Here is a 448,990-nt window from a genome sequence, read left to right as displayed (position 1 = left end):
CGGGACGGCGGGCGCCCAGAGGAACTCAAGGCCGCCCACGGCCGCCACGACCGTGCCCAGCGTGAACGTGAGGAAGAGGATCACCGTCGTACGCCGACGGCGCGCCAGGACCGCGCTGCGCCGGGCGCGGCGGGCGCGTTCGGCGGCATCGGCGGGACGGCCGGTGCGCCGGCGCCCGGCGTCCTGCCGCGCGCCCTCGGGCCGCTCCTCGCTCCGGCGCCCCGCACCCGTCCGCTCGTCCCGGTGCTCCCTGCCGGATGCCCGGTCCTCGCCCCGCTCGCCCCGGGAAGTGTCCTCGTGGCGGGCGGCGGCCTCGGAGGACGCCGTCTCCTCCCGCCGCGCACTCCCCGTGCCCGTCGGGTGCGTCCGGGGCACGTCGAAGTCCCGGACGTCGGCGCCGCTTGCGGGGTCCCCCAGGGACTCCGTGGGCGCGTCCGGGTCGGCGTCGGGTGCGATGGCGCCAGAACCTCGCTGCCGCAGCTCCTTGGCGTACCGGCGCTCCATGGCAGACCGTCCGGACAGCAGCCGGATGGCAGTGCTGAAGCGTTCCGTCGGACGGGCCTCATTGAGCTCGTCCTGCCTGCGGAGCCACATCGGCACCAAGTAGGCGGCCCAGGCCCCGACGATGACTGCGTAAATGAGGCCGCTGCTGCTCACACCCCACACGGTAGAGGGACGGGCGCGACGGGATACGCCAATTGAGCCGGTGTGTCGCACGATCTGGCTGATATCACTGGCTTTTTTTGTGATTCTTCAGATCGGTTCGGTGGAACGAAACAAACATAGGCAATCGAATTCGAACGTATATTTCATTTCTCGTGGTGGGCCCGGCGCGCCTGCTTCCACCTGTGCAGCAGCCCCTCCGGCACCTCTTCCGCCGTCAGCGCGTACACCAGATGGTCCCGCCATCCACCGTCGATGTGGAGATAGCGCGGGCGCAGGCCCTCCTCGCGGAATCCGAGTTTCTCCACCACCCGCCGGCTCGGCCCGTTCTCGGGCCGAATGCAGACCTCCATACGGTGCAGTCCGACCGTACGGAAGCAGTGGTCGGTGGCGAGTGCGACGGCCGTCGGCATCACGCCCCGGCCCGCCACCTCGCGGTCGATCCAGTACCCGACGTGCCCCGAGCACATGGAGCCCCAGGTGATCCCGGCGACGGTCAACTGACCGACCAGGCGGCCCTGGTACTCGATCACGAACGGCAGCATCCGGCCCGCGTTCGCCTCGGCGCGCAGATGCCGGACCATCTGCCGGTACGTGGGCCGCTGGGCGGCCGGGGCGCCCGGCACCGGCGGCGGAATGGTCGCTTCCCAGGGGCGCAGCCACTCGCGGTTGCGCCGGTTCACCTCGCGCCAGGCCCGTTGGTCGCGCAGCTTTATGGGGCGGAGGACCACCTCGCCGTCCGCCAGCTCGACCGGCCACGATGGGACGTTCAGCTTGGGCTCCCCGTGGGTCTGGGGTGGTCGCCGCCCCGGATCTGGTCGACGGCGTGCGTCAGCAGCCGCCCGAGGACCGCCAGGCCGTCGCGTACGCCGCCGGTGGAGCCCGGCAGGTTCACGATCAGGGTGCGGCCGCCCGCGACCCCGGCCAGGCCCCGTGAGAGCGCGGCGGTCGGGACCTTCGCCAGGCCCTCGGCGCGGATCGCCTCGCCGATGCCGGGCACTTCGTAGTCGATGACGCGGCGGGTGGCGTCGGGGGTGCGGTCGGTGGGCGAGATGCCGGTGCCGCCGGTGGTCACGATGACGTCGTACGCCTCCGCGACCCCGGCCCGCAGCGCCTGTTCGACCGGGTCGCCGTCGGGCACGACCCGGGGGCCGTCGACCTGGAAGCCCAGTTCCGCAAGCCCCTCGGCGACCAGCGGGCCGCCCTTGTCCGCGTAGACCCCGGCGGAGGCGCGATTGGAGGCGGTGACGACGAGCGCGCGGTAGCCGGAGGCCGGGTCGGTCGCGGTGCTCACGGCGTGCCCCCGTCCGCCTCCGGGCGGGTCCAGTCGCCCGACTTGCCGCCCGTCTTCTCCTCGACCCGGATGTCCGTGATGACGGCCGCCTTGTCCACGGCCTTCACCATGTCCACGACGGTCAGCGCGGCCACCGACACGGCGGTCAGCGCCTCCATCTCGACGCCCGTGCGGTCGGTCGTCTTCACCGTCGCCCGGATCTCCACCGCGTCGTCCGCGACCGCGAGGTCCAGCTTCACCCCGGACACCGCCAGCGGGTGGCAGAGCGGGATCAGGTCCGGGGTGCGCTTGGCACCCATGATCCCGGCGATCCGGGCGGTCGCCAGGGCGTCACCCTTGGGGACTCCCTCACCGCGCAGCAGCTCCACGACGCGGGGCGAGACGAGCACGCGTCCGCTCGCGCGCGCGGTGCGGGCCGTCACGTCCTTCTCGGAGACGTCGACCATACGGGCCGCGCCCGCCTCGTCGATGTGGGTCAGCCTGCCTTGCGTACTCATGGTGTGTGGCGCTCCCGGTCCGGCCTGTGTGGGCAGACACGCTACCGCCACCCCGGCCCCCTCAGCCGAGCAGGATCACCTCGACCTCCGTGCCGGGCTCCGCCGATGTGACGTCCTCGGGGAGCACGATCAGGCAGTCCGCCTGTGCCAGGGCCGCGATCAGATGCGATCCGGAGCCGCCGACCGGCGTCACGGTGGCGTCGCTCGCGTCGTACGTGCCGCGCAGGAACTGGCGTCTGGCCGCCGGGGACGACAGCGGCTTGTCGGCGCTGAGCGTGGCACGCGCGCGTGGCCGGTGCACGTCCGGCAGACCCATCAGGGTGCGGATCGCCGGGCGTACGAACAGCTCGAAGGAGACGTACGAGGAGACCGGGTTGCCGGGCAGGGCGAGCAGCGGGGTGTGGTCGGGGCCGATCGAGCCGAAGCCCTGGGGCTTGCCGGGCTGCATGGCGAGCTTGCGGAAGTCGATCCCGCTGCCCGGCTCGTCCTCGTCGCCCACCGAGGACAGCGCCTCCTTGACCACGTCGTACGCGCCGACGCTGACCCCACCGGTCGTCACCAGCAGATCGGCGCGGATCAGCTGGTCCTCGATGGTGGCGCGCAGGACCTCGGCGTCGTCGGTGACCGCGCCCACCCGGTAGGCGATGGCTCCCGCCTCGCGCGCGGCGGCGGCGAGCGCGAAGCTGTTGGAGTCGTAGATCTGGCCCTGACCCAACTCCTCGCCGGGCTGAACGAGTTCGCTGCCGGTCGACAGGACGACCACGCGCGGGCGCGGGCGCACGGTCACGCTGCCACGGCCGATGGCGGCGAGCAGGCCGATCTGGGGCGCCCCGAGCACCGTCCCGGCCGCGAGCGCCAGGTCGCCCGCCTGGACGTCGCTGCCACGCGCGCGTACGTGCGCGCGGGCCTCGGCGGGGCGGTGCACCCGGACCTCGCCGCCGGCACCCTCGGGCGCGGCGCCTGCGGGGCGCATGGTGGTGGCCGGGCCTCCGCCCGTACCGCCGTCGGTCCATTCGACCGGGACGACGGCCTCGGCGCCGGGCGGCAGCGGGGCGCCGGTCATGATCCGGGCGGCCTGACCGGGACCGACGGCGGGCAGCTCGCCGCTGCCCGCGGCCACGTCGCCGATCACCGTGAGCACCGCGGGGAACTCCTCGCTGGCGCCCGCCACATCGGCGACGCGCACCGCGTACCCGTCCATCGAGCTGTTGTCGAAGGGCGGCAGGGCGACGGGCACCGTGACGTCCTCGACCAGGACGCAGCCCTGGGCGTCGGGCAGTTGCAGCTCGATGGGTTCGAGCGGCTTGACGGCGGCGAGGACGTCCTCCAGGTGCTCGTCGACCGACCAGATCGTGTTGCTCACGGTGCCTGCATCTCCTCGGTGACATAACTGCGAAGCCAGGCCTTGAAGTCCGGGCCCAGGTCTTCACGTTCGCACGCGAGTCTGACAATGGCGCGCAGATAGTCCCCGCGGTCGCCGGTGTCATAGCGGCGGCCCTTGAAGACCACGCCGTGCACGGGGCCGCCGACCTTCTCGTCCTCCGCCAGCTGCTGGAGCGCGTCGGTGAGCTGGATCTCGCCGCCGCGGCCCGGCTCGGTCTGGCGCAGTATCGCGAAGACGGCGGGGTCGAGGACGTACCGGCCGATGATCGCCAGGTTGCTCGGCGCGTCCGCGGGCTCGGGCTTCTCGACCAGGCCCGTGACCCGTACGACGTCGCCGTGGCCGGTGGGCTCGACGGCCGCGCAGCCGTACATCTGGATCTGGTCGGGCTCGACCTCCATCAGGGCGATCACGCTGCCGCCCTCGCGCTCCTGGATCTCGACCATCCGGGAGAGCAGCGGGTCGCGCGCGTCGATGAGGTCGTCGCCGAGGAGCACCGCGAAGGGCTGGTCGCCGACGTGCGGCGCGGCGCACAGCACGGCGTGACCGAGGCCCTTGGGGTCGCCCTGGCGCACATAGTGCATGTTGGCGAGGTCGCTGGACTCGCGGACCTTGGCGAGCCGGGCCTCGTCGCCCTTGCGGGAGAGGGCCTCTTCGAGCTCGTAGTTGCGGTCGAAGTGGTCCTCCAGCGGCCGCTTGTTGCGCCCCGTGACCATCAGGACGTCCGAGAGACCGGCGGCGACCGCCTCCTCGACCACGTACTGGATCGCGGGCTTGTCGACTACCGGCAGCATCTCCTTGGGCGTGGCCTTGGTGGCCGGCAGGAACCGGGTGCCGAGGCCTGCCGCCGGAATGACAGCCTTGGTGATCCGTGGGGGCGACTGAGTCATGCGCAGCACACTAACCGCTGCGTATGGGCGGAAGATTATCCTCCGGTTAATTCGCTCTCATAACCAGTCATTTGAGGGGATTGTGAAAACACTGTGAGTGATGGTGCAGCCGAAAAGGCCCTCTTGCGCGGGGAACTCCTGGGCGTTCGGCGCCTTCTGACGGACGACGACGTCCGCGAAGCGGGCGAGGCCCTGGCCCGCCGGGCGCTGGCACTCCCCGAGCTCGCGGCGGCCACCACGGTGGCCGCGTACGTGTCGGTGGGGCGCGAACCCGGCACGCGCGCACTGCTCGACGCACTCCGCACGCGGGGCGTCCGCGTCCTGCTCCCCGTACTGCAATCGGACAATGACCTGGACTGGGCCGTGTACGAGGGCGCCGACGGCCTCGTACGGGCTTCTCGGGGACTCCTGGAGCCGACCGGCACCCGCCTCGGCCCGGCGGCCGTCCTGGAGGCCGACACGGTGCTGCTGCCCGGCCTCGCCGTCGACGCGCGCGGTATGCGGCTCGGCCGGGGCGGCGGCTCGTACGACCGGGTGCTCGCCCGGATCGCGGCCGCCGGGCACGACCCCGCGCGCGTGGTGCTCCTCTACGACGACGAGGTGGTCGCCCGGGTCCCGGAGGAACCGCACGACCACCCCGTTCACGCCGTGGTCACCCCGAAGGGGGTGACCCGCTTCACGGCTTCAGAGTGAGCTTGTCCACCGTCGCGGTGTCGACCGACTTGGCGGTGTACGACCAGTCAAGCTGCTCGCCCTTGGCCCACTTGGAGGTCTGGTCCGAGTAGTGCGCGCTGTAGGCGTGGCCCGAGGCGCCGGTGAGGTTGATCCACTTCGACTTGTCGAAGTCCTTCAGGTTCACCACCATCCGCATCGACGGCACCCAGGTCACTCCGTAGTCGCCGCCTCCCGCGTTCCAGCCGGTGGCGTTGACCGCCGCCTCGCCGCCGCCCAGGTTCCACGGGCCGCGGTTGAGGAGGTACTTGACGATGCCGGGCCCGTCGGTGCCGAGCGTCTGGTTCTTCAGCATCAGCTGGTGCAGGCGGCCCCAGCTCCAGGTGGTGACGTCCTTGCCGAGCTTGGCCGTCAGCTCCCAGCGGGCGTCCTTCATGGCGCGCGCCAGCAGCTGGTCGCGGGTCGTGGTCGCCTTGTCCAGACGGCTGCCCGGCGACTGCCACCAGACGTTCTTCTGGTCGGGGAAGATGCGGCGCACCACCTCGAACCAGCGGTCGCCTCCGTCCGGCTGCGCCGAGTCCGCGTCGCGCTCGCCGCACTCCCGCACGCGCGCGTTGGGGTCGTCCACCGGGCCGGAGCCGACCGGCGGAAGGACGTACAGGCACTCGCCCTTGACCCGGAGCTCCTTCGGGAGCTTGTTGCCGAAGGCCAGCTTGAGGACGTTGCGCCAGACCGCGTTGAAGTAGGCGGCGGCTCCGGAGTCGGACTCCTGGGTGTAGTCCCAGCCCTCAAGGAGCTTCTGAGCCTCCCGTACGGCCGGGTCGGACACGTCGATCTTCAGCAGAGCGGGCGTCAGCAGCGCGGCGATCTCGCTGCTGTTGTCCATCTGCATCTTCTGCATGTCCTCGGTGGAGATCTTCCCGCCGTCCTTGGTCTTCGACTCGATGAGGTCGTTGATCCGCTGGCTGCGGGTGCCGTAGCCCCAGTCCTTGGTCAGCAGGTACGGGTACTTCTTGTCGTCGATCACGGCCTGGTTGGCGGTGACGATGTAGCCGCGCTTGGGGTCGTACTCGTAGGGCAGCGCATCGAAGGGGATGGAGCCCTTCCAGTTGTACTTGGAGTCCCAGCCGGGGGCGGGCATGGTGCCGTCCACGCCCTTGGCGCGGATCGGGATCCGGCCCGGCGCCTGGTAGCCGATGTGGCCCTTGGTGTCGGCGTAGATCAGGTTCTGCGAGGGGACCTCGAAGTCCTTGGCGGCGGCCCGGAAGGACTTGAAGTCCTTGGCGCGGTCCAGCTCGAAGACGGCGTCCATGGACTTGCCCGGGTCCAGGGCGGTCCACCGCAGCGCCACCGCGTACCCCTCGCCCCGGTCGGGCGCGGAGGTGGTCACCGGGGCCTTCTGGCCCACCTTCTCCAGCTCGTCGTTGCGGTCGGAGACCAGCGGACCGTTGTTGGTCTCGCGCACGGTGATCGTCTTGCTCTTGCCGCCCGCGACCTTGATGACCTCCTCACGCGTCTTGAGGGCCACCTGCTGGTTGTCGAGCGTGTAGGTGTTGCCGGAGATCTTCTCCAGGTACAGGTCCGTCACATCGGCGCCGAGGTTGGTGAACCCCCAGGACACGTCCTGGTTGTGGCCGATGACCACGCCGGGCATCCCGGAGAACGTGTAGCCCGCCACGTCGTAGCCGCAGGTCGCGGAGACGGTCCGGCAGTGCAGACCCATCTGGTACCAGAGCGACGGCATCATCGGCGCCAGGTGCGGGTCGTTGGCCAGCAGCGGCATACCGGTCGTCGTGTACTTGCCGGAGACGACCCAGGAGTTGGAGCCGATGCCGCTGCCGTTGGGGCCGAGCAGCGCCGGGATCTTGTCGAGGTTGTCGGAGAGCCGCGCGAGCTGCGTCTGCGCGCCCTGGGTCGCCCCCTCGGGAGTGCCCTGGAGGGCGGTGCCGGTGCCCGGCTCGCGGTTCGGGTCGTACTTGCCGGTGGTCTTGTTGAGCGAGCCCTGGTCGACGATCGGCCGGTGCGTGGCCGTCGGGTACGGCGGATACAGATCCTTGATCTGCTGGGGGCTGAGCCTGCTCGTCATCAGCGAGCGGTCGATCTCATCCTGCATGTTGCCGCGCAGGTCCCAGGCCATCGCCTTGAGCCAGGCCACCGAGTCGACCGGCGTCCACTGCTCGATCTTGTAGTCGTGCACGAAGTCCAGCGCCGCGTACTCGACCGAGATCTCCTTGGGACTCTTGCCCTTGAGATACGCGTTGACTCCGGCGGCGTACGCCTGGAGGTACTTCTTGGTCTGCGGTGACAGCTTGGTGTCGTACTCCTGCTGCGCGACCCGGCGCCAGCCGAGGGTGCGCAGGAAGGAGTCCGTCTCGACCTGGTCCTTGCCGAACATCTCCGAGAGCCGGCCGGAGGTCATGTGGCGGCGGACGTCCATCTCCCAGAACCGGTCCTGGGCCTGGACGAAGCCCTGGGCCATGAAGAGGTCGGTGTCGCTGTCCGCGTAGACCTGCGGCACTCCGTAGTCGTCGCGCTTGACGTCGACCGGCCCCGACAGGCCCTTGAGCTGGATGGATCCCGTGGTCTGCGGGAAGGAGGCGCGCACGGTGCTCACGCCCCAGTAAGCGCCGTACCCGACACCCGCTACGAGCGCCAGCACCAGGACGATCAGGAGGAGGCGGGCGCGGCGTCCCTTCTTCCTGACTTTCGTCTTGGCGGAAGGGGCGGTTGTGTTGGCGGGCATCGCTGTCCTTCGAGGGGCAGGGTGGTCCTAGGTGCTGGAGCAACCATAGGCGCAGCCACTGACAGCCCCGGACGCGGTGTCTTTTACGAGCATCGGACCGCCGTCGTCTGGGCGTCGGAGCGCCGTCGCATCAAGGCCGCGCGTAAAGAACTCGTCAAAGATTAGGTAAGGTAACGAAGTAACAGGTGACTGAAGAAACGTTCCGGCGCCTGTACGTGAGGGCGCCTGACGGCGCGTGAGGGGAAGGATCGGCCACTGACTGTCCACCATCTCAACGAGCTTCTGCTCATCTGCTCGCTCGTCCTGCTCATCGCCGTCGCGGCGGTGCGGATCTCCTCGCGCAGCGGGCTCCCCAGCCTGCTCCTGTACCTCGGCATAGGCGTCGCGATAGGGCAGGACGGGATCTTCGACGTCAAGTTCGACAACGCCGAACTGACCCAGGTCATCGGCTATGCCGCCTTGGTGGTGATCCTGGCCGAAGGCGGTCTGGGCACCAAGTGGAAGGAGATCCGTCCGGCCCTGCCGGCGGCGATCGTGCTGTCGATCGTCGGTGTCGCGGTGAGCGTGGGGGTCACCGCGGCCGGTGCGCACTATCTGGTCGGGCTCGAATGGCGGCAGTCACTGATCATCGGCGCGGTGGTGTCCTCCACGGACGCCGCGGCCGTCTTCTCCGTGCTGCGCAAGGTGCCGCTGCCGTCGAGGATCACCGGCGTCCTGGAGGCCGAGTCGGGCTTCAACGACGCCCCGGTGGTCATCCTGGTCGTCGCCTTCTCCACGCCGGGCCCGGTGGACTCCTGGTACCTGCTGGCCGGGAAGATCGCCCTTGAGCTGGCGATCGGCGCCGGGATCGGGCTCGCGGTGGGCTGGCTCGGCTCCTGGGGACTGCGGCACGTGGCCCTGCCCGCCTCCGGCCTCTACCCGATCGCCGTGATGGCCATCGCGGTGACCGCGTACGCGGCGGGCGCCATGGCCCACGGCTCCGGCTTCCTCGCCGTCTACCTGGCCGCGATGATCATGGGCAACGCCAAGCTGCCGCACTGGCCCGCCACGCGCGGCTTCGCCGACGGGCTCGGCTGGATCGCCCAGATCGGCATGTTCGTCCTGCTCGGCCTGCTGGTGACCCCGCACAAGCTCTCCGGCGACTTCTGGCCCGCGGTGATCATCGGCCTCGTCCTGACGATGGTGGCGCGGCCCCTTGAGGTCCTGGTCAGCCTGCTGCCGTTCAAGATGCCGTGGCAGGAGAAGGCCCTGATGTCCTGGGCGGGGCTGCGCGGCGCCGTACCGATCATCCTGGCCACGATCCCGATGGTCTCCGGGATCGAGGGCAGCCAGCGGGTCTTCAACATCGTCTTCGTCCTGGTCGTCGTCTACACCCTCGTCCAGGGCCCGACGCTGCCCTGGCTTGCCCGCAAGCTGCGGGTCTCCGAGACCGAGGCGGCCTCCGACCTGGGGATCGAGTCGGCGCCGCTGGAGCGGTTGCGCGGCCATCTGCTGTCCGTGGCGATCCCGGACGAGTCGAAGATGCACGGCGTCGAGGTGCACGAGCTGCGACTGCCTCCGGGCGCCGCGGTGACGCTGGTCGTACGGGACGGGAAGAGCTTCGTACCGGGGCCCACGACCGTGCTGCGGCGCGGCGACGAACTGCTGGTGATCGCGACGGACCCGGTACGGGACGCGGCCGAGGCCCGGCTGCGGGCGGTCGGGCAGGGCGGCAAGCTGGCCGGGTGGCTGGGGGCGGGCGGCACGGCTGCGTCGGGCCGCTAGGGCGGCGGGGCCGCCGGGTGGCCGGTGGCGCCGCGTGGCCGGCGGCCGGGCCGCTGAGGCCCGCCGGGCCGCTGGGCACCTCGGATCGCCGGGAGGAGTCGTCTCGCGTCCATCGAATCAGGGAACAACCGGGCGAAGATCCGGTTAATCACAGGTGTGATCTCGGCCATCTGCGCGCTTTCTCAGGCGCAGATCCGATTCCCCCTGTAGCATGAAGGCACACCACTGATCGACCAACTCTGCCTGACGCAGAGCTGGCGCGACCGTATGGCGGTCGGAGGCTCTCGCAGTGAGCCCCGGCATCTACCGCAGTTCCGCGCATGAGGACAGCTCTCGGCAACGCCCGTACTCACCCGTACCAGGGGCGCGCTACCAGGCGGCAGAAAGGCAAGGACCGTGGCATCCACGGTCACTTCTGAGCGTCGCCCCGGATACGGGCAGCTCCTGCGCACTCCTGGCGCTCTGTCGTTCGTCCTGCCCGGGTTCTTCGCCCGGCAGCCTTTCGCGATGCTCACCATCAGCATCGTGCTGCTCGTCCAGCACACCACCGGCTCCTACGGCAGCGCGGGCGCCGTCGCCGCCGTCACCGGTGTCTCCATGGCGCTCTTCGCGCCGCAGGGCGGCAAGCTCGCCGACCGGTTCGGCCAGCGCGCCGTGCTGCTGCCCGGCGTCCTCGTGCACGCCGCCTCGGGCTCCGTACTGATCGCGCTGGCCCTGGCCGACGCCCCCCTGTGGGCGCTGTTCCTGGCCGCCGTCCCGACCGGTGCCTCGGTGCCGCAGGTCGGTCCGATGGTGCGGGCGCGCTGGGCGGCCAAGCTGGAGGGCTCGCCCCTGATGTCGACGGCCGCGGCATTCGAGTCGGTGACGGACGAGTTCACCTTCGTCATCGGCCCGGTGCTCGCCACCGCGCTGTGCACCGGCGTCCACCCGGCCGCCGGTCTCATCGCCGAAGCCTCGCTGACCCTGGTCGGCGGCCTGCTCTTCGCCTCCCAGCACCGCACCCAGCCGCAGCCCAGCCGCGACATCGCGGGCCACGCACGCGTGGAGCACGTCTCCGCGCTCTCCATCCCCGGTGTGCGCGTCCTGGCCGTGTCCTTCCTGGGCATCGGCGCGGTCTTCGGCGGCATGCAGGTCTCGCTGACCGCGTTCTCCGAAGAGATCGGCAACCCCGGCGCCAACGGTCTGCTGTACGGGATCTTCGCCGCGGGCAACATGCTGGCGGGCATCGCGTGCGGCGCCATCGCCTGGAAGTCGGCGCCCCGGACGCGTCTGATCGCCGGCTACACCGGGCTGACCCTGGCGGCCTCCGGCCTCTGGGCGATGCACTCCGCGGTGCTGCTCGGCGGCCTCGGCCTGATCGTCGGCCTCTGCATCGCCCCGGCCCTGATCACCGGCTACACGCTGGTCGAGTCCCTGGTCCCGGCCTCCGCCCGCACCGAGGCCTTCACGTGGCTGACCGGCGCGGTGGCGCTCGGCCAGGCCGGCGCGGTCACGGTGGCCGGCCGTCTCGCCGACGCCCACGGCTCCAGCGCGGGCTTCCTGGTGCCGCTCGCGGGCACCGCGCTGGCCCTGATCACGCTGGTATCCCTGCGTTCGCGGCTCGCGCCGCGCGCCGAAAGCCGGACCGTCGCGCGTAGTGGCGTCGGTCACCGAGTTCCCGTGACGGTGGACTGATCCAGCGGAATACGTCACTATGGACCGTCGTTAGCACTCATCGAGTGAGAGTGCCAGGAGGAAGACACAGTGCCGACCTACCAGTACCAGTGCACCGAGTGCGGCGAGGGCCTTGAAGCGGTGCAGAAGTTCACCGACGACGCCCTGACCGTCTGCCCGAACTGCGACGGACGCCTCAAGAAGGTGTTCTCGGCCGTCGGCATCGTCTTCAAGGGCTCCGGCTTCTACCGCAACGACAGCCGCGGCGCGTCGTCGAGCAGCACGCCCGCGTCGTCCTCGGCCGCCAAGCCGTCGACGTCGTCGAGCTCCGACTCGAAGCCGGCCGCGTCCTCCTCGACGCAGTCGAGCTCCACCAGCTCGTCGTCGGCCGCCTGACCCACCGGGTCGCGCGCTCCAGACCAACCGAAGACCCCGCCGTCACGTACGGCGGGGTCTTCGGCGTACCTGCGGTGATGCACGCGCGCGTACGGGTCCGCGAGGTGCGCGCGTACGGGGGCGCGATCCACGCGCGCGTAGGCGTCCGTACGCACGTTTTGGCGTCCGGCGGCCCCGGCTAGTGTGCTCCGCATGGCTAACGCAGAGATCGGCGTCATCGGCGGTTCGGGCTTCTACTCGTTCCTTGAGGACGTCACCGAGATCCAGGTCGACACCCCGTACGGCAGCCCCAGCGACTCCCTGTTCCTGGGCGAGATCGCCGGGCGCCGGGTCGCGTTCCTGCCCCGGCACGGCCGCGGCCACCACCTGCCGCCGCACCGCATCAACTACCGCGCCAACCTGTGGGCCCTGCGGTCGGTGGGCGTACGGCAGGTGCTCGGCCCGTGCGCGGTGGGCGGGCTGCGGCCCGAGTACGGGCCGGGGACCCTGCTCGTACCGGACCAGCTCGTCGACCGTACGAAGGCGCGCACGCAGACGTACTACGACGGTTACCCGCTGCCCGACGGCTCGATCCCGAACGTCGTCCATGTCGCGCTGGCCGACCCGTACTGCCCCGAGGGCCGCAAGGCGGCGCTGACGGCGGCGCGCGGGCGGGACTGGGAGCCGGTGGACGGCGGCACGCTGGTCGTCATAGAGGGCCCGCGGTTCTCCACGCGCGCGGAGTCGCGGTGGCACGCGGCGATGGGCTGGTCGGTGGTCGGCATGACCGGGCACCCCGAGGCCGTTCTCGCCCGTGAACTGGGGCTCTGCTACACGTCGATGACCCTGGTGACCGACCTGGACGCCGGGGCCGAGACGGGCGAGGGCGTCTCCCACGAGGAGGTGCTGCGGGTCTTCGCGGCCAATGTGGACCGGCTGCGGACGGTGCTCTTCGACGCGGTGGCCGCGCTGCCGGCGGGCGAGGGCCGCGACTGCCTGTGCGCGCGGGCGCTGGACGGGCTGGACACGGGGATCCGGCTGCCGTAGCGAATCCGCCGCCCCGTCCGCACGAAGCACCATCCGCACGAAGCCCCGCCCGCTCGACGCGCCATCCGCTCGAACGGGTGAGGGAGTTATCCACAATCGGGGAGCAATCCACAGGGCTCAGCGGGAAGTTGGCGGGGCGGGGATCGTGAGGAGCGTTCGAGCAGCACTCGCTCCGCACGATCGGTGGTGACCCACGATGTCCATGCCCCCTGCCCTGCCCACACCCTCCCCCGCCCACTCCGCCGCACCCGAGCCGCTCGGCGTGCCCGCCTTCCCGCCGCTGCGGGTGCGCGGCGGCAGACACCGGCTGCGGCGGGCCGTGCGACGCCGGCGGCGGGCGATGGCCGCCGGACTCGCCGTGGCGGCAGCGGCCCTGGCGGCCACGGGTGCGGGCGGGCCCGGCCGCGCGGCCCCGCGCGTCAGCGATACGGCGAACACCGCGAGCACGGGCGTCCACCAGCAGGCCGCGCCGCGACAACCCGCGCACCAGGCCGTCGAAGTGGTGTCCGCACCGGTACGGATCGCGGACGCGGAGACGGTCCGGCTGCTGCGGCCCGGCGACCGGGTCGATGTGATCGCGTCGCCCGACTCACGCTCGGGCGGCGGGGGCGGGGGCGCGGCGCGGGTGGTGGCCTCGGGCGTGCGGGTCACCGACGTGCCCCGACCGCACGACCCCTCGCCGGACGGCGGAGCGCTGATCATCCTCTCCGTCCCCCGCGCCACCGCGACCACGCTCGTCGGCGCGGGAGCCTCGGCCCGGCTGGCGGTGACCCTGCGCTGAATCATATGAATAGCACTGACATCCTGTCAAGTCACCTGTTTGCGTACCTGGATTGGACATCCCGGCCATGCGCTGACGTAGGTTGCGGAACGATTTGCTCCACCCCCTGCACCTGCGAAGAGAGGTTCACTCGTGACCGACGAGAAGAAGGGCGGCGGTGTCCTGGACGGCTTCAAGGCCTTCCTGATGCGCGGCAATGTGGTCGACCTGGCGGTCGCGGTGGTCATCGGCGCCGCGTTCACCGCCGTCGTGAACTCGGTCGTGAAGGGCGTCATCAACCCGCTGATCGGCGCGTTCGGCACGAAGGACCTGAACAGCTACAGCTCATGCCTGAAGGGGCCGTGCGACATCGATCCGAAGACGGGCGAGGCGGTCTCGGGTATCCCGATCATGTGGGGCTCGGTCCTCAGCGCGGTGCTCACCTTCATCATCACCGCGGCCGTCGTGTACTTCCTGATGGTGCTGCCGATGGCCAAGTACCTGGCCAAGAAGACCCAGCGGGACCGGGCGAAGGAAGGCGTCCAGGAGACCCTGGAGGTCAGCGAGCTGGAAGTCCTGAAGGAGATCCGCGACGCCCTGGTCTCCCAGCGCGGCTCGGGGCACAGCGCGCCGTAACACTCCTGCGGCGGCTCTGTCAGATGTGGTGGGGCGGCTTCTCGTCGAGGAAGCGCGCGAGGTCGGCCGCGCTGCCACCGGCCGGGGCCCGCTCACCCCACCCACGGTCCGTGTCGTCCGACGACTGCTGGTCGAGCGGATCGTCGAAGACCAGCGCGGGCCTGGGCTTCGGGTCGGGCGCCGACTTCGCATCGCGCGGTCCGGGGGCGGGGGCGGTACTCATGCTTCCAGGGTACGGCGACACCGCGTCGGCGACGGGACCAGTCCCGCCCCCATCCCTGGCCCCGGCCCGGCCTCCGGTACCGGACCCTCAGCGATCCCTCGGGTCCAGCAGCCACAGCCCGAGGACCACGACGAACGACAGGCCCAGGAAGCCCGCACCCCACCAGGCGGTTCCGGTGGCGCCCTTCATCCACTCGTCGACGACGACCGTCAGACCCCAGAGCTGGCCGATGACCACGGTGATGGCCAGGGCGAGGCGGGCGCTGAGCTTCGAGGACCGCTCGGGCTCCTGCTCGGTGCCCGCACCGGGTCCCGGACCGGTGCGGCGGATCCGAGGGTCGCCGTACCCGCTGGTGGAACGGATCTGGGGGTACCGGTCCCGCACCGGACGGTTGAGCCGGGGCTGTGCGCTGCCGGGTGTGTACTGCGGCCGAGGGGCGACCGTCCCGTCGCCGCCGGCCGCATCCATACCCATCCCCGTACCACCGTCGGCACTCATGTCCGCTCGCTCTTCATGTCCGCTCGTCCTTCTCGGTCTGGGCCCGTGTCCCGGAGCAGCCGATCCGGGCCGCCATGTCCGGGCGCTTGTCTCCGAACTGCCGGCACATGGCGTCCTTGACGCTCTCTCCGGAGCGGGTGGTGGCCACCGCCCAGACGCTGCCGTCGATCTCCTCCACGAGGAGCACCTTCGGCAGCGGACGCGGCGGCGGCCCGGCGGTCACCTCGCCGGTCCGGGCGTCGAAGACCCCTTCGTGGCAGGGGCAGTACAGCTCCCCCTCGGTGCCCCGGTCCGCGCGCCACAGCACCCCGCAGGCCAGATGGGTGCAGACGGCGGAGTAGCCGACGAGGGTGCCGTCCTTGAGGCGTACGCCGACCGCGCGGTCGTCCTCGCCGGGGAAGCGGAAGGCGATGGACTCGCCGGGGCCGAGCCGTTCGGCGACGCGCTTGGCCTTGGGGGCGTCGTCGCTGTCACCGTGCCGGTGGAGCACTCCCCCGGCGACGGCGACACCGCCGACGGCGAGCCCGCAGGAGACGGTGGAGACGATCCGCAGATAGTCGCGGCGGGTGGTCAGCGAGTCGGCGGAGACGCGGTCGCGCAGCGCCTCCTGCGCGGGGTCCGGCCAAGGCCTCGCACCTGGTTCGGCAGCAGGTGCCTGGTCTGCTCCCGACGCCGGTCCCCCAGCTGGTGCCGGCCCCGGCTCGGGGGCTGGTCCTGGCACCGGTTCCGGGCCCGGCTCAGGATCTGGTCCCGGAACCGGTTCCTGGCCCGAAGGTGGTTGTTCCGGCGTGCTCATCGAACCGCCCTCCCGTTCACCTCGACGACCGGGAGGCCACCGGGCACCGGCCACTGCACCTTGTCGGCGGGCACGACCATCGCCACTCCGGTGGAGACGACGACATCGCCGAACGTGAAGGAGTCGGCGACACGGACGCCGGGGCGCTCGGCCTGGAGCTCTTCAAGGGTTCCGTAGAAGAGGGCGCCGGTGGGGCAGACCGTGGCGCACATGGGGGCCAGGCCATAGGCGGTGCGGTCGTAGCAGAGGTTGCACTTCATCTGCAGCTTCGCCTGGAGGTCGATCTTCGGTACGCCGAAGGGGCAGGCGTTGACGCAGTTGGCGCAGCCGATGCAGCGGGTGGTGTCGGCCTGCTGCACCACACCGTCGGCGGTCACCAGGATCGCGTCGGCGGGACACACCTCGGCGCAGGGCGCGACCGGGTCCTCGCAGTGCATACAGACCGTGGGAAGGGAGGCGACCGAGTGCCCCTCGTCGGGGTAGTCGAGATGGATCATGGATTTGCCCCGGTGCGAGTCGCACTCGCGGCAGGCCGAGACACAGGCCTGGCAGCCGATGCACCGCCCCGGGTCGATGAAGATCGTTCTGCCCATCATCGCGGGCGTCAGCTCCTCTCGGCGGTGCCACGGCCCTGCGGGGACGTGGGCGGCAGCGGATCGGTGCGGGAGACCTGGGTCGCCGGGTAGGCCACCTGGCCGGGCGCGGTCGGGGGCGCCGGGACCTCGTCGATCCGCTCGCCGGGCTCGATGCGGCAGGCGCAGACCTTGTACTCGGGAATCTTGGAACGGGGGTCGAGGGCGTCGATGGTCAGCGCGTTCGCGGACGTGGGGACCGGCCAGTGGTACGGGATGAAGACGGTGTCGGGGCGGATCGCCTCGGTGACCAGGGCGGGGAAGACCCCGCTGCCGCGCCGGGTGACGACGCGGACCGGGTCGCCGTTGCGGAAGCCGTGCGAGGGGTGCACCTCGACCCAGGGGCGCGGGGTCTGTTCGACCAGGGCGCCGAGCCTGCGGGTCTGGTTGCCGGAGAGGAAGTGCGCGACGGTCCGGCCGGTGGTGAGCGAGAGGGGGTGTTCGTCGTCGTACGGGTCCATGGGCGGGTGCCACTCGATCACCTGCATATGGATCTTGCCGTCGGGGTGCCAGGTCTTGCCGTCCTCGAAGAGGCGGGGGGTGCCCGGATGGTCGGTGGAGGGGCAGGGCCAGGCGATCCCGCCGGTCTCCTCCAGGCGTTCGTAGGTGATGCCGTAGTAGTCGTTGACCGTTCCGGCGGAGGCGGTGCGCAGCTCGTCGAACACCTCGCGCGAGCCGGGGAAGCTGAACTTGTCCCCCGCGCCCAGGCGTTGGGCCAGCTGGCAGATCACCCAGGTGTCGGTGCGGACTCCGGCGGGGGGTTCCTGGGCCTTGTTGTGCTTGACGACCCGGGCCTCGGCGTTGGCCATCACGCCTTCGTCCTCGGCCCAGGTGGTGACGGGGAAGACCACGTGCGCGTTGGCCGCGGTCTCGGAGAGGAAGAAGTCGAATTGGGCGTGGAATTCGAGGGTGTCGTAGCCGTCCTTGACGGTCGCGTAATTGGGGAGGGAGACGAAGGGGTTGTTGCAGATACCGATCAGGCCGCGGATCTCCTGGCGGCGCATCTGATGGACCATTTCCATCATCGAGGTTCCGGCGGGCGGGAGTTCGGACTCCTCGATGCCCCAGATCTCGCAGATCTGCCGGCGGTGCTCGGGGTTCGTGATGGAGCGCCCGCCCGGCAGCAGGTCGGCCTTCTGGCCGTGCTCGCGCCCGCCCTGCCCGTTGCCCTGGCCGGTGATGGTGCCGTAACCGGAGCCGGGCTTGCCGAGGTTGCCGGTGGCGACGCAGAGGTTGATGACGGAGAGGCAGTTCTCCACGCCCTGCGAGTGGTGCTCGATGCCCCGGGCGTGCCAGGCCATGGCCCTGGGGGCGCGGGCGAAGGTGCGGGCCACCTCGACGATCTGGGCGGCCGGGATCCCGCAGATCTCGGCGGCCCGCTCGGGGGGATACTCGGCGACCTTGTCGCGGACCTCTTCCCAGCCCGTGGTGTTGGCGCCGACGAAGCCCTCGTCGTCGAGCTCCTCCTTGATGACCACGTGGAGGAGGGAGTTGAAGAAGGCCGAGTCGGTGCCGGGCTTGAGGGCGACATGGATGTCGGCGGTGCGGGCGATCGCCGTCTCGCGCGGGTCGATCACGATCAGGGTGGCGCCCCGGTCGCGCGCGCCCCACACGTACTGCGTCATGACGGGGAAGCACTCGCCGACGTTGGACCCGGCGATGAGCAGGCAGTCGGTGAGGAGGATGTCGGAGAAGGGGTTGGCGGCGCGGTCGATGCCGAAGGCGAGTTTGTTGGCGCCCGCGGCGGAGACCATGCACAGCCGGCCGTTGTAGTCGACGTGCCGCGACTTGAGCGCGACGCGGGCGAACTTGCCGACCAGGTAGGTCTTCTCGGAGAAGAGGCTGGCGCCGCCGAGCAGCCCGAAGGCGTCGTTGCCGTGGGCGGCCTGGATGCGGCGGATCTCGGCGACCGTGAAGTCCAGCGCCTCCTCCCAGGAGGCCTCCCGGAACGGCTCGTCACGGGAGCGGCGCAACAGCGGGGCGGTCAGCCGGTCGGGGTGGTTGACCTGCTGATACGCGTTGATGCCCTTGGGGCACAGGCGCATCCGGTTGATGTCGTGGTTGCGGGGTTCCACGCCGAAGACCTTGCCGCCGCTGTCGACGCGGAGATACATCCCGCACTGCACCCCGCAGAAGCAGCAGTGGGTGGGGACGAGGGTCTCGCCGTCCTGGTCGGCGCGCCACTGGTCGGCCGGGATGCCGCCCGCGTCGCGGAAGTTGCGGGTGCCGGGCGGGGCGATGGACGGGTCCAGCGGGACGTGCCGGGTCACTTGTAGCCCTTCTTGACGTGCGAGAGGTACGCGGTGCCGCGCAGCACCCGCTTGCAGCGCGGGCAGTACTCGGCCCAGGCGTCGAAGCCGAGGTCCAGGTCGCGCATGGTGCCCCGCAGGTTCTCGACGTAAGGAGCGGTGTCGATCGGCTGCCCGCAGCGGCGGCAGTGGAAGACCTGCTCGTTCTGGCGGGCGGTGTACTTGAACAGCTGCATCCCGACGGCGGCCGGCCGCTGGACGATGTGGAAGAACTTCCCGAACGGGATGTAGATGAGGGTGAGCACCACGGTCACCATGTGCAGCAGCGCCAGGAACTGATAGCCCCCGCCGTGCAGGAAGATCGACGAGAAGGTGAGGAGGAGCCCGGTCACGGAGATGACGATCAGCAGGAGCAGCGGGACCAGGTCGTAGGCGAACCGCTGGCCGGTGATCGCGCCCCGGTCCTTCATCCGGCGCCACAGGAAGTACGAGGCACCGGGGATGACCAGGACCGCGGCGATGTCCAGGCCGTGGAACATCAGCCAGCCGACGATGTTCAGCGAGTCGAAACCGAGCAGCTTCACGCCCCAGATCCGCATCTCGTAGCCGGGTCCGGAACCGGTCGCGGTGGTGAAGGTGAACCAGCCCCAGGTCAGCGGGAACGTGATCGCTGCGGCCAGCAGACAGCCCCAGAAGATCAGCTGGTGGGCGCCCCAGCGGGCGTGCGAGCGGGCGCCGAGGAACTTCTGGAAGCCGAGATAGGTGGCGGCCATCCTCGGCAGGGCGGTGGGGGCGCGGCGGAAGTTGGCGGCGGAGAACAGGCTGCGCCAGCCCTGCTTGAAGAGGCGGCGGGCGCCCGGGGAGGAGATCCAGACGGTGTAGCGGTAGGCGACGCCGAAGGCGAGGAAGACGGTGGCCACCGCGTACGGCATCAGGGCCGAGTCGAAGTCCTTGAGCCGGCGGCTGCCGAAGAAGATGGCGAGGATCAGCAGAAGGGAGACGGCGGTACCGGCCACGGTCGCGCGCAGCGCGACGGCGGGCGGCGATGCTGCGGGAGGCTCGGTCACCTGGCCACCGTAGGTGGCTATGGGACGGTTTCACCTGTTTTGACAGGCGGTGGGGTGAACCCTTCAGTCAGATGGCGTGCAGGCCGTGGGCGGTGAAGACGGCCCGGGCGGCGGCGACCTCGACAGGGGTCGGGGACGGCGTGTCGTGCAGGGTGAAGGGCATCCTGAGCGCCTGCCACTTCGCCTCGCCGAGCTTGTGGAAGGGCAGGACGTCGACGCGGGAGACATTGCCGAGGGAGGCGGCGAAGGCGGCGACGCCCTCGATGTTCGCGGGGTCGTCGGTGAGCCCGGGGACTAGGACGAACCGTACCCAGACGTCCTGGCCGAGGTCCGCGAGGCGGTGGGCGAAGTCCAGGGTGGGCCGCAGGGGGCGGCCGGTCACCGACTTGTAGGTGTCCCGGTCCCAGGACTTGAGGTCCAGGAGCACCAGGTCGACGTCCCTGAGCAGCGCGTCGGTGGCGCGGGCGCCGAGGAAGCCGGAGGTGTCGAGCGCGGTGTGCAGGCCGAGCTCGTGCTTCAGGCGGTGCAGCAGTTCGCCGGTGAAGACGGGTTGCAGCAGGGGTTCGCCCCCGCTGACGGTCGCGCCGCCGCCTGCGGCCGCGATGAAGGCCGTGTACTTGCGGGCCTCGGCGATCACGTCGTCGGCCGAGGTGCGGGTGCCGTCCCGCATCCGCCAGGTGTCGGGGTTGTGGCAGTACAGACAGGTGAGCGGGCAGCCGGAGAGGAAGGTGACGAAGCGGCTGCCGGGGCCGTCGACGCCCGTCGACAGGTCCCAGGAGTGGACCGAGCCCTCGGCGGGGCGGCGGGTCGCGGCGGCGGCCGGGGTGGCGGCCGGGGCCACCACCCCCTCGGGCCGTCCGGTCAGCACGGTCATGACGGACTCCTCACTGCTCGGGCCGGGCGGGCCAACTGCTCGGGCTACAGCGCGCCGTGGAAGGTGCGGTTGATGACGTCGAGTTGCTGCTCGCGGGTGAGGCGTACGAAGTTGACGGCGTATCCGGAGACCCGGATGGTCAGCTGGGGGTAGTTCTCCGGGTGGGCCACGGCGTCCTCAAGCGTGGTGCGGTCGAGGACGTTGACGTTCATGTGGAAGCCGCCGCTCGCCATATAGCCGTCGAGGACGCCGCCGAGGTTGGCGACGCGCTCCTCGGGGGTGCGGCCCAGGGCGTCGGGGGTGATGGTGTTGGTCAGGGAGATGCCGTCCTCGGCGTCGTCGTAGGGGAGCTTGGCGACGGAGAGGGCGGAGGCGATGTAGCCGTGCCGGTCGCGGCCGTTCATCGGGTTGGCGCCCGGGGCGAAGGGGGCGCCGGCGCGGCGGCCGTCGGGGGTGTGGCCGGTCTTGTTGCCGTACACGACGTTGGAGGTGATCGTCAGGACGGACTGGGTGTGCACCGCGTCGCGGTAGGTGGGGTGACGGCGGACCTTCTCCATGAAGTCGTGCACCAGGCGCTCGGCGAGGGCGTCGGCGCGGTCGTCGTTGTTGCCGTAGGCGGGGTAGTCGCCCTCGATCTCGTAGTCGACGGCGAGACCGGTGTCATCGCGGATCACCTTCACGCGGGCGTGCTTGATGGCGGAGAGGGAGTCGGCGGCGACCGAGAGACCGGCGATGCCGCAGGCCATCGTGCGCAGGATCTCCCGGTCGTGGAGGGCCATTTCGATGCGCTCGTAGGCGTACTTGTCGTGCATGTAGTGGATGACGTTCAGCGCGTGGACGTACGTCCTGGCGAGCCAGTCGAGCATCAGGTCGTAGCGCTCGGCGACCGTCTCGTACTCCAGGTACTCGTCGGTGATCGGCTCGAAGCCCTCGACGACGAGGGCGCCGGTCTTCTCGTCGCGGCCGCCGTTGATCGCGTAGAGGAGGGCCTTGGCGACGTTGACGCGGGCGCCGAAGAACTGCATCTGCTTGCCGACGGCCATCGCGGAGACGCAGCACGCGATGGCGGTGTCGTCACCGTACTTGGGGCGCATCAGCTCGTCGGACTCGAACTGGAGGGCGCTGGTGTCGATGGCGACCTTGGCGGCGTACTCCTTGAAACCGGAGGGAAGGCGGTGGGACCAGAAGACGGTGAGGTTGGGCTCGGGGGCCGGGCCGAGGTTGTAGAGGGTGCGCAGGGCGCGGAAGGTCGTACGGGTGACCAGCGGGCGGCCGTCCTCGCCGAGGCCCGCCATGGACCAGGTGACCCAGGTCGGGTCGCCGGAGAAGCCTTCGTTGTACTCGGGGGTGCGCAGGAAGCGGACGATGCGGAGCTTGATGACGAAGTCGTCGATGAACTCCTGGGCCTCGGACTCGGTGAGGGTCCCGGAATCGAGGTCGCGCTGGAGGTAGATGTCGAGGAAGGCGTCGATGCGGCCGATCGACATGGCCGCGCCGTTCTGCTCCTTCACGGCGGCGAGATAGCCGAAGTACAGCCACTGGACGGCCTCGCGGCCGGTGGTGGCGGGGCCGGAGATGTCGTAACCGTAGGAGAGCGCCATGGACTTGAGCTCGCCGAGGGCCCGGATCTGTTCGGCGGTCTCCTCGCGGTCGCGGATGACGTTCTCGCTGGGCCACTCGTGGGCGAGCGCGTCCTGGTCGGCGCGCTTGGCCGCGATGAGGCGGTCGACGCCGTAGAGGGCGACGCGGCGGTAGTCGCCGATGATGCGGCCCCGGCCGTAGGCGTCGGGCAGGCCCGTGATGATGCCGGAGGAACGGCAGGCGCGGATCTCCGGTGTGTAGGCGTCGAACACGCCGTCGTTGTGGGTCTTGCGCAGCTTGGTGTAGATGTCCCGGACGTCGGGGTCGGCCTCGTAGCCATAGGAGTTGAGGGCGCTCTCGACCATGCGCCAGCCGCCGTTGGGCATGATGGCGCGCTTGAGCGGGGCGTCGGTCTGCAGGCCGACGATGAGGTCCTGGTCGGGGTCGACATAGCCGGGGGCGAAGGCGTCGATACGGGAGGGGGTGCGGGTGTCGACGTCGTGGACGCCGTTCGCGATCTCCGTCGGGAACATCGCGAGCAGCTGGTCCCAGACGGCGGTGGTGCGGGGGGTGGGGCCGGTGAGGAAGTCGGCGTCGCCTTCGTACGGGGTGTAGTTGCGCTGGACGAAGTCGCGGACGTCGATGGTGTCGCTCCACGGGCCGGGTGCGAAGCCGCGCCAGGCGTCGCCGGTCGCCTCCGCCCCTTCCACCGTCGCGTTCGTCGTTTCGCCTGCGGTCACGGTCATGGCGTGCGCCTTCCGAATTCTGAGGGGGTGGATGAGGAGCCGGTGGCCTCGGTCAGGACGGGGCCTCCGCCGAGCGCCGGGCGTAGTAGTGCCAGGCGACCAGGACGCAGCTGGCGTAGAAGGCCACGAAGCCCCACATCGCGCTGGTGACCGCGAAGTTGGCGAACATCGCCGGGATGAAGAAGAAGCCGTACGCGGCGATCGCGGAGGTGAAGCCGGTCACCGCGCCCGCTTCCACCTCGGACTGCTTCAGGGCCTTCGCGTACTCCGGGGTGCCGGGCTCCAGGCCCTTCACCTGCCGGTTGCGGAAGATCACCGGGATCTGCCGGAACGTCGAGCCGTTGCCGATGCCGGAGAAGAGGAAGGCGGAGAGGAAGCAGGCGAAGAAGCCGTAGAAGTTTCCCGAATCCGACCCGGCGGGAAGGAAGTTGATCACTCCGATGATCGAGAGCGCCATGCCGAGGAAGGAGAGGACCGTGACGCGAGCGCCGCCGAGGCGGTCCGCGATCCAGCCGCCCGCCCAGCGGGCCAGCGCGCCCAGGGCCGGGCCCATCCAGGCGTAGGTGGCGATCGAGTACGCCGGGAACGTCGTCTTGATCAGCAGCGGCAGAGCGGCCGCGAAGCCGATGAACGAGCCGAAGGTTCCCACGTACAGCCAGGTCATCAGCCAGGTGTGCTTGCGGCGGAAGATGATCTTCTGCTGGCGGAACGGGGTGGCGGCGACCTTCAGGTCGTTCTGGCCGAACCAGGCGACGGCCGCGAGGATCACCAGGACCGGCACCCACAGGAAGGCCGCGTTCTGGAGGTAGACGGGGGTGCCGTCGGCCTTGTGCTGGGCCGAGCCGAGCGCGATCACGGACGAGGTGATGACGATCGGGGTGACCAGCTGGACCACCGAGACGCCGAGGTTGCCGAGGCCGCCGTTGATGCCGGTCGCGTTGCCCTTCTCCGCCTTCGGGAAGAAGAAGCCGATGTTGGCGAGGGAGGAGGCGAAGTTCGCGCCGCCGATGCCGCACAGGGCCGCGATGGAGACCATGACCGCGTACGGGGTGTCCGGGTTCTGGATCGCCACGCCCAGCCAGATCAGGGGCACCACGAGCACGACCGTCGAGAGCGCGGTGAAGCGGCGCTGGCCGATCATCGGGCCCAGGAACGTGTAGAGGATGCGGGCCGTGCCGCCGGTGAGCCCCGGGATCGCGGTCAGCCAGAACAGCTGCGAGGTGCTGAAGCCGAAGCCGACGTCCCTGAGGTTCGTCGCCGTCACGGACCAGACCTGCCACACCACGAACGCGACGAGCAGGGCGGGGACGGCGATCCACAGGTTGCGACGGGCGACCTTGCGGCCGGTCGACTGCCAGAACGCCTCGTTCTCCGGCTCCCAGTCGGTGATCGTACGGCCGGGGCGGTACTGGTCACGATCGGGGCGGTACTGGTCGCGGTCCGGGCCGGGGATGCCCGCTTCCAGCTGCGCGGGCCGGTCTTGAAGTGCGGAACTCATGGTGGATCCCAGGGGGGTGAGACGAGTCCTGATACCTCAAGGCTCTGCCTGGGGAAGGGGAGAGGTGAGAGGCCAATGTCGCGTCTTCGCCCTGCCCAAGGTCCCGCCGCACAGGGGACCCATGGGGCCGATGGGCCCTACGACGCGTTACGGGAATCCACGGGCGGCGCACCACGAGAATCCCCACGGCGGCGCGTTACGGGATTCCCCGCCCACCCCATCTGGTCTCCTAGGCCCCATGCCTCGCATGACCGCACGCAGTCGCCACGAGGAACACCGCGCGGCGACCCCCCTGGAACTCTTCTTCGACCTCTGTTTCGTGGTCGCCGTCGCCCAGGCCGGCGCCCGGCTCGTCCACTCGCTCGCCGAGGGGCACGTCGGCCACGGGATCGCCGGTTATCTGGCCGTCTTCTTCGCCATCTGGTGGGCGTGGATGAACTTCACCTGGTTCGCCTCCGCCTACGACAGCGACGACCCGCTCTACCGGGTGGTCACCCTCGTACAGATCGCGGGTGTGCTCATCCTCGCCGCCGGGGTGCCCCGCGCCTTCGACAACGGCGACTACGGGGTCTGCATCGTCGGCTACATCGTGATGCGGCTCGCGCTCACCAGCCAGTGGCTGCGCGCCGCCCGCTCCGCGGCGAGCCCCGGCGAGCGCCGGATGGCCCTGCGGTACGCGGCCGGGCTCGTGGTGTGCCAGCTGGGCTGGGTCGGGCTGCTCTTCGTGCCGCACACCGCCCGGTCATGGGTGTTCGTGGTGCTGGCCGCCGCCGAACTCTCCGTACCCGTGATCGCCGAGCGCACCACCCAGACCACCTGGCACCCGCACCACATCGCCGAGCGGTACGGCCTGTTCACGCTGATCGTGCTCGGCGAGACGGTGTCCGCCGCGACCGTCGCCGTACAGCAGGCGCTCGACGAGCACGACGCGCTCGGGGATCTGCTGCCGCTCGCGGGCGGCGGGCTGCTGATCGTCTTCGCCGCGTGGTGGATCTACTTCGCGGTGCCCATCGCCGGGCATCTCACCTCCAACCAGCAGGCGTTCGTCTGGGGGTACGGGCACTCCGTCCTCCTCGGCTCGGCCGCCGCGATCGGCGCGGGGATGGAGGTCGCCGTGGAGCAGCGGGTCGGCAAGGCGCACATCTCGACCGCCGCCGCGTCGGCCGCCGTCACGGTGCCCGCCGCTGTGTTCATGCTGACCGTCTGGGCGCTGCACGCCCGCCACTTCAAGCGCACCACGACCCAGCAACTGACCCTGCCCGTCTCGGCGCTGGCCATCCTGGCCTGCAGTTTCGCGGGTGAGCGGGCGGTCCTGTTCGCGGGCCTGGTCGCGGCCGCCACCGTGGCCATCGGGGCGACGCTGAGCCGACGTACCGGCGAAAGCCCGGCGCAGGCATGACGCCGAGCGGCCCGCACCGGAGTAACGCGCAAGCCCCTCCCCCGCGCCCCCGCAGGCGTACCGTCGGGCACCATGACCGACTCGATCACCGACGTGCCCGGCATCCTCGTCGGGCACGCGCGCGTTCCGGGTGAGCGCGCTCTCAGCGGTACGACCGTCGTCCTCGCCCCGGCCCCGGGGGCCGTCGCGGCCGTGGATGTGCGCGGGGGCGGGCCCGGCACCCGGGAGACCGACGCGCTCGACCCGCGCAATGTCGTGGAGCGCATCGACGCCGTCGTCCTGACGGGCGGCAGTGCGTACGGATTGGACGCGGCCGGGGGTGTGATGGCCTGGCTGGAGGAGCAGGGGCGCGGGGTACGGGTGGGGCCCGAGCCGGAGCAGGTCGTTCCGGTCGTCCCGGCCGCGTGCCTCTTCGACCTCGGGCGCGGCGGCGACTGGCGTGCCCGCCCGGACGCGGCGACCGGCCGCGCGGCCGTCGCGGCGGCCACGGCCGAGGTCGAACAGGGCAATGCCGGCGCCGGAATCGGGGCCGTCGTGGGCGGCCTCAAGGGCGGCGTCGGCACCGCGAGCATCAAGCTCACCTCGGGCACCACGGTCGGCGCACTGGTCGTCGTCAACGCCGTCGGCTCGGTCCTCGACCCCGCGACCGGCGCCCTCTACGGCCTGGAGGGACACCTCACGTATCCCGAACCGGCCGTCCACGAGGCCGCGTTGAAGCGGATCGACGAGAGCCGGGCCGCCATGGGCATGCCGCCGCTCAACACCACGCTCGCGGTCGTCGCCACCGACGCGCCGCTCACCGGGCCGCACGCCCAGAAGCTCGCGGGCATCGCGCACGACGGCATGGCCCGGGCGATCCGGCCGGTCCACCTCATGCACGACGGCGACACGGTGTTCGCCCTCGCGACCGGCAGCGGGGAGCCGTTGTCGCCGCTCGACCTCAACTACGTCCTCGCGGCAGGCGCGGACGCGGTGGCCCGCGCGATCACCAAGGCCGTCCGCGCCGCCGAGGGCGTGGCCGGAGCGGGTGGGACATTCCCGTCTTACCGGGATTTGTACGGGAGTTGAGCCCGCCGGAAGGAATGAATGTGGCCTGAGTCACACACCATTCTCGCAACCAATTCACGTATATGGGTGCTCTGTGCACGTACTGGAGTAACACACGCACAGATGGAGCAGCCCGTGATCTCGCCGGACACCGCCGCGCAGCCGCAGCCCCGCACCCAGCAGCTTCGGCGCACCAACCGGCTCAGGGCAATCGCCGGCGTGTCCGCGCTGCTGCTCGGCGCCCTGACCCTGACCGCCTGCGAGGGCAGCGCGTCGGGTGCCGGGAAGGACGACAAGAAGGGCTCGGACGCCGCGGCCGCCAAGGACGCCTCCACCCTGAAGATCACGATCTCGGCGAAGAACGGGTCGTCCAACGCCGGTATCAACGGCACCGCGGTCACCGCCCAGGGCGGCAAACTCACCCAGGTCACCATGGTCGAGGCGCAGACCAACAAGGCCGTGGAGGGCACGCTCGCCGCCGACGGACTGTCCTGGAAGCCCACCGCGAAGCTGGACCGCGGCACCCAGTACAAGATCATGGCGACCGGCAAGGACGACAAGGGCCGCCCCGCGACCGAGAACTCGTCCTTCACCACGGTGACGACGAAGAACAGCTTCATCGGCACGTACACGCCGGACGACGGCTCCACCGTCGGCGTCGGCATGCCGGTCTCGTTCAACTTCGACAAGCAGATCACCGACAAGAAGGCCGTGCAGTCGCACATCACGGTCACCTCCAGCAGCGGCCAGCAGGTGGTCGGCCACTGGTTCGGCGCCGACCGCCTCGACTTCCGGCCGCAGGACTACTGGAAGGCCGGGTCCAAGGTGACGATGAAGATCGCCCTGGACGGGGTGCAGGGCGCGAACGGCGTCTACGGCGTGCAGTCCAAGACAGTCACCTTCACCATCGGCCGCAACCAGGTCTCCACGGTCGACGCCAAGACGCAGCAGATGACCGTCCAGCAGGACGGAAAGACGATCAAGACCATCCCGGTCTCGACGGGCAGCCCCGAACACCCCACGTACAAGGGCCAGATGGTGATCTCGGAGAAGTTCACCGAGACGCGGATGAACGGCGCGACGGTCAACTTCGGCGGCGAGTACGACATCAAGGACGTGCCGCACGCGATGCGCCTGTCCGAGTCGGGGACCTTCATCCACGGCAACTACTGGTACAAGGGCGACCCGTTCGGCAACGAGGGAACAAGCCACGGGTGCGTGGGCCTGCGGGACGTCCAGGGAGCCCAGGGCGACACCTCCGCCAAGTGGTTCTTCGACCACACGCTCATCGGCGACGTGGTGACGGTCAAGAACTCGCCCGACAAGACCATCGCCCCCGACAACGGCCTGAACGGCTGGAACATGGGCTGGAGCGAGTGGCAGGCGGGCAGCGCGGCCTAGCCGGCGCGGCTGGCCCCGACGGGCGGTGATCCGGTGCGAACCCCGGAGCGCCGCCCGTTTCCGTTCCAAGCCGATGGGAATGTTTCGGCCATGCCCCCTGCGCAAACCGCGCGCAGGGGCTACGTTGAGCACCCTCTACGTGACGAACAGCTACGGCGGGGAGACGCCTTGGTGCCCAACGAGTGCGAGTACGAAACGGCCGAGGAGCACGTCGCCGGTCTGCTCGGCCGCGCGCTGAACTCCTTCGAGTTGCCGGACGAGTTGGTCGACAGCCTCGACTCGGCGCTCGCGCACACCACGTCGCTCCACTCCTCGCTGCACGTCTCGGGCGGCCCCGGCCGACCCGGGCTCAGCCGCGAGACGTACCGCCACACGTACCTCCTGCTCGACGGCACCACGGTCACCCTCTGGGAGCTCGTCCACCAGCGGGGCAACGAGCTGTACGCGGACGAGGAGAGCGCCCGGCTGGCGGCGGCCCGGCTCGGCGCGACGACGGGCCCGGGGCACGTGGGATACCTGGGCTACCTCGGTGTCCTCGACGGCGTGGACGGCCTCGACAGCTGGCACGGCCTGGAGCCCCTGCGCGATCTCGCGCCGGTGGAGTCCTCCGGGGCGACGCGGGTGTACGTGCCGGACGACTCGGCCGACCACGCGCGCCGGCTGCTGCGCCGCGCCGAGAACCCGGACCGCCCCGGCGAGCCGGTCGCCCGGCTGCTGCGCGGCGCCCTCGCCCACCAGATCGCCCGCGCGCTCGGCGGCCAGGGCCGCACGGACCGGCGGGACGGCGGCGTCATCCTCTACGAGCACGCGTTCCTGCTGCTCGACGGCACCGAGCTGAGCCTGTGGGAAGTCGAGCACACGGCGACGCCGGACGGCAGCCATATGTGCGAGGTGTACGCGTCGGAAGACGCGGCGCGCAGGGCGATGGAACGCCTGGCACACGTCTCCTGACGAGTCGTCACCCACTTTTCCCGGCTCCCCCGGGGTCTAATTTCCGCCAACCCCCCTACGCTCTCTATGCTTCCGCCGATCCGACCACGACCGGTCGGGCGGGGGAAAGGGAGTTCGGCATGTCCAGTGCCGGTAATGGCAGGGCAATACTGCTCACGTGGGGTCCGACGATCCTGTTCAGCGTCGTCCTGCCGTGGATCACCTACGGGATGCTCACCGATCACGGGATGAGCGAGGTGCCCGCGCTGCTGCTCATCTCGGCCTGGCCGGTGGCCGAGATAGGTCTCTACTTCGCGCTCCACCGGCGCGTCGACGAGTTCGGCATGATGATCCTGATCACGCTGCTGCTCAGCGCGGTGAGCGCGCTCGCGTACAACAGCGCGAAGCTGCTGTTCCTGAAGGACTCGGCGCTGACCGGTCTGCTCGGCCTCGCCTTCCTGGTCAGCCTGACGCTCAAGCGGCCGCTGATGTTCTACTTCGGCCGCAAGTTCGCCACGGACGGCACGCGCGAGGGCGTGGCGAAGTGGAACGCGATGTGGGACCAGTACCCGGGCTTCCGCCGGAGCCAGCGCAAGCTGACGGTGATCTGGGGCGTCGCGTTCCTGGCCGAGGCGAGCGTGAAGGCGGCGCTGGTGTACGTACTCGACACGGACACGATGGTCGGCGTCTCCAACGCGCTCCCGTTCGTGGTCCTCGGTGGGCTGATGTTCTACACGATCCGTACGGGGAAGAAGGGGCGGGCGAGGATGGAGCAGGCGGAGCGCGACGCGGTGGCCGCCTGATTATTTTTCAGGGCAAGCGAAACGGCGGGTCCGGAGGCCAACTGTGGCCTTCGGACCCGCCGTTTACGTTCCCCGTGCGCTACGCCGGGAGTGCGGGTATTTCGACTGCGGACCGTGCGTGGCTGGTCGCGCAGTTCCCCGCGCCCCTAAAGCCTCGCGGCTCACTGGGTGAGCGCGGGCTCCTTCGCGGGCTCCGGGGAGGCATCCTCCGCGCCACCCTCCAAGTGCTGCTTCGGCTTCGCCGGGAGCAGGAACATGCCTACGAAGATCACCGCGCAGACCCCGGCCACGACCCAGAGCGAGCGCTGGAACGCGGTGGAGAACGCCGGGCCGACCTCCGCAAGCGTCAGGTGGTCGCTGATCGAGCCGAAGAAGACCACCGACACCAGGCCCAGACCCAGCGCGTTGCCCATCTGCTGGACCGTGTTGATCAGGCCGGACGCCGAACCCGCGTGCTCCTGCGGGACCTCGGAGAGGACCGCGTCGGTGAGCGGGGCGACGATCAGGCCCATGCCGATGCCGAGCACGACCAGCGGCAGCGCCATCTGCCAGGAGGCGATGTCCATGCCGAAGTGGTGCGCCTCCCAGATGTAGATCAGCAGGCCGAGACCGGTGATCAGGGCGCCCGCCTGGAGCACCTTGCGGCCGAACCTCGGCACCAGCGACTGGACCGACATACCGGCCGCGGCCGACATCGCGATCGAGAACGGGACGCCCGTCAGACCCGCGCGCAGCGCGCTCCAGCCCAGGCCCATCTGCATGTACAGCGTCCAGACCAGGAAGAAGATGCCCATCGCTATGCCGAACGTCATCTGCACCGCGATGCCCGCCGCGAAGCTCTTCACGCGGAACAGCGAGAGCTCCACCAGCGGCGAACCGTCCCGGCGCGCCTTGACCTTCTCGTACGCCACGAGCGCGCCGAAGACGACCAGGCTGCCCGCCATCGACAGATAGCCCCACAGCGGCCAGCCCAGCTCGCGGCCGCGGGTCAGCGGGTAGAGCAGCATCAGCAGGCCGAGGGTGACGAGGGCGACACCCACGAGGTCGAGCTTGAGCGCCTTCGGCGCCTTGGACTCGGAGATGAACTTGGCGCCCAGGATCAGACCGGCGATGCCGACCGGCAGGTTGATCAGGAAGATCGGGCGCCATTCGAGACCGAACAGGTTCCACTCGGTCAGCAGCGCGCCCAGGATCGGGCCGGAGACCGCGCCCAGGCCGATGACCGCGCCGAACATGCCGAACACCTTGCCGCGCTCCTCCGCCGGGAAGGTCGCGTGGATGATCGAGAGCACCTGAGGCACCATCAGGGAGGCCATGCCGCCCTGGAGGATGCGGGAGGCGACCAGCATCTCCGGGTTGGCGGCGAAGCCGCACAGCGCGGAGGCGATGGTGAAGCCGGTCATGCCTATGAGGAACAGCTTCTTGCGGCCGTGGATGTCGCCGAGGCGGCCGCCGGTGATGAGCCCTGCGGCGAAGGCCAGCGCGTATCCCGCGGTGATCCACTGGATCGAGGCGAAGGTCGCCCCGGTGTCCTTCTGGATCGAGGGGATGGCCACGTTGACGATCGTGACGTCGACCAGGTCCATGAAGGCCGCGGTCATCACGATGGCCAGGGCGAACCACCGGCGGCGGTCGGCCGAAGCCGCCGCTGCTGTTGCTGCGGCTGAGGTCGCGTCTTCTGGGGGACTGGTCGTTGAGGTCATGAGAGGAACGCTAGACCCCATATAGGTCAGAGTGCGTCCTAATTTTTTGGGACCCTGGAGCCATGACGGACACCCCGGCTCGGCTGCTCCAGCTCCTCTCCCTGCTCCAGACGCCCCGCGAGTGGCCCGGCGGCGAGCTGGCGGACCGGCTCGGCGTCTCGCGGCGCACCGTGCGCCGGGACGTCGACCGGCTGCGCGAGCTCGGCTATCCGGTCCAGGCGACGCTGGGCGCGGACGGCGGATACCGGCTGGTCGCGGGGAAGGCGATGCCGCCGCTGGTCCTCGACGACGAGGAGGCGGTGGCCATCGCGGTCGGCCTGCGGGCGGGCGCGGGGCACGCGGTCGACGGGGTGGAGGAGGCGTCCGTACGGGCACTGGCCAAGCTGGAGCAGGTGCTGCCGTCCCGGCTGCGCCACCGGGTCGCCACGCTCCAGGCCGCGACGATGCCGCTGACCGGCGGGTGGGGCGGCGACAGCGCGACCGTCGACCCGCACACGCTGACCGTGATGGCGTCGGCGGTCACCGGGCAGGAGCGGCTGCGGTTCGCGTACCGCAAGGGCGACGGCAGCGAGTCGCGCCGCCAGGTCGAGCCGTACCGGCTGGTGTCGACGGGGCGGCGGTGGTACCTCGTCGCGTACGACGTGGAGCGCGAGGACTGGCGTACGTTCCGGGTCGACCGGGTGGCCGAGCCGTTCGCCACGGGGGCGCGGTTCGCGCCCCGGGAGCTGCCCGCGCGCGACCCCGCGGAGTTCGTGAGCCGGTCGCTGTCGCGGATGCAGCCGATGGTCGACCTCGATGTCACCTTCGAGGCCCCGGCCGACTTCGTGACGGCCCGTCTGCCCCGCTCGATGGGTGCCCCGGAGCCGCTCGGCGAATCCCGCTGCCGACTGCGGACGCGGGTCGCGGACTCGCCGGAGTGGCTGGCGATCCGACTGGCGCTGGTGGACTGCGAGTTCGCGGTGGCCCAGCCGGTGGAGATGACGGCGTATCTGGCGGATCTGGGGGCGCGGCTGTCCCGGGCGGCGGGACCGCAGCCGGAGTAAGGGTGAGCCCCCGGCACCAGGGGGGGGAGGGTGTCGGGGGCTCGTCTGGGGGGCGGGAACGGGGTGCGGCTTACGCCGCCGCGTCGAAGCCCGTGTCCCTGGCCATCTTCTTCAGTTCGAGCAGCGCGTGCTTTTCGATCTGGCGGATGCGCTCGCGGGTGAGGCCGTGCTCCTTGCCGACCTCCGTCAGCGTGCGCTCGCGGCCGTCCACGATTCCGTAGCGCATCTTGATGATCGAGGCGGTGCGCTGGTCCAGCTTGCCGATCAGGTCGTCGAGCTCCTCGCTGCGCAGCAGCGTGAGGACGGACTGCTCGGGGGAGATCGCCGAGGTGTCCTCCAGGAGGTCGCCGAACTGCGTCTCGCCCTGGTCGTCGACCGACATGTTGAGCGAGACCGGGTCGCGCGCCCAGTCCAGGACGTCGATGACCCGCTCCGGCGTGGAACCCAGCTCCGCGGCGACCTCGGTCGGCTCGGGCTCCCGCCCGTTCTCCCGGTTGAACTCGCGCTGCACCCGGCGGATCCGGCCCAGCTCCTCCACCAGGTGGACGGGCAGGCGGATCGTACGGGACTGGTCCGCTATCGAGCGCGTGATGGCCTGGCGGATCCACCACGTCGCGTACGTGGAGAACTTGAAGCCCTTCGCGTAGTCGAACTTCTCGACCGCGCGCACCAGGCCCGCGTTGCCCTCCTGGATCAGGTCGAGCAGGGGCAGGCCCGCCCTCGGGTAGCGCCGGGCGACGGCGACCACGAGGCGCAGGTTGGAACGGATGAAGAGGTCCTTGGCGCGCTCGCTCTCGGCGACGAGCGCCTGAAGCTCCTCGGGGCTGGCACCGCCGGCTTTGCTCTCCACCTCACCGTCGAGGATCTGGCGTGCGAACACACCCGCCTCGATGATCTGTGAGAGCTCGACCTCCTTGGCGGCGTCGAGCAGCGGCGTGCGCGCGATCTCGTCGAGGTACATCCCGACCAGGTCGCGGTCGGCGATCTCCCCGCTGACGGCGCGAACACTGCTCCCCGACTCGGATCCGCTGCTGGCGGACCGACTGCGGGCGACGGCGCGGGTTGCCATGCGTGCTCCCTTGCTGTGTAGGTCGCGACACCCTCGCGGGTGCCCTGCATCCGATGGAAACAACGGCTGGAATCCGGACAGAATTCCCGTCCCGCCCATCGATTTTCGTGATCATGCAGTACCCTGTGCCGCCACGGACGGAGGACGGATGCCGCAAGGACGTACAGAGGTGCAGGTCAGGCCCGGTGCCGAGGCCGACATAGCGGCCCTCACGGAGATCTACAACCACTACATCCGTGAGACCGCCATCACATTCGACACGGTCGCCTTCACCCCGCAGGAGCGTCTTTCGTGGCTGCGCTCCCACCCTGAAGACGGCCCGCACCGCCTTCTGGTTGCTCAGGATGTCCAGACTGCCCGAATTCTCGGGTACGCGACGAGCAGCGCCTTCCGGCCGAAGGCCGCGTACTCGACCTCGGTCGAGGCCAGCGTCTACCTCGCGCCCGACGCCGGGGGCCGAGGCGTCGGCTCGCTGCTCTACGAAGCGCTCTTCGAGGCCCTGCGCAAGGAGGACGTCCACCGCGTGTACGCGGGCGTGACGCTCCCCAACGAGGCCTCGGCGCGCCTGCACGCCCGCTTCGGCTTCGCGCACGTCGGCACGTACCGGGAAGTGGGCCGCAAGTTCGACCGCTACTGGGACGTCGCCTGGTACGAGAAGGAGCTTTAGCCCGTACTTCTTACGAAGTACAGGCTGCTGCACACCGTTGCCTCATGCGCGCGTCAGCCGAACTGCACCGACCGCTTGGCGAGCCCCATCCAGAAGCCGTCGATGACGCTGCGCTGATCGTCCAGTTCGCCGTACGCGTCCGAGGCGCCCAGTGTCACGAAGAGCGGGGCGAAGTGCTCGGTCCTGGGGTGGGCGAGGCGGCCCGCCGGGGACTTGCGCTCGAAGTCGAGCAGCGCGTCCACGTCGGCCGCCGCCAGCGCCCGCGCACCCCAGTCGTCGAACTCGGCCGACCAGGCGGGCACCTGGCCGCCCTGGTGGCGCAGTGCGGCCAGGTTGTGGGTGAAGAACCCGCTGCCGACGATCAGTACGCCCTCCTCGCGCAGCGGCGCGAGCTTGCGGCCGATGTCCATCAGCTTCTGCGGGTCGAGCGTGGGCAGGGAGATCTGCAGGACCGGGATGTCGGCCGCCGGGAACATCTCCACCAGCGGGACGTACGCGCCGTGGTCGAGGCCGCGGTCCTCGATGTCCTGGACCGGCGTTCCTGCGCCGCGCAGCAACTTCCGTACACTGTCCGCGAGTTCCGGGGCTCCGGGGGCCGCGTACGTGACCTGGTAGTAGTGCTCCGGGAAGCCCCAGAAGTCGTACACCAGCGGGACGGTCTCCACGGCGCCGAGCGCGAGCGGGGCCTCCTCCCAGTGAGCGGAGACCATCAGGATCGCCTTCGGCTTCGGCAGCGCGGCGGACCACGCGGCGAGCTGGCCGGGCCACAGGGCGTCGTCGGCGAGCGGCGGGGCGCCGTGCGAGAGGTAGAGGGCGGGCATCCGCCCTGCGGCGCCACCCTCGCGGGCAGCACCCATGGTCGCGCCGGGGTCGACTGCGGAGGTGGCGGTCATGGCGGACTCCCTGTCTACTGGCCACTGAAGAGATCTACTTGAACTCTAAAGTTTTCGTTGTCGTCGAGATTAGCTCCATCTAGTTCAACTTTCAAGGAGTAGTCGTACAGTGGAGTCCATGACCACCAACCCCGCCGAGGAGCCGCGCTGGCTCACCGACGACGAGCAGCGCACCTGGCGCGCCTACCTCCATGCCACCACGCTCCTCGAAGACCATCTGGACCGCCAGCTCCAGCGTGACGCGGGAATGCCGCACATCTACTACGGGCTGCTCATCCAGCTCTCCGAGGCGCCCCGACGGCGGCTGCGGATGACCGAGCTGGCCATCGGCGCCAAGATCACCCGCTCCCGCCTCTCGCACGCGATCGCGCGCCTGGAGAAGAACGGCTGGGTGCGCCGCGAGGACTGCCCCTCGGACAAGCGCGGCCAGTTCGCGGCGCTCACCGACGAGGGGTTCGCGGTGGTGGAGCGCACCGCGCCCGGCCATGTCGCCGCCGTACGCCAGGCGATGTTCGACCGGCTCACACCCGAACAGGCCGAACAGCTGGGCCAGATCATGCGCCTGATCGCCGAGGGCCTGCAGCCCAAGGACGCGAACGCGGACCTGCCCTGGCTCCGCTGAGGAACCAGGGCAGGTCGTGGTGCGTTACGTACGTACGCACCGTACGTACCAAGGTGTGAGGCCCGCGGCCTCAGGCCGGGGTCAGTGGGCGACCACCGGGATGCGGACCTCGTCCTCGACGGCGTCGCCGTCACCGGAGACCGGACCCGAGCCCGGGCTGCCCGTGGTGATCAGCGTGACCGCGATCGCCGAGGCGAGGAACAGGATGCCGACCGCCCACCAGATCGCGCTGGTGAAGCCGTGCACCATCGCCTGGAGCTTCAGGAGCTCCACGCTCTTGGCGGTGGCGGCGTGCGAGGTGACGTAGGCCGTGGTGGCCGAGGCCGCGATGGTGTTCAGGAGGGCGGTGCCGATGGCGCCGCCGACCTGCTGCGATGTGTTGACCATCGCGGAGGCGACACCCGCGTCACGCGGCTCGACACCGATGGTGGCCAGCGACATCGCGGGCATGAACGCCGTGCCCATGCCGAGGCCGAGCAGGATCTGCGCGGGCAGGATCAGACCGGCGTACGAGGTGTCCATCTTCAGCTGGGTCAGGATCAGCATGCCGATGCCGGCGGTCAGGAAGCCGGGACCCATCAGCAGGCGCGGCGGGACCCGGGTCATCAGCCGGGCGCCGATCTGGGTGGAGCCCGTGATCATGCCCGCGATCATCGGCAGGAACGCGAAGCCGGTCTTGACCGGCGAGAAGCCCTTCACGACCTGGAGGTAGTACGTCAGGAAGAGGAAGAGGCCGAACATCGCGATGATCGCCAGGCCCAGGGAGAGGTAGACCCCGCCCCGGTTGCGGTTGGTGACCACGCGCAGCGGCAGCAGCGGGTGCTTGACCTTGGCCTCGGTGGCCACGAACGCGAGCAGCAGCACGGCCGCCGCGACGAACATGCCCACGGTCAGCGTGTCGGACCAGCCGGCCGACTCGGCGCGGGTGAACCCGTAGACGAGGGAGACCAGACCGAGGGTGGACAGGACCACGCCGGGGACGTCCAGCGGCGAGCGGTTGCGGGTGCCCGAGGGCTCACGGATGACGAAGTAGGCACCGGCGGCCGCGATGATCGCGAACGGGATGTTGACGAAGAACGTCCAGCGCCAGTTCAGGTACTCGGTGAGGAAGCCGCCGAGGATCAGGCCCACGGCGCCGCCGCCACCGGCGATCGCGCCGTAGATGCCGAACGCCTTGGCGCGCTCCTTGGCGTCGGTGAACATCACCGCGAGCAGGGAGAGCGCGGCGGGCGCGAGCAGCGCGCCGAACGCGCCCTGGAGCGCGCGCGAGCCGAGCAGCATGGCCTCACCGGTGGCCGCGCCGCCGAGCGCGGACGCGGCGGCGAAGCCGAGCAGACCGACGACGAAGGTGCGCTTGCGGCCCCACAGGTCGGCTATGCGGCCGCCGAAGAGCAGGAGTCCGCCGAAGGCCAGGGCGTAGGCCGTGATGACCCACTGCTTGTTGCCGTCGGAGATGTCGAGGGCCTTCTGGGCCGACGGCAGGGCGATGTTCACGATCGTCGCGTCGAGCACGACCATCAACTGGGCGAGCGCGATGAAGGCGAGGGCCTTCCAGCGACTGGGGTCAGGAGCGAGGTCCACGGCCGGAGCCTGAGCTGTTTTCGACATGGGTGTAGCCACCTTGGGACGCGTTGTGCTGAAAGCGGAGTGCTGAAGTCTGCGGAGTGCGTACGGAAGTCTCGGGTGCTGCTTGGTAGTTGCTCGGTTACGCGGTCGTGCCCGGTTGCATCTGACTGAGGTCCTGGAGGCTCGCCGCGCTGCCCGGCAGCTGGGACCGCGCCGGGGCCATCAGCCCGTCGAGGAACAGCTGCAGATGGCGGCGGACGAACCCGTCGATGCCCGGGCACGCGGTGCCCGGCAGCGGCCGGGTGAGCTGGGAGAGGGCGACCATCAGATCGCCCACGGCGACGTCGTCGCGCAGCTGGCCGCTGCGCCGCGCCCGCGCCATCAGGTCCGTGACGGCCCCGTCCAGGCGGTCACGCGCGGCCTCCAGCTCCGGCAGGTTGCGCTCGAAGCCCTCGGAGAGCATCGGACACAGGGCCCCGATGCGCTCGTCGGCCGCCGCGTACACGAACCGGCGCAGCGCGGCGAAGGCGTCCGACTCCTCGGCCGCCGCCGTCTCCGCGGCCACCGCCACACGCTCCATCACGGCGAGGACCACGCTGGTGACCAGCTCGGCGCGGTCCGCGAAGTGCCGGTAGAGGGTCGCGTTGCCGATGCCCGCGCGCCGCGCGATCTCGTCGAGCGGCACCATGGCGCCCTCCTCCACGAAGATCTCGCGGGCGGCCGCGATGATCCGCTCCCGGTTGCGCAGGGCGTCGGCCCGCGGGCGCGGGGCGCGGCGGGGCTCTGCGGCGGTGGCAGCGGTGGCGGTGGACACGACACGCACTCCTTCGAAGCTTTTCCGATCAGATTGCCGAAGCGGGGAAGCTCTCCCCGTTTCGGCGGGACACAGGTGCAAACGGGGAAAGGCTCCCCGGTTATTTCCGACCGGTCGGCCAGTTTCATGTGACCTGAGTCACACCTTCCGAATCGGAAAACCACACGCGCGGCCCACCCAGCGCGCGCCCGCGACACGCCCGACACAGGGTGATCGCACGAGCGCAGTCAGGGACCGGCCTGCTGCCGGACGGCCGAAGGCGGGCGTGCGTATGGACGTACGTATGGAGGAGTCCGGCGGGCCCCGCCGTCCGATATCCGGCGGGCCGCGCGACCCTCGTCGGCGCCGCACCCTCGCTGGCGCCGCGCTCGCCGCCGTGGTCCTTGCCTCGATGACGTCCGGCAGCACCACGCTCGTGGCCCCCTCGCGCGCGTCGGCGGGGCCGGTGGCCTCCGGGGGCGATCTGGCGCTCGGCCCGTGCCGGATCAGCGCCACGATGGGCGTGCAGATGTCGGAGGGCCTGCCGACCCCGCCCGGTTACGCGCACTCCACCGGCACGGTCCGCGCCCTCACCCTGATGGTCGACTTCCCGGACGCGCCGGGTCCGCAGTCGGCGCTGAGCCGGTACGAGGAGTTCGTCCCGCAGACCACGCAGTGGTTCCGCACCGCGTCGTACGGTCGGCTCGACTACCGCCCCGAGGCCCCGATCCCGCAGTGGCTGCGGATGCCGCAGGCGTTCTCGGCGTACGGGATAGAGCGCGGCGCGCCGTACGAGCCCGGCTACCACCGGCTGGTCAAGGACATCGTGGCGGCGGCCGGCTCACGGGTGAACTTCGCCAAGTACGACCTGGTCAACATCCTGATGACCCCGAACGCGGGGCCGTCGGCGCTGGACACGGTCCTGTCCGTCACCTTCTCCGGGAACGAGGACGCGCCGGTGGCGGACGGGGTGCCGCTCTCCAACACGTCGTTCGTCTACAGCCGTCAGGACGACGGGTCGGGCTCGTACCGCGAGACGGGCTACCGCGTGCTGCCGCACGAGAACGGCCACGTCTTCGGGCTGCCCGACCTGTACACCCCCGAGGGCGGGGGCGCGGTCGGCCACTGGGACATCATGTCCGAGGACTGGGGGGCCAACAACGACATGCTCGGCTGGCACAAGTGGAAGCTGGGCTGGATCGACAACTCCCAGGTCAACTGTGCGTCGCGGCCGGGCACGACGGAGTACGTCCTGACCCCGCTCTCCGCCCCCGGCACCGGCCGCAAGCTGGTCTTCGTCCCGCTGTCGGACGAGTCCGGTTACGCGCTGGAGGTACGCACGCGGGGAGGCAACGACGAGGCGGTGTGCAAGCCCGGGGTCCTGATCTACCGGGTCAACACGGACGTCGACACGGGCCGGGGCCCCATCACGGTCGCGGACAGCACAAAGGACAGCGGCGGCTGCACCCGCCGCCCCAACGTCCAGGCGGAACTCTCCGACGCGCCGTTTGCTCCCGGGGAGCATTTCACTGACCGGGAGCGGGGGGTGCGGGTGGCGGTTCTTGGGGTGGATGAGCTGGGGAACTACCGGGTGCGGGTCACTCGTGGCTGAGGGCTTTCCCCCCACCCCACCCCTTCCCGAAAGCCTCCGGCGGATGTCGGTCGTCCGCGGGTGGGTGGGGGCTGGTCGCGCAGTTCCCCGCGCCCCTGAATGGGCCCTTCGGGCCCTCCTTTGACGGGCCCGAAGGGCCCTCTTAGGGGCGCGGGGAACTGCGTGAGCAACCCAGCACGATCCGCAGACAAACGGGGCGCAGGGGCGCAGCCCCGCTACCCCACCCACCCGCAGCGGGGTGCAGGGCCGCAGGCCCCGCTGGGGTGCAGGGGCGCAGCCCGCTTCCCACCCACCCCGGCCGGGGTCCGGGGCAGCGCCCCGTAGCGGGGTGCAGGGGGCGCAGCCCCCGCCCGGGGGTCCGGGGGCACCGCCCCCGGGAGAACCACCTCCACCCCCACCCACCCCCGGAGGGTTCAGGGAAGGGGTGGGGTGGGGGAAAACCGCGCCCGGAGCTCACGCTTCAGCACCTTCCCCGTCGCATTCCGCGGCAACGGCTCCCGCCCGATCAACACCTGCGTCGGGACCTTGAAGGCCGCCAGCGTCCGGGACACATGGGCGCGCAGCTCGTCCGGGGTCACCACACCACCCACCTGCACCGCCGCCCCCACCTCCTCCCCAAGCCGCGCATGCGGCACCCCCACGACCGCCGCGTCCAGCACCGCGGGGTGGCCGCACAACGCCGCCTCCACCTCCACGCAGTACACGTTCTCCCCACCCCGGATCACCATGTCCTTGATCCGGTCGACGACGGCGACCCGGCCGTCCCGCAGCACCGCCAGGTCCCCCGTCCTGAACCACCCGTCCACGAAGGCCAGTTCGGTGGCGGCCGGATCGTTCCAGTACCCCCGGATGTTGGACTGGCAACGCAGCCACAGCTCACCCACCGACCCGTCCGGCACATCCCGCCCCACGACGTCGACGACCCGCACCAAGGTGGTGGGCGTGGGCCGCCCCACACTGTCGGGCCAACCCCGGTACTCCGCACCGAAGTTCGCCAGCACTCCCCCACTGGTCTCGGTCAGCCCGTACCCATTGCGCGGCTCGATCCGCTCCCCGTACCGCGAGGTGAGCCGCCCCACCAACCCGGGCGGCGCGGAGGACCCACCGGTGTTGAACATTCGCAGCGAAGACATCGGGTCACCCGACTCCTCCGCCGCGTCGAGGAGTTGAAGGGCAGTCGTAGGGACGCCCGCGTAATGCGTCACCCCGTGCTCACGTATCAGCTCCAGCGCCCGCCCCGCGTCCCACTTGCGCATCATGACCAGCGTGCCGCCCGACCCCATCACGGAGTAGAACCCGCTGAAGCCCGCCACATGGAAGAACGGATACGTCACCAGGGACACCGGCGCGGGCCCCTGTCCCGGCACCTCACCCCGTCCGAGGAGGGACATGGCGGCGTGGAAGCGGGGGTTCATCGCGGCCCCGGCCTGCGCGAGGTGCGTGGCCACGGCGCCCTTGGGCCGCCCGGTGGTGCCGGAGGTGTAGATGATCGTGGCGTCGTCGGACGGCGAGACCGGCACGTCGGGCGGCCCGGCGTCGGGCTCGGCCGCCGCAAGCTCCAACAGGTCGGGCATACCTTCGTACGCCTCGAAGCCCTCCGGAAGCTCACCCACGCCCTCGAAAACAATGCCCGGCACCGAGGCCCCGCGCGCCCACCCCGCGACCCGCTCCAGCCGCTCCCCGTCGACGAGCAGCACAGCGGGCCCGCAGTCGTCGAGCGCGTACGCGAACTCGTCCTCGGTCCACCAGGCGTTCAGCGGCACCGCCACAAGCCCCGCCAGCTGCGTGGCCCAGAAAGCCACCTGCCACTCGGGCAGATTCCGCATGGCCACGACGGCACGGTCACCGCGCCGCAACCCATAGACCCCGACCAGCCGCCGGGCCAGGGCGGAGGCCGCCGCGAAGAACTCCGCGTACGTGTACGTCCCGCTCTCCGCCACCAGAAACGGCCGGTCACCGTATGCCCAGGTGACCTCCACGAACTCCCGCAGAGTCCGTGGCCCGGCGACATAAACCGGCACCCCGTCCGCCCCGCGCTCCACGGCGAAGGGCGCTCCGGGCGCGGTGAGGAGCGCTTCGGCGGAGGCCGGGGTATGAGGGTGCGGCACGGGGTGCCCTCCTGTGACGGCGGATACGACGAGCTACGGCGGATACGGGCGGCGCACCCCACAACATATGCGCCTCGCCGCGACGGGGTCAGCCCAGCCAGGCAGAGGCCACCGCGACCGCCTGGCGCGGGTTGAGGCGGGGGTCACAGAAGCTCGTGTACTTGTCGCCGACCTCGTGCAGCCCCTCCGCATCGGTGACGCACTCGGTGACCGCGTCCGGCGTGGTCTCCAGATGCATACCGCCCGCCACACCGCCCGCGCCGGTGACCGCGTGGTGGAACTCCACGACCTCCCGTACGACCGTGTTCACCAGCCGCGTCTTGAGCCCGTCGGGCGCGCCGACGGTGTTGCCGTGCATCGGGTCGGTCAGCCACGCGACCGGATGGCCCGCCGCGCGCACGGCCGCGACCAGCGCGGGCAGCCGCTCGCCGACCCGGTCGGCCCCCATGCGGGCGATCAGGGTGAGGCGGCCGGGTATGCGCTGCGGGTCGAGCCTGTCGCACAGGGCGAGCAGCTCCCCGACGGTCATGCCGGGCCCGACCTTGCAGGCCACCGGGTTCGCGACGGCGGCTAGGAGCGCGACATGCGCACCGTCCATCTGCCGGGTGCGCTCGCCGATCCACGGCCAGTGGGTGGAGGTGAGCAGCAGCCGCCCGTCCTCCTGGCGACGCACCAGCGGCAGCTCGTAGTCGAGGAGCAGGGCTTCATGACTGGTCCACACGGGCGTGTCATACGGAATCCGGCCGCGCCGCTCACTCCACCCCAGCAACTCCACCACTGCACATGAAGTTTGATAACCCGTCAGCATCCGAGTGGGATCGGGTCGGCGCACCTCCGGGTCGGGTTCAGGCCCGTTGACCATGTGCCCCCGATACACCGGCAACTCCACCCCGCCCACCACCTCGGTCGGCCGGGAACGCGGCTTGGCGTACTGCCCGGCGAGCCGTCCGACCCGTACGACCGGCTTGTGCGAGGCCATCCTCATGACCCCGGCCAGCATTTCGAGCAGCCCCACTTTGCGGGCGACATCGCCGTGACCGGCCTCGGCCCAGTCCTCGGCGCAGTCGCCGGACTGGATGACCTGCGCCTTCCCGGCCGCGACGGCGGCGAGCCGCGCATGCAGCGCGTCGACGTCACCGGCGGCGACGAGCGGCGGCAGCGAGGCGAGTTCTTCCGTTACGCGCCCGAGTTCCGCGCGGCCGTGCCAGTCCGGCTGCTGCGCCGCCGGAAATGTGCGGAGGTACGTACGTAATGTGCGGACACTGGTCACCTTTTGCTCCCCCAGGGTGCGAGTCCTACCGACCTCGACTCTTGCGGAGCGCGGACGGAAATCCGAAGTCGTTCCGCAGCTATGAGGAATTGAGGCGGATTATCGGCCCGACTTTGACGGAGTTCCCGCTCTTGCGTACGCGCGCGACGGCGTCAGGTCGCCTCCGGCAACCGGGCGCGGGCGTGGGCGATGAGTGCGGCGGCGGCCGGGCTGGTGGGTCCGTCCGTACGCCAGGCGAGGGCGAGGCAGCCGTACGGGCGCGGTCCGACGATCTCGACGACCCGCACGACCGCCGCGTTGGCGCGGGCGAGGGAGGCGGGGATGATCGCCACGCCCAGGCCGCGTCCGGCGAGTTGAGCGAGGACGTGCGGGTCGGCGGCCTCGAAGGCGACGCGCGGACTGAACCCCGCCGAGGCGCACGCGGCCTCGATGGTGGCGCGCAGCCCGGTGCCCGGGGTGAGGCAGATCAGGGCGCGGTCGGCGAGCTCGTCGAGGCCGACGCTCGCGCGCGCGGCGAGCGGATCCTGATGGCTGACGGCCACGACCAGCGGTTCGTTGACGATGTCGTGGAACGTGACGCCGGGCGGCCGGGCGGCTCCGGCCGTCCAGCCTATGACGGCGAGGTCGAGACGCCCGCCGAGCAGAGCCTCCACAAGGTGTTCCGAACTGTCCTCGGTCAGCCCGATCTCCACCCCGGAGTGCGCCTCGTGGAAGGAGGCGAGCAGCCCGGGCAGATCGATGGTGCGGCCCATGGAGACGACGGTGCCGAGGGTGACGCGGCCGCGTACCAGCCCGCTGAGCTCGTCGATCGCCTGCCGCATCCCGCCGACGGGGGTGAGCCGTACCGTACGACTGGACCGGTCGAGGAGGTCGTGCCCCAACTCCTTCTCCAGCTTCCGCACTTGTGCGCTGACGCCGGGCTGGGCGACATGCAGCGCGTCGGCCGCCCTGGTGAAGCTCGCCAAGTCGGCGACGGTGACGAAGTACTTCAGCTGCCGCAGTTCCATAACTGCTGATTATGGTGCGCAGACGATGTAGATGTTGGACTTCTGTATACGTACGGGCGCAGAGTGGACGCACCGAGTCGAGAGGATCGAGATGCCCCAACACCCCGTCGAATCAGGGTCGTTTGTATCGGCTGAGCCCACCCGGGCAGTGGTCGAGGCGTTCTTCGCCCGGCAGCGCGCCGGGGATTCGGCGGGCCTGCTCGGCCTCTTCGCCGACCGCGTCGACTTCCTCGCCCCGGGCGCCCCGAACGCGGCCGATCTGGGCCCGGACGCCGCCCTGTCGGCCGTCTCCCGGTTCTTCGCGACGCTGGACAAGGTGTTCGCGCCGGACGAGGACTTCCTGGTGCTGGGGCAGGACGCGGTGGTCACGGGATTCGCGTGCGGGGGCGCCGGGGACGGGGCCGCGAATCCGATCGCGCTGCGGTTCACGGTGACGGGCGGACGGATCGAGCGCTGCCATCTGACGGAAGTGAGCGCGAAGTCCTGAGCAGATTCCGGTAGGTGAATTCCGCCCTTGGGGAGGGCAGTTGATGCCTATCGAGCGCGTACGTATGCGCATACCGAGGACGTAACCGTACGCGTAAAGGAGCCCGAGTGAATGCCACGAGGCGCGACAGTCGTGCCGCCACTCTCGTCATGGCCTGTGTGGGCGTCTTCGTCGCCTATCTGCCGGTCACCACGGTCTCGGTGAGCCTGCCGACGATCCAGCGCGGACTCGACGCGTCGACGGCCGACCTGTCCTGGGTCACCGACGCCTTCGTCCTGCCGATGGCGGCGCTCATTTTGACGGCGGGTGTCGTCGGCGATGTGTACGGGCGGCGGAAGGTCTTCCAGGCGGGGCTGGTGTTCTGCGCGGTCGGAGCGGCGGTCGCGCTGAGCGCGCACAGTGTCGCGGTCCTGTGGACGGGGCAGGCGCTGGCCGGCGTGGGAGCCGCGGCCCTGTTGCCCGCCACGCTCGGACTGATCAGCCACGCCGTGCCCGACCCGCGTGAGCGGGCGAAGTACGTCAGCATGTGGACGGCGTCCCTGATGGGCGCGCTGGCGGTCGGCCCGATGATCTCCGGCGTGATCCTGGAGCACGCGTCCTGGCGCTGGATCTACCTGGCCCCGGTCCCGGCCTCGCTGCTGACCATGGCGATAGCCGCCCGGCTGGTGGCCGACTCGCGCGCGGCGGGCAGCCGCAGACTCGACTGGCCCGGCCAGCTGACGGCCGCGGTCGCGATCACGGCGTTGGTGTACGGGGTGATCGAGGGCGGGAGTTCGTCGTTCGGCGAGACGAGGGTGGTGGTGGCGCTGGTCCTGGCGGGGCTGGGCTTGATCGCCTTCGTGGTGGTCGAGGGCCGAAGCGACAGCCCGATGCTGGACCTGAAACTGTTCCGCAGTGCGGCGTTCAGCGCGACGGCGCTGGTAGCGATGATCAGCTTCCTGGGCCTGATCGGCTTCATCTTCGTCCTCTCGCTCTTCCTGGGCCAGGTGCAGCAGCTGGGGACGCTGGACGCGGGGTACCGGATGCTGATGTTCACGCTCCCGGCGATGGTGGCGGGCCCGGTGTTCGGCCAGGTGATGCACAGGGTGTCGGCGAGGGTGCTGATCACGGGGGGTCTGCTCCTGGCGACGGCTTCACTGCTGTCCCTGACGTCGATAGACGCGGGGACGTCGTTCGGCGGGCTGGCCTGGCGCCTGATCATGCTCGGGGTGGGCTTCGGGGCGGTGTTCGCGCCGATGACCGCGACGGCGATCAACGCGGTGCCGCAGCAGCTCGCAGGCATGGCGGCGGCCGGCAGCAATGCGTTCCGCCAGGTCGGCGGGGCGCTCGGCCCGGCCCTGATGAGCGCGCTGCTCACGACGAAGGTGACGGCGGCGCTGCCGGGCCGCCTGTCCGATGCGGGTGTGGCGCCCGATGCGCGGCACCGGGTGGTGGCCGCGGTCGACGGCGGCGGCTTCGGCGCGGTCCACACGGTCGACCTGGGCGCGTCCACCCCGCGCATGCTGCACGCGTTCGGCCTGGCCTTCGTCGACGGGATCCACCTGTGCCTGGTGGTGTCGGCGGCGTTCATGCTGCTGGCGGCGGCGGTGAGCGCGGTCCTGCTCCGCACCCCCCGACCCGCCCACCCCGCTCCCCCGCCCTCATCCGCTACCCTGTCCTGGGCTGCCCACAGCGGCGGCCGCACGTAGCCCCGCCTCCGTAGCTCAGGGGATAGAGCACCGCTCTCCTAAAGCGGGTGTCGCAGGTTCGAATCCTGCCGGGGGCACAGGCTTCAGCAGGTGATGTACAGCGAAGGGCCGGACCGGGGCGTGTTCCCGGTCCGGCCCTTCGCCGTGTTCACCATTCACCGGGCAGAGGCCCGCGCGTCGAGCTCGCGCAGGAGTTTCACGTAGCCGTGGCAGCAGTCGACCAGGCGCCGTACGTGTGCGTACTGGCGGGCCGGGTCGGCTTCCCGTATGTCCAGGTCCAGTTGGCGCTTCGCCTCGGTGACGGCGAGGAGGACGCGGCTGCGCGCGGGATCGCCGGGGGGAATCCGCGCCTCGGCGTCCTCCAGGACCGGGAGCAGCAGCATGAGGTAGCCGCGGGCGCGGAGGGTCGACTCTGTCGCGGCGGCCAGGTCGTGCGCGTGGTCCGTCGGCCCGTCGAGGAGGTCTCGGCAGCCCCGCTCGATCGTGTCCAGGTCAGGCCCGCCCGGCCCTGGGCCCCACTCGGTGACGCGGTGGTGCCCGTGGTGGATCACCTCGTCCACGCCTGCCGGTGCGCAGTGGTCCGCGCGGTGGCGGGGCGGGAGCAGCCAGTACACCCCGGGGCGGGCGGTGCGGTGTACGGCGGGGACGCCGAGCCAGGTCGGGTCGGGGCCGAGCAGTGTCGCGTCGGGGGCTCGGTGGTGGGCGCAGCTGCCCGGCGGCACGAGGGCGTAGTACCAGACGCTCGTGTCGTAGGCGTCGTGGATGACGGGTCCGTCCAGTACGCGGGCGAGGTACGCGCCGACGGCGCCCGAGTCGCCGCTCTGCGCGGCCGCGTGGACGATCGCGGCGGAGACGCGGACCGTGTCGAAGGCTCGGCCCGTCGGCAGCATCGCGATGCCACCCCGCTGCCACTCCAGCCACGCCGTCGCAGGTGTGGGGTGCGCGGACGCGAGCCAGTCGGAAGCCGCGCGCCGAGTTTCCACGGCCCCGTTCATACGTCCTGCCCCATGTCGAGACGAGCGGCCAGCCGGACCGCCACGTCGGGGCGCACGCGCCCCAAGGTGACGAGCCCCAGGGATGATCCGTCGTCGGTACCCAGCGACGGGAGAACGATCCCCGCACGGTTCAGCGCTGCCCGTAGCAGCTCGGTTGCCGCGTGAGACTCCGATGCATTGATCTGCATTGCCATGAACCGGAAGGTACGGATGGCGAGTTGATCGACACCACGCGAGTTACTCGAAGTTTCTTGACCACCTGGCGGAGTTGCGCGATGTTATTCACGAAGGCCGAACCAACCGGACCCACGGGGCGTTGGTCTGCATGATGCTTACGGGATCAGTCCTCGACGAAAGGAACTGATCATGGCGCGACGGCTGCGCTTCAACGGCACCGGCAGTGGTGGCGGCTCCTGTCCCGCTGTGCACGAAGACCTGGACACGGGTGAGGTCATCGTGCACGGCCCCCGGCTCACCGACCCCGAGGACATCGCCCAGCTCCAGCACCTGGACGAGGACGAGATCCCGGTCGTGGTGCCGCGCAACACGCTGATCGACTTCGGTCCCAAGGACCGGGACACCGAACCGCGCGTCCTCGGCCCGGACACGTTTGCCCGAATGTTCGAGAACTTCCGGCACAGCGCCTGGCACCTGGAGATGCGCAAGGGCTACGCGTCGGACCAGGCGACCGATACCTACGCCCAATTCGCCCGGGGTGAGACGCCGACATGGGACATGGACTCACCGTGGGCTCGTACGATCGGCGCCAAGACGCGGGATGGCGCGTACGTCGGGCGCGTCCGGATCGTCGACAACCCGCCGACCGAGGGCCAGCTGTACCTGCTGGCGCATGCCGAGCACAACACCGAGCTCGGTGAGGAAGTCCGGAACATGTGGCGCGACGAGGCCAGGCGTGCAGACCTTCCGGACGAGGATTTCTGGATCTTCGACTCCCACATCGTCGCGCTGTGCCTGTTCGATGACGACGACAACCTCACGGGCGCCGAGCTGATCACCGAACCGGCGCGCGTCAACCAGTACAACCGGCTGCGTGACGTGGCGCAGCACTACGCCACCCCGAACAGGCAATTTGTGGCCGAGCTGGCCGCGAAGGAGGAGTAAGCAGGTGAGTACCGGTGAGCACGGACTACCAGAAAGCGCGCGAGGATCTCGGGATCCGGCTCCGGGAACTCCGGTTCACGGCGCCTGAAGGTCGGCTCACCGGTACTCAGCTCGCTGAGCGGCTCGGGTCGGGATGGACCAAGGTCAAGATCAGCAAGCTGGAGAACGGCAAACAGACGGCGACAGCCGAGGACCTGCGGGCCTGGGCGGATGGAACCGGACAGCCCGGCACCTATGAAGAACTGCTCGCCCGGCTGCGGGGGTTCGAGTCGCACATCCGGTCGTGGCGTCGCCAACTCGCCTCGGGACACCGGCCCGTGCAGGACGCCGTCACGGTGGAGCACGAGCGGACACGCGTCCTGACCATCTGGGAGAACGTCCTCGTCCCCGGCATGGTGCAGATCCCCGAGTACGCCCGGCACACCTTCAACCGGCACGCCGACCTGATGCGGTCGCCGCGAGACACCGAGGACGCCGTACGCGCCCGGATCCAGCGGCAGGAAGGGCTGTACCGGCCGGGCCGGAAGTACCGGATCATGATGTGGGAAGGCGCGTTGCGGTCCCTGGTCTGCCCGCCGTCCGTGCTCGCCGCCCAGCTGCACCACCTCTCCGGCGTCATCGGCCTGGACACCGTGGAGCTGGGCATCGTCCCCTTCACGGCGTCGCTGAAGATCTGGCCGGGCAACAGCTTCTGGGTCTACGACGAGCGGCTCGTGGTCGTGGAGGACTGGCACGCCGAGCTGTGGATCGACGACGCCGACAGCGTCGCCACTTATCTCCGGGTATGGCAGACCCTGAGCGAGTCCGCGGTCTACGGGGCCGAGGCTCACCGGGTCGTCGCCGACGCCCGACGCGTGTTGGGCGAACCCTGAGACGACCGGCTTCGCCCCGGCGGGGCCGATCCCTCAATGCGGCCCAATGAGCTCCGACGCCCCCGCCCGCATCCGCAGCGCCACCGCCGACGCCTGTGCCGTGTAGGCCAGGATGCGTTCGCCCTCCGGGTCCAGGGGGGTGCGGGGGCGGAACAGGAGGTGGCCCAGCCACGTCGTGCCCGCCCAGACCGACGCCTGCCAGACTCCGCCGTCCAGGAGGACCGGGGGGCGGGGAGACGGGGCCGGGGCGGGGAGTTGGGGGGCCGGGAAGGCGGACTCGCGGCCTGCCACCACGCCGCCCTGGTGGTCGCGGACGATCGCCTCGCCGTCCAGGAGGATGCCGACCTCGTCCGCCAGCGCCGCCAGGCCCCGGGCGGACAGGGCCAGGCCCAGGATGTGGTCGCGTACCACCTCCAGTCGGCGCTCCGCCTCGATCGTCTCCATCGCCAGCGCGCTGTGCTCCTCCAGCTTGGCCACCTCGGCGTTGTAGAGCTCCACCCACTGGGCCTTGTCGATGGCCACAGCCGCCAGGTCCGTCAGCGAGCCCATCAGGGCTACCTCGGCGGGCTCGAAGGGGCGGACCTCGCGCTGGCCGAGGTAGAGCACGCCGACGCTGCCGCCGTCGTGGTGGAGCGGCAGGGCGAGGACCGAGCGCACGCCCTCGCGGGCCGCCATCGCGTCGAGCGCCGGGTCGTGGTCGATGTCCGGCTCGGTCAGGTAGTCGGACGTCCAGAACGGCGCGCCGGTGGCCCGGACCACCGCGCCGATGCCACGGCCACCCGTCAACTGGATGCCCGTGTGGAAGGAGTTGCAGACTCCGGCCGACGCCCGGACGACCGAATCGCCGTCCTTCGACGTCAGCAGGGTCACCACCGCCACGTCCACGTCCAGGAGTTGGCGGGCCCTCTGTGCCACCACCCTCAGCAGGCCGTCCACATCGCACGCGCCCATCAGGTCGCGCGAGGTCTCGATGAGGGCGGCCAGGTCGAGTTCACGTCGTCGGCGGCCGCTCAGCAGGCCGTGTACGGTGCGGCCCAGCCGTCCCGCCCGATGGATCCGCGCCAGTTCGTCGGCCGACGCACCCCGGTCGTGGACGCGCAGCAGCACCTCGTCGATCTCCTGCAACGGCGCCTGCGCGGCGAGCAGTTCGAGGATCTCCAGCGCTCCGGAGTCGCCCGCTCCCCACCGTGCCGCCGCAGCGGACGTCCTCTTCGCCACGACAGCCTCCCCCCGGGCGCGTCCGCCACCAGCCTTCCGAGCCCTTTCGGACTTTCTGAGTCAAACACATGTGTGGATTGTGTGGAAGAGATGAGTGGGAGGTGTGTACGGCGACTTCAAGCCGTTCCCGGGCCGCCCGGGAACCATCCCGGACGCCCGTCGAGCCGCGCCCTCACCCCCACACCCGTTCCTCAGACTCCTCCGCCAGCGGCGCGTAGTGCTCCGTGAACAGCTTCGCCACCAGCTCGCCCCGGCTCGACACCCGCACCTTCTCGAAGATCGCCTTCACATGGTCGCGGACCGTGTGCGGGGAGAGGAACAGCTTCCCGGCCATCTCCGCCGTGCCCAGGCCCCGCGCGATGTACTGGGTGATCTCCAGTTCGCGGTCGGTCAGTTCGTACGCCTTCACCATCAGCGGGGCGACCTCCGAGATCGACGCGCGCTCGATCACCACCGCCGACACACCCAGTTCGCCGTCCGCGCCGCGCAGGCACGAGGCGTGGCAGACCAGCCAGCGGCCGCCCTTGCTGCGCACCCGGACGCGGGCGCTCCCCTTGTCCCAACCCGCCGCGATCGCCCGCGCCTTGCTCGCCGTGCTGTGCATCCACGCCGGTACGCGGACGCCCAGGGGGGTCGGGGTCGTGGGGCCGGGGACGAGGTCGTCCAGGAGCTCGCGCGCCTCGTCGTTGACGGACAGGAGCTGGCCGCCCGCGTCGAAGAGCAGCAGGCCGGGGCCCGGGCCTCGGCTCGGGGTCGGCTCGGCGGAGGGCTCGGTGAACGAGCGCAGCCGCTTGGCCATCGCCGCCGACAACTCCCGTACGACGAAGGTGTCGTCGGCGCCGAACGCCGGCGCGCCCTGCGCCCGGAACAGGCTGACCTGGCCCCAGGGGTGGCCGCCCACCCGCAGCACCGCGCGCAGCTCGTCGTCCAGGCCGCGCGGCGCGAGGAAGTCGCGGTAGAGCGTGCTGCGGCCGGGCAGCCCGCCGGTCGCCTCGCGCAGCCCGGCCACCGGCACGGTGGCGCGGGCCAGATCGCGGAACAGGTTGATGTTCTCGGTGAGCAGCTCGGACTCCCAGTACACCGAACAGCCCTCGGGCGTCAGGTTCTCCACCCGGATCGGCGAGGTCATCATGCCGGTCACCGGGTCGGTGGCCCGCCACACCGCCGCGTCGTACGGCAGCAGCCGGCGCAGATGGTCGGAGGCCGTGGCGAAGAGCGCGAGGGCGTCCGGGGCCGTGCGGATGTCCGCCAGGAGCGCGTCGATGGCTCGGGCGGTGCTCGCGTTCGCGTTCCTGGGCGCAGTCACGGGACCGGTCACTCCTCGTCGGGTGCGCGACTCGGCACCTACGCGTCTCGTTGCGTGCGAGTCGTCCCTCCATGCTCCCCCACTGCAACCCCCGCGCACACCCCCTCACTTGAGGGGGGTCCCGCCGTGAGGACACCCACATCTCGGGATGGAGGCGGCGGTGCCCCTGCGCCGACGATTTACGCACAGGGTCGCCGTCGGCGGCCCGGGCTCCCCTGCCGACACAGGAGGCTTCTGCCGTGCGATCCGCCGTCCAGCACACCCCGCCCATAGGCGCCGACGAGGCGGCCGGGCTCGCCGCCGCCGTGCGCGGGCCCGTACTGCTGCCCGGGCAGCCGGGCCACGCCGAGGAGAGCGCGGGCTTCAACACGCTCCTTGAGCACCGGCCCGCGCTGATCGTCGGGGCGACGGGAGCGGCGGACGTGGCGGCGGCGGTCCGGTTCGCGGCCGCCCGGAAGCTGCCGGTGGCGGTGCAGGCGACCGGCCACGGCCCGGCCATGGCCGCCGACGGCGCGGTGCTGATCTCCACCCGGCGGATGACCGGGCTGCGCATCGCGCCCGAGCGGGGCAGCGCGCGCATCGAGGCCGGGGTGCGCTGGGAGCAGGTCATCCACGAGGGCGCCGCGTTCGGCCTGGCGCCGCTCAACGGCTCGTCCCCGCTGGTCGGCGCCGTCTCGTACTCCCTCGGCGGCGGCCTCGCCGTGCTGGCCCGCACCTTCGGCTACGCGGCCGACCACATCCGCAGCATCGACGTGGTGACCGCCGACGGCGGGATACGCGTGGTCGACGAGGAGCGCGAGCCCGAGCTGTTCTGGGGGCTGTGCGGCGGCAAGGGCAACTTCGGTGTGGTCACCTCGCTGGAGATCGGCCTGATGCCGGTGCGCAGGCTGTACGGGGGGTGCCTCAGCTTCGACGGGGCGCTGGCCCCGGAGGTGCTGCGCACCTGGCTGGAATGGACCGCCCGGGTGCCGCGCGAGATGACCTCCTCGATAGCCCTGGTCCGCTTCCCGGACGACCCGGCGCTGCCCGATGAGCTGCGCGGGCGCTTCGTCACCCAGGTGCGGATCGCGTTCACCGGCTCGGCCCGGGACGGCGAGCAGTTGGTGTGGACGCTGCGCGAGGCGGGCCCCCGGCTGCTCGACACCGTACGGGAGATGCCGTACACGGAGATCGCCTCGGTGCACGGCGACCCGACCGTTCCGTACGCGTATCACGAACGCACCGCGATGCTCGGCCCGTTGGACCGCGAGGCCGCCGACCGGCTGCTCGCGCACGCGGGTCCCGACTCCGGGTGCACGCTCGGCCTGGTCGAGCTGCGCCACCTCGGCGGCGCGCTCGCGAACCCGGTGCGGCACGACAACGCGGTGGGCAACCGGGACGCCGACTACTGCCTTTTCACCGTCGCCCCCGGCGGCCCCCGGGACATGGGGGCGGGCCCCGACGACCTCCTCGTCGACGCGATGGCGCCGTGGGCCACCGGGGGCAGATACCTCAACTTCCTGGACGCCTCGGCGGGGGCCGACCATGTGCGCAGCGCCTTCACCCCCGACGCGTACGACCGGCTCGCCGCGCTCAAGGAGCGGTACGACCCCGCCAACCTCTTCCGCGTGAACCACAACATCGCCCCCCAGGCACGGCGCAGCGAGGTCCCGGCGTGAACATCAGCGTGATCGGCGCGGGCCCGATGGGCCGGGCCACCGCCCATCTCTTCGCCCGGGCCGGGGAGACCGTGCAGCTCGCCGACCGGTGCGGGGACCGCGCGGTGCGGGCGGCGGCCGACGCGGGCGCGGGCGCCCCGGGCACGGTCGTCGCCCGGGACGTCGCCAGCGCCCTGCGCGCCGAGCTCATCACCCTCGCCGTGGGCGCCGACGACGTGCTCGGCTTCGTCGGTGAGCACCGATCGGCGCTCGCCGGGAAGATCCTCATCGACACCACCAACCCGGTGGAGGCGGCCGGGGCACTGCCGGACCGCACGCCCGCCACCAGCATGACGGAGCTGATCGCCGAGGCCGCGCCGCAGGCGTCCGTGGTCAAGGCGTTCAACACCTCGTGCGCGGCCACCCTGTTCTCCGGCCGGCTCGACGGCGCCCACCTCGACGTGTTCGTGGCGGGCGACGACTACGAGGCCAAGATCCCCGTGATCGAGCTGATCGACCGGGCGGGGCTGCGCGGCCTCGACGCCGGGGACCTGCACAACGCGCGCGTCCTGGAGCAGATGGCGCTGCTGTGCATCGAACTCATCGACCGGCTGGGCCTCGGCCGCAACGCCGGACTCAAGCTCCTGCCCGACGGGTGACCCCACCCGTGTCCCCCTCCCCGTACCCACTCAAGGAGCCACTGTGCGTCTGCGATTACTCGTCCTCGCGGTAGGAAACTTCGCGATGGGCGTCGACACCTTCGTCATCGCGCCCATCCTCGATCCGATGGCCGACGACTTCGGCGTGGCCCGGACCACCGCCGGCTGGCTGATCACCGCGTTCGCCCTGGCGTACGCGATCGGCGGGCCGATGCTGGCCGCCGCGACCGGCCACCGCCCGCCCCGCCAGCTGCTGCTGGGCGCGCTCACCGTCTTCGCCGTCGGCAACGCGCTCACCGCGGTCGCCGAGGGCTATACGTGGGCGATGCTCGGCCGTGTGGTGGCCGGAGCGGGTGCCTCGATGTACACCGCCAACTCCCTTGCCACAGCACGGGCGATGACCCCGCCCGAGCGCAGCGGCCGGGCCACCGCCCTGGTGGTCGGCGGGCTCACCGCGGCCATCGTGCTCGGGCTTCCGCTCGGCGCCTGGCTGGGCGACCAGGCCGGGTGGCGCGCCACGCTGTGGCTGGTGGTGGGTCTCACCGTGGTCGCCACCGTCGGCATCGCGTCGACCATCCCCGACCTGCCGGGCCAGGCCGCGACGACCCTGCGCGCCCGGCTCGCGCCGCTCGGCCAGCCGAAGGTGCTGGTCACCCTGCTCGCCACGCTGCTGTGCCTGAGCACCAGTTGGACCGTCTACAACTACGTGGACCAGGTGATGGACCAGGCGACCGACGGCGACGCGGGCCGCACCTCGCTGATCCTGCTCTGCTTCGGCATCGGCGCGGTCTCGGGCAACCTCCTCACCGGACGCCTGACCGACCGTATCGGCGCGGTACGCACGATCCGGTTCGGGGCTCCGCTGCTGGTGGTGGCCGCCACCCTCACGCCGCTGCTCGCCCGCAACATGGCCGCGGCCTTCGTGCTGGCCGCCGCGTGGGGCGTGTGCCACTGGATGATCAACGTGCCGCAGCAGCTGCGCACGGTCGCCGCAGCACCGCAGTCCGCGCCGATGGTCCTCGGACTGCACCAGAGCACGATCTACATCGGCATCAGCCTCGGCGGTGTCGCGGGCGCCTCCGGCTTCTCGCTCGGCGGTGCGCACGGCGTGGGCTACGCGGCGCTGACCGTCGGTGTGCTCGCCATGGGCATGCTGGCGCTCTCCCTGCGGATCAACAAGCCCGCACCCGCCGAAGCACCGGCCCCGGCAGCACCGCAACCGGGTGCCTCCACCCAGGCTCCAACGACGATCTGAAATCCTGCTGTACGCGCTCCGCCCGGCTACCGCATTGGCCGGGCCGGACCGCCGCACCCGGAGGCCGGCCGCCACGACGGACCGGCTTCTTTTGGGGGGACGAAAAGTGATGGTGCACCGCCGACGTGGGGAGGGGCTCAGCCCAATGCAGTCAGCGCGCGACCAAGAACCGTTCACCTTCCGAATACTGGGGCCGCTCGAAGTCGAGTGCGCGGGCCACAAGGTCCGCCTCGGCGGCTTCCGCCAACAGGCCCTGCTGGCCACGCTGTTACTCGAAGCGGACCGCGTGGTACCGATCGAACGGCTCCTGGAGGCCATCTGGGAGGACACCCCGCCCGCCTCCGCCAAGGGGCAGGTGAGGATCTGCGTCTCCGCCATCCGCCGCCAGTTCGTGGGCGGCGGCATCGGGGACATCATCGAGACCCATCCGGCCGGATACCGCATCCGGCTGCCGCACACCGCACTCGACCTGGCCCGCTTCGAGCACCTCGCGGGCCTCGGCCGCAGGGCCGCCCGGGACGGCCATCCCGAGCAGGCGGTGGACCTGTTCCGCTCGGCGCTCGCACAGTGGAAGGGGCCTGTGGCGGCGGGACTTGAGAGCCGGGTGCTGCGGCAGGCCGCGACGATGCTGCGCGAGGAGCAGCTCTCCGTCCTGGAGGAGTGCGTCGACCTGGAGCTGCAGATGGGCCGCCATCGCAAGGTGGTCGGGGAGCTGTACCGGCAGGTCGCCGAGAACCCGTATCGCGAGCAGATGTGCGCCCAGCTGATGCTGGCGCTGTACCGCTCGGGGCGGCAGGCGGACGCGCTGCGGCAGTTCCGGGAGACCCGCACGCTCCTCTCGGTGGAGCTGGGCATCGACCCGGGGGAATCGCTGCGCGCCCTGGAGCAGGCGATCCTGGTGGAGGATCCGTCCCTGGACGGCCCCCGGCGGCCGGCGGCGCCGGTCCCGGTCCGCCCGTCCTCAGCCGCCTCGCTCTCGCTGGTCCGCCAGCCTTCGCTGCGTACGCTCAAGAGCGCGCGCAGCGAGCAGTCCGGGGCGATCCGCACCCGGCTGAACAGCCTCCAGCAGTCCAACCTCCGCCTCCAGGCGGCGCTGAGGCTGTCCCAGGCCTGATATCCGCTGTCCCGGGCCTGATCACCGCACCTCCGGAGAATGCCCCGTGCCTCAAGGCGCGGGGCATTTCGCATGCGTTCGCGGCACGTTTCGTGTGCGTTATCGCGCCATGCGCATCGCGATATCCGCGTGAAACCTGGCCGATACCGGTCCACGGGAGCGTCTTCGGCGGTGGGGCCGGCACAGCACGGCACGGGGAACCAGGCAACGGCCTCGCCGAATCCGCAGGAAAGGACTGCTTCATGGTTCTCCCGAACGGCGCGGGCGGCGTCCCGCCCGTGGTGCACAAGTACGGCGGCAGCTCGCTCGCCTCGCTGGGGCAGGTCCGTGCGGTGGCCGAGCGCGTAGCGGCCGTATACGGCAGCGGACAGCCGGTGGCCGTCGTCGTCTCCGCCCGGGGCGACATGACCGACCAACTGCTCAGCCTCGCCCACTCGGTGGGGGCGGACGCGGGCGACCGCGAGACCGACCAGCTCCTCGCGACCGGAGAGAGCGCGTCGGCGGCCGTACTCGCCATGGCCCTGCACCGGATCGGCGTCCCGGCCGTCTCCCTCGTCGGCGCGCAGACCGGAATCCTCGCGACCGGCGCGCACGGCCGAGGCGTGATCGTCGCCGTCGACACCGAGGCGATCAACGACGTACTGGACCGGGGCGCGGTGGCGGTGGTCGCCGGGTTCCAGGGGCTGACCGACCGGCGCGATGTCATCACGCTGGGGCGCGGCGGTTCGGACACCACGGCGGTCGCCGTGGCCGCCGAACTCGGCGCCGCCCACTGCGAGATCTACACCGACGTCGACGGTGTCTTCACTGCCGATCCCCGCATCCTGCCCTCCGCTTCGATCCTGCCGGTCGTCGACGTCGGCGTCATGGCCGAGATGTCGTTCGCCGGCGCGCAAGTCATGCACGCACGTGCCGTGGAACTAGCAGCGCTCCGGGGTGTCGACATCCATGTCCGGCACTCCGTACGGACCGGACCCGGAACCGTGATCGCTGCCAGGGAGGAGACGAAAAGCGACATGCTCGAATCACGCACGACCGTCACCGGAGTGGTGCTCGATTCCGACGTGGCCCGGGTGAACCTGCGCTTCGACGCGGGGGACGTGGACGCGGCGGCCGATGTCTTCGCGTTCCTGGCCGAGGAGTCCCTGCCCGTCGACATGGCGGCGCTCTCCGACGAGAGCACCGGGGTCAGCATCGGCATCACCGTGCACACCGACGACGTGAAGCCGCTCCGTGATTTCCTGACCCGTCGCTCCGGACCCCCGGGCCGCCCGCTCGAATGCGACGCGAACATCACCAAGCTGTCCCTCGTCGGTACGGGACTGCTCAGCCGCCCGGACAGCACCGCGCGCCTGCTCACCTGCCTCAAGTCCGCCGCCATTACGCCCAGTTCGGTCTCCGCCTCGCAGATGCGGATCTCGGTGACCGTCCCGGACGACGACGCCGTACGCGCAGCTCAGGTACTGCACGACGAATTCGGTCTCGCCCAGCTCGACGCCGCACCCGGGTGCACCACACCCGTACCGGCCTGACCCCCACAGGGGAGGTTTCGATGATGTTGACCCATTCCTTCGCCCGGAAGCTGCGGCTGCGGCGGCTGCACCGCCACGGCGGCGAGCGGCTGCTGATCGTGCCGCTCGACCACTCGATCACCGACGGCCCGGTGACCGGCGGCAACCGGCTCGACCATCTGGTGGGGCAGCTCGCCGTGAACGGCGTGGACGCCGTGGTGCTGCACAAGGGCAGCCTGCGCTATGTCGACTCGGCCCGCTTCGCCCGTACGTCGCTGATCGTGCATCTCAGTGCCAGCACCGTGCACGCCCCCGACCCGGACGAGAAGTACCTGGTCGCCAGCGTCGAGGAGTGCCTGCGGCTCGGCGCGGACGCGGTCAGCGTGCACGTCAACCTGGGCTCCGCCCAGGAGCGGCAGCAGATCGCGGACCTGGCTGCGGTGGGCGACGCCTGCGACCGCTGGAACGTTCCGCTGCTGGCCATGATGTATCCGCGCGGCCCGAAGATCACCAACCCCCGTGACCCGGCGCTGATCGCGCACGCGGCCTCGCTCGCCGCCGATCTGGGCGCCGACATCGTCAAGACCGTCTGCGCCGAGACCATCGGCGAGATGCGCGACATCACCAGCGCCTCGCCCGTCCCCCTCGTCGTGGTCGGCGGCCCCCGCGAACCCGACGAGAAGCGCGTACTCGCCTATGTGGACGAGGCGCTGCGCGGCGGCGCGTCCGGGGTCGCGATGGGCCGCAACGTCTTCCTCGCGCCGGACCCCGGGGCCATGGCCGCCAAGGTGTCCCGCCTCATCCACCCCGCCGCGCGCCGCGAGGTGCCGGCCGACCACGTACCGGCGCCCAACGCGCCCGCCGATGACCGCACCGCCCCGTTGACCACCGTCTCTTAAGAGGAGTTCTCCCCATGAAGATCAGCTGGCTCGACGCCCGTTCGCTCGGCGACGCCAAGGAGGCCATCCTCCAGGAGGCCCTGCACTACCGGCTCGAAGGCATCGTCGCCGAGGACCCCGCCGACTTCGCCGACCTGCCGCCGACGCTGACCAAGGTGCTGCTGCCGCGCAAGGAGCTGCCCGCCGAGTTCGGCGACGCCTCCGTGGTCATCGTGGACCCGGCCGTGCACGGCGTCACCCCCGCCGAACTCGCCCTGACGTACCCGGACATCGAGTTCGGGCGCTTCGTGGAGATCATCGACGCGCCCACCCTGGAGGACGCCTGCGAGTCGGCGCGCACCGAGAAGTGGAGCGTGCTGCTCTTCCGCGACCCCACCAAGATCCCGCTGGAGATCGTGATCGCGGCCGCCGCGCGCGCCAAGGGCAGCATGATCACGGTGGCCAAGGACGTGGAGGAGGCCGAGATCATCTTCGGTGTCCTGGAGCACGGCTCCGACGGCGTGATGATGGCGCCGGCGTCGGTCGGTGACGCGGCCAAGCTGAAGGCCGCCGCGACCGCCGACGTGCCCGACCTGGACCTCGTCGAGCTCACCGTCGAGAAGACCGAGCACATCGGCATGGGCGAGCGCGCCTGCGTCGACACCTGCACGTACTTCCGCGAGGACGAGGGCATCCTGGTCGGCTCGCACTCCAAGGGCATGATCCTGTGCGTCAGCGAGACGCATCCGCTGCCGTACATGCCGACGCGGCCGTTCCGGGTCAACGCGGGGGCGATCCACTCGTACACGCTGTCCAAGGACGAGCGGACCAACTACCTCAGTGAGTTGAAGGCGGGCAGCAAGGTGCTGGCCGTCGACATCAAGGGTCAGACGCGGCTCGTCACCGTGGGCCGCGTGAAGATCGAGTCCCGGCCGCTGATCTCGATCGACGCGGTTGCCCCCAACGGGCAGCGGGTGAATCTGATTCTTCAGGACGACTGGCATGTACGGGTGCTCGGCCCCGGCGGTGTGGTCCTCAACAGCACCGAGCTCAAGCCCGGTGACACCGTTCTTGGCTTCCTCCCCAGCGAGGACCGGCATGTCGGTTACCCCATCGACGAGTTCTGCCTGGAGAAGTAGCCCGTAGGGCTGCGTAGTTGATCGGCTGCGGGCCGTCTCTGGCTGGTCGCGCAGTTCCCCGCGCCCCTAAGGGCGTCAGGGGCGCGGGCACCCGTACCGCACCGCGGGTGCCCGCGCCCCCCCACCCCCATCTTCGAGAGGTCGCCCTATGCTCAACCGTCGCGATGTCATCAAGCGCGGCGCCGTCGCCGCCACCGTTGTCACCGGGCTCTCCGGGGCCGCCGGGATCGCCGTGTACGGGACGGGGTCCGGCGATGCCGTCGCCGCCGCGCCCGTCGCCCACGGTGACGACCACACCGAGACCTACAAGGGCCGCACCATCCGGGTCACCCGGATGGGCAACGACCACGCCGTGTCCATAGACGGCAGGCCGCTTTCCCTGATGAAGCTCGGGGAGGGCGCCTATCTGAGTGCCCTGTGCCACTACGAGGTCGCCAAGACGCCGCTGCACGCCGCGCGGGCCGCCGTGGACGAGTTGCACGGCGCCAACCTCGTACCGCTCGGCGACGCCGCCTCCCACCACTCCATGTGATCCCGCGAGATTGAGGAACAAGGCCATGACGCACGTCCGCAGGAACCACCTGGACCTGTCGCGCAGCGAGCGGCGGCGGTTCATCAAGGCCGTCCTGGAGATCAAGCGGCGCGGGATCTACGACAGGTTCGTCAAGCTGCACGTCGACGTGAACTCGCAGGACTACCTGGACAAGGACACCGGCAAGCGGGTCGGGCACATCAACCCCGGCTTCTTCCCCTGGCACCGCCAGTACCTGATGGAGTTCGAGAAGGAGCTGCGCCGGGTCGACCCGTCGGTGACCCTGCCGTACTGGGACTGGACCATGGACCAGTCCAAGGACTCGCCGCTGTGGCAGGACGACTTCATGGGCGGTGACGGGCGTCCGGACGACGGCATGGTGATGACCGGCCCGTTCGCCTACCCCAACGGGTGGGAGCTGAAGGTCAACGTGCAGCCCGAGGGCCCCGAGAGCCCGGCGCTGAACGGCCACTACACCGTGGACGACCGCAAGTTCCTGATCCGCCGCATCGGTCAGAAGCTGCCCTCGCTGCCCTCGCCCCAGCAGTTGCAGCAGACCATGGACCTGCCGGTCTACGACTGCCCGCCGTGGAACTACACCTCCGGCAGCACACCCCCGTACAACAGCTTCAGAAACCACCTTGAGGGCTACACCAACTTCGCCTGGGAGCCCCCGGCCGGGAAGCTGCACGGCGCCGGGCACCAGTGGGTGGGCGGGCACATGATGTACATCTCCTCGCCCAACGACCCGGTGTTCTTCCTGCACCACTGCTTCATCGACAAGATCTGGGGCGACTGGCAGGAGCAGCACCCGGACGTGCCGCACTACCTGCCGCAGGAGCCGACCCCCGAGGTCGCCGACCCGAGCACCCCGCTCTACCCCTGGCACACCAAGACGGTCGCCGAGGTCATCGACCACCGCCGTTTCTACACGTACGCCTGACGGCGAGAGAGGGGTCCCAGACATGTGCGGCATCGCAGGGTGGGTCGGCTACTCCCACGACGTGAGCGAGCACCAGGACAGCGCCCGGGCCATGACCGCCACCATGGTCTGCCGAGGGCCCGACGCGGGCGGGGTGTGGACCGACCGGCACGCGGCGCTCGGCCACCGCCGCCTGGCCGTCATCGACATCGAGGGCGGCCGCCAGCCGATGACCTCCGGGGAGAGCGGCACCCCGCAGGCGGTCATCACCTACAGCGGCGAGGTCTACAACTTCCCCGAATTACGGCAGGAGTTGACCTCCCGGGGCCACCGCTTCCGCACCGCCAGCGACACCGAGGTGGTGCTGCGGGCCTATCTGGAGTGGGGCGAGTCGTTCGCCGAGCGCCTGAACGGCATGTTCGCGTTCGCCATCTGGGACACCCGCACCGAGGAACTGCTGCTCGTACGCGACCGGATGGGCGTCAAACCGCTCCTGTACTACCCGACCGACGACGGCGTGCTCTTCGGCTCCGAGCCCAAGGCGATCCTCGCGCATCCGCTCGCCGAGGCGGTCGTCGACGCCGAGGGTCTGCGCGAGGTGTTCGGGCTGACGATGACTCCTGAACACGCCGTGTTCCGGGGCATGTACGAGGTGCGGCCCGGCACCATGGTGCGCATATCCCGGCGCGGGGTGCAGAAGATCCGGTACTGGCAGCTGGAGTCGCGCCCGCACACCGACGACCTCGACACCACCGTCGGGCATGTGCGCGAGCTGCTCGACGACATCGTGCGCCGCCAGCTGGTCTCCGACGTACCGCTGTGCTCGCTGCTCTCCGGCGGGCTGGACTCCAGTGCGGTCACCGCGCTCGCCGCCCGCGCACTCGCCCCCGAGGGCAAGCGGATCCGCACCTTCTCCGTCGACTTCACCGGCCACGCCGAGCGGTTCGAGGCCAACGCGGTGTGGGAGGCGCCGGACGCGCCCTTCGTACGGGAGGCCGTCGCGCACATCGGCACCGACCACGAGGACATCGTCCTCGACAACGCCGAACTGCTCAGCCCGAAGGTGCGTGCCTCCGTGCTGCGCGCGCTCGACCTGCCGACCGTCACCGGCGACATGGAGTACTCGCTCTACCTCCTCTTCCAGGCCGTCCGGGCCCGCTCGACGGTCGCCCTGTCCGGGGAGTCCGCCGATGAACTCTTCGGCGGCTACAGCCACTTCCACGACCCGGAGGCCGTCTCGGCGGCCACCTTCCCCTGGCATCTGCCCTACCGCCGGGCCGGCGGACAGGACGCGCTGCGCACCACGGGCCTGTGGGACCGGCTCGACCTCGGCGCCTACATCGACCAGCGCTACAAGGAAGCCCTGGCCGACGTCCCGGCGCTCCCGGGCGAGAGCCCGCAGGAAGCACGGATGCGGGAGATCAGCCATCTGCATCTGACCCGCTTCGTCAACTTCCTGCTCGACCGCAAGGACCGGATCAGCATGGCGGTGGGCCTGGAGGTCCGGGTGCCGTTCTGCGACCACCGCCTGGTCGAGTACGTCTTCAACACCCCGTGGGCGATGAAGACGTTCGACGGCCGCGAGAAGAGCCTGCTGCGCGCGGCGACGCAGGACGTGCTGCCCGCCTCGATCGTGCAGCGCAAGAAGAGCCCGTACCCGTCCACCCAGGACATCGAGTACGAGCGCGCCCTGCGCGGGCGGATCGCGGACCTGGCGGCGGGCGACTCGCCCGTCCTGGACCTCGTCGACCCGGCCGGGCTGCGCCGCCTCCTGGAGAAGCCCGAGGGCTCGTACTCGATCGGCGGCCCCTACAGCGGGCGCGCCGTGATGGAGCGCATGGTCGACCTCGACACCTGGATCCGCGACTACGGCATCCGGTTCGTGCCCGAGGGCGGCTGAGGTGGCGAATCCCGCGATACGGCGGAGAACCGTGCTCGCCGCCACGGCGGGCGCGGCCCTCGTCGGAACCCGGACGGCCGCCGCGAACGCTCCGAGCCCGGTGGTGGCGCACACCTCCGCCGGGCCGGTGGCCGGGGCGCGGACCGGCGAGACGGTGGCCTTCCGGGGGGTGCCCTACGCGCGCCCCCCGGTGGGGCCGCTCAGATTCGCCTCGCCCCGGCCGCCGCAGCCGTGGCGGCAGGTGCGCGACGCCACCCGGTTCGCGCCCGCGTTCACCCAGGTCCTCGACCCGGACAGCCGCGAGGACGCGCTCTACGCCAACGTCTGGACCCCCGACACCCACGGCCGCCGACCGGTCCTGGTCTACATCCACGGCGGCGGCTGGCAGGTCGGCGCGGGCAGTTTGCCCACGTACGACGGCAGCAGGCTCGCCGCACGCGGCGACCTCGTCGTGGTCACCTTCAACTACCGCCTGGGAGCGTTCGGTTTCGGCTACCACGAGGAGCTGACCGACGACGCCACCGGCGACTGCGCCAACTGGGCCCTCCAGGACCAGGCGGCCCTGCTGCGCTGGGTGCGCGAGAACGCCGAGGCGTTCGGCGGCGACCCGCACAACATCACCCTCAGCGGCACCTCGGCGGGCGGCGCCTCGGCCTGGCAGCTGGCGCTGCGCGCGGACGTACGGAACATCGTGCGGCGGATCGTCCCGATCAGCGCCTGCCACGTCTGGGAGCCCGCCACCTCGCTGACCGTCCCGGACGCGCGTCGGGCGTACGAGGAGCTGGCGGCCCGACTGGGCACTTCCGTACGGGGATTGCGCACGGTCCCCGCCGACGCGCTCCGTGCCGCCTGGAGCGCGCTCTTCGCGGGCGGCCCGGCCGGACGCGTACTGGGCAGCGGGCGCGAGTACCGGGGCCCGGTCGTCGACGGGCGCTGGATGCACGGCTTCGACCATCAACTCCCCACACCCGCGCTGCCGGTGCTCTCCATCCACACCCGCACGGAAGGCTCCTTCTACACCGGCCCCGGCTCGCCGATCCCCACCCCGGCGCCGACCGACGACGCCTCCTTGCGCGAGGCCGTGCGCGGAGTGCTGCTCAAGGGCGCTTCGGAGGTGCCGGACTCGCTGGTGGACGGGTGCCTCGACGCGTACCGGGCGGCGGCGCTCGCGGACGGACTGCCGCTGGATCCCGTGTCGTTGTGGACCGACGTGTGGGGCGACGGGCTTTTCCGGTACCTGGACATCCGCTTCGCCGAGCGGCATGCCCGTGCGGGGTCGGCGCCCGGGTATCTGATGGAGTTCGCGCACCCGGCCCGGGCGCCCTGGTTCGGCACCCCGCACGAGCACACCTCGCCGTTCCTGTTCGGCACGTACGGGATCGCCGACAACGCCCCCGAGTGCGGGGACGGGCTCGGTGAACGCGGGGTCAGCAACGCGTTCATGGACGCGGTGGCGTCCTTCGCCCGCACGGGGGACCCGGGTTGGCCGGTGTTCTCGCCGGACCGGCCGAGCACGCTGATCCTGGGCGAGCCGACCGGGCCCCGTGTCGCGCACCCCACCAAGTCCCGCCAGCTCCGCTTCTGGGACGACAGCGGCTGGACGCCGCGCGTCGTCTGAGCAGCGGCGCCGCCTACCCGGCGGCACCCGAGGGAGTCGTCGCCCCCCGCAGCGACGACTCCCTCGGCATGAGCCGTGCCGGAATCATCTGCTCCCGTTCATCGGCCGCGCCCTCGACCAGGTCCACCAGGGCCGACACCGCCGCCCGCGCCGTGCGGTGCGGGGCGAGCGACACGGTGGAGACGGGCGGGGCGGTCGTCCCGTACGCCGGGTCCTCGCTGGCGCACACCACGAGCAGGTCGCGCGGCACCTTGAGGCCGCAGCGCACCGCCGAGGCCAACACCCGGTGCCCGCACGGGTCGTAGAGCCCGTACACCGCGTCCGGGGGGTCCTTTTTGGTGCCGAGTAGCGCGTCCAGGGTGCGGCCCGACCTGTCCGCGAAGTCCAGCGGCACCACCCGGGGCGGGTTGCCGTGCGCCGCGCACCACTCCTCGTACGCCGCGAGGCAGCTGCGTGTGTAGTGCTCCTCGCCGGGGCCCGCGATCAGCGCGATCCGGCGGGCGCCGCGCGAGGCGAGATGGTCCAGGACCTCGTACGTGGTGGCCCGGTGGTCGTTGTCCACCCACGCCTCACGCGCGCCCAGCCGATCCGGGCGGCCGTCGAAGACCAGCGGCAGCCCCCGCTCGCGCAGCACGCGCACGACGGGGTCGTCGGCCGGGCTGTCCAGGAGCACCACCCCGGCCACCGGCACGGTCCGCCACAGCGCCTCGGCGGGCCCGGCGGGCAGCGCGATCAGGGCGTATCCGCGCCGGTGGGCGGCGGCGGTCGCGGCGCTGATCGCGCGGGCGTAGAACGGGATGCCCGCGAAGTCCCAGGAGAGCGTGCCGTACGTGGTGACGGCGAGGCCGAGGGTACGCGGCGGGGGCTCGCCGTACCCGAGCGCGGCGGCGGTCGCGCGCACCCGCGCACGCGTCGAATCGGCCATGCGGCCGGTGCCGTTCAGGGCGTTGGAGACGGTCGCGGTGGACACCTCGGCCGCGCGGGCCACTTCGGCGAGGGTCACTCGGGGCACGGGCCACAGCGTACGGAATCCGTTGGGGGAAGGGGAGTTCACGGAGGGAATCAGCTGTGCTGGTGCGCTGGTGGTTAAGGGGTTAATCGCGAAGGGTCGGGTCCCATCCGCAGGGGTCGGGGCGGGCAGCGCCCCCCTCATCGGCCCTCACCACCTGTCCTCACCCCCAGGAGCAGCCATGCGTAGCAGCAGTTCCCAGCCCTCCCGCCGCCGGGTCCTCGCGACCGCCCTGGGTGCGGCCGCGGCGTCCACCGTCTCTACCGCCTCCCCCGCTTCCGCCGCCTCCTCGAAGCGGCGCTCGGCCGCGCTCGTCGTGCACCACGCGCGCGTGCTCACCGGCGAGGCGCACGCGCCCATCCAGCAGGCCGTCGCCGTCGGGCGGGACGGTACGGTGCTCGCGACCGGCACCGACGCGGCGCTGAAGCGCTTCATCGGGCGGGACACCGAGCTGGTCGACGCGCGCGGGGCGACCGTCATGAGCGGCATCCACGACGGCCACGCCCATCCGCTGAACGCGGGCGAGCGCAGCCTCCACCCGTCGCTGGACGGCGCGACTCTGACCGTCCCCCAACTCCAGGACCGGATACGGGAGTTCCTGGCCGCAGACACCTCCCACGAGCCCGACGGCTGGCTGGTCGTCGAGGACTGGAACCCGGTGGGGCTGCTCCCCGCCGGGACCGTCCCGCACCACCGGATGCTCGACGCGCTCCCCACCCGCCGCCCCATCGCCCTCATCGGCGACGACGGGCACAACGCCTGGGCCAACCAGCGCGCCCTCGACCTCGCCGGGATCACCGCTGCCACCCCCGACCCGTCCGGCGGCCACATCGTGCGCGACCCCGACGGCACACCGGGCGGCCTCCTGAAGGACACCGCGCAGGACCTCCTGACCAGAGTCATCCCGCCGCCCACCCGGGCCCAGCTCGTGGACGCCTGCGCCAAGGTGCTCGCGCAGGCGGCGGCGTCGGGCATCACCACGTTCATGGACGCGTCGGTGGAGACCCATCAGCTCGACACGTACGCCGCGCTCGCCGCCGCCGGGCGGCTGCCGCAGCGGATCGTGCCCGCGCTCCTGATCGGCCCGGACCTGGCCAAGGACCCGGCGGGGGCGCTGCGTCACCTGCGCGAGCTGCGGACGCGGTACGGGCAGGTGCCCGGGCTGCGGTTCGGCACGGCCAAGGTGTTCCTGGACGGGGTGATCGAGTACCCGTCGCAGACGGCGGCACTGCTGTCGCCGTACCTGGACGCGGAGGGCCGGCCGACGGACCACCGGGGCGACCTGTACGTCTCCGCCGCCGACTACGGCCGCCTCGCGACCGTCCTCGACCGGGCCGACTGGCAGCTGCACGCGCACGCGATCGGGGACCGGGCGGTGCGGACGGCGCTCGACGGTTACGAGGCGGCGGTGCGGGCGAACGGGCTTCGCGGCAACCGCCACACCATCGCGCACCTCCAGCTCGTGGACCCCGCCGACTACCGGCGGTTCGCGCCACTGGGCGTGGTCGCGTGCATGCAGCTCCAGTGGGCGATGCGGGACATCTGGACGATGGAGGCGCTGCTGCCGTACATCGGGGCGGCGCGGCATCGTCTGCTGTACCCCGCGCGCAGCCTGGAGCGCCACGGGGCGCTGCTCTCCGGTGGCTCGGACTGGCCGGTCGACCCGCTCCAGACCTGGAACCAGGTCCGTACGGCGGTCGATCGGGAGGGGGCGGAGGCGAGTGAGGGGGCGCTGTATCCGGAGCTGGAGGGTCTGACGCGCGCGTCGTCGCTGCGGATGCATACGGCCGGGACGGCGTATCAGCTCCACATGGAGCGGTTGAGTGGGCGGCTGCTGGCGGGGATGGCGGCGGATCTGGTGGTGCTTGACCGGGATGTGGTGCGGGTGCCGGTCCCGGAGGTGTCGGGGGTGGGGGTTCGCTTGACGCTGGTGGGGGGTCGGGTGGTGCACGAGGGCGGGTCCCCGGCCGCGTCCCCGTCGTCCCTGGCCCGCCCGTCATCCCTGGCCCGGGTACATGGCGGGCGCCATGGAGCTTGCGGCTGCGGCTGAACCTGCGGGCCGGTCGCCGCCTGCGGCGGGCGTTTCCCCACCCCGCCCCTTCCCGAAAGCCTCCGGCGGATGTCGTTCGTCTGAGCGCCGGTGGGGGCTTGTCGCGCAGTTCCCCGCGCCCCTAGGAGGGCCCGAAGGGCCCATCAGGGGCGCGGGGCTGTATCGATTTGCGGCTCCGCCGCGTGGGCGCGAGCAACCCAGCACGATCCGCAGACGACCAGATCCCTCGGAGAGTTTCGGGAAGGGGCGGGGTGGGGGCCACTCAGTGGTGGGGGCGCAGCTCCGCCGGGCAGGCCGTGCCTCGGCGGAGGCTGTACGGGGCGGCCAGGCGGTACGTGCCCGCCTTCGGGGCGAGGAGCTCCGTCCACTCGTCCCCCGCCGCATCCTCCGGCGCCTTCCACAGGCACCCGTTGGGGTTGTCGTACGTCTTGGGGACGCCGTGCGCGCGACGCTTGGACGCGGCCGTCTCCTGCGGGGGCTCCACGCCCTTCCCCTTCTCGTCGACCAGTTTCAGCCACGGCGAGTACGGGATACGGATGAGGATCCGGCCGGGGGACTTCACGATCACCGTGAGCTCGCCCTCGTCCGCGCGCTGCACGACGGCGGGCGGGTCGGCGAGCGGGGTCGGGTCGGTGACCGCGAACAGGCGCCAGTTGGGGTTGCGCCACAGCTCCTTGAGGTACGGCTGGCCGTCCTTGAGGAGCTTGGCCTCCATCTCGTCGCCCTTGCCGTCCGGCGGGCCCATCGGCAGCACCACGTACCGGACGGCCCAGCGGTCCAGCCAGCCCCGGTAGCTCGCCGAGTTCAGCGTGTCGTCGTAGAAGAGCGGGTTGCGCTCCATGTCGGCCTGGCGGTTCCAGCCGCGGGCGAGGTTGACGTACGGGGAGAGCGCCGAGGCCTCGCGGTGGCTGGAGGCGGGCACGACCTCGACGCGGCCGCGCTCGGCGCCGACCTCCTGGAGCTGGTCGACGAGCGGCGCGAGCTCGCGCGCCCAGGACGCGGCCGGCAGGGTGCGGACGATGTCGTCGACGGCCTTGAAGCCGATCCAGAAGTTCATCCCGGCGAAGGCGATGACCAGGACGTACCACTTGCGCGAGCGCGGCACCACGTACGGCAGGGCGGCCAGGAACATGACGCCCGCGAAGAGCATCGCGAGCCGGGTCACATTGGACCCGATCTGCGAGTCGATCAGCCAGGTCAGCAGCGTGCCGATGCCGTAGACGGCGGCGCCGGTGCGGACCGTCTTCCACTCCTTGGGCACGATGACCAGCACGATCACCGCGAACAGGAACGGCAGCGAGGTGCTGGCCAGCGACATCGGCTGGGTGCCCGAGAACGGGAACAGCCACGCGGAGAGCGCCACCACGATGACCGGCGGCACACCCAGGGCGTACGCGCCCGGGCGACGCCCGTTCAGGAACAGCGCGGCCGCGACCACACCGAGGAAGAGCCCGGCGACCGGGCTGCTGGCGGTCGCGAGGCCCGCCAGGGGGGCTGCGACCGCGCCCTTGGCCCAGCGCTCGGTGCGCCACTTGTGCGGCCAGCAGAAGACCGCCGCGACCGCGCCGAGCGCGAACATCGTGCCGAGCCCGAAGGTGACCCGGCCCGACGTGGCGTTGCACAGGAAGGCGAAGAGCGCCGCGAAGGCGCACGGCAGCGGATTGCGCACCGCCCGCACCCGCACCAGGATCAGCGTGGTCAGCGCCATCGACACGGTCCCGGCGATCATCATCGTCGTCCGGACGCCGAGCACCGACATCAGATACGGCGACACCACGCTGTACGAGACGGGGTGCATCCCGCCGTACCAGGCCAGGTTGTACGCGGACGCCGGGTGGCGGCCGACGAACTCGGCCCAGGCGTCCTGGGCCGCGAGGTCACCGCCGCTGTTGGCGAAGAACAGGAACCACAGGACGTGCCCGACGGCGGCGACCGCGGTCATCGACCAGACGGGATGCTTCAGCATCAGCGCACGTACCCGGCACAGCAGCCTGCGGTCCGCCTCGGGGGCGTCCTCGTCCACGCGCGTGTCCAGGCCGCTGTCGGTGCTCACGTCCCGGTCCTCGTTCGTGTCCTGTATTCGCCCCTCCGGTTCGGCGGGGCTGCTGCCGTCGGCGCGCGCGGGCGTCGGCTCAGCGGTGGTCACTGCGGCTCTCCCGCCTCACACTGTCACGTTCATGGGACGTCTCTCGCCCCGTCGCTCATAGGGACGCCGCCCCGCGTCCTCCAGTTGACCGAAGCTAGCACGAGGGCGCCACCGGAGACCGGGGCGCCCTTGTGCTCAGCCGCTGTCGATCAGCCCAGACGAGTGAGCTTCGACCCGAATCCGGGCTCGGCGAGCGCCTTCTGGAGGGCCACCGGCGCGGAGACCTGGCCGGCGCCGGAGCCCACGGTCAGCTTGCCGATCACCGTGCCCGCCTTCGCGGAGTGCGGCACCTTCGCGTCGGTCGCCGTCAGCGCGATCGTGGTCTTCAGACCCGGCCACCCGACGACGGTCAGGTCCTTGGTGGCGACGACCGGGGTCTTGCCGCCGAGCCCGTCGTCCACGTATCCGACGACCGTGTCCTTCTTGATCACCGTCGCCGAGGTGAGGCTCTTGCGGGTGTCGATCAGCACGTCCTTGCTCACCTTGTTCACGGTGTCGAGGATCGAGATGCCCTTGTGCTGGCCGAAGACCGCGCCGACGATCGTCTGCTTGGTCCCGCCGACGTCCTTGGTCGCCGCGAAGAGCAGGTTGCCGCCCGCCTTGGTGGTGGAACCGGTCTTGATGCCGATCGCGCCGTTGTAGGGGACGAGGGTGTTGTAGTTGCGCCACAGCTTGCCGGACGGGTCGGTCCAAGTCGGCTGCTTGGTGATGTCGACGAGCGCCGGGATCTTCACCAGCTCGGTGGCCAGCTTCACCTGGTCGACCGCCGTGGAGACGGTCGTGGCGTTCAGACCGGACGGGTCGGTGTACGTGGTGTTCGTCATCCCGAGCTCCTTCGCGGTGTCGTTCATCTTCTTGACGAACGCCGCCTCGGAGCCCGCGTCCCAGCGCGCGAGGAGCCGTGCCACGTTGTTCGCGGACGGGATCATGACCGCGCTGAGCGCGTCCTTCTGGGAGAGGTTGTCACCGGCCTTGATGGTGTCCACCGTCGACTCGTCGCCGGTCTTGTTGTAGCCGCCCTCCTTCTCCGCGAGCTTGTCGACGGGGATGGAGGCGCCCTTGGAACCGGGCTTCATCGGGTGGTCGCGCATGATGATGTACGCGGTCATCGACTTGGTGACACTGGCGATCGGGACCGGCTTCTCCTCGCCGAACTGCCCCACCGTGCCGAGCCCCGACACGGTGATCAGGCCCTGCCCCTCGGTGGGCCACGGCAGCCGCGGCGCCGAGCCGTCGAAGGTGTACTGGGCCGCCGAGGTCATCTTCAGCGCCGGGTCCGGCAGCGGGCGTACGAACTGTACGACCGCGAACACGACCAGCAGCAGGATGACCAGCGGGGTCCAGATCTTGAACCGCCGGACCACGGTACGGACCGGGGTCTGCGCCGGGGGCGGCGTGTTCGTCAGCTCGGCGAGCAGATCGAGCGGCGGCTTCGGCGGCAGCGGCTGCTGCCGGGTCCGCTCGGCGGCCTCGGGCAGCGCGGGGGCGGCGTCCGGGACCTGGATGCGGGGCGAGGTGGGGGTCTTCACATACGGGGCGGAGGCGCTGGTGGCCTTCGCCTCACCGTCGGGCTTGACCTCGGTCGCCTTCCCGGCGGGGCGTACGTCGTCGGAGCGCAGCGGCACGAAGGTGCTGGTCTGCTCGGAGTCCGACTCCGGCTTCCCCGTGCCCTTGCCCTTGTCCTTGGACGGCAGCCGGATGGCGGTCGTCGGCTGGTCCACGACGGGGGGCCGGACGGCCTTGAAGACGGCGGTGGGCTGGTCGACGGCGTCGCCGGCCTTGTCCTCGGCCTTGTCGTCGACCTCGCTGCCGGGGGAGAGCTTCGCACCCCAGGAGGCGGCGCGGGCGGGCTTGTCGGCGTCGTCGCCTTCGGCGGCCTTGGGAGCGTCGGCCTTGGGGGCGGGGGCGGGCTTGTCGGCCTTGGGCTCGGCGTCGGCCTTCGGCTTCGCGTCGGCCTTCGGCTCGGCGTCCGGCTTGCTGCCCGACTTGCTGTCGGGCTCGGCCTCGGCGACCGGCTCGGCATCCACGTCCGACTTGCTCTCGGCCTTGCTCCCCGCGTCCGGCTTCGCAGAAGCGACGGGCTCGGCGTCGGCCTCGGGCTTCGCGGCAGCGTCGGGCTTCGCCTCGGCTTCCGGCTTCGGCTCGTCACCAGGCGTGGCCGCGGGCGCGGGCGCGGTCTCGCGTACGTCGTCGGGCCCGGCGGGGCCGGACTCGGACTTCACATCGGCGTCGGCGCTCGGCGTGTCGCCGTCGGCCGGGGCGTCCGCGTCCTCCTCGCCGTCCGTGGCGACCCACGCCGCCACGGCCGCCCGCAGACGCGTGTCGCGGGACTCGGCGTCCTCCTGGCGCGGGGCGCGGAACACGGCGGTCGCCTGGTCCACGGGAGCGGAGGCGGAAGCGGAGCCGCCGTCCTCGGCGCGCTCGGGAGCGGACCCGTTCGCGGACTTCGCCGATCCGTTCACGGACCCGTTCGCGGAACCGTTGGCTCCGGCCTTGCCCGACGCGGACCCGTTGGTGGACCCGTTGGCGGACCCCTCCGCCGGGGAACCGGACGTACGGGTGGGGCCGTCCCCGGCCCCGAACACCGCTACACGCGGATCGCGTTCGCCCGGAGTCGTCTCCCCCGACGACTGCTGCTGCTTCGACCTGTCGGGGGACTCGCCCGCCACCGATGCCTCCTCCCGGCGCCCTTGAGCGCCGTCCGAACCTGTCCGAACCATCTACCAGTGTCCTGTGTGCGGGGTCGACCCCAGTGGCTAGACGAGAACGACATACCTGTCGGTTCCCGTACTTACCGCCCAGGCGCTCTCGACAGATGAATGTGAGAGGGGTCACCCTGTCATTCATCCACGCGGGGAGGCATGGATGGGCAGGAGCCGCAGAACAATTCCGGAGGAGCTTCTGCTGCTCGCTCTGGACCCGGCCACGGGTACCACAGCGCAGCCGCAGTCGCTCGACCTCGGCCTCGCCGGAGCACAGCTAGTAGAGCTGGCTCTGGCAGGACGGATAGCCCCAGACGGGGATCGTATCGCCGTGGTGATGGCACGGCCGACAGGAGATCCGACACTGGACTCCGCACTGGAACTGCTGCGCAGGCGCGGCAGTCCGGTCCGGGCCGTCCACTGGATCGGCGGGCCCCGGCTGGGGCTGCGCCAGACGTATCTCTCGCATCTGGAGAGGTGCGGCATGGTTCATGCCGTGGCCGGCCAGATGTGCGGGGTGCTGCCGACGACTCGCTACCAGGCGACGGACACGGCGATCAGCCGGGAAATCAGGTCCCGGCTGGACAGTGCGATCCGCACCGGCGTACCGCCGGACCCGCGGACCGCGGCGCTTGCCGCACTGGCCCACGCGGTCGGGCTCGGCAAGCACCTGTACCCGGGCAACGAGGGGCGTTCATCCCGCTCCCGGCTCCGGGACTTGATCAGGCACGACCCCATGGGCGGACTCGTGGCGCACGCCGTGATGGACGTCCAGAACGGTGTGGGCGCGGCACCGCGCCGCAACACCAACGGCACCGGCGCAGGACCCACGGCGGGCACCCGCCCGACGGCGACGGCGACGGCACCCGGGGTTCCGATGCAGCCGCGCCGCGGCAGCATGGCCCGCGCCGTGGCCCACTAGCACCACACCCGCTCCACCTGAACGACCCGCACCACCCGTACGACCCGCCGCACCGACGTCCCCCTCACGACCCGGTTCGGGAGCCGCAGCACGGGCGCGCGGGGCCGGCCATCGCCGGTCCCGCGCGCTTTGCGTCTATTCGACGCCCGCCGGTCGCTTTCGGGCGCCCGCTTCGCGTCTTCGGGTGCCACTCGGCGACTTCCGGCACCCGCTTCCCGTACCGAATCGCGAGAAAGAATTCGTACCCCCGGTAGCCAATGCCCCACCGTGTGTGGCCATTTCCCAGCGGGGCCACGAACATTGGTGGCAGTCTGCTGAGCGGAAGAGCAGAGAAAAAGCGAAGTGCCGCAGCCGGAGGTGCAGTTCCCGTGGCGTCCAACGTCAATCCCACCGTCAGGCGACGCCGACTGGGCCAGGAGCTCCGTCGGCTCCGCGAGCTGAAAGGCATGACGGCCGAGGAGGTCGCCGAGCGCCTGCTGGTCTCCCAGTCGAAGATCAGCCGCCTGGAGAACGGCCGCCGTTCCATCAGCCAGCGCGATGTCCGCGATCTGTGCGGGGTGTACGAGGTCGACGACCACCGGATCGTCGACTCGCTGATGCAAATGGCCAAGGACTCCCGGCAGCAGGGCTGGTGGCACGCTTTCGGCGACATCCCGTACAGCGTCTACATCGGCCTGGAGACGGACGCGGCGAGCCTGCGCGTCTACGAGTCGCTGATCGTGCCCGGGCTGCTCCAGACCCGCGAGTACGCGCAGGCGGTGATCGAGGGCATGTGGCCCGAGGCCACCTCCACCGACGTCGACAAACGCATTCAGATCCGGCTCAAACGCCAGGATCGCCTCACCGACCCGGTGAACCCGCTGCGTTTCTGGGCGGTGATCGACGAGGCCCTGCTGCGCCGCGTCGTCGGCAACCGGCAGATCATGACGGCCCAGCTCGAACACCTCGCCCACCTCAGCGAGCAGCCGCACGTCACGCTCCAGGTGCTGCCGTACGACGCCGGGGCGCACCCGGGCATGTACGGCAAGTTCGCGATCCTGGAGTTCCATGACGCGCTCGACGCCAGCGTCGTCTATCTGGAGGGCGTCACCAGCGACCTCTACCTGGAGAAGGCGAACGACGTCCAGAGCTACACGGTCATGTACGAGCATCTGCGGGCCAAAGCGCTCAGCGCCGAGCTGTCCCGGGCGTTCATCCACGAGGTGGCCGACGGCTACCGGGATTGACGCGATATCGGCCCGGGAGACGTCGTCGGCCGCGAGGCGCGCACCCTACACCTACGCGGTCCCAACTAAAAAGACCTCCATGGAATATGCCGCCCGAATGGGTGAACACCCCCTGCCCCAGGTGATGTTGCGGCGTAGCGTCGCACGCACAGTCGCTGGGAACAGCGACAGGGTGCACCACACCCAGACAAACCGGCACAACCATCGGAGTTACCATGCCTGTTCAGCGTGACGCGTTCGCGGAGTGGACCAAATCGTCGTACTCCGCAGTGAACGGCGACTGCGTGGAAGTCAAGACGCAGAACCGCCAGACGCTGTCCGTCCGCGACTCCAAGAACCCCGAGCTCGGGATTCTGGACTTCGCCCCGGAGACCTGGTCGGCCTTCGTCCTCGACATCGGCCGCCCGTAACGCAGTACGGAGCACCACCCGCAGAACCCGCAGTAGTTCAACCCGCGCAAGGCCCTCTCGACTGGTCCGCCGTCCTGGCCGAGGGGGCTGGTTGCTGCCCGGGCCCGTACGCCTCCCCGCGCGGCCCGGTCAGCGCAACCGGTCGACGTACCGATCGGTCCCCGGCACGGTGGGAACGAACGGCGCGACCAACTCGACGCGCCCGAGCCCCGATTCCCCCACTTCGGCGCCGAGCCCAGCGAAGTGCTCCGCCCAGACCTCCCCCGGCTCCCGCTCCAGGAACCACAGCAGCGTGAGCCGGGTGCCGACCCCCTCGACCTGCCTGACGTACGTCATACGGTCGCCGGGCAGCGGGGTGGGCCCGAAGAGCGTCACCATCGCGGCGGGCCCACCGGCGAGCCGCCGGGGCAGATGCCGCGACCGCAGCCACTCGACCAACTCACCGCGCTGCTCCGCTGTTTCGGCGTCGATCACCTCCAACACCAGCCCGGCGTAAGGGTGGTCCAGTGCGTGGTAGTCGCGCGGGCCCGCCGCCCCGTCCCGGTAGACGGTCGCCTCATGGTCCTGGAAGGCGGTGAAGACGTGCGTACGGTCCTGGTAGACGCGGCCGTCCCGGTTGAGCCGCTTGTTGATGCCGACGGTCCACTTCATGTGGTCGTCGTAGCGGCCCTCGGTGATCCAGTACGTGGAGAGATAGCACCCGGCGGTCACCGGCTGGGCGATCGCGGACTTCTCCGGGTAGCGCAGCTCCTGGAGGTCACGGGTGGCGACCCAGCGGCGGCCCGCGTACATCCAGGGCATGGCCATGGCGCCCGCGTAGTAGTGGTCGTCCTCGTACCAGCGGTTGTAGGCGTACTCGTGGCCCGGGTGCGGCTCGACCATGGTGATCAGCGCGTGCCCGGGGTGCACGCCGTAGGGCCCGACGGCCGCGAGCTCGGCGTAGGTGTCGCTCCTGGTCTCCTCGCCCACTGCGTTCCCCTTCCCTCGTGCTGCGGATCGACCTACTCTGACGCCCCGTCAGAAGAACTGCCAGAGCCGGGAGGCACCGGATGTTGCTGGACGGGAAGACGGTCGTCGTGTCCGGGGTCGGCGCGGGGCTCGGCCACCAGGTCGCCGCGACCGTGGTGCGGGACGGCGGCAACGCGGTGCTCGGGGCGCGCACCGAGGCGAACCTGGTGAAGGCGGCCCACGAGATCGACCCCGAGGGCGCGCACACCGCGTACCAACCCACCGACATCACCTCCGAGACCCAGTGCGAGGCGCTGGCGGCGCTCGCGGTGGAACGGTTCGGGCGGATCGACGCGGTGGTCCATGTGGCGGCCTGGGACAGCTACTTCGGCGGAGTCGAGGACGCGGACTTCGCCACGTGGCAGGCCGTCCTGGACGTCAACCTGCTGGGGACGCTTCGTATGACGAGGGCCTGCCTGCCGGCGCTGAAGGAGCGCGGCGGGTCGGTGGTCGTGATCGGCACACAGTCGGCGGTGGCGGCGCCCTCGCAGGTGCGGCAGGCGGCGTACGCGGCGTCGAAGGGTGCGCTGACTTCGGCGATGTACTCGATGGCGCGCGAGTTCGGACCGCACCGGATCCGGGTCAACACGGTGCTGCCGGGCTGGATGTGGGGGCCGCCGGTCCAGGCGTACGTCCAGTTCACGGCGCACACCGAGCAGGTGCCCGAGACCGAGGTGCTCGGCCGGCTCACCGAGCGGATGGCGCTGCCGGACCTGGCGACGGACGGGGACGTGGCCGAGGCCGTGGTGTTCCTGGCCTCCGACCGGGCGAGGGCGATCACCGGGCAGTCGCTGCTGGTGAACGCGGGTGAGTTGATGAGGTAGTCGGCCTTCCCCACTTCCCCGGCCGCATGGGACCCGCATCCCGTGCGGCCGTTCGCTTATTCCTGTTAATGACCCAAGTTCATGTACATAACCATCCTTACTCTTGACCGCGCCGTTGAACGGGCGGTTCAATCCCTGGAAAGTCCCCTCTCCCACACGGGACATCGCCGATCCGGTCGTACTGAGAGAAGAGCACGCACGTACACCTGCGTACATCCGTGTTCACAAGACGGAACTTCGGAGGGGACATGAACAGTCTCGACTGGGCCGTGCTCATCGGCTACTTCGGTGTGATGGTGGCGATCGGCGTCTGGTCGCACAAGCGCGTCGACGACGTCTCCGACTTCTTCACGGCGGGCGGCAGGATGCCGTGGTGGCTGTCGGGCATCTCGCACCATATGTCGGGGTACAGCGCGGTGATGTTCACGGGGTACGCGGGGATCGCGTACCGGTACGGCGTGACGTCCTTCGTCACCTGGTCCTTCCCCATCGCGGTCGGCATCGGCATCGGCGCGAGACTCTTCGCACCCCGGCTCAACCGGCTGCGCTCCAAGCTGCACGTGGCCTCACCGCTCGAATACCTCAAGAACCGCTACAACGTCTCCACGCAGCTGGCGCTCGCCTGGTCCGGGCTGCTGCTCAAGATCGTGGACGTGGGCGCGAAGTGGGCGGCGATCGCCACGCTGCTCTCCGTCTTCACCGGCGTCACCATCACCCAGGGCATCTTCATCACCGGCTGCATCACCGCCGTCTACTGCACGGTCGGCGGACTGTGGGCGGACGCGCTGACCGAACTGGGCCAGTTCGTCATCCAGTTGTGCGCCGGGGTCGCCATGCTGGTCGCGACCATGGGCAAGCTCGGCGGGTTCAGCGCGCTGTGGACGGTGTGGGACAAGCTGCCGAGCGGGCACGCGCACCCGACGGCCGGGCCCTACACCGTCACGTTCCTGCTCGCGTTCCTGTTCATCAAGACGTTCGAGTACAACGGCGGGATGTGGAACCAGGCCCAGCGCTTCATGGCCACCGACTCGGCCCGCTCCGCGACCCGTTCGGCCCGGCTCTCCGCGGTCCTGTGGCTGGTCTGGCCGCTGGTCCTCTTCTTCCCCATGTGGTGCGCCCCGCTCCTGGTGCACGCGAAGAAGCCGGACGCGTCGGACTCGTACGCCCTGATGACCGAGAGCCTGCTGCCACACGGACTGCTCGGCCTGGTGATCGTGGGGTTCTTCTCGCACACGATGGCCATGTGCTCCTCGGACGCGAACGCGATCTCGGCGGTGTTCACACGGGACATCGCGCCCACGCTCTCCCGGCGGGCGCGCGGCTGGGACCCGCGGGCGGGGCTGCTGGCGGCGCGTATCTCGACCCTGGTGTTCCTGGGCCTGTCGATGTCGATCGCCACGCAGGTCAACTCGCCCGCGTTCAAGGACATCATCACGGTCGTCATCAAGTGGGTGGCGGGCCTGATGGGCCCGATCGCGATCCCGTTCATGCTGGGCATGCTGCGTACGTTCCGCAAGTCCGGGCCGACGGCGGCGCTGACCAGCTGGGCGGCGGGTCTGGTGGCGTTCTTCTTCGTCAACTACCACCTGGACGGCTCGGACCGTACGAGTGTGGCGCTGCAGTACCAGGTGTCGGTGCCGCTGGCGATCTCGCTGGTGCTGTACGTCCTGATCGGCCTGGTCAGGCCGGAGGACACACCGGAGCGGGACGCGTTGCTGGCGCGGATCGACTCGGACGGGGACGACGGTCGGGGCTCGGCGGCCGTGGTGCCCGCGCAGGCGGGGGAGGCGAGGGTGCTGGACAGCTGATAGGTCATGCTCTTGGGTAACGGGCCAGCCAGCCGGGGGTGTTGACGGCAGGGCCGTGGAGGGCCGGCCCCTGGGTCATCTCCATGGCGAAGTCGTCGGCGAGTTCGAGGACGGTGGAGCGGCCTTCGAGTTCGGCGAGCCAGCCGGGTGGCAGGGCGGTCTCGCCGTGCTGGGTGCCCAGGAGGGTGCCGCAGAGGGAGCCGGTGGCGTCGGAGGGGCCGTCGTGGTTGACGGCGAGGAGCAGGCCGTGGCGGATGTCCTCGCCGACCAGGGCGCAGTACACGGCGATGGCCAGCGCCTCCTCGGCGAGATGGCCCTCGCCGAGCGTGGCGAGCAGGCCGGGGCTCGGCATGCCCTGGCGTACGGCGCCGAGCGCGTGCTTCAGGGCGTCCGTGACGGGCTGGTGGCCGGGGCGCTGCGCGAGCAGGGCGAGGGTGCGCTGGACGGCCGCGTCCAGGGACTCGCCCCGGGCCAGGCCGTGCACGATGACGGCGTACGCGCCGGCCGAGAGGTACGCGGCGGGGGCGCCGTGGGTCTGGGCGGCGCACTCGACGGCGAGCTGGAGCACGAGCTGCGGCTCCCAGCCGACGAGCAGGCCGAAGGGGCCGGAGCGGGTGAGGGCGGCGGGATCGCGGGCGTCGGGGTTCTTGGGGCGGTCGAGGGTGCCCATCACGTCGTCCCCGAGCCCGACGAGGCAGGGCCGCGCCGGGTCCCTGCGGCTGTACAGCCACTCCTGCGCGGCGAGCCACCCATTGTCCTTGCGCCGCTCGTCCGGCCCCCAGTCGCGCTGGGTGGCGGCCCAGCGGAGGTACGCACGGTGCACATCGGTCGGCGGATGCCAGGCGCCGGTGTCCCGGCGGACCTGGGCGCGGATGAGGCCGTCGACGGTGAAGAGGGTGAGCTGGGTGGAGGCGGTTATTCGGCCTCCGGTGGCCGTGGATGCGGCGGCCGGGTCGGTGGGTGGGCTCGGCGGGGCCACCGGGAGCGGCGGGGGCGCCGGGGTCAGGGTGGTGACGCCCTCGGGGCCGTGGTGGGCGCGTATCGCGTCCAGGGTGAGGTGGGCGACGGGGGCGCCGAGCGCGTCACCGATCGCGCCGCCGAGGAGACTCCCGCGGACCCGGCTGCGGAAGTCCTGCTGCTCGGTGCGGCCCCATATGGACGTGGCCGGTCCAGTGGCTGCTGCGCTCATGGCGCAGCACTGTAATCGACTGGGTGGGGGGCGAATAAGACCGCGATGGTTATGCGAAGTGTCGCCCTTTGAACAACTTTTGTCCCGCACTGACCCACCGTCGCGCGGCTACGCCTCTTTCTCCCCGAGTGCCCTGCGCAGCCAGTCGAGGGAGTTCTGACCCAGTAGTTCGTCGGCCAGGCGGATCGCCGTGGCGGTGACGAGGCGGCCTCGGCTGTTGTCGATCCAGCGCTGGGCGTGCTCGTAGCCCTGGGCCCGGTACTCGATGCCCTGGAGCAGGCATTCCAGCTTGTCGGCGTCGCGGGCGCAGACCGCTTCGGGCGACTCCTTCGCCTCGTACTCGTCGACGAGATCGCGCACCGCCGACGCCAGCACCTCCGGCATACCGGCCGTCTGGTCGGCGGTGACCACCCGGGGATCCGCGGCGCCCGCCGAGTACTTCTTCCCGAGGTGGTTCACGTCACCCGCGCGGGTCTCCTGGGTGTCGTGCCACACCGCGAGGAACGCCGCGCGGGCCGGGTCGGCCCCTTCGAGCTTCGCGATGATCGTGGCGATGAGGGCGGTCCGCCAGGAGTGCTCGGCGACGCTCTCCGGATCGCGGACACCGGCCATCCACCATCCCGTGCGACGCGCCTGCTTGAGCGTGCCCGCCTCGTACAGGAAGTGCGCCACCGCAGACAGACCCTCGGCCACGTCCGTCTCCTCTCACGCCTCGGCGAGGCGGATTGCGTACCGGATGCTCTCCAGCTCTCGACGCGTACGGGCCGACAGCTCTCGGCTATCCAACATCCCTGCGGGGTGAGTCCGTGCTCGGCGTCCCCGCCGTACACCGCACCGCCCGCCCGGGCGCCTATTGGCTGCACCCGCCCCGGCACCCCGAAGACTTCTGCCCGCCCGACGGTGTCGACGAGGTGATCCGCCTCAGGCGCCAACGAGCCACCCCGCCCCTTCGCTGAACCTCCAGGCGTGGGTGGGCTATCGGGGGACCGCCCCCGACCCCGGCCGCCCGCCCAGGGCTTACGGGAACGGGCGGGGCAGGGGGCACTCCCGTAGGGCCGTGCGCAAGCGGTTCGCTCGGGGGGACAGTTCCCCGGGCGGTATGGCCTCGCACAGCGCCAGCTCCCCCACCCCCTCCACTGCCTCCATCAACTCCTCCCACGCCCCGGTGGTACGCACCAGCTCCGACACCAGTTCGTCCGCCCGGGCCCACTCGCCCCGTGCGCACACCGCCACCACCCCGTCGCCCGCCTCCGCCCACGGGGGCGAGGCCATGCCCGCGCGGCTCGACGCCATCGCGTGGTGGTACGCGCCCCGCTCCCCCGGCAAGCGGGTTGCCAAAGCCACTGCCAGCGCGTGGTTGCCCTGGGCGCGGTGGGTGGCGCAGAGGGTTTCGATGCCCTCGGGGGTGCCGGGGTCCGCTGATCGCTCCGCGCGGCCGTCGAGGAGGGCCAGGCAGCGTTCCAGCTCCGCCGCACCGCGATCCATAAACGCCACCACCCCCTCCATCAACCCCGCCCTCAACCACACCCTCGCCCGACTCCCCCGCGCCCACCCCACGTTCGGGTCCAGCTCGATCGCCCGGTCCAGGGCCGTCAGCGCCTCCGCCGGGCGGTCCAGGGCGAGGTGGGTTGCGGCCAGAACCGCCCACATCCCACCCTCCTCCGGGGACAGGCGCACCGCACGGTCCACGTACGAGTACGCCTCCTCCACACGCCCCAGACCCCGCAGCACCTCCCCCAGCGCCCCCACCGCCTGCGCCTCCCCCGGCTCCTCCTCCACCGCCGCCCGGCAGTCCGCGAGCGCGGCCTCGTACCGGCCGGCCCTCCAGTGCGCCTCGCCTCGCAGGAGGCGGATGCCACGGTCGGAGGGGCCTGCCAGCGCCACCGCGCCGTCCAGGTCCGTCAGTTCGCCGGCCCAGTCGCCCGACTGGGCGCGCAGGAACGACCGTTCCACCAGCGGTGACACCGCGCCGGGAGCGATCCGTACCGCCCGGTCCAGGTCCTCCGACGCCTCCTCCGGGCGCCACAGCCTGCGGTTGATCCTGCCTCGCCAGGTCAGCGCGTAGACGTCGTCCCCGCTCAGGCCCACCGCACGGTTCAGGTCCTCCAACGCGCCTTCCGCGTCGCCCAGTTCCGAGCGCACCCTCGCCCTCATGATCAGCGCCCAGGTGTACGACGGCTCCACCTCCAGCGCCCTGTCGTAGTCCGCCAGCGCCTCCGTGTGGCGGCCCAGTTCCTCCAGGCACATCGCGCGGTTGCCCAGCGCCCACGCGTACTGCTCGTCGGCCGCGAGGGCGCGGGTGTACTCGGCCACCGCCTCGCCGTGGCGGCCCGCCGTGCGCAGGATGTCGCCTCGGACACCGACGACCCAGGCGGTGTCCGTGGACAATCGCTCCGCGCGGTCCAGGTCCGCCAGCGCGCCCGCCACATCCGCCAGGCCGTGGCGGACCTGGGCGCGGCGGACCAACGCCCACAGGTAGTCCTGGTTCAGCTCCAGGGCGCGGTTCAGGTCGGCCAGGGCGCCCTCAAGGAGGCCCATCTGGTGGCGGATACGGCCCCGGCTGGCGGGGGCCCAGGCGTCGCCGGGGTCGAGCAGGATCGCGCGGTCGAGGTCGGCCAGCGCCTCCTCGAAACGGCCGAGCCTGCGGTACATGTCGCCCCGGTAGCCGATGTAGTACGCGTCGTCCGGGGCCAGTGCGCAGGCCCGGGCGATGTCGTCGAGCGCGGCCTCCGGGCCGTCGAGGGCGCTGCGCACCACGCTGCGGCCGTAGTGGGCGCGGGCCCGCTCCGGGTCGAGCGCGATCGCCCGGTCGTACTCGTCCAGCGCCTCCTGGTGGGCGCCCGCGTGACGCAGCTCCCGGCCCCGTGCGACATGGGCACTCGCCCGGCCCTCCGGCGAAAGCTTGCCACTGGCGAGCAGAAGGCCCAACATCCGGACGGCGCCCGCCTGTTCGTCATCCAGCGCGGCCAGGCAGTCCGCGCCCCAGCGCCGCAGCAGTTCGGCGTCCGCGTCCTCGCCCGCCTCGGCGAGCGTCCTGGCCCAGCGCCGGGCGACGGCGGACCCGGCGTCGCAGGCGTCCACGCCGTCGCGCAGCACGCGCGCGAGGGCGGCCTGCGGGCGGGCGCACAACAGGTGGTACGACTCCTCAAGGCGCAGCTCGCGCCACTCCTCCTGGCCCCACAGGTGGCGCGCGGGCAGCTCCTCGGCCACTGCCTCCCGGCGCTGGGCGATCGCCTCCGCCAGCCGCTGGTGGCGCTCGCTCCAGCGCTGCGGCGAACCCGTGCGCTGGACGCCGAGCATCGCCGTACGCACCACCGCGTGGTACTGCGCGCGCCCGCCCCGGTCGCTCACGAACGGCAGCGACCACAGCCAGCCGAACAGGCCCGCCGCGTCCGCCTCCACCGCGTCCCGGAAACCGTCCTCGTCGACCGCCGCCCGGAACACGTCCTCGTCGATGCGGCGGGGCAGCGCGCACGCGAGCGCCGCAGCCCGGCGGACCGGATCCGCCTCCCACTTCAGAAAGCGGTCCACGGCCGTGGCACCCGGGGCGCGGGCATCGCCCGGGTTCTCGGCCAGGGTGGAGACCAGGACCGGCAGGCGGCCCGACAGACGCAGCACATCCCGGACGATCTCCTCGTCCAGTACGCCCTTCGTCGCCAGGAGTTGGCGTGCCTCCGCCTCGGTGAACAGGTCCAGCGACAGCTCCGCGACCAGGTCCGCGCTGTCCGCCCAGCACACCGGGTCAAGCCGCCGCTGGCCCGCCAGGACGACGACCACCTGCGCGGGCAGCGCCCCGTACCGCTCGGTGGTGATCAGATCCCGCAGCCAGGTGTCCAGGAAGGGGCCGGTGCGTTCATATGTGTCGAAGAAGAGGGTGATCCAGGGGACCTCGTCCGCGATCCGGCCCAGCTCCGTCACCAGTACGGGAGTGAGCACCTGGAGCGGGTCCAGGACCAGCTGGACGTCCTCCTGTTTACCGAAGCGGGCACTCAGAGCCGCCCTCAACCTGTCAGCGCCCAAAGCCAGTTGGTCCGCGTCCAGGCCACCCGCGACAGCCCCCGCGCCCGGCACCATACCGAGGCCCACCAACCCCGCCTGCGCGGCGAGACGGCGGCCCGGCGAAGGCGAAGGGGGCGGCGGGGGCCCGTCGAGGGCCGCGGACTCCGCCTCGTAACGCCGCTGGCGGTAGGTGGCCAGCAGCCGCTCCAGCGCCTTCAGCGGGCGGTCCTGGCGGGCGAAGTGCGCGCAGATCGCGGCCAGCGTCTCGGGGACGCTGTTGACGGCCTCGTCGGCGTACGCGGTCACCGCGCCCCGCTCGCGCGCGGTGTGCTCCAGTTCGCGTACGAGCGAGGTCTTGCCGACGCCGGCGGCACCGTGGACGTGGAAGACGAACCGGTGCCGCTCGTCGTCCGGCGGGAACTCGAAGTTCTCGCGGAACAGCGCGAGTTCGCCGCGCCGGCCGACGAATCCGGCCCGTCTGCGCCGCCGGATCAGCTCCTGCATCGAGGGTTTGCCTGCCGCCATGGGATCAGTATGCGATCTCCCGGCGCAGGCGACAGCCCTCAGTCCTCCAACACCGGCAGCAGCTCCGGCAGATGCCCGTCGGAGGCGGCCGCCGTGCGCTGCCGCTCCTCGGACACCTCCCCGTACAGCGTGTTGCGCGCCCGCGCCGGGCGGCCCGCGGCCTCCGCGACCGCGATCAGGTCCTGGACGGACTTGTACGAGCCGTAACTGGAGCCCGCCATCCGGGAGATGGTCTCCTCCATCAGCGTGCCGCCCAGGTCGTTGGCGCCCGAGCGCAGCATCTCGGCGGCGCCCTCGGTGCCCAGCTTCACCCAGCTGGTCTGGATGTTGGTGATGTGGGGGTGCAGCAGCAGGCGGGCCATCGCCGTCACCGCTCGGTTGTCGCGGATCGTCGGGCCGGGGCGCGCGATGCCCGCCAGGTACACCGGCGCGTTGGTGTGGATGAACGGCAGCGTCACGAACTCCGTGAAACCGCCCGTCTCCTGCTGGATGCGGGCCAGCGTGCGGAAGTGGCCGAGCCAGTGGCGGGGCTGGTCCACATGGCCGTACATCATCGTGGAGGAGGAGCGGATGCCCAGCTCATGGGCGGTCTTCACCACCTCGATCCAGGTCGCCGTGGGCAGCTTGCCCTTGGTGAGGACCCAGCGGACCTCGTCGTCGAGGATCTCGGCGGCGGTGCCGGGGATCGAGTCGAGGCCCGCCTCCTTCGCCGCGCTCAGCCACTCCCGTATCGACATGCCGGTGCGGGTGGCGCCGTTGACGACCTCCATCGGGGAGAAGGCGTGCACATGCATGCCGGGGACCCGCTCCTTCACCGCGCGCGCGATGTCGAAGTAGGCCGTGCCCGGCAGGTCGGGGTGGATGCCGCCCTGCATGCACACCTCCACCGCGCCCACCTCCCACGCCTGTTCGGCCCGGTCGGCGACCTGCGAGAGGGAGAGGGTGTACGCGTCGGCGTCGGTGCGGCGCTGGGCGAAGGCGCAGAAGCGGCAGCCGGTGTAGCAGACGTTGGTGAAGTTGATGTTCCGGGTGACGATGTACGTGACGTCGTCGCCGACCACATCGCGGCGCAGCTCGTCCGCGATCCGGCAGAGCGCGTCGAGCGCCGGGCCGTCGGCGTGCAGCAGCGCCAGCGCCTCGTCGTCGGTGAGCTTGGTGGGGTCGTCCGCCGCCACGGAAAGCGCCTGGCGTACGTCGGTGTCGATGCGGGACGGGACCATGCCCGGGGCGGCGGCCTCGCGCAGCGCCTCCCAGTCGCCGTACACCTCGTCGAAGTCGTCGCGGCGGTCGTGGGTGCGGCCGGTGGTGTCGATGGTGCGGTGCAGATCGGTGCGGCCGGTCGCGGTGAAGCTCTCGTCGGGCTCCTGCCAGGGCAGACCGCGCACGGGTGCGTCGGGGTTGGCCAGGCCCGTCCCGGGGTCGGCGAGCGCCCGCACGTGCGGCAGCAGCCTCGGGTCCAGCCACGGCTCGCCGCGCTGCACGAACTCCGGGTACACACACAGCCGTTCACGCAGCTCGAAGCCCGCCTCGGCGGAGCGCGCGGCCAGTTCGCCGATGAGCGGCCACGGCTGCTCGGGGTTCACATGGTCGATGGTGACCGGCGAGACACCGCCCCAGTCGTCGATGCCCGCACCGATCAGGCGCGCGTACTCGCCCGCGACCAGGTTGGGCGGCGCCTGGAGGCAGCCGGAGGGGCCCATGATGTGCCGGGCGACGGCGACGGTGGCCACCAGGTCGTCGAGGTCGGCGTCCGGCATGCCGCGCATCGCCGTGTCGGGCTTGGCGCGGAAGTTCTGGATGATGAGTTCCTGGATGCCGTGGTAGGCCCGGGCCACCCGGCGCAGCGCGAACAGCGAGTCGGCGCGCTCCTCGTACGTCTCGCCGATCCCGATGAGCAGCCCGCTGGTGAACGGCACCGACGAGCGGCCCGCGTCCTCCAACACCCGCAGCCGCACGGCCGGTTCCTTGTCCGGGGAGCCGTAGTGCGGGCCGCCCGGCTCGGACCACAGCCGGGTCGCGGTCGTCTCCAGCATCATGCCCATGCTCGGCGCCACCGGCTTGAGGCGCTGGAAGTCGGTCCAGGACATCACCCCGGGGTTGAGGTGCGGCAGCAGGCCGGTCTCCTCCAGGATGCGGATGGACATGGCGCGTACGTAGGCGATCGTGTCGTCGTAGCCGTGCGCGTCCAGCCACTCGCGGGCCTCGGGCCAGCGGTCCTCCGGCTTGTCGCCGAGGGTGATCAGGGCTTCCTTGCAGCCGAGTTCGGCGCCCCGGCGGGCGATGTCCAGGACCTCGTCGGGCGACATGAACATCCCGTGCCCGGCCCGGCGCAGCTTGCCGGGGACGGTGACGAAGGTGCAGTAGTGGCACTTGTCGCGGCACAGCCGGGTGAGCGGGATGAAGACGCTCTTCGAATACGTGATGACCCCCGGCCGGCCCGCCGCCTCAAGACCCGCGTCGCGCACGCGCGCGGCCGAGGCGGTCAGGTCCACCAGGTCCTCGCCGCGCGCCTGGAGGAGCACCGCGGCCTCGGTGACGTCGAGCGCGACGCCGTCGCGGGCACGTTTCAGCGCGCGCCGCATCGCGTTGGCGGTCGGTGCGTCTGCCTGCGGTCGCTGCGCGCTGGAAGTCATTACCCGAGCATACGAGCGGTGCCGCGGCGGCTGCTCGCGGCCCGGACGAGTCGGCGGGGCGCGCAATTCCCGCCAATGTGCCGAATACGGCGGGTCCTGCTGTGTGGCCGCCCCGATACTGAGGGTCGCGCACGCCATGGCGCCCGGGCCCTGAGAACGAAGCACAGTCCACATCCCGCACCTCCGACGAAGTGGGACGGTACCGACGTGACTTCAGAGCAACCAGTGAGCTTGTACCCGGAGCTCGACGAGGCATCGCTCACCCAGTTCGCCGCCGCGCTCAGGAGCGGCGACACCGCGCACCTCTCGCCCGCGCGCGCCGACGAGGTCACCCGCGCGCTCTCGCTGCTCACCTTCGCCCAGGTCCAGGTGCCCGGCGAGGGCGGCGTGAAGCTCGCCGGGGCGCTGTGGCGGCACACCGGCAACAAGCCGCGCCCGGCGATCGTGATGCCCGCGCCGTGGACCGACTTCGGCTGGCTGGTGTACGCGGTGCAGGCCACCAAGTTCGCGCTCAAGGGCTACCACGTCCTCGCGTACACCCCGCGCGGCTTCGGGCTCGCCCAGTTCGGCGGGGCCTCCGGCGGCGAGGTCGAGGTCGCGGGCCCGAAGGACGTGGCCGACGGCCGCGCGGCGCTCACGTATCTGATCGACCAGGTCAAGGGCCCGGTGACGAAGACCGGCTTCCTCGGCGACTCGTACGGCTCGGGCATCAGCCAGCTGGTCGCCGCCCATGACCCGCGCGTCGACGCGGTGGCCGCGCTGAGCACCTGGGGCGATCTGGGCGAGGCGTTCTACGAGAACAGCACCCGCCATGTGGAGTCGGTGCGGCTGCTGCGCCAGGCCGCCCAGCGGGCCCGCCTCAGCAAGCGCACCGAACAGGCCTTCAAGGACGTGCTGGCCGACCAGAACGTCGAGGAGACCCTGGAGTGGGCGCGCGAGCGCTCCCCGTACACCTACGTCGACCGGCTCAACGAGCGCCAGGTGCCGGTCTTCTACGCGAACGCCTGGCACGAGACGCTGTTCCCGGCCAACCAGGTGCTGCGCACCTTCACCGCGCTGACCGGCCCCCGCCGCATCGACCTGTCCATAGGCGACCACTCGGGCCCGGAGATGACCGGCATGCTCGGGCTGCCCAACCGCATCTGGGCCGACGCCCACAGGTGGTTCGACCACCACCTGAACGGCGCGGCCAACGGCATCGGCACCGAGGGCCGGGTGCTCGGCCAGATCATGTGGAACGAGGAGCTGGAGCTCAGGGACGACTGGGACGCGGTCACCGACGTCACCGACCGCCTGTATCTGACGAGCACGGCCGTCAACGGCAACGGCCGGGGCAGGCACGAGAGCGACGGCGGGCTCGCGGAGAAGCCGGAGACCGGCTGGAGCAGCGAGTTCCGCGTCGGCACCGACACTCCGGCCACCGTCGCCGACGAGATCATCAAGACCGGCAACGACGAGATCGCGGGCAACCCGAAGATCTACCCGACCCCAGACATCGACCGGACGGACGCCGCGGTCTGGGTGACCGGCCGCTACCCCTCGGGCGCGCGGCTGCGCGGCATCCCGCGGCTGCACCTCACGTACACCGCGACGCACACCTCGTCGACGTTCGTCGCCCACCTCTTCGACGTCGACCGGGACGGCAACGCGCACATCGTCACGCACGCGCCCTTCACCCGGCTCGACCACACCCCGGGCCGTCCGGTCAGCGTCGACATCGAGTTCCAGGCCACCGGGTACGACGTCCCGGCCGAGCACCGGCTGATGCTGGTCCTGGACACGGTCGACCCGTTCTACGGGGACGCGAACGCCCCCGGCGGCTCGATCACCATCACCTCACCGGCCGACGACCCGTCCCACCTGGACCTTCCGCTCGGCTGAGAAGCGCGGCGGCCCGGCCTCAAGCACCAGAGGCCGGGCCGCCGAAGCCGCTCACAGATACGGCGCGTACTCGTCCATCGCCTTCAGCACGGTCACCTCGTCGGCCGACGGCAGCAGCACCACGATCTCGTCGATGCCCAGCTCCTCGAAGTGGGCGAGCTTGCCGGGGTTCGGGGCCACCGCGTACGGGACGATCGTGAGGTCGCCGGGGTCGCGGCCCGCCGCGTCCCACGCCTGGCGCAGCTGCGGCAGGGACTCGGTGAACCCGGCGCCGCCGATCGGCATCCAGCCGTCCGCGTACTCGGCGATGTGCGCGAAGAGCTTCGGCCCGGGCGAGCCGCCGACCAGCATGCGCGGGGCTCCGCCACGTACGGGCTTCGGGTAGGCGTCGCTGGCCCGCACCGAGCCGAACGCGCCCTGGTACGCGGTCGGCTCCTCGGCCCACAGCGCCCGCATCAGGGCCACCCGTTCCCGTACGAGCTCGCGGCGCGAGGACCACTCGACGCCGTGGTCGGCGGCCTCCTCGCGGTTCCAGCCGTAGCCGATGCCGAGCGTGAGGCGGCCGCCGGAGAGGTGGTCCAGGGTGGCGGCCTGCTTGGCCAGGTCGATCGGGTCGTGCTGGGCGACCAGCGTGACCCCGGTGCCGAGCCCCAGCGTCTCGGTGACGGCGGCCGCCTGGCCGAGCGCGACGAACGGGTCGAGGAGGCGGCCGTACTCGCGCGGCAGCTCGCCGCCGGCCGGGTACGGCGAGATCCGCTCGACGGGGATGTGCGTGTGCTCGGGCAGATAGAGGCCCGCGAAGCCGCGCTCCTCCAGCTCGCGCGCGATCCGTACGGGAGTGATCGTCTCGTCGGTGAGGAAGATCGTGGTGGCGATACGCATGCCTCTTCTTATCCCCGCGCGGTCAAGGGTGCAAGGGAGCCATACGGCCAGTACGGGCCACGAACCGGCCATGAACCGCCACGGGTCGGTCATTCGCCAACCGCCGCACCTTGTACGGGAGTTCACGCGAGCGTACGACTGTGGGCAGGAACTGTCAGGCACCCCTTCCATCCCGCTGGGAGTACCGGGTATGACCGGACCGGAGAACAGACCCGAGAACACGGCCGAATACAGCGCCCACGACAGATCGATCGGACGGCGCGGACTGTTCGTGACGGGAGCGGCCACCGCGCTTACGTTGGGAACCGTGAGCTTCGCGAACGCGGCCCCCGGCGACGGCGGCGGCAGCAGCGGTGGCGGCACGGGCGACCGGACCCGGGTCGTCACGGGCACCCTGCCGCCCGGCGCGCCGGACTTCGTCTACCTCCCGGTGGAGGTCCCGCGCGGGGTGCGCGAGCTGGCGGTCTCGTACACGTACGAGAAGGCCACCGTGCCCGCCGGGACACAGAACAACGCGCTGGACATCGGCGTCTTCGACGAGCGCGGCACCGATCTGGGCGGCCGGGGCTTCCGGGGCTGGTCGGGCGGCGCCCGCACCGAGTTCTTCATCCGGGCGGACGCGGCGACCCCCGGGTACATCCCGGGCCCGGTGCGCGCCGGGACCTGGCACATCGCGCTCGGCCCGTACACGGTCGCGCCGCAGGGCCTGCCGTACAAGGTGACGGTCACGCTGAGGTTCGGCGAGCGCGGCACCACACCGACGCCGGTGTACCCGCCGACGCGGGCCAAGGGCCGGGGCCGGGCCTGGTACCGGGGCGACTGCCACATGCACTCCTGGTACTCCGACGGCAGGCGCACCCCCGCCGAGATCGCGGCGCTCGCGCGCGCGGCGGGCCTGGACTTCATCAACACCTCCGAGCACAACACCCACGCCTCGCACCCGGCGTGGGAGGGCCTGTGGGGCGACGACCTGCTGATCCTCACCGGCGAGGAGATCACCACCCGCAACGGCCACGTGGTGGCACTCGGCACCGATCCGGGCACCTTCATCGACTGGCGCTACCGGGCCCGCGACAACCGTTTCGGCCACTACGCGCGCGAGATCCGCCGCGCGGGCGGCCTGGTCGTCCCCGCCCATCCGCACGCCACCTGCGTCGGCTGCAACTGGAAGTTCGGGTTCGGCGAGGCGGACGCGGTGGAGGTGTGGAACGGCCCGTACACCCCCGACGACGAGGTGACGCTGGCGGAGTGGGACAACACCCTTGCGGTGGCGGCCCGTTCGGGCGGCGCCTGGACCCCCGCGATGGGCAACAGCGACGCCCACCGCGATCCCGACCGCATCGGCGGCCCCCAGACGGTCGTGCTAGCGGACGAGCTGTCCCGGCCAGCGATCCAGGCGGGCCTGAAGGCGGGGCATTCGTACGTGGCCGAGTCGTCGGCGGTGTCGCTGTCCTTCGGCGCGTCGGGCGGACACGGTCAGCACGCGGGCATCGGCGAACGGCTGCGGGCGGAGCGGGACGAGCGGGTGACCGTGCGCCTGGAGGCCACCGGCGCGCCCGGCTGCACGGTCTCCTTCGTGACCGACCAGGGCACCCTGTTCACGACCCCACTGCCGTCGTCCGGAACGGGTTCCGCCGAGTGGCAGACGACACCGTCGTACGCGACGTACGTACGCGCCGAGCTCCGCCACGCCCCACTGGTACCGGGGTTGCCGGGCCCGCTGGCGGCCTTTACGAACCCGGTGTTCCTGGGCGACTAGCCGCCGTACGGCGGATGTTGCAGGTCGTCTGCGGACCGTGCTGGGTTGCTCGCGCAGTTCCCCGCGCCCCTTAGATGGGCCCTTCGGGCCCTCTCTTCAGGGACGCGAGGCTACGCGCTCCGGAGTGGTACCGGACTGTCCGGTGCGTCGAGCCATACCCGTTCGCCGTCGCCGTCCACGGTGAGCCCGAAGCGGGTGAAGCCGGGGCGCCCCTGTTCCTCCCACCATCGGTAGGCGGCTTCCGTCTCGTCCCACAGGTGGCGCGGACCGGACTGGACCACCACGTACTCACTCGCTCCTGGCTCGTAGTCGGCCGACGCCCACGAGCCGGTGTCGGTGCTGTACGTCCACAGTGTGTAAGAGCCGTCGTCGTACCGTTCGGCACGCCAGAACGCCCCGGGGACCTGTAGTCCGATCACGAACTGTTCGAGCCACCCGCCGATATCAGCGGGGGAAAGGGCGGTCGCGGTCCTGGTGCCGTCTGCGGGCCACTGCTGACCCTTGAGATAGGCGTCGAAGGGCGGGCGTACTGTTCGGTGCTGTCGCAGGCGCATGAAGGCACTGGAGCGGGTGAAGGGGCCGCTCGCTGTGCCGTCGTCCGCGACGGTCAGGCGCGCGATGTACTCGCCGCCGTAGTCCGTTCCCCACGGGGTGACGACGATCCCGCCCGGCCGGGTCTGCTCGATCCAGGTTCGGGGCACCTCCCCGACCGAGCATGTAGCGATGACCCGGTCGTACGACGCGCTGGCCACGTAGCCCAACCGGCCGTCACCGACGATGACCAGCGGGGCCAGACCAGCGGCCCGAAGGTTCTCCCCGGCGTTCTTGGCAACGTCTTCGTCGTACTCGACGCTGACCACGTTCCCGCCGCCCAGCCGGGCAGCGAGAAGACCCGCGTTCCAGCCTGTGCCCGTACCGATTTCGAGAACGTGGTGTCCTTCCTGCACGTCCAGGTCAGCGAGCATCGAGAAGACCATGCGCGGCATGGAACTGGAGCTTGTCGGCGTGGCTCCCAGTCCGTCACCGCTGTGCCGTCCGTCGTCCCACTGCGTGGTCAGCGGGATGTCGGAGTACACCGCCTTGAACCACCCGCCGGGGTCCTTGGCCCGGTCCACCAACGCCGCCTGCTCGGTGCCGTCCGCGATGCCCGGCCAGATGCGGTCAGGCACGAACAGCTCACGGGGTACTGCCTCAAATGTCGGCAGCCACTCAGGAGTCAGCGCGCCCGCCTCTACGAGCGCGGAGGCGAGCCCCGAAAGGCCCGCCTCCTCTGTGCGTTCGGTCACGAGTACCTACTTACCCGTTGCGGGGCCGGAACCGTCAGACGTGTTGCCTCCCTCGTCGGAGCCGCCGCCCCCGTGCTTGGCGCCGCTGTTGCTGTCGTCCTGCTGACTTCCACCCTGACCGCTTCCGGAACCGCCGCCGTGCTGTCCACCCATGGGGTGCTCCTCTGTAGTTGGGTTCATGGTCCGTGCAACCCGTCCGGCCGCCACGTCTCACGGGAATGGGAAGGCGCAACAGCCGGACGGGGGCTCGCCCCGACCCCCGGCCGGGACAGGCCCACTGCCACTCGCGCCACACCATCCGTAGCAGGGGGGCGGGTACTGAGCGGACCTCCCCGGGGCCGGGAGCCTATGGGCGCGTGGCCTGTCTGCGTATGCGCTCGGGGGTGGTGGTTATCGCTGTCCCTCCGGCTCGTTCGCCGGGCGGAACGCATCGGTCTCCCACCGCTCCCCGCCGTCCGGCGGTACCAGTGTGACCATGCGCTTGTCGCTGTCCCACGCAATGACCTTCCCGAGCCGCCCGCACGCCGTGTCCATGACGATCACGCCCGGGTTGGGCACCCACCTGGGCGCCGGTACCGCAGCCCACATCAGCGCGACCCCGCCGGACGCGTCCACACCTTCGCCTGCCACACCTCGGCGTCGTTCGGGGACCGCAAGTCAGCCGGGTTCACGGTCCACTCGGCGCCACCGCCGGGCGGCGCGAGGTACGCGGACCCCTCGAACAGTTTGCGTACCTCACCGATCCGGCCGCTCGTCGTGTCCACCGCGTACGTCCCCATGGTGGGGGTCCAGATACCCGCCGAAGTGTCGGCAAGGTCCCGCCTGCGCTGGTGGTCTGCTTTCGTTCTGTGAACCATCTCGGCCCCTGGTCCGCTCGACGCTGGGATACCGAGAAGCTATGGCCGAAGCATCGCCCAATCCACGTGTGCAGCACGGTAGTTGAGGGAGATCACTGCTGGAACCATCACGCTCCGCAGCGCCTAACCGGCGACCCCAAGATGAGTCGCCATGCTCCGCATCTCTTGGGTGAGGGTCCGCTTGCGCGTCTTGAGCAGATCGGCCATGACGTACCGGGCCATCGGCTGATGAGTCAGCCACTCGCCGGACGTACGGCGAAGCTGTGTCAGCTCGTCCATGGCGTCTTGATGCGAGCCCGTCATGGCGTGCGCGCGGGCCACATCGAGCCGGTGGCGACCCCAGTTCGGCGCTGTCGGCCTGCCGTAGTTCCGCAGCGCCTTGCCGCTCAAGATCCCGTCATCGGAGCGCCGGAGAACACCCCGGGCATCACCCACCAGGGACAGGTCCTCAACGGCTTTCAGCTCCGCCGTGACGGGGCCAAAACCGCCCCAGTGCTGGGGGAAACTCTCGTCTTCGGCGTTCAGCGCACTAGAGGCCGTCGCTGCCGTCCTGCGGGCTTCCTGCGCCACGTCCGGCCGGTTGTTCCGCACGGAGGCTGACGCGACCCTGAGCCACAGTTCGCCCCACACAGCGAGGCGGGCAGGGGTCGCCTCTGACATGCGAGGCTCGATGTCCGCCGCCGTCTGCGCCGCCAGCTGCTCTGCTTCATCGAACCTGTCCTGCCTCAGCAACAGCCAGCAGAGCCCCACAACTCCCGTTGCCGCCAACTGGGGTTGGCCGGTCTCACGGGCAAGCCTGATCGCTTCCACCAATGCGAAATAGCCCATGTCGTACTGCCGTACCTGTGTCAGGTACTTGCCGGTGAGCAGTAGTGCGTGACAGCGGGCGATCACCGCGTGTTGCTGCTCCTCGCCGTCCAGGGCAGACACGGCAGCCTCGGAGGTGCGTAGTAGCAACGGGAGACGCTTCGCAACCGCCCCGTACTGGTCCGCCCAGTAGAGTGCGTGGCCCTCCTGTACGCCCCTGCGGAGCGCCGACGGCTCCCCGGCTTCTTCGGGGACGGAGAGGGGAGCAGAGAGCCCTACAGCGGGCATCAGAGCCCGTCGCAGCTCCGCTAGGTAGCGCCGGTTCGCTTCATCTTCTGGGCCGAGCACGGACCTTGGCGCCTCGGTAGCGAACAACGCCGATGTGGAGACCCCCAGCGCACGGGCCAGAGCTGCAAGAGTCTCCATACTGCCGTGCCCGCCTTGCTCGACCTTTCGAACGGTGCTCAGTGACAGGTCGGAAGCTTCGGCCAGACCTTCCTGGCTCAGCCCGGCCGTGCGGCGGTACTTCCTGACGTTGTCGGCCAATCCTGTGGACATGGGATCACCCTTCCGCTCATGCCCAGCGTATGCCCGGCCACGGGCCCCGGACACGCCCGCTTCCGCTCCGCGGGGGGGTGCGGATTTCGGCTGCGGGCCGGTGGGGGGCGGGTCGCGCCCACGCGGCGGAGCCGCAGACGGATAACTTCCGCCGGAGGCTTTCGGGAAGGGGCGGGGTGGGGGAAGACGGGCGCCAGCCCCGACCGGCCCGCAGACCAAGCAACTCACCGCGAAGCGAAACGCTCACCCCGGCCACACGATGGACTGCGTCTCCCCGTACGCATGCAGCGCGTACGAACCCACATCCCGCCCCACCCCGCTCATCTTGAACCCCCCGAACGGCGCCTCCATGTTGCGGGCGACGGTGTTCACTCCGACACCCCCCGCACGCAACCGCCGCGCGACCCGGAACGCGCGAGCCACATCCCCGGACCAGACGTAGTCGAGCAGGCCGTACTCGCTGTCGTTGGCGAGCGCCACCGCCTCCTCCTCGTCGGAGAACGGCACCACGACCACCACCGGCCCGAAGATCTCCTCCCGCACCACCCGCATGTCGTTGGTGCAGTCGGCGAGGAGGGTCGGGGCGACGTAGAACCCCCGGTCAAGGCAGGGGCGTTCGGCGCCCGCGACCACCCGCGCGCCCTCCTTGCGGCCGAGTTCCACGTACGACTCGACACGGTCGCGGTGGGCCGCCGAGATCACCGGACCCACCACCGTGCCGGGCGCGGCCGGGTCACCGACCGGCAAGTGCCCGATGTACGCGGCGAGTCGGGCGATCAGCTCCTCGTACACCGCCCGCTGGGCCAGGACCCGCGTCGGGGCCGTGCAGATCTGGCCGCTGTAGAACGAGAACGTGGTGCCGATGCCCATGGTCGCCGCACCCAGGTCCGCGTCGTCGAAGACGACCGCCGCGCCCTTGCCGCCGAGCTCCATGAGCTGGCGTTTCATCCCCCGGCCGCACACCTCGGCGATACGGCGGCCGACGGCGGTGGAGCCGGTGAAGCTGACCATGTCGACGTCCGGGGAGTCGACGGCGGCCTCGCCGACGGCCGGGGCGGAACCGGTGACGACGTTCACCACACCCCGTGGCGCACCCGCCTCCTCCAGCGCCTTCGCCATCCGGAAGACGGACAGCGGGTCCTGGGGCGCGGGTTTGACCACCACGGTGTTGCCCATGGCCAGCGCGGGGGCGACCTTGCCGGCGGGGTTGGCCCAGGGGTTGTTGTACGAGGTGATGCAGGTGACGACCCCGACGGGCTGACGGATCGTCATGGCGCCGAACACGCCCGCCTTCCCCATCGGCCCGGCCTCGTTCACCTGCGGCACGACCGCCGCCTCGACCGGTTCGAGGGCGCCCTTCGCGTACCGGCGAAAGCGCGACACCCCCACCGCGACCTGCATACCGCGCGCGGTGGCGGTAGTGGCGCCGGTCTCGGCGCGGGCGAGTTCGGCGTACGGGGTGAAGTCGCGCTGGATCAGGTCGGCCGCGCGGTCGAGGACGGCGGCGCGCTCCTCGGGCGTGGTCCGCGACCAAGTGGCGAAGGCTTCGCGCGCGGCGGCGGCAGCCTCGTACACCTGGTCGCGACTGGCCTCGGGCGCGAGCCCGACGACGGTCTCGGTGGCGGGATTGAGGATCTCGTAATGCCCGCCATCGGGCTCGACCCACTCGCCCCCGATGAACAACTTGTCTTCGTGCAGGCTCACTTGGTGGCCACCGTCCGTGTGTCGCGACCCGAGCGCAGGACGGTACCCGGGACCGCGCCCGTCACCACGTCGTCGCGTATCGTCTCGACGCCGTTGACCCGGACCGAGACCACGCCGATCGCCTTGGCGTCCAGGCGCGGGCTGTCGCCCGGCAGGTCGTGGACGAGGGTGGCCGGGCCCGCGTCGATCCGCTGCGGGTCGAAGAGGACGAGGTCGGCGTGGAAACCCACCTCGATCCGCCCGCGCTCGCGCAGCCCGAACAGCCGGGCCGGGTCGTCGGTGAGCATCTGCACGGCCCGCTCCAGCGGCAGCAGTTTGCGCCCGCGCAGACAGTCGCCGATGAAACGCGTGGTGTACGGGGCGCCGCACATCCGGTCCAGATGGGCGCCAGCGTCGGAGCCCCCGAGCAGGACGTCCTCGTGCTCCCAGGTCGCCTTGCGCAGCGCCCAGCTCGCCGGGTCGTTGTCGCTCGGCATGGGCCAAAGGACCGTACGCAGGCGGTCATTGGCGCAGATCTCGACGAGGCAGAGGAAGGGGTCCTGGCCGCGCTCGCCCGCGATGTCCCGCACGACGCGCCCGGTCAGGCCTTCGTTGGCGGGTGAGTACGTATCCCCGATGACATACCGCCCGAAGTCGGCGAGCCGCCGGAAGATCCCGGCCTCCTTGCTGTTGGCCCGCCGCAGCATCTCGGCGCGTATGTCGGGGTCGCGCAGCTTCTCGATCCGCTCGGGGACGGGGAGGTTGAGGATGTCTCCCCACCCCGGGATGAGGTTGAGGGCGCAGAACGTGCCGAGCGACATGTTCATCGGGGTGAGGATCGGCATGGTCAGCGCGACGACGCGGCCACCGGCCTCGCGGGCGCGCTCGCTCGCGAGGAGCTGGCGCGGGACGCGGGCGGGGACGGCGGCGTCGACGGTGAGTACGTTCCAGTTGAGCGGCCGCCCGGCGACGGCGGACATTTCGGCGAGTAGCTCGATCTCGTCGTCCGAGAACTGATCGAGGCACCCCGCCACGATGGCCTCGATCTGGGTGCCCTCGTGCTCGCCGACCGCCCGGGCCAGGGCGAGGAGTTCGGCGGGGCGGGCGTGCCGGGAGGCCACGGGTTGGCCGTCGCCGTCGGAGTGGGTGGTGGACTGGGTGGTGGAGAGCCCCCAGGCACCGGCGTCCATGGCGTCGTGGAGGAGCCGGAGCATGGCGTTCAGCTGGTCGGTGGTGGGCTGTCCGCCGACGGCGTCGGGCCCCATGACGTATCGGCGGAGGGCGCAATGGCCCACCATGAACCCGGCGTTGACGGCGATACGCCCATCAAGGGCGTCGAGGTATTCGCCAAATGACGACCACCCCCAGTCGACACCCTCCTCCAACGCCTTCAGGGCCATGCCCTCCACCCGGGCCATCATCCGGCGGGTGTAGTCGGAGTCCTCGGGGCGGTCGGGGTGGAGCGGGGCGAGGGTGAAGCCGCAGTTGCCGCCCGCGACCGTGGTGACGCCGTGGTTCATGGACGGGGTGGCGTACGGGTCCCAGAAGAGCTGGGCGTCGTAGTGGGTGTGGGGGTCGACGAAGCCGGGGGCGAGGACGAGGCCGGTGGCGTCTTCGCTGGTGCGGGCGTCTGTGGGGGCTCGGGTGCCGGGGTCGGCGATGCCGACGATACGGCCGTCGCGGATGCCCACGTCCGCGGTGTACGCGGGCGCGCCGGTGCCGTCGACGACGGTCGCGTGGCGGATGAGGTGGTCGAGCATGCTGTCCCTTTCTGGTCGTCCACGGAACGTGGGTGTGCCCCGGCCGGGGCACGCGCGGCGGGCCGCCGCCGGGTGGCCTCCGGCCGGGGTGGTCACGGTCCGACGTCCGGGAGGCCGCCGTCCCGCGTTCTTTGGCCCCCACCCCACCCCTTCCCTAAACCCTCCGGGGGTGGGTGGGGGTGGAGGGAAGAGGGCCTTTCCGGGGGCTACGCCCCCGAACCCCCGGCGGGGCCTGCGGCCCCTGCACCCCGCTACGAGGCTCCGCCCCGAACCCCGCTGGGATGGGTGGGTGGGTACGCGGGGCTTCGCCCCTGCACCCCCGCTTTCGTCTGCGGATCGTGCTGGGTTGCTCGCGCAGTTCCCCGCGCCCCTAGGTATTCAGGGGCGCGGGGAACTGCGCGACCAGCCCCCACCGGCCCGCAGACAAACCAAGGGGGTCCGGGGGCAAAGCCCCCGGCAGCCCACCCCGACCCCCACCCGGCCGCCCGCCCAGGGCTTTCGGGAAGGGGCGGGGTGGGGAATTCGCCCGCCGCAGGCGCCAACCGGCCCGCAGACGAACCTCCAACCACCTACGCCGCGTCGCGGAACCGCGTAGTCCGATGGACCGGATCCGTGTCGATCTTCGGGATCACATGCTCCCCGATCAGCCGGATCGTGTTCATGGTGTCCTCATAGGGGACGCCGATGGGCAGCCCGAACGACAGCTGATCCGCCCCCGCCTGCTCCCACCGCTTGCACTGCGCAGTCACCTCGTCCGGATCACCACAGATCATCAGCTCCTCCGCGATGAGGAGTTCGATGATCTCGGCCGAATACTCCGGCAGCAGCTCCGGCCACTCCGGCACACCCTCCGGCCGGGGGAACGTGTCGTGGTAGCGGAACACCAGCGACTGAAGACGGTTCAGACCGCCCGCCGCCGCGACAGCCACCGCCTTGTCGTGCGTCTCCGCACAGATCGCCGTCGACGTCACCATCACGTTGTCGTTGACGAAGTCCGCGATCGGCTCCGCCTCCCGTATCGCCGTCTTGTACTGCTCCAGGACCCACTCCATGTCCGAGACCTTCTGGACGGAGAAGCCGAGGACGCCCAGGCCCTTCTTCGCGGCCATGGCGTACGACGACGGCGACCCGGCCGCGTACCACATCGCCGGGTGCGACTTCCCGTACGGCTTGGGCAGGACCTTGCGCGGGGGCAGCGACCAGTGCTTGCCCTGGAAGCCCACGTACTCGTCCTGGAGCCACATCTTGGGGAACTCGGCGATCGTCTCTTCCCAGATCTCCTTGGTGTGGTTCATGTCGGTGACCCCCGGCATGAACCCCAGGATCTCGTGCGAGCCCGCACCCCGCCCGGACCCGAACTCGAAGCGCCCCTCGCTGAGATGGTCGAGCATCGCGACCTTCTCGGCGACCTTGACCGGGTGGTTCACCGCCGCCAGCGGGTTGAAGATGCCCGAGCCGAGGTGGATGCGCTCGGTGGCGTGGGCGAGGTAGCCGAGGAAGACCTCGTTGGCCGACAGGTGCGAGTACTCCTCCAGGAAGTGGTGCTCGGAGGCCCAGGCGTACTTGAAGCCGGACTTGTCCGCCTGGATGACGTATTCGGTCTCCTCCATCAGCGCCTTGTGCTCCGCCTGGGGGTCGACCGACGAGCGTGCCACGGGCACGTATCCCTGTACAAACAGTCCGAATTCCAAGGAGGTTCACCGTCCCTGTCAGCGTTTCTGACGAGTCGTCAGATCTATGCGATACGGCGACTGTTCCACCGGGCTCCGGCGTCGTCAATACCTGACGACAAGTCAGAACAGGCTCACCCCGGCCAGCCAGCCCCCGTCGATGACGAACGGCTGGCCCGTGATGTACGCGGAGTCCTCGCTGGTCAGGAACAGCGCCAGCGCCGCGACCTCCTCCGGCCGCCCGATCCGCCCCAGCGGCACCAGCTTCTTGTACAGCTCGGCCACCGCCTCCTTGGCCGCCTCGGGGTCGGCGGTCGGGTCCAGGGCCGCGGGGTTGGTCATCGGGGTGTCCACCGCCCCCGGGCACACCGCGTTCACCCGGATCCCCTTCGCCGCGAGCTCCACGGCCGCGACCCGGGTGAGGCCGAGGATGGCGTGCTTGGTGGCGGCGTACGCGCCGACGTACGCCATGCCCGTCAGGGCCGTGTACGAGGCGGTGTTGACGATGGTGCCGCCCCCGGCCGCCTCGATCTCGGGCGCCACGTACTTGATGCCGAGGAACGCACCGATCTGGTTGACCTGGATGATCTGCTGGAACTCCTCCAGGGGCGTCGAGACGAGCTCGTTGAAACGGAGGATCCCGGCGTTGTTGACGAGCCCGTCGATGTGCCCGAAAGCCTCTTTGGCGGAGGCGATGGCAGCAACCCATTCCTCTTCCCGGCCGACATCGAGGTGGACGAACCTCGCCGCCTCCGGGCCGAGTTCCTTCGCGATCGCCTCGCCCTGCTCGTCGAGTACGTCCGCGAGGACGACCTTGGCGCCCTCGGCCGCGAACAGCCGCGCCTCCTGCTCGCCCTGTCCGCGTGCCGCGCCGGTGACGAGGACGACCCGCCCGTCGAGCTTGCCCATGCCGTACTCCCTAGGTGGTGAGGTGTGGAGCCACGTCGGCGGCGAACGCCGCGATCTGGTCGATGAGTTCGGTACGGCTGCGGGAGCGGAAGCGCAGCTGGATCTGGTGGACGCCGAGGGCGGCGTACTCGCGCAGGGAGTCGGCGAGGGCGTCGGGCTTGCCGCTGAGGGTGCGGCGCCCGAGGTTCCACCGGGCCTCGCCGACGTACAGCGGCTCGGCGATGGCGCCGATGACGATCGGCCGCTCGACGCCGTGCCGCTCCCGCAGCTCCCGTATCCGCGCGATCTGCTCGGGCAGCCGGTCGCGGGGGTCGCCCTGCGGCAGCCACCCGTCACCGCGCAGCGCGGCGCGCCGGACGGCGGCGGGCGAGGACCCGCCGACCCAGATGGGCACTTGCTGTTGCACGGGCCGGGGCCGCTGCCCGAGGTCCGCGAAGTCGAACCGGTCGCCGTGGAACTCGGGGTACTCCTCGGGCCCGAGCGCGGCCCGGAGCGCGTCGACACTCTCGTCGAGTACGGCCCCGCGCTGCGCGAAGTCGACCCCGAGGACCTCGAACTCCTCCTGTACGTGCCCGGCCCCGACCCCGAGGATCAGCCGGCCGCCGCTGAGGTGGTCGAGGGTCGCGTACTGCTTCGCGGTGAGCAGGGGGTGGCGCAGGCCGACGACCGCGACATGGCTGAGGAGACGGGTGCGGGTGGTGATCGCGGCGAGGTAGGCGAGGGTGGCGACGGGGTCGTACCAGGTGGTGCTCATCGCACTCGCGAGGCGGCGCGGGATGGCGACGTGGTCGCAGGTGGCGAGGTAGTGGAACCCGGCGCGGTCGGCGGCGCGAGCCACCTCGGCGAGATCGTCCGGGGTGGCGCCGGCTTCCCACGGTTCGGCGAAGAGGGTGCTCTGGGACTGGATGGGGAGCTGCATCCCGTGGACGAGCCCGTGCTCCGCTGCTGCCGCCATGTCCGCCGCCTCCACGTATCTGACGATCCGTCAGCCCTGAGCCGACGGGCCCATGGTGATAGCTGACGGATCGTCACGCAAGAGGCGGGGCGGGGCCGGGATTCACCCCAGCAGGGCGTAGACGGTGGAGGCGCGGGCCACGACGGTGTCGTCCACCATGAGGCCGATCTCGGCGAAGGCCATCCGCTTGCCGAGCTTGACGACCCGGGCGTCGATCAGGACGTCGGCGTCGACGACGGGCCGCAGGAACGACGTCGACTGCTGCACGGTGGTCATGGGCCCGTACGCCCCCCGGGCCGCCGAGATCGCGATCACGGTGGCGGTGTCGGCCGCGGCCATCATGGCCTGCCCCGACAGCCCGCCCCCGTCCCGCGCCAGCCGCGCGTCCCAGGGCAACCGCAACACGGCATGCCCGGCGTCCACTTCGACGACACCGAGCCCGAGCTCCAGCACCCAGGGCGCGAAGTTGTCGGCGAGGATCTTGTCGGCTTCGGCGGGGGTCATGGTCTGGGGAGTCATACGGGGATGGTGGCGGGGGCGGGGGTGCGGTACAAGACCGTCGGGGGCCAAGAGGGCGCGTCACGCGGGCCGCAGCGCATCCGGCACCCCGCCCGGCGTCACCCTCCGCGCGTCACACGCGCCTCACCCCGCCCACAGTCCCTCCCCCGTCAGCCCCAGCAGTTCGATCGCGTTGCCCCGGACGATCCGCTCCACCACGTCCGGCCGCAGGTGGGCCATCTGGGATTCGCCGACCTCCTTCGACTTCGGCCAGGTGGAGTCGGAGTGCGGGTAGTCCGTCTCGTACAGGACGTTGCCGATGCCTATCGCGCCCAGGTTGCGCAGGCCGAACGCGTCGTCGAAGAAGCAGCCGTAGACGTGTTCCGCGAAGAGCTCCGACGGGGGGCGGTGGACCTTGTCGGCGACTCCGCCCCAGGCGCGGTTCTCCTCCCAGACCACGTCCGCGCGTTCCAGGATGTACGGGATCCACCCGATCTGGCCCTCCGCGTACATCACGCGCAGCCCGGGGAAGCGCTCGAACTTGCCGCTCATCAGCCAGTCGACCATCGAGTAGCAGCAGTTGGCGAACGTGATCGTCGAGCCGACCGCCGGCGGGGCGTCCGCCGATGTCGACGGCATCCTCGACGACGAGCCGATGTGCATCGCGACGACCGTGCCCGTCTCGTCGCACGCCGCCAGGAACGGGTCCCACTCGTCACCGTGGACCGACGGCAGCCCCAGGTGCGGGGGTATCTCCGAGAACGCCACCGCCCGCACCCCGCGCGCCGCGTTGCGCCGCACCTCCGCCGCCGCCAGTTCCGCGTCCCAGAGGGGGATCAGGGTGAGCGGGATGAGCCGCCCCTCGGCGGCAGGGCCGCACCACTCCTCCACCATCCAGTCGTTGTACGCCCGTACCGAAAGCAGCCCCAGCTCGCGGTCCGCCGCCTCCGTGAACGTCTGGCCGCAGAAGCGGGGGAAGGTGGGGAAGCACAGCGCCGACTGGACGTGGTTGACGTCCATGTCCGCCAGCCGCTCCGGGACGCTGTACGAGCCCGGTCGCATCTGTTCGTAGGTGATGACTTCGAGGCGGATCTCGTCCCGTGCGTAACCCACCGCCGTGTCCAGGCGCGTCAGCGGGCGGTGCAGGTCCTCGTACACCCACCAGTCGCCGATCGGGCCCTCGTCGCCCGGGGCGCCCATGACGGGGGCGAACTTCCCGCCGAGGAACGTCATCTCCTTGAGCGGGGCCCGGACAACGCGCGGGCCGATGTCGCGGTACTTGGACGGGAGCCGGTCCTGCCAGACGTGCGCGGGCTCCACCGTGTGGTCGTCCACCGAGATGATCCTCGGGAAGGTCTCCTCCCCGCCGGTCCCCGTCTCCGCGCCGGTCTCCTGGGCAGTCGTCATGGCCGTCTCCGTCGCCGTCTCCGTGACGTTCTCCATAAATCTTCACGGTAGCCTCGATCTGACGATCCGTCAGCTATTCGCACACGACCGCCACCCCGGACCCGGCCCCGACCCGCACACCCCCCGCAATCTCCCGCACCGGTCGTACCTCGGCCACTCGCCCGTCCCTCCTCGGCCATTAATCCCACGCTTCCCGGCCCACGACGGCTGTCCATCCCCTGGACCGCCTTGTCGACAGGCGCCGTCGACGTGTAACGACTGTGTGCAGAGGCCTTGTGCAGAGCGTCACCCGTAGCTGACGCGCATGCCATGGACAGGGCAGACTGGCACGGGCATTACCAGCGCTACGGGGGCACAGGGGGTCGCTATGGACCGAAACGGCGAGCCGCGCATTCCGGAGCAGAGGACTCCGGTCCCGGCAGCGGACACCGGTCAGGCCGAGCAGGAGGGCCTGCGCTTCGGCGTGCTCGGACCCGTGCGCGCCTGGCGCGGGACCGACGCGCTGCCGTCCGGCGCGCCGCAGCAGCAGGCGCTGCTCGCCGCGCTGCTGCTGCGCGACGGCCGCACCGCCACCGCCGCCGAGCTGATCGACGCCATCTGGGGCGACGAACCGCCGTCGCAGGCGCTGGCCGCCGTGCGTACGTACGCCTCACGGCTGCGCAAGACGCTCGGCCCGGGCGTGCTCGTCAGCGAGTCCGGCGGGTACGCCATCCGGCTCGCCTCCGGGGTCCTCGACCTCGCCAGCGCCCAGGAACTGGCCGCCGAGGCCGAGAAGGCGCGGGCGGGCGGGGACCCGTGCCGGGCCCGCGAGCTGCTGAGGTCCTCGCTGGCGATCTGGACCGGCGAACCGCTGGCCAATGTGCCCGGGCCCAACGCGGACACCGAGCGGACCCGGCTCAGCGAGTGGCGCCTCCAGCTCATCGAGACGCGCCTCGACATGGAGCTCGACGCCGGGTGCCACGCCGAGGCCGTCTCCGAGCTGACCGCGCTCACCGCCGCGCACCCGCTGCGCGAGCGGCTGCGGGAGCTGCTGATGCTCGCGCTGTACCGCAGCGGGCGCCAGGCGGAGGCCCTTGCCGTGTACGCGGACACGCGCAGGCTGCTCGCCGACGAGCTCGGCGTCGACCCGCGCCCCGAGCTCGCCCGCCTCCAGCAGCGCATCCTCCAGGCCGACGAGGACCTGGCCCGGCCCGCCGAGGCCCCGGCCCCGCCCGCGCCGGTCAAGGCGGCCCAGCTCCCGGCCTCCGTGCCGGACTTCACCGGCCGCGCCTCCTTCGTCCAGGAGCTCACCGCGCGCCTCGCCACCGCCGACACCACGGTGATGGCCGTCTCCGCGCTCGCAGGTATCGGCGGGGTCGGCAAGACGACGCTCGCCGTGCACGTGGCCCACGCGGCCCGCCCGCACTTCCCCGACGGCCAGCTCTACGTCGACCTCCAGGGCACCGCGCCGCGCGCCAGCGAGCCGGAGACCGTGCTCGGCTCCTTCCTGCGCGCGCTCGGCACCCCGGACCGCGCCATCCCCGACTCGCTGGAGGAGCGCGCGGCCCTGTTCCGCTCCACGCTCGACGGCCGCCGGGTCCTGGTCCTGCTCGACAACGCGCGCGACGCGGCCCAGGTGCGTCCGCTGCTGCCCGGCACGGCGGGCTGCGCCGCGCTCGTCACCAGCCGCATCCGGATGCTGGACCTGGCCGGGGCGTACCTCGTCGACCTGGACGTGATGTCCCCGGACGAGGCCCTTCAGCTCTTCACGAAGATCGTCGGGGAGGAACGGGTCGGCGCGGAGCGGCAGTCGGCGCTCGATGTGGTGGCCGCCTGCGGCTTCCTGCCGCTGGCCATCCGTATCGCCGCCTCCCGGCTCGCCTCGCGCCGCACCTGGACCGTCTCGGTCCTCGCGGCGAAGCTCGCCGACGAGCGCCGCCGCCTCGACGAGCTCCAGGCAGGCGACCTCGCGGTCAAGGCCACCTTCGAGCTCGGCTACGGCCAGCTGGAGCCCGCCCAGGCCCGCGCGTTCCGGCTGCTCGGCCTGCCCGACGGCCCGGACATCTCGCTGGCCGCGGCCGCCGCCGTACTCGACCTGCCCCGGCAGGAGACCGAGGACCTGCTCGAATCCCTCGTCGACACCAGCCTGGTGGAGTCCGCGGCCCCCGGCCGCTACCGCTACCACGATCTCGTACGGCTCTACGCGCGTGCATGCGCCGAGCGCGACGAGGAGCCGCCGTCCGCGCGGGACGCGGCGATGTCCCGGCTGCTCGACTTCTACCTCGCGACGGCGGCCCGGGTGTACGCGATCGAGCGCCCCGGCGACCGGCTCGTCGGGCACCTGGCCCCCACCCGCTACCCCGGCCTCGCCTTCGCCGACGGCCACGAGGCCGTCGACTGGCTGTACGCCGAGGCCAACTGCCTGCTGGCGTGCGTCCACCAGTGCGCGGGCGACCCGGCGATGCTGCGGCGCGCGGTGGACCTGCTGTGGGCCGCCAAGGACCTCGCCGAGTCGGGCGCCAACTCGCGGCAGTACGAGACCACGGCGGCCGCGATCCGCGACACCGCGCACAAGGCGGGCGACGCGGGCGCCGAGGGGCGGGCCCGGCTCGCGCTCTCCACGGTCCTGCTCGTCTCGGGCCGCTTCGAGCAGGCCGACGAGGAGGCCCGGGTCTCCTCGCTGCTCGCCAAGGAGGCCGGCGACCCGATGCCGGCCGGGGTCGCGCCCAACGACCGCGGGATCATCGCGTTCTACCAGAACCGGCACGCCGACGGTGAGCGCTTCCTCCAGGAGGCCATCGACAACTACCGCGCGGACGGCAACCGGCCGGGCGAGGCGAGCGCGCTGTGCAACCTCTCCCGTATCCACGTGAACATGGGCCGTACGTCCAGCGCGGTCGAGCTCGCCCAGCGCGGCCTCGACATCTTCAGTGAGATGGGGCACGCCCTGCGGGTCGCCAACGGCCGCTTCGCGCTCGGCATCGCCCTTACGCGGGCGGGCCGCCTCGACGAAGCCCTCGGCCAACTCGGCGAGGCGCTGCGGGTCTTCCAGGACAACCGGCAGCGGCTGTGGGAGGGCACGACCCACTTCCGTATCGCCGAGGCCCACTTCGCGGCGCGGCGCCCCGCCCGGGCCGCCCAGCACGCCGAGCAGGCGCTCGCGCTGCGGTGCATCGGGGGCGAGTGGATGCGGGGCAATGTGCTCACAACACTGGGCCGCGCCCTCGACCAGCTCGGCCAGGCCGACCGCGCGAGGGCCTGCTGGCGCGAGGCGCTTGCCATCTACGAGTCGACGGGCGCGGCGGAGGCGAAGGACGTACGACAGCTGCTGAGCCCGATGGCAGCGGCGTAACCAGCGGTTTCGGCACCACGAACGGTCCGGCGGGGGGCGGCTCATCGTCCCCTGCCGGAGCCGTTTAGCCATCGTTTATCGAGCCTCGGCACTCTCTTACTCAACGATCCGCCGCGTCGGGGGGCAGGCGGATCGGCGGTGGGCGTCCCCGCTACTGTGGACGGCCCTTAAGTGCCCGTCCGGCGACCCTCGGGGGAGCCGCCGGGCGGGCACCGGTTCACACAAGCACGACATGCAGGAAACTCAGGGGAGCTGAACACGATGAGTGACGCGAACAAGACGGAGATCGGTGACACCACCACGCAGGAGAACCACGCCGGGAACCCGCCGGGTTCCGGTACGGGCTCCGGCGCGGTCCGCCCGATGGAGAACCACGCGGGCCTGATCGGCGACGGCACCGTCAAGCCCATGGAGAACCACGCGGGACTCATCGGCGGCGGCGTCGTGCGGCCCCTTGAGAACCACGCCGGTCTGCTCGGCGACGACGGCGCGATGAAGCCGATGGAGAACCACGCCGGCCTCATCGGCGGCGGCCCGGTCAAGCCCATGGAGAACCACGCGGGCCTGATCGGCACGGCCGTCCTCAAGCCCGACGAGAACCACGCGGGCTCCGAGGAAGCGTAGCCACCTGCAAGCGGGGGTCGGCCGCGGCGACGTCGGAGGGGGGGTCGTCGCGGCCGAGGGCCCACGGGGGAACACGGGGGCGTACGGGGGACGTACGGGGGCCCCACCGGAGAGGACGTACGGGGGAAGGTACGGGGGAGTCCTCTCCGGGGGGGGAACGTACGGGGGATACGGGGGAAAACGGGGGGAACGGGGGACAACGGGGGAACGCCAAAGGAATAGGGCCTCGGGGGAGGCCGGGGGCGCGCATTTGGGGATGCGCGCCCCCAACGGGGGACCAGGCGCCCCGCGGCCGGACGTGCCGCGGGGCTCTGGTTTGTATCCGGGATGCACCGCTGGTGGGTCGCGAATCGGGACTGTCGCCAGGCGCCCGCACCGCCATCACGGCAGCCGAGTCCCACGATGGTTCAGGCACCTTGGCTGTGCTCCCGGCCGGCTCCGAGCCGCGCTCCTGGCGGGTCCGCGGCCCAGAGTCCGGCGACGGGATGCCGGACGGCTTGGACGCTGCCGCGCTGGGCTTCTCGGCGGGCTTGGCTGCCGCTGTGGCGGTCGTGGCTCCGACTTCCTACGCTGCTGCTTGCTCCAGGGCCTTGCAGACGTCCTGAATCGTGGGGCGGTCCTCGGCGTGGTACCTCAACATGTCGGTGACGAGCGCTCCGAGTGAGCCTGCGACGTTCACCGGGCGGTGCGAGCCGTTGACGATCGCGTGCCGCTGCACTGGCCGCGACGCGTCGTCGGGGTACTCGACATGGCGCCATCCGGTCGCCGCCATGAACAAGGTTGCTCCCAGCGCGTACACGTCCGCTTCTCGCGTCGGCACCGCCGAGCCGTCTTCCAGAATTCGGCGGGAGATCTCGGGACTCTCGTAGTGGACCAGACAGCCCCGATACGCGAAGTCGAACCGCTCGGGAATCTCGGCTCCGCGGGCCAGGGCCAGATCGATAACGGCTGCCCGCGCCGGCTCGTCCCTCACGAGGAGATGCGCGGGCTGCACGTCGCCGTGGACATAGCCCCGCTCGTGCAGCTCGGCGAGGGCTCGCGCACATGCGAGAGCGTCCGACAGGGGCGGACGGGAGACACCGTCGCGGGTCCTGTGGGGTTCCCAAAGGTGTTGCAGGTCCGTGCCCGCGTGCCACGGCTGGACGTTCCAAGTGCCCTGGTCCCACTGCCCATACGTCACCCCGGCTGTGCTCAGGGCTTGCAGGATGACGCCCTCACGGGCGGGCGCCAATGCCGTCCACGCGTGCGTCTTGCTCGCATAGCCCAGCTTGATCACGACGCGACCCGTGGGCGTCTCCACGTCCCACACCGTGGAACCGCGCCGGTTCAGTACGAGCCGCTGAGACGTAGGTGTCACGGGGATGTGGTCAGGAATTTCGAATGGACCGCTTCCGGTCATCGACTTGTCCTCTCAATGACAGGAGCCGACCCCTGGGAGAGGTCGGCCCCTCAGATCAGGCGAGACTAGTGGCCGTGGTGGTAGTCGCGCCCGTCGTCACTGTCGCCTGTCGACGGGTTGCCCCCTCCGCCGTCGCTGTCGTCGCCACTGTCGCCGTTGTCGCCGTTACCACCGTTGTGGATGACGGCCTGTCGCTGGAGTACTTCCTTGAGCGTCAAGGCTGTTGCCTCCTAAAGTGGTCGACTTGCGGGCTTTCCGCGCGTCGCTGTGCACTTGCTGACCCGCCCGACCGTCTCCGCTTCACGGGGCGTGCGACCGGACGAGGGCTCACAACCCGACCCCGGCAGGACGGGACCACCCTGAAAGTGGGCCTCACCCGGGGGTCGGGAGTCTTCAGGGATGGCTGGCTCGCGCGTGCTCCTCGACGGCCTCGCTGTCGGTCGCCGGTTCGCCGCCAGTCGGCAGGCTTGTTCCTGCGCGTCGGTCAACACCACACACGCCACATCTTCCACGCTGCGCGTGAAGGTCCCATGACCCGTTTCCGTCGTGTGCTCGATGATCGCGAGGCCCCCGGCGTCGAGATCGGCTGTCGCGTCCAGCTCCCACCGGCAGCCGTCCCCGGACGTACAGCGGGCCGTCAGCGTCACTTCACTGTCCGGGTGGCGCGTGAGCTCCGTGTTCGTCCGCTGGGCCCGGTGGTGATCACGGTCTTCCCGGGCCGCCTCACGGCTCGCGCGCCAGGCGTCGCAGTGATCGCACCCCGGCGCACCGACCGGCTCCAGGCCGTACGTTGGGTCCACCGCACTGACAGGCACTGAGCCGTACTCCGGCCCTGTCGGCATCCCCATCGGAAGCGCCCACATCAGCACCACCCGCTCAATGCCCCAGCGGACGCCCTTGCCGCTACTGCGGGCACGTTGACAGGGATCACAGACACGTCAGCGAACACCTCGGCCCAGTAGGCGGGACGGGCCGTCGGCTGTGTGCTTTCGGCGGCCCTATTCTCACGGGACACGGCCACTCCTCTCCGTAGCACCATCACTACCGGGGGATTTAGCGTGGCCCACCACGTGGGGACCATTCAACCTGCGGAGAGAGAACGAAAGGTTGGTGAACCACCCTTGAACCGCAAGGAGTTAAGGCCGGACGCCTCGCCACAGGCGGCATATGGGGCGCGTCTGCGCAGCCTGCGGGAGGCACGCGGCTGGACACAGGACGAGCTCGGCGAACGCACGGAATATTCCAGTGTGCATATTTCGGCGGTTGAAACTGGTCGGAAGCCTCCGACTCTCCGTTTCTCGCGTAGTGCAGACCGGGCGTTCGGCCTTGAGGGCACTGCGGATGCGTTCGAGCGCGAGTACCGGCAGATGCGTCAAGGCTCCCTGCTGGAGGGGTTCCCGGAGTACGTCAAGTACGAGGCTCGGGCCGTGGAGCTGCGGCTGTACAACATCGGGATCGTTCCGGGCCTGTTGCAGACACCGGAGTACGCGCGGGTCCTGGCCGACAGCGCCGTACGGCGAGGTGCCATCACGCCTGAACAGGCAGCTGATCGCGTCTCGTTCCTGGCGGAGCGCCAAGCAGCTCTGATGCGTCCCCGCCCTCCCATGGTCTTCGTGGCCATGGACGAAAGCTGTATCCGCCGTACTGTCGGTGGGGTAGCCGTCATGGACGCCCAGCTGGCTCGGCTGGTCGAGTTCGCCGAGTTGCCGAACACGCTGCTCCAGCTGGTGCCGTACGACATCGGCGAGCGTCGCACGTTTGACCTGCCGGTTAACCTCCTGACTCTGCCGGATCGGTCCGTGATCTGCTACGCAGAGTCCCAGGCGCAGGGCAACCTGGACCGCGAGAGCGCGTCTGTGGAGCCCATGTTGACGGCCTACCATCAGTTGCAGGCCGAATCGCTGTCGCAGGCCGCGTCTGTGGCCATGATCGAGCAGGTACGAAAGGGCAAATCGTGACGACCGAATCTCCGCGCTGGTTCAAGTCTTCGTACAGCAACAACGGTGGTGACTGCGTAGAGGTTGCCGCCAACCTTGTCGTCACGAGCGGTATCGTCCCCGTCCGTGACTCCAAAGCACCGAACGGCCCGGCCTTGGCCTTCCGTGTGGATGCGTTCTCTTCCTTCGTAGGAAGCCTCAAGGCAGGAGAGTTCGGCTCCTGACCGCAAGAGCACCACCAGGAAGCCCCGCCACTCCAGCCCTTATGGAACGGCGGGGCTTCCCTCTGTCAGGCGGCGCGTCCGCAGTACTGGAATACGGCGGGGGGCGGGGGCGCAGCCCACCCCCGGAGGGTTCAGGAAACGGGCGGGGTGGGGGATCTCAGTTCTCGTTTCAGGACCTTCCCGCTCGCGTTGCGCGGCAGTTCCCCCACCCACTCCACTTCCCTCGGGACCTTGTAGTTCGCCAGCTCCCGCCGCGCCCACGCGATCAGTTCGCCGGACGTCAGGGCGGAACCGGGGCGCGGCACCACGTACGCCTTGCCGACCTCCCCGAGGCGCGGGTCCGGGACGCCGATCACCGCGACCTCGGCCACCCCGGGGTGCAGCCCGAGCACCTGTTCTATCTCGGCGGGGTACGCGTTGAAGCCGCCGACGATGAACATGTCCTTGATCCGGTCGGTGATCCGGAGGTTCCCGGACGCGTCCAGGACGCCCACGTCCCCCGTCCGCAGCCACCCGTCCGCCGTCATCGCGGACGCCGTCGCCGCCTCGTCCTCGAAGTAGCCGCCCATCACGTTGAATCCACGCACCTGGATCTCCCCCGGCGCGCCCGGCGAAGTCCCTGAACCCGGCGCCGCCAGCACCCGCACCTCCGTCCCCGGTATCGCCCGCCCCGACGTCGACGCGATCACCCCCGCCGCATCGCCCCGGCGGCACATCGTGACGATCCCGCTCGCCTCCGACAGCCCGTACGCCGTGAGCACCGTCCCGATCCCCAGCTCCGTCCGCAGGCGTTCCACCAGGCGCAGCGGGACCACCGCCGCCCCGGTCACCACCAGCCGAAGCGCCGACAAGTCGTGGGCGGCGCGCGCCGGATGGTCGAGGAGCTGCTGGTGGAGGGTGGGCGGGCCGGGCAGGACCGAGATGCGCTCCGCCGCGATGTTCGCGAGGACCGCGCCGACGTCGAACACCGGCTGCGGCACCATCGTCGCGCCCCGCGTCAGACAGGCGATGATCCCCGCCTTGTACCCGAAGGTGTGGAAGAACGGGTTGACGATCAGGTACCGGTCGCCCTCCCGCAGCCCCGCCAGCTCGCTCCAGATGTCGTAGCACCGCAGCGTCTGCGCATGCGTGATCACCGCCCCCTTGGGCCGCCCCGTCGTCCCGGACGTGAAGATGATGTCCGAGGGCGAGGACGAATCCACCCCATCCGCCCGACGGCGTACATTCGCCGTCCCCACCGGCTCCCCCGCCGCCAGGAAGTCCTTCCACGCCCGGAAGTCGTCCGGCGCGTCCTCCGCCAGCACCACCACCTGCTCCAGGTGGGGAAGACCGGGCAGCGGCCCGGACGAGCCGGCTCCCTCGGCGGCCGCACGCCGCAACATGGCAACGTACGACGTCCCCAGGAACGTTCCCGTCACGAACAGCAGCTTCGCCCGGCTGCGCGCCAGTACGTACGCCGCCTCCGCGCCCTTGAACCGCGTGTTCAGCGGGACGAGGACCGCCCCGGCCGTGACCGCGCCCAGCGCGCTGACGATCCAGTCGAGCGTGTTCGGCGCCCACACCGCGACCCGGTCGCCGGGCGAGACCCCCGCCGCCATGCACGCGGCCGCCGCCCGTTCGACCCGCTCGCCCAGCTCCGCGTACGAGATGCGGGTGCGGCCCTCGACGACCGCCTCCCGCGCCCCGTACCGCTCGGCCGCGCTCCGCACGAGCCTCCCGACGGAACCCCACTCCAGGTCCCCCCGCCCACCCTCGTCCTCCCGCATGGCAAGCCCTCCCACCGCGCTAGCTGACTACCCGTCAGATTAGCTGTAGCCTTCCTCGCTGTCAGCTGTCAGCAGCCGTGCGATGTCGTACGGCGATCGCGGAGGTGGCGGGTGTCGATGCTCAAGGACGCGACGGCGATAGTCGGCATAGGGCAGACGGAGTTCGCCCGCCAACTGCCCGAATCGGAGAAGGCGTTGGCCTGCCGGGCCATCCTCGCCGCGCTCGACGACGCCGGGATCTCCCCGGCCGAGGTGGACGCGTTCGCCTCGTACACGATGGAGGAGACCGACGAGGTCGAGGTCGCCAAGTCGATCGGGGCCGGGGACGTCACCTTCTTCAGCAAGGTCGGCTTCGGCGGCGGCGGTTCGTGCGCGACCGTCGCCCATCTCGCCGCCGCCGTCGCCACCGGACAGGCCAATGTGGGCGTCGCCTGGCGCTCGCGCAAGCGCGGCAGCGGGCCGCGACCGTGGAAGAACACCACGGTCCAACTCCCCACGCCCGCCCAGTGGACGCGCCCCTTCGGGCTGCTCAGACCGGCCGACGAGATCGGCATGCTGGCCCGCCGCTATATGCACGAGTACGGCGCCACCCGCGACCACCTCTTCAACGTCGCCCTCGCCTGCCGCAACCGCGCCAACCAGAACCCGGCCGCGATCATGTACGAGCGCCCGCTCACCCGCGACATGTATATGACCTCCCGCTGGATCAGCGAGCCGCTCTGCCTCTTCGACAACTGCCTGGAGACCGATGGGGCGTTGGCGTGCGTGGTCGTCTCCGGCGAGCGTGCGCGCGACTGCCGGCAGAAGCCCGTCTACGTGCACTCCGCCGCCCAGGGGCTGCCCGCCCAGCACCACGGCATGGTCAACTACTGGAACGAGGACCCGCTGACCGGGCCCGCCTGGACCGCCGCCCGGCACCTGTGGAAGCAGGCCGACTTCGGGCCCGAGGACGTCGACGTCGCCCAGATCTACGACGCCTTCACCCCGCTCGTCCCGCTCTCCCTGGAGGGCTACGGCTTCTGCGGCCGGGGCGAGGGCGCCGCCTTCACCGAGGGGGGCGCCCTGGAGATCGGCGGGCGGCTGCCGCTGAACACCGGCGGCGGCGGGCTCAGCGAGGCGTACGTCCATGGCTTCAACCTCATCAACGAGGGCGTGAAGCAGCTGCGCGGCACCTCCACCGCGCAGGTGCCCGACGCCGCCACCTGCCTGGTCACGGCCGGTGAGGGCGTACCCACCTCGGCCCTTCTGCTCAGGAGTTGAGATGACAGCGACACAGCCGCCCGCGCCCTTGCTCAACCCCGTTCCCGACGACGACGGCGCCCCCTTCTGGACGTACGCCGCCCAAGGCGAACTGCGCGTCCAGGCCTGCGTGAACCCCGACTGCGGGCGGCTGCGCTTCCCGCCCCGGCCGTGCTGCCCGCACTGCCACTGCTTCGACAGCGAGTGGCGCAGGATGTCGGGACGCGGCCGCATCTGGTCGTACGTCCTGCCCCATCCGCCCCTCCTGCCCGCCTACGCCGCCCAGGCCCCGTACAACGCCGTCGTCGTCGAACTCGCCGAGGATCCGCTGATCCGGCTCGTCGGCAATGTGGTCGCGGCGGCGGACGCGCCGCTGGACTCGGTGGACCCGGCGCGGCTGCGGATCGGCGCGCGCGTGCAGGTCGCGTTCACCGGGACCGACGGCGTCACCGTGCCGCGCTGGCTCCTGGAGCGCTCATGACACTGCGCATCGAGCGGGACAAGGAGTCCGGCGTCGCGGTCGTCACCCTCGACCGCCCCGAGAAGCACAACGCCATCGACCTCGCGACCGCCGCCGAACTGGCCGCCGCCTGGCGGGAGTTCCGCTACGACGACGAAGTACGGGCGATCGTCCTGACGGGCGCGGGCGAGAAGGCGTTCTGCACCGGCATCGACCGCTCGGCCGTCGTCCCCCAGCCATCGTCCCCGTACGCGATCGACGACCCCCTGCTCACCATCGGACCGAAGGCGAACGACCTCTGGAAGCCGGTGATCGCGGCGGTGCGCGGTATGGCGTGCGGCGGGGCGTTCTATCTGCTCGGCGAGGCGGAGTTCGTGATCGCTGCCGAGGACGCGACGTTCTTCGACCCGCATACGACGTACGGGATGGTCAGCGCGTACGAGTCGGTCCACCTGGCGCTGCGCATGCCGCCCGGCGAGGTGGCCCGGCTCGTTCTGATGGGCACGGCCGAGCGGGTCTCGGCCCGAAGGGCGTACGAGACGGGCCTGGTCAGCGAGGTGACCCCGGCGGGCGAGGAGGTGGCGGCGGCGGTGCGGTGCGCGGAGGTCGTCGCGGGGTACCCGACGGAGGCGGTACAGGGCACGGTCCGCGCCCTCTGGTCCGCCCACGAGCCCGCCCGCACCCAGTCCTTCGCCCACGCCCCCCATCTGATCGCCCTCGGCAATCTGCCTCCGGAGCGGCAGGCGGAGTTGTTCGGGCGGCGGCGGGGTGGATTCCGGGTGCGGTGATCGGGCGGGCAACACAGGGACGGGTCGCCGGAACCGCCTTTGTTCTTACGGGAGTTGAAGCCGGGCTCACCTGCCCGACGTGGCCGTCCCCTTCACCGCGTCCAGCGCGTACACACAGCGGTCCTTGCTGCACGCGTAGACGACGCCGTTGCGGGCCACCGGGGAACCGGTGATCTCGCCGCCCGTCGCCAGCTTCCAGCGGAGCTGGCCGCCCGCCGCGTCCAGGGTGTAGAGGCAGTGGTCGGCCGAGCCGAAGTGGATGCGGCCGTCGGCGACCACCGGCGTGCCCACGACCTCCCCGCCCGCCGCGAAGCGCCACTTCGGGGTGGAGGTGACCGCGTCCAGGGTGTAGAGCGCGCTGCCGCTGCCCACATGGATGTTGCCGTCGGCGACCAGGACCGGCTCGACGGACTGGCGCGACTCGGTCGCGATGCGCCAGCGGTCCTTGCCGGTGGCCGCGTCGAGCGCGTACACCGTGCCGAGGTAGTCCGCCAGGTACACCCCGCCGCCCGCGACCGCCGGGCCGGGCGCGAAGGTCGGCGGGCAGAGGAAGACCGCCGGGGCCTCGAAGTGCCAGCGGACGTGGCCGCTGGCGATGTCGATGGACAGGACCCTGGTGCCCGCCGAGACGTAGACGTACCCGTCCTGCGCGGGCGCGAGGCGGACCGGGACGCCGCCGCACGAGGCCGCGTCGCCGACCGGGTACGACCAGCGTTCGACGCCGGTGCGCGCGTCCAGGGCGCGCAGCCGCGCGTCCTGCCACACGTACACCGTGCCCTCGTGGATGACCGGGCCCGCCTCGGGGGTCTCGAAGTCGGTCTGGGCGCCGGTGATCTCCCACAGCTTCTCGCCGTTGGCGGCCTCCCAGGCCTGTACGCCGCCGCCGCGCGTGGAGGTGACAACCGTGCCCCGGTCGGTGCGCAGGGCGTACACCCAGGCATCCGTGGGCAGGCGCCACAGCTCGCGGCCGTCGGCCGCGTCGAGCGCGTACAGCGTCGGGCCGTCCGAGGCGTGGATGCGGCCCGCCTCCACGGCCATCGCCCAGGCCACGTCACGGGTCTTGAACTGGCGCCTGCCGCTGGCGACATCCAGCGCGTGCACCTCGAAGGAGGTGACATAGAGCAGGTCGCCCGCGACGGCGGGGGTGCCCCACACGTCGTTGGACATACGGAACCGCCAGGGGCGCCAGCGGCCGGGCCCGTCGGGGGCCTGCGCCGGGGCGGGGACGGGCGGCGCGGTGGTCGCGGGTGCGCCGTTCGTCACGGGAGCGTCCGGTCTGCCGTGCGCCTGGCCCGCCGGGACCCTGACCCACCCGGTCGCGGGGCTCGCCTCGGCCACCGCGCGCGCCGCGTCCGCGACCCGGGGGCCCGGCCCGATCGGCACCTTGGCGCCCGCGAGCCGCACCGGCCCGTCCGGCACGGAGAGCGCGGACGGCTGCGGCACCCGGGAGGGCTGCGGCGGCTCGTACACGGGCCTGGGCGGCGGCGAGGGGTCCACCGGGACCGGGACGGGCTTCGGCCGCCCGCCGCCACGGCGCTGTTCGATCATCGCCACCGAGCGGTCCGGCAGCCAGGCCGACGCGGTGCCGCTGTCGTCGGAGCCGCCGAAGAGGTGCGGGGCCAGCTGCGCCTGAAGGTCCTCGGGCGAGGGCCGCAGCGTGGCCTCCATCTGCATACAGGACTCGATGAGCGGACGCAGTTCGTCCGGAAGCCCCGTCACGTCCGGGCCCTCGCGCAGCAGCATGAAGACCGTCTCGACGGGGTTCGCGCCGTGGAAGGGGGCGTGCCCGGTCGCCGCGAAGACCAGGGTCGAGCCGAGCGAGAAGACATCGCTCGCGCCGGTCACGCTGCGGGAGTCCTTGGCCTGCTCCGGCGACATGTACGCGGGCGTGCCCACGGCCACGTTCGTCATGGTGAGGCGCGTGTTGGAGACGCCGGACGCGATACCGAAGTCGATCACGCGGGGGCCGTCCTCGACCACCAGGACGTTCGACGGCTTCAGGTCGCGGTGGACCAGGCCCGCCCCGTGGATGGACTGCAGCGCCTCGGCGATGCCGGCCGCCAGCCAGCGCACCGCCTGGGCCGGCAGCGGCCCGCACTCATTCACTATTTCTTCCAGCGAGGGCGCCGGTACATAGGCGGTGGCCAGCCACGGCACGGCCGCGCGCGGGTCGGCGTCGACCACGGCCGCCGTGTAGAAGCCGCTGACGGCCCGGGCCGCCTCCACCTCACGGGTGAACCGGACCCGGAACAGCTGGTCCTCGGCGAGCTCCGTGCGCACCGTCTTGATCGCCACGCGGCGGCCGGACGCCGAGCGCGCCAGATAGACCAGCCCCATGCCGCCGGCACCGAGCCGTCCCAGCACCTCGAAGGGGCCGATCCGCCTCGGGTCGTGCTGCGTGAGCTGCTCCACTTGCCTGCCACCTCCCCGTACGGGCCTTAAGTAAAGAAATCAACGCGTCACAACAAGGCCCCGTGCAGCGTCTCACGCGGCACCCCGATTCTTCCTGCCGGAGGTGTCCGGTGGCCAACCCGTGCCCTGATCGGGATGTCTCCCCTCGATCCGGACACCCTTCACTCCCTTACGGATCGGACTCGTCCTCTTACCGATCGGGCCGGTCCTGCTGGAGGATCGCGAAACTGGCACCCTGGTTGTCGCTGATGACGGCCATCCGCCCGTACGGAATGTCGAACGGGTCGGCGATGATCCTGCCGCCCAGATTGACGCAGGACGCGGCGCTCGCGTCGCAGTCGCCCACCGCGAAGTACACGAGGAAGTGGTCGGGCATCTCCGCCGGGAAGCTGTCGCCGAGCAGGCTGCGGCCGCCGAAGGCGGTGTCGGGGCCGGGCTCGGAGCCCGCCGGGGACCAGGTGCGGAAGTCGCCGTCCGTCCCGTCCAGGTCCTGGCCCTCGAAGCCGAAGACCGCCTCGTAGAACGCGTCCGCCCCCTCCGGGTCGCGCGCGTAGACCTCGGTCCAGCAGAAGGCGCCCGGTTCGCCGATCTTCTCGAAGCCGGTGTGACTGCCCGCCTGCCACAGGCCGAAGACCGCGCCGCCGGGGTCGGCGGCCACCGCCATCGTCCCGTACGGAGGAACCGCCACCGGATCCGTCACCAGCTGGCCGCCCGCCGCTCTGATGCGGACGGCGAGGGCCTTGGCGTCGGGGGTCGCGAAGTAGACGCCCCAGGCGGTGGGCATCCGGCCGTCGCGCTTGGGGACGAGGGCGGCGACGCGCTTGTCGCCGCTGAACGCGTTCGTGTAGAAGCCGTACTGCTCCTCGGCGTCGTCGTCGAACGTCCAGCCCATCAGCGCGCCGTAGAAGCGCTTGCCCGCCGCGAGGTCGGGCAGCGTCACATCGGCCCAGCACGGCGCGCCTTCCGGAAATCCGTCCATGCGCCTGGTTCCTTCCTGGGGTGGCCCGGCTCAGGTGCCTGTTGCGCCGTGCCTCTACGCGGTGAAGTTAACGGCCGCTCCCCTGCCTCGCAGCGGCATTAATCGAACAAGCGATCTACTTTCCGATCACTTTAGCCGCGTACGCCCTTTTCCCGCACGGGTTGTCCACAGAACGTGTCCACAGGCTGTTGATAACACCATTCGAGTGGCGGACGCCCTCTCGAACCGGCGGCCCGATCAACGCCCCCGTCAACCCCCGGCCCCCATTTGCAGTCGGCCGAATCGCGCTCCGATCACCCCTCGGTAAGCTGACGGCATGACAGGACAAGTACGCACCGTCGACGGCCGCGTGGCCGGCCGACGCGGCCAGGCGACGCGGCAGAAGCTGCTCGACTGCCTCAGCGAGATGCTCAGCTCCTCGCCGTACCGGGACGTCAAAGTCATCGACGTGGCCCGGAAGGCGGGTACTTCACCCGCGACCTTCTACCAGTACTTCCCCGACGTCGAGGGCGCCGTCCTGGAGATCGCGGAGGAAATGGCCAAGGAGGGCGCGGCGTTGACCTCCCTCGTGGAGGGCCGCTCCTGGGTCGGCAAGGCCGGCTGGCAGACGGCGGAGGAACTCGTCGAGGGATTCCTCGACTTCTGGCGCAAGAACGACGCGATCCTCCGCGTGGTCGACCTGGGCGCGGCCGAGGGCGACAAGCGGTTCTACAAGATCCGCATGAAGATCCTCAACTCCGTGAACAACTCCCTTACGGACGCGGTCAAGGAGCTCCAGTCGAAGGGCAAGGTCGACAAGGACGTCAGCCCCGCGGCGATGGCGGGCTCCATCGTCGCGATGCTCGCGGCGGTCGCCTCGCACCAGAAGGGCTTCCAGACCTGGGGCGTCAAACAGGCCGAGCTCAAGCCCAACCTGGCGCTGCTCGTGCATCTGGGCATCACCGGCAAGAAGCCTACGAAGTAGGCGTGGCCGCACCCGCGGTTGGAGCAGCAGCGGTCACCGTGACGCGCGCGTGGATGACGCCCGCGCGGTGATCCCCGGGGCTTTTCGCCCCAAGTCCTGTCACGCCGGCGGTGGTTCACCAAGGTGAGCCCCGCCGGCGTTCTCCTTCCCGGCTTCCCTCACGACGAGTCTGAAGAGCCGGATCTCGCGCTCGACGCGCGCCTGATATGCGGCGTACGGCGGCCAGAACGCCAGCGCGGCCCGCCAGGCGGCCGCCCGCTCCTCACCCGCCAGGAGCCGCGCCCGCACGGGGATGTCCCGCCCCTTCCAGCTGATCGAGACATCCGGGTGGGCCAGCAGATTGGCGGTCCAGGCCGGATGCCCCGGGCGCCCGAAGTTGGACCCGACGAGCAGCCAGGTCCCGCCCTCCTCCGGCATACAGGCGAGCGGAGTCGTGCGTACGAGCCCCGACTTGGCCCCGCGCGCGCTGAGCACGACCCCGGGCAGCATGCGCGCGCTCGGCAGCACCTTGCCCCGGGTGAGCCGGTGGACGGCCCGGTCCATCGCCGGGACGAAGCGGGGCGCGACCTTCGCGAACGCGCGCGTGGCGGACACCTTCTGGACGAGCCGGGCGGCGAAGCCGGAAGGCGCCGGGGCCATCAGAGGACCGCCTTCGCGCGCGTGGCCGTCGTGAACAGGCCCGCCCCGGCCGCCGCGTGCGCGCGCAGCAGATGGAGCGGGCCGAACAGCAGCTCGTCGGAGGCCGCGCGCTTGAAGTACAGATGCGCCTCGTGCTCCCAGGTGAAGCCGATGCCGCCGTGCAGCTGGACCGCCTCGGCCGCCGTCGCCCGCAGCGCCTCCAGGGCCTGGGCGAGCGCGAGGCCGCCCGCGGACGGATCCCAGGTCGCGTAGTACGCCGCCGAACGCGCCGCCTGCACCTGTACGTACCGGTCGGCGAGGCGGTGCTTGACCGCCTGGAAGGACCCGATGGGCCGCCCGAACTGCTCGCGCTCCTTGACGTACGCCACGGTCCGCTCCAGCGCCTGCGCGGCGGCCCCGACGGCCTCGGCGGCGAGACAGGTGGCGGCGGTGCGGCCGGTGTGCGTGAGGGCCGTCAGATGGTCGGGCCCGTCATCCGCACCCAGCAACTCCCCCTCGGCATCCCTGAATTGCACCCGGGCCTGTGTGCGGGTCTCGTCGAGGGCGGTCCGGCGGGTCCGGCTCACCCCGGCGGCGTCCCCTCGTACAAGGAAGAGGCGGGCGCGGCTGCGGGCGAAGCCGCCGGTGTGGGCGGCGACGATCAGGAGGCCGGCGGTGTGGCCGTCGAGGACCTGGTCGGCCTCGCCGTACAGCTGCCAGCGTCCGTCGGTCTGCCGTGCCTGTACGCCCCCGGCGCGGCCGCCGCCCGCCCAGGTGCCGTCGGTGTTCTCGCCGGTCAGGCCGAGGGCGAGCGGGAGGCTCCCGCCGGGGACGACGAGGGTGGCGGTGAGCTCGCCCCGGGCGAGGGCGGGCAGGTGGGCACGTTTCTGCGGCTCGGTGCCGAGGGCGAGGAGCAGCGGTGCGGCGAGGGCGGCGGTCGCCAGGAGCGGTGAGGGCAGCAGGGCGCGGCCGGTCTCCTCGCAGGCGAGGGCGAGTTCGGCGGGGCCGCAGCCGACTCCGCCGTACTCCTCGGGCACGGCGAGCCCCGGCAGCCCGAGCTCGGCGGAGAGGCGGTGCCACAGGGTCGCGTCGTGGCCTTCGGCGGTGCGTACGGCCGCCTTGACCTCGTCGGGGCCGCAGCGCTTGGCGAGCAGGTCGTGGAGGGTGCGGCGGATTTCCCGCTGCGGGTCGGTGAAGTCGACGTCCATGGCGGTCATGTCCTCCCTGCGGCGGAGCGAGCCGCTTGGCGCGGTGCGGGGCGGTGTTGTGCGGGTGGCCCGGCGCGGCTCGGCGAATCGATCTGACGGTACATCAGATTCATCCGCCCGACCCCGGGAGCGATTTATCTGATGTACCGTCAGATTCATGGCTGGAGCCCTCCCCCGCAAGGTCGCCGTCGTCGGCGTGGCCCTCTCCGACACCGGGCGCGTGGACGACCTCACCCCGTACGCCCTGCACGCCCAGGCCGCCCGCCGGGCGCTCGCCGACTCCGGGCTCGACCGGAGCGTCGTCGACGGCTTCGGCTCTGCGGGCCTGGGCACGCTCGCGCCTGTCGAGGTGGCCGAGTATCTGGGGCTGCGGCCCGCATGGCTGGACTCGACGGGGGTCGGCGGGGCGACCTGGGAGGTCATGGCCGCGCATGCCGCCGACGCGATCGCCCTCGGGCATGCCAATGCCGTGCTCCTGGTGTACGGGTCCACTGCGCGGGCCGACATCAAGGCCGGGCGGCGTACGTCCAATCTGTCGTTCGGTGGGCGCGGGGCGCTGCAGTTCGAGGTGCCGTACGGGCACACTCTGATCGCCAAGTACGCGATGGCTGCGCGGCGCCATATGCATCAATACGGGACCACCGTCGAGCAGTTGGCGGAGGTCGCGGTGCAGGCTCGGGCGAATGCGGGTGCCAACCCCGACGCGATGTTCCGGGATCCGATCACCGTCGACGATGTCCTGTCCGGGCCGATGATCGCCGATCCGTTCACCAAGCTGCACTGCTGCCTCCGGTCCGACGGGGGGTGTGCGGTGCTGCTCGCGGCGGAGGAGTACGTGGCGGATTGCGCCAAGGCGCCTGTGTGGGTGCTGGGTTCGGGGATGGCCATGTCGCATACGGCCATGTCCGAGTGGGAGGACTTCACCGTGTCACCGGCTGCGGTGTCCGGGCGTATCGCCTTTGAGCGGGCGGGAGTTCGGCCCGGTGATGTCGATGTCGCCGAGATCTACGACGCTTTTACGTACATGACGCTCGTCACCCTTGAGGACCTCGGGTTCTGCGGGAAGGGGGAGGGTGGGGCGTTCGTGGAGAAGGGGCGGCTGCTTCGGGACGGGGCGTTGCCGGTCAACACGGATGGTGGGGGGTTGTCCGCGTGCCATCCCGGGATGCGGGGGTTGTTCTTGATTGTGGAGGCGGTGACGCAGTTGCGGGGGGAGGGGGGCGCGGGGCAGGTCTTGAAGGCTGGCCGCCTTCCGGAACTGGCCGTTGCGTCGGGGACGGGTGGGTGGTTCTGCTCGTCGGGGACGGTTGTTCTTGGGCGGTGAGCGCTCCGCGCTGGGTGCGTTGTTTTTTGGGTGCGGATCGTGGGGGCTGGTCGCGCCCACGCGGCGGAGCCGCAAATTGACACAGCCCCGCGCCCCTGTAGGTGGCCGGGATCGCAACGGACCCCACTTCCCCGCGCCCCTAAAGGGGCGCCCACCGCCAGCCCGTATTTAAGGTGCTCTGAACACCGGCACCGCCAACCCCTCCCCCGCCCCCCGGAAATCCACTCGCAACTCCATCCCCACCCTCAGCTCCGACTCCCCGCAGCCCACCACCTCCGTCATCATGCGTGGGCCCTCCGCCAGGTCGACCACCGCTGCGGTGTAGGGGACGCGGGTGTCGAACGGGGGGAGGTCGTTGCGGTGGACGACCGACCAGGTGTACAGCGTGGCTCGGCCGCTTGCCAGTTCCCAGGTGACGTCCTCGCTCCAGCAGTGGGGGCAGAACTCACGGGGGTAGTGATGTGCCCGCTTGCACGCCGCGCAGCGGCGGATCAGCAGGCGGCCGGCGGCCGCCGCGTCCCAGTAGGCGCGCGTGAAGGCGTCGGTCTCGGGCACGCTCGCGTCGGGGAACGGGATCATCGGCATGGGCATCAGAAGAGTCCGATCGTGTGGTCGAGAGACCAGGTCTGCCACGACATCGCGAAGAGGGCGACCAGGGAGATCAGACCCATCATCGCGTTCCGCCCCTGCTCCGCCCAGTCGTGGATCATGTGGATTGGTCTCCTGTTTCTGACAGTACGTCAGTTCAGCGGACACCGACGGCTCGCGCAAGGGTGCGCGCAAGGAGCGCACTTCGCGACTCGCGCGCACCATCCGTCCACCACCCTCCCACCGCCCGACCACGATGGACTGCGGAGCGTGATTGATTCGTAACCGATTCAGGTCTTGACCGAGACCCATCAAGTAGCTGCGCCGTTACGCTCAGCTGTCATGGCCACCAACGACCCCACTCGTCCTGTGTACGTCATCGGGGGCGGCCCGGGCGGGCTCGCCGTCGCCGCCGCACTGCGCGTGCGGGGCATACGGGCCGTCGTCCTGGAGAAGTCCGACGCCCTCGGGGCCTCCTGGCGCCGCCACTACGACCGGCTCCATCTGCACACCACCCGCCGGCTCTCCGCGCTGCCGGGACTGAAGATGCCCCGCTCCTTCGGGCGGTGGGTCGGCCGCGACGACTTGGTGCGGTATCTGGAGACGTACGCGCGCGTGCATGAGCTGGAGACCGTCACGGGGGTCGAGGTCTCCCGGGTCGAGCGGGCTGATGGCGGGTGGTTGCTGCATGCCACCGGTGGGCGGCGGCTGACCGGGCGGGCCGTCGTGGTGGCGACCGGGTACAACCACACGCCGTATCTGCCCGAGTGGCCCGGCGCCGACGCGTACACCGGGGAGCTGCTGCACGCCGGCCGCTACCGCGACCCGGCCCCGTACGCGGGCAAGGACGTACTCGTCGTCGGCAGCGGCAACACGGGCGCCGAGATCGCCGTCGACCTGGTCGAGGGCGGGGCCGGGCGGGTGCGGCTCGCGGTGCGGACCGCGCCGCACATCCTGCGCCGCACCACAGCGGGCTGGCCCGCGCAGGCGTCCGGGATCCTGGTGCGGCGGCTGCCGGTACCGCTGGTGGACCGGGCGGCCGACGCGGTGTGCCGCCTCTCGGTGCCCGACCTGTCGGAGAAGGGGCTGCCCCGGCCCACCACCGGCCTCTACGCGCGCGTACGTGAAGGCGCGATCCCCGTGCAGGACGTCGGCCTGATCGCCGCCGTGCAGAGCGGGCGGGTGGAGCCGGTGGCAGCGCTTGAGTCGTTCGAGGGCGCCAAGGCCGTCCTCGCCGACGGCACCGTGGTCTCGCCCGAGGTCGTCGTCGCGGCCACCGGGTACCGCCGCGCCCTGGAGGGCCTGGTCGGCCACCTCGGCGTACTCGACGGGCGCGGCCTGCCCACCGCCCACGGCCGCCGCACCGCGCCCGACGCCCCCGGCCTCCACTTCACCGGGTTCACCAACCCCATCAGCGGGATGCTGCGCGAGCTCGGCATCGACGCGCGCAAGATCGCGAAGGCGATCGCGGCCTCCTCCTGAACCGTCCTCCTGAACACCGGCGGTCCCGCCCCGTAGTTGGCGCAATGCCGACGGGTATCCCGCACCCGGGCGGGTACGGGATCCGTACCCGGCGGGACCTCCGCGTGTTCCGGAGCCTTCGGTGAGCCCTCAACAGCCTTTGCCCGCACGACGGTTCCTGACTGGTCGTCAGGTCTGTAATCTGACTATGCGTCAGTTACTTGCCAGTTACGCAAGAGCCATGTTGGCCATCGACCAGGAGCGGGCGGAACGATGCTTGGATCGACTCACGGCACCCTCACGACCGACTTCCGCGCACGGGTGGTCGCCTGCGGCGAGCAGCCGGGGAACGGCGCCGTCCACGGCACGGCCGCGGCCGAAGGCGACCTGGACGTCAGCGGCCGCCCGCTGTACGCGCCCGTGCCCGACCTGGACCGGTTCTTCCGGCCCGAGTCCTTGGCCGTGATCGGCGCCTCCGACGCCGAGGGCCGCCCCAACACGGGGATCACCCGCCAGCTGATCGCCTGGGCGGAGAGAGTGGGCGCCCGGGTCCATCCCGTCCATCCCACGCGCGAATCGGTCTTCGGGCTCGCCTGCTCGGCGTCCGTCGCCGACCTGCCCGAGCAGGTGGACCTGGCCGTGCTCCTGGTCGCCGACCCGCTGCCGCTGATCGACGAACTCGCCGAGGCCAAGGTGAAGTTCGCGGTCGCGTTCGCCTCCGGGTTCGCCGAGAGCGGCGAGGACGGCGCCGCCGCACAGGAGAGACTGGCGGCGGCCGTCGCGCGGTCCGGGATGCGGCTGCTCGGGCCCAACACCAACCTCAACGCCTTCGAGCGCTTCCGCGACGACCTCGACGGACCCGCGATCGCCCTGATCACCCAGTCCGGCCACCAGGGCCGCCCGCTCTTCGCCCTCCAGGAGCTCGGCATCCGCCTCTCCCACTGGGCACCCACCGGCAACGAGGCCGACCTCGAAACCGCCGACTTCATCTCGTACTTCGCCGAGCGCCCCGAGGTCGGCGCCATCGCCTGCTACCTGGAGGGCCTGAAGGACGGGCGCTCATTCCTGCTCGCCGCCGACCGGGCGGCACGCGCGCGCGTGCCCGTGGTCGCGGTCAAGGTCGGCCGCACCGAGACCGGCGCGCGCACGGCCGCCTCCCACACCGGCAAACTGACCGGCGCGGACCAGGTGGTGGACGCGGCGATGCGGCAGTACGGCGTGATCCGCGTCGACGGTCTCGATGAACTCCAGGACACCTCGGCCCTGTTGGCCCGGGCCCGTAAACCCGTCGCCGACGGCGTCGTCGTCTACTCGATCTCGGGCGGTACGGGCGCGCACTTCGCGGACCTCGCGACGGCGGCCGGGCTCACCCTGCCCACCCTCTCCGACGCCAAGCAGGCCGAGCTGCACGAGTGGATACCGTCATATCTGAACGTGGCCAACCCGGTCGACAACGGCGGCCACCCGGTGGGCGACTGGCGCGGGCCGAAGATCATCGACGCGATCCTCGCCGACCCGGCGGTGGGCGTGCTCATCTGCCCCGTCACCGGCCCGTTCCCGCCGATGAGCGACAAGCTGGTGCGGGATCTGGTGGACGCGGCGGAGCGCACGGACAAGCTGGTGTGCGTGGTGTGGGGCTCGCCGGTGGGGACCGAGGCCGCCTACCGCGAGACGCTGCTCGGCTCCTCCCGCGTCGCCACCTTCCGTACGTTCGCCAACTGCATCGGGGCGGTACACGCCTACCTCGGGCACCACCGGTTCACCGCCGCCTACCGCTCGCCCTTCGACGAGGCGCCACGCGTGCCGTCCCCCTCGTTCCGCAAGGCGCAGGCGCTGATGCGGCCGGGGCAGCAGCTCAGCGAGCACGCGGCGAAGCAGCTGCTGCGGGCGTACGGGATCCGGGTGCCGCGCGAGCAGCTGGTGACCAGCGCGGCGGCGGCCGTACGCGCCGCCGGGCAGGTCGGCTACCCGGTGGTGATGAAGGCCTCCGGCACCCGCCTCGCCCACAAGACCGAACTCGGCCTGGTCAAGGTCGGGTTGACGTCGGCGAGCCAGGTGCGCGACGCGTACCGCGAGCTGACCGACATCGCCCGGTACGAGGAGGTCGACCTCGACGGTGTCCTCGTCTGCCAGATGGTGGCGCGGGGCGTCGAGATGGTAGTCGGCGTCACCCACGACCAGCTCTTCGGCCCGACCGTGACCGTGGGTCTCGGCGGGGTCCTGGTCGAGGTCCTGGGCGACGCGGCCGTACGCGTACCGCCGTTCGGTGAGGAGCAGGCCCGCGACATGCTCGCCGAGCTGCGCGGCCGTACGCTCCTCGACGGTGTACGCGGCGGACCACCCCTCGACGTCGACGCACTGGTCGAAGTGGTGCTGCGGGTGCAGCGCATGGCGCTGGAACTGGGCGGCGAGATCCGCGAGTTGGACATCAATCCCCTGGTGGTCCTGGAGCGCGGGCAGGGCGCGGTGGCGCTCGACGCGCTGGTGGTGTGCACATGAGCTCTCCTTCCGCCGGGGTGCCTCCCACGGACATGGTCCTGCACACCACTGACAACGGCGTCTCATGGATCACGCTCAACCGGCCCGAGGCGATGAACGCCGTCACCTGGGACCAGCGGGAACGCGTGATCGCGCTGCTCGCGGACGCCTCGGCCGACCCGGCTGTACGGGCCGTCGTGCTCACGGCGACGGGGAAGGGGTTCTGCGCGGGGGCGGATCTGCGGGGCGCCGGGCCGGGCGGTGGTGGCTCGTCCGGGGGCGGTGAGCGCGTGCCCGGTGATGTGGCCCGCACCATCCGGCTCGGGGCCCAGCGCCTCATCGCCGCCGTGCTCGACTGCGAGAAGCCGGTGATCGCGGCCGTGAACGGCACGGCGGCCGGTATCGGCGCGCATCTGGCGTTCGCCTGCGACCTGGTGCTGGCGGCCGAGTCGGCGAAGTTCATCGAGGTGTTCGTACGGCGTGGGCTCGTCCCGGACGGCGGTGGTGCGTATCTGCTCGCGCGTCTCGTCGGGCCGCAGCGGGCCAAGGAGTTGATGTTCTTCGGGGACGCGGTGCGGGCGGTGGACGCGGAGCGGATGGGGCTGGTGAACCGGGTGGTGCCCGACGCCGAGCTCGCGGCCGTCGCCGGGGAGTGGGCCCAGCGCCTGGCCGCCGGTCCGACCCGCTCGATCGTCCTGGCCAAGCAGTTGGTGAACGCGTCGCTGGACGGCGACCGTACGACCGCGTTCGCGGCGGAGGCGGCGGCTCAGGAGATCAACATGACCACCCAGGACGCCCAGGAGGGCGTGGCGAGCTTCGTGGAGCGCCGGACACCCAAGTACCGGGGCCTGTAAGACTTCCAATCTGACGAACCGTCAGGTTCAATGAAAATTATGATGGGACACGAAGGGATGGCGGCGACCGTCGTCCGATACCTGAGGTCCGTCGGCGCGGCCGCCACTGCCGCCGCCGAGCCCGTCGAAGCCCTTCCCCGGCCCGCGTTACGGGCCGTACGCGACGACGAGCGGCTGCCCGTCGACCCGGCCGAGTTCCGTGGCGTACTGGGCCACTTCGCGACCGGCGTCACCGTCGTCACCGCCCACGACGACGCCGGCCCCACCGGCTTCGCCTGCCAGTCCTTCGCCTCCCTCTCCCTCGACCCGCCGCTGGTCGTCTTCATGGTCGGGCGTACGTCGACGACCTGGCCGCGCATCGCGCGCGCTGGCGTCTTCTGCGTCAACATCCTGGGCGCCGAACAGGGGCCGCTGTGCCGGGCGTTCGCGGTCAGCGGCGCCGACAAGTTCGCGGGCGTCGGCTACGACGCGGCCCCCGTGACCGGCTCCCCGCGCCTGCACTCCGTACCGGCGTGGGTCGACTGCCGCATCCAGACCGTGCACACCGGCGGCGACCACCTGATCGTGGTCGGCCGTGTGGAGGCCCTCGGCGGCGCGGCCGAGGGTGAACCGCTCCTGTTCCACCGGGGCAGGTTCGGGCGGTTCACCCCGTAACAGCGCTTAGAGCCTGTCCTGGGCGTCGAGTGCCGCGATCTCGATCCCGGCGATACGGTCCGGGTCCGCGATGACGTCGATCTCCGTGATCGCGCCGTCCACGATCGTGAAGCAGAGCACGATGACCAGACGGCCGTAGGGAGCCATGGCCAGGCCGACCTGCCCGTCGACCAGTGCCACTCCGGTGAACTGCGCCCGGCCGATGGCGGCCATCGCGGCCTTCGCCACGGTGTGGCCGCCGTCGAGGACCACCGGTTCCGGGGTGGGGATGACCCAGCGGTCCGCGTTCAGCACCACGTCGGGGTGGAGCAGGGTGACCAGCGTCTCGAAGTCCCCGCCGCGTATCGCGGTCAGGAAGGCGTCGACGACCGGACGCCGACGGGCCAGGTCGGCCGCGGGTGCCGGGCTGCTGCCCTTGACCCGGCGGCGGGCGCGGCTGGCCAGCTGGCGGGCGGCGGCCGGGGTCCGCTCGATCATCGGGCCGATCTGGTCGAACGGCACGGCGAACATGTCGTGCAGGACGAACGCCAGCCGCTCGTCCGGCGCCAGCGTGTCCAGCACCACGAGCAGCGCCAGGCCCACCGACTCGGCGAGCACCGCCTCCTGTTCGGGGTCGACGCGCTCCTGCGGCCCGGCGGCCACGTCGGGCACGGCGTCCGCCTCGTAGGACTCCTCGGGCCGTGACTTCCGCGCGCGCAGCACGTTGAGACATACCCGCGCCACGATTGTCGTCAGCCAGCCGGTGATGTTCTCGACATCGCTCACATCGGCCCGGCTGACGCGCAGCCAGGCGTCCTGCACGGCGTCCTCGGCCTCGCTCAGCGAGCCGAGCATCCGGTAGGCGACCGCGCGCAGATGGGCCCGGTCGGCCTCGAAACGCTCGGCCGGCAATGCGTGCTCGTCCATCGTCACATTCCTCAATCGGGGCGTGTCAGAAAAGCAGAACCCCGAAAACGTACCGACTACGACCGGGCGCGCAACGCCCCCGGTCCGCACAACTCCCGGAGAACGCAATGACGTCAACGATCCTGGTCACCGGCGGCACCGGCACCCTCGGCAAGCACATCGTCCCGCTCCTGCGCGACGCCGACCGCAAGGTGCGGGTGCTGACGCGGCACGGGCGGGCGGGGGCGGACGGGGTTTCGTATGTCACCGGTGACCTGCTCGCCTCCTCGGGTGTCGACGAGGCCGTCGCCGGGGCCGATGTCGTGCTGCACCTCGCGGGTGGGCCGAAGGGTGATGCCGAGGCGACCGCCAACCTCACGCGCGCCTGCGCCCGGGCGGGGGTTGAGCATCTGGTGTACATCTCGGTCATCGGGGCGGATCGGGTGCCGTTGGGGTGGTTCGCGTCGAAGTTGGAGGCGGAGCGGTCTGTGGCGGGGTGTGGGGTGCCGTGGACTACGTTGCGGGCCGCGCAGTTCCATGACCTGGTGCTGGGGATGATGTCGAAGATGGCGAAGTTGCCGGTGGTGCCGGTGCCTCGTGCGGTGCGGCTTCAGCCGGTGGACGCGGGTGAAGTGGCCGCGCGGCTTGTCGAGCTCGCGCTCGCCTCACCCGCTGGGCTGGTTCCCGATCTGGCGGGGCCCAAGGTGTACGGGATGGGGGAGCTTGCCCGTACGTATCTGGCGGCGGTTGGTAAGCGGCGGCCGCTTCTGCCCGTACCGATGCCCGGTAAGGCGGGGCGGGCCTATCGGGCCGGGGAGAACCTCGCGGGCGAGGGGGCCGTGCGGGGGGAGCGGACTTGGGAGGCGTTTCTCGCGGAGCGAGTGGGGTGACCCTTCGGGTGCGGACCGTGGGTGGCTGGTCGCGCAGTTCCCCGCGCCCCTTATATGGCCGTCTCTTGTCTGCGGACCGTGCGTGGCTTGTCGCGCAGTTCCCCGCGCCCCTAGTAGGCACCCGGCAGCGAACCGCGCCCCATGTAGGGCACCCGGCACCGAGAAGTGGCCCGTCACCACACCTTCGTACTCATCGGCTTCCGCTCGCTCGTCACCACCGTCACCGTGCCGTGGTCGCCATATACCTCTTTGCGCCAGGTTGCGAAGACCTCGGCCACTCGGTCTGCCGCGTAGGTCGCCTCGGGGCGGAAGTCGGTGGTCACCTCGGCCACGGTCATGTTGATCTTGCCCGCGATGCGTACGCGTACGTCGGTGACCGATTCCAGTTGGCCGTCGTCCGCCTTGGTGGCGTGGGCGGTGTAGTACGTCATGAAGTCCTTGGTCATGCCGTACCAGCCCGCCTCGCCGCACGGCCCGGCGCCGTCCGTGACCTGACCGTCGGTGGGCGGGCCGGGCGTACCGGTGTCCTCGTCCGTGGGCGGGCCCGGCGTGCCCGTGTCCTCGTCCGTGGGCGGACCGGGCGTGCCCGTGTCCTCGTCCGTCGGCGGGCCCGGCGTACCGGCCCCGTCGTCCGTCGTGTCGCAGTTCTCCGGCGTCGCCGAGGACTGGACCGGGGACGGGGTCGGCGCCGCGCCCGCGTCAGACCGCTCCGTTCCGCAGCCCGCCAGCGTGGCGCAGGCGAGCAGGGCCGCGAGAGCCGTCCCCGTACGTATCCTCTGTGTCCGCATGCGCGCACCCCCTTCCCTCAGAGGGGATCACGCGAGCGCCGGTTCCGGCAAAGAGGGGGTGCGGGAGCCGGGGCGGCGGATCACCAGGGCCATCAGGGCGGCCACGGCGCAGAGCGCGCCAGAGCCGTACCAGACCATGTCGTACGAGCCGAAGGCGTCGCGCGCGAGGCCGCCGAGGAAGGCGACCACGGCCGCGCCGACCTGGTGGGAGGCGAGCACCCAGCCGAAGACGATGGCGCTGTCGTCGCCGTAGTGCTCACGGCAGAGCGCGAGCGTCGGCGGGACGGTGGCGACCCAGTCCAGGCCGTAGAAGACGATGAAGAACAGCATCGGTGGATGGATGGAGGGCGCGAGCAGCATCGGCAGGAAGAGGAGCGAGATGCCGCGCAGGGCGTAGTACGTGGCGAGCAGGCGGCGGGACTCGAAGCGGTCGGTGAGCCAGCCGGAGAAGATCGTCCCGGCGACGTCGAAGACGCCGATGACCGCGAGCAGTCCGGCGGCGGCCGTCACGGGCATCCCGTGGTCGTGCGCGGCGGGCACGAAGTGCGTCTGGATCAGGCCGTTGGTGGATGCGCCGCAGATCGCGAAGGTGCCCGCGAGCAGCCAGAACGGTCCGGTGCGTACGGCCCGGGCGAGCACCTTCAGCGCGCGGGTCGCCGCGCCGGGCACGGGTGCGGGCTTCTCGACGTACGTGTCCGAGCCGTACGGGGCGAGGCCCACGTCCGCCGGGTGGTCGCGCAGCAGCAGCCACACGAACGGGACCACCGCGAGCGCGGCGAGCGCGACCGTGACGGCGGCCGGGCGCCAGCCGTGGTGCTCCACCAGCCAGGAGAGCACGGGCAGGAAGATCAGCTGCCCGGAGGCGGAGGCGGCGGTCAGGATGCCGGTGACCAGGCCCTTGCGGGCGGTGAACCAGCGGTTGGTGACGGTCGCGGCGAACGCCAGCGCCATCGACCCGCTGCCCAGGCCCACGAGCAGGCCCCAGTAGAGCATCAACTGCCAGGCGGAGTGCATGAAGACGGTGAGCCCGGACCCGGCCGCGATCACGGTCAGCGCGACCGCCACGACCCGGCGGATGCCGAACCGGTCCATCAGGGCGGCGGCGAAGGGCGCGGTGAGCCCGTACAGCGCGAGGTTCAGGGACACCGCCGCGCCGATCGTCCCGCGCGACCACCCGAACTCCCCGTGCAGCGGATCGATCAGCAGCCCGGGCAGCGACCGGAAGGCGGCCGCGCCGATGATCGTCACGAACGTTACGGCGGCGACGAACCATGCGCGGTGGATACGGGACGGGGGCGCGGCGACGCTTGTCTGGGGCATGCCACCCAGCTTCCCGGCCCCGCCCGGCCCGAACGAGTGGCCGGATGGCCACGGTTCGCAGGAATCGGGCCACGGGCCCCCGCACCCCTGAGGAGGGCCCGAAGGGCCCATCAAGGGGCGCGGGGAACTGCGCGAGCAACCCGGCACGATCCGCAGCCGACCAGATCCCTCGGAGAGTTTCGGGAAGGGGCGGGGTGGGGGAACTCACCCCACCGAACCCGGCGCACACTTGTCCGTGAAGCCTCCCCCGGAAGGAGCCGCCGCCCGTGACCCACCCCCGCCCCCACCACGTCGCCGTCCTAGCCCTCGACGGCCTGCTCCCCTTCGAGCTGGGCATCCCGCAGCGGATCTTCGGGCGGGCAAGGGCCGAGGACGGGGCACGGGAGTCGCTCTACACCGTGACCACCTGCTCGATACGGCCACCGGGCCCCGTCCAGACCGACGCCGACTTCGCCGTACTCGTAGAGCACGGACCCGAGGTACTCGCCGAGGCCGACACCATCGTGGTGCCCGCCTCGCACGAGCTCGGCCCGGTGTACGAGGAGGGCGTGCTCACGCCCGCACTCGCCGACGCCCTCGCGCGCGTACGCCCCGGCACCCGCATGGTCTCCATCTGCACCGGCAGCTACGTACTGGCCGCCGCCGGGTACCTCGACGGGCGGCCCGCCACCACGCACTGGATGCACGCCGAGCACTTCCAGGAGCTCTTCCCGAACGTCGACGTCGACCCGGACGTGCTGTTCGTCGACGACGGGGACGTGCTGACCTCGGCCGGCGTCGCCGCCGGGATCGACCTGTGCCTGCACATCGTCCGGCGCGACCACGGCGCGGCGGTCGCCAACGAGGTGGCGCGCCGCACGGTGGTGCCGCCGCACCGCGACGGCGGCCAGGCCCAGTACATCCAACGCCCGCTCCCCGAGCCCCAGTTGGCGACCACGACCACCGCGCGCGCCTGGGCGCTCGGACGCCTGGAGGAGCCGATCCAGCTGCGCGACATGGCCGAGCAGGAGGCCATGTCCGTACGGACGTTCACGCGCCGGTTCCGTGAGGAGACGGGCCTGAGCCCCGGCCAGTGGCTCACCCAGCAGCGGGTGGAACGCGCCCGGCACCTCCTGGAGTCCAGCGACCTGTCCGTGGATCAAATAGCGCGCGCGGCCGGATTCGGCACGGCGACCTCGCTGCGCCAGCACCTGCAGACCGCGCTGGGCGTCCCACCGACGGTGTACCGACGTACGTTCCGGGCGGGGGCACACAGCTGAGCCCGGGGCTCAGAACGTCAGCACCCCCCGAGCCACCCGCCCCTGCCGTGCGTCGTCCACCGCCTTCGCGAAGTCCTCGACCGCGTACACCTCGGTGACCAGCTCGTCCAGGAGCAGCGCGCCCGAGCGGTAGAGGTCGGCGTAGCGCGGGATGTCGTACTGGGGGCGTGAACTCCCGTACCGGCAGCCCAGGATGGACTTGTCCAGGAACATCGCGGCGGGCGCGAACGTCGCCTCGGCGGTCGGCGCGGGCATGCCGAGCAGGACGGCCTGGCCGTGCCGGTCGAGCAGGTCGACGGCGCTGCGGACGAGGGCTGGGTGGCCGACGCACTCGAAGACGTGGTCGGCGCCGGTCGGCAGCACCTCGCGTACGCCGTCCGCCGACGCCAGGAAGTGGGTCGCGCCGAACGTGCGGGCGGCCGATTCCTTCGCCGGGTTGGTGTCGACCGCGACGATGGTGCGCGCACCCGCGATCCGAGCGCCTTGAATGACATTGAGGCCGATGCCGCCGGTGCCGATGACGACGACGGTGTCGCCGTACTCGACCCGCGCCCGGTTCAGTACGGCCCCCACGCCCGTGAGCACCGCGCAGCCGATCAGCGCGGCCGAGGTCAGCGGCACGTCGTTGGGGATCCGTACCGCCTGCACGGCCTTCACCAACGTCCGCTCGGCGAAAGCGGAGTTGGCGGCGAACTGGTGGACCGCCTCCCCGCCCCGCGAGAACGGCCGCCCGGGCCGTCCGATGGCCTTGCGGCACATCGTGGGCCGCCCCCGGTCGCAGTCGGCGCAGGCACCGCAGTTGGCGAGGGTGGAGAGCGCGACGCGGTCGCCGGGGGCGACGTGGGTGACGCCTTCACCTGTCGCCTCCACCACGCCCGCGCCCTCGTGGCCGAGCACCACGGGTACGGGAAAGGGGATCGTCCCGTCGATCACCGACAGATCGGAGTGGCAGAGTCCGGCGGCGGCGACAGCCACCAGGACCTCACCGGGCCCCGGACCCCGTACTTCCAGATCATCCACCACCTGCGTCCGCGTGCCATCGAACAGAACACCTCTCACTGGCCCCGAGCCTCCCTCGGCAGGCCGAGCACGCGCTCGGCGATGATGGTGCGCTGAATCTCGTCCGAGCCGCCGTAGATGGTGTCGGCGCGGGAGAAGAGGAACGAGCGTTGCTGCGCGTCGAGTTCGTACGGCCGCTCCTCGCTCCAGTCGTACGGACCGACCGCGGCCTCCGCGCCCCGTACGGCCATCGCGAGCTCGCCCAGACGCTGGTGCCAGCCGCCCCAGAGCAGTTTGGCGACGCTGGGGGCGGCGGTGTCGGGGGCGCCGAGGGTGCGCAGCGCGTTCCAGCGCATGACGCGGAGGTCGGCCCATTGGCGTACGAGGCGGTCGCGGAGGACGGGGTCGCGGATGTCCCCCGCTTGCCTCAGAACGCCCTCCAACTCCTCCTCGAATCCGATCTGTTGAACCAGCGTGGACACTCCGCGTTCCACTTCGAGCAGGGCCATGGCGACGCGCCAGCCGTCGCCGTCGGCGCCGACGATGTGATCGGGTTCGGCTCGGGCGCCGTCGAAGAAGACCTCGTTGAACTCGCTCGTCCCCGTCATCTGCCGGATCGGCCGGACCTCGATCCTGCCCGGCTGGTCCATGGGGACGAGGAGGAAGGAGAGGCCGTGGTGGCGGCGCGAGCCCGGTTCGGTGCGGGCCAGGACGAAGCACCAGTCGGCGTCGTGCGCGTGCGAGGTCCAGATCTTCTGGCCGGTGACGCGGTAGGCGCCGGTGGCGTCGCGGGTGGCGGTGGTACGGACCGCCGCGAGGTCGGAGCCGGCGTCGGGTTCGCTGTAGCCCTGGCACCAGAGCTCCTCGCCTCGGGCGATGGGGGGCAGGAAGCGTTCTTTCTGCTGGCTGGTGCCGTACGCGATGAGGGTGGGGGCGAGCAGGTTCTCGCCGATGTGGCCCAGGCGCGGTGGGGTGTTGGGTGTACGGGCGTACTCCTCGGCCCAGACCACCTGCTGGGTGAGGGTGCCTTGCCGGTTCCCGTGCCGCTCGGTCCATCCGAGGCCGATCCATCCGGCCGCGCCGAGGGTGCGCTCCCAGGTGCGGGAGGTGCCCTCGGCGGGATGCGCGTCCAACCAGGCGCGCGTGTCCGCCCGGAACGCCTCGTCGTCGAGGGAGAACCCGAAGTCCATACCATCGCCTCTCGTTCGTGCGCTGGAAATTCCCCCACCCCACCCCTTCCCGAAAGCCTCCGGCGGTTGTCGGTCGGCCGCCCAGGGCTTTCGGGAAGGGGCGGGGTGGGGCCTCCTACGCGTTCGGGCGTTCCGCCCGTTCCGCTGCGCGTGCCATCTCCTCCAGCCGCGCCAGCATCGGCATCGGATCCACCCCCACCGTCCCCGGGAGGAACTCCGCAATCCGGGACGGGGTCCAAGGGCCGTCCGACACGTACCCCGCCCGCAGCTCCCGCGGCTGCGCCCACACCGCGATCTTCGGCCCCGCGACCGTGTACACCTGCCCCGTGATGCCCTCCGAGCGGGCGCGGTCGCTCAACAGGTAGACCACGAACGCCGCCACATCCTCCGGCGAGCCGATCTCCGTAAGCTCCATGGGAACGTTGGCAGACATCCGCGTACGGGCGACCGGCGCGACCGCGTTCGCCGTGACCCCGTACTTGTGCAGCCCAAGCGCGGCGCTGCGCACCAGCGAGATCACCCCGCCCTTCGCGGCGCTGTAGTTGGCCTGCGCCACGCTCCCCTGATGGTTGCCGCTGGTGAAGCCGATCAGGGTGCCGGAGCCCTGTTTGCGCATCACGGCGGAGGCCGCGCGGAAGACGGTGAAGGTGCCCTTCAAATGGGTGGCGACCACCGGGTCCCACTCCTCCTCCGTCATGTTGAAGAGCATGCGCTCGCGCAGGATGCCCGCGACGCACACCACCCCGTCCACCCGCCCCCACCGGGCCAGCGCGGTGTCCACGATGCGCTGGCCGCCCGCCATCGTCGAGATGTCGTCCGCGATGGCGACCGCCTCGCCGCCCGCCGCCTCGATCTCCTTGACCACCGCGTCGGCGACCGTACTGGTGGGCTCGGCGCCCTCGACCGAGACGCCATAGTCGTTGACGACGACCCTGGCCCCCTCGGCCGCCGCCGCCAGCGCCACCGCGCGGCCGATGCCGCGCCCCGCGCCGGTCACGGCGACCACCTTGCCTGCCAAGAAGTTCCCCATGCCGGCCCCTTCCCGCGGTTTCTGACGGACCGTTAGATTTTATGGCCCGGCGGACGCCGGAAGACAACCCCCGGGGAGGACTCTTATGCCGATGCCCGCCGAGTTCCTGGACATCGCCAAGCGCCTTAACAACTGGGGACGTTGGGGGCCCGACGATGAAATCGGGACCCTCAATCTCGTCACCGACGATGTCGTACGCGACGCCGCCGCCACCGTCCGCACCGGCCGCCGCATCCCGCTCGCGCTGCCCCTGGAGCAGAACGGCGTCCAGACCGGCCTCATCCCCGGCCGGGTCAACCCGCTCCACACCATGGTCCAGATCAACCAGGAGATCTTCGGCCCCGGCACCGTCGCCACCAGCGACGACGCCGTCACCTTCGGCCTCCAGGCGGCCACCCACTGGGACGCGCTCACCCATGTCTCGCACTCCGGCCGCATCTACAACGGCCGCCCCGCCGGCACCATCACCGCCCACGCGGGGGCGGAGTTCAGCGGCATCGAGAAGCTCACCCACATCATCTCGCGCGGGGTGCTGCTGGATGTGGCGCGCGCCCACGGCCTCGACCGGCTGCCCGGGGACCACGCCGTCACCCCCGAGGACCTCGACGCGGCCGAGGAGCTGGCGGGAGTCACCGTCCGTGCGGGCGACATCGTGCTCGTACGCACCGGGCAGATCCAGCTCTGCCTCGGCGGCGACAAGCACGGGTACGGTTTTCCGTCGCCGGGGCTCTCGATCCGTACGCCCGAGTGGTTCCACGCGCGCGATGCGGCGGCGGTCGCCAACGACACGCTCACCTTCGAGATCTTCCCGCCGGAGATCGAGAACCTGTGGCTGCCGGTGCACGCCCTCGATCTGGTCGAGATGGGCATGCTCCAGGGGCAGAACTGGAATCTCGAAGAGTTGTCCACAGCCTGTGCGGAAGAGGGGCAGTACGCGTTCCTGCTGTCGGCGATGCCGGAACCGTTCGTCGGCGCCACGGGGAGCCCGGTCGCACCCGTCGCCGTTCTCTGAGAGGAACCCTCCACGGGTGGCGGCGCGTCATGCGCACCCCGAGCACGGCACCACGGCCGCCACCCGGCTCCGCGCGCATGCCCAGCTCCTCATGCCCTGAAGAGCGTTGCCCTGAGCCGACGCCGAGCCACGACCCGCACTCGCCGAGGAGAACCAGGACCGACCCGGAACGGAACATGGACCAGTCCACGCCCTCGGCGTCCCCTCGCGACGAATCGCTCACCCAAGGGTGATCAGAGCACCACTGCGCGTCAACACCTAGCGAAAGCTTTGCCGCTTACGCCCGATTTGTGACGGCGCACGACGGCTCGTACACGCCCGGCTCGAACGCCCCGCCCGCGAGCTCCGGCGCGCCCCTGTCGGCCTCACAGCCGCCCCCCGCGCCACAGCCGCGGTCCACCTCGCACCAGATCGACTTGCCCGCGCCCTCCGGCTGCCAGCCCCACCGGTCGGCGAGGCCGTCGACCAGCTCCAGGCCGCGGCCGTTGGTGTCGTCCCCGTCCGCGTGGCGCGGCTTGGGCGCGCGTGCGCTGCTGTCGGCCACCTCCACGCGGACGGTTCCGCCGTCGGCCGGCCCGCCGACGGGTCCGAAGAGCATCCGCAGCACGGCCGGACAGCCGGTGTGCACCACGGCGTTGGTCACGAGTTCCGAGATCAGCAGGATCAGGGTCTCGGCGAGCGGCTCGTCGAGCCTTATCCCTGACCCGGCCAACCGCGAGCGGGCCCATCTGCGAGCGCGCCCCACCTCGGCGGGGTCGGCTCCGACCTCCAACTGAACCTGAAGCACCTGCACCGCTCACACCATCCGAACCGGCGGACACATCGCCTCGCGCCTCGTGAAGCTCACAGAACGTGATTTCCGTACGAGACAGCATGGTTGACGTACAGTCACCGCAACAAGCGCTTCGGGCATATTCCAGCGCGAAGGAGTACGCGTGGTGCATACTGTGCGACGCACATTGCGGGGGGTCGAACAAGGGCACGCAGGATGCCTGGGGGATCGCACCCCACGGAGGGTACCCGAGGGCGGCCCCGACTCCGGGCCGTGACGGGTCCCTTGAAGGACACAACCCGATATCGACGCTCGGTGACGATCCATCACCCTTCGGCCAATGCTCCGTCAGACTCCGGCCACACACTGTGTATCCACGCTCGTGGGCGCTTGGCGAGACACCCCGGTTCGCCTTACGAGACAGACCGGTTCGTCACGCGTAATACCTTACGAGACACACCGGTTCGCCATCCGGGACGCCTTATGCGATCCCGGCCGCCGACTCCTCCAGTGCCCGTGCCTGAAGCTCCAGCGCGAGCGCGGTGGGAGGCCAGCGCTCGCACCGCACCCACGCCCGCTTCAGATGCAGATGGACGTCCGCCTCCCAGGTGAAGCCCATCCCGCCGTACACCTGGAGGCAGTCGCGCGCGCACTCCACGGCCGCCTCGTCGGCGAGCAGCTTGGCGCCCACGATCTCCACCGGATCCCCGGTGACGGCGGCCGCGTACACGGCCGCGCGCGCGACCTCCGTACGGACCAGCATCTGCGCGCACAGATGCTTGACGGCCTGGAACGCGCCGATCGGCTGCCCGAACTGCTCGCGTTCTCGGGCGTGTTGGACCGCCATCTCGGTGGTGCGGCCCGCGCTGCCGAGCTGTTCGGCGGCGGTGAGCAGCGCGCTTTCCGCGGAGCCGTCCGCGCCCGGCACTCGGTGGAGCGGTGTCAGCGGGTCGATCGAGCGGATCGGCTCGGCACCGGTGACGTCTCCCCGTACGACGTCGGCCTCCGCCAGCCACTCCACCAGGCCGCCGTCCGGCGCCGCCACCACCGTCTCGCCCTCCGCCGCGCCCTCGACGGCCCCCGCCGCCAGATGCGTGGCGATCAGTGGCCCGGGCAGCAGCGCCCGCCCGGCCTCCTCGAAGAGCAGCACGGCCTCGGGCAGCCCGAGCCCCACCCCGCCGTCCTCCTCCGGCAGCCGCAGCGCGAAGAACCCGGCCGCGCCGAGCTCCCGCCACAGCCCGCGGTCGAGCCCCGCCCGCAGCGTCTCGCGGTCGAGTCGCCGGGAGAGAAGCGCACGCAGGCTGGACTTCAACGCCCTTTGGTCATCGCTCAGTTGGAAATCCATCAGCGTCCCTTCGGCAGGCCGAGGATGCGCTCGGCGACGATGTTCCGCTGGATCTGCGAGGTGCCGGCGGCGATGGTGTACGAGAGGGAGGACAAGCGGTCGAGGGTCCATTCGCGGTCCAGGTCGAGCGCGTCGGGGCCGAGGACGGCGGCGGCCGCGTCGTACAGGTCCTGGCGGGCGTGCGAGTAGCGGAGTTTGAAGACCGAGCCGCCGGCGCCGGGGGCGCCGCCACCGCGCTCGGACTCGCTGACGTTCCACTGGATGAGCCGCCAGAGCGCACTGAACTCCGCGTACAGACCGCCGAGTCGGCGCCGGATCACCGGATCGTCCCAGCGGCCGTTCTTGTGCGCCTCGGCGGCGATCTCCGCCAGGACGCGACGGCAGGCGACGACCTCGCCGACGAACGCCGTGCCCCGCTCGTACGACAGCGTCACCATGGTCACGCGCCAGCCGTCGTTCTCGGCGCCGACCCGGTTGGCGACCGGGACGCGCACCTCGTCGAGGAACACCTCGGCGAACTCGGCGGACCCGGCGAGGGTGCGCAGCGGGCGCACGGTCACGCCGGGTGCGTCCATCGGCATCGCGAGCCAGGTGATGCCCCGGTGCTTGAGCGCGTCCGGGTCGGTGCGGACGAGCAATTCGCACCAGTCGGCGACCTCCGCGTGCGAGGTCCAGATCTTGGCGCCGGTGACGACGTACGCGTCCCCGTCGCGCACCGCGCGCGTGCGCAGCGACGCCAGGTCGGAGCCCGCGTCCGGCTCGCTGAACCCCTGGCACCACACCTCGTCCCCGCGCAGCACCGGCGCCAGCCAGCGCGCCCGCTGCCCGGGCGTCCCCTCGGCGGCGATGGTGGGGCCCGCGTGCAGCAGCCCCACGAAGTTCGCGCCGACATAGGGCGCCCCGGCCCGCTCGGTCTCCTCCAGGAAGATCAGCCGCCGGGTCGGGGAGGCGTCCCAGTGCACGTCGGCGTACCCGGCGTCGTACAGCCTCCGCTGCCAGCCGGTGTCGTACGCGCGCCGCCCGGGCCAGTCCGAGGGGTCCGGCCTGGGCGGCAACCCCGGCAGCACGGCCGCGAGCCACGCCTTGAGCCCTGCCCGGAACTCCTCGTCCTCCGCGCCGTACGTGAGGTTCACCGGCGGCCTCCACCCCTCGTCGGGCTGCTGTCTGGTGGCGCTATCTGATGGTCCGTCAGATAGCAGGCTAGCCGCGCACCTATGGACCGACAAGCGGTGCGGGCCTACGCTCTCCGCACCGATCTGACGTTCCGTCAGTTATGAGGGTTACGTTCCGACGTTCCCAGGAGCGAGGAGTACGGCGATGAACGACACCGCACATGAACTCGGCGCCTCCCGCACGCTCTGGGAGCTCGTCGAGCGCCGCGCCGCGCTCACCCCCGACCGGCCCGTGTTCCTCGCCGACGACCGCGTCCTCACCTTCGGCGAGCTGCGCGCGCGGGGTGAGCGGGTGGCGGCCGGGCTGTACGGGATGGGGGTGCGGGCCGGGACCGTGGTGGCCTGGCAGCTGCCGACCCGGATCGAGACGGCGCTGCTGTCGTTCGCACTGGCCCGGCTGGGGGCCGTGCAGTCGCCCGTCATCCCGTACTACCGGGAGCGTGAAGTGGGGTTCGCGCTGCGGGAGTCGGGGGCGGAGTTCTTCGCGGTGCCGGGGGTTTGGCGGGGGTTCGATTATGTGGCGATGGCTCGGCGGGTGGGGGCGCGGGGTGTTTTCTCCGCGTACGACGTGCTGCCGGATGGGGATCCTGGTGTGCTGCCTCCGCCGCCCGTCGACGGTACTTCTGTGCGGTGGATCTACTGGACGTCGGGGACCACTTCCGCGCCCAAGGGTGTGTTGCATACCGATCGGTCGCTGCTGGCGGGTGGGGCGTGTTTGGCGCATGCGCTTCGTCCGACTTCGGATGACGTCGGCTCTGTGGCCTTTCCATATGCCCATATCGGTGGGCCCGATTACACCGTGATGCTGCTTCTGTACGGCTTTCCTGCCGTCCTGTTCGAGCATTTCGCGTTGCCGGAGGCGTTGGGGTCGTATCGGCGGCATGGGGTGACGATTGCGGGTGGGTCCACCGCGTTCTACTCGATGTTCCTTGCTGAGCAGCGTCGGCAGCCGGGGGTGCCGATCATTCCTACGTTGCGGCTGCTCGCGGGTGGGGGTGCGCCCAAGCCGCCCTCTGTTTACCACGCCGTGGTGCGGGAGTTGGGGTGTCGGCTTGCCCATGGGTACGGGATGACCGAAGTCCCGATGATCACTATGGGGTCGCCGGATGACAGCGAGTCCGACCTGGCTACGACCGAGGGGCGTCCGCCCGAGGGGATGTCCATACGGATCGTGGATGGGGAAGTGCGGCTTCGGGGCGAGGCTGTTTGTCGGGGGTATCTGGATTCCTCGCAGAACGCGTCCGCGTTCGACGCGGATGGGTATTTGAGGACCGGGGATCTTGGTCACCTGACCGCCAGTGGGCATCTGGTGCTTACCGGGCGGCTCAAGGACGTCATTATCCGCAAGGGGGAGAACATTTCCGCGGCGGAGGTCGAGGAATTGCTGCATCGGCATCCGGGCGTTGGGGATGTGGCGGTTATCGGGCTGCCGGATCCGGATCGCGGGGAGCGGGTTTGTGCGGTGGTCGAACTTGCGGCGGGGGGTGGGGAGTTGACCCTTGGCTCGGTCACCGCGTTCCTGCGGGGGGAGGGGCTGGCCACGCACAAGTTGCCGGAGCAGCTTGAGGTGGTGGCGTCGCTGCCTCGCAATGACACCTTGCGGAAGGTGTTGAAGTACGTGTTGCGGGAGCGGTTTGGGGGGTGAGGGTGTTTTGCCGGGTGCGGGTTGTGTGTGGCTGATCGCGCAGTTCCCCGCGCCCCTAAAAGCGTAGGTGGCCCCCGACGTCATCTCGCGCCGACAGAGCTCAGCTGTCGGTGCCCCTCCCGATCTCACCTCACGCCGACAGCGGCTCGGCCTCGTCCCTCGCTGCCGCCTCCACGTCCCCGTACACGTCGAACAGGCGGCGCACGCCCAGTGCGGCCAGGACTCGGTTTACGTGGGAGCCCTCTACCGCTCCCCTCGCAGGGAGGATCAGGCGTAGGCGGCCCTGGCAGGAGCGGATCAGGCGGCGGGAGGCGATCAGGACGCCCACGCCGCTGGAGTCGCAGAAGAGGACTCCGGAGAGGTCCAGGACCAGGTCTCGGCGGCCTGCCGCCACCGCCTCGTGGACCGCCTGGCGTACCTGCGGTGCCGTTACCAGGTCCAGTTCGCCCTGGACGCGCACCACGGCCCATCCGCCCTGCTCGGTCTCGTTCACCATCAGCGTCACGCGTCCGGACCTCTCTGTGCAGTCGGTCCCCGTCCGTCCCTTGCGCGACTGCCCGGTGCGGGCCGTACGAAACCCCTCGCGCCTTACCACGACCTGCCCTTTCGGGGGCGCACTTGCTGCAAACGAGCGCGTCTTTCGGACCCCCGCACTACATTCGAAGGGACACGAGTGCACAGGGGCACGGACAAAAGGTACGGAACGGGCAACACGGCACACGGTTGGGGAGCCGCATGGCGAAGGACGCACCACCGCGCTGGGATCGCAGGATGCAGCAGCGCCTGGCGCGCGGCGAGGCGGCCGCGCTCGGCGAGCTGTACGACCGGTTCGCCTCACTCGTGCACAGCCTCGCCCACCGCGTCCTCGGTGACGACTCCGCCGCCGACCAGATCACCCGCGAGGTGTTCGGGTACGTGTGGGAGAACCCGGACGCGTACGACCCCAAGCAGGGGTCCATGCGGTCCTGGGTCGCCAGGCTCACCCAGCGCCAGGCCGTACTGCGGCTGCGCCAGGCCGAGGCCGCGCAGTACGCGGAGCACGGCGGCGGCTCCGCCGAGGAGCTGGAGGCGAAGGTCCTGCGCGCCTCGGCCGCAGCCCGCGCCGACTACATCGTGACGTCGATGCCCGCACCCCTGCGCCAAGCGCTTGAACTCGCGTACCACGGCCGCCGCAACTACCGGCAGGCCGCCGCCGACCTCGCGATCACCGAGGACGAGGCCCGGCGCAGGCTGCGGCTCGGGCTCCAGTTGCTGTCCACCGCCAACACCCGCCCGCCGGAGGGCTCCGCGCCGCCCGGTTACGGACGCGCCCGGTGAACGGGCCGGTGGAGCACGGACCGGCGCTGCCCGACGACGAGAACGGCACGCCGCGCATACCGCCACCGCGCCGCGCGGCCGACGACATCGAGGAGCTTCCCCCGGCCATGCCCGAGCCGATGCCCACGAAGGTCCCCGAGCCGGTCCGGGCCGAGCCCGTCGTGCGCTCGCACGCCGTGCTGAAGTCCCTGCTCGGGGCGTGGGCGCTCGCCGCGTGCTCGACCGAGGAGACCGAGGCCGTCGAGGCGCACCTCACCGAGTGCGCGCCCTGCGCGGAGGAGGCGCTGCGGCTGCGGGACGCGGTGGGGCTGCTGCACACCGACCGCAGCCTGGACCTGGACCCGCTGCTGCGGTCCCGGGTGCTTGAGAACTGTCTGGGGCGGCGCCCGGCCCGTATCCCGGTGCCGGACTGGGCCGCTCCGTACGACGCGGAGACCGCTCGTCTGGACTCGCTGCTCAATGACTTCGGCGATGCGGAGTGGCATGCGCCGGTGCGGCTGAAGTGGTTCGAGCACGAGCGGCAGGTGAGCCGCCGCACCACCGTGGCCGGGGTGATCGGGCATCTGATGGCGGTGGACGGTCTGGTGGCGACCGCGCTCGGCCTGGAGGACCCGGCGGGCACCTCGCTGCCTGCCGGCCCGACCGCGCGCACCGAGGCGTTCTGGACCGCCACGCGGTTCCCGCTCACGCGCGCGGTGCGCGAGCCGTGGCGCGAGCACAGCCACAGCCTGATCCGTACGGTGTCGTTCGCGGGCCGGGGCGTGGCCGAACTGGACGTCCCCTACGGCGAGTTCGCGCTGCCGCTCAAGGACGCGTTCCTCGACCGCGCCTTCGAGTGCTGGATCCACGCGGGCGACATCGCGGACGCCGTCGACTACCCGTACGAGCCGCCGTCCGGGGCGCATCTGCACAAGATGATCGACCTGGCGGCGCGGATCCTGCCGAGCGCGCTCGCGGCCCGCCGCCGCGCGGGCCTCGCCGCTCCGGCGCGCGGTCTGGTGACGGCGGGCGCGCCGGGCCGCTCGCTGCGGCTGGAGATCGAGGGCGCGGGCGGCGGCGAGTGGTTCATCGCGCTCGACTCCCCCGCCGCCAAGGGCTCGCCCGACCACGTGGTGGCCCATATCGCCGTGGACGGCGTGGAGTTCTGCCGACTCGCCGCGGGGCACGTCCCGCCGGAGGACGCGGCGGCGGGCCGGCGCGGCGACCGCGAGGCGGTCCGGGACGTGCTCTTCGCGACGGCGTCGCTCAGCAGGCTGTGAAGGTGGCCTGCTAGGCGAAGACGACCGTACGGCGGCCGTTGAGCAGGATGCGGTGCTCCGCGTGCCACTTCACGGCCCGCGCGAGCGCCTGGCACTCCACGTCACGGCCGATGGCGACGAGCTGGTCGGGGGTGACCTCGTGGCCGACGCGCTCGACCTCCTGCTCGATGATCGGGCCCTCGTCGAGGTCCGCCGTCACATAGTGCGCGGTGGCACCGATCAGCTTCACCCCGCGCGCGTGCGCCTGGTGGTACGGCTTCGCGCCCTTGAAGCTCGGCAGGAACGAGTGGTGGATGTTGATGATCCGGCCGCTCAGCTGCTTGCAGAGGTCGTCCGAGAGGACCTGCATATAGCGGGCGAGCACGACGAGCTCGACGTTCTCCTCCCGTACGAGATCGAGCAGCTGGCCCTCGGCCGCCGCCTTCGTCTCCTTCGTCACTGGGATGTGGCGGAAGGGGATGTCGTACGAGGACACGAGTTCGGCGAAATCGGTGTGGTTGGAGACCACCGCCGCGATCTCCACCGGCAGCGCGCCGATCTTGGAGCGGAACAGCAGGTCGTTGAGGCAGTGGCCGAACTTGGAGACCATCAGGACGATCCGCATGCGCTCGTCCGCGCGGTGGATCTGCCAGTCCATCTGGAAGGAGTCGCCCACGGCCGCGAAGCTGGCGCGCAGCTTGTCGACGGTCACCGGAGCCTCGGCCGAGAAGTGGACGCGCATGAAGAAGAGACCCGAGTCGCGGTCTCCGAACTGCTGACTGTCCTCGATATTGCAGCCGGTGATGAAGAGATAGCTCGACACGGCGTGCACGATGCCCTGTTTGTCCGGGCAGGAGAGCGTGAGGACGTACTGGTCAGTCATCCAGGCAGGATGCCACAAGCGGCCGGTGCCGCTGGTCACCGCTCAGGATGCGGACCCGTACGTGGACGCCCCCAAGGAGGCTCAGGCCGAGCGCGTCTGGATGCGCAGGACCTCAAGGGAGCGGGGCGCCGCGTCCGGGTCGTCCGCGTCGTTGACCGCGAGCCGCACATGCGCCTCGCGGGCCGCGCGGACCGCCTCGGGCCAGCCGTGGTGGGCCAGGAACGCCGAGATCGGGGCGTCCGCCCCCACCTGGTGCATGATCCGCAGCACCCGCAGCACGGCCACGTCCACCAGCGCGGCCTCGCCGGAGTCGCGGAAGACCGTGCCGACGTATTTCTCCGCCGACCAGTTGTCCAGCCAGGTGTCCTCGACCAGCCGGTAGACGGCGTCGGTGATGTCCCCGTACCCCTCCCGCCCGGCCAGCCAGGTGTCCTGGTGGAAGGACTCGTCGGAGAGCATGTGCAGCGCCGAGCGCACGTTCGCGCGCCAGCGCCACCACGGCATGTCATTCAACGGCATGCCGCCCATGGTGGAGGAGCGACGGCCGCGACGGGAAGAGCTGGCTGAACCTTGCTGCACGCGTTCGATCGTACGTTCCCCTTGTTCGGGGCGTCCCATGCCCCCGTAATTCACCTGAGCGTCACCGAGCGTTGACCAATGCCCACTGCGCTGTTACCCATGAGGCGGAATTGTGCAGGGACATGACCGGATGGCGCAGCTCCTCCTCCTCCCGCCCCTGGAAGTCCGTGACGGCTGTCTTAGTCGTCGCGTCAACGGCGGCCGGGGCCGCGCTGTTCTCCGGCTGTGGCGCACTCCCTGGAGCCGCGGGGGGCTCCAGGGAGCCTGTCACCGTGATGACATGGGCTCCTGCGGACACTCGCTCGACCAATATGCCCGGAATGCCCTCCATGGCGAAGGCGTACGCGCGCTGGGTCAACGCACACGGCGGCATCGACGGCCACCGCCTCGACGTCCTCACCTGCAACGAGCAGAACACCGCGACAGGCGCCGCCGAGTGCGCCCGCCAGGCGGTGAAGGCGCACGCGATCGCGGTCGTCGGCTCCTACAGCCAGTACGGCCGCGCCTTCATGTCCCCGCTCGAAGCCGCCGGCATCCCCTACATAGGCGGCTACGGCGTCTCCGACGAGGAGTTCTCCAGCGCGCTCTCCTACCCCGTCAACGGCGGCCAGGCGACCCTCCTGGCGGGCAGCGGCAAGCAGTTGGCACTCTGGTGCGACAAGGTCGCGCTCGTACGGCCCGACACCGTCTCCGGCGACCTGCTGCCCCAGCTCCTCAACGAGGGCCTGTCCTCCGCCCATAAGCGCCAGGCCGCCGACATCCGCACGGCCGACGACGCCGGCGACTACACCCAGCAGGCCCAGGACGCGCTCGTGAAGGCCGGGGCGGACCCCGAACTGCCGGGCCGCATCGGCAAGAAGGCGGCGGCCGACCAGGCCCGCAAGGGGTGCGTGACGGCGGTCCTGGGCGATCGCACCGAGACGTTCTTCGACTCCTTCCGGCGCGTGGAGAGCGACGACCAGAAGGTGCAGGTCGCCTCCGTGCTCGGCTCGGTCGGCCAGCCGCTGGTGGACCGTACGGGCGGCAAGGACGGGCCGTTCGAGGGCGCGTACGTCACCGGCTGGTACCCGGAGGCGGGCGACGCGCGCTGGGCGCCGATGCAGGAGGTCATCCGGGAGCAGGCGTTCCGGGACGACACGATCGACGCGGCGGACGCGGGCGTGCAGACGACGTGGATCGCCTACACGGTCCTCAAGCGGGTCATCGAGTCCCTCGACCAGAACGACGTCGCCGCGCACGACCTGGTCCGGGCGCTCAACAAGGGCGTCAGCGTGGACACGGGCGGGCTGACGCCGACGCTGCGGTGGAAGTTCGAAGACATGCTGGCGGCGCCGGACTTCCCCCGGATCGTCAACCGGGACGTGACGTTCCAGGTGGTGAAGGACGGGCGCCTGGTGGCTGCGAAGAAGGGCTTCACGGATGTGAGCGGCACGCTGGAGGACGCGTCGGCCCTGGGCTGACGCGCGCCCGTCCGTACGGCGGGGAGGCTCAGAGCGGTGAACCTCTGAGCCGGACGCCTCAGAGCTGGGACGAGGAGCGCTTCGTGAGGCCGTACTTGCCCGCGATCGCGTTCCACAGGCCCGACGCCTGCTGCTTGGCGACGGTCGCCTCGCCGCTGGAGCGGTCGCCCTGGGCCGCCTCCGGTCCGTAACGGGCGTGGCCGCCGTGCTTGCAGGCCTTGCCCTTGCCGGACTGGTCGGCCCAGGAGGCGTAGTGGTTGTCGGCGGAGGCGGACGCCTGCCACGCCTTGGTGAGCTGGGCGGTGAGCTTGGCGTTGTTCGGCAGCTTGTCGACGGCCACCTGCTGGAGCCGGGTGACCAGATCGCCGCGCTGCTTGGCCGCGTCGCGCAGCGTGGACGCGGCCACGTCCAGCTTGTCGCAGTTGCGGATGTTCGCGACCGCGCCGATCACCGCGTCGCGGCTGTTGTTGCTGTCGGCGAGGAGCTTGTCGAGCTCGACGGCCTGCGCCTTGGCGGGGTCGTCGCCGGGCTTTGCGCCACTGTCGCCGCCGGCGGTCGGCGTGGTCGCGGCGATCGGGGTGTTGTCGTCCTTCTTGCTGTCGCCGCCGCCCCCGCTGAGGAGGTACCCGGCGCCGAGCCCGACGACCGCGAGGCCGACGCCGGCGGCCGCGATGATGCCGAGCCGCGAGCGGCGCCGGGGCTCGTCGTCGTAGGAGTCGTACGCGTACGAGTCGCCGGGCGGCGGGGGCTGCTGCTGGTACTGCTGGGCCGACGGCGGCTGCTGGAACTGCGGCGGCTGCGACTGCGGCTGCACCTGGACCGAGGGGGCCGTGCTGAACCGGCCCAACTGCTGGGTCTCGCCGCCGCGTTGGGGCTGCGGCGCACCGTCGGTGCGGAAGAGGCTGTCGAACTCGGCGGGAGGCTGCCGCTCCCCGGGGGCGCCCGGGCGTATGCCGTACGGGGCGTCCTGCGGGGGCGCGGGGACCGCCGAGGCGGCCGGGACCGGCGGCAGGTACTGGGTCGCGGCGGCGCCGCTCGTCTCCGGCGGCAGGGCGCCCGGGGGCGCCGGGGGCACGGGCGCGAGGAACTGGGTGGCCTCCGCGCCGCCGGGGGCCGGGGGCACGGGGTCGATGAACCGCGTCGCGTCCGAGGCACCGGCCGGGCCGGGGACGGGAGCGATGTACTGGGTGGCGTCCGAGGCACCGGGGGCCGGGGGCACGGGCGCGATGAACTGCGTGGCCTCGGAGGCGCCGGGCGGGGGCGCGATGTACTGGGTCGCCTCCGAGGCGCCGGGCGGGGGTGCGCTCAGGTACTGCGTCGCCTCCGAGCCGCTGTCGGACGCCGGGACCGGCGGGATGTACTGCGTGGCGTCCGTGGTCTCGGCGGGCAGCGGCTGGGCCCAGACGGTCGCGGGCCCTTGCGCGGCCGGGGCCTGCGCGGGCTGCTCGGGCCGCTCCGGGCCCCACGGCTGGCCCCAGGACTGCCCGGCGGGCGGCGCCGCCTGCGGGGCCGGGGGCCAGGGGGCGGATCCTTCGGCGGGCAGCACGACGCCCTCGTGTGCGGGCCGTACAGCGGGCAGCTGCGGCTCGTCACCCTGTCGGCTCTGCGTCACCGGGACTCCTACGCGTGGGATCTACGGAACGTCGGGTCACGCTACCGGGTCCCCCATCGGGGTGCCACGCCCACCTGTCCCGGGACGCCCGACGCGCTCCCTCCGGTTCCCACCGGCGCGCTTCCCGTGCCGTATCGCACGCCTGCGAGCCGCGCCCCTCACGGGGCGCGGCTCGCCCCTCACGCCGCCTGCAACTCCAGGCGCGCCCCGAACTCCCGTACCGCGGGCTCGTCCGCGTACGGCTCAAGGCGCTGCTGGAGGTCGTCCAGGTAGTCCGCGCCCCGGTTGGTGCGCAGGGTGGACAGGAGGTCCACCGCGCGCGTGCCGGTGGCGCAGGCCAGTTCCACTTCGCGCTGCTGGACCTGGGCCGTGGCCAGCAGGACGAGTCCGATCGCCCGGCGCCGTGCGCGGGTCTCGGGGTGGCCCGCCAGCGACTCCTCGGCGCGCCGCGCCGCCGCCTCGGGCTGGCCGAGGTCGCGGTGGCAGTGCGCGAGTTCGTCGGAGAGGTAGGCGTGGTCGAAGTGGGCGATCCAGGACGGGTCGTCGCCGGAGTCCGCCGACGCCGCCTCCATCGCCGCGAGCGCCCGCCCGGCCACGGTCTGGCAGGTGCGCGCGTCGCCCAGGAGCGCGTGGCCGCGTGCCTCGGCCGCGAAGAACATCGCCTCCGCGCGCGGGGTGACCCGGCCCCGGGAACCTTCCTGGGCGGCCCGGGCCAGCTGGGCGATCTCGCGCGGGTTGCCCAGCTGCGCGGCGAGGTGGCTCATGGAGGCGGCGAGCACGTAACCGCCGTAGCCGCGGTCCCCGGCCGCCTGGGCGAGCCGCAGGGCCTGGATGTAGTAGCGCTGGGCCAGACCCGGCTGGCCGGTGTCGACGGCCATGTAGCCCGCCAGTTCCGTGAGCCGCGCCACCGCCGCGAACAGCTGGCGCCCGACCGTCTCGCGGTACGAGCCCGCGAGCAGCCCGGAGACCACGCTGTTGAGGTAGTGGACGACGACCGGGCGGACATGCCCGGAGCCGAACCGGTGGTCGAGCTCGACCAGCGCCTCGGTCATCGCCCGTACCGCGTCGACGTCCGCGACCCCGACCCGCTGCCCGGCGCTCCGCGCGACCTGCGCGTCCGCCCCGGTGATCAGCCAGTCGCGGCTCGGCTCGACGAGGGCGGACGCGGCGACCGTGGAGCCGGTCAGGAAGTCGCGGCGGCCCACGTCGCTGCGCCACAGCTCGCAGACCTGCTCGATGGCGCCGAGGACGGTGGGCGAGAACTGCAGGCCCACCCCCGACGCCAGGTTCTTGCCGTTGGCCATGCCGATCTCGTCGATCGTCACCGTCCGCCCGAGCTTGCGCCCGAGCGCCTCGGCGATGATCCCCGGCGCCCGTCCCCTGGGCTGCTGGCCGCGGAGCCAGCGCGCCACCGATGTCTTGTCGTACCGAAGGTCGAGCCCGCGTTCGGCGCCGACCATGTTGACGCGCCGGGCGAGACCCGCGTTGGAGCACCCGGCTTCCTGGATGAGCGCCTGCAGCCGTTCATTGGGCTGGCGGGCGACTAGAGGCCTGGCTGCCATGTGAACCCCCTGAGGCGGCAGTTGATCACTCCTGTGATCACTGCCCTGCGAAAAGGCAGAGAATGCGAAGGAACCGAAGGAAAGCGTTGGAACCAGGAAATGCACAGGAAATCGGACGACTTGTCGCATAAATGGCCGAACGGTCGTACCTCTGTGGCATTGCCGTGTTTCTGTGGGATCCCCCCGCATGTGCCTACCCGCAACGAGAGGTGCGACCTCGCGCGCGCCCCCGTCCATGCACCCATGCGCCCCGGATGCAGGATCGATGCTCCTGCCCCGCAAGCGGCGCGCCCGTAACCCGAGGTGATGGCGGTAGTTGAGTTCTGCGTGGAAGAGACCATCACAGGCACGGAAGCCGCACAGATCCCCAAGCAGCGCGGCGACCAGCTCCTCGACAGCGCGGTGCGGTACGCGGAAGAGCGGCACTGGGACGTGTTCCCCGGCACCTGGCTGGAGGCGGCCGAAGGGGTCGAGCACTGCTCGTGCGGCGATGCCGCCTGCCCCTCGCCGGGCGCGCACCCGTCCCGGCCGGACTGGGCGACCCAGGCCACCGGCAGCGCCGTCGCCGCCCGCCGGTTGTGGTCGAAGCAGCCCAAGGCGTCGATCCTGCTGCCCACCGGACGGACCTTCGACGCGATCGACGTACCGGAGTCGGCGGGCTTCCTCGCGCTTGCCCGGATGGAGCGGATGGAGCTCACCCTCGGCCCGGTCACCTGCACCCCGGACCGCCGGATGCTCTTCTTCGTGCTGCCCGGAGCCGGCGTGAAGGTCCCCGATCTCGTACGCAAGCTGGGCTGGACGGCGGCCTCGATCGATCTGATCACCCGGGGCGAGGGGCATTACGTGGCGGCCCCGCCGACCCGCGTCGGCGGCCATGGCGCGGTCCAGTGGGCCCGGCGCCCCACCCCGGCCAACCGCTGGCTGCCCGATGCGGAGGAATTGATCAGTCCGCTTGCCTACGCCTGTGGCCGTGAGGCCGCCTCCGCCCGGTTGCGCCGCTCGTAGGCTGGTCCCCGTGGACGTACGGACAGACGTACGGACGGGGACGAAAGGCAGCACCATGCCGGACCAGACATTCGGTGACTCTTCCGACACCGCGGGCGGTGTACCGGGCACCCCGCCCGCCGTCCGGGTGCGGGGTCTGTGGAAGCGCTTCGGCGAGCAGATCGCCGTGGCCGGGATCGATCTGGAGCTCCCGGCGGGGAAGTTCATCGGCCTCGTGGGTCCCAACGGGGCCGGCAAGACCACCACGCTGTCGATGGTGACCGGGCTGCTCCGGCCCGACATGGGCAGCGTCGAGATCGGCGGCCACGACGTCTGGCGCGACCCGGTCGCCGTGAAGGCGCGGATCGGCGTGCTGCCGGAGGGGCTGCGGCTCTTCGAGCGCCTCTCGGGACGCGAACTGCTCGCGTACACCGGGCGGCTGCGCGGGCTGCCGGGCGCCGAGGTCGACAAGCGGGCCACCCAGCTCCTGGACGTCCTGGACCTGGCGGGCGCCCAGCACAAGCTCGTCGTGGACTACTCGACGGGTATGCGCAAGAAGATCGGGCTCGCGGCCGCGCTGCTCCACAACCCCGAAGTGCTGTTCCTGGACGAGCCGTTCGAGGGCGTCGACCCGGTCTCGGCGGCGACGATCCGCCGGGTCCTGGAGCGCTACACCGCCTCCGGCGCCACCGTCGTCTTCTCCAGCCACGTCATGGAGCTCGTCGAGTCGCTGTGCGACTGGGTCGCCGTGATGGCCGCCGGACGCATCCGCGCCCAGGGCACCCTCGCCGAGGTCCGGGGCGGCTCCGACTCCTTGCAGAACGCTTTCCTCGAACTCGTGGGCGCCCATGACCGGGACGCCGGCGACGCGCTCGACTGGCTGGGCGGCGGTGCGGCGCGATGACCACGACCGCCGAAGCGACGCCCGCCCCCGTGGGCACCGTCCCGCTCACCCCCGTCTTCGTCCGGCTCAAGCTCTCGCTGCTCAAGAACGGGCTGCGCCAGTCCGGCGGGCGCCGCACCGCCTACATCGTCTCGGCCGTGCTCGCCCTGCTCTTCGCGGCCCTCCAGCTGATCGGCCTGCTCGCGCTGCGCGACAACGCGCACGCGGGCACGGTCGCGGTCCTCGCCACCGCCGTCCTCGCGCTCGCCTGGACCGTGATGCCGCTGTTCTTCCCGAGCGGCGACGAGACCCTGGACGCGACCCGGCTCGTCATGCTGCCGCTGCGGCCGCGCCCGCTGATCGCGGCGCTGCTCGCGGCGTCCCTCGTCGGCATCGGGCCGCTGTTCACGCTCTGCCTGGTGCTCGGCTCGGGCATCGCGGTCGCGCACAGCGCGGTGGCCGCCCTCGTCGCGGTCGTCGCGGTGCCGCTGACGATCCTGGTGTGCGTGGCGCTCGCCCGCACGGTCGCGGCCGCCAACACCCGGCTGCTGACCTCCCGCAAGGGCCGCGACCTCGCGGTGCTCAGCGGCCTGGTGATCGCGGTGGGCTTCCAGTTCGTCAACTTCGGCATGCAGAAGCTCGGCGACTCCGGCGGCCTGTCCGCACTCGACCCGGCCGCGAAGGTCATCCGCTGGGTGCCGCCGGCCGCCGCGATCGGCGCGGTGGATTCGGCGAGCCAGGGATCGTACGGCCGTATGGCGATCCAACTCCTGCTCACCGCCGTCGCGTTGAGTGTCCTGCTCTACGCCTGGCAGCGCTCGCTCACCCAGTTGATGACGACCCCGGACGGCTCCACGCTGCGCCCCGACGCCGCCCGCAAGGAGTCCAAGCCGGGACTCGCCGGACTGCTGCCGCAGAACCGCACCGGCACCGTCATGCTGCGCACCCTGCGCTACGTGTGGCGCGACCCCAAGACCAAGGCGTCCTGGATCACCTCGCTCGCCATCGGCCTCATCGTGCCGGTCTTCAACGCCCTCCAGGGCCACGGCTCGGTGTACTTCGCCACGTTCGGCGCGTTCATGCTGGGCGCGCAGATGTACAACCAGTTCGGCCAGGACACCTCGGCGTTCTGGATGGTCGTCCAGACGATCTCGTCCTCCCGGGACGCGTATCTGGAGCTGCGCGCCCGCGCCCTGGCGATCCTCCTGGTGACGGCCCCGTACACGGTCCTGGTCGCGGTGGTGACGGGCTCGCTGACCGGCAAGTGGGCCGCGTTCCCGGAGGCGTTGGGGCTCTCCTTCGCGCTGCTCGGCGCGATGCTGGCGACGGGTGCGTTCGCCTCGGCGACGTTCCCGTACTCGATTCCCCAGGACAGCCGCAAGAACGTGGCGCCCGGCCAGGGCGGCATCGCCTTCCTCGCCATCCTCGGCGGCATGGTCACCAGCGGTCTGCTGTGCCTGCCGATGATCGCCCTGACGATCTGGCTGCACGTCTCCGGGAACGGCGCCCAGTGGATGGTCCTGCCCGCCGGTGCGGTCTACGCGCTGCTCATCGCGTACGCGGGGCTGCGCGCGGCCGCACCGCGTACGGCGAAGCGGCTGCCGGAGATCCTGCTCGCGGTCAGCCGGGGCTGATCCCCGACCCCGCCGGGCCGCACTCGTGGCCCGGCGGGGCTCCCGGTCACTCCGCCGGGTGACGTCCGCATGCGCGCCGGGACGAGCATGGGTAGATCTTTTGTGTGACCGCGTATCGAGTGTCCCCGAGAGCCATGATCGCCGGGCTCGCCGCCTCCATACTGCTGTTCGGCGTGGGCTGCGCCACCGGCGAGCGGGTCTCGGACGCGCCGAAGGCCGACACCGCGCAGCATGTGCACGAGGGCGACGAGAGCCCGGGCTTCCACGACCGCCCCGAAGCCCAGGGCCCGGGTCCGCTGCCGTACACCCCGCTGTGCCGCGCGGCGAAGTGCATCGCGCTCACCTTCGACGACGGGCCCGGCCCGTACACCGCGAACCTGCTCGACATACTCGGCAAGGAAGGCGTGCGGGCGACGTTCTTCCTGGTCGGCGACAAGCCCGTACACACGTATCCCGATCTCGTACGGCGCATCGCCGCCCAGGGGCATGTGATCGGCAACCACACCTGGACGCACCCGGTCCTGACCGGGCTGCCCGAGGCCGAGGTGCTGCGCCAGCTGAGCCTCACGCAGCAGGTGATCCAGCAGCTCACCGGCCACAAGCCCACCCTGATGCGGCCGCCCAAGGGCCTCACCGACGCCCGCGTCACGGGCGCGACCCGCGCGCTCGGGCTCTCCCAGATCCTGTGGAACGTGACGGCGACGGACTACCACAACCGCACCACCGAGCTCGTACGCAAACTCGTCCTGGAGCGGGCGCGGCGGGGCGGCGTGATCCTGCTGCACGACGTCCTGCCATGGACCGTGCCCGCCGTGCCCGGCATCATCACGGGCCTGCGCGCCGCGGGCTACACGCTGGTGACGGTCCCCCAGCTGTACGAGAACATGCAGCCGGGCGAGCAGTACCCGGTGTGGGCGACGCCCGCGCCCCCGTCAACACCGAAGCCGCACAGCTGAGTTCAGGGTGACGACGGGACCGGGTGGCCCGCCGTCTCCTCCAGGAACGGCTCGACCACCTCGCGCCAGCCCTCCGGCCGGTCGTAGTGGACGAGATGGCCGGCATCGGCCACCTCCGCGTACTGCCCGAGCGGCAGCTGGCGGACCATCTCCTGGGCCTCGGCCCGGCCGAGCTCGCCGTCGAGGCCGCGCACCACGAGCGCGGGGCAGCGCACCTGCGCCAGCTCCTCCCAGTGCGCGTCGTACACCCAGGTCTCGCGGGACCTGAGCATCTGGCGGCGCGAGAAGACCGGGCGCCAGCCGTCGGCGCGCTCGGCCATCACCTCGGCGAAGAAGTCGCCCCGGGCCGGACTTGGCCGCTCCACCCAGGGGTCGTCCTCGCCGAACCACTTGCGTACGTCCGCGAGCGTCGCGAACGGCACCGGCCAGGACTTGAACCAGTCCTCCCACTCGCGCTGCGAGGCCGCGCCGAGCGCCGAGGCGCGCATGTCGCAGATCACCAGCGCCCGTACGAGGTCGGGGCGGCGGGCCGCAAGCTGCCAGGCGGTGAGGGCGCCCATGGAGTGGCCGACGAGGGTGACGGGGGCCAGGCTCAGCTGTTCGATCGCGGCCTCGGCGTCCGCCACGTACGCCTCGCGCGTGAAGGGCCCTTCGGCGGGCTTGTCGCTGCGGCCGTGGCCGCGCTGGTCGAGGGCGACCGCGCGGTGCCGCTCGGCGAGCCAGCGGGCCGTGGCCGCCCAGTGCGCCGCGCGGCCCATCAGCCCGTGGAGCAGCAGCACCCCGGACGCCGGGTCGGACTCCCGGCGGCCCTTGGGCGGGTCCGCGAACTCCCAGGCAGCGAGGCGTACGCCATCGGATCCCGTCACGTCGATGCGTCGCACCATGTGTCCTGGCACCCCCTTCAGCCCCCGAGCTCCGAGGTCAGTTCACGGCAGGGTATCGAACCTCTATTCGAAAACTGGCGTCTCTCGCGCAACACCCCTCGTTCGAGTGACCCGACTCAAGGATTGACGGCCCGCGCCGAGGGGAGATCTTCTGCGGGAGGCGGGCGGCCATCGGGCGACCGAGAGGCCGACCCGAGGGAGCTGACCCCGAGAGCTCGGGGCTCCGGGTCAGCACCGGGGAGGGCAGGCCCCGGCGCCGCAAGGCGTCGGGGCCCTCTGCGTCACCGGCGCGGGCACGGGAAGCCGGGGCGGTCCGCACGATCCCCTCACCTCCCCGGCCGTACACCCTTCAGGTCATATGCCTCAAGACAGCCTGGCACGCGATCCGCCCGACCGCTGCCGTTCCGACCGGAAATCGTGGGCACCCGCCCAGGACCGGACATCTACTCAACTCCCTTGTGCCCCAAGGGAAACGGGGGCGGGGCCGGGAATCCCTCTCCCGGCCCCGCCCCCGCACACAGATCCACGGTGTACGTACGCGGCCTACCGCTTGGCCACGAAGACGTGCGACGCCACGTCCGCGCCCAGCTCGGCGGCCTCGCCGCTGCTGCCGACCAGGACGCCGCCCGGGGACGCGGTCACGCTGACCACGGCGCCGGGCTGCACGCCCGCGCGGCGCAGCGTGTACATCAGCTGCGCGTCCGTCTGGATCGGCTCGCCGATACGGCGCACGACCACGGTCATGCCGTCGGCCGTCGCCTCCAGCTCGTTCAGGCTGATGATCCCGTCCTCCAGGAACGCGTCGGCCTCGGCCTTCTCGCCCAGCTCCTCCAGGCCCGGGATCGGGTTGCCGTACGGCGACTCGGTGGGGTGGCGCAGGAGCTCCAGGACGCGGCGCTCCACCGCCTCGCTCATCACGTGCTCCCAGCGGCAGGCCTCGGCGTGCACCTGCTCCCACTCCAGGCCGATCACGTCGACGAGCAGGCACTCGGCGAGGCGGTGCTTGCGCATCACCCGGGTCGCCAGGCGCCGGCCCTCGTCGGTCAGCTCCAGGTGCCGGTCCCCGGCGACCTGCACCAGACCGTCGCGCTCCATGCGCGCGACCGTCTGGCTCACCGTCGGCCCGCTCTGGTCGAGGCGCTCGGCGATCCGGGCGCGCATGGGGACCACACCCTCTTCCTCAAGTTCGAGGATGGTGCGGAGATACATCTCCGTCGTGTCGATCAGTCCGGACATACGTGCCCCTCGATGCTGTGACTGGTAAAAGCACTCGTGCGCTGGCCCTGGCTCAATTCTGACGCATACCACTGACAACCGTGCCCCGGCGGAGGACCGGCCCGCGCGACACCGGGGCCGTCCGCCCGCGCCCGGCCCGCCCCGCCGTGCGCCGGTGCGCGCGGCAGGGCGTATTGACACGGGAATGGTCCAGACCGCAACGTGTGCGGCGGCACCGACATTCCCACCGCGCACTCCCCCCGACCCACCCCACCGATTCTCACCCCGGAAAGGGCCCAGGCGATGAGCGAGAGCAAACTGGCCGGTCAGTTCTTCGACGCCGCCATCGGGCTGCTCCAGCGGGTACGGGACGAGGAGGCCGGGAACATCGCCGCCGCCGGGACCGCGGTCGCCGACGCGGTCGCCTCGGGCGGCCGCCTCTTCGCCTTCGGCGCCGGCCACTCCTCACTGCCCGCCCAGGACGTCGTCTACCGGGCCGGCGGACTCGCCCTGATGAACCTGCTCGCCGTCCCCGGCACCGTCGGCGTCGACGTCATGCCCGCCACCCTCGGCTCCGCCCTGGAGCGCGTCGACGGCCTCGCGAGCGCGGTCCTGGACTCCAGCCCCGCCCGGCCCGGCGACGTCGTCGTGATCATCTCGCTGTCCGGCCGCAACGCGCTGCCCGTCGAGATGGCCATGAACGCGCGCGCCCTCGGTCTCAAGGTCATCGGCGTCACCTCGGTCGCGTACGCCGAGGGCACCAAGTCGCGGCACGTCTCCGGCACGTTCCTGCGCGACCACTGCGACATCGTCCTCGACAGCAAGATCGCGATCGGGGACGCGGAGCTCACCCACGAGGGCGTCGAGGCCCCCTTCGGGCCCGCCTCGACCGTGGTCACCAGCGCGCTGATGCAGGCGATGATGGCGGCCGCCGCCGAGTCCCTGGCCGAGCGCGGCATCGAGCCGCCGCTGCTGCGGTCGGGGAACGTGGACGGCGGGCACGAGTGGAACGGGCGGGTCATGGCGGAGTACCGGGAGCGGATCTTCTTCCGGCCGTAGGCCGTTCTGCTCGCGGCCGCAAGCCTTTCCGCTTGCGGCCGTGAGCCGGGCGGGCCTTGACGGGGCTCAGCGACGGGGCTCGGCCCCCAGCGCCTCCCCCAGATCCAGCGACACCGCCACCCGTACGGCCACGCTCTCCGCGTACGTCGCGTCCGGGCGCTCGAAGGCCGGGCGGCCCGGGCCGCGCAGGAACGTGAGCACCCCCAGCGTGCGCCCCCGGCTGCGCAGGACCGTGCACAGCGCATGGCGGGCGTCCGGCGGCCACTGGCGCTCCTGCGCCCAGGTCTGCGCCCCCGCGCCCCCGCTCGCCCGTACCGAACCGATGCGGTCGACCGACTGCAGGGCCGGGTGGCCCGGCGCGTACCCGACCGGGATGCCGCCGCCCACCACCGGCGCGACCGGGCCCGGCGCGCTCGCCGGGGACGCCGCCATCCGCAGCAGCCGGTCCTCGCCCACCACCAGATCGACCAGCGCGTGATCCGCGAACCCGGCGAGCGCGAAGTCCAGATACGAGGTCGCCGCCTCCACCGGGTCCTCGCACTCCGCCGCCGCGCGCGAGGCCCGGTACAGCTGGTTCCAGCGGAACCGCAGCCGGTCCGACTCCTGGTCGGCGAGCTTCGCGTCCGTCACGTCCTGGAACAGCCAGGCGACCCCCAGCGGCACCGGCTCCTCCGCCAGCGGCGAGGCGAGCCGCAGGAACCCGCTGCGCCAGCAGCGCCGCCGCTCGCCCTCGGCCGTCCGCAGCGTCACCCACAGCTCGGTCGGCGACGTCGGCGCGCCCTCCGACAGCACATGGTGCAGCGCGCCCTCCAGCTCCTCGACGCCCTGCACGATCAACTCGCCCAGCGGCCGCCCCAGTACCGTGACCCGCCCGGTCCCGAGCGCGCGCGCCGCGTACGCGTTGACGACGGTCGGCCGCAGATCCACATCGACCAGGACCACACCCCAGGACCCGTCCTCGAACAGCGCCTCGCTCAGCGCGATCGACCGCTCCAGGTCGATCTGCGCGTGCACCTCGCTGAACGCGCAGTACACCCCGGCCGGTTTGCCGTCGCCGCCGCGCACCCCGGCCGACTGCGTCCGTACGAGAACGCGGCCGCCGTCCTTCTTCAGGAGCGCGAACTCGTGCACCACGCGGCCCGGCGCGTCCATGGCGGCCATCAGCCGCCCCTCCACCTCACCGGCGTCCGCGGCGCGCACCGCCCACCCCGCGAAGCCCTGCCGCCCGACCGCCTCCTCGGCGCTCCAGCCGAGGATCCGCTCGGCCTCGCGGTTCCAGTGCGTCACCGCACCGCCCGCGTCGAACGCGCACAGCGCGGCGTCCATGCCGTCGAGCAGCGCGGCCAGCAGATCGCCGCCGTGCTCGGGCTCGGCCGTCGGCGGGCCGCCGGTGCCCCCGCCCTCCCGGTCCGGTTCGTCGGGACCGAGGGCGTTGGTGGTCTCGCTCCGGGAAGCACTCATCCTGGCACCCCCTGCAGGACGTGTCGCCGCGTCACGCCGACGCACCGACGCGCGTCAGATCATTCAACTGGAACGTGACGCATCCCACACCGAGTTCAAGGAAATCACTTCGGCAGAGGGATCGTTTTCCGTCGCGGAAACGATTCACGTGCCCACGCCCACGGTGTTTCGCACGCCCGCGCACCTCCCCGTCCCGGCCATGCCCGTTGATCGCCGGGAAGTCCGGAAACACACGTCTTTCCAGACCCACCCGTCGCGCACATAGTGACGGCCATGACCTCTCTGATACGTCATGTGACGTTCGACTGCGCCGACGCGTACCGCCTGGCCACGTTCTGGGCCGCGGCCCTCGACGGCAGCCTCTCCGACGAGGACTTCCCCGGCGACCCCGAGGCGCTGGTCACGGCCGGGTCCACGGCGCTCCTCTTCGTCACGGTCCCGGACACCAAGTCGGTCAAGAACCGCGTCCACCTCGACCTCCAGCCCGAGGACCGCACCCGCGACGAGGAGGTCGCCCGCCTGCTCGCGCTCGGCGCCACCGTCGCCGGGGACCACCGCCGCCCCGACGGATCGGGCTGGGTCACGATGGCCGACGTGGAGGGCAACGAGTTCTGCGTGGAGCGCAGTGCGGGGGAACGGCCGGGCACGCGATAGACGCCGCACGCGCGCGTGGCGCCACCCCCGTCCCCGGGGCGGCGCCACGCGCGTACAACGTCCGTACGGACGCAAGGGCCATGCACTCAGAGGCTCAGGCCCCGATGCCCTCGAACCCCTCCACCGCGCGCGGGTCGCGCGGGCCCGGGCCGATGTAGCGGGCCGACGGGCGCACCAGACGGCCCGTCCGCTTCTGCTCCAGGATGTGCGCCGACCAGCCCGCCGTACGGGCGCAGGTGAACATCGACGTGAACATGTGCGCCGGGACCTCCGCGAAGTCCAGCGTGATCGCGGCCCAGAACTCGACGTTCGTGGCCAGCACCCGGTCGGGGCGGCGGGCGTGCAGCTCCTCCAGCGCGGCCTTCTCCAGCGCCTCCGCGACCTCGAAGCGCGGCGCGCCCAGCTCCTTGGCGGTGCGGCGCAGCACGCGCGCGCGGGGGTCCTCGGCGCGGTACACCCGGTGCCCGAAGCCCATCAGGCGCTCGCCCTTGTCGAGCGCCTTCTTCACGTACGCGGTGGCGTCGCCGGTCCGCTCGATCTCCTCGATCATGCCGAGGACGCGCGAGGGCGCGCCGCCGTGCAGCGGCCCGGACATCGCGCCGACCGCACCGGAGAGCGCGGCGGCCACGTCGGCGCCGGTGGAGGCGATGACGCGCGCGGTGAACGTCGACGCGTTCATGCCGTGCTCGGCGGCCGACGTCCAGTACGCGTCGACGGCCTTCACATGCTTCGGGTCGGGCTCGCCGCGCCAGCGGATCATGAACCGCTCGACGATGGACTCCGCCTTGTCGATCTCCTTCTGCGGCACCATCGGCAGCCCCTGACCGCGCGCCGACTGGGCCACGTACGAGAGCGCCATGACGGCGGCGCGGGCCAGGTTGTCGCGGGCGGTCTGCTCGTCGATGTCGAGCAGCGGCTTCAGCCCCCACACCGGCGCGAGCATCGCGAGCGCGGACTGCACGTCGACACGGATGTCACCGGAGTGGACGGGAATGGGGAACGGCTCGGCCGGCGGCAGGCCCGGGTTGAAGGCGCCGTCGACGAGCAGCCCCCACACGTTCCCGAACGACACATGGCCGACGAGGTCCTCGATATCGACGCCACGGTAGCGAAGGGCGCCCCCCTCCTTGTCGGGTTCGGCGATCTCCGTCTCGAACGCGACGACTCCTTCAAGTCCGGGTACGAAGTCGGACATCAGGCGGCTCCTCATGATGCGCGGAAATGGGTCGGGCAGGGGGCGCCCCTTCCCCCGTCATGCCCCGTGCGGCGGCGAAATCACCCACCGGGTCGTAGGGGGGCCACAGTGGCCCAGCGCAGAGTTTGGCGGGTTCAACGGGTGCGGGGAAGCGTGACATCCGGCACACTGCGCCATTTGCCGCGAGGAGGGTTGGCGACCCTCGGTGCCGGGAAAACTGACACGCCGTGCCATTCACGTGTACGGCAGGAAGACGCGTCCGCGCCTTCGACGGAGCTCGGCCGCGCCCTCGACGGAGTACGGCCGGAAGACACCGCCACGCCCTCGACGGGGTACGGCAGGATGACGCCGTGACCGACCACGACCCCGCCGCCATGCGCCGCCAGTACCGCACGACACTCCTCGACGAGGAGGACCTCGCCGCCACCCCCATGGCCCAGTTCGCGCGCTGGTTCAAGGAGGCCGTCACCGCCGGACTGCACGAGCCGAACGCCATGGTCGTCGCCACGGCGACCCCCGACGGCCGCCCCTCGACCCGCACGGTCCTGCTGAAGGCGTACGACGAACGAGGCTTCGTCTTCTACACCAACTACACCTCCCGCAAGGCCCGGGAACTGGCGGCGAACCCGCACATCTCACTGCTCTTCCCCTGGCACCAGATCGCCCGCCAGATCATCGTCACCGGCACGGCGACCCAGGTCCCCCGCGAGGAGACCGAGGCCTACTTCCGCACCCGCCCCCACGGCTCCCAGCTGGGCGCCTGGGCGAGCGCGCAGTCGACGGTGATCGCGTCACGAGACGTACTGACGCACCAGTACGAGGAGTTGTCGACCCAGTACCCCGAGGGCGGCCCGGAGATCCCGGTCCCCCCGCATTGGGGCGGCTACAGGGTGGTGCCGGAGACAGTCGAACTCTGGCAGGGCCACGAAAACCGCCTGCACGACAGACTGCGGTACGCGGCGGAGGCTCCGGGGGCATGGCGGGTAGAACGCCTAAGCCCGTAAGTCATCCGGGTCCTGGCACGCAGAAACCCGCGGGCTCGGGTTCCTCCGAAGAGAAGCCGGCCGGACGTACCGGCGAGCCCGCGGGTCGGTGACTGCTGGGATTGGCCGGCGCAAGCCGGCACCGCACAAAGAGTGCGACTGACAGGCGCTAGCCCGCAGTCACCTCACGCGTCCGGTATTCATACATCTGCCGAACCACCTCCCTTCTCGTGTGCCCCACACATTAGGAAAGCCCTGCGGGCCCGACAACCGAATTAAATCGACGCTTCGGTCCCCTTGATCGTTTCACCCCAACCCCAGGTAAAGTCGATCACGGACCAGTCCCCCCCCCACAACGGGCCCCCACGGCCCGGGATTTGGAGTACGACGATGCGTCGCACCGTGACCACCGTCCTCGCCGCCGCTCTGCTTGCCGGTGGTATAGCCGTTACCGCCGCTCCCGCGCAGGCCGCCCCCGTCAAGGCCTCCGTCGCCGGTGGGGTGATCCACTGTGCGCCGGCGGAGCTGCGGCAGCAGGCCGCTCAGCTGGACCGGAAGGCCGATGAGCTGAACGCGCTGGGCGACCGTACTGCCGCCGCGAAGGCGCACCAGGATGCCGAGGACCTTCGCCGGCAGGCCAAGGCTTGTGAGGATGCTGAGAACAACTCGTAAGGCGTGACAAGTTGGGGGCGCGTCGGCGCCCCCAACCCCCTCCCCCCACTCACGCCAGCGCCGACTCCACCAGCCTCGACCACTGCGCCACTACCCGTTCCCGTCGCGCCTTGTCGTCCGTCAGCAGGTTCGCCAGGCCCAGGCCCCTCGCCATGTCGAGGAGGCCCTGGACCGTTTCGCGTACACCCGGGACCGATTCGTCCGCTCCCAGCAGTGATATTGCGATGCGGTGGGATTCCCTGCCCACCCTCGCCTCCAACTCACGTACTCGCGCGTGTAGTTGCGGCTCATTTGATGCCGCCACCCACAGGTGCAGTGCCGCGCGGAACAGTGGGCCCGTGTACAGGTCGACCAGGCGGGCCACCACTGTGGGGCGGTCTGTGGGGCCCAGGGCTCGCAGGGCTGTGGAGCGCTCCTCCGCCACGTACTCCACCGCCGCCGTGAACAAGTCCTCCCGCGTCGGGAAGTGGTGTTGGGCCGCGCCGCGCGAGACGCCCGCGCGTTCCGCCACCACCGAGACCGTCGAGCCCGACCAGCCCCGTTCCGCCAGGCACGCCACCGCCGCCTCCAGGAGGCGCTGGCGCGTCGCCCGGCTGCGGTCCTGCTTCGGCTCCTTGGCGGAGGCGGTCGCAGACGTCATCGCACCCATTCCGGATCCCGTCGTTCCAGGAACGCCGTCACGCCCTCCTTCGCCTCGGCCGAGGCGAACAGGGCCGCCGAACGCGCGCTCAAGTCTTCCGTCCAGCGGTCGAACATCTCCACCACCGTAGCCGTGACCAGCGCCTTCGATGCCGCCAGGCCCCCCGGGGATGCCTTGCGAAGCCCCTCCAGGATCGGCACAGCACACGAGTCCACATCCTGCGCCCACGACGTCAGCAGGCCCGCCCTCACCGCCTCCTCCGGACCGAAGCGCTCACCCGTCAGGTAGTACCGCGCCGCCGCCCGAGGGTCCATGCGCGGCAGCAGCGGCATGGAGATCACGGCGGGGGCGAGGCCGAGGCGGGACTCCGTGAAGGCGTACGTCGACTCCGGGCCCGCCACCGCGATGTCGCAGGACCCCAACAGGCCGAGCCCGCCCGCCCGTACGTGGCCCGTCACGCGCGCCACCACCGGCTTCGGCAGCTCCACCACCGCCCGCATCAGCGCCACGAACGCGGCCGGGTCCGGTGGTGCCTTGAGGTCGGCGCCCGCGCAGAACGTCGAGCCGGCGTGGGTCAGCACCACCGCCCGTACGTCCGCGTCCGCCGCGCACCCCGCCAGCGCCTCCCCCAACTCGCCCACCAGCCCGGCCGACAGCGCGTTCCGGTTGGCCGGTGAGTCGAGCGTCAGGGTGCGGATGCCCCGGTCCTGCGAACTGCCGATGTATGTCACGCCTCACCCTTCTCGCGGTCCCGAAGCTCGCGTCGCAGGATCTTTCCCGTCGCCGCCCGAGGCACCTCGCCGATGAACTCCACCCTGCGCACCTTCTTGTACGGCGCCACCCGCTCGGCCACGTACGCCATGACCTCGTCCGCCGAAAGGTCCGGCGCACCCGGCGCGCGCACCACATAAGCGCACGGCACCTCCGTGCCGTCCTCGTCGCACACGCCGATCACCGCCGCGTCCGCGATGGACGGATGGGCGAGGAGCAGGGCCTCCAGCTCGGCCGGGGCGACCTGGAAGCCCTTGTATTTGATCAGCTCCTTCACGCGGTCCACCACGAACAGCCATCCCTCGCCGTCCACTTGGCCCACATCCCCCGTGTGCACCCACCCCTCCGCGTCGATCATCTCGGCGGTGGCGTCGGGGCGGCCGAGGTAGCCCTTCATGACCTGCGGGCCCCGGATGGCGATCTCGCCGGGTTCGTCGACGCCCAGGTCCTTCTCCGGGTCGTCCAGCGACAGAATGCGCATCTCCGTGCCGGGGAGCAGTTTGCCGACCGCGCCCGGCGGCGGGTTCACGGCGGCGAGCGGGACGACGTGGGTGCCGGGCGAGAGTTCGGTCATGCCGTACGCCTGGCGGACCGGCGGGAGTTTGAGGCGGGCCGAGCAGGCGGCCGCGAGCTGGGCGTCGAGCGGCGCCGCCGCACTCACCACGTACTCCAAGGAGGACAGGTCGTACTGCGCCACCGACGGGTGCTTGGCCAGCGCCAGCACTATCGGCGGGGCCACATACAGGCCCGTGATGCGGTGGCGTTCGATCGCCGCCAAGAACTGGTCGAGGTCGAAGCGGGGCAGCACCACCACCGTGGCGCCGTACCGCAGCGGGGCGTTGAGCAGCGCCGTCAGGCCGTAGATGTGGAAGAAGGGGAGGACCGCCAGGATGCGGTCGCCGGGTTTCATCGGGAACACCGGGGCCAGCTGTGCCAGGTTGGTGGCGATCGAGCGGTGGGTGAGCATGACGCCCTTGGGGACGCCGGTGGTGCCCGAGGAGTACGGCAGTACGGCGATGTCCTCGCCGGGGTCGATCGACACCTCGGGTTCGGGCGCCGTGGAGGCGAACATGTCGAGCACCGAGCGGTGGCCGTCCGCCCGGTCGCAGACGAATATCTCGGCTATGGACCCGCTGAGTTCGGCCGCCCGGCGGGCCGTCTCCAGAAGTGGCGCGATCGTGACGATGAAGCGGGCCGAGGAGTCGGCGATCTGTTTGGCGAACTCCTCGGCCGTGGCCAGCGGGTGGACGGTGGTCACGGACGCCCCGGCCCTGGTGGCGCCGTAGAACACGGCGGGGAACAGCACCGAGTTGGGGCTGTGCAGGGCGAGGACGTCACCCTTGGCGAGCCCGGCCTCGGCGAGGGCGGCGGCCACCCGGCGGTGCTGGACGTCCAGCAGGGCGTACGAGACGGTGGTGGCGCCCGTCGGGTCGGTGCCGTCGATCAGGGCGGTGGCGTCGCCGTGCCGGGGCACGGCGTGCCCGAGGACCGCCTGGTGGATGGGTTCGTCGACGGCCGGGACGGCCGGGTACTCGCTGTGGAAGACCATGGGGGCACGTCCTAGTACGGCTAGTACGACTTGGGAAGCCCCAGCGTCTGATGCGAGACATAGTTGAGGATCATCTCGCGGCTGACCGGCGCGATCCTGGCCACGCGCGCCGCCGTGATCAGCGCCGCGAGCCCGTACTCGCGGGTGAGGCCGTTGCCGCCGAGGGTGTGCACGGCCTGGTCGACGGCCTTGACGCAGGCTTCGGCGGCCGCGTACTTGGCCATGTTGGCGGCCTCGCCCGCGCCCATGTCGTCGCCCGCGTCGTAGAGTGCGGCGGCCTTCTGCATCATCAGCCGGGCGAGTTCGAGCTCGATGTGGGCCTGGGCGAGCGGGTGGGCGATGGCCTGGTGGGCGCCGATGGGCGCCTTCCACACCTGCCGCTCACGGGCGTACGCGATGGCCTTGCCCAGTGCGTAGCGGCCCATGCCGATCGCGAACGCGGCGGTCATGATGCGCTCGGGGTTGAGCCCGGCGAAGAGCTGGAGCAGGCCCGCGTCCTCGTCGCCCACCAGCGCTTCGGCGGGCAGCCGCACCTCGTCGAGGACGAGCTCGAACTGCTTCTCCTGGGCCTGGAGTTCCATGTCGATCTGCGAGCGCTCGAAGCCGGGCGTCTCGCGCGGGACGATGAACAGGCAGGGCTTGAGGCTGCCGGTGCGGGCGTCTTCGGTGCGGCCGACGATGAGGGTGGCGTCCGCGATGTCGACGCCGGAGATGAAGACCTTGCGCCCGGTGAGGATCCAGCCGCCGGTCTCCGCGTCGCGGCGGGCGGTGGTGGTGATGCGGTGCGAGTTGGACCCGGCGTCGGGTTCGGTGATGCCGAAGGCCATGGTGAGCGAGCCGTCGGCGAGCCCGGGCAGCCACTTTGAACGCTGCTCCTCGGTACCGAAGCGGGCGATGACCGTGCCGCAGATCGCGGGCGAGACGACCATCATCAGCAGCGGACAGCCCGCCGCCCCCAACTCCTCCAGGACTATGGAAAGTTCGGCCATCCCGCCGCCCCCGCCGCCGTATGTCTCGGGGAGGTTCACGCCGAGGTAGCCGAGCTTGGCGGCCTCGGCCCACAGCACCTCACGGTCGTGTCCCCGCCCGTGCCGCCTGCCGAGCGCGGCCACGGCGGAACGCAGATCCTGGAGCTCCTGGCTCTCGATGACACTGGCTTTGACTGAGCTCATGACGGCTGGTCCTCCTGTGCTTCGGGTTCGTCCTGGACGACGGCGAGCAGGGCGCCGACCTCGACCTGGCGGCCGGGGACGGCGTGGAGCGCGGTGAGCGTGCCGGAGTGGGGGGCGGTGACGGGGTGGGTCATCTTCATGGCCTCCAGCCACAGCAGCGGCTGCCCCGCCCGCACCAGGTCCCCCTCGGCGAGCCCGTCCGCGACCCGGACCACCACGCCCGGCATGGGCGCGAGCAGCGATCCGGGTGCGACGAGTTCGGCGGGGTCGGTGAAGCGGGGGTGTGCGGTGAGGGTGTACGCGCCGGAGGCGGTGTCGACGTACACCTGATCGCCGTGGCGGGCGACCTCGAAATCCCGTGCCACGCCGTCGACTTCGAGGCGTACGCGGCCGGGCTCGGCGGATTCCAGGCGTACGCCGGGGAAGTCCTCGGCGGTGAGCCCGTCCCGGGTGAGGCGGTAGCGGATCTCGTGGTCGCCGTACCGTTTGACCTGGGGCTGGGACGGGAGGTTGCGCCAGCCGCCGCCGAAGCGGGGAGTCCGCCCGGCCGCGTCGGCGAGGGCGGCGGCGAGGGCGGCGTACGACTCGCCCTCGCGCGGCTCGGTGAGGGCCGTGAGGTGGCGGTCGTAGAAGCCGGTGTCGAGGCGCGCGGCCGTGAAGTCCGGGTGGCGCAGGGTGCGTACGAGCAGGTCGCGGTTGGTGGTGGGGCCGTGGACCCGGGCGAGTTCGAGCGCGCGGGCGAGTTTACGGACGGCGGCCGCGCGGGTCGGGGCGTGCACGATCGCCTTGGCGAGCATGGCGTCGTAGTGGACCCCGATGGTGTCGCCGTCGCCGTATCCCCGGTCCAGACGTACGCCGGGGATGTCCAGGCGGTGCAGGACGCCGGTCTGCGGGGTCCAGCCGTGCGCCGGGTCCTCCGCGTAGAGACGGGCCTCGATGGCGTGGCCGGATGCCTGCGGCGGCTCGGCGGACAGGGCGGCGCCCTCGGCGACCTGGAGCTGGAGCGCGACCAGATCGATCCCGAACACGGCCTCGGTGACGGGGTGTTCGACCTGGAGGCGGGTGTTCATCTCCAGGAAGTACGCCCGGCCGTCCGCGTCGACCAGGAACTCGACCGTGCCCGCACCCCGGTACGAGACGGTCCGGGCGGCGGCCACGGCGGCGGTGCGCAGCCGGGTCCGCAGCGCCTCGGGCAGCCCGGGCGCGGGGGCCTCCTCGATCACCTTCTGATGGCGGCGCTGGAGCGAGCAGTCCCGGGTACCGAGCGCCCACACCGTGCCGTGCGCGTCAGCCATGATCTGGACTTCCACGTGCCGCCCGCGCGCGATATATGGCTCGGCGAACACCTCGCCGTCCCCGAACGCGGACCGGGCCTCGGCGGAGGCGGCCTCCAACTCGCCTGCCAGCACGGCGAGTTCACGTACCACTCGCATACCGCGCCCGCCCCCACCCGCAGCCGCCTTCAGGAGCAGCGGCAGATCGGCGTCGGTGGCCTTCGCCGGGTCGACGGGGGCGAGCAGCGGCACTCCGGCCGCCGCCATCAGCTCCTTGGCGCGGGTCTTCGAAGCCATCGCCTCGATGGCTGCGGGCGGCGGGCCGACCCAGGTGAGGCCGGCGTCGACGACCGCCCGCGCGAAGTCGGCGTTCTCGGAGAGGAACCCGTACCCGGGGTGCACGGCGTCCGCGCCCGCCGCGAGCGCCGCCTTCACGATCAGGTCGCCGCGCAGATACGTCTCGGCGGGCGCGGCCCCCGGCAGCCGCACGGCCGCGTCCGCCTCCCGTACGTGCGGGCTGTGCGCGTCGGCGTCCGAATGCACGGCGACGGTGGAGATGCCCAGGTCACGGCAGGTGCGGAAGACCCGGCAGGCTATCTCGCCCCGGTTGGCCACAAGGAGGGAAGTGATCATCTGGGGGCTCACATCCGGAAGACGCCGAAGCCGCCGCGGGCGCCTTCGACGGGGGCGGTGTGGACGGCGGACAGGCACAGGCCGAGGACGGTGCGGGTGTCGCGGGGGTCGATGACGCCGTCGTCGTAGAGCCGCCCGGAGAGGAACATCGGCAGGGACTCGGCCTCGATCTGCTGCTCGACCATCGCGCGCAGCCCGGCGTCCGCCTCGTCGTCGTACGGCTGCCCCTTGGCCTGCGCGGAGGCGCGCGCGACGATCGACAGCACTCCGGCGAGCTGCTGCGGCCCCATGACGGCGGACTTGGCGCTCGGCCAGGCGAAGAGGAAGCGGGGGTCGTAGGCGCGCCCGCACATCCCGTAGTGCCCGGCGCCGTACGACGCACCCATGAGGACCGACAGATGCGGCACCTTCGAGTTGCTGACCGCGTTGATCATCATGGCGCCGTGCTTGATGATCCCGCCCTGCTCGTACTCCTTGCCGACCATGTAGCCGGTGGTGTTGTGCAGGAAGAGCAACGGGATGTCGCGCTGGTTGGCGAGCTGGATGAACTGGGCGGCCTTCTGCGACTCGGCGCTGAACAGCACGCCCTGGGCGTTGGCGAGGATGCCGACGGGGTAGCCGTGGAGGGTGGCCCAGCCGGTGACCAGACTGGTCCCGTACAGCGGCTTGAACTCGTCGAAGTCGGAGCCGTCGACGATCCGGGCGATGACTTCGCGCGGGTCGAAGGGGGTTTTGAGATCCCCGGGCACGATGCCAAGCAGCTCGTCCTCGTCGTACTTGGGCGGGTCGTAGGCGACTTGTGTGTCCGGGTGTGCCTTGCGGTGGTTGAGGCGGGCGACGATGCGGCGGGCCTGGCGCAGGGCGTCGTACTCGTCGACGGCGTAGTGGTCGGCGAGCCCGGAGGTGCGGGCGTGCATCTCGGCGCCGCCCAGCGACTCGTCGTCGCTCTCCTCCCCGGTGGCCATCTTCACCAGCGGCGGCCCGCCGAGGAACACCTTCGACCGCTCTTTGATCATTACGGTGTGGTCGGACATCCCCGGCACGTACGCACCACCGGCGGTGGAGTTCCCGAACACGACCGCGATCGTCGGTATCCCGGCGGCGGAGAGCCGGGTGATGTCGCGGAACAGAGCGCCGCCCGGGATGAAGATCTCCTTCTGGGACGGCAGATCGGCGCCGCCGGACTCGACGAGGCTGATGCACGGGAGCCGGTTGGCGTACGCGATCTCGTTGGCCCGCAGCGCCTTCTTCAGCGTCCACGGGTTGGAGGCGCCACCGCGTACGGTCGGGTCGTTGGCGGTGATCAGGCACTCGACGCCCTCGACGACCCCGATCCCGGTGACCATGGAGCCGCCGACGGGATACTCGCTCCCCCAGGCGGCGAGCGGCGACAGCTCCAGGAAGGGCGTGTCCGGGTCGAGCAGCAGCTCGATACGCTCTCGGGCGAGCAACTTGCCCCGCTTGTGGTGGCGTTCGGTGTACTTGACGCCGCCGCCCGCGAGCGCCTTCGCGTGCTCGGCGTCGAGCTCGGCCAGCTTGCCGAGCATGGCCTCGCGATGGGCCGCGTACTCGGCCCCGGCGGTGTCGAGTGCGGTGGGCAGGACGGTCACAGCAGTGCCTCCGGGATGTCCAGACGCCGCGCGCGCAGCCATTCGCCGAGCGCCTTGGCCTGCGGGTCGAACCGGGCCTGCGAGGCGACGCCTTCGCCGAGGAGGCCGTGGACGGTGAAGTTGAGGGCGCGGAGGTAGGGGAGGGTGTGCCGCTCCACATCCAAGTGGGCGCACTCGGGGAGCAGTTGCTTCAGCAGGTCTACGGTCAGGGTGTGCGCGAGCCAGGCCCAGGCGTCGTCGGTGCGCACCCATACGCCGATGTTCGCGTCGCCGCCTTTGTCGCCGCTGCGGGCGCCCGCGACTCGTCCGAGGGGTTCGTGACGGGTCGGCCCGGGGGGTGGTGGGGCGGGGAGCGGGGGTTCGGGGACGTCGGCGAGTGGGCGGGTGTGTGTAGCTGGGGGTATCAACTCCCGTTTCCCGTCCGGGAGTACGGCGGTGTGCGCGATCGCTTCGCGGTCGACGGTGGCCGCTTCGAAGACCCCGTACGGGGTGCCTTTGGCGGGTGGAGCCGTTACGTGGAAGCCCGGATAGCTGCCGAGGGCGAGCTCGATGGCGGCGCCGGTGACCGTACGCCCGACGGCGTCGGGGTCGCTGTCGCGGACGACGAGCCGGAGGAGAGCGCTGGCGGTTTCTTGGGTGTGGGGGTCGGGGTGATCGGTGCGGGCGAGCTCCCAACACACCTCATGGGGCCGGGATTTGGAACGTATGAAGGCATCCTCCACCTGCTCTTTGACGAGCGCGGCCTTGGCCTCGATGTCGAGTCCGGTGAGGACGAAGACGACCTCGTTGCGCCAGCCGCCGACGCGGGTGCGGCCGACCTTGAGGGTGGGGGGCGGGGCCTCACCGCGCACGCCGGTGATGCGCACGCGGTCGGTCCCGTCCATTGCCAGCCGTACGGTGTCGAGCCGGGCGGTGACGTCGGGCCCGGCGTACCGGGCGCCCCCGGTCTCGTACAAAAGCTGCGCGGTGACGGTACCGATGTCGACGACGCCGCCGGTGCCGGGATGTTTGGTGATGAGGGCACTGCCGTCGGCGTGGATCTCGGCGAGGGGGAAACCGGGGCGGCGTATGTCGTGGTCGCCGAAGAAGGAGTAGTTGCCGCCGGTGGCCTGCGTGCCGCACTCCAGGACGTGCCCGGCGACGACCGCGCCCGCGAGCCGGTCGTACTCCTCGGGCCCCCACCCGTGCCACCACGCGGCGGGCCCGGTGACCAGGGCCGCGTCGGTGACCCGCCCGGTGACGACGACGTCGGCCCCGGCGGCGAGGCAGGCGGTGATGCCGGCGCCGCCGAGGTAGGCGTTGGCGGTGAGGGCGCCGGGGGGAAGGGGCAGGCTGTCACCTTCGACGTACGCGACGCGCGCGGGCACACCGACACGGCCCGCCAACTCCTTGATGGCATCGGCGAGTCCGGCGGGATTGAGCCCACCCGCGTTGGCGACGATCCGCACTCCACGCTCGTGCGCGATCGCCAGACACTCCTCCAACTGCCGCAGGAACGTCTTGGCGTAGCCGAGGCGGGCGTCCTTGAGGCGGTCGCGGCCGAGGATGAGGAGGGTGAGCTCGGCGAGGTAGTCCCCGGTGAGGACGTCGAGGGGCCCTCCGGTCAGCATCTCGCGCATCGCGTCGAAGCGATCACCGTAGAAGCCGGAGAAGTTACCGATACGGAGGGGACGGCGCTCCGGGATCATTCAGGCCCCCTTGGGCGCGCGTCCCGGCCCGGGCGGACCCGCGAAGGCCTGGGCGATGTCGAGCCACCGGTCGGCGTCGGGGCCCACGGCTTCGATGGCGGTGTCCGTGCGGTGGACGCGCTGGGTGACGAGAAGGCAGAAGTCGAGGGCGGGGCCGGTGACGCGCTGTTCGGCGTTCTCGGGCCCGTACGTCCAGATCTCTTCGCCGTCCGGAGCGGCGAGCTCGACCCGGAACTCTTCGGCGGGCGCGGCCAGTCCTCGTACGGCGAAGGCGAAGTCCCGAGCCCGCACCCCGATCCGCACGATGTGCCGCAGCCGGGCGGTGGGCTCACGGGTGCGGCCGAGCGCATCCCATACATCCTGGCCGTGCGCCCAGGTCTCCATCAGCCGCCCGGTCGCCATGGAGGCGGTGGACATGGGCGGCCCGTACCAGGGGAAACGGGCGCCGGGGGGTGCGGTGCGGAGCACGTGGTCGAGCTGGGCCCGCCCGTCCCGCCAGCGGGAGAGGAGTTCACCGGGGCCGAGCCGGACCCCCTCCTCGGCACCGTCGTCGACGAAGCCGTCGGGGTCGGCGGCGGCTTTCTGGACCTCGACAGCGAAGGCCTCGGCGTCGGTCATGGCGAGCAACGCGGCCCGGTCGGTCCATGCGAGGTGCGCGATCTGATGGGCGACGCTCCACCCCTCGGCGGCGGTGCCCCGCGCCCACTCGCTTGGGTCCAACTCGCCGACGAGCCGGTCGAGTTCCTCCCCTTCGTCGCGCAGATCATCGAGCACGGCGATCGTCGGATCGGCCACGGGTGCGGTTCCCTTCGGGTGGGGATACTGCGGTGCGTGTCCGGGAGCATGGCAGCGGTACGTAAAACAAGCAAGCGTGCTTGCATTGTTTTTTACCAGGGCGTGGGAGTGGGGCGAGGGGGCTCAAGTCCCCCTCGGGAATGCCCCCTTGACGGGGTTGGCCGAGCGCGGCCTACTCCCCCCGCCCCCGCGCCACCTGCGACCGCACCGCCCCGATGCTTGCCCCGATGACCAGGGCGATAGCCAACGCGTCCGTGGCGGAGAGGGACTGGTGCAGGACCAGGAAGCCTGCCGTGGCCGCGATGGCCGGTTCCAGGCTCATCAGGATCGCGAAGGTGGGGGCGGGGAGGCGGCGCAGGGCGAGGAGTTCCAGGGTGTACGGGAGGACCGACGAGAGGATCGCCACCGCCGCGCCCAGGCCGATCGTCGAAGGAACCAGCAGCTTCGCGCCCGACTCCACCGCGCCCAGCGGCAGGGACAACACCGCCGCGACCGCCATGGCCAGGGCGAGCCCGTCCGCCTGCGGGAAGCGGCGGCCCGTACGGGCGCTGAAGAGGATGTACACCGCCCAGCACGCCCCCGCCCCCAGCGCGAACGCCGCCCCCGCGATGTCCGGCGACCCGAAGCCCGCTCCCCCGCCCAGGAGCGCCACACCCGCGAGCGCCAGACCGGCCCAGACGAAGTTCACCAGGCGGCGCGAAGCCAGTACCGACAGCGCCAGCGGGCCCAGCACCTCCAGCGTCACCGCCGTGCCCAGCGGGATGCGGTCGACCGCCTGGTAGAAGAGGCCGTTCATTCCGGCCATCGCGACGCCGAAGGCGACCACCGTGCCCCAGTCCGCGCGCGAGTACCCGCGCACCTTCGGGCGGCAGATGGCCAGCAGGACCAGCGCGGCCGCCGCCAGGCGCAGGGTGACCACGCCCGCCGCGCCCGCCCTCGGCATCAGCATCACGGCGATCGCCGAGCCGAACTGGACCGATACGCCCGCCGAGATCACCAGCGCCACGGGCGCCAGCGCCGCCCGGCGTCCGCGTGCGGCGCCGGGCCCGCCCGCCGCCTCCGGCGTGGAGACGGTCGCCGCCGTGGTGGCGTTCGGCTCTGCGGCGGCGGACGGACTGGTCACCGGGACTCCTGAGTGAGTGCACTGCAATGGACTGGGTATATAAAATATTGCACCATCCGTGTCCGCTCGTACAGTCATTTGTCTGCGCGAGCGGAATGATGCGTTCCCATCCACTGTAAGCACTCATGTAAGTGGCGCCCCAGACACCTGATCCCTACTCCAGGTGTTCCGCCAGCAGCTCCGCCAGATGCCGGGCCCGCTGCCCGGCCAGCTGCTCCAGCTGCGTACGGCAGGAGAAGCCGTCCGCCAGGACCTCCGTGCCGGGCGCCGCCGCCCGTACCGACGGCAGCAGCTCGCCCTCCGCGCAGGCCAGCGACACCTCCCAGTGGCCCCGCTCGAAGCCGAAGTTCCCCGCGAGCCCGCAGCAGCCGCCGCTCAGCTCCCCTGTCAGCCCGGCCCGCTCCCGCAACCGGCGCTCGGCGGCGTCCCCGAGGACCGCGTGCTGATGGCAGTGCGTCTGCCCGACGACCGGACGCCCGACCACCGGCGGCACCCAGTCCGGCGCGCACTCCTCCAGGACCTGCGCGAACGTACGCACCGAGGCCGCCAGCCGCGCCGCCCTCGGGTCGTCCGGCAGCAGCTCCGGCAGATCGGTCCGCAGCGCCGCCGCGCAGCTCGGTTCGAGGACGACGACCGGCAGACCGCGATCGAGAAGCGGCTCCACGACATCGAGCGTGCGGCCGAGGACGCCTCGTGCGCGGGTCAGCTGGCCTGTGGATACGTAGGTCAGGCCACAGCACACCCGACCCCCGGGCACCTCGACCCCGATCCCCGCCGCCTCCAGCACCCGCACCGCCGCCCGGCCGACCTCCGGCGAGAGGTGGTCGGTGAAGGTGTCCAGCCACAGCAGGACCGGCCGCCCCGAAAAAACCTCACGCCCCCGCAGCCACCTCCGCAACGTCCGCCTCGCCAGCACCGGCAACGCCCGCTCCGGCGCGATCCCCGCCACCCGTTTCGCGAGCGCCGCAAGCGGCCGTACCCGCCCCAGCGCATTGATCACCCGCGCCCACGGCCCCGCCAGCCGCAGCCAGCGCGGCAGCCACCCCATCGCGTAGTGAGCGGCGGGCCGCACCCGCCCCCGGTAGTGGTGGTGCAGGAACTCCGCCTTGTACGTCGCCATGTCCACCCCGACCGGGCAGTCGCTGCGGCAGCCCTTGCAGGACAGGCACAGGTCGAGCGCGTCCCGTACCTCCTCCGAGCGCCAGCCGTCGGTGACGATCTCGCCCGCCAGCATCTCGTGCAGCAGCCGCGCCCGCCCCCGCGTCGAGTGCGCCTCCTCACCGGTCGCCCGGAACGACGGACACATGACCCCCGAACTACCGGCTGTAGTACGGCACTTGGCCACCCCCACACACCGCCGCACCGCCGCCGAGAAGTCGCCCTCGTCGTCCCGGTAGCCGAACTCCACCTCCACCGGACGCCTCGGCAGCACCTCGAAGCGCAGGTTCTCGTCGAGCCGGGCCGGACGCGCCAGGATGCCCGGGTTCATCACGCCCGCCGGATCCCACAGATCCTTGAACTGGCCGAAGAGCGCGACCAGTTCGTCCCCGTACATCGCCGGAAGCAGCTCGGCCCGCGCCTGCCCGTCGCCGTGCTCGCCCGACAGCGAACCACCGTGCGCGACCACGAGCTCGGCCAGCTCCACCGAGAACCGCCGGAACCGCGCGATGCCCGCCCGGCTCATCAGGTCGAAGTCGATGCGGACATGGACGCAGCCGTCGCCGAAATGCCCGTACGGCGTGCCGCGCAGGCCGTGTTCGCGCAGCAGGGCCCGGAAGTCGCGCAGATACGCGCCGAGCCGCGCGGGCGGTACGGCGCAGTCCTCCCAGCCGGGCCACGCCTCGCTGCCGTCCGGCATCCGGGTGGCCGTCCCGGCCGCGTCCTCGCGGATGCGCCACAGGGCGCGCTGCCCGGCCGCGTCGGTGACGACGGCCGCGTCCAGCGGGTCGGCGATCCGCGTCAACTCCCGTGCCCGGGCGGCCGCTTCGGCCGTCGAGTCGCCGCCCGTCTCGACGAAGAGCCAGGCCCCGCCGCACGGCAGCCCGGTGTGGCCGCGCACCAGGTCGGCGGCCATGCCCTCGACGGTGAGCGGCCCGTGCGGCAGCAGCGCGGGCGCGGCCTCGGCCGCCGCGCTCTCGTCCGCGTACCCGAGCACGGCGAGCGCCCGCGCCACCGGCGCCCGCACCAGCCGTACGGTCGCCTCGGTCACCACCCCGAGCGTGCCCTCGCTGCCGCAGAACGCGCGCGCCAGGTCCGTGCCGCGCTCGGGCAACAGCGCGTCCAGGGCGTATCCGGAGATCCGGCGCGGCAGGTCGGACGGGAAGCCGGTGCGCAGGGCGGCAAGGTGGCGCCCGACAAAACCAGGCAGTCCCGCAGGACCGCCGGACCAGCCCTGCCCGAGCCGCAGCAGCTCGCCACCACCGCTCACGACACTCAACGCCCGTACGTTGTCGGCGGTCGTCCCCCACGCCACCGAGTGCGACCCGCAGGCGTTGTTGCCGATCATCCCGCCGAGCGTGCACCGGCTGCGGGTCGACGGGTCGGGCCCGAAGGTCAGCCCGTACGGCCGGACCGCGTCCCGCAGCACGTCCAGGACGAGCCCCGGCTGGACCACCGCCGTACGCGCCTCCGCGTCCACCGACACAAGGCCGCGCATGTGCCGGGTGAAGTCGAGCACCACACCCGTCCCGGTCGCCTGCCCCGCGATCGAGGTGCCGCCACCACGCGGCACCACCGGCACCCCGTGCTCCCGGCAGAGAGCGAGCACGGCCGCCACGTCCTCGGCGTCGCGGGGTGCCACCACCCCGAGCGGCACCCGCCGGTAATTCGACGCGTCCATGGTCACCAGCGCCCGCGCGCCCGCCGAGAAGTCCACCTCCCCGCGCACGGCCTCGCGCAGCGCCCGCTCCAACGCGCCCGATGCCGGAGAAACACCCGTAAGTTCCGTATCACCCGTACGTTCCGTATCGCCCCTGGGGATCTCCATGGGGAACAGCCTGCCCCTCCGGGCCCGCCGCAGACGGGCGCGCGGCGGCCACGGCGCGCGGCGCGTCTCGCGGGGTGGACCCGGGCCGCGCGCTCCCCCGCGTGCCGATACCCTGCGCTCGTGGCTGAGATCCAGATTCCCGCTGACATGAAGCCCGCCGACGGCCGTTTCGGCGCGGGCCCCTCCAAGGTGCGGACGGAGGCGCTGGACGCCCTGGCCGCCACCGGTACCTCGCTCCTCGGCACCTCCCACCGCCAGGCCCCGGTCAAGAACCTGGTCGGCGAAGTGCGCCAGGGCGTACGGGACCTGTTCTCCCTGCCCGAGGGTTACGAGGTGATCCTGGGCAACGGCGGCTCCACCGCCTTCTGGGATGTGGCCACCCACGGCCTGATCGAGAACAAGTCGCAGCACCTGAACTTCGGCGAGTTCTCGTCCAAGTTCGCCAAGGCCGCGAAGCTCGCGCCGTGGCTCGCCGAGCCGTCCGTGATCGCCTCCGAGCCCGGTACGCACCCGGAGCCGGCCGCCGAGGCGGGCGTCGACGTCTACGCCCTCACCCACAACGAGACCTCCACCGGCGTCGCCGCCCCGGTCAAGCGGGTCGCGGGCGCCGACGAGGGCGCGCTCGTCCTGGTCGACGCGACCTCGGGCGCGGGCGGCCTCCCGGTCGACATCACCGAGAGCGACGTCTACTACTTCGCCCCGCAGAAGTCCTTCGCCTCCGACGGCGGTCTGTGGCTCGCGGTGTTCTCGCCCGCAGCCCTTGAGCGCGCCGCGCGCATCCACGCCTCCGGCCGTCACATCCCGGAGTTCTTCAGCCTGCCGACCGCGATCGACAACTCGCTGAAGAACCAGACGTACAACACCCCGGCTCTCTCCACGCTCTTCCTGCTCAACGAGCAGCTGAAGTGGATCAACGGCCAGGGCGGCCTGGAGTGGTCGACCGGCCGCACCGCCGCGTCCTCGAACGCCCTGTACGGCTGGGCCGAGGAGTCCAAGCACGCGACGCCGTTCGTCACCGACCCGGCCAAGCGGTCGCAGGTCATCGGCACGATCGACTTCGCGGACGAGATCGACGCGGCCGCGATCGCCAAGGTGCTGCGCGCCAACGGCATCGTCGACACCGAGCCGTACCGCAAGCTCGGCCGCAACCAGCTGCGCATCGCGATGTTCCCGGCGATCGACCCGGCGGACGTCGAGGCGCTGACGGCCTGCATCGACTACGTGATCGACCAGCTCTGAGATGAGTGATGCGGGTGGGGCGGGCGGACTTCATCTCGCTCGCCCCATCGGCCTATTTCCGGCGGAACAACCTCCGGCCGCCCAGCCACAGGGCCGTGGCCCCCGCGAAAACGAGCGCCCCGTACACGAGGTCGCTGTTCCGGGAGTCGCTGTCGTCAGATGACGAACTCCCCTTCCCCGACGGGGACTTGGCGCCCACCCCGGTCACCACCGGCACCCGCGCGACCGGGCTCGACTCCCCTTCCGACCCGAAGAGCAGCGCCTTCCCGTCGAGCGTGTACGTGACGGACTCCGACTGCCGCATCAGCGGTGCCTCGACGGCGTGCCGGGTGCCGAGCCTGCCGTTGACCCAGTCGTACTCGGCGGCCCAGTAGTACCCCCGCAGCGCGAGCTTCGTCCCGTCCGGCGAGAAGGCGCCGTCGGTGACCCAGGGCACCTCGTCGATCCGGCGGAACACGTTCGTGCCGGAGGTGGAGAGCCGCGCGGGGCCTTCGTAGAGCCCGCCGCCGCCCTCCTTCTTGGAGGCGATGTAGATGCGTCCGGTCTTCGGGTGGACCATGAGCGACTCGGCGTCGCGCGGCCCGTCGGCGTACTTCACGACGTACTGCGTGGCCCGCACGGTGGCGTCCTTGAGCACGGCGGGCTCGGGGAACTTGTAGATCCACACGTGGTCCCAGGCACCGCCCAGGTTGTCGCCGATGTCCCCGACGTAGACGTTCCCGTCGGTGCCGACCGAGATCGCCTCGGCGTCGCGCGGCCGCCCGATGCCGGTCATGGTGATCGTGGCGACGGTCTCGCCGGTCTTCGAGTCGACGGCGTAGACGTACGGGCCGTCGCCGCTGTCGTTGTGCGTCCAGTAGACGCCCGGGTGCGCGCGGCTGGCGGCGAGGCCGCTGGACTCCTTGATCCGGGGGTCCTTGATGGTGAACCCTCCGTCGTCGGCGGCGGCCGTGCCGCCGGCCAGCACGACCAGCCCGGCGGCGCTCACGGCGGCCCGGAGGAGCGAAGGCATCGGGAACATCGGGAAACGCATGCCCCCGAGTGTCCATCGTCACGTCGCAGCCCCTCGAAGGGCCTCCGAGTGATCCGACATCATGACCCCATGCGTTTCATGTTCGTCGGCGACTCCATGACCATCGGACGCGCCGGCGACTTCACCTGGCGCTACCGGATGTGGCAGCACCTGAGCACGTCCTTCGACGGCCCGTACGAGATCGTCGGCCCGCGCACCGAGCTGTTCGACACGACGGCCGGGGCGCCGGTGTCGTACGAGTACGGCGACCCGTCCTTCCCGGCCGACGCCAGGCGCCACCTCTCCGGGTGGGGCGAGGGCTGGCTCCATATGGCGCCGCTGATCGGCGAGGCGGCGGTGGGGGTGGACGTCCTGCTGGTGTCGCTCGGCCTGATCGACCTCGGCTTCTACACGGACAGCGGCCAGACGGCCGAGAACGTCCGCCGCTTCGTGGCACAGGCGCGGACGGCGAACCCGTCGATACGCATGGTCCTGCTGCCGGTCATACCGAACGTACGGGCCGACACGGACGCCCCCTTCGCCGCCGAGGTGGCCCGCTTCAACGAGCTCCTCGCGAAGGCGGTCGCCGACCTGGACTCGCCGTCCTCACCGCTGCTCCTCGCCTCGGTCCCGCCGTCGTACGACATCCACCACGACACGTACGACGGTACGCACCCGGCGGCGTCCGGCGAGCACAAGCTCGCGGCGGCGTTCGCGGACGCGATGCATCAGGCGTGGGGGCTGGGTGCCGCTTACGCCCCGGCTTTGGTCAGCCGGTTGGCGAAGGTCGACAGCGTGTAGGTGCCGATGCCGAGGACGACCTCCAGGGCGTTCTGGCGGGTGTACCCGTGGTCGAGGAACACCTGGACGGCATCGTCGTCGACTCCTCCGGCGGCCGCGAGCACGGCGAGCGTGAACTGCCGTACAGCTTCGAGGCGTTGATCGGGCAGCGCCCGCTGCTCGCGCAGGGCGTCGACGAGGCCGTCGTCCGCGCCGAGCCCGCGCAGGACACGGGTATGCATGTCGACGCACAGATGACATTCATTGCGGACGGCAACGGTCAGGATGACGCTCTCGCGAGCGAGCGGTTCGAGCGTGCACTGCCCGAAAAGGCGTTCCCCTTCTGGATGCGGCGAGCTGGTTCGGGGGGGAGCCTGATCCGTATCCGGGCGCGCAAACCCGTGTTCGACAGCCCGTGACCCGGTCACCGTGCGTATCGTTGTACTGCGTGGCCGGCCCGCGGCAGAGCGACGGCCGGGGAGGAGCGCCACGATGACCGTCGTACAGACCGACAGGATCGAGATGGCCGACAGCGACGACGAGCTCACTCTGGACGCGATGTTCGAGTGGATCGAGAAGATGCCCGTCCCCGAGGGTTACAAGACCGAGATCGTCGGGGGAAATATCTTCATGGCGCCGCAGCGGCAGGTCCATTTCGAGATCATTCTCGACCTCATTGAGCAGTTGCGCACCAAGTACCCACGGAAACGCATGGCCTCCGACGTCCGCATCGACTTCCCCGGCCATCTCAACGGCTTCGCCTGCGATGTCGTAGCAATGAAGGACGGCGCGGCCCGGGATGACAAGGGCCGCTGGCGCTACGAGGACGTCGAATTCGTCGCCGAGGTGATCTCCAAGGGAACCGCCCCCAACGACTACGGCTCCAAGAAGGCCGCGTTCGCCGCTGCCGGCGTCCCCGCCTATCTGATCGTCGACCCGTACACCGGCAAGTGGCACCTCCACACCCTGCCGAAGGACGACGAGTACCACGGCACGGTCACGTTCGACTTCGGCGACGAGGTCGACCTCACCCAGACCCCAGTCGGACTCACCCTCACCACCGACGACTTCCCCAGGGACTGAGCACCCGCCCGCCCCAACGCCCTTGCTTCGAGCGCACTTCAAGGCGTTCGCTGGTGTCTCATGAAGTACACACAGCTCGGACGCACCGGACTCAAGGTCAGCCGACTCGTCCTCGGCACGATGAATTTCGGCGGGCACACCGACGAGGCCGAGAGCCACCGTCTGATGGACACCGCGCAGGACGCGGGCATCAACTTCTTCGACACCGCGAACATCTACGGCGTGGCCGAACGCAAGGGGCTCACCGAGGAGATCGTCGGGGCGTGGTTCGCGCGCGGGGGCGGGCGGCGGGACAAGACCGTGCTGGCGACCAAGGGCTACGGGAACATGGTCCAGGACGGCACCCCCTGGAACGTTCCGGCCTGGCCGAACCACGACAGGCTGTCGGCGGTCAATATTCGGAGGTCGGTGGAGGCGAGTCTGAAGCGCCTCGGCACCGATTACATCGACATCTACCAGTTCCACCACGTCGACCGTCAGACCCCCTTCGAGGAGATCTGGCAGGCGATGGACGTACTCGTACGGGAAGGGAAGGTCCTGTACGTCGGCACGTCCAACTTCCCCGGGTACAAGATTGCGCAAGGCAATGAAGTAGCCGCACGGACCGGGCGGTTGGGGCTCGTGAGTGAGCAGTGCCTCTACAACCTCGCCGAGCGGCGCGCCGAGATGGAGGTCATTCCGGCTGCGCAGGAGTACGGGGTCGGGATCATCCCGTGGTCCCCGCTGCATCAGGGGCTGCTCGGGGGTGCGTTGCGCAAGGAGCGGGCCGGGGACGGGGCGCGTATCAAGGCGGGGCGGGCCGCCGCCGGGCTCGGCGATCCGGTCGTACGGGCGCGGGTGCAGGCGTACGAGGATCTGCTGGGCAAGCATGGGCTTGAGCCGGGGGAGGTGGGGCTGGCGTGGCTGCTGACCCGACCGGGGGTTACGGGCCCGATCGTCGGCCCCCGTACCGCCGAGCAGTTGGCGTCCGCGCTGCGGGCGGTCGAGCTGGAGCTGAGCGAGGAGGTCCTTGCCGGGCTGGACGAGATCTTCCCCGGGCCGGGCCCGTCCCCGGAGGCGTTCGCCTGGTAGGGCGTGGTGAACGCGGGGTGGTGCTTGCTTGGAGCGCACTTCAAGGCGTTCGCTAGGACCTCATGAAGTACACGCAGCTCGGACGCACCGGACTCAAGGTCAGCCGACTCGTCCTCGGGACGATGAACTTCGGCCCGCAGACCGACGAGGCCGCCAGCCACACCATCATGGACGCCGCGCAGGACGCCGGCATCAACTTCTTCGACACCGCCAATGTCTACGGCTTCGGCGCCGAGAAGGGCCGCACCGAGGAGATCATCGGGTCGTGGTTCGCGCAGGGCGGCAGGCGCCGCGACAAGACGGTCCTGGCCACGAAGGTGTACGGGAACATGGCCGCCGACGGGGCTCCCGCCTGGCCGAACCACGACAAGCTGTCGGCGGTGAACATCCGTCGGTCGGTCGAGGCCAGCCTGAAGCGGCTGGGGACCGACTACATCGACATCTACCAGTTCCACCACGTCGACCGTCAGACCCCCTTCGAGGAGATCTGGCAGGCGATGGACGTACTCGTACGGGAAGGGAAGGTGCTGTATGTGGGCACGTCCAACTTCCCCGGGTACAAGATTGCGCAAGGCAATGAAGTAGCCGCGCGGACCGGGCGGTTGGGGCTCGTGAGCGAACAGTGCCTGTACAACCTCGCGGAGCGGCGGGCCGAGATGGAGGTGATCCCGGCGGCGCAGGAGTACGGCGTCGGGATCATCCCGTGGTCCCCGCTGTACGGCGGCCTTCTCGGGGGTGCCCTCCGTAAGGAGCGCGAGGGTGGCGGCTCTCGGTCCACGGGTGGGCGGGCGGCGGAGTCGCTGAGGGATCCGGTGGTACGGGGGCGGGTGCAGGCGTACGAGGATCTGCTGGGCAAGCATGGGCTTGAGCCGGGGGAGGTGGGGTTGGCGTGGCTGCTGACCCGTCCGGGCGTGACTGGCCCGATCGTCGGCCCCCGTACGGCTGAGCAGCTGGCGTCCGCGTTGCGGGCGGTGGAGCTGGAGCTGAACGAGGAGGTCCTGACGGGCCTGGACGAAATCTTCCCGGGCCCGGGGCCGTCGCCGGAGGCGTTCGCCTGGTAGTCCCCCACCCCACCCCTTCCCTAAACCCTCCGGGGGCGGGTGGGGGCGAAGGTGGTTCTCCCGGGGGCTACGCCCCCGGACCCCGGGCGGGGCTGCGCCCCTGCACCCCCTCGGGGGCTCCGCCCCCAGAACCCCCGGCAGGGCCTGCGGCCCCTCAACCCCGGACCCCGCTGGGGTGGGTGGGTTACAGGGCGCCGCCCCGGAGCGGGGTGCAGGGGCCGCAGGCCCCGCAAGAGGGTCCGGGGGCGCAGCCCCCGGGTAACCACCTTCACCCCCGCCCACCCCCGGAGGGTTAAGGGAACGGGCGGGGTGGGGGGAAACTGCCTAGCCGCGGGCCGCCGCCACCGCCACCACGACGAACATCAGCACGAGTACACCGGCCATGATCCGGTTCCTGGTCTTCGGGTTCACGCTCATGAGCGTAACGAACACCCGCGCGGACCCCGTCACGCGCCCGCCCCCAGCGCCCACCTCCCCACCGCCTCGTACCGCGGCTGCGCCCCCGCCACCCCCTCCGTCGGAAGGTTGCTGCGGACCAGTACCAGCTCGGACGCCTGCCACGCCGTGCCCTCGAAGCCGGAGAGCAGCGACGCGTACGGGCGCAGGTCCGCGCCCACGCGGCTGCGGGCGAGCGTCAGGTGCGGGGTGTACCGGCGGTGCTCCTCCATCGCGATGCCCGCCCGGCGCGCCGCCGCGTCGGCGCGTTCTGCAAGCAGCCGCAGGGCGTCGAGCTCGCCCGCGACCCCGGCCCAGAGGACCTTGTCCCCGAAGCGCCCGCCCCCGTGCAGGCGTACCTCGAACGGGGGCGTGCGGTGGGCCGCCCGGGACAGGCGGGCGTGCAGGTCGGGCAGTACCGCCTCGTCCACCGCCCCGAGGAACGCGAGCGTGAGGTGCCAGCCGTCGCGGCCCGCCCAGCGCAGTCCGTGCGCGCCGGGCAGGCCGTGCAACTCGTCCACGACCAGGCCCAGTTCGGCCAGCTGCGGCCGGGGCGGCAGTACGGCGACGAAGAGTCTCATGGGACCAGTCTCGCCCCGGGTCCGGGGACGACGCACGCCCCGCCACGGTCTGGGGCCGGACCCGCACCCCAAGCCCGCCCGGGTCCGGGGCCGACGCACGCCCCGGCCCCGCACCTCCCCGCCCCCCCTTACGCCGCCGTAGCCAGCCTCTCCCGAGGTACGAACTCCACATGCCGCCGCCCCCGCCGCAGGTCCACCTTCAGTCGCAGGTTCGCCGCGCGGGCCAGCATCAGGCCGACACCCGCCGCCGCGACCGCGCAGATCAGGCCGCCGAGCGCGAGGCTGATGCGTACGCCGTACGCGTCCGTCAGCCAGCCGAAGAGCGGGCCGCCCAGCGGGGTGCCGCCGGTGAAGACCATCATGAACAGGCTCATCACCCGGCCCCGCATCTCCGGGTCGGTCGCCATCTGGACGGACGCGTTGGCCGTGACGTTCACCGTCAGGCCGAGGATCCCGATCGGGATCAGGAGCATCACGAACAGCGTCATGGACGGCGCCAGGGCGCCCACCATCTCCAGGACCGCGAACGCTCCCGCCGCCCCCGCCAACAGCCGCAGCCGCGTCGTGCCCCGGCGGGCCGCGAGCAGCGCGCCCATCAGGGAGCCGATGGCCATCAGGCTGTTGAACAGGCCGTACATCCCGGAGCCGCCATGGAACTCGTCCCGCGCGAACGCGCTCAGCCAGATCGGGAAGTTGAAGCCGAAGGTGCCCACAAAACCGACCAGGACTATTGGCCAGATCAGTTCCGGGCGGTCCGAGACGTAGGCGAGTCCTTCGCGCAGCTGGCCCTTGCCCCGGCGCGCCGGCTTCGTCGGGCGCAACTCCGCCGTACGCATCAGGGCCAGGCCCGTCAGCGGGGCCAGGAACGAGAGGCCGTTGGCGAGGAACGCCCAGCCGGGGCCGACCGCCGCCATCACCGCACCGGCCACCGCCGGGCCCACCAGACGGGCCGACTGGAAGTTCGCCGAGTTCAGGCTCACCGCGTTGCGGACCTGGTCGGGGCCGACCATCTCGGAGACGAAGGACTGCCGGGTCGGGTTGTCGACTACCGTCACCAGGCCGGTGAAGAACGCCGTCAGGTAGACGTGCCAGACCTGGACGTGGCCCGACAGCGTCATGGCCGCCAGGAACAGGCCGCCGAGGCCCATCGCGCTCTGGGTCACGAAGAGGATGGTCCGCTTGGCGAAGCGGTCCGCTATGACGCCGCCGTACAGCCCGAAGAGCAGCATCGGCAGGAACTGCATGGCGGTGGTGATGCCCACCGCCACCGAGGAGCCGGTGATCTGGAGGACCAGCCAGTCCTGGGTGATCCGCGCCATCCACGTACCGATGTTGGAGACGATGGCACCGGAGAAGAACAGCCGGTAGTTGCGGATCGCGAGGGAGGAGAACGTCCCTCGTCTGCTGCCGGGGGCAGCCGTGTCGTGGGTGGATTTCGGTGCGGGGGCGGAGTCTGCTCCGGGTCCCGAACTCAAAGGGGTTCGCCTCCTAGCGTGCGCAGTCAGTTCACAGGTGTGCGAGCTTCTCCAGTACGGGTGCGGCGGCGCGCAGCTTCGCCCACTCGTCCTCGTCCAGGCCCTCCGCGAGGGTCGTCAGCCAGGCGTTCCGCTTGCGGCGGCTCTCTTCGAGCATCGCCTCGGCCTCTTCGGTCTGGCTGACCACCTTCTGGCGGCGGTCGTCGGGGTGCGGCTCCAGCCTGACCAGGCCCTTCGCCTCCAGCAGCGCGACGATGCGGGTCATCGACGGCGGCTGGACGTGCTCCTTGCGGGCCAGCTCACCGGGGGTGGCCGAGCCGCAGCGGGCGAGGGTGCCGAGCACCGACATCTCGGTGGGGCTCAGCGACTCGTCGACGCGCTGGTGCTTGAGGCGTCGGCTCAGCCGCATGACCGCGGAGCGCAGGGAGTTCACGGCGGCGACGTCGGCGTCACTGCCGTGGGACAGGTCAGACATGTTCATTAGACTAACTCATTACTCTGGCTAAATACCACTCGCATCACCCATACGAGTGAGACACATCCGGAAAGTGACGCGCGGGGGCCGTGCGTACGGCGACCCTCGTCCCATGGGGACCAGCGTGCTCAGCCTGCGGATAGACGGTGAGCTGCTCGAACGGCTCCGGCAGCATGCCGCCAGATGCGGAATGAGCGTCCAGGACTATGTGGTCCGGACGCTCATTCGCGACGACTTCGACGTACGGCTTCAGGCCGCCACCGTCGAGACGGAGAAGCTCTACGGGGTGGCTTGACGCGCCACGGGTTACGTCAGACCCAGCGCCGGCATCATGTAGTAGAAGGCGAACACCGCCGACACCACGTACATCGCCACCGGCACCTCGCGGAAGCGGCCCGCCACCACGCGCAGGATCGTGAAGGTGAGGAAGCCCATCCCGATGCCGTTGGTGATGGAGTACGTGAACGGCATCATCACCATCGTCACGAACGCCGGGATCGCGATCGTCCAGTCGTCCCAGTCGATCTGCCGGATCGAGCCGGACAGGATCAGGAAGCCCACCGCGAGCAGCGCGGGCGTGGCCGCCTGGGACGGGACCATCGTGGCGATCGGCGTGAGGAACAGGGCGACCGTGAAGAGCCCGCCGGTGATGACGTTCGCGAAGCCGGTACGGGCCCCCTCGCCCACGCCCGCCGTGGACTCCACGAAGCAGGTGGTGGCGGAGGAGGACGAGAAGCCGCCCGAGGCGACCGCGATGCCGTCGACGAACAGGACGCGGTTGATGCCGGGCATGTTGCCCTCGGCGTCGGTCAGCCCGGCCTCGTCGCTGATGCCCATGATCGTGCCCATCGCGTCGAAGAACGTCGAGAGCAGGACCGTGAAGACGAAGAGCGTGCCGGTCAGCACGCCGACCTTGTCGAAGCCGCCGAAGAGGCTGATCTTGCCGACGAGCCCGAAGTCGGGGCTGGCGACCGGGTTGCCGGGCCACTTCGGGGTGGTCAGACCCCAGGACGGCACGGTGGCGACCGCGTTGATGATCATCGCCAGGACCGTCATCGCGACGATGGAGATCAGGATCGCGCCCGGGATCTTACGGACGAGCAGCGCGAGCGTGAGCAGGACGCCGAGGATGAAGACCAGGACCGGCCAGCCGAGCAGATGCCCGGTGCCGCCGAGCTGGAGCGGGACCGTGGTGTGGGCGGCGTCCGGGATACGGGAGACGAAGCCCGAGTCGACCAGGCCGATCAGCATGATGAAGAGGCCGATGCCGATCGCGATGCCCTTGCGCAGACCGAGCGGCACCGCGTTCATCACGCGCTCGCGCAGCCCGGTGGCGACCAGGAGCATCACCACGAAGCCCGCGAGGACGACCATGCCCATCGCGTCCGGCCAGCTCATCCGGGGCGCCAGCTGGAGCGCGACCACGGTGTTCACCCCGAGCCCGGCCGCCAGCGCGATCGGCACGTTGCCGATGACACCCATCAGGAGCGTCGTGAACGCCGCCGTGAGGACGGTCGCGGTGACCAGCTGACCCCCGTTCAGCTGGTGCCCGTACATGTCCTTCGCGCTGCCCAGGATGATCGGGTTCAGCACGATGATGTAGGCCATCGCGAAGAAGGTGGCGAAGCCGCCGCGGATCTCCCGGGCGACCGTGGAACCCCGCTCGGTGATCTTGAAGAAGCGGTCGAAGCCGTTGACCGGCGGCAGCGGGGCCGGCGGCGGGGAGTCGACCTTGGCGGTGGCCGAGGGGGACATGCGGAACCTCAGTCGTGAGACGGGGCGGGCAGGGAAAGAAAAGCGGGAATCCGGCCTTAACCCGAACTTCTTTGGACGTTTCAACGAACAAAACGAGTCAGCCGTAAGCCGTTTCAGTATGAATACATAAGGCGAAGATCGCTATCTCCGCGCGTAGACGCCTGCGGCGACTGGGCTTCTGGGGGTCCGTGGACAGTCCACAGACCCCCACAACCCCTCCCCCTACACTGATCGCATGGCGAAGTGGACACCGAAACACGAGGCACCCGAGCCCCTCGAAGGGCCCGTCGTCGCCACCATCACCGGCGGCACGATCCTCTGGTTCGTCCTCTTCCTCGTCCAGCTCCCGTTCTACGGCTGGTTCGACGACCACGGCCATCTGTGGTGGCTGTGGACGTGCCTCGCCGGCGGCGGTCTCGGTCTCATCGGCATTTGGTACGTACGGGGCCGGGACGCGGCACTGAAGCGGCACGCGGCCGAGCTGGCCGCAAGGGCCGAAAGTCAGTAGGACCCTGGCCAGGTAGGGGCCCCGGCATACCGCCGCAGGACCATTCGTCTCCTCCCTGGGTCTGATGTTCGACGTTCCCGGCAGGTGAAGCGGGTATTACCGCCGTACCGTCGAAAACATGACGCAGCGCGCCAATATCGACGCCGGGGCGGAACTCGACCCCGTCCACCCCGTCCAGCCGCCGTCCCCGGCAGCAGGCCGGGCCACCGGGCTGAGCACCGCCGAAGTGGCCGAACGCGTCGCCCGGGGCGAGGTCAACGACGTACCCGTCCGCAGCAGCCGGTCCACCGCCGAGATCGTCCGCGCCAACGTCTTCACCCGCTTCAACGCGATCATCGGCGTGCTCTGGGCGATCATGCTGTTCGTGGCGCCGCTCCAGGACAGCCTCTTCGGGTTCGTGATCATCGCCAACACCGGCATCGGCATCATCCAGGAGCTGCGCGCCAAGAAGACCCTGGACGGGCTCGCGGTGATCGGCGAGGCGAAGCCGACGGTGCGGCGCGACGGGCGCGCGGCCGAGATCTCCACCTCCGAGATCGTCCTCGGCGACCTGGTGGAGCTCGGGCCGGGCGACAAGGTCGTCGTCGACGGCGAGGTGGTCGAGACGGACGGCCTCGAAGTGGACGAGTCACTGCTCACGGGCGAGGCCGACCCCGTACTGAAGAAGCCCGGCGACAAGATGATGTCGGGCTCGTTCGTGGTCGCGGGCGGCGGCGCGTTCACCGCGACCAAGGTCGGGCGCGAGGCGTACGCGGCGCAGCTCGCGGAGGAGGCGAGCCGCTTCACGCTTGTCCACTCCGAGCTGCGCTCCGGCATCTCGATGATCCTCAAGTACGTGACCTGGCTGATGATCCCGACCTCGATAGGCCTGGTCATCAGCCAACTCGTGGTCAAGGACGACAACTTCAAGCAGTCGGTCGCGTACACGGTCGGCGGCATCGTCCCGATGATCCCCGAGGGTCTCGTGCTGCTGACCTCCGTCGCCTTCGCGATCGGGGTGATCCGGCTCGGCCGCAAGCAGTGCCTGGTGCAGGAGCTGCCCGCGATCGAGGGCCTCGCGCGCGTGGACGTCGTCTGCCTCGACAAGACGGGCACGCTCACCGAGGGCGGCATGGACGTCACCGAGCTGCGGCCGCTGAACGGCACGGACGAGGCGTACGTACGCAAAGTGCTCGGCGCACTGGGCGAGTCGGACCCGCGTCCGAACGCGTCGCTCCAGGCGATCATCGACGCGTATCCGGACAGCGAGGAGTGGCGGTGCACGGAGTCGCTGCCGTTCTCGTCGGCGCGTAAATACAGCGGGGCGGCGTTCAGCGAGGGGGACGGGGAGAACTCGACGTGGTTGCTGGGAGCCCCGGACGTACTGCTGCCGACAGGTGATCCCTCCCTCTCGGAGATCGACTCGCTCAATGAACAAGGGCTTCGGGTACTGCTGTTGGCGCGGGCGGGGCGTGAGCTCGACGATCCGCAGGTCGCGACGGACGCGCGGGCGGCGGCGCTGGTGGTGCTGGAACAGCGGCTGCGGCCGGACGCGGGCGACACCCTGCGGTACTTCTCCGAGCAGGACGTCCACGCGAAGGTGATCTCCGGGGACAACGCGGTGTCGGTGGGCGCGGTGGCGGGGAAGCTGGGGCTGCCGGGGGCGTCGAACACGGTGGACGCGCGTCAACTGCCGTCGGAGCAGTCCGAGATGGCGTCGGTTCTGGACGAGAACGCCGTCTTCGGCCGCGTAACGCCCCAGCAGAAGCGGGACATGGTGGCGGCGCTGCAGTCGCGGGGCCACACGGTGGCGATGACGGGCGACGGCGTCAACGACGTCCTGGCCCTGAAGGACGCGGACATCGGCGTCTCGATGGGGTCGGGCTCCGAGGCGACGCGGGCGGTGGCCCAGATCGTCCTGCTGAACAACAGCTTCGCGACGCTGCCGTCGGTGGTGGCGGAGGGGCGCCGCGTGATCGGCAACATCACGCGGGTGGCGACGTTGTTCCTGGTCAAGACGGTGTACTCGGTGCTCCTTGCGCTGCTGGTGGTCTGCACGCAGGTGGAGTACTTGTTCCTCCCCCGCCACTTGACATTGCTGTCCACCCTGACGATCGGCATCCCGGCCTTCTTCCTGGCGCTGGCGCCGAACACGGAACGGGCGAAGCCGCACTTTGTGCGGCGGGTGATGCGGTATGCGATTCCGGGTGGTGCCATCGCGGCGGTGACGACGTTCGCGACGTATTTGCTGGCGCGTCACTATTACGTGGGCGACGGCGCGCGGGAGGCCGAGACCAGCGCGGCCACCCTGACCCTGTTCCTGGTCTCGATGTGGGTCCTGGCGATCATCGCGCGGCCGTACACATGGTGGCGGATCTGCCTGGTGGCGGCGATGGGTGTGGCGTTCCTCCTGGTCCTCGCGGTGCCGTGGCTCCAGACCTTCTTCGCCCTGAAGCTCGTCGGCACGACGTTGCCGTGGGCCGCGGTGGGGATCGCGGTGGTGGGGGCGGTGGGGTTGGAGTTCGCCTGGAGGTGGGTGGACCGCCGCTTCCCGGCGTAGCCGGGGGGGGTCGCCTGCGGACCGTGCGTGGCTGGTCGCGCGCCCCTAGGTAGTTAGGGGCGCGGGGCTGTGACATTTGCGGCTCCGCCGCGTGGGCGCGATCAGCCCCCACCGGCCCGCGGCCAAAGAACCAGGCCGCCCGCCCAGGCCACGCGGCGGAGCCGCAAAATGTCACAGCCGGGAAGGGGCGGGGTGGGGCCTAGTCGAACCAGCGCGACTGCGCCAGTTCCGCCGTCCTGGACGGGTCTTCCAGCAGCGCCGCCACCTCGAAGCGACGCGGCCACTGGGACGTCGTCCAGGACAGGCCCGCCGCCACACCCTCCAGGGTCGCGGCGTGCACCGTGCCATCGGGCGTACGGCGCCAGTCCAGTTCGACCCCGCCCGCCAGGAGCTCCTCATGCTCCATGTAGGTGGAGGGAGTCGACGGCCCCAGCAACACCCGCACCGGCTCCGGCACCTCCCGCTCCGTCCCCTCCGAAGACACCTCCGCCGACACCGTCTCCCCGAGCCGGGGGACCTGGAACAGTTCCGCCAGGTCCGCCGCCCGGGACGGGGCGACCGGGAGCAGCGGGACCCCGGACGTCAGCGGGAGGAGATCCGGCGCGTCCGCGACCACCGCGTCGGCCGCGTCCACGACCCGCACCTCACCATCCACGACCGCCCTCAACTCGTCCGGAAGCGTCACCTGGTCGGGGTCCAGGTAAGCCAAGGACGTGTACAAAGCGTGCAGTTGGGCGGGCGACACCGGGCGATCGGAGTCCGCCAGGCGCGACAGCAGCTCCGCCGCACCCCCCGGCTCGTCGAGCAGCGCCGCCACCGACGTCCGCACACCCAGCGCCCGCAGCACCTGCTCGTCCTCGAACCCGGTCGCGTCGACCGACTCGTACAGGCCGAGGAGGAGCGGGTCGGAGCCCGCCGCGCGCAGGCCCGCCGGGCGGCGGCCGCCCAGGACGGGGTGGCCGCGCAGCCACCACGCGGTGTACGGGCGCACGCTCTCGGTCGTGCCGTCGGGCAGCAGGATGCGTACGGGCTGGGTCAGCGCGTCGCGCAGCGGCGGCTGGGCGAGCAGCGCGAGCGCGCGCGGCCAGGCGTCGTCGGCGACCAGGTCGAGGTCGCGTACGGCCACGATCTCCGTGGCCACCGGCGGCACCGGCGTGTGCGGCAGCCGGTCCAGGACGTCCTCGCACCACACGTCGACCGCGTCCAGCAGCCCGGCGTCGTCGGGTTCGGCGAAGTCGCCGTCGCGCGGCTCCAGTTCGTCCGGGTCGAGGACGACGTCACTAGCGCGTACGAGGGCGAACGTGGCCAGCACCCCGCACGCGGCCAGCGGCTGCTCGCCCCAGCGCTCGGCGAGCTCGCGGTCGACCTCGGCGAGTTCGCCCTCGCGGATCACCGAGGCGAACGCGCTGCCGGGAAGGACGAGTTCACCGGCGGGCGCGAGCTCGCCGTCCTCGTCGGGGAACGCGAGGGCGCCCAGCCAGGGCTCGTCGCCGGGTTCGAGCGCCGCGTCGCGTACCAACGCGAGGACGGCGTCGGCGAGTTCGTCGGCGTCGAGCGCGTCCTCGTCCCAGATCTCGCCGCCGTCGAGCGAGGCGGCGACGGCCGCGCGCACCTGAGGGGTCGTCAGGACGGCCCGGGGTGTGGCCGGGAGGGCGCCCAGCTTCTCCAGGAGCGGGTGCGCGGCGTCCGGATGCGCGACCTTCAGGCCGAGGCGGGCCAGGTCCGAGGGAGTCTGTTCCAGGGGCAGGAGGATCTGGCGGGGGCCGATCGCCGTACGGCCGTCGCTCAGCGGGACCGGGAGGCCGGAGAGCCGGTCCGGGTCGACCCCGGCCAGCGTGTCGTAGAGGCGATACCACCACTCGGGGGCGCGTTCGGCGCCGCCGATGCGCTCGATGGCGTCGCCCAGCGGCAGCCGGCCGACGCCGAGCGTACGCAGCTCGGCCCGGCGCTCCAGCCCTGCGGGCAGCAGCGTCGGCAGCACCTCGGCGAGCACCTTCACGGTGTCCGCGCCCGCGCCCTCGACCACCTCGGCCTCGAACGGCCGTAGCGCGGTGAGCTCTTCGGAGGGGGCGGCCGGGGCGAGGAAGGCGATACGGGGCAGCCGCTCCAGGATCGCCGCGCGCAGCGCCCCGTCCAGCTCGCCCCGGCCGAGCGGGCCCGGCACGAGGTCGACGGTGCCGGTCGAGACGGGCAGCCAGTCGCCGAGCAGCCTCGCGTACGCGTCGGAGGCGCGCTGCACCAGGAAGTCGGTGAGCGGGCCGGGGGCCGGGTGGCGGCGGGCGGTGTCGAGCGGCAGCGAGGCGATGAGCAGCGCGGGGACGCCCAGGGGCTCGTCGGTGGGGGTGGGGGCGTGCACGACGGGCGCCGTGCGCGGGCGCTGCGGCGCGCCGTCCAGGTCGACGGGGACAGCCCAGGTGACCGACCAGTGCGGGCGCAGCCGTTCCTCGACGGGGCGGTCGGCGAGGAGGTCCGGGCCGAGCGGGCCGTGGTCGGTGACGGTCCGCCAGCGGTTGAGGCCGTCCCTGGTGTCGTCGATGTGTACGTAACCGTCGTGCTCGGAGCGCCGCAGTACGCGGGAGCCGTCCGGGGTCTCGACGACGACCTCGACGAGTCCGGGCAGGGTGAGGAGCAGGGCGTCGTCGATCCCGGCGAGCAGGCGCTGGACCAGGTCCTCGGCGGGTTCGTCGCGCAGTGGCAGGACCACCACGGTGTCGTAGCCCTCGGGGGCGGTGCCCTCGGCGGGCAGCGGGAGCCGCAGCAGGGGTACGTGGCCGTCGCGGCGGCGCAGTTCGTCGCCCAGGCCCGGGCTGAACCTCGCCGCCTCGGCGGCCAGGTCGCGGGCCTCGGCCAGGGACCAGCGGACCCCGCCCGTGCGTCCGACGACCGCGGGCTCGTCGCTGACGGCCAGGACGGCGGCGAAGCCGACGCCGAACCTTCCTACGGCGCCCGTCGCGTCGCCGTCCTGGCGCTTGGCCGAGGCGCGCAGGGTGGAGAGGGATTCGACGCCGGCCGCGTCGAGGGGGGCGCCGGTGTTGGCGGCGGCGAGTACGGGCTGTTCGCCGGGGGCGCCGGGGTGCAGGGTCAGGCGCAGGCGGCCGGGGACGCGGGCCCGTGCGGCGGCGTCGGCGGCGTTCTGGGCCAACTCGACGACGAGGCGGTCGCGGTAGCCGCCCAGCGCGAGGTCTTCCTCGGCGTTGGCGTCCTCGCGGAAGCGGGCGGGAGCCGTGGCCCAGGAGTCCACCACGCCGCGCCGCAGCCGCGCCGTCCCGAAGGGATCGGCCCCTTCGACCCCCGTCGCCTTCACGATCACGCGCCCACACTCCGCATCTGCCTGTCGGTACACCGTGGGCTGAAGGTACCGCGTCGTGGACCGACCGGGTTTTCCCCCACCCCACCCCTTCCCTGAACCCTCCGGGGGTGGGTGGGGGTGAGGGGGTTCTCCGGGGGCTGCGCCCCGGACCCCGCTGGGGGCGGGTGGGCAAGCGGGGCTCCGCCCCTGCACCCCCGTTCGTCTGGCCGCCGGAGGCTTTCGGGAAGGGGCGGGGTGGGGGGCCAAGGGGCGCGGGGAACTGCGCGATCGGCCCCCACCGGCCCGCAGACGGATCACCGCACGCGGAAGCCGCCGCCCCGGCGAATCAGGAGTGCCCCAGCTCCTCCGACGGCTCGTCCGTCGCCTCCGGGACCGAGCCGCTGTCCGGGGACGGGCGCAGGGGCAGCACATCCGCGCCCAGGGTGTCCAGGACCGGGGGGGACGGGCGCGGGGGCTTCGGCATGACCGCCGCCTCCGAGTGGCCGCCGCAGCCGTACGACAGGGACACCACACGGCCGTCCGCCGGGCCGAATTCGTTCGCGCAGATACCGAAGGCCTGGCGGAGGGAACCCGCCACGGGGACCAGGAACGCGCACGTCATGCAGGACGCCGGGGCCGCCTGGGCCATCGGGGTCTTCGCTCCGAACGCCTCGTCCCAGCGGTCCGCCGCCGTGTGCAGGCCGTAGCGGGACAGGACACGCGCGCGGCGCATGCCGAGTTCTTCGGCGAGAGACGCGATCGAGCCGCGCGTCGTGCCGGGGCGCGACACCAGCTCCGCGTCCTCCGCCTCGACCCGCTCCGCCAGCTCCTCGGACACCGCGGAGTTCGGCGGCGGCTCCTCCTCGCCCGAGTACCCGGGCTCCAGGCGCAGATCGTCCGCCTCGGTGGGGAGGAGATCGCCCGGGCCCATGTCTCCCGGGCGCAGGCGCTCGCTCCACGGCACCCATTCGGGCGCCTGGAGCGCGTCGGGCCCGGGCAGCAGCACGGACTCGTCGAGGGTGATCTGCTTGGAGCGGGAGGCCCGCGCGACCGTCACCGCCCAGCGCCAGCCCCGGTACCCCGGCTCCTTGCACTCGAAGAAGTGCGTGACTACACGGTCACCCTCGGCCACGGCCGAGACGTGCTCGCCGACCACGCCCGGCGCGGCGGCTTCCTCCGCCGCCTCCCGGGCGAGATCGACCGCTTCGGCGCACAGGCGGTCAGGGGTACGGCTTCGCGTCGTCGCAGCACTCACAGGTCTCGCTTCTCTCCTACGCCGTCTCACGGGTGCGCCGGGGACCGCGTACGTACGAGTCGCGGACGGAGCGGACCAGGGGGCCGCGTCGACGTCCGCGCCCGGGCCGTAGAGCTGTCAGAGGCGCGCCTTCTGCCATCCATTCTGCGGGATCGCGGAGAGGCGCGCGGCCATGAGCAGCCGCGGGCGGCGCGCCTGTCACGCTACCCCCTTCGTGGCCCGTGGCCCACCTGCCGGTCCGAATCCCCGCTCGGTCCGCACAGGTCGTACGGGCTTGGGGCACTATGACTGGGTGGCAACGGCAAGGTCCGCGGACGGAACGAGTCCCCTGCGCAAGGCAGGCCGGAAGGTCGGCCGCGCGCTGCATCTGCCCTTCACCGGAACTGCCCGCTCCATCCGCAAGGCGACGCACGCGCACGGCGCCGGGGAGTCGGGCCTGGGCAAACTGATCGAGCTGCACGCCGTGAACGGCGCCGGTGACGTCATGATCACCGTGGCCCTCGCCTCCACCGTCTTCTTCTCCGTCCCCACCGACCAGGCCCGCGGGCGCGTCGCGCTGTATCTGGCGATCACCATGGCCCCGTTCACCCTGCTGGCCCCCGTGATCGGCCCGCTCCTGGACCGGATGCCGCACGGGCGGCGCGCCGCGATGGCGGGCGCGATGCTCGCCCGCGCGCTCCTCGCGCTCACCATGTCGGGCGCGGTCGCCACCGGCGGGCTTGAGCTGTATCCGGCGGCGCTCGGCGTCCTGGTGGCGTCGAAGGCGTACGGAGTGGTGCGCAGCGCCGTCGTACCGAGGCTGCTGCCGCCACGGTTCTCGCTGGTCAAGGCCAATTCGCGGGTCACACTCGCCGGGCTGCTCGCCACCGCCGCGGCCGCCCCGATCGGCGCGGGGCTCCACCACGTCGGGCCCGAATGGCCGCTCTACGGGGCGTTCTGCATCTTCGTGACGGGCACGTTCCTGGCGTTCACGCTCGACCACAAGGTGGACTCGTCCCTCGGCGAGCGCAAGGCGCAGCTGGTCGACCACGGCGGGGCGGCCCGCAAGCCCGGCCTGCGCACGGTCGGCACGGCCGTGCTGAACGGGCTGGTCGCCAACGCCGCCCTGCGCGCCCTGTCCGGCTTCCTGATCTTCTTCCTGGCCTTCCTGCTGCGCGAGCACCCGCTGGCCGGGCAGAGCGCCGCCGTCTCGCTCGCCGCCGTCGGCGTCTCGGCGGGCGTCGGCAACGCGCTGGGCACGGCGGCGGGCTCGATGCTGCGCTCCCGGGGCCCGGAGATCATCATCGTGATGGTGCTGATGGCCGCGCTCGGCGCGTCCGTGTGCGCGGCGGCGTTCTTCAGTGGCGTGCTCATGGCGGTGCTCGGCGCGACCGCCGGGTTCACCCAGGCGCTGGCGAAGCTGTCCCTGGACGCGATGATCCAGCGGGACGTGCCCGAGGAGGTGCGCACCTCGGCCTTCGCCCGGTCCGAGACCGCGCTCCAGATGTCGTGGGTGCTCGGCGGCGCCATAGGGATCGCGCTGCCGCTCAACGGAGTGCTCGGCATGTCGGTCGCCGCGGGGCTGCTCGCGGTGGGCTTCGCCACGTCCGTACGAGGGCTGCTGACGGCCGCTCGGCGCGGCACGCCACACCCGCGCGTGGCGTGATCACGGCGGACCGATAGCCTTCGGCTCATGACCGTTGCGTTCACCTCTGGTAAGGCCCGTCGGGCCGGCATCGCCCTCGGCGCTGTCTCCGCCGGACTCCTCGTCCTCTCCGCCTGCGACAAGCCGACGCCCCTCGCGACCGTGACGGTCGGGAACACCTCGGTGAACGCCGAGGCCACCTGCCGCAACGACGGCAAGGTCCTGTCGGACGAAAAGCTCACCACCTGCCTGAGCAGTGTGAAGACGTCGAAGACGATCAAGTACTCGCCGGGCGCGACGCTGCGCCTGGGCGTGGACCCGGACGTCGTCGAGAACGGCGACAAGTGGGTGGCGGTCCTCGACGGCGCCCCGATCACCGAGCCCTCCAAGCAGACGTACCGCTCCTTCCCGAACGCGGACGTCTTCGCGACGGGCGGGCAGGGCGGCGCCGCGCCGAAGAGCAAGAAGATCAACATCATCCAGGTGAACGACAACAACAAGCCCAAGTCGGTCTGGAGCTTCACGCTCAAGCGCGAAGACAGCTGAGACGACGGCTGACATGCGCGTGCTGGTCGTGACCGCGGTTCCCGCAGAGCGGGACGCGGTCACGCGCGCGTGCTCCGCGTTCGACACCGTCGTCGGCGGTGTCGGCCCGGCCTCGGCCGCCGCCGCGACCGCGACCGCGCTCGCCCGGGCCCCGTCCCCGTACGGCCTGGTCGTCTCGGCCGGGATCGGCGGCGGGTTCGCGCCGCTGGCCCCCGTCGGGTCGCTGGTCGTCTCCTCGCGGATCGTCGCCGCCGATCTGGGCGCCGACACGCCCGACGGCTATCTCGATGTCGAAGAGCTCGGTTTCGGGCGGTCGGTCCATCTGCCGCCCGCCGCACTCGCCGAGGCGATCGCCACCGCGACCGGCGCCGCGTACGCGCCCGTGCTCACCGTCTCCACCGTCACCGGCACCGCCGAACGCGCCGCCGCACTGACGCAGCGCCACCCCGGCGCCGGGGCCGAGGCGATGGAGGGGTTCGGCGTCGCCGAGGCGGCCGCGCTGCACGGCATCCCGGTCGTCGAGATCCGGGCGGTCTCCAACGCCGTGGGCCCGCGGGACCGTTCCGCCTGGCGGATCGGGGACGCGCTCGCCGCGCTCGGTGACGCTTTCGGGAAGCTCCCGCCCGTACTGGAGAGTTGGAACGGTCATGACTGAGCCGCTGCGCATCGCCTACTCGCCCTGCCCCAACGACACCTTCGTGTTCGACGCGTGGGCCCACGACCGGGTGCCGGGCGCCCCTCGCATCGACGTCACCTTCGCCGACATCGACATCACCAACGGCATCGCCGAGCGCGGCTCGGACGACTTCGACGTGCTGAAGGTGTCGTACGCCGTACTGCCCTGGGTGCTCGACGAGTACGCGCTGCTGCCCTGCGGCGGGGCGCTCGGGCGCGGCTGCGGCCCGCTGGTTCTCACCCGGGAGCCCGGCGTCGACCTCACCGGCAAGACGGTCGCCGTGCCGAGCGAGCGCTCGACGGCGTATCTGCTCTTCCGGCTCTGGGCCGCCGATGTCGTCCCCGGCGGGGTCGGCAAGGTCGTGGTGATGCCGTTCCACGAGATCATGCCCGCCGTACGGGACGGACGCGTCGACGCCGGACTCGTCATCCACGAGGCCCGGTTCACGTACCAGGAGTACGGGCTGCACTCGCTGGCCGACATGGGCGAGCACTGGGAGAACACCACCGGGCTGCCCATCCCGCTCGGCGCCATCGTCGCCCGCCGCTCGCTCGGCGAGGAGAAGCTGCGCCAACTGGCCGCCGTCATCCGCTCGTCCGTGCGGATGGCCTGGGACGACCCGGAGGTCTCGCGTCCGTACGTACGCGAGCACGCCCAGGAGATGGACCCGGCCGTGGCCGACCAGCACATCGGGCTCTACGTCAATGAGTTCACCGCCGACCTCGGCGAGGACGGCTACGCGGCGGTGCGCGGACTGCTCACACGCGCCGCGGCCGAGGGACTTGTTCCGCCCCTCGGCCGCGATGCGCTGAGTTTCGTATAAACGGTTGTCCAACTCGTAATGCGCGCTCAGGCGTTTACGGGTCGGGCTTACCCGTCGCCTTACACGTCGAGCTGGTCCGCGACCGCCCGCAGCAGACCGGCGATCTTCTTGCCGGCGGCCTTGTCGGGGTAACGGCCGCGCTCCAGCATCGGCGTGATGTTCTCCAGGAGCGTCGTCAGATCCTGGACGATGGAGGCCAGTTCGTCGGGCTTGCGGCGCTGTGCGGCCGCGACCGAGGGCGCCGGGTCGAGGACCGTCACCGAAAGAGCCTGGTCACCGCGCTGGCCTGCCACTACGCCGAACTCGACGCGCTGGCCGGGCTTGAGCGTCTCCACCCCGGAGGGGAGCACGGACGAGTGCACGAAGACGTCACCGCCGTCGTCGCGGGAGAGAAAGCCGAAGCCCTTCTCGCTGTTGAACCATTTGACCTTGCCGGTAGGCACGTCTGTCCTCGTCCTCGTACTCGTCGTCGGATGCTCGGGGCGCCGCGGAAAAACGGCTCTGGATAGCACTGCAGCGGGTCGCCTTCGGACCCGCCGACACCAAGGCTAATGGTCCAGAGGCTGCTGACAAGACGTCCCGGCAGGTCCTTACGGGCAGGGAACTACCCTGACCGAGTGAGTAACGAAACCCAAGCGAATTCGGCCAGCGACGAGTCGAACACCGGGGACCGGCTGGTTCGCGCCGGTGTCATCGTCTTCTTCGTCGGCGCGCTCGCCACGCTGGTCACGGTGGCGCCGCTGTTCCTGCACACGTCGAGGTTCCCTCCCGCCGCGTACTGGGTCTGCATGCTGATGGGCGTGGGGTTCCTGATCGCGGCGGCGGGTGTGGTGACGTCGGTACGACGGTCGGGGCGGGGCGCGGCCTAGCCGCGTGTGTGGCCGTTCGCCGCGTACGTCTTCCACCACGGACGGAATTCCGTGAGGTCGGCGAGGAGTACGTCCGCGCCCGCCGCGCGCAGTTCGTCCGCGCCGATGGGGCCGGTCGGTACGGCCACCGAGAGCGCGCCCGCCGTGTGCGCCCCGCGTACGTCGCCGGTGTGATCACCCACGTACACCTCCGCGCCGTGCGCGCGCAGCGCCTGAGCCTTGGCCTCGGCCCATAGTCCGCCGATCAGTTCGTCGGGCTCGATGCCGAGGTGGGTGAGGTGCATCGCCGCCTGCGGGGCGTTCTTGGCGGTGACGACTATCGCGCGGCCGCCGAGCTCCTGGACGGCGCGGATGGCGTCGTCGGCGCCGGGGAGGGCGGGGGTGCGGGTGATGGCGTATGTGGGGTAGATCTCACGGTAGCGCCGGGCCATCTCCTCGACCTGGTCCTCCGGGAACCAGTGCGCGAGCTCCCATTCGAGCGGCGGCCCGAGCCGGCCGACGGCCGCGTCGGCGTCGATGTAGGTGCCGGTGTCCTCGGCGAGCCGGGTGTAGACGGCGTGGATGCCGGGGCGGGAGTCGATGAGGGTCATGTCGAGGTCGAATCCGACGGTGGGGGTACGGGAGGCCATACCGCCCATTGTGCCGAGCCCCACCCCGCCCCTTCGCCTAAACCCTCCGGGGGTGGGTGGGGGCTGAGGGGGGGTGGGGGAGGGCTTGGGGAAGGGGTGGGGTGCGGGCATCACCGGGGGCGCTGTGAGCGCCAGAATATGAACAGGGCCGAGGACAGCGCCGCTATGCGCAGCAGCCACGGCCACATTCCCGACGCCGCGTCGCCCATCGCGCCCTGGGCTATCGGCGCGCCCCAGCGGCCGTCCTGGCGGCCCCAGAGCCAGACCAGGCCGCCGACCAGGGTCAGGGCGGGCAGGCCGAGGACGCCCCACTTCTTCTCCGCGGGCGTCAGCCGCCGCGAGAGGTACGCGAGGAGCCAACCGCCGCCCAGGGCGTACAGGTTGCCGAACAGCGCCCCGCCCACGAGCAGCACCGCCGCGAGCACCAGGAACGGGTTGGTCAGGCCGGGCCGAGTGCGTTCGGAGCGCTTGGACGGGATCAGGGCGCGCCAGTTCCGGGTCCGGGGCGGCGGTTCGGGGTCGGGCTCCGAGTCCAGCTCCACCGCCTCATCGGACTCCTCCTCCGGCTCTTCCTCGCCCTCCCCTTCCTTCCCCGGCTGCTTCAACATCTCCGGGATCTCCACCCCGCCCACGAACCCCGCCACCGAGTCCCCGGGCCCCCCGCCACCGAACGGGCCCTGCTCGACGCGCCACCAGTCGGGCTCGCCGTCGGACGGGGCGAGTTCGTCCATGCCCGCGAGGTGCGGCGGCGACGCGGCACCCGGGGACGGCTCGGCCACGCCCGCCGAGGGCGACGACGCGCGCGGGCGCGGGAACAGCTTCGGCCGCCCCCGCTCCCGGGGCCGCCCGCTCCCCCCGTCCCGCTGCCCCGGCACCCCGCGTCCCGCCGCCTCCACCTCGGGCGGCGCCGCGTACTCCCCGCCCACGGCGACCGACTCGACCACCTCGTCCGGCGTACCCAGCCGCCCCAGGATCCGGCGCACCGCGGCCGGGGTGTCACTGCCGTACTTCGCCCGGCTGCGGTCGATCTCGTCCCGCAGCGACGACACCAGCCGCATCCGCGTCCCCGACGGCAGCTGCCGCTGCTGGGCCAGGTCGCCGACCCGGCTCAGATAGTCGTAGACCAGCTGGTCGCTCTCGATCCCCACGCCGTTCCCCTCCGTGCCCCGACCCGCCCCGCCGGGGCCCGCCGCCGCCTCCCTGCCCTGACGGTAGCGTGCAGCGGCTACCGTGGGGCGGATGGGGACCGGCGAGCGCAACCAGGAGGCGCACGTGCCCGAAGCAACAACCGGAGCGACCGGCGACGAGTACGGCACGGCCGCCGGTACGACGGGCGCGGGCCGCACCTCCGGCACGGCCACTTCCAGCCCGGCCACCCCCACCCCCCGCACCCTCGCCGAAGCCCTCCGCTCCCGCCCCGACTCCTCCCTCGCCGTCCTCCTCCGCGCACGCCCCGACCTGCTCAACCCCGTACCCGGCGACCTGACCCAGCTCGCCACCCGGGCCGGGACGCGGGCCTCCGTCGTACGGGCCCTGGAGCGGCTCGACCGGTTCGCGTTGCAGAGTGCGCAGGCGCTGGCCGTCGCGCCCGACCCGGCGCCGTACGACGTACTGCTCGCGCTGCTCAGCGGCGACGACGGAGACCGGGAGATCGAGGCCGCGCTGCCCGGTGCGCTGAACAAACTGCGGGAGCAGGCGCTCGTGTGGGGGCCGGACGACCGGCTGCGGCTCGTGCGTACCGCCCGCGAACTGCTCGCGCCCTCCCCCGCGCACCCCTCCCCCACCGGCCTCGGCCCGACCGTCGCCGAGGCCACGGCCGGGATGTCGCCGGGGCGGGTGCAGGAGATCCTGCAGGCCGTCGGGCTGGCCGCCACCCATGACCCCGTTTCCGCCGTCGCCTCGCTGACCTCGCTCTTCACCGACCGGCGGCGGATGTCGGAGCTCCTGGACACCGCGCCGCCCGAAGCGCTGGGCGTGCTCGACCGGCTGGTGTGGGGGCCGCCGTACGGGGAGGTGTCGGCCGATCCCGCGCCGCCCGTGCGCTGGCTGCGGGACCACGGGCTGCTGCTGCCGACCTCCGCCCGCACCCTCGTGCTGCCCCGCGAGGTCGCCCTGCATCTGCGCGCCGGGCGCGCGCACCGGGCGCCCGAGCCGGTCGCGCCCGCCGTCGCGCCGGCGCGCGAGTACGCGCCGCGCATCGTCGACACCACGGCGGCGGGCCAGGCCCTGACCGCGCTGACGATGATCGAGGACCTGCTGGCCGAGTGGGACGAGGGCGGCCCGGCCGTACTGCGCGCGGGCGGCCTGAGCGTGCGTGATCTCAAGCGGACCGCCGTGGCGCTCGACACCACCGAGCAGACCGCCGCCTTCTGGCTCGAACTCGCCTATGCCGCCGGACTGTTGGCCTCCGACGGCGAGGCCGACGAGCGGTACGCGCCCACGCCCGCCTGCGACGACTGGCTGGAGCTGCCGCCCGCCGACCGCTGGTCGCGCCTCGCCGCCGCCTGGCTCTCGGCGACCCGCACCCCGGGCCTCGTCGGCGGCCAGGACACCCGCGGCCGCACCCTGTCCGCGCTCGGCCCCGACCTCGACCGCTCCCCGGCCCCCGAGGTACGCCACCGCGTCCTCACCCTGCTCGCCCGTCTCCCCGAGGGCGCCGCCCCCGACCCCGGGACGCTGCTGGAGCGGCTGCGCTGGGAGCACCCGACCCGCACCGGCCCCGAGGACCTGCGCTCCAAGCTGGCCCAATGGACGCTGGAGGAGGGCGAGTTGCTGGGCATCACGGGCCGGGGCGCGCTCTCCGCCCACGGCCGCGCGCTCATCGAACCCGCCGCATCACAACAGAGCACCACCCTCCTCGGCCTCTCCGCCGCCGCCGCGCTCGCGCCGCATCTGCCCGAGCCCGTCGACCACGTCCTGCTCCAGGCCGACCTCACCGCCGTCGCGCCCGGCCCGCTGCGGCGCCCGCTCGCCGCGACCCTGAACGTGCTCGCGGACATCGAGTCGAAGGGTGGGGCGACGGTCTACCGGTTCACGCCCGCCTCCGTGCGGCGCGCGCTGGACGCCGGGCAGGCCGCCTCCGATCTGCACGCGTTCCTGGCCGCGCACAGCCGTACGCCGGTGCCGCAGCCGCTCAGCTATCTCATCGACGACGTGGCCCGCCGCCACGGCCACCTGCGGGTCGGCGCCGCCTCCTCGTACGTACGCTGCGACGACGACGCGCTGCTCGACGAGATCGTCGCCGACAAGCGGTCCGCCGCGCTGCGCCTGCGCCGCCTCGCCCCGACCGTGCTGGCCGCCCAGGCCGACCCCGCCTCCCTCCTGGAGCTGCTGCGCGCGATGGGGTACGCCCCGGCCGCCGAGTCCGCCGAGGGCGATGTGGTGATCGCCCGCGCCGACACCCGCCGCACCCCGCCCCGCACCCCGCCCGTCCCCGTCCCCGACGGCCCGCCGCTGCCGGACGACACTCTGCTCGGCGCGGCGGTACGGGCGATCCGCGCGGGCGACGAGGCCGCCACGGTCGTACGCAAGGAGCCGCCGAGCACCACGGCCGCGCCCGCGGAACAGGGCACGCTGCCCCGCACCACCCCCGCCGAGACCCTGGCCACCGTCCAGGCCGCGGCCATGACCGGCTCGGCCGTCTGGATCGGCTATGTCAACGCGGACGGCGCGGCCAGCCAGCGCGTCATCGCCCCGGTCCGCGTCGAGGGCGGCTTCGTGACGGGCTACGACCACACCGCCGACGAGGTGCGGACGTATCCGCTGCACCGGATCACCGGCGTCGCGGAGCTGGCCGACGACTCGGCGTGAGACGTAAGCCGGAAAACCCGGCGCCACCAAGGGACCGCCCCGCATTCCCCCCGGCTCAGGCACACTGGAGGTTTCGCCGCCTCCACGTACGTACGGAATGAGGGTGCACCGCGTGAACGGGCCACTGATCGTCCAGTCGGACAAGACCCTGCTCCTGGAAGTCGACCATGAGCAGGCCGACGCCTGCCGTCGTGCCATCGCGCCCTTCGCCGAGCTGGAGCGGGCGCCGGAGCACATCCACACCTACCGGGTGACCCCGCTGGGCCTGTGGAACGCGCGCGCGGCCGGGCACGACGCCGAGCAGGTGGTGGACGCGCTGGTCGAGTTCTCGCGCTACCCCGTGCCGCACGCGCTGCTCGTCGACGTCGCCGAGACCATGGCGCGCTACGGCCGCCTCACCCTCAGCAAGCACCCGGTCCACGGTCTGGTCCTCACCACCACCGACCGGCCCGTGCTGGAAGAGATCCTGCGGTCCAAGAAGATCGTTCCGCTGGTCGGCGCCCGGATCGACGCGGACACCGTCGCCGTGCACCCCTCCGAGCGCGGCCAGATCAAGCAGACCCTGCTGAAGCTCGGCTGGCCCGCCGAGGACCTCGCCGGTTACGTGGACGGCGAGGCGCACCCCATCGAGCTCGCCGAGGACGGCTGGGCCCTTCGCCCGTATCAGAAGCAGGCCGTCGAGGGGTTCTGGCACGGCGGCAGCGGTGTGGTCGTACTGCCCTGTGGCGCCGGAAAGACGCTGGTCGGGGCGGGTGCCATGGCTCAGGCCAAGGCCACCACCCTCATCCTCGTCACCAACACCGTCTCGGCCCGGCAGTGGAAGCACGAGCTGGTGAAGCGGACCTCGCTGACCGAGGACGAGATCGGCGAGTACAGCGGGACGCGCAAGGAGATCCGGCCCGTCACCATCGCCACGTACCAGGTGCTGACCACCCGGCGTAAGGGCGTCTATCCGCACCTCGAACTCTTCGACTCGCGCGACTGGGGTCTGATCGTCTACGACGAGGTGCATCTGCTGCCCGCGCCCGTCTTCAAGTTCACCGCCGACCTCCAGGCGCGCCGCCGCCTCGGGCTCACCGCCACCCTCGTACGCGAGGACGGGCGCGAGTCGGACGTCTTCTCGCTCATCGGGCCGAAGCGGTTCGACGCGCCGTGGAAGGAGATCGAGGCGCAGGGCTACATCGCGCCCGCCGACTGCGTCGAGGTCCGCGTCAACCTCACGGACAGCGAGCGCCTTGCGTACGCGACCGCCGAGACCGAGGAGAAGTACCGCTTCTGCGCGACCACCGCGACCAAGCGGAAGGTGACGGAGGCCCTGGTACGGAAGTTCGCGGGCCAGCAGATCCTCGTCATCGGGCAGTACATCGACCAACTCGACGAGCTGGGCGAGCACTTGAAGGCGCCCGTGATCAAGGGCGAGACCTCCAACGCCCAGCGCGAGAAGCTCTTCGACGCGTTCCGCCAGGGCGAGATCAGCGTGCTCGTCGTCTCCAAGGTCGCGAACTTCTCCATCGACCTGCCGGAGGCGACCGTCGCCATCCAGGTCTCGGGCACCTTCGGCTCCCGCCAGGAGGAGGCGCAGCGCCTCGGCCGCGTCCTGCGCCCGAAGGCCGACGGCCACCAGGCGCACTTCTACTCGGTGGTCGCGCGCGACACCATCGACCAGGACTTCGCCGCCCACCGCCAGCGCTTCCTGGCCGAGCAGGGTTACGCGTACCGCATCGTCGACGCGGACGACCTGCTCGCGGGCGACATCGGCTGAGCCCGCGCGCGTACCGCCGCGCAGCCGATCACCGCGAGCCCGAACAGCGGGTACGGGGACGCCAACGGCTGCTGCCACCAGGGGAGATGGAGATCCAGGGCCCCCTGGTGCGGCACCAGCCAGAGCGTGCGGGCGGTGAAGACGACCGCGACGGCCACGGCGATACGCACACGACCCTCGCCCAGCAGGAGCGCGAGCAGCGGGACGCACCACACCCAGTGGTGCGACCAGCTGATCGGCGAGACCAGCAGCGCGGTGACGGCGACGACGAGGACGCCCCAGCGCTCGTCCGTACGCCGGGCCGTCCACAGGCCCGCGACCGCCACCGCGACCGCCGCGACCCACCACACCGCGCCCGGCGCGGGCGTGTGCAGCAGCCGGGCCAGCAGCCCCTGCAACGACTGGTTGTCGACGATCCACGCCTTGCCGACGCGATCGGTCTCGTAGAGCCGCCGCGTCCAGAACTCCACGCTGGCGCCCGGCAGCACGAGCGCGCCCAGCAGCACGGTGGCGGCGAAGGCGGCCGCGCCCGTGGCCGCCTCGCGTCTTCTGCCCCTGAGCAGGGCGTAGAAGATGAAGATCGCCGGTGTGAGTTTGATGCCCGCTGCGACACCGACGGCGACGCCCTTGCCCAGCGTCCCCGGCGGCCTGGTCAGGTCCCACAGGAGCAGGCAGGCAAGGGCGAGGTTGATCTGGCCGAACAGGAGCGTCTGGAAGACCGGTTCCAGCCACAGCCCGACGGCGGTGGCGGCGAGTACGGGCGCGATGCGCGGCGCGATCCCGGCGAAACGGCAGGACAGCCGCACCAGGAGGGCGAGCAGGACCGCGTTCCCGACGGCGAAGGCCACCTTGAGCGCCGGGAGCGGCAGCCAGGTGGCCGGGACGAAGAGGAGGGCGGCGAACGGGGGGTAGGTGGCGGGCAGATGCCACGGGGTGACGGTGAAGCCGTACAGATCGGTGCCGTTCGCGACGGCCGCGCCCTCCGCCCGGTAGACCAGGGCGTCCGCCATGGGGATCCGGAGGGCGATACAGAGTGCCGCGAGCGCGACGGGCGACAGGGCGAGGACGAGCGACAGCGCGCCTGTTGCGAGAGGGAGACGTGTTGCGGGGAGTGAACGTGTGGTCACGGTCCGGTACTTCACGGCCGCGACCCTAGGGGACCGTGCGGCCCCGTCCCGTCAGGCTCAGCGGCGGCGGCGCACGCCCGCCTCTTCGGAGTACTCCCCGAGGACGACGACGCTCAGCGCGGCCCCGGCGAACGCCTTGGCGGCGCGCAGAGCATTGCCGACGGGGTGGCCGTGGTGGCCCTTGTGGCTGTCGGAGTGGGCGGTGGACGCGGGGGTGAAGGTCACGGTGCTCATGTACTCAATGATGGTTTCCCGCCACGCCTGTTGCATCGCTCTGCGGGGTGAACCCACACCCTCCCCATGTCCACCTCTGGTCCAACCCCATCCCCTACGGGTAGGACCCCGATCCCTAGGGGTCACCCCGGAGAACGAGCTGGCCGAGCCTCCGGCCGCCGGAAAACCGTTCGACCGCCCCCGGCCCGCTGACTACAATCTCCCCTTCCCGCCTCCTCGCGAGGAGCGCCGCCGCCCGGACGGAAACCGGCCGGCCGCCCTGACGTACGCCGACCCGCGAACCGTGAACCGCAAGCCCGGAGGCAGCACCGTGCCCGCGCACGCACCCGTAGACGAACCCGGCCACGACACCGACCCGCTCGCGCGCGAGCGCGCCCACCTCACGTCCTCCCGCGCCGCCCTGCGGGCGATGCGCGAGGACGTGGAGGCCCTGGACATCCGCGACGTCACCGCGAACTGGGTGAACGCCGCCGTCCTGGAGCGCCAGATCGAGGACCGCGTCAAGGCGCTCGCCGACCTCTCGCACACCCCGCTCTTCTTCGGCCGCCTCGACTATCTGCACGCGCCGGGCGCCGACCAGGCCGAGGGCGCGGAGGGCGAGCGGTTCTACATCGGCCGCCGCCATGTCCACGACGCCGAGGGCGACCCGATGGTGATCGACTGGCGTGCGCCGGTCTCGCAGCCGTTCTACCGGGCGTCCAAGAAGGACGCCATGGACATCGGCCTGCGCCGCCGCTTCGGCTACACCGGCGGCGACCTCACCGCGTACGAGGACGAGCACCTCAGCGACCCGGCGGAGACCGCGCGCACCAGCAAGCTGCTCCAGCAGGAGATCGAGCGGCCGCGCGTCGGTCCCATGCGGGACATCGTGGCGACGATCCAGCCGGAGCAGGACGAGATCGTACGGTCGGGGCTCTCCGGTTCGGTGTGTGTGCAGGGCGGTCCCGGCACCGGGAAGACGGCCGTCGGCCTGCACCGGGTGGCGTATCTGCTCTACGCGCACCGCGAGCGCCTGGCCCGCACCGGCACGCTGGTGATCGGACCGAACGCGTCCTTCCTCCACTACATCGAGCAAGTGCTCCCCGCGCTCGGCGAGTTGGAGGTCAAGCAGGCCACGGTGGACGACCTGGTGGCGCACGTCGAGGTACGGGCGATCGACGACGCGCCCGCGGCCATCGTCAAGGGCGACGCCCGGATGGCCGAGGTGCTGAGCCGGGCGGTCCGCTCGCACATCACCCTGCCCACCGAGCCGCTGATGGTGGTGCGCGGCTCGCGCCGCTGGCGGGTCCCGGCGTACGAACTGGCCGAGATCGTCCAGGAGTTGACGGACCGTGACATCCGTTACGGCGCTGCCCACGAGGCCCTGCCGCAGCGCATCGCGCACGCCGTTCTCGTACGCATGGAGCAGGCGGGCGAGGCGCCGGACGACCGGGTGCAGGACGCGGTGGCGCGCAACGCGGCCGTGAAGGCCGTGGTCAAGGCGGTCTGGCCGCAGGTGGACCCGGCGAAGCTGGTCCTTCGGCTGCTCTGCGACCCGGAGTTCCTGGCCGCGAACGCGGAGGGTGTGCTCAGCGCCGACGAGCAGAAGACGATCCTGTGGGACAGGCCCGCGCGGAGCGTGAAGAGCGCGAAGTGGTCGGCGGCGGACGCGGTCCTCATCGACGAGGCGAACGACCTGGTGGAGCGCACCCACTCGCTCGGCCATGTGGTGATCGACGAGGCGCAGGACCTCTCCCCGATGCAGTACCGGGCGGTCGGCCGGCGCTGCTCGACCGGCTCGGCGACGGTCCTCGGCGACCTCGCGCAGGGCACCACGCCCTGGGCGACGGGGAGTTGGGACGAGGCGCTGCGCCATCTGGGCAAGGCGGAGGCGGTCGTGGAGGAGCTGACGGCCGGTTTCCGCGTGCCGCGCGAGGTGATCGCGTACGCGTCCCGGCTGCTCCCGTCGATCTCGCCGGGCCTGACACCGGTGGAGTCGGTCCGTGAGACACCGGGGGCGCTGGCCGTACGCGAGTCCACGGATCTCGACGCGGACGTCCTGGCGGCCTGCCGCGAGGCGCTGGCGCACGAGGGCTCGACGGGCCTGATCGCGGCGGACGCGCGCGTACCGGCGCTCGCGGAGGCGCTGACGGCGGCCGGGATGGTGTTCCTGGCCCCGGGCGAGGAGACGACGTCCGAGTCCCGTCTCACCCTGGTCCCGGCGTCGCTGGCCAAGGGCCTGGAGTACGACTACGTGGTCCTCGACGAGCCCGCCGCCGTGGTCGACGGCGAGCCCGACGAACGCACGGGCCTGCGCCGCCTGTACGTGGCCCTGACCCGAGCGGTGTCGGGCCTGACGGTCTGCCACGCGGCACCGCTGCCGTCCCAACTCGCCACCTACTAGAAGCAGAGCGCGATGGGGATCTTCGACAGACTGACGGGCACCCGCTACCCCGAGAGCGGCGTCACACCTCGTTGGACCACGCAGGTCCGGGAGGCGCTGCTCGCGCTCGACGGCCCGGACGTGCCGTACCGCATACGCGGTGCCACCGCCCAGGAGAAGGCCGACCTGACGGCGGAGTGGCGGATCGAGGAGCTGCACCTGCGGCTCAGGATCCGGATGCGCTTCGACCCGGTGCGGCGCGAGGTGCGGGCGCTCGAAGAGCGGTGGGACGCGAAGGAGCGCGAATACCACCGCGGTCCGGCGTCCGGTTTCCACAAGGAGTGGACGTACGAGCGGGGGCCGGACGGCCGCCGCCACCGGGTCGAGACGCTGCGCGTCAACACCTCGGACATGAGGACCGCCCTGCGGGACACGGTCCTGGAGGCGGGGTGGACTTGGCGGGGGGTGCTGCGGCTTCGGGGGTTGGATCGGGGGTAGGGGTCTGCCCTCTTCTTGAGTGGGCACGAGATCAGGTGTGATCCGGCAGGTGCGGTGGCCTCCGTGGGGCCACCGCACCGTGCTGCCCTCGTTGATCAACGGGAGGGCAATTCACTGATCGGCATCGGTCTACGAAAGCACACGTAACCCACGTGTACCGACGCGAAATGGCTTGAATGCCCCCTGTACGACCAGACCGGTCTCGCCCAGGCTCCCCAGACAAGTCAACGCTGCCTCTGGAAAGAGGGGATACCCATGAGCAGTGCGGAACCGGAGACCGTCAAGGCCGAACCGTCCGTCGCGCAGAAGGAAGCGGTCACCGAGGCGTCCGGGTGGTACGCGGACATCACCACGCACGGTGTCTTCCGCTGGCGGGTGTTCATCTCCGCCATCACTCCGGGCAGCGTGGTGATGGTCTCCATCACCGAGCTGTCCTCCTCGGGCGCTCCGTTCATCGGGGACGCGGTCATGCGCATCGACAACGTGTCGCCCGGCGGCGGGTACGTCGACGTGCGCGGCGAGATCAACTGGTCGAGCAACCTGCGCGCCCGCCTGAACATCCTCGTCCAGTAGACCCGGTACTCCCGAAGCTCCGGCCAGGTGCTGATCTGCACCTGGCCGGAGCTTCGGCGGTACAGGCCGATACGTACGGGCCTCGTACCGCTTTGGTATTGAAGCGGTCATGAATCGGCCACGGGGCCACGCAAATCGGTCATCGGCATGGCGGAGCCGGTCGCTCCTCGACTAGGAACTCTGTTCGCAGAGAGCGCCACAGGCGTTCCACAGTCAACGCGAGCCATTCGCAGTCACGGGGGAGTACGCACCATGAGCAGTTTCGCCATGCGCAAGGCAACGCTGGGTACGGTCGGTCTGGTCGTCGTCGGCTCGCTGGCGCTGAGCGCCTGCAACGGCGACGACAAGGGCACGGCGGACGGGGCGACCAAGAGCCCGACGTCCGCGCCGACTTCGCCCGCGTCGCCGTCGACCCAGCCGAGCGCCCCCGCCGATCAGGGCGGAGCCGCCGGTGACGCCAAGGGCGGGCAGCAGTTCAAGATCGGCGAGGCGGCGCAGTTCCCGTTCAAGTACGGCACCACCACCAAGGGCGAGATCGCGCTGACCGTCACCTCGATCGAGAAGGGCGCCCCCGCCGACCTGGCGCCGCTCAAGCTCGGCGACAAGGCGGCGGGCAAGGTCCCGTACTACATCCACTACTCGGTCAAGAACGTCGGCACCACCGACCTTCAGTACGCCTCCGTGGGCCACATCAAGGGCCACCTCGGGGACGGCACCGAGGCGCAGGACCTGACGATCATCGGCAAGTTCGAGAAGTGCTCCTCCGACTCGCTGCCGCAGGGCTTCACGAACGGCAAGACGCAGGAGGGCTGCGCGATCGCGCTGGCCCCGTCGGCCACGACGAAGGTCGCATCGGCGGAGTACTGGGGCGACCCGTTCATGACGATCGGCAAGGGCCTGATCTGGAAGTAGCCCGCTCCTAGCCGGCCGCGTACGGGACGAACTCCGCCCACGCGGCCGGCGACAGGGCGAGCGCCGGGCCCTGCGGGTTCTTGGAGTCGCGGACGTGGATGGTGGCCGGGCAGGCGGCCACCTCTACGCAGTCGCCGCTGGAGCCGCTGCTGTACGTGGACTTGCGCCAGGCGAGAGCGACTTCGACGCAACTGTCGCCGGAGCCACTGCTGTAACTGCTCTTGAACCAGGCGAGTTCGGTGGTGCTCATAACGCTCCTCGCAGTTGCTCCAACAGGCTCGCGGAGTCCTCGGGGGTGAGGGCCTGCGTGCGCAGTTTCGCATACCGCATGTGGAGCGTGCTGACGACTTTGGGATCAGAGATGTACTGGCCGCTCTCCTGCCCCTCGCAGTAACCGAACCACCGGTTTGACGGAGTCTCCAGGAGCTGAATGGGCCCATCCAGTCCAGCATGAACGCCCCTGGCCAGCGGCATGACTTGCAGCTGGATGTGCCGTGGGGACGCGCACTCCAGGACGTAATCGATGAGCTCGCGGGTCACGTCCGGACCGCCCGTACGCCGCTGGAAGACGTGCTCTTCGAGAATGAAGCTGTACGAGGTGTTGGGGCGATCCCGCAGAAGCTGCTGCCGTTCCTGTCGGGCGGTCAACTGGGCCTCGACCTGCGCGTCCGTGAGCAGGGGCACTCGCTCGCCGAACAGCGTCCGCGTGTACGACTCCGTCTGCAACAGGCCCGGCACGAGCCGCGACTCGTACGTGTACAGGCTGATCGCGTGCTGTTCGAGGCGGGCCCAGCGGCGGAACCACGCGGCGAGGCCGGGCTGGCGGTTGAGGTGCTTGGCGGCCTTGCGCAGAGCACCCGTGTTGCCGAGAGCCGCCTCGGCGCGCTCGATGAAGACCCGGTCGGGCATGCGGCGGCCCAACTCCACCGACGCGACGGTGTGTTTGGAGAACCCGACCAACTGGCCGAAGTCCTCGCGGCTCAGCCCCGCGTGTTCCCGCAGGGCCTGGACGACCGCGCCGAACGTCCGCAGGCTGTCCGACACGTCGGGTTCGCCGTCGTGTCCCTCGTGCTCCCAGGCCATCCGGCCACCTCCCGGTGAGTGGATCTCCTCGCGCTCAACTCACCCAGCGTTACGGGGTGTTGGCAGTACTGTCTACCGCACGGCCGCGTACGCTCGCGCGGCGTACGCGCTTCTGGCCTGGTCATGGGCGTGCGGACGCCGCCACTGTGGCCCCATGCACCCCGAAAACGGAACTGTGACCGCCCAACTGCCCACTACCGTACGTATGTTCAGGCGCAGACTGTCCGCCACGCGGCGCGGTGCACGGCTGGCGCGGCTGCTTGCCGTCCAACAGCTTCACGAGTGGGGCGTGCCGCGACGCGGCGACGCGTCGGACACGGCCGCGCTGCTCGTCGCGGAGCTGGCGTCCAATGCGGTGCTGCACGCGCGCGTACCCGGCCGCGACTTCGAGTTGGGGCTCGCTCTGCAAGAGGGCGTGCTGCGGATCGAGGTGACGGATGCGCGGGGGGATCGGCGACTCCCGGTAGGGACTTCGCCGAGGGACCCGGACGCGGTCGCCGAGTCAGGTCGGGGACTACTGCTGATCTCGGCCCTGGCCGCGCGTTGGGGCGCGGAGGAGGGTCCGGTGCCGCGCAAGACGGTGTGGGCGGAGGTGCGTGTCCTGGGCCCTCAGCTCATCAGCTCGGGCGCGAAATAGTCACGCAGGCGAGCGATCTTCCCTTCGCGGATGCGGAAGATCTGTACCAGCGAGACAGCCACGTCACCTCCGTCCCCGTCCCCGTCGAAGACCGTGTCGATCTCGGCGATGAACACGTCGGGATCGGCGGTGGTGTGCAGTACATACCGGGACTTCTCAAGGTTCGGCGAGCGGACGTCCTTCGCCTGTTGCTCGTAGTACGCCGCCATCCCGACACGGATCTCCTCGCGACCGACCAACCTCCGGGGGAAGGCGGCGCCGGCAGGCATGAGCGGCGCCTCGAAGACGCCGTCCACGGTGAAGTTCTCGGCAAGGGCGTCGGCATTCCGGGTCACGGCACCGGCGTAGACGTGGCTCTCGAAGATCTCCTGCGGCGTTCGGGACACGGCGGCCTCCCTGGACTCGTACTCGTACTCAGACTCGGACTCGGACGCAGAAGGCCACATCATCACAGTGACGCTTCCGGAAGGGCGGTTTCCGTGAACGATCACATTGCGGGTAGCAGCCGCCGCTTTCGGACGTACCACTGGTAGCACTTACATACGAATGGGGTGCGTGTGATGGGATGAGCTGATGCGACCCCCCACACGCATGCCGTCCCGTCCCCGCAATCCGTACGACGAGCTGGCGGCACTCGCCGACCCCGACCCCGCTCTGGACCCCGCGCCACCACCCCGGATCCTCCCCCTCGACCTCGGCATCATGTACGCCGAGCCGGAGGACGACCCGTGGTCCCCGCCCGACCACCGGCGCTCCGGGAACGGCCGCCGGGGCAGGCGCAGTCGACGGCGTCGGCGTCGGCGCAGCCCCTTCGCCGTCTTCCCCCGCCTGGCCAAGCTGCTGTTCGCACTGGTCGTGTGCGTCGGGTTCCTGGTGCTCGCGGACCGGTGCGCGGCGATGTACGCGGAGAAGAAGGCGCAGAAGGCGCTCCAGGACGAACTCCACCTCGCGGCCGCCCCGCAGGTGGACATCCACGGCTTCCCGTTCCTCACCCAGGTCCTGGACAAGCACCTGGACCGGGTGGACGTGACCGTGCCGCATGTGGCCGCCGACCGGGTGTCGCTCACCAAGGTGCAGGCCAGTGCGCGGGACATCAGGCTGACGGGGGATCTGCCGAACGACATCCGCAGCGCGGTCATCGGCGACCTCAACGGCCGGATCACCCTGTCCTTCGACGACATGAACCGCGAACTGACCGCCTCACAGCTCAAGTTCAGCCGGGTGAGCGATAACACGGTCGGCGCGGACGGCAAGTTGAGCATCGCGGGCCAGGAGCTGCGCGTACGGGCCGAGGCCCAGGTGCGGCTCGTCGGCACCAGCGGCCTGTCCACGGACATCGACGGCATGAGCCTCGACATGCCGGGCGTCGCCACCTACCGCCCGGGCCGGAACCGGGGTCTGACCCTGCACCGCGAGTCCGCCGACCTCATCAGCCGGGACACGGCGCGGGTGAAGGCGCTGCTGTCGGTGCCGGCGGTGGTGAAGCGGCTCGGAGTCCCGCAGAAGGACGTGGACCTGGCCCTCCAGAACGAGCAGAAGCTCCACGAACTCGTCGGCACCCCCCGGTTCGTGTCGCAGCTGACCCAGGTCAACCTGGTCGACGTGGTCGCCGACCACCCCTGGCTCCTGTCGAAGATCGGCATCGACCCGAAACTGATCACGGGCCTGATAGCGATGCGCCCCCCGGAGCTCTCCGACCGCCTGTCGTTCTCGTTCACCCTGCCGAGGGAGGCGCGGGCGTTGCAGGTCCGGGATGTGCGGGTGGAGGAGGGGGGCGTTGTGGCGACGGTTTCCGGAGTGGAGGTGGGGGTGGGGAAGTAGTCGTCCCGAGGGGTCCGGGGCGGAGCCCCGAAGCGGGGTGCAGGGGCCGCAGGCCCCACGAAGGGGTCCGGGGCGGAGCGCCCCGCAGGGGTCCGGGGCAGAGCCCCGCAGCGGGGTGCAGGGGCCGCAGGCCCCGCGACGGGGTCCGGGGGCGAAGCCCCCGGGAAACGCACCTCAGCCCCCACCCACCCCCGGAGGGTTCAGGGAAGGGGCGGGGTGGGGGGACTACCCGTCCAGCGCCCGGCGCCACTCCGCGACCGCGGACGCCGCCACCGGGCCGGCCCACCCGCCCGGGCGCGACGCGCCGCCGATGTGCACCGCGTCGACCCCCGCGCCGCGCAGCACCGGCAGGTGGCCGAGGCGCAGCCCGCCGCCCACCAGGATGCGCGGCTCGTAACCGGGCTCGCCCGACCGCGCCGCCTCGGCGACCAGCGTCGACAGCCCCTCGTCGACACCCCCCGCCGCACCCGCCGTCAGATACGTGTCGAGCCCCGGCAGCCCCGCCAGCTCCTTGCGCAGCCCGTCCCGGTCGGCGGCCCGGTCGATCGCCCGGTGGAACGTCCACCGGCACCCGTCCAGCTCCGCCACCAGCGCCCGCACCGCCGCCATGTCCGGCGCCCCGGTGTCGTCGAGGAACCCCAGCACGAACTCCTCCGCGCCCTCGGCCCGCAGCGCCCGCGCGTCGCGTACCAGCGCGTCCACGTCCCCCGCAGCGAAGCCGTCCGCCGAGCGGAGCATCACGCGCAGCGGGATGTCCACGGCGGCGCGGATCGCCGCGAAGGTCTCCCGGGACGGGGTCAGCCCGTCGGCCGCCATGTCGGTGACCAGCTCAAGGCGGTCCGCCCCGCCCGCCTGCGCCGCGACGGCGTCCTGCGCGTCGAGAGCGATCACCTCAAGCAGTGCGCGGTTGCTCATCTGACCCCAATTCCTCGGCTGTCCACACGTCAACAGGTCTAGTCCAATACCAGCCTACGCGCCGCCGTACGCACCCACACCGCCGACACCAGGACTGACGCCGTCCACCACCCCGCCCCCCTTGTGTTTCATACGGGGTGGGGGTATATCTGTACTCGCAAGCAGATATACCCCCCAGGGGTATTACCCCGCAGCTGATCGAGAGAGGGCCGCCGCATGAGCAGCAGCACCGCAAGCGCAAGCGCCGAGACCACCGCACCGGTGGACGAGGTCGAGCTGGCCATCGGCGGCATGACCTGCGCGTCCTGCGCGGCCCGCATCGAGAAGAAGCTCAACCGGATGGACGGCGTGACGGCGACGGTCAACTACGCCACCGAGAAGGCGAAGGTCGCCTTCGGCGCCGGGACGCAGGTGACGGATCTCGTGGCGACGGTGGTCAAGACGGGGTACACGGCGGAGCCGGTGAGGGCACGCACGCCGCAGCCGCCGACGGCGGGTGCGCACCCACGAGAGACCCGGGCTGTCGCAACCCCTTCAAACGGGCGGGCGGGTGGGAAGTCCGGCCCGCCGCAGGCGGGCGCACCCAGCACGGACGTGCAGACGTCGACGGTGGCCGACCCCACAGAGACCCGCGCCGCCACGGCCCTCGCCGCCCTGCGGCAGCGCCTCCTCATATCGACCGCCCTCGCCGTCCCCGTCGTGGCGCTCGCCATGATCCCGGCCCTCCAGTTCGACAACTGGCAGTGGCTGAGCCTCATGCTCGCCGCACCGGTGGTCGTCTGGGGCGCGTACCCGTTCCACAAGGCCGCCCTCACCAACGCACGGCACGGCGCGGCCACGATGGACACGCTCATCTCCGTCGGCACGCTCGCCGCGTTCACCTGGTCCCTGTGGGCCCTGTTCTTCGGGGACGCCGGAATGCCCGGCATGCGCCACGGCTTCGAGCTGACCGCGAACGCGGGCAGCGGCGCCTCCGACATCTACCTGGAAGCCGCCGCCGGCGTCACCGCGTTCATCCTGGCCGGCCGCTACTTCGAGGCGAAGTCGAAGCGCAAGGCGGGCGCGGCCCTCCAGGCGCTCCTCGAACTCGGCGCCAAGGACGTGACCGTACTCAACGCAGCGGACGGCACCGAGGTCCGCATCCCCATCACCGACCTGCGCGAAGGCGACCGCTTCCTCGTCCGCCCCGGCGAGAAGATCGCCACGGACGGCACGGTCGTCGAGGGCGGCAGCGCGGTGGACGCGTCGATGCTGACCGGCGAGTCCGTCCCGGTCGACGTGACCGTCGGCGACCCCGTCACCGGCGCCACCCTGAACGTCGGCGGCCGCCTGGTCGTCGAGGCCACCCGCGTCGGCGCCGACACCCAACTCGCCCGGATGGCCCGCCTCGTGGAGGACGCCCAGAACGGCAAGGCCGCCGCCCAGCGCCTGGCGGACCGTATCTCCGCCGTCTTCGTCCCGGTAGTGATCGCCCTCGCGCTCGGCACCCTCGCGTACTGGCTGCTCAGCGGCCACAGCCTGACCGCCGCGTTCACGGCCGCGGTCGCGGTCCTGATCATCGCCTGCCCCTGCGCCCTCGGCCTGGCCACCCCCACCGCCCTCATGGTCGGTACGGGACGCGGCGCCCAGCTCGGCATCCTCATCAAGGGCCCCGAGGTCCTGGAGACCACCCGCCGCGTGGACACGATCGTCCTCGACAAGACCGGCACCGTCACCACCGGCCGTATGACCCTCCAGACCATCCACACCGCCCCCGACACCACACAGACCGAAGTCCTGCGCCTGGCAGGCGCGTTGGAGCACGTCTCCGAGCACCCCATAGCCCGCGCCATCGCGGACGGAGCCGCCGCACGCGTCGGAACCCTCCCCACCCCCGAGGACTTCGCCAACATCGCGGGCCTCGGTGTCCAGGGCATCGTGGACGGCCACGCGGTCCTCGTCGGCCGCGAGAAGCTGCTCGCCGAGTGGGCGATCACCCTCCCCGCCGACCTGGGGCGCGCCCGGCACACCGCCGAGGCGGCCGGACGTACGGCCGTGCTCGTCGCCTGGGACGGCGAGGCGCGGGCGGTCCTGGAGGTCGCCGACGCGGTCAAGGACACCAGTGCCGAGGCGATCCGGCGGCTGCGTGCCCTCGGCCTCACCCCGATCCTGCTCACCGGCGACAACCGCGCGGTGGCCGAGTCCGTCGCCGCCGAGGTGGGCATCGACGAGGTGATCGCCGAGGTCATGCCTCAGGACAAGGTCGACGTGGTCAAGCGCCTTCAGGCCGAGGGCCGTTCGGTGGCGATGGTCGGCGACGGCGTCAACGACGCGGCCGCGCTCGCCCAGGCCGATCTGGGCCTGGCGATGGGCACGGGCACGGACGCCGCGATCGAGGCGGGCGACCTCACCCTCGTCCGCGGCGACCTGCGCGCCGCCGCCGACGCCATCCGCCTCTCGCGCCGCACACTCGGCACGATCCGTACGAACCTGTTCTGGGCCTTCGCCTACAACGTCGCCGCCCTCCCCCTCGCGGCGGCCGGACTCCTCAACCCGATGATCGCGGGCGCGGCGATGGCCTTCTCGTCGGTCTTCGTGGTCGGCAACTCGCTGCGGCTGCGGACCTTCAAGGCGGCGTGAGCCGTACGTATACGGAAGGTGGCCCCGGGGTTTCCGACCCCGGGGCCACCTTCCGTACGTATGCGTTCAGTTGACGAACCGCACCTCCGGCCACCGCCGCGACGGGCCGTCGAAGAGACCCCCGTCCCCGCCGCGCAGCCAGCGGTCGAAGAACGCCGATACGTACGCCCGCTGGGCCGCGGCCGAGCGGGCCGGGTCGACGGTGCCGACGTTCTTCGCGACGGTCTCCGGCGTCAGCCCCAACTCCCGTCCGATCTGCGGCACTTGGGACTGGAAGTCGGTGAAGCTCGCATGCTCCGCGCCGCACAGCATGAGGTCGCGGTGCCAGCCGGTGCTGTGGTCCCAGGTGGCGCCCCAGGACGGGACGGTGTGGTGGTCGTTGCCCTGCTTGCCCATCAGCAGCAGCGGCCGGTCCAGGCCGTCCGTGCCGACCGGGGAGGGGTTAGCCGGGTCGTCGTCGTTCTGGACGTTGCCCATGACGCCGTCCATGTTGAGCGCGGCCTTGAGCCGCCGGTCGTCGTGCATGGTCAGCGCGGCGGTGAAGCCGCCCGCGGACTGGCCGAACATCCCGACGGCGGACAGGTTCAGGGTGCCGCGCGAGCCGCCGGGCAGGGCGGCGGACAGATCGCCGAGCCGGTCCAGTACGTAACGGGTGTCGGCGACCCGGACCTCCACGGCCTTCTTCAGCAGCGCCGTGACCGCCGCCGGTCCCGCCTTGTCGGCCTTCGCGTACTCCTCGGGCAACACCGTGCGCTCCACCCGGCCGCCGGGGAACTCGACCGCCCCGGCGTCATAGGTGTGGTCGATCATGACCACCGCGTAGCCGCGCGAGGCGAGCTCGTCGGAGAGCGTGGTGCCGAGGGTGCGGGGGTCGCCCGCGCCGGGCGAGTAGAGGACCACGGGGAGGCCGTGGTGTCCGACGGGCGCTCCGGTGTACGCGTGGCTGCGCGTCGCCGCCCAGTCGACCTTGCCGCTCGGCACCCCGTCCAGCGAGTTGAGCCGGCCGAAGTCGGCGGCCGCGCCCGGGAGCATCTGCGGGGCGGGCCGGTGGCCGCGTACGTCCCGGGCCGGGTAGCGCACGCTCACCATCAGCTCACGGTACGGGCGGGCGCTCACCCAGGGATCGCGGCGGCTCCGGTCGACGAGCCGGAGGGAGACGGTGCCGACGGGGTGGGGGCCGGTGGGGGCGGGCAGGGAGAGCCGCACGCCCCCGGAGGACGGGGTCGGCGCGGGTCCAGCGACCGCCGGGACACCGGTCGCGGCCACGAGTACGGCACCGGCACCGGCGCCCAGCAGGCTCCTGCGGGAAACGGAAGCAACCATGCGACCACCTTCCCGGACCGGGCCCGCCGCCCCCATCCGGCAGTCCCCCGACCGGGTGCGGGGGATACCCCGAGGGAGGAATGACTACGCTCGCCCCATGGCCGACCTCGACGACCCCACCGATCGCGACGACCTCGACGACCTCCGCGCCCGCTGGGCCCGTACCCTCAGCGCCGCCCGACAGGGCGAGGCCCCCGACCCGGCCCCGTACGCCGACCGCCTGCTCGCCGCCTGGGCCGAGCCGCACCGCGAGTACCACACCACCGCTCACCTCACCGCGGTCCTCGCCCACGTCGACACGCTGGCGGAGTACGCCGAGGACACCGAGCTCGTACGGCTGGCGGCCTGGTTCCACGACGCGGTGTACCGGCCGGACCGCTCGGAGAACGAGGAGCGCAGCGCGGCCCTGGCCGAACGCGCCCTGCCCGAGGCCGGGTTGGACCCGGAGGCCACCGCCGAGGTCGCCCGGCTCGTCCGCCTGACCGTCACGCACGACCCGCACGAGGGCGACACCAACGGCGAGGTCCTGTGCGACGCGGACCTGGCGGTGCTGGCCGGGGACCCGGAGGAGTACGCGGCGTACGCGGCGGCGGTCCGGGCCGAGTACGCCTTCGTCCCGGACGACGCGTTCCGGGCGGGCCGCGCGGCGGTCCTGCGCCAGCTGCTCGATCTGCCGAGGCTGTTCCGTACGCCGTACGGCATGCGGGAGTGGGAGGCGCGGGCCCGGGAGAACCTGGCGTCGGAGCTGGAGCTCTTGACGTAAGAGATACGCATGGGGCTCGGGGGGCGGGAATGTCATGGGCATCAGCCCTGTTCACACCTGATATGCCCTCCCCCGCCGATCACGCCGCCGCGCCCGGAACCCTCCCCGACTCAGCGGCCCGCCCCCGTATGCCGCTGGCCGTCTACATCCTCGGCCTCTCCGTCTTCGCGCTCGGCACCAGTGAGTTCATGCTCACCGGGCTGCTGCCGGCCATCGCGGACGACATGGACGTGTCGATCCCGCAGGCCGGGCTGCTGATCTCGGCGTTCGCGATCGGCATGGTGGTGGGTGCGCCGCTGCTGGCCGTGGCGACGCTGCGGCTGCCGCGCCGCACCACGCTGATCGCGCTGATCACGGCGTTCGGGCTCGGCCAGGTCGGCGGCGCGCTCGCCCCGAACTACGCGCTGCTCTTCGTCTCCCGGGTGCTGAGCGCGCTGGCCTGCGCGGGGTTCTGGGCGGTCGGCGCGGCCGTGGCGATCGCGATGGTGCCGGTGAACGCGCGGGCCCGGGCCATGGCCGTCATGATCGGCGGGCTCTCGATCGCCAACGTCCTCGGCGTCCCGCTCGGCGCGGTGCTCGGCGACAATCTGGGCTGGCGGGCCGCGTTCTGGGCCGTCGGCGCGGCCTCCGCGATCGCCCTCGTAGGCATCGTGACGCTCATCCCCCGTATCCCGCTCCCGGCGGAGAAGCCCCAGCTCAGCACGGAACTGCGGATCTACCGCGACCCGCAGGTCCTGCTCTCGATCGCGATCACGGCGCTCGCGGCGGGCGGCGTGTTCTGCGCGTTCAGCTACCTCAAGCCGCTGCTCACCGACGTCGCCCATGTCGACTCCGGCTGGGTCCCGGCGATCCTCGGCCTCTTCGGCGCGGGCGCGCTCATCGGTACGACCATCGGCGGCCGGGTCGCGGACGCGCACCTCTTCGGGGTGCTGCTCAGCGGGATCACGGCCTCGACGGTGTTCCTGGTGGCCCTGGCCCTGCTCGGCGCGCACCCGGTGGCCGCGATCGCTCTGTCGTTCCTGCTCGGAGTCTCGGCGTTCTACACGGCCCCGGCGCTCAACGCCCGCATGTTCAACGTCGGCGGCGCCGCCCCCACCCTGGCGGGCGCCACCACCACGTCGTCCTTCAACCTGGGCAACACGGGCGGCCCCTGGCTCGGCGGCGCGGTCATCAGCGCGGGCCTCGGCTACCGGGCGACGGCGTGGTCGGGCGCAGCCATGACCCTGGCGGCCCTGGCCCTGGTCGCGGTCTCCCTCCGCCTGCACAACTCCCGCTCGCGGGTGGTGGCCCGCTCCGTACCGGCGAAGACCGAGTCCGTGGCGGAACACGCCTGACGCGTTACGCGGTGGCCCGACCCTTGGGCCGCCGCAACCCCGCCGCCGTGAGCCTGCGCACCAGTTCCTTCGAGCCGATCTGCACCGCGCCCGCCCGCACCGCGTCCTCGTAGTGCTCCGACGGGACGTCGTAGTGGTCGCGCTCGAACGCTCGCGGCGGGCAGCCGATGGACTGGGCGAAGGCGTGCAGTTCCTCGTACGACACGTCGCTGACCAGGTGCGACCACAGGCGGCCGTGGCCCGGCCAGGTCGGCGGGTCGATGTAGACCGTCACGCGACCGGGCCCGTGCCGAGGCCGCCGACCGGGGCCACCGTCACCCCGGCCTTGCCGCAGACCCAGTGCGGGTCCGGGCCGAGCTCCGGCTCCACGTCCAGCGCGTGCGGGTCCCCGGCGTCGCAGACCGGGCAGATGGGCCAGCGTCCGTACTTCTCCAGGAGCGCGTCCTGCACGTCCTGGGCGACCAGACCGGCCACGAACTCCGCGCCGTCCGGCCACTGCTCCACCCACCACCGGCGGTGCGTCACCGCGTCCTCGACCAGCGAGACCACATCGGCCTGGGCCACGTCGCGCGCGGCCAGATCCGCCAGCACGAGAGCGCGTGCGGCGTGCAGGGACTGCTCCAGGGGGTCGACGTCGTCCATTCCCTCATTGTCACCCCGATGGCCCCAGTGAGAACCCCCGCCCCGGTCGGCCCGCTGCCCGCACCCTTGACCCGGCCCCCGCGCGAAAATACCTTCCAGGGGTGACCGATGACGTGAAGGAAATTTTCACCGGCGGCACCGCACCTCCCGCGCCCGCCGCCCTCGCGGCCAAGGTGCGCACCCTCGCGCCCTCCATGACCCGCTCGATGCAGCGCGTCGCCGAGGCCGTCGCGCAGGATCCGGCCGGGTGCGCCGCGCTCACGGTCACCGGGCTCGCCGAGCTCACCGGGACCAGCGAGGCCACCGTCGTCCGCACCGCCCGCCTGCTCGGCTACCCCGGCTACCGCGATCTGCGGCTCGCGCTCGCCGGGCTCGCGGCCCAGCAGCAGTCGGGGCGGGCCCCGGCCGTCACCGCCGACATCGCGGTCGACGACCCGATCGCCGACGTCGTCGCCAAGCTCGCCTACGACGAGCAGCAGACCCTCGCCGACACCGCCGCCGCCCTCGACACCGTTCAGCTCGGCGCGGCCGTCGCCGCCCTCGCGCAGGCCCGCCGCGTAGACATCTACGGCGTCGGCGCCTCCTCGCTCGTCGGCCAGGACCTCGCCCAGAAGCTGCTCAGGATCGGGCTCATCGCGCACGCCCACACCGACCCGCACCTCGCGGTCACCAACGCCGTGCAGCTCAGATCCGGCGACGCCGCCGTCGCCATCACCCACTCCGGCTCCACCGGCGACGTCATCGAGCCGCTGCGCGTCGCCTTCGACCGGGGCGCCACCACCGTCGCCATCACCGGCCGCCCGGACGGCCCTGTCTCCCAGTACGCCGACCACATACTGACCACCTCGACCGCCCGCGAGAGCGAGCTGCGCCCGGCCGCGATGTCGTCCCGGACGAGTCAACTCCTCGTCGTGGACTGCCTGTTCATCGGCATCGCCCAGCGTACGTACGAGACGGCGGCCCCGGCCCTCGCCGCGTCGTACGAAGCACTCGCCCACCGCCACGGCCCGCGCACCCGCTGACCCCGGGTGCCCTCGCACACGTACGGAGAGAGCGCACTTCCATGACTTCCGCGTACGGGGACCTCCGCGCCCAGCTGGCCCAGCTGACCACCGAGGCGTTCCGGCCCGAGCTCGCCGACATCGACCGGCTGCCGACCGCCGAGATCGCCCGCATCATGAACGGCGAGGACGCGAGCGTCCCGGCCGCCGTCGCATCCCAGCTTCCGCGCATCGCCGTCGCGATCGACGCCACCGCCGAGCGGATGGCGCGCGGCGGGCGCCTGGTGTACGCGGGCGCGGGCACCGCCGGGCGGCTCGGCGTCCTGGACGCCAGCGAGTGCCCGCCGACGTTCGCCACCGACCCCTCGCGGGTCGTCGGGCTCATCGCGGGCGGCCCGTCCGCGATGGTCGAGGCGGTCGAAGGGGCCGAGGACTCAAGGGAGTTGGCGGCGGCCGACCTGGACGGGCTCGGGCTCGACGTCGACGACACCGTAGTCGGGATCTCCGCCTCGGGCCGCACCCCGTACGCCGTCGGCGCGGTCCAGCACGCGCGGGCGCTGGGCGCCCTGACCATCGGGCTCTCCTGCAACGCGGACAGCGCGCTCGCGGCCGCCGCCGAGCACGGCATCGAGGTCGTGGTCGGCCCGGAGCTGCTCACCGGCTCCACCCGCCTGAAGGCCGGCACCGCCCAGAAGCTCGTCCTCAACATGATCTCGACGATCACGATGATCCGCCTCGGCAAGACGTACGGGAACCTCATGGTCGACGTACGCGCCTCCAACGAGAAGCTGCGCGCCCGCTCCCGCCGTATCGTCGCGCTGGCCACGGAGGCGGGCGACGACGCCATCGAGTCGGCCCTGGTGGCCGCCGACGGCGAGGTGAAGACCGCGATCCTGATGCTGCTGGCGGACGTGGACGCGGCGACGGCGACGCGGCGCCTTGAGCGGGCGGACGGGCATCTGCGGGCGGCGCTGACGTAACCGGGGCGGCAACTCTCGTGCGTGGCGGTCGCCTTACGATCTCGTCATGACCACGTCCGACCGCGAACCCGAACCCGTCTTCACCCGCATCAACGGCCGTTTCGCCTACAACCCCGCCAACCCCGTGGGCCTCGCGCTCATCGTCCTCACCCTGGTCGTCGTCGGCGTCGGCATCTACGTCGTGAACGACCAGACCCACTGGAGCAGCGGCGAACTGCGGGACGCGGTCCATCAAGCGGCACACGACCTGGACGGGTCGACCCAGCGCAACATCGATCCGTCGGAGGCGTTCTCCGGCAACGACTACGCGCGGACGATCGAGGACGCCATGAACAACACCGACGCGGCCCAGTGGTTCACCGACCCCGTCGTCCTGCGCGGCCACGGCAAGGACCCGTCGGCGTACGACATCACCGGCCCCGGCACGGACGCGGCGTTCTGCATGCATCTCACCGTCACCCCGCTGGGCAACGGCCAGGCGGTGCTCAGGACGCGCGTCACCGACGGAACCTGCTGACACGCCGGAGGGCGGCACCCCCGGCGTGGGGTGCCGCCCTCCGTACGTAACCGGGCTGCCGATCCTTCGAGAAGGATCAGAAGTCCATGTCACCGCCCGGCATGCCGCCCGGAGCGGCCGCGGCGGCCTTCTCCGGCTTGTCGGCGATGACGGCCTCGGTGGTCAGGAACAGCGCGGCGATCGACGCGGCGTTCTGCAGCGCGGAGCGCGTGACCTTCGCCGGGTCGATGATGCCCTCGGCGATCATGTCGACGTACTCGCCGGTCGCGGCGTTCAGACCGTGGCCGACGGCCAGGTTGCGCACCTTCTCGACGACGACGCCGCCCTCAAGACCACCGTTGACGGCGATCTGCTTCAGCGGGGCCTCCAGGGCGAGCTTCACGGCGTTGGCGCCGGTCGCCTCGTCACCCGACAGCTCCAGCTTCTCGAAGACCGAGGAGGCCTGCAGCAGGGCCACGCCACCGCCGGCGACGATGCCCTCCTCGACGGCCGCCTTCGCGTTGCGAACGGCGTCCTCGATGCGGTGCTTGCGCTCCTTGAGCTCGACCTCGGTGGCGGCACCGGCCTTGATGACCGCGACACCGCCGGCGAGCTTCGCCAGGCGCTCCTGCAGCTTCTCGCGGTCGTAGTCCGAGTCCGAGTTCTCGATCTCGGCGCGGATCTGGTTCACGCGACCGGCGACCTGCTCGCTGTCACCGGCACCGTCGACGATGGTGGTCTCGTCCTTGGTGATGACGACCTTGCGGGCGCGGCCCAGCAGGTCCAGGCCCGCGTTCTCCAGCTTGAGGCCGACCTCCTCGGAGATGACCGTGCCGCCGGTGAGGATGGCGATGTCGTTCAGCATCGCCTTGCGGCGGTCGCCGAAGCCCGGGGCCTTGACGGCGACGGACTTGAAGGTGCCGCGGATCTTGTTCACGACCAGGGTCGACAGGGCCTCGCCCTCGACGTCCTCGGCGATGATCAGGAGCGGCTTGCCCGACTGCATGACCTTCTCGAGGAGCGGCAGCAGGTCCTTGACCGAGCCGATCTTCGAGTTGACGATCAGGATGTACGGGTCGTCGAGCGCGGCTTCCATGCGCTCCATGTCGGTCGCGAAGTACGCCGAGATGTAGCCCTTGTCGAAGCGCATGCCCTCGGTGAGCTCAAGCTCCAGACCGAAGGTCTGGGACTCCTCGACGGTGATGACGCCTTCCTTGCCGACCTTGTCCATGGCCTCGGCGATGAGCTCGCCGATCTGGGTGTCGGCGGCGGAGATGGAGGCCGTCGAAGCGATCTGCTCCTTGGTCTCGACATCCTTCGCCTGCTCCAGCAGGGCGCCCGAGACGGCCTCGACGGCCTTCTCGATGCCGCGCTTCAGGGCCATCGGGTTGGCACCGGCGGCGACGTTGCGCAGGCCCTCGCGGACCAGCGCCTGGGCCAGGACGGTCGCGGTCGTCGTGCCGTCACCGGCGACGTCGTCGGTCTTCTTCGCGACTTCCTTGACCAGCTCGGCGCCGATCTTCTCGTACGGGTCCTCCAGCTCGATCTCCTTGGCGATGGACACACCATCGTTGGTGATCGTGGGGGCGCCCCACTTCTTCTCAAGGACGACGTTGCGACCCTTGGGGCCAAGGGTGACCTTGACGGCGTCGGCGAGCTGGTTCATGCCGCGCTCCAGGCCGCGCCGGGCCTCCTCGTCGAACGCGATGATCTTGGCCATGTGAAGTGGTCCTCCCGGACTGGGGTGGATGGCAAGGGACTGTGTGGGCGCCCGCGACGGACGGCCTGCCTGCCCGTGTGGTTCCTTGCCCCACCCGGCCTGCGGGCCTCGCCGACCCAGTCCTTCTGTCACTCTCACCAGGAGAGTGCTAACGCCAATGATTAGCACTCGACCCAGGAGAGTGCAAGGCCGTCCCAGCACAGTCCCCCGGTCGGGGACGGGCTCCGGCGCGCGCTCCGGCGCTCGGACACGCACGTGGGGCCCGCATCCATTTACAGAGGATGCGGGCCCCACGGCGTGAGTGCGTCGGTGGCCGATCGCGCCGAGATCAGACGGCGAGCTTGACCATGTCCGCCTGCGGACCCTTCTGGCCCTGCGAGATCTCGAACTCGACTCGCTGACCTTCTTCAAGGGTGCGGTAGCCGTCCATCTGGATCGCGCTGTAGTGGACGAAAACATCCGCACCACCGTCGACCGCGATGAAGCCGTACCCCTTCTCCGCGTTGAACCACTTGACGGTGCCCTGAGCCATGCCTAACTCCCCTATTACTGGCCCTTGCACGGGACCACACTTCGCGGACCCGGGTCAGACCTGCACCCTCCGACAGGAGAGGGTGTGCGCCGGAACGCGTCGACCGCGGCTGAATGTATCTGCCCAACTGCCCTCTGCAACAGGTCAATCGGACGAGAATTCCGGGCAGGGGTGAGGAGCGGAATGCCGTGTATTCCAGCATTCCGGGGCAAGTCGGGCCGGGCAAAGCGCACTTAAGGAGCAATTTGCTCGAACACTTTGACTGCTTCTCGACGCCGGTTCGTCGCGTTCTCATATGCACGTGGCACGCACAACGAAGGGGACTTCCCCACTGTACCGCGCTCAACCACACTGAATTGCCCCCTCCGCTTAGCTTGCGGAGGGGGCAATTCAGGTAACTCTGCGTGCTGCGACGGCGAGTGATTCGCCCTCGGTTCAGCTGGCTCAGCAGCCTCCGGCACTGTGCTTGACGGTCAGCCTCCGGCGACGGCCGGAATGATCGAGACGCCGGCGCCGTCCGGCGTGGCCGTCTCCAGGCCCTGCTCGAACCGGACGTCGTCGTCGTTCACGTACACGTTGACGAAGCGGCGCAGCTTGCCCTGGTCGTCCAGGACGCGCGCGGCGATCCCGGTGTGGTTCTTCTCCAGGTCCGCGATGACCTCGGCGAGGGTCGCGCCCTCGGCGGCCACCTCGGCCCTGCCGTCGGTGTACGTGCGGAGAATGGTGGGGATGCGGACGTTGACGCTCATGGTGTGCTGCCTTTCCGTGGCCGGTGGGTCAGTGGGCGAGGCCCGCGTCGCGGAACGCGTCCAGGCTCGGGCGGATCGTCGCGGTCGGGCCGGTCGTCGGGGCCACGGCGTCCAGGGTCTTGAGGCCGTCCCCCGTGTTGAGGACGACAGTAGTGAGCGCCGGGTCGAGCAGCCCGCTTTCGATGAGCTTGCGGGTGACACCGACCGTCACGCCGCCCGCCGTCTCGGCGAAGATGCCCTCGGTCCGGGCGAGCAGCTTGATCGCGTCGACGACCTGCTCGTCGTTCACGTCCTCCACCGCGCCGCCGGTGCGCCGGGCGATGTCCAGGACGTACGGGCCGTCCGCCGGGTTGCCGATGGCCAGGGACTTGGCGATGGTGTTCGGCTTCTGCGGCCGTACGACGTCGTGGCCCGCCTTGAAGGCGGTGGAGACCGGCGAGCAGCCCTCCGCCTGGGCGCCGAAGATCTTGTACGGCTTGTCCTCGACCAGGCCCAGCTTGATCAGCTCCTGGAGACCCTTGTCGATCTTCGTCAGCTGCGAGCCGGAGGCGATCGGGATGACGATCTGGTCGGGCAGCCGCCAGCCGAGCTGCTCGCAGATCTCGTACGCGAGGGTCTTGGAGCCCTCGCCGTAGTACGGCCGCAGGTTGACGTTGACGAAGCCCCAGCCCTCGCCCAGCGGATCGCCGATGAGCTCGGAGCAGAAGCGGTTGACGTCGTCGTAGTTGCCCTCGATGCCGACCAGCTCGCCGCCGTACACCGCGGCCATGACGACCTTGCCCTGCTCCAGGTCGTGCGGGATGAAGACGCAGGAGCGGAAGCCGGCCCGGGCGGCGGCCGCGCCGACCGCGCCCGCGAGGTTGCCGGTGGAGGAGCAGGAGAGCGTGGTGAAGCCGAACGCGCGGGCGGCCTCGACGGCGATGGCGACGACGCGGTCCTTGAAGGAGTGCGTCGGGTTGCCGGAGTCGTCCTTCACGTAAAGGCCGCCGGTGACGCCGAGCTCGCGGGCGAGATTGTCGGCCTTGACGAGCTTGGTGAAGCCGGGATTCAGGTTGGGCTTTTCAGCCACATTGGCCGGAACGGGCAGCAGCGGCGCATAGCGCCAGATGTTGTCGGGGCCCGCTTCGATCTGCGCGCGGAGCGCCTCGGGGTCACCCGTCGGAAGTTCGTACGCGACTTCGAGCGGCCCGAAACACAGGGCGCAGGCGAAGATGGGGCCGAGGTCGAAGCGCTCGCCGCATTCCCGGCAGGAAAGCGCGACGGCGGGTCCGAGGTTCACGGTGCTGGAGGCGTTTGCGACGGTGTCGACAGTGTGCACAGCCATGATGGCGAGGCCCTTTCTCCTCATCTTCCCCATGGCGCATTTCGCCATGAGACGGAATTGGCACCTTCCCCACCGTGACCTCGCGGTCGGCAGGAGGGTTGCCGGGACTTCAACGGGCCGTTCCCTCAGTCCCTCTGGATGAGCGCTGTGGCACCGGGTCCAGGACCCGGGCATTTGTTCGCGCGACGACCCCGACATGCGACGGTCATCCGCGTTGTTCAAGACTGTAACCGAAGGCATGGACGGTTGAGACAGTCGTCCGAACCGCGAGATGGATCACAAAAACACCGCACAAGGAGGCTCCGGCTCGTGTTGGAAGAGGTGGAGCGCTGGCTGAGCAGGCGTTCCTGGTCCGCGGCCGACCGGCCGCTGGACCGGATCATGGCCGCCAAGCGCCGCAGCGGCACCACGGTCAGCGTGGTGCTGCCCGCGCTCGACGAGGAGGCCACGGTCGGCGAGATCGTCGCCGCGATCCGGCGCGAGCTGATGACCGAGGACGTCTCCCTGGTCGACGAGCTGGTGGTGATCGACTCCGGCTCCACCGACCGTACGGCCGAGGTCGCCGCGGCCGCCGGTGCCCGGGTCGTGCACCGGGACGCGATCCTGCCCCGCATCCCGGCACTGCCCGGCAAGGGCGAGGTCCTGTGGCGCTCGCTCCTGGTCACCACCGGTGACCTCGTCTGCTTCGTCGACGCGGACCTGAAGGAGTTCGACGCGGGCTTCGTGTCCGGGATCGTCGGCCCGCTCCTGACCGACCCGGACGTGGACTTCGTCAAGGCGATGTACGACCGCCCGCTGGGCTCCGCCGCAGGTCAGGGCGGCCGGGTGACCGAGCTGGTGGCCCGCCCGCTGCTGAACCTGCACTGGCCTCAGCTCGCCGGTTTCGTCCAGCCGCTCGGCGGCGAGTACGCGGCCCGGCGCTCGCTGCTTGAGCGGCTGCCGTTCCCGGTCGGTTACGGAGTGGAGCTGGGGCTGCTCGTCGACGCGCTGCACACGGTGGGCCTGGACGCGCTGGCCCAGGTCGACGTGGGCGTACGAAAGCACCGCCATCAGGACGGCCAGGCGCTCGGCCGGATGGCGGCCGCGATCTACCGCACGGCCCAACTCCGGCTCTCCCGCGCCCACTTGGTCCGCCCGTCGCTGACCCAGTTCGAGCGCGGCGAGGACGGATTCGTGCCGCGCACGTACCCGGTGGACACCGAGGAGCGGCCGCCGATGAGGGAAATCTCGGAGTACGCGGTGCATCGGGCGGCGTAAGCCGGCGTGTCCATCAGGAGTCGGTGCCGCCGTTCGTACGTTTGAGGCATTCCGCTTCGGGCTAGGTTCGTGTCCATGGTCTCCGCGCGCGCTGCCCAGGTCCTCGTCGCGTCCAACCGCGGCCCGGTCTCCTACGCCCTCGGCGACGACGGGACGCTCACGTCCCGGCGCGGCGGCGGCGGAATGGTCTCGGGCCTCTCCGCGATCGGCCAGGACGCGGACTCGCTGTGGGTGTGCTCGGCGCTCGGCGACGGCGACCGGGAGGCCGTACGGCGCGGGGTGGCCGAGCCGGGTGTGCGGATGCTGGACATCGACGCCTCCGTGCACGCGGACGCGTACAACGGGATCGCGAACTCGGTGCTGTGGTTCGTCCACCACATGCTGTACCAGACGCCTCTGGAGCCGGTCTTCGACGCGGAGTTCCGGCGTCAGTGGGGGGCGTACGAGACGTACAACCGGGCGTTCGCGGAGGCGCTGGCGGAGGCGGCGGCCGACGGGGCGGCGGTGCTGGTCCAGGACTACCACCTCGCCCTGGTCCCCGGGATGCTCCGCGAACTCCGCCCCGATCTGCGGATCGGGCACTTCTCGCATACGCCGTGGGCGCCGGTGGAGTACTTCCGGATGCTGCCGGACGACGTGGCCGAGCAGTTGCTGCGCGGGATGCTCGGCGCGGACCGGCTCGGCTTCCTCACCCACCGCTGGGCGGACGCGTTCACGCGCTGCTGTACGGATGTGCTGGGCGGAACCGGCTCCACCCGGATCGGGGTGCACGCACTGGGCGCGGACGCCGACTTCCTGCGGCGGCGCGCCCATGAGCCGGACGTGGAGTCGCGGATGGCGGCGCTGCGGGCGGAGATCGGCGCGGGTCGCCGTGCCATCGTGCGGGTCGACCGCACCGAGCTGTCGAAGAACATCGTGCGAGGGCTGCTGGCGTATCGGCAGCTGCTTGAGGAGCGGGCGGAGTGGCGGGAGCGGGTGGTGCATGTCGCCTTCGCGTATCCGTCGCGGCAGGATCTGGGGGTGTACCGGGAGTACACGGCGGAGGTCGGCCGAGTGGCCGACTCGATCAACTCGACGTACGGAACGCCGAGTTGGACCCCGGTCGTGCTCCATGTCAAGGACGACTTCGCGCGGTCGCTGGCGGCGTATCGGCTGGCGGATGTGGCGCTGGTGAATCCCATCCGGGACGGGATGAACCTGGTCGCCAAGGAGGTGCCGGTGGTGTCCGACGAGGGGTGCGTGCTGGTGCTGTCGCGGGAGGCGGGGGCGGCGGAGGAGCTGGAGGCCGACGCGCTGATGGTGAACCCGTACGACGTGTCCGCGACGGCTTCTGCGCTGCACGAGGCGTTGTCCATGGCGGGGGAGGAACGTGCGGCCCGCACCAAGCGACTGGCCGCCGCGGCCACCGCGTTGCCGCCGCAGCGGTGGTTCCTGGACCAGGTGGAGGCGCTGCGTTCCGCCGCGCCGCGCTGAATTTCCCCCACCCCGCCCCTTCCCGAAAGCCTCCGGCGGGTGTCGGTCGTCTGCGAGCCGGTGGGGGCTGGTCGCGCAGTTCCCCGCGCCCCTAAGAGGGCCCGAAGGGCCCATCAAGGGGCGCGGGGAACTGCGCGAGCAACCCAGCACAGTCCGCAGACGCAGAGATCCCTCGGAGAGTTTCGGGAAGGGGTGGGGTGGGGGAGCTAAAGGCGGTCCGCCAAGGACGACAGGAACGCGACCACCGCCCCCGGACCCGGCACCAACACGTCCGCCCGGTCCGCCAGTTCGGGGACCTCCGAAGAGCCGCTGCACACCAGCAGACCCGGCACCCCGTCCGAACGGAGCTTCTCCACCGCCGCGAACGCGGGGAGATCGCCCAGGTCGTCCCCCGCGTACACAACGGAACCCGCCCCCACCTCCCGCAGGTACTCCGCCAACGCCATCCCCTTGTCCATCCCCGGAGGGCGAAGCTCCAGGACCAGCCGCCCCGGCTCCAGGATCAGCCCGTGCCGCGCGGCAAGCGACGCCAGCGGGGACTGCAGCGCGGCGAACGCGGCCTCGGGGTCGCTCGCCCGCCGCGTATGGACCGCGACAGCCTGCCCCTTCTCCTCGATCCACGTACCGCGCCACGCCCCGTGCGTATCGAGTACGCCCGGGAGTTCGGCCCGCGCGGCGGCGACACCGGGATGCGGGGCGGGGGCGTGCACGGTCCCGCTGACCGCGTCCCAGCGCTCGGCCCCGTAATGGCCGAGCACGACGAGGTGTTCCAGGCCCGCGACACCCGCGAAGCCCCCGTACCGTACGGCCACACCCGCCGGACGCCCGGTGATCACCGCGACCGAGGCGACCTTGGGCGCGAGCGCGGCGAGCGCGGGGACGGCGCCGGGGTGGGCGCGGGCCTGCTCCGGGTCGGGGACGATCTCGGCTAGCGTGCCGTCGAAGTCGAGCGCGACCACGGCCCGCTCGGGCGTCGCCAGGATCGCGGCGAGCGCGTCGCGTCCGGCGGAGGTGGCAGGGGTCGGCAGGGGGTGCGGTTGGCTGCCCATGCCACGACCCTAGCGGCGGGGTCCTGACGCAGCCATGGCCAACGCGTGACGAACATCGTGGCCGGGTGCCGCCATGACCTCCGCGTCACGAACGTCGTCGCTCGACTTCACGAACGCCGTTCGCGCTGCGCCTCTCGCACGCGGCGCAGGCGGTTGACCGTGACCGGGTCGTGGGCGAGGGCGCGCTCGTCGTCGAGGAGGGCGTTGAGGAGCTGGTAGTAGTGGGTCGGCGAGATCCCCAGCCGCTCCCGTACGGCCCGCTCCTTGGCGCCGGGGCCGGCCCAGGAACGGGCTTCCATGGCGAGCACGGCCTTCTCGCGCTCGCCGAGGGGGTTGTCGGTCATACGATCCAACGTATCGGGTCGCGGTGACGAACCCACCCCGTGCCTACTCCGCGTTCTCCGCGTCCAGGGCCACCTTCGCGATGCCCTCCAGGACCGCCTTCGGGTCGTCGTTCTCCTGGACCGCCGCGCCGATCCGCTTCTTGATCGCCTCGCTGACCCTGGGCCACGACGTCTTGCCGACCGGCGGCAGCTCCGAGGTCGGCAGGGCGGCCAGGAACTGGTCGAGGTCCTGGTGCTTGCCGTCCTTCTGCATCGCCTGGGACGCCGAGCGCGTCGCGGGCAGCAGGTCGTACTTGTCCGCGAACGTCGACACGTTCTGGTCGTTGAACGTGAAGTCCAGGAACTTCCCGATCTGCTCGCGGTGGCCGTTCTGCTTGAAGCCCATGATCCAGTCGGCGACGCCCATCGACGCCTTGGCCTTGCCCTCGACGCCGGGCAGCGGGACCATCCCGTAGTCCACGCCCTTCTTGCGGGCCTCCCCCATCAGCGACGGGTGGCCGTTGAGCATGCCGACGTCGCCCTTGGCGAAGGCGTCGAACGCGGCCTGCCGGTTGAGCTTGCCGGGCGCGACCGGACCCGTAAGGCCCTCCTGGACGAGGTTCTTCTTCAGCCACTGGAACGTCTTGACGTTCTCCGGGGAGTCGATGTCATAGCCGGCGACCTGGTTGACGTAGCCGCCACCGCCGCTGAGCAGCCACATCATCGTCTCGGCCTGGGCCTCCTCGCTGCCGAGCGGCAGCGCGAACGGGGTCTTGACGCCCTTGGCCTTCAGCGCCTTGGCGTCGGCCTCCAGCTGGGCCCAGGTGGTGGGGGGATCGATGTGCGCCTTCTTGAACAGCGTCTTGTTGTAGAAGAGCAGCCGCGTGGAGGCGACGAACGGGATGCCGTACTGGGTGCGCTTCATCTCGCCCGCGTCCGCCAGCGGCGCCAGGAAGTTGGCCTGGACGGGGATGGAGAGCGTCTGGTCGACGGCGTAGAGCTTGCCGCTCGCGGCGTAGTCGGAGTACGCGCCGATCTGCGCGATGTCGGGGGCGTTGCCCGCCTTCACCATCTCGGCGACCTTGGCGTCGACGACGTCCCAGGAGAAGACGGAGACGTCGACCTTGATGCCGGGGTTCTTCTTCTCGAACTCGCTGACAACGTTGTGCCAGTACGCCTTCGTGGAGTCGCCGCCCGCGATGTCGTAGTCGGCGGCGACCAGCTTGAGGGTGACGCTCTTGGAGCCGCTGTCGCTGCCGCATCCGGAGAGGCCGACCGTCATACCGAGTGCGACAACCGCCGCCGTCGTCCCTGCCAAGCGTCGCCGCTGCACGTGTACTGCTCCACCCTCGTTGTTGCCAGTCGTTCCCCCGTGAACGCCCTGTTCGCAACGTCCTGTCTACATGAGCTGCGATCTTCTCCCGCAGCCGGGGCTGAGGTCTACACCACTTGGGTCTCACTTCCGCAACTTCTGCCGCGTGGCGAACGCGCGTACGCCCCCAATCCGTACGGGACTTGGGAAAACGCTTACCCGTCACACGGTGAGTGGACTAGACCTTTCATGGGTGAACGAGCCAGACTGTCCCCCGTGAGACACGTCATCGCCCTGGATGTGGGCGGCACCGGGATGAAAGCCGCCCTCATCGGGGTGGACGGCAGCCTGCTGCACGAGGCCCGCAGGCCCACCGGCCGCGAGCGCGGCGCGGACGCCGTCGTCGAGGGCATCCTCGACTTCGCCGCCGAGCTGCGGGCGTACGGCGAGCGGCACCTCGGCGAGAGCGCGCTGGCGGCGGGCGTCGCCGTGCCCGGCATCGTCGACGCCGGGAACGGCATCGCGGTCTACGCCGCCAACCTGGGCTGGCACGACGTCCCGATGCGGCGCCTGCTCAGCGAGCGCCTGGACGGCATCCCGGTCGCCCTCGGCCACGACGTGCGCACCGGCGGCCTCGCCGAGGGCCGCATCGGCGCGGGCAAGGGCGCCGACCGGTTCCTGTTCATCCCGCTCGGCACCGGGATCGCCGGGGCCATCGGGATCGACGGCCGCATCGAGCCGGGCGCGCACGGCTACGCGGGCGAGATCGGCCACATCGTGGTGCGCCCCGGCGGCATCCGGTGCGGCTGCGGCCAGCGCGGCTGCCTGGAGCGGCTCGCCTCGGCCTCCGCCGTCACCCAGGCGTGGGCCGAGGCCAGCGGCGACCCGGACGCGGACGCGGCGGACTGCGCCAAGGCCGTCGAGTCCGGCGACCCGAAGGCGATCGCCGTCTGGCAGGACGCGGTCGACGCGCTCGCCGACGGCCTGGTCACCGCGCTCACCCTGCTCGACCCCCGCACGCTGATCATCGGTGGCGGACTCGCCGAAGCCGGGGAAACCTTGTTCGTACCGCTGCGGGCGGCCGTCCAGGAGCGCGTGACGTTCCAGAAGCTGCCCACGATCGTCCCGGCGGCCCTCGGCGACACGGCGGGCTGCCTGGGCGCGGGCCTGCTCGCCTGGGACCTGCTCACCGAGCACCCCGACGCCCCCACTCCCCCTTCCACGGAGGTAACCGCCTGATGGCCGCTAGCAAGGTTCTCTCCGGCGCCCGCGTCGTCCTGCCGACCGGCGTCGTCGAGAACGGACGCGTGATCGTCGAGGGCGGGAAGATCGCCGGTTCGGCGCCGGACGACGCGCCCCGCGTCGATCTGTCCGGCCACTGGGTGGTCCCCGGCTTCGTCGACATGCACGTACACGGCGGCGGCGGCGCCTCCTTCACCAACGGCACGGTCGAGGACGTTCTCAAGGGCGTCCACACCCACCGGCTGCACGGCACCACCACCATCGTCGCCTCCACCGTCACCGGCGAGATGGACTATCTGGCCCAGCGCGCCGGACTCCTGTCCGAGCTCGTCGAGCAGGGGGACCTGGCGGGCATCCACTTCGAGGGCCCGTTCATCTCGCCGTGCCGCAAGGGCGCGCACAGCGAGGACCTGCTGCGCCACCCGGACCCGGCCGAGGTGCGCAAGCTGATGGACGCGGCGCGCGGCACCGCGAAGATGTTCACGCTCGCCACCGAACTGCCCGGCGGCCTCGACTCCGTACGGCTGCTCGCCGAGCACGGCGTCGTCGCGGCCATCGGCCACACCGACGCCACGTACGAGCAGACCGTCGAGGCGATCGACGCGGGCGCCACCGTGGCAACCCACCTCTTCAACGCGATGCCCGCGCTCGGCCACCGCGCGCCCGGCCCGATCGCCGCGCTCCTGGAGGACGAGCGGATCACCGTCGAGCTGATCAACGACGGCACGCATCTGCACCCCGCGGCCCTCGAACTCGCCTTCCACCACAAGGGCGCGGGCCGGGCCGCGTTCATCACGGACGCGATGGACGCGGCCGGGTTCGGCGACGGGCTCTACCACCTCGGCCCGCTGGAGGTCGAGGTCAAGGAGGGCGTCGCCCGCCTCGTCGAGGGCGGCTCGATCGCGGGCTCCACGCTCACCCTGGACCGCGCGTTCCGCCGCGCGGTGACGATCGACGGCCTCTCGGTCGAGGACACCGTCCGCGCCATCTCGGCCAATCCGGCGCGCCTGCTCGGCGTATACGACAAGGTCGGCTCGCTCGAACCGGGCAAGGACGCGGATCTGGTGGTCCTGGACGCGGAGTTCACGGTCAGGGGCGTGATGCGGCGCGGCGAGTGGATCGTGGAGCCGGGCCGCGCCTGACCCGATGGCGGCTCCGGGGACGGGCGCCCTCCAGGACTCCCGCTCCTCGGAACCGGTTACGGGGTCTGGGCCCGGCCGTGGTGTCTTTGGCATGATCACCTCGTGATCCTCACCGTCACGCTGAACACCGCGCTCGACATCACCTACCGGGTCCCGGCCCTCGTCCCGCACGCCAGCCACCGCGTGGACGAGGTCACCGAACGGCCCGGCGGCAAGGGCGTGAACGTCGCCCGCGTGCTGGCCGGGCTCGGCCACGAGAGCGTGGTCACCGGCTTCGTGGGCGGGCGCACCGGCGCGGTCCTGCGCGAACTGCTCGCTCCGCTGGCGCCCGTCGACGCGCTGGTCCCGGTCGCCGGGACGACCCGCCGCACGATCGCGGTCGTGGACACGGCCACCGGTGACACCACCCAGCTCAACGAGCCGGGCCCGCAGATCACGGCCGACGAGTGGGACGCGTTCCTGGCGGCGTACGAGCCGCTGCTGCGGGAGGCGGACGCGGTGGCGCTCTGCGGCAGCCTGCCGCCGGGGGTGCCGGTGGGCGCGTACGCGGACCTGATCCGCCGAGCGCGCACGGCCGGGGTCCCGGTCCTCCTGGACACCAGCGGCGAACCCCTGCGCCGGGGCCTCGCCGCCCGCCCCGACCTGGTCAAGCCCAACGCCGACGAACTGGCCCGCCTCACCGGCTCCCGCGAGCCCCTGCGCGCGGCCCGGGACGCCCGCCGCCGGGGCGCGCACGCGGTGGTCGCATCCCTCGGCGCCGAGGGCATGCTGGCGGTCACCCCGGACGGAATCTGGCAGGCAACCCCACCGGCCCCGGTCCACGGCAACCCCACGGGAGCGGGCGACTCGGCGGTGGCGGCCCTGCTGTCGTCCCTGGTGGAGAACCTGCCGTGGCCGGACCGCCTGACGCGGGCGGTGGCGCTGTCGGCGGCGACGGTTCTGTCACCGGTGGCGGGGGAGTACGACGGGGGCGCGTATGGGGAGTTGCTGGGCAGGGTGAAGGTGATCCCCCTGCATGACTCGCCTACGGGCTGAGGCGCAACCCCGCATCTTTAGGGGCGCGGGGCTGTGACATTTGCGGCTCCGCCGCGTGGGCGCGACCAGCCCCCACCGGCCCGCAGCGACCCAACAACCCCAACCAGCAAGCTACTTCTTCGTCTTACTGATCTCGACCCAGTCGAAAATCGCGTCACACTGATTCCCCTGCTCACAGGAGAACTTGATCGTGTTCGACCCCTTCTTGAGCGTGACCTGGGTCCAGGTGGTCTGCCAGTTCTTCTCAAGGTTCGGGTCCGTGGACCCTATGAAGTTCCCCAGCCGGATCGGCTGAGCGTTCGGCTGCCCGTTGACCGTGACCGTCGCGTTCGCTTCCTTCGCCGGGTTGGCGTACCGCACGTAGAGGAAGTAACCGCCGTCGGACGGCAGATCGGCCTGCCAGGTCAGCGAGGCGCCGATCTGGTTGAAGCCGTTGACGTACGCGCCGCCGGTGCCCTGCGCGCCCTTGACGTCCTTGGCCAGCACCGTGCCCCCGCCGAGCTTCAGCGTCGCCGCGTCCTGCTTGGGCAGGTCCTGCGCCGGGGCGGAGGCCGAGTTCGACGGCGTGTCGGTCGGCTGGTTGGAGGCGCTGTTGGACGCGGCCCCGGACGGCTGCTTGCCGCCCGTGTTGTCGTCCTTCTTGCTGTCGCTGTTGCTGAGCAGCGCGACGCCGATGCCGATGACCACCGCCGCGACGACCGCGACCGCGCCGATCAGCAGGCCCTTGGTGTTGGGTCCGCGGCCACCGCGGCCACCGCCGTGACCGCCGTCGGACGGCGGCCCCTGGCGGGTGGGGGCACCGCCGGGGTACGTCTCGGGCGCGGCGTACTGCGCGGTGGGCTGCCCGTACTGCTGCTGACCGTACTGCTGCGGAGGCTGGCCGTAGGGCTGCTGGCCGTACTGCTGCTGCGGCGGGACCTGCCCGTACTGCCGCTCGCCGACCGTACGCACCTGGTTGTACGAGGTTCTGGGCACGCCGGGCTGCTGCGGGGCGGCCGGGCCCGGGTAGCCGTAGCCGCCGGTGCGGGGCGGGGTGGCGCCGGAGGCCTGCCCGTCCGCGTACAGATAGCCGAACGGATCGTCGTCCTCGGGCGTGCTCGCGCCGTTGTTGCCGGGCGTCATCCGGGGTCACTCCTCACTGTTCGCCAGCCGTCGCCGACCGGCCGAGCCTACCCCGAACGGCCGACATCATGGCTGGCCCCTCGACCGTACGGCCAAAGGGCGTACAGCTGACCGGCGGCTACCCGGCGCGGCGGTGCACCTTGGAGCGCGAGCGCTTCTCGATGTACATCCGCTGGTCGGCGGAGCGCAGGACCTCTTCCACGGACATCCCGCAGCTGGCCCAGCCGATGCCGAAACTCGCCCCGACCCGGACCGCGCGGCCGTCCACCCTTATCGGCGGGATGATCGCGTTGCGCAGCCGCACGGCGAGGTCGGCGGCGTCGGCCGCGCCCAGGCCGTCGGCGAGGACGACGAACTCGTCGCCGCCGAGCCGGGCGACCGTGTCCCCGTCGCGTACGCCGGTGGTGAGCCGGCGCGCGACCTCGATGAGGACGGCGTCGCCGGTGTTGTGGCCGAACCGGTCGTTGATCGACTTGAAGCCGTCGAGGTCGCAGAAGAGGACGGCGAGGCCCTTGCTGCCGTCGTCGACGCCGCCCTCGGGCGGCGCCACGGTGTGGACGTGGTGGTCGAAGGGGCCGCCGCCCGGCACCGCCTCGAAATCGAAGCCGCCCGGCGCGCACACGGCGTGCCCGGGCGTCTCGCCCCGCCCGTCGTGCGCCCCGTACGCCGCGTCCAGCGCCTCCACGGCGCTCGCGCCCACCGCGTACGGCCGCTGGCACAGGCGAGCGGAGAGGCGGGCGCGCAGCTCGGCGCTGTTGGGGAGGCCGGTGAGCGAGTCGTGCGAGGCGCGGTGGGCGAGCTGGAGCTCGTGCCGCTTGCGCTCCTCGATGTCCTCTACATGGGTGAGCAGAAAACGGGGACCGTCGGCGGTATCGGCGACGACGGAGTTGCGCAGCGAGACCCAGACGTAGGTGCCGTCGCGGCGGCCGAGCCGCAGCTCAGCGCGTCCTCCCTCGGCCGAGGTGCGCAGCAGCAGACCGATGTCCTCGGGGTGGACGAGGTCGGCGAACGAGTAGCGGCGCATCACGGAGGCGGGCCGGCCGAGCAGCCGGCAGAGCGCGTCGTTGGTGCGCAGCAGACGTCCGTGCTGGTCACCGCCCATCTCGGCGATGGCCATGCCGGACGGCGCGTACTCGAAGGCCTGCCGGAAGCTCTCCTCGCTGGCCCGCAGCGCCTGCTGCTCGCGCTCCAGGCGGACCAGAGCGCGCTGCATATTTGCGCGAAGCCGGGCGTTGCTGATCGCAATGGCGGACTGGGAGGCGTACATCTGGAGCGCTTCGCGCCCCCACGCGCCGGGGCGCCGCCCGTTGCGCGGCTTGTCGACCGAGATGACGCCGAGGAGCTCCCGCCCGCCGCCCGACGCGTACATCGGCGCGTAGAGCCGGTCCTGGGGGTGCCACTCGTCCTCGAAGCGCGGCTCGGGCCCTTCGGTGTACCACTGCGGCACGTCGTCTTCGAGGAGCACCCAGCCCTCGGTGTGCGGGATGAACCGCAGATCGCCCCAGCCCTCGCCCATGGTGAGCCGGCGTTCCCAGGACGCACGCGAGCCGACGCGGCCCGTGATCAGAGCCTCGGCAGCGGCGTTGCCGGCAAAGGCCGCAACGACCAGATCCCCGTCAGGGCGTACGAGATTGACGCAGGCCAGCTCGTATCCGAGCCCGGCGATGACGCCGTCGGCGACGGTCTGCAGCGTGTCCGCCAGACTGCGGGCCGTGTTCAGGTCGGTGACCACCTGATGCAGCTGCCGCAGAGTCGCAAGACGGACGTACGGCTCCGACTCGGTCTCCATTGCTCGCTCTCCCCGAGACCTCGACAGCAACTCCAGGATTCTTGATCGGCGCGACTTCTCTGTAGGCGTCTGTGGGCGCTTTTCGTGCAGTGTCCCCGTCACTGAATCACAGCGAGCTGCCCACTCGGTACACAGGGTCAACAATTACTGCACTCTGTGACTCAAGTCACATGGGGTGATGAGAGGGGTGGAATCACCGCCCGCGAAGGCTGTTTGTGTTCGCTCCAGCAAACGGGCATTAATGCCGGTTTTTGGGGCCGGTGGGCGCTCGAACGGACGGTCGACTTTGCAGGAGGGTGCGGGAGTGGGGGGAACGGGTCCAGGGCGGGGCCGGGTCGACGGCGCGCACGAGGGAAGCCGGAAAGGTCGGATTCGATGGGAAATGCTCCCAGGTCCTAGGACTTCCGACGCAGCCCTAGGTCTCGATCCGCGCCTCTTCTGGTCCCAGGGGCCGATGTGCGGGGTGGACCCCGGAGACTAGCGTTCCGTACGTGTTGCAGACAGACCTTCTCCGAGCTCTTCCGTCCCTCCCGGCGCAGAACCCGCATGCTGAGGGGGTGAGCAACGACGAGTTCCGGGCCGCGATGTCCCGGCTGGCCTCCGGAGTGGTCCTGGTGACCGCCCACGACGCCGACGCCGGCCCGCGCGGCGAGGACGTCGGCATGACGGCGACGGCGTTCCTGTCCGTGTCCATCGACCCGCCCCTGGTCCTGGTGAGCGTACGCAACGGCTCCCGCATGGACGACCTGCTCGCGGAGCAGCCGCTGTGGGCGGTCTCGGTCCTGGCGGAGAGCCAGCGCCACGTCGCGGGCCGCTTCGCGATGAAGGGCCGCATCAGCGACCGCCTGCTCTTCGACGACATCCCGTACAAGCGCGGCCCGATCAGCGGCGCGCCCCTGGTGGGCGGCGCCCTGTCGACCCTGGAGTGCCGCACGGAACAACGCGTGGAGGCGGGCGACCACACGCTGGTCATCGCACGCGTGCTGGGGGTGGACCTGCCGAGCGCGGAGGGGGGGCCGCTGTCGTATTTCCGGGGCAGGTACCGGCAGTTGGGGTAGGTCCCAAGGGGGTTCAGGGGGCGGAGCCCCCGAGGCGGGGTGCAGGGGCCGCAGGCCCCGCAAGGGGTCCGGGGCGAAGCCCCGGGAAACCCCCTACTACCTCAACCCCCCACCCACCCCCGGAGGGTTTAGGGAAGGGGCGGGGAGGGGCACCTACCAGTCCCGCCCGCTGCGGCCGCGCTTCGTGTCCGCTCGGGCCTTCTTCTCGCGCAGCCGCCGCTCGTTGATCCCGCGAGGGATCTTCGTCGCGCGGCGCGGCTTCGGCGGCGGCGCGGTCGCCTCGGCGAGCAGCGCGGCCAGCCGGACGGCCGCCGTCTCCCGGTTGCGCCACTGCGACCGGTGCTCGGAGGCCCGTACGGTGACGACGCCCCCCACCAGCCGAGAGGCGAGCCGTTCCAGCGCCCGCGCCTTCCAGACCTCCGGGAACGCCTCCGTACGCGCCAGGTCGAACCGCAGCTCGACCTGCGAGTCACTGGTGTTGACGTGCTGCCCGCCGGGCCCGGAGGACCGCGAGAAACGCCACATGAGCTCGGCCTCCGGGAGGGAGACGGAGCCGCGGATGAAGTAGGGCCCGGACATGCCGTCCATGGTCTCTCGTGGACGGGGACACGTCATCCGCTTTTGCGGACGGGATCCGCGCCGCGAAAAGAACGTAAAGAAAGTAAAGCGAGTTGGAACCTCCCCCTCCCCCGCTGACGTTAAGAGGGGTGACGGTAGCTTCGGGAACGGCCGTAGCCCGCATCACGATGAAGGGGACATCCCATGGCTGTAAGCCTGTCCAAGGGCGGCAACGTCTCGCTCACCAAGGAGGCCCCGGGCCTGACCGCCGTCTCGGTGGGCCTCGGCTGGGACGTCCGCACGACCACCGGCACCGACTTCGACCTCGACGCCTCGGCGATCGCGGTGAACGCCACGGGCAAGGTCTACTCCGACGCGCACTTCGTCTTCTTCAACAACAAGTCGACGCCGGACCAGACCATCGTCCACACCGGTGACAACACCACCGGCCAGGGCGAGGGCGACGACGAGTCGATCAACGTCAACCTCGCGGGCCTCCCCGCCGACGTCGACAAGATCGTCTTCCCGGTCTCCATCTACGACGCGGAGAACCGCTCGCAGAACTTCGGCCAGGTCCGCAACGCGTACATCCGCATCGTCAACCAGGCCGGCGGCGCCGAGATCGCCCGCTACGACCTGAGCGAGGACGCCGCCACCGAGACCGCGATGGTCTTCGGCGAGCTGTACCGCAACGGCACGGAGTGGAAGTTCCGCGCGGTCGGCCAGGGCTACGCCTCGGGCCTGGTCGGCATCGCCAAGGACTTCGGCGTCAACGTCTGAGCGGCGTGACGGACGAAAGCCCCCGGCAGTTGCCGGGGGCTTTCTCAGTTTCAAAGACGCGGGACGCTTCCTAGTACGACAGGTCCTTCTGCTCTGTGATCACGCGGCCGGCGATGTACAGGTTGCCGTCGGAGTCGAGGATCCCGATGATCTTCTTCGTCGAGCCGTGGTAGGTCGTGAAGTAGACCCCGATCACGTCGCTAACCGGACACGGCTCACTTCCTGACGGACAGATTCCGGTCAAATATTTGTCGGCACACTGTCAAAAAGTAGTCATCGGCTGGCACGCTCCACCCACGCACCACACGCAGCAGCCACCGCTGCCGTACCCATCGCTGCCGTACCCACCGCAAAAACAACTGAACGGGCGCCACCACTCGCACCACCCCCCACGCACCACGGATCGAGTGAAGGAGACCCCCAGGTGAGAACTACTTTGCGTGCCGCCGCACTTGCCGCCACCGCCGCCATGGTCGTCGTCGGTGTCCAGTCCGGCGCCACCGCCGGCGCCGCCAACCGTGAGGCGGGGGCGACCGCGCTGCCGCTGAGCGTGTCGGCGCGGGCCGCCGCGTTGCAGGACGCGCAGAACGCCGCCACCGCCACCGCCCGCCAGATCGGGCTCGGCACCAAGGAAGCGCTCGTCGTCCGCGATGTCATCAAGGACGCCGACGGCACCGTCCACACCCGCTACGAGCGCACCTACGACGGCCTGCCCGTCCTCGGCGGCGACCTCGTCGTGCACGCCAAGAAGGACGGGAGCGTGAAGGGGGTCAGCAAGGCCTCCGACGCGCGGATAGCCGTCGCCACCTCCGGCGTCTCCCTCAAGGCCGCCCCCAAGAACGCCCGTAAGGTCGTCTGGGCCGCCGACAGCAAGCCCGTCCTCGCGTACGAGGCGATCATCAGGGGCACCCAGCCCGACGGCACCCCCAGCGAGCGCCATGTCATCACCGACGCCGCCACCGGCGCGCAGCTCTACGCGTACGAGGCCATCGACACCGGCACCGGGACCAGCGAGTACTCGGGCAAGGTCACGCTCGGGACGACCAAGAGCGGGTCCACGTACAGCCTGACCGACGCGGGGCGCGGCGGGCACAAGACGTACGACCTCAAGGGCGGCTCTTCCGGGACCGGCACGCTGTTCACCAAGTCCGTCGACACCTGGGGCGACGGCACGCCCGGCAACCGCGAGACCGCCGGTGTCGACGCGCACTACGGCGCCGCCGTGACCTGGGACTTCTACAAGACCGAGCTCAACCGCAACGGCATCGCGGGCAACGGCAAGGCCGCGTACTCCCGGGTCCACTACGGCAACGCGTACGTCAACGCGTTCTGGGACGACAGCTGCTTCTGCATGACGTACGGCGACGGCGCGGGCAACCGCAAGCCGCTCACCGCGCTCGACGTCGCCGGGCACGAGATGAGCCACGGCCTCACCGCCGCCACCGCCAAGCTCAACTACAGCCGCGAGTCCGGCGGTCTGAACGAGGGCACCAGCGACATCTTCGGCACCTCGGTGGAGTTCTTCGCCAACAACCCGTCCGACCCCGGTGACTACCTCATCGGCGAGAAGATCGACATCAACGGCAACGGCACGCCGCTGCGCTACATGGACAAGCCCAGCAAGGACGGCCAGTCGGCCGACTACTGGTCGTCGACCGTCGGCAACAAGGACGTCCACTACTCCTCCGGCGTCGCCAACCACTTCTTCTACCTGCTGTCCGAGGGCAGCGGCGCGAAGGTCATCAACGGCGTCAGCTACAACTCCCCGACGTACGACGGCTCCAAGGTCACCGGGATCGGCCGGACCAAGGCGTACAAGATCTGGTACAAGGCCCTGTCGACGTACATGACGTCGACGACCAACTACGCGAAGGCCCGCACCGCCACGCTGAAGGCCGCCTCCGATCTGTACGGGGCCACCAGCACCGAGTACAAGACGGTCGCGGCCACCTGGACCGCCGTCAATGTGAAGTAGCCCCGAGGGATCAACTCGCCTTGCTCTACGGGGACTTGGGCTTGCCGTCCCCGTAGAGCCAGGTGTCCCACAGGTCCGTCAGGTCGTGGCCGGACTTCTCCTCGACGTAACGGGTGAAGTCGTCGGTGGAGGCGTTCGCGTGGCGATGGTCCTTCGCCCAGCCCTGCACGATGTCGTAGAACGCATCGTCGCCGACGGCCTTGCGGATCTGGTGGATCACCATCGCGCCGCGCTGGTACACCGGTTCGTCCGAGATGTGCGCGGCCGACGGCGGCGCGGCGGGCGGGAAGGCCCAGATGTTGTCGTCGGCGCCCTTCTTGTACTGCTCGTCGAAGTGCGCCTGCGCCGACTCACCGCCGTGGTCCTCGCTCCACAGCCACTCCGCGTACGTCGCGAAGCTCTCGTTCAGCCACATGTCCCCCCACTTCTTCGGCGTGACCGAGTCGCCGAACCACTGGTGGGCGAGCTCGTGGGCCAGCGTCGGGACGTCGAGCTGGTCGACCGGTATCACCGGGCGGTTCTGGGTCTCCAGGGCGTACTCGGCGGAACCCTTGGGGGCGACGACGACGCCGGTGGAGGAGAAGGGGTACGGCCCGAAGTTCAGCTTCTCCCATTCGAGGATCTCGGGCAGTTCGGCGACGACCGCGGCGGAATCCTTCTCGGTCGCCGGGTCAACTGCCGTGTAGACGGGGATTCCTGACGGTGTCTTGGATTCCTTGATGTCGTACTTTCCGATGACGACCGTCGCCAGATACGTCGCCATCGGCTCGCCGGTGTGCCACGCGAAGGTCGTCCGCCCGTTGGCCGTCGACATCGACTTCAGCTCGCCGTTGGAGATCGCCCGCAGCCCCTGCGGCACGGTGACCTTGATGTCGTACGTGGCCTTGTCGCTCGGGTGGTTGTTGGACGGGAACCACGCCATCGAGCCGGACGGCTCGCCCAGCGCGAGGGCGCCGTCGGCGTTGCGCAGCCAGCCCTCGTGCGAGTCGTCCTGGTCGGTGAGGGTCTTGGGGGTGCCGGAGTAGCTGACGCTCGCGTTGAACTCGGCGCCCTTCTTGAGCTCGTCGGCCGGACGCAGGGTCAGTTCGTCGCCCGCGCGGTTGGCGTCCGCCCGCTTGCCGCCGACGGTCGCCGAGCCGACGTCCATCCCCGCGAAGTCGAGGTTGAAGGCGCTGAGGTTCTGGGTGGCGCGGGCGGTGAGGGTGACGGTGCCGGTGAGGTGGTTGCGGGCCGGGTCGTAGTCGAGGGCGAGGCTGTAGTGCTCGACGTCGTAGCCGCCGTTGCCCAGCTTGGGAAAGAGTTTGTCCCCCACCCCGGCCGCACCCGGCTTGCCCTCGACGCCGCCGGTGCAGCCGGTGAGGGCGAGGACGAGGGCGATGGCCGTGCTGGGGATGGCTAGCCGACGTATCGCGCTGGGGTGATCCACACGGTTGATCCTACGGGGGTGGGGGGCGGGGTGCCCTGGCCCCGGTGCCGGGGCGGTTGGGGGTTGGGGGGCGAGGGGCGGGTGCGCTCGCCCCGGAGTGGGGGGGGCGGTTGGATCCGGGGTGCGCAGGGGGCCCGAGCCCCGTGGTGGGGGCGCTGGGGATCCGGGGTGCGGGGTGCGGGGCCCGGGTGCGCGGCTGTGGGGGTCCGGGCGCGGGGAGCCCGAGCCCTGTGGTGGCCGGGGTGCGGGGTGAGCGCGCCACGGGGTGGCTGTGGTCGGGGTGTGGGGGCCGGGGTCGGGGTGGCCCCGGCCCGGGCGGGCTACTTGGTGAGGGCCGCCACGCCCGCCTTGGCGTACTTCTCGTCGAGGTCGCCGCTCGGGGCCCCGGCCACGCCGATGCCCGCGATCGGGGCGCCCTTCGCCTGGACGGGTGCGCCGCCCGCGAGGAAGAGGGTGCCGGGGATGTCCTTGAGGTTCGGGGCCTGGGCGAGGCGGCCCGCCAGGACCGAGGTGGGCGCGTTCCAGGAGACCGCCGTGTACGCCTTGCGCCCGGCCGACTCGTACGACTGCGGGCCCGCCCCGTCCCCGCGCAGGGTGACGACGGTGTTGCCGTTCCGGTCGACGACCGCGACGGAGACGCGCTGGTTGTCCTGCCGGGCCGCGTCGAGGGCGGCGTCGGCGGCCTTCATGGCGGCGTCGACGGTGAGGTGGGTGGAGGTGGTGAGGTCGCGGGGCGCGGGGTCGGCGGCCTTCGCGGGTGCGGCCGGAGCGGCAGGAGCGGCGTTGGCGCTGACCGCGCCGAAGGTTCCGGCGCCGAGGGCGGCTGCGGCGAGCGCGCCGACGAGGATCTTCTTGTTACGGCTGGTGATGCGGTTCGTGTCCATGCTTCGATCCTGGGCCCGGACCCCGCCTCACCCCGTCGGCGTACCGGCTCGTCCCCGCTCCCGTACCGGTGGACCCACCCGTCATCCGATCGGTTGATGCGAGGGTGGCCCGGCCGGGTCAGGATGGGCATGGATACGTACGTACGCGCAGGTCAGAAGCGGGAGGCGGGTGTGGGGACCAAGGACGCGGGGACGACCGCCGCCGACGAGCGGTGGCTGCCCGCCGTCATGCACGCCGCCTTCTTCCTGCTCCTCGCCGCCTCGCTCGCGCGCTTCCTGATCCGCCACCCCGGCGACCCCCGCACCCCGTGGATCGTCGCGCTCTCGGTCGTGCTGGCGGTGTTGTACGTACTGGGCCCGGCGTACGTACTGGCCTCGGCTCCGGGGTCGCGGCCGACGCCCGGGCGGTCGGTGTGGCTCGGCGTCGTCGTGGCGGTCTGGATGATCCTGGTCGTGCTCGCGCCGAGCTTCGCGTGGTGCGCGGTGCCGCTGTTCTACACGGGCCTGCGGACCCTGCCGACCCGGGCCGCGCTGGTCCTCGTAACCCTCCTGACCGCGTTCGTCGTGGCCGCGCAGCTGATGCTGGCCGACGGCTTCGACCCGAACCTCGTGTTCGCGCCGCCCGCCGTCGCGGCCGTCGCCACCGCCGTGTTCGTCCATATGCAGCGCCAGGCGGACCGCCAGCGCCTGCTCATCGACGACCTGCTGCGCACCCGGCGCGAACTGGCCGCCACCGAGCGCCGCGAGGGCACCCTCGCCGAGCGCCAGCGCCTCTCGATGGAGATCCACGACACGCTCGCCCAGGGCCTGTCCAGCCAGCAGATGCTGCTCCAGGCGTCGGACCGCGTCTGGGAGTCCGATCCGGCGGCGGCCCGCCGCCACGTCCGTACGGCCGAGTCGATCGCCGAACGCAGCCTCGCCGAGGCCCGCCGCTTCGTCCACGACCTCGCGCCCGCGGAGCTCGCGGCGGGCGGAAGCCTGCCGGAGGCGCTGCGGGCACTGGCGACGCGGGAGTCGGAGTCGGCCGGTTCCGCGGCCGGTCTTGTCGTACGACTGCACGTCGACGGAACACCCACCGCCCTCCCCGACCGCGTCGAGTCCGCGCTGCTGCGGATCGCGCAGGGGGCGCTGGCGAACGTACGCGAGCACGCCGGCGCGCAGACGGCCGCGCTCACGTTGACCTATCTGGGTGACCAGATCGTGCTGGACGTCGCCGACGACGGCCGCGGCTTCGTGGTGCCGGAGGCCGGGGGCGGCCGGGACGGGCGCGGCCACGGGCTGCCCGCGATGCGGGCGCGGGTGCGGCAGCTCGGGGGCAGCCTGACGGTGGAGTCGGCGCCGGGGGAAGGGGCGGTGCTGTCGGCGTCGATCCCGTTGTCACCGGATTCTGTTTCTGAGTCGGAGGAACGGTTGTGAACCCCGTACGGATTCGGATCCTGCTGTGCGACGACCACGCCGTCGTACGGGCCGGACTGCTCGCCCTGCTCGGCAGCGAGCCCGACATCGAGGTGGTCGGGGAGGCGGGGAGCGGCGAGGAGGCAGTGGCGGCGGCGGCCAAGGAGCGGCCGGACGTGGTCCTGATGGACCTCCAACTCGGCCCGGGCATCGACGGGGTCGAGGCGACGCGGCGGATCTCGGCGACGGGGGTGCGGGTGCTGGTACTGACCACCTACGACACGGACGCGGACATCACGCGGGCGATCGCGGCCGGGGCGACGGGGTATCTGCTGAAGGCCGAACGCCCGGAGGAGCTGTTCGCGGCGATCCGGGCGGCGGCGCAGGGACGTACGACGTTGTCGCCCCCGGTGGCGAGCCGCGTCATGGAACGCATGCGGGGCGCGGGCCGCCCCTCGCTCACCTCCCGCGAGCGCGACATCCTGGCCCAGCTGTCCCAGGGCCTCGCCAACCGCGACATCGCGCGTGCGCTGTTCATCAGCGAGGCGACGGTGAAGACGCATCTGGGCCGGATCTACGAGAAGTTGGGGGTGGACACGCGGGCGGGGGCGGTGTCGGTGGCGAAGGAGCAACGCCTGCTGCCGTAACGCCCCGGGCGGGCGGGTGTTTCGGCTGCCGACAAGATCCCTCGGAGAGTTTCGGGAAGGGGCGGGGTGGGGAATCCGCCCGCCGCAGGCGGCAACCCCCGGGGGCTCCGGAAGGGGGCCACCCCCCATCCGTGGGACCATCGACCGTGCTCGACATCGGCTACTCCCTCTCCAACCGCTTCCCCGACCCCCCACAGACCGACTACCGCCGCGCGGACGTACACGCCCTCCGCCACGACCTCTTCTGCGGCGACGTCTACCTCGCGGACACCAACGCGGACCGCGAGGTATCCACAGCCTGGGGATGGGTCCCGGTACTCGACTTCGCCTGGGCCCTGTGCGACACCGTAGAGGCACTGGACACCGACCCCCGGGGCAGCCGTTCGTCACGGCCCCAGTACGCCGAGATCGACTTCACCGAGTCCACGGACCGGATGCTGTTCGAGCGACGGTTCGGCTGGGTGGACGTCGAGGCGGACTGGATGCCCGGCGACGAGCCCCCGCTCACCTTCAGCCACCGCCTCCTGCGCCGCGAGGCCCGCGACTTCCTCCACGACGTGATCGCCGACCTCACGGACATGCACGAGGACCTGGCCGACAACCCCGCGATCTGGACCATCCAGTCCCGCTTCCCCCGCCTGACGGACTAGCCGTACGGGCGCGGCACCTCAGCCAGAACCGAGCGCGGGCCCGGGCCGACGGGCACACCGCACCCAGAACCGGGCGCGCGGCCCCAGCCCGCACACCGCGCCCAGCACCACCGCCCGGCCCCAGCCCGCACACCGCGCCCAAAGGCCACGTCACCCCACCACCCGCACCCCCACCTCCGCCGCGAACGCCGGTGCCAGGTCCACCAGCTGCGCAGGCGTGATCACCGCGCCCGCCAGGCGGTCCACGCCCCGGGCGATGTCCAGGACCGCGGCCCCCCGCAGGTCCACGTCCTTCATCCGCGTCCCCGTGAAGTCCGCCCGCCGCAGCTCGCAGCCCGCGAACGCCACCCGGTCCAGGCGCGCCATGGCGAAATCCGGCTCCGAGAGCACGCAGTTCTCGAAGACCACGTCCCGCAGCTCCGCGTCCCGCAGGTTGAGGTAGTCGATCTTGCCGCCGCGGATCAGGACCCGCTCCAGGACCGCGCCGTGCAGCTGGACCCCGCCCATGCGGACGTCGTGGAGCTCCACGTCCCGCAGGGACGCGCGGGACAGGTCGGTGCCCACACCCCGTACGCCCGAGAGCACCGAGTCGATGAGGCGCGCGCCGGCGAGCCGGGTCTCGTCCAGGACGCAGCCGTAGAAGCCGCAGTCCATGAACCGCGAACCGTTGCCCCCCTGACCCGAGAGGTCCAGGTTGCGGAACTCCAGGCCGTCGTAGTCCCCTTCCGTCTCCAGCTCCGCCGGACCGTGCGGCGCCAGCGGCGGCAGCCGCACCTCCGGTCGCCGCACCGCCGTCACTTCCCTCGCCCTTTTCGCCATGGCTCCATGCTGGACCACACCACTGACAACCGCCCCGCCCCTTACCTGCCACATTCAGCCGCCTGTCACATTCCACCTACCGTTCTCCGTCTCTAACGGTGAGTGCCCGTACAGCGACAGGAGAGCAGCATGGACCGGATCACCGTCATCGGCGGCGGCCTCGCCGGGCTCACCGCGGCCATCACCGCCGCCGAGTCCGGTGCGCGCGTGAACCTGTACGAGTCGCACCACACGCTGGGCGGACGCGCGCGTACGGCCGAGGGTCCCTACCTCACCAACGACGGTCCGCACGCCCTCTACAACGGCGGTCCGCACTGGGCCTGGCTCAAGCGGCGCGGCCTGCTCGGGCCCGTCGCCTCCGTACCGCCGCTGGAAGCCGCGCGATTCCGCTTCCACTGGGACGGCACCCTGCGCCACACTCCGCCGCTGGCCCTGCTCAAGCTGGCCCGGCAGAGTCCGGAACTCGCCCCGGTGGACCAGGACTTCGCCTCCTGGGCGGCTCAGATCGTCGGCGCCAAGGCGGCCCGCGCGGCCGCCCACTACGCCGCCGTCGCGGTCTTCCACCACGATCCGGGTTCGCTCTCCGCCGCGTTCGTCCAGGAACGGCTGCACCGGGCCGCCGCGCTGCCGCCGGAGGCGCGGTATCCGGTGGGCGGCTGGGGGGCGCTCGTGGAGAGGATGGCCACGCGCGCGTGGGAGCTGGGTGTGCAGGTGGAGACCACCGCGCGCGTGGACGCGCTTCCCGACGACCACGGCCCCGTCGTCATCGCCACCTCCCTTGAGGCCGCCCGGCGGCTGCTCGGGGACGACTCGCTGCGCTGGACGAGCGGCCGTACCGCCCTGCTCGACCTGGGGCTCACCACGCGCCGGGGCGACCCGTTCATCGTCTCCGACCTGGAGGCGCCCGGCTGGATCGAACGTTTCACCGCCCACGGCCGCACCCTCGCCCCCGCCGGACACCAGCTGATCCAGGCCCAGTTCCCGATCGCCCCGCACGAGTCGAAGGCCGACGGCGTCGCGCGCGGGGAGCGGCTGCTCGACTCCGCGTTCGCGGGCTGGCGCCAGCGGGTCACCTGGCGCCGCGACGCGCTCGCGGCCGGTCGTACGGGCGCGGTCGACCTCCCCGGTACGACCTGGCGCGACCGCCCGGCGATCGACCGGGGCCACGGCGTGTACGTCGCGGGCGACATGGTCGCGGCGCCCGGGGTGCTCTCGGAGGTGGCGTTCACGAGCGGAATCGAGGCGGCGGCACTGGCGGTGCGAAGTCTGCGCCTGACGACACTCAGGTCGGCTTGACTCCGCTTGACGTCAAGCGCACTTGAGGTCGGAGGGTAGGGCTGCCACACCCCGTAACAGGAGCAAGGAGCAGCCCCATGCACGCGATCCGCCTCCACGCCTTCGGCCCGGCCTCGAACCTCATGTACGAGAAGACGGCGGACCCCGTCCCCGGCCCCGGCCAGGTGCGGATCGCCGTAGCCGCGGCCGGGGTGCATCTGCTCGACACGGCCCTGCGCGAGGGCCTGACCGGCCCGTACCCCGCGCCCGCCACCCTGCCTACCATCCCCGGCCGCGAGGTCGCGGGCACGGTCGACGCGCTCGGCGAGGGCACCGACCCCACCTGGCTCGGCAAGCCGGTCGTCGCCCACCTCGGCATGGCACCCGGCGGCTACGCCGAACTGGCCGTCGTCGACGCCGCGCGGCTCCACGAGATCCCCCCGAACCTCGACCCCGCCGAGGCCGTCGCGATGATCGGCACGGGCCGTACGACGATGGGAATCGTCCAGTTCGCGGACCTGGGCCCGGGCTCGGTGGCCATCGTCCTGGCGGCGGCGGGCGGCATCGGCACGCTGCTGGTCCAGTACGCGAAGAACGCGGGCGCGACGGTGGTGGGCCTGGCGGGCGGTCCGGAGAAGGTGACACGCGTACGGGAGAACGGCGCGGACCTGGCGATCGACTACCTGCTCCCCAACTGGCCGGAATTGATCCGCGAGTTCCTCACGTCCGACGCCACAACGGTCTTCGACTCGGTGGGCGGCCCCACGGCCCGAGCGGCGGTGGACCTGCTGGGCCCCGGCGGCCGCCACCTGATCTACGGCTGGTCGAGCGAGGGAATCCGCGACGGCGGCCCCCTGACGTTCACGGAGGAGTACCTGACGGAGCGCGCGATCACGTCCGAGAGCGTCCTGGGCCCCGCGATGCTGTCCCGAGCAGGCGGCGACGACCCGCTCCGCACCCTGGAAACCCGGGCGCTGACGGAGGCAGCAACGGGCCGCCTCCGCCCGGCGGTCCAGCGCTACGCCCTGGCGGAGGCGGCGGAGGCGCATCGGGCGCTGGAGACTCGGGGGACTACGGGCAAGGTGGTGCTGATTCCCTGACGACCCCACGAGCTCAACTTCCGTACGCCCGTGCGCCCTTGACGCTCGCCACCCGACCCGCCACGTTCGTAGAACACCGTGGAACAGGCACACATGTGGAGGGCAGTCATGGCGCTACTGTTCATCGCCAAGGACCCGAACACCAACGGAACCCAGTGCCCGACAGCGTGGGTGGACGACGAAGCAAAGGAGATCGTGATTCAGGGCTGGAAGGCCGGGGAAGCGCTCCTTGAGCGGTGCCGTGAGACGGGTTCGATCCCCGAAACGGAAGCGGTGCTGCGGTTACCGATCCGCATGGTGGACGCTCTGAGGGAGGCATGTGATGTCGCAGACCGACTCGGAGTTCGTTGACCTTCTCGCGAACACCCGGCGTTCGGCCGTCCATCTGGAGATGCGGGACGGATACGGGATCGGCGAGGAGGCGGCGGAGTTCGAGGCCTGGCGGGCTGGCTGGCGCCCGGACCCCGACCCCGCCACCTGGTGGAACGACTTCCACACCTGGGTACGTGACGCGACCGCACGCGGCGTGGTCTTCCGCCGCGCGCGCATCGTCTCGGAACCGGTGAGCGAGTACATCGCGTACGAGCACGGCTGTACGTACCAGAACCTGGCGGCAGGGGAGTCGGTCCGCTGGCTTCCACGCCGCCAGGCATCGGACATCGCTCTTCCCGGGAACGACTTCTGGCTGTTCGACGAACGCGTCGTCATGTGGAACCACTTCACCGGAACGGGCAGTTCGGCAGGCCCGGAGCTGGACGAACGCCCCGAGGTGGCGAAGCTCTGTGCGACCGCCTTCGAGGCCGTCTGGGAGCGGGCCACACCACACGCGGACTACCGGATCTGATCGACCACTCCGACCGACCCCACCTGACGGACTCACCCACACCATGCCCGCGCCCGCATCATCCAGCGTCGAGGACGCCCGCAAGCTCGTCGCCGACCGGCTGCGGGAGATCCGCCGGGACGCGGGGCTCAAGGCCCGCCAGGTGGCGGCCAGTACGGGCTGGTACCCCTCAAAGGTGTCCCGCCTGGAGAACGCGGTCACCCCGCCCTCCGACGACGACATCCGCGCCTGGTGCCTCGCCTGCGCCGCCGAGGACCAGGCCGTAGACCTGATCGCCGCCGCCCGCTCCGCGGACAACATGTACGTGGAGTGGCGGCGGGTCCAGCGCTCGGGTCTGCGCCGGCTCCAGGAGTCGTACATCCCACTGTACGAACGGACGCGAGTGTTCCGTACGTACTGCTGCAACGTCGTCCCCGGCGTTCTCCAGACACACGCCTACGCGACGGCGTTGATGCGTTCCATCAGTCAGTTCCACGAGACGCCCGACGATGTCGCCGAGGCCGTCCAGGCCCGCCTGGACCGGTCGGCGCGCGTGGTCCGTGAGGGCGACCACCGCTTTGCCCTCGTGCTGGAGGAATCGGTCCTGCGCCACCGTGTCGGCAACGCCGAGACGATGGCCGGTCAACTGGGCTACCTGCTGGCCGCGATGGCCTTCCCATCCGTCTCCCTCGGCGTGATCCCGTTCTCCGCCGAACGCCGCATGTGGATGATCGAGACGTTCACGGTCTACGACGAGGAGCAAGCGGAAGCGGAACTGCTGACGGCCCGCGTGAACGTCACCACCCCTGCCGAGATCCGCCAGTACCTCAAGGCATTCGGCGAGTACTCGCGACTGGCCGTCTACGGGGCCGAAGCCCGAGCGCTGATCACGTCCGCCGTGGACTCGCTGGGGTGATCCACGGCGATCCGCAGTCTGCATAGAACCCCGTAGAACTTCCTTGGGCCCGACGCAGCCTCCTCCCTAGCGTGGTCCTCACCCAAAGGAGCGGGCCACCGCGCGACGCGCGGGCGACGGCTCCACGGTCTCCGACTGCAACGTGGAGATCCGGCGGCACCCTCACAGCAAAGGACGGCGCTCATGATCCCCATGGCCCAGTACAAGAACGCCCTCGCCGAAGCGGAGCACATCGCCGCCCTGCTGCGCACCGCCCTCACCCGCGCGGGCGTCACCGACTCCCAGGCCGCCCGGGTGCGCCCGCTGGTCACCAGCAGCGGGCGGGGTTACGTGGAGCTGGGCGCCCTGGGCATCGCGGACGCGCACAGGCTCCTCGATCAGCTGGTCGCCGCACCCAGCTTCCCCAGCGCCTCGTCCGCCAACCGATAAACCGTCCACTCGTCCTGCGGCCGCGCCCCCAACGACTCATAGAACGCGATCGACGGGGTGTTCCAGTTCAGGACCGACCACTCCAGGCGGCCGTAGCCGCGCTCGACGCAGATGCGGGCCAGTTCGGTCAGGAGGGCCTTGCCGTGGCCGCCGCCGCGCCGGTCGGGGCGTACGTACAGGTCCTCCAGGTAGATGCCGTGCACCCCGCGCCACGTCGAGAAGTTGAGGAACCAGAGCGCGAAGCCCGCGGGCTCGCCGTCGTCGGTCTCGGCGATGTGGGCGAAGGCCGCGGGGTGCTCGCCGAACAGGGCCTCGTGCAGTTGCTCCTCCGTCGCCTTCGCGTCGTCCAGGCACTTCTCGTACTCGGCCAGTTCGCGGACCATGGCGTGGATCACGGGGATGTCTGCGGGCGTCGCGGTGCGAATCATGGGCGTAGCGTAATCCGGGGGTCGCGGGGCGGTCGCGGGCATTCCGGTTTCCGGACAGGCAGCCGGAGGGCAGTCGGAGGGCACCCGGGAGGAGCCGGACACGGCGCCGGAGAGGGCGCTGGACACGGCACCGGAGACGGCCCCGCCCCCGGTGCCCTGCCGCCCGTCACCACCCCCGCACCATCCGCCCCAGCTCCACCTGCTCGGCCTCCAGCCCGCACTCGTCCTCGATCTCCCAGAGGCAGTTCTGCAGCACCCGGCCCAGCGTCCACGCGCGGGCCCGGGCGCGGTCCAGGTCCAGTACCTCCGTCATCGCGTCGAAGCGCCAGCGCATCTCGGCCGGGTCGAAGCGGTTGACCAGCGCGGGCAGCAGCTCGAAGCCCGGGTCGCCCGCCAGCGGTTTGGGGTCGATGGCGAGCCACGGCTCACGTTCGGCGGCGAGCACGTTCTCGTAGTGGAGGTCCCAGTGCAGCAGCCGGTCGCCCGGTTCACCGGCCACCTCCCGTACGGCCGCCGCGCAGTCCTCCAGAAGGCGCCGCTCGGCGGGGTCGCTGAGCTCGCGTACCGCCCGGGGCGTCTCCTCCAGCATCCCGGCGGCGATGTCCCCGAGGCGGCGCATCCCGGGCGGGGCCGGTGCGGACGTGAGCCGGGACAGCAGGTCCGCGATCACCACGACCGCATCCCGGGAGGCCACCGTCGTCAACTGCCGCTCGTGGTCGAGGCGTTCGAGCAGCATCGTGCCGGTGGCCTCGTCGTGGCGCAGCAGACGGGCCGCGCCCGCTCCGCCCCACGCCCGCAGCGCCACCGGCTCGCCCTCGGTCTCCTCGTCCACCAGCTGGAGCTTGAGGACCGCCGGGGTGCCGTCGTCCGCCGTCACCGGCAGCACCAGCGCGCACATCCCGTGCATCGGGCGCCCGTCCGGGCGCAGCCCCCAGCGCGCCGCGAACTCCTCCACCCGGCCGGGCAGCGCGGCCGCGAAGGCGCCGCCCTCCTCGCCGTTGAACTCCGTCAGGGTCTCGACCAGTTCTTCCGGAATGTCGATCACCCGCCCGACCCTACCCGCGTGCGTGAATCGGTCCATGAGCCGATTCCCCCGCGGCGCCCCGCGCACGGCCCCGCGCGCTGCCCTGCGCACAGCCCTGCGCCGACCCCTGCGCGCCGCCCGGCGTTACGTCCGCAGCGCCCCCGGCACGTACCTCTGGCTGGCCGTGCTGTTCGTGACCACCATCGCGCTGCATCACATGTCCCCGGAGTTCGAGCGCGACTTCCTGCGGCAGCGGTCGACCAACATCCATGAGCTGTCGACCAACCCCGTACGCGTACTGATCACCAGCGCCCTGTGGATCGACGGCGGCCACTGGCTCCCGTACGCCGTCCTGTACTCCGTCTTCCACGCCCAGGCCGAACGCTGGCTCGGCACCCGCCGCTGGCTCGTGGTCGTCGTCCTCGCGCACGTCCTGGCCACCTACATCAGCGAGGGCGCCCTGCTGTGGGCGATCCGGCACGGCATCGCCCCGCACCACGCCGTCAACACCCTTGATATCGGGGTCAGTTACGCCCTGGCCGGAGTGGAAGGCGTGCTCGTGTACCGGATCGCGGCACCCTGGCGGTATCTCTACCTCGTCGCCCTGCTCGCCTTCTACGCCGTCCCGCTCATCACCGGCCGCACCTTCACCGACCTCGGCCACTTCACCGCCGTGCTCATCGGGCTGGCCTGCTACCCCCTCGTACGAGGACGGGAGACGTGGGACCCGGCCCGCGTACTCCGGCAGATCAGGCGATCCCCGCGTCCTTGAGCACCTTCGCGAACGCGTCCGCGTCCAGGATCGCCGCGCCGTTGCCCGGCGGGCGCTTGCCGTCGATGAGGACCGTCGGGCTGGAGTTCACGCCGGACTTCTCGAACGCCTTCTCGGCCGAGGCCACCCACTCCTTGTACGTGCTCTCGCGGACCGCCTTGTCGAAGGCCGCGCCCCGCAGGCCGGGGACCTTGTCGGCGATACGCAGCAGGTTGTCGGCGGTGTAGCCGTCGGTCGCCTCGTCCTCGGGCTGGCTGGCGAAGACGGCGGCGTGGTACTCCGCGAACCTGCCCGCGTCCACCGACGCCCGCAGCGCGTTCGCGGCCCGCTCCGATCCGCCGCCGCCGAGGTTGCGGTCGAGGAAGGACGCGATCGTGTAGCGGATCTTGATCTTCCCGGCCGCGGCGAGGTCGGTGAGCGGCACCGCGCCCGAGGTCTCGAACTTCGCGCAGTACGGGCAGCGCGGGTCCTCGTACACCGTGATCGTGTGCGCGGCCTGCGGGCTGCCCACGACGATTTCCGCACCCTCCGCCTTCGCGGGCAGCTTCGCGAGCTTCGCCGCGTGCGGGGAGGTCTTCACGGCCAGTTCCCCGGCGGCCGAGGAGGAGCTGGAAGAACCCGAATCGCTGCCGCACGCCGCCGCCGAGATACCCACCGTCGCCGCCACAGCCAGCGCCAGCGCCGTCCGGCGAACCTTGCGTACCGTCGTCATACGAGCCATCTCTCCCAGCATCGAACATAAACCTCAAACCCGTTCATACTGAAGCTATGTGCCGCGCGAACGCGTCCGGCGCGCCGGAAGTCCCGACCCGCAGGGACCAAAGTCCTGCGGATTCCGTCTCTGGACACGCGTTCGTACGCGGTGTACCAACAACCCCCATGAGCACGCGCACGATCAACGGCGGTATCTCCTTCTGGTACGCGCAGGACGGCATCCCCGCCCCTCGCGAGCCCCTGACCGGCGACGCCACGGCGGACGTCGTGATCGTGGGCGGCGGGTACACGGGGCTGTGGACGGCGTACTACCTCAAGAAAGCCGTCCCGTTCCTCAACATCACCGTCCTCGAAGCCCGTTTCTGCGGCTACGGCGCCTCAGGGCGCAACGGCGGCTGGCTGTACAACGGCATCGCGGGCCGCGACCGGTACGCCAAGCTGCACGGGCACGACGCCGCCGTACGCCTCCAGCAGGCCATGAACGACACCGTCGACGAGGTCGTCCGGGTCGCCGCCGAGGAGTCGATCGACGCGGATGTCCATCGGGGCGGGGTGCTCGAAGTCGCTTATACGCCCGCCCAGTTGAGCCGCCTCAAGGCGTTCCACGCCGCCGAGCTGGAGTTCGGCGAGAAGGACCGGCTGCTGCTGGGGGCGCGCGAGACCGCCGAGCGCATACGGGTCGCCGGGGCCGTCGGCTCCGGCTGGACACCGCACGGCGCCCGCGTCCACCCCGTGAAGCTGGTCAAGGGACTGGCTGCGGCCGTCGAGGCGCTGGGCGTCACGGTGTACGAGTCGACGCCGGTGACGGAGATACGCCCCAAGCACGCCGTCACCCCATACGGCACCGTGCGCGCCCCGTACGTCCTGCGCTGCACCGAGGGGTTCACCGCGTCCCTGAAGGGCCAGCGCCGCTCCTGGCTGCCGATGAACTCGTCGATGATCGCCACCGAGCCGCTGCCGGCCGAACTGTGGGACTCCATCGGCTGGGCGGGCCGCGAGACGCTGGGCGACATGGCGCACGCGTACATGTACGCGCAGCGCACCGCCGACGACCGGATCGCGATCGGGGGGCGCGGGGTGCCGTACCGGTTCGGGTCCCGTACGGACAACGACGGGCGTACGCAGCCCGCGACGGTCGAGGCACTGCGGGAGATCCTGATCCGGTTCTTCCCGCAGTTGGCGGGGGTCGCCGTGACGCATGCGTGGTCGGGGGTGCTGGGGGTGCCGCGCGACTGGTGCGCGACGGTCACGCTGGACCGGTCGACGGGCCTTGGATGGGCGGGCGGTTACGTCGGGTCCGGCGTCGCCACGGCCAACCTCGCCGCGCGTACGTTGCGGGATCTGGTGCGCCAGGATTCCGGTCAGGGCGGCCCCACCGAGCTGACCTCGCTGCCGTGGGTCAACCACCGGGTCCGGCGGTGGGAGCCGGAGCCTTTGCGGTGGGTGGCTGTTCAGGGGATGTACGCGGCGTATCGGGGGGCGGATCGGCGGGAGTTGTCGGCGCGGTCGGCCCGTACGGACCGGGTGGCGGTTGTTGCTGATCGGGTTTCGGGGCGGCACTGAGGCGGTGCGGGCCGAGACGGGGTGCGGGCTCAGACAGGGGGCGGCGCGGCCGGGGACGGGGTGCCGCTGTGCCCACCCTCCCCCAAGCTCTTAATGAGCAGGGGGGACCCCCACGCCCCTAGCGGCACGCATGCCCACAGCGGCGGCGGAAGGAGAGGGAGCGGCACGGCTGCGCACAGCCAGGTAGACGGAACCCGCGCCCCCTACTCCACCTCTATCCCGAAGTCCCCGATCAGCGCCTCCAGGCCGCCCGTGTACCCCCGGCCCCCCAACACGAAGTCCCAGTCGTCGCCCGCTCGGCGGCGGAACGAGCCCAGGACCAGGGCCGTTTCGCCTGCGCGGCCGTCCGAGACCGGGAGGCGGTCCAGTTCCGAGCCCGACGCGTCCCGCAGCAAAATCCCCGCGTCGGTGAAGCCGGACAGGTCCGCGTCCGGGTTGACCTCGGGGTCGACGGAGGCGACCAGGACGAGGCGGTCCGCGCGTGGCGGGAGCGCGTCGAAGGCGACGCGGACCGCCGCCCGGTCCTCGACCGCGCCCGGCACCATCCGTACCGAACCCCCGGGCACCTCACGGTTGTTGAAGAACACGAAGTGGTCGTCGTCGAGCACCCGGTTCCCCGCGCACACCAGCACGCACACATCCAGCGCCACCGGCCCCGCCCACGTCATGCCCAGGACGTTGAAGTCCTCCTCGGACTCCGAAGGAGGCGGGGCCAGCGGCGTGTCCACCAGCGTCGGCGTCGGTGTCGCGGGACGCTCGCCCCGCTCCCCCAGCCGCCCCCGCAGCCCGCACTCGTGCAGCAGCTCCACCAGCTCCGCCCCCGACACCAGCGTCAGCGGCTTGCCCTGGGCGAAGGCGTACGAGCCGGGGCCGAAGCCCGAAGTCGTCACCAGGACGCCCTTGTTGGCGCCGGCGCCCTGGACCGTGCCGTACAGGTCGCGTACGGCCGTCGGCGGGACCGTGTTCCGGTAGCGCTTGACCTGGACGATGATGCGGCCGCCGCTGATCGGGTCCGCGTCCAGCGCCTCGACGTCGACGCCGCCGTCGTTCGAGCGCTGCGTGGTCACCGCCCGCATGCCCCGCGCGCGGAACAACTCCGCGACCAGGACCTCGAATTCGATCGGGTCCATCACGAACAGATCGGGCTCGTCCTCGTCGCTGCCGTGCGAGACCACGCCTGCGCCCAGCTCGCCGGGCCGGCGCACCGGACGTACGGCCGCGCGCTGGTCGGGACGGGCGGAGAGCTGCCCGTGCAACGCGTCCACCAGGCAGTCCACCGCGCTCACATGCGCCAGGTGGAGGCCCTGGAACGCGGCCCGGTCCACCATCACCGTGGCCAGGAAGATCTCGGCCCGCCGCCCGGTCGCGGGATCGACGTCGTCGACGTACCCGTTGAACGCCACCGACTCCAGTACGCCGTACTCGTCGGCCGCGAACAGGTCCCGCACCACGAGCAGCACGCTCTGGGCGAGCGTGTCCCGGTACAGCGCCCGCCGCTGCGTCGCCGGTCGCGCGGACTCCCGCTCCTCGTCCGAACTGGCCACATACCGTACGGACTTGGCCTCCGGAACGACGTCGAAGGAGGGCAGCTCCCAGTCGAGCACCAGCTGCTTCGCGCCCCGGTCGTACGAGCACGACAGCGTGCGCGGGAAACCCTCCGGCCAGCCGTCCGCCGCGTACAGGGCGGCCGAGAAGTACTCCACCACCGCGCCCGGCTCGGCCGCCCGCAGTCCGGTCACCAGCTCGTCGACGCCCTGGTTGTGACCCTGGAGCTCGGACTGCCGCGTGGCCGCCCAGGCGTCGTACTGGGCCCGGTACTCGGCCAGTTGGCGGCGCCGCTCGGTCTCCGCGAGCTGCGCCGCGTCCCAGTCCCGCTGGTACCGGGCCTGGGCCTCCTGCTGGGACTGGGCGCGGCGGTTGGCGGTCCAGCCGCCGCCCTGCGCCTGGTAGCGGGCCGGGTCCGGCATCGGGATCGGCTGCGCCAGCGCGCCCGGCGAGAACGGCTCGATGCTCTGCTGCGTGCGCCGCAGCGAGCCGGTGGAGAACGGCGGCGCGGCGCAGCCCGCCGCGAGCAGGCCCGTCAGCGCCTCGACCTGCGCGTCCAGTTCCTGGGTGCGCAGCCTCGCGTCCGCCTCCCGGCTCTGGCGGTAGGCCGCCTGCTGTTCGCGGGTGGCGCGCGCGGCGTCCCGCTCCTGTGCCCGCTGCTCGCGTTCGCGCTGCCGCTGCTGCTGTACCGACGCCCGGCGCTGGGCCTCCTGCTGGCGCTGCTGCTGCCGCTGCGCCTCGGCCCAGACCCCGATCAGCCCGCTGGAACGACGACTCATACCCCTGTGGCCCCCTCTGACCCCTCTGCCCCGCCCGGCACACCCGCACCACGGCCCCGGAAAAACAATTGTCCCGGACCATGATCGGTCCGGGACAGGGTGGTGCGGTGTGGTGCGATGGAGCCGCCTGTCGGAATCGAACCGACGACCTCAAGATTACAAGTCAAGCGCTCTAGCCAACTGAGCTAAGGCGGCATCGCGCGCGTTCGTCCCACCGGAGACTCCCACCGGAACGGCCCGCGTACGAAGGGCTCCCTCACTCTACACAGAGCCCGATTCGGCGCTCCACGGAGTTCGGTCCGCCGGGTCCCGTCGAGATCCCGTTCCTCCGACTGCTGACAGAGCGGACATCTGCGGGTAGCGTCTCGTCCCAGTCCACCCAGGTGGACTACACCACTTCTCCCTCTACTCGGATCGTCCGGCACGTTCCTGCCGGTGAAGGGACAGGTCTCCCATGGCCACTGTCACGTTCGACAAGGCGACGCGGATCTACCCGGGCTCCACCAAGCCCGCGGTCGACGGCCTCGACATCGAGATCGAGGACGGCGAGTTCCTCGTCCTCGTCGGCCCCTCGGGCTGCGGAAAGTCCACCTCCCTGCGGATGCTCGCGGGCCTGGAGGACGTCAACGGCGGCGCCATCCGCATCGGTGAGCGCGACGTCACGCACCTCCCCCCGAAGGACCGGGACATCGCGATGGTGTTCCAGAACTACGCGCTGTACCCGCACATGAGCGTCGCCGACAACATGGGCTTCGCGCTCAAGATCGCGGGCGTCAACAAGGCGGAGATCCGCAAGAAGGTCGAGGAGGCGGCGAAGATCCTCGACCTCACCGACTACCTGGACCGCAAGCCCAAGGCGCTCTCCGGCGGTCAGCGCCAGCGCGTCGCGATGGGCCGCGCGATCGTCCGCGAGCCGCAGGTCTTCCTCATGGACGAGCCGCTCTCCAACCTCGACGCCAAGCTCCGCGTCTCCACCCGTACGCAGATCGCCTCGCTCCAGCGGCGCCTGGGCATCACCACGGTGTACGTCACCCATGACCAGGTCGAGGCCATGACCATGGGCGACCGCGTGGCCGTGCTCAAGGACGGCCTGCTCCAGCAGGTGGACTCGCCGCGCAACATGTACGACCGCCCGGCCAACCTCTTCGTCGCCGGCTTCATCGGCTCCCCCGCCATGAACCTGGTCGAGGTCCCGATCACCGACGGCGGCGTGAAGTTCGGCAACAGCGTGGTGCCGGTGAGCCGCGAGGCGCTGTCCGCGGCCGCCGACAAGGGCGACCGCACGGTGACGGTCGGCGTGCGTCCCGAGCACTTCGACATCGTCGAGCACAACGGCGGCGTGGCCAAGTCCCTCACCAAGGACTCGGAGGAAGCCCCGGCCGGTCTCGCCGTGACCGTGAACGTGGTCGAGGAGCTCGGCGCCGACGGTTACGTCTACGGCACCGCCGAGGTCGGCGGCGAGCAGAAGGACCTCGTGGTCCGCGTGAACGGCCGATCGGTCCCGGAGAAGGGCACCCAGCTCCACGTCGTCCCGCGCCCGGGCGAGACCCACGTCTTCTCGACGTCCACGGGCGAGCGCCTCAGCGACTGACGCCTGAGCGTCTGGCGCCTCAACGACTGACGTACGGCGGCACGTCAGCGGGCCCCGCACCCACCTACCTGGGTGCGGGGCCCTCCATCTGCGGGGGATCCGGCCGGAGCGTGTCGACAAATACCCCGGCACAACGGCCATTTCGAACTCTGTTCGTCAACACCGGATTCGAAACGCCGCCTCGAACCATCCCCCGACCGGGTGACTAAATGTCGCCAAATCATTACTCCCCGCTACGCTCGCCTCCGTGACGCACACAGCCCGCCGAATCGGCCGCACCCTAGCTCTCGTCCTGCCCGTCGTCCTGGTCCTGTCCGGGACGCTCGCGGTCACCCGGGTCAACTGGGCCGGGACCAGCGACTCGCAGCTGCTGACCGCCTCCGCCGAGGACGTCTCCGTACGCGCGAAGTCCCGTGCCCCGCAGGACGTCCTGCGCGACGCGCTCCTCGTGGAGCTCCAGGAGAAGGACCCCGCCACCGCCCTCACCCACCTCCAGCGCGAGGTCGAGCGCCGCCCGTCGCTCGCCAAGCACTGCATGTCGATCGCGCGGGCGCTCGGCCGGGCCGCCGTGGAGCAGTACGGCCCCGCCAAGGCCCAGTCGTACTCGCGGCCCGTCTGCGACACGTCGTTCGCCTCGGGCGTGGCCCAGGAGTCCTGAGCGGCCGTCCCAGCCGTACCGCACACGGTTCACGGCATAGGGTTCACGGCATGACTGCGAGCACGACTTCGACCTTCCCGACGCAGGCCGTGGTCCTGGCGGGCGGCCAGGGCTCACGACTGCGTCCGTACACCGACGACCGCCCCAAGCCGATGGTCGAGATCCCCGGGACGGGGACCCCGATCATCGGCCATCAGCTTGCCTGGCTGGCCGCGGAGGGCGTCACCGACGCCGTGATCTCCTGCGGCCATCTCGCCGGTGTGCTCCAGGAGTGGCTGTCCTCGGCGGATCTGCCGCTGCGCGTCACGACCGTGGTCGAGGGGGAGCCCCTGGGGCGCGGTGGCGGCCTCAAGTACGCGGCCGCGCGTCTGCCGCACCCCGACCGGCCCTGGTACGCCACCAACGGTGACATCTGGACGCGCTTCTCCCTGCGGGAGATGGCCGCGTTCCACGGCGAGCGGGACGCCACCGCGACGCTCGCCCTGGCCCGGCCGCGGATTCCGTGGGGCGCGGTCGAGACCGACGCGTTCGGTCACATCACGGACTTCATCGAGTCGCCGCCGTCGCCGTATCTGATCAACGCGGGTGTGTACGTGTTCTCGGCGGCCTTCACCGACCTGCTCCCCGACCGTGGCGACCACGAGCGCACCACGTTCCCCCGCCTGGCCCGCGAGCGCCGCCTGGCCGGCTATCCGCTGCCGCACGGGGCGTACTGGCGGGCGATCGATACGGCGAAGGATCTGACGGAGGCGGCGAAGGAACTGTCGTCCCAACGGAGTTGACCCCCACCCCACCCCACCCCACCCCACCCCACCCCTTCCCTAAACCCTCCGGGGGTGGGTGGGTGGGGGTAAGGGTGGTCTCCCGGGGGCTGCGCCCCCGGACCCCCGTTTGTCCGCAGATCGTGCTGGGTTGCTCGCGCAGTTCCCCGCGCCCCTTAAAGGGCCCTGCGGGCCCATCTAGGAGGGCCCGCAGGGCCCTCTCTTAGGGGCCGCGGGGAACTGCGCGACAAGCCCCCACCGGCGGTCAGCCGACAACCCGGCCGCTCGCCCAGAGCTTTCGGGAAGGGGCGGGGTGGGGAGGACCGGGCGTCAGCCCAGCAGGCCTCCGATCGGGTTCCGGTTACCGCCCGACGTGCCCGACGACGACGGGGACGAACCCGTCGAGCCCGAGGACGTCGGGCCCGCCGAGGTCGTCGACGGGGCCGCCGGGGACGTGTGGTGCGACGTCGACGGCCTGCGGCCCACCGTGCCCTGCGTCTGGGACGGCACACTCCCCACCGTCCCGGAGTCATGAACCGTCGCCTTCGACGTTCCAGGACGCTTCGAGGGGTGAGGAGACGCCGAGCCGCTCACCGACGGCCGGGGCGACGCATGCCGTACCGGCTTCGCCGACGGCTCCGGCGCCAACGGCGTACCCGGCAGGTAGTTGGTGGGGTCGGAGTTGGGACCGGGGACCGTCACCATCTCGGTGGAACGGACCGCCCCGCCAAGCAGCGAGCCGATCAGCAGCGTCAGGCCGACCACGACCGTCGCCATCACGGTCCCGCGCCGCAGCACCCGCCGCCGCAGCTCCCACAGCGTGGAACGCGGACCGAGCCGCCGCCACGCCTCGCCCGCGAGCCGCGCGTCCAGCGAGTACACCGGCGCGCCCGCCGCGATCAGCGGCGACCAGGCGGCCAGGTAGATGAAGTCCGGCGCGTCGTACGCCGGAACCGTCTGCCAGCTCACCGTCACCAGCAGCACCGCCGACAGCAGCGCCCCGAACACCGCCGCGACCCGCTGCCACAGCCCCAGCATGGTCAGCACGCCCACCACGATCTGGAGGAAGGCGACCGAAAGACCCGCCCCGACCGGATGCTGGAGCGCGAAGGCGCGCAGCGGCTCGGCAAGGGCCCAAGGATGCAGCGAATTCAGCCACTTCATCATCGAGCCGCGCTCGCCGCCGTCGAAGTAGACGGGGTCGCAGAGCTTGCCCATCCCCGCGTACACGGAGATGAAGCCGAGGAAGACGCGCAGCGGGAGCAGGACCACGCCGAGGTTCATCCGGCGGCCCGGGTAGTACGCGTGCCGCACCGGGTCCGCGCCGTGCCGCTGGCCGCGCGCGGCGCCCTCGGTCTCGTCGTCGCCGGGCTCGTAGAGGTCGAACTCGTCGTCCCCGTACGGCTGTTGGCCGTACGAAGGCGTCCGTACCGCCTGGAGCAGGGCCGTCTCGGCCACGCCCGCGTCGCCCAGCGGCGCGCGCGGGGCGACGACGACCGGCGTCGGCATGGTGTCGTCGATGCGCGGGATCGTCTGGGTCGCGCCCGCGTCGAACGCGCCCGGCCCGTCCAGGCCCCGGACCGCCTGGAGCAGCCCGGTCGCCCCGGGCGCCGCCCGGCCGCTCCACACCACCGGCGCCCGGCGGCGCCCGGCACCGGCGGTCGGCATCCTCGCCGGGTCCGCGAGCGTCCGCCTGGGCATGGACTTCGGGGCGAAGTGCACTCGGAAGCTGGCGTGGTTGACGATGACCTGCGCGGGGTCGGCGTCCACCTTGACCATACTCAGGGCAGGCTGATCGTCGAACCCGGGCCGGGGCGTTCTGGTGTCCACACTCATCTAACCGAGTGATGGAGGTTTAGGACACTGCCTTGACGGGGGCGATCTGTCCGAGGCCCGTCAAGATCATGTACGCCGGACGGCCGTCGGCCCTATGGAGCAGCGATTGCGTCCACGCGCGCGTGGACCGCGGGGGTGCCTACGCGCGCGCACGCGTAGGCACCCGGCACATCAGCCCTTGCGGCGCCGCGCCGCCTCGTACAGCACGATGCCCGCCGCGACACCGGCGTTCAGCGACTCCGCGCCGCCCGGCATCGAGATCCGCACCCGGTAGTCGCAGGTCTCGCCGACCAGGCGGCCCAGGCCCTTGCCCTCGCTGCCGATGACGATGACGACGGGGCCGCCGAGCGCCTCCAGGGACTCGACCGTGTGCTCGCCGTCGGCCGCCAGGCCCACGACCGTGACACCGGCCTTCTTGTAGTCCTCCAGGGCGCGCGTCAGGTTGGTGACGCGCGAGACCGGCGTACGGGCGGCGGTGCCCGCCGAGGACTTCCAGGCGCCCGCCGTCATCCCGGCCGCGCGCCGCTCCGGCACGACCACGCCGTGGCCGCCGAAGGCGGAGGTGGAGCGGACGATCGCGCCGAGGTTGCGCGGGTCGGTCACCCCGTCGAGCGCCACGATCAGCGGCTGGTCGTGGTTGTCGTACGCGGCCTCCAGGAGGTCCGTCGGGTGCGCGTACTCGTACGGCGGGACCTGGAGGACGAGACCCTGGTGGTTCAGGCCGTTCGTCATCCGGTCGAGTTCGAGGCGCGGGGCCTCCATCAGGTTGATGTTGCCGCGCTCGCCCGCGAGCTTGAGGACGTCGCGGACGCGCTCGTCGTTGTCGATGTACTGCTGCACGTAGAGCGTGATCGCCGGGACGCCGTCGCGCAGCGCCTCGAAGACCGGGTTGCGGCCGACGACCATCTCGGACGTGCCCTTGACGCCGCCGCGGCGCGGGGCCGGACGGCGGTTCGCGGCCTGCTTGGCCTTGGCGGTGGCGATGCGGTTCTTCTTGTGCTTCTTGCGGTCCTCGGCCTTGGGCGTGGGGCCCTTGCCCTCCAGGCCACGGCGTCGCTGGCCACCGCTGCCGACCGTAGCGCCCTTCTTGTTGGACGTGCGGCGGTTCCTGCGCTGGCTGTTCCCGGCCATGACCTACCTGTTTCCGTGATTCTGCGACCTACGGGGCGTCGTTTCGTCCGTGGGTCCTGCGTACGTACGTATATGAAGTGTGCCGCCCAGTCGCCCGGGCGGCACATCGCGCTTCCCCGTCAGCGGGGCCCGAGGGTCCAGCGGGGGCCGCTGGGGCTGTCCTCGATGACCAGGCCGGACTGGGTCAGCTGGTCGCGGATGGCGTCCGCGGTGGCCCAGTCCTTGCGGGCTCGGGCCGCCTCGCGCTGTTCGAGCACCAGGCGTACGAGCGTGTCGACGGCCCCGTGCAGATCCTCGCCGCGGTCGGCCTCGCCCGCCCAGTGCGGGTCCAGCGGGTCCAGACCGAGGACCCCGAGCATCGCCCGGACCTCGGCCAGGCGGGCGATCGCCGCCTCCTTGTCGTCGGCGGCGAGCGCGCTGTTGCCCTGGCGGACCGTCGTGTGGATGATCGCGAGCGCCTGCGGGACACCGAGGTCGTCGTCCATGGCCTCGGCGAACGCGGGCGGCACCTCGGCGGCCGGCTCCACCGCTCCCCCGGCCTTCTCGACGACCCGCTGGATGAAGCCCTCGATCCGCGCGAACGCCGACTCGGCCTCGCGCAGCGCTTCCTCGCTGTACTCGATCATCGAGCGGTAGTGCGGGGTGCCGAGGTAGTAGCGGAGCACGATGGGCCGCCACACCTTGGTCATCTCCGAGACCAGGACCGAGTTGCCGAGCGACTTCGACATCTTCTCGCCGCTCATGGTCACCCAGGCGTTGTGCACCCAGTACGCGGCGAACGCGTCGCCGAACGCCTTGGCCTGCGCGATCTCGTTCTCGTGGTGCGGGAAGATCAGGTCGAGCCCGCCGCCGTGGATGTCGAAGGCGCTGCCCAGGTACTTGTGGGCCATCGCCGAGCACTCCAGGTGCCAGCCGGGACGGCCGCGTCCCCAGGGCGTCTCCCAGTCGGGCTCGCCCGGCTTGGTGGCCTTCCACATGGCGAAGTCGCGCGGGTCGCGCTTGCCGGTGATGCCGTCCTCGGCGGGCTGGCGCAGATCGTCGATGTCCTGGTTGGACAGCGCCAGGTAGTCGGGGAAGGAGCGCACGTCGAAGTAGACGCTGCCGTCCGCCTCGTACGCGTGACCGCGCTCGATCAGCGTGCGCATCATCTCGATCATCTCGGGCACATGCCCGGTCGCCCGCGGTTCGTACGTGGGCGGCAGGCAACCCAGCGCGTTGTAGCCGTCGTTGAAGGCGCGCTCGTTGTCGTAGCCGATCGACCACCAAGGGCGGCCCTGCTCGGCCGACTTCGCGATGATCTTGTCGTCGATGTCAGTGACGTTGCGGATGAACGTGACGTCGTAACCGCGGTATTGGAACCAGCGGCGCATGATGTCGAAGTTCAGGTAGGACCGGACATGTCCGATGTGCGGTGCGGCCTGCACGGTCGCGCCACAGAGGTAGATCGAGACACAGCCCGGCGTGAGCGGGGTGAAGTCGCGGATCTGCCGGGCGCTGGTGTCGTACAGGCGAATAGTCACGAGTCCAGGGTAGTGGCCCCGTAGCAGTGCCCCGCGACCCTTGAGGCGCGGGGCACCGAAGTGTGACAGAAGCTTTTCCGGAAGCTTTTCCGCAGGTGGTGGCGGGCCTGTACGCGCGGGTCTTTCGGGCGCGTACAGAATGGGACTTACGGGACTTTTCGGCCCGCCGGCCGGAATGCCTTCATCCGGTCCGGTACACCAGCGCCGTCGCGATCGCCGCGAGGCCGTCGCCGCGGCCGGGGAAGCCCAGGCCGTCGGTGGTGGCGCCGGAGACCGAGACGGGCGCGCCGACCGCGTCCGAGAGCACCTTCTGCGCCTCGTCGCGCCGCTTGCCGATCTTCGGCCGGGGGCCGACGACCTGCACGGCCACGTTGCCGATGCCGAAGCCCGCCTCCCGCACGATCCGGGCGGCCTCGGTGAGCAGCGTGACGCCGGAGGCGCCGGACCACTCGGGGCGGTCGGTGCCGAAGTGGGCGCCGAGGTCGCCGAGGCCCGCCGCCGAGAACAGCGCGTTGCAGGCGGCGTGGGAGACGACGTCGGCGTCGGAGTGGCCCGCGAGGCCCGGGCCCTCGCCCTCCCAGAGCAGCCCCGCGCACCACAGCTCGCGGCCCTCCTCGAAGGCGTGGATGTCGGTGCCGATGCCGACCTGCGGCAGCATCACCTTCGGGCTGCCGCCCGGGGCGGGGGCCACAGGGGCCCCAGAGGACTCAGAAGCCATCGTTGGCCCTCCTGCGGGCGAGGACGGCCTCCGCGAGGACCAGGTCCAGCGGGCGGGTCACCTTGAACGCCTCCTCGTGGCCGGGCACGGCCACGACCTGAAGGCCCAGCTGCTCGACCATGGACGCGTCGTCGGTGACGTTGTCGGTGACGCTCTCGTGGGCGCGGACCAGCGTGGCGCGGTCGAAACCCTGCGGGGTCTGCACCGCGCGCAGCCGGGAGCGGTCGGGCGTGGCGAGCACCGGCTCGGGCGCGCCGTCCTCGCTCGGCTCGACCTGCTTGACCGTGTCGGCGAGCGGCAGCGCGGGGACGACGGCCGGGGCCCCGTCCCGTACGGCCTCGATCACCGCGTCGACGGTGTCGACCGGCACCAGCGGGCGGGCCGCGTCGTGCACGAGCACCACGTCGATGCCGGGCGGCAGCGCGTCCAGGCCGAGCTTGACGGACTCCTGGCGGGACTCGCCGCCGGGCACCACGAGGAAGTCGGTGCGGTCCGGCAGCGCGTGCTCGGCCAGCAGGTTCTTCACCTCGGTGGCGCCGTCCGGCGGGGCCACGACGACGACGAGCGAGACCGCGCGGGAGGCGGCCATCGCCCGGACGGCGTGGATGAGCATGGGAGTGCCGTTCAGCGCGCGGAGCGCCTTGGGGGCGCCCGGGCCGAGCCGCACGCCGCGGCCGGCCGCGGGAATCACCGCGGCGGTGCGGAAAACGCGCGTTTCCTCAGACAAGGTTTGTGTCCTCCGGCGACATGGGTATGGCCTGGGGGTACCCCCGGCCGGTGGCTGGGGGAGTGCCGGGCGCAACGCCCTGACCGGCCCCTTCCGTGACGACCGGTCGAGCAAGCGGCCCGGGCCCGGCCCGCCGTCGTACGAGGCGGGCCGAGTACGGGGGCGGTACGGTACGTAGCACTACGTACGTACGAATATGTCCGAACATGCCGCAGCGCCCGGCGACACAGCAGCATGATCACTGCTGGTCAGCGGGCACCGCGGCAATGCGGGTCCTCCAGGGGCGGCGCCCCCGGGTTCCCGGTGTCAGGACGCGAGAACCTCGTCGAGGAGGGCCTCGGCCTTGTCTTCGTTGGTGTTCTCAGCGAGTGCGAGCTCGCTCACCAGGATCTGGCGCGCCTTGGCGAGCATGCGCTTCTCACCTGCGGAGAGTCCGCGCTCGCGCTCGCGACGCCACAGGTCGCGCACCACTTCGGCGACCTTGATGACATCGCCGGAGGCGAGCTTTTCGAGATTTGCCTTGTAGCGACGGGACCAGTTGGTGGGCTCCTCCGCGTACGGTGCGCGAAGCACCTCGAAGACCCGGTCCAGCCCGTCCTGACCGACCACATCGCGCACGCCTACGAACTCCGCATTGTCCGCGGGTACGCGCACCGTCAAGTCGCCCTGGGCGACCTTGAGCACCAAGTAGGTCTTGTCCACGCCTTTGATCTGGCGAGTTTCGATGGCCTCGATCAGCGCGGCCCCGTGATGGGGATAGACCACGGTGTCGCCAACCTTGAACGTCATGTGACAGGTACCCCTTCCGTGGCTATCCAGGGTAACACGAGAACAGCGTGTTCTGAATGGCGTTTTCGCAGGTCAGGGCATATCTCGGGGCTTGACAACAGCAACACGAACGTGCTGCGGAGGGTTCACGGGAGGGGGTATCCGCAGGTCGGAGCCGCTGTTCGGGGCAAGGGAAACATGCCCGACGCACGCTCCGCAACCCCCTTCCGCAGGGCCGAACGTCCCGTTTTGTCGGCTTCCAAGCGGTGAACTTCCACTGCTCCGTTCGACAACCGCTCACTCGTTCGGGTGCTCCCGCGATTTTTTCGTGAATTGATCACTCGATGCCGGACGGAGAGTTCCCGGGCGCTTCCCGGGAACCTCCCAGGAACTCCCGGGACGTTTTCGGTAAGGAATGCGTGGCGGTCCGGAGAATTGATCACCGGGGATATGTGAACGGCGTAAGGAAACGGGGAGATCAGGAAGGGTGCGGCAGCCTTGCGGCACGGCCGGGGGCGCTCGCGGCGGGATGATCGTCGCCGTGATCGACAACCCGGTGCGCGGTCGGGTGCGGCGGACCGGACCTCAGGGGCGGGTCGGGTGCGGGGGCGGCGGGGCGGCTCGGTAACCTAAGCCAGCTGACACATGCTTAGCCGTCCTTTAGATGTCCTTACGTCCAAGGAGTTGCCGCCGCCGTGAGCCGCAGCCTTCGACGCGGCGCCCTCGCCGCCTCTGCCATCGCGTTCTCGCTCGCCTCTGTCGCCGCCTGCTCGGCGGGCAACGACGCGCAGACGCTCGAAGTGAAGCCGGACAACGCCGCCGTCAAGGTCGGCGACATCAAGATCCAGAACGCGACCGTCCTGACCCAGCCGAAGGCCGACGCCGCCGGTCCCGCCGTCATCACGGCGACGATCTTCAACAACGGCGACAAGGCGCAGACGCTCGACGCGGTCAAGCTGTCGGCGTCGGGCGCCGCGGTGAAGCTGTCCCCCGCCAAGGGCCAGAGCGCGCTCACCGTCCCCGCGCACGGCTCGCTGCTCATCGGCGGCAAGGACAACGCCTCCGCCGTGATCGAGAACGGCAAGGAGGCCGCCAGGAACGGCGACGCCCAGCCGGTCACCTTCCAGCTGAGCACCGCCGGCGAGGTGACCCTGCGCGCCTACGTGATCCCGGCGACGAGCTACTTCCAGGGCTACGGCCCGAGCGAGCTCCCCAAGCCCGCGGCCACGCCGGGCGCCCCGGGCGCCACCACGACCCCGGGCGCCACCGAGAGCGGCAAGCCGGAGGGCGGCAAGCCGTCGGGCAAGCCGTCCGGCACCCCGTCCAAGGGCGGCAAGCCCTCGGGCACCCCGACCACGGGCGCGGGTCACTGACGTACACGTACGCATGAGGAGGGGCCCCGGACTTCGGTCCGGGGCCCCTCCTCATATGCGGCCCGTGATGACGGCCTCGCGCGTGTTTGCAGCTTCGCGCGCGTGGCGCGTGTTTACGGCTCGAACTTGTAGCCCAGACCCCGCACCGTCACCAGGTACCGCGGCGCACCGGGGTCCGGCTCGATCTTGGCGCGCAGGCGCTTGACGTGGACGTCGAGGGTCTTGGTGTCGCCGACGTAGTCCGCGCCCCAGACTCTGTCGATCAGCTGCATACGGGTCAGCACGCGGCCCGCGTTGCGCAGCAGCATCTCCAGGAGGTCGAACTCCTTCAGCGGCAGGTCGACCTTGCCGCCGGAGACCGTGACCACGTGCCGGTCCACGTCCATCCGGACCGGGCCGGCCTCCAGCGCCGCCGGGGTGACCTCCTCCGGCTCGCCGCGCCGGCGCAGCACCGCGCGGATGCGGGCGACGAGCTCACGGGACGAGAAGGGCTTGGTGACGTAGTCGTCGGCTCCTATTTCGAGGCCCACGACCTTGTCGATCTCGCTGTCCTTGGCGGTCACCATGATCACCGGGACGTTGGAGCGGCCGCGCAGTTGGCGGCAGACCTCCGTGCCGGGCAGCCCCGGCAGCATCAGGTCGAGCAGGACGAGGTCGGCGCCGTTGCGCTCGAACTCGTCCAGCCCGTCGGGCCCGGTGGCCGCCACGGCGACCTCGAAACCCTCTTTGCGGAGCATGTAGGACAGGGCGTCGCTGAACGATTCCTCGTCCTCGACGACGAGCACTCGGGTCACGGAAGGACCTCCGGGGCAGGGAGCACAGTGTGGGAGTCGTGCGCGGCAGGGGGGAAGGTGTCGTACGGCTCGTCGACGGCGTCGTCGTCCGGGCCTGCGGTGTCGGCGGAGGGAGCGGCGCGGTCACGGACCGCGCCGGCCTCCGGGAGCCTCAGGGTGAAGGTGGAGCCCTGTCCCTCGGAGCTCCACACGGTGACCTCCCCGCCGTGCGAGGCGGCCACGTGTTTGACGATGGCCAGGCCCAGGCCCGTACCACCGGTGGCACGGGAGCGGGCCGGGTCGACGCGGTAGAAGCGCTCGAAGACGCGCTCCCGGTCCTTCTCCGAGATGCCTATGCCCTGGTCGGTCACGGCTATCTCGATCAGGTCCCCGCCGGGCGCGGCCACGCGGCGGCCCGCGATGCCGACCCGCGTCCTGGCCGGGGAGTAGTTGACCGCGTTCTCGACGAGGTTGCCGAGGGCGGCGGCGAGCTGGCCGCGGTTGCCCCAGACGTACAGGTCGGCGGTGCCGCCCGCGGCCATGGTGATCTGCTTGGTGGACGCGGGGTGGCGGGAGCGGTCGATGGCCTCGGCGACCAGCTCGTCGACCCGGACCGGCTCGGCGTCCTCCAGCGGGTCGTCGTTCTGCACCCGGGACAGGTCGATGAGCTCCTGGACCAGGTTGGTCAGCCGGTTCGCCTCGATCTGCATGCGGCCCGCGAAGCGGGTGATCGCCTCGGGGTCGTCCGAGGCGTCCATGACGGCCTCGGAGAGCAGGGAGAGCGCGCCGACCGGCGTCTTGAGCTCATGGCTGACGTTGGCGACGAAGTCGCGCCGGACCGCTTCTATGCGGCGGGCCTCGGTGAGGTCCTCGACCAGGAGCAGTACGAGCCGCGAGCCGAGCGGCGCCACGCGCGCGGAGACCGCCAGCGCCTCGCCCCGGCCGGTGCCCCGGCGGGGCAGGTCCAGCTCGACCTGGCGTATCTCGCCGTCCCGGCGGGTGTCCCGGGCCATGTGGAGCATCGGCTCCACCGCCAGCTTTCCGCCCCTGACCAGCCCCAGCGCGTACGCGGCGGAGCTGGCCTTGACGACCGAGTCGCTCTCGTCGAGCACCACCGCCGAGGAGCGGAGCACCGACAGCACGGTGTCCACGCCGGGCGGTAGCACCGCGTCCGTGTGCAGGGAGGTCCGGGTGGGCCGCGCCTGGTCGCGCTCGCTCCAGCGGAACGCCAGCATGGCGATGACGCCGGTGCACAACCCGGCGATCGCTGCCGCTGCGGCGACCGCCGCGTTCACGTCCATGCATCCAGGTTATGCGGCCGCACTGACACTCTCCCAGCCATCCGGGTGCCTGCTCGAACGTTCGTCGCCCAGAGTTCACCATGGTGATAGTGCCGGTTCACTTGGTGTGGCCGAATCGGACGCGTAACCCACGGAACGTGGGAGCGTGGGGGTCACAGCCGCCCCCGGCCCCCCCGGAGTCGTCGAAAGAAGGGCACACCCATGCGGGACGCGTACCACGAGGAACTTGACTCGATCGGCGAGGGCCTGGTCGAGATGGCCCGCCTTGTCGGGTCGGCGATCGGGCGCGCCACGACGGCCATGCTCGACGCCGACCTCAAGCTCGCCGAGAGCGTGATCGCCGCCGACCAGAAGGTCGACGATCTCCAGCACGACCTGGAGGCCCGGGCGATAGCCCTGCTGGCCCGCCAGCAGCCGGTCGCCACGGATCTGCGGATCGTGGTCACCTCGCTGCGGATGAGCGCCGACCTGGAGCGCTCGGGCGACCTGGCCCAGCACGTGGCCAAGCTGACCCGCCTTCGCTACCCGGAGCGCGCGGTCCCGCGCGACCTGCACGCCACCATCCTGGAGATGGGCCAGCTCGCCCAGCGCCTGATGGCGAAGGCCGCCGAGGTGATCATCACCAAGGACGTCGACCTGGCGCTCCAGCTGGAGCAGGACGACGACGAGATGGACCTCCTGCACCGCACGCTCTTCCAGCACCTGATGGACGACCGCTGGAAGCACGGCATCGAGACGGCGGTCGACGTCACCCTCCTCGGCCGCTACTACGAGCGCTTCGCCGACCACGCGGTATCGGTCGCCAAGCGCGTCGTGTACCTGGTGACCGGCGAGCACGCGGACGAGCTCCAGCCCCCGGTGCAGGTCGAGGGCGCGTAGCCAAGGGCTGTACAGGGCGCACGGCGGGTCGCGTGACAGGGGGCGCATCGAGTCGCACCAGGGCACGCATTGCCCCCACTGCGCGAATGCGCCGTTGATGCGCCCTTGGGCGCGGGCATGAACAGGGTTGAGTCTTCGAATACCGGTAAGGCACGCCTACCCCCGGGAGGGACCATGCCCGTTTCCCCCACCATCCAGCCCGCCCCCAGCAGCGGCTGCCAGTGCGGCCCCGGCTGCTCCTGCGGCTGTCAGTCCGGCGGCTCCTGCCAGTGCGGCGGCTCCTGCGGCTGATCCCACGGCCGCCAACCGCCTGACGCGCTAGGAGAAAGGCCCCCGCCCACAAAGGACGGGGGCCTTTCTCTTACGTACGTAGTACGTAGGGAGCCGTAAGGCGGGTGCCGCTACTTCTTGCCCTGGTTCTTGACCGCCTCGATCGCCGCCGCTGCCGCGTCCGGGTCGAGGTAGGTGCCGCCGGGGTTGACCGGCTTGAAGTCGGCGTCGAGCTCGTAGACGAGCGGGATGCCGGTCGGGATGTTCAGGCTCGCGATGTCCGCGTCCGAGATGCCGTCCAGGTGCTTGACCAGGGCGCGCAGCGAGTTGCCGTGCGCGGCGACCAGGACCGTGCGGCCCGCGAGCAGGTCCGGGACGATGCCGTCGTACCAGTACGGCAGCATGCGGACGACGACGTCCTTGAGGCACTCGGTCTGCGGGCGCAGCTCCGGCGGGATCGACGCGTAACGGGCGTCGTCCGACTGCGAGAACTCCGTGCCGTCCGCCAGCGCCGGCGGCGGGGTGTCGTACGAGCGGCGCCACAGCATGAACTGCTCCTCGCCGAACTCGGCGAGCGTCTGCGCCTTGTCCTTGCCCTGGAGCGCGCCGTAGTGGCGCTCGTTCAGGCGCCAGGAGCGGTGCACCGGGATCCAGTGGCGGTCCGCGGACTCCAGCGCCAGCTGGGCCGTGCGGATCGCGCGCTTCTGGAGGGAGGTGTGCAGCACGTCGGGGAGCAGGCCGGCGTCCTTCAGCAGCTCACCGCCGCGCGCCGCCTCCTTCTCGCCCTTCGGGGTGAGGTTGACGTCCACCCAGCCGGTGAACAGGTTCTTCTCGTTCCATTCGCTCTCGCCGTGGCGGAGGAGGATCAGCTTGTACGGTGCGTCGGCCATGCGTCCGAGCGTAATCGACGTTCGAGGCGCCTCGCGCGCGCAGGGACGGCCGCCCCCCGGTCGTCTCGGACTGCGGACGCCGGACCCCCTCGATTGACTGGAAGCGTCAATTCAGTGGCGGGTCGGGACACCTGAACCGTAAGTTGCCGATATTACTTGCGCCACTTACACATCTTCGGGGGAAACGATGTCCGTCGCCAGTCTCAGACGCGCCGCACACGAGAGCGTCTCGGGTCTGCCCCGGGAGTTCTGGTGGCTGTGGACCAGCACGCTGATCAACCGGCTCGGCGCCTTCGTCGCGACCTTCATGGCGTTGTACCTGACCCTCGACCGCGGCTACTCCGCCTCGTACGCCGGTCTCGTCGCCTCGCTGCACGGGCTCGGCGGGGTCATCTCGTCCATCGGCGCGGGCGTCCTCACCGACCGGCTCGGGCGGCGGCCCACCATGATGATCGCCCAGATGTCGACCGCCTTCTCGGTCGCGCTGCTCGGGTTCATGACCGACCCGGTCGCGATCGCTGGCGTCGCCTTCCTCGTCGGCATGGCGTCCAACGCCTCGCGCCCGGCGGTGCAGGCGATGATGGCCGACATCGTGAAGCCCGAGGACCGGATGCGGGCGTTCTCGCTCAACTACTGGGCGATCAACCTCGGTTTCGCCTTCTCGTCGGCGGGCGCGGGCCTCGTCGCCGAGTACAGCTATCGCGCCGGTTTCCTCGTCGAGGCCACGATGACGCTCGTCTGCGCCGTGCTCGTCTTCCTCAAGCTCCCCGAGTCCCGCCCGGAGCGGACACAGAAGGAGAAGGCCACCGAACCCGCCGTCAGCCTCGGCACCGTCTTCCGTGACGGGCGCTACATGGGCGTCGTCGGGCTCTCCTTCCTCATCTCCCTTATCTTCCAGCAGGGTTACGTGGGTCTGCCGGTCGCCATGGGTACGGACGGCTTCAGCAGCTCCGACTTCGGGATGGCGATCGCCGTCAACGGCGTGATGATCGTCGTCCTCCAGATCCCCGTCACCCGCTTCATCGAGCACCGCGACGCCCGCCGTCTGCTGATCGTCTCGTCGCTGCTCGCGGGGTACGGGTTCGGGCTCACCGCCTTCGCGGGCTCGGTCGCGGTGTACGCGCTGACCATCTGCGTCTGGACGCTCGCCGAGATCGTCAACTCGCCCACCCAGACCGGACTCGTCGTCCGCCTCTCCCCCGTCCACGGCCGGGGTCGCTACCAGGGCGTCTACACGATGTCCTGGTCGGTGGCCGCGCTGATCGCACCGCTGATGTCGGGCTTCGTCATCGACCGGTACGGGGCCGGATGGCTGTGGGCGGCGTGCGCGGTGCTCGGCACGGTGGCGTCGCTGGGGTACTGGCTCTTGATGCGGGGACTGCCGGAAGAGACCGCTGTTTCGAACGAAGCCGTTACCGAGGAGCGCGCCGACTCGCCCGCCCCCGTCACCGCCTGACGGCCACTCAGTCCTTCGCCTGCCCCGTCAGATGCGCGAACGCGTCCAGGTTCCGCGTCGACTCCCCGCGCGACACCCGCCACTCGTACTCCCGCCGGATCGCCGACGCGAAGCCCAGCTCAAGGAGCGTGTTGAAGGAGCCGTCCGCCTCCTCCAGGACCGTGCCGAGGAGGCGGTCGAGCTCTTCCGGGGTCACCGACGCCAGCGGGAGCTTGCCGGCGAGGTAGACGTCGCCGAGGCTGTCGATCGCGTAACTCACGCCGTACAGGCGCAGGTTGCGCTCCAGGAGCCAGCGGTGCACGCCCGGCTCGTTCTCGTCGGGGTGGCGGACCACGAACGCGTTCACGGAGAGCGAGTGGTTGCCGATCTTCAGCGAGCACGTCGTGGAGAGCTTCCGGGTGCCGGGGAGCTTCACCACGTACGAACCGGGCTCGGGGGTCTCCCATTCGAGCTCGGCGCCCTTGAGGAACTCGTCGATGACCTGCCGCGCGTCAGCCATGGTGCGAGCGTACGCGACGGCGGTGTTCGTGGATCGCCGCGGTGTAGACGTCGGCCGTGGCCGAGGCCGCCGTGCCCCAGCCGAAGGACTGGGCGTGGTGGGCGGCGGCCGCGCCCATCCGGTCCACGAGCACCGGGTCGTCGACGAAGTGGCGCAGGGCGCGCGCGTAGTCGACGGGGTCGTGGCCGGGGACGAGGAAGCCGGTCGTGCCGTCCTTCACGGCCACCGGCAGCCCGCCGACCTCGGCCGCCACGACCGGGGTCCCGGCCGCCTGTGCCTCTATGGCGACGAGTCCGAAGGATTCGCTGTACGAGGGCATGACCAGCACCGATGCCGCGCGGAACCAGTCCGCGAGGCGGTCCTGGCCGACCGGCGGATGGAAGCGCACCACGTCCGAGATGCCGAGCCGCGCGGCCAGCTTGTGCAGACCCTCCGGCTTCGCCAGACCGCTGCCGCTGGGGCCGCCGATCACCGGGACCACCAGCCGCGAGCGCAGCGACGGGTTCTCGGTCAGCAGCACCGCCACCGCCCTGAGCAGGATGTCCGGCGCCTTCAGCGGCTGGATGCGGCCCGCGAAGAGCGGGATCAGGGCGTCCTGCGGCAGCCCGAGGCGGGCGCGCGCGGCGGCGCGGCCGTCGGCGGGGCGGAAGCGCTCCAGGTTCACGCCGGGGTGGACGACGGCGACCTTGCCGGGGTCGGCGTCGTAGAAGCGGACCAGCTCGTCCGCCTCCTCCGCCGTGTTGGCGATCAGCCGGTCGGCCGCGTCGACGATCTGCGTCTCGCCGATCACGCGCGCGGCGGGCTCGGGCGTGTCGCCGTCGGCGAGCGCCGCGTTCTTGACCTTGGCCATGGTGTGCATGGCGTGCACGAGCGGGACGCCCCAGCGCTCGGCGGCGAGCCAGCCGACGTGGCCGGAGAGCCAGTAGTGGGAGTGGACGAGGTCGTAGTGGCCGGGGCGGTGGCCCGCCCACGCCTGCATCACACCGTGCGTGAAGGCGCACAGCTGCGCGGGCAGCTCCTCCTTGGCCAGGCCCTCGTACGGGCCCGCGTCGATGTGCCGCACCAGTACGCCGGGCGCCATCTCGACGGTCGGGGCGAGCCCGCCCGTGGTCGCGCGCGTGAAGATCTCGACCTCGATGTTGATCTCGGCGAGGCGCTTGGCGAGCTCCACGATGTAGACGTTCATGCCGCCCGCGTCGCCCGTGCCGGGCTGGTGCAGGGGGGAGGTGTGGACGCTGAGCATGGCGATCCGGCGCGGCCTGCGGTGGCCGCCGGGAAGGCGGAGCCGGGGCGGCCCCGCCAGGGAGCCGGCGAACCGGGACACGTACTGGCTCACGGTCGACGTCCTCCTCGACTGGACTGCGACTGGACTCGCTCGACAGGGGGCATGGCGCGGAAGGGACGCGGGCGTCCCCTCAAGAACGCGTAACCACCGGAACCCTCTTTTTCATTTCCGCTTGCCTTCGTTTCTTTCCGGTTTGCCGAAAATTTTGCCCGGGGAGGGGGCCGGGAGGGGCTCCGGCCGGAGGTGCGGCGGGCCCGGTGACGTGGTCGCCGTAGGCTCAAGGACATGGCTCCACCCGCTCCCCGCCGGCCCGTCGGCACCGTCACCCGCGGCACCACCAACCCCAACCGGCTGCGCCGCATGGACCGCTGGATCGCCGATACGCACGGGCCCGCGCTGCGCCGCGCCGACGCGCCGATCGCGGTCGACCTCGGGTACGGAGCCGCCCCCTGGACGGCCGTGGAACTGCTCCAGCGGCTGCGCACCGCAGCGCCCGCCGTCTCCGTCGTCGGGATCGAGATCGAGCCCGCCCGGGTCGCCGCCGCGAAGCCGTACGAGCGCGAGGGGCTCACCTTCGTCCACGGCGGCTTCGAGGTGCCGACGCCCCGGCCGCCGCTGCTGATCCGGGCCGCGAACGTGCTGCGGCAGTACGAGGAGGGCGAGGTCGCGGCGGTCTGGGCGCGGCTGTGCGCCCGGCTCGCGGACGGCGGGCTGCTCGTCGAGGGGACGTGCGACGAGATCGGGCGGCGGCATGTGTGGGTCGCGCTGGACGCGTCCGGCCCGCGCACGGTGACGTTCGCTACCCGGCTCGGATCCCTGGAGCGCCCCTCCGACCTGGCCGAACGGCTGCCGAAGGCGCTGATCCACCGCAATGTGCCGGGTGAGCCGGTGCACGCGTTCCTGCGCGACTTCGACCGCGGGTGGGCTGCGGCGGCCCCGTACGCGTCGCTGGGCGCGCGCCAGCGCTGGATGAGGGCGGTCCGGGACCTGGCGGCGGACTGGCCGCTCACGGACGGGCCCAGGCGCTGGCGCCAGGGGGAGGTCACCGTGGAGTGGCAAGCGCTGGCGCCTCGGGGGTGACGGGCGGGGGCCCGGTTAGGTGACCCTGCGCTGGCGTACGCGCGAACGGCTCCGGTCACTCCACACGTCACCCCCGCACGGGGAACGCACACGTCGTGCCGTTCGTCCCACATGCGGGGAGTGACCCGTCAGGTGCCGTCCGCCTCTGTCGTTTTGGCGAACGGCGTGGCACCATCGCGACGTTGCGAGATGTTACTGACGGTTAATCACATCCGCGTTCCGCGTGACCTGCGGATGTGTGATGTGCGCTTGCGTCACGTGCTCGATGTACGTGACGTGCTTGATGTGGGACTGGGGATTCCGGATGTCCGGAGGGGGAGAATTTTCGTGCACCAACGCCGTTTGGCCACCGCGATCACCGTGGTGTGCGCCCTGACCGTGCTGGCGATGCCGACCACGGCGTTCGCCGCGCCGAGCCCGAGCCCGGAGCCGACGACCACGGCGACGCCCGCTCCGGGGACGAAGAGCCTCGACGACGTACGCAAGGACATAGACGAGCTGTACCGGCAGGCGGCGGTCGCGACCGAGGCGTACAACCAGGCCGAGGAGCAGACCAAGGTCCAGTCCGCGCAGATCGTGAAGATCGCCCAGGCGATCGTCAAGGGCGAGGAGCGCATCAAGCAGCTCAAGGACCAGGCGGGCGCCGCGGCCCGGCTGCAGTACCGCACGGGCGGGCTGCCGCTCGGCGCGCAGATGATGCTGAGCGGCAACCCGGACGCGTTCCTGGACGGCGCCGACCGGCTGCGCGAGGGCCAGCAGGCCACGCAGGGGATGCTGGCCGAACTGAACCGCACGCAGAGCGACTTGGGGCAGTACTCGAAGGACGCCTCCGCCCAGTGGACGAAGCTGGAGGCGAACCGGGTCAAGAAGGAGACCGCCAAGAAGGAGATCACCGGCAAGATCGCGGCCGCCGAGAAGCTGGAGTCCCAGCTGGAGGCGAAGGAGCGCGAGCGGCTGGCCCAGCTGGAGCAGGAGCAGCAGTTCAAGGCCCAGACGGACTGGCTGAGTTCGGGCATATTGCGGGAGATCAACGGCAAGGCGAGCGAGCAGGGCAGGCGGGCGGTGAAGTTCGCGACCGACCAGATCGGCAAGCCGTACGAGTGGGGCGCGGAGGGGCCGAGGACGTACGACTGCTCCGGTCTGACCTCGCAGGCCTGGCTCGCGGCGGGCCGGGGCATCCCGCGCACCTCGCAGGAGCAATGGGCACAACTGCCGCATGTCGACATCAAGGACATGCGGCCGGGCGATCTGATCATTTACTTCGCGGACGCGACGCACGTCGGGATGTACATCGGCGACGGCGCGATCGTGCACGCCCCGCGACCGGGGCGGAATGTGACGATCACGGGCGCGGGCACGATGCCGATCCTGGGGGTCGTCCGCCCGGACAAGTGAGGCATGCGGCATATGCCGATGGGCATTTGCCGAACAGTCACCGCTCGCCATTCCGCTGCGCAGCCGTGTACGGCTAAGGTCCGGAACTGGCGGACGTGGCTCGCGTTCCGCGGCGCCCTCGGGGGGAGGGAAGGACCGGAACGATGCCCGCACCTCAGATATGGCCTCCGACGCCCCCGGCCGGGAACCCCCTGGCCGGGGCGGCGGACCCGGCCGCGCCCGTCGTGCCGGGGGCGTGCGGTCCCGGGGACGGTGTGGGGGCGATCAGCTCGGTCCAGGTCGAGACGGGTGCCCTCGCGGGGACGGGCGCCCTCAACCTGCTGGTCATCGAGGACGACCCCGTCGGCCCCTTCGCGGTGTCCGAGCTGCTGCACACCGCCGGGACGCGGGTGCGGATCCGTACCGCCCGCAATCTCACCGAGGCCGAGCGGCTGCTCACCGATGACGTGAACTGCATCCTGCTCGACCTCGCACTGCCCGGCCGCGACCCCGACGACGAACTCGCCGCGCTGCGGCATCTGCTCGTCCTCGCCCCGCGCCACGCGGTCCTCGCGCTCACGCCCTCCACGCACGCCGAACGCGCGGCGGAAGCCGTCCGCGTCGGCGCGCAGGACTACCTGTTCCGCGACGAGCTGGACGGCAAGGTGCTGAGCCGCGCCATCCGGTACGCGGTGGAGCGCAAGCGCGCCGATATGGCGCAGTACAAGCTCGCCGAGTCGCGGCTGCGCGCGCAGGAGAACGCCCGCCTGGAGCGCGGTCTGCTTCCGACGCCGCTCCTCGACGGCTCCGACCTGCGGTTCGCCGCCCGCTACCGCCCGGGCCGCTCCCGCGCCCTGCTCGGCGGCGACTTCTACGACACCGTCCGCACCCCCGACGGCACCGTCCACGCCATGATCGGCGACGTCTGCGGCCACGGCCCCGACGAAGCCGCGCTCGGGGTCGAACTCCGCATCGCCTGGCGGGCGTTGACGCTGGCGGGCCTGTGCGGCGACGCCCTTCTGACGACTCTTCAGCAGGTACTGGAGCACGAGCGCGACAGCGACGAGATCTTCGCGACGCTCTGCACGGTCGACATCGCCCCCGACGGCCGCCGCGCCGAACTCAGCCTCGCCGGCCACCCGGCCCCGTTGGTCACCCGCGCGGACAGTCCCGCGAGCCTTCTCGCGTACGAGAGCGGCGGCCCGGCCCTCGGCCTGCTGCCGCAGACGCGCTGGCCGCGCCGCCGGGTCGAACTGGGTGACGCCTGGAGCCTGTTGATGTACACGGACGGTCTGATCGAGGGCCGCGCCGGCCAGGGCGACCCGTGCCAACGCCTGGGCCAGGACGGCATGCTCGACATGATCAACCGCCGCCTCACGGCGGGCCTGCGCGGCGAGGCCCTGTTGGAGGCGGCCGTGACGGAGGCCCGCGAGCTCAACGGCGGCGAACTCACCGACGACGTGGCGGTGTTGCTCCTTGAGCGGGCGGGGAGCGGCGCGGACTGAGGCGGGGAGCCTTAAGAGCCCCGGGGGCCTACCGTCCGCCGTTGTACGGCCCGTACGGACCGTCGCTGCTGGAGCCGCCCCGGCGACCGCCGCCACGACCGCCCCGGCCGGAGATCTGCCGCACCGCCGGACGTACGTCCACGATGTAGACGATCACGGCCACCGCGCCGATGATCGGCAGGAACGACAGCAGCGGGAACAGCACGCTGACCAGCAGCGCGATGCCCAGGATGATCAGCCAGAACGGCTTCGTCTGCTTGTCCGTCGCGCGGAACGCGTCTTCCCGGCGGAAGGCCGCGTCGACGAGCGCGAAAAGGCTCAATGCGGTCAGGGCTGTACTCAACAGCCACATGAACCCCGCGAAACCCTGCATCAGCACGGCTGTCCACCACCTTCCGTACGGGTCGTCCCTACGCGGCCAAGGTACCCGTCAAACGCACCGGGCGACGAAAACGTGCCCGCCACCGGAACCGGCCCCTGCACCGGCCCGGCACCGGCAGCCGCGCCGGTCCCTCACTCGGCGGGCTTGGCCGCCGTCTTCTTCGCGGCGCTCTTGCGCGCGGTGGTCTTCTTGGCGGCGGGCTTGGCGTCGGAGCCCTCCGACGAGGACGAGGAGGCGGCGGGCTCGGGCGAGTCCGCCGCCTCCGGCTCCGACTCCTTCGGCGCCACGGCCTGGCCGATCTCGGAGATCTCCTCGGAGGCCTCCCCGCGCCACTCCTTGACGACGCCCTTGCCGTGCTCGGCGACCTCCTCGTACCGCTCACGCGCCTTGACCAGGCCCTCGGCGGTGATGCCCACGACCTGGAGCGCGAAGTGCTGGACGGAGTCGCCGAGCTTCTTCACATCGCCGTCGAGGGTGCCGACGACCTCGTTCACCTTCGTGGTGAAGGCGGCCTGCGCCTCCTTGGCCCGGGTGACGACCTTGTCCTGCACGGCCTTGGGGTCGGTGTTGCGTACGGCGTCGATGCGCGCGGGGACCTCGGCCTGGAACCGCTCCACGAGCGCCGGGACCTTCGCGGCCTGCTTGACGCCGAGGTCGAGGGCGCCCGCGACGAAGTAGCCCGGCTTCGGGTCGGTCAGGACATTACGCAGCTCATCGGTGACGGCCATGCTGGTTTCCTCCCGGATCGGTACGTGGATCAGCCCTGGGGAGCCGATTCGGCATCGCCGTCGTCGCCAGCGGCCTTCTCAGGTGCGTCGAGCCCGTTCTCCTTGCGGAAGGACTCGTAGATCTGGATCAGCACCTGCTTCTGCCGCTCGTCGAGCGAGGGATCGGCGAGGATGACGCTGCGCGTCCCGGCCGCCTCGGGCGACCGCTCGTCGAGGATCCCGGCCTGCACGTACAGCGTCTCGGCGGAGATCCGCAGCGCCTTGGCGAGCTGCTGCAGGATGTCCGCGCTCGGCTTGCGCAGCCCGCGCTCGATCTGGCTCAGATACGGATTGGACACCCCGGCGGCATCCGCGAGCTGCCGCAGGGACAGCTGCGCATTGCGCCGCTGCTCGCGCAGGAACTCGCCGAGATTGCCGACGTTGAGCGATGCCATACCCCGATACTGCCCCCTCCCCGCTAACTTTTGCAAGCAGGTGCTTGCAAAAGTGTGCCGCGCCACGCGCGACTAGGGGGCGGGGGCCGCATCGCCCGGACTCGCGCTCAGGAGGCCTGGCCCGCCTCCACCTCCAGCGTGATCTTCACCGTGTCGCCGAGCGCCGCGCCGCCCGCGCCGCCGTGGACGCCGAACGCCTTGCGGCTGATCTGGGTGGACGCGGAGAAGCCCGCAACCGAACGGCCTTCGTAGCCCTTGCCGAAGCCGATCAGCTCCAGGTCGAGGGTGACGGGGCGGGTGACGCCGCGCACGGTCAGTTCGCCGTCGGCCAGGAAGCCGTCACCGTCCACCGCCCGGATGCCGGTCGAGCGGAAGGTCATCTCGGGGAACTCCTCCGCGTGCAGGAAGTCCTCCGACCGTATGTGGTTGTCGCGCTGCTCGTGCCCCGTCGACACGGACGCGATCTGGATCGTCGCGGTGACCGAGGACTCCAGCGGGTCCTCGGCGAGCACGATCTCGGCGTCGAACGCGTCGAACCGGCCGCGCACATTGGCGATGCCCAAATGGCGTACGGAGAAGGCGACTTCGGAGTGGATCGGGTCGATGGTCCAGGTGCCGGGTGTGTAGCCGGGCAGAGCGGCGGCCGAGGTGGACGCCGGGGATTCGGGAGAAGTGGACATGGCTGTGGAGCCCCCCAGGAGAGGTAAGCGGTCGCGGGTCGCGCTTGCTCGATCCTTGCTTGAACGCTCCACAACATAGTGACCCGACACCCGTCGCGCACCAATCGCCCTATGAATACGGCAGGTTGTCCCCACCCGACGCGGCCAGTGCCGTCGGCAGCGGCCTGCTGTGCAGCACGTCGAGGCGCGAGACCGCCCGCGTCAGGACCACGTACAGGCGATGCGGACCCCGTTCCTCCGCCTCCGCGATCGCCGCGGGCTCGACGGCCACCACATGGTCGTACTCCAGGCCCTTCGCGACCGTCGCGGGCAGGACCGTCACCCGCGCCGCCGCCGTCAGGTCGTCCGGCTCGGCCGTCGCCACGCCCGCCGCCGCGAGCGCCTCGCGCAGCGCGGGCACCTCCGCGTCGTGCGCGATCACGCCCACCGACCCCTCGCGCGCCAGCGCCGCCCGTACGGACCGGACCACTCCATCGCGTACGTCCGACACCCGCGTCGTCGTCAACTCGCCGTCCCGGCGCAGCGATCGCGACGGCGGTACGGAGACGCCGAGCTCGCCGAGGAGACGATTGGCGAGTGCCACGATCGCCGCTGGGACGCGGAAGCCGGTCGTGAGCGGCACTACGCGCGCGTCCGGCTTGCCCAGATGCGCCATCTGCTCCGGCCAGTCGCGCGCCGCCCACGGGGTGGTGCCCTGGGCCAGGTCGCCGAGCACGGTCAGCGAGCCGAAGCCGGAGCGGCGGGCGATGGCGCGGCACTGCATCGGCGAGAGGTCCTGGGCCTCGTCGACGACGATGTGCCCGTACCCCTCGGGCCGTTCGACCAGGCCCGCGAGCTCGTCGAGCAGGACGAGGTCGGCCGCCGACCACTTGGCCGACTTGTAGGAGCGCGGCAGTTTCGGCCACAGCAGGCGCTTCTGCTCATCGGCGGTGAGGATGCCGTCGGCGGCCGCCGCCAGCGCGTCCGGGTCGCCGAACAGGGCCGCCAGCACCTCCTCGGGGGTGACCTTCGGCCAGGCGGTGTCCACGAAGGCGGAGACCGGGCGGGCGCGTGAAATCCGTTGCAGCCAGGTGTTGTTCATGGGCCCGGCGCGGTGTTCGGCCTGGAGCTGGATGTCCCGTACGGCCCGGCTGCGGACCCGCTCGCGACCGACCGCGTACGGCGGCGCCTCGGCCCGTACCGCCTCGACGATGTCGGTGAGCCGCCCCAGCGGCACCCGCCACTGGTACGAGCCGTCCGGCACCGCGACGGGCGCCTCGGGAGCGCCCACGCGCGCGTAGAGCGCGCGATGCAGCACCCGCGCCATCCGGGCGTCGTGCTTGACGGCCGCCGTGCCCGGCTCGTCCACGGCCCGGACCGGTACGCGCGCGATCTCCTCGTCGACCGTCGACTGCCGGATCCCGGCCTCGCCGAGGGTGGGCAGGACCTGGGCGATGTAGTGCAGGAACGTCCGGTTGGGCCCGAGGACGAGCAGTCCGCCGCGCCGGATGCGCTGCGGGTAGGTGTAGAGCAGATACGCGGCCCGGTGCAGCCCGACGGCCGTCTTGCCGGTGCCGGGGGCGCCCTGCACACAGATGGACCGGTCGAGCCCGGAGCGTACGAGGTCGTCCTGTTCGGGCTGGATGGTGGCGGCGATGTCGCGCATGGGGCCGACGCGGGGGCGCTCGATCTCGGTGGCGAGGATGGTGCCGGGGCGGGCGGCGATCGGGTCGTGGTCGTCGGGGGTACCGGGGCGGGCTTCTGCCAGGTCAGGGGCGTGGGATGCCGTCCCCAGCGGCTCGTCCTCCAGACTCGTCAGGTCCTCGGCGGCGCCCCGGCTGCCGGGGGCCCAGCCGAAGCGGCGGCGGACCGCGACGCCCATCGGGTCGCGGGCGCCGGCCTGGTAGAACGTCCGCGAGACCGGCGCCCGCCAGTCGACGACGAGCGGCGGCGCGGAGGGGTGCTCGCTGATGCGGCGGCGCCCGATGTGATAGCTCTGCCCGGCGTGGTCGGCTTCTTTTCCATCCGCTCCGGCCGGTGCGAAATCGAGCCGCCCGAAGAACAGCGGCCCGTCCGGCTCCTCCCTCAACTCCTTGGCCCAGCTGCGGAGTTGATAGCCGAGCACTTCGGCGTCCGCGCCCGAGGCGAACGCGTTCTCGCCGTGAATGACCTGCACGTCCGCGCCCTCGACCATGCCGGTCAGGGCCGCGCGGCAGGTCTGGTGGTAGGCCCGTTCCTGAGCGAGTTCGCGGTCGAGTGACGTCATGGCATCCACCATAACGCAACCCGGTTAAATTTTTAACTCAGTAACAAAAGATCACCCAGAAGGCGGGCGTGTCAGGCGTACTCCCCCAGCCCCTCCCCCAACTGTGCGAACGCGTCCTCCGCCGCCTCCACGGCCGCCGTATAGACATCCTCCGCACTCTCCCCCGCCTGGATTCGCCGCCAGTTCTCCTCGGCGAGGATCCGCTGCACGGCGACGATCTGGCCCGCCGCGAGGCGCGCCCCGAGGTCGGCGCCGAGGGCGGCGGCGAGCGCGTCCTCGGCCCGGCCCTGGTACGCGAACAGCCGCGCCACCAGGCTCGGCGTGCCGTAGAGCAGCCCGTGGTACGCCCGTACGCGCGGGTCGTCGTTCAGCCCCGTCACGGGATCGCGGCCGTCGAGCCCCGCCAGGAAGTGGCGGCGCAGGGCGGCGAGCGGCGCGAGCCCGTCGACGCGGCCCTGCGCGACGACTCGGGCGGCCTCGTCCTCGTGGTCGGAGAACCGGTGCAGGGCCAGGTCCTCCTTGGCCGGGAAGTAGCGGAAGAGGGTCGGCTTGGAGATCCCGGCGGCCGCCGCCACCTCCGCGACCGGCACGTTGTCGAACCCCTTCTCAAGGAAGAGCGCGATCGCCACGTCCGAGACGGACTGGTACGTCTGCTGCTTCTTCTGCTCCCGCAAACCCATGACGTCGAGCGTACGGGCAGAGCAATCGATCGGTGCTTGACCTGAAGCGCGCTTGAGGTCAAAGACTCACGTCGTACTCAGTGATCGACGGAAGTTGGGGATCGACATGCGCGTGGCACAGGTCAAGGAGTTCGGCGGCCCGGAGGTACTGGTTCCGGCGGAGCTGCCGGACCCGGTGGCCGGACCGGACGAGGTGGTCGTGGCCGTGGACCACATCGACACGCTCTTCGTGCAGACGCAGATACGGGCGGGCGAGTTCGGCGGGTACTTCGACGTGGCGCCGCCGTACGTGCCCGGCGGCGCCGTCGCGGGCACGGTGACGGCGACCGGCCCGGGCGTGGACCCGGCCGTGTGGACGGGCCGCCGGGTGGTCGCCGCCGTCTCGCCCGGCAGTTACGCGTCCCTGGCCGCCGTCCCCGCCGACCACCTCGCCGTCGTCCCCGAGGGCGTGGGCCTGCGCGAGGCGGCGGCGCTGGTCCACGACGGCGTGACGGCCCTGGCCCTCCTGGACCTCACAGACCTGAAGGCGGACGAGACGGTCCTGATCACGGGAGCGTCCGGCGGCATGGGCACGCTGCTGATCCAGCTGGCCCGGTCGCGGGGCGCGCGGGTGGTGGCGGTGGCGAGGGGCGCCGAAAAGTTGGCTCTAGTACGGGGGTTGGGCGCGCACGAGGTGATCGACGCGGGGTCTTCGGACTGGCCGTCGCACGCCCGCGAGGCCCTGGGCGAGGCGGGCGCGGACGTGGTCCTGGACGGGGTGGGCGGCGAGTTGGGCGCCCAGGCCTTCCCGTTGACCGCAACGGCCGGCCGCTTCTCCGCCCACGGCGCCCCCACAGGCGGCTTCGCCCCGATCACCCCGGAAGAGGCGACCGCCCGCGCGATCACGCTGCTGGGCATCGCCGACGTCCAACTGACCCCTGGCCGCCGCGTCGACCTGGTCACCCACGCCCTGTCCGAGGCTGCGGCGGGCCGCCTGCACCCGGTGATCGGCGCGGTGTTCCCGCTGGAGCGGGCGGGGGAGGCGCATGCGGCTATTGAGGGGCGGGGGGTGGTGGGGAAGGTGCTGTTGGAGGTGTAGGTGGGTTGAGGTGGACGCCGCATCCTCACCGCCGCCGCGTCGCACTCCCCCCGCCGGGCAGCGCCTTCGCCAGGTACGGGTTGGCGATCTGCCGGGCGCGCAGGCCCAGCGCCGATGTGGCGGTCATGACGGTGTGCTGGTAATCGGCCAGCGCACGGCGGACGTTGGGGGCCTCCAGACCCGTGCCCGCCGTGAGCCGATGGAGATCGACGTAAGCCGAGCGGACCACCTCGATCCAGCGGTAGAACCGGGCGTCCTCCGCCCACCCCTTGGTGTAGTCCTCGCCCAGCCGTCCGGACCAGCGCCGGTACATCCGGTCCCGGATCCACGGCCGGTGCGGAGTCAGATGAAGATGTCGTACCAGGTCATAGAGGGGGTCGCCGACCATGGCCATCTCCCAGTCGATCAGGGCGAGTCCACGCTCCGGGCCGATCACGAGATTCCACGGGTTGAGGTCCCCGTGCAGCAGGACCGCGCGCCGCTCGGTCACTCGGCGCCCGACGATGATCTCCCGCAGCCGCTCGGCGTCCGGCAGCCCAAGGACGCGCGCGAGTTGCAGAGTCTCCTTCGGCATCCGCGTCACCAGGGCCGCGAGCCGGTCGCACAGCCAGCCGTAGAAACCCTCGGGGCGCGGCTCGCCGCCGAACCGGTCGACCGGCACCTGGGTCAGATCGCAGAGCTGGTCCACCAGGTCGTCCGCCTCGTTCGGCAGCAGCCCGTCCGTGGGATGCCGCGGCTCCCGGGTGGTGCTGCCGATGTACGAGTGGACCGCGAAGGTCTCGCCGGGCCCCGTCGAACCGGCGGCCAGCAGTCGGGGAGCGCGCACCCGTTTACAGAAGAGCTCCAGAGCACGCAGAACCTCGCTCTCGTCCAGGCGTCCCAGGTCCTCGAACCCCACCCCGTCCCCGCCGAGCCGACGCCGCACGATCACGACGGCATCGGCGGCCCGCCGCACCCGGACGACCGTGTTGCGATGGCCCGTCCCCTTGAACACCTGCTCCGGACCGGCCGCGCACTCGGCGGCAAGGGCTTCGCACACCGCCGCGTCGGGGAAGCGCACCCTCTCCGCGGTTCCGGGGGCCCGCCGCCACGCCGGGGACGGCGCGAGCTCCGCGTCGAACCGTCGGTACCGCGGGCGGGCTGTGTGCCAGCGGTGAAGGATGTCCGCCACCTCGGCCGTCGTCGGTACCTCGCCGAGCCTCAACGGAACCCTGGCCCGTTCAAGGGCGTCGCGAACGCTGAGCGCGGCCGCGCTCAGCCCCTCGGGTTCGATGCCGGCGCCGAGTCTACGGGCCGCACGCATCACATCCGGATAGACCGACTGAGCCCGTTCGAAGTCGACGTAGTGCCCGAGCTCCTGATCCATGGCGGCGGTGACTTCGGGGCACTCGCGCGTCATGGCTCGGCGCCATGCGGCCGCCACCTGGTGCCACTGGTCGGCGGGGTAGCGCATCCGCACGAGATGCGTCGCTAGGTCGTGCAAGGGGTCACCGTACGAGGCCAGTTCCCAGTCGACGCAGATGAGCGGTGGCCGAGCGCCGAAGGGGACGATCACGTTGTCCCGGTGCAGATCGGTGTGGAGCAGCGCGAACGGCCGGGAGGTCAGCACCGGCAGCCGTTCGGCATACGAGGACATGACGTCGTGCGGGACACCGAGCGCGGCGAACAGGCCGCCGAATTCAGTCCAGTTGGGCTGCCGTACCTGACTGTCGGCCAGTGCGGCGAGCCGCCGCAGAAATCCCGTACTGTCGCCGTCGCGCGGCCAGGCCGACGGCAGTGGCGGTAGGGCGGACCGGGGGACCCTGGTCAGACCGGCGAAGATCCGGGCAAGCGCATCGACCAGGTCGGGGTCCAGCGGAGTGGCGCCGGGACGGACCGCGGAGAGCGGCACCCCTTCCACATAGCTGTGGACAGCTGTGTCGCCGCAGGTCATCAGCCGCGCGGGGATGTGCCGCAGACACCCCTGGAGCGCGTCCAGGATCCGGCCCTCGTCGGGCCAGGTCCTGATGACGACTGCGAGCACGCCCTGGGCGCGCGTGCGTACGGTGACCGACTCGCCCGGCTCGCGGTCCAGCAGCCTCGCCATCGACTCGTCGAGTTTGGCGAAGAAATTGTGGTGGTGATGGCCGCGGCTCATCGTGCCGTCGCGCAGCGCGTTGCGCACGAAGGCGCCGTACACGTCGGACGGCGAACCGCCCGGCACCGGGAGACCGGTCACCTGAGGACTGCCGGCCACTCGGGCCACTCCTGGTTCGCTCGACGGCGCTGCCCTGACGATGCCGACCCTAGCCGCCGCCGCGCCCCGCAATGGATCCCGGCGTCCGACCTGTACCGCTGGGGAGTGAGTGCTCCCACTGCCGTTCGAACCAGCGTTGCGCTGCGTTCACGAACAGGGTTCCGTGGGCGCCGGGATCCTCGCTCCGCACATAGTGGATCATCGTCGCGCCCACCCCCAGGAGGTCCGTGGCCTGGACCTCCTCGCCATCGTCGTCCACCCAGATCGAGCGGTCGATCAGTTCGTAGAAGCCGTGCAACGCCTCGTTGCCGTTGAGGAGATAGAGCTTGAACGTGGGGGTCACCGGGGTGTGTCTGACCTCGACGTTCACCTCCAGCTCAGCGCTCTTGAGCTCACGCAGATAGGTCCGCAGCGACCGCACCCTGTCGTCCATGATCCCGAACAGCCGCTCCAGCAGCCGCGCGTTGTCGCCACCCTCCACAGGCCGGGGATAGGCCAGCGTCATGTCCTTGACCGGCAGGAGCATCCGGATCTCGATACTGCTGGGGGTGATCCTCTTCTGCGTGATGCGTTCCGTCTGCCTCTGGATGTGCCGGACCAGGGACTCGGAGGTGAGGCTGTAGACATCGAGACGCACGTCCGCCGCCTTGAAGGCCTCGTCGATACGGAAGTCGAGGTCGCCCACTTCAGTGCGGCCCGGCACCGCCACCGGGCGCGGACGGTCGGGTGAGTGGACGCTCTGCGACTTGACGACCCGGTGGCCCCGGCCCTGTTCGGGCTCGATCCACCCCTCGCTGCGCAGCTCCCGCAGGACCCGCTGCACGGTGTCCCGTGACACATCGAACCTGTCGGCGAGCTGCCGCTCCGAGGGCAGCAGGTCGTCGACGCGGTAGGTGCCGTCGGTCAGGTTGGCGTGCAGGCCATCCGCGACCCGCTGGAACGGCCGTCCTGTCCCCTTGCCGACTCGCTCATTGGCCACACCCGTGACCGTACTTGCCGCCCACCGTCGGCATACCACTTTCAGTCAGATTGGAACACCGATCCGGTTGCGGGTTAAGGGATCTGACGGCCAGGGGACATAGCAAGTCAGCAGCATTTCGGTCCAGTTGGACTGACTCGGCTCGGTCCAACCGAAAGCGAACCTGGAGAACCCCATGGCGAAGACGGAACGGCCGCCCACCGGCGGCTCAGGTCCGCCCGGCGCCCCTGACCGCTTCGAGCACATCGGCCAGCGAGGTGACCACCAGCGGCGCCCCAGCGGCGCGCAGTTCCCGAGCGCGCCGGTCGTTGCGCACGTACCCGAGAAAGGGAACTCCCGCGCGTTGCGCGGCGTCCCAGTCCGTCAGGGTGTCGCCGATCATCAGCGCCTCGGCGGGACGCGCGCCCAGGGAGTCCAGCGCCTGATGGAGGCAGTACGGGTCGGGCTTCAGCAGGCGCAGATCGGTCGTGCGGCCGTGGATATGCGGGGCGAAGCAGTCGATGAGCCCATGAGCGGTCAGGTAACACTCCACCGCACGCGGGGAGTTGTTGGTCGTTATGGCCAGCCTCGCGCCAACGTCGCGCCAGGCGCGTATCAGATCGTCGACGTGGCGGGTCGGCACGGCGCATGTCGCGGCGGTCACCTCCTCCCGCGTCAGCTGCTCCTCGACCTCGCCCACCAGGATGCCGTCCGGACGCAGTTCGTTCACGGCCTTCAGTACGGCGTGCGGATCCCCGGAGGCGTTCACCCGTACCCCTTTCGCACCCACCTGGCGGACCAACCGACCGGCCACCTCCGCCGCCGTGTGGCGGGCGAAGAGATGGCAGACGGGACCGTCGAAGTCGAAGAGGACGCATTCGGCTTTCGCGATGAGGCCTTTCAACTCCTCGATCACGGACACCACCGGGGGACAGAACGTAACGTGTCGGTTGTCATTACGTCAGTCTCAACCGCGAAGTGATCGTGTTCCAGAGCCCGTCGAACCACCGCTGCGACCGCTCGACGAACGCCGCGTCCCGCGCGCCCGCGCTGCGCATGAACTGGAACATCAGCGACTCGTTTCCGAGCGAGTCGAAGATCTCGACCGAGGTGTCGGCGATCGGCTGCTCGCGGCGCGTGATGTCGTAGTAGCCGAACAGGGCCTCGGAGCCGTTCAGGAGATAGAGCTTGACGGGCGAGGTCATGGGAAGCGCCTGGAACTCGATGTCCACGTCGATGCCTTCGATGATGTGCAGCGACTCCAGATTGTCGCGCAGGACCATCCCCTGGGTGTTGCGCTGATTCAGCCAGCGCTCGTGGACCAGCCTGTCGTCCTCCAGCACGGATCTCTTCACCGGTCTGGGGAACGCCAGGTTGATCCCCCGGTCCGGCAGCAGGACCCGCACCTTCACCGAGTCCGGCCGGAACTGCCCCGCATGGATCGCCCCCAGCGGTCCGCCGAGGGCCAGGTTCAGGGTCTCCGTGGTCAGACACACCGCATCGATCCGCACCTCCCTCGCCCGAAAAGCCTCCGCCACCCGTGGGCTCAGGACCGCCGCCGTCAGTTTTGGCTCCTCGTCCGCCGGGCGGGAGGCCGACGGGGTGGCGCTGGCTATGCGGGCCGGGGCGCCTCTGCGGCCCTCGGTGATCAGGCCGGCGGCGTGCAGTTGCTGGAGTGCCTGGCGGACCACCGTCCGCTCCACGCCGAAGTGGTCGCACAGCCAGGCCTGGGTCGGCAGCTTCTCGCCGACCTTGAGTTCGCCCGCGCGGATACGGGCCCGCAGGGCGGCGGCCACCTCGTCGGGCGAGCGCCGGGCGGCGCCGTCCGTCACGTCCGGTTCCGAAGTCACAACTGAACGCTACAACTCCCCGACAGCTTATGGGAGTTGTTGTGAAGTTGGTTTATGGGTCTTCGCCGTACGGGACAACTTCCCTAAGTTGTCCGCCAACTTGGGGACAGTTCCCCGAAGTTGGCCGCAACAGCACATCTGCACCAACCCGCACCACCCGGGTCCCGAAGGGCCCGACGGACCTCTAGGGGAGGGACTCCATGCCTCTGATCACGCTCGCGTTCGCCATCTTCGCCGTCGGCCTCGACCAGTTCGTCCAGTGGCAGTTCGGGGTCATGGGCGCGGTGGCGCTGGTGTTGCTGAGCATCGGCCACAAGGGCCACAACCACACCTGCACCACCGCCGGCGCGGTGATCCTGGCCGTGCTGATCGTCCAGCCCAGCCTGAACTGACCCCTCCGGAAGCCTCAGAGCCTCAGAACATGTCCGGGCACCACGGGCGCCGGGGCGTCCGGAACAAAGCGTCCGCCCGGGACGCCGCCCCCGGCGTCCCCTCCGCCACCCGGCCCAGCGCCGCCAGCCGTACCGCCGACTCGTCGCCCAGGTACAGCGTCCCCAACTCCCGTACGTCCAGGGTCAGATCCGGTGGCGTGGAGGTGGGGGCGCAGGTCGCGCCCGACGGGGTGGCGGCCAGGCGGTAGCGGCCGCCGGTCAGGCCCGCCGTGTCGACTACCTCCAGGACCAAGGTCTCCGTCGTCTCGTACGTACGGGACTCCAGGGCTCGTACCACGTCCAGCAGCCGTATCCACAGGAAGTCCGCATGCGTCACCACGCGGGCCGCTCGCGGGTCCGGGAAGAGGTGCGGGAGGAGGTCGTCGGGGGCTCGGTAGCCCGTGCGGACCTTGGTGATCCAGTCGATCGAGCAGACGAAGTGCCACAGCGCGCGCTCGGCGGCGGGGGTCAGGGCGATCAGGCCCTTGACCGTCGCCGTGTTCAGCGGCTGCTTGGCGTCGGTCCATGTCGCGTCGCACGTGTACGCCGCCAGGCCCGCCGCCTCGCCCGTGGCCGAGCGGTAGAGCGCCCAGAACCGCTCGGTCCAGGGCTCGTCGTCGCGGCGGGTCGCGCCCGTGTTCAGGTCCCACCAGTGCTGGTGGCGGCTGACCGTGCCGGGCTGGACGGCCCGGAAGCGCTCGAAGAGTTCGGGGCCGAGTTTGCGTACGTCCTCGGAGGTGACCAGGTCGATACGGCCGCCGTCCTCGGGGCCGGACCAGCGCGGGTCCAGGCCCGTGCGGCCGACCTCGATCTCCCACTCGGCGGTCGAGGTGGCCGGGCCGAAGCCGTAGCGGCCGTAGATCGGGTACTCGGCGGCGATGAGCGTGGCCGCCACGTCGCCGCGCTCCTTCGCCTCCGCGAGCTCGTTCGCCATCATGCGGCTGAGCAGGCCGCGGCGGCGGTGCGTCGGGGAGACGGTGACGTTGGTGACCGCGCTCGTCGGGATCGCGGCGCCGCCGACGACGGTGAGCTCCTGGGCGAACGTACGGAACGTGGCCACGCAGCGGTCGCCGTCGAAGGCGCCCTGCGTGCGGGCGAGGTCGGTCTTCGCCCGTCGGGCCGCCGCGTCGTTCTCGGTCACGACGGGCGGGCGCAGGAAGCCCACGTTCACCGCCTTCATCCAGTCGGTGAACTCGGCTTCGGTGACCTTGCGGATGCCTATGCCGACCTGTACGTCGGGGGCCTGTACGTCGGGGCTCATACGGGCACGCTAGGCAGCGGGCCTGTGCGCTGTCGCCTGAATTTCCGCTCAGTGGAACGGGCTTGGGGGTGCGGTCGTTTGGCTGCGGGCCGGTGGGGGCTGGTCGCGCCCACGCGGCGGAGCCGCACAATGTCACAGCCCCGCGCCCCTTGAGTGACCCGGGAACGCGCCTGCCCCCACACGCCCGCGCGCCCACACAAAAGCAAAGGCGCGCGGGACCGCATCGGCCTCCTAGAACGCCGCCCTGATCTCCCCCACCCGCGCCGGGCCACCCAGCAGCGGGGCCTCGCCGATGCGGTCCACCACCGGGCCCTCCACGCCCACCAGGGACAGCGCACGTGCCAGGACCGGGCCCAGCGCGCGGGCCGAGCCGTCGGTGATCTTGAAGGCCAGGGCGCGGCCGTCCGGGAGGGCCACCGCCTGGACCGCCTCCGCGCCCATCTTCGACAGCACGCCGGGCACCTCGCGCATCAGCCAGGTGTCGGGGCGGCGGGTGCCGGCCACGTACTCGGGGTGGGTGCGCATCGCGTCAGCGACCCGGCGCTCGGGCGTTCCGGGCTCGGCGAGCACGAACGTACGGAACGCGCGGGCCAGGCCCGTAAGGCTGATCGCCATCAGGGGCGCGCCGCAGCCGTCCGTGCCGACCGACGCCACCGGCTCGCCCGCCGCCGACTCCACGCAGTCGTGGACGAGCTGCTGGAGCGGGTGGGCCGGGTCCAGGTAGGACGCCTCGTCCCAGCCGTTGAGGCGGCAGGCGGCGAGCATGGCCGCGTGCTTGCCGGAGCAGTTCATGGTGAGCCGGTCGCGTACGTGGCCCGCCGCCAGGTACGTCTCGGCCTCGGCCGGGTCGAGCGGCAGGTCGGGCGGGGTCTGGAGGTCGTCCGGGGTCAGCCCGTGCTCGGCGAGCATCTTGCGGACGAGGTCGAGGTGGAAGCCCTCGCCGGAGTGGCTGGCCGCGGCGAGCGCCAGGCGCTCCCCGGACAGGTCGAGCCCGGCCCGCAGTACGGCCGCGGCCTGCATGGGCTTGTTGCTGGAGCGCGGGAAGACGGGCGCCGCCGGGTCGCCGAGCGCGAGCTCCACGCTGCCGTCGGCCGCCAGCACCACCAGCGAGCCCCGATGATGGCCCTCGACGAAACCGGAACGTACGACTTCGGCGAGGACCGGGGGTATGACGGTGTCGGTGCTCATGACGGGGCCTTCCAGGGCAGGACCGCCCCGTGACCTTGGAATCGTCGGTCAGATGAGCAGGTCGTCTACTTGTGCTTCCCCTTCACGGTACCTGCGGGCGATCTCGGCACTGCAATCGTCCGCCGTGCGCTGGAGGTGCTGACGGCGCCGCGAGACCTGCTGCTCGTAACGGATGAGGCGGCCCATCGCGGTGTGCAGCTCGTCGTCCGTACGCGCGTCGAGGTCCGAGAGCTGGACCTCGGCGTCCATCTCCGCCGCGAGGAGCCGGTACTCGGCGCTGCGCGGCGTGGAGAGCGTGACGTGGCGGGCGGAGGCCCGGTGCGAGGAGGGCGCGTCCGCCAGGATCTCGGAGAGCCGGTCCACCACGGGCGTGTGCGGACCGGTGCGGCGGGCGAGCTCGGCCCGCAGGATGTCGATACGGCCGTGCAGCAGCCGCCGCACATAGCTGAGGTCGGCCTCGTCGCGCTGCGACTGACGCCGCAGCGTCCGCAGCTCCGGCAGCCGCAAGGTGGTCAGATCGTATGTTCTCGGTACGGGCAGATGGTCGCCGGCACGCTGTACGGGCGGTCGCGCGACGGCCGACCGCTCCGGCCTCGGGCTCGTCCGGGTCAGCGATACGGGGCCGGGCGACTGCGGCCCGCCGCCAGAAATGCTCATGCGTCTTACCGTCCCCTCGACCGGTGCGCAAGGGATCGCACCGCCTGTCAGCATCGTGCCACTCCCAGTGGTGCATATGCAGACACACACCACCCGTTCGGCCCCCGTGAGGCTGGATTGGCCGGTGGAATAGGTTGGGCCTCATGCGAGCGGTGGTACAGAGGGTGGACGGCGCGAGCGTCGTCGTGGCCGGTGAGACGGTCGGCGAGATCGTGGGCGAGGGCCTGTGCGTGCTGGTGGGCGTCACCCACGGCGATACGGCCGAGAAGGCGGCGCAGCTGGCGCGGAAGCTGTGGTCGGTGCGGATCCTGGCGGACGAGAAGTCCTGCTCGGACGTCGACGCGCCGCTCCTGGTCATCTCCCAGTTCACCCTGTACGGGGACGCCCGCAAGGGCCGCCGCCCCACCTGGAACGCGGCGGCACCGGGCGACGTGGCCGAGCCGTTGGTGGACGAGGTGGTGGCGCAGCTGCGAGCGCTGGGCGCGACGGTGGAAACGGGCCGGTTCGGAGCGGACATGAGGGTGTCCCTGACGAACCACGGCCCGTTCACGGTGCTGGTGGAGGTGTAGGTCCAGCCTTACGGCTCGACCACGACCTCCTGGGCCGCCGCCGTCCCGCCCGCCAGCAGCTCCGCGTCCAGCGGTACGTTCCGCTTCACCAGGGCCAGGGCGATCGGGCCCAGCTCATGGTGGCGGGCCGAGGTCGTGATGAAGCCGATCTGACGGCCCTCGTCGCCCTCCGACGCCACCCGCAGCGGCGTCCCGTGCGCCGGCAGCAGCACCTCGCTGCCGTCCAGGTGCAGGAAGACCAGGCGGCGCGGCGGCTTGCCGAGGTTCTGGACCCGGGCGACCGTCTCCTGCCCCCGGTAGCACCCCTTCTGCAGATGCACGGCCGTACCGATCCAGCCCAGCTCGTGCGGGATCGTACGGTGGTCGGTCTCCAGGCCGAGCCGCGGCCGGTGCGACTCCACCCGCAGCGCCTCGTACGCCAGGATCCCTGCGGCGGGCCCGTGCTCGGCCGCGAACTTCTCCAGGTCGGCGCGCGCGAGGAAGAGGTCCCGCCCATGCGGAGCCTCCCGTACGACCGTGTCGGCGGGGACCTCGGCGATGGACCCGGCGGGCAGGTGCACCACCGCGAACTCATCTGTGCGGTCCGCGACTTCGACGCGGTAGAAGAACTTCATCGACTCCAGGTACGCGATGAGGTCCTGCTGCGTACCGGGCTCGACGTGCGCCCACACCGTCGTACCGTCGTCGACCAGGTAGAGCGCGTGCTCGACGTGGCCGTGCGCGGAGAGGATCAGCGCTTCGGTGGCCAGGCCCGGCGGCAGATCGCTGACGTGCTGGGTGAGCAGCAGGTGCAGCCAGCCGAGGCGGTCGTCGCCGGTGACGGTGATGACACCGCGGTGCGAGAGATCGACGAAGCCGGCGCCGTCGGCGAGTGCGCGCTGCTCACGGAAGAGGTCGCCGTAGTGCGCGGCGACACCCTCGTCCGGCGCCTCGGCGGGCACGGCGCCGGGCAGGGACAGCAGAGGGCTGGTCGTTGAATGTCGCTGCATGTACGCAAGCCTACGACGCGGTACTTGAACCCGGACTCGAACCGGCGGCCGAAGCCGCCTCGGCGCACTTGCGGCACTGCCCGAAGATCGCGAAGTGCTTCATGTCCGTCTCGAAGCCGAAGGTCGCGCAGAGCTTGGCGGTGAACTCGGCCGCGATGTCCACATCGGCCTCGATCACCGACGTACAGTCCCGGCAGACCAGATGGATGTGGTGATGGCGGTCGGCCAGGTGGTACGTCGGGGCGCCGTGGCCCAGATGGGCGTGCGAGACCAGACCCAGCTCCTCCAGGAGCTCCAGGGTCCGGTACACGGTGGAGATGTTCACGCCGCCCGCCGTCTTCCGCACCTCGGTGAGGATGTCGTCGGGCGTCGCGTGTTCCAGTACGTCGACGGCCTCCAGCACGAGCTGGCGCTGGGGGGTCAGCCGGTACCCGCGCCTGCGGAGGTCGCTCTGCCAGTCGGTGGTCACCACAGGCCCAGTGTAGGAGCCGCGGCGGCATTACCGACGTGATCGCGGATACGTACCGGCTGTTGACCGCCTACTTGAAGAAGGCGATCCCGTCGTCGGGCAGGTCGCCGAGACCGCGCGCCATGGCCGCGACCTCCTCGGGCGTGACGACCTTCTTGAGGTGCGCGGACATGTACGGGCGCAGCTCGACCTCGGGCGTCGCCTTCTCGCCGACCCACATCAGGTCGCTCTTGACGTAGCCGTAGAGCCGCTTGCCACCGGTGTACGGGCCGGAGGCGGCGGTGCGCGCCACGGCGTCGGTGACCAGGTCGATCTGCGGCTTCTGGTGGGCGAGCTCGCCGTACCAGATCTCCACGACGCCCTGGTCGCGGACCATGACGACCTCGACCTTGCGGTCCTTGTCGATGCGCCAGTAGCCGGACTCGGACTCCAGCGGCCGCACCTTGTCGCCCTCGGCGTCGAGGATCCAGGAGTGCGACACGTACTCCAGGAAGTCCCGGCCGTCGTGGCTGAAGGTGACGGACTGGCCGAAATTGGCCTTCTCGGCACCCGGGAAGTCGGTGACGCCGGCGCCCTCCCACGTACCGAGGAGGAAGGCGAGGGGGACGAGGTCCGGGTTCAGGTCGGACGGGATCTCGATCATGAGGCTTCGATCAGTCTTTCGTTACGTCTGCGGCTGGGGCGCGGTCAGCGCTGGCCCTGGTACAGCTTCTTCACGGCCAGACCGGCGAAGGCGAGGACACCGACGCAGACCAGGACCAGCAGGGTTTCGAAGAAAGCCTCAAGCACGGGGTGCTCCTCGGATGAGCGTGTGGGCAGTAAAGGGCCGTACCCCAGCCTAATGGGTTCGGCCACGGCGCTCTCTGTGAGGTGCACCGCGAGGCGCGCGCGGCGTACGCATACAGTTCCGCGTATGGCGAAGAAGCTCGTGATCAAGGTGACCGCCGGGGCCGACGCCCCCGAGCGGTGCTCGCAGGCGTTCACCGTGGCGGCGGTCGCCGTCGCCAGCGGGGTCGAGGTCTCGCTCTGGCTGACCGGCGAGTCGTCGTGGTTCGCGCTGCCGGGCCGGGCCGCGGAGTTCGAACTCCCGCACGCCGCACCGCTCCCCGACCTGATCGAGTCGATCCTGGCGGCGGGGCAGATCACCCTGTGCACCCAGTGCGCGGTCCGGCGCGACATCACCGAGAAGGACGTCCTGGAGGGCGTACGGATCGCGGGAGCGCAGGTCTTCGTACAGGAAGTGATGAAGGACGACACGCAGGCACTGGTGTACTGACGAGCCCCTACGCGCGCGTCAGTACTTCTTCTTCCCGTCCAGCTCGTCCCACCACTCGTCGGACTTCGGGTCCCCCGACGGGTCGTCCCACCAGCGGTCGTCCGGGCCGCGCCGGTTCGCCACCATCGCCGCGACCGGCGGGATCACCATCGCGACCACGCACATCGCGACGGCCGCCGGCACCGACCACAGCCGTACGAAGCCCCAGGCGGACACGAACAGGACCAGGCATCCGCCCATCAGCCAGAAGTACTCGCGGCGCCGACGGGCCAACATAAGTCCAGCGTACGACCGGATCGGCCACCCGGAAACGGCACGGAGGGCCGCACCCGGTCCAGGTAAGCGTCCAACCCCCTGGGGCGCGGCCCTCCGGCCGGTTCATGCGGTGCCCGCCGTCACACGGCGATGGCGACCTCCGCCAGGCCGCCCTGCTGGGCGACGACCTTGCGGTCGGCCTGGCCGCCGGGGACCAGGGCGCGGACGGTCCAGGTGCCCTCGGCCGCGTAGAAGCGGAACTGGCCCGTCGCCGAGGTCGGGACCTCGGCGGTGAACTCGCCGGTCGAGTCCAGGAGGCGGACGTAACCCACCACCGGCTCGCCGTCGCGGGTCACCTGGCCCTGGATCGTGGTCTCACCGGGCTTGATCGTCGAGGCGTCGGGGCCGCCTGCCTTCGCTCCACACATGGCTCTTCCTTACGGTCTACGGTCTGAATGGTGTGCGGGAGTTACTTGTTGGCGCCGAGCTCGATCGGCACGCCGACGAGGGAGCCGTACTCGGTCCACGAACCGTCGTAGTTCTTGACGTTCGTCACGCCGAGCAGCTCGTGCAGCACGAACCACGTCAGGGCCGAGCGCTCGCCGATGCGGCAGTACGCGATGGTGTCCTTCGCCAGGTCGACCTGCTCGGCCGCGTACAGCTCCTTGAGGTCGTCGTCCGACTTGAAGGTGCCGTCGTCGTTGGCGTTCTTCGACCACGGGATGTTGCGGGCGGACGGGACGTGGCCCGGGCGCTGCGACTGCTCCTGCGGGAGGTGGGCCGGGGCGAGCAGCTTGCCGCTGAACTCGTCGGGCGAGCGCACGTCGACCAGGTTCTGCGAGCCGATGGCCGCCACCACGTCGTCGCGGAAGGCGCGGATCGCGGAGTTCTGGGCCTTGGCCTTGTACTCGGTGGCCGGGCGGCTCGGGACCTGCGAACCGTCGACCAGGTCGCGCGAGTCCAGCTCCCACTTCTTGCGCCCGCCGTCGAGCAGCTTGACGCTGTCGTGGCCGTAGAGCTTGAAGTACCAGTAGGCGTACGAGGCGAACCAGTTGTTGTTGCCGCCGTACAGGACGACGGTCGTGTCGTTCGCGATGCCCTTCGCCGACAGGAGCTTCTCGAAGCCCTCCTGGTCGATGAAGTCACGGCGGACCGGGTCCTGGAGGTCCTTGGTCCAGTCGATCCGGATCGCGTTCTTGATGTGGTTCTTGTCGTACGCCGAGGTGTCCTCGTCCACCTCGACGAGGGCGACCTTCGGGTCGTCGATGTGGGCCTCGACCCAGTCGGCGTCTACCAGGACGTCGCTGCGGCTCATGCGGGTTCTCCTCCGGGGCAGTATGCGGCGGGGTTGCGCGGGGTGCGGGTGCGCTGTGTGCGTGCGCGGAGTGCTGCGGCACGGGCCCTGACGATCCGGAACGGAACGGACCGCCCGAAAGGGCCTGGGGGAATGCAGGAATTGAGCGTTCCGCTCAGGCGCGGCGACAGAGCATGGCGGCGACGCGGCACAGGTCGACTGCCCGCCGCTTCGTGAGATCCGCCTGTCGCTTCATAGCCCCGATCGTAGGGACGCGACCGCACCCCTGTCACCGGTGTGTCGTATTTTGAGACACGATCGTCCATGATCCGGGACGAGATTGGCCGAAGACCGCCTTTCATGGCGGTCCGGGGGGCCTCACCCTGTCGGCCATCTACCTGCCGGACGCGTCTGTCTCACAATCCGGCTACTGGCTGCGCCTACGGGGTGCCCGGGCCCTGTTTTTAGGGGCGCGGGGCTGTGACATTTGCGGCTCCGCCGCGCGGGCGCGACAAGCCCCCACCGGCCCGCAGACGAAACACGGCCCCCCGGGGGCTACCCCGCCAGGGAGACGTTGGTCCCGGTCCCAGTGAACAGCAGCCCATCCTTCGAAGCCTCGACCTTGTCGAGCTTGATACCCCGCGGCATCCCCGCGATCTGAAGGTCGTAGTCGACAGCCTTACGAAGCTTCTCGTCGAACCCGGGAACGGGGAGCTTAGGCAGCCCCTCGGACCGCACCCGCACAGTCGACCCGCCCTCGATCGTCACCGTGCTGTACGTGCTGACCGTACGACCGGCAAGCAGCAGCCGCAGGCTCGGCGGCACCTGCACCCCCGCCCCGTCGAGCAGATCCGTCAGCTGCCCGCCGACCTGGATCTGCCCCTTGGCGGCCCGCTCGGCGCCCGCGTACGAGACCGTCGCGCCCTTGGGCGCGGCCTTCGCCAGGTCGGCGTAGGAGATACGGGCCGAGCCGTCGGCGCGTACGACCGTGGCGGACGAGTAGCCGCTGTTGACCTTCACGTCGTGCAGCTTCGCCTTGACCTCGGTGACGTTCACCGAGTGGCCGTCGGCGGTGGCGGTGACGCCGCCCAGGCGCACGTCGACCTCGTCGAACTCCTTGCCGAGCGCCTGGGTGAGGAAGGGGAACCCGGTGATGGAGACGTCGGGGGTGGCGTTCAGCCCCTGACTGCTCTTGATCCGGTCGGCCACCTTCGACTCGACCACATTGACCGCGATGCGGTCCGCGGCGACGAAGAGGCCGCCGAGGACCACCGCGACGATCAGCCATATTCGGAGTGCGCGCATTGCGTACGTGTCCCCCACCCGTGGTCGTTCAATCCGCCCGGCGATCAAGCCCACTGCTGATCGGCCCGGTTGTCCGGTCGTACGGATGCGAGCCTAACCGCCGGAATTACCCGATCACTCGACCGATCAGATACAAAGCGGGAACAGCCGCGGTGAGCGGCATTGCCACTCCGGCCGTCATGTGCACGAAGCGCGACGGGTAGTCGTAGCTGGCCACCCGCAGCCCGATCAGCGCGCACACCCCGGCCGCCAGGCCCAGCAGGGCGCCGGAGGATCCGATGTCCGTCATCTGCCCGACCGCGATCCCCGCGCCCGCGGCCGCGAGCAGCGAGACGGCGACGGAGACGGGGCCCGGCAGCGGCAACGCGCGCGCGGGCACCGCGACGGCCACCGCGACCGCGCCCACGGAGACGGCGTGCGGGATCGCGGCGAGGTATCCGGCCGCCAGGACCGTGAGCGCCGCCGAGGTGACGGACGCCATGAGGCCGTACATCCGCTCGTCCGGGTCCGCGTGGCTGCGCAGCTGGAGGACGAGGGTGAGCAGCACCCACACTCCGAGCGTGCCCAGGATCGCGGCGGGCCCGTGGTCGTCGCCGACCGCGAGGAGCGCCACGTCGGCGACCAGGCCGCCCGCGAAGGCGAGCGCGATGCCCTGGCGGGCGGGCCACATCCCGTTCAGCCGGAACCATCCCGCGGCCGTGACCGCCTGGAGCAGCACCAGCGGCGCCACCAGCGCGTAGTGCCCGAGCGCGGCCCCGGCCGCGAGCAGCAGGCCGAGGACGGCGGTGAGCGCGGCGGGCTGCATCCCCGGCGCGATGATCGGCGAACGCCCCTCGGCACGCGCGCGCTGGGCGTCGGTGATCCGGGTGCTGCCGATGGTGGTGGGCGAGCTGTAGGCGGGGCCGTCGGCCCGGGCGGGCTCGGCGGGCGCCGGTTCGCGGACCGGTGCCTCCGGGGGCAGCGGGGCCGACCCCGTCTGCGGCGGCAGATACGCGGTGTCGGCGGCGGGCTGCGCGTACGCCTGCGCGTACTGCCCCTGGACCGGCTGCTGCACAGGCTGCTGTACGGGCTGCGGCTGGACCGTGGGCTGGTACTGGGTGTCCCAGGTCTGGCCCTCCCAGGTCTGCGTGTACTGCTGCTGCTCCTGGTACGACGGGTCGTGCGGGAACTGCTGCTGCCCGGACTGCTGCGCCTGCTGGTGCTGCTGGAGCGGCTGCTGCTGGAGCGGCTGACCGTACTGGTCGTACTGCTGGTACTGGTCGTACGACTGCTGCTGAACCGGCTGCCCGTACTGGTCGTACTGCGGATATCGCTCGTCGTACGGATACGGCGGGTACTGCTGATCGCTCATGACTGGGGGGTCACCCTCCTGCGAACGGCGGGAGCACCTCGACCGTGCCGCCCTCGGCAAGCCGTACGGTCTCATGCTCGCGGGTCCCGACGGGGTCGCCGTCGACAAGGAACGAACACCTGAGCAGTACGCGGGTCAGCTCGCCCGGGTGGCGCTCGCGCACCGCGTCGAGCGCCTGAGCCAGCGTGTCCGCCGTATACGGCTCCTCGGCGACACCGGCGGCGGATTTGGCCGCGGCCCAGAAGCGGATGGTTCCCGCTGCCATGGCGACACTCCTTTCGTCGGGCTCCATGATGGGCTACGCCACCGACAGCCAGTGCGCGATCCGGCGCAGCAGCCCCTCGTCCGCCGCGTTCTCCGCGTGCCCCATGCCCTCCTCCAGCCACAACAGCCCAGGTCCGGCCGCCGCCAGCATCCTGGGGTGGTCCAGCGGGAAGTACGGGTCGCGGTCGCCGTGGACGATCAGGAGCGGGGTCGGCGCGATCAGCGGGACCGCCTCGACCGGCGAGAGCGGAACGGGGTCCCACTCCTCCGAGTCGATCCGGGTCGCGAAGCCGAGGCGGCCGACCAGGCGCCCGGCGGGCCGGGTCACCAGCCAGTGCAGCCTCCGCATGGGCGCGGTCCCCCGGTAGTACCAACGGGCGGGCGCGCTCACGGAAACCGCGGCATCCGTGTGCGCCGGGCACGCTTCCGTGCTCCCCTTGTGCGTCGCCGCGTGCCGCAGCACCACCGAACCGCCCATCGAGAACCCGACGGTCGCCACGCGCGCGTACCCGAGTGATCTCGCCCACTCCACCGCCGCCGCCAGGTCCAGGACCTCGCGGTCGCCGACCGTGGAGCGCCCGCCGGAGCGCCCGTGGCCCCGGAAGGAGAACGTCACCACGCCCGCGTACTGGGCGAACACCCCCGCCGCACGCCGCACGGCGGGGCGGTCGGCCGAGCCCGTGAAGCCGTGCGCGACCACGATCGCGGTATCCGTTCTGCCCGCTGCGCACGGGTCGTGAACGGCCTCGATCGGCACGCCGTCCGAGGTGCGCAGAGTGGCCCGCCGAGGTCCCCTGGTGATCGAGGAAACATCCACAGTGTGAAATCGGCCCTCTGAAGCGGAACTCATGTGGGCTATTCTGCTCGGCAGAGGATCCGGGCAGCGCAGCCCCCGGGTCCTTTTGCGTTTCCGGCCCGTTGTTACAGGCAGGTGACCGAAGGCTCACAAAGAAGACTCAGCAAGGCTTCCGGGGGCGCGGGAGCCGACCGTACGAAGTACGGGAAGAAGTACCAGTAGTACGAAGCAGTGCCGTAAACGTCCTCGCAGGGACCGAGGAGGAACCGACGTTATGGGCGAGCAGACCGTGCACGATACGAAGTCGACGACCTGGGCAGGTGGGGCGCGATGAGCTCCCTGCTGCTCCTGACCAATGCCCTCCAGCCGTCGACGGAGGTGCTTCCCGCCCTCGGCCTGCTGCTGCACAACGTACGGGTGGCCCCCGCCGAGGGCCCGGCCCTCGTCGACACCCCGGGTGCCGACGTCATCCTTGTCGACGGCCGCCGCGATCTGCCGCAGGTCCGGTCGCTGTGCCAGCTGCTGCGCTCCACCGGGCCCGGCTGTCCGCTGCTCCTGGTGGTCACCGAGGGCGGCCTTGCCGCCGTCACCGCCGACTGGGGCATCGACGACGTCCTGCTCGACACCGCCGGTCCCGCCGAGGTCGAGGCGCGGCTGCGGCTCGCGATGGGCCGCCAGCAGATCACCTCGGACGACTCCCCCATGGAGATCCGCAACGGCGATCTGTCCGTGGACGAGGCCACCTACAGCGCGAAGCTGAAGGGCCGGGTCCTGGACCTGACCTTCAAGGAGTTCGAGCTCCTGAAGTACCTCGCCCAGCACCCCGGCCGGGTCTTCACGCGCGCGCAGCTGCTCCAGGAGGTCTGGGGCTACGACTACTTCGGCGGTACGCGCACGGTCGACGTCCACGTACGGCGGCTGCGGGCCAAGCTCGGCCCCGAGCACGAGTCGCTGATCGGCACTGTCCGCAATGTCGGATACCGGTTCGTGACGCCCGAGAAGGTCGAGCGGGCGGCCGAGGAGGCCAAGGCGAAGTCGGCGGCTCAGGCCAAGGCCAAGGCGGCCGCGGAATCCGTGGCCTCCGCACCGGTCCCGGTTCGTACGGAGGCGGAGGAAGCCTCCGTACGCCCTGCCCAGAGGTAGGTCACCCCGCGTAGACTCCCGCTCGTGGCCAAGGTGACGCGGGATGATGTGGCGAGACTGGCGGGTACGTCGACCGCGGTCGTCAGCTATGTCATCAACAACGGACCGAGGCCGGTCGCCCCGGCCACGCGCGAGCGGGTACTCGCCGCGATCAAGGAGCTGGGCTACCGGCCCGACCGGGTTGCCCAGGCGATGGCATCCCGGCGCACGGACCTCATAGGCATGATCGTCCCGGACGCGCGCCAGCCGTTCTTCGCGGAGATGGCGCACGCGGTGGAGCAGGCGGCCGCCGAGCGCGGAAAAATGGTCCTGGTCGGCAACTCCGACTATCTGGACGACCGCGAGGTCCACTATCTGCGGGCCTTCCTCGGCATGCGGGTCGCCGGTCTGATCCTGGTCAGCCAGGGCCCCAGCGAGCGCGCGGCGGCGGAGATCGACGCCTGGGACGCGCGCGTGGTGCTCCTCCACGAACGGCCGGAGGCGATCGACGACGTGGCGGTCGTCACGGACGACATCGGCGGCGCGCAGCTGGCGACCCGCCATCTTCTGGAACACGGTCACGCGTACGTGGCGTGCCTCGGCGGGGTCGAATCGACCCCGGCGGTCGGCGACCCCGTGGCGGACCACGTCGAGGGCTGGCGCCGGGCGATGGTCGAGTCCGGCCGCTCCCTCGAAGGCCGCCTCTTTCAGGCCCCGTACAACCGGTACGACGCGTACCGGGTCGCCCTGGACATTCTCTCCGGGCCCGAGCGGCCCCCGGCGATCTTCTGCTCCACCGACGACCAGGCGATCGGCGTGCTCCGGGCTGCCCGTGAACTCCGTATCGATGTGCCGGGCGAGCTGGCGGTGGCGGGCTTCGACGACGTGAAGGAAGCGGGTCTGACGGACCCGCCCCTCACCACGGTCGCCTCCGACCGCCCCGCGATGGCCCGCGCGGCGGTGGACCTGGTCCTGGACGACGCGCTCCGCGTGGCCGGCTCGCGCCGGGAACGCCTGAAGCAGTTCCCGTCGCGGTTGGTGATCCGCAAGTCCTGCGGCTGCGAATAACCAGGCCCGGGCTTCGTCTGCGAACCGTAGCCGGTTGCTCGCGCAGTTCCCCGCGCCCCTGAAGGGCTGTGGCTGAGCCGAGTTCTCCGGCTGCGGCGAAGTACCTGAGGGGCGCGGGGAACTGCGCGAGCAAGCCAGCACGGTCCGCGGACAAAGCACCCGGCCGCCCGCCCAGGCCACGCGGCGGAGCCGCAAAATGTCACAGCCGGGAAGGGGCGGGGTGGGGAATCGCCCGCCGCAGGCGACCGGCTAGTCGACCAGCTCGACCTGGAGCTCGACCTCGACCGGCGCGTCGAGCGGGAGGACCGCGACGCCGACCGCGCTGCGGGCGTGGACACCCTTGTCGCCCAGAACCGCGCCAAGCAGCTCGCTCGCACCGTTGATCACACTGGGCTGGCCCGTGAAGTCGCTGGCCGAGGCCACGAAGCCCACGACCTTCACGACGCGCGCAACCCGGTCGAGGTCACCCGCGACGGACTTCACCGCGGCGAGGGCGTTCAGCGCACAGATACGCGCCGCGTCCTTCGCCTCCTCGGCCGTGACCTCCGCGCCCACCTTCCCGGTCAGCGTCAGCTTGCCGTCGACCATGGGCAGCTGCCCGGCCGTGAACACGTACACACCCGACCGCACGGCCGGCTGGTACGCGGCCAGCGGCGGTACGACCTCCGGCAGGGTCAGGCCGAGTTCGGCCAGCTTCGCCTCCACCGCGCTCATGCCTGCTTCTCCCGCTTCAGGTAGGCCACCAGCTGCTCGGGGTTGTTCGGCCCGGGAACGACCTGGACCAGCTCCCAGCCGTCCTCGCCCCAGGTGTCCAGAATCTGCTTGGTCGCGTGCACGAGAAGGGGCACGGTCGCGTATTCCCACTTGGTCATGTGGCCGACTGTAGCCGCTGCCGGAGGCAGCCTCATGCGTAGGCCGTCGGGCGACTGGTTAGGCTCGACTGTGTGAGCAGGCTCCAGGTCGTCAGCGGCAAGGGCGGTACCGGCAAGACCACGGTCGCCGCTGCCCTCGCGCTCGCCCTCGCGACGGAGGGCAAGCGCACGCTCCTCGTCGAGGTCGAGGGCAGACAGGGCATCGCACAGCTCTTCGAGACGGAGGCGTTTCCGTACGAGGAGCGGAAGATCGCCGTGGCGCCCGGCGGCGGGGAGGTGTACGCGCTGGCGATCGACGCCGAGCGGGCCCTGCTCGACTACCTCCAGATGTTCTACAAGCTGGGCTCGGCGGGCCGGGCGCTCAAGAAGCTCGGCGCCATCGACTTCGCCACCACCATCGCGCCCGGCGTCCGCGACGTCCTGCTGACCGGCAAGGCGTGCGAAGCGGTGAGGCGTAAGGACAAGCAGGGGCGGTACGCGTACGACCATGTGGTCATGGACGCACCGCCCACCGGGCGGATCACCCGCTTCCTCAACGTCAACGACGAGGTCGCCGGGCTCGCCAAGATCGGGCCGATACACAATCAGGCGCAGGCTGTGATGCGGGTCCTCAAGTCCCCTGAGACAGCCGTGCACTTGGTGACGCTGCTTGAGGAGATGCCGGTCCAGGAGACCGCCGACGGCATCGCCGAGCTGCGCGCCGCCGAGCTGCCGACCGGCGCCGTCATCGTCAACATGGTCCGCCCGCACCTCCTGGACGAGGAGGCGGTACGGGGCGTCACCGGCGACCGGCGCAAGGAGGTCGCCAAGGCGCTCACCCGCGCCGGGGTCACCGGCTCGGCCAAGCTGGTCACGCCGCTGCTCCAGGAGGCCGCCGAGCACGCGGAGCGGGTGGAGCTGGAACGCGAACAGCGGGAGGTGGTGGGCGAGTTGGGGCTGCCCGTGCACGAACTGCCGCTGATCGGTGAGGGAATGGATCTGGCCGGGCTCTACCGCCTGGCCGCCGAGCTGCGGAATTCCGGGGTGGGCAAGTGAGCATGGACACGGCCGCGCCGTTGGACATCGACCCTCTGCTGGACGACCCGAAGACGCGGATCGTGGTGTGCTGCGGCTCCGGCGGGGTCGGCAAGACGACGACCGCGGCGGCGCTCGGGCTGCGGGCCGCCGAGCGCGGCCGCAAGGTGGTCGTCCTGACCATCGACCCGGCCCGGCGCCTGGCCCAGTCGATGGGGATCGACTCGCTGGACAACACCCCGCGCCGGGTCAAGGACGTCGAGGGCGCCGGTGAACTGCACGCCATGATGCTCGACATGAAGCGGACCTTCGACGAGATCGTCGAGGCGCACGCGGATGCCGAGCGGGCCCGGGCGATCCTCTCCAACCCCTTCTACCAGTCCCTGTCGGCCGGCTTCGCGGGCACGCAGGAGTACATGGCGATGGAGAAGCTGGGCCAGCTGCGGGCGCGCGACGAGTGGGACCTGATCGTGGTCGACACCCCGCCGTCGCGCTCGGCGCTCGACTTCCTGGACGCGCCGAAGCGGCTGGGGTCGTTCCTGGACGGCAAGTTCATCCGGCTGCTGATGGCCCCCGCCAAGATGGGCGGGCGGGCCGGGATGAAGTTCCTCAACGTCGGCATGTCGATGATGACGGGCACGCTCGGCAAGCTGCTCGGCGGCCAGTTGCTGCGGGACGTCCAGACGTTCGTGGCGGCGATGGACACGATGTTCGGCGGCTTCCGCACCCGCGCCGACGCCACCTACCGGCTGCTCCAGGCGCCGGGCACGGCCTTCCTGGTGGTCGCGGCGCCGGAGCGGGACGCGCTGCGCGAGGCCGCGTACTTCGTGGAGCGCCTCGCGGCCGACTCGATGCCGCTCGCCGGTCTCGTACTCAACCGCGTGCACGGCAGCGGCGCTGCGCGACTGTCGGCGCAGCGGGCACTGGCGGCGGCGGAAAGCCTCGACGAGGACCGTACGGACGGTCTCGAAGGCTCCGATGGGGAAAATCTTGTCGACGGCCGCATTGTCGATCAGATGGACGGGAAGGCTGAGGATCGTGGCACCGGTGGTCCCTCTCCCGAAGTCCCCTCCTCCACCACCGGACCCGACGGCGTGTCGGTCGACCGGCTGACCGCCGGTCTGCTGCGCCTGCACGCGGAGCGGATGCAGGTGCTCGCACGCGAACAGCGCACGCGCGACCGCTTCACCGCGCTCCACCCCGAAGTCCCGGTGGCCGAAGTGGCCGCCCTGCCCGGCGACGTACACGATCTCGCCGGGCTCCGGGCCATCGGGGAACGGCTCGCGACCCAGAACGAGAAGGCCGGAGCTCTCTGACCCGTACGTAGAGGTCGTACGTACGTGTCGTACGGGTATGACGCCGTGGGCTACCCCACGGCGGCGTAGGTCTCGTCCATGGCGTGGGGCCGGTAGCCGTACGCCTCGTCGTCGTCCACGCCCACGGACAGGATGCCCGTGCTGCGCTCGTACTCCGTACGCGCCGTCTCCAGAAGGCGGCGCCAGGAAGTGACGGTGGGGCGCCTGCGCAGCAACGCGCGCCGCTCCCGTTCCGTCATTCCGCCCCACACGCCGAATTCGACGCGGTTGTCCAGTGCGTCCGCGAGGCACTCGGTCCGTACCGGGCATCCGGTACACACCGCCTTGGCCCTGTTCTGAGCCGCACCCTGTACGAACAGTTCGTCCGGATCGGTAGTGCGGCAGGCTGCCTGCGCACTCCAGTCGGTTACCCAGCCCATGCCGGCGCCGTCCTCTCCCGAATCGAGGCTCCCCCACGGCGGCAGAGGCATATTCACCGCTGCCAGTTGAGGACGTTACGGAAGGTGGGCACAGCGCAACACCCCCTTCGGGCCCAATCTTGAATGGTCCGAACGGACTATGCGTACGCGGCAGATCACCCAACGGAGTGAGCTGGGGACATGCGTGAGAATCCCGGCAAACCGGGGCGTTTCAGTTGAGCCACAACGGACGCCTGATGACGCATGAGGCGTAAACGGACAGCGATACCGGGCAATCGCCCTCTTGCGGAAAGTCAAACACCGAGTTGATGCGCAACCGCACTGCTGTGACAGTTGAGAGCAGCTTAGGCCAGAGCATTGACCCGTGTCCGGCGAATGAGAACGTAGGCTGCCCCCATGGCAAAGAAGCGCTCGGGCGGTGGTCTGACCGGGACCCAGCAGGCCGCCAAGTTCGTCGGAGTGAGTGTGCTCTCCGGAGCGGTGCTCGCGGGGATCGCGCTGCCGGCGTTCGGCGCGCTCGGTCTCGCGGCCAAGGGCACGGTCGAGGGATTCGACGAGATCCCCGCCAATCTGAAGACCCCGCCGCTGAGTCAGCGCACCACGATCCTGGACAACCAGGGCGGTCCGATCGCGACGGTGTACTCGCGCGACCGCACGGTGGTCCCGCTCACGGGCATCTCCCCGTACATGCAGAAGGCGATCGTCGCGATCGAGGACGCGCGCTTCTACGAGCACGGCGCGATCGACCTCAAGGGCGTGCTGCGCGCGCTCAACAAGAACGCGACGTCGGGCGGCGTGGCCCAGGGCGCTTCGACCCTCACCCAGCAGTACGTCAAGAACGTCTTCGTGGAGGAGGCCGGCGACGACCCCGACAAGGTCGCCGAGGCCACCCAGCAGACCCTCGGCCGCAAGGTCAAGGAGCTCAAGTACGCGATCCAGGTCGAGGAAGAGCTCGGCAAGAAGAAGATCCTGGAGAACTACCTCAACATCACGTTCTTCGGGCAGCAGGCGTACGGCGTCGAGGCCGCGGCCAAGCGCTACTTCTCCAAGTCCGCCAAGGACCTGACGCTGCCCGAGTCCGCCATGCTCGCGGGCATCGTCCAGTCGCCGAGCCGCTACGACCCCGTCAACGACGCCACCGAGGCGAAGAAGCGCCGTGACGTGGTCCTCCAGCGCATGGCCGACAAGAAGGACATCTCGCAGGCCGAGGCCGACCGCGCCAAGGCCACGCCGATCAAGCTGAAGGTCTCCAAGCCGAAGAACGGCTGCATCACGGCCGTCAGCGGCGCGGGCTTCTTCTGTGACTACGTACGCGAGGTCTTCCTCTCCGACCCGGTCTTCGGCAAGACCAAGGAGGAGCGGGCCAAGCTCTGGAACCAGGGCGGCCTGACCGTCCGTACGACCATGGACCCGCAGGCCCAGCAGTCCACCCAGAACTCGATCAAGGACCACGTCTACCAGACGGACAAGGTCGCCACCGCCGTCACGCTGGTCCAGCCCGGCACCGGCAAGATCCTGGCGATGGGCCAGTCGCGGCCGTACGGCTTCGGGGCGAACGAGACCCAGATCAACTTCTCGGTCAACAAGCAGATGGGCGGCTCGAACTTCGGCTTCCCGGTCGGCTCGACCTTCAAGCCGTTCCTCGCCGCCGCCGCGATCGAGGGCGGCAAGCCGCCGACGCAGCAGTACCCGTCGCCGTACGAGATGGACTACCCGGCCACCGTCCAGACGTGCAGCGGCAAGCCGTGGGTGAACACCAACAACGAGCAGTTGCAGAACGAGAACGAGTCCGAGCACGGGCCGTACCCGCTGAAGACCGCCATGGAGAAGTCGGTCAACACGTACTTCGTGCAGATGCTCGGCGAGATCGGCATGTGCCCGGTCTCCCAGATGACGGACAAGCTGCACGTGGTGCAGGGCAACGGCACGAAGCTCCCGATGGTGCCCTCGGCGCTCACCCTCGGCTCCACCGGTATCTCCCCGCTGAACATGGCGAGCGCGTACGCGGCCTTCGCCAACCGGGGCACGTACTGCACGCCGGTCGCCATCGAGTCGATCAAGAAGGCGGACGGCACGGCGCTGCCGGTGCCGAAGTCCTCGTGCAGCCAGGCGATGTCGCAGAACACCGCGGACTCCATCAACACGCTGCTGCGCGGTGTGACCGACTCCGGTACGGGTAAGCAGGCCGGTCTCTCCGACCGCGACAACGCGGGCAAGACCGGCACGACCGACCAGCGCAAGAACGCCTGGTTCGTCGGCTACACGCCGAACATGTCGGGCGCGGTGTGGGTCGGCAGCCCGACGCAGAGCGTCGAGATGGAGAACATCACCATCGGCGGCGAGTACCAGGAGAAGGTGTACGGCGGCCAGGTCCCCGGCCCGATCTGGAAGGACGCCGTCAGCGGCGCCCTGAGCGGCCAGCCGGCCCCCAGCTTCACCACGGTCAACATCCCCGACCCGCAGGGCCAGACCCCGCCCGCCGGGGACGACAACGGCAACAAGGGCAAGGGCGGCGGCAAGAAGCACCGCCCCGGCGACAACAAGCCGGGCGGCGGCGTCACGGTCCCGCCGAACCCGGGCATCTCGATCCCGCCGGGAGTGATCGGCGGGGACACGGGGGCGATCGGGGGGAACTGGCCGTAAGGGGCTGTACGTGAAGGGGGGGCACCCGGGAAAACCGGGTGCCCCCCTTCACGTATGTACGGCTGCGGTCAGCCCGCGAGCTGACGCTTCACGATCGCGGAGACGCGGCCGCCGTCGGCGCGGCCGGAGACCTTCGGGTTGACGATCTTCATGACGGCGCCCATGGCGCGCGGCCCCTCGGCCCCGGCGGCCTTGGCCTCCTCGACGGCGTCCGCGACGATCGCGCCGAGCTCGTCGTCGGAGAGCTGCTTGGGCAGGTACGCGTCGAGGATCTCGCCCTCGGCCCGCTCCTTCGCCGCGGACTCCGCCCGGCCGCCCTGCTCGAAGGCGTCGGCGGCCTCACGCCGCTTCTTCGCCTCCTTGGCGATGACCTTCAGCACCTCCTCGTCGGAGAGCTCGCGCGCGCTCTTGCCCGCGACCTCCTCCTTGGCGATGGCGGTGAGGGTCAGTCGCAGCGTGGACGAGCGCAGCTCGTCGCGCGCCTTCATGGCGGTGGTGAGGTCGTCCTTGAGCGTGGCCTTGAGCGTGGTCATACGCCCCAGTGTGTCAGGTGGCGGGGCGGGGGCGCGTGCGAGTTTCGTACGGGGCGTACGGGCGGGTCGCGAGCGGGACGCCGAACGGACCGCGGCTCTTGGTCATACGTACGTCTGCAACGATGGGCGCATGCGCGCGCGATACGGAGTACCCCTGGCAATCACGGCAGTCGGCGCGGCCGGCGTCGCCTACGCGGCCGGCATCGAGGCCCGGTCCTTCCGATTGCGACGGGTGACCGTGCCGATGCTGCCGCGCGGGGCGCGTCCGCTGCGGGTGCTGCAGATCTCCGACGTCCACATGGTGAGCGGCCAGCGCAAGAAGCGCGCGTGGCTGCAGTCGCTGGCGGGCCTGCGCCCGGATTTCGTGGTCAACACGGGCGACAACCTGTCGGACCAGGAGGGCGTACCGGAGCTCCTGGACGCGCTGGGGCCCCTGATGGAGTTCCCGGGCGTGTACGTCTTCGGCTCGAACGACTACTACGGCCCCAAGCTGCGCAACCCGGCCCGCTACCTCCTTGAGAAGGCCCAGGGCAGGCACGGCCTGAACGGCAACGCCCCCGCCGTCGGCGTCGTCCACAACCCGTGGGAGGACCTGCGGGACGCGTTCGACTCCGCCGGCTGGGTCGGCCTGAACAACACGCGGGGCCGCCTGAAGCTGCCCGGCGGCTTCGAGCTCGCCTTCACGGGCCTGGACGACCCGCACATCAAGCGGGACCGGTACGCGCTGGTCGAGGGCGGCCCTGAGAAGGACGCGGACGCGTCGATCGCGGTGGTCCACGCCCCGTACCTGCGCACCCTGGACGCCTTCACGTCCGACGGCTACCCCCTGATCCTCGCGGGCCACACCCACGGCGGCCAGCTGTGCGTCCCCTTCTACGGCGCGCTGGTCACGAACTGCGACCTGGACACGGCCCGGGTGAAGGGCCTCTCGACCCACGAGGCGGGCGGCCACCGCTCGTACATGCACGTCTCGGCGGGCTGCGGCACGAACCGCTACACGCCGGTCCGCTTCGCGTGCCCGCCTGAGGCGACGTTGCTTACGTTGGTGGCGGGGGAGTAGGGGGGCGCGGTTCCCCTGCCGCAGCCCCGCCCCGAGGCCCGCGTAAACCGGATTTCGTCTCCGGCCGCCGGTGGGCTAAAGTAAACGACGTCGCCAGGACAACGGGCGGCATCGGGGTGTAGCGCAGCTTGGCAGCGCGCTTCGTTCGGGACGAAGAGGTCGTGGGTTCAAATCCCGCCACCCCGACAGCTGCAAGACCACATCAGGCCCGGTACTGAGAGATCAGTACCGGGCCTGATGTGTTTCCGGACCGCCCGGGGAGCACGTACAGGCGGACGCCAAAGAGGCCGCCCCCCGAAAGAACGGCCTCTTTGGCGTCGTCTGCTGTCGGCTCCTTCTGCGGCCGACAGGAGCATTCACGGCGGACCGCATGGGTCCGGCACCGGTCCCTCCCCTGTGAGGACCGGTGCCGGACCATACGGTCGGCGTCGATCCGCGCCGGTGTGGCACGGATCAAGGAATGCCGGACCCGTGGTTGATGCACCAGCCATCCGCATAGGGCTGGGCTCCACGGATCCCTCTTGCTCACGCGGCGAGGCCGTCGCCGCCGTCTCGGGACTCCGAATCGAAGCTGACCGAGAACATGCGGCATCATGAGCTGTCTCTTCGAGCGCCGGGCCGGTGGCCTGTCCGGGCGTTGCCCGGTTGGTGCGCTGCTGCGTCGAGATCCTGCCAGCTGCGGCTCCCACAGAGGAGGCTCTGGCATCGATCCCACGGCTTAACCGCAGGTCAGCCGTATAGGGTGAGTTTTCCGGTCCGGATGTCAGGCGCGGGGGAAGTAAGGAGTGGAGACCTTGAGTTCCGACTCAGGGGCACGCACGGCCTTCGCGGAACGTCTCGCGCTGCTGTACACGGAGGCCGGCAACCCTCCCCTCAAGCGCGTGGCCGAGGCAGTCGTCCGGCTTCAGCGCGTCGACGAACGAGGGCGGCCCGTGCGGGTGTCCGCCCAGCGGATCAGCGACTGGCGACGTGCCAGGAACGTGCCTGCCCAGTTCATCGCCCTCGCAGTCGTGCTGCACGTCCTGATTCCCGAGGCACGGCGCTCGCGGCCCGCGCCCGTGTCCACGGGCCTGTACGACCTGGCGCAGTGGCAGCGCCTGTGGGAGCGCGCGGTTGCCGACCCGGTCGGCGATCGCCCCGCGTCACCCGCCGAAGAGGACGAGCGGCCCCCGGCCGAAGCCGTGGCCGTGCCCGGTGGCGTGTGCCCGTACCGGGGCCTGGCTTCGTACCGTCAGCAGGACGCCCGGTGGTTCTTCGGCCGGGAGCGAAGCAGGGACGCCCTCGTCGCTCAGCTCCGCGCGGCGGAGAAGACGGGCGGCCTGGTCATGCTCGTGGGCGCCTCGGGAGCGGGAAAGTCCTCCCTGCTGAACGCCGGGTTGGTGCCCGCGTTGCAGAACGGCGGACAGAGCAAAGAGAAGGCGAGGCAGGTACTTCAGCTCGTGCCGGGAGCCGATCCCCTCGTGGAGCTCGCTCGCCGGATACCTGAACTTGCACCCGTCATCTCTGCCGGGGACGAGCCCGGTACTCCGCAGTTCGCGCACGCCGTGCGGGAGGCCGTCACGGCATGGGCGCATCGCGAAAGCTCTTCCCCCGCCTCTCCGGTCGTCATCGTGGACCAGTTCGAGGAAACGTTCACCCTCTGCTCCGACGAGGCAAGTAGGCGTACGTTCGTCCAGCTCCTCCACGCCGCGTGCACGCCCACCGACTCCGGTGAGCCGGCCCCCATGCTCGTCGTCCTCGGCATACGCGCCGACTTCTACGAGCGGTGCCTCGGGTATCCCGAACTGGCCGACGCGCTGCAACACCGGCACATGGTGCTCGGGCCGCTGACCACCACGGAGCTGCGCGAAGCGGTGACCGGCCCGGCCAAGGCCGTGGGCATGGAGCTCGAATCCGGACTGGCGGAGCTGATCATCCGGGAAGTGAGCGCCGACGGCCCCCGCGGGGTGCACGACGCGGGGGCGCTGCCGCTCCTCTCCCACGCCCTCCTCGCCACCTGGCAGCGGCGGAAGGCGGGCCGGCTCACGCTGGCCGGCTACCGCGCGGCGGGCGGAATCCAGGGGGCGGTGGCGGCGACCGCCGAGCGCGCCTGGTCGAGCCTCGACCCGGCGGCACGCACGGCCGCGCGACTGCTCCTGCTCAGGCTGGTCAAGCTGAGCGAGGACACCCAGGCCACCCGTAGGCGGGGTACGCGACGCCAGCTGGCGGAGGAGTCGACGGACCCCAACAGGACGGAGGAGTCCCTCGAAGCGCTGGTTCGCGCCCGCTTGGTGACACTCGACGCGGAGACCGTGGAGATCACCCATGAAGCGCTGCTCCACGCCTGGCCGCGTCTGCGCGACTGGATCGACGAGGACAGGAACGACCATCTGCTGCGCCAGCGGCTGGAGGAGGACGGCAGGGCCTGGGAGGACTCGAAGCGGGACACCTCGCTGCTCTACCGGGGTTCCCGTCTGGAACAGGCCCACACCTGGGCGAAATCCGCCGGTGACACCTTCCTGACCCGGAACGCCGTGGAGTTCCTGGCCGCCTCGGTCAGGCTGCGCAAGCGCACGGTCTGGGTCAGCCGCAGTGCGATATCGGCGCTGGTCGTCCTGGCGATCCTGGCCGTCTGTTCGGCGTGGGTCGCACGGCAGCAGCGGGACGACGCCGTGTTCGAGCAGGTGGTCGCCGAGGCCGATCGGGCCCAGCACACGGACCCGTCGCTCTCCGCCCAGCTCGCCCTGGTGGCCCACCATTTGCGGCCCGACAACAAGGGGACGAACAACCGGCTGATCTCGATCGTGAACGCTCCGCTGGCCACTCCGCTCCTCGGCCACACCGGAGCCGTCTACCTCACCTCGTTCAGCCCGAACGGCAAGATCCTGGCCACCGCCAGCTACGACCGCACCGTCCGGCTGTGGGACGTGGCGGACCCGGCCCGGCCCAAGCCGCTGGGCGCACCCCTCACCGGCCACACGAGCTGGGTGAGCAGCGCGGTCTTCAGCCCGGACGGCAGCACCCTCGCCAGCGCTTCGGACGACGGCACGATCAGGCTGTGGGACGTACGCGATCCCAGCCGTCCGCAACCGCTCGGCGCTCCCCTGACCGGCCACGGCGGCACGATCTACCTCCTCGCCTTCAGGCCGGACGGACACACCCTGGCCTCCGCCAGTGAAGATCACACCGTCCGGCTGTGGGACGTACGCGATCCCAGCCGTCCGCAGCCGCTCGGTGCTCCCCTGACCGGCCACACCGCCGCCGTACGCTGCGTCGCGTTCAGCCCTGACGGGCGGACGCTGGCGGCGGGTGGTGACGACGGCTCGATCAGGCTGTGGGACACGGCGGATCCGCTTCGACCCGTGCCGATCGACACGGTGCTGACCGGCCACACGGGCACGGTGCACTCCGTGGCCTTCAGCCCCGACGGCCATACCCTCGCCAGCGGCGGCTCGGACGACACCATCCGGCTCTGGAACGTCGCCGACCCACGTCACGCGGCACCGCTCGGCACACCGCTCACCGGCCACACCGGTCCCATCTGGTCGGTGGCCTTCAGCCCCGACGGAAGCAAGCTCGGCGCCGCCAGCGCGGACAGCACGGCGAGCCTGTGGAACGTCAGCGATCCGGCATACCCGTCACAGGTCGGCGAACCTCTCGCGGGAAGCAGCGGCGAGATGTACGCCCTGGGCTTCAGCCCCGACGGCCGGACCCTTGCCACCGGGAGCGGCGACAGCAAGGTCCGCCTGTGGTCGATACCGACGTCGGACATGATCGGCCGCATCGGAGCGTTCCGCCCGGACGGGCGGGTGCTCGCCACGGCCGCGCGCGACCACAGGATCCGGCTGTGGAATGTGGCGGCTCCCGACCGGCCCGTGTCGCTGAGCGAGCCGCTCACGCCCGGGGACAGTGAGGTGCGCTCGCTGGCGTTCTCCCCCGACGGCCGCACACTCGCGGTGCTGATGGGAAGCCACGTGGTGCAGCTGTACAACGTCACCGATCCGACCCGGCCCAGCTCCTACGGGTCGCCCCTCGCCCTGCGCACACGGTTCTCCGGCCCCGACGCGCTGGCGTTCAGCCCGGACGGGCGCACCCTGGCGACCGGCTACGACGACCGCACGATCCAGCTGTGGAACGTCGGCACCCCGTCTCGGCCCCTCCCCCTCGGCACGCCGCTCTCCGGTCACAAGGGCTACGTCAACTCCCTGGTCTTCAGCCCGGACGGCCGGACTCTCGCCAGCGGCAGCGCGGACGCCACCATCAGGCTGTGGAACGTGACCGACCCGCGCCGTGTCGCCCCACTCGGCGAGCCCCTGACGGGACACCTCGGCCCCGTCAACGCACTCTCCTACAGTCCGGACGGCCATACGCTGGCCAGCGGCAGCGACGACGACACGGTCCGCCTCTGGAACATCACCGACCCGCTCAAGGCGGCCCGGCTGGGCTCACCCCTCACCGGCCACACCGAAGCGGTCGTATCGCTGACGTTCAGCCAGGACGGCCGCACCCTGGCAAGCGGCGGCAACGACAACGCGGTCCGGCTCTGGAACGTCGGCCACCCGTCCGAGGCCGCTCCCATCGGTCAATCGATGAGCCCCAACGCCAAGACAGGAAATTTCTTGTCGTTCAGTCCCAACAGCCACATGCTCGGGGTGTCGAGCGGCAGCGATACGGTCCGGCTGTGGAACTTGGACGCCGACCAGGCCATCAGCCGCATTTGCTCGACCACTCGGGGCGTCCTGACGCCGGATAAATGGCGTGAGAATCTACCTCGTCTCTCGTACTCGCCTCCCTGCGACGAGTAACCACGTGATGTGATCCCAGTCACAACTCATCGATGCAGGTGGGCAGCCCATTCCCGCCATGCGTACAGCGTTGTTACTGTTGGACACAGCCCGATCGCTGGCGCATCCCCCGTCGCCAGCGATCGGGCGCTTCCGTTTTCTGTGGGCATTGCGAAGCGCTTTTCGATACAGCGGATTTGGCCCACACCAAGGCAATAGCTAGGCATAACGCAGATCGGGCCCGGCGGCCCGCTTGTCAGCGAACCGGGCCCGATCTCCGCCTCCTCATTCCCTTCGTTATGTGCGGGCGAGCAGCGGGGCCTGCACGGAACCGCCCCCTCACCCCAGGCGCTCATCCGCTCTCCACTCGTCAAGACCTCTTGAGGAGTCGTAGGGTGATCATGTCGGGCAACAGGACGGTGAGCACCCATGGCCGTGGCGTACGAGCGGATCGCGGACGAGCTTCGGCAGTCCATCCGCACCGGTGAACTGAGGCCTGGAGACCGTCTGCCCCCGGAGACCAAGCTCGCCGAGACCTACAAGCGCAGCGTGCCGACGATCCGCGACGCACTGCGGCTGCTGCGGGACGAGGGGCTGATCGAGAAGCAGCACGGCCGGGGGAACTTCGTCCGCCGCCCCCGCACCTCGGCGCTGCGCCACAACTGCCGCCACCAATGGGAGAAGGACCGCGCGCGCCAGCCCGTGACCACGAGGCTGGAGACGGGCGCGACCGAGTACGACACCGGCCTGAAGGTCGACGACCTCGTCTTCCACGCGGCCTACCGGGAGATCAAGGCCGGGAAGGGCCTCGCGGAAGCCCTCGGCGTTCCCGAGGGAACCGCCCTCCTGGAGCGCAGCTACCGCACGCGGCACGCCGCCGAAAGCGCGCCCTTCAACCTGGTGACCTCCTGCATCCCGCGCTTCCTGATCGAGGCGAACCCCGACCTCCTGGACCAGACGAAGGAGCCGTGGCCGGGCGGCACCCAGAGCCAGCTCCACACCGTCGGGATCGAGCTCGACCACGTCGAGGAACGCGTCACCGCACGGCCACCGACGCCCGAAGAGGCCGAGGAACTGGAACTGCCGCCCGGGACGTCGGTCCTGATCCTCCGTAAGACGTCGGTCGACATCAACGACCGGGTGGTGGACGTCACGGAGGTGACGCTGCCCGGCGACCGCACGGAACTGCACTTCACCACTCCCCTGGAAAGGTGGTGACGCCGTGCGTCGGCGCATCATCCTCATCACCGCTGTCCATGGGCCCTCGGCCCACTTCCTCACTGACGCGTACAAGTCGATCTGCGAGCAGGAACTCCCCGAGGGCTGGGAGTGGCACTGGGTGATCCAGCAGGACGGCCAGAGCGACGACGTCGCCCCGCACGTTCCCCTCGACGACGATCGGGTCACCTTCAGGCAGGGACGCCCCGGCGGTCCGGGCGTCGCCCGCACCATCGCGCTCGCCCATGCGGACGGCGAGTACGTCAAAATCCTGGACGCCGACGACCAGTTGCCGCCGGGCGCGCTCGCCCGCGACCTCGCCGCCTTGGAGGCTGACCCCACCATCGGCTGGGCAACCTCGCGCGTCCTGGACCTGATGCCCGACGGCTCCCACGTCGGCTTCCCCGGAGACCCCGAGCCGGGCACGATCGAGCGCGGCACGGTCCTCGAATACTGGAAGGCGAACGGTTTCCGCGCACAGGTCCACCCGGCGACGCTGTTCGTCCGCCGCGACCTGCTCGTCGCACTCGGCGGCTGGATGGCCCTGCCGGCGTCGGAGGACACGGGGCTGCTGCTAGCCCTGAACGCCACGAGCCGCGGCTGGTTCACCCCCGAGGTGGGCTTGTTGTACCGCAAGTGGCCCGGCCAGGCGACCAGCCAGGCGACACACACCGAAGCCGCCGAGCGGGACGCCCGCATGGCGGTCGTGGAATCCCGAGCGCGAGCGCTCGCCCACTTCAACTGGCGTTACCCCGCTACCGGTTGATGGGCACCTCGTAGACGATCCCGCTGTTCCACCGCATGGCTGACCGTGATGCGAGGAGTGAACGCCGAGCCCAGCTGTCCTTCGTCAGGGAAGCGTTTCCGCGTCCGCCCGGGAAAAGATCAGATCACTCTCACCCACGACCGGCCCCCGCCAACGAACGGGCACGGTGGGCGCGCCACGCAGCGCCCCCGGGTAGCTCTCCGGCGCGTACTCGTTGGCGAGCCGGTAGACGTTGAACCCGTGGCCCCGCATCGTGTCCAGCAGCTCATCAGCGGAGTCGCCCAGCTGGGCCATGCGATCGGGCGTCACCTCGACGGTGATCTCGGCGTCCGGCCGGAGCTTGTCGAGCAGAGGAGCCATCCCCCGGACGACGCCTCCCTCCGCCCCCTCCACGTCGATCTTGATCACCCGCGCGGCAGCGATCTCCGCAGGGTCGAGCAGATCAGGCAGGGGAACGGCCTCCATCTCGAACGTCGACTCGGCGGCGCCCTCGTACGGAACGATGCTGTTCGCACCCAGGTTGTACGGGCTGGCGAGGACGAACTTCAGCGTCTTCCGGCTGTCCGAGACAGCGGCATTGACCGCCCGAATGTTGGCGCATGCGTTCAACTCGGCCTGCTGTAGCAGTTGTTGATGGAACAGCGGCGAGGCCTCGATCGCCACCACCCGCCCCGTTTCCCCGACCAGCTTCGAGGCGAGCACGCTGAAGTAGCCGATGTTCGCCCCGACGTCGACGAAGCCGTCCCCCGGGCGCAGCCGACGCCGAAGCCAGCCCGTCATATGCGGCTCCCACACCCCGAACAGGTAGATGTACCGCTGGATCAAGTCCCGGGTATCGACAGCGAACTTGGCCCCGAAGTCCGTGTCGACGACACGTCGACGCGGGTGATCCCTGAGTTGCGGATCGAGGTAACGCGCGGCGAGCGGCGCCTTGGCGAGGGAGCCGGGAGCGCGGCGCACATAGCCGCGCCCCAGGGTGATCAAGGCCTCTGAAACGGGATTCGTCATCCGATCGCCTCTCCGAGGGGTGCCACAAGAACCGTAGCGTTGTGGCCCCGTCGGCCGACGCGCGCCCCGATCAGCGCTCGAAGGCAGAGGCGACGTCCGCCCGGTCCTGGTCGAGCGGCAGCCCGAGCATGCGAATCGCGTTCCCGCGCAGCAGCTTGTACGCCACGTCCTCCGGAAGCCCGCCCACATGGTCGGCGGCGACCTGCTTCGTGTGGGGCCAGGTCGAGTCGACGTGCGGGTAGTCGGTCTCGAAGGTCGCGTTGTCGACCCCGACGGTCTCGATCGACTCGATGCCGTGCTTGTCGCGGAAGAAGCAGCAGAAGATCTGCCGGTAGTAGTACGTCGACGGGGGCTCCGGGACCAGGTCCTTGACCCCGCCCCACGCCCGGTGCTCCTCCCAGACGTCGTCGGCGCGCTCCAGGGCGTACGGAATCCAGCCCATCTGCCCTTCGCTGTACGCCAGTTTGAGCTGCGGGAACTTTACGAGCACGCCACTGAAGAGGAAGTCCATCATCGAGGCCATGGCGTTGTTGAAGCTCAGCGAGGCCTGCACGGCGGGCGGAGCGTCGGGCGATGCGGCGGGCATCTGCGAGCTGCTGCCGATGTGCATGTTGACGACCGTGCCGGTCTCCTCGCACACCGCGAAGAACGGGTCCCAGTAGCCCGAGTGGATCGACGGCAGGCCCAGATACGTCGGAATCTCGCTGAAGGTCACCGCACGTACGCCCCGAGCGGCGTTGCGCCTGACCTCGGCGACGGCGAGATCGACATCCCACAGCGGGATCAGGCACAGCGGGATCAGCCGGCCACCGCTGTCCCCGCACCACTCCTCCACCATCCAGTCGTTGTACGCCCGCACACACGCGAGCCCGACCTCCTTGTCCTTGGCCTCGGCGAACGTCTGGCCGCAGAACCGGGGGAAGGTCGGGAAGCAGAGCGACGCCTCGACATGGTTGAGGTCCATGTCCGCGAGCCGCGCCTTCGGGTCCCAGCAGCCCTGCCGCATCTGCTCCCGGGTGATGCCGTCGAGCGTCATCTCGTCACGGGAGAACCCGACGGCAGCGATGATCCGCTTGTACGGGAAGAGCAGGCCCTCGTACTCCCACCAGTCGGTGATCTGACCCTCCGGGTCGGTGGTGAACCGGTACTTGCCGCCGATGTACTGCAGATCCCCGATGCCGGCGGTGAAGGGCTTCGGCCCCTTGTCGCGGTACTTCGCCGGGAGCCACGTCTCGAAGAGATGAGCAGGCTCGATCACGTGATCGTCCACGCTGATGACCCTGGGAATCTCCCTGGCACCGCTCAGGTCGCTGACCACCCTGTACCCCCAGACTGCCCGCCGGCTCACCGGCTAAATCTGACGACCCATCAGGTTCAGGGTATGGGGCCGCCTCCTCGGGGACAAGGGCGAATCAGGTGCCGCACCTCTTGCGGGGCGGGCGAAGGAACGCTGAACTGACGATTCGTCAGTTCAGCACGGTGAGGGCGAGAGTGAGGGGAACGAGATGCAGACGATCTGGCTGAGTGGCCCCGAGTGGTTCGCGGTGCTCCGCATCGGCCTGGGGCTGTGGTGGCTGGAGAGCTGGCGACACAAGGACAAGAAGCAGTGGTTCGCGGGCGGCGGCATCCGCTGGGCCGCGGGCATAGCGGAGAAGCACCGCTGGCCCTTCGTACGCCGTGGCTTCGACCTGGTGGTGAAGCCACGCCCGAAGCTGATGGCGTACGTCGTCGCCTACGCGGAACTGGCCCTCGGCCTCGGCCTGACCGTCGGCCTCCTGACCCCGATCGCCCTCGTCAGCGGCCTGATACTCAGCCTGATCTACTTCGTCCTGATGATCCACGACTGGGCGGAGCAGGGGCAGAACCTGATGATGGCCCTGATTTCCGCCGTCGGGCTGTTCGCTGTGTGCTGGCAGAGCTGGTCGCTTGATGACGCCTTCGGGCTGTTCCTGCGGTAGTTGGCGAGCGGGTCCGACGGGTACTGATCACCGCGCCCGTGACATGCCACCCAGGCCGGGCGCCGGGCCAACTCCGCAGGTGCCCGGACAGGGTGACGATCTCTACATCCAGCCCGCGTCCAGGGCCGCGGCGACGGCGTCGGCCTCGGCCGCATCGGCCGCCGCGTTCAGCGCTTCGTTCCGCCCCAACCCCTCACTCCCTGCGGCGGCGCCAGCAGTCCGAGATGCCTTGATCGCAGCACGATAGGCGGCCTCGGAAAGCTCGTTCGCCCCGCCGTGGGACCGAGCCTCCTGGGCAGCGACAGCCGCTGCGGCCGCGGCGTTCCTCGCACCCCGGGCGTCGGCTGCGGGATCAGGAGCATGCTTGGCGAGCTCGGCGAGAGCCTGACGAGATAGACGAACACCGTTGGCAGCCCTAGCGACACTCTCCTTGGGCACGAGCTCGGCCCGGCTCAGCGCGATGCCGGCGTGAAGGCACGCGCCCACGGCCCGGGCGCTGGCGCTTTGCCCCCGCGCGAGGTGAGGCCGCCGAACGACCCCTTCGGCGGGGGCCGTTGCCGCGTCGTTGACGATGGTGACCTGGGGTTGAGAGGTCCCTGACTGCTCACTGCCGTTGCGGTCGCTCATGGCCATCTCCTTGTCTGTCGGGACGACGGTGTGACCTGTTCCGGGTGCCCGCAAGTGGCCGGGGACGCTGCGCAGGACAGGGCTCTTCGGCGGACGTGCGGCAGGGTGACACGCGGGGCGCGAACAGACCAGAGCCCCGGAAGGTCCACAGGCTGCCGACGCGCCGGAAGCTTACGGGCACGGGGAAACCGAGGATGCCAAGCGGCCTCCGGTTGATCAGCGATCGGCTTCGATCACCGCACGGGTTCCTCACGGATGTAGCCCTGGTCGATGAGCCACTGCACCGAGATGCCCTCTGGGAGCATGAACTGCGTGCCGCCCCCCGGCTGCTCAAACCAGGGAGCGACCTTGCCAGCCTGGATGAAGCCGTACTTCTCGACGTCCTCCTGACTCCACGGCCGGATCCAGCTGTACACGTGGTACCCGCACCCCACGTAGATGGGAGGCAGGGAACGCTGGGCGAACGGCGTCCCCTCCGGGTGCGCGAACCTCCCCAGCGGACTCCCGAACCGGTCCCACACCTCCGCTCCCCCCGCCGACCGCTCCTGCTTCTGCCCGCGCCGCCACAGCCTCACGACCGACCCCCGACCGGATAGGCGTCCACATCCTTGAGGCGCACTCCCGGACACTGCTGCGGGATCTGCGCCCGGAACCTGTCCGCCCACTCGGGCCGGACCAGCCCCAGCAGCTGGACCTGCTTGGCCAGCCACCCCACCCGGGTGTCGCCGCAGCCGGGCAGCAGACCACGGTGGTCGAGCTCCCAGCGGGAGGCGGCGTCACGGGTGGTGTGCAGGGCCGCCCAGTACAGAAACTCGTCCAGGTCCCCGGTTGCGCGGCGCTCCACTTCCTTGTTGCGCTCCAGCACCACCCAGTGGACGGCGCCGTCGCGGACTTCGGCATGGGGGTAGCCGGCGTCGTGCGGGCCATTGCCGACGACGTCCGCGCCGTCGAGCCCTTCGATGCCCGACAGCATGCTGCGGACTGCGGCGTAGACACTCTGAAGAGTTCTCGTCATGCAGACGATTATTCCATCGCGCACGGGTGCCCGCAGTATGGACTAGACCACATGGCAGCCGACCCGCACTCATTCTGGGCGGGATCGGCCGGGCCCGGGGGTCTGCAGCCCCCCGGCAATACCCCCGCCCCCAGAAACCTCAGCTGAGCCGACCCTCCGCATACGCAGTCATCGCATCCCGCTGGTACTCCGCCAACCCCTCCGCCACCTTGTCGAAGTTCGTGCGGAACCGGGGGTCGTCCACGTACGTCTGGGCCAGGCCCTTGTACGCGGCTGCGTTCGGGGTCCAGAAGTGGCAGATGCCCTGGTAGTGGGTGTGGATCTCGGACTGGACCGCCGGGTCCGTCGCCGGGGTGCCGGCGGCCATGAACTCCGCCATGCGGATCATCTGCGCCGTCACCTCGCGCTGCCAGCGCTCCATGTCCTCGGGGGTCATCGTCTCGATGGCCTGACGGGACTGCTCGTAGTGCTCGGGCCAGCGCTCGCGGGCCTCCTCGTCGTGGCGGGTGTGGTCGAAGCCCTCGAAGAGGTTCTCCGGCCTGTTGATCTTCGTCATGCCGTTCTCCATGTCCTCGGATTTCTCCAGTTCCGTGATGGTGCGGCCCACCGTTCGGGCCAGCGTCGCCAAGCGGTCGCGTTCGGCCAGCAGGCGCTCGTGGTGCTCGCGGAGTACCGCCACCCGGTCCGCCTGGCTGTCCAGGACCGCCGCGATCTCGCGCAGCCCCAGGTCCAGCTCCCGCATCAGCAGGATCTGCTGGAGCCGCAGCAGGTCCGCCTCCTCGTAGTAGCGGTGCCCGTTGCTCCCGATCCACGCCGGCGGCAGCAGGCCGATCTCGTCGTAGTGCCGCAGCGTCCGGGACGTCACCCCGGACATCCGGGCCACGTCCGCGATCGACCAGGCCATGGCGTGCCTCCCATCACCGGCCGGTCTTTCCGGCCACACAGACGACGGTAGGAGTTGACGTTGCGGAAAGCGCAAGCCGCCGCCCGCGCCTTGGCACTATGGGCGGGTGAGCCACGCCAATGCCGCGCGCACCGTCGAGCCCGGTCCGTTCGGCGGGACCGGGTCGCCCGGACTCGTCTGGTACACCTCGTACGGGTCGAACATGTTCCTCGAACGGCTCGGCTACTACATTCGCGGCGGGCCGCTGCCCGGGACCACGCGGGTGTACCCGGGGTGCCGGGACCGGCGGCTGCCGGTGGAGTCCATGGCCGTGGAGCTGCCCGGGGTCGTGTACTTCGCCACCGAGTCGCCCGTGTGGGGTGGCGGCCGGGCGTTCTACGATCCCGCCGCCGACGGGCTCGTATACGCGCGGGCGCATCTCGTGTCGGCGGGACAGTTCTCCGACATCGCCGCTCAGGAGATGTTCCGGGAGCCGGACGGGGATCTCGATCTGGCCGAAGTGCTGGCGTCCGGGAGAGCCGCCCTCGGCAGCGGGCGGTACGAGACGCTCTTGTACGCCGGGCACCTCGACGGGATCCCCCTGCTCACCTTCACCGCCCCTTGGGCCCTCGACGACGTGCCCTGGACCCTGCCCTCCGCCGACTATCTGCGGCATTTCGGACGAGGGCTGCTCGAAGCGGGGGCCTGGGACGTACGTACCGTGGCCTCGTACGTCGCCGCGCGCCCCGGCGCCGCCGGGCACTGGTCCGCCCGCGCCGTCGCCGAGCTCATCGACGGAATCGACGGAATCGACGGATAGACCCTGGGACACCGGGGCATCATGCAAGGAACCCGGGCCGCCCTCTTCGCGGCCCGGGTTCCCCAACCCCCTTGCTGCTACATCGGCTTCGACGCCTCGATCTCTATCCCCTTGACCTGCATCCTGTCGTCGTACGCGACCCGTACGTGCTGGCCGTAGCGGAACGCCGCCAGGACGCTCTCGATGATGAACTGGCTCGGGTGCTCAAGGCGCACCGGGCGGCCGTTGACCAGGAGCGTCATCGTCGCCTGGATGCCGGGGAACGGGGCGATGGGGGCCTGCACGGCCGTCGCGTACGCCACGAAGAACGGCATCTGCGGCTGAACCTGGCCCTGGACCTGCTGTCCGGGCTGCTGGCCGAACTGCTGGAGCAGCGACTGGAACGGCTGCTGCTGGCCGAGCTGTTGCAGCTGTTGCTGGAGGTGCTGCGGGATCTGGCTCTGCTGGGACTGGCCGAACTGCTGCTGGGGCTGGCCGAATTGCTGGCTCGGGTCCTGGGTGCCGAACGGCTGCGTGCCGATGCCGCCGCCCATGCTCGTAGGTGCGAAGGTGCTCATCTCTCGTTCACCTTTCACTCGGGTTCCGGATCTCGGGTCACTCGCGTCACTGTGTGCTCTCGCCCATGACGATCACGCCCACGACCTCGTCGTCGGCGTACCGGACGTGTACGCGGGGCCGGGCGCCCGCGAAGGCGGTGTGGACCGCCTGGCGGACGTGCGGCTCGGGGTAAGTGAGGGTGCGCCAGGCCCCGTTGACGTACAGGCGCAGGCTCGACGCGTTCTCGCGCGGGTGCGGCAGGACCTCGTCCGCGAAACGTTCGGCGAGACCTTCCGCGTACTGCCGGGGTACGAGGTGGGCCACCGCCGCCCGCAGGTCCGGGCGGTTGCCGATGCGCTGCGAGTGCGGCCGGCCGGGTGCCTCGCGCTGCGGCGAGCCGGTCGCGCGCAATACGTCACGTACGTATACGGGTGTCAGCGGCCTCAAACCCGCTGTCCGCAACATTCCCTGGAGCGCGGCGATCGCGCCCGCGACCATCGCCGCCGCCGGTGAGGTGCCGGAGAACGCGTCCGTGTACCAGGTGTCCTCCTCCGGGCCGCCCTGGAGTTCGCCCGGGCGGTTCCAGAAGCCGCCCGCCGTGGTGACCTCGTGGCCCCAGCCCTGGGCGTCCACGCGCGTACCGAAGTTGGAGAAGCCGAGGCGGGAGCGGTCCGGGCCGTGGTCGCGGCCGTGGGTGCCCGGCGGGGGCGCGCCCGCGCCGACCACGATCGCGCCGGAAGAGGGGCCCGCCGGGTCGAACGGGTTGCGCCACCAGGCCGGGAAGCCGTCCGGGCGGGTCTCATAGAGCGCGTCGTCCAGGCTGTCCGAGCCGTTGCCGGCCGCCTCGACGACCACCACGCCACGCGCCGTCGCGTACCGGATGGCCGCGAAGTCGTCCGGCCACCACTCCAGCGGGATGTGGCCGCGCTGGTCGTCACCGGCCTCATAACCGAAGCGCGGGCCCGGGCGGTGCAGCGGGATCAGCAGGATGTCGCCGGGGGTAAGGCGGTCCGCGGCCTCGGTGATGGCCCGGGCCGTACCGATGCCGTGCGGGGAGGCGGCCGCGAGGACCGCTTCGGGGACGATGCCGAGCGTCCCGCTGCCGGTGCGGCTGCCGCCGAGCACGCCGAGCACGGACGTGCCGTGATTGCGCCATGCAAGATCCTCGACGGGCGTGCCCACGACCATCCCGGCGAGCTTGGGGCCGAGGTCGCGGTGGCTCAGCTGCCAGGCGCCCTCGACGTCGACCACGCTCACGCCGTCGCCGGAGCCGCCCGCCTGGAGCCAGGTCCAGGCCGCGTCGACGCCCTCGGGGGCCGGGCCGAGATAGCCCTGGCGGCCGCTGAAGTCGGGGGCGGCCACGCCCTCCTTCTCCCTACGGCCGTCGTCGGCCTCGCTGTCGCTGTCATACGTGGCGTCGTCATACGTAGGGTCGCCGTTCCCGCGCGCCGGGAGCGCACTCGGCTTCACGTACGCCGTCTCGATCCCCGGCAGGCCCGCGAGCCGGGACGCGAGCTCGTCCATCCGGTCCTCACCGCCGCGCACCCGGTGGAAGAGCGAGAGGTCGGGCACCTCCTCGCCGTGCCCGGGCAGCTGCGCCAGCGACTCCCGTACCCGCGCTTCACCGCCGAACAGCGGCTCCAGGGTGAGCTGTTGGTCCGTCAGGAACATGTCGAGAGCCGATGAGTCCGGACCCGCCGTCCCCACCCGCCCGATCACGATCAGTTCCCGCTCCATCGGGTGGTACGCGAAGCCCGCGCCCTCGGGCCCGGGGTCCTGTGCGCCGGCCGACTCGACCATCGTTTCCTCACTCCCCATCCGTCCCTGGCACTCGTCCGTCCCCCGACGTCGCCGCCCTGCCGACGGTGAGCACCCTGCTGCGGGGACCCGGACCTGTACAGGACGGAATCACGACAAACGGCAGTGGGGCCGACAATGAGACACGCCCGGAGACCGGGCAGGTCAGGGCCCTTGTCGATACATGAACGCATCCGATACGTTCGTGTATCGAAGAGGAGGGACCGCCCATGCCCGTGTCCGCCGCTCCCGCACAACCGCCCGCCCCCCGCCGCGTCACCACGCGCCGCGCGCGGACCCGGCGGCTGCTGCTGGACTCCGCGCTGGAAGTGTTCGCCGAGGAAGGCTTCGGCCGGTCGACCGTCGAGCGGATCTGTGAGCGGGCCGGATACACGCGCGGCGCCTTCTACTCGAACTTCTCCTCGCTCGACGAGCTGTTCCTCGCCATGTGGGAGGAGCGCTCGACGCGCATGCTCGACGACGTCCGCGCCGCGCTGGCCGAGGTGTCGGCGGCCGCGCCCGAGGACGCCGTACGGGCGGCGCTGCGCGCGATTCCGGTCGACGACGCCTGGTACCGGGTCACCGCCGAGTTCACCGCGCACGCCCTGCGCAACCCGGGCCTGCGGCGCGTGATGGCCGCGCGGGAACAGGCCGTTCAGGACGCCGTACTGCCCGTCGTCATCAGCGCGTTGGAGCGCGCCGGGCGGCGGGTCGCCGACGAGGACGCCCTCGGCCAGGCGCTCGTCGCCGTCCACGACGGCACCGCCGTACAGGTCCTCCTCGACCCCGCGAGCGACGCCGTACGCGCGCGCAGAGAAGCCCTCTTCCTCCACGTACTCAACGCCTACAGCACCCCGATCGTGCCCAACTCGCCTACCTCCTAGGAGATTTCCGTGAGTGACGACGCCGATGTCATCGTCGTGGGAGCCGGACTCGCCGGGCTCGTCGCCACGTACGAACTCGTCCGAGCGGGCCGCAAGGTCCTCGTCGTCGACCAGGAGAACGAGGCCAACCTCGGCGGCCAGGCGTTCTGGTCGCTGGGCGGGCTCTTCTTCGTCGACAGCCCCGAGCAGCGCCGGATGGGCGTGAAGGACTCGTACGAGCTGGCGCTCGCCGACTGGATGGGCTCGGCCGGCTTCGACCGCGAGCGCGAGGACCACTGGCCGCGCCAATGGGCGAAGGCGTACGTGAACTTCGCGGCCGGCGAGAAGCGCAGCTATCTGTACGGGCTAGGGCTGCGTGTGACGCCGAACGTCGGGTGGGCCGAGCGCGGCGCGGGCACGGCGGGCGGGCACGGCAACTCGGTACCCCGATTCCATCTGACCTGGGGCACCGGCCCGGAGGTCGTCCGTGTCTTCCGCGAGCCCGTCCTCGCGGCCGCCGCGCGCGGGCTGGTCACCTTCAGGTACCGCCATCGCGTGGACGATCTGGTCGTCGAGAACGGGGCGGCCGTAGGCGTACGCGGAAGCGTCCTCGTGCCGTCGGCCGAGCCGCGCGGGGTCGCCTCCTCGCGCGAGACGGAGGGTGACTTCGAGCTGCGCGCCCAGGCCGTCGTCGTCACCTCCGGCGGCATCGGCGGCAACCACGACCTGGTCCGCCAGAACTGGCCGGCCGAGCGGATGGGGCCCGCGCCGCAGTCCATGGTCACCGGCGTGCCCGCGTACGTGGACGGGCGGATGCTCGGGATCACCGAGGACGCGGGCGCCTCGATCGTCAACCGCGACCGGATGTGGCACTACACCGAGGGCCTGAAGAACTGGGACCCCGTCTGGCCCGGTCACGGCATCCGGATCATCCCGGGGCCGTCCTCGCTCTGGCTGGACGCCAACGGGCGGCGGCTGCCCGCGCCGCTCTTCCCCGGCCACGACACGCTGGGCACGCTCAAGCACATCGTCGCCACCGGCCACGACCACACCTGGTTCGTCCTGACGCGGTCGATCGTGGAGAAGGAGTTCGCCCTCTCCGGCTCCGAGCAGAACCCCGACATCACCGGCAAGGACCTGAAGCTGGTGCTCTCGCGCGTACGCAAGGGGGCGCCCGGACCCGTGCAGGCGTTCCTCGACCACGGCGAGGACTTCGTCGTGCGCCGCACCCTGCCCGACCTCGTCGACGGCATGAACGCGATCTCCCCCGGCCCCAAGCTCGAACTCGACCAGGTGGAACGGGAAGTGGTGGCCCGCGACCGCGAGATCGGCAACAACTACTCGAAGGACTTCCAGGTCATGTCGATGCGCAACGCGCGCGCGTACTGGCCGGACCGCATCACCCGGGTCGCCAAGCCGCACCGCCTGCTCGACCCGGCCCACGGGCCGCTCATCGCCGTACGGCTGCACGTACTGACCCGTAAGACGCTCGGCGGGCTGGAGACCACGCTGGACTCGCAGGTCGTACGGCCGGACGGGACCCCGTTCGACGGTCTGTACGCGGCCGGTGAGGTCGCCGGGTTCGGCGGCGGCGGGGTGCACGGGTACAACGCCCTGGAGGGCACGTTCCTCGGCGGCTGCATCTTCTCGGGCCGGGCCGCGGGGCGGGCGCTGGTGCGGAGGCTGGGGTGAGCGGGCGCGTCGCTCTTGTGACCGGGGCCTCCTCGGGCATCGGCGCGGCCGTCGCCGCCGCGCTGGTCGCGCGCGGGTACCGGGTGCTGGGGACCAGCCGGGACCCGGAGAAGGTGGACCGGCCGGTGCCCGGCGTGGAGTACCTGGCGCTCGATCTGACCGACGAGGCGTCCGTGGCAGCGTGCGCGGCCGCCGCCGGACACGTCGACGTGCTCGTCAACAACGCGGGCGAGAGCCAGAACGGGCCGTTCGAGGAGCTGCCCATGGACGCGGTCGAGCGCGTCTTCCGGCTCAACGTCTTCGGCGCCGTACGGCTCACGCAACTACTGCTGCCGGGCATGCGCGAGCGGGGCTATGGGCGGGTCGTCATGGTCGGTTCGATGCTGGCCAGCTTCCCGCTCGCGTACCGCTCCTCGTACGTGGCGTCCAAGGCGGCGATCAAGGGCTTCGCGAGCGCGGCGCGGCGGGAGGTGGCGCCGTACGGGGTCGGGATGACGACCGTCGAGCCGGGCGCGATCCGGACCGGGATCAGCGAGCGGCGCACCCAGTACATCGGCGACGGCTCGCCGTTCGCGGCCGAGTACCGCACCATGCTCGCCGCGCTCAACTCCAACGAGGCGACCGGGATTTCGCCCGAGACCGTCGCCGCGACCGTCGTGAAGGCGATCGAGGCCGCCCGGCCGAAGCCGCTGTACGCGGTCGGCAGCAACGCGCCGCTCGTCTTCGCGCTGCGCCGCCTGCTGCCCCGCACCGCCGCCGAGCGGCTGGTGGCGCGGCGGCATGGACTGCGGTGAGGGTCCGGGCAGGACGAGATCGGGCGGCGGCGCGAGACCTACGTGGGGCCGTGGCTGCCCGAACCGCTGGTCACGGGCGAGCCGCTGCTCACGGCCGAACCGGCGGCGGACGCGGCCGAGCGCACCGAATCCGTCTCGATGGCGCTGCTCGTCGTCCTGGTCTTCGTCGGCGACAGGCTCTTCTCGGTCCTCGTCGTGGAACCGTCGGAGGACGGCGAGCGCGTGAGCGACATCTACGCGATCACGAACCCCGAGAACCTCGCAGGTGCGGCGTCGACTGCGCTCTGAGGTCTACTCGTTGACCAGCACCGGAATCGACAGGACCGCGCTCGCCGGGGTCCCCGTCAGCGGGGTCTTCGGCGCGGCCGTGAAGTCGATTCCGGCACCCTCCGCGCGGGGGCCCGCGTGCCCGGGGCTCCCGTGCGCGGCCTCGCCCGCCTCACCCTCCTCCGCGTACTGGAAGCTGCCGGTGCCGACCAGACGGCCGCGCTCGTCGTAGAAAGCGGCGCGCAGTTCGAGCGCGAGCACATCGCTCACGTCGGAGGTGATGGCGAAGTGGCCGGTGACGGACGGCTTGTCACCGCTCAGCTTGAGAGAGGTCACCTTCACCCGGTCCGTGAACGGGCCCTGTTCCATGCTTACTTCGCCCTTCGCCGGGATCTTGGCGAGGGTTGCTGCAGGTGACGGGGCCGGGCGGGGTGCGGGGAAGGTCACGGCCGGGGCCGCCGCCTGATCGGCCCGGACGGCCTGCTGCCCATTGTCGGTCTTGTCTCCGGTGCCGCCGGACCCCGAGCACGCGGTGGTGAGGGCGAGCGCGGCCAGGGCGAGCGCGGCCGGGCGGATCAGACGGTTCACTGCGTTCTCCTACGAATGGAGTGGGTCAACTGGCGCTCAGCAGGCGCCCGTTGGGCGATGTTTCACGTGAAACAGCCCGTTTCACGTGAAACATCGCCCGGAGATCGGTACTTGGCGTCAGCCGCGCGGTGCCGTGCCGAACAGCGAGCGGTACATCTTTCCGTACAGCTCGGTGTTGATCTGGCTAGCCGCGAACCGCTCGGCGCCCGGCCCGTACGCGTAGATCGGCACGTCGGCGCCGGTGTGGTTGCCGGAGAGGTAGGTCAGCCAGAGGCTCGCCTCGGGGCTGCCGTCCTTGACGTTCGCCGGGTCGTCCGGCGTACGGAAGGTGGCCGGGGCGAAGTTCTTGGCGTCGCCGGAGCCGGAACCGTTGAGGATGCCGGAGGAGCGGGCCGGGTCCTTGGCGCCGGAAGTGGCGCGCGAAGGCGTCGAGTTGTTGGCCGGGTTGCCCGCGTCCACGTTGGCCGGGGGCGCGACGGCCTCGGCGTTGGTGTACGTGCCCTTCTCGATGATGTTGAAGCCCGCGCACTCGTGGTCGGCGGTCACGATGACCAGCGTGTGCCCGTCCTTCTTGGCGAAGTCGTACGCGGCCTTGACCGCGTCGTCGAACGCCTTGACCTCGGCGAGCGTCTGCGCCGCGTCGTTGGCGTGCGAGCGCTTGTCGATCTGGGCGCCCTCGATCTGGAGGAAGAAGCCCTTCTTGGAGCGCCCGTCGAGCAGGTCGATCGACTTCTTCGCCATGTCGGCGAGCGTCGGCTCCTTCTTCTGCGGGGCGTCCGCCGGGAGCCCGGCCTTGGCCTGCTCGACGGTGAGGTTGCCGCGGTTGAAGAGGCCGACGACCTTCTTGCCCTTGACCGCGTCGAGGTCGGCCTTGGTGGCGACCTTCTGGCTCGCGGCGGTCTGGGCGGGCAGGCTCGGGTCGCCGAAGCTGCCGAGCACCTGATAGCCCTGGGCCTGGAGCGCCTTCTGGTCGTCGGGCTCGAAGCGGGCGAGGCCGCCGCCGAGGACGACGTCTGCGGTGCCGTTGCGGGCGATCTGCTCGGCGACCGGGGTGATCAGGGTCTTGTCGGCCGGGGCCTTCTCGTAGCTGCCGTCCGCGTTCTTGGGCAGGCAGGCCGCGTCCGAGTACACCGGGCCCTGGCAACCGCGCAGCAGCACATGGCTGAACTGGGCGGCCGGGGTCGCGTCGGTGATCTCGGCGGTCGACACGTTGCCGGTGGCGAAGCCCGCCTTCTTGGCCTGCTCCATGAGCGTGGCGCGGCGCTTCTCGTACGCGTCCACGCCGAGCGCGGCGTTGTAGGTCTTCACGCCGGACGACCAGGCGGTGGCGGAGCTGGCCGAGTCGGTGACGAGCGCGGGCTGGTTGGTGCCCTTCTCCACGGCGTACGTGGCGACCGCGCCGGTGTAGGGCAGGCGCTCCATATTGAGCTTGCCCTGGGCGCCGTAGTAGCGCTCGCGGCCGGCGGTGACATGGGTGCGCCCCATGCCGTCGCCGAGGAGGTAGATGACGTTGTGGATCTGCCCGCCCTTGCCCGGGAACGGGTGACCGCCGTGCTGCGGGGCGGAGTTGGCCGTGACGGCGCTGCCCGCCGCGACGGCGGAGGCCAGCGCCACCACCGTCAGCGCCTTGCGGGGCTTGTGTCCCATGGGTCTCATGGCCGCGAAGCTATGAGCCGAATGTGAACGAGTTGTGAGGCGCGGGCGTACGGCGGACGAACTGCTTTACCCGTCCTTGGGGTTGCTTTACCCGAACGAAAGGCTTGATCCGTACGGGCTGAGGGCTTTATCCGGACAAGCCAAGGCGCTTGTCCGGACGAGCGGCCGGATCACCCGTACGAGAGGTTGGAGCAGACGCTGTCGTCGGCCGAGCGGGCCTTCGCGGCGACCTCGGACGGTACGGCGGTGGGGGTGGCGGCCGGGGTCGCCGTCGGGTCGGCGGCGTACTTCGAGCCCAGGATGACGCTGAGCCCGGGGGCCTTGGCCGAGCGCAGCAGCGCGCCGGGGAAGCGCTGGGCGAGGGCGTCGGCGTGGGCCTTGTCGTTCGGCCCGTACTCGATGACCGTGTGCACGAAGTCGTGGGTGGCGGCGGTCGCGGTGCCGGTGACCGTGTAGCCGCCCGCCTTCAGGGCGTCGGCGCCGCGGCTCGCGAGGCCCTTGACGGTGGTGCCGTTGTAGACAGCGACCGAGATCCCGGCGCCGGACGGCGGGGTGGGGCTCGGGCTCTTGGCGTTGACGTCCTCCTGCTTGCCCTCGCCGCTCTTGCCGCCCGCGTCCTTGCCGTCGACGGTCCGGTCCGCGCGCAGCGCCGCGAACAGGGCGTCGGCCTGCGGCTTCACCACGGCCACGCGCGCGCCCTCGTAACGCCAGGGCAGGGTGACGAACTTGGTGTTGTGCAGATCGATGTTGCGCATCGACATCGCGAAGGAGATCAGCTTGTCGGCGGAGCCGAGGCCCGGGTCGACGGTCATCGACTTGGTGGCGGCCTGGGCGAGCGGCAGCAGGTGCGTCGGGCTGAAGCCCTGCGACTTGACCTTCTTCATGAGGCTGGAGATGAACGCCTGCTGGCGCTGGATACGGCCGATGTCCGAGCCGTCGCCTATGCCGTGACGGATGCGTACGTAGTCGAGCGCCTTCTGGCCGGAGACGTCCTGGACGCCCTTGTCGAAGATCTTCTCGCCACGCGAGTGGCGGTTGGGGTTGAGGTCGCCCTCGTACACGTCCTTGGGCAGGCACACCTGGACGCCGCCGACGGCCTGGGTCATCTTGGCGAAGCCCGCGAAGTCCACGACGACGGTGTGGTCGACGCGCAGACCGGTCAGCTTCTCGACGGTGTTCTGGGTGCAGGCCGGGTTGCCCTTGATGGTGTCGCCGACCGAGAACGCCGAGTTGAACATCACATTGTGCTGTTCCTTGGTCCACTGGCCGTTCGGCAGCTTGCAGGGCGGCACGTCGACCAGGGAGTCGCGGGGTATGGAGACCGCCGTGGCGTGCTTGTGGTCGGCGTGGACGTGCATCAGGAACGCGGTGTCCGAGCGGCCGATGTCGCCCTGGCCGTGGCCGTACTGGACGTTGTCCCCGGCGCGTGAGTCGGAGCCTATGACCAGCACGTTCTGGCCCTTGGTCGAGGCAGCCGGGCGGTCGCCGGAGACGCCGCCGTCGTCGAAGGTGTTGATGTTCCCGTTGAGCTGGAAGTAGAGCCAGCCGGCCCCGGCCACGGCGAGCACGACGAACGACACCACAACAGCCAGCGCCAGCCGCACACCGCGGCGCCGGCGCTTGCGGACAGGCGGCGCGTCGGCGCCACCTCCCCGACCGCCGCCGCGCGCGTGTCCCGCCTTGTGGCTGCCTGCCATCCGTACGCCCTCATCCGTGTCATGTTGGTTGTACAGTTGCGCAATGTAGCAAGTCTCGCTGAGAACGGGAGGACCACGGGATGTTCCTGCGCAATGGCCTTGAGCCCTGGCATCTGCTGATCGTTGCGGTGGTGCTGATCCTGCTCTTCGGCTCCAAGAAGCTCCCCGACACCGCGAGGGCGCTGGGCAAGTCGCTGCGGATCCTCAAGAGCGAGACGCGGGCGATGAAGGAGGAGTCGACGGACGCGGGAGCGGCGCCGGGCCCGGCCGCCGAGGCCACGCCCCGCACGATCCCGTCGACGCCCGTCGACCAGCACGCCGCTCCGGCCCAGCCGCACCACACCACGGCACCGGGCGCCTGACCCGGAACGCACCGGGGACCCGCCCCGGAACCTGACGAGACGTCACGGCCGACGCCCACCCGGGCGGGCCGTGACGTCTGTCACATCACCCCGGTGTCCGGGAGTTGTCCACAGGCTGCGGAGGCCGTCGGCGGTTTGTCGGCGGCTCGGCGCATGATGGGTCCATGAACGAGATGCCGGAGTGGGAGAAGCGGTTCCGGGCGCCCAGGGTCGGGCTGCCCGACTGGGCGGAGGACGCCCCGGACCGCTCGCTGTTCGTGTCGAACGCGACGGGGACGTACGAGCTGTACGCATGGGACCGGGCGACCGGCGCCCAGCGCCAGGCGACGGACCGGCCGAACGGGACGACGGACGGGGTGCTGACGCCCGACGGCGAGTGGATCTGGTGGTTCAGCGATACCGACGGCGACGAGTTCGGTGTGTGGCTGCGCCAGCCCTTCGGCGGGGGCGACGACGAGCCGGCCGTACCGGGTCTTGAGCCCTCCTACCCCGGTGGTCTCGCGCTCGGCCGGGACGGCACGGCGGTGGTCGGCCGCTCCACCGACGAGGACGGCTCGACGATCCATGTCGCACGGCCCGGCGCCGCGCCCGTGGAGATCTACCGGCACCGCGAGTCGGCCGGAGTGGGCGATCTCTCGCACGACGGCACGCTGATCGCCATGGAGCACACCGAGCACGGCGACGCGATGCACTCGGCGCTGCGCGTGGTGCGGCTCGACGGCTCGACGGCCGCCGAGCTCGACGACACCCAGGGCGGCACCCACGAGCTCGGCCTGGAGGTCCTCGGCTTCGCGCCGCTGGCCGGGGACACCCGCCTGCTGATCGCGCACCAGCGACGGGGCCGCTGGGAGCCCATGGTGTGGGACGTGGCGACCGGCGAGGAGATCGACCTCGCCCTCGAACTGCCCGGCGACGTCTCGGCGGAGTGGTACCCGGACGGCTCGGCGCTGCTCGTCATGCACAGCTTCGAGGCCCGCAGCGAGCTGTTCCGCTACGACCTGGCGGCCCCCGAGCTGATCGAGGTCGAGACCCCGGCCGGCTCCGTGTCCGGCGCCACCGCCCGGCCCGACGGTTCCGTGGAGTACCTGTGGTCGTCGGCGGCGCGCCCCTCCGAAGTGCGCTCCACCACCGGCAAGATCGTCCTCGATCCCCCGGGGATGAAGGCGCCCGGTTCGGTCCCGGTGCGGGACGCGTGGGTGGAGGGCCCCGGCGGCCGGATCCACGCGCTGGTCCAGCAGCCCTCGGGCGAGGGCCCGTTCCCGACCGTCTTCGAGATCCACGGCGGCCCCTCCTGGCACGACAGCGACGCGTTCGCTGCGGGCCCGGCGGCCTGGGTGGACCACGGGTACGCGGTGGTGCGCGTCAACTACCGCGGCTCCACGGGGTACGGGCGGGAGTGGACAGACGCGCTCAAGCACCGGGTCGGGCTCATCGAGCTGGAGGACATCGCGGCGGTCCGTGAGTGGGCCGTCTCCTCGGGCCTCGCCGACCCGTCGCGGCTGGTCCTGGCGGGCGGCTCCTGGGGCGGCTATCTGACCCTGCTCGGCCTCGGCACCGAGCCGGACGCGTGGGCGCTCGGGCTCGCCGCGGTGCCGGTCGCGGACTACGTGACGGCGTACCACGACGAGATGGAGGCGCTGAAGGCGATGGACCGCACGCTGCTCGGCGGCACCCCGGAGGAGGTCCCGGAGCGCTTCGAGGCGTCCTCGCCGCTGACGTATGTGGACGCGGTGAAGGCCCCCGTCTACATCTCGGCGGGCGTCAACGACCCGCGCTGCCCGATCCGCCAGGTCGAGAACTACGTGGACCGCCTCGCGGCCCGGGGCGCGGTGCACGAGGTGTACCGGTACGACGCGGGACACGGCTCGCTGGTGGTGGAGGAACGGATCAAGCAGGTCAGGCTGGAGCTGGAGTTCGCGGGGAGGCATCTGGGCATCGGCTGAGCGGGCCCGAGCCCGTACCCCGTGACCGGCACGCCGGGAGGGTTCCGTACCGTGGGGGTGTGTACCGGTTCCTGCTGACCCCTCGCTGGTGGGGGATCAACGTCTTCGTCCTGCTGGCGATCCCGTTCTGCGTGTTCATGGGGTCCTGGCAGCTCGGCCGCTTCGAGGACCGTGTGCAGTCGCACAACGCGGCCGAGAAGCAGCCCGGCGCCGCCGAGCAGAAGGCCGTGCCGCTGCGGGAGCTGCTGCCGGTGGACCAGAAGACGTCCGGCCGGGCGGCGACGGCGACCGGGAAGTACGGCGAGCAGTTCCTGGTGCCGGACCGCCAGGTCGACGGCAAGAGCGGCTCGTACGTGCTGACGCTGCTGCGTACCGACGGCGGCAAGGCGCTGCCCGTCGTACGCGGCTGGCTGCCCAAGGGCACCAACGCGCCCGCGCCGCCGACCGGCGAGGTCACCGTCGCCGGCGCGCTCCAGGCGTCGGAGACGCCCGGCACGGACGGCGTGAACGCGTCGGGCGGGCTCCCCAAGGGCCAGCTCGGCATGATCAGCGCGGCGTCGCTGGTCAACCTGGTGCCGTACGAGGTGTACGACGGCTGGGTCACGCTGACGAAGGCCGACCCCGGAATGAAGCCCGTCCCGGCCGCCAAGCCCCAGAACACCGGCCTGGACCTCAAGGCCTTCCAGAACCTCGGCTACACCGGCGAGTGGTTCGTCTTCGCAGGCTTCGTGCTCTTCATGTGGTTCCGCCTGCTGCGCAGGGAGGCGGAGGCGGCAGAGGACGCGGCACTGGGGCTGAGCCCAGAGACGGCCTCAACCCCGGTCCGCTAGGGGCACGGGGCTCGGCCTGAGGCTCAAGACGCCCCGAACCCCAACCCCTTAGGGGCGCGGGGAACTGCGCGACCAGCCACGCACGGTCCGCAGACGAAACCCGCACCCCCGGAAGGGCCCACCCTGCAAGACAGCTCCTCCCCCTCCGAGAGGAGCCGTCCGCAAGGGGCCCGCGAGGGCGCTAGGGGGCAGCCGGGACGGGGGCGGCAAGCACCCCGGTCCGATAGATCGTCCCGGCACACGCATTCGGAATCGTCGCCTCGGCAGAAGGCGCACCCGGCTCGGCGACATGCGTCACCGCAACCTTCCCGTCCGAGGAGACGGTGGGCGTCCCGGGATCACCAGCCCCCAGCTGGGTCTGCGCACCGGACGGCGTCCCACCACCCGCACCACTGGTCGAGCCATTGGGCGTGGCCGGGGACGTGGACGGCGCAGGCGAAGGCAGCGGCTTCGGACACGTCTCGGACGGCACCCACGCGAACTTCACCTCGTACGCAGCCGCAGGCTTGAGCACCAGCCCCGTCGCCTCCTGCGAAGGATCGGGCAGCCCGGCCGCCGGATCGCCCGAGGCGTGGTCGACCACGCTGATCCGGGACGCGTCGGCCGCCCCCAGCGCCTGGAAGTTGACCTTGCCCGCGCCGCTGACCTGGCAGAGCGAGTGCGAGACATTGGCGACGCGGAACGTGCCGTAGACCTTCCCATCCGCATCCGGCTTGGTGACCTTCGCGTACTTCACGCCGAGTTCGGTCGCGTCGCAGACCGGTGACCCTGGGACGGCGGGCCCGCCGACAGGCCCGCTCGCACCGGCGGCGGACGCGCCCGGCGGCGTCGTGCCGCTCGCCGAGGGCTTCACGGTCGAGCCGGGCACCGAGCTCGGGGTCATCCGGCCGGAGGGCTTCTCGGCCCCCCGTCCACCGCCCTCCACACCCGGCGCGGCGCCGGTGCCGCCCTGGTCCTGTTGGCCGTGTCCGGCGATGGCGGGCCGGTCCTCGGAGGAGGAAGAGGTGTTGGCGACGTGCAGGAACGCGGGGATCGCGGTGCCGATCAGGAGCGCCGCGGCGACCGCGCCGACCACGGCCTGCCGTTTGCGGGCCTGGCGCGCCGGGACGGCCCGGCGCAGCTGGTCCAGGGCTCCGTCGGCGGGCTCCATGCCGTCGACCGCGCCGTGCAGCAGCCGCCGCAGCGCGAGTTCGTCCGGCGTGAGGCCAGGTGGGAAGGGGTCGTTCACAATTCCGTTTCCAGTCCGGTCGTCCAGAGGGCGGTCGGGCCCGTACGTACTCTCCCCGTGATCCCCGTCGAAACCGGGATACCCGTGCTCCCGGCGCACGTCCCCACGTACGCCGTGGTCCTCGCGGACACCGTCGTCACCGCGCACGTCCCCACGTACGCCGTCGTCCCAACGGACACCATCAGGCCCACGCAGCCCGTCGTCCCCATGGACACCGTCAGACCCCTGCACACCGTCCTCGCGACGACGGCCCGCCTCCCCGAATCCCCAGTTCCGCCGGGCGCTCATGCCGGGGCCTCCATGGCTATCCGGAGCGCCGCGATCCCCCGCGAGCCGTACGCCTTCACCGAGCCCAGGGATATCCCGAGCGTCTCGGCGACCTGCGACTCGGTCATGTCCGCGAAGTAGCGCAGCACCAGGACCTCGCGCTGGCGGCGCTGGAGGCCGCGCATGGCCTTGATCAGGGCGTCGCGCTCCAGCTGGTCGTACGCGCCCTCCTCCGCGCTCGCCATGTCCGGCATCGGCTTGGAGAGCAGCTTCAGCCCGAGGATGCGGCGGCGCAGCGCCGAGCGGGACAGGTTGACGACGGTCTGGCGCAGATACGCGAGCGTCTTCTCGGGGTCGCGCACGCGCGAGCGGGCCGAGTGGACGCGGATGAACGCCTCCTGGACGACGTCCTCGCACGAGGCGGTGTCATCCAGCAGCAGGGCGGCGAGGCCGAGGAGCGAGCGGTAGTGCGCGCGGTACGTCTCGGTGAGGTGGTCGACGGTGGTACCCGCAGCCATGAGGTCGTCAGCGCCCTCGCGGGTCGAGGACTGCGCGGGCACCCGGGTGGGGCGCGCCGCCGGCATGGGGGCGATCACCGGCATGCCGCCGGGCGTGCGCGGCCGCCGGAGCGGGCGCACCATCGCGCCCCGCACCGGAAGCGCGGTGATGTCGAGTACCTCTGCCACGCCAGTTGGACACGCTTCCCCCCGTCAGGGTTGTACGCGTACGACACCGTTTTTGACAGTGCGACAAATGCCCTCATGCGTACTCGCTCTTCCCCAATGCCCCAATATTTACGGCACCTTGAATGGGCGACCGCATAGACGCTCCATGCCGGGCTGCCGGTTGCAGGGACACGGAAATGAATCGTGTAACAGGGCAACGGCGCAGTTCAAGTGGTACAGACCAGCGACTTGCTCACAGAGCGTTCACAGATCCTACAAAGTTCGTGGCTACTTTGCCGCAGAGTTGCCCGCAGAGTTCTCCGTGGAGTTCATGCGCTGTTCCGCCGTGAATTCGCCCGCCGCGAGTTCCGCGATCTGCGCGGCGTTCAGGGCCGCGCCCTTGCGGAGGTTGTCGCTGCAGACGAACAGGTCGAGGGCGTGCGGATCGTCCAGCGAGCGCCGCACCCGGCCGACCCAGGCCGGGTCGGTGCCGACCGAGTCCGCGGGTGTCGGGAAGTCGCCCACCGCCGGGTTGTCGAAGAGGACGACGCCCGGGGCGGTCGCCAGGATCTCGTTCGCCCGCGCCACCTCGACCTCGTTCTCGAAGCGGGCGTGCACGGAGACCGAGTGGGTGGTGACGACCGGGACCCGTACGCAGGTCGCGGCGACCGCCAGGCGCGGCAGATCGAGCACCTTGCGGGTCTCGTCGCGCAGCCCCAGCTCCTCGGTCGACCAGCCGCCGTCGGCCGGATCGCCCGACCACGGCACCACATTGAGCGCGACCGGCGCGGCGAACGGCCCGGTGTCCTCGCCCACGGCCCGGCGCACATCGCCGGGCGCGGTGCCCAGTTCCGTACCGGCGACGAGGGAGAGCTGGTCGCGCAGGGTCGCGACGCCGGCCCGCCCGGCTCCGCTGACGGCCTGATACGTGGAGACGACGAGCTCGCTGAGCCCGTACTCGGCGTGCAGCGCGCCCACCGCCACGATCAGCGCGAGCGTCACACAGTGCGGGGACGCCACGATGCCGCGCGGCCGCAGCCGTACGGCATGGGGGTTGACCTCGGGCACCACCAGCGGCACCGACGGGTCCATCCGGAAGGCCGCCGAGGTGTCCACGACCACCGCGCCCTTGGCGGCGGCGACCGGCGCCCACTGGGCGGCGACCGGTTCGGGCACCAGGAAAACGGCCACATCGACACCGTCGAGGGCTTCCTCGGTGAGCGCCCGGACCTCGGTGTCCTCGCCGCGCACGGCGAGCACGCGGCCCGCCGAGCGCGGGGAGGCGATCAGCCGGATCTCGCCCCAGACGTCCGCGTGCTGGGACAGGATCTGGAGCAGCACCGCGCCGGCGCCCCCGGTCGCTCCGACGACCGCGAGCGCCGGCTTGCGGGTCATCGTCCGGTGCCTCCGTAGACCACGGCCTCGTCGGAGTCGGAGTCCAGGCCGAAGGCGGAGTGCACCGCGCGGACGGCCTCGTTGACGTCGTCGGCGCGGGTGACCACCGAGATACGGATCTCGGACGTCGAGATCAGCTCGATGTTGACCCCGGCGTCGCTGAGCGCCTCGAAGAACCCGGCCGTGACGCCCGGGTTCGTCTTCATACCGGCGCCGACCAGCGAGATCTTGGCGATCTGGTCGTCGTAGCGCAGCGACTCGAAGCCGATGGTGCCCTTGGCCCGCTCCAGCGCGTCGATGGCCTTGCGGCCCTCGGCCTTGGGCAGGGTGAAGGAAATGTCCGTCAGCCCGGTCGACGCGGCCGACACGTTCTGGACGACCATGTCGATGTTGATCTCGGCGTCCGCGATGGTACGGAAGATGGCCGCGGCCTCGCCGGGCTTGTCGGGGACGCCGACCACCGTGATCTTCGCTTCGGAGACGTCGTGGGCGACTCCGGAGATGATGGCGTGCTCCACCTGCTGATCCCCTCGCGGTTCGTTGCTGACCCAGGTGCCCTGCAGCCCGCTGAAGGACGAGCGCACATGGATCGGAATGTTGTAACGGCGTGCGTACTCGACGCAGCGGTGCAGCAGCACCTTGGAGCCGGACGCGGCCAGCTCCAGCATGTCCTCGAAGGAGATCCAGTCGATCTTCCGGGCCTTCTTCACGACCCGGGGATCGGCGGTGAACACGCCGTCGACATCGGTGTAGATCTCGCACACCTCGGCGTCCAGCGCCGCGGCGAGGGCGACGGCGGTCGTGTCCGACCCGCCGCGCCCGAGCGTGGTGATGTCCTTGGAGTCCTGGCTGACGCCCTGGAACCCGGCCACGATCGCGATGTTGCCCTCGTCGAGCGCGGTGCGAATGCGCCCCGGCGTGACATCGATGATCCGCGCTTTGTTGTGGACCGAGTCGGTGATGACGCCGGCCTGGCTGCCCGTGAACGACTGGGCTTTGTGGCCCAGGTTTTTGATCGCCATGGCCAGAAGTGCCATGGAGATCCGCTCTCCGGCGGTCAGCAGCATGTCGAATTCCCGGCCGGTCGGCATCGGAGATACCTGCTCGGCGAGATCGATCAACTCGTCCGTCGTGTCGCCCATCGCGGAAACCACGACGACCACCTGGTGGCCGTTCTTCTTGGCTTCCACGATCCGCTTGGCGACGCGCTTGATGCCCTCGGCATCGGCAACGGAGGAGCCTCCGTACTTCTGCACGACAAGGCCCACGTGCGCTCCTCGCTCAGTCCATTACTGCGGTCGGCTCAGTCTAACGAGCGGGCCGGATCCGCCCGGGTGGTGCCACATCGTGAGATGTCCCGCTCACGACATGATCTTGGTGGGGGGAACCCCGGAAAGCCCCGGACCCGCCCCGCTCGCGCCGGGTCCCCTGCCCCGCCCCACCAGGGGGTACGCGTGGGTGTGGGCGGGGTCACAGGGCGGGGTCGTCGGGCGCGGTGACGCGGGCCAGCTGCATGCGCACGATTCGGGTGCGCGGGTGGTCCGCACCCAGCGCGCGGGTGAGCCCGGCGCGCGCCCACCTTTGTACAGCGGCACCGTCCGCGCCGGATCGTCCGCCCCCTGTGGGGCGTGGCGAGGCTGGCCAGTGCGGTGGCGTGTCCGAATGATCCTCGCCCATCAGCCGCAGCGCTTGCGCAGCGTGGAGACTCGCTCCAGATCCCCCACCGCCTGGTAGGCGTCCACGAGATTGTTGCGCGCGGTGATGGTGTCGGGGTGGTCATCACCGAGGACGCGTTCGCGGCCAACGAGTGTCTGTTCATAGAGCGGGATGGCCCGGTCCACGACCCCGACTGCACGGTAAAGCCCGGCAAGGGTGTTACAGACGCCGAGCGCCCCGGCGTCATCGTCGCCATGAGCTGTCATCCGGTCAGACGAGCGCCACCGACCCCGCCGCCAGAAGCCCGATTCCCGCCCACAGCCACGCTCTTGGCTGCCCTGCTGCTGCCATCGGCCCATCATCGCGCCGGAGCACCGACCGTGTCCCGACAACGAGCAGCCTCACCCACCCCCGTCGGCCGACCCCGCCTCGACGACCCATCGGCTCGGATAACCGGTCAGCTCGGCGATCTGGTCGTAGTCCTGGTCATAGTGGAGGACAGTGGCCTGATGACGTTGGGCAATGGCCGCGATCACCAGATCCGCGAGCGAAAGTGCCCTGTGGTTGCCCTTCGCGATCGCCTTGTCCTGGGTCTCGACCGCGGAGTCCCACACCTCGTCGGGGCACGGCAGATAGTCGAACCCACGTAATTGCTCGCGCACCCTCCGGGCATCCTGCCCGTCGCGTGCCGAATACATGACCTCGATGTACACAGGGCCCGCGACGCAGAGCAGTCCTCGCTCATGGAGCGGATCGAGCACGTCGGCGACGGCATCCTGCTCCCAGCGCGCGAGTGCGGACTTGTCGATGAGGTATCGCTCGCTCACGCCGCCGACGACCCCTGTCCGTGCTCGTTCGGGAGGTCGTACTGCAGGGTGATCCTGCCCGACCTGATGTCGTCGATGAAGTCCTGGCGGCGCACGTACTTGGCCAGCCGCATGGCGGCCTCCTTCACCGCCTCCTCGTCCGTCTCCACACCGAACACCTTGCGCAGGTCGGCGAGGAAGTCCTCATCCATCTCGATGGTGACGTTACGGGCCATGTCAGGCTCTCTTTCCACTTCGCCACTGCGCTGCACGGGACTCTCCTCCACGATAGGTCTCCTTCTCTTGCCAGGCGCTGATGCGGTACGCCGCCACCCGGCGTCCAGGCCGGTCGGCAGGTCAGCGGTACTGCCGGTGCGCGGGCAGGAAGGTGGCGGGCACCCTCGGCCTGTCCGGCCGCACGGGCTCCGGCTCTTCCTCGCGGGAGCACTCGGGGCACAGGCCGTCGATGATCGGCGAGGTCCGTTCGTCCTCGTCACAGAGCATGCAGGCCATGATCACGCGCGTGACCCGGGCACGGCCCTTGCCCTTGGGCGTCTTCTTCGGAGGCATCTTCTTCTCCAGTCGGTTACGGGCCAGCGCCCCGGGACTGTGCACGGACTGCGGCAGGCCGGCGGTCAGTGTGCGGATGAGGTGTTCGGGTGTCGCGCCCCGCGCCAGCCACTCGGCGGCCAGGGATTCGAGGGCGACGCATTCGGCGCCGGAGAGCGTCATCTGCGGCTCGGCGCCGCCGAGTCGGGCGAGCGTCCTGTACGCGTTCGAGCGCGCGGGCTCGGCAGACTCGGCGGGTTTGGCAGGCTCAGCGTGCTCGGGCGTTCCGGCGGACGGCGGTTCCTCGTCCGCTTCCGCCTCTTCCGCCGCCCGTGCGCGGGCAAAACCCGCCCGCCGTTCCGCGGTGACGTCGATACCGTTCACACTGCGTACGAACTCCGCACACCACGCCTCCGAACGCGCGATGCGCGACCAATAAGTCCTGGTCACCCACCGCATGGAGCTGTCCTCCAGCGTGAGGTGCTCCTTCACCCGGCGCAGGTGACCGGCACGGCTGAGTTCCTTGAGCGCCACCCGGCAGCCCTGCTGGCCGTGCCCGGGGTGGTGCTTGGCGAGGGTCTTGTAGCCCATCGCCGCGCCCTCTTCGAGCGCGTCGATGAACCGGGCGATTTCGGTGCCACGCCTGGACAGATGCGCGAAGTCCGCTTCCACAGCCGGGTCTTCGTCACCCGCAAGGCGTTTTCCGTAGCCCGGATTGGCCATGGGGTGTGCGGGGGTGGGCAGTGCGGCACTAAGCTCGGCGTAAGCCACGATCGAAGTCCTTTTTCGATACGTCGGTCAGGTCTACGTTGAGCTTCGACTCAATTCGTAGACAGGCCTCGGCCCGGTGTCGTTAGCACCGGCCGGGGCCTTTCCTTTGCCGCGAACCTAGGACGCCTTTACTTTACGGCGCAAGTTGACTACGGAAAGTCACACTTGTGGGTGACGCGCTTCAACTTCTGTACAGGCATGGGTGGTTGGGGGGAGCCCCATCTCCAAAACAACAACCCAAACCCTGGTTTTGGAGCTCGGGGCTCGTGGCTCAAGCTCCGGGACGAGCTGGGGATATGGGCGGCGGTCAGGGTCGCGGGATGTACGCGAGCCCATGCGCCCCCGGCTCGCCCGTGCGCTCCACCGTGAGCGTGCGCGCCGCCTTCATCGTCGGCAGGTCCACCACTGTCACCGTGCTCGACAGCACCCCTGACACGTACGCGAGCGTGCCGTCCGGAGATGACGTGATCGTCAGGGGGAAGGCGCCCACCTCCACCTCGCCCAGCGGATCGCCCTCCGCGTCGTACACGTGCAGCAGGCCCGGGCCCTGGGTGCCCAGTGGGCCGTCGGGGCCCTCGGCCGGGCGGAGTTCGCCTGCGAGGAGCAGGCCGCCGGGTGTGACGTGGACGGGGAAGACCGTGCCCTGGGTCGGCAGCACTCGTACGACGCGGTTTGTCGCCGTGTCGATCATCCGCACCCCGGCCCCCGTCACCGCGCCCGGGCCGAACTCGCCCTTGAGCGCCGCCACATACACGTAACGGCCGTCCAGCGAAGCCGCTATGCCCTCGCTGCCCGGGACCTCGATGCGGGTCTCCAGCGCACCCGACGCGAGGTCCACTACCGAGACGAACGGGGCCTCCTTGTTGGCCGAATAGGCCCGGCGGCCGTCGGGCGTCAGCGCGAACCAGTGCGGGCCGGGGGCGTCGACGGATATCCGGCGGACCCGTTCGCGTGTCGTCGCGTCTAGGGCGATCAGTCCGCCGGGTTCGGATTCGGTCGCCTCCACCGAGACCCAGATCAGGTCACCCGACGGGTCGAGACCCAGGCCGTGCGGGGCGTGGTCGGGGGTCAGGTCGACGACGTCCACGATCCGGCGGGCATCGGCGTCGATCACCACGAGCTCGCTCGCCCGGCCCGAGTTGGCGTGGTAGTAGCCGGACTTGTACGTGATCGCCGCGTACAGCAGCCGTCGCGCCGAGTCGAAGCACAACTCGTGGGGTTCGGCGGGTACTTGGAGCACGTCCAGTACGTCGTACGTGGTCGCGTCGAAGAAGGTGATCGTCGGGCCGCTCTGGCTGACCACTGCCAGGACGTCCGTCGTGTTGGTTGCGTTGGGTGTCATGGCGTCAGCGTCTGCGGGATAGCTGATTAACTCCAGTGCAATCCCTGCATGTATTCCTTTACTCGTACGCAACTGTGCTGGCTGGGGGGCTTGTTCACGGCCTCCCCCGTGATCGGGGTCACCTCATCGAAACCGTCGTAACGCCCGCCCTCGACCTCAATCTCCTCCTCGCCCTCGACGTGCTCCTCGACGAGGAGAGCGTCACCGGCGCCGCCGCCCGGCTGCATCTGTCCGCGCCCGCGATGAGCCGGACCCTCGGGCGCATTCGCAAGGCGCTCGGCGACCCCGTGCTGGTGCGGGCGGGGCGGGGGCTCGTGCCGACTCCGTACGCCGTCGGGCTGCGGCCGCGCGTCAAGGCCGTCGTCGAGCAGGCGCGGGCCGTGCTCGCCGCCGGGCCGGTGGTCGAACCGGGCGCGCTGACGCGGACGTTCACGGTTCAGGCCAACGAGGCGGTCCTCGCCTCGTTCGCGGCCCGGCTGGTCACGGCCGTGTCCCGGCAGGCGCCCGGGGTGACCCTCACCTTCGTATCGGAGTCCCTGGAGGACGCCCCGGCGCTGCGGGACGGGCGGCTCGACCTGGAGATCGGGGTGCCCGGCCGGGCCGACCCGGAAGTGCTCAGCGAGCGGCTGGGCGAGACGCGGCTGCTCGGGGCCGTACGCGCCGGGCATCCGCTGCTCGCCCACAAGCGGATCACCGCGCGGGCGTTCGCGGCCGCCGGCCACATCGGGGTGTCGCGCAAGGGCCGGGTGCGCGGGCCGGTCGACGAACTGCTCGCCGAACTCGGGCTGCGGCGGCGGGTGTCGGCGGTGGTGCCCACGCACACCGCCGCGCTGTTCCTCTGCGCGGAGACCGATCTGGTCTGCCTCACCCCGGCCGGGACCGCCGAGCACCGCCCGGCCGCGCTCGGGCTCAGGACGTTCGAGGTGCCGCTGGAACTCCCGCCGGTCCGCATCGAGATGGCCTGGCATCCGCGCAACGACGCCGACCCGGCGCACGGGTGGCTGCGGGAGCGGGTGCGGGAGGTGTGGAAGGAGGCGGCAAGCTGAGCGTACGTACGACCAAAGAGGCGATACGTACGCTCAACTGCCCTCTACATACGGCTACTTGACCGTACGCAGGCCCAGCGGGCCCGCGATCTCCTCGGCCATCACGCGGCCCGCCTCGTCCGCCAGGGACTCCTCGGACAGGTCCTCGTCCGTGTCCAGGCCGTCCAGCTCCTCCAGGGGCTGGTTGAGGCGGACGTGGGCGACCAGGGACTGGAGGGCGCGCAGGGTGGCGGAGGCGGTGGAGCCCCAGTTGGAGAAGTAGGAGAACTGCCACCACCACAGGGCCTCGGTGGTGCGGCCCGCGCGGTAGTGGGCGAGGCCGTGGCGCAGGTCGGTGATGACGTCGGCGAGGTCGTCGGAGATGCGGCAGGCGACGGGCGCCTTGCGCGGCTCGTACGGGTCGAAGACCTCGGAGTACACGTCGATCGGTTCGAGCAGCGCCGCGAAGCGCTCGCGCAGGTCGTCGACGTCCGGCTCCGGGCCGAGGTCCGGCTCGTAGCGCTCGTCCGGGACGATGTCCTCGTGCGCGCCGAGCCGCCCGCCGGCCAGGAGCAGCTGCGAGACCTCAAGGAGCAGGAACGGCACCGCGCTGTCCGGCTCGTCACCCTTGGCCACTTCCGTGACCGCGACGATGAAGGACTCGACCTGGTCGGCGATCTGGACCGCGAAGGAGTCCGGATCCTGGTTGGCCGCGTGCAGCGTTGCGTCAGACATCGAGAAGTCGCCTTCCTTCAAAGGCCCGCCCGAGCGTGACCTCGTCCGCGTACTCCAGATCTCCCCCGACGGGGAGTCCGCTGGCCAGCCGGGTGACCTTCAGGCCCATCGGCTTGATCATCCGGGCGAGGTACGTCGCTGTCGCCTCGCCCTCCAGGTTGGGGTCGGTGGCCAGGATCAGCTCGGTGACCGTGCCGTCGGCGAGCCGGGCGAGCAGCTCGCGGATGCGCAGATCGTCCGGGCCGACGCCCTCGATGGGGCTGATGGCGCCGCCGAGGACGTGGTAGCGGCCGCGGAACTCGCGGGTCCGCTCGATCGCGACGACGTCCTTCGGCTCCTCGACGACACAGATGACGGAGAGGTCGCGGCGCGGGTCGCGGCAGATGTTGCACTGCTCCTGCTGCGCGACGTTCCCGCACACCGCGCAGAAGCGGACCTTGTCCTTCACTTCGAGCAGGGCGTGCGCGAGCCGGCGTACGTCGGTGGGCTCGGCCTGGAGGATGTGGAAGGCGATCCGCTGCGCGCTCTTGGGACCGACGCCGGGCAGCCTGCCCAACTCGTCGATGAGGTCCTGGACCACGCCTTCGTACAACGGACTGCCTCTCGTGGATCGAGTCGATCTGGTCGATCAATAGCTGGATCGATACCGTGCTTACGGTAGTTGGTGCGCGGGCGCCGCATAAGGGCGGACCCGTGCGGGTCTATCGCGTGCCTATCGGGTCTAGAACGGCAGGCCCGGCATGCCGCCGAGTCCCTGGGCCAGCGGGCCGAGCTTGTCCTGCTGGAGCTGCTGGGCGTTCTCGTTCGCGGCCTGTACGGCGGCGACGACCAGGTCGGCGAGGGTCTCGGTGTCGTCCGGGTCGACCGCCTTGGGGTCGATGACGAGGGCGCGCAGCTCACCGGAGCCGGTCACGGTCGCCTTGACCAGACCACCGCCCGCCTGGCCGTCGACCTCGGTCCGCGCGAGCTCCTCCTGCGCGCGGGCGAGGTCCTGCTGCATCTTCTGCGCCTGCTGGAGCAGCTGCTGCATGTTGGGCTGGCCGCCACCAGGGATCACGGTGCACTCCGTCTTGTCGCGTGTCATGTGCCGCTTCGGTTCCCTCCGAGCCTACGTGGTCTCCCCGGCGCCTGCCCCACAACTCTTTCGAGTGAGTCGGGCGTCGTCACCGCGCCGGATCAGGGCCCACTTACGGGGGGAAATACCGGGATATCGGGGCTGACTCCCACCATTCGGCGGTAGGAAGGGCTGATCACGGGCTGACCGCGTAACAGGTGGCTACGGACTGTTACGCAACACGACGCATACGTGACTGTACGTTACGCGTCTGAACGTCGAGAAGGTCGATTACGCAGGGTCGATTACGCACCGCGGAGGGAGCGCCGGGTGAGCCAGCCGGAGATGCAGCCCGAGGGGCTTCCGCCGGGACCGCCCCGGGACGAGGGCGACCTGACCGGACGCCCGTTCCCGCTCGGCGACTGGGGCGAGCCCGCGGAACGCCTCGACGAGCTGTACCGGTGGGTGGAGACGGGCGCGCTGCGCACGGCCGAGTGGTACCTCGCGGACCGGCTGTGGAAGCGGCGGGGCGCGCGGGTGCTGCGGGTGTGCACGGCGGCGGGTGCGATCGCCGGGGCGGGGCTGCCGCTGCTCGATGTGACGGGGGCGCTGTCGGGGGCGTCGGGGTGGGGTTACGTGTCGCTGCTGCTCGGCGCGGCGTGCCTGGCCTGCGACCGGTACTTCGGGCTCACATCCGGGTGGATGCGGGATGTGGCGACGGCGCAGGCGGTGCAGCGGCGGTTGCAGGGGCTGCAGTTCGACTGGGCGTCGGAGAGTGTGCGGGAGGTTTTGGGGCCGACGGAGGGGACGGCGAGTGAGGCGGCGGAGCGGTGTCTGGTGGTCCTTCGCCGCTTCACGGAGGACGTGACGGAGCTGGTGCGGTCCGAGACGGCGGACTGGATGGTCGAATTCCGCTCGGGCCCGGCGCCGCTGGTGATGCAGTCCCTGGCGTCGGCCACGCCCCGCCCGGACGCGGCCCCGGGCCCGGGCCGCTTCCCCCTCCCCCCGGGCACCCGTCCGAACATGCCCCGCCAACGCCCGCCGGAGCCCCCGCGCTAACCGGTTTCGCCCCCACCCCGCCCCTTCCCTAAACCCTCCGGGGGTGGGTGGGGGTGAGGGTGTGTTTCCCGGGGGCGGTGCCCCCGGACCCCAGGCGGGGCTGCGCCCCTGCACCCCCTCGGGGGCTCCGCCCCCTGAACCCCTGGCGGGGCCTGCGGCCCCTGCCCCCCGCTGGGGTGGGTGGGTACGCGGGGGCGTGCCTTCGGCCCCCTGCTGGGGTGGGTGGGTACGCGGGGCTTCGCCCCTGCGCCCCCGTTTTTCTGCGGTTCGTGCTGGGTTGCTCGCGCAGTTCCCCGCGCCCCTAAGAGGGCCCGAAGGGCCCATCAAAGGAGGGCCCGAAGGGCCCATTCAGGGGCGCGGGGAACTGCGCGATCAGCCCCCATCCAGCCGCAGACGAACACCATCCGCCGGAGGCTTTCGGGAAGGGGTGGGGTGGGGGATCCGTCCGCGTCAGCGGCGGGGGAGCAGCGTCCTCGCCAGGCGGCGGGTCAACGGCTGGCGGGGGGCCGGGGGCTTCGCCTTCGCCGTCGAGGGGGTTGCGCCCCCGTGCTTCGACTTCGGCGGCGTCGGCGGCTTCGCCTTCTTCCCGTCGATCCGGATCAGCGGAGCCCCCGCCACCTCCTCCACCCCGTGCCACATGTCCGACCGGCCGGACAGCCAGGTCAGGAGCTCCTCCCGGGCCGGGGCCGGGTCGGACCACGTGCCGTACAGCTTCGTCCCGGTGATGGCGATCGGGCGCAACCCCGTCGTGGCCACCGCACCCCACACCGCCGCCGCGACCCCCGGACAGTGCTCCGCCCGGAAGTCGTCGAACGCCACGATCCCGTCGGGGGCGATCAGCGAACGGGCCGCCTCGATGTCCCCGTGGACGTGCTCGTACAGGTGGGAGGCGTCTACGTGGATGAAGCGGCAGGACGACGCAGACACCCGGCCCGCGATCACCGACGTCGGTGCCTGGACGACCACCGGGAGATCGTCGTGGAACGACAAATAGTTCGCCTCGAAGGCACGGCGCGTCAGCGTCGCGTACGAGCGGTCCATCTCCTCGCTGTTGGGGTCGTCCGGCGCGGGCGAGTCGAACAGGTCGCAGACCGTGAACGTCTCGTCCTCGCGCAGGTACGACCCCATGAAGATCGCGCTCTTGCCCAGGTACGCGCCGAGTTCCAGCAGGTCACCGTGGAGTTCCTGGCGTTCCTGACGGGCCAGGAACCAGTCGAAGAGGAGTTGGTCGGCGGGCCAGAACCACCCCTTGACGTCGGAGAAGCGGGCCGGGGCGGCGCTCTGAGCGCTCGTCGTTTGTGCCATGGACCCGGTCCTACTCCCGCCAAGTGGCGCGGAGTTTACGGTCAGGCGTGGGGCCGATGGTGCCCCGGCGACATCCCCCACCCGACCACGAAACCCTCAGCTGAAGATGATCATAGAGCCCTGCGCCAGCGACCTCGTCGCCGCCGCGTGCAGCCCCAGCCACACGTGCCGCTCCCGTGCGAAGGGGCTCTCGTCGTACGGGATCGGGCCCGCCGGTTCTTCGAGCGAGGTCGGGCGGTCCGGCGGCGCCGGGGCCATCGGCGGGTTCGCCGGGTCTATGCCGATCGCCGGCGCCACGAACTCCAGCTCGCGCAGCAGCCCGTGCGTGGAGCCCAGCGGACCGCCCCCGGCGAGCAGTTCCTCGTTGGCGAGCGGGGAGGCGAAGTCGACGGGGACGTACGCGCCCGCGTGGTCGTAGTGCCAGACCAGATGTGACTGCTGGGCCGTCGTCTCGAACATCTCCAGGAGCTGCTCGTAGTCGCCGCCCAGCTCGTCCACCGGCGTCACCGCGAGGCGGCAGAGCTGGAGGAGGTAGGCGCGGCGCAGGAAGTGCAGCGCGTCGTAGTCGAAGCCCGCGACCGGGGCCACGTCGCCCGAGAGGCCGGGCATGTACGCGAAGACGGGCACGGGCGGCAGCCCGGCCTCGCCGAGCGCCTTGTCGTACGAGGCGATTTCCTCGGCGAACGGGTTGTCGGGGCTGTGGCACAGCACGTCGACAAGGGGGACCAGCCACAAGTCACAGGCCACGGGGCTCCTTACGAGGTCGCGATGGTCGGGACAGCGTAGTCCGCCGGGCACGCTCCGCGAAGCTCGCCCGTCAACTCAGGTGTGGGGGGCGCTTCAACGCGACGCGAAGCCATCGACTCATGCGTCCCATGCGCCCCTGTCGGCGCACCGGACCGCGCGTCCGCGCCCCCGGGTGCCCACCCGCACACCCCTCGCGCCGGGCGCCTGCGCGGTGCCCCCGCGTGTGCTGCCCCCACCCCGCCCCTTCCCTGAACCCTCCGGGGGTGGGGGTGGAGGAGGTTGCCCGGGGGCTACGCCCCCGGACCCCGTTCGCGGGGCCTGCGGCCCCTGCACCCCGCCATGGGGTGGGTGGGTACGCGGGGCTTCGCCCCTGCAACCCGCTTCGTCTGCGGGCCGGGGCTGGTCGCGCAGTTCCCCGCGCCCCTGGAAGGGCCCTCCGGACCCCCTTTGCGGGGCTGCGCCCCTGCACCCCCTGCAAACTCAGCGACCCACATCCCACATCCACACCCCACCCACCCGCCGCCCCTGCCGCCCCAGCAACCTCGACACCGTCTCGTACAGCGCGTCCTCGTTGTCCTGTGGCGGGAGTACGACCACCCCCGCCTTCCAGTACTCCAGGTCCGCGCGAGCCTGGGCTCGCCACGCCTCGCCTATGTCGGGGATCGGGGCGCCGTAGCGGACGTCTCGGAGGAGGTTGGAGGTCCAGCGGGGGGAGGCGCCGTAGATGCCTATGTGGTCGGGGCCCCAGGGGCCGTTGAAGTAGCCGCCGGGGAGGGGGAAGCCGAGGCCGGACTTCACCTGCCAGTGCAGCGCGTCCGCCGCCGTCGGGTCCGGTACCGGCACCGTGACGACCGACTCGCCGGGCTTCACATACGTACGCCACAACCCGTCCGCCAGGAACTCCGGCACCGGCGCCCGTTCGTTCACCGGCAGCGGTGTCGGCACGATCGGCAGCAGCGCCACCGCCACGGCCGCGAGGCCGACGGAACGGTTCACCCGGCCCGCAGAGGAACGCATCAACCTCCCCACCGCCAGCGCCACCAACGCCCCCAGCGCCGGTGCGCAGATCATCGCCACCCGGCCCTCGATCACCGACTCGAAGAGCGGGCGGTGGGCCAGGGCGCGCCAGGGGCCCGGCAGGACCACATGCGTGTACGGGATGCGGATCCTCTGGCCGAGCGAGAGCACCGCCGCCGCCACCGCCGTGAACGCCAGCGCCTTCACCAGTGCGTGGCGCCACAGCCGTACCGTGATCGCGAAGGCGAGCGCGATCAGCGGCCAGCCGTAGAACGCGTTCTGCTCGGTCCGGTTCAGCGCCAGCTTGTCCGCGACCGACTCGTCGCCGAGCAGCGCGCGTCCCGAGAAGCGCAGGAAGGACAGCGGGCTGTTGCCCGCGCTGTCGCCGTGCAGCACCGAGTGATAGCTCTGGGTGCCGAAGAACTGCCAGGTCAGCGGGTATGCGACCAGCGGCAGGAAGACCAGGAGCGCCACCCCGATCCCCGTCGCCAGCGGGCGCCAGGCCTCGCGTGCGACGTCTCGGCGAGCCAGCGCGTACGACAGCGCGAACAGGAGGATGCCCAGCGAGGCGAGCAGCAGGACTTCCTCGCCGAGGAAGATCTGGTACGCGGTGAACAGGCCGAGCAGCACCCCGTCCCGGCGTACGTTCGCCGCCGGTGCGCACAGCCGCAGCACGCGGTCGAGGATCAGCGGGATCATGAACAGCACGCAGAAGTTCGGATGCGCGTTGGCGTGCGAGATCATCGGCGGCGCGAACGCGGCGAACGCCCCGCCCAGCCCGGCGGCCCATGGATCGCTGGTCACCCACCTCGCGAAGAGCCGGAACCAGGCGTACGCGGTGGCGGTCAGGCCCAGGGTGAGGACGAGCGCCCAGGTCACCGTCGGGCCGAGGGTCAGGGTCACCGGCGCGAGCGGGACCGACAGGCCCAGCATGGGGGTGTTGCCCATGAGGTTCACGCCGTCGGGGTAGTTCTGCAGCGTGGTGAACAGCGGGTCCCGCAGATGCGCAACGTTGTCAGCCGTTACCGCGAAGAACCACTCCCACTGGTTCTGGTCCTGCCCCGAGTCGGCCAGATAGCCCCGCCCCAGGTCCGTCCACAGGTTCTTGTAGAGCAGGATCGACGTAAGGAGAAATAGCGCCAGGAGCGCCGCATTCGTGCGGCTCGCCGCTCTCGCCTTCAGGCGGACCAGTTCCAGCAGAACCCTGCCGTAGTCCGCCGGGCCCACCTTCGAGCCCTCCTGGTGGGACCAGCGGACCGGGACCTCGGCGACGGGCCAGCCGTGGCGGCGGAAGTACTGGAGGATCTCGACGTCGATGCCCCAGCCGTCGAGGCGGGCATCAGCGAAGGCCGCGCGGGCCTTGTCGCCGTCGAAGAGTTTGAAGCCGCACTGCGTGTCGTGGATGCCGGGGACGGCGACGGCCCGTATGAGGCGGTTGCCCATGCGGCCCAGCCATTCGCGCACCCGGCTCTGGTGGACCGCTATGTCGGCCTCGGGGTGGGCGCGCGAGCCGATCGCGGCGGCGGCCTGGGCGCCGTCGAGCTCCTTGGTGAGCCGGTCCAGCTCGGCGACCGGGGTGGCGAGGTCGGCGTCGGTGAGCAGGACGCGCGCGCCCCGCGAGTCGGCGACGCCCAGGCGCAGGGCGTGGCCCTTGCCCCGGTTCTGCCCGGCGGCCACCAGCCGTATCCGCGCGTCCTGGGCGGCGGCCTCGCGGGCGATGTCGGCGGTGGCGTCCCCGGACCCGTCGTCGACGACGATCAGCTCCCACGTCAGCGGCGAGGAGTGCAGATGGTCGCGGATCGCGTCCAGGGTGGGGCCGAGGCGCCGCTCCTCGTTGTACGCGGGGACGACGACCGAGAGGTCGAGGGGGCGGCCGTCGGTCACCGCTTCAGCCGCTCCGCCCAGGTCAGCGAGTGGGTGTTGTACGCGCAGATCACGGCGAACGCGGCGTCGCCGTCGCCCGCGATCACCGCGTCCACGAGGTCGCCGTGGCCGCTCCACAGCCAGTCGGTGAGGTCGGTGCGCCCGCGCAGATACGGCACGGCGAAGACCCAGCACTGCATCCGCAGCCGGTGCAGGAAGTCCGAGATGTACGGGTTTCCGGCGAGGGCGCCGAGCTCGCGCCAGAAGCGGAGGTCGTAGCCGATGAGGATGTTGAGGTCGCCGCTGCGGGCGGCCCGGGAGGCCTCCTCGGCGCGGCGGCGCACGGAGACCAGCGCGGGGCCGTGGGCGGCGCCGAGTTCGGTGATCTTGCGGAAGATCCCGTTCACGATCAGCGACCTGGCCTCGACCATGCCCTTGTAGTCCTCGACGGAGAACTCGTGGACGCGGAAGCCCCGGTGCTGGTCGGAGTCGAGCAGCCCCTGCGCGGTCAGGTCGACCAGCGCCTCGCGGACGGGGGTCGCGCTCACCCCGTACTGCTCCGCGATCTGCTTGACGGTGAACTCCTCACCGGGCCGCAGACGCCCGGCCAGTATCTCGTCGCGCAGCGCGTCGGCGATCTGGCGGCGCAGCGTGCTGCGATTCACGCCGGAACCGGTGCCTGGTCCGGTGCCGTGACCGTTGCCTGATCCGTTGCCCATGGGCGTCCCTCCCCTCCGCGGCTATCCCGCACACGATAGGCCAGGCGGCGGGGACTATTACGGTCACATGTCCAGGCGGTACTCCTCCGTATCCGCGTGGTAGCCGAACAGCTCCGCGTACCGGCCCCAGTCCGTGGCGGTCTCCAGCTGCCGGTCCACCTGCTCGCTGGTGTAGTGGTGGGCGAGCAGATCGCGGAAGAAACCGGCGCGCAGCGACTGGTCGGGGGCGCGGGTCAGACCGCTGGTGATCACCGCTACCAGCGGGACCGCGAGCGCCGCCTGGGCGAAGAGGCGCTTGGACTCCTGGACGTCGGCGCGCGCGAACGCGGAGCCCAGCTCGGTGAGCGCCAGGTCCCCGCCCTCGACCTCGGCCAGACCGAGCAGTTCCAGGGCGTCGATCTGCGGCAGCAGGTCGTCCACTTCGAGGCCGAGCTCGTCCGCGAGTCCGGCCACCTCGGCGCGGTCCTCGTCGTGCTGCGCCACGATCTCCGCGAGCCCGGAGAGGCCGTCGACGGAAGCGGGCGGCACCGGCGTGTTGCCCGGCGTGCGGCGGCCCGTGCCCGGCTCCGAGAGCTTCGGCACGTCCTTCGCGCGCCCCGTCATCACCTCGTAGATCGCGTCCACGATCCGCTCGAAGGCCGCGCTCTGGCGGTCGCGCGGCCGGGGCAGGTCGACGGTGAACGTCTCGCGGATCGTGCCGTACGGCCGCGCCCCCAGGACGACGACCCGGTCCGCCATCAGGACGGCCTCCTCGATGTTGTGCGTCACCAGCACCACCGCCCGGGTCGGGAACTGCCCCGACTCCCACAGCTCCATCAGCTCGCCGCGCAGGTTCTCGGCGGTCAGCACGTCGAGCGCCGAGAACGGCTCGTCCATCATCAGCACATCGGGCTCGACCACCAGCGCCCGGGCGAACCCGACGCGCTGGCGCATCCCGCCGGAGAGCTCCTTCGGATACGCGCTCTCGAACCCGTCGAGCCCGATGAGGTCGATGGCCTGCACGGCAGCGGCGGCCCGCTCCTTCGCCGGTACGCCCTTCGCCTCCAACCCCAGCTCCACGTTCTGCTGCACGGTGAGCCAGGGCAGCAGCGCGAACGTCTGGAAGACCATCGCCGTCCCCGGGTTCGCGCCGGTCAGCGGCTCGCCCCGGTACGCGACCGCCCCCGAGCTCACCGGAACCAGCCCCGCCAGGCACCGCAGCAGCGTGGACTTGCCGGAACCGGACTTGCCGAGCAGCGCGACGATCTCGCCCGCGCGGATCTCCAGGTCGATCCCGCCGAGCACGGGGAGCTCGCCGTCGGCTCCGGCGTACGACTTGGTCAACGCCTGGGCGCGCAACAGGACTTCACCCACAGAGGTGTCGACCACAGAGATCTCCTTTGGCTCGATCAGAGGGAGTAACGCGTCTCGGCGTACCGGTAGAGCCGCCGCCACACCAGCCGGTTGAGCGCCACCACGTACAGGCTCATCACGGCGACGCCCGCGATCAGCCGGGGGAAGTCGCCGTTCTCGGTGGCGTGGAAGATGTACGCGCCGAGCCCGCTCGCCGTCAGGGTCGTACCGCCGAAGGTGACGACCTCGGAGACGATCGAGGCGTTCCAGGCGCCGCCGGACGCGGTGATCCCGCCGGTGACGTACGAGGGGAAGATCCCCGGGATGATCAGCCGCCGCCAGCGCTGCCGCCCGCGTACACCCAGGTCGTCCATCGCCTCGCGCAGGTCCGACGGGATCGCCATGGCGCCCGCGATGGTGTTGAAGAGGATGTACCACTGGGCGCCGAGCGCCATCAGCAGGACACAGCCGACGTTCATGTCCACGCCGGTGCGCAGGAAGGCCCACATGGCCAGCGGGAAGAGGAAGTTGGCCGGGAAGCTGGCGAGGACCTGCACCACGGGCTGGGCGATCCGGGCGAGCCGGGGCGAGAATCCGATCTTCACCCCGACCGGCACCCACACCAGCGTCGCGACGGTCACGAGCACGGCGACGCGGGCGAGGGTGGCGAGCCCGAGCAGCAACGGTTCGCCGAAGACGCTGAGCCCGGTGCGCTCGTGGAGGTAGCGGAGGAGGTGGAACAGCCCCCATCCGGTGAGCAGGACGCCGACCGTGCCGAAGACGAGGTCGCCGAGGCGGCGGCGGGCGGGGTCGTGGGCGAGGGGCCGGTCGTCACGCCCGAGGACGCGGGCGGCCCGCCCGAGGCCTTCACGAAGGGGCCGAGTCCAACGCGCGATCCGCCCCGGCCAGTTGGAGCGACGCAGAAAATCAAGAACGACCGAGCGCTGCACCTCGCTCGCCTCGGACTGCTCGTTCTTGAACTTCTCCACCCATGCGGTCAGCGGCCGCCAGAAGAAGAAGTTCACGCCGATGACCAGGAGGGCCATGGTGGCGATGGCCCAGCCGATCTTCCCGAGGTCGCCCTCGGCGATCGCGGCACCGGCGTACGAGCCGACGCCGGGCAGCGCGTACGCCTTGTTGCCGACACTGATGGCCTCGGAGGCGACGAGGAAGAACCAGCCTCCGGCGAAGCTCATCATCCCGTTCCAGACGAGGTCGATGGCCCCGTTCGGGAGCTCGATCCGCCAGAACCGCATCCACCGGGTGAACCCGAACGACCGCGAGACCTCGTCGAGTTCGCGGGGCAGAGTGATCAGCGAGCGATAGAAGCTGAAGGTCATGTTCCAGGCCTGCGAGGTGAAGATCGCGAAGATCGACGCGCATTCGAGGCCGAGGAGGGAGCCGGGGAAGAGGGCGATGAACCCGGTGACGGCGACGGTCAGGAACCCGAGGACGGGGACGGACTGGAGGATGTCGAGGGCGGGAACGAGGACCCGTTCCAGCCGACGACTCTTCGCGGCGGCGTACGCGTACACAAAGGTGAAGCACACCGAGAGCCCAAGCGCGACGAACATCCGCAGCAGCGAGCGGGCGGCGTCGTACGGGAGGCGGGCCGGGCTGGTGTCGGTGGTGGCGACGTCCGCCGGGTCGAAGCTGACGGTGGTGCCCTTGCCGACCTGGAGGACGAGATAGCCGAGCACCAGAACGGCCGCGGCGACCGCCAGATCGATCCAGACGGGCCGCCGGGAGGAGGTCTGTGGCTTCATCGGCGTCATCGGCTTCATCGGGAGAACCGTACGAACTGGGAGGATCAGGCCGGGGTGGAACACACCGGCTGCGGCAGGCGGCAGCCTGGCACATTCTTGCGCAGATACGCAAATACGGCCCGGAACGTTCGCTCCGGGCCGTACGTATGTGTTCCTACTCGGTGTACTCGTCGGCGACGGCCAGGGCGTCATCCAGGACGGCAAGGCCTTCCTTGGCCTCGGCCTCGGTGATGTTGCAGGGCGGGACGACGTGGGTGCGGTTCATGTTGATGAAGGGCCAGAGGCCGTTCTTCTTGCAGGCGGCGCCGAAGGCGGCCATGGGGGCGGCGTCGGCGCCGGAGGCGTTGTACGGGACGAGCGGCTCGCGCGTCTCCTGGTTCTTGACCAGCTCAAGCGCCCAGAACACGCCCGTGCCGCGCACCTCGCCGACCGAGGGGTGGCGGGCGGCGAGCTCGCGAAGGCCCGGCTCCAGGACGGCCGAGCCGATGTGGGCGGCCGCCTCGACGATGCCCTCGTCGGCCATGACGTTCAGCGTGGCGACGGCTGCGGCGCAGGCGAGGGGGTGGCCGGAGTACGTGAGTCCGCCCGGGAACGGCCGCTTGTCGAAGGTCGCGGCGATCTCGGCGGAGATGGCGACGCCGCCGAGGGGGACGTACCCGGAGTTCACGCCCTTGGCGAAGGTCATGAGGTCGGGCGTGACGCCGTAATGATCGGCGGCGAACCAGGCGCCGGTGCGGCCGAAGCCGGACATGACCTCGTCGAGGACGAGCACGATCCCGTACTTGTCGCAGATCTCGCGTACGCCGGGGAGGTAGCCGGGAGGCGGGGTCATGATCCCGGCGGTGCCGGGGATGGTCTCGAAGATGATGGCGGCGATGGTGCCGGGGCCTTCGAAGGCGATGGTGTCTTCGAGGTGCTGGAGTGCGCGGGCGCACTCTTCGGCTTCGGTGGTGGCGTAGAAGGCGGACCGGTAGAGGAAGGGCGCCCAGAAGCGCACGACACCGGCGGACCCGGTGTCGGAGGCCCACCGCCGGGGGTCGCCGGTCAGATTGATGGCCGTCGAGGTGGCCCCGTGATACGACCGATAAGCGCTCATGACCTTGTGGCGGCCGGTGTGCAGGCGGGCCAGCCGGACGGCGTTCTCGACGGCCTCGGCGCCGCCGTTGGTGAAGAAGATCTTGTCGAGGTCGCCGGGGGTGCGCTCGGCGATGAGGCGTGCGGCCTCCGAGCGCGCCTCGACGGCGAAGGCGGGGGCGAAGGTGGCGAGCTTGCCCGCCTGCTCCTGGATCGCGGCGACGACCTTGGGGTGCTGGTACCCGATGTTGGTGAAGACGAGGCCGCTGGTGAAGTCGAGGTAGCGGTTTCCGTCGTAGTCCCAGAAGTACGAACCCTCCGCGCCGGCGACGGCGAGCGGGTCGATCAGGCCCTGGGCGGACCAGGAGTGGAACACGTGCGCACGGTCGGCGGCCTTCACGGCCGCGCCGGCCCGGGGGTCGGGTTCGACATGAGGGGTCATGGGGCCAGGGTAGGTAGTCGCAGGTGGGGGTGGGTATGGCCAGGTTGTATGGCGTACGGGCCGTGGCTCGGCAGGGTGTCGCCCCCGGCCCCGCTCCTCGGTAGATGACTCAGGAGCCGAACGGCTCGATCTCGCCCGCGAAGACGATGACCTGGTCGATGAGGCTCCGTCGAAGGTGGACGACATCCGTTCCCGCCAGGCGGGGGCCTCCGTCAGGCAGGGTGAAGACCCACTGGTACCGGGCCCATTCGTCAGGCATGTCCACCGCCGAGCAGCGCACCATCGTGCCGGTCCCCGCCGGGTGGCGCCGGATGTCCAGCACGAACCGCTCGACCGCCGCGATTCCCTCGCTGCGGCCCAACGGCCCCCAGAAGACCACGTCCGAGGTCAGGGCCTGGGAGAGCAGGGCGGTCACATAGCTGTCGTCCGAGGCGTTGAACGCGGAGATGAATGTGTCGATCGCGGAACGTGCGGTCTCTTCCTCCATGCCCCAGTAATACCAGCCCCGGTCACAGCACCAGGAGGGCCCGAAGGGCCCATCTAAGGGGCGCGGGGAACTGCGCGAGCAACCCAGCACGGTCCGCAGACGAAGCAGGGCGCACTATCCTCAGCCCGTTGGAGCTCGTTCGAGCGGGGGGAGGCGACGGGCGGACATGGAGCAACTGGAGTCCGGGGATCCGCAGCGGATCGGGGCGTATCGGCTGTTGGCGCGGCTCGGCGCCGGCGGGATGGGGCAGGTCTACCTCGCCCGGTCCGAGCGCGGCCGCACCGTCGCCGTGAAGCTCGTACGGCAGGACCTCGCCGAGCAGCAGGAATTCCGCGGGCGGTTCAGGCAGGAAGTGCAGGCCGCACGGCGGGTCGGGGGCCAGTGGACCGCGCCCGTCCTCGATGCCGATACCGAGGCACCCACACCCTGGGTCGCCACCGGATACGTCGCCGGGCCCAGCCTCCAGGAAGTCGTCGGCGGCGACCACGGCCCCCTCCCCCAGCACTCCGTACGCGTCCTCGCCCGAGGCCTCACCCACGCACTCCAGGACATCCACTCCGCCGGGCTGATCCACCGCGACCTCAAGCCCTCGAACGTGCTGATCACCATCGACGGCCCCCGCGTCATCGACTTCGGCATAGCCAGGGCGCTGGAGACGGTCACCGATGCCGGGCTGACGCGCACCGGCGCCCTCGTCGGATCGCCCGGATTCATGGCGCCCGAGCAAGTGCGCGGCGACCGCGTCACCCCCGCCTGCGATGTCTTCTGTCTCGGCTCCGTCCTCGCGTACGCGAGCAGCGGCAAGCTCCCGTTCGGCGGCACCGCCAGCGGCGTGCACGCGCTGATGTTCCGGATCGCGCAGGAGCCGCCGGACCTCGACGGCGTCCCGGAGTCGCTGCGCGACCTCGTACGGGACTGTCTGCACAAGGACCCGGCCGCCCGCCCGTCCCTGGAAGCGATATTGGAGCGGCTGGGCCACGACGACCAGCCCAAGGGTCCCTGGCTGCCCGGCGCCCTCGTCGCCCAACTCGGCTCCCACGCCGTCCAGTTGCTGGAGATAGAGAACCCGGAGGGCGGTACGGGACAGACCCCGCTCGTACCGAAGGAACCGAAGGAACCCATAGCCCCGCCCCCACCGCCGACAGCCCCCGCCGCCTGGCCCGCCCCGGCGGCCACCCACACCCCCACCGTCACCTCCCAGCCCGCGCCCCACCACGGCTACGGCCCGCCCGTGAACGCGAACCCGCACGCCGGATACGGCTATCCGCACCCGTACCCCACCCCCGGCTACGGCCCGCCCCCGCTCCCGCCGGAGGAGCCCCCGCGCCGCAGCACCAAGTCGACGGTCGCGCTGGTCGTCGTCGCGCTGGTGGTGGCCCTGGGCGCGGGCGGCTCGGTGTACGCCTTCATGAACGGCGACGACAGCAAGGACGAGAACAAGAAGTCCCCGCCGTCGGCGACGTCGCAGGTCCCCAACACCCCCTCCGACACGCCCAGTTCCACCGCGCCCGACACCCCCACCCCCAGCCCGTCCACCGGCAGCGGCGACATCCCGCAGAAGTACCTCGGCACCTGGTCCGGCGCGATCGACAGCGCCGGCGGGACCAGCACCCGCCGACTCGTACTCCAGCCCGGCAAGGTCGGCGACACCGTACTGACCCTCATGGCGGACGGCCCGCTGGACACCGGCGGCACCTACCACTGCGTCTTCCGCGCCAAGCTGGCCGCGCCCACAGACCCCAACGGCCCGCTCCACCTCGGCCCGTCGACCGTCGAGTCCGGCCCGTCCGGCTCCTGCTCCCCGGGCGCGGCCACGACCCTCACGATCGAACCGGACGGCCGCCTGAACCGCCGGAACGACGACAACGGCGACCAGTTGACGTACGACAAGGTCGCGGAGCAGTAGCCTCCCGGCAAAGACGTTAAGAATCAAACAAAGAGTCGGACCGACGGGGCGCGCACCAGTGGCCCCAGACGTCAGGCTGTCCCCCGCAAGTACCGGCACCACCACCGAACTTGATGGGGGACAGTCATGAACGTACGTTCATTCAAGCCAGGTTCGAAACTCAAGCGCGCGATCGGGCTCGGGATCGCGGCGCTGGCGCTCACGGCGGTCAACACGACGGGCGCGCAGGCCGCCGGGGCGGGCGCCGAGACCAGCTGCCGGTCCAGCAACCTGCTCCTGATCGACGTGGAGTCGCTGCACGACAGCGCCGGAAACCACATCGGCAACGTGCAGCACTTCTACGACCAAGGCTGCTACGCCGCGTTCGCGCGCTATGTGCCCTACATCCAGCAGTTCAACGCCAACATCGGCGTGGCCATCTACGACCCTGACAACAGCTACCACATCACGTTCAACACGAACGTCCCCGCCCAGAACTACGGCACGTTCGTCGACTCGCCGCACGTGTGGCTGGGGGCCTGGTCGTCCAACAAGTGGTTCCACGCCCGTGCGGACATCACCAACACCGGCAACGGCTGCCACATGACCGGCGACACCTACAACCACGACTACGACAACGGCGGCTGGAGCGGCAGCGACTGGAACTGGGTCCAGTGCTGACCGTGAGCGAATGACCGAATGACCGTCCCGGTGAATTCCGGGCACCCCGACGCCCCTGCCGGAACACCCGGCAGGGGCGTTGTCGTCAGGCCACGGCCAGCAGCTCCCGTACCACCGACAGCAGCAGCATCGCGTGGACGAAGCGGTCCTGTTCGTACGGCGGGCAGCGCCACGACAAGGGCCAGGTCCGGCCCCGCAGCGCCGGTACGGGCACGTAACTGACCCTCCCCGCCGCCGCGTTGAAGCGCGTCGCGCCGGGCGGCCAGCTGTGGCGTGCCGTGGTGCCGGGCGCCACGAGGAAGTAGACGCCGCGCCGCCCGGTCGCCTCCGCGACGATCGGGCCGGGGTCGCCGCCCGTCATCACCTCCAGCGCGTCCGCGACCCGCCGCCCGTCGTCACCGTCGACCCGTACGGCGTCGAAATACACTCCCGCCTTTCTGAGTTGGAAGCCGGACGACGGAATCCAGTCCGGCTTCGCGACGAGGTTTAGTTCACCGTTTCGCGTATCCATAAGGACAGCTTCGGCCCGTCCCGCTAGCGTTTCCCCTGGCTCTCGGGGACCGTCGGGTTTCGGTTGTCCAGCCCGAACTCCCCTTGAATTGAGTTGAATTCGGCGGGGATCAGTTGAGACCGGTTGAGACCGGTTGAGTTCGAGGCGGCGAGATTTATGGCGCGAGCAGAAAACAAGAACACCGCAGGTCCGACGGCCCGGATGGTGGCCAAAGTGGCTCGGCGGCTGCGCGAGCGGAAGGGGTGGTCGCAGGAGCGGACCGGCCAGGAAACGGGGTTCTCCGGCGCGGCGATCAGCGCCATGGAAACACTCGCACAGCCCGCGAGCGACCTGATGCTGGTGAAGCTGGAAGAGGTGTTGGGGGAGGGCCTGGGGATCTTCGAGGATGCACGGCCGTTGATGCGAATGGAGAAGTATCCGGTCCAGTTCCAGAACTACTCGCTGCTGGAGCAGGCCGCGTTGGCCCTGTACCTGTACGCCACACTCGTCATCCACGGCCTGTTCCAGACCGAGGACTACGCGCGGGCGCTGATCGGCGGCGGGTACCCACTCCTGTCGGAGCAGCGGGTGGAGGAGCTGGTCGAGGCAAGGATGGCTCGTAAAGCGCTCTTCGACCGGGAGCCGCCCGCGCTCATCGAGCTCATCCTGGAGGAGTCCGTCCTTCGGCGGCCGATCGGAAGCGAGGAGATCATGCACGGCCAGATGCAGTACCTGGCGGAGTGCGCGCGGAGGCGCAACGTCACGGTCCAGGTGCTACCGATGGACTGCGGGCTCGACGGCGAGTATGCAGGCGACCGAGGCGAGATGAACGTGGTCGAGACCCCGGAACACGACCGTCTAGTCTTCCTGGAAGTGCAGGGCGAAAGCCTGCTGATCGCCGATCCCGCGAAGGTGAGCACCTGTTCCCAGCGTTATGCGAAGATCCGGGCACAGGCCCTGGGTCCTCGTGAATCGCTGGGTCTCATCGAGCGGTTGGCAGGAGAGCAGAAGACATGAGCAACACCCTGCGGTGGTTCAAGTCCAGCTACAGCAGCGACAGTGGTGGCGAATGCATCGAGGTGGCCTTCGACTGGCGTAAGTCCTCGTACAGCGACAGCGGTGGCGGCAACTGCGTCGAGGTGGCCGCCTGCGCCCACGCCGTCCACGTACGCGACAGCAAGGTCACAGACGGCCCGACCTTCGAGGTCAGCCCGGACAGCTGGGCTCAGTTCGTCGACTGGGCGGTCTGAGGCGCGGCGGCGGTCGGGACGAGTTCGCGGAGCGGGTCCGCCGAGTCCGTGCCCGACCTGCCGAACGGCGCGTCGAAGCTCCAGACCAGGAACAGCAGGAAGACGATCAGCCCGCTGAAGACACCGGCGAGCAGCAACTCCCTTCCTGAGCGCCGGATCTGGAGCGTAAAGATGAGCCCGATCGTCACCACGGCCCCGACGACGAGGCCGAACCAGACGACCCCCGGCAGCGTGGACCCGGCGTTGTCGAGCCGCGTGTGCCGGGCGTCGTCGGCGATGGCGATCTGGTCGAGGAGCGGCTGATACGCCTGCGACTGGATGTCGTTGGCGGGTGCGCGGTGGGTGACGTCGGTGCGTACGGCCGCGAACAGCTGCGCGCCCTTCGGCGACGGTTCCTCGCCCTTGACCATGAGGGGCCATTCGGCGTTGACGGCGTGGGCGGCGTACGCGTCGATCTCGCCGCGGATGCGGTCGCGGACGGCGGGCGGGTAGACGTCGACCCGCTGGCCGACCTCGTACAGGGCCTGGGCCTCACGGCGTACGGAGTCGTCGGCCTGGCCGCGCGCCTCCCACACGCCCGCGATCGCGAGGCCGAGCACGATGGCGTACACGACGCCGACCATCATCACCATGTACTCGATGACGTCGGGCGTCTCACTGGTGTCCTCGCCCTCGGCCACCCGGCGGTGCCGCAGCATGGTGGCGGTGAGGACGACGGCGCAGACGAGCACCAGGGCGATCACGAGAACTAGCCATTGCGACACTAGCGGGCTCCGGAACGGGATCGGGGGCGGAGAACTGCGGCCGCCAGTACGGCCGGAGTGGTGACGACGAGCATGAGCGTGACCGTGGAGAAACCGGCCGGGGCGGGGCGTTGTTGGGCGGCGGGGTGGTACGGGGCGTGGTGCGGCCTGGTGGGGTGCGGGGCGGGCCCTTGCGGTGGTGCCGGGTTCTGGTGGGACGCCGGTGCGGCGGGTCGGGGCGTCGCCGTCACGGGTGCCGGCGGCACTCGCGGGTGCGCGGGGACGGGGTCGGGAGCGGGGACGAGTACGGGGTCGGGGGCGCGGGGGACCCTCGGCGGCACCACGTGGGGCGCGGCCACCTTCGGCGGGACGGGATTGACCGGGCACACCCCGATGCCCGCGTACACCTGCGCGCCTATCGGGCTCAGCGCCACGGCCGTACCGAAGCAGAGCAGCAGCTGACGGATGATCACGCCTGGCTGAACGATCCTCCGGGGCGGGGCGATACGGGTGGGAACGCGATCTGGCATACGGGGTACGGGCGTTGACCTGCCGCGCCCACCCCCACTGTGCCACCATCCCGTTCATGGATGACCTGGTGGCGGGGGATCCGTCGCACATCGGCCCGTACCGGCTGCTCGGCAGGCTCGGGGCCGGGGGCATGGGCCGGGTCTACCTGGCCCGGTCGGCGGGCGGACGTACGGTCGCGGTGAAGCTCGTACAGGAGCAGTACGCGAACGAGCCGGAATTCCGGCAGCGGTTCGCGCGCGAGGTGGCGGCGGCGCGGCGGGTGGGCGGCGAGTGGACCGCGCACGTCCTGGACGCGGACGTCTCGGCGCCGGTCCCCTGGGTCGCGACGTCGTACGTGGCCGGTCCCGGCCTCCAGACCGTCGTGGACCGCGACTTCGGCCCACTGCCGTCACATTCCCTGCTCGTCCTGGCCAATCGCCTGGCCCTCGCGCTGGCGGCGATCCACTCCGCCGGCCTGGTCCACCGCGACCTGAAACCGGCCAACATCCTGCTGGCGGTGGACGGCCCACGCGTGATCGACTTCGGGATCACGCGCGCGCTCTCCGGGACCGGCGATCTGACCCGCACCGGCATCGTCATCGGCTCACCCGGCTTCATGTCGCCCGAACAGGTCCGTGGCGAGCGGGTGTCGGCGGCGAGCGACGTGTTCTGCCTGGGGGCGGTGCTGGCGTTCGCGGCAACGGGCCGGGCCCCGTTCGGCGGGCTGTCGGAGGGCCACGCGGCGGCCCTAGTGTACCGCATCGCGCACGGTGAGCCGGACTTGAGGGGCGTTCCGGAGTCCCTGATCCCCCTCGTACAGGCGTGTCTGCACAAAGACCCGGCCCGTCGCCCGACACCGCAGCAACTGGCCGAGGCCACGGCGGGCGATGTCCCGGCGCATGACTGGCTGCCACCCGCGCTCCTGGCCCAACTGGCCCGGCAGAGTATGGAGTTACTGGACGCCGACCTGTCGCCGGTGCCGCCCTCACGACGCCGCGCGCAGACGTTCCGGCCGCCGGTTCCCATCCCGGAGGCATCCGGCCGGGCCGACCCGCCTCCGCCGCCGCCTACGGCCTACACGCCTCCGCTGCCAAACCGGGGCCACATGAGTGGGCCGAACAAGCGCTCCCGCAGGGGCGTCCGCATCGCCGTCGCAGTCCTGGCCGCCCTGCTGCTCGGCTGGTTCGTGGTCCGCCCGCTCGTGATCCACGCCCTCAGCGGCTCCGGCAGCGGCCCCTCCTCGCCCCCATCCCCCTCCCTCGGCTCCACCGCGTTCGTGGCGTTCACGAAGACGGACTGACGCCCGCCGACATGACGCCGGGGCCGCCGGTACACACGTACCGACGGCCTCGCAGCACACCTGTCGCCTACAGGAACGAGTTGATCTCGATCGTCTCGGTGCGGCCGGGGCCGACGCCGATCGCGGAGATCGGGGCGCCGGACATCTCCTCCAGCGCCTTCACGTACGCCTGCGCGTTCTTCGGCAGGTCGGAGAACGTCTGGGCCTTGGTGATGTCCTCGGACCAGCCCGGCAGCATCTCGTAGATCGGCTTCGCGTGGTGGAAGTCGGTCTGGCTGTACGGGAGTTCCTCGACGCGCTTGCCGTCGATCTCGTACGCGACACAGACGGGGATCTGCTCCCAGCCGGTGAGGACGTCCAGCTTGGTGAGGAAGAAGTCCGTCAGACCGTTGACGCGGGTCGCGTAGCGGGCGATCACCGCGTCGAACCAGCCGCAGCGGCGGTCGCGGCCGGTGGTGACACCGCGCTCGCCGCCGATACGGCGCAGGTCCTCGCCGTCCTGGTCGAAGAGCTCGGTCGGGAACGGGCCCGCGCCGACGCGGGTCGTGTACGCCTTGAGGATGCCGATGACACGGCTGATCTTCGTGGGGCCCACGCCCGCACCCGTGCAGGCGCCGCCCGCGGTCGGGTTCGACGAGGTCACGAAGGGGTACGTGCCGTGGTCGACGTCGAGGAGCGTGCCCTGGCCGCCCTCGAAGAGGACGACCTTGCCCTCGTCGATCGCGTTGTTCAGGATCAGCGTCGTGTCCGCCACGAACGGCTTGATCTGCTCCGCGTACTGGAGCATCTCCTCGACGATCTTCCCGGCCTCGATGGCGCGCCGGTTGTAGACCTTGGCGAGCAGCTGGTTCTTGCCGTCGAGCGCCGCCTCGACCTTCTGCTGAAGGATCGACTCGTCGTACAGGTCCTGGACGCGGATACCGACACGGTTGATCTTGTCCGCGTACGTCGGGCCGATGCCGCGACCGGTCGTACCGATCTTGCGGGAGCCGAGGAACCGTTCCGCCACCTTGTCGAGGGTGACGTTGTACGGGGTGATCAGGTGAGCGTTACCGCTGATGAGCAGCTTGGACGTGTCGACGCCGCGCTCGTTCAGCCCGCTCAGCTCGGAGAGCAGGACCGCCGGGTCGACGACGACTCCGTTGCCGATGACCGGGGTACACCCCGGCGAGAGGATCCCGGAAGGGAGAAGATGCAGCGCGTACTTCTGGTCGCCGACGACGACCGTGTGGCCGGCGTTGTTGCCGCCCTGGTAGCGCACTACATAGTCAACGGATCCACCGAGGAGGTCGGTGGCCTTTCCCTTGCCTTCGTCACCCCACTGAGCACCGAGCAGCACAAGTGCGGGCACAGGCGTACACCCCTTCCGGGCGGGGCATGTCCAAGGTCAGGGGCGTGTCCGCCGCCTCACCAATGTGCCCCGGAATAGACGAAGCCCCTGGCGCAATAGCGCAAGGGGCTCTTGCACAAAGATGCTACCCGAGGAAGGACCGAAGTGTCGGCTGCCGACCAGCTACTGGTGGTCATCGACCCGGTCGCCCGCCGTATCGACGGCGAGTCCGTACGGATCGCGAAGGATGTGCTGTGCGCGGGTGCGCAGGCGAAAATATGCTGGCCGGAGGGGGTGGAGGAGTTTTCCCGGGCCCTGTCTCGCAGGGGTTCGCGGCGCCCGGTCGTGGTCGGCGACGACCGCACATTGCTACGTACGGTGACTTTGCTGCGACAGGAGCGTGACCTGGCGGGCCTCGCCCTGTCCCTGGTCCCGGTCGGGACCGCCCCTTCCCTGGAACTTGCCAGGTCACTGGGGGTGCCGACGGGCGCGGTCGCGGCGGCGCGGGCGGTTCTGGAGGGCGAGCCGCGCCGGCTCGATCTGCTGGTGGACGAGTGCGGTGGGGTGGTGCTGGGGGGTGTGCGCGTGTCCGTCCCGGTGCCGCCCGCGCCCACGGTGTGGCGCTCGCTGGTCCGGACCCTGGTGCCCGGCCCTTCGCGTCCCGCTCCCGTGACTCTGCGGCTGCGGGTGGAGGTGGACGGGGTGCTCCTGGCGGACGAGCCCCTGACGGGGGTGTCGGCGTCGGCGTGCGCGGGTTTTGCGCGGGTGGTGGTGGAGGGGCGGGAGCGTGCTTGCACGGAGGCGGGCCGCTCGGTGACGGTGTCCTCGTGCGCGTCCCCTTTGGGGTTCCGCTACCGGGCGGACCAAGTGATCACGGGCCCGGTCCGGAGCCGGACGTGGACGGTGGGCCCGGGAGGCTGGACCCTGACGCTCCCCCGCCAGACCAGCCCCTCCCCGCCCCTCCCCTGAACCCTCCGGGGGTGGGTGGGGGTGGAGGTGGTTTTTCCCGGGGGCGGGGCCCCCGGACCCCTTTTGCGGGGCTTCGCCCCTGCATCCCTCTTCGTCTGCAGACCGTGCTGGGTTGCTCGCGCAGTTCCCCGCGCCCCTAACTGCCTAGGGGCGCGGGGAACTGCGCGCTCAGCCCCCACCGGTCCGCAGACGACCGGCATCCGCCAGAGGCTTTCGGGAAGGGGTGGGGTGGGGAAGCTCCCCGAAGGGGCTACAGTGCGCCGATGTCCGCGTCCTGGATCGCCGCCGCTCCCCTCGTAACGTCACGCCTCCGCCTGGAGCCACTGCGCGTCGAGCACGCGCGTGAAGCGGTGTCCGTCTTCGACGACGCCCGGCTGCACACCTGGACCGGCGGCGCCCCCAGCAAGCTCGCCGAGCTCGAAGCCCGGTACGTACGACAGTCGGCGGGAAGGTCGCCGGACGGCACGCAGGGGTGGCTGAACTGGATGCTGCGCCGGGCGTCGGACGGGCAGTTGGTCGGCACGGTCCAGGCCACGCTGCACCGCCCGGCCACCGACCACCTGGAGGCGGCGCTCGCGTGGGTGATCGGCGTCGACCACCAGGGCAACGGCTACGCGCGCGAGGGGGTGCTCACCATGGCGCACTGGCTGCGTACGCAAGGGGTGGACGAACTCGTCGCGTACATCCATCCCGGACATCACGCCTCCATCGCCGTCGCCCGCGCCCTCGGCCTGACCGCGTCCGACGTCGTGGTCGACGGCGAGGTCCGCTGGAGTGGGGCCTAGACCTCCACCATCAGGCTCTCCAGGCCCCGGATCACATATCCCGGCTTCCAGTGCGGAGCCCGGGACGGGTCGGTGGAGAGGTGGAGGGTCGGGGCCTGGCGTAGCAACTCGTTGAAGACTTCCGTCAGTTCGATACGGGCCAGCGGCGCGCCCAGGCAGTAGTGGATGCCCGCGCCGAAGGTGATGTGGGGGTTGTCGGGGCGGGTCAGGTCGAGGGTGTCGGGGTGGTCGAAGACGGCCGGGTCGCGGTTGGCCGAGCCGAACAGGAGCGCCACCTCCGAACCCCGGGGGATCGTGGTGCCGCCGACCTCGATGTCCTCCAGGACCCAGCGTTCGAAGAGCTGGAGCGGGGTGTCGTACCGCAGGAGTTCTTCCACAGCCGTGGACAGGAGGGCGGGGTCGGCGCAGAGGGCGGCGAGCTGGTCCTCGTGGCGCAGGAGGGTCCACCAGCCGTTCGCGGTGGTGTTCACCGTGGCCTCGTGGCCCGCGTTCAGGAGCAGTACGCAGGTGGCGATCATCTCCTGCTCGCTGAGCCGTTCGCCCTCGTCGTGGGCGGAGATGAGGGAGGTGATCAGGTCGGTGGCGGGGTTGCTGCGGCGGGCGGCGATCAACTCCTTCAGATACGCCTCGAATTCGAGGCTCGCGCGGACCGCGCGCGTCGCCGTCAACTCGTCCGGGTTCAGCTCGTACATCCCGCAGATCGCCGCCGACCAGGGGCGCAGGAGGGCGCGGTCCTGGGCGGGAATGCCGAGCATTTCGGCGATCACGGCGACGGGGAGGGGTTCGGCGACCTCGGCGAGGAGGTCGCCGCCGCCCTTCTCGACGACCGCGGCCACGAGGGCGGCGGCGGTTCTGCGTACGTACGGGGTCAGGCCCGCCACGGTCCGGGGCGTGAACGCCTTCTGCACGAGGCGGCGGATACGGGTGTGGTCCGGGGCCTCCAGGTCGAGCATGCTGTTGTCGTTGAGGCGGTGGAACGGTTCGTGGGAGGGGGGCGGTGGGGTGCGGCCGAACTCCTCGTGGGTGAAGCGGTGCAGGTACGTGCGGCCGAGGCGGCGGTCTCTGAGGAGGGCGGAGACGTCTGCGTGGTGGGGGATGAGCCACTGGTTGGTGGGTGCGTGGTGGAGGGCTCGGCCGGTGGCTCTGAGTTCCGCGTACGCGGGGTAGGGGTTGGCGACGAAGTTGGGGTCGGTGGGGGCGAAGGAGTCCATGCGGGGCTTCTTTCCCCACCCCGCCCCTTCCCTAAAGCCCTGGGCGGACGGCCGGGTTCTTTGTCTGCGGGCCGGTGGGGGCTGGTCGCGCCCACGCGGCGGAGCCACAAATGTCACAGCCCCGCGCCCCTAAATACCTAGGGGCGCGGGGAACTGCGCGAGCAACCCAGCACGGTCCGCAGACGACCGACATCCCTCGGAGAGTTTCGGGAAGGGGCGGGGAGGGGCCTAAGACGGGGTGACCAGGCGCGTCTCGTACGCGTACACCGCCGCCTGGGTCCGATCCCGCAGGCCCAGTTTCACCAGTACACGGCTCACGTGGGTCTTGATCGTCGACTCCGCCACCACCAGGCGGTCCGCGATCTCCGCGTTGGAGAGGCCCTGGGCGATCAGGATCAGGACCTCCGTCTCGCGGTCGGTCAGCTCCTCCACGTGCACCGCGCCCGCAGGCGTCCGGCGCGCCGGGGTGACGCGGGCGAACTCGGTGATGAGGCGGCGCGTCACGGACGGCGCGAGGAGGGCGTCGCCGGAGGCCACCACCCGTACGCCCTCGGCCAGTTGGCGGGCGGAGGCGTCTTTCAGGAGGAACCCGGACGCCCCGGCCCGCAGCGCCTGGTACACGTACTCGTCGAGGTCGAACGTCGTCAGGACCAGCACCCGCGCGTCCGTGTCCGACGCCACGATCTCGCGCGTCGCGTCGATGCCGTTCATCTCGGGCATGCGGATGTCCATCAGGACGACGTCCGGGCGGAGTTCGCGCACCTTGGCCACCGCCTCCCGGCCGTCGACCGCCTCGCCGATCACCTCGATGTCCTGCTGGGCGTTGAGCAGTACCGAGAAGCCTTCGCGGACCATCATCTGGTCGTCGACGATCAGGACCCGGACAGCGGAACCGTTGCCCGTACTCATGCCGTCGTTCCCTCGACCTGCGCCATCGCCACCGGGATGAACACCGCCACCTCGTACCCGCCGTCGGCCACCGCCTCCGCCGTCATCTCGCCGCCCAGCATCGCCACCCGCTCCTGCATGCCCGTGATGCCGTGGCCGCTGCCGGGTGAGGCGGCGGCCGGGCCCGTCGGCGGGCCGTTGACGATACGCAGACCGACGCCGCCCAACACGTACGCGACCTCCACCCGTGCCGCCGCGCCCGGCGCGTGGCGCAGGGTGTTGCTCAGGGCCTCCTGGATGATGCGGTACGCGGACAGCTCGACGCCCTGCGGGAGTTCGCGCACCGCGCCGGTGACCGTCTTCGTCACATCGAGTCCCGCGTCGCGTACGTTCGCGAGGAGTCCGCCGAGGTCGGCGAGGGTGGGCTGGGGCGCGTCCGGCGCCTCGTAGTCCTCCGCGCGTACGACTCCGAGCACGCGGCGCAGTTCGGTGAGCGCGGCCACCGCGTTCTCGCGGATGGTCGCGAACGCCTGGGTCAGCTCGGGCGGCGGGTTCTCCACGCGGTACGGGGCCGCCTCGGCCTGGATGGCGACGACGGACATATGGTGCGCGACGACGTCGTGGAGCTCGCGCGCGATGGTCGTACGCTCCTCCAGGACCGTCCGCTTGTCGCGCTCGAACGCCGTCACCGACTGCTCGGCGGTGATCTTGTGCTCCGCGTCCCGGCGGATGTTCACGACCGCGGCGATCAGCAGCAGGATGGCCGAAGCGATCGCCATCGGGCCGCTGTTGCCGCCGTACGCGCGGTTGTGGGTGAAGTCCAGCACCGTACCGAGGCACAGCGTGAGCACCCACATCCAGGCAGCCGTTCGCGGACGGGTGCGCAGCGCCACGACGACCATCACGGCGAGCTGCGCGATGAACGCGCCCGGAGTCCACGGCCTGACCGCCAGGTCGCCGCCCCAGACGGCCCCCGACAGTACGGTCGCCGCGCACGCCAGCCACCACGCGCCGACCGGGCGCACCAGGGTCATCGCGACCGGCAAGCCCGTGACCAGGCCGGACAGCACCCAGGGAAGCGAGTCGGTGCTCCCCGACCCCGAGGCGTACGAGGTCATCGCCGCGATGAACGCGACGAACAGCACGGCCGCGTGCGGGGTCCAGGCGGCCCACCCGCGCAGCCGCCCGGGCAGCCGCCGGGTGATCGGCCCGTCCGTCCGCATCGGCGGCAGCGGCCGGTAGGCGAACGCGTCCTTGAACAGGTCCTCGCGCAGTCCCCCGAACACGTCCATGGCAAGCAGGTACTCGGGACTGCGCCGGGGGCCGCCGCCCGAGGCTCTTATGTGGCTGGTTGTCTCGGTCACGGTGCCACGGTAGGCGCGGGGGGTCGGGCTGGGCGTCCCCTGTGGTGCGGATTCTGGAGGGTCCGTCTCAGGTACTACGTGTGTCACGTGCCTTCTCGTACGCGGGCCTCGGTACGCGGGCCTCAGTACGCGAGCTGGGCGATCTCCTCCGCGACCACCGCGCAGGCGTCGGCGGACGGGTCGATGAGGGGGAAGTGGCCGACGCCTTCGAGGAGGGTCAGGCCTACGGTCTCGCCCGCCGTCGCGGCGGCGTCGACGTATGCCTCGGCGACGGCCTGGGGGACCACGACGTCGTCGCGGCCCTGGACGACGGTGGTGGCGATGCCGGTGGGGAGGAGGGCGGCGGGGTCGGCGTATGCGCGGCGCGCCTCGAACTCCTTCTTCCCGCCGAGGAGTTGGAGCACCGCGCCGTCGCATACGTCCAGCTCGATCGCCTTGGTGAAGTGGGCGATGGGGGCCAGGGCCACGACGCCTCTCAGGGCCGCGGTGGCGGGGGTGTGCCAGGGGGAGTCCGTGGGGAGGCCGTGGCGGGCCGCGGCCCACAGGGCGAGGTGGCCGCCGGCGGAGTGGCCGGTGAGGACCGTGCGGCGGGGGTCGGCCTGGGGGAGGTGTGTGCGGACGAGGGCGGGGAGGGCGTCGAGGGCCGCCGCCACGTCGTCGAACGTCTCCGGCCAGCGGCCGGCGAGCGGGCCGCCCCCTTGTTGCGGGAGCAGGCCACCGCGTCGGTACTCCACGCTCGCCACGGCGAAGCCCCTTCTGGCCAGGAAGTCCACGAACGGGGTGAGGTGGCGGCGGTCGAACGCGCCTCGCCAGGCGCCGCCGTGCAGGGCGACGACGAGGGGGGCGTCGGTGGTTTCTGTGCGGGGTGCGTAGAAGTCGACCAGTTGGTCGGGGTGGGGGCCGTACGCGGCCGTCGCGTCCGGGTCCACGGTGGGATGCGAGAAGGCCGAGGCCGCTTCGGCGGCGTCGCGGGCGGCGGCGGAGTCGTTCATGCCTCGACCTCTCGGTTCGGGGGGGGTGGCGGCGTGGCGGGAGGGACGGTACCAGCGATCTTGCACATTGCCGCCTGCGGCGGGCATTCCCCCACCCCGCCCCTTCCCGAAACTCTCCGAGGGTGTTGTTCGGCTGCGGATCGTGCGTGGTTGCTCGCGCAGTTCCCCGCGCCCCTGGGTATTTGGGGGCGCGGGGAACTGCGCGATCAGCCCCCGCCGGCGGGCAGCCAAGGAACCAGGCCGCCCGCCCAGGGCTTTCGGGAAGGGGCGGGGTGGGGCTAATTCAGCGCCGTCGACAGCGCTCGCGCTGCCCGTTCCGCGTCCGCGAACCCCACGTACAGCGGGGTGAAGCCGAAGCGGAGGACGTCGGGGCGGCGGAAGTCGCCGACTACGCCCGCCGCTATCAGCTCGGTCATCACCGAGCCCGCATCGTCGCAGCGCAGCGCCACCTGGCTGCCTCGCTCCGCATGCGCCGACGGTGTCACCGACGAAACCCGGCCAGCCGGCACGTACTCCGACACGCACTCCAGGAAGAAGTCCGTCAGCGCCAGCGACTTGGCCCGGACGGACTCGATCGAGACCCCCGTCCAGACATCCAGCGCGGACTCCAACGCCAGCATGGACAGGATGTCCGGCGTACCGACCCGGCCCCGCACCGCGCCTTCACCCGGCACGTACTCCGGACGCATCCCGAAGGGATCCTCGTGCGAGTTCCAGCCGGGCAGCGGCGAGTCGAAGCGCGGCTGGTGGTCGCCGCGTATGTAGATGTACGCGGGCGAACCCGGCCCGCCGTTCAGGTACTTGTACGTGCAGCCCACGGCGAAGTCGACCCCGTGGGCGTCGAGCCCGACCGGCAGCGCGCCCGCGCTGTGGCACAGGTCCCAGACCGCCAGGGCGCCCGCCTCGTGCGTAGCGGCCGTGATGCCGGGCAGGTCGTGGAGCCGCCCCGTCCGGTAGTCGACGTGGTTCATCAGGATCGCTGCCGTACGTGGCGACAGCGCAGACGGAACCTCGGCCGGTGACACCGCCCGTACCGTACGGCCCGTCATCCGTGCCGCGGACGCCGCCACGTATCCGTCCGTGGGAAACGTCGACTCGTCCACCAGGATCTCGTCCCGGTCCGACGGCGCCAGCCGCACCGCCGCGACCAGGGCCTTGAAGACGTTCACGCTCGTCGAGTCGCCCACCACGATCCGGCCCGGCTCCGCGCCGACCAGCGGCGCTATGCGGTCGCCGATCCGCTCGGGCGCGGTCCACCAGCCGCTCTCGTCCCACGACCGGATGCGCAGCTCGCCCCACTCATGGGCGATGACCTCCTGCATACGGGCCGGAACGTGGCGGGGCAGCGCGCCCAGCGAGTTGCCGTCGAGGTAGACCGCGCCGTCTTCGAGCGCGAACAGCTCGCGGTGCTTCGCGAGTTCGTCTGCGGCGTCCAGCGCCGCGGCCTTCGCGGCCAGGGACTCAGACATGGCTGCGCGCCGTCCACAGCTCGGGGAACACGTTCTTCGCGGCGCGCTTCTCCAGCCACGCCACGCCCGCCGAACCGCCCGTACCGGTCTTCGCGCCCATCGCTCTCCTCGTCGCCACCAGATGGTCGTTGCGCCAGCGCCACACCAGCTCGCCCACATCGGTCAACGCCTCACCCAGGCGCACGAGTTCCCCGTTCTGGTCCCCCGCGTAAAGTTCCGTCCAGACCGCCTCGACCTCGGGCGACGGCTCGTACCGCTGCGAGAGGTCACGGTCGAGGACGGCGCGCGGCACGGCGTAACCACGTCGGGCGAGCAGGCCCAACACCTCGTCGTACAGGCTCGGTTGGTGCAGCGCCTTCTCCAGCTCGGCGTGTGCGCGCGGCGCGCCCCGGTGCGGCACCAGCATGGACGCGGACTTGTCGCCGAGCAGGAACTCCATCCGCCGGTACATCGCCGACTGGAAGCCGGAGCCCTCGCCGAGGGCCGAGCGGTAGGAGTTGAACTGCGCGGGGGTCAGCTGGCCGAGCGGCGTCCAGGACGCGTTCAGCGCCTCCAGCTCGCGTACGGACCGCTTCAGCGCGTCGACGGCGACCGGCACCCGGTCCTCGCGCAACGCGCGCGACGCGGTCTCCCACTCGTGGACGATCACCGTGAACCACAGCTCCATGACCTGCGTGGTCACCAGGAAGACCATCTCGCCGGGGTCGTCCGAGCGCAGCTGCTGGAGGTGGGTGAGCACGTCCGCCTGGACGTAGTCCTCGTACGGGGTGGTGCCCGCGAAGTCCAGATTGGGCGCGGCGTCGGCCGCCTCGGCGGCTTTCTGGGCTCCGGTTTCGACTTCCGTTTCGACCGGTTCGGACATCTTTGATGACATCGCTGTCTCCTCGATGTGTCCGGGTAGCGGTCCGCCCCTTCCTTCATCGGCTCGGGAGCCCCGGTCCCCACCCGCATCATAAGCACGGGCGGGGCGCCGTCGTCAGGGCTCAGGGCACCGGAGGGCCCGTGATCAAGGTGCCGTCATCGGTGTACGGCCACGCGTTGGAGACGCAGCCGTCCAGGCCCTTGATCTGCTGCATCATCACCGGCGCGGGCTTGCCCGGACCCGGGCAGGACATGTGCTCGTGGAAGCCGATCAGGTGGCCGATCTCGTGGTTGATGATCAGATGCCGGTACTCGGCGGGCGGCCCGTCGTACTTCGGGGACCCCTTCACCCACCGCTTCAGATTGACCACGACACCGCCGACGACCTCGCAGTTCAGCTCGCCGTGGGTGTCTCCGACGGCGGCGCAGAGCCGGTCCGTGGTGGCGGGGGTGGCGATCTTTATCGTCACGTCGGCGTCGTCGTCCCCGGAGACCAGCTGGAACCGGCCACGGCCGTGCGCCGCCCAGCTGCGGGGGTGCGCGAGTATCGCCTGGATCTCGGTGGCGGCCTCGCTCGCCGAGACGTCCACACCGTCCTCTACGAGGACCTTGTAGCGCCGCAGCGGCCCGCTGGAGCCGACGGGGCGGCCCTGGGCCTGGGCGGGGGTGAAGGTGCCGGGGCCGGAGGCGGGGACGTCGGTTTTTTCGGCGCCCTTGTCGCCGCTCTTGTCCTTGCCCTCGGGCTTCGACGGGGGTGATGTGGGGAGGGGGGCGCGGTCGCCCAGCGGGGACTCGGCGGCTATGCCGGGTTCGGGGCCGGTGCCGTTCCCGGTGCCGTGCCACTCGGCGAGTGCGGCGCCCGCGATGAGGGCGAGGCCGAGGATGCCGCCCACCAGGAGGACCGGGCGTCTGTCGCGGCGGCGGGCGCGGGTGCGGGGGCGACTTGTGCCGCTCCTGTCACGTCGGACTCCGTTGCGGGCTGCTCGCTTCCCCAAGACGGACTTCTCCCCATGGTGCGGCTGGAGTTGGGGGGAAGAGGTGTGGGGCCTCGTGCGCCAGCGGTGGTGGTTGGTCAGGTGACCTGTATGCGACTGTTCGATTGTGCGTGCGAGCGTACCGCCCGTACGTCATCTGTACGGGCAGTACGCGTCGTGTCGGCGCGCTCGGCTCAGCCCAGCGTGTCCGCGGCGAGCGGCGAGGAGTCGCGCAGGAACGTGGTGCAGCGCTCGTACTCCTCCTGCTCGCCGATCGCCTGGGCGGCCCGGGCGAGGGCGTGCAGGGCGCGCAGGAACCCGCGGTTGGGCTCGTGCTCCCACGGCACCGGCCCGTGGCCCTTCCAGCCCGCGCGGCGCAGCGAGTCGAGGCCGCGGTGGTAGCCGGTGCGGGCGTACGCGTACGACTCGACGGTGCGGCCCGCGTCGAACGCGTCGTCGGCGAGCTGGGCCCAGGCGAGGGAGGACGTCGGGTACTTCGCCGCGACGTCGGCGGGGGCCGTGCCCTGCGCGAGGAGCTCGCGGGGTTCGGGGTCGTCGGGCAGGTGGGTCGGGGCGGGGCCGCCGAGCAGGTTCTCGTGAATGGACATGCGGTCCAGTCTGCCTGGTGCGCCGGCGGTACGGCCGCGTGCGGGCCGGTTGCCGCCTGCGGCGGGCAGTTCCCCATCCGGCCCCTTCCCGAAAGCCTCCGGCGGTGGGGGCTGATCGCGCAGTTCCCCGCGCCCCTAGGTAGTCAGGGGCGCGGGGAACTGCGCGAGCAACCCAGCACGATCCGCAGACGAACAGATCCCTCGGAGAGTTTCGGGAAGGGGCGGGGTGGGGGATCAAACCCCCCGGTCGCGCTCCAGCGGCGGTCCAGACACCCCGCACGCCACCCGGCACTCCGGATGACACGCAGCCACCGGCGGACGCCGGACCGTCAGGAACGCCAGCACAGACCCCGCCACCAACACACCCGCACACACCGGCATCGCCCGACGGAACGTGGCACCGAACTCCGTCGCCGAGCGGTACGCCGACGGCCCCATCCCCGTCAGCAACGGCAGCGCCGCCACCGCGATCAACCCCGCCGCCCGCGCCGCCGCGTTGTTGATCCCGCTCGCCAGCCCCGCCCGCCCCGCGTCCACCGCCCCCAGAACCGTCGCGGTGAGCGGCGCCACCAGCGTCACCATGCCGAGGCCGAGGACCACTACGGCAGGGAGCACGTCACGTACATATGACGCCCCCTCCCCCACCCGCAGCATCAGCAGCATCCCGCCCGCACACAGCAGCGGCCCGACGGTGAGCGGCACACGCGGGCCGATCCGCTCGCCCAGCGCGCCCGAGCGGGCCGACAGCAGGAGCATCAGCACCGTCGTCGGGAGCAAAGCGGCGCCCGCGCCCAGCGCCGAGTAACCCGCCACCACCTGGAGCTGGAGCGCAGCAAGGAAGAAGAAGCCCGCGAACGCCGCGTACACGCACACCGTCACCAGGTTCACCGCCGTGAACTGCCGCGACGCGAAGATCTCCGGCGGCAGCATGGGGTCGGCCAGGCGTCGTTCCAGACGTACGAAGGCCATGCCCAGGAGCACGCCCGCCAGCGCCGCACCGATCACCACCGGCGACGCGCCCTGCTCCGGCGCCGCGATCAGCGCGTACGTCAGGAGAGCGAGAGACAGCGCGCCCAGCAGCGCCCCGAGTACGTCGAAGCGCCCCGCGTGCACGCGCGCGTCCCGCGACTCCGGTACGTGCCGCAGCGCCACCGGCACGCACAGCGCGGCCAGCGGCATGTTCAGCAGGAACACCCAGCGCCAGCCGGGGCCGTCCACCAGCCAGCCGCCCAGGAACGGCCCGACGGCCGCCCCGACGCCGCCGAGGCCGGACCAGACGCCGACCGCCCGCGCCCGGTCGTCGGGGTGGAAACTCGCCTGGATCAGGGCGAGCGAGCCGGGGGTCAGGAGCGCCCCGCCGATGCCCTGGAGGGCGCGCGCGGCGATCAGTACGCCCGCGTTCGGCGCGATGCCGCAGAGCAGCGACCCGGCGGCGAACCAGCAGACGCCGAGCACGAACACCTTGCGGCGCCCGTACCGGTCCCCCAGCGCCCCGCCGAGCAGGATCAGCCCGGCGAGCGTGAGCATGTACGCGTTGACCGTCCACTGAAGGACCGCCATGTCGGCGTCCAGGTCCCGGCCGATGCGCGGCAGCGCCACATTGACCACGGTCGAGTCGAGCATCGCCATCCCGGACCCGAGCACGGTCGTGAACAGCACCCACCGCCCCACCGGGGTCCCCATGCGCACGCTGTCCGCCACAGCGCCACTGTCCCCCAGGAAGCCTCTTCGCGATACCCGGGACGGGAACGCAGCAGGCCCGGCACTCCCGAGGGAGCGCCGGGCCCGTGAAGCCGCGAAGACTTACTTCAGCTTCGTACCCGTCGAGCGCAGGTTCGCACAGGCCTCGGTGACGCGCTTGGCCATCGACGCCTCGGCCAGCTTGCCCCAGGTGCGCGGGTCGTACGTCGACTTCTTGCCGACCTCGCCGTCGACCTTCAGGACGCCGTCGTAGTTGCGGAACATGTGGTCCGCGACCGGGCGCGTGAAGGCGTACTGGGTGTCGGTGTCGAGGTTCATCTTCACGACGCCGTTCTCCAGGGCGGTCGCGATCTCCTCGGCCGTGGAGCCCGAGCCGCCGTGGAAGACGAAGTCGAACGGGGAGGCCTTGCCGTACTTCTCGGCGACGCCGGCCTGGAGGTCCTTGAGGAGCTCGGGACGCAGCACGACGTTGCCCGGCTTGTAGACGCCGTGGACGTTGCCGAACGAGGCGGCCAGCAGGTAGCGGCCCTTCTCGCCCAGGCCGAGCGCCTCGGCGGTGCGCAGCGCGTCGTCGACGGTCGTGTACAGCTCGTCGTTGATCTCGTGGCTGACGCCGTCCTCCTCGCCGCCGGTCGGGGTGATCTCGACCTCAAGGATGATCTTCGCGGCGGCGGCCTTGGCGAGCAGCTCCTGGCCGATGGCCAGGTTGTCGGCCAGGGTCTCGGCGGAGCCGTCCCACATGTGCGACTGGAAGAGCGGGTTCAGACCCTTGGCGACGCGCTCGGCCGAGATGTCGAGCAGCGGGCGGACATAGCCGTCCAGCTTGTCCTTGGGGCAGTGGTCGGTGTGGAGCGCGACGGTGATGTCGTACTTCGCGGCGACGATGTGCGCGAACTCGGCCAGGGCGGCGGCGCCGGTGACCATGTCCTTGTTGTACTGGCCACCCAGGAACTCCGCACCACCGGTGGAGATCTGGATGATGCCGTCGCTCTCGGCCTCCGCGAAGCCGCGCAGGGCAGCGTGCAGGGTCTGCGTCGAGGTCACATTGATGGCCGGGTAGGCGAACTTGCCTGCCTTCGCCCGGTCGAGCATCTCGTTGTAGACCTCGGGGGTTGCGATGGGCATCTGTCCGCTCCTTGTGATGTGCGGGGTGTGCGATATGTGCTGGCCCTGACCTGGGGGCGACGTCATCGTCGCGGCCCATCTTTCCAGACTCTATGCGGGGCATCGCCACCCTGCGTACGCCCGAGGGGGCGGCCGTTTCACGTGAAACAACCGCCCCCTCGGGGAAACCGCAGGTCAAGGCTTAGGCAAGGCCGAGCTCGTCGAGGGCGTAGGCGTACACGTACGGGACGCCCGCACCCTCGGTGATCTTCTCGGCGGCGCCGGTGGCGCGGTCCACGATGGTGGCGACGGCCACGACCTCGGCGCCGGCCGCGCGGACGGCCTCGACGGCGGTCAGCGGGGAGCCGCCGGTGGTGGAGGTGTCCTCGACGACCAGGACGCGGCGGCCCTTGATCTCCGGGCCCTCGACCTGGCGCTGCATGCCGTGGGCCTTGGCGGCCTTGCGGACGACGAAGGCGTCCAGGGTCTTGCCGCGAGCGGCGGCGGCGTGCAGCATCGCGGTCGCGACCGGGTCGGCGCCCATGGTCAGACCGCCCACGGCGTCGAAGTCGAGGTCGGCCGTGAGGTCGAGCAGCACCTGGCCGACCAGCGGCGCGGCGGCGCCGTCCAGCGTGACCCGGCGCAGGTCGACGTAGTAGTCGGCCTCCAGACCCGAGGAGAGGGTCACCTTGCCGTGCACCACGGCCTTGTCCTTGATCTGCTGGAGCAGGTCAGCGCGTACGTCAGTCATGCCTACGAGCTTACGGGCCGGGGCGCGCCGCTTCGGCCCGTACACCTGCGACCAGCGGCGTCACAGGCGGCGCCAGCTCCAGGTCGCGCGCAGCTCCAGCGGGTCCACCGGGGTGACGAGCCGGGGCAGGGTGTTGAGGCCGTTGGGCGGACCGGACTGCGGCTCCACGCACACCGCCTCGGCCTGCTCGTCGTAGACGACGACCCACTCGGTGGTGCTGGTCACCTTCAGCTCCAGCTGCTCGGGCCAGGTGAGCGTGACGTCGACGCCGTCGGACATCCCGAAGCAGTCGTCCCACGGGCCGGGCTTCGGGTCGATGCGGCGGCCGGTCGGCAGATGGTCGTCGCCGCGCTCCTCCTGCCACGCGGGCGTGAAGCCGACCCGTACGTCCTCGCCGCCGAGGTTGCGCAGGAACCACGGGTGCCAGCCGAGCTGCGCCGGGAACGACTCGTCGTACGTCTCGATGCCCATGGAGAGCGTCAGCGCGCTCTCCGACAACTCGAAGATCTGGGTGACCCGGCCGGAGTACGGCCAGGGCTCCGCGAGGTCGTACGTGAAGTGGGCCTCGGCGCTGCCGGACTCGGTGCGCCCGACGCGCGCGGGACGCCACTCGGTGTCGCGGCCGGTGCCGTGGATGGCGTGCGGCGGGGAGTTGAGCGGCATCCGGTACTTGGTGCCGCCGTTGCGGAACTCGCCGTTCTCGATCCGGCCGCACCACGGGACCATCGGGAAGCAGCCGTACTTGTCGCCCTGGCGCAGCAGCTCCGTACCGCCGACGCGCAGGCTCTCGATGCGGCATCCGTTGTCCGGACGGACCGTCAACTCGGCGTCGCCGGCCGTCAGCCGGACCCTCTTGTCGCTACTCACGCACCCGACACTACTTGCGCCCCGGGTGCGGCCGTGTCACCGGCGCCGCCGCAGCGCGCGGCCGACCACGACGGCGGAGGCCAGCGCGAGCGCGGCAGCCGGGGCGACCCAGCGCAGGGTCGCGCTCGCGCCGACACCGGCGGGCGCGGGGACGGGCGCGTACCGGCCGCGCGGCGGGGCGTGGTCGACCTCCTCGGCGCTGCGCCCGATCATGGTCCGCCGCGCGTGCGCGGCCTCGGCGGGTGCGTAGTCCGCGTCTCCGGACAGGTCGAAGTCCTCCTCGGCGAGCGGGTCGAGGGCGGGCGGGGGGACGGCGGTGTCGAAGACGGATGCGCCTTCGGCGTGGCCGGTGGGGTCGGTGGCGCGGGTGTCGGCGGCGTCGGCATCGGCATCGGCTCCGGCGGCATCGGACCCGCCGTCCGCCTCCGGCGCCGCGTCCCGGACGCCGGGTTCCGGCTCGGCCCCGTCCCCGCGCACGTCATCGCCCGGGCCGCCCGACGCCCCCGCGCCCGGTCCCTCCGCGTCCGCCGCGAGCGCAGAGGCGAAACGGTCCAGCAGACGCGTCCCGGACGACTGGATCGCCGCCGCCGGGGCGGAGGCGGCGCGGCCGTCCGCCGTGGCCGAGGCCGTGAACGTCAGGGTCGTGCCGCCCGGGGCCGGGGCGAGGCGGAGCGTGAGGGAGAGCTTCGCGGCGCCCGTGCCGCGCACCTCCGTGCCCTCGGCCTCCACACCGAACGCGTCGGCGTCGAGCTCGGTGATCCGCAGCGTCCCCCGGTACGTGATGGTGTGGCCGTCGAGGCGGAGCCGCAGCCTCCCGGCCACCGGTGGCTCGCCCGCGTCCTGTTGCAGGCCGGGCACACAGCGGGCGACCCGCGCCGGGTCGCGCAGCGTGCGGCGCAGTGACGGGGCCTCGACCGGAACGAACACCTCATGCTCCATGAGAACCGAGCCTACTCAGGGGCGGCCGCCGCGTCCCCGTAAACGCCACGCCCGAGCGGCCGCACCGGCCTCACCGACACGGCACCCGCCCGCGCCCCGCACCCGCCGGCCGACCGCGCCTCACCCCGTGTACCGGGGATGCACCAGCGTCGACGGGGGCAGGCCGCCGCGCGGGCGGGCGTAGGCCAGGGGCTCCAGCTCGGGCGGGAGCGGGGCCGTCGGGGCCGCGCTCGCGGAGGCCAGGACGAAGCCCCAGTCGTGCGGCGCGGTCGAACCGGAGGCGCGGTCGGGGCCCGCCGTGAAGCCGGTGAGGCGCCCGGTCGCGCGGTACGGCACGGTCCGCAGCCCGGCCGCCCGTACCGTCGACTCCACCGTCCAGTACGTCCGCGACCTCGTCGCCACCGGGCCCGCGTGCACCACGATCCGCCCGCCGGGCGCCAGGACGCGGGCGGCGAGGCCGAAGAACTCCTCCGAGTACAGCTTGGTGCTCGGCGTGATGCCCGGGTCCGGCAGGTCGGAGATCACCACGTCGTACGGGCCGGTCGCGCGCCCGGGGCCGCGCAGCCAGCCGAACGCGTCGGCAACCACCGGGATCACCCGCCGGTCGTTGTACGCGTGTCCGTTCAGGGCCGACAGGGCCGGGTCGTGGCGGGCCAACTCGACGACACCCGCGTCGAGTTCGACCAGGGTCACCGAGGTCACGCCCCGGTAGCGGAGCACCTCGCGCGCGGCCAGGCCGTCGCCACCGCCCAGGACGAGCACGCGCCCGTGCGGCCCGGAGTCCATCGCGGGGCGCACCAGGGCCGAGTGGTAGCGGTACTCATCGCGGCCGCTGACCCGCAGGCGGCCGTCGAGGAAGAGGTCGAGGGGGCCGCCGGGGCCGTGGCCGGTGCGGCTGCCGGTCAGGACGATCTCCTGCACCCCGGTCTGCACGGCGACCCGCACCTGGCCCCCGTACACCGCGCGCCTGGCGGCCTGTTCGAAGTCGCCGACCAGCGCGGTGGTGGTGGCGAGGATCGCGAGGACCAGCACGTTCGCCGCGAACAGCCACCACCGCGCGCGTCGCGTGAGGTCGCGCCGGAACAGCCACAGGACCAGCGCCCCGCCCGCGACCGCGTTGACCGCGCCGGTGAGCAGCGCGCCGGTCAACTGCCCCAGCACCGGCAGGAGAAGGAACGGGAAGGCGAGGCCGCCGACAAGAGCGCCCACGTAGTCGGCGGCGAACAGGTCGGCGACCGTGCCGCCCGCGTCCTGCCGTGAGACGCGCTGGATCAGGGTCATCAGGAGCGGGATCTCCGCGCCGATGAGCACGCCGATCGCCAGCGAGAACGCCACCAGCGCGTACCGCGCGCCCCCGAACCAGGCGAACGTCGCGTACAGGACCATCGCCGAGCAGCCGCCGACCAGCGCGAGGGCCGCCTCGATGAGGCCGAAGCCGACGGCGGCGCGCAGCCGCAGCCGTTTGGCGAGCAGCGAGCCGATGCCCATCGCGAAGACCATCACGGACAGCACGACGGACGCCTGGGTGACGGAGTCGCCGATCAAGTACGAGGCGAGGGCGACCAGTTCGAGTTCGTACACGAGTCCGCAGGCGGCGCAGATGAAGACGATGCCGAGCACGATGAACCGCGCGGTGCTGCGCCGGGGCGCCGGCGGCGGGATGCCACAGGGCAGAACGGGCACAGACGGTTCGATCATGATGGGAACGCTACGTCACGACTCGCCCGCATCCTGTCACCCACAAGGGTGCAACTAGCGCACGGCGGAGGGAATTACGTCCTCCACGGTAGCGCCGCACCCCCTCGGACCTGCACGAGTCGGCACCGCGTGCGGGCACACCGCGCGCAACCTCGCGCACGCGCTTTCAGAGGGCTACGGGAGCCGTCATCCGCACGCCGACCCTCGTACGGGTGACCACCAACTGCCCTTCCTGCGGATACGCGTGCCAGGTGCGCCAGCGGACCTGGCCCTCCGCGCGCTGCGCCAGCATCGCGGTGAACGCGTACGGCGAGCCCGGGAACGTTCCGGCAAGGCCGTGCGGATGGTCGGCGACGAGCGCGAGGAGTTCCTGCGCGCGCCCCGCGAACGAGCCCCCGGTCAGTGTCTCCACGCGCGCGGCGAACTCGTACTCCCACTCCCCGAGACGTTTCGCCACCCCCAGGGGCAGTGGTGTGCTGCTGCCGGGCATACAGGCGACGGTCTCCGAACAGGAGCCCTTCTCCTCCTCCAGGAGCACCTGGTGGGAGGCGCCGAGAAGTCTCAACTGGAGCTTCGCGCCGGACAGTTCGAGGTCGAGGACGGCCAGTGCGGGCAGCGGCTCCCGGCCCAGGGCCCAGGCGAGGTCACTCGCACGCGTGTCGGTGTAGACGGTCTTGAGAGTCGTGAGCATGGGTGGGCTCCGCAAAAACACACATGTGGAGGGTGGACGACCGGGGTCACCCCGGAACCGTGGCGTGGGAAGGGGGGGGGACCGCCTGCTCAGGTCCGCCCGGCGGGGGTCCGTGGGCTGCGTTTCTCAACAGCGAGGGAATCATGAAGTGGGCGGCGCTCACAGCGTTTTTACCCAACTTGGCGGGGTTTCCATCCCCTGGGATGCAACACGGTTCAACTGTTCAAGAAGCGGGTGCACACGGCAGCGCCCGGCGGGTGTTGACCCACCGGGCGCGCGGAAGGGGCGTGCGGGCCCAGTCAGCTGCCCCGTGTCAGCCGGAAGAGCCTCAACTGCCGCCCCCGCAGGACGAACCGCCCCCGCATCCGGAGTGTCCGCCGCCGCACGAGTGGCCGCCGCACGAGTGCCCCCCGTGGTGCCCTCCGGAGTGGCCGCCACCGCCACCGCTGTCGCCGTTCCCGACCCACCAGCTGGAACTGGCGGCGCCCGAGGACGAGCCCGATCCCTTCCCGTACCACCCCCGCCGCCACCGGGCGTTGCTCCCGCGCGTCAGCCTGCCGACGACGTACCAGATCAGGACCAGCACGGCCCCCGCGATGACATATCCCATCTCCCCCACCGTCCTTCTCCGTGCACGGATCCATCCGCGAATCCGAAGCGGATCCGTACGCGAACTCGTGCGTGACAGGGGGATTCCCGCCGCCCTCGAAGGCGAACACACACTTGAGCAAGTCCAGAGGTTCCGCGCAGGATGGCGGCCATGACCTCCAGCGCGCGCCCACTGCTCAACCGACGCCTCGCCGAGTTCGGGACCACGGTCTTCGCCGAGATGTCCGCCCTCGCGGCCCGAACCGGCTCCATCAACCTCGGCCAGGGCTTCCCCGACACCGACGGCCCCGAGGAGATCCGGGAGGCGGCCGTGCGGGCGCTGCGCGACGGCCGGGGCAACCAGTACCCACCGGGCCCGGGCGTGCCCGAGCTGCGCGCGGCGATCGCGGACCACCAGGAGCGCCTGTACGGGCTCTCCTTCGACCCGGACCGCGAGGTCCTGGTGACGGCGGGCGCCACCGAGGCGATCGCGGCCGCGCTGCTCGCGCTGGTGGAGCCGGGCGACGAGGTGATCGCGCTTGAGCCGTACTACGACTCGTACGCGGCCTGTGTGGCGATGGCGGGCGGCACGCGCGTGCCGGTGACCTTGCGCCCCGACGCGGGCCGCTACCACCTGGACCTCGACGAGCTGCGCGCCGCCGTCACCCCGCGCACCCGCCTGATCCTGCTCAACACCCCGCACAACCCCACCGGGACCGTACTGACCCGCGAGGAGCTGACCGCGATCGCGGAGCTGGCCTGCGAGCGGGATCTGCTGGTCGTAACGGACGAGGTGTACGAGCACCTGGTCTTCGACGGCGAGCACGTGCCGATCGCCACGCTGCCGGGAATGCGGGAGCGCACGGTCACCATCGGCTCGGCGGGCAAGACGTTCTCCTTCACCGGCTGGAAGGTCGGCTGGGTGACGGCCGCGCCCGAGCTCGTCACGGCCGTACGGTCGGCGAAGCAGTTCCTGACGTATGTGGCCTCCGGACCCTTCCAGCACGCGGTCGCCGAGGCGCTGCGGCTGCCGCAGACGTACTTCGACACGCTGCGCGCGGACCTGCGTCGCAAGCGGGACCTGCTGAGCGGGGGGCTCGCGGCCGCCGGGTTCACGGTCTACAAGCCCGCGGGCACGTACTTCGTCACCACCGACATCCGCCCCCTCGGCGAGGAGCTCTCCCACGGCGGCGACGGCTTCGCCTTCTGCCGCGCGCTGCCGGAGCGCTGCGGAGTGGTCGCGATCCCCAACGCCGTCTTCTACGACCACCGGGACGCGGGCGCGCCTTTCGTCCGATTCGCGTTCTGCAAGAGGGAGAGTGTGCTCGAAGAGGCCGTCTCCCGGCTGAAGGCGCTCGCGGGCTAGGGCTGCACGCGTACGGGCGGACGGCCGGGCGCAGTTGTACCCGGTCGGCTGCCCAGCACTCGCGCCACGGCCGTGTGCCGCCGAAGGTCGGGGGAGGACCACGCGCGCGCCCGGAGGTGCACCCTGTCCGCCGAGATCACCGCCCCCGTACGCCGGTCCGGCGCCGCCCTGGCCGCGCCGCGCCGGCTCACCGCGCTGCGCCGGGCGGCCCCCGCGCTCGGGCTCTTCGCCGCCGCCCGGCTCACCGGGATGCTGACCCTGGCGGTGTGGGCCTGGCACCTCGGGCGCTCCCCGCGCGCGCTGCTGGCGACCGCGTGGGACGCCGACTGGTACATCAAGATCGCGGCGAACGGCTACGGGCGCACGCTCTACTGGCCGCGCGGGGTGGTCCAGAGCGACCTCGCGTTCTTCCCGCTCTACCCGGGCCTGATGCGGGCGGTCACCAGCGTGCTTCCGGTGGCGGGCGGCACGGCCGGGCTGCTGGTGTCGTGGACGGCGGCGGGGGCGGCGGCGTGGGGCATCTACGCGGTCGGGGAGCGGCTCTACGGGCGGCGCACGGCGAGCGCCCTCGTGCTGCTGTGGGGGCTGCTGCCGCACTCCATCGTGCTGACGATGGCGTACACCGAGCCCGTGATGACGGCGCTGGCCGCCTGGGCGCTGTGGGCGGTCCTGGAGCGCCGCTGGCTGTGGGCGGGGGCGCTGGCGGCCCTGGCCGGGCTCTCACGGCCCAACGCGGTCGCGGTGGCCGCTGCGGTGACGGCGGCCGCCGCCGTCGAGCTGTGGCGGCAGTGGCGGGCGCGGGGCGGGCCCGGGGACTGGCGGGTGTGGGTCGCGGGCACAGTGGCTCCGCTCGGCTGGTGCGGATACGTCCTGTCGGTCGGCGCCCGAAAAGGTGATCCGCTCGGCGGGTACTTCGCGGTCCAGGCGGCCTGGACATCGCGGTTCGACTTCGGCGTGGGCGCGCTGCGCTTCGCCCGGACGATCGCCACGGGGCCGGTCGACCTCGGCTACACGATGGCGCTGCTGATCACCGTGGCCGGGCTGCTGCTCTTCGCGCTGCTCCTGCTTGAGCGCCCACCGCTGCCGCTGCTCGTCTACACGGCGGTGCTCGTCCTGATCACCGTCGGCGGCTCGGGGTTCTTCGAGTCCAAGCCGAGGTTCCTGCTGCCGGCGTTCCCGCTGCTGCTGCCGCTCGCGGGCGCCTTGACGAGAGCCCGGCCGGGCGCGGCGGCCGTGGTGACCGCCGCACTGGCCGGGCTGTCGTTCGCGTACGGGACGTATCTGCTGACGCTCGCCCCGATGGCGCTGTGAGTCACTCGGAGGGGGCGTCGCCCTCGTCGTCGCCGTCGGCGGCGTCGGCGTCCTTCTCCAGGCCCAGCTGCTCGACGAGCCACTTGTCGAACTCGATCGAGGCGCGCACCCAGCTCACCGTCGACGAAACGAAGTGCTCAAGGGCGACGCCGGTGCCGATCAGCATCTGCGCCTCACCGATCAGACGGACGGCGCCGTCGTCGTGGGTGTGCGTGTAGACCTTCGGCCACAGCGTGCGGCGGTTCCAGTCGTCGATCGTCTCCAGGAGCTGGAGCTTGTCGTCGATGCTGTGCGGGCGGTCGTAGAACGTCCGCACCGAGAAGACCTGCTGGTCGTCCTCGCCGCGGAACATGAAGTACGTACGGAACTCCTCCCACGGCGCGGCGAGGTCACCCTCGTCGTCCACGACGTACTTGAGCTCCATCTGGTCCAGGAGCTGCTTGACCAGATCCTGGTCGGGGACGACGGGTCCGGCCGGTGCGCCACCGGGCTGCGGGCCGGGCTGAGCCCCGAAATTCGGAATCGAGGACGGGTCGATGCTCATCGTGAATCTTCCTTCGTACGGTTCCGGTCATCCTCTCCCATGCCGGGCGGGGGCTGGCAACCCCCGCCACGGGTATCCGCTGACGGCTGACCGAATCCCGGCCCGCCCGTCCGGTTACAGCTTCTTTCCGGTCGCCGCGCCCACGATCAGGCCCTCGCCGAACCGGTCCACGCGGACCGTGTCGCCGTCCTTGACCTCGCCCGCCAGGATCTCCTTGGCGAGGCGGTCGCCGATCGCGGTCTGGATGAGTCGGCGCAGCGGGCGGGCGCCGTACGCGGGGTCGTTGCCCTCCTCGGCGAGCCAGGCCAGGGCCTCGGGGGTGACGTCGAGGGTGAGGCGGCGGTCGGCCAGTCGCTTGGCGAGCCGGGCGATCTGGAGCTCGGCGATGTGCGCCAGCTCGTCCTTGCCGAGCGCCGAGAAGACCACCAGGTCGTCGAGGCGGTTCAGGAACTCCGGCTTGAAGGACGCCCTCACCACCTCAAGGACCTGCTGCTTCTTCTCCTCCTCCGAGGTCAGCGGCTCGACCAGGTACTGGCTGCCGAGGTTGGAGGTGAGGATCAGGATGGTGTTGCGGAAGTCGACCGTGCGGCCCTGGCCGTCGGTGAGGCGGCCGTCGTCGAGGACCTGGAGCAGGACGTCGAAGACCTCCGGGTGCGCCTTCTCGACCTCGTCGAGCAGCACCACGCTGTACGGGCGCCGGCGCACCGCCTCGGTGAGCTGGCCGCCCTCCTCGTAACCGACGTAGCCGGGCGGGGCACCGACCAGGCGGGCCACGCTGTGCTTCTCGCCGTACTCGCTCATGTCGATACGGACCATCGCCCGCTCGTCGTCGAAGAGGAAGTCCGCGAGCGCCTTGGCCAGCTCGGTCTTGCCGACGCCGGTCGGGCCGAGGAAGAGGAACGAGCCGGTGGGGCGGTCGGGGTCGGCGATGCCGGCCCGGGTGCGGCGGACCGCGTCCGCGACCGCCTGGACGGCCTCGTGCTGGCCGATGAGGCGGCGGCCCAGCTCGTCCTCCATGCGCAGCAGCTTCTGCGTCTCGCCTTCGAGCAGGCGCCCGGCCGGGATGCCGGTCCAGGAGCCGACCACGTCGGCGATGTCGTCGGGGCCGACCTCGTCCTTGACCATAGTGTCCTTGGCCGCTTCCTGCTCGGCTTCGGAGGCCTCCTCCAGCTCGCGCTCCAGGGTGGGGATCTCCCCGTAGAGCAGCTTGGAGGCGGTGTCGAAGTCGCCGTCGCGCTGAGCGCGCTCGGCCTGGCCGCGCAGGTCGTCGAGGCGTTCCTTCAGCTCGCCGACGCGGTTGAGGCCTTCCTTCTCCTTCTCCCAGCGGGCGGTGAGGCCGCGCAGCTCCTCCTCCTTGTCGGCGAGGTCCTTGCGCAGCCGCTCCAGCCGCTCCTTGGAGGCCGCGTCCGTCTCGTTCTTCAGCGCCAGCTCCTCCATCCGGAGGCGGTCCACGGACCGCTGGAGCTCGTCGATCTCCAGCGGGGACGAGTCGATCTCCATCCGCAGCCGGGACGCGGCCTCGTCGACCAGGTCGATGGCCTTGTCCGGGAGGAAGCGGGAGGTGATGTAGCGGTCGGAGAGGGTCGCGGCCGCCACCAGCGCGCTGTCCGCGATCTGCACCTTGTGGTGGGCCTCGTACCGGCCCTTGAGGCCGCGCAGGATCGCGATGGTGTCCTCGACCGTGGGCTCGGCGACCAGCACCTGCTGGAAGCGGCGCTCCAGGGCCGGGTCCTTCTCGATGCGCTCGCGGTACTCGTCGAGGGTGGTGGCGCCCACCATCCGCAGCTCGCCGCGGGCCAGCATGGGCTTGAGCATGTTGCCCGCGTCCATGGCCGAATCGCCGCCGGCGCCCGCGCCGACGACCGTGTGCAGCTCGTCGATGAACGTGATGACCTGGCCGTCGCTCTCCTTGATCTCGGAGAGGACGGACTTCAGGCGCTCCTCGAACTCGCCCCGGTACTTCGCCCCCGCCACCATCGCGCCCAGGTCCAGCGAGACCAGCCGCTTGTTCTTCAGGGATTCGGGGACGTCGCCCTTCACGATCCGCTGGGCCAGGCCCTCGACGACGGCCGTCTTGCCGACGCCGGGCTCGCCGATGAGCACCGGGTTGTTCTTGGTGCGCCGGGAGAGCACCTGGACGACCCGGCGGATCTCGTGGTCCCGCCCGATCACCGGGTCGAGCTTGCCCTCGCGGGCCGCGGCCGTGAAGTCCGTGCCGAACTTCTCCAGGGCCTTGTACTGGCCCTCGGGGTCGGGGGTGGTCACCCGCCGTCCTCCTCGTACTGTCTCGAATGCCTCAAGGAGCTTCTTCGCGGTCGCGCCCTCCTGGGAGAGGACCTCGCCCGTCTGCCCGCCCTTGGCCGCCAGGCCGATGAGCAGGTGCTCGGTGGAGAGGTAATCGTCGCCCAGTTCCTTGGCGTGCTTCGCCGCGTCGGCGATGACGGCCAGGAGTTCGCGGTTGGGCTGGGGCGGGGCGACGGTGGAGCCGGTCACGCTGGGCAGCGCGGCGAGCAGCCGCTCGGCCCCGGTGCGCACGGCGGCCTGGTCGGCGTCGACGGCCACCAGGAGGTCGACGATGTTCTCGTTGTCCTCGCCCGTGAGCAGCGCGAGCAGCAGGTGCGCGGGCGTCAGGTCGGGGTGCCCGGCGGACACGGCGCGGTTGCTCGCCGCGGTGATCGCGTCCCGGCTCTTGTTGGTCAGCTCGGCGTCCACGTGCGGTCTCTCCTCCTCGGATCAGCGGTCATTGGACTCCATGACTCATCCAGCGTACATAAAGTTGAGTCTATTCCGCTCAAGGTGGCGGGCCAAGGTTCGGCGTAGGTTTCGGCGCATGACCACGACGATCCAGCCGCGTGCCGCTCTCGATCCCCGGCGGCCCGACGAGGCCTATCTCAGCTTCTGGCGCGAGCGGCACTTGTGCACCCTGACCACCCCGCGCCCGGACGGCAGCCCGCATCTGGTGCCGGTGGGCGTCACCTACGACCCGGAGGCGGGCATCGCACGGGTGATCGCCAACCGGTCGAGCCGGAAGGTGCGCAATGTCCAGGCTGCCGGGCCGGAAGGAGCGCGCGTCGCGGTCTGCCAGGTCGACGGGCGCCGCTGGGCCACGCTTGAGGGCCGCGCCCGGGTGCGTACGGACGAGGAGCTGATCGCGGACGCGGTCGCCCGGTACGCCGAGCGGTACGGGCGGGTGCCGCGGCAGAACCCGGACCGGGTGCTGATCGAGATCGCCCTGGAGCGGGCGATGGGCAAGGGCTGAGCCGCCGGCCCCGTACGCCCGCGGTCCCGTACGCGAGAAATGTGCGCGGACAGCACAGCGGCGCCACCGTGTTCAGGTCCACGATGGCGCCGCTGTGTGGGGGAAGCGCCTGAGCGATTTACAACGACGGGGGAATCGCTTCAGGCACTGCGGGGGGTGGCGGTAGATGACTCGGGGTCGAACAGCTGGTGGTCCCGCTGGTCGAGGTTGACGAACACCATGCCGTACCGCACGGCACAGCGAATGGGCTGTGGCGCCCCTCGCGGCCTGCGAAGGCAGCGGTAGGCACGAACGTCCTCGTCGTCCTCACGCGCGACCAGGATCGGCTCGCCGAACAGGGTGACCATCAACGAATCGCCACGGTGGGGAATGGCCGTGACGAGGTCGATGAAATGCCACCCCGAGCGGTACGCCGTGGCCATCTCACGCCGGAAGACCCGGTCGTCCGGCGGGAGGCTCATGCGCCGACACCCTTGGCGATGATGTCCCAGGTCGGCTCGCCTGGAGCCGCCAGGAGTCGAGTCGCCGGCTTGTTGTCCCACGTCGGATCCTTCGCGACCGTACCCTGGGAGGGCTTCTGGTCCCACGTCGGTTCCCCGCTGACGGCGAGAGCGCTGAAAGCAGCCGCCACGACGGCTATAGCGCTGAGTGCTCGAACCATCCTGCTCATGGCCGATCTCCACCTCTTTATGATCATTCCCTCCCCCCGCGCCTAAGACGATGGCTCACTCTGAGCGCTTCCACCAGCGAGGCCAGGCATCATGTTCCTGTAATTCAGGAGTATGAGGGGGGTGTAATCCGGTTGTATCAGGGGCACTTCGGACATAGTCATGGCCCTACAGACCTGTGCGAGATGGGCAAGACCCTCTACGGCACCGCGTTGCGTACCGGCGGAATAACTCGCACAGAAGCCCAGGCCGCTCCCTGTCTCATCGATCTCGCGCTGCTGCGCCCCGATACGGACGACCCCGAGCAACTGCGCCCGGTGCCTCCCTCTGTCGTCCTGAACCAGCTCGTCCAGCCCCTCGAACGGGAGATACACGAGCGCAGGAAGCTGTCGATGCAGCTGACCAGCACCTTCGAGCCGTTCATGAGCATCACCGGCCAGGACGCGGCAAGCACCAACGCCATCACCGTCCTTGAGGGCCTGGAGCTCATCAACACGACCCTGGACCGGGTCATCGACGAGTGCACCAAGGAGCTGCTCACCATCCAGCCGGGCAGCGGCCGCAGACCCGAGGTCATCGAATCGGGGCTGCGCCGGGTCCAGCCGCTGCTCGACCGCGGCGTGGACATGCGCACGCTCTACCAGCACACCGCACGCCATCACTCGGCGACGATCGGGTATGTGGAGCGGATAGCGCCGTACGGGCTCGAAGTCCGCACGCTGGAAGAGATCATCGACCGGCTGATCGTGGTGGACCGCAAGGTCGCCTTCATCCCCGCGCGCAGCGACCGCCGGGTCGCGCTGGAACTGCGCCACGAGGGCCTGGTGCAGTATCTGGTCGGCGTCTTCGACCAGTTCTGGCTGCACGCGGTGCCGTGGGAGGAGGAGGTCCCGTACTCCCTGAAGGCCGAGGGCATCACGGGCGTCCAGCGTTCCATAGCCAAGCTCCTCGTGGAGGGGCATGTGGACGACTCGATCGCGCGCAGACTCGGGATGAACGTACGGACGTGCCGCGCGCACATCGCCAAGCTGAACGCGGCCCTCGGCAGCGGCAGTCGCGCCCAGCTCGGCTATCTCATCGCCCAGTCCGGGATCCTGGAGCAGGACGGCGGCTGACCTCATACGTGGGGGTGGCCGCCCGGTGGGCCGCCCTCGTCGTCGTCCCCGGCCCGGCCCCGTGAGCGGGAGCGGGGGCGGTGCGGCATCAGGTCCTTGCCGCGCGTCTCGCCGGTGCCGACGATCGGCAGCGGATGCGGGGCGCGCCCGTCGGGCGACTGGGGGAACTGCAACAGCCGCCCGGGAGTGACGGGTTGCTCGTCGTCGGGGTGCCCGGCGGGCGCGTACCGGGGCGGGTCCTCGTCCTGGTCGTATACGTCGTCACCGGTGCGCGCCTCGCCTGGCCGGTCCGGCTGCTCGCGGACGCGGCGGCTCGCGCGCGCCTGCTCCTCCCAGCCCTCCTGGAACCAGCGGAGCTGCTCGCTCTGGAGCTCGTCGTCGGTCAGGACGTGTACGCCGTCGACGCCGGCCCGTCTGACCTTCTCGCCCAGCTCGATCAGCAGGCCGCCCAACAGCCGGGCCAGCCGGTCCTGTTCGGCCGGTTCCGTGTCCGAGTCCGCCATCCACGCCCCTCCCTCACACCCCCGGGCTGCCGGCCCCCTCGCCACCCTCCGGCAGGAACGCCTTCGTGACCCGTACGAAGAGCTCCCGCAGCTCGGGCGGAACGCCCATTCTCCGCGCGGCCTCCTCGGGACTCAGCAGCTCCTGGCCATCCTCGTCCTGCCCGCCCCGGCCCGCGGCAATCGGCAGATCGTCCTCGGAGAGCCGCCCTGACCGGATCAGCATGTCCCGCAGCGGTACGTCCAGGACACCCGCAAGCCGGCGCATGGTCTCCAGGTCGGGCATGCTCTGGCGCTGCAACAGCCGGCTCACGGCCGCGCGGTGCACCCCCGCGTCGTCGGCGAGTTTCGACTTGCCGCCACCGCGCGGGCTGTCGATGTCGTAGTGCCGCAGCCGCATCAGCCGCTCGATCCAGGCGGCGAACTCGTCGAGGCCGTCCGCATGGGAGCGGCCACTGTCGCCACGGTATCCCTGCTCATTGCGGGCGCCGGCCCGTGCGCTCGAACCCATGTGGTCGTTCTCCCTCGTCGCGGGGGACAGCGTACCGCCGGCGCACTCGCGCGTAACTTGATGCGCGCCCGCACGCATAGGCCGCTTGCGTACGCGCACGCACCGTGTCACCCTGATCACGCGTTCGCAATTTGCCGAACTCATGTTCCCATACGTGGGGAGGGGTTTGCACGTGCCCGCACACATGACCACTCCGAAAACACCCTTGACCTCGGACTTATCCCGCTCGGCGGATGACCTCGACTGGCGCAGGGCCGCCGCCTGCGTGAACCTCCCACAGCGTTCCGTATTCACCCGTGTTCCCTCCGAGGCAGAACCGGTATTGCGAGCATGCAATCAGTGCCCCATCCGCAAGGAGTGCGAGGTCGTCGTCGACCCCGCGCACACCTGGTTCGACGGCGTCAGCGGCGGCCGTCTGTGGCGCAACGGCCGCGAGGTCAAACGGCGGCCCGCGCCCGCGCTGCCGCAGCAGACGACCCCGAAGCAGGCGACGCGATGAACGCCGACGGCGCGGTGTGGCTCCAGTCGCTGGCCCGCCGGTTCCCCGAACTCCTCGCGGAGCTCGCCCCGTCGACCGGTGGCCTGCGCGAGCGCCGCGGCGGCGGCCCCGTGCGGGGCACCACCGCCCCGATCCGGCTGCACATCTCCGACGCCGTCCGGGACATCACCGACGGCGTGGTCGAGCTGGAGGAGGCGGTACGCGAACGGCTCGGCCTGCGCCCGGCGCCCCCGGCCCCGGTCCCGGCCCGGCTGCGCCGCATCGCCCAACTCCTCGACCGTGTACGGCAGTTCCCCGATCTGGCCGAGCATCTGACGGACGAGACACGGCGGATGGCGCGGCGCTGCGCCCGGGAGCTGGGCGATCCGGAGCAGATGATCCGCCTGGACGGGCGCTGCCCCGCGTGCGACTCGGTCTCGCTGCGGATCTTCCCGGAGCGCGGCGCGGTGCTGTGCGTGAACCCGGTCTGCCGCCATGTGGTGGAGACGGCCGTGGAGACCGCGCTTGAGGGGGCCTCGTGAGCGCGACGCTCGTCTCGGGCGACCTCGCCGCCGCCGAGGTCGACGTCTCGCCCGCGACCATCCGCAAGTGGGTCCAGCTCGGGCATCTGAAGTCCGCGGGCCGGCAGGGCCGACGGCTGCTGTACCGCCTGGAGGACGTGTTCGCGGCCGAGCGGTCCGTGCACCGTAATGAGATCCACTGAGAATCGATCTACGAAATGGCCTCACCCGCACCGGGGTGGGGCCATTTTCCATGCGGCCGCACCAGCCCCAAATGCCCCCGCGAGAAGACGAGTTGCGGATTCGGCGACCCTGGATCACACTTGATGCAGCGGCAGAGCTGCGCCCACCCGCTGGGCGACGGATCTGCCGCTTTGCGTTGCCCGTAAGATCGCCTTCCGTATTCAGAATTTCGCGGTCCGCTCAACCCAACCTCGGAAAGCCGCAGTTGCACGCCCTGGCGCGTAAGCCACCCCGTCATCTCTCACACCGTCGACGCCACCTCGTCCGTTGACTACCTTTGCGCTCCCCTTCGGCCACTTCGCGCCACGAGGAGCGACAGCATGGCAGGAACGGACCACATAGAAGCCCGAATTCACCGCTGGCTGGTGTCGCACAGCATTTCCGTACTCCGACTGAGCATGGGCGCGGTACTTCTCGGATTCGGGATTCTCAAATACTTCCCCGGTATGAGTCCCGCCCAGGGGCTCGTCGTCGCGACCCTGCACCGGCTCACCCTCGGGCTCGTACCGCACCTCGTCCCCGCCACCGTCGCCATGGACTGCGTCGCGACGCTGGAGAGCGTGATCGGGGTGCTGCTGCTCGTCGGGCGGTGGATGCGCCCGACCGTTGCGCTGCTCATGGTCCATCTCGTCGGCATCCTCACCCCCGTCGTACTGCTGCCGGGGCGGATCTTCGGCGGGCCGCACCACATGCCCACGCTCGAAGGCCAGTACGTCCTCAAGGACGTGGTCCTGCTCGCCGCCGGTCTGGTCATCGCGACCACGGTCCGGGGCAGCGCTCTGACTGTCCGTCAGAAATCTGTGGACGGCAGCCCCGCCGGCGTCACCACCAGCACGTCGGGGGGTATCGCGAAAGGAACCTGACCAGTGGATCAGATCCTGTACTGGAACGCGGTCGCCCTGGAGGCCGACCGCACGACCCACACCACGGGCGCCCCGTCCGAGGGCAACTCGCGGGGGCCGTGCGGTGCCTCCCGGGCACTGGCGATCACGCATCTCGCGATGCACGACGCCTACTACGGCATCCACCCCGGCCACGACTGCTACCTGGGCTCCTCGCTGCCCCAGGCCCCGGTCGGCGCCTCCTCCGACGCGGCGATCGCGGCCGCCGCGCACTCGGCCCTGAACGCGCTTTACCCGGCGCAGAAGGACTTCTTCAACGACCGCCACCGCGCGGCCGGGATCACCGGCGGCCAGGCCACCGACGACGGCCACGCCTTCGGGCTCAAGGTCGCGGGCGCCCTGCTGGCGCTGCGCGCCAAGGACCCCGGCCTCGGCGACGACGGGTATGTCCACTCGGTCGCCCGGGAGCACCACCGCGCGGACCCGGCCGACCCCGGCCAGACCCCCTACGCCGCCTTCTACGGCGCCCACTCCCACCTCTTCGCGGCCACCGCGCGCCACCACCTCGACGCTCCCCCGAGGCCCGGCACCCCGCTGCACAGCGCGGGCCTGCGCCAGGTGCGCGCCAAGGGCATCGCCCCGCATCTGATGGGCACGCTCCCCGCCGAGCTCCAGGCCTCCCGCCGTACCCAGAACGAGACGGCCACCGGCATGTTCTGGGCGTACGACGGGGTGAAGGGCCTGGGCACACCGCCCCGGCTCTACAACACCGTCATCCGCAGGGTCGCGGCCGCCCAGGGCAATGACACCGGCCAGAACGCGCGGCTGTTCGCGCTGGTCAACGCGGCGATGGCGGACGCGGGCATCCTCGCCTGGTTCGACAAGTACTACTACGACCTGTGGCGCCCGGTGGTCGGTGTGCGCGAGCAGGACGTCTCCGGCGGCCCGGCCGGAACGGGCGTCGACGCGCTGAGCGCGGACGCCGACCCCGACTGGCTGCCGCTGGGCGCGCCCAACACCAACAACCCGGGCGGCAGGGTGAACAGGACGCCCCCGTTCCCCTCGTACCCGTCCGGTCACGCCACCTTCGGCGCGGCCGCCTTCCAGTCGGTGCGGCACTTCTACCACCAGGGCGCGTACGCCCCCGACAACCTGGCCGCCGGTCTGGAATTCGTCTCCGACGAACTCGACGGCGTGAACAGCGGCCCCGACGGCGTCGTGCGGACCCGGGTCGTCCGCAAGTTCCCCGGCGGACTCTGGGAAATGATCAAGGAGAACAGCATCAGCCGCGTATTCCTGGGCGTGCACTGGAATTACGACGGCTGGACGCCGGACACGTCCGGCGAAATGGACCTCACCCACAACATCGGCGGTGTCCGCCTGGGCCTCGACATAGCGAACGACATCGCCTCGCACGGCCTGCGCGCCTCGCACGCGGCGGGCCCGGCGGTATAAGTCCGCCGTGAATCCAGCGAATTTCCTACGACGTGTGAACCGCACAACTCCCCACCAGAAAAGGGAAATTACTGTGGAAACCAATGTGACTGTTGATGCGGTGACGGAGCTCGGATCCGGTCACCCCGGCGACAACCAGGCCCCGCCCAAGCGCGGCGGTTTCGTGTACGCCATGAGCAACCAGGAGACCGGGAACTCGGTGACGGTCTTCGCCCGGGACATCTACGGCACCCTGACCAGGAAGGGCACGTACCCGACGGGCGGGATCGGCGTCGGCCGCAGCTATGACCTGGAGGACGCGTCCGACCCGCTGGTCTCGCAGGCATCCCTGATCATCAGCGACGACAAGCGGTTCCTGTTCGGCGTCGACGCGGGCAGCAACGAGGTCTCCTCGCTGGCCATCGAGGGCGAGCGGCTGCGCCACATCAGCCGGGTCCCGTCCGGCGGAACGCGCCCGGTCAGCCTGACCGTGCACGGCAATCTGCTGTACGTGGTCAACTCCGGCGACGGCGCGATCTCGGGCTTCACCATCGGCGACTACGGCCAGCTCACCCCCGTCGAGGGCTCCCTCCAATACCTCGTGGGCGGCGCCGCCGCGGGCCCCTCGCAGATCTCCTTCACGCCCGACGGCACCCAGCTGGTCGCCACCGAGCGCCAGACCAACGTCATCGACGTCTTCCCCGTCGACGCGTACGGCCGGGCCGGCGCCCCCGTACGCAACGACTCGCACGGCCCCGCGCCCTTCACCGCCACCTTCCACGGCGACGTCCTGCTGGTCACCGAGATCATCGGCGGCCGCAACTTCCTGGGCTCGATGTCGACGTACCGGGTCAACCGGGACGGCACCCTCCAGGTGATCAGCGGCTCGGTCGACACGACTGAGGCGACCACCTGCTGGACGGCCAACAGCGTCCTCGACCCGAGCGTGATCTACGCGGCGAGCGCCCAGAGCGGCAGCATCGCCGGGTTCCGTATCAGCGACACCGGCGAGCTCACGCTCTTCCCGCCGGACGGCCACATGGCCATCTCCCGCGACCAGCACGCCACCCAGGACATGGCGATCACCGAGGACGGCCTCTACCTGTACGTGATCGTCGCCGGCTTCGACGAGAAGATCACCGACCCCCGCCTCCCCAACTACACCGAGGGCACCCCGTACAGCAACAAGATGTCGATAGCGGCCTACCGAATCGAGGCCAGCGGCGGCCTGACCCCCCTGCGAGGCTTCGGAGTCCAGGACGACCCGCCGCGGGTAGTCAGCCAGGGCGTACTGGCCCCGAGCGCGGGGGGTCTGGCGCCGGGGTCGGAGGGCCTGGTAGCCATCTGATGAGGTTGCCTCCGCCCCTTCAGGGGCGCGGGGCTGTGACATTTGCGGCTCCGCCGCGTGGGCGCGACCAGCCACGCACGGTCCGCAGACGAAAGGTGTTGGCCCACGGCCGTCCCGCGAACGCCGACCGTGGGCCGCACTTCGTACGTACTACTCGGCCAGGACCGCGAGGTCCAACCGCCGCAACTGTTCCGGGTCCGCCCGAAGCGAGATCTCGGAGATCCGCCCGTCCACCAACGTGAACCCGATAACAACCTTGAGGCACCCGGCCGGGGCCCACACGGCCCCCACTGACCCATCCACCAACGCCAGTTGAGCGGTATGCGCACGCCCCTTGAACGTCCCGGCCACGGCAAGCGCGCCCCGCACCTCGCCCAGCGCACCGACCTCGACCGTGGCCCGGTCGGCCCGCACGACCACATCGGGGTCGAGAAGTTCGAGCAACGCGTCGAAATCCCCGGCCCGCGACGCCGCGAAGAACGCGTCCACAACCTCCCGCTGCCGCGCCAGATCGGCGTCCGGCACCGGCGCGGACTCCTGCACCCGCCGCCGAGCCCGACTGGCCAACTGCCGCGTGGCCACGGTGGACCGCCCCACCACAGGCGCGATCTCGTCGAACGGCACCATGAACATGTCGTGCAGCACGAACGCGATCCGCTCAGCGGGCGCAAGCGTGTTGAGCACGACGAGCATCGCAAGCCCGACCGAGTCGACCAGGAGCACCTCGTGCTCGGGGTCGCCAGGCTCCTCGTACCCGCCGGACGGCCGCGGCACCGGCTCGTCGTACAGCAGCTCACGCCGTGAGTCGCGCGAGCGCAGCATGTCCAGGCAGACCCGTCCGACGACGGTCGTCAGCCAGCCGCCCAGGTTCTTGACCTCGCTCACATCGGAGCGGCTGAGCCGCAGCCACGCTTCCTGAACGGCGTCGTCCGCCTCGCTCAGCGAGCCGAGGATCCGGTAGGCGACGGCCCGCAGGTGGGTGCGGTTGGCCTCGAACCGCTCGGCCAGTCGTTCGCCCTCGTCCACTTCCACGTTCACGGTCACTATTCCCTGCCTCACCCGAAGAGGTGACACCGACTGTATCGGCTGCGCAGCCCCACGGGTACGCCGCCTTTCCTCTCAACTCCGTTACGGATCAGGTCATTTCATGGAGGTCCCATGGCCGCATCCCCTGTCACTCCCGTCACGCGGGTCAACGCGGCCCGCGCCCAGCGACTCGAAGCGCTCGGCCGCGCCTGGGCCTTCGAACTGGGCGGCGAGGTCTTCGAGCTGCCGCAGGAGTTCACCCGCGACACCGCGCGCAAGCTGCGCGCGCTCGGCGGCGACGACCCGTACGCCTCGCTGCGGATCCTCCTCGGCGAGCAGCAGTCCCGCCGCTTCGACCGCCACCGCGCCTCCGCCTGCGACGTCGAGGCGATCTGGGCGTCCTACGGCCGCGACACCGGGCTCGGCCTGGGGGAAGGCTGCGCCTCGGTGTGTACGTCGACGACAACGCCGAGGCACTGGAAGCGGCGCTGCTGCGCCACTACGGCGTCGACCTCCTGGACTGGTACCGGGGCAGCCTCTCGTCGCGCCGCCTCGCCGTCCTGATCAGGCACCTACCGAGGGAGGCATCGTGGTGAGCAGCGGCCAGGCCGAAGGAGTGGCCATCGAACTGGAACGGCTGCGGCGCGCGGTGGAGGTCGGATTCGCCACCACCCGGGGCGACTTGGCGCTGCTGCTCCAGCGTGCCGACCAGACCGACAAGACCCTGGGCGAACACGACGACCGGCTCGACGCCCTGGAGCGCGGCCGCTGGCCGCTGCCCGCGATCGCCGCGCTCACGTCGTGCGCCGCACTCGCGGTGAGCATCTGGCAGGGAACGGGCCACTGAGTACATCGCGTAACCCGTAACACCCGTACCAACCCACCCACTTGAGGAGATGCACCCATGTCCGCGTCCCACGGCACCACCCCCTGCGGTCGCGCCAACCCCAGCGCGACCAGCGGCGACTTCGGCCGGATGTTCCCGAATCCGGCGCCGCGCAAGGCGACCGGTCTGCCGCTGGCGCTGAAGTACGGCGCGCCGGGAGGTATCGCCGACGGCGGGCCGACCTCCGACGGCCAGCTCTCCCCGGAGATCCCGGCGGGGTTCACCTTCCTCGGCCAGTTCATCGACCACGATCTGACCCTGGACGTACTGTCCGTGCTCGGCGGGCGCTTCGAGCCCGGCGACATCACCGACTTCCGCACCCCGCGCCTGGACATGGACTCCGTGTACGGCGGCGGCCCGGTCGTCAGCCGTCATCTCTACGACGGCTCGCCGCAGGGGAAGTTGGCGATCAACCCCAACGGCGTGGACTTCGCCCGTATCGACAGCGACGTGGCTCGTATCGGGGATCCGCGCAACGACGAGAACATGCTGCTCGCGCAGTTGCACCTACAGATGATCAAGTTCCACAACCACGTCACGGATCTGCTCGCCCAGGGCACGATCACCGACGCCTTCGGGCGCCGCCTGCCGCCCAAGCCCGCCGACGAGCCGCCGACCCAGCAGCCGGGCGCGACCCTGGACCAGCTGCTCGACGTCGACAACTACTACGAGGCCCTGTACGCCTCTGCGCGGCAGCTGGTGCAGTGGCACTACCAGTGGATCATCCTGCACGAGTTCCTGCCGAACTTCGTGGACCCGGCGATCCTGCGCGACATCGTCGACAACGGGCCGCGCTTCTTCGATCCCGGCGAGAAGCCGTTCATGCCGATCGAGTTCTCGGCGGCGGGCTTCCGCGCCTTCCACTCCACGATCCGCTCCACCTACCGCATCAACGAGAAGTTCTCCGGCAAGCTCTTCCCCGACAACCCGGACGCGCCCGCGCTCCCGCGCACCGATCTGCGCGGCGGGCCGGTGCTGCCCGAGCACGCGATCGACTGGCGGTTCTTCTTCGACGTGTCGCGCTCGTTCCGGCCGCAGACCACTCGCCGTATCCAGGGTTCGATCAACACGCAGCTGCTCGATCTGCCGGTGAGCGCGGTGCCGGGCGCGAAGCCGGGTGCGCTGGCCCGCCCGGTGGCCTCGCTCGCGGTACGGAACCTGCTGCGCAGCGAGGCGCTCGGACTGCCGTCCGGCCAGGACATCGCGCGCGCCATCGGCGATGTGCCGCTGAGCGACGCCGAGTTGGGCACCGGCGAGCCCATGTACCTCTGGTACTACATCCTCAGGGAGGCCGAAGTCCGCAACCGGGGACGCCACTTCGGCCCGGTCGGCAGCCGGATCATCGGCGAGACGCTCGTCGCTCTGCTGCGGGCCACCCCGTCCTCGTACCACCAGGTCTACCCCACCTGGCAGCCCACGCTCGGCGAGACGCCCGGCCGGTTCGAGATGGCCGACCTGCTGTATCTGGCAGGCGCGCTCAAGGACTGACAGCCGTACGAGAACAGCGGCCCGCTCCCTTTTCAGGGTGCGGGCCGCTGTGTCGTTTCTGCGTACTGGCGTTACTCCGACGGCCGCTTGGGCCGCCAGACCACCAGCGCGCTGGTCTGCTGCACATCCTGGTACGGGACCAGATCGCGCCGGTACGACGCGTGGACCTGGGCCTCGCGCTGCCGCATCGCGGCCGCCGCCCCGTCCACCGCCGCCGAGAGCTCGGCGACGCGCTGCTGGAGCGCGGCCACCTGGTTCTCCAGCTCGATGATGCGCTTGATGCCGGCCAGGTTGATGCCCTCGTCCTGCGACAACTGCTGCACCGTACGCAGCAGTTCGATGTCACGGGCCGAGTAGCGCCGCCCGCGCCCGGCCGTGCGGTCGGGCGAGACCAGGCCGAGGCGGTCGTACTGTCGCAGGGTCTGCGGGTGCAGACCGGAGAGCTGAGCGGCGACCGAGATGACGTACACCGGCGATTCGTCGGTCAGTTCGTACGGATTGCGTCGTCGGCCGTCCATGCTCATGCTCCCTTCGCGGCCTGGAACAGTTCTGCCCGCGGATCGTCGTCCGCAGTCGCCTCACGGAACGCTTCCAGTGCCTCGCGCGCCTTGCCGTCGACATCCTTGGGCACCACGACCTCCACGGTGACCAGGAGATCGCCGCGCGAGCCGTCCTTGCGGACCGCGCCCTTGCCGCGCGCCCGCATCGTACGGCCGTTGGGCGTCCCGGCGGGCAGCTTCAGCGTGACCGGGGGCCCGCCGAGGGTGGGCACCTTCACCTCGCCGCCGAGCGCCGCCTCCGCGAAGGTGACGGGCACGGTGATGGTGAGGTTGTCGTCGCGGCGGCCGAAGACCGGGTGGCTGTCGACGTGCACGACCACATACAGGTCGCCCGCCGGACCTCCGCGCTCGCCCGCCGCGCCCTTGCCGCGCAGCCGGATCCGCTGGCCGTCGAAGACGCCCGCCGGGATCCTGACCTGCATGGTCCGGGACGACTTGGCCCGGCCGCTGCCCTTGCAGACGTCGCACGGGTTCTCCGCGATCAGGCCGCGGCCCTTGCAGTCCACGCACGGGTCGGTGAGCGAGAAGCCGCCGCCGGTGCCGCGCGAGACCTGGCCGGTGCCGACGCACGTCGGGCACACCCGGGGCGTGCCGTTCTTGTCGCCGGTGCCCGAACACGCCTTGCACGGGGCCTGGCTGGAGAGCCGGATCGGGACCGTGGCCCCGTCGACCGCCTCGGTGAAGCTGAGCGTCACCTCGGACTCCAGGTCCTGGCCGCGCCGGGGCTGGGTCCGGGTGCCGGTGGTGCCGCCCCGGTTGAACAGACCGCCGAACACGTCGCCGAGCCCGCCGCCGAAGCCGCCGGCGCCGCCACCGCCGCCCCCGGCCTGGGTGCCCCCGAAGAGGTCGCCCAGGTCGAAGTTGAAGGTGCCGCCGCCCGCGCCCGGACCGGCCCGGAAGCCGCCGTTGCCGAACAGCGCGCGGGCCTCGTCGTACTCCTTGCGCTTCTTCGGGTCGCCGAGGATGTCGTTGGCCTCGGAGATCTCCTTGAAGCGCTCCTCCGCCTTGGCGTCACCCTTGTTGGCGTCCGGGTGGAACTCGCGCGCCAGCTTGCGGTACGCCTTCTTGATCTCGGCCTCGGTGGCGTCCTTGGGGACGCCGAGAACCTTGTAGTAGTCCTTCTCGACGAAGTCCTTCGTGCTCATCGACGTCCCTCCTCTCGGACGATCCCTGCGTCAGCCCTTCTCAGGGCCACCGCTCTCCTCGTCTGCCGACTTGTCTTCCTTGCCGTCCTTCGCCGCGCCCGGCTGGGGCTCGGCGACGGCGACCCGCGCGGGGCGGATGGTGCGCTCGCCGATCCGGTAGCCCGGCTGCAGGATCGCGACGCAGGTCGTCTCGGTGACGTCCGGTGCGTACGAGTGCATCAGGGCCTCGTGGATCGTCGGGTCGAAGGGCTCGCCCTCCTTGCCGAACTGCTGGAGGCCCATCTTCGCGGCGACCGTCTCCAGCGACTCGGCCACCGACTTGAAGCCGCCGACCACCTCGCCGTGCTCGCGCGCCCGGCCGATGTCGTCGAGCACGGGCAGCAGCTCGGTCAGGAGGCCCGCGATCGCGATCTCCTTGACCGTGACCCGGTCCCGCTCGACCCGGCGGCGGTAGTTCTGGTACTCGGCCTGCAGTCGCTGGAGGTCCGCGGTGCGCTCACCGAGCGCCGTCTGGGCCTGGTCCAGCTGGGCCTGCAGGGCGATCTCCTTGGCCGCGTCCCCGGCCGGGGCCGCCTTCCCCTCCTTGGTGGAGGAGTCGGCGGCCTTCGGCTCGGCGTCTTCCTGTGCGCCGGAGGGGACGTCGGGCTTCTCCTCGAAACCCGGGGTCTCCTCCGTCATCAGGCGGCGCCGCCCTTCGCGTCGCGCGGCTTCTCGTCGTCGACGATCTCGGCGTCGACCACGTCGTCCTCGGGCTTGGCCTGCTGGGCGCCTTCGGCACCCGGCGTCGCACCCTGGGCGGCCTGGGCGTCCGCGTACAGGGCCTGGCCGAGCTTCTGGGAGACGGCCGCGAGCTTCTCGGTCGCGGTACGGATCTCCGCGGTGTCCTCGCCCTTGAGCTTGTCCTTCAGCTCGGTTACCGCGGTCTCGACCTCGGCCTTGACGTCACCGGGGACCTTGTCCTCGTTGTCCTTGAGGAACTTCTCGGTCTGGTAGACGAGCTGCTCGCCCTGGTTGCGGGACTCGGCGGCCTCGCGGCGGCGGTGGTCCTCCTCCGCGTACTGCTCGGCCTCCTCGCGCATGCGGTTGACCTCGTCCTTCGGCAGCGAGGAGCCGCCGGTGACGGTCATCTTCTGCTCCTTGCCCGTGCCCAGGTCCTTCGCGGTCACGTGCATGATGCCGTTGGCGTCGATGTCGAAGGCGACCTCGATCTGCGGGACGCCACGCGGGGCCGGCGGCAGACCGGTCAGCTCGAACATGCCGAGCTTCTTGTTGTACGCCGCGATCTCGCGCTCGCCCTGGTAGACCTGGATCTGGACGGACGGCTGGTTGTCCTCGGCCGTCGTGAAGATCTCGGAGCGCTTCGTCGGAATCGTGGTGTTCCGCTCGATGAGCTTGGTCATGATGCCGCCCTTGGTCTCGATGCCGAGGGACAGCGGGGTCACGTCGAGGAGCAGGACGTCCTTGACCTCACCCTTGAGGACACCGGCCTGGAGCGCGGCGCCGATGGCGACGACCTCGTCCGGGTTGACGCCCTTGTTGGCGTCCTTGCCACCGGTCAGCTCGCGGACGAGCTCGGCGACGGCCGGCATACGGGTGGAGCCACCGACGAGAACGACGTGGTCGATCTCGGAGAGCTGGATGCCCGCGTCCTTGATGACGTTGTGGAACGGGTGCTTGCAGCGCTCAAGCAGGTCGGCGGTCAGCTGCTGGAACTGGGCGCGCGTCAGCTTCTCGTCCAGGTGCAGCGGGCCCTCGGCCGACGCCGTGATGTACGGCAGGTTGATCGAGGTCTCGGTGGACGAGGACAGCTCGATCTTCGCCTTCTCGGCGGCCTCGCGCAGGCGCTGGAGCGCCATCTTGTCCTTGGAGAGGTCCACGCCGTGGCCGGAGTGGAACTGCTTCACCAGGTAGTCGACGACGCGCTGGTCCCAGTCGTCACCACCGAGGTGGTTGTCACCGTTGGTGGCCTTCACCTCGACGACGCCGTCACCGATCTCCAGGAGCGACACGTCGAAGGTGCCGCCACCGAGGTCGAAGACGAGAATGGTCTGGTCGTCCTTGTCGAGACCGTAGGCCAGGGCGGCGGCGGTCGGCTCGTTGACAATACGCAGGACGTTGAGGCCCGCGATCTCACCGGCCTCCTTGGTCGCCTGACGCTCGGAGTCGTTGAAGTACGCCGGGACGGTGATGACCGCGTCGGTCACCTTCTCGCCCAGGTACGCCTCGGCGTCGCGCTTCAGCTTCTGCAGGATGAAGGCGCTCATCTGCTGCGGGTTGAAGGTCTTGCCGTCGAGGTCGATCTTCCAGTCGGTGCCCATGTGGCGCTTGACCGAGCGGATGGTCCGGTCGACGTTGGTGACGGCCTGCCGCTTGGCGACCTCACCGACGAGGACCTCGCCGTTCTTGGCGAAGGCGACGACGGACGGCGTGGTCCTGGCGCCTTCGGCGTTGGTGATGACGGTGGGCTCGCCGCCTTCGAGAACGCTGACGACGGAGTTAGTCGTGCCCAGGTCGATGCCGACCGCACGTGCCATTTTGATTCCTCCAACTGACATCTTGAGTGGAACTGGCTCAAGGATGCCTCACCCGTCCCGGGTCGTCAACAGAGCTGAGTCGCCTGGGCTCAACTTTTATGTGCGCCTTACGTGGTGCGACGCTTTGACCTGCGGTCTTTTGCCCCCACCCCGCCCCTTCCCGGCTGTGACATTTTGCGGCTCCGCCGCGTGGCCTGGGCGGGCGGCCGGGGTCTTCGTCTGCGGACCGTGCTGGGTTGGGTGGGGGCTTGTCACTCGGCGTGGGCGACCTGCGGCGGGATCTGTTCTTCGGGGTGGGGGGTGTCCTCCCGTAGCAACACCAGCTCGCAGGAGAGCAGGCGACCGTCCCTCGGGTCCGCGAGCCCCGGTCGCAGAGACATCAGGGACAGACCCAGGACGTCGCGCGCGTGAGCCAGCACGTCGTCGAAGCCCGCACCCCCCTCGTACAGCGGCACCAGCGAAGCCCCCGCCTGGAGCCCGACGATCTCATCGGCAAAGGCACCCGCCCCCCGCAGCACCTCCCGCTCGTACCCCTGCACGGCCAGCCGCAGGAACACCCGCTCGCCCGGCGCGGTGACCGCCTCCCACACGGCGTCCAGCCGGTGCGCGTCGACACACCGCGTCCCTGTGTACACGGTGTGCGGCGCAGCCAAGCGGTGCCGGTCCAGCATCGGCAGCGCCGACGTGCTCACCCCCGCGTCACCCGCGATGTTCAGCACCAGCGGCCCGGTGCGCGGGCCGAGCGCGTACGGCTGCACGGACCAGCACGGATCCTCCGCCGCCCGCAGCCGCAGCTCCGCGCGCGGCTCGCGCAGCGGCTCGAAGGAGACGATGCGGCCCTCGTACCCGCAGCGCCGCAGCATGGTCCCGTACGCGCCGGAGTACGCGCCGACGTCGAGCACGAGGTCGATCTCGTACCGCCGCAGCAGCCGCACCAGACGCGGACCGTCGTCGGCGCCGAGCGGGCCGGGACCGGCGACACGGCCGAGGCGGCGCATGGCCGACAGCGCGCGGGGAAGCGGAGGGAACGTCACGCCGGAGCTCCCTCGGCCGCCGCCTCGCGGGCGGATTCGGTACGCGGACCCGTCGCCTCGTCCCCGTACACCGGGATCCGCAGCAGCGCCACCACCGCGACCCCCGCACCCAGGGCGAGCGGCAGCACGGCGGGCGGCGCCACGCGGCCGTCGTGGACGAGCAGCGCGGTCAGCGTCCCGGCGAAGGCGGCGAGCCCGAGGACGACGGCCGTCCCCTGCACGGTCAGCCCACTGCGGCGCAGCCGGTGCGCGATGTGGTCGGCCGCCCCCTCGGTCGCGGCCCGCCCGGCCCGCCGCCGGGAGACAAGGACCAGCACCGCGTCGGCGAGGACGACGGCCGTGAAGGCGAACAGAGAGGCGGTCGCACGCGCCGGATCCGCCTCCGTGTGGACGAGCACGGCCGCGCAGGCAAGCACGAACCCGGTGAAGAGCGAGCCGCAGTGGCCGAGCGCGATCCGCGCGGGATGCCAGTTGTGCAGCAGGAACCCGGTCAGCGAGGCCGCGAGCACGCTGAGCAGCAGCGCGAGCCCGGGCAGGTTGTCGGAGATCGCGCAGACGGCGAGCCCGAGCGCGGTCACCGCGGCCACCGTCCCCATCGCCCCGTCGGAGGCGTCCAGGAGGCTGAAGGCGTTGGTGACCAGGACGATCCAGAGCACCGCGAGCGCGCCCGGCCCCGGCGAGAGCCCCGACGCCACGGCGACCACCACGGTCGCGGCGGCGGTCTGCACCCCGATCCGCACCCGCGCCCCGAGCGGCCGCAGATCCCCCGCGAGCCCGAGCAGCGCGACCGCGCCGCCCGCCGAGATCACCGGCCCGACCCCCTCGCCGAACCCCACGAGCCCGAGCGCGGGCCCGGCCCCGACGGCGGCGAGCGTGCCCACCGCGACCGCGATCCCGCCATGGCGCGGGACATGGGCCAGGGAGCGCGCAGTACGGTGGCGGCGCAGGGCGAAACGGAGGAATCCGGCCAGCGAGGCCGTGCAGAACAGGGCGGCGACGGCGGCCGTGAGCCCGGAGATCATGCGAACCAAGTTAGATTGTTATGTCCGTGTATGGGCTGAATAACACGATGGACATTTCAAAACAGCCGGACGGCCCGCAGGCACCGCGTGTAAGCCATGCCCCACCCCATGCCGGACCATGGTCACTGAGGTCGGCCTGAGCGACACAGATCACCGCGTGCGCGGCTACAGTGCGGCCGCATAAGTGGGTACGCTCAGCAACGAACTCAATAAGTTACTGCTTAGTAATCCCTCGCAGGCCCGAGGAGCCCCGAAATGCAACTCGCCGCGATCATTGTGTCGCTGGTCCTAATCGCGGTCGGCGTCGCGCTGTTCGGCCGTGCCATCCTGCAGATCTACCAGTTCGTCCGGCTCGGCCAGCCCGTACCGGCCGGCACCCGTACCGATGAACCCGTGCAGCGTACGGTCACGGTGGCCAAGGAGTTCCTCGGCCACACCCGGATGAACCGCTGGGGCATCGTCGGTGTGGCGCACTGGTTCGTGGCGGTCGGCTTCTTCTCGCTGCTGCTGACCATCGTCAACGCCATCGGACAGCTCTTCCAGGCGGACTGGCTGCTCCCGATCATCGGCGACTGGGCACCGTACAACGTCTTCGTCGAGTTCCTCGGCACGATGACCGCGCTCGGCATCCTGACGCTGATCGTCATCCGGCAGCTGAGCCGCCCGGGCCGCCCGGGCCGCAAGTCCCGCTTCGCGGGCTCCAACATCGGCCAGGCGTACTTCGTCGAGGCCGTCATCCTCATCGTCGGCATCTGCATCTTCACGCTGCACGCGCTCGAAGGCGCCCAGCACCATGTCGACAGCTACGAGGCCTCGTTCTTCATCTCGTACCCGTTCGTCGCCTGGTTCCGGGACATGGACGTCTCCACGCTCCAGAACCTGACGTACTTCTTCGCGGGCCTGAAGATCGCGACCTCCTTCATCTGGATGATCACGGTCGCGCTCAAGACCGACATGGGTGTGGCCTGGCACCGCTTCCTCGCGTTCCCGAACATCTGGTTCAAGCGCAACGCGGACGGCTCCACCACGCTCGGCGCGCTCCAGCCGATGAGCTCCGGCGGCAAGGCGATCGACTTCGAGGAGCCCGGCGACGACGACGTGTACGGCGTCTCGCAGATCGAGCACTTCTCCTGGAAGGGCATCCTCGACTTCTCCACCTGCACCGAGTGCGGCCGCTGCCAGTCGCAGTGCCCGGCCTGGAACACCGGCAAGCCGCTCTCGCCGAAGCTCCTGATCATGTCCCTGCGCGACCACGCGCACGCCAAGGCCCCGTATCTGCTCGCGGGCGGCGGCAAGACCGCTCCGGATGGAGAAAAGGGGTCGGGCAACGAGAAGGCGACGCCCGAGCAGCTGAAGGACGTCCCGGCGTCCGCGCTGGCCGAGGCCGAGCGCCCGCTGATCGGCACCGCCGAGGAGAACGGCGTCATCGACCCGGACGTCCTGTGGTCCTGCACCACCTGCGGCGCCTGTGTCGAGCAGTGCCCGGTCGACATCGAGCACATCGACCACATCGTCGACATGCGCCGCTACCAGGTGATGATCGAGTCCGCGTTCCCGTCCGAGGCGGGCACGATGCTCAAGAACCTGGAGAAGAAGGGCAACCCCTGGGGTCTCGCCAAGAAGCAGCGCGTCGAGTGGACCAAGGAGGTCGACTTCGAGGTCCCGATCGTCGGCAAGGACGTCGAGGACCTGTCCGAGGTCGACTACCTCTACTGGGTCGGCTGCGCCGGCGCCCTTGAGGACCGCGCCAAGAAGACCACCAAGGCCTTCGCGGAGCTGCTGCACATGGCGGGCGTCAAGTTCGCGATCATGGGCGGCGACGAGAAGTGCACCGGCGACTCGCCGCGCCGCCTCGGCAACGAGCCGCTGTTCCAGCAGCTCGGCCAGGAGAACGTCGCGATGCTGAACATGGCGTTCGGCGAGGACGACGAGGACGAGTCGACGAAGAAGCCGAAGTCGTCGAAGAAGATCGTCGCGACCTGCCCGCACTGCTTCAACACCATCGCGAACGAGTACCCGCAGCTCGGCGGCGAGTACGAGGTCATCCACCACACCCAGCTGCTCCAGCACCTCGTGGACGAGGGCAAGCTGATCCCGGTGACGCCGGTGGAAGGCCTGATCACCTACCACGACCCGTGCTACCTCGGCCGTCACAACAAGGTCTACACGCCCCCGCGCGAGATCATCGCGAAGGTGCCGGGCCTGCGGAACGAGGAGATGCACCGCCACAAGGAGCGCGGCTTCTGCTGCGGCGCGGGCGGCGCGCGGATGTGGATGGAGGAGCGGATCGGCAAGCGCATCAACAACGAACGTGTTGATGAAGCGCTGTCGTTGAACCCCGACATCGTCTCCACGGCGTGCCCGTTCTGCCTCGTCATGCTGACCGACTCGGTCAACGGCAAGAAGAACGACGGCCAGGCCAAGGAATCCATCCAGGTCGTGGACGTGGCCCAGCTGCTCCTTGAGTCGGTGAAGACCCCGGCGGACCCGGCAGCGTCCGAGGACGCGGAGTCCGCCCCGGAGCCCGAGCCGGTGAAGTAGCCGACGCCCCTGGTTTTTAGGGGCGCGGGGAACTGCGCGACCAGCCCAAGACGGCCCGCAGTCGGCAAACAACCAAACAACAGCGGCCGGTCCTGCCCCCGAGGCAGAACCGGCCGCTGTTGCGTACGGGACGTCAGCGCTGCTGACCCCGGCGGTGGTAGAGCGCAAACCCCAGCCCCGCCGCACCCGCGGCAGCCATCCCGCCACCGGCCGCGATGAGCGGCACCTGGCTGCTGCCAGAGACACCCTCGGCCCCGGCCTTAACCGCACCCTTGGGCACCACACCGGTCTTCTTCCCATCCTTCTGGACGGTGTACTTCTCGATCAGCTTCCCCTGGAAGTCGTACACCCAGCTGTTCCCACCGCTCTTGCCATCGATGACAACGAACTTGTAGACGCCCTTACCGGCGTTCACGATCTTGTACGTCCAACCGTCGTTCAGCGTCGACGGGTTCTTCAGATCGATCGAGCCGAGGAAATTGCCGTTCGGCATGGAGATCTCGACGCGCGGACCGTCCGTGGTCTTGATCAGCTTCGCGATACGCCCGTCGGGCATCGTGACCTTCACGGCGGAGACGGCCTTGCGCTCGTCCTTCTTCTCCTGCTTCTTCTGCTCCCGCTTGTCGTGCTTCTTCTCGTCCTTCTTGCCCCCGTCGACCCACGAGGAGACGGTGCCGCCAGGCGTCAGCACGACATGCAGCCCATTGTTCTCGCCAGTCGCCGAAGAGCCGTTCGCGACAAGGGTGTCGAGCTTGGTCCCGTTCGCCCATATCTCGGCCTCGTAGTGGTTCTGGCCGAGCTTGTAGACCTTGGCGACGGAGCCGTCGGCGAGCTTGACGGACTTCACGAAGGACCGGCTTTCCTTCTTCGTGTCGTCCTTCTTGGACTCATCCTTCTTGGACTCGTCCTTGCTCTCGTCCTTCTTGCTCTCGTCCTTCTTGCTCTCGTCCTGCTTCTTGTCGTCGTCCGTGCCGGGCAGAACCTCGGGCTTCGGGTCGTCGCTGCCCGGCAGAACCTGGGGCTGGTCGGCCGGACCCGGCGTCGAGTCGGCGGCGAACGCGGCGCCCGCCGGAAGGGCGAACGCGGCAATGGCTCCGGTGGCGATGGCGGCGGTGCGAAGGGTGCGTCGGGTGGCGCGCATATCGGTGACTCTTCCTCGTAACTCGTGAACTGAGCGGCAGTTATGTCGTGTCTGTAGCCCTTTGCGGCGGTGACAACAAGAAAGTTACGGATGCGATGTCTGGGTAATGCGTAGGCAATGTAACGGTCGGCTGGTACTTGGCCTACGGGAATGTAAATCGGCACGATTTCAACCAGATTCATACTCCCTGCACCGGTACGACTACCCAGCGCTTAACCCTTGGCCCAAGATGCGGCATTCTGAGGCGCGTGAAGAGGCCGGTGCGTACACGTAGAGCTGTGGCAGGAGTGGCTGCGGTGATGGCCGCGACCCTGTGGGGTGCGGTGGGCTGCGGCCCGGACGCGTCCGCCGCGCATCCCACGTCCACCAAGGCAGCGGCGAGCGCACTCCGACCCGTACCGCACGGGCACGGCAGCAAGATCCCGTACGACTTCAACGGCGACGGCCACCGCGACCTCGTCCTCAACGACCTGGTCAAGGCCGACAACTACGGCGACGCCCCGGGCATCGCGATCGTCTACGGCACCGCCGACAAGGGCCTGGACCCCGGCACCCGCCAGATCCTCACCACCCGCCGCAACGCGGCCCCCGTCGGCGGCAAGCCGCCCGCCACGTTCGACGCGGAAGCATCGTGCGACCTGGACGGGGACGGGTACGCGGACCTGATCGTCACCACCGACCCGCCGTACAACGGCATCGGCCGCCCGCCCGTACCCCTCCAGATCCTCTTCGGCGGCCCCGGCGGCCTCACCGGCCGCGCGGTCGTGCTCCAGATCCCCGAGCAGGCACGGTTCGGCAACGACTGGCCCGACCACCCCGTCTGCGGCGACTTCGACGGCGACGGGACCACCGATCTCGCGGTCACCGCGACCGGCGGCCGCGTCAGCTTCCTGCGCGGCCCCTTCAGCCGCACCGGCGCCCCGCGCTCGGCGGGCGCCTCGCTCCCGGGCGGCGGGCCCGTGCTGGCCGCGCCGGAGCCGAAGGCGGACGTGAACGGGGACGGGTACGACGACCTGGTGGTCCGCGCCTCGGCCGCACCGGGCGCGGCGTCCCGCCTGCTCCTCGGCGGCCCGAACGGCCCGACCCGCCCCGGCGGCCGCTACACCGCACCCCGCGTCGCCGCCCCACCCGTAACTCCTCTCCCAGGCAGCGGCCCGGCCCCCGTGACCGACGTACTCCAACTCGCGGACTTCACCGGCGACAAGATCCCGGACATCGCCGTCCGTACGCACCGGGGCGAGGCGAAGGATCTGGTGACGCTGTACGCGGGCACGAGGGGCGGCTGGGACACGAAGCCACTCGTGGGATTCACGACCGCGGGGTGGGGCTGAAAGACGCCTCCGGGAGACCCCTAGCAGAAGCCCCTAGGGGATGTCACAGGTCAGCCGCAAACCGTGTCTCTTCCGGCCGCCCCGGCTTGGCGGTCCGTCAGACCAGGTACGTTCGAATGCGTGGCTGGATTCAGGATGGGACGCGGCCGGGACGACCGGAACGCGCGACAACAACCGCGGCAGGGGCAGGGCCGGGCGCAGCAGTGGCCGGACCCCCAGCAGCAGCGCGCGCAGCAGTACGGGTACGGGCAGCAGCAGCCGCAGTACCCGCAGCAGGGTGAGCCGGAGTACTTCGGCGACCCGTACGGCCAGGGCCAGGGCGGCCAGGGCCAGCCGTACGGCCAGGGTCAGGGCCAGCCGTACGGACAGGGCGGCTACGGGCAGCAGGCCGACTACGGCCAGGGCGGCGGATACGGGCAGCAGGGCCAAAGGGGCGGCTACGCCCAGGACCCGTACGCGGACAGCCCCGGCCACACCCAGGCCTTCAGCATCGGCGAGGACCCGTACGGCTCCGGGACGGCCTACCGCGCCGGCGCGGTCGCCGCGCCCCCGCCGGGCCCGCGGCTGCACTGGAAGGACCTGCTCCGGGGCATCGTGATGCGCCCGGGCCCCACGTTCTGGCAGATGCGCGACTACCCGGTGTGGATACCGGCGCTCCTCGTCACGTTCCTCTACGGTCTGCTCGCGATCTTCGGCTTCGACAAGGCCCGCGCGGACGTCATCAACACGACGCTCTCCAACGCCGTCCCGGTGGTGCTCGTCACCGGTGTGGTCTTCGTCGTCGGCGGCATGATCCTGGGCGCGGTCACCCACACGCTGGCCCGCCAGCTCGGCGGCGACGGCGCCTGGCAGCCGACGGTCGGCCTCTCCATGCTGATCATGTCCCTCACCGACGCGCCCCGGCTGCTCCTCGCCCTGTTCCTGGGCGGCGACAACGGCCTGGTCCAGGTGATCGGCTGGCTGACCTGGCTGGCGGCGGGCGCGCTGTTCACCTCGATGGTGAGCAAGTCGCACGACCTGCCCTGGCCGAGGGCGCTGGGCGCGAGCGCGATCCAGCTGGTGGCGCTGCTGAGCCTGATCAAGCTGGGCACGATCTAGTACGTACGGATATGTGAAAGGGGCCCGGGAGAAAAAGACTCCCGGGCCCCTTTCACGTATCCACTGTCCTACGCGTCGAGGACCTGGCCCTCACGGCGTACGACGGGGGGCTCGACGCTCCACGGGAAGTTGATCCAGTCGTCGGTGCGCTTCCAGACGTACTCGCACTTCACCAGGGAGTGCGACTTCTCGTAGATGACGGCGGAGCGGACCTCGGCGACGTGCTCGACGCAGAAGTCGTGCACGAGCTTGAGCGTCTTGCCGGTGTCGGCGACGTCGTCCGTGATCAGGACCTTCTTGCCGGAGAAGTCGATGGCGTTCGGGACCGGCGCGAGCATGACCGGCATCTCCAGGGTGGTGCCGACGCCGGTGTAGAACTCCACGTTCACCAGGTGGATGTTCTTGCAGTCCAGGGCGTAGGCGAGGCCGCCGGCGACGAAGACGCCGCCGCGCGCGATGGAGACCACGATGTCGGGCTCGTAGCCGTCGTCCGCGATGGTCTGCGCGAGGTCGCGGATGGCGCCCCCGAACTTCTCGTAGGTCAGGTTCTCGCGTACGTCGCTCATGTCACTCATACCGTTCTTGCCGTCTTGCCGCAGCTCAGACCTGGTCCGAGGAATCGGACCCGGGTCCGCAGCTCAGACCTGGGTCCGATGGAAATTGAGGTACGACCGCGAGGCGGTCGGTCCGCGCTGGCCCTGGTACCGGGAGCCGTACCGCTCCGAGCCGTACGGCGACTCGGAGGGCGAGGTCAGCCGGAACAGGCACAGCTGCCCGATCTTCATGCCCGGCCACAGCTTGATCGGGAGGGTGGCGAGGTTGGAGAGCTCCAGCGTCACGTGCCCGGAGAAGCCGGGGTCGATGAAGCCGGCCGTGGAGTGCGTGACCAGCCCGAGCCGCCCGAGCGAGCTCTTGCCCTCAAGGCGGGAGGCGAGGTCGTCCGGGAGCGAGATGACCTCGTAGGTGGACGCGAGCACGAACTCCCCCGGGTGGAGGATGAACGGCTCGTCGCCCTCCGGCTCGACGAGCCGGGTGAGGTCGGGCTGCTCGACGGCGGGGTCGATGTGCGGGTACCGGTGATTCTCGAACACCCGGAAGTAGCGGTCGAGCCGCACATCAATGCTCGATGGCTGGACCATGGATTCGTCGTACGGGTCGATGCGGACGCGACCCGAGTCGATCTCTGCCCGGATGTCCTTGTCTGAGAGAAGCACGTCCCGAGGATACGCAGGGTGCGCGGGGCTGCCGTAATCGGACAGACCCGCGCGCCTCACCGCGTACCGTCTACCGCTGCTCGTCCGTCACGGGGACGGCGTGCCGCAGCCGCGCGCAGCGAGGGCACCGGATCAGCCGCCCGGGCCCGATCCGCGCGTCCCCGAGCTGCTGCATCGGGAACGATTCGGTGGTGAAGACATGCCCCTCGGCACAGCGGACGACGGTGCGTTCCAGCGAGTCCATCAAGTGGCTCAAGTCCCTTCCCCAACAACCAGCATGGACGAAGAAACCACCACATTAAGGGATGAACGGGACGCCCTTCCAGGCGGCACTCCGAGCACCCGGAACCCCCTCAAGGTACGCCCCAACTCCACACCCCGGCAGCCGGATCACACCCCTGTCGCCGCCCCGGGAACGCGAGAAGCCCCCGGGCTGATACGCCGGGGGCCTGGCATGGGGTAGGGTGAGCGACGATGCGATTCCCTTTCGGGGGAGCCGGTCGCGCGAGTGTAGTTTAATGGTAGAACATGAGCTTCCCAAGCTCAGAGCGCGGGTTCGATTCCCGTCACTCGCTCCACAACCAAGGCCCAGGTCATCGACCCGGGCCTTTTTGCTGTCCGGAGAGCTGGTGTCGGCGACGGGTCCGTCGGCCCCTACCTGGGAGTACGCTGGAAGTACCGAGGGCACTTCGCACCCCGGCCTCAGCGCCGTCGTCGTCCTCGGGGAGCGAATACACCAGTGTCACTGTCCGCGGGCAGTGGCCTGGAGACGGGTCCGCGTCATGTCCGCGACCATCCTTCCTTTCCCGGCCCAGCGCGATCCCGCCGCGACTCCGCCCGTACGCCTCGCCCTCAAGCCCCCGGGCACCACCCGTGGGCTCCTGGACGGCGCCTGGTGGCCCCGCTCCCGCGATCTGCTGAGCGAACTCCCCGTACTCACCGGCGTACTCGACCCGCTGTGGGGACGGATCACCCGCGTCGCCGTCAACCCCGAGCACTGGCCCGTCATGCCCCGCAAGGTGCCCGTCGGCGGCCATGTGGTGAAGGTCGGCGGGTTCACGCAGCAGGACCCGCACAAGCTCCTGCTGCTGTCCTACGGCGTCGGCCGCTGGGACCTGCTGGTGATTCCGCCGGGGACCACCGCCGCCGCGGCCGCCCGGCTCATGGCCGCCGCGACCGACGGCACCGGCCCCCAGCCGACCGCGAGCGCGCTCGTCGCGGCGGAAGCGTCCCGCCACGACCCGCCGGCCGCCGACCGGCCGCAAGACCCCGAGGAAGCCTGGGAGTACGAGGGCGGCGCCTCCTCGACCCACGTCGGCGCGGCCGCCCGGCCCAGCCGCCTCCTGGTGGGGATGTGACCGCCATGACCACGGCCCTGACCATCGCCGTCATGCTGATCCTGATCGCCGGAGCGGCATGGATGATCCATCTGCTCAACGCCCAGCATGCCGACAGGATCGCGCTGCACCACTACAGCCGGTACCAGTTCAGCCGGTTCCAGCCCGGCCGACGCCCGCTCCCGGGTGAGTCCGATCCGCCCGCCGTCCCGGCCCGCCGCGACCACCAGGACGGGGGCCGTGGACGACTGCGTCCGCGACGCCGGATCCGTCAGGGGCAAGGGCGTTGATCCGGAGCGCATCGTCCGGAACCCCGCTCAGGATCCGTAGGTCCTCGCAGGTCCTCGTAGAAAGGAGCGGCACATGCAGCTTCTGATCACGCTCATCGTCGTCCTCGCCCTTCTCGTGCTGCTGGCGCTGGCCATGGCCCTGAAGATCGTCAAGCAGTACGAGCAAGGGGTGCTCTTCCGGCTCGGGCGGCTGGCCGGCACCCGCGCTCCCGGGCTGCGGACGATCATCCCGGTCGTCGACGTCCTGCACCGGGTGTCGCTGCGCATCGTCACGATGCCGATCCAGTCGCAGGGCATCATCACCCGCGACAACGTCAGCGTCGACGTATCGGCCGTGGCCTACTTCCGCGTCGTGGACGCCGTGAAGTCGGTCATCGCCATCGAGAACGTGCACGCCGCGATCAACCAGATCGCCCAGACCACCCTGCGCAAGGTCGTCGGCCAGCACACCCTGGACGAGACGCTGTCGGAGACCGACCGCATCAACGTGGGCATCCGCGAGATCCTCGACGTCGCCACCGCGGAGTGGGGAGTCGAGGTCACCCTGGTCGAACTCAAGGACATCCAGCTGCCCGACAGCATGAAGCGCGCGATGGCCCGCCAGGCCGAGGCCGAGCGGGAGAAGCGCGCCAAAATCATCAACGCCGAAGGAGAATCGCTCGCCGCGGCCGCGCTCGGGGACGCCTCGGACACGATGATGGCCCACCCACTGGCGCTCCAACTCCGCAACCTGCAAAGCCTCGTGGAGATCGGCGTCGACAAGAACACCACCGTCGTCTTCCCCGCACCCCTGATGAGCACCATCGGCGAACTCGGAGCCTTCCTCAGCAGGGAATCCGCGGCCGCCTCCCCGGCATCGGCCGCCCTGCCCTCGACCCCGGACCCGGTCGGTCTCGACAAACCCGGCCACCGGCCCGGCCCGAACAACCGGCCCGACCTGACCCGACAGCAGGCCTGACCTCGCAGCAGGTCTGACCCACCTCGCCCCGACTCCCGCAGCCCCGGACCCCGGCCGCAGCGAACGCACCGACCGCCCCGAGGCCAAGGAGCCGTGCATGTCCGTCAGTCTCCCCCCTTCGTCTGCAACCGGTCCGGCGGTGAAAGCCCCGTCGTCGCAGGAGTACGACGAAACCGCGCCCTTCCCCCACGACAGCCCGAAGCCGGTACGCAGCCGCGGTGAACGCCTGTCCGTGGCGGTGACCGGGGCGATCGTCGTCGTACCGTTCCTCGCTCTCGGCGTCGGCGGCCCGCTGCTGTGGGGAAGCCTCATCCACTCCGCCGACGTCCTGCTCGCCCTCGGCCTCTACACGGTCACGGGCCTGGGCGTGACCGTCGGCTTCCACCGCGGGCTCACCCACGGCGGCTACACGGCCGTCCGGCCGGTACGCATCGCGCTCGCCGTGGCCGGGTCGATGAGCTTCCAGGGGGACGCCATCGGCTGGGTCGCCACCCACCGCCGCCACCACGCCTTCACCGACCGGCCCGGCGACCCGCACTCCCCGTACCGCTACGGCACCCACCTGCGCGGACAGCTGCGCGGACTGGCCCACTCGCACATCGGCTGGCTGTTTCGCAACGACCCGACCCCGGCCGCCCGTTACGCGCCCGACCTGCTGGCCGACCGCGACATCCGGACCGTCACCCGCGCCTTCCCGGTCCTGTGCGTCCTCACGCTGGCCCTGCCGTTCGCCGCCGGCTGGGCCATCGGCGGCACCTGGGAACGCGCGGCAACGGCCCTGCTGTGGGCGGGACTCGTCCGCATCACCCTGCTCCACCACGTGACCTGGAGCGTCAACTCCCTGTGCCATCTGATCGGTGAGCGGCCGTTCCGCACCCGGCGCCACGACCGGGCCACCAACCTGTGGCCACTGGCCCTGCTCTCCTTCGGCGAGAGCTGGCACAACCTCCACCACGCCGACCCCACCAGCGCCCGGCACGGCGTCGACCGCGGCCAGATCGACCCGTCCGCCGCCGTCATCCGCCTCCTGGAGCGCCTCGGCTGGGTGCGCGACGTGCACTGGCCCACCCCCGACCGGATCGCCGCCCGCCGCACCTGAGCCCGCGAAGAGCCAACCCCGTCTCCCGTACTGGAGGACCTGTCCCGTGACCACGACACTCCGCCCCCTGCTGTCCCTTCGTCCGGTACGCCTGCGCCTCGCACCGCGCGGCACCGGCCCGCACGCCATCGACGGTGCCTGGTGGCCCCGCACCGACGACCTGACCATTGAACTGCCGCGCCTGATCCGCGCGTTGCCGCACAGCTGGCCCCAGATCGCCCACGCGACCGTGAACGCCGCCATGTGGTCCGACTTCCCCGGCCGGATGCTCATCGCCAACCACGTCGTCCAACTGCACCGGGCCACCGGTCGGCACACCCCGAACACGATCTGCCTGCTCTCCCCCGGCCGGGGCCGGTGGGACCTGCTGGTCGTCCCGCCCCCCACGGCCAGGGCCGAGGCCCTGCGCCTGATGGTCACCGCCACCGCCCCCGGCGGCCCCCTGCCGGCCGGACCGTGGCGGTTGGCGGCGTGCTGAGTCCACGCCGCCCGTAAGGCCGAGGCGTGCGGCGCGGTACGGCCCTGCCGGACCGGGCCGGAACCATGCCGGGCGCCCGACAACGCGCCGAGAAAGACCGCTGGTCCGGCTCCGCCACTCGGCGGAGCCGGCAGATCTACCGATCCGAGGCGTCATGCCCCTGCCCCAACTGAACGTCTACCGGCACGACACGAGCCGACGGTCGCTGATCACCCTGGCCGGCGAGATCGACCTGACCACCGTGCCGCAGCTGCGCGAGACCCTGGAACAGTGCCTGCTCGACGGCATCCGCGTCATCGACGTCGACCTCACCCCCCTCACCTTCTGCGACGTGAGCGGACTCAACGCCTTCCTGTACGAGGCGCAGCGGGCCGCCGCGCTCGGCGGTTCCCTGCGGCTGCACTATCCGCCCCCGCCACTGGCCCGGATGGTCGGGCTCGTCGGCACCGGATTCCTGCGCCTGGAACCCCCGTTCGGACACCGGCCGCTCGCGGTGACACCGGCTTCGACACCCACGGGGTGCCGCGTGACGCTGCGCCGCCTGGCGTCCGTGGGCTCCGCCGTCGCGGGTGGTACGCCGTGACGGCGGCCCGAGCCCGGCCGGAGCCGCACCGCCGGAGCGCGTACGACGACCGGTACCTCATGGCAGCGGTGCGGCTGCGCCGGGTGAGCCGGTGGCTGGCCCAGGACATGCGGGAGGACCTGGCAGACCTGTACACGGAGTCCTGCGGGACGACGACCGGCGAGAAGTACCGCAGCCACCGGCGGACGGGCTTCCTGCACCGCCTCGCCGACGACATCCGGCGACCGGGATTCGCCCTCGTGATCGCGGAGACCGACTGCCTGGTGGGGTGCGCCTTCGGGTTCCCGGTGCGAAGCGACGGCCGGTGGTGGTCCGGGTTCGACGGGACGCTCCCGTACGATGTCGAGCAACTCACCGCCTCCGGCCGTGTCTTCGCGGTCTCCAAGGTCCTGGTCCGCCCGCACCGCGCGGGTCAGGAGCTCGCCTGCCGACTACAGGAACAGCTGCTGACCGGCCACCGGGCATCGCTCGGCGCGGCCCTGGTGGACCCGGCCGACCTGCCGACCCTCGACTCCCTCCGGTCCGCAGGCTGGCAGGACATCGGAGCGGTGTGGCGGCAGACCGGCCCACCGCTGCTCTGGGCGCTGATTCTCCCGTTCCCGCAACCAACCGCCGTACCGCAGACGGGACTTCCCCACTCCAGCCGGACCCGGTGAGTCACGTGACGACCATCAGCCGGTGGCCGTGCCGGAACGGTCCACCGGGCACGGAGCCGGACCCGGGAGCCGGCCATGGCCACCGTCCGGATCGGCGTGCCCACCCGGCACCGCCTCGCCTTCGTCCCCCTGGGGTCAGGGCGCGACGGGCCCCCGCCCGTCACTCTTCGGGCAGGGGCAGCGGGATGACGGCCGTGTCGAATGTGCCGACGATGATCGACGTGGCGAAGTCGGCCAGTCGCAGGTGATTGCTCCGGGCGTAGCCGCGGAACGCGAAGAACGCCCGGTCCGGCGAGGTCTGCCAGCGCTCGGCGAGGATGCCCTTGACCTGCTCCACCAGGATCCGGCTGTTGAGCGCCGTCTGGAGCTGGGTCCTCTCGATGTGGGACTGCTCCAGGGTCCGCTGCTGGAGGATCGTGATCGTGGCGACGCCGGCGAGGGCCTGGGCGAGCGCGATGTCGCTCTCGCCCAGGCGGTGGGGGGCCGCCTGGAAGAGGTTGAGCGCGCCGATGTTGCGGTCCCGCAGCCGCAGCGGGATCGCGTGCGTGGTCACGTAACCGGTCTCGCGCGCCCGGTTGGCGAAGCGCGGCCAACCCGCCGTCGCCCTGGGACTGTTGAGGTCGATGTTCGTCCTGGCCGTACCGCTGTGGTAGCACTCCACGCACGGACCCTGGTCGTGCTGGAGGGCGAACAGCTCCAGGATGCGGGCGTGTTCGTCGGACGCGGCCACGACCTGCAGTTCGCCGAGCGGGTCGGCGAGCAGGATCCCGGCCGCCGAGACGTCGAGGAGTTCGACGCACCGGATCGACAGGCGCTGGAGCAGGTCGAGGACGTCGAAGTCGTCTGTCAGGGAGTCGGCGACCTCCATGAAGACCTCTGCCAGACGTTGTTCGCGGGCCATGCCGATCATCCCTTTCGACCGTCGGGCGAGTAGGGCCCGTCTCTATCGTCGTTGAACCGCAGCCGTCTGGCCACTACGTCCCCGGCTACGTCGCCGAGCGGCAGATCCCGGCTGTAGGCGAACGCCCGCAGCCGCAGCATGGCCTCCGCCAGTGAAACGTCCAGCTGGACGCTGATCATGCCGGTCGCCTGGTGCACCACCGCCCGGTGCAACTCCCTGGGCGCCCCCGTGACCGTCCCGGAAGCCGCCTGCCCGTTCCCGTCGCCCTCCAGGAGCAGCCCGGTCAGCGCGGCGGCCAGGGAAAGGGCGTCGACGCACTGCTGCTCCGGCATGACGGCGCTCGGTATCGAGGTCACCACGCTCAGCACCCCCAGCCGGATCCCGCCGAGACCCAGCGGAAAGCAGCACACACCGGCCACGCCCAGCTCCCGGACCTGGGGCAGCAGAGCGGGCCAGCGGTCGGACCGCACGGCGCGCAGATCCGGCGCCATGACGACCGCGCCGCTTCGCGCGGCGTCCGGGCCGGGGCCCACACCGAGGGTGAACTGCAGCTCCTCGAATCGCGCGGTGAGACCCGGCGAACGCCACAGCGGCTCCACCTCTTGGTCCTCCCCGACCAGCAGGGACACCGCGACGCCTTCGACCCCCAGGGCTCGCGCGCAGGCGACCGCCAGAACGTTGCTGTCACCGTGACGCAACGACCTGAGCACGTCGGCCATGCCGTCGCTGATCACTGGAATCCGCCCTGCCGGGGTCCCGGGCAACCTGCCCACCGGCTCACTGTCCACACTATCCGCGTCCTCGGCGCCCCGCCGCCCGTGCCTAACGGGACATGACCGAAGGCCGCCCCCGCCGGGCCTCGTCGACGGTGGCGTACCGGGGGAAGTCGCCGGTGAGGTCGACGGCCCGGAGCAGGAGGCCGATACCGCGCCTGGTGTAGACCAGGCGCAGCCACCCGCCGCGGTCCCGGCAGGCGGTCCGCGCCGCGCACAGTGCGCCCAGAGCGCTGCAGTCCATGAAGGTGACGTCGCTCAAATCGGCGACTACGTACGGCACTTGAGCCCCCCGTCGGGCCCTTGCCAAGCTGCCGGCGAGGCGTGGAGCGGTCAGTAGATCGAGTTCGCCGGTCACCCTGATCACGCGGCAGTCCTGCGCCGGTTCGGGAGTGGTGCCCATGCGGGCCGTCTCCTCAGATGCTGCGTACGAGTGGGACAGAGCAGTCTGCGGAGATACGGCCGAGGTCAGGGGCGCCCGCGAGAGGAGGATATGGCTTCCCGGTTCCCCGGCGCTCCCCGACGGTCCCCTCCGGCACGAGCTGATCTCTCTTGACGTTCCGCTGGCGCAATCCGGTTGTTTCGGGCCGTTTCGCTGTTCACTTCGGGCTCCGGGCCACCGGCAGCCCACACGGACATCGCGCCATGGCGAACAGAAGGGGAGTTCCGTCGCACTTGCCTAACTAGAATATTGTTCTAGAACCAGGCATCATGACGCTCACCTGTACCGCATCGCCACAACTCTCCCGCGCCGAGGGCGAGTTCGCACGACGCCGTACGGGGGCTTGGCACGGGACGGTTGTTACGGGGGAGCGGTCTGTGAAGCTGTGGCGCGGGGGCAGGAAACGGGACGAGGTCCCGGACGGGGGCTTCGCCGGGGACGGCCGGGTTCCGCAGCCGGGCGGGAGGCCTTCGACGTCGACGTTGCGGCTGCTGCCGAAGGCCGACGGGACTCCCCGGGCCGAGGGCCCGGCCCTCGACCTGAGCGGGAGCGGGGCCACCCCGCTCTCCCCCGAAGACCCCCGCCAGATAGGCGCGTTCCCGCTCGCGGGTGTGCTGGGCTCGGGCGGGATGGGCCGGGTCTACCTCGGTATCGCGCCCGGCCACTACGCCGCCGTGAAGCAGGTCCTGCCGATCGTGGCCGAAGACCCCGGTTTCCTGCGGCACTTCGGGCAGGAGCTGGACAACCTGGCCAAACTGCCGGGCGGCATCAGCGCCCGGCTGCTGGCCACGGACCGCACCGCCCGGCCGCCGTGGTTCGCCACCGAGTACGTACCGGGAATCACCCTCGCCGAGGCGATGGAGCTCCACGGCGGTCCGCTGCCCGCCGACTCGCTGTGGGCGCTGCTGCGGGAGATGGCGCGCTGCCTGGAGGCGGTGCACGCGCTCGACATGGTGCACCGCGATCTCAAGCCCTCCAACGTCATGCTGACCACGGACGGCCTCAACCTGATCGACTTCGGGATCGCGCGCGCCGCCGACCAGAGCAAGCTGACCCAGACCGGCATGGTCATCGGCACGCCCGGCTTCATGGCTCCCGAACGCGCTTCTGGCGCCAAGCAGTTGACCGGCGCGTCGGACGTCTTCTCGCTGGGCTGCCTGCTCGGCCACGCGGCGACGGGGCTGGCGCCGTTCGGCGAGGGCAGCGGGCTCGATCTGCTGTACCGGATCGTGCACGAGGAACCCGACCTCGACGCGGTGCGGAACGTGGACACGGAGCTGGCGGACCTCCTGCTGAGGTGCCTGGCCAAGGACCCGTCGGCCCGCCCCTCGGCGACGGACCTGCTGGAGCTGACGAGCGCGCGGGTGGCCACGCAGAGCGGCCCGTGGCCGCCGACCGTGGCGGCGCGGATCGCGCGGCGGACGGAGTTCACGGCGTCGGTACCGGCGCCGGAGGCGGTGCTGGCGGCGACGCGTCCGGCGACGGTCCCGGCGCTCCCGGCGTCCCCCGAGCCGGTGACGGTCACACCGAAAGAGGCGGCCACCGCTCGCGAGCCGCGCCCACGCCGTACGCGGATCATGGTGGCCGTGCTGCCCGTGGTGGTGGTCGCCGGTACGGTCACGGCGGTCACGGTCCTGCCGAACGTGTACTCCCCCTGGGGCACGGACCGCCCGAACACGGCGGCGTCCCCGCCGGGATCCGTACCGTCCATGCCGATGCCGCCGGGCAAGACGACCCCGCCCCCCTCCGCATCGGCATCCACGTCACCCTCCCCCGGTTCGTCCGGAGCCGCCACACCCCCGCCCGGCGGAACCGGGCAGCCGGGCGGCACGAACCCGGGCGGGCAGCAGCCGGGCGCCCCGGCATCGGGCGGCAAGCCAGGCGGTACGGGCGGTACGGGCGGGTCGGACGGAGGCCAACAGCAGCCTCCCGGCACGTCCCAGCGGACATCCGACCCCAAGCCCCCCGCGGACCCCCCGTCCTCCTCCACCACCTTCTCCCCCGGTACGACGGCCCGCCTCCAGAACGCCCAGACCCACCAGTGCGTGTCCGGCGACGGAAGCGTCTATCCCGGGTACGGCTCGTGCAGCGCCAGCTACGCCGACACCTGGACGCTCCGTTCGACGGGCAGCGGCACCTTCCAGCTGGTCAACCGGGCCAGCGGGAACTGCCTGTCGGCCCCCAACGTCAACGACTACACGGCCCAGCTCAGCTCCTGCAACGGCGGCTACGGGGGCACGGGTTACGTCCACTGGCGCGTGGGCACGACGGCATCGGGCGGCCAGACCCTGGAGAACACGGAGACCGGCCACTGCCTGGAAATAGCCGCCCCGCCCTACGGCGGCACCCCCGGCCCCATGGTCACCACGTGCGACAGCGACCAGTCCCAGCAGTTGTGGAGGAACGGGGCGTGAGGTGAGCGCCGGGGGTGTGGCGGGGTGGTGTTACGGCGTGCCCGGCCAGCCCTGGTCGCGCAGGACCTCCGACACGTCCGGGGCGCGGTAGTTCGGCCCCTTCAGGACCTTGCCGTCGGCTCGGAGCAGGGGGCGGCCGTCGGGGCCCAGTTTGGTCATGTTCGCGCGGTGGATCTCCGCGATGACCTGGTCGAGGTCGATGCCGTGGACCAGGGCGGTGCCGTACGCCACGTACACGACGTCCGCGAGTTCGTGGGCCAGGTGGGGCAGCGGGCCGTCGACCGCGACCTCGGCCGCCTCCGCGGCCTCCTCGACCAGGAGGTCGCGGCGGTGGGCGGCCAGGTCGGGCGGGATCTCGGTGGGCGTGCTGCGGGCGTCCAGGCCGAAGGTGGTGTGGAACTCTCGCACCAGCCTTGCCGGGGAGGACCGGTTCTCTGTTTCGGGGTCTCTCATTGCCATGATTTTACGTCCCGCCCCCGCCCCCTGTGTCAGCAGGATCACCCAACCCCGCTGGACGCGTGAGGAGTTCCGCGCGGGGCTCGTTCAAGTCCGCCAGTATCACTGTCAGTTGGCCCGCAGTCTCCCGGGACCGGGCACCCCCGGGTCCCTCAACCTACGTACGCAGACGCGATCGGCGGCCCGCCTGTCCGGCGGGGCTGACTCGGTGTCATAATGTACGGGTAGCCCTTCGTGCATCCCCCGTCGCGAAGGGCTACGCCTATGTCCGGGCAGGGAAAAACAAGACCAACACCACGACACCCGCTTTCGGGCATGGCGGGGCCTTCACACGGGCAAGGGACTCCCCTCGTGGCCCCCTGCCCGTGTTTTTTCGAGTTAACAGTGGCGTAGAGTGTTTGTGCAAGCCCAGTTCTGACCAGACAGGGTGGGGACCCGATGGACGACGGAGACGAGCTCGCCGCAGAGCGCATGCCGCGGACGCCCGACATGCCTCACGCGCCTGAGCTGACGACCTTGCAGCAGAAGGTCGAGTACATGGTGGAGAAGACCTTCCCGGGGGAGAAGGTCTCGGGGCGCACCTTCTCCGACCTGGTGAAGGAGCGCGGCGGCTCCCTGTCGCACAGCTACTTCTCCAACATCCTCGCGGGCAAGGTCACCCACCCCTCCGAGGACATCCTCAAGGCGCTCGGCCTCGGCTTCGGCGTCGACTGGCGGTTCTTCAAGGAGGAGTCCGAGGTCGTCGACGACGTCGTGTCGGGGCTCCAGTTCCTCGCCAAGCGGCGTACGGGCGAGATCAGCGGCATCGCGGGGCGCGGCCTGGACGACGACGGCCTCTCCGCCGAGCTGCTCCAGTTCGCCCTCTCCCTGTTGGAGGAGACCAAGGGCGCCACCACGGATCCCGACGGGCCGTCCCCCGCCTGACCCTCTCGCGTACGCGGAAAACCCGGGCCCGCCCCCGTCGCCGTGTTCAGAGTCGTTCGTTAAGATGCGCCGGTCGATCGCGCTTACGCGGCATACGCGTACCCGTGACCGATCGCTTCTCCATACGCACGCGTGACTACGCCCAGAGGGACCCAGAGGCCTCCATGTCCATGCGCGAGCTGCGGAAAGAGTGCGAAGCCGGGCTCGCCGACCTTCCCATTCCCGCTCCGTTCAGCATCGCGGCCCTCGTGGCGAACATGGAGGAGACCCGTGGCCGGACCATCGTGCTGCGGGAGCTGCCCGACCGCCTCGCGCGGGTCAACGCCGCCTGTGGACTGCGGCTGAAGTCCGGCAACACCAGTTTCGTGCTCTACCGTCGGCGACCCACCGACTACCAGACCCAGCACGTCATCCTGCACGAGCTCTGCCACGAGTGGTTCGACCACGGCACCACGCTCGACGCCGATCAGCTCAAAGCCCTGCTGCCCGTCTTCGACACCTCGCTCATCCAGCGGGTCGTCAACTCGGGCGCCACCGTCCAGGCCCGGGCCCAGTACGACACCCACGACGAACGCGTCGCCGAGTTCGGGGCCTCCCTCATCCCCCGGATGGCCATGGACGTGACCAGCGACGACATGGTCGGCCGCCTCGCCAACTCCCTCTCCCGGCCGGTCGCCCACCGCCGCCGCGGCCTGTTCCGACGGACGGACTGAGAACCAGTAACCCCGTACGAAGACCACGACCCCCGCTCACAAAGAACTCCCCCATTCCTGCCCCCGAGGAATCCCCCCAATGACTCCGCTCGACCTCGCCGGCTATCTCATAGCCGCGCTCATGACCGCCGTCGCCCTGTGGCGTATGCCCGCCGCCCTGTGGGGTGACGAGGACGACAAGCGCCGACGTGCCCTGTGGGGCTGTTACGCCGGGTTCGCCGTGGCCCTGTGGACGAAGACCAAGTTCGTACGCATCACGCTGAACGACAGTGAGGTCACCGACCTCGCCGTGCTCATCAAGCACTACACCGCCACCATCGCGATCCTGGCGATCCTCAGCTACATCGTCGCGATCTACGGGCACTTCCCGGACGAGGGCGCGATTCCCCGGCACGTACGGTTCGCGCGGACCGTGCAGCGGGTCGCCGCGAAGGCGTCCGTGGCGACGCTGATCCTGCTCACCGTGCTGTTCTTCACGGTCGTGGACCGGTCCGTGCCGTCCGACCGGTTCGTCTCCGACCACGCGGGGCAGTGGGGCGCGACGCTCTACATGACCGTGTTCTACCTGTACTTGGGCGCGTCCTCGGCGGTCTGCGCGTACCAGTGGGCGCTGGCGACGGCGAACGCGCAGGGGCGGCATCTGCGCATCGGGCTCGGCATGATGACGTTCGCGATGTTCATCGGTGTGGCGTACACCGGGAGCCGGACGCTGTTCCTGTGGGTCAGCGTGGTCGACCAGCCGAGCAAGTCCTTCGCGCTGCACTTCGACGAGATCACCGAGGCCTCGCAGATCGTGCTGTTCGCGTTCTTCGCGCTCGGCGCGTCGATTCCGGCGTTCAGCAAGGGGTGGCGACGGGTGCGGCTGTGGCGCGCGTCGGCGCGGCTGCACCCGCTCTGGTACGAGCTGATGACGGCGTTCCCGGACCAGCCGTTCGAGCCGCCGGCCTCGCTGCTGCGTGAGCTGACGCGCTTCGACACGCCCGCCGACCTGCGGATCGACCGGTGGGCCGCGGACATCGCGGACGCGGTGGAGAAGCTGCGGCATTACGTGCCGGACGAGTTGGTCGGGGCGGCGAAGTGGGCGGCGGAGGAGGCCGTTCCGGCGTCCGGTGACGAGGCCGGGCCGCTGGCGGAGGCGCACTGGATCAAGGCGGCGCTTTCGGCGAAGGCGGAGGGCGCCTCTGCCGGCCGGGCCGCTGCGGTCGAGCCGCAGCATGCGACCGATCAGGATGGTGAGGTGGCGTGGTTGGTGCGGGTGGCTGCGGCGTACCGGGTGATTCCGGCCGAGGCGACGCGGAGGGTGCTGGCGCGGGCGGTAGAGGGTGCGGCGGCATGAGCACTGTTACTGGCCGTACGAGTGGGTTGGACGACCCCTCCCGTCACCCGGTGGCGCTGGCCGTCACCAACGTCCTTCAGCCCCGTAACTGCCTTCTCGTCGGCATGCTCGGGATCGGGCTGGCGGCGGCGGGTGACTGGACGGGGTTGTTGTGGGGGTTCCTGGGGGCGTTGTGCGCGGGGCTGATCCCGGCGGGATACATCGAGTGGGAGCGCGGGCGTGGCACCTGGGGTGACCGTCATGTCGTCGACCGTACGAAGCGGGCGCCGATCTTCTTCGTGATCCTCGGCTCGATCGGCACGGGCTCTTTGGTCATGGTCGTGTGGGACGCGCCCCTCGGCATCCTCGCGGCGATGCTCGCGCTGTGGGTGATGACGATCGGGCTGCTGGTCGTGAACACGGTCTGGAAGATCTCGGTGGATGCGGCCGTGGCGTCGGCGGTGGTGGCGCTGCTGTCCGCGGTGCACTCCGTGTGGTGGCTGGTGGCGTACGTCCTCACGGTCGCGGTGTGCTGGTCGCGTGTACGTCTGCGGTACCACACGGTGGGGCAGGTGGCGGCGGGGGCGGCGCTGGGAGCGACGACGGCGACGGCGTTCCTGTTCGCCTGAGCCCCTCCCCGCCCCTTCCCTAAACCCTCCGGGGGTGGGTGGGGGTGGAGGGGGTTCTCCCGGGGGCTGCGCCCCCGGACCCCGGGCGGGGCTTCGCCCCTGCACCCCCGTTCGTCTGCGGACCGTGCTGGGTTGCTGACGAACGCCATCCGCCGGAGGCGCCGCAGGCGGCGTCCGCGCGTCACATGTGTACCGGGCCCGCGTCCCCGCCCTCCGTCGGATGCGGATGCGGCGGGCCCTTCCGGTACAGGATCAGCGTCACGAGCAGACCCAGCGCGAAGAAGCCCGCCGACCACCAGTACGCCGTTGCGTAGCTGTGCAGTTGGGCCTTCGCCAGGACCGACGGGGTGGGCTGCTTGCCGACCATGTAGTGGGTGGCCGCGCTCGTCGCGAGGGTGTTCAGCAGCGACGTTCCCACCGAACCACCCACCTGCTGGCTGGTGTTGACCATCGCCGAGGCCACGCCCGCGTCGTGGGCGGCGACACCCGCCGTGGCCAAGTTCATCGCCGGGGCGAAGATCAGGCCCATGCCCAGGCCCATCACCAGCAGCGGCGGCAGCACATGCGGCGCATACGTGCTGTCGACATCCAGCGCCGTCATCCACACCAGCCCCGCCGCGCCCAACCCCATACCCAGCGGCACGATCGGCTTCGCGCCCAGCCGAGGTACGAACTTGTTCTGCGCGATCACCGACGACGCGATCATCACCATCACCATGGGGATGAAGGCGAGTCCGGTCTTCACCGGCGAATAGCGCAGCACCTGTTGCAGGTAGTAGGTGAGGAAGAGGAAGACCCCGAACATCCCCGCGCCCGAGATGAACATTCCCAGGAACGACGCGCCCCTGTCCCTGTCCAGCACCACCCGCAGTGGCAGCAGAGGGTGGGCCGCCCGCAGTTGCCACAGTACGAACGCCACCAGTAGCACCCCGCCCGCCGCCAGGAAGCCCCACGTCTGCGGTGAACTCCACGCGTGCTTCTCGGCGTTGGAGAAGCCGTACACAATGCAGAACAGGCCCGACGAGACCAGCAGTGTGCCGGGGATGTCCAGTTTCGGGCGGTCCGCCGGAGCCCCCGGGTGCAGCAGACGAAGCGCGCCCAGGAACGCCAACGCCGCGAAGATCAGGTTCACGTACAGGCACCAGCGCCAGTTCAGGTACTCGGTGAGCAGGCCGCCGAGCAGCAGGCCCACCGCGCCGCCCGTGCCCGCGATCGCACCGTAGATGCCGAACGCCTTCGCCCGCTCCTTCGGGTCCGTGAAGGTTGTCGTCAACAACGACAAGGCAGCGGGCGCCAGTAGCGCGCCGAACATGCCCTGCAAGGCTCGCGCGATCACCAATACCGTGAAGCTCGGTGCCGCGCCGCCTATCGCCGAGGCGACCGCGAAGCCGATCAGGCCGGTCAGGAACACCGCCTTGCGGCCCACCAGGTCCGCGATACGGCCGCCGAGCAGCAGCAACGAGCCGAAGGCCAGGGCGTACGCCGTGACGATCCACTGGCGGTTGCCGTCGCTGAAGCCGAGAGCGCGCTGCGCGGAGGGCAGCGCGATGTTCACGATCGTGGCGTCGAGCACCACCATCAGCTGGGCGAGGCCGATGACCGCCAGGACCAGCCAGCGGTGTTCATGGGCCGCGCCCAGGTGGGACGGCGGGGGCGCGGCGGCCACGGCCGCGCCCGCGCCCCGCGACGGCCGCCCGTCCGGACTCGCGTCACCGATGACCGCTTCGGCGCTCTCCTCCGGCGCCGAAGCAGCCGCTATCCGTGCCGCCCTGGCCTCCTCGACGGCGTCCTCCGTATGACGGCCCATGGCGTACGACACCTCCATAGCGGAAAGTCCCTTTTCCGACGCTAAGTGGAGGTGGGGCGTTCCGCCACGCGAGTGACGGGAGAGGCGACATAAGGCCACAAAGGGTTACGAGAGGTTACGTGAGGTGAGCCCGGCACCCGCCTCGTCCGGCCCGCCCTCCCCGCTCAACAGCCGGAAACGTAACGCCACTTCGAGTTCGAACCGCGCGTCCGGATCGTCCAGTACAGGGCCGAAGAGCCGGTCGATCTGGCGCAAGCGCTGGCGCACGGTCTGCGGGTGGACCGCCAGGCGTTCGGCGACCTCGGGCGCGCTGCCCCGATGCGACTGGAGCCAGGCGAGCAGGGTGGTCGCCAGGCGGTGGCTCTGCTTCGGGGTGAGGTCGTCCAGGGGGCGCAGACGGCGGTCGGTGAAGAGCCTGACCAGGGGCTGGTCGCTCAGGAGCAGCAGCGCCGGGAGGTGGTCCTCGCACCGCACCACCCCGCACGCGTCCGGCGCGGGCAGCCGGGACAGCAGCGTCCGCGCCCACCGCAGCGAGTCCGCCGCCATCGGGAGCGGCACGGTCGGCCCGATCACCGCGCCCCGCGCCGCCAGCGCCTGCCCGAGCCGCGCGTCCCCGAGGACCGACCCGGCCACAGACCCCGCGTCCGGGTCCGGCACCAGCAGATACGGATCGTGCGCGTCCAGATCCGCCAGCACCGACGGCGGCAGCCGACGATGGGTGCGGTCGCGCTCGGCGGGCGGTCCGAGCGCGACGCACGCCACAGTGTCCGGCAGGGGCCAGCCCGCCGCCAGGGCCGCCTGTGCGAGTGCGGACGCGGACGCGCCCGCGACGATCCGGCCGAGCAGGTGGTGGCGCCGGCGCCCGAGCGCGCCCGCCTTGTCGGCCTGCGCCTCGGCGTAGCCGCGTACGGACACGGCGGAGATCTCGTCGATGTGCGCGAAGACCGCCTCGGCGAGGAGGACGACCTGGTCGGCGCCGATCCCTGCGCGGCGGGCCACGCGCGCGTACCGGCGCCAGGCGACGCGTGCGCCGAGGCGGTACGCGGCCTGGAGCGCGTCGAGGCTGCGGCCCTCGGCGAGTTCGCCGCGCCCGAGGATCCAGTAGACCCGCCAGCGGTCGGCGTCGCTCTGCCCGGCGGGCTGGGCCGCGCCCTCCACGAGGTCCGCGAATTCGGCGAGCGCGGTTTCCACTCCGCGCTGGATTGCATAGCCGAATGAACCGTCCAACGGCCTGGAGAATTCCGGCACCTGGCGTCTGATCTCCCGTATTACCTCAGCGGCGGTAGAGCTCTGCTCCTTTCGCAGCTCAGCCGCGAGAAAACGCGGCAGAGCGGCCCATGGCCCGGCCATCGAACGCCTTCCTCCCCCGGGAAGCAACGAGGAAGTGCCGAGTATGGGCCGATGTTACCCGCGAGTCAATAGCCGTGACATGCCTGGTAGTTGGGGTGATACCGGCTGTCCCGCGCGAGTGCACTCACGCACGTGACAAGTTTCAACGATCGGCGGACAGGTTCGTGGCACATGACTGCGGACTTTCCCCGGGCGTGGAAATGTCCGTTGCCCGGTCGCCGAAACCGACCCTAACTTCGCCCTCGTTCAATTCGAGCATTCCAGAACTAGGGACGGTACTGGACATGAGATCAGCACCACTTTCCCGTATTTCCCGAGCCGTTGTGACGGCCGCGCTCGCGGTGACCGGACTGGTCGCGGCGAGCGCCACCCCGGCGGCGGCCGCGACCACGACGCTCCCCGTCGAGACCCACTTCGGCACCGGATTCCTCACCGGTTTCCTCAAACCCGGCGAGGCCCCGCCCGGGGCGAACGATTGGTCGTGCCACCCCTCGGCGGCCCACCCGAACCCGGTCATCCTCGCCCACGGCACAGCCGAGAACATGAACGACAACTGGCGCGGCGCGGCATCGCTGCTCGCCAACGAGGGCTACTGCGTCTTCGCCTTCAACTACGGCGGCGCGGGCGTCACTTCGTCGATGGGCGGCATGGCGAAGATCGAGGACAGCTCGGCGGTCATGGCCGGATTCGTCGACAAGGTGCGGGCCGCGACCGGCGCCGCGAAGGTCGACGTCGTCGGCCACTCGCAGGGCGGCCTGATGGCGCGCTACTACCTCAACAACCTCGGCGGCGCGGCCAAGGTCGACAAGCTGGTGGCCCTCTCGGCGACGAACCAGGGCACGACGCTGGACGGCATGACCGAGCTCGGCCGCCGGCTCAACATCCTCGAACCCATGAACAAGTTCGTGGTCGGCCCGGCGTGCCCGGCCTGCGTACAGCAGGAGATCGGCTCCGACTTCGTCACCGCGCTCAACGCGGGCGGCGGCACGGCGCCGGGCGTGACCTACACGAACATCGGCACGAAGTACGACGAGGTCACGACCCCGTACACCAACGCGTTCCTGCCCGCCGGGCCGCACGTCACCAACATCACCGTGCAGGATCAGTGCGTGCTCGACGGCACGGATCACACAGAGATCGCGTACGACCCGATCGCGCTCACGGACGTACTGAACGCGCTCGACCCGGCGCATCCCCGGGCGATCCCGTGCCAGGTGGTACTGCCGGTCACCGGCCCGCTGCTCTGACGGTCAGGGCTCAGAGCGTACGGACGAAGGCCGTGAAGGCGGCGGGGCTGATCGTGAAGGCCCCGCCGTCGGGGTTCTTGGAGTCCCGGACGGCGATGCGGTGGGGCTGGGCGGCGATTTCGACGCAGTCGCCGCCAGTGTCGCTGCTGTACGAAGACTTACGCCAGGTGGCGGCGCCGAGGGGCGCGCACTCGACACAGTTGCCGCCGGTGTCGCCGCTGTACGAAGACTTACGCCACCGGGCGCCCGTCAGGTCGTAGTTGGTCCCCATAACGCTCCTCCATTACGCGGGCGATCAGTGCGGCCGAGTCCTCGACAGAGAGGGCACTGGCCTGCAAGTGATCGTAACGGAGTGAACCCTCCCTGAGAGCTTGTGGGTTGGCCGTCATGTGCCCCTGAACGAAGTCTTCCGTGTACACGAGGTCCGGGTCGTCGTCGAAGCGCAGGAGCGTGAACTCGCCCATCAGCCCCGCATGCGCACCGGCCTTGTAAGGGAGGACCTGCACCTTCGCCCACTCATGCCTGTGCTGGATGTCGAGCAGGTGCTGAAGCTGCTCCCGCATGATCGCCCGGCTGCCGATCTCCTGGCGCAGCACGGCCTCGGTCATCACGCCCCAGATCAGCGGAGGCGTGTCGCGTTCAAGGATGCGCTGGCGTTCCATGCGAGCTTCGACAAGCCCGTCGATGTCACTGTCGGACCGGACACCGAGTACGGCTCGCGCGTAGTCCTCGGTCTGGAACAGGCCGTACACCAGCTGCGCATGGAACGACGAGATGAACGCCGCCCGCGCCTCCATCTCCGCATACTGCTGGAACCACGAGGGCAGCACACTCCGCAGGACCAGCCCCACCAGACGGCCGAAGAAGCCCTCCGTCAGGAGCGCGGCGTCCAGGCGGTCGGAGAGTTCCCTCGTGGGGATCTTGCGGCCCGTCTCGATCTGGCCGATCAGCGACGCGGCGCAGAAGATGCATTTGCCCAGCTGTTCCTGGGTCATACCGGCTCCCTCGCGCTTGCGGCGCAATTCGGAACCGTAGTAGTCCAGCGGCGAGGCGCTGGGATCGAGGTCTCGGATGTTGACCATGACTAAGGGTCACCCCCAACCGCACGCTGTGAGCTGATTTTTCAGCCCGTAGCCGAGCGTAACCAGATCAACTCACTCTGGTGACGTGAATCACGCAACTCACCCTTCCGAGGCGGAAGTTGGGAGGCGCTACGGGATGAACCTCACCGTCGGCGACCACTCGGCCCGGCATTTGCGCCGGATTCTCCGCCGGTATCTGACCAGCTGGTCCATGACCGTGCTGGCCGACGCGGCCGAGCTCGCGCTGACCGAGCTGGTGGCCAATGTCGTACGCCATGTGCCGAGCAGCCACTGTCAGGTGCTGCTGCTTGCGCGGCCTCATGGCATCCGTGTCGAGATCACGGACGACTGTCCGAAGCTGCCGACTCCGCCGCGGCGGCCTGCCGCCCTGTTCGACGAAGTGGCCGAACTCCCGGAGTCGGGGCGGGGGTTGTTGATTGTGGCGTCGGTGGTGGATCGGTGGGGGGTGCTGCCGCATTTGTGGGGCGGGAAGACGGTGT

At 71.0% G+C, this 448,990-nt stretch carries 418 protein-coding genes, 4 tRNA genes, 2 pseudogenes and 1 riboswitch (2 of these 425 only partly in view); of the genes and pseudogenes, 187 read left to right on the top strand and 237 right to left on the bottom strand.

What is annotated here, in order from left to right:
• The 6 genes from sepX to galU all read right to left on the bottom strand — a co-directional run.
• On the bottom strand, positions 1 to 657 hold the 5' portion of the coding sequence (gene sepX, locus ACT1U9_RS18260) for a divisome protein SepX/GlpR (RefSeq protein ID WP_444533790.1). The gene continues 534 nt to the left of window position 1, outside the view; 657 of the gene's 1,191 nt are visible here — the first part of the coding sequence; it begins with the start codon at positions 655 to 657; the stop codon falls past the left edge of the window.
• Between the two features lie 152 nt (positions 658 to 809).
• Complete coding sequence (locus ACT1U9_RS18255) at positions 810 to 1,436, bottom strand: GNAT family N-acetyltransferase (protein WP_444539162.1); 627 nt, start codon at positions 1,434 to 1,436, stop codon at positions 810 to 812.
• A complete protein-coding gene (locus ACT1U9_RS18250; protein ID WP_444533789.1) occupies positions 1,433 to 1,957 on the bottom strand; it encodes a MogA/MoaB family molybdenum cofactor biosynthesis protein in 525 nt (174 codons plus the stop codon). The genes ACT1U9_RS18255 and ACT1U9_RS18250 overlap by 4 nt, the downstream gene beginning before the upstream one ends.
• Entirely contained in the window at positions 1,954 to 2,454 is a 501-nt protein-coding gene (moaC, locus tag ACT1U9_RS18245) for a cyclic pyranopterin monophosphate synthase MoaC (protein ID WP_444533788.1), read from the bottom strand. Before moaC ends, ACT1U9_RS18250 begins: the two co-directional genes overlap by 4 nt.
• 61 nt (positions 2,455 to 2,515) lie before the next feature.
• Positions 2,516 to 3,817, bottom strand: a complete 1,302-nt coding sequence (gene glp / locus ACT1U9_RS18240) for a molybdotransferase-like divisome protein Glp (protein WP_444533787.1) — start codon at positions 3,815 to 3,817, stop codon at positions 2,516 to 2,518.
• Positions 3,814 to 4,725, bottom strand: coding sequence for a UTP--glucose-1-phosphate uridylyltransferase GalU (galU, locus tag ACT1U9_RS18235; RefSeq protein ID WP_444533786.1), 912 nt, complete (start codon positions 4,723 to 4,725; stop codon positions 3,814 to 3,816). The genes glp and galU overlap by 4 nt, the downstream gene beginning before the upstream one ends.
• Before the next feature lie 123 nt (positions 4,726 to 4,848).
• On the opposite strand from galU, the gene ACT1U9_RS18230 reads away from it, so the two are divergent.
• Positions 4,849 to 5,418 carry a 5-formyltetrahydrofolate cyclo-ligase gene (locus ACT1U9_RS18230; RefSeq protein WP_444533785.1) on the top strand — a complete coding sequence of 190 codons (570 nt, stop codon included), beginning with the start codon at positions 4,849 to 4,851 and terminating at the stop codon, positions 5,416 to 5,418.
• Here ACT1U9_RS18230 and ACT1U9_RS18225 read toward each other — a convergent pair.
• On the bottom strand, positions 5,402 to 8,140 hold the full coding sequence (locus ACT1U9_RS18225) for a penicillin acylase family protein (RefSeq protein ID WP_444533784.1): 2,739 nt from the start codon (positions 8,138 to 8,140) through the stop codon (positions 5,402 to 5,404). The two genes, ACT1U9_RS18230 and ACT1U9_RS18225, sit on opposite strands and share 17 nt — an antisense overlap.
• Before the next feature lie 225 nt (positions 8,141 to 8,365).
• Between ACT1U9_RS18225 and ACT1U9_RS18220 the strand changes: the two genes are divergently transcribed.
• The 6 genes from ACT1U9_RS18220 to mscL all read left to right on the top strand — a co-directional run bounded on the left by ACT1U9_RS18220 (position 8,366) and on the right by mscL (position 14,375).
• The gene (locus tag ACT1U9_RS18220; protein WP_444539161.1) at positions 8,366 to 9,904 is read left to right on the top strand and encodes a potassium/proton antiporter; all 1,539 of its coding nucleotides are present in this window, start codon (positions 8,366 to 8,368) and stop codon (positions 9,902 to 9,904) included.
• A 396-nt stretch (positions 9,905 to 10,300) separates the two neighbouring features.
• Positions 10,301 to 11,578: an MFS transporter gene (locus tag ACT1U9_RS18215; RefSeq protein WP_444533783.1), complete on the top strand. Its 1,278-nt coding sequence runs from the start codon at positions 10,301 to 10,303 to the stop codon at positions 11,576 to 11,578.
• Positions 11,579 to 11,647: 69 nt separating this feature from the next.
• On the top strand, positions 11,648 to 11,953 hold the full coding sequence (locus ACT1U9_RS18210) for an FmdB family zinc ribbon protein (protein ID WP_444533782.1): 306 nt from the start codon (positions 11,648 to 11,650) through the stop codon (positions 11,951 to 11,953).
• 192 nt (positions 11,954 to 12,145) lie between these two features.
• The gene (locus ACT1U9_RS18205; protein ID WP_444533781.1) at positions 12,146 to 12,979 is read left to right on the top strand and encodes an S-methyl-5'-thioadenosine phosphorylase; all 834 of its coding nucleotides are present in this window, start codon (positions 12,146 to 12,148) and stop codon (positions 12,977 to 12,979) included.
• A 196-nt stretch (positions 12,980 to 13,175) separates the two neighbouring features.
• Positions 13,176 to 13,760 carry an RcpC/CpaB family pilus assembly protein gene (locus tag ACT1U9_RS18200; RefSeq protein WP_444533780.1) on the top strand — a complete coding sequence of 195 codons (585 nt, stop codon included), beginning with the start codon at positions 13,176 to 13,178 and terminating at the stop codon, positions 13,758 to 13,760.
• Between the two features lie 132 nt (positions 13,761 to 13,892).
• Complete coding sequence (gene mscL / locus ACT1U9_RS18195) at positions 13,893 to 14,375, top strand: large conductance mechanosensitive channel protein MscL (protein ID WP_444533779.1); 483 nt, start codon at positions 13,893 to 13,895, stop codon at positions 14,373 to 14,375.
• 19 nt (positions 14,376 to 14,394) lie between these two features.
• On the opposite strand, the gene ACT1U9_RS18190 is transcribed toward mscL, so the two are convergent.
• The 9 genes from ACT1U9_RS18190 to ACT1U9_RS18150 all read right to left on the bottom strand — a co-directional run bounded on the left by ACT1U9_RS18190 (position 14,395) and on the right by ACT1U9_RS18150 (position 24,539).
• Positions 14,395 to 14,598 carry a hypothetical protein gene (locus tag ACT1U9_RS18190; protein WP_444533778.1) on the bottom strand — a complete coding sequence of 68 codons (204 nt, stop codon included), beginning with the start codon at positions 14,596 to 14,598 and terminating at the stop codon, positions 14,395 to 14,397.
• A gap of 87 nt (positions 14,599 to 14,685) precedes the next feature.
• Positions 14,686 to 15,072 (bottom strand): hypothetical protein, encoded by a 387-nt coding sequence (locus ACT1U9_RS18185; protein ID WP_444539160.1) that lies wholly within the window; start codon positions 15,070 to 15,072, stop codon positions 14,686 to 14,688.
• Between the two features lie 37 nt (positions 15,073 to 15,109).
• The gene (locus ACT1U9_RS18180) at positions 15,110 to 15,892 is read right to left on the bottom strand and encodes a ubiquinol-cytochrome c reductase iron-sulfur subunit (RefSeq protein ID WP_444533777.1); all 783 of its coding nucleotides are present in this window, start codon (positions 15,890 to 15,892) and stop codon (positions 15,110 to 15,112) included.
• Entirely contained in the window at positions 15,889 to 16,488 is a 600-nt protein-coding gene (locus ACT1U9_RS18175) for a 4Fe-4S dicluster domain-containing protein (protein WP_188277186.1), read from the bottom strand. The genes ACT1U9_RS18180 and ACT1U9_RS18175 overlap by 4 nt, the downstream gene beginning before the upstream one ends.
• 8 nt (positions 16,489 to 16,496) lie before the next feature.
• The gene (locus ACT1U9_RS18170; protein WP_444533776.1) at positions 16,497 to 18,794 is read right to left on the bottom strand and encodes a molybdopterin oxidoreductase family protein; all 2,298 of its coding nucleotides are present in this window, start codon (positions 18,792 to 18,794) and stop codon (positions 16,497 to 16,499) included.
• Positions 18,791 to 19,840, bottom strand: coding sequence for an MFS transporter (locus ACT1U9_RS18165; RefSeq protein WP_444533775.1), 1,050 nt, complete (start codon positions 19,838 to 19,840; stop codon positions 18,791 to 18,793). Before ACT1U9_RS18165 ends, ACT1U9_RS18170 begins: the two co-directional genes overlap by 4 nt.
• Positions 19,841 to 19,907: 67 nt before the next feature.
• Complete coding sequence (gene pflA / locus ACT1U9_RS18160; protein ID WP_444533774.1) at positions 19,908 to 20,714, bottom strand: pyruvate formate-lyase-activating protein; 807 nt, start codon at positions 20,712 to 20,714, stop codon at positions 19,908 to 19,910.
• Between the two features lie 44 nt (positions 20,715 to 20,758).
• On the bottom strand, positions 20,759 to 23,041 hold the full coding sequence (pflB, locus tag ACT1U9_RS18155; protein WP_444533773.1) for a formate C-acetyltransferase: 2,283 nt from the start codon (positions 23,039 to 23,041) through the stop codon (positions 20,759 to 20,761).
• Positions 23,042 to 23,093: 52 nt separating this feature from the next.
• On the bottom strand, positions 23,094 to 24,539 hold the full coding sequence (locus tag ACT1U9_RS18150; RefSeq protein ID WP_444533772.1) for a NarK family nitrate/nitrite MFS transporter: 1,446 nt from the start codon (positions 24,537 to 24,539) through the stop codon (positions 23,094 to 23,096).
• 238 nt (positions 24,540 to 24,777) lie between these two features.
• On the opposite strand from ACT1U9_RS18150, the gene ACT1U9_RS18145 reads away from it, so the two are divergent.
• From ACT1U9_RS18145 to ACT1U9_RS18125, 5 genes are all read left to right on the top strand, one after another.
• Positions 24,778 to 25,938 (top strand): low temperature requirement protein A, encoded by a 1,161-nt coding sequence (locus ACT1U9_RS18145; protein ID WP_444533771.1) that lies wholly within the window; start codon positions 24,778 to 24,780, stop codon positions 25,936 to 25,938.
• 72 nt (positions 25,939 to 26,010) lie between these two features.
• Positions 26,011 to 27,006, top strand: a complete 996-nt coding sequence (locus ACT1U9_RS18140; RefSeq protein WP_444533770.1) for a P1 family peptidase — start codon at positions 26,011 to 26,013, stop codon at positions 27,004 to 27,006.
• Positions 27,007 to 27,108: 102 nt separating this feature from the next.
• On the top strand, positions 27,109 to 28,386 hold the full coding sequence (locus tag ACT1U9_RS18135) for a L,D-transpeptidase (protein ID WP_444533769.1): 1,278 nt from the start codon (positions 27,109 to 27,111) through the stop codon (positions 28,384 to 28,386).
• A 168-nt stretch (positions 28,387 to 28,554) separates the two neighbouring features.
• Complete coding sequence (locus tag ACT1U9_RS18130) at positions 28,555 to 29,337, top strand: DUF6227 family protein (protein ID WP_444533768.1); 783 nt, start codon at positions 28,555 to 28,557, stop codon at positions 29,335 to 29,337.
• 119 nt (positions 29,338 to 29,456) lie between these two features.
• Complete coding sequence (locus tag ACT1U9_RS18125; protein ID WP_444533767.1) at positions 29,457 to 30,119, top strand: VC0807 family protein; 663 nt, start codon at positions 29,457 to 29,459, stop codon at positions 30,117 to 30,119.
• 161 nt (positions 30,120 to 30,280) lie between these two features.
• On the opposite strand, the gene ACT1U9_RS18120 is transcribed toward ACT1U9_RS18125, so the two are convergent.
• On the bottom strand, positions 30,281 to 31,822 hold the full coding sequence (locus ACT1U9_RS18120) for an MFS transporter (RefSeq protein WP_444533766.1): 1,542 nt from the start codon (positions 31,820 to 31,822) through the stop codon (positions 30,281 to 30,283).
• Between the two features lie 62 nt (positions 31,823 to 31,884).
• On the opposite strand from ACT1U9_RS18120, the gene ACT1U9_RS18115 reads away from it, so the two are divergent.
• Positions 31,885 to 32,865: a helix-turn-helix transcriptional regulator gene (locus ACT1U9_RS18115; RefSeq protein ID WP_444533765.1), complete on the top strand. Its 981-nt coding sequence runs from the start codon at positions 31,885 to 31,887 to the stop codon at positions 32,863 to 32,865.
• A 70-nt stretch (positions 32,866 to 32,935) separates the two neighbouring features.
• Here the strand turns inward: ACT1U9_RS18115 and ACT1U9_RS18110 are convergent, their stop codons facing one another.
• The gene (locus ACT1U9_RS18110) at positions 32,936 to 33,934 is read right to left on the bottom strand and encodes a sigma-70 family RNA polymerase sigma factor (RefSeq protein ID WP_444533764.1); all 999 of its coding nucleotides are present in this window, start codon (positions 33,932 to 33,934) and stop codon (positions 32,936 to 32,938) included.
• 148 nt (positions 33,935 to 34,082) lie between these two features.
• On the opposite strand from ACT1U9_RS18110, the gene ACT1U9_RS18105 reads away from it, so the two are divergent.
• Positions 34,083 to 34,601, top strand: a complete 519-nt coding sequence (locus tag ACT1U9_RS18105; protein ID WP_444533763.1) for a GNAT family N-acetyltransferase — start codon at positions 34,083 to 34,085, stop codon at positions 34,599 to 34,601.
• 53 nt (positions 34,602 to 34,654) lie between these two features.
• Here the strand turns inward: ACT1U9_RS18105 and ACT1U9_RS18100 are convergent, their stop codons facing one another.
• Positions 34,655 to 35,458 (bottom strand): dioxygenase family protein, encoded by an 804-nt coding sequence (locus ACT1U9_RS18100; RefSeq protein ID WP_444539159.1) that lies wholly within the window; start codon positions 35,456 to 35,458, stop codon positions 34,655 to 34,657.
• Between the two features lie 145 nt (positions 35,459 to 35,603).
• On the opposite strand from ACT1U9_RS18100, the gene ACT1U9_RS18095 reads away from it, so the two are divergent.
• Complete coding sequence (locus tag ACT1U9_RS18095; RefSeq protein ID WP_444533762.1) at positions 35,604 to 36,116, top strand: MarR family winged helix-turn-helix transcriptional regulator; 513 nt, start codon at positions 35,604 to 35,606, stop codon at positions 36,114 to 36,116.
• A gap of 81 nt (positions 36,117 to 36,197) precedes the next feature.
• Here the strand turns inward: ACT1U9_RS18095 and ACT1U9_RS18090 are convergent, their stop codons facing one another.
• The gene (locus ACT1U9_RS18090) at positions 36,198 to 37,724 is read right to left on the bottom strand and encodes an MFS transporter (protein ID WP_444533761.1); all 1,527 of its coding nucleotides are present in this window, start codon (positions 37,722 to 37,724) and stop codon (positions 36,198 to 36,200) included.
• Positions 37,725 to 37,821: 97 nt separating this feature from the next.
• The gene (locus tag ACT1U9_RS18085) at positions 37,822 to 38,496 is read right to left on the bottom strand and encodes a TetR/AcrR family transcriptional regulator (protein WP_444533760.1); all 675 of its coding nucleotides are present in this window, start codon (positions 38,494 to 38,496) and stop codon (positions 37,822 to 37,824) included.
• 283 nt (positions 38,497 to 38,779) lie between these two features.
• Between ACT1U9_RS18085 and ACT1U9_RS18080 the strand changes: the two genes are divergently transcribed.
• A complete protein-coding gene (locus ACT1U9_RS18080) occupies positions 38,780 to 40,087 on the top strand; it encodes a M6 family metalloprotease domain-containing protein (protein ID WP_444539158.1) in 1,308 nt (435 codons plus the stop codon).
• Positions 40,088 to 40,500: 413 nt separating this feature from the next.
• Here ACT1U9_RS18080 and ACT1U9_RS18075 read toward each other — a convergent pair whose 3' ends face one another.
• The 3 genes from ACT1U9_RS18075 to ACT1U9_RS18065 form a co-directional block, all read right to left on the bottom strand.
• Positions 40,501 to 42,195, bottom strand: a complete 1,695-nt coding sequence (locus ACT1U9_RS18075; RefSeq protein ID WP_444533759.1) for a class I adenylate-forming enzyme family protein — start codon at positions 42,193 to 42,195, stop codon at positions 40,501 to 40,503.
• Positions 42,196 to 42,283: 88 nt separating this feature from the next.
• The gene (locus ACT1U9_RS18070) at positions 42,284 to 43,465 is read right to left on the bottom strand and encodes a 3-deoxy-7-phosphoheptulonate synthase (RefSeq protein WP_444533758.1); all 1,182 of its coding nucleotides are present in this window, start codon (positions 43,463 to 43,465) and stop codon (positions 42,284 to 42,286) included.
• Positions 43,466 to 43,617: 152 nt separating this feature from the next.
• Complete coding sequence (locus tag ACT1U9_RS18065; protein ID WP_444533757.1) at positions 43,618 to 44,472, bottom strand: LysR family transcriptional regulator; 855 nt, start codon at positions 44,470 to 44,472, stop codon at positions 43,618 to 43,620.
• A 91-nt stretch (positions 44,473 to 44,563) separates the two neighbouring features.
• Between ACT1U9_RS18065 and ACT1U9_RS18060 the strand changes: the two genes are divergently transcribed.
• The 3 genes from ACT1U9_RS18060 to ACT1U9_RS18050 all read left to right on the top strand — a co-directional run bounded on the left by ACT1U9_RS18060 (position 44,564) and on the right by ACT1U9_RS18050 (position 46,724).
• On the top strand, positions 44,564 to 44,959 hold the full coding sequence (locus ACT1U9_RS18060; RefSeq protein WP_444533756.1) for a nuclear transport factor 2 family protein: 396 nt from the start codon (positions 44,564 to 44,566) through the stop codon (positions 44,957 to 44,959).
• Positions 44,960 to 45,108: 149 nt separating this feature from the next.
• Positions 45,109 to 46,647, top strand: a complete 1,539-nt coding sequence (locus tag ACT1U9_RS18055; protein WP_444539157.1) for an MFS transporter — start codon at positions 45,109 to 45,111, stop codon at positions 46,645 to 46,647.
• 4 nt (positions 46,648 to 46,651) lie between these two features.
• Positions 46,652 to 46,724, top strand: a tRNA-Arg gene (locus tag ACT1U9_RS18050).
• 78 nt (positions 46,725 to 46,802) lie between these two features.
• Here ACT1U9_RS18050 and ACT1U9_RS18045 read toward each other — a convergent pair.
• Entirely contained in the window at positions 46,803 to 47,630 is an 828-nt protein-coding gene (locus ACT1U9_RS18045; RefSeq protein WP_444533755.1) for a DUF6415 family natural product biosynthesis protein, read from the bottom strand.
• 8 nt (positions 47,631 to 47,638) lie between these two features.
• Positions 47,639 to 47,836, bottom strand: a complete 198-nt coding sequence (locus ACT1U9_RS18040; protein WP_444533754.1) for a hypothetical protein — start codon at positions 47,834 to 47,836, stop codon at positions 47,639 to 47,641.
• 172 nt (positions 47,837 to 48,008) lie between these two features.
• Between ACT1U9_RS18040 and ACT1U9_RS18035 the strand changes: the two genes are divergently transcribed.
• A complete protein-coding gene (locus ACT1U9_RS18035) occupies positions 48,009 to 48,764 on the top strand; it encodes a DUF6879 family protein (RefSeq protein ID WP_361433907.1) in 756 nt (251 codons plus the stop codon).
• A gap of 14 nt (positions 48,765 to 48,778) precedes the next feature.
• Positions 48,779 to 49,636 (top strand): helix-turn-helix domain-containing protein, encoded by an 858-nt coding sequence (locus ACT1U9_RS18030; RefSeq protein WP_444533753.1) that lies wholly within the window; start codon positions 48,779 to 48,781, stop codon positions 49,634 to 49,636.
• Between the two features lie 33 nt (positions 49,637 to 49,669).
• Here the strand turns inward: ACT1U9_RS18030 and ACT1U9_RS18025 are convergent, their stop codons facing one another.
• Together ACT1U9_RS18025 and ACT1U9_RS18020 are read right to left on the bottom strand one after the other, a co-directional pair.
• Entirely contained in the window at positions 49,670 to 50,854 is a 1,185-nt protein-coding gene (locus tag ACT1U9_RS18025) for a GAF domain-containing protein (RefSeq protein WP_444533752.1), read from the bottom strand.
• Between the two features lie 172 nt (positions 50,855 to 51,026).
• Positions 51,027 to 52,160, bottom strand: coding sequence for a LuxR C-terminal-related transcriptional regulator (locus ACT1U9_RS18020; RefSeq protein WP_444533751.1), 1,134 nt, complete (start codon positions 52,158 to 52,160; stop codon positions 51,027 to 51,029).
• A gap of 239 nt (positions 52,161 to 52,399) precedes the next feature.
• Here ACT1U9_RS18020 and ACT1U9_RS18015 point away from each other — a divergent pair, with 239 nt between their 5' ends.
• The 11 genes from ACT1U9_RS18015 (at position 52,400) to ACT1U9_RS17965 (ending at position 65,325) form a co-directional block, all read left to right on the top strand.
• Complete coding sequence (locus ACT1U9_RS18015; RefSeq protein ID WP_444533750.1) at positions 52,400 to 53,818, top strand: FAD-binding protein; 1,419 nt, start codon at positions 52,400 to 52,402, stop codon at positions 53,816 to 53,818.
• Entirely contained in the window at positions 53,815 to 54,456 is a 642-nt protein-coding gene (locus tag ACT1U9_RS18010) for an NADPH-dependent F420 reductase (protein WP_444533749.1), read from the top strand. The genes ACT1U9_RS18015 and ACT1U9_RS18010 overlap by 4 nt, the downstream gene beginning before the upstream one ends.
• Positions 54,457 to 54,499: 43 nt before the next feature.
• On the top strand, positions 54,500 to 55,711 hold the full coding sequence (locus ACT1U9_RS18005) for an MFS transporter (protein ID WP_444533748.1): 1,212 nt from the start codon (positions 54,500 to 54,502) through the stop codon (positions 55,709 to 55,711).
• Positions 55,712 to 55,856: 145 nt separating this feature from the next.
• The gene (locus ACT1U9_RS18000; protein ID WP_444533747.1) at positions 55,857 to 56,825 is read left to right on the top strand and encodes a BTAD domain-containing putative transcriptional regulator; all 969 of its coding nucleotides are present in this window, start codon (positions 55,857 to 55,859) and stop codon (positions 56,823 to 56,825) included.
• 242 nt (positions 56,826 to 57,067) lie between these two features.
• The gene (locus ACT1U9_RS17995) at positions 57,068 to 58,357 is read left to right on the top strand and encodes an aspartate kinase (protein WP_444533746.1); all 1,290 of its coding nucleotides are present in this window, start codon (positions 57,068 to 57,070) and stop codon (positions 58,355 to 58,357) included.
• Positions 58,358 to 58,377: 20 nt separating this feature from the next.
• Positions 58,378 to 59,235, top strand: coding sequence for a 2-amino-3,7-dideoxy-D-threo-hept-6-ulosonate synthase (locus ACT1U9_RS17990; RefSeq protein ID WP_444533745.1), 858 nt, complete (start codon positions 58,378 to 58,380; stop codon positions 59,233 to 59,235).
• Between the two features lie 14 nt (positions 59,236 to 59,249).
• Entirely contained in the window at positions 59,250 to 60,353 is a 1,104-nt protein-coding gene (gene griH, locus ACT1U9_RS17985) for a 3-amino-4-hydroxybenzoic acid synthase (RefSeq protein WP_444533744.1), read from the top strand.
• Positions 60,354 to 60,501: 148 nt separating this feature from the next.
• Positions 60,502 to 60,885 carry a tyrosinase family oxidase copper chaperone gene (locus tag ACT1U9_RS17980; RefSeq protein WP_188277157.1) on the top strand — a complete coding sequence of 128 codons (384 nt, stop codon included), beginning with the start codon at positions 60,502 to 60,504 and terminating at the stop codon, positions 60,883 to 60,885.
• Positions 60,886 to 60,910: 25 nt separating this feature from the next.
• Positions 60,911 to 61,828, top strand: a complete 918-nt coding sequence (locus ACT1U9_RS17975; protein WP_444533743.1) for a tyrosinase family protein — start codon at positions 60,911 to 60,913, stop codon at positions 61,826 to 61,828.
• Positions 61,829 to 61,850: 22 nt separating this feature from the next.
• A complete protein-coding gene (gene asnB / locus ACT1U9_RS17970; RefSeq protein ID WP_444533742.1) occupies positions 61,851 to 63,707 on the top strand; it encodes an asparagine synthase (glutamine-hydrolyzing) in 1,857 nt (618 codons plus the stop codon).
• Between the two features lie 31 nt (positions 63,708 to 63,738).
• Positions 63,739 to 65,325, top strand: a complete 1,587-nt coding sequence (locus ACT1U9_RS17965; protein ID WP_444533741.1) for a carboxylesterase/lipase family protein — start codon at positions 63,739 to 63,741, stop codon at positions 65,323 to 65,325.
• Between the two features lie 13 nt (positions 65,326 to 65,338).
• On the opposite strand, the gene ACT1U9_RS17960 is transcribed toward ACT1U9_RS17965, so the two are convergent.
• Positions 65,339 to 66,337 (bottom strand): LacI family DNA-binding transcriptional regulator, encoded by a 999-nt coding sequence (locus ACT1U9_RS17960; RefSeq protein WP_444533740.1) that lies wholly within the window; start codon positions 66,335 to 66,337, stop codon positions 65,339 to 65,341.
• A gap of 178 nt (positions 66,338 to 66,515) precedes the next feature.
• Here ACT1U9_RS17960 and ACT1U9_RS17955 point away from each other — a divergent pair, with 178 nt between their 5' ends.
• On the top strand, positions 66,516 to 68,384 hold the full coding sequence (locus tag ACT1U9_RS17955) for an amidohydrolase (RefSeq protein ID WP_444533739.1): 1,869 nt from the start codon (positions 66,516 to 66,518) through the stop codon (positions 68,382 to 68,384).
• Positions 68,385 to 68,646: 262 nt separating this feature from the next.
• On the opposite strand, the gene ACT1U9_RS17950 is transcribed toward ACT1U9_RS17955, so the two are convergent.
• Together ACT1U9_RS17950 and ACT1U9_RS17945 are read right to left on the bottom strand one after the other, a co-directional pair.
• Positions 68,647 to 70,350, bottom strand: a complete 1,704-nt coding sequence (locus ACT1U9_RS17950; RefSeq protein WP_444539156.1) for an MFS transporter — start codon at positions 70,348 to 70,350, stop codon at positions 68,647 to 68,649.
• 329 nt (positions 70,351 to 70,679) lie between these two features.
• Positions 70,680 to 73,199 (bottom strand): D-alanyl-D-alanine carboxypeptidase, encoded by a 2,520-nt coding sequence (locus ACT1U9_RS17945; protein WP_444533738.1) that lies wholly within the window; start codon positions 73,197 to 73,199, stop codon positions 70,680 to 70,682.
• Positions 73,200 to 73,395: 196 nt separating this feature from the next.
• Here ACT1U9_RS17945 and ACT1U9_RS17940 point away from each other — a divergent pair, with 196 nt between their 5' ends.
• The 3 genes from ACT1U9_RS17940 (at position 73,396) to ACT1U9_RS17930 (ending at position 75,790) form a co-directional block, all read left to right on the top strand.
• Complete coding sequence (locus ACT1U9_RS17940; RefSeq protein ID WP_444533737.1) at positions 73,396 to 74,154, top strand: GOLPH3/VPS74 family protein; 759 nt, start codon at positions 73,396 to 73,398, stop codon at positions 74,152 to 74,154.
• A 368-nt stretch (positions 74,155 to 74,522) separates the two neighbouring features.
• A complete protein-coding gene (locus ACT1U9_RS17935) occupies positions 74,523 to 75,380 on the top strand; it encodes a helix-turn-helix domain-containing protein (RefSeq protein ID WP_444533736.1) in 858 nt (285 codons plus the stop codon).
• 215 nt (positions 75,381 to 75,595) lie between these two features.
• Entirely contained in the window at positions 75,596 to 75,790 is a 195-nt protein-coding gene (locus ACT1U9_RS17930; RefSeq protein WP_444533735.1) for a DUF397 domain-containing protein, read from the top strand.
• A gap of 129 nt (positions 75,791 to 75,919) precedes the next feature.
• On the opposite strand, the gene ACT1U9_RS17925 is transcribed toward ACT1U9_RS17930, so the two are convergent.
• The gene (locus ACT1U9_RS17925; RefSeq protein ID WP_444533734.1) at positions 75,920 to 76,759 is read right to left on the bottom strand and encodes a hypothetical protein; all 840 of its coding nucleotides are present in this window, start codon (positions 76,757 to 76,759) and stop codon (positions 75,920 to 75,922) included.
• 80 nt (positions 76,760 to 76,839) lie between these two features.
• Here ACT1U9_RS17925 and ACT1U9_RS17920 point away from each other — a divergent pair, with 80 nt between their 5' ends.
• A complete protein-coding gene (locus tag ACT1U9_RS17920; protein WP_444533733.1) occupies positions 76,840 to 77,622 on the top strand; it encodes an SDR family oxidoreductase in 783 nt (260 codons plus the stop codon).
• Positions 77,623 to 77,870: 248 nt separating this feature from the next.
• Positions 77,871 to 79,430, top strand: coding sequence for a sodium:solute symporter family protein (locus ACT1U9_RS17915; protein ID WP_444533732.1), 1,560 nt, complete (start codon positions 77,871 to 77,873; stop codon positions 79,428 to 79,430).
• Positions 79,431 to 79,434: 4 nt separating this feature from the next.
• On the opposite strand, the gene ACT1U9_RS17910 is transcribed toward ACT1U9_RS17915, so the two are convergent.
• The 4 genes from ACT1U9_RS17910 to ACT1U9_RS17895 form a co-directional block, all read right to left on the bottom strand.
• Positions 79,435 to 80,619 (bottom strand): ADP-ribosylglycohydrolase family protein, encoded by a 1,185-nt coding sequence (locus ACT1U9_RS17910; protein WP_444533731.1) that lies wholly within the window; start codon positions 80,617 to 80,619, stop codon positions 79,435 to 79,437.
• A 108-nt stretch (positions 80,620 to 80,727) separates the two neighbouring features.
• On the bottom strand, positions 80,728 to 81,312 hold the full coding sequence (locus tag ACT1U9_RS17905; protein WP_444533730.1) for an HD domain-containing protein: 585 nt from the start codon (positions 81,310 to 81,312) through the stop codon (positions 80,728 to 80,730).
• A 324-nt stretch (positions 81,313 to 81,636) separates the two neighbouring features.
• A complete protein-coding gene (locus ACT1U9_RS17900; RefSeq protein ID WP_444533729.1) occupies positions 81,637 to 85,143 on the bottom strand; it encodes a tetratricopeptide repeat protein in 3,507 nt (1,168 codons plus the stop codon).
• Between the two features lie 38 nt (positions 85,144 to 85,181).
• Positions 85,182 to 87,776 (bottom strand): bifunctional FO biosynthesis protein CofGH, encoded by a 2,595-nt coding sequence (locus ACT1U9_RS17895; RefSeq protein WP_444533728.1) that lies wholly within the window; start codon positions 87,774 to 87,776, stop codon positions 85,182 to 85,184.
• A 225-nt stretch (positions 87,777 to 88,001) separates the two neighbouring features.
• Between ACT1U9_RS17895 and ACT1U9_RS17890 the strand changes: the two genes are divergently transcribed.
• The gene (locus ACT1U9_RS17890; protein WP_444533727.1) at positions 88,002 to 89,657 is read left to right on the top strand and encodes a CocE/NonD family hydrolase C-terminal non-catalytic domain-containing protein; all 1,656 of its coding nucleotides are present in this window, start codon (positions 88,002 to 88,004) and stop codon (positions 89,655 to 89,657) included.
• A 51-nt stretch (positions 89,658 to 89,708) separates the two neighbouring features.
• Here the strand turns inward: ACT1U9_RS17890 and ACT1U9_RS17885 are convergent, their stop codons facing one another.
• The gene (locus ACT1U9_RS17885) at positions 89,709 to 90,539 is read right to left on the bottom strand and encodes an LLM class F420-dependent oxidoreductase (RefSeq protein ID WP_444533726.1); all 831 of its coding nucleotides are present in this window, start codon (positions 90,537 to 90,539) and stop codon (positions 89,709 to 89,711) included.
• A 190-nt stretch (positions 90,540 to 90,729) separates the two neighbouring features.
• Between ACT1U9_RS17885 and ACT1U9_RS17880 the strand changes: the two genes are divergently transcribed.
• Positions 90,730 to 92,298: a CehA/McbA family metallohydrolase gene (locus tag ACT1U9_RS17880; protein WP_444533725.1), complete on the top strand. Its 1,569-nt coding sequence runs from the start codon at positions 90,730 to 90,732 to the stop codon at positions 92,296 to 92,298.
• 110 nt (positions 92,299 to 92,408) lie between these two features.
• On the opposite strand, the gene ACT1U9_RS17875 is transcribed toward ACT1U9_RS17880, so the two are convergent.
• From ACT1U9_RS17875 to ACT1U9_RS17830, 10 genes are all read right to left on the bottom strand, one after another.
• On the bottom strand, positions 92,409 to 93,584 hold the full coding sequence (locus ACT1U9_RS17875; protein ID WP_444533724.1) for a methyltransferase domain-containing protein: 1,176 nt from the start codon (positions 93,582 to 93,584) through the stop codon (positions 92,409 to 92,411).
• A 587-nt stretch (positions 93,585 to 94,171) separates the two neighbouring features.
• Complete coding sequence (locus tag ACT1U9_RS17870; protein WP_444533723.1) at positions 94,172 to 94,363, bottom strand: hypothetical protein; 192 nt, start codon at positions 94,361 to 94,363, stop codon at positions 94,172 to 94,174.
• 201 nt (positions 94,364 to 94,564) lie between these two features.
• Entirely contained in the window at positions 94,565 to 95,806 is a 1,242-nt protein-coding gene (locus ACT1U9_RS17865) for a helix-turn-helix domain-containing protein (RefSeq protein WP_444533722.1), read from the bottom strand.
• A gap of 243 nt (positions 95,807 to 96,049) precedes the next feature.
• Positions 96,050 to 97,504 (bottom strand): aldehyde dehydrogenase family protein, encoded by a 1,455-nt coding sequence (locus ACT1U9_RS17860; protein ID WP_444539155.1) that lies wholly within the window; start codon positions 97,502 to 97,504, stop codon positions 96,050 to 96,052.
• A gap of 2 nt (positions 97,505 to 97,506) precedes the next feature.
• Positions 97,507 to 99,249, bottom strand: coding sequence for an N-acyl-D-amino-acid deacylase family protein (locus ACT1U9_RS17855; RefSeq protein WP_444533721.1), 1,743 nt, complete (start codon positions 99,247 to 99,249; stop codon positions 97,507 to 97,509).
• 569 nt (positions 99,250 to 99,818) lie between these two features.
• Positions 99,819 to 100,940, bottom strand: coding sequence for an LLM class flavin-dependent oxidoreductase (locus ACT1U9_RS17850; protein ID WP_444533720.1), 1,122 nt, complete (start codon positions 100,938 to 100,940; stop codon positions 99,819 to 99,821).
• A 102-nt stretch (positions 100,941 to 101,042) separates the two neighbouring features.
• Positions 101,043 to 101,828: an SDR family NAD(P)-dependent oxidoreductase gene (locus tag ACT1U9_RS17845; protein WP_444533719.1), complete on the bottom strand. Its 786-nt coding sequence runs from the start codon at positions 101,826 to 101,828 to the stop codon at positions 101,043 to 101,045.
• 10 nt (positions 101,829 to 101,838) lie between these two features.
• Positions 101,839 to 102,783 carry an LLM class F420-dependent oxidoreductase gene (locus ACT1U9_RS17840; protein WP_444533718.1) on the bottom strand — a complete coding sequence of 315 codons (945 nt, stop codon included), beginning with the start codon at positions 102,781 to 102,783 and terminating at the stop codon, positions 101,839 to 101,841.
• Positions 102,784 to 102,885: 102 nt separating this feature from the next.
• Positions 102,886 to 103,302, bottom strand: coding sequence for a PaaI family thioesterase (locus tag ACT1U9_RS17835; protein WP_444533717.1), 417 nt, complete (start codon positions 103,300 to 103,302; stop codon positions 102,886 to 102,888).
• Positions 103,303 to 103,425: 123 nt separating this feature from the next.
• Entirely contained in the window at positions 103,426 to 104,688 is a 1,263-nt protein-coding gene (locus ACT1U9_RS17830; RefSeq protein ID WP_444539154.1) for an amidohydrolase family protein, read from the bottom strand.
• A 367-nt stretch (positions 104,689 to 105,055) separates the two neighbouring features.
• On the opposite strand from ACT1U9_RS17830, the gene ACT1U9_RS17825 reads away from it, so the two are divergent.
• The gene (locus ACT1U9_RS17825) at positions 105,056 to 108,019 is read left to right on the top strand and encodes a BTAD domain-containing putative transcriptional regulator (protein WP_444533716.1); all 2,964 of its coding nucleotides are present in this window, start codon (positions 105,056 to 105,058) and stop codon (positions 108,017 to 108,019) included.
• A gap of 261 nt (positions 108,020 to 108,280) precedes the next feature.
• Positions 108,281 to 108,643, top strand: coding sequence for a hypothetical protein (locus tag ACT1U9_RS17820; protein ID WP_444533715.1), 363 nt, complete (start codon positions 108,281 to 108,283; stop codon positions 108,641 to 108,643).
• 565 nt (positions 108,644 to 109,208) lie between these two features.
• Here ACT1U9_RS17820 and ACT1U9_RS17815 read toward each other — a convergent pair.
• Both ACT1U9_RS17815 and ACT1U9_RS17810 read right to left on the bottom strand, forming a co-directional pair.
• Positions 109,209 to 110,000, bottom strand: coding sequence for a protein kinase domain-containing protein (locus ACT1U9_RS17815; protein ID WP_444533714.1), 792 nt, complete (start codon positions 109,998 to 110,000; stop codon positions 109,209 to 109,211).
• A 107-nt stretch (positions 110,001 to 110,107) separates the two neighbouring features.
• Complete coding sequence (locus ACT1U9_RS17810) at positions 110,108 to 110,260, bottom strand: hypothetical protein (protein ID WP_444533713.1); 153 nt, start codon at positions 110,258 to 110,260, stop codon at positions 110,108 to 110,110.
• A gap of 903 nt (positions 110,261 to 111,163) precedes the next feature.
• Between ACT1U9_RS17810 and ACT1U9_RS17805 the strand changes: the two genes are divergently transcribed.
• Entirely contained in the window at positions 111,164 to 112,000 is an 837-nt protein-coding gene (locus ACT1U9_RS17805) for a helix-turn-helix domain-containing protein (protein ID WP_444533712.1), read from the top strand.
• Positions 111,997 to 112,203, top strand: coding sequence for a DUF397 domain-containing protein (locus ACT1U9_RS17800; protein ID WP_444533711.1), 207 nt, complete (start codon positions 111,997 to 111,999; stop codon positions 112,201 to 112,203). Before ACT1U9_RS17805 ends, ACT1U9_RS17800 begins: the two co-directional genes overlap by 4 nt.
• A gap of 131 nt (positions 112,204 to 112,334) precedes the next feature.
• On the opposite strand, the gene ACT1U9_RS17795 is transcribed toward ACT1U9_RS17800, so the two are convergent.
• A complete protein-coding gene (locus tag ACT1U9_RS17795) occupies positions 112,335 to 113,969 on the bottom strand; it encodes a FadD3 family acyl-CoA ligase (RefSeq protein WP_444533710.1) in 1,635 nt (544 codons plus the stop codon).
• A 117-nt stretch (positions 113,970 to 114,086) separates the two neighbouring features.
• On the opposite strand from ACT1U9_RS17795, the gene ACT1U9_RS17790 reads away from it, so the two are divergent.
• The 3 genes from ACT1U9_RS17790 to ACT1U9_RS17780 are packed head-to-tail and all read left to right on the top strand — an operon-like array spanning position 114,087 to position 116,456.
• On the top strand, positions 114,087 to 115,229 hold the full coding sequence (locus ACT1U9_RS17790) for a lipid-transfer protein (RefSeq protein WP_444539153.1): 1,143 nt from the start codon (positions 114,087 to 114,089) through the stop codon (positions 115,227 to 115,229).
• A gap of 1 nt (position 115,230) precedes the next feature.
• On the top strand, positions 115,231 to 115,689 hold the full coding sequence (locus ACT1U9_RS17785) for a Zn-ribbon domain-containing OB-fold protein (RefSeq protein ID WP_444533709.1): 459 nt from the start codon (positions 115,231 to 115,233) through the stop codon (positions 115,687 to 115,689).
• Positions 115,686 to 116,456 (top strand): enoyl-CoA hydratase/isomerase family protein, encoded by a 771-nt coding sequence (locus tag ACT1U9_RS17780; protein ID WP_444533708.1) that lies wholly within the window; start codon positions 115,686 to 115,688, stop codon positions 116,454 to 116,456. The genes ACT1U9_RS17785 and ACT1U9_RS17780 overlap by 4 nt, the downstream gene beginning before the upstream one ends.
• A gap of 66 nt (positions 116,457 to 116,522) precedes the next feature.
• Here the strand turns inward: ACT1U9_RS17780 and ACT1U9_RS17775 are convergent, their stop codons facing one another.
• Together ACT1U9_RS17775 and ACT1U9_RS17770 are read right to left on the bottom strand one after the other, a co-directional pair.
• Positions 116,523 to 118,868, bottom strand: coding sequence for an outer membrane protein assembly factor BamB family protein (locus ACT1U9_RS17775; RefSeq protein WP_444533707.1), 2,346 nt, complete (start codon positions 118,866 to 118,868; stop codon positions 116,523 to 116,525).
• A 190-nt stretch (positions 118,869 to 119,058) separates the two neighbouring features.
• Positions 119,059 to 119,847, bottom strand: a complete 789-nt coding sequence (locus tag ACT1U9_RS17770; RefSeq protein ID WP_444533706.1) for a VOC family protein — start codon at positions 119,845 to 119,847, stop codon at positions 119,059 to 119,061.
• A gap of 316 nt (positions 119,848 to 120,163) precedes the next feature.
• Between ACT1U9_RS17770 and ACT1U9_RS17765 the strand changes: the two genes are divergently transcribed.
• Positions 120,164 to 120,811: a TetR family transcriptional regulator gene (locus ACT1U9_RS17765; protein WP_067162989.1), complete on the top strand. Its 648-nt coding sequence runs from the start codon at positions 120,164 to 120,166 to the stop codon at positions 120,809 to 120,811.
• Between the two features lie 99 nt (positions 120,812 to 120,910).
• On the opposite strand, the gene ACT1U9_RS17760 is transcribed toward ACT1U9_RS17765, so the two are convergent.
• Positions 120,911 to 121,450, bottom strand: a complete 540-nt coding sequence (locus tag ACT1U9_RS17760; RefSeq protein ID WP_444533705.1) for a nitroreductase/quinone reductase family protein — start codon at positions 121,448 to 121,450, stop codon at positions 120,911 to 120,913.
• Entirely contained in the window at positions 121,450 to 122,637 is a 1,188-nt protein-coding gene (locus tag ACT1U9_RS17755) for an acyl-CoA dehydrogenase family protein (RefSeq protein WP_444539152.1), read from the bottom strand. The genes ACT1U9_RS17760 and ACT1U9_RS17755 overlap by 1 nt, the downstream gene beginning before the upstream one ends.
• A gap of 157 nt (positions 122,638 to 122,794) precedes the next feature.
• Between ACT1U9_RS17755 and ACT1U9_RS17750 the strand changes: the two genes are divergently transcribed.
• Entirely contained in the window at positions 122,795 to 123,961 is a 1,167-nt protein-coding gene (locus ACT1U9_RS17750) for a thiolase C-terminal domain-containing protein (RefSeq protein ID WP_444533704.1), read from the top strand.
• A 168-nt stretch (positions 123,962 to 124,129) separates the two neighbouring features.
• Here ACT1U9_RS17750 and ACT1U9_RS17745 read toward each other — a convergent pair whose 3' ends face one another.
• Both ACT1U9_RS17745 and ACT1U9_RS17740 read right to left on the bottom strand, forming a co-directional pair.
• A complete protein-coding gene (locus tag ACT1U9_RS17745) occupies positions 124,130 to 124,540 on the bottom strand; it encodes a Zn-ribbon domain-containing OB-fold protein (RefSeq protein ID WP_444539151.1) in 411 nt (136 codons plus the stop codon).
• Between the two features lie 11 nt (positions 124,541 to 124,551).
• Positions 124,552 to 124,671 (bottom strand): annotated as a pseudogene (locus ACT1U9_RS17740) (DoxX family protein); the annotation flags it as partial.
• A gap of 220 nt (positions 124,672 to 124,891) precedes the next feature.
• On the opposite strand from ACT1U9_RS17740, the gene ACT1U9_RS17735 reads away from it, so the two are divergent.
• The 4 genes from ACT1U9_RS17735 (at position 124,892) to ACT1U9_RS17720 (ending at position 129,996) form a co-directional block, all read left to right on the top strand.
• Positions 124,892 to 126,031 carry a flavin-containing monooxygenase gene (locus ACT1U9_RS17735; RefSeq protein ID WP_444533703.1) on the top strand — a complete coding sequence of 380 codons (1,140 nt, stop codon included), beginning with the start codon at positions 124,892 to 124,894 and terminating at the stop codon, positions 126,029 to 126,031.
• A 252-nt stretch (positions 126,032 to 126,283) separates the two neighbouring features.
• Positions 126,284 to 128,509 (top strand): acetate--CoA ligase family protein, encoded by a 2,226-nt coding sequence (locus tag ACT1U9_RS17730; RefSeq protein WP_444533702.1) that lies wholly within the window; start codon positions 126,284 to 126,286, stop codon positions 128,507 to 128,509.
• Entirely contained in the window at positions 128,506 to 129,342 is an 837-nt protein-coding gene (locus tag ACT1U9_RS17725; protein WP_444533701.1) for an enoyl-CoA hydratase/isomerase family protein, read from the top strand. Before ACT1U9_RS17730 ends, ACT1U9_RS17725 begins: the two co-directional genes overlap by 4 nt.
• 57 nt (positions 129,343 to 129,399) lie before the next feature.
• On the top strand, positions 129,400 to 129,996 hold the full coding sequence (locus ACT1U9_RS17720) for a flavin reductase family protein (protein WP_444539150.1): 597 nt from the start codon (positions 129,400 to 129,402) through the stop codon (positions 129,994 to 129,996).
• A gap of 6 nt (positions 129,997 to 130,002) precedes the next feature.
• On the opposite strand, the gene ACT1U9_RS17715 is transcribed toward ACT1U9_RS17720, so the two are convergent.
• Positions 130,003 to 130,902 carry a sigma-70 family RNA polymerase sigma factor gene (locus tag ACT1U9_RS17715; RefSeq protein ID WP_444533700.1) on the bottom strand — a complete coding sequence of 300 codons (900 nt, stop codon included), beginning with the start codon at positions 130,900 to 130,902 and terminating at the stop codon, positions 130,003 to 130,005.
• A gap of 107 nt (positions 130,903 to 131,009) precedes the next feature.
• On the opposite strand from ACT1U9_RS17715, the gene ACT1U9_RS17710 reads away from it, so the two are divergent.
• Positions 131,010 to 131,771, top strand: coding sequence for an SDR family oxidoreductase (locus tag ACT1U9_RS17710; RefSeq protein ID WP_444533699.1), 762 nt, complete (start codon positions 131,010 to 131,012; stop codon positions 131,769 to 131,771).
• Between the two features lie 173 nt (positions 131,772 to 131,944).
• On the opposite strand, the gene ACT1U9_RS17705 is transcribed toward ACT1U9_RS17710, so the two are convergent.
• Both ACT1U9_RS17705 and ACT1U9_RS17700 read right to left on the bottom strand, forming a co-directional pair.
• Positions 131,945 to 132,559, bottom strand: a complete 615-nt coding sequence (locus ACT1U9_RS17705; protein WP_444533698.1) for a hypothetical protein — start codon at positions 132,557 to 132,559, stop codon at positions 131,945 to 131,947.
• A gap of 27 nt (positions 132,560 to 132,586) precedes the next feature.
• Positions 132,587 to 133,879: an MFS transporter gene (locus tag ACT1U9_RS17700; RefSeq protein WP_444533697.1), complete on the bottom strand. Its 1,293-nt coding sequence runs from the start codon at positions 133,877 to 133,879 to the stop codon at positions 132,587 to 132,589.
• Positions 133,880 to 134,145: 266 nt separating this feature from the next.
• On the opposite strand from ACT1U9_RS17700, the gene ACT1U9_RS17695 reads away from it, so the two are divergent.
• Positions 134,146 to 135,138 carry a GlxA family transcriptional regulator gene (locus tag ACT1U9_RS17695; RefSeq protein ID WP_444533696.1) on the top strand — a complete coding sequence of 331 codons (993 nt, stop codon included), beginning with the start codon at positions 134,146 to 134,148 and terminating at the stop codon, positions 135,136 to 135,138.
• Positions 135,139 to 135,147: 9 nt separating this feature from the next.
• Here ACT1U9_RS17695 and ACT1U9_RS17690 read toward each other — a convergent pair whose 3' ends face one another.
• From ACT1U9_RS17690 to ACT1U9_RS17680, 3 genes are all read right to left on the bottom strand, one after another.
• Entirely contained in the window at positions 135,148 to 136,197 is a 1,050-nt protein-coding gene (locus ACT1U9_RS17690) for a Zn-dependent alcohol dehydrogenase (RefSeq protein ID WP_444533695.1), read from the bottom strand.
• A complete protein-coding gene (locus ACT1U9_RS17685) occupies positions 136,194 to 137,327 on the bottom strand; it encodes an acyl-CoA dehydrogenase family protein (protein ID WP_444533694.1) in 1,134 nt (377 codons plus the stop codon). Before ACT1U9_RS17685 ends, ACT1U9_RS17690 begins: the two co-directional genes overlap by 4 nt.
• A gap of 115 nt (positions 137,328 to 137,442) precedes the next feature.
• Positions 137,443 to 138,357, bottom strand: a complete 915-nt coding sequence (locus ACT1U9_RS17680) for an SDR family NAD(P)-dependent oxidoreductase (protein ID WP_444533693.1) — start codon at positions 138,355 to 138,357, stop codon at positions 137,443 to 137,445.
• 85 nt (positions 138,358 to 138,442) lie between these two features.
• Here ACT1U9_RS17680 and ACT1U9_RS17675 point away from each other — a divergent pair, with 85 nt between their 5' ends.
• Complete coding sequence (locus ACT1U9_RS17675; protein ID WP_444533692.1) at positions 138,443 to 139,369, top strand: cyclase family protein; 927 nt, start codon at positions 138,443 to 138,445, stop codon at positions 139,367 to 139,369.
• Between the two features lie 277 nt (positions 139,370 to 139,646).
• Here the strand turns inward: ACT1U9_RS17675 and ACT1U9_RS17670 are convergent, their stop codons facing one another.
• The 3 genes from ACT1U9_RS17670 to ACT1U9_RS17660 form a co-directional block, all read right to left on the bottom strand.
• Positions 139,647 to 140,162, bottom strand: a complete 516-nt coding sequence (locus tag ACT1U9_RS17670) for an ATP-binding protein (RefSeq protein ID WP_188277104.1) — start codon at positions 140,160 to 140,162, stop codon at positions 139,647 to 139,649.
• 460 nt (positions 140,163 to 140,622) lie between these two features.
• Positions 140,623 to 141,486, bottom strand: a complete 864-nt coding sequence (locus tag ACT1U9_RS17665) for an acyl-CoA dehydrogenase family protein (protein WP_444533691.1) — start codon at positions 141,484 to 141,486, stop codon at positions 140,623 to 140,625.
• A complete protein-coding gene (locus ACT1U9_RS17660; RefSeq protein WP_444533690.1) occupies positions 141,486 to 142,619 on the bottom strand; it encodes an acyl-CoA dehydrogenase family protein in 1,134 nt (377 codons plus the stop codon). Before ACT1U9_RS17660 ends, ACT1U9_RS17665 begins: the two co-directional genes overlap by 1 nt.
• Before the next feature lie 184 nt (positions 142,620 to 142,803).
• On the opposite strand from ACT1U9_RS17660, the gene ACT1U9_RS17655 reads away from it, so the two are divergent.
• Complete coding sequence (locus ACT1U9_RS17655; protein ID WP_444533689.1) at positions 142,804 to 144,303, top strand: class I adenylate-forming enzyme family protein; 1,500 nt, start codon at positions 142,804 to 142,806, stop codon at positions 144,301 to 144,303.
• A gap of 130 nt (positions 144,304 to 144,433) precedes the next feature.
• Here ACT1U9_RS17655 and ACT1U9_RS17650 read toward each other — a convergent pair whose 3' ends face one another.
• The gene (locus ACT1U9_RS17650; protein ID WP_444533688.1) at positions 144,434 to 144,808 is read right to left on the bottom strand and encodes an STAS domain-containing protein; all 375 of its coding nucleotides are present in this window, start codon (positions 144,806 to 144,808) and stop codon (positions 144,434 to 144,436) included.
• Positions 144,809 to 145,038: 230 nt separating this feature from the next.
• Between ACT1U9_RS17650 and ACT1U9_RS17645 the strand changes: the two genes are divergently transcribed.
• Together ACT1U9_RS17645 and ACT1U9_RS17640 are read left to right on the top strand one after the other, a co-directional pair.
• A complete protein-coding gene (locus ACT1U9_RS17645) occupies positions 145,039 to 145,620 on the top strand; it encodes a sigma factor (RefSeq protein WP_444533687.1) in 582 nt (193 codons plus the stop codon).
• A 107-nt stretch (positions 145,621 to 145,727) separates the two neighbouring features.
• Positions 145,728 to 146,879: a zf-HC2 domain-containing protein gene (locus ACT1U9_RS17640; protein ID WP_444539149.1), complete on the top strand. Its 1,152-nt coding sequence runs from the start codon at positions 145,728 to 145,730 to the stop codon at positions 146,877 to 146,879.
• A gap of 10 nt (positions 146,880 to 146,889) precedes the next feature.
• On the opposite strand, the gene purU is transcribed toward ACT1U9_RS17640, so the two are convergent.
• Together purU and ACT1U9_RS17630 are read right to left on the bottom strand one after the other, a co-directional pair.
• Positions 146,890 to 147,741, bottom strand: coding sequence for a formyltetrahydrofolate deformylase (gene purU, locus ACT1U9_RS17635; protein ID WP_444533686.1), 852 nt, complete (start codon positions 147,739 to 147,741; stop codon positions 146,890 to 146,892).
• A gap of 81 nt (positions 147,742 to 147,822) precedes the next feature.
• Positions 147,823 to 148,269: an SCO4402 family protein gene (locus ACT1U9_RS17630; protein WP_444539148.1), complete on the bottom strand. Its 447-nt coding sequence runs from the start codon at positions 148,267 to 148,269 to the stop codon at positions 147,823 to 147,825.
• 173 nt (positions 148,270 to 148,442) lie between these two features.
• Between ACT1U9_RS17630 and ACT1U9_RS17625 the strand changes: the two genes are divergently transcribed.
• Positions 148,443 to 149,780, top strand: coding sequence for an ABC transporter substrate-binding protein (locus tag ACT1U9_RS17625; protein ID WP_444533685.1), 1,338 nt, complete (start codon positions 148,443 to 148,445; stop codon positions 149,778 to 149,780).
• A 58-nt stretch (positions 149,781 to 149,838) separates the two neighbouring features.
• Here the strand turns inward: ACT1U9_RS17625 and ACT1U9_RS17620 are convergent, their stop codons facing one another.
• Positions 149,839 to 151,392: a hypothetical protein gene (locus ACT1U9_RS17620; protein ID WP_444533684.1), complete on the bottom strand. Its 1,554-nt coding sequence runs from the start codon at positions 151,390 to 151,392 to the stop codon at positions 149,839 to 149,841.
• Between the two features lie 179 nt (positions 151,393 to 151,571).
• A complete protein-coding gene (locus tag ACT1U9_RS17615; protein ID WP_444533683.1) occupies positions 151,572 to 152,954 on the bottom strand; it encodes a transcriptional regulator in 1,383 nt (460 codons plus the stop codon).
• Between the two features lie 306 nt (positions 152,955 to 153,260).
• On the opposite strand from ACT1U9_RS17615, the gene ACT1U9_RS17610 reads away from it, so the two are divergent.
• From ACT1U9_RS17610 to ACT1U9_RS17595, 4 genes are all read left to right on the top strand, one after another.
• Complete coding sequence (locus tag ACT1U9_RS17610; RefSeq protein ID WP_444533682.1) at positions 153,261 to 153,959, top strand: bifunctional DNA primase/polymerase; 699 nt, start codon at positions 153,261 to 153,263, stop codon at positions 153,957 to 153,959.
• 55 nt (positions 153,960 to 154,014) lie between these two features.
• Positions 154,015 to 154,842 carry an ABC transporter ATP-binding protein gene (locus tag ACT1U9_RS17605; protein WP_444539147.1) on the top strand — a complete coding sequence of 276 codons (828 nt, stop codon included), beginning with the start codon at positions 154,015 to 154,017 and terminating at the stop codon, positions 154,840 to 154,842.
• Positions 154,839 to 156,455 carry a transporter gene (locus ACT1U9_RS17600; protein WP_444533681.1) on the top strand — a complete coding sequence of 539 codons (1,617 nt, stop codon included), beginning with the start codon at positions 154,839 to 154,841 and terminating at the stop codon, positions 156,453 to 156,455. Before ACT1U9_RS17605 ends, ACT1U9_RS17600 begins: the two co-directional genes overlap by 4 nt.
• Positions 156,456 to 156,559: 104 nt before the next feature.
• Positions 156,560 to 157,411, top strand: a complete 852-nt coding sequence (locus tag ACT1U9_RS17595; RefSeq protein ID WP_444533680.1) for a polysaccharide deacetylase family protein — start codon at positions 156,560 to 156,562, stop codon at positions 157,409 to 157,411.
• Between the two features lie 2 nt (positions 157,412 to 157,413).
• Here the strand turns inward: ACT1U9_RS17595 and ACT1U9_RS17590 are convergent, their stop codons facing one another.
• Both ACT1U9_RS17590 and ACT1U9_RS17585 read right to left on the bottom strand, forming a co-directional pair.
• Positions 157,414 to 158,295, bottom strand: a complete 882-nt coding sequence (locus ACT1U9_RS17590) for an alpha/beta fold hydrolase (protein WP_444533679.1) — start codon at positions 158,293 to 158,295, stop codon at positions 157,414 to 157,416.
• A 543-nt stretch (positions 158,296 to 158,838) separates the two neighbouring features.
• Entirely contained in the window at positions 158,839 to 159,531 is a 693-nt protein-coding gene (locus ACT1U9_RS17585; RefSeq protein ID WP_188277091.1) for a metal-dependent transcriptional regulator, read from the bottom strand.
• Positions 159,532 to 159,813: 282 nt separating this feature from the next.
• Here ACT1U9_RS17585 and ACT1U9_RS17580 point away from each other — a divergent pair, with 282 nt between their 5' ends.
• Positions 159,814 to 160,569 (top strand): SIS domain-containing protein, encoded by a 756-nt coding sequence (locus ACT1U9_RS17580; protein ID WP_188277090.1) that lies wholly within the window; start codon positions 159,814 to 159,816, stop codon positions 160,567 to 160,569.
• 66 nt (positions 160,570 to 160,635) lie between these two features.
• Here ACT1U9_RS17580 and ACT1U9_RS17575 read toward each other — a convergent pair whose 3' ends face one another.
• Positions 160,636 to 162,030, bottom strand: a complete 1,395-nt coding sequence (locus ACT1U9_RS17575; RefSeq protein WP_444533678.1) for a PAS domain-containing protein — start codon at positions 162,028 to 162,030, stop codon at positions 160,636 to 160,638.
• A gap of 273 nt (positions 162,031 to 162,303) precedes the next feature.
• Between ACT1U9_RS17575 and ACT1U9_RS17570 the strand changes: the two genes are divergently transcribed.
• Positions 162,304 to 162,684, top strand: coding sequence for a VOC family protein (locus ACT1U9_RS17570; RefSeq protein WP_444533677.1), 381 nt, complete (start codon positions 162,304 to 162,306; stop codon positions 162,682 to 162,684).
• A gap of 94 nt (positions 162,685 to 162,778) precedes the next feature.
• Here ACT1U9_RS17570 and ACT1U9_RS17565 read toward each other — a convergent pair whose 3' ends face one another.
• Positions 162,779 to 163,879, bottom strand: coding sequence for a citrate synthase 2 (locus ACT1U9_RS17565; protein WP_444533676.1), 1,101 nt, complete (start codon positions 163,877 to 163,879; stop codon positions 162,779 to 162,781).
• A gap of 374 nt (positions 163,880 to 164,253) precedes the next feature.
• Between ACT1U9_RS17565 and pdxH the strand changes: the two genes are divergently transcribed.
• Both pdxH and ACT1U9_RS17555 read left to right on the top strand, forming a co-directional pair.
• Positions 164,254 to 164,883, top strand: coding sequence for a pyridoxamine 5'-phosphate oxidase (pdxH, locus tag ACT1U9_RS17560; protein WP_444539146.1), 630 nt, complete (start codon positions 164,254 to 164,256; stop codon positions 164,881 to 164,883).
• A gap of 381 nt (positions 164,884 to 165,264) precedes the next feature.
• Positions 165,265 to 165,534 (top strand): hypothetical protein, encoded by a 270-nt coding sequence (locus ACT1U9_RS17555; RefSeq protein WP_444533675.1) that lies wholly within the window; start codon positions 165,265 to 165,267, stop codon positions 165,532 to 165,534.
• 49 nt (positions 165,535 to 165,583) lie between these two features.
• Here the strand turns inward: ACT1U9_RS17555 and ACT1U9_RS17550 are convergent, their stop codons facing one another.
• The 10 genes from ACT1U9_RS17550 to ACT1U9_RS17505 form a co-directional block, all read right to left on the bottom strand.
• Entirely contained in the window at positions 165,584 to 166,174 is a 591-nt protein-coding gene (locus ACT1U9_RS17550; RefSeq protein WP_444533674.1) for a TetR/AcrR family transcriptional regulator, read from the bottom strand.
• Positions 166,171 to 166,905: an enoyl-CoA hydratase family protein gene (locus ACT1U9_RS17545; protein ID WP_444533673.1), complete on the bottom strand. Its 735-nt coding sequence runs from the start codon at positions 166,903 to 166,905 to the stop codon at positions 166,171 to 166,173. The genes ACT1U9_RS17550 and ACT1U9_RS17545 overlap by 4 nt, the downstream gene beginning before the upstream one ends.
• A complete protein-coding gene (locus tag ACT1U9_RS17540; RefSeq protein WP_444533672.1) occupies positions 166,902 to 168,494 on the bottom strand; it encodes an AMP-binding protein in 1,593 nt (530 codons plus the stop codon). Before ACT1U9_RS17540 ends, ACT1U9_RS17545 begins: the two co-directional genes overlap by 4 nt.
• A gap of 20 nt (positions 168,495 to 168,514) precedes the next feature.
• The gene (locus ACT1U9_RS17535) at positions 168,515 to 169,666 is read right to left on the bottom strand and encodes an acyl-CoA dehydrogenase family protein (RefSeq protein ID WP_444533671.1); all 1,152 of its coding nucleotides are present in this window, start codon (positions 169,664 to 169,666) and stop codon (positions 168,515 to 168,517) included.
• On the bottom strand, positions 169,663 to 171,573 hold the full coding sequence (locus tag ACT1U9_RS17530; protein ID WP_444533670.1) for an ATP-binding protein: 1,911 nt from the start codon (positions 171,571 to 171,573) through the stop codon (positions 169,663 to 169,665). The genes ACT1U9_RS17535 and ACT1U9_RS17530 overlap by 4 nt, the downstream gene beginning before the upstream one ends.
• Positions 171,574 to 171,581: 8 nt before the next feature.
• Positions 171,582 to 173,183, bottom strand: coding sequence for an acyl-CoA carboxylase subunit beta (locus ACT1U9_RS17525; RefSeq protein ID WP_444533669.1), 1,602 nt, complete (start codon positions 173,181 to 173,183; stop codon positions 171,582 to 171,584).
• Positions 173,180 to 174,871: an acyclic terpene utilization AtuA family protein gene (locus tag ACT1U9_RS17520; RefSeq protein ID WP_444533668.1), complete on the bottom strand. Its 1,692-nt coding sequence runs from the start codon at positions 174,869 to 174,871 to the stop codon at positions 173,180 to 173,182. Before ACT1U9_RS17520 ends, ACT1U9_RS17525 begins: the two co-directional genes overlap by 4 nt.
• Positions 174,872 to 175,666, bottom strand: coding sequence for a TIGR03084 family metal-binding protein (locus tag ACT1U9_RS17515; protein WP_444533667.1), 795 nt, complete (start codon positions 175,664 to 175,666; stop codon positions 174,872 to 174,874).
• Positions 175,667 to 175,838: 172 nt separating this feature from the next.
• On the bottom strand, positions 175,839 to 176,789 hold the full coding sequence (locus ACT1U9_RS17510; protein WP_444533666.1) for an EamA family transporter: 951 nt from the start codon (positions 176,787 to 176,789) through the stop codon (positions 175,839 to 175,841).
• Between the two features lie 154 nt (positions 176,790 to 176,943).
• Positions 176,944 to 179,775 carry an FAD-binding and (Fe-S)-binding domain-containing protein gene (locus ACT1U9_RS17505; protein WP_444533665.1) on the bottom strand — a complete coding sequence of 944 codons (2,832 nt, stop codon included), beginning with the start codon at positions 179,773 to 179,775 and terminating at the stop codon, positions 176,944 to 176,946.
• A 120-nt stretch (positions 179,776 to 179,895) separates the two neighbouring features.
• Here ACT1U9_RS17505 and serC point away from each other — a divergent pair, with 120 nt between their 5' ends.
• Complete coding sequence (gene serC / locus ACT1U9_RS17500) at positions 179,896 to 181,014, top strand: phosphoserine transaminase (RefSeq protein WP_444533664.1); 1,119 nt, start codon at positions 179,896 to 179,898, stop codon at positions 181,012 to 181,014.
• Between the two features lie 52 nt (positions 181,015 to 181,066).
• Here the strand turns inward: serC and ACT1U9_RS17495 are convergent, their stop codons facing one another.
• Positions 181,067 to 182,026, bottom strand: coding sequence for a WD40 repeat domain-containing protein (locus ACT1U9_RS17495; protein WP_444533663.1), 960 nt, complete (start codon positions 182,024 to 182,026; stop codon positions 181,067 to 181,069).
• A 90-nt stretch (positions 182,027 to 182,116) separates the two neighbouring features.
• Between ACT1U9_RS17495 and ACT1U9_RS17490 the strand changes: the two genes are divergently transcribed.
• Positions 182,117 to 182,827 (top strand): GDSL-type esterase/lipase family protein, encoded by a 711-nt coding sequence (locus tag ACT1U9_RS17490; RefSeq protein ID WP_444533662.1) that lies wholly within the window; start codon positions 182,117 to 182,119, stop codon positions 182,825 to 182,827.
• Here the strand turns inward: ACT1U9_RS17490 and ACT1U9_RS17485 are convergent.
• Positions 182,779 to 183,090, bottom strand: a complete 312-nt coding sequence (locus tag ACT1U9_RS17485; RefSeq protein ID WP_444539145.1) for a carboxymuconolactone decarboxylase family protein — start codon at positions 183,088 to 183,090, stop codon at positions 182,779 to 182,781. The genes ACT1U9_RS17490 and ACT1U9_RS17485 overlap by 49 nt on opposite strands.
• Here ACT1U9_RS17485 and ACT1U9_RS17480 point away from each other — a divergent pair.
• The 4 genes from ACT1U9_RS17480 to ACT1U9_RS17465 all read left to right on the top strand — a co-directional run bounded on the left by ACT1U9_RS17480 (position 183,043) and on the right by ACT1U9_RS17465 (position 186,021).
• Entirely contained in the window at positions 183,043 to 183,225 is a 183-nt protein-coding gene (locus ACT1U9_RS17480) for a hypothetical protein (protein WP_444539320.1), read from the top strand. The two genes, ACT1U9_RS17485 and ACT1U9_RS17480, sit on opposite strands and share 48 nt — an antisense overlap.
• Before the next feature lie 73 nt (positions 183,226 to 183,298).
• On the top strand, positions 183,299 to 183,889 hold the full coding sequence (locus ACT1U9_RS17475) for a Uma2 family endonuclease (protein ID WP_444533661.1): 591 nt from the start codon (positions 183,299 to 183,301) through the stop codon (positions 183,887 to 183,889).
• Between the two features lie 60 nt (positions 183,890 to 183,949).
• On the top strand, positions 183,950 to 184,960 hold the full coding sequence (locus ACT1U9_RS17470; RefSeq protein ID WP_444533660.1) for an aldo/keto reductase: 1,011 nt from the start codon (positions 183,950 to 183,952) through the stop codon (positions 184,958 to 184,960).
• Between the two features lie 62 nt (positions 184,961 to 185,022).
• A complete protein-coding gene (locus ACT1U9_RS17465) occupies positions 185,023 to 186,021 on the top strand; it encodes an aldo/keto reductase (RefSeq protein ID WP_444533659.1) in 999 nt (332 codons plus the stop codon).
• A gap of 446 nt (positions 186,022 to 186,467) precedes the next feature.
• Here ACT1U9_RS17465 and thpR read toward each other — a convergent pair whose 3' ends face one another.
• The 3 genes from thpR to ACT1U9_RS17450 all read right to left on the bottom strand — a co-directional run bounded on the left by thpR (position 186,468) and on the right by ACT1U9_RS17450 (position 188,987).
• On the bottom strand, positions 186,468 to 187,037 hold the full coding sequence (gene thpR, locus ACT1U9_RS17460) for an RNA 2',3'-cyclic phosphodiesterase (RefSeq protein WP_444533658.1): 570 nt from the start codon (positions 187,035 to 187,037) through the stop codon (positions 186,468 to 186,470).
• 128 nt (positions 187,038 to 187,165) lie between these two features.
• A complete protein-coding gene (locus ACT1U9_RS17455; protein WP_444533657.1) occupies positions 187,166 to 188,512 on the bottom strand; it encodes an MFS transporter in 1,347 nt (448 codons plus the stop codon).
• A gap of 31 nt (positions 188,513 to 188,543) precedes the next feature.
• Complete coding sequence (locus ACT1U9_RS17450) at positions 188,544 to 188,987, bottom strand: MarR family winged helix-turn-helix transcriptional regulator (protein WP_188277064.1); 444 nt, start codon at positions 188,985 to 188,987, stop codon at positions 188,544 to 188,546.
• Positions 188,988 to 189,099: 112 nt separating this feature from the next.
• Here ACT1U9_RS17450 and ACT1U9_RS17445 point away from each other — a divergent pair, with 112 nt between their 5' ends.
• Positions 189,100 to 189,282: a ribbon-helix-helix protein, CopG family gene (locus ACT1U9_RS17445; protein WP_444533656.1), complete on the top strand. Its 183-nt coding sequence runs from the start codon at positions 189,100 to 189,102 to the stop codon at positions 189,280 to 189,282.
• Between the two features lie 11 nt (positions 189,283 to 189,293).
• On the opposite strand, the gene ACT1U9_RS17440 is transcribed toward ACT1U9_RS17445, so the two are convergent.
• A complete protein-coding gene (locus tag ACT1U9_RS17440) occupies positions 189,294 to 190,742 on the bottom strand; it encodes an NCS2 family permease (RefSeq protein ID WP_444533655.1) in 1,449 nt (482 codons plus the stop codon).
• A 235-nt stretch (positions 190,743 to 190,977) separates the two neighbouring features.
• Between ACT1U9_RS17440 and ACT1U9_RS17435 the strand changes: the two genes are divergently transcribed.
• Both ACT1U9_RS17435 and ACT1U9_RS17430 read left to right on the top strand, forming a co-directional pair.
• Positions 190,978 to 191,250 carry a DUF2530 domain-containing protein gene (locus ACT1U9_RS17435; RefSeq protein ID WP_361431434.1) on the top strand — a complete coding sequence of 91 codons (273 nt, stop codon included), beginning with the start codon at positions 190,978 to 190,980 and terminating at the stop codon, positions 191,248 to 191,250.
• A gap of 118 nt (positions 191,251 to 191,368) precedes the next feature.
• The gene (locus ACT1U9_RS17430) at positions 191,369 to 193,789 is read left to right on the top strand and encodes an HAD-IC family P-type ATPase (RefSeq protein ID WP_444533654.1); all 2,421 of its coding nucleotides are present in this window, start codon (positions 191,369 to 191,371) and stop codon (positions 193,787 to 193,789) included.
• Positions 193,790 to 193,988: 199 nt separating this feature from the next.
• On the opposite strand, the gene ACT1U9_RS17425 is transcribed toward ACT1U9_RS17430, so the two are convergent.
• Both ACT1U9_RS17425 and ACT1U9_RS17420 read right to left on the bottom strand, forming a co-directional pair.
• Entirely contained in the window at positions 193,989 to 197,093 is a 3,105-nt protein-coding gene (locus tag ACT1U9_RS17425) for a sacsin N-terminal ATP-binding-like domain-containing protein (protein WP_444539144.1), read from the bottom strand.
• Positions 197,094 to 197,424: 331 nt separating this feature from the next.
• Positions 197,425 to 198,333 carry a DUF3027 domain-containing protein gene (locus tag ACT1U9_RS17420; RefSeq protein ID WP_444533653.1) on the bottom strand — a complete coding sequence of 303 codons (909 nt, stop codon included), beginning with the start codon at positions 198,331 to 198,333 and terminating at the stop codon, positions 197,425 to 197,427.
• 292 nt (positions 198,334 to 198,625) lie between these two features.
• On the opposite strand from ACT1U9_RS17420, the gene ACT1U9_RS17415 reads away from it, so the two are divergent.
• From ACT1U9_RS17415 to ACT1U9_RS17400, 4 genes are read left to right on the top strand one after another with little or no spacing between them, the layout of a single operon-like run.
• Entirely contained in the window at positions 198,626 to 199,978 is a 1,353-nt protein-coding gene (locus ACT1U9_RS17415) for an MFS transporter (protein ID WP_444533652.1), read from the top strand.
• 27 nt (positions 199,979 to 200,005) lie between these two features.
• Positions 200,006 to 200,503: a DUF2771 domain-containing protein gene (locus ACT1U9_RS17410; protein WP_444533651.1), complete on the top strand. Its 498-nt coding sequence runs from the start codon at positions 200,006 to 200,008 to the stop codon at positions 200,501 to 200,503.
• Between the two features lie 13 nt (positions 200,504 to 200,516).
• The gene (locus ACT1U9_RS17405; RefSeq protein WP_444533650.1) at positions 200,517 to 201,158 is read left to right on the top strand and encodes a futalosine hydrolase; all 642 of its coding nucleotides are present in this window, start codon (positions 200,517 to 200,519) and stop codon (positions 201,156 to 201,158) included.
• On the top strand, positions 201,151 to 202,002 hold the full coding sequence (locus ACT1U9_RS17400) for a 1,4-dihydroxy-6-naphthoate synthase (protein ID WP_444533649.1): 852 nt from the start codon (positions 201,151 to 201,153) through the stop codon (positions 202,000 to 202,002). Before ACT1U9_RS17405 ends, ACT1U9_RS17400 begins: the two co-directional genes overlap by 8 nt.
• A gap of 59 nt (positions 202,003 to 202,061) precedes the next feature.
• Here ACT1U9_RS17400 and ACT1U9_RS17395 read toward each other — a convergent pair whose 3' ends face one another.
• Positions 202,062 to 202,445, bottom strand: coding sequence for a cold-shock protein (locus tag ACT1U9_RS17395; protein WP_067162767.1), 384 nt, complete (start codon positions 202,443 to 202,445; stop codon positions 202,062 to 202,064).
• Between the two features lie 174 nt (positions 202,446 to 202,619).
• On the opposite strand from ACT1U9_RS17395, the gene ACT1U9_RS17390 reads away from it, so the two are divergent.
• Positions 202,620 to 202,871 carry a hypothetical protein gene (locus ACT1U9_RS17390; protein WP_444533648.1) on the top strand — a complete coding sequence of 84 codons (252 nt, stop codon included), beginning with the start codon at positions 202,620 to 202,622 and terminating at the stop codon, positions 202,869 to 202,871.
• Here ACT1U9_RS17390 and ACT1U9_RS17385 read toward each other — a convergent pair.
• Entirely contained in the window at positions 202,868 to 203,500 is a 633-nt protein-coding gene (locus ACT1U9_RS17385) for an HAD family hydrolase (RefSeq protein ID WP_444533647.1), read from the bottom strand. The genes ACT1U9_RS17390 and ACT1U9_RS17385 overlap by 4 nt on opposite strands.
• 110 nt (positions 203,501 to 203,610) lie before the next feature.
• Positions 203,611 to 204,648: a hypothetical protein gene (locus ACT1U9_RS17380; protein ID WP_444533646.1), complete on the bottom strand. Its 1,038-nt coding sequence runs from the start codon at positions 204,646 to 204,648 to the stop codon at positions 203,611 to 203,613.
• Between the two features lie 91 nt (positions 204,649 to 204,739).
• Here ACT1U9_RS17380 and ACT1U9_RS17375 point away from each other — a divergent pair, with 91 nt between their 5' ends.
• Positions 204,740 to 207,310: a helicase-associated domain-containing protein gene (locus tag ACT1U9_RS17375; protein ID WP_444533645.1), complete on the top strand. Its 2,571-nt coding sequence runs from the start codon at positions 204,740 to 204,742 to the stop codon at positions 207,308 to 207,310.
• 112 nt (positions 207,311 to 207,422) lie between these two features.
• Complete coding sequence (locus ACT1U9_RS17370; RefSeq protein ID WP_444533644.1) at positions 207,423 to 209,072, top strand: DNA repair helicase XPB; 1,650 nt, start codon at positions 207,423 to 207,425, stop codon at positions 209,070 to 209,072.
• Here ACT1U9_RS17370 and ACT1U9_RS17365 read toward each other — a convergent pair.
• Both ACT1U9_RS17365 and ACT1U9_RS17360 read right to left on the bottom strand, forming a co-directional pair.
• Positions 209,018 to 210,082 (bottom strand): glycosyltransferase 87 family protein, encoded by a 1,065-nt coding sequence (locus ACT1U9_RS17365; RefSeq protein ID WP_444539143.1) that lies wholly within the window; start codon positions 210,080 to 210,082, stop codon positions 209,018 to 209,020. The genes ACT1U9_RS17370 and ACT1U9_RS17365 overlap by 55 nt on opposite strands.
• A gap of 174 nt (positions 210,083 to 210,256) precedes the next feature.
• A complete protein-coding gene (locus ACT1U9_RS17360) occupies positions 210,257 to 210,433 on the bottom strand; it encodes a hypothetical protein (protein ID WP_444533643.1) in 177 nt (58 codons plus the stop codon).
• Between the two features lie 310 nt (positions 210,434 to 210,743).
• Between ACT1U9_RS17360 and ACT1U9_RS17355 the strand changes: the two genes are divergently transcribed.
• The 4 genes from ACT1U9_RS17355 to ACT1U9_RS17340 all read left to right on the top strand — a co-directional run bounded on the left by ACT1U9_RS17355 (position 210,744) and on the right by ACT1U9_RS17340 (position 214,778).
• Positions 210,744 to 212,816 (top strand): HelD family protein, encoded by a 2,073-nt coding sequence (locus ACT1U9_RS17355; RefSeq protein WP_444539142.1) that lies wholly within the window; start codon positions 210,744 to 210,746, stop codon positions 212,814 to 212,816.
• Positions 212,817 to 212,828: 12 nt separating this feature from the next.
• A complete protein-coding gene (locus ACT1U9_RS17350; protein ID WP_444533642.1) occupies positions 212,829 to 213,293 on the top strand; it encodes a hypothetical protein in 465 nt (154 codons plus the stop codon).
• A 255-nt stretch (positions 213,294 to 213,548) separates the two neighbouring features.
• Positions 213,549 to 213,866, top strand: coding sequence for a hypothetical protein (locus ACT1U9_RS17345; RefSeq protein WP_444533641.1), 318 nt, complete (start codon positions 213,549 to 213,551; stop codon positions 213,864 to 213,866).
• 252 nt (positions 213,867 to 214,118) lie between these two features.
• A complete protein-coding gene (locus ACT1U9_RS17340) occupies positions 214,119 to 214,778 on the top strand; it encodes a hypothetical protein (RefSeq protein ID WP_444533640.1) in 660 nt (219 codons plus the stop codon).
• A 7-nt stretch (positions 214,779 to 214,785) separates the two neighbouring features.
• Here the strand turns inward: ACT1U9_RS17340 and ACT1U9_RS17335 are convergent, their stop codons facing one another.
• Together ACT1U9_RS17335 and ACT1U9_RS17330 are read right to left on the bottom strand one after the other, a co-directional pair.
• Positions 214,786 to 215,028, bottom strand: coding sequence for a DUF397 domain-containing protein (locus tag ACT1U9_RS17335; RefSeq protein ID WP_444533639.1), 243 nt, complete (start codon positions 215,026 to 215,028; stop codon positions 214,786 to 214,788).
• The gene (locus ACT1U9_RS17330) at positions 215,025 to 215,861 is read right to left on the bottom strand and encodes a helix-turn-helix domain-containing protein (RefSeq protein WP_444533638.1); all 837 of its coding nucleotides are present in this window, start codon (positions 215,859 to 215,861) and stop codon (positions 215,025 to 215,027) included. The genes ACT1U9_RS17335 and ACT1U9_RS17330 overlap by 4 nt, the downstream gene beginning before the upstream one ends.
• A 205-nt stretch (positions 215,862 to 216,066) precedes the next feature.
• Between ACT1U9_RS17330 and ACT1U9_RS17325 the strand changes: the two genes are divergently transcribed.
• Positions 216,067 to 216,498, top strand: coding sequence for an ATP-binding protein (locus ACT1U9_RS17325; protein ID WP_444533637.1), 432 nt, complete (start codon positions 216,067 to 216,069; stop codon positions 216,496 to 216,498).
• Here ACT1U9_RS17325 and ACT1U9_RS17320 read toward each other — a convergent pair.
• Positions 216,471 to 216,884, bottom strand: coding sequence for a nuclear transport factor 2 family protein (locus tag ACT1U9_RS17320; protein WP_444533636.1), 414 nt, complete (start codon positions 216,882 to 216,884; stop codon positions 216,471 to 216,473). The two genes, ACT1U9_RS17325 and ACT1U9_RS17320, sit on opposite strands and share 28 nt — an antisense overlap.
• Positions 216,885 to 217,071: 187 nt before the next feature.
• On the opposite strand from ACT1U9_RS17320, the gene ACT1U9_RS17315 reads away from it, so the two are divergent.
• Complete coding sequence (locus ACT1U9_RS17315) at positions 217,072 to 218,319, top strand: LmeA family phospholipid-binding protein (protein ID WP_444533635.1); 1,248 nt, start codon at positions 217,072 to 217,074, stop codon at positions 218,317 to 218,319.
• 225 nt (positions 218,320 to 218,544) lie between these two features.
• On the opposite strand, the gene ACT1U9_RS17310 is transcribed toward ACT1U9_RS17315, so the two are convergent.
• Complete coding sequence (locus ACT1U9_RS17310) at positions 218,545 to 219,234, bottom strand: copper homeostasis protein CutC (RefSeq protein WP_444533634.1); 690 nt, start codon at positions 219,232 to 219,234, stop codon at positions 218,545 to 218,547.
• A gap of 216 nt (positions 219,235 to 219,450) precedes the next feature.
• On the opposite strand from ACT1U9_RS17310, the gene ACT1U9_RS17305 reads away from it, so the two are divergent.
• The gene (locus ACT1U9_RS17305) at positions 219,451 to 221,853 is read left to right on the top strand and encodes a heavy metal translocating P-type ATPase (protein WP_444533633.1); all 2,403 of its coding nucleotides are present in this window, start codon (positions 219,451 to 219,453) and stop codon (positions 221,851 to 221,853) included.
• Positions 221,854 to 221,919: 66 nt separating this feature from the next.
• Here the strand turns inward: ACT1U9_RS17305 and ACT1U9_RS17300 are convergent, their stop codons facing one another.
• The gene (locus tag ACT1U9_RS17300) at positions 221,920 to 223,176 is read right to left on the bottom strand and encodes an alpha/beta hydrolase family protein (protein WP_444533632.1); all 1,257 of its coding nucleotides are present in this window, start codon (positions 223,174 to 223,176) and stop codon (positions 221,920 to 221,922) included.
• A 97-nt stretch (positions 223,177 to 223,273) separates the two neighbouring features.
• Here ACT1U9_RS17300 and ACT1U9_RS17295 point away from each other — a divergent pair, with 97 nt between their 5' ends.
• Together ACT1U9_RS17295 and ACT1U9_RS17290 are read left to right on the top strand one after the other, a co-directional pair.
• On the top strand, positions 223,274 to 223,939 hold the full coding sequence (locus tag ACT1U9_RS17295; RefSeq protein ID WP_444533631.1) for an HD domain-containing protein: 666 nt from the start codon (positions 223,274 to 223,276) through the stop codon (positions 223,937 to 223,939).
• 128 nt (positions 223,940 to 224,067) lie between these two features.
• On the top strand, positions 224,068 to 225,273 hold the full coding sequence (locus tag ACT1U9_RS17290; RefSeq protein WP_444539141.1) for a Cmx/CmrA family chloramphenicol efflux MFS transporter: 1,206 nt from the start codon (positions 224,068 to 224,070) through the stop codon (positions 225,271 to 225,273).
• A 4-nt stretch (positions 225,274 to 225,277) separates the two neighbouring features.
• Here the strand turns inward: ACT1U9_RS17290 and ACT1U9_RS17285 are convergent, their stop codons facing one another.
• Positions 225,278 to 225,547 carry a DUF4031 domain-containing protein gene (locus ACT1U9_RS17285; RefSeq protein WP_444533630.1) on the bottom strand — a complete coding sequence of 90 codons (270 nt, stop codon included), beginning with the start codon at positions 225,545 to 225,547 and terminating at the stop codon, positions 225,278 to 225,280.
• A complete protein-coding gene (locus tag ACT1U9_RS17280; RefSeq protein ID WP_188277042.1) occupies positions 225,544 to 225,915 on the bottom strand; it encodes a hypothetical protein in 372 nt (123 codons plus the stop codon). Before ACT1U9_RS17280 ends, ACT1U9_RS17285 begins: the two co-directional genes overlap by 4 nt.
• 101 nt (positions 225,916 to 226,016) lie before the next feature.
• On the opposite strand from ACT1U9_RS17280, the gene ACT1U9_RS17275 reads away from it, so the two are divergent.
• Genes ACT1U9_RS17275 through ACT1U9_RS17265 form a run of 3 tightly spaced genes read left to right on the top strand, consistent with a single transcriptional unit; the run spans position 226,017 to position 228,413 of the window.
• Positions 226,017 to 226,937 (top strand): MurR/RpiR family transcriptional regulator, encoded by a 921-nt coding sequence (locus ACT1U9_RS17275; protein ID WP_444533629.1) that lies wholly within the window; start codon positions 226,017 to 226,019, stop codon positions 226,935 to 226,937.
• A gap of 41 nt (positions 226,938 to 226,978) precedes the next feature.
• Positions 226,979 to 227,896, top strand: coding sequence for an N-acetylmuramic acid 6-phosphate etherase (gene murQ, locus ACT1U9_RS17270; RefSeq protein ID WP_444533628.1), 918 nt, complete (start codon positions 226,979 to 226,981; stop codon positions 227,894 to 227,896).
• Between the two features lie 46 nt (positions 227,897 to 227,942).
• Positions 227,943 to 228,413, top strand: a complete 471-nt coding sequence (locus ACT1U9_RS17265) for a hypothetical protein (protein ID WP_444533627.1) — start codon at positions 227,943 to 227,945, stop codon at positions 228,411 to 228,413.
• 76 nt (positions 228,414 to 228,489) lie between these two features.
• On the opposite strand, the gene groL is transcribed toward ACT1U9_RS17265, so the two are convergent.
• The 4 genes from groL to thrC form a co-directional block, all read right to left on the bottom strand.
• Positions 228,490 to 230,112: a chaperonin GroEL gene (gene groL / locus ACT1U9_RS17260; RefSeq protein WP_444533626.1), complete on the bottom strand. Its 1,623-nt coding sequence runs from the start codon at positions 230,110 to 230,112 to the stop codon at positions 228,490 to 228,492.
• A 328-nt stretch (positions 230,113 to 230,440) separates the two neighbouring features.
• Positions 230,441 to 230,644 (bottom strand): cold-shock protein, encoded by a 204-nt coding sequence (locus tag ACT1U9_RS17255; protein WP_005315736.1) that lies wholly within the window; start codon positions 230,642 to 230,644, stop codon positions 230,441 to 230,443.
• A 473-nt stretch (positions 230,645 to 231,117) separates the two neighbouring features.
• The gene (locus tag ACT1U9_RS17250) at positions 231,118 to 231,393 is read right to left on the bottom strand and encodes a MoaD/ThiS family protein (protein ID WP_444533625.1); all 276 of its coding nucleotides are present in this window, start codon (positions 231,391 to 231,393) and stop codon (positions 231,118 to 231,120) included.
• A gap of 28 nt (positions 231,394 to 231,421) precedes the next feature.
• Positions 231,422 to 232,717, bottom strand: a complete 1,296-nt coding sequence (thrC, locus tag ACT1U9_RS17245) for a threonine synthase (RefSeq protein WP_444533624.1) — start codon at positions 232,715 to 232,717, stop codon at positions 231,422 to 231,424.
• A gap of 17 nt (positions 232,718 to 232,734) precedes the next feature.
• A riboswitch (SAM riboswitch) is annotated at positions 232,735 to 232,862 on the bottom strand.
• Positions 232,863 to 233,026: 164 nt separating this feature from the next.
• On the opposite strand from thrC, the gene ACT1U9_RS17240 reads away from it, so the two are divergent.
• Together ACT1U9_RS17240 and ACT1U9_RS17235 are read left to right on the top strand one after the other, a co-directional pair.
• Positions 233,027 to 233,974, top strand: a complete 948-nt coding sequence (locus ACT1U9_RS17240; RefSeq protein WP_444533623.1) for a glucosyl-3-phosphoglycerate synthase — start codon at positions 233,027 to 233,029, stop codon at positions 233,972 to 233,974.
• A 75-nt stretch (positions 233,975 to 234,049) separates the two neighbouring features.
• Positions 234,050 to 235,447 (top strand): alpha,alpha-trehalose-phosphate synthase (UDP-forming), encoded by a 1,398-nt coding sequence (locus ACT1U9_RS17235; RefSeq protein ID WP_444533622.1) that lies wholly within the window; start codon positions 234,050 to 234,052, stop codon positions 235,445 to 235,447.
• Positions 235,448 to 235,653: 206 nt separating this feature from the next.
• Here the strand turns inward: ACT1U9_RS17235 and otsB are convergent, their stop codons facing one another.
• The 3 genes from otsB to ACT1U9_RS17220 all read right to left on the bottom strand — a co-directional run bounded on the left by otsB (position 235,654) and on the right by ACT1U9_RS17220 (position 238,101).
• On the bottom strand, positions 235,654 to 236,496 hold the full coding sequence (gene otsB, locus ACT1U9_RS17230) for a trehalose-phosphatase (protein ID WP_444533621.1): 843 nt from the start codon (positions 236,494 to 236,496) through the stop codon (positions 235,654 to 235,656).
• Between the two features lie 107 nt (positions 236,497 to 236,603).
• A complete protein-coding gene (locus tag ACT1U9_RS17225) occupies positions 236,604 to 236,840 on the bottom strand; it encodes a DUF3263 domain-containing protein (protein WP_361431003.1) in 237 nt (78 codons plus the stop codon).
• 43 nt (positions 236,841 to 236,883) lie between these two features.
• Complete coding sequence (locus ACT1U9_RS17220; RefSeq protein WP_444539140.1) at positions 236,884 to 238,101, bottom strand: extracellular solute-binding protein; 1,218 nt, start codon at positions 238,099 to 238,101, stop codon at positions 236,884 to 236,886.
• Between the two features lie 306 nt (positions 238,102 to 238,407).
• Here ACT1U9_RS17220 and ACT1U9_RS17215 point away from each other — a divergent pair, with 306 nt between their 5' ends.
• The 3 genes from ACT1U9_RS17215 to ACT1U9_RS17205 all read left to right on the top strand — a co-directional run bounded on the left by ACT1U9_RS17215 (position 238,408) and on the right by ACT1U9_RS17205 (position 241,550).
• Positions 238,408 to 239,370: an ROK family protein gene (locus ACT1U9_RS17215; RefSeq protein ID WP_444533620.1), complete on the top strand. Its 963-nt coding sequence runs from the start codon at positions 238,408 to 238,410 to the stop codon at positions 239,368 to 239,370.
• Positions 239,370 to 240,515 carry an N-acetylglucosamine-6-phosphate deacetylase gene (nagA, locus tag ACT1U9_RS17210; protein WP_444533619.1) on the top strand — a complete coding sequence of 382 codons (1,146 nt, stop codon included), beginning with the start codon at positions 239,370 to 239,372 and terminating at the stop codon, positions 240,513 to 240,515. Before ACT1U9_RS17215 ends, nagA begins: the two co-directional genes overlap by 1 nt.
• Positions 240,516 to 240,617: 102 nt before the next feature.
• Positions 240,618 to 241,550, top strand: a complete 933-nt coding sequence (locus tag ACT1U9_RS17205; protein WP_444533618.1) for a 1-phosphofructokinase family hexose kinase — start codon at positions 240,618 to 240,620, stop codon at positions 241,548 to 241,550.
• Between the two features lie 111 nt (positions 241,551 to 241,661).
• Here the strand turns inward: ACT1U9_RS17205 and ACT1U9_RS17200 are convergent, their stop codons facing one another.
• A complete protein-coding gene (locus ACT1U9_RS17200; protein ID WP_444533617.1) occupies positions 241,662 to 242,672 on the bottom strand; it encodes a carbohydrate-binding protein in 1,011 nt (336 codons plus the stop codon).
• 118 nt (positions 242,673 to 242,790) lie between these two features.
• Complete coding sequence (gene cdgB, locus ACT1U9_RS17195; protein WP_444533616.1) at positions 242,791 to 244,461, bottom strand: diguanylate cyclase CdgB; 1,671 nt, start codon at positions 244,459 to 244,461, stop codon at positions 242,791 to 242,793.
• Between the two features lie 491 nt (positions 244,462 to 244,952).
• On the opposite strand from cdgB, the gene ACT1U9_RS17190 reads away from it, so the two are divergent.
• The gene (locus ACT1U9_RS17190) at positions 244,953 to 245,519 is read left to right on the top strand and encodes a flavin reductase family protein (RefSeq protein WP_444533615.1); all 567 of its coding nucleotides are present in this window, start codon (positions 244,953 to 244,955) and stop codon (positions 245,517 to 245,519) included.
• A gap of 153 nt (positions 245,520 to 245,672) precedes the next feature.
• On the opposite strand, the gene arfB is transcribed toward ACT1U9_RS17190, so the two are convergent.
• On the bottom strand, positions 245,673 to 246,107 hold the full coding sequence (gene arfB / locus ACT1U9_RS17185) for an alternative ribosome rescue aminoacyl-tRNA hydrolase ArfB (RefSeq protein ID WP_188277025.1): 435 nt from the start codon (positions 246,105 to 246,107) through the stop codon (positions 245,673 to 245,675).
• A 174-nt stretch (positions 246,108 to 246,281) separates the two neighbouring features.
• Between arfB and ACT1U9_RS17180 the strand changes: the two genes are divergently transcribed.
• A complete protein-coding gene (locus ACT1U9_RS17180) occupies positions 246,282 to 246,857 on the top strand; it encodes a TerD family protein (protein ID WP_361431023.1) in 576 nt (191 codons plus the stop codon).
• Positions 246,858 to 246,927: 70 nt separating this feature from the next.
• Here the strand turns inward: ACT1U9_RS17180 and ACT1U9_RS17175 are convergent, their stop codons facing one another.
• On the bottom strand, positions 246,928 to 247,053 hold the full coding sequence (locus ACT1U9_RS17175; RefSeq protein ID WP_444533614.1) for a DUF6342 family protein: 126 nt from the start codon (positions 247,051 to 247,053) through the stop codon (positions 246,928 to 246,930).
• Positions 247,054 to 247,326: 273 nt separating this feature from the next.
• Between ACT1U9_RS17175 and ACT1U9_RS17170 the strand changes: the two genes are divergently transcribed.
• Positions 247,327 to 248,832: a M4 family metallopeptidase gene (locus tag ACT1U9_RS17170; RefSeq protein WP_444539139.1), complete on the top strand. Its 1,506-nt coding sequence runs from the start codon at positions 247,327 to 247,329 to the stop codon at positions 248,830 to 248,832.
• A 25-nt stretch (positions 248,833 to 248,857) separates the two neighbouring features.
• On the opposite strand, the gene ACT1U9_RS17165 is transcribed toward ACT1U9_RS17170, so the two are convergent.
• Entirely contained in the window at positions 248,858 to 250,258 is a 1,401-nt protein-coding gene (locus tag ACT1U9_RS17165) for a M1 family metallopeptidase (protein ID WP_444533613.1), read from the bottom strand.
• Between the two features lie 320 nt (positions 250,259 to 250,578).
• Complete coding sequence (locus tag ACT1U9_RS17160) at positions 250,579 to 251,142, bottom strand: GlcG/HbpS family heme-binding protein (protein ID WP_444533612.1); 564 nt, start codon at positions 251,140 to 251,142, stop codon at positions 250,579 to 250,581.
• A 228-nt stretch (positions 251,143 to 251,370) separates the two neighbouring features.
• Here ACT1U9_RS17160 and ACT1U9_RS17155 point away from each other — a divergent pair, with 228 nt between their 5' ends.
• The 3 genes from ACT1U9_RS17155 to ACT1U9_RS17145 all read left to right on the top strand — a co-directional run bounded on the left by ACT1U9_RS17155 (position 251,371) and on the right by ACT1U9_RS17145 (position 253,834).
• Positions 251,371 to 252,558, top strand: coding sequence for a sensor histidine kinase (locus tag ACT1U9_RS17155; RefSeq protein ID WP_444539138.1), 1,188 nt, complete (start codon positions 251,371 to 251,373; stop codon positions 252,556 to 252,558).
• Entirely contained in the window at positions 252,555 to 253,184 is a 630-nt protein-coding gene (locus ACT1U9_RS17150; RefSeq protein WP_444533611.1) for a response regulator, read from the top strand. The genes ACT1U9_RS17155 and ACT1U9_RS17150 overlap by 4 nt, the downstream gene beginning before the upstream one ends.
• Before the next feature lie 146 nt (positions 253,185 to 253,330).
• Entirely contained in the window at positions 253,331 to 253,834 is a 504-nt protein-coding gene (locus ACT1U9_RS17145) for a hypothetical protein (protein WP_444539137.1), read from the top strand.
• Positions 253,835 to 253,984: 150 nt separating this feature from the next.
• Here the strand turns inward: ACT1U9_RS17145 and ACT1U9_RS17140 are convergent, their stop codons facing one another.
• Entirely contained in the window at positions 253,985 to 254,653 is a 669-nt protein-coding gene (locus ACT1U9_RS17140) for a pentapeptide repeat-containing protein (RefSeq protein WP_444533610.1), read from the bottom strand.
• Between the two features lie 129 nt (positions 254,654 to 254,782).
• Here ACT1U9_RS17140 and ACT1U9_RS17135 point away from each other — a divergent pair, with 129 nt between their 5' ends.
• The 6 genes from ACT1U9_RS17135 (at position 254,783) to ACT1U9_RS17110 (ending at position 259,196) form a co-directional block, all read left to right on the top strand.
• A complete protein-coding gene (locus ACT1U9_RS17135) occupies positions 254,783 to 255,949 on the top strand; it encodes an NAD(P)-binding protein (RefSeq protein WP_444533609.1) in 1,167 nt (388 codons plus the stop codon).
• Between the two features lie 77 nt (positions 255,950 to 256,026).
• Complete coding sequence (locus tag ACT1U9_RS17130) at positions 256,027 to 257,028, top strand: zinc-binding dehydrogenase (protein WP_444533608.1); 1,002 nt, start codon at positions 256,027 to 256,029, stop codon at positions 257,026 to 257,028.
• A gap of 108 nt (positions 257,029 to 257,136) precedes the next feature.
• A complete protein-coding gene (locus ACT1U9_RS17125; RefSeq protein WP_444533607.1) occupies positions 257,137 to 257,379 on the top strand; it encodes a hypothetical protein in 243 nt (80 codons plus the stop codon).
• Positions 257,351 to 257,872, top strand: a complete 522-nt coding sequence (locus ACT1U9_RS17120; RefSeq protein WP_444533606.1) for a DUF6879 family protein — start codon at positions 257,351 to 257,353, stop codon at positions 257,870 to 257,872. The genes ACT1U9_RS17125 and ACT1U9_RS17120 overlap by 29 nt, the downstream gene beginning before the upstream one ends.
• A gap of 43 nt (positions 257,873 to 257,915) precedes the next feature.
• Positions 257,916 to 258,767 (top strand): helix-turn-helix domain-containing protein, encoded by an 852-nt coding sequence (locus tag ACT1U9_RS17115; RefSeq protein ID WP_444533605.1) that lies wholly within the window; start codon positions 257,916 to 257,918, stop codon positions 258,765 to 258,767.
• Between the two features lie 183 nt (positions 258,768 to 258,950).
• On the top strand, positions 258,951 to 259,196 hold the full coding sequence (locus ACT1U9_RS17110) for a hypothetical protein (RefSeq protein ID WP_444533604.1): 246 nt from the start codon (positions 258,951 to 258,953) through the stop codon (positions 259,194 to 259,196).
• On the opposite strand, the gene ACT1U9_RS17105 is transcribed toward ACT1U9_RS17110, so the two are convergent.
• Positions 259,145 to 259,624: a GNAT family N-acetyltransferase gene (locus ACT1U9_RS17105; protein ID WP_444533603.1), complete on the bottom strand. Its 480-nt coding sequence runs from the start codon at positions 259,622 to 259,624 to the stop codon at positions 259,145 to 259,147. The genes ACT1U9_RS17110 and ACT1U9_RS17105 overlap by 52 nt on opposite strands.
• Before the next feature lie 166 nt (positions 259,625 to 259,790).
• Positions 259,791 to 260,705: an aminoglycoside phosphotransferase family protein gene (locus tag ACT1U9_RS17100; RefSeq protein ID WP_444533602.1), complete on the bottom strand. Its 915-nt coding sequence runs from the start codon at positions 260,703 to 260,705 to the stop codon at positions 259,791 to 259,793.
• Here ACT1U9_RS17100 and ACT1U9_RS17095 point away from each other — a divergent pair.
• Positions 260,704 to 261,420, top strand: coding sequence for a rhomboid-like protein (locus tag ACT1U9_RS17095; protein WP_444533601.1), 717 nt, complete (start codon positions 260,704 to 260,706; stop codon positions 261,418 to 261,420). The two genes, ACT1U9_RS17100 and ACT1U9_RS17095, sit on opposite strands and share 2 nt — an antisense overlap.
• Here ACT1U9_RS17095 and ACT1U9_RS17090 read toward each other — a convergent pair.
• Positions 261,398 to 262,141: a DsbA family protein gene (locus ACT1U9_RS17090; RefSeq protein WP_444533600.1), complete on the bottom strand. Its 744-nt coding sequence runs from the start codon at positions 262,139 to 262,141 to the stop codon at positions 261,398 to 261,400. The genes ACT1U9_RS17095 and ACT1U9_RS17090 overlap by 23 nt on opposite strands.
• 158 nt (positions 262,142 to 262,299) lie before the next feature.
• On the opposite strand from ACT1U9_RS17090, the gene ACT1U9_RS17085 reads away from it, so the two are divergent.
• A complete protein-coding gene (locus ACT1U9_RS17085; protein ID WP_444533599.1) occupies positions 262,300 to 263,697 on the top strand; it encodes an NAD(P)/FAD-dependent oxidoreductase in 1,398 nt (465 codons plus the stop codon).
• A gap of 203 nt (positions 263,698 to 263,900) precedes the next feature.
• Here the strand turns inward: ACT1U9_RS17085 and ACT1U9_RS17080 are convergent, their stop codons facing one another.
• Positions 263,901 to 266,021: a restriction endonuclease gene (locus tag ACT1U9_RS17080; protein ID WP_444533598.1), complete on the bottom strand. Its 2,121-nt coding sequence runs from the start codon at positions 266,019 to 266,021 to the stop codon at positions 263,901 to 263,903.
• A 118-nt stretch (positions 266,022 to 266,139) separates the two neighbouring features.
• A tRNA-Thr gene (locus ACT1U9_RS17075) sits at positions 266,140 to 266,216 on the bottom strand.
• Positions 266,217 to 266,475: 259 nt separating this feature from the next.
• Here ACT1U9_RS17075 and ACT1U9_RS17070 point away from each other — a divergent pair.
• The 3 genes from ACT1U9_RS17070 (at position 266,476) to ACT1U9_RS17060 (ending at position 269,052) form a co-directional block, all read left to right on the top strand.
• Positions 266,476 to 267,612 carry an ABC transporter ATP-binding protein gene (locus ACT1U9_RS17070; RefSeq protein ID WP_444533597.1) on the top strand — a complete coding sequence of 379 codons (1,137 nt, stop codon included), beginning with the start codon at positions 266,476 to 266,478 and terminating at the stop codon, positions 267,610 to 267,612.
• 247 nt (positions 267,613 to 267,859) lie between these two features.
• Positions 267,860 to 268,270 (top strand): hypothetical protein, encoded by a 411-nt coding sequence (locus tag ACT1U9_RS17065; RefSeq protein WP_188276998.1) that lies wholly within the window; start codon positions 267,860 to 267,862, stop codon positions 268,268 to 268,270.
• A gap of 50 nt (positions 268,271 to 268,320) precedes the next feature.
• On the top strand, positions 268,321 to 269,052 hold the full coding sequence (locus ACT1U9_RS17060) for a nucleotidyltransferase family protein (protein WP_444533596.1): 732 nt from the start codon (positions 268,321 to 268,323) through the stop codon (positions 269,050 to 269,052).
• Positions 269,053 to 269,361: 309 nt separating this feature from the next.
• Here ACT1U9_RS17060 and ACT1U9_RS17055 read toward each other — a convergent pair whose 3' ends face one another.
• The 6 genes from ACT1U9_RS17055 to ACT1U9_RS17030 form a co-directional block, all read right to left on the bottom strand.
• On the bottom strand, positions 269,362 to 270,867 hold the full coding sequence (locus ACT1U9_RS17055) for a DoxX family protein (RefSeq protein WP_444533595.1): 1,506 nt from the start codon (positions 270,865 to 270,867) through the stop codon (positions 269,362 to 269,364).
• Positions 270,868 to 271,038: 171 nt separating this feature from the next.
• Positions 271,039 to 271,998, bottom strand: a complete 960-nt coding sequence (gene rlmB / locus ACT1U9_RS17050; protein WP_444533594.1) for a 23S rRNA (guanosine(2251)-2'-O)-methyltransferase RlmB — start codon at positions 271,996 to 271,998, stop codon at positions 271,039 to 271,041.
• 119 nt (positions 271,999 to 272,117) lie between these two features.
• Positions 272,118 to 273,518: a cysteine--tRNA ligase gene (cysS, locus tag ACT1U9_RS17045; protein ID WP_444533593.1), complete on the bottom strand. Its 1,401-nt coding sequence runs from the start codon at positions 273,516 to 273,518 to the stop codon at positions 272,118 to 272,120.
• Between the two features lie 181 nt (positions 273,519 to 273,699).
• Complete coding sequence (gene ispF, locus ACT1U9_RS17040; RefSeq protein WP_444533592.1) at positions 273,700 to 274,236, bottom strand: 2-C-methyl-D-erythritol 2,4-cyclodiphosphate synthase; 537 nt, start codon at positions 274,234 to 274,236, stop codon at positions 273,700 to 273,702.
• Entirely contained in the window at positions 274,226 to 274,963 is a 738-nt protein-coding gene (gene ispD, locus ACT1U9_RS17035; RefSeq protein ID WP_444533591.1) for a 2-C-methyl-D-erythritol 4-phosphate cytidylyltransferase, read from the bottom strand. Before ispD ends, ispF begins: the two co-directional genes overlap by 11 nt.
• Positions 274,964 to 275,269: 306 nt before the next feature.
• Entirely contained in the window at positions 275,270 to 275,752 is a 483-nt protein-coding gene (locus ACT1U9_RS17030) for a CarD family transcriptional regulator (RefSeq protein WP_003953493.1), read from the bottom strand.
• A gap of 674 nt (positions 275,753 to 276,426) precedes the next feature.
• Between ACT1U9_RS17030 and ACT1U9_RS17025 the strand changes: the two genes are divergently transcribed.
• A complete protein-coding gene (locus tag ACT1U9_RS17025; RefSeq protein ID WP_444533590.1) occupies positions 276,427 to 277,104 on the top strand; it encodes a DUF461 domain-containing protein in 678 nt (225 codons plus the stop codon).
• Between the two features lie 113 nt (positions 277,105 to 277,217).
• Here the strand turns inward: ACT1U9_RS17025 and ACT1U9_RS17020 are convergent, their stop codons facing one another.
• Positions 277,218 to 277,898, bottom strand: a complete 681-nt coding sequence (locus ACT1U9_RS17020; protein ID WP_017242433.1) for a response regulator transcription factor — start codon at positions 277,896 to 277,898, stop codon at positions 277,218 to 277,220.
• On the bottom strand, positions 277,895 to 279,178 hold the full coding sequence (locus tag ACT1U9_RS17015) for a sensor histidine kinase (protein ID WP_188276990.1): 1,284 nt from the start codon (positions 279,176 to 279,178) through the stop codon (positions 277,895 to 277,897). The genes ACT1U9_RS17020 and ACT1U9_RS17015 overlap by 4 nt, the downstream gene beginning before the upstream one ends.
• A gap of 201 nt (positions 279,179 to 279,379) precedes the next feature.
• Between ACT1U9_RS17015 and phoU the strand changes: the two genes are divergently transcribed.
• Positions 279,380 to 280,057: a phosphate signaling complex protein PhoU gene (phoU, locus tag ACT1U9_RS17010; RefSeq protein ID WP_344080659.1), complete on the top strand. Its 678-nt coding sequence runs from the start codon at positions 279,380 to 279,382 to the stop codon at positions 280,055 to 280,057.
• A 401-nt stretch (positions 280,058 to 280,458) separates the two neighbouring features.
• On the opposite strand, the gene ACT1U9_RS17005 is transcribed toward phoU, so the two are convergent.
• A complete protein-coding gene (locus ACT1U9_RS17005; RefSeq protein ID WP_188276988.1) occupies positions 280,459 to 281,217 on the bottom strand; it encodes a phosphoglyceromutase in 759 nt (252 codons plus the stop codon).
• Positions 281,218 to 281,404: 187 nt separating this feature from the next.
• Here ACT1U9_RS17005 and ACT1U9_RS17000 point away from each other — a divergent pair, with 187 nt between their 5' ends.
• A complete protein-coding gene (locus ACT1U9_RS17000; protein ID WP_444533589.1) occupies positions 281,405 to 282,673 on the top strand; it encodes an MDR family MFS transporter in 1,269 nt (422 codons plus the stop codon).
• A 7-nt stretch (positions 282,674 to 282,680) separates the two neighbouring features.
• Here ACT1U9_RS17000 and ACT1U9_RS16995 read toward each other — a convergent pair whose 3' ends face one another.
• Together ACT1U9_RS16995 and mshA are read right to left on the bottom strand one after the other, a co-directional pair.
• A complete protein-coding gene (locus ACT1U9_RS16995; RefSeq protein WP_444533588.1) occupies positions 282,681 to 283,172 on the bottom strand; it encodes a YbjN domain-containing protein in 492 nt (163 codons plus the stop codon).
• Entirely contained in the window at positions 283,165 to 284,508 is a 1,344-nt protein-coding gene (gene mshA, locus ACT1U9_RS16990) for a D-inositol-3-phosphate glycosyltransferase (protein ID WP_444533587.1), read from the bottom strand. Before mshA ends, ACT1U9_RS16995 begins: the two co-directional genes overlap by 8 nt.
• A 234-nt stretch (positions 284,509 to 284,742) precedes the next feature.
• Here mshA and ACT1U9_RS16985 point away from each other — a divergent pair, with 234 nt between their 5' ends.
• From ACT1U9_RS16985 to ACT1U9_RS16975, 3 genes are all read left to right on the top strand, one after another.
• A complete protein-coding gene (locus ACT1U9_RS16985; protein ID WP_444533586.1) occupies positions 284,743 to 285,537 on the top strand; it encodes a class I SAM-dependent methyltransferase in 795 nt (264 codons plus the stop codon).
• Positions 285,538 to 285,924: 387 nt separating this feature from the next.
• Complete coding sequence (locus tag ACT1U9_RS16980) at positions 285,925 to 286,932, top strand: NlpC/P60 family protein (RefSeq protein ID WP_444539136.1); 1,008 nt, start codon at positions 285,925 to 285,927, stop codon at positions 286,930 to 286,932.
• Positions 286,933 to 287,075: 143 nt separating this feature from the next.
• A complete protein-coding gene (locus ACT1U9_RS16975) occupies positions 287,076 to 288,416 on the top strand; it encodes a PP2C family protein-serine/threonine phosphatase (RefSeq protein ID WP_444533585.1) in 1,341 nt (446 codons plus the stop codon).
• 28 nt (positions 288,417 to 288,444) lie between these two features.
• Here ACT1U9_RS16975 and ACT1U9_RS16970 read toward each other — a convergent pair whose 3' ends face one another.
• From ACT1U9_RS16970 to ACT1U9_RS16945, 6 genes are all read right to left on the bottom strand, one after another.
• On the bottom strand, positions 288,445 to 288,789 hold the full coding sequence (locus ACT1U9_RS16970) for a DUF2516 family protein (RefSeq protein WP_444539135.1): 345 nt from the start codon (positions 288,787 to 288,789) through the stop codon (positions 288,445 to 288,447).
• Between the two features lie 140 nt (positions 288,790 to 288,929).
• Positions 288,930 to 289,526, bottom strand: a complete 597-nt coding sequence (locus ACT1U9_RS16965; RefSeq protein WP_444533584.1) for a hypothetical protein — start codon at positions 289,524 to 289,526, stop codon at positions 288,930 to 288,932.
• A gap of 29 nt (positions 289,527 to 289,555) precedes the next feature.
• Entirely contained in the window at positions 289,556 to 289,960 is a 405-nt protein-coding gene (locus ACT1U9_RS16960; protein WP_444533583.1) for a helix-turn-helix domain-containing protein, read from the bottom strand.
• A gap of 107 nt (positions 289,961 to 290,067) precedes the next feature.
• The gene (locus tag ACT1U9_RS16955; protein ID WP_444533582.1) at positions 290,068 to 290,640 is read right to left on the bottom strand and encodes a YceI family protein; all 573 of its coding nucleotides are present in this window, start codon (positions 290,638 to 290,640) and stop codon (positions 290,068 to 290,070) included.
• A gap of 109 nt (positions 290,641 to 290,749) precedes the next feature.
• Positions 290,750 to 292,885: a HelD family protein gene (locus tag ACT1U9_RS16950; RefSeq protein ID WP_444533581.1), complete on the bottom strand. Its 2,136-nt coding sequence runs from the start codon at positions 292,883 to 292,885 to the stop codon at positions 290,750 to 290,752.
• Between the two features lie 71 nt (positions 292,886 to 292,956).
• Entirely contained in the window at positions 292,957 to 293,565 is a 609-nt protein-coding gene (locus ACT1U9_RS16945; protein WP_444533580.1) for a TetR family transcriptional regulator, read from the bottom strand.
• Positions 293,566 to 293,671: 106 nt separating this feature from the next.
• On the opposite strand from ACT1U9_RS16945, the gene ACT1U9_RS16940 reads away from it, so the two are divergent.
• A complete protein-coding gene (locus ACT1U9_RS16940; protein ID WP_444533579.1) occupies positions 293,672 to 294,643 on the top strand; it encodes a zinc-binding dehydrogenase in 972 nt (323 codons plus the stop codon).
• A gap of 25 nt (positions 294,644 to 294,668) precedes the next feature.
• Here the strand turns inward: ACT1U9_RS16940 and ACT1U9_RS16935 are convergent, their stop codons facing one another.
• The 4 genes from ACT1U9_RS16935 to ACT1U9_RS16920 form a co-directional block, all read right to left on the bottom strand.
• Positions 294,669 to 296,879 carry a phosphotransferase family protein gene (locus ACT1U9_RS16935; RefSeq protein WP_444533578.1) on the bottom strand — a complete coding sequence of 737 codons (2,211 nt, stop codon included), beginning with the start codon at positions 296,877 to 296,879 and terminating at the stop codon, positions 294,669 to 294,671.
• 49 nt (positions 296,880 to 296,928) lie between these two features.
• Positions 296,929 to 297,858, bottom strand: a complete 930-nt coding sequence (locus tag ACT1U9_RS16930; RefSeq protein WP_444533577.1) for a GntR family transcriptional regulator — start codon at positions 297,856 to 297,858, stop codon at positions 296,929 to 296,931.
• Between the two features lie 208 nt (positions 297,859 to 298,066).
• Entirely contained in the window at positions 298,067 to 298,759 is a 693-nt protein-coding gene (locus ACT1U9_RS16925; protein WP_444533576.1) for an HAD family hydrolase, read from the bottom strand.
• 34 nt (positions 298,760 to 298,793) lie between these two features.
• The gene (locus tag ACT1U9_RS16920) at positions 298,794 to 299,687 is read right to left on the bottom strand and encodes a GntR family transcriptional regulator (protein ID WP_444533575.1); all 894 of its coding nucleotides are present in this window, start codon (positions 299,685 to 299,687) and stop codon (positions 298,794 to 298,796) included.
• Positions 299,688 to 299,887: 200 nt separating this feature from the next.
• Between ACT1U9_RS16920 and ACT1U9_RS16915 the strand changes: the two genes are divergently transcribed.
• On the top strand, positions 299,888 to 300,079 hold the full coding sequence (locus ACT1U9_RS16915) for a hypothetical protein (protein WP_444533574.1): 192 nt from the start codon (positions 299,888 to 299,890) through the stop codon (positions 300,077 to 300,079).
• A 22-nt stretch (positions 300,080 to 300,101) separates the two neighbouring features.
• On the opposite strand, the gene ACT1U9_RS16910 is transcribed toward ACT1U9_RS16915, so the two are convergent.
• From ACT1U9_RS16910 to ACT1U9_RS16900, 3 genes are all read right to left on the bottom strand, one after another.
• Entirely contained in the window at positions 300,102 to 301,379 is a 1,278-nt protein-coding gene (locus ACT1U9_RS16910) for a GNAT family N-acetyltransferase (protein ID WP_444533573.1), read from the bottom strand.
• Positions 301,380 to 301,610: 231 nt separating this feature from the next.
• Positions 301,611 to 302,567 (bottom strand): asparaginase, encoded by a 957-nt coding sequence (locus tag ACT1U9_RS16905; RefSeq protein ID WP_444533572.1) that lies wholly within the window; start codon positions 302,565 to 302,567, stop codon positions 301,611 to 301,613.
• 48 nt (positions 302,568 to 302,615) lie between these two features.
• Positions 302,616 to 303,224 (bottom strand): RsiG family protein, encoded by a 609-nt coding sequence (locus ACT1U9_RS16900; RefSeq protein WP_444533571.1) that lies wholly within the window; start codon positions 303,222 to 303,224, stop codon positions 302,616 to 302,618.
• A 143-nt stretch (positions 303,225 to 303,367) separates the two neighbouring features.
• On the opposite strand from ACT1U9_RS16900, the gene dtd reads away from it, so the two are divergent.
• A complete protein-coding gene (dtd, locus tag ACT1U9_RS16895) occupies positions 303,368 to 303,793 on the top strand; it encodes a D-aminoacyl-tRNA deacylase (RefSeq protein ID WP_444533570.1) in 426 nt (141 codons plus the stop codon).
• Between the two features lie 8 nt (positions 303,794 to 303,801).
• Here dtd and ygfZ read toward each other — a convergent pair whose 3' ends face one another.
• The 3 genes from ygfZ to ACT1U9_RS16880 form a co-directional block, all read right to left on the bottom strand.
• Entirely contained in the window at positions 303,802 to 304,782 is a 981-nt protein-coding gene (gene ygfZ / locus ACT1U9_RS16890) for a CAF17-like 4Fe-4S cluster assembly/insertion protein YgfZ (protein WP_444533569.1), read from the bottom strand.
• Between the two features lie 10 nt (positions 304,783 to 304,792).
• Positions 304,793 to 305,254, bottom strand: coding sequence for a Fur family transcriptional regulator (locus ACT1U9_RS16885; RefSeq protein ID WP_444533568.1), 462 nt, complete (start codon positions 305,252 to 305,254; stop codon positions 304,793 to 304,795).
• Positions 305,255 to 305,321: 67 nt separating this feature from the next.
• The gene (locus ACT1U9_RS16880; protein ID WP_444533567.1) at positions 305,322 to 305,894 is read right to left on the bottom strand and encodes an FABP family protein; all 573 of its coding nucleotides are present in this window, start codon (positions 305,892 to 305,894) and stop codon (positions 305,322 to 305,324) included.
• Between the two features lie 270 nt (positions 305,895 to 306,164).
• Between ACT1U9_RS16880 and ACT1U9_RS16875 the strand changes: the two genes are divergently transcribed.
• A complete protein-coding gene (locus ACT1U9_RS16875; protein ID WP_444533566.1) occupies positions 306,165 to 306,527 on the top strand; it encodes a DsrE family protein in 363 nt (120 codons plus the stop codon).
• Positions 306,528 to 306,545: 18 nt separating this feature from the next.
• Here the strand turns inward: ACT1U9_RS16875 and ACT1U9_RS16870 are convergent, their stop codons facing one another.
• The 8 genes from ACT1U9_RS16870 to ACT1U9_RS16835 form a co-directional block, all read right to left on the bottom strand.
• The gene (locus ACT1U9_RS16870) at positions 306,546 to 306,803 is read right to left on the bottom strand and encodes a DUF3099 domain-containing protein (RefSeq protein ID WP_101388965.1); all 258 of its coding nucleotides are present in this window, start codon (positions 306,801 to 306,803) and stop codon (positions 306,546 to 306,548) included.
• Between the two features lie 119 nt (positions 306,804 to 306,922).
• A complete protein-coding gene (locus tag ACT1U9_RS16865) occupies positions 306,923 to 307,210 on the bottom strand; it encodes a DUF1416 domain-containing protein (RefSeq protein WP_444533565.1) in 288 nt (95 codons plus the stop codon).
• Positions 307,211 to 307,251: 41 nt separating this feature from the next.
• A complete protein-coding gene (locus ACT1U9_RS16860; RefSeq protein ID WP_444533564.1) occupies positions 307,252 to 308,097 on the bottom strand; it encodes a sulfurtransferase in 846 nt (281 codons plus the stop codon).
• A 154-nt stretch (positions 308,098 to 308,251) separates the two neighbouring features.
• Entirely contained in the window at positions 308,252 to 308,332 is an 81-nt protein-coding gene (locus tag ACT1U9_RS16855; RefSeq protein ID WP_361428811.1) for a putative leader peptide, read from the bottom strand.
• 299 nt (positions 308,333 to 308,631) lie between these two features.
• On the bottom strand, positions 308,632 to 309,381 hold the full coding sequence (locus ACT1U9_RS16850) for an LmeA family phospholipid-binding protein (RefSeq protein ID WP_444533563.1): 750 nt from the start codon (positions 309,379 to 309,381) through the stop codon (positions 308,632 to 308,634).
• Between the two features lie 106 nt (positions 309,382 to 309,487).
• Positions 309,488 to 310,732 carry a hypothetical protein gene (locus tag ACT1U9_RS16845; protein ID WP_444533562.1) on the bottom strand — a complete coding sequence of 415 codons (1,245 nt, stop codon included), beginning with the start codon at positions 310,730 to 310,732 and terminating at the stop codon, positions 309,488 to 309,490.
• Positions 310,733 to 310,742: 10 nt separating this feature from the next.
• Positions 310,743 to 310,997, bottom strand: a complete 255-nt coding sequence (locus ACT1U9_RS16840) for a MoaD/ThiS family protein (protein WP_444533561.1) — start codon at positions 310,995 to 310,997, stop codon at positions 310,743 to 310,745.
• Between the two features lie 33 nt (positions 310,998 to 311,030).
• Positions 311,031 to 311,846 carry an alpha/beta hydrolase family protein gene (locus ACT1U9_RS16835; RefSeq protein ID WP_444533560.1) on the bottom strand — a complete coding sequence of 272 codons (816 nt, stop codon included), beginning with the start codon at positions 311,844 to 311,846 and terminating at the stop codon, positions 311,031 to 311,033.
• A gap of 276 nt (positions 311,847 to 312,122) precedes the next feature.
• Between ACT1U9_RS16835 and ACT1U9_RS16830 the strand changes: the two genes are divergently transcribed.
• The gene (locus ACT1U9_RS16830; RefSeq protein ID WP_444533559.1) at positions 312,123 to 312,935 is read left to right on the top strand and encodes a response regulator transcription factor; all 813 of its coding nucleotides are present in this window, start codon (positions 312,123 to 312,125) and stop codon (positions 312,933 to 312,935) included.
• Between the two features lie 24 nt (positions 312,936 to 312,959).
• Positions 312,960 to 313,982 (top strand): LacI family DNA-binding transcriptional regulator, encoded by a 1,023-nt coding sequence (locus tag ACT1U9_RS16825; protein WP_188276957.1) that lies wholly within the window; start codon positions 312,960 to 312,962, stop codon positions 313,980 to 313,982.
• Positions 313,983 to 314,231: 249 nt separating this feature from the next.
• Here ACT1U9_RS16825 and ACT1U9_RS16820 read toward each other — a convergent pair whose 3' ends face one another.
• Positions 314,232 to 314,696, bottom strand: coding sequence for a RidA family protein (locus ACT1U9_RS16820; protein ID WP_444533558.1), 465 nt, complete (start codon positions 314,694 to 314,696; stop codon positions 314,232 to 314,234).
• A complete protein-coding gene (locus tag ACT1U9_RS16815) occupies positions 314,693 to 314,854 on the bottom strand; it encodes a DUF4177 domain-containing protein (protein WP_003975360.1) in 162 nt (53 codons plus the stop codon). The genes ACT1U9_RS16820 and ACT1U9_RS16815 overlap by 4 nt, the downstream gene beginning before the upstream one ends.
• Before the next feature lie 72 nt (positions 314,855 to 314,926).
• Here ACT1U9_RS16815 and ACT1U9_RS16810 point away from each other — a divergent pair, with 72 nt between their 5' ends.
• Both ACT1U9_RS16810 and ACT1U9_RS16805 read left to right on the top strand, forming a co-directional pair.
• Complete coding sequence (locus ACT1U9_RS16810) at positions 314,927 to 315,889, top strand: ArsA family ATPase (RefSeq protein ID WP_444533557.1); 963 nt, start codon at positions 314,927 to 314,929, stop codon at positions 315,887 to 315,889.
• The gene (locus ACT1U9_RS16805; protein WP_444533556.1) at positions 315,886 to 317,184 is read left to right on the top strand and encodes an ArsA family ATPase; all 1,299 of its coding nucleotides are present in this window, start codon (positions 315,886 to 315,888) and stop codon (positions 317,182 to 317,184) included. The genes ACT1U9_RS16810 and ACT1U9_RS16805 overlap by 4 nt, the downstream gene beginning before the upstream one ends.
• Before the next feature lie 50 nt (positions 317,185 to 317,234).
• On the opposite strand, the gene ACT1U9_RS16800 is transcribed toward ACT1U9_RS16805, so the two are convergent.
• The gene (locus ACT1U9_RS16800; RefSeq protein ID WP_188276954.1) at positions 317,235 to 317,603 is read right to left on the bottom strand and encodes a WhiB family transcriptional regulator; all 369 of its coding nucleotides are present in this window, start codon (positions 317,601 to 317,603) and stop codon (positions 317,235 to 317,237) included.
• A gap of 396 nt (positions 317,604 to 317,999) precedes the next feature.
• On the opposite strand from ACT1U9_RS16800, the gene ACT1U9_RS16795 reads away from it, so the two are divergent.
• Positions 318,000 to 320,246: a transglycosylase domain-containing protein gene (locus ACT1U9_RS16795; protein ID WP_444533555.1), complete on the top strand. Its 2,247-nt coding sequence runs from the start codon at positions 318,000 to 318,002 to the stop codon at positions 320,244 to 320,246.
• A 68-nt stretch (positions 320,247 to 320,314) separates the two neighbouring features.
• On the opposite strand, the gene ACT1U9_RS16790 is transcribed toward ACT1U9_RS16795, so the two are convergent.
• Positions 320,315 to 320,779, bottom strand: coding sequence for a GatB/YqeY domain-containing protein (locus ACT1U9_RS16790; RefSeq protein ID WP_444533554.1), 465 nt, complete (start codon positions 320,777 to 320,779; stop codon positions 320,315 to 320,317).
• 130 nt (positions 320,780 to 320,909) lie between these two features.
• On the opposite strand from ACT1U9_RS16790, the gene ACT1U9_RS16785 reads away from it, so the two are divergent.
• The 5 genes from ACT1U9_RS16785 to ACT1U9_RS16765 all read left to right on the top strand — a co-directional run bounded on the left by ACT1U9_RS16785 (position 320,910) and on the right by ACT1U9_RS16765 (position 328,586).
• A complete protein-coding gene (locus ACT1U9_RS16785) occupies positions 320,910 to 321,839 on the top strand; it encodes a metallophosphoesterase (RefSeq protein WP_444533553.1) in 930 nt (309 codons plus the stop codon).
• A 112-nt stretch (positions 321,840 to 321,951) separates the two neighbouring features.
• Positions 321,952 to 322,025, top strand: a tRNA-Pro gene (locus tag ACT1U9_RS16780).
• Between the two features lie 599 nt (positions 322,026 to 322,624).
• Positions 322,625 to 326,623 carry an nSTAND1 domain-containing NTPase gene (locus ACT1U9_RS16775; RefSeq protein ID WP_444533552.1) on the top strand — a complete coding sequence of 1,333 codons (3,999 nt, stop codon included), beginning with the start codon at positions 322,625 to 322,627 and terminating at the stop codon, positions 326,621 to 326,623.
• Positions 326,624 to 327,031: 408 nt separating this feature from the next.
• Positions 327,032 to 327,820: a GntR family transcriptional regulator gene (locus ACT1U9_RS16770; RefSeq protein WP_444533551.1), complete on the top strand. Its 789-nt coding sequence runs from the start codon at positions 327,032 to 327,034 to the stop codon at positions 327,818 to 327,820.
• Between the two features lie 4 nt (positions 327,821 to 327,824).
• Complete coding sequence (locus tag ACT1U9_RS16765) at positions 327,825 to 328,586, top strand: glycosyltransferase family 2 protein (RefSeq protein WP_444533550.1); 762 nt, start codon at positions 327,825 to 327,827, stop codon at positions 328,584 to 328,586.
• 84 nt (positions 328,587 to 328,670) lie between these two features.
• On the opposite strand, the gene ACT1U9_RS16760 is transcribed toward ACT1U9_RS16765, so the two are convergent.
• Positions 328,671 to 329,594: an FkbM family methyltransferase gene (locus ACT1U9_RS16760; protein WP_444533549.1), complete on the bottom strand. Its 924-nt coding sequence runs from the start codon at positions 329,592 to 329,594 to the stop codon at positions 328,671 to 328,673.
• Between the two features lie 70 nt (positions 329,595 to 329,664).
• Positions 329,665 to 330,912, bottom strand: coding sequence for an amidohydrolase family protein (locus ACT1U9_RS16755; RefSeq protein WP_444533548.1), 1,248 nt, complete (start codon positions 330,910 to 330,912; stop codon positions 329,665 to 329,667).
• Between the two features lie 187 nt (positions 330,913 to 331,099).
• On the opposite strand from ACT1U9_RS16755, the gene ACT1U9_RS16750 reads away from it, so the two are divergent.
• Entirely contained in the window at positions 331,100 to 331,552 is a 453-nt protein-coding gene (locus ACT1U9_RS16750) for a DoxX family protein (protein WP_444533547.1), read from the top strand.
• A gap of 102 nt (positions 331,553 to 331,654) precedes the next feature.
• Here ACT1U9_RS16750 and ACT1U9_RS16745 read toward each other — a convergent pair whose 3' ends face one another.
• The 4 genes from ACT1U9_RS16745 to ACT1U9_RS16730 form a co-directional block, all read right to left on the bottom strand.
• Positions 331,655 to 332,179, bottom strand: a complete 525-nt coding sequence (locus ACT1U9_RS16745) for a hypothetical protein (RefSeq protein WP_444533546.1) — start codon at positions 332,177 to 332,179, stop codon at positions 331,655 to 331,657.
• A gap of 233 nt (positions 332,180 to 332,412) precedes the next feature.
• Entirely contained in the window at positions 332,413 to 332,754 is a 342-nt protein-coding gene (locus tag ACT1U9_RS16740) for a TNT domain-containing protein (RefSeq protein ID WP_444533545.1), read from the bottom strand.
• Positions 332,751 to 333,194, bottom strand: coding sequence for an Imm63 family immunity protein (locus tag ACT1U9_RS16735; RefSeq protein ID WP_444533544.1), 444 nt, complete (start codon positions 333,192 to 333,194; stop codon positions 332,751 to 332,753). Before ACT1U9_RS16735 ends, ACT1U9_RS16740 begins: the two co-directional genes overlap by 4 nt.
• Positions 333,195 to 333,333: 139 nt before the next feature.
• Entirely contained in the window at positions 333,334 to 334,098 is a 765-nt protein-coding gene (locus tag ACT1U9_RS16730; RefSeq protein ID WP_444533543.1) for a MerR family transcriptional regulator, read from the bottom strand.
• A gap of 106 nt (positions 334,099 to 334,204) precedes the next feature.
• Here ACT1U9_RS16730 and ACT1U9_RS16725 point away from each other — a divergent pair, with 106 nt between their 5' ends.
• The gene (locus ACT1U9_RS16725; RefSeq protein WP_444533542.1) at positions 334,205 to 334,897 is read left to right on the top strand and encodes a histone deacetylase; all 693 of its coding nucleotides are present in this window, start codon (positions 334,205 to 334,207) and stop codon (positions 334,895 to 334,897) included.
• A gap of 77 nt (positions 334,898 to 334,974) precedes the next feature.
• Here ACT1U9_RS16725 and ACT1U9_RS16720 read toward each other — a convergent pair whose 3' ends face one another.
• Entirely contained in the window at positions 334,975 to 335,454 is a 480-nt protein-coding gene (locus tag ACT1U9_RS16720; RefSeq protein ID WP_444533541.1) for a hypothetical protein, read from the bottom strand.
• Between the two features lie 46 nt (positions 335,455 to 335,500).
• Positions 335,501 to 337,234 carry a S8 family serine peptidase gene (locus tag ACT1U9_RS16715; RefSeq protein ID WP_444533540.1) on the bottom strand — a complete coding sequence of 578 codons (1,734 nt, stop codon included), beginning with the start codon at positions 337,232 to 337,234 and terminating at the stop codon, positions 335,501 to 335,503.
• A gap of 227 nt (positions 337,235 to 337,461) precedes the next feature.
• Between ACT1U9_RS16715 and ACT1U9_RS16710 the strand changes: the two genes are divergently transcribed.
• The 4 genes and pseudogenes from ACT1U9_RS16710 to ACT1U9_RS16695 form a co-directional block, all read left to right on the top strand.
• Positions 337,462 to 338,115 carry a TetR/AcrR family transcriptional regulator gene (locus ACT1U9_RS16710; RefSeq protein ID WP_444533539.1) on the top strand — a complete coding sequence of 218 codons (654 nt, stop codon included), beginning with the start codon at positions 337,462 to 337,464 and terminating at the stop codon, positions 338,113 to 338,115.
• Between the two features lie 9 nt (positions 338,116 to 338,124).
• Entirely contained in the window at positions 338,125 to 339,786 is a 1,662-nt protein-coding gene (locus ACT1U9_RS16705; protein ID WP_444533538.1) for an FAD-binding dehydrogenase, read from the top strand.
• On the top strand, positions 339,783 to 340,580 hold the full coding sequence (locus ACT1U9_RS16700) for an SDR family oxidoreductase (RefSeq protein ID WP_444533537.1): 798 nt from the start codon (positions 339,783 to 339,785) through the stop codon (positions 340,578 to 340,580). Before ACT1U9_RS16705 ends, ACT1U9_RS16700 begins: the two co-directional genes overlap by 4 nt.
• Before the next feature lie 18 nt (positions 340,581 to 340,598).
• A pseudogene (locus tag ACT1U9_RS16695) lies at positions 340,599 to 340,739 on the top strand (RNA polymerase subunit sigma-24); the annotation flags it as partial.
• A 132-nt stretch (positions 340,740 to 340,871) separates the two neighbouring features.
• Here ACT1U9_RS16695 and ACT1U9_RS16690 read toward each other — a convergent pair.
• The 3 genes from ACT1U9_RS16690 to ACT1U9_RS16680 form a co-directional block, all read right to left on the bottom strand.
• Positions 340,872 to 341,435 (bottom strand): hypothetical protein, encoded by a 564-nt coding sequence (locus ACT1U9_RS16690; protein ID WP_444533536.1) that lies wholly within the window; start codon positions 341,433 to 341,435, stop codon positions 340,872 to 340,874.
• 117 nt (positions 341,436 to 341,552) lie between these two features.
• Positions 341,553 to 343,091 (bottom strand): alkaline phosphatase, encoded by a 1,539-nt coding sequence (locus ACT1U9_RS16685; protein WP_444533535.1) that lies wholly within the window; start codon positions 343,089 to 343,091, stop codon positions 341,553 to 341,555.
• Between the two features lie 170 nt (positions 343,092 to 343,261).
• A complete protein-coding gene (locus ACT1U9_RS16680) occupies positions 343,262 to 344,788 on the bottom strand; it encodes an LCP family protein (RefSeq protein ID WP_444533534.1) in 1,527 nt (508 codons plus the stop codon).
• Positions 344,789 to 344,868: 80 nt separating this feature from the next.
• On the opposite strand from ACT1U9_RS16680, the gene tatA reads away from it, so the two are divergent.
• The 3 genes from tatA to ACT1U9_RS16665 all read left to right on the top strand — a co-directional run bounded on the left by tatA (position 344,869) and on the right by ACT1U9_RS16665 (position 347,923).
• Positions 344,869 to 345,150, top strand: a complete 282-nt coding sequence (gene tatA / locus ACT1U9_RS16675; RefSeq protein ID WP_444533533.1) for a Sec-independent protein translocase subunit TatA — start codon at positions 344,869 to 344,871, stop codon at positions 345,148 to 345,150.
• A 173-nt stretch (positions 345,151 to 345,323) separates the two neighbouring features.
• Positions 345,324 to 347,093 (top strand): S9 family peptidase, encoded by a 1,770-nt coding sequence (locus ACT1U9_RS16670; protein WP_444539134.1) that lies wholly within the window; start codon positions 345,324 to 345,326, stop codon positions 347,091 to 347,093.
• Positions 347,094 to 347,152: 59 nt separating this feature from the next.
• Complete coding sequence (locus tag ACT1U9_RS16665; protein WP_444533532.1) at positions 347,153 to 347,923, top strand: SURF1 family protein; 771 nt, start codon at positions 347,153 to 347,155, stop codon at positions 347,921 to 347,923.
• A 181-nt stretch (positions 347,924 to 348,104) separates the two neighbouring features.
• On the opposite strand, the gene ACT1U9_RS16660 is transcribed toward ACT1U9_RS16665, so the two are convergent.
• From ACT1U9_RS16660 to ACT1U9_RS16620, 9 genes are all read right to left on the bottom strand, one after another.
• On the bottom strand, positions 348,105 to 349,151 hold the full coding sequence (locus tag ACT1U9_RS16660; RefSeq protein WP_444533531.1) for a hypothetical protein: 1,047 nt from the start codon (positions 349,149 to 349,151) through the stop codon (positions 348,105 to 348,107).
• A 284-nt stretch (positions 349,152 to 349,435) separates the two neighbouring features.
• A complete protein-coding gene (locus ACT1U9_RS16655; RefSeq protein ID WP_444533530.1) occupies positions 349,436 to 350,104 on the bottom strand; it encodes a SigE family RNA polymerase sigma factor in 669 nt (222 codons plus the stop codon).
• A gap of 267 nt (positions 350,105 to 350,371) precedes the next feature.
• On the bottom strand, positions 350,372 to 351,478 hold the full coding sequence (locus ACT1U9_RS16650; protein WP_444533529.1) for an aspartate-semialdehyde dehydrogenase: 1,107 nt from the start codon (positions 351,476 to 351,478) through the stop codon (positions 350,372 to 350,374).
• Positions 351,475 to 352,746, bottom strand: a complete 1,272-nt coding sequence (locus tag ACT1U9_RS16645) for an aspartate kinase (protein ID WP_188276899.1) — start codon at positions 352,744 to 352,746, stop codon at positions 351,475 to 351,477. Before ACT1U9_RS16645 ends, ACT1U9_RS16650 begins: the two co-directional genes overlap by 4 nt.
• Before the next feature lie 408 nt (positions 352,747 to 353,154).
• Positions 353,155 to 353,400 carry a tetratricopeptide repeat protein gene (locus ACT1U9_RS16640; protein ID WP_444533528.1) on the bottom strand — a complete coding sequence of 82 codons (246 nt, stop codon included), beginning with the start codon at positions 353,398 to 353,400 and terminating at the stop codon, positions 353,155 to 353,157.
• A gap of 135 nt (positions 353,401 to 353,535) precedes the next feature.
• Positions 353,536 to 353,961 carry a PIN domain nuclease gene (locus ACT1U9_RS16635; protein ID WP_444533527.1) on the bottom strand — a complete coding sequence of 142 codons (426 nt, stop codon included), beginning with the start codon at positions 353,959 to 353,961 and terminating at the stop codon, positions 353,536 to 353,538.
• The gene (locus tag ACT1U9_RS16630; RefSeq protein ID WP_444533526.1) at positions 353,958 to 354,176 is read right to left on the bottom strand and encodes a hypothetical protein; all 219 of its coding nucleotides are present in this window, start codon (positions 354,174 to 354,176) and stop codon (positions 353,958 to 353,960) included. Before ACT1U9_RS16630 ends, ACT1U9_RS16635 begins: the two co-directional genes overlap by 4 nt.
• Positions 354,177 to 354,297: 121 nt before the next feature.
• Positions 354,298 to 355,161, bottom strand: a complete 864-nt coding sequence (locus ACT1U9_RS16625; RefSeq protein ID WP_444533525.1) for a hypothetical protein — start codon at positions 355,159 to 355,161, stop codon at positions 354,298 to 354,300.
• Between the two features lie 406 nt (positions 355,162 to 355,567).
• On the bottom strand, positions 355,568 to 356,602 hold the full coding sequence (locus tag ACT1U9_RS16620) for a YncE family protein (RefSeq protein ID WP_444533524.1): 1,035 nt from the start codon (positions 356,600 to 356,602) through the stop codon (positions 355,568 to 355,570).
• A 74-nt stretch (positions 356,603 to 356,676) separates the two neighbouring features.
• On the opposite strand from ACT1U9_RS16620, the gene ACT1U9_RS16615 reads away from it, so the two are divergent.
• A complete protein-coding gene (locus ACT1U9_RS16615) occupies positions 356,677 to 357,648 on the top strand; it encodes a LysR family transcriptional regulator (RefSeq protein WP_444533523.1) in 972 nt (323 codons plus the stop codon).
• A 54-nt stretch (positions 357,649 to 357,702) separates the two neighbouring features.
• On the opposite strand, the gene ACT1U9_RS16610 is transcribed toward ACT1U9_RS16615, so the two are convergent.
• The 3 genes from ACT1U9_RS16610 to ACT1U9_RS16600 form a co-directional block, all read right to left on the bottom strand.
• Positions 357,703 to 358,362 carry a DUF5063 domain-containing protein gene (locus tag ACT1U9_RS16610; RefSeq protein ID WP_444533522.1) on the bottom strand — a complete coding sequence of 220 codons (660 nt, stop codon included), beginning with the start codon at positions 358,360 to 358,362 and terminating at the stop codon, positions 357,703 to 357,705.
• On the bottom strand, positions 358,355 to 358,954 hold the full coding sequence (recR, locus tag ACT1U9_RS16605) for a recombination mediator RecR (RefSeq protein WP_188276897.1): 600 nt from the start codon (positions 358,952 to 358,954) through the stop codon (positions 358,355 to 358,357). The genes ACT1U9_RS16610 and recR overlap by 8 nt, the downstream gene beginning before the upstream one ends.
• 129 nt (positions 358,955 to 359,083) lie before the next feature.
• Positions 359,084 to 359,419 carry a YbaB/EbfC family nucleoid-associated protein gene (locus tag ACT1U9_RS16600; protein ID WP_444539133.1) on the bottom strand — a complete coding sequence of 112 codons (336 nt, stop codon included), beginning with the start codon at positions 359,417 to 359,419 and terminating at the stop codon, positions 359,084 to 359,086.
• A 327-nt stretch (positions 359,420 to 359,746) separates the two neighbouring features.
• On the opposite strand from ACT1U9_RS16600, the gene ACT1U9_RS16595 reads away from it, so the two are divergent.
• A complete protein-coding gene (locus ACT1U9_RS16595; protein WP_444533521.1) occupies positions 359,747 to 360,475 on the top strand; it encodes an SLATT domain-containing protein in 729 nt (242 codons plus the stop codon).
• A gap of 450 nt (positions 360,476 to 360,925) precedes the next feature.
• On the opposite strand, the gene ACT1U9_RS16590 is transcribed toward ACT1U9_RS16595, so the two are convergent.
• The 8 genes from ACT1U9_RS16590 to ACT1U9_RS16555 all read right to left on the bottom strand — a co-directional run bounded on the left by ACT1U9_RS16590 (position 360,926) and on the right by ACT1U9_RS16555 (position 371,227).
• Positions 360,926 to 361,780, bottom strand: a complete 855-nt coding sequence (locus ACT1U9_RS16590) for a class I SAM-dependent methyltransferase (RefSeq protein WP_444533520.1) — start codon at positions 361,778 to 361,780, stop codon at positions 360,926 to 360,928.
• Positions 361,781 to 361,876: 96 nt separating this feature from the next.
• Positions 361,877 to 362,527: a hypothetical protein gene (locus ACT1U9_RS16585; RefSeq protein ID WP_188276894.1), complete on the bottom strand. Its 651-nt coding sequence runs from the start codon at positions 362,525 to 362,527 to the stop codon at positions 361,877 to 361,879.
• Positions 362,528 to 363,007: 480 nt separating this feature from the next.
• Positions 363,008 to 365,428 (bottom strand): dolichyl-phosphate beta-glucosyltransferase, encoded by a 2,421-nt coding sequence (locus tag ACT1U9_RS16580; RefSeq protein ID WP_444533519.1) that lies wholly within the window; start codon positions 365,426 to 365,428, stop codon positions 363,008 to 363,010.
• A complete protein-coding gene (locus ACT1U9_RS16575; protein ID WP_444533518.1) occupies positions 365,425 to 366,126 on the bottom strand; it encodes a GntR family transcriptional regulator in 702 nt (233 codons plus the stop codon). Before ACT1U9_RS16575 ends, ACT1U9_RS16580 begins: the two co-directional genes overlap by 4 nt.
• 63 nt (positions 366,127 to 366,189) lie before the next feature.
• The gene (locus ACT1U9_RS16570) at positions 366,190 to 367,494 is read right to left on the bottom strand and encodes an ABC transporter ATP-binding protein (RefSeq protein ID WP_444533517.1); all 1,305 of its coding nucleotides are present in this window, start codon (positions 367,492 to 367,494) and stop codon (positions 366,190 to 366,192) included.
• Positions 367,495 to 367,514: 20 nt separating this feature from the next.
• A complete protein-coding gene (locus ACT1U9_RS16565; RefSeq protein ID WP_444533516.1) occupies positions 367,515 to 369,242 on the bottom strand; it encodes an ABC transporter permease in 1,728 nt (575 codons plus the stop codon).
• 136 nt (positions 369,243 to 369,378) lie between these two features.
• Positions 369,379 to 370,740 (bottom strand): aspartate aminotransferase family protein, encoded by a 1,362-nt coding sequence (locus tag ACT1U9_RS16560; protein ID WP_444533515.1) that lies wholly within the window; start codon positions 370,738 to 370,740, stop codon positions 369,379 to 369,381.
• 109 nt (positions 370,741 to 370,849) lie between these two features.
• Positions 370,850 to 371,227 (bottom strand): nuclear transport factor 2 family protein, encoded by a 378-nt coding sequence (locus tag ACT1U9_RS16555; protein ID WP_444533514.1) that lies wholly within the window; start codon positions 371,225 to 371,227, stop codon positions 370,850 to 370,852.
• Between the two features lie 166 nt (positions 371,228 to 371,393).
• Here ACT1U9_RS16555 and ACT1U9_RS16550 point away from each other — a divergent pair, with 166 nt between their 5' ends.
• Together ACT1U9_RS16550 and ACT1U9_RS16545 are read left to right on the top strand one after the other, a co-directional pair.
• Positions 371,394 to 373,133, top strand: a complete 1,740-nt coding sequence (locus ACT1U9_RS16550) for a serine/threonine-protein kinase (RefSeq protein WP_444533513.1) — start codon at positions 371,394 to 371,396, stop codon at positions 373,131 to 373,133.
• A 126-nt stretch (positions 373,134 to 373,259) separates the two neighbouring features.
• Complete coding sequence (locus ACT1U9_RS16545) at positions 373,260 to 373,793, top strand: hypothetical protein (RefSeq protein WP_444533512.1); 534 nt, start codon at positions 373,260 to 373,262, stop codon at positions 373,791 to 373,793.
• An 85-nt stretch (positions 373,794 to 373,878) separates the two neighbouring features.
• Here ACT1U9_RS16545 and ACT1U9_RS16540 read toward each other — a convergent pair whose 3' ends face one another.
• Positions 373,879 to 374,304 carry a hypothetical protein gene (locus tag ACT1U9_RS16540; RefSeq protein WP_444533511.1) on the bottom strand — a complete coding sequence of 142 codons (426 nt, stop codon included), beginning with the start codon at positions 374,302 to 374,304 and terminating at the stop codon, positions 373,879 to 373,881.
• Between the two features lie 156 nt (positions 374,305 to 374,460).
• Between ACT1U9_RS16540 and ACT1U9_RS16535 the strand changes: the two genes are divergently transcribed.
• Positions 374,461 to 375,300 carry a helix-turn-helix domain-containing protein gene (locus ACT1U9_RS16535; RefSeq protein ID WP_444533510.1) on the top strand — a complete coding sequence of 280 codons (840 nt, stop codon included), beginning with the start codon at positions 374,461 to 374,463 and terminating at the stop codon, positions 375,298 to 375,300.
• Positions 375,297 to 375,533 (top strand): DUF397 domain-containing protein, encoded by a 237-nt coding sequence (locus tag ACT1U9_RS16530; RefSeq protein WP_444533509.1) that lies wholly within the window; start codon positions 375,297 to 375,299, stop codon positions 375,531 to 375,533. Before ACT1U9_RS16535 ends, ACT1U9_RS16530 begins: the two co-directional genes overlap by 4 nt.
• Here ACT1U9_RS16530 and ACT1U9_RS16525 read toward each other — a convergent pair.
• Together ACT1U9_RS16525 and ACT1U9_RS16520 are read right to left on the bottom strand one after the other, a co-directional pair.
• Positions 375,509 to 376,297: a bestrophin-like domain gene (locus ACT1U9_RS16525; RefSeq protein ID WP_444533508.1), complete on the bottom strand. Its 789-nt coding sequence runs from the start codon at positions 376,295 to 376,297 to the stop codon at positions 375,509 to 375,511. The genes ACT1U9_RS16530 and ACT1U9_RS16525 overlap by 25 nt on opposite strands.
• Positions 376,297 to 376,749, bottom strand: a complete 453-nt coding sequence (locus ACT1U9_RS16520; RefSeq protein ID WP_444533507.1) for a hypothetical protein — start codon at positions 376,747 to 376,749, stop codon at positions 376,297 to 376,299. The genes ACT1U9_RS16525 and ACT1U9_RS16520 overlap by 1 nt, the downstream gene beginning before the upstream one ends.
• 113 nt (positions 376,750 to 376,862) lie before the next feature.
• Between ACT1U9_RS16520 and ACT1U9_RS16515 the strand changes: the two genes are divergently transcribed.
• Positions 376,863 to 378,086, top strand: a complete 1,224-nt coding sequence (locus ACT1U9_RS16515; protein WP_444533506.1) for a serine/threonine-protein kinase — start codon at positions 376,863 to 376,865, stop codon at positions 378,084 to 378,086.
• 67 nt (positions 378,087 to 378,153) lie between these two features.
• On the opposite strand, the gene ACT1U9_RS16510 is transcribed toward ACT1U9_RS16515, so the two are convergent.
• Entirely contained in the window at positions 378,154 to 379,437 is a 1,284-nt protein-coding gene (locus ACT1U9_RS16510; RefSeq protein WP_361428638.1) for an adenylosuccinate synthase, read from the bottom strand.
• Positions 379,438 to 379,581: 144 nt separating this feature from the next.
• Here ACT1U9_RS16510 and ACT1U9_RS16505 point away from each other — a divergent pair, with 144 nt between their 5' ends.
• Together ACT1U9_RS16505 and ACT1U9_RS16500 are read left to right on the top strand one after the other, a co-directional pair.
• Positions 379,582 to 380,385 carry a diacylglycerol kinase gene (locus ACT1U9_RS16505; protein WP_444533505.1) on the top strand — a complete coding sequence of 268 codons (804 nt, stop codon included), beginning with the start codon at positions 379,582 to 379,584 and terminating at the stop codon, positions 380,383 to 380,385.
• Between the two features lie 263 nt (positions 380,386 to 380,648).
• Positions 380,649 to 381,170, top strand: coding sequence for a GNAT family N-acetyltransferase (locus tag ACT1U9_RS16500; protein WP_444533504.1), 522 nt, complete (start codon positions 380,649 to 380,651; stop codon positions 381,168 to 381,170).
• On the opposite strand, the gene ACT1U9_RS16495 is transcribed toward ACT1U9_RS16500, so the two are convergent.
• The 15 genes from ACT1U9_RS16495 to ACT1U9_RS16425 all read right to left on the bottom strand — a co-directional run bounded on the left by ACT1U9_RS16495 (position 381,167) and on the right by ACT1U9_RS16425 (position 397,288).
• Complete coding sequence (locus ACT1U9_RS16495; RefSeq protein WP_444533503.1) at positions 381,167 to 382,381, bottom strand: cytochrome P450; 1,215 nt, start codon at positions 382,379 to 382,381, stop codon at positions 381,167 to 381,169. The two genes, ACT1U9_RS16500 and ACT1U9_RS16495, sit on opposite strands and share 4 nt — an antisense overlap.
• A 228-nt stretch (positions 382,382 to 382,609) precedes the next feature.
• Positions 382,610 to 383,290 (bottom strand): response regulator, encoded by a 681-nt coding sequence (locus ACT1U9_RS16490; protein ID WP_444533502.1) that lies wholly within the window; start codon positions 383,288 to 383,290, stop codon positions 382,610 to 382,612.
• On the bottom strand, positions 383,287 to 384,633 hold the full coding sequence (locus ACT1U9_RS16485) for a sensor histidine kinase (RefSeq protein WP_444533501.1): 1,347 nt from the start codon (positions 384,631 to 384,633) through the stop codon (positions 383,287 to 383,289). Before ACT1U9_RS16485 ends, ACT1U9_RS16490 begins: the two co-directional genes overlap by 4 nt.
• 122 nt (positions 384,634 to 384,755) lie before the next feature.
• Complete coding sequence (locus ACT1U9_RS16480; RefSeq protein ID WP_444533500.1) at positions 384,756 to 385,625, bottom strand: alpha/beta hydrolase; 870 nt, start codon at positions 385,623 to 385,625, stop codon at positions 384,756 to 384,758.
• A 278-nt stretch (positions 385,626 to 385,903) separates the two neighbouring features.
• Positions 385,904 to 387,094, bottom strand: coding sequence for a kynureninase (kynU, locus tag ACT1U9_RS16475; protein ID WP_444533499.1), 1,191 nt, complete (start codon positions 387,092 to 387,094; stop codon positions 385,904 to 385,906).
• Entirely contained in the window at positions 387,087 to 387,956 is an 870-nt protein-coding gene (locus tag ACT1U9_RS16470) for a tryptophan 2,3-dioxygenase family protein (RefSeq protein ID WP_444539132.1), read from the bottom strand. Before ACT1U9_RS16470 ends, kynU begins: the two co-directional genes overlap by 8 nt.
• A gap of 121 nt (positions 387,957 to 388,077) precedes the next feature.
• Positions 388,078 to 388,848, bottom strand: coding sequence for a DUF3152 domain-containing protein (locus tag ACT1U9_RS16465; RefSeq protein ID WP_444533498.1), 771 nt, complete (start codon positions 388,846 to 388,848; stop codon positions 388,078 to 388,080).
• Positions 388,849 to 389,123: 275 nt separating this feature from the next.
• Positions 389,124 to 389,537 (bottom strand): DUF3151 domain-containing protein, encoded by a 414-nt coding sequence (locus ACT1U9_RS16460; RefSeq protein WP_361428620.1) that lies wholly within the window; start codon positions 389,535 to 389,537, stop codon positions 389,124 to 389,126.
• 234 nt (positions 389,538 to 389,771) lie between these two features.
• Complete coding sequence (locus ACT1U9_RS16455; protein WP_444539131.1) at positions 389,772 to 391,220, bottom strand: MFS transporter; 1,449 nt, start codon at positions 391,218 to 391,220, stop codon at positions 389,772 to 389,774.
• 120 nt (positions 391,221 to 391,340) lie between these two features.
• Positions 391,341 to 392,363, bottom strand: a complete 1,023-nt coding sequence (fbaA, locus tag ACT1U9_RS16450) for a class II fructose-bisphosphate aldolase (RefSeq protein ID WP_188276872.1) — start codon at positions 392,361 to 392,363, stop codon at positions 391,341 to 391,343.
• Between the two features lie 181 nt (positions 392,364 to 392,544).
• Complete coding sequence (gene pyrE, locus ACT1U9_RS16445) at positions 392,545 to 393,093, bottom strand: orotate phosphoribosyltransferase (protein WP_444533497.1); 549 nt, start codon at positions 393,091 to 393,093, stop codon at positions 392,545 to 392,547.
• Between the two features lie 60 nt (positions 393,094 to 393,153).
• Entirely contained in the window at positions 393,154 to 393,960 is an 807-nt protein-coding gene (locus ACT1U9_RS16440) for an aldose epimerase family protein (protein ID WP_444533496.1), read from the bottom strand.
• A gap of 36 nt (positions 393,961 to 393,996) precedes the next feature.
• Positions 393,997 to 394,899: an SRPBCC domain-containing protein gene (locus tag ACT1U9_RS16435; RefSeq protein WP_444533495.1), complete on the bottom strand. Its 903-nt coding sequence runs from the start codon at positions 394,897 to 394,899 to the stop codon at positions 393,997 to 393,999.
• Positions 394,900 to 395,019: 120 nt separating this feature from the next.
• The gene (locus ACT1U9_RS16430; protein ID WP_444533494.1) at positions 395,020 to 396,597 is read right to left on the bottom strand and encodes a polyamine aminopropyltransferase; all 1,578 of its coding nucleotides are present in this window, start codon (positions 396,595 to 396,597) and stop codon (positions 395,020 to 395,022) included.
• Positions 396,598 to 396,763: 166 nt separating this feature from the next.
• Positions 396,764 to 397,288, bottom strand: a complete 525-nt coding sequence (locus ACT1U9_RS16425; protein WP_444533493.1) for a DUF2617 family protein — start codon at positions 397,286 to 397,288, stop codon at positions 396,764 to 396,766.
• A gap of 751 nt (positions 397,289 to 398,039) precedes the next feature.
• Here ACT1U9_RS16425 and ACT1U9_RS16420 point away from each other — a divergent pair.
• Both ACT1U9_RS16420 and ACT1U9_RS16415 read left to right on the top strand, forming a co-directional pair.
• Positions 398,040 to 399,242: a pyridoxal phosphate-dependent aminotransferase gene (locus ACT1U9_RS16420; protein ID WP_444533492.1), complete on the top strand. Its 1,203-nt coding sequence runs from the start codon at positions 398,040 to 398,042 to the stop codon at positions 399,240 to 399,242.
• A 72-nt stretch (positions 399,243 to 399,314) separates the two neighbouring features.
• Positions 399,315 to 400,553 (top strand): glycosyltransferase family 39 protein, encoded by a 1,239-nt coding sequence (locus ACT1U9_RS16415; RefSeq protein WP_444533491.1) that lies wholly within the window; start codon positions 399,315 to 399,317, stop codon positions 400,551 to 400,553.
• A 1-nt stretch (position 400,554) separates the two neighbouring features.
• On the opposite strand, the gene ACT1U9_RS16410 is transcribed toward ACT1U9_RS16415, so the two are convergent.
• Both ACT1U9_RS16410 and clpB read right to left on the bottom strand, forming a co-directional pair.
• Positions 400,555 to 401,097 (bottom strand): YbjN domain-containing protein, encoded by a 543-nt coding sequence (locus ACT1U9_RS16410; protein ID WP_444533490.1) that lies wholly within the window; start codon positions 401,095 to 401,097, stop codon positions 400,555 to 400,557.
• A gap of 114 nt (positions 401,098 to 401,211) precedes the next feature.
• Entirely contained in the window at positions 401,212 to 403,809 is a 2,598-nt protein-coding gene (clpB, locus tag ACT1U9_RS16405; protein ID WP_444533489.1) for an ATP-dependent chaperone ClpB, read from the bottom strand.
• Between the two features lie 118 nt (positions 403,810 to 403,927).
• Between clpB and ACT1U9_RS16400 the strand changes: the two genes are divergently transcribed.
• Positions 403,928 to 404,356: a pyridoxamine 5'-phosphate oxidase family protein gene (locus ACT1U9_RS16400; RefSeq protein ID WP_444533488.1), complete on the top strand. Its 429-nt coding sequence runs from the start codon at positions 403,928 to 403,930 to the stop codon at positions 404,354 to 404,356.
• A gap of 140 nt (positions 404,357 to 404,496) precedes the next feature.
• On the opposite strand, the gene ACT1U9_RS16395 is transcribed toward ACT1U9_RS16400, so the two are convergent.
• Positions 404,497 to 404,817, bottom strand: a complete 321-nt coding sequence (locus ACT1U9_RS16395; protein ID WP_283142738.1) for a (2Fe-2S)-binding protein — start codon at positions 404,815 to 404,817, stop codon at positions 404,497 to 404,499.
• On the bottom strand, positions 404,814 to 405,026 hold the full coding sequence (locus ACT1U9_RS16390) for a hypothetical protein (RefSeq protein ID WP_444533487.1): 213 nt from the start codon (positions 405,024 to 405,026) through the stop codon (positions 404,814 to 404,816). Before ACT1U9_RS16390 ends, ACT1U9_RS16395 begins: the two co-directional genes overlap by 4 nt.
• Before the next feature lie 183 nt (positions 405,027 to 405,209).
• Here ACT1U9_RS16390 and ACT1U9_RS16385 point away from each other — a divergent pair, with 183 nt between their 5' ends.
• Positions 405,210 to 406,139 carry a helix-turn-helix transcriptional regulator gene (locus tag ACT1U9_RS16385; RefSeq protein ID WP_444533486.1) on the top strand — a complete coding sequence of 310 codons (930 nt, stop codon included), beginning with the start codon at positions 405,210 to 405,212 and terminating at the stop codon, positions 406,137 to 406,139.
• A gap of 2 nt (positions 406,140 to 406,141) precedes the next feature.
• Here the strand turns inward: ACT1U9_RS16385 and ACT1U9_RS16380 are convergent, their stop codons facing one another.
• Both ACT1U9_RS16380 and ACT1U9_RS16375 read right to left on the bottom strand, forming a co-directional pair.
• Positions 406,142 to 406,642, bottom strand: coding sequence for a hypothetical protein (locus ACT1U9_RS16380; RefSeq protein ID WP_444533485.1), 501 nt, complete (start codon positions 406,640 to 406,642; stop codon positions 406,142 to 406,144).
• A 13-nt stretch (positions 406,643 to 406,655) separates the two neighbouring features.
• Complete coding sequence (locus ACT1U9_RS16375; RefSeq protein WP_444539130.1) at positions 406,656 to 407,039, bottom strand: helix-turn-helix transcriptional regulator; 384 nt, start codon at positions 407,037 to 407,039, stop codon at positions 406,656 to 406,658.
• 433 nt (positions 407,040 to 407,472) lie between these two features.
• Between ACT1U9_RS16375 and ACT1U9_RS16370 the strand changes: the two genes are divergently transcribed.
• The 6 genes from ACT1U9_RS16370 (at position 407,473) to ACT1U9_RS16345 (ending at position 412,016) form a co-directional block, all read left to right on the top strand.
• Positions 407,473 to 407,649, top strand: a complete 177-nt coding sequence (locus ACT1U9_RS16370; protein WP_444533484.1) for a hypothetical protein — start codon at positions 407,473 to 407,475, stop codon at positions 407,647 to 407,649.
• Entirely contained in the window at positions 407,646 to 408,170 is a 525-nt protein-coding gene (locus ACT1U9_RS16365) for a hypothetical protein (protein WP_444533483.1), read from the top strand. Before ACT1U9_RS16370 ends, ACT1U9_RS16365 begins: the two co-directional genes overlap by 4 nt.
• Positions 408,167 to 408,352, top strand: a complete 186-nt coding sequence (locus ACT1U9_RS16360; protein ID WP_444533482.1) for a helix-turn-helix domain-containing protein — start codon at positions 408,167 to 408,169, stop codon at positions 408,350 to 408,352. The genes ACT1U9_RS16365 and ACT1U9_RS16360 overlap by 4 nt, the downstream gene beginning before the upstream one ends.
• Positions 408,353 to 408,712: 360 nt before the next feature.
• Positions 408,713 to 409,255: a DUF417 domain-containing protein gene (locus ACT1U9_RS16355; protein WP_444533481.1), complete on the top strand. Its 543-nt coding sequence runs from the start codon at positions 408,713 to 408,715 to the stop codon at positions 409,253 to 409,255.
• A 3-nt stretch (positions 409,256 to 409,258) separates the two neighbouring features.
• Positions 409,259 to 410,689 carry a hypothetical protein gene (locus ACT1U9_RS16350; protein WP_444533480.1) on the top strand — a complete coding sequence of 477 codons (1,431 nt, stop codon included), beginning with the start codon at positions 409,259 to 409,261 and terminating at the stop codon, positions 410,687 to 410,689.
• Between the two features lie 100 nt (positions 410,690 to 410,789).
• On the top strand, positions 410,790 to 412,016 hold the full coding sequence (locus ACT1U9_RS16345; protein ID WP_444533479.1) for a lactonase family protein: 1,227 nt from the start codon (positions 410,790 to 410,792) through the stop codon (positions 412,014 to 412,016).
• Positions 412,017 to 412,166: 150 nt separating this feature from the next.
• Here the strand turns inward: ACT1U9_RS16345 and ACT1U9_RS16340 are convergent, their stop codons facing one another.
• Positions 412,167 to 413,042 carry a sigma-70 family RNA polymerase sigma factor gene (locus ACT1U9_RS16340; protein ID WP_444539129.1) on the bottom strand — a complete coding sequence of 292 codons (876 nt, stop codon included), beginning with the start codon at positions 413,040 to 413,042 and terminating at the stop codon, positions 412,167 to 412,169.
• Positions 413,043 to 413,174: 132 nt separating this feature from the next.
• Between ACT1U9_RS16340 and ACT1U9_RS16335 the strand changes: the two genes are divergently transcribed.
• Genes ACT1U9_RS16335 through ACT1U9_RS16325 form a run of 3 tightly spaced genes read left to right on the top strand, consistent with a single transcriptional unit; the run spans position 413,175 to position 415,416 of the window.
• On the top strand, positions 413,175 to 413,606 hold the full coding sequence (locus ACT1U9_RS16335) for a hypothetical protein (RefSeq protein WP_444533478.1): 432 nt from the start codon (positions 413,175 to 413,177) through the stop codon (positions 413,604 to 413,606).
• A 28-nt stretch (positions 413,607 to 413,634) separates the two neighbouring features.
• Positions 413,635 to 413,889 carry a hypothetical protein gene (locus ACT1U9_RS16330; RefSeq protein WP_444533477.1) on the top strand — a complete coding sequence of 85 codons (255 nt, stop codon included), beginning with the start codon at positions 413,635 to 413,637 and terminating at the stop codon, positions 413,887 to 413,889.
• 57 nt (positions 413,890 to 413,946) lie between these two features.
• A complete protein-coding gene (locus tag ACT1U9_RS16325) occupies positions 413,947 to 415,416 on the top strand; it encodes a peroxidase family protein (protein WP_444533476.1) in 1,470 nt (489 codons plus the stop codon).
• Positions 415,417 to 415,487: 71 nt separating this feature from the next.
• On the opposite strand, the gene ACT1U9_RS16320 is transcribed toward ACT1U9_RS16325, so the two are convergent.
• The 6 genes from ACT1U9_RS16320 to ACT1U9_RS16295 all read right to left on the bottom strand — a co-directional run bounded on the left by ACT1U9_RS16320 (position 415,488) and on the right by ACT1U9_RS16295 (position 421,711).
• A complete protein-coding gene (locus ACT1U9_RS16320) occupies positions 415,488 to 415,934 on the bottom strand; it encodes a heat shock protein transcriptional repressor HspR (RefSeq protein ID WP_444533475.1) in 447 nt (148 codons plus the stop codon).
• Between the two features lie 2 nt (positions 415,935 to 415,936).
• A complete protein-coding gene (dnaJ, locus tag ACT1U9_RS16315; protein WP_444533474.1) occupies positions 415,937 to 417,121 on the bottom strand; it encodes a molecular chaperone DnaJ in 1,185 nt (394 codons plus the stop codon).
• Between the two features lie 30 nt (positions 417,122 to 417,151).
• Entirely contained in the window at positions 417,152 to 417,799 is a 648-nt protein-coding gene (gene grpE / locus ACT1U9_RS16310) for a nucleotide exchange factor GrpE (RefSeq protein ID WP_444533473.1), read from the bottom strand.
• Entirely contained in the window at positions 417,799 to 419,655 is a 1,857-nt protein-coding gene (gene dnaK, locus ACT1U9_RS16305; RefSeq protein ID WP_444533472.1) for a molecular chaperone DnaK, read from the bottom strand. Before dnaK ends, grpE begins: the two co-directional genes overlap by 1 nt.
• Positions 419,656 to 419,906: 251 nt before the next feature.
• Positions 419,907 to 420,689: an FkbM family methyltransferase gene (locus ACT1U9_RS16300; protein ID WP_444533471.1), complete on the bottom strand. Its 783-nt coding sequence runs from the start codon at positions 420,687 to 420,689 to the stop codon at positions 419,907 to 419,909.
• Positions 420,686 to 421,711, bottom strand: a complete 1,026-nt coding sequence (locus tag ACT1U9_RS16295) for an MraY family glycosyltransferase (protein WP_444533470.1) — start codon at positions 421,709 to 421,711, stop codon at positions 420,686 to 420,688. The genes ACT1U9_RS16300 and ACT1U9_RS16295 overlap by 4 nt, the downstream gene beginning before the upstream one ends.
• Positions 421,712 to 421,966: 255 nt before the next feature.
• Here ACT1U9_RS16295 and ACT1U9_RS16290 point away from each other — a divergent pair, with 255 nt between their 5' ends.
• Complete coding sequence (locus tag ACT1U9_RS16290) at positions 421,967 to 424,252, top strand: (Fe-S)-binding protein (protein WP_444533469.1); 2,286 nt, start codon at positions 421,967 to 421,969, stop codon at positions 424,250 to 424,252.
• A gap of 133 nt (positions 424,253 to 424,385) precedes the next feature.
• Here ACT1U9_RS16290 and ACT1U9_RS16285 read toward each other — a convergent pair whose 3' ends face one another.
• On the bottom strand, positions 424,386 to 425,393 hold the full coding sequence (locus ACT1U9_RS16285; protein WP_444533468.1) for a hypothetical protein: 1,008 nt from the start codon (positions 425,391 to 425,393) through the stop codon (positions 424,386 to 424,388).
• A gap of 299 nt (positions 425,394 to 425,692) precedes the next feature.
• Here ACT1U9_RS16285 and ACT1U9_RS16280 point away from each other — a divergent pair, with 299 nt between their 5' ends.
• Positions 425,693 to 426,724, top strand: coding sequence for an FG-GAP repeat domain-containing protein (locus tag ACT1U9_RS16280; RefSeq protein WP_444533467.1), 1,032 nt, complete (start codon positions 425,693 to 425,695; stop codon positions 426,722 to 426,724).
• Between the two features lie 120 nt (positions 426,725 to 426,844).
• A complete protein-coding gene (locus tag ACT1U9_RS16275) occupies positions 426,845 to 427,822 on the top strand; it encodes a Yip1 family protein (protein WP_444533466.1) in 978 nt (325 codons plus the stop codon).
• Between the two features lie 68 nt (positions 427,823 to 427,890).
• Here ACT1U9_RS16275 and ACT1U9_RS16270 read toward each other — a convergent pair whose 3' ends face one another.
• The 3 genes from ACT1U9_RS16270 to ACT1U9_RS16260 form a co-directional block, all read right to left on the bottom strand.
• Complete coding sequence (locus tag ACT1U9_RS16270; protein WP_188276844.1) at positions 427,891 to 428,388, bottom strand: phosphoribosyltransferase; 498 nt, start codon at positions 428,386 to 428,388, stop codon at positions 427,891 to 427,893.
• A 72-nt stretch (positions 428,389 to 428,460) separates the two neighbouring features.
• A complete protein-coding gene (dcd, locus tag ACT1U9_RS16265; protein WP_188276843.1) occupies positions 428,461 to 429,036 on the bottom strand; it encodes a dCTP deaminase in 576 nt (191 codons plus the stop codon).
• Between the two features lie 70 nt (positions 429,037 to 429,106).
• Positions 429,107 to 429,292 (bottom strand): hypothetical protein, encoded by a 186-nt coding sequence (locus ACT1U9_RS16260; RefSeq protein WP_188277310.1) that lies wholly within the window; start codon positions 429,290 to 429,292, stop codon positions 429,107 to 429,109.
• Positions 429,293 to 429,540: 248 nt separating this feature from the next.
• Between ACT1U9_RS16260 and ACT1U9_RS16255 the strand changes: the two genes are divergently transcribed.
• The 8 genes from ACT1U9_RS16255 (at position 429,541) to ACT1U9_RS16220 (ending at position 434,437) form a co-directional block, all read left to right on the top strand.
• Positions 429,541 to 429,614, top strand: a tRNA-Gly gene (locus tag ACT1U9_RS16255).
• 204 nt (positions 429,615 to 429,818) lie between these two features.
• The gene (locus ACT1U9_RS16250) at positions 429,819 to 430,394 is read left to right on the top strand and encodes a DUF5994 family protein (protein ID WP_444533465.1); all 576 of its coding nucleotides are present in this window, start codon (positions 429,819 to 429,821) and stop codon (positions 430,392 to 430,394) included.
• Positions 430,395 to 430,399: 5 nt separating this feature from the next.
• Positions 430,400 to 430,663 (top strand): hypothetical protein, encoded by a 264-nt coding sequence (locus tag ACT1U9_RS16245; RefSeq protein WP_444533464.1) that lies wholly within the window; start codon positions 430,400 to 430,402, stop codon positions 430,661 to 430,663.
• 73 nt (positions 430,664 to 430,736) lie between these two features.
• On the top strand, positions 430,737 to 431,621 hold the full coding sequence (locus ACT1U9_RS16240) for a slipin family protein (RefSeq protein ID WP_444533463.1): 885 nt from the start codon (positions 430,737 to 430,739) through the stop codon (positions 431,619 to 431,621).
• Positions 431,622 to 431,718: 97 nt separating this feature from the next.
• Complete coding sequence (locus ACT1U9_RS16235) at positions 431,719 to 432,720, top strand: acyl-CoA desaturase (protein ID WP_444533462.1); 1,002 nt, start codon at positions 431,719 to 431,721, stop codon at positions 432,718 to 432,720.
• Positions 432,721 to 432,766: 46 nt separating this feature from the next.
• Positions 432,767 to 433,198, top strand: coding sequence for a DUF5994 family protein (locus tag ACT1U9_RS16230; protein ID WP_444533461.1), 432 nt, complete (start codon positions 432,767 to 432,769; stop codon positions 433,196 to 433,198).
• Between the two features lie 154 nt (positions 433,199 to 433,352).
• Complete coding sequence (locus ACT1U9_RS16225) at positions 433,353 to 433,781, top strand: STAS domain-containing protein (protein ID WP_444533460.1); 429 nt, start codon at positions 433,353 to 433,355, stop codon at positions 433,779 to 433,781.
• On the top strand, positions 433,778 to 434,437 hold the full coding sequence (locus ACT1U9_RS16220) for a hypothetical protein (RefSeq protein WP_444533459.1): 660 nt from the start codon (positions 433,778 to 433,780) through the stop codon (positions 434,435 to 434,437). Before ACT1U9_RS16225 ends, ACT1U9_RS16220 begins: the two co-directional genes overlap by 4 nt.
• Positions 434,438 to 434,597: 160 nt before the next feature.
• Here ACT1U9_RS16220 and ACT1U9_RS16215 read toward each other — a convergent pair whose 3' ends face one another.
• From ACT1U9_RS16215 to ACT1U9_RS16205, 3 genes are all read right to left on the bottom strand, one after another.
• On the bottom strand, positions 434,598 to 435,347 hold the full coding sequence (locus ACT1U9_RS16215; RefSeq protein ID WP_444533458.1) for an ANTAR domain-containing protein: 750 nt from the start codon (positions 435,345 to 435,347) through the stop codon (positions 434,598 to 434,600).
• Positions 435,344 to 436,072, bottom strand: a complete 729-nt coding sequence (locus ACT1U9_RS16210) for a GAF and ANTAR domain-containing protein (RefSeq protein WP_444533457.1) — start codon at positions 436,070 to 436,072, stop codon at positions 435,344 to 435,346. The genes ACT1U9_RS16215 and ACT1U9_RS16210 overlap by 4 nt, the downstream gene beginning before the upstream one ends.
• An 88-nt stretch (positions 436,073 to 436,160) precedes the next feature.
• Positions 436,161 to 436,514: an STAS domain-containing protein gene (locus ACT1U9_RS16205; RefSeq protein WP_444533456.1), complete on the bottom strand. Its 354-nt coding sequence runs from the start codon at positions 436,512 to 436,514 to the stop codon at positions 436,161 to 436,163.
• A 416-nt stretch (positions 436,515 to 436,930) separates the two neighbouring features.
• On the opposite strand from ACT1U9_RS16205, the gene ACT1U9_RS16200 reads away from it, so the two are divergent.
• Complete coding sequence (locus tag ACT1U9_RS16200; protein ID WP_444533455.1) at positions 436,931 to 438,967, top strand: protein kinase domain-containing protein; 2,037 nt, start codon at positions 436,931 to 436,933, stop codon at positions 438,965 to 438,967.
• A 30-nt stretch (positions 438,968 to 438,997) separates the two neighbouring features.
• Here ACT1U9_RS16200 and ACT1U9_RS16195 read toward each other — a convergent pair whose 3' ends face one another.
• A complete protein-coding gene (locus ACT1U9_RS16195) occupies positions 438,998 to 439,420 on the bottom strand; it encodes a MazG nucleotide pyrophosphohydrolase domain-containing protein (protein ID WP_444533454.1) in 423 nt (140 codons plus the stop codon).
• Between the two features lie 441 nt (positions 439,421 to 439,861).
• Between ACT1U9_RS16195 and ACT1U9_RS16190 the strand changes: the two genes are divergently transcribed.
• The 4 genes from ACT1U9_RS16190 (at position 439,862) to ACT1U9_RS16175 (ending at position 443,004) form a co-directional block, all read left to right on the top strand.
• Complete coding sequence (locus tag ACT1U9_RS16190; RefSeq protein WP_444533453.1) at positions 439,862 to 440,347, top strand: hypothetical protein; 486 nt, start codon at positions 439,862 to 439,864, stop codon at positions 440,345 to 440,347.
• Positions 440,348 to 440,511: 164 nt separating this feature from the next.
• Positions 440,512 to 441,060: a toxin gene (locus ACT1U9_RS16185; RefSeq protein WP_444533452.1), complete on the top strand. Its 549-nt coding sequence runs from the start codon at positions 440,512 to 440,514 to the stop codon at positions 441,058 to 441,060.
• A 79-nt stretch (positions 441,061 to 441,139) separates the two neighbouring features.
• Positions 441,140 to 442,396 carry an MAB_1171c family putative transporter gene (locus ACT1U9_RS16180; RefSeq protein ID WP_444533451.1) on the top strand — a complete coding sequence of 419 codons (1,257 nt, stop codon included), beginning with the start codon at positions 441,140 to 441,142 and terminating at the stop codon, positions 442,394 to 442,396.
• The gene (locus ACT1U9_RS16175) at positions 442,393 to 443,004 is read left to right on the top strand and encodes a hypothetical protein (RefSeq protein ID WP_444533450.1); all 612 of its coding nucleotides are present in this window, start codon (positions 442,393 to 442,395) and stop codon (positions 443,002 to 443,004) included. The genes ACT1U9_RS16180 and ACT1U9_RS16175 overlap by 4 nt, the downstream gene beginning before the upstream one ends.
• 181 nt (positions 443,005 to 443,185) lie before the next feature.
• Here ACT1U9_RS16175 and ACT1U9_RS16170 read toward each other — a convergent pair whose 3' ends face one another.
• Complete coding sequence (locus tag ACT1U9_RS16170; RefSeq protein ID WP_444533449.1) at positions 443,186 to 444,829, bottom strand: MFS transporter; 1,644 nt, start codon at positions 444,827 to 444,829, stop codon at positions 443,186 to 443,188.
• A gap of 87 nt (positions 444,830 to 444,916) precedes the next feature.
• On the bottom strand, positions 444,917 to 446,002 hold the full coding sequence (locus ACT1U9_RS16165; protein ID WP_444533448.1) for a helix-turn-helix domain-containing protein: 1,086 nt from the start codon (positions 446,000 to 446,002) through the stop codon (positions 444,917 to 444,919).
• A 443-nt stretch (positions 446,003 to 446,445) separates the two neighbouring features.
• Between ACT1U9_RS16165 and ACT1U9_RS16160 the strand changes: the two genes are divergently transcribed.
• Positions 446,446 to 447,408: an esterase/lipase family protein gene (locus tag ACT1U9_RS16160; protein WP_444533447.1), complete on the top strand. Its 963-nt coding sequence runs from the start codon at positions 446,446 to 446,448 to the stop codon at positions 447,406 to 447,408.
• A gap of 10 nt (positions 447,409 to 447,418) precedes the next feature.
• Here ACT1U9_RS16160 and ACT1U9_RS16155 read toward each other — a convergent pair whose 3' ends face one another.
• Together ACT1U9_RS16155 and ACT1U9_RS16150 are read right to left on the bottom strand one after the other, a co-directional pair.
• Positions 447,419 to 447,679, bottom strand: coding sequence for a DUF397 domain-containing protein (locus ACT1U9_RS16155; RefSeq protein ID WP_444533446.1), 261 nt, complete (start codon positions 447,677 to 447,679; stop codon positions 447,419 to 447,421).
• Entirely contained in the window at positions 447,639 to 448,490 is an 852-nt protein-coding gene (locus ACT1U9_RS16150) for a helix-turn-helix domain-containing protein (RefSeq protein WP_444533445.1), read from the bottom strand. Before ACT1U9_RS16150 ends, ACT1U9_RS16155 begins: the two co-directional genes overlap by 41 nt.
• A gap of 136 nt (positions 448,491 to 448,626) precedes the next feature.
• On the opposite strand from ACT1U9_RS16150, the gene ACT1U9_RS16145 reads away from it, so the two are divergent.
• On the top strand, positions 448,627 to 448,990 hold the 5' portion of the coding sequence (locus ACT1U9_RS16145; RefSeq protein WP_444533444.1) for an ATP-binding protein. It continues 32 nt past the right edge of the window; only the first 364 of its 396 coding nucleotides appear in the window; its start codon is at positions 448,627 to 448,629; the stop codon falls past the right edge of the window.

This window comes from Streptomyces sp. BR1, from assembly GCF_052373795.1.
In the GTDB taxonomy this organism is placed as follows: domain Bacteria; phylum Actinomycetota; class Actinomycetes; order Streptomycetales; family Streptomycetaceae; genus Streptomyces.
Note: the sequence above shows the minus strand (reverse complement) of the source record. Positions and strands in the feature narration are given on the sequence as shown.

What these genes read in the sequence shown, in the direction of transcription:
- ACT1U9_RS16480 (WP_444533500.1), bottom strand. Translation starts at nt 385,625, where the DNA reads ATGAACGACTCCGCCGCCGCCCGCGACGCCGCCGAAGCGGCCTCGGCC.
- grpE (WP_444533473.1), bottom strand. Translation starts at nt 417,799, where the DNA reads ATGACGGAGGAGACCCCGGGTTTCGAGGAGAAGCCCGACGTCCCCTCC.
- murQ (WP_444533628.1), top strand. Translation starts at nt 226,979, where the DNA reads ATGACTTCCGCGTACGGGGACCTCCGCGCCCAGCTGGCCCAGCTGACC.
- ACT1U9_RS16835 (WP_444533560.1), bottom strand. Translation starts at nt 311,846, where the DNA reads ATGAGTTCCGCTTCAGAGGGCCGATTTCACACTGTGGATGTTTCCTCG.
- ACT1U9_RS16900 (WP_444533571.1), bottom strand. Translation starts at nt 303,224, where the DNA reads ATGAGCATTTCTGGCGGCGGGCCGCAGTCGCCCGGCCCCGTATCGCTG.
- ACT1U9_RS17885 (WP_444533726.1), bottom strand. Translation starts at nt 90,539, where the DNA reads ATGCGTATCGCCACCACGATCTTCCTCACCGACGAGACGATCACTCCC.
- ACT1U9_RS17825 (WP_444533716.1), top strand. Translation starts at nt 105,056, where the DNA reads ATGGACCGAAACGGCGAGCCGCGCATTCCGGAGCAGAGGACTCCGGTC.
- ACT1U9_RS16180 (WP_444533451.1), top strand. Translation starts at nt 441,140, where the DNA reads ATGACTCCGCTCGACCTCGCCGGCTATCTCATAGCCGCGCTCATGACC.
- ACT1U9_RS17350 (WP_444533642.1), top strand. Translation starts at nt 212,829, where the DNA reads ATGGGGATCTTCGACAGACTGACGGGCACCCGCTACCCCGAGAGCGGC.
- pflB (WP_444533773.1), bottom strand. Translation starts at nt 23,041, where the DNA reads ATGACCGTGACCGCAGGCGAAACGACGAACGCGACGGTGGAAGGGGCG.
- ACT1U9_RS17200 (WP_444533617.1), bottom strand. Translation starts at nt 242,672, where the DNA reads ATGACGCCCGGCAACAACGGCGCGAGCACGCCCGAGGACGACGATCCG.
- ACT1U9_RS16385 (WP_444533486.1), top strand. Translation starts at nt 405,210, where the DNA reads ATGGGCAAGACCCTCTACGGCACCGCGTTGCGTACCGGCGGAATAACT.
- ACT1U9_RS16940 (WP_444533579.1), top strand. Translation starts at nt 293,672, where the DNA reads ATGCGCGTGGCACAGGTCAAGGAGTTCGGCGGCCCGGAGGTACTGGTT.
- ACT1U9_RS17915 (WP_444533732.1), top strand. Translation starts at nt 77,871, where the DNA reads ATGAACAGTCTCGACTGGGCCGTGCTCATCGGCTACTTCGGTGTGATG.
- ACT1U9_RS16865 (WP_444533565.1), bottom strand. Translation starts at nt 307,210, where the DNA reads ATGTGTGGAGCGAAGGCAGGCGGCCCCGACGCCTCGACGATCAAGCCC.
- ACT1U9_RS16435 (WP_444533495.1), bottom strand. Translation starts at nt 394,899, where the DNA reads ATGGAGCATGAGGTGTTCGTTCCGGTCGAGGCCCCGTCACTGCGCCGC.
- ACT1U9_RS17640 (WP_444539149.1), top strand. Translation starts at nt 145,728, where the DNA reads ATGCCCGAGCCGATGCCCACGAAGGTCCCCGAGCCGGTCCGGGCCGAG.
- ACT1U9_RS17375 (WP_444533645.1), top strand. Translation starts at nt 204,740, where the DNA reads ATGGGGACCGGCGAGCGCAACCAGGAGGCGCACGTGCCCGAAGCAACA.
- thpR (WP_444533658.1), bottom strand. Translation starts at nt 187,037, where the DNA reads ATGAGACTCTTCGTCGCCGTACTGCCGCCCCGGCCGCAGCTGGCCGAA.
- ACT1U9_RS16270 (WP_188276844.1), bottom strand. Translation starts at nt 428,388, where the DNA reads ATGAGCGACGTACGCGAGAACCTGACCTACGAGAAGTTCGGGGGCGCC.
- ACT1U9_RS17975 (WP_444533743.1), top strand. Translation starts at nt 60,911, where the DNA reads ATGACGCACGTCCGCAGGAACCACCTGGACCTGTCGCGCAGCGAGCGG.
- ACT1U9_RS18150 (WP_444533772.1), bottom strand. Translation starts at nt 24,539, where the DNA reads ATGAGTTCCGCACTTCAAGACCGGCCCGCGCAGCTGGAAGCGGGCATC.
- ACT1U9_RS17590 (WP_444533679.1), bottom strand. Translation starts at nt 158,295, where the DNA reads ATGGTGCGACGCATCGACGTGACGGGATCCGATGGCGTACGCCTCGCT.
- ACT1U9_RS17340 (WP_444533640.1), top strand. Translation starts at nt 214,119, where the DNA reads ATGAGCAGTTTCGCCATGCGCAAGGCAACGCTGGGTACGGTCGGTCTG.
- ACT1U9_RS17140 (WP_444533610.1), bottom strand. Translation starts at nt 254,653, where the DNA reads ATGGCGAAAAGGGCGAGGGAAGTGACGGCGGTGCGGCGACCGGAGGTG.
- ACT1U9_RS16335 (WP_444533478.1), top strand. Translation starts at nt 413,175, where the DNA reads ATGGCCGCATCCCCTGTCACTCCCGTCACGCGGGTCAACGCGGCCCGC.
- ACT1U9_RS17310 (WP_444533634.1), bottom strand. Translation starts at nt 219,234, where the DNA reads ATGAGCAACCGCGCACTGCTTGAGGTGATCGCTCTCGACGCGCAGGAC.
- ACT1U9_RS16530 (WP_444533509.1), top strand. Translation starts at nt 375,297, where the DNA reads ATGAGCAACACCCTGCGGTGGTTCAAGTCCAGCTACAGCAGCGACAGT.
- ACT1U9_RS18080 (WP_444539158.1), top strand. Translation starts at nt 38,780, where the DNA reads ATGGAGGAGTCCGGCGGGCCCCGCCGTCCGATATCCGGCGGGCCGCGC.
- ACT1U9_RS17610 (WP_444533682.1), top strand. Translation starts at nt 153,261, where the DNA reads ATGGCGGTAGTTGAGTTCTGCGTGGAAGAGACCATCACAGGCACGGAA.
- ACT1U9_RS16170 (WP_444533449.1), bottom strand. Translation starts at nt 444,829, where the DNA reads ATGGAGGTGTCGTACGCCATGGGCCGTCATACGGAGGACGCCGTCGAG.
- ACT1U9_RS17780 (WP_444533708.1), top strand. Translation starts at nt 115,686, where the DNA reads ATGACACTGCGCATCGAGCGGGACAAGGAGTCCGGCGTCGCGGTCGTC.
- tatA (WP_444533533.1), top strand. Translation starts at nt 344,869, where the DNA reads ATGTTCCTGCGCAATGGCCTTGAGCCCTGGCATCTGCTGATCGTTGCG.
- ACT1U9_RS17475 (WP_444533661.1), top strand. Translation starts at nt 183,299, where the DNA reads ATGACCGTCGTACAGACCGACAGGATCGAGATGGCCGACAGCGACGAC.
- ACT1U9_RS16855 (WP_361428811.1), bottom strand. Translation starts at nt 308,332, where the DNA reads ATGAAGCGACAGGCGGATCTCACGAAGCGGCGGGCAGTCGACCTGTGC.
- ACT1U9_RS16910 (WP_444533573.1), bottom strand. Translation starts at nt 301,379, where the DNA reads ATGAGCCCCGACGTACAGGCCCCCGACGTACAGGTCGGCATAGGCATC.
- ACT1U9_RS17120 (WP_444533606.1), top strand. Translation starts at nt 257,351, where the DNA reads ATGTCGCAGACCGACTCGGAGTTCGTTGACCTTCTCGCGAACACCCGG.
- ACT1U9_RS17290 (WP_444539141.1), top strand. Translation starts at nt 224,068, where the DNA reads ATGCCGCTGGCCGTCTACATCCTCGGCCTCTCCGTCTTCGCGCTCGGC.
- ACT1U9_RS16745 (WP_444533546.1), bottom strand. Translation starts at nt 332,179, where the DNA reads ATGAGCGACCGCAACGGCAGTGAGCAGTCAGGGACCTCTCAACCCCAG.
- ACT1U9_RS17655 (WP_444533689.1), top strand. Translation starts at nt 142,804, where the DNA reads ATGAACGACACCGCACATGAACTCGGCGCCTCCCGCACGCTCTGGGAG.
- ACT1U9_RS17505 (WP_444533665.1), bottom strand. Translation starts at nt 179,775, where the DNA reads ATGGAGATCCCCAGGGGCGATACGGAACGTACGGGTGATACGGAACTT.
- ACT1U9_RS17625 (WP_444533685.1), top strand. Translation starts at nt 148,443, where the DNA reads ATGACCGGATGGCGCAGCTCCTCCTCCTCCCGCCCCTGGAAGTCCGTG.
- ACT1U9_RS17530 (WP_444533670.1), bottom strand. Translation starts at nt 171,573, where the DNA reads ATGATCACTTCCCTCCTTGTGGCCAACCGGGGCGAGATAGCCTGCCGG.
- ACT1U9_RS17750 (WP_444533704.1), top strand. Translation starts at nt 122,795, where the DNA reads ATGGCTGGAGCCCTCCCCCGCAAGGTCGCCGTCGTCGGCGTGGCCCTC.
- ACT1U9_RS16970 (WP_444539135.1), bottom strand. Translation starts at nt 288,789, where the DNA reads ATGCAGGGTTTCGCGGGGTTCATGTGGCTGTTGAGTACAGCCCTGACC.
- ACT1U9_RS16715 (WP_444533540.1), bottom strand. Translation starts at nt 337,234, where the DNA reads ATGGTCGAGTCGGCCGGCGCACAGGACCCCGGGCCCGAGGGCGCGGGC.
- ACT1U9_RS17295 (WP_444533631.1), top strand. Translation starts at nt 223,274, where the DNA reads ATGGCCGACCTCGACGACCCCACCGATCGCGACGACCTCGACGACCTC.
- ACT1U9_RS17715 (WP_444533700.1), bottom strand. Translation starts at nt 130,902, where the DNA reads ATGGACGAGCACGCATTGCCGGCCGAGCGTTTCGAGGCCGACCGGGCC.
- ACT1U9_RS17770 (WP_444533706.1), bottom strand. Translation starts at nt 119,847, where the DNA reads ATGGACGGATTTCCGGAAGGCGCGCCGTGCTGGGCCGATGTGACGCTG.
- ACT1U9_RS17535 (WP_444533671.1), bottom strand. Translation starts at nt 169,666, where the DNA reads ATGAGCTCAGTCAAAGCCAGTGTCATCGAGAGCCAGGAGCTCCAGGAT.
- ACT1U9_RS17325 (WP_444533637.1), top strand. Translation starts at nt 216,067, where the DNA reads ATGTTCAGGCGCAGACTGTCCGCCACGCGGCGCGGTGCACGGCTGGCG.
- ACT1U9_RS16555 (WP_444533514.1), bottom strand. Translation starts at nt 371,227, where the DNA reads ATGGAGGAAGAGACCGCACGTTCCGCGATCGACACATTCATCTCCGCG.
- ACT1U9_RS16500 (WP_444533504.1), top strand. Translation starts at nt 380,649, where the DNA reads ATGTCCGCGTCCTGGATCGCCGCCGCTCCCCTCGTAACGTCACGCCTC.
- ACT1U9_RS17335 (WP_444533639.1), bottom strand. Translation starts at nt 215,028, where the DNA reads ATGAGCACCACCGAACTCGCCTGGTTCAAGAGCAGTTACAGCAGTGGC.
- ACT1U9_RS17070 (WP_444533597.1), top strand. Translation starts at nt 266,476, where the DNA reads ATGGCCACTGTCACGTTCGACAAGGCGACGCGGATCTACCCGGGCTCC.
- ACT1U9_RS17585 (WP_188277091.1), bottom strand. Translation starts at nt 159,531, where the DNA reads ATGTCCGGACTGATCGACACGACGGAGATGTATCTCCGCACCATCCTC.
- ACT1U9_RS17580 (WP_188277090.1), top strand. Translation starts at nt 159,814, where the DNA reads ATGAGCGAGAGCAAACTGGCCGGTCAGTTCTTCGACGCCGCCATCGGG.
- ACT1U9_RS16380 (WP_444533485.1), bottom strand. Translation starts at nt 406,642, where the DNA reads ATGGCGGACTCGGACACGGAACCGGCCGAACAGGACCGGCTGGCCCGG.
- ACT1U9_RS18110 (WP_444533764.1), bottom strand. Translation starts at nt 33,934, where the DNA reads ATGGCAACCCGCGCCGTCGCCCGCAGTCGGTCCGCCAGCAGCGGATCC.
- ACT1U9_RS18055 (WP_444539157.1), top strand. Translation starts at nt 45,109, where the DNA reads ATGGCCTGTGTGGGCGTCTTCGTCGCCTATCTGCCGGTCACCACGGTC.
- ACT1U9_RS16985 (WP_444533586.1), top strand. Translation starts at nt 284,743, where the DNA reads ATGGCTCCACCCGCTCCCCGCCGGCCCGTCGGCACCGTCACCCGCGGC.
- ACT1U9_RS18125 (WP_444533767.1), top strand. Translation starts at nt 29,457, where the DNA reads ATGTCCAGTGCCGGTAATGGCAGGGCAATACTGCTCACGTGGGGTCCG.
- ACT1U9_RS17160 (WP_444533612.1), bottom strand. Translation starts at nt 251,142, where the DNA reads ATGGACACGAACCGCATCACCAGCCGTAACAAGAAGATCCTCGTCGGC.
- ACT1U9_RS17570 (WP_444533677.1), top strand. Translation starts at nt 162,304, where the DNA reads ATGACCTCTCTGATACGTCATGTGACGTTCGACTGCGCCGACGCGTAC.
- ACT1U9_RS17095 (WP_444533601.1), top strand. Translation starts at nt 260,704, where the DNA reads ATGAGCCGATTCCCCCGCGGCGCCCCGCGCACGGCCCCGCGCGCTGCC.
- dnaJ (WP_444533474.1), bottom strand. Translation starts at nt 417,121, where the DNA reads ATGAGCACGAAGGACTTCGTCGAGAAGGACTACTACAAGGTTCTCGGC.
- ACT1U9_RS16800 (WP_188276954.1), bottom strand. Translation starts at nt 317,603, where the DNA reads ATGGGCTGGGTAACCGACTGGAGTGCGCAGGCAGCCTGCCGCACTACC.
- ACT1U9_RS16540 (WP_444533511.1), bottom strand. Translation starts at nt 374,304, where the DNA reads ATGGATACGCGAAACGGTGAACTAAACCTCGTCGCGAAGCCGGACTGG.
- ACT1U9_RS16545 (WP_444533512.1), top strand. Translation starts at nt 373,260, where the DNA reads ATGAACGTACGTTCATTCAAGCCAGGTTCGAAACTCAAGCGCGCGATC.
- ACT1U9_RS17930 (WP_444533735.1), top strand. Translation starts at nt 75,596, where the DNA reads ATGCCTGTTCAGCGTGACGCGTTCGCGGAGTGGACCAAATCGTCGTAC.
- ACT1U9_RS16280 (WP_444533467.1), top strand. Translation starts at nt 425,693, where the DNA reads ATGGCCGCGACCCTGTGGGGTGCGGTGGGCTGCGGCCCGGACGCGTCC.
- ACT1U9_RS17000 (WP_444533589.1), top strand. Translation starts at nt 281,405, where the DNA reads ATGTCCGTCGCCAGTCTCAGACGCGCCGCACACGAGAGCGTCTCGGGT.
- ACT1U9_RS18040 (WP_444533754.1), bottom strand. Translation starts at nt 47,836, where the DNA reads ATGGCAATGCAGATCAATGCATCGGAGTCTCACGCGGCAACCGAGCTG.
- ACT1U9_RS17630 (WP_444539148.1), bottom strand. Translation starts at nt 148,269, where the DNA reads ATGGGCGGCATGCCGTTGAATGACATGCCGTGGTGGCGCTGGCGCGCG.
- ACT1U9_RS17760 (WP_444533705.1), bottom strand. Translation starts at nt 121,450, where the DNA reads ATGGCCCCGGCGCCTTCCGGCTTCGCCGCCCGGCTCGTCCAGAAGGTG.
- ACT1U9_RS16365 (WP_444533483.1), top strand. Translation starts at nt 407,646, where the DNA reads ATGAACGCCGACGGCGCGGTGTGGCTCCAGTCGCTGGCCCGCCGGTTC.
- ACT1U9_RS16995 (WP_444533588.1), bottom strand. Translation starts at nt 283,172, where the DNA reads ATGGCTGACGCGCGGCAGGTCATCGACGAGTTCCTCAAGGGCGCCGAG.
- moaC (WP_444533788.1), bottom strand. Translation starts at nt 2,454, where the DNA reads ATGAGTACGCAAGGCAGGCTGACCCACATCGACGAGGCGGGCGCGGCC.
- ACT1U9_RS17745 (WP_444539151.1), bottom strand. Translation starts at nt 124,540, where the DNA reads ATGATCCCGTTCCCCGACGCGAGCGTGCCCGAGACCGACGCCTTCACG.
- galU (WP_444533786.1), bottom strand. Translation starts at nt 4,725, where the DNA reads ATGACTCAGTCGCCCCCACGGATCACCAAGGCTGTCATTCCGGCGGCA.
- ACT1U9_RS18000 (WP_444533747.1), top strand. Translation starts at nt 55,857, where the DNA reads ATGCAGTCAGCGCGCGACCAAGAACCGTTCACCTTCCGAATACTGGGG.
- ACT1U9_RS17410 (WP_444533651.1), top strand. Translation starts at nt 200,006, where the DNA reads ATGACCGTTGCGTTCACCTCTGGTAAGGCCCGTCGGGCCGGCATCGCC.
- ACT1U9_RS17250 (WP_444533625.1), bottom strand. Translation starts at nt 231,393, where the DNA reads ATGAGCGTCAACGTCCGCATCCCCACCATTCTCCGCACGTACACCGAC.
- pflA (WP_444533774.1), bottom strand. Translation starts at nt 20,714, where the DNA reads ATGACCGTGCTGACCGGACGGCCCGAGGGGGTGGTGGCCCCGGCCGCC.
- ACT1U9_RS17360 (WP_444533643.1), bottom strand. Translation starts at nt 210,433, where the DNA reads ATGAGCACCGTGACCTTCACCCCCGCGTCCACCGCCCACTCCGACAGC.
- ACT1U9_RS16980 (WP_444539136.1), top strand. Translation starts at nt 285,925, where the DNA reads ATGCCGACCACGGCGTTCGCCGCGCCGAGCCCGAGCCCGGAGCCGACG.
- ACT1U9_RS17720 (WP_444539150.1), top strand. Translation starts at nt 129,400, where the DNA reads ATGGCGGCGACCGTCGTCCGATACCTGAGGTCCGTCGGCGCGGCCGCC.
- ACT1U9_RS17405 (WP_444533650.1), top strand. Translation starts at nt 200,517, where the DNA reads ATGCGCGTGCTGGTCGTGACCGCGGTTCCCGCAGAGCGGGACGCGGTC.
- ACT1U9_RS18185 (WP_444539160.1), bottom strand. Translation starts at nt 15,072, where the DNA reads ATGGGTATGGATGCGGCCGGCGGCGACGGGACGGTCGCCCCTCGGCCG.
- ACT1U9_RS16155 (WP_444533446.1), bottom strand. Translation starts at nt 447,679, where the DNA reads ATGGGGACCAACTACGACCTGACGGGCGCCCGGTGGCGTAAGTCTTCG.
- ACT1U9_RS17315 (WP_444533635.1), top strand. Translation starts at nt 217,072, where the DNA reads ATGCGACCCCCCACACGCATGCCGTCCCGTCCCCGCAATCCGTACGAC.
- otsB (WP_444533621.1), bottom strand. Translation starts at nt 236,496, where the DNA reads ATGGGCAGCCAACCGCACCCCCTGCCGACCCCTGCCACCTCCGCCGGA.
- ACT1U9_RS17955 (WP_444533739.1), top strand. Translation starts at nt 66,516, where the DNA reads ATGCGTAGCAGCAGTTCCCAGCCCTCCCGCCGCCGGGTCCTCGCGACC.
- ACT1U9_RS16425 (WP_444533493.1), bottom strand. Translation starts at nt 397,288, where the DNA reads ATGCTCACGACTCTCAAGACCGTCTACACCGACACGCGTGCGAGTGAC.
- ACT1U9_RS16235 (WP_444533462.1), top strand. Translation starts at nt 431,719, where the DNA reads ATGTCCGTCAGTCTCCCCCCTTCGTCTGCAACCGGTCCGGCGGTGAAA.
- griH (WP_444533744.1), top strand. Translation starts at nt 59,250, where the DNA reads ATGAAGATCAGCTGGCTCGACGCCCGTTCGCTCGGCGACGCCAAGGAG.
- ACT1U9_RS18060 (WP_444533756.1), top strand. Translation starts at nt 44,564, where the DNA reads ATGCCCCAACACCCCGTCGAATCAGGGTCGTTTGTATCGGCTGAGCCC.
- dnaK (WP_444533472.1), bottom strand. Translation starts at nt 419,655, where the DNA reads ATGGCACGTGCGGTCGGCATCGACCTGGGCACGACTAACTCCGTCGTC.
- ACT1U9_RS18135 (WP_444533769.1), top strand. Translation starts at nt 27,109, where the DNA reads ATGGAGCAGCCCGTGATCTCGCCGGACACCGCCGCGCAGCCGCAGCCC.
- ACT1U9_RS18205 (WP_444533781.1), top strand. Translation starts at nt 12,146, where the DNA reads ATGGCTAACGCAGAGATCGGCGTCATCGGCGGTTCGGGCTTCTACTCG.
- arfB (WP_188277025.1), bottom strand. Translation starts at nt 246,107, where the DNA reads ATGGACGGCATGTCCGGGCCCTACTTCATCCGCGGCTCCGTCTCCCTC.
- purU (WP_444533686.1), bottom strand. Translation starts at nt 147,741, where the DNA reads ATGACTGACCAGTACGTCCTCACGCTCTCCTGCCCGGACAAACAGGGC.
- ACT1U9_RS17170 (WP_444539139.1), top strand. Translation starts at nt 247,327, where the DNA reads ATGGTCGTCGTCGGTGTCCAGTCCGGCGCCACCGCCGGCGCCGCCAAC.
- ACT1U9_RS17385 (WP_444533647.1), bottom strand. Translation starts at nt 203,500, where the DNA reads ATGGCCTCCCGTACCCCCACCGTCGGATTCGACCTCGACATGACCCTC.
- ACT1U9_RS16185 (WP_444533452.1), top strand. Translation starts at nt 440,512, where the DNA reads ATGTCCATGCGCGAGCTGCGGAAAGAGTGCGAAGCCGGGCTCGCCGAC.
- ACT1U9_RS17900 (WP_444533729.1), bottom strand. Translation starts at nt 85,143, where the DNA reads ATGGCGGCAGGCAAACCCTCGATGCAGGAGCTGATCCGGCGGCGCAGA.
- ACT1U9_RS17060 (WP_444533596.1), top strand. Translation starts at nt 268,321, where the DNA reads ATGACTGCGAGCACGACTTCGACCTTCCCGACGCAGGCCGTGGTCCTG.
- ACT1U9_RS17995 (WP_444533746.1), top strand. Translation starts at nt 57,068, where the DNA reads ATGGTTCTCCCGAACGGCGCGGGCGGCGTCCCGCCCGTGGTGCACAAG.
- ACT1U9_RS16750 (WP_444533547.1), top strand. Translation starts at nt 331,100, where the DNA reads ATGCAGACGATCTGGCTGAGTGGCCCCGAGTGGTTCGCGGTGCTCCGC.
- ACT1U9_RS16760 (WP_444533549.1), bottom strand. Translation starts at nt 329,594, where the DNA reads ATGACGAATCCCGTTTCAGAGGCCTTGATCACCCTGGGGCGCGGCTAT.
- ACT1U9_RS17450 (WP_188277064.1), bottom strand. Translation starts at nt 188,987, where the DNA reads ATGTCTGACCTGTCCCACGGCAGTGACGCCGACGTCGCCGCCGTGAAC.
- ACT1U9_RS17080 (WP_444533598.1), bottom strand. Translation starts at nt 266,021, where the DNA reads ATGAGTCGTCGTTCCAGCGGGCTGATCGGGGTCTGGGCCGAGGCGCAG.
- ACT1U9_RS17950 (WP_444539156.1), bottom strand. Translation starts at nt 70,350, where the DNA reads ATGCTGAAGCATCCCGTCTGGTCGATGACCGCGGTCGCCGCCGTCGGG.
- ACT1U9_RS17495 (WP_444533663.1), bottom strand. Translation starts at nt 182,026, where the DNA reads ATGCCTTCGCTCCTCCGGGCCGCCGTGAGCGCCGCCGGGCTGGTCGTG.
- ACT1U9_RS16670 (WP_444539134.1), top strand. Translation starts at nt 345,324, where the DNA reads ATGCCGGAGTGGGAGAAGCGGTTCCGGGCGCCCAGGGTCGGGCTGCCC.
- cdgB (WP_444533616.1), bottom strand. Translation starts at nt 244,461, where the DNA reads ATGGAGACCGAGTCGGAGCCGTACGTCCGTCTTGCGACTCTGCGGCAG.
- ACT1U9_RS17005 (WP_188276988.1), bottom strand. Translation starts at nt 281,217, where the DNA reads ATGGCCGACGCACCGTACAAGCTGATCCTCCTCCGCCACGGCGAGAGC.
- ACT1U9_RS16770 (WP_444533551.1), top strand. Translation starts at nt 327,032, where the DNA reads ATGGCCGTGGCGTACGAGCGGATCGCGGACGAGCTTCGGCAGTCCATC.
- ACT1U9_RS16795 (WP_444533555.1), top strand. Translation starts at nt 318,000, where the DNA reads ATGGCAAAGAAGCGCTCGGGCGGTGGTCTGACCGGGACCCAGCAGGCC.
- ACT1U9_RS17835 (WP_444533717.1), bottom strand. Translation starts at nt 103,302, where the DNA reads ATGACTCCCCAGACCATGACCCCCGCCGAAGCCGACAAGATCCTCGCC.
- ACT1U9_RS17305 (WP_444533633.1), top strand. Translation starts at nt 219,451, where the DNA reads ATGAGCAGCAGCACCGCAAGCGCAAGCGCCGAGACCACCGCACCGGTG.
- ACT1U9_RS16965 (WP_444533584.1), bottom strand. Translation starts at nt 289,526, where the DNA reads ATGGCCGTCACCGATGAGCTGCGTAATGTCCTGACCGACCCGAAGCCG.
- ACT1U9_RS18180 (WP_444533777.1), bottom strand. Translation starts at nt 15,892, where the DNA reads ATGAGCACGCCGGAACAACCACCTTCGGGCCAGGAACCGGTTCCGGGA.
- ACT1U9_RS18120 (WP_444533766.1), bottom strand. Translation starts at nt 31,822, where the DNA reads ATGACCTCAACGACCAGTCCCCCAGAAGACGCGACCTCAGCCGCAGCA.
- ACT1U9_RS16575 (WP_444533518.1), bottom strand. Translation starts at nt 366,126, where the DNA reads ATGGGCAACGGATCAGGCAACGGTCACGGCACCGGACCAGGCACCGGT.
- ACT1U9_RS16830 (WP_444533559.1), top strand. Translation starts at nt 312,123, where the DNA reads ATGAGCTCCCTGCTGCTCCTGACCAATGCCCTCCAGCCGTCGACGGAG.
- ACT1U9_RS17990 (WP_444533745.1), top strand. Translation starts at nt 58,378, where the DNA reads ATGATGTTGACCCATTCCTTCGCCCGGAAGCTGCGGCTGCGGCGGCTG.
- ACT1U9_RS17115 (WP_444533605.1), top strand. Translation starts at nt 257,916, where the DNA reads ATGCCCGCGCCCGCATCATCCAGCGTCGAGGACGCCCGCAAGCTCGTC.
- ACT1U9_RS18145 (WP_444533771.1), top strand. Translation starts at nt 24,778, where the DNA reads ATGCCTCGCATGACCGCACGCAGTCGCCACGAGGAACACCGCGCGGCG.
- ACT1U9_RS17730 (WP_444533702.1), top strand. Translation starts at nt 126,284, where the DNA reads ATGCTTGGATCGACTCACGGCACCCTCACGACCGACTTCCGCGCACGG.
- ACT1U9_RS17665 (WP_444533691.1), bottom strand. Translation starts at nt 141,486, where the DNA reads ATGGATTTCCAACTGAGCGATGACCAAAGGGCGTTGAAGTCCAGCCTG.
- ACT1U9_RS16285 (WP_444533468.1), bottom strand. Translation starts at nt 425,393, where the DNA reads ATGCGCGCCACCCGACGCACCCTTCGCACCGCCGCCATCGCCACCGGA.
- ACT1U9_RS17895 (WP_444533728.1), bottom strand. Translation starts at nt 87,776, where the DNA reads ATGACTTCCAGCGCGCAGCGACCGCAGGCAGACGCACCGACCGCCAAC.
- ACT1U9_RS17480 (WP_444539320.1), top strand. Translation starts at nt 183,043, where the DNA reads ATGCATGTCGACGCACAGATGACATTCATTGCGGACGGCAACGGTCAG.
- ACT1U9_RS17765 (WP_067162989.1), top strand. Translation starts at nt 120,164, where the DNA reads ATGACAGGACAAGTACGCACCGTCGACGGCCGCGTGGCCGGCCGACGC.
- ACT1U9_RS16420 (WP_444533492.1), top strand. Translation starts at nt 398,040, where the DNA reads ATGGCGGCCATGACCTCCAGCGCGCGCCCACTGCTCAACCGACGCCTC.
- ACT1U9_RS16850 (WP_444533563.1), bottom strand. Translation starts at nt 309,381, where the DNA reads ATGCGCGCACTCCGAATATGGCTGATCGTCGCGGTGGTCCTCGGCGGC.
- ACT1U9_RS18035 (WP_361433907.1), top strand. Translation starts at nt 48,009, where the DNA reads ATGGCGCGACGGCTGCGCTTCAACGGCACCGGCAGTGGTGGCGGCTCC.
- ACT1U9_RS16160 (WP_444533447.1), top strand. Translation starts at nt 446,446, where the DNA reads ATGAGATCAGCACCACTTTCCCGTATTTCCCGAGCCGTTGTGACGGCC.
- ACT1U9_RS18065 (WP_444533757.1), bottom strand. Translation starts at nt 44,472, where the DNA reads ATGGAACTGCGGCAGCTGAAGTACTTCGTCACCGTCGCCGACTTGGCG.
- ACT1U9_RS18175 (WP_188277186.1), bottom strand. Translation starts at nt 16,488, where the DNA reads ATGATGGGCAGAACGATCTTCATCGACCCGGGGCGGTGCATCGGCTGC.
- ACT1U9_RS17435 (WP_361431434.1), top strand. Translation starts at nt 190,978, where the DNA reads ATGGCGAAGTGGACACCGAAACACGAGGCACCCGAGCCCCTCGAAGGG.
- ACT1U9_RS17330 (WP_444533638.1), bottom strand. Translation starts at nt 215,861, where the DNA reads ATGGCCTGGGAGCACGAGGGACACGACGGCGAACCCGACGTGTCGGAC.
- ACT1U9_RS16490 (WP_444533502.1), bottom strand. Translation starts at nt 383,290, where the DNA reads ATGAGTACGGGCAACGGTTCCGCTGTCCGGGTCCTGATCGTCGACGAC.
- ACT1U9_RS17645 (WP_444533687.1), top strand. Translation starts at nt 145,039, where the DNA reads ATGGCGAAGGACGCACCACCGCGCTGGGATCGCAGGATGCAGCAGCGC.
- ACT1U9_RS16240 (WP_444533463.1), top strand. Translation starts at nt 430,737, where the DNA reads ATGCAGCTTCTGATCACGCTCATCGTCGTCCTCGCCCTTCTCGTGCTG.
- ACT1U9_RS16395 (WP_283142738.1), bottom strand. Translation starts at nt 404,817, where the DNA reads ATGAGCCTCCCGCCGGACGACCGGGTCTTCCGGCGTGAGATGGCCACG.
- ACT1U9_RS18200 (WP_444533780.1), top strand. Translation starts at nt 13,176, where the DNA reads ATGTCCATGCCCCCTGCCCTGCCCACACCCTCCCCCGCCCACTCCGCC.
- ACT1U9_RS17135 (WP_444533609.1), top strand. Translation starts at nt 254,783, where the DNA reads ATGGACCGGATCACCGTCATCGGCGGCGGCCTCGCCGGGCTCACCGCG.
- ACT1U9_RS17055 (WP_444533595.1), bottom strand. Translation starts at nt 270,867, where the DNA reads ATGAGTGTGGACACCAGAACGCCCCGGCCCGGGTTCGACGATCAGCCT.
- ACT1U9_RS17430 (WP_444533654.1), top strand. Translation starts at nt 191,369, where the DNA reads ATGACGCAGCGCGCCAATATCGACGCCGGGGCGGAACTCGACCCCGTC.
- ACT1U9_RS17180 (WP_361431023.1), top strand. Translation starts at nt 246,282, where the DNA reads ATGGCTGTAAGCCTGTCCAAGGGCGGCAACGTCTCGCTCACCAAGGAG.
- ACT1U9_RS16355 (WP_444533481.1), top strand. Translation starts at nt 408,713, where the DNA reads ATGGCAGGAACGGACCACATAGAAGCCCGAATTCACCGCTGGCTGGTG.
- ACT1U9_RS17795 (WP_444533710.1), bottom strand. Translation starts at nt 113,969, where the DNA reads ATGCGGGAGGACGAGGGTGGGCGGGGGGACCTGGAGTGGGGTTCCGTC.
- ACT1U9_RS16610 (WP_444533522.1), bottom strand. Translation starts at nt 358,362, where the DNA reads ATGTCTGACGCAACGCTGCACGCGGCCAACCAGGATCCGGACTCCTTC.
- ACT1U9_RS16190 (WP_444533453.1), top strand. Translation starts at nt 439,862, where the DNA reads ATGGACGACGGAGACGAGCTCGCCGCAGAGCGCATGCCGCGGACGCCC.
- ACT1U9_RS16470 (WP_444539132.1), bottom strand. Translation starts at nt 387,956, where the DNA reads ATGTCCGAACCGGTCGAAACGGAAGTCGAAACCGGAGCCCAGAAAGCC.
- ACT1U9_RS16460 (WP_361428620.1), bottom strand. Translation starts at nt 389,537, where the DNA reads ATGTCCATTCACGAGAACCTGCTCGGCGGCCCCGCCCCGACCCACCTG.
- ACT1U9_RS16320 (WP_444533475.1), bottom strand. Translation starts at nt 415,934, where the DNA reads ATGGACGGCCGACGACGCAATCCGTACGAACTGACCGACGAATCGCCG.
- ACT1U9_RS16950 (WP_444533581.1), bottom strand. Translation starts at nt 292,885, where the DNA reads ATGACGTCACTCGACCGCGAACTCGCTCAGGAACGGGCCTACCACCAG.
- ACT1U9_RS16710 (WP_444533539.1), top strand. Translation starts at nt 337,462, where the DNA reads ATGCCCGTGTCCGCCGCTCCCGCACAACCGCCCGCCCCCCGCCGCGTC.
- ACT1U9_RS16455 (WP_444539131.1), bottom strand. Translation starts at nt 391,220, where the DNA reads ATGGGGACCCCGGTGGGGCGGTGGGTGCTGTTCACGACCGTGCTCGGG.
- ACT1U9_RS17550 (WP_444533674.1), bottom strand. Translation starts at nt 166,174, where the DNA reads ATGACGTCTGCGACCGCCTCCGCCAAGGAGCCGAAGCAGGACCGCAGC.
- ACT1U9_RS16650 (WP_444533529.1), bottom strand. Translation starts at nt 351,478, where the DNA reads ATGACCCGCAAGCCGGCGCTCGCGGTCGTCGGAGCGACCGGGGGCGCC.
- ACT1U9_RS16295 (WP_444533470.1), bottom strand. Translation starts at nt 421,711, where the DNA reads ATGATCTCCGGGCTCACGGCCGCCGTCGCCGCCCTGTTCTGCACGGCC.
- ACT1U9_RS17615 (WP_444533683.1), bottom strand. Translation starts at nt 152,954, where the DNA reads ATGGCAGCCAGGCCTCTAGTCGCCCGCCAGCCCAATGAACGGCTGCAG.
- ACT1U9_RS18140 (WP_444533770.1), top strand. Translation starts at nt 26,011, where the DNA reads ATGACCGACTCGATCACCGACGTGCCCGGCATCCTCGTCGGGCACGCG.
- ACT1U9_RS16150 (WP_444533445.1), bottom strand. Translation starts at nt 448,490, where the DNA reads ATGGTCAACATCCGAGACCTCGATCCCAGCGCCTCGCCGCTGGACTAC.
- rlmB (WP_444533594.1), bottom strand. Translation starts at nt 271,998, where the DNA reads ATGGCCGGGAACAGCCAGCGCAGGAACCGCCGCACGTCCAACAAGAAG.
- ACT1U9_RS16945 (WP_444533580.1), bottom strand. Translation starts at nt 293,565, where the DNA reads ATGGGTTTGCGGGAGCAGAAGAAGCAGCAGACGTACCAGTCCGTCTCG.
- ACT1U9_RS17980 (WP_188277157.1), top strand. Translation starts at nt 60,502, where the DNA reads ATGCTCAACCGTCGCGATGTCATCAAGCGCGGCGCCGTCGCCGCCACC.
- ACT1U9_RS17725 (WP_444533701.1), top strand. Translation starts at nt 128,506, where the DNA reads ATGAGCTCTCCTTCCGCCGGGGTGCCTCCCACGGACATGGTCCTGCAC.
- ACT1U9_RS18105 (WP_444533763.1), top strand. Translation starts at nt 34,083, where the DNA reads ATGCCGCAAGGACGTACAGAGGTGCAGGTCAGGCCCGGTGCCGAGGCC.
- ACT1U9_RS16290 (WP_444533469.1), top strand. Translation starts at nt 421,967, where the DNA reads ATGCAACTCGCCGCGATCATTGTGTCGCTGGTCCTAATCGCGGTCGGC.
- ACT1U9_RS17155 (WP_444539138.1), top strand. Translation starts at nt 251,371, where the DNA reads ATGCACGCCGCCTTCTTCCTGCTCCTCGCCGCCTCGCTCGCGCGCTTC.
- ACT1U9_RS16875 (WP_444533566.1), top strand. Translation starts at nt 306,165, where the DNA reads ATGGCGAAGAAGCTCGTGATCAAGGTGACCGCCGGGGCCGACGCCCCC.
- ACT1U9_RS17365 (WP_444539143.1), bottom strand. Translation starts at nt 210,082, where the DNA reads ATGGCGGACGCCCTGGTCTACCGGGCGGAGGGCGCGGCCGTCGCGAAC.
- ACT1U9_RS16560 (WP_444533515.1), bottom strand. Translation starts at nt 370,740, where the DNA reads ATGACCCCTCATGTCGAACCCGACCCCCGGGCCGGCGCGGCCGTGAAG.
- ACT1U9_RS17565 (WP_444533676.1), bottom strand. Translation starts at nt 163,879, where the DNA reads ATGTCCGACTTCGTACCCGGACTTGAAGGAGTCGTCGCGTTCGAGACG.
- nagA (WP_444533619.1), top strand. Translation starts at nt 239,370, where the DNA reads ATGGCCGCTAGCAAGGTTCTCTCCGGCGCCCGCGTCGTCCTGCCGACC.
- ACT1U9_RS16735 (WP_444533544.1), bottom strand. Translation starts at nt 333,194, where the DNA reads ATGACGAGAACTCTTCAGAGTGTCTACGCCGCAGTCCGCAGCATGCTG.
- ACT1U9_RS17105 (WP_444533603.1), bottom strand. Translation starts at nt 259,624, where the DNA reads ATGATTCGCACCGCGACGCCCGCAGACATCCCCGTGATCCACGCCATG.
- ACT1U9_RS17605 (WP_444539147.1), top strand. Translation starts at nt 154,015, where the DNA reads ATGCCGGACCAGACATTCGGTGACTCTTCCGACACCGCGGGCGGTGTA.
- ACT1U9_RS17030 (WP_003953493.1), bottom strand. Translation starts at nt 275,752, where the DNA reads ATGACGTTCAAGGTTGGCGACACCGTGGTCTATCCCCATCACGGGGCC.
- ACT1U9_RS16325 (WP_444533476.1), top strand. Translation starts at nt 413,947, where the DNA reads ATGTCCGCGTCCCACGGCACCACCCCCTGCGGTCGCGCCAACCCCAGC.
- ACT1U9_RS17220 (WP_444539140.1), bottom strand. Translation starts at nt 238,101, where the DNA reads ATGACGGTCGGCCTCTCCGGATGCGGCAGCGACAGCGGCTCCAAGAGC.
- ACT1U9_RS18090 (WP_444533761.1), bottom strand. Translation starts at nt 37,724, where the DNA reads ATGTCGAAAACAGCTCAGGCTCCGGCCGTGGACCTCGCTCCTGACCCC.
- ACT1U9_RS17840 (WP_444533718.1), bottom strand. Translation starts at nt 102,783, where the DNA reads ATGGCGGCAGCAGCGGAGCACGGGCTCGTCCACGGGATGCAGCTCCCC.
- ACT1U9_RS16375 (WP_444539130.1), bottom strand. Translation starts at nt 407,039, where the DNA reads ATGCGGCTGCGGCACTACGACATCGACAGCCCGCGCGGTGGCGGCAAG.
- ACT1U9_RS17345 (WP_444533641.1), top strand. Translation starts at nt 213,549, where the DNA reads ATGAGCAGTGCGGAACCGGAGACCGTCAAGGCCGAACCGTCCGTCGCG.
- ACT1U9_RS16960 (WP_444533583.1), bottom strand. Translation starts at nt 289,960, where the DNA reads ATGGCATCGCTCAACGTCGGCAATCTCGGCGAGTTCCTGCGCGAGCAG.
- ACT1U9_RS18225 (WP_444533784.1), bottom strand. Translation starts at nt 8,140, where the DNA reads ATGCCCGCCAACACAACCGCCCCTTCCGCCAAGACGAAAGTCAGGAAG.
- ACT1U9_RS17015 (WP_188276990.1), bottom strand. Translation starts at nt 279,178, where the DNA reads ATGGACGTGAACGCGGCGGTCGCCGCAGCGGCAGCGATCGCCGGGTTG.
- ACT1U9_RS17465 (WP_444533659.1), top strand. Translation starts at nt 185,023, where the DNA reads ATGAAGTACACGCAGCTCGGACGCACCGGACTCAAGGTCAGCCGACTC.
- ACT1U9_RS17820 (WP_444533715.1), top strand. Translation starts at nt 108,281, where the DNA reads ATGAGTGACGCGAACAAGACGGAGATCGGTGACACCACCACGCAGGAG.
- ACT1U9_RS17830 (WP_444539154.1), bottom strand. Translation starts at nt 104,688, where the DNA reads ATGACGACTGCCCAGGAGACCGGCGCGGAGACGGGGACCGGCGGGGAG.
- ACT1U9_RS16250 (WP_444533465.1), top strand. Translation starts at nt 429,819, where the DNA reads ATGTCCGCGACCATCCTTCCTTTCCCGGCCCAGCGCGATCCCGCCGCG.
- ACT1U9_RS16790 (WP_444533554.1), bottom strand. Translation starts at nt 320,779, where the DNA reads ATGACCACGCTCAAGGCCACGCTCAAGGACGACCTCACCACCGCCATG.
- ACT1U9_RS17255 (WP_005315736.1), bottom strand. Translation starts at nt 230,644, where the DNA reads ATGGCTCAGGGCACCGTCAAGTGGTTCAACGCGGAGAAGGGGTACGGC.
- ACT1U9_RS17880 (WP_444533725.1), top strand. Translation starts at nt 90,730, where the DNA reads ATGACCGGACCGGAGAACAGACCCGAGAACACGGCCGAATACAGCGCC.
- ACT1U9_RS16730 (WP_444533543.1), bottom strand. Translation starts at nt 334,098, where the DNA reads ATGGCCTGGTCGATCGCGGACGTGGCCCGGATGTCCGGGGTGACGTCC.
- ACT1U9_RS16410 (WP_444533490.1), bottom strand. Translation starts at nt 401,097, where the DNA reads ATGAGCATCGACCCGTCCTCGATTCCGAATTTCGGGGCTCAGCCCGGC.
- phoU (WP_344080659.1), top strand. Translation starts at nt 279,380, where the DNA reads ATGCGGGACGCGTACCACGAGGAACTTGACTCGATCGGCGAGGGCCTG.
- ACT1U9_RS17785 (WP_444533709.1), top strand. Translation starts at nt 115,231, where the DNA reads ATGACAGCGACACAGCCGCCCGCGCCCTTGCTCAACCCCGTTCCCGAC.
- asnB (WP_444533742.1), top strand. Translation starts at nt 61,851, where the DNA reads ATGTGCGGCATCGCAGGGTGGGTCGGCTACTCCCACGACGTGAGCGAG.
- ACT1U9_RS17110 (WP_444533604.1), top strand. Translation starts at nt 258,951, where the DNA reads ATGATCCCCATGGCCCAGTACAAGAACGCCCTCGCCGAAGCGGAGCAC.
- ygfZ (WP_444533569.1), bottom strand. Translation starts at nt 304,782, where the DNA reads ATGCAGCGACATTCAACGACCAGCCCTCTGCTGTCCCTGCCCGGCGCC.
- ACT1U9_RS16390 (WP_444533487.1), bottom strand. Translation starts at nt 405,026, where the DNA reads ATGAGCAGGATGGTTCGAGCACTCAGCGCTATAGCCGTCGTGGCGGCT.
- ACT1U9_RS16430 (WP_444533494.1), bottom strand. Translation starts at nt 396,597, where the DNA reads ATGATCGAACCGTCTGTGCCCGTTCTGCCCTGTGGCATCCCGCCGCCG.
- ACT1U9_RS16680 (WP_444533534.1), bottom strand. Translation starts at nt 344,788, where the DNA reads ATGGCAGGCAGCCACAAGGCGGGACACGCGCGCGGCGGCGGTCGGGGA.
- ACT1U9_RS16590 (WP_444533520.1), bottom strand. Translation starts at nt 361,780, where the DNA reads ATGGCACAAACGACGAGCGCTCAGAGCGCCGCCCCGGCCCGCTTCTCC.
- ACT1U9_RS16565 (WP_444533516.1), bottom strand. Translation starts at nt 369,242, where the DNA reads ATGAAGCCGATGACGCCGATGAAGCCACAGACCTCCTCCCGGCGGCCC.
- ACT1U9_RS17600 (WP_444533681.1), top strand. Translation starts at nt 154,839, where the DNA reads ATGACCACGACCGCCGAAGCGACGCCCGCCCCCGTGGGCACCGTCCCG.
- ACT1U9_RS17920 (WP_444533733.1), top strand. Translation starts at nt 76,840, where the DNA reads ATGTTGCTGGACGGGAAGACGGTCGTCGTGTCCGGGGTCGGCGCGGGG.
- ACT1U9_RS16975 (WP_444533585.1), top strand. Translation starts at nt 287,076, where the DNA reads ATGCCCGCACCTCAGATATGGCCTCCGACGCCCCCGGCCGGGAACCCC.
- ACT1U9_RS16245 (WP_444533464.1), top strand. Translation starts at nt 430,400, where the DNA reads ATGACCACGGCCCTGACCATCGCCGTCATGCTGATCCTGATCGCCGGA.
- ACT1U9_RS16955 (WP_444533582.1), bottom strand. Translation starts at nt 290,640, where the DNA reads ATGTCCACTTCTCCCGAATCCCCGGCGTCCACCTCGGCCGCCGCTCTG.
- pyrE (WP_444533497.1), bottom strand. Translation starts at nt 393,093, where the DNA reads ATGACTGACGTACGCGCTGACCTGCTCCAGCAGATCAAGGACAAGGCC.
- ACT1U9_RS17910 (WP_444533731.1), bottom strand. Translation starts at nt 80,619, where the DNA reads ATGAGCGCAGCAGCCACTGGACCGGCCACGTCCATATGGGGCCGCACC.
- ACT1U9_RS16880 (WP_444533567.1), bottom strand. Translation starts at nt 305,894, where the DNA reads ATGATCGAGATCCCGTCCGACCTGAACCCGGACCTCGTCCCCCTCGCC.
- ACT1U9_RS16840 (WP_444533561.1), bottom strand. Translation starts at nt 310,997, where the DNA reads ATGGCAGCGGGAACCATCCGCTTCTGGGCCGCGGCCAAATCCGCCGCC.
- ACT1U9_RS16845 (WP_444533562.1), bottom strand. Translation starts at nt 310,732, where the DNA reads ATGAGCGATCAGCAGTACCCGCCGTATCCGTACGACGAGCGATATCCG.
- ACT1U9_RS17085 (WP_444533599.1), top strand. Translation starts at nt 262,300, where the DNA reads ATGAGCACGCGCACGATCAACGGCGGTATCTCCTTCTGGTACGCGCAG.
- ACT1U9_RS17710 (WP_444533699.1), top strand. Translation starts at nt 131,010, where the DNA reads ATGACGTCAACGATCCTGGTCACCGGCGGCACCGGCACCCTCGGCAAG.
- ACT1U9_RS16535 (WP_444533510.1), top strand. Translation starts at nt 374,461, where the DNA reads ATGGCGCGAGCAGAAAACAAGAACACCGCAGGTCCGACGGCCCGGATG.
- ACT1U9_RS17490 (WP_444533662.1), top strand. Translation starts at nt 182,117, where the DNA reads ATGCGTTTCATGTTCGTCGGCGACTCCATGACCATCGGACGCGCCGGC.
- ACT1U9_RS17400 (WP_444533649.1), top strand. Translation starts at nt 201,151, where the DNA reads ATGACTGAGCCGCTGCGCATCGCCTACTCGCCCTGCCCCAACGACACC.
- ACT1U9_RS17130 (WP_444533608.1), top strand. Translation starts at nt 256,027, where the DNA reads ATGCACGCGATCCGCCTCCACGCCTTCGGCCCGGCCTCGAACCTCATG.
- ACT1U9_RS16640 (WP_444533528.1), bottom strand. Translation starts at nt 353,400, where the DNA reads ATGACAGCTCATGGCGACGATGACGCCGGGGCGCTCGGCGTCTGTAAC.
- ACT1U9_RS17680 (WP_444533693.1), bottom strand. Translation starts at nt 138,357, where the DNA reads ATGGGGAACTTCTTGGCAGGCAAGGTGGTCGCCGTGACCGGCGCGGGG.
- ACT1U9_RS17300 (WP_444533632.1), bottom strand. Translation starts at nt 223,176, where the DNA reads ATGGTTGCTTCCGTTTCCCGCAGGAGCCTGCTGGGCGCCGGTGCCGGT.
- ACT1U9_RS17735 (WP_444533703.1), top strand. Translation starts at nt 124,892, where the DNA reads ATGGCCACCAACGACCCCACTCGTCCTGTGTACGTCATCGGGGGCGGC.
- ACT1U9_RS18190 (WP_444533778.1), bottom strand. Translation starts at nt 14,598, where the DNA reads ATGAGTACCGCCCCCGCCCCCGGACCGCGCGATGCGAAGTCGGCGCCC.
- ACT1U9_RS16215 (WP_444533458.1), bottom strand. Translation starts at nt 435,347, where the DNA reads ATGATCGGCATGGCCCGCGAACAACGTCTGGCAGAGGTCTTCATGGAG.
- groL (WP_444533626.1), bottom strand. Translation starts at nt 230,112, where the DNA reads ATGGCCAAGATCATCGCGTTCGACGAGGAGGCCCGGCGCGGCCTGGAG.
- ACT1U9_RS16870 (WP_101388965.1), bottom strand. Translation starts at nt 306,803, where the DNA reads ATGTTGGCCCGTCGGCGCCGCGAGTACTTCTGGCTGATGGGCGGATGC.
- ACT1U9_RS16175 (WP_444533450.1), top strand. Translation starts at nt 442,393, where the DNA reads ATGAGCACTGTTACTGGCCGTACGAGTGGGTTGGACGACCCCTCCCGT.
- ACT1U9_RS17575 (WP_444533678.1), bottom strand. Translation starts at nt 162,030, where the DNA reads ATGAGTGCTTCCCGGAGCGAGACCACCAACGCCCTCGGTCCCGACGAA.
- ACT1U9_RS16815 (WP_003975360.1), bottom strand. Translation starts at nt 314,854, where the DNA reads ATGACCAAGTGGGAATACGCGACCGTGCCCCTTCTCGTGCACGCGACC.
- ACT1U9_RS17235 (WP_444533622.1), top strand. Translation starts at nt 234,050, where the DNA reads ATGGTCTCCGCGCGCGCTGCCCAGGTCCTCGTCGCGTCCAACCGCGGC.
- ACT1U9_RS17845 (WP_444533719.1), bottom strand. Translation starts at nt 101,828, where the DNA reads ATGGGCAAGCTCGACGGGCGGGTCGTCCTCGTCACCGGCGCGGCACGC.
- ACT1U9_RS16620 (WP_444533524.1), bottom strand. Translation starts at nt 356,602, where the DNA reads ATGACACCCAACGCAACCAACACGACGGACGTCCTGGCAGTGGTCAGC.
- ACT1U9_RS17755 (WP_444539152.1), bottom strand. Translation starts at nt 122,637, where the DNA reads ATGGACGTCGACTTCACCGACCCGCAGCGGGAAATCCGCCGCACCCTC.
- fbaA (WP_188276872.1), bottom strand. Translation starts at nt 392,363, where the DNA reads ATGCCCATCGCAACCCCCGAGGTCTACAACGAGATGCTCGACCGGGCG.
- ACT1U9_RS17265 (WP_444533627.1), top strand. Translation starts at nt 227,943, where the DNA reads ATGACCACGTCCGACCGCGAACCCGAACCCGTCTTCACCCGCATCAAC.
- ACT1U9_RS16820 (WP_444533558.1), bottom strand. Translation starts at nt 314,696, where the DNA reads ATGAGCGCGGTGGAGGCGAAGCTGGCCGAACTCGGCCTGACCCTGCCG.
- ACT1U9_RS16205 (WP_444533456.1), bottom strand. Translation starts at nt 436,514, where the DNA reads ATGGGCACCACTCCCGAACCGGCGCAGGACTGCCGCGTGATCAGGGTG.
- ACT1U9_RS16685 (WP_444533535.1), bottom strand. Translation starts at nt 343,091, where the DNA reads ATGAGACCCATGGGACACAAGCCCCGCAAGGCGCTGACGGTGGTGGCG.
- ACT1U9_RS16630 (WP_444533526.1), bottom strand. Translation starts at nt 354,176, where the DNA reads ATGGCCCGTAACGTCACCATCGAGATGGATGAGGACTTCCTCGCCGAC.
- ACT1U9_RS17685 (WP_444533694.1), bottom strand. Translation starts at nt 137,327, where the DNA reads ATGGACTTCGGGTTCTCCCTCGACGACGAGGCGTTCCGGGCGGACACG.
- ACT1U9_RS17280 (WP_188277042.1), bottom strand. Translation starts at nt 225,915, where the DNA reads ATGGACGACGTCGACCCCCTGGAGCAGTCCCTGCACGCCGCACGCGCT.
- ACT1U9_RS16515 (WP_444533506.1), top strand. Translation starts at nt 376,863, where the DNA reads ATGGATGACCTGGTGGCGGGGGATCCGTCGCACATCGGCCCGTACCGG.
- ACT1U9_RS16785 (WP_444533553.1), top strand. Translation starts at nt 320,910, where the DNA reads ATGCGCGCGCGATACGGAGTACCCCTGGCAATCACGGCAGTCGGCGCG.
- ACT1U9_RS17520 (WP_444533668.1), bottom strand. Translation starts at nt 174,871, where the DNA reads ATGATCCCGGAGCGCCGTCCCCTCCGTATCGGTAACTTCTCCGGCTTC.
- pdxH (WP_444539146.1), top strand. Translation starts at nt 164,254, where the DNA reads ATGCGCCGCCAGTACCGCACGACACTCCTCGACGAGGAGGACCTCGCC.
- ACT1U9_RS16495 (WP_444533503.1), bottom strand. Translation starts at nt 382,381, where the DNA reads ATGGACTCCTTCGCCCCCACCGACCCCAACTTCGTCGCCAACCCCTAC.
- ACT1U9_RS17090 (WP_444533600.1), bottom strand. Translation starts at nt 262,141, where the DNA reads ATGGCTCGTATGACGACGGTACGCAAGGTTCGCCGGACGGCGCTGGCG.
- ACT1U9_RS16915 (WP_444533574.1), top strand. Translation starts at nt 299,888, where the DNA reads ATGCCTCTGATCACGCTCGCGTTCGCCATCTTCGCCGTCGGCCTCGAC.
- ACT1U9_RS17100 (WP_444533602.1), bottom strand. Translation starts at nt 260,705, where the DNA reads ATGGACCGATTCACGCACGCGGGTAGGGTCGGGCGGGTGATCGACATT.
- ACT1U9_RS17705 (WP_444533698.1), bottom strand. Translation starts at nt 132,559, where the DNA reads ATGCGGACACAGAGGATACGTACGGGGACGGCTCTCGCGGCCCTGCTC.
- ACT1U9_RS17855 (WP_444533721.1), bottom strand. Translation starts at nt 99,249, where the DNA reads ATGCTCGACCACCTCATCCGCCACGCGACCGTCGTCGACGGCACCGGC.
- ACT1U9_RS16860 (WP_444533564.1), bottom strand. Translation starts at nt 308,097, where the DNA reads ATGAGCCGCAGCGACGTCCTGGTAGACGCCGACTGGGTCGAGGCCCAC.
- ACT1U9_RS17870 (WP_444533723.1), bottom strand. Translation starts at nt 94,363, where the DNA reads ATGGGGACGTACGCGGTGGACACGACGAGCGGCCGGATCGGTGAGGTA.
- kynU (WP_444533499.1), bottom strand. Translation starts at nt 387,094, where the DNA reads ATGTCTGAGTCCCTGGCCGCGAAGGCCGCGGCGCTGGACGCCGCAGAC.
- ACT1U9_RS16905 (WP_444533572.1), bottom strand. Translation starts at nt 302,567, where the DNA reads ATGAGCACCGACACCGTCATACCCCCGGTCCTCGCCGAAGTCGTACGT.
- ACT1U9_RS17940 (WP_444533737.1), top strand. Translation starts at nt 73,396, where the DNA reads ATGGGCAGGAGCCGCAGAACAATTCCGGAGGAGCTTCTGCTGCTCGCT.
- ACT1U9_RS16550 (WP_444533513.1), top strand. Translation starts at nt 371,394, where the DNA reads ATGGAGCAACTGGAGTCCGGGGATCCGCAGCGGATCGGGGCGTATCGG.
- ACT1U9_RS17790 (WP_444539153.1), top strand. Translation starts at nt 114,087, where the DNA reads ATGCTCAAGGACGCGACGGCGATAGTCGGCATAGGGCAGACGGAGTTC.
- ACT1U9_RS17445 (WP_444533656.1), top strand. Translation starts at nt 189,100, where the DNA reads ATGGGGACCAGCGTGCTCAGCCTGCGGATAGACGGTGAGCTGCTCGAA.
- ACT1U9_RS17700 (WP_444533697.1), bottom strand. Translation starts at nt 133,879, where the DNA reads ATGCCCCAGACAAGCGTCGCCGCGCCCCCGTCCCGTATCCACCGCGCA.
- ACT1U9_RS17865 (WP_444533722.1), bottom strand. Translation starts at nt 95,806, where the DNA reads ATGTCCACAGGATTGGCCGACAACGTCAGGAAGTACCGCCGCACGGCC.
- ACT1U9_RS17540 (WP_444533672.1), bottom strand. Translation starts at nt 168,494, where the DNA reads ATGGTCTTCCACAGCGAGTACCCGGCCGTCCCGGCCGTCGACGAACCC.
- thrC (WP_444533624.1), bottom strand. Translation starts at nt 232,717, where the DNA reads ATGGCTGTGCACACTGTCGACACCGTCGCAAACGCCTCCAGCACCGTG.
- ACT1U9_RS17225 (WP_361431003.1), bottom strand. Translation starts at nt 236,840, where the DNA reads ATGACCGACAACCCCCTCGGCGAGCGCGAGAAGGCCGTGCTCGCCATG.
- ACT1U9_RS16195 (WP_444533454.1), bottom strand. Translation starts at nt 439,420, where the DNA reads ATGAGAGACCCCGAAACAGAGAACCGGTCCTCCCCGGCAAGGCTGGTG.
- ACT1U9_RS16225 (WP_444533460.1), top strand. Translation starts at nt 433,353, where the DNA reads ATGCCCCTGCCCCAACTGAACGTCTACCGGCACGACACGAGCCGACGG.
- ACT1U9_RS16400 (WP_444533488.1), top strand. Translation starts at nt 403,928, where the DNA reads ATGACCACGACGATCCAGCCGCGTGCCGCTCTCGATCCCCGGCGGCCC.
- ACT1U9_RS17675 (WP_444533692.1), top strand. Translation starts at nt 138,443, where the DNA reads ATGCCGATGCCCGCCGAGTTCCTGGACATCGCCAAGCGCCTTAACAAC.
- ACT1U9_RS17440 (WP_444533655.1), bottom strand. Translation starts at nt 190,742, where the DNA reads ATGTCCCCCTCGGCCACCGCCAAGGTCGACTCCCCGCCGCCGGCCCCG.
- ACT1U9_RS18115 (WP_444533765.1), top strand. Translation starts at nt 31,885, where the DNA reads ATGACGGACACCCCGGCTCGGCTGCTCCAGCTCCTCTCCCTGCTCCAG.
- ACT1U9_RS17125 (WP_444533607.1), top strand. Translation starts at nt 257,137, where the DNA reads ATGGCGCTACTGTTCATCGCCAAGGACCCGAACACCAACGGAACCCAG.
- ACT1U9_RS18100 (WP_444539159.1), bottom strand. Translation starts at nt 35,458, where the DNA reads ATGGGTGCTGCCCGCGAGGGTGGCGCCGCAGGGCGGATGCCCGCCCTC.
- ACT1U9_RS17470 (WP_444533660.1), top strand. Translation starts at nt 183,950, where the DNA reads ATGAAGTACACACAGCTCGGACGCACCGGACTCAAGGTCAGCCGACTC.
- dtd (WP_444533570.1), top strand. Translation starts at nt 303,368, where the DNA reads ATGCGAGCGGTGGTACAGAGGGTGGACGGCGCGAGCGTCGTCGTGGCC.
- ispF (WP_444533592.1), bottom strand. Translation starts at nt 274,236, where the DNA reads ATGGCTTCTGAGTCCTCTGGGGCCCCTGTGGCCCCCGCCCCGGGCGGC.
- ACT1U9_RS16720 (WP_444533541.1), bottom strand. Translation starts at nt 335,454, where the DNA reads ATGAGCACCTTCGCACCTACGAGCATGGGCGGCGGCATCGGCACGCAG.